General features: G+C 71.2%; 392 protein-coding genes, 8 tRNA genes, 11 pseudogenes and 2 riboswitches (2 of these 413 running past the window's edge). Of the genes and pseudogenes, 165 read left to right on the top strand and 246 right to left on the bottom strand.

Features of this window, described 5'->3' with window-relative positions:
* The 4 genes from M2163_RS33820 to leuC all read right to left on the bottom strand — a co-directional run.
* A protein-coding gene (locus tag M2163_RS33820) for an HU family DNA-binding protein (RefSeq protein WP_280895846.1) crosses the window boundary here: on the bottom strand, positions 1-642 show its 5' portion. 6 nt of this gene lie to the left of the window's left edge; the window shows 642 of its 648 coding nt (coding positions 1-642); the start codon lies at positions 640-642; the stop codon falls past the left edge of the window.
* Between the two features lie 137 nt (positions 643-779).
* Entirely contained in the window at positions 780-1,010 is a 231-nt protein-coding gene (locus M2163_RS33815) for a hypothetical protein (RefSeq protein WP_280849110.1), read from the bottom strand.
* Positions 1,011-1,284: 274 nt separating this feature from the next.
* Positions 1,285-1,878 (bottom strand): 3-isopropylmalate dehydratase small subunit, encoded by a 594-nt coding sequence (gene leuD, locus M2163_RS33810; protein ID WP_280849111.1) that lies wholly within the window; start codon positions 1,876-1,878, stop codon positions 1,285-1,287.
* A 5-nt stretch (positions 1,879-1,883) separates the two neighbouring features.
* Positions 1,884-3,308: a 3-isopropylmalate dehydratase large subunit gene (gene leuC, locus M2163_RS33805; RefSeq protein WP_280849112.1), complete on the bottom strand. Its 1,425-nt coding sequence runs from the start codon at positions 3,306-3,308 to the stop codon at positions 1,884-1,886.
* 191 nt (positions 3,309-3,499) lie between these two features.
* Here leuC and ndgR point away from each other — a divergent pair, with 191 nt between their 5' ends.
* Positions 3,500-4,216, top strand: coding sequence for an IclR family transcriptional regulator NdgR (gene ndgR, locus M2163_RS33800; protein WP_007384919.1), 717 nt, complete (start codon positions 3,500-3,502; stop codon positions 4,214-4,216).
* A gap of 167 nt (positions 4,217-4,383) precedes the next feature.
* On the opposite strand, the gene M2163_RS33795 is transcribed toward ndgR, so the two are convergent.
* Positions 4,384-4,896, bottom strand: a complete 513-nt coding sequence (locus tag M2163_RS33795) for a DUF4188 domain-containing protein (RefSeq protein WP_280895845.1) — start codon at positions 4,894-4,896, stop codon at positions 4,384-4,386.
* 80 nt (positions 4,897-4,976) lie between these two features.
* Here M2163_RS33795 and M2163_RS33790 point away from each other — a divergent pair, with 80 nt between their 5' ends.
* Complete coding sequence (locus M2163_RS33790) at positions 4,977-5,621, top strand: MerR family transcriptional regulator (RefSeq protein ID WP_280849114.1); 645 nt, start codon at positions 4,977-4,979, stop codon at positions 5,619-5,621.
* Positions 5,622-5,672: 51 nt separating this feature from the next.
* Here M2163_RS33790 and M2163_RS33785 read toward each other — a convergent pair.
* The 10 genes from M2163_RS33785 to M2163_RS33740 all read right to left on the bottom strand — a co-directional run bounded on the left by M2163_RS33785 (position 5,673) and on the right by M2163_RS33740 (position 10,399).
* Positions 5,673-5,745 (bottom strand) — tRNA-Glu (locus tag M2163_RS33785).
* Between the two features lie 28 nt (positions 5,746-5,773).
* A tRNA-Gln gene (locus M2163_RS33780) sits at positions 5,774-5,845 on the bottom strand.
* A 20-nt stretch (positions 5,846-5,865) separates the two neighbouring features.
* Positions 5,866-5,938, bottom strand: a tRNA-Glu gene (locus tag M2163_RS33775).
* Between the two features lie 62 nt (positions 5,939-6,000).
* Positions 6,001-6,073: transfer RNA gene (locus M2163_RS33770), tRNA-Glu, on the bottom strand.
* Between the two features lie 40 nt (positions 6,074-6,113).
* A tRNA-Gln gene (locus tag M2163_RS33765) sits at positions 6,114-6,185 on the bottom strand.
* Between the two features lie 92 nt (positions 6,186-6,277).
* On the bottom strand, positions 6,278-7,009 hold the full coding sequence (locus M2163_RS33760) for an HAD family hydrolase (protein WP_280895844.1): 732 nt from the start codon (positions 7,007-7,009) through the stop codon (positions 6,278-6,280).
* A gap of 50 nt (positions 7,010-7,059) precedes the next feature.
* Entirely contained in the window at positions 7,060-7,722 is a 663-nt protein-coding gene (locus M2163_RS33755) for a DUF4241 domain-containing protein (protein WP_280849116.1), read from the bottom strand.
* Between the two features lie 111 nt (positions 7,723-7,833).
* Positions 7,834-9,318 (bottom strand): glutamate--tRNA ligase, encoded by a 1,485-nt coding sequence (gene gltX / locus M2163_RS33750; RefSeq protein WP_280895843.1) that lies wholly within the window; start codon positions 9,316-9,318, stop codon positions 7,834-7,836.
* Positions 9,302-10,087 carry a fumarylacetoacetate hydrolase family protein gene (locus tag M2163_RS33745; RefSeq protein ID WP_280849118.1) on the bottom strand — a complete coding sequence of 262 codons (786 nt, stop codon included), beginning with the start codon at positions 10,085-10,087 and terminating at the stop codon, positions 9,302-9,304. The genes gltX and M2163_RS33745 overlap by 17 nt, the downstream gene beginning before the upstream one ends.
* Positions 10,088-10,216: 129 nt before the next feature.
* Positions 10,217-10,399 carry a hypothetical protein gene (locus M2163_RS33740; protein ID WP_280849119.1) on the bottom strand — a complete coding sequence of 61 codons (183 nt, stop codon included), beginning with the start codon at positions 10,397-10,399 and terminating at the stop codon, positions 10,217-10,219.
* A gap of 566 nt (positions 10,400-10,965) precedes the next feature.
* Between M2163_RS33740 and M2163_RS33735 the strand changes: the two genes are divergently transcribed.
* The 8 genes from M2163_RS33735 (at position 10,966) to M2163_RS33700 (ending at position 21,591) form a co-directional block, all read left to right on the top strand.
* A complete protein-coding gene (locus M2163_RS33735) occupies positions 10,966-14,742 on the top strand; it encodes a nitrate- and nitrite sensing domain-containing protein (RefSeq protein ID WP_280895842.1) in 3,777 nt (1,258 codons plus the stop codon).
* Positions 14,743-14,751: 9 nt separating this feature from the next.
* On the top strand, positions 14,752-15,165 hold the full coding sequence (locus M2163_RS33730; RefSeq protein ID WP_003993189.1) for a roadblock/LC7 domain-containing protein: 414 nt from the start codon (positions 14,752-14,754) through the stop codon (positions 15,163-15,165).
* Positions 15,166-15,275: 110 nt separating this feature from the next.
* A complete protein-coding gene (locus M2163_RS33725; RefSeq protein ID WP_003973454.1) occupies positions 15,276-15,674 on the top strand; it encodes a DUF742 domain-containing protein in 399 nt (132 codons plus the stop codon).
* Entirely contained in the window at positions 15,655-16,230 is a 576-nt protein-coding gene (locus M2163_RS33720; protein ID WP_007384912.1) for an ATP/GTP-binding protein, read from the top strand. The genes M2163_RS33725 and M2163_RS33720 overlap by 20 nt, the downstream gene beginning before the upstream one ends.
* Before the next feature lie 402 nt (positions 16,231-16,632).
* The gene (locus tag M2163_RS33715; protein ID WP_280849121.1) at positions 16,633-19,929 is read left to right on the top strand and encodes a nitrate- and nitrite sensing domain-containing protein; all 3,297 of its coding nucleotides are present in this window, start codon (positions 16,633-16,635) and stop codon (positions 19,927-19,929) included.
* A 10-nt stretch (positions 19,930-19,939) separates the two neighbouring features.
* Positions 19,940-20,353 (top strand): roadblock/LC7 domain-containing protein, encoded by a 414-nt coding sequence (locus tag M2163_RS33710; RefSeq protein WP_004983065.1) that lies wholly within the window; start codon positions 19,940-19,942, stop codon positions 20,351-20,353.
* 100 nt (positions 20,354-20,453) lie between these two features.
* A complete protein-coding gene (locus M2163_RS33705) occupies positions 20,454-21,029 on the top strand; it encodes a DUF742 domain-containing protein (RefSeq protein WP_280895841.1) in 576 nt (191 codons plus the stop codon).
* Complete coding sequence (locus M2163_RS33700; protein WP_026248371.1) at positions 21,010-21,591, top strand: ATP/GTP-binding protein; 582 nt, start codon at positions 21,010-21,012, stop codon at positions 21,589-21,591. Before M2163_RS33705 ends, M2163_RS33700 begins: the two co-directional genes overlap by 20 nt.
* A 174-nt stretch (positions 21,592-21,765) precedes the next feature.
* On the opposite strand, the gene M2163_RS33695 is transcribed toward M2163_RS33700, so the two are convergent.
* The 3 genes from M2163_RS33695 to M2163_RS33685 all read right to left on the bottom strand — a co-directional run bounded on the left by M2163_RS33695 (position 21,766) and on the right by M2163_RS33685 (position 26,064).
* Entirely contained in the window at positions 21,766-21,957 is a 192-nt protein-coding gene (locus M2163_RS33695) for an acyl-CoA carboxylase subunit epsilon (protein ID WP_037712356.1), read from the bottom strand.
* A 35-nt stretch (positions 21,958-21,992) separates the two neighbouring features.
* A complete protein-coding gene (locus M2163_RS33690; protein WP_280849124.1) occupies positions 21,993-23,588 on the bottom strand; it encodes an acyl-CoA carboxylase subunit beta in 1,596 nt (531 codons plus the stop codon).
* A gap of 151 nt (positions 23,589-23,739) precedes the next feature.
* Entirely contained in the window at positions 23,740-26,064 is a 2,325-nt protein-coding gene (locus M2163_RS33685) for a polysaccharide lyase 8 family protein (protein ID WP_280895840.1), read from the bottom strand.
* 134 nt (positions 26,065-26,198) lie between these two features.
* On the opposite strand from M2163_RS33685, the gene M2163_RS33680 reads away from it, so the two are divergent.
* Entirely contained in the window at positions 26,199-26,753 is a 555-nt protein-coding gene (locus M2163_RS33680) for a YceI family protein (protein WP_280849126.1), read from the top strand.
* Between the two features lie 15 nt (positions 26,754-26,768).
* Here the strand turns inward: M2163_RS33680 and M2163_RS33675 are convergent, their stop codons facing one another.
* The gene (locus tag M2163_RS33675) at positions 26,769-30,518 is read right to left on the bottom strand and encodes a DNA-binding protein (RefSeq protein ID WP_280895839.1); all 3,750 of its coding nucleotides are present in this window, start codon (positions 30,516-30,518) and stop codon (positions 26,769-26,771) included.
* Between the two features lie 254 nt (positions 30,519-30,772).
* On the opposite strand from M2163_RS33675, the gene M2163_RS33670 reads away from it, so the two are divergent.
* Together M2163_RS33670 and M2163_RS33665 are read left to right on the top strand one after the other, a co-directional pair.
* The gene (locus M2163_RS33670) at positions 30,773-32,041 is read left to right on the top strand and encodes a glycosyltransferase 87 family protein (protein WP_280849128.1); all 1,269 of its coding nucleotides are present in this window, start codon (positions 30,773-30,775) and stop codon (positions 32,039-32,041) included.
* Between the two features lie 169 nt (positions 32,042-32,210).
* Complete coding sequence (locus tag M2163_RS33665) at positions 32,211-32,993, top strand: serine protease (protein WP_280849129.1); 783 nt, start codon at positions 32,211-32,213, stop codon at positions 32,991-32,993.
* A gap of 232 nt (positions 32,994-33,225) precedes the next feature.
* Here the strand turns inward: M2163_RS33665 and M2163_RS33660 are convergent, their stop codons facing one another.
* From M2163_RS33660 to M2163_RS33610, 11 genes are all read right to left on the bottom strand, one after another.
* On the bottom strand, positions 33,226-34,608 hold the full coding sequence (locus M2163_RS33660; protein ID WP_280895838.1) for a hypothetical protein: 1,383 nt from the start codon (positions 34,606-34,608) through the stop codon (positions 33,226-33,228).
* Between the two features lie 48 nt (positions 34,609-34,656).
* The gene (locus M2163_RS33655) at positions 34,657-37,668 is read right to left on the bottom strand and encodes a glycoside hydrolase family 3 N-terminal domain-containing protein (protein WP_280895837.1); all 3,012 of its coding nucleotides are present in this window, start codon (positions 37,666-37,668) and stop codon (positions 34,657-34,659) included.
* A 142-nt stretch (positions 37,669-37,810) separates the two neighbouring features.
* Positions 37,811-39,415: a citramalate synthase gene (cimA, locus tag M2163_RS33650; RefSeq protein WP_280895836.1), complete on the bottom strand. Its 1,605-nt coding sequence runs from the start codon at positions 39,413-39,415 to the stop codon at positions 37,811-37,813.
* Positions 39,416-39,725: 310 nt separating this feature from the next.
* Positions 39,726-40,940, bottom strand: a complete 1,215-nt coding sequence (locus tag M2163_RS33645) for a hypothetical protein (protein ID WP_280895835.1) — start codon at positions 40,938-40,940, stop codon at positions 39,726-39,728.
* A 26-nt stretch (positions 40,941-40,966) separates the two neighbouring features.
* Positions 40,967-43,006 carry a hypothetical protein gene (locus M2163_RS33640; protein WP_280895834.1) on the bottom strand — a complete coding sequence of 680 codons (2,040 nt, stop codon included), beginning with the start codon at positions 43,004-43,006 and terminating at the stop codon, positions 40,967-40,969.
* Positions 43,007-43,109: 103 nt separating this feature from the next.
* Positions 43,110-43,715, bottom strand: a complete 606-nt coding sequence (locus M2163_RS33635; protein ID WP_280895833.1) for a TetR/AcrR family transcriptional regulator — start codon at positions 43,713-43,715, stop codon at positions 43,110-43,112.
* Positions 43,716-43,718: 3 nt separating this feature from the next.
* Positions 43,719-44,747 carry an agmatine deiminase family protein gene (locus tag M2163_RS33630; RefSeq protein ID WP_280849136.1) on the bottom strand — a complete coding sequence of 343 codons (1,029 nt, stop codon included), beginning with the start codon at positions 44,745-44,747 and terminating at the stop codon, positions 43,719-43,721.
* Positions 44,748-44,764: 17 nt separating this feature from the next.
* Positions 44,765-46,474: an urease subunit alpha gene (locus tag M2163_RS33625; protein WP_280895832.1), complete on the bottom strand. Its 1,710-nt coding sequence runs from the start codon at positions 46,472-46,474 to the stop codon at positions 44,765-44,767.
* A complete protein-coding gene (gene ureA / locus M2163_RS33620) occupies positions 46,471-47,193 on the bottom strand; it encodes an urease subunit gamma (protein ID WP_280895831.1) in 723 nt (240 codons plus the stop codon). The genes M2163_RS33625 and ureA overlap by 4 nt, the downstream gene beginning before the upstream one ends.
* A gap of 132 nt (positions 47,194-47,325) precedes the next feature.
* Positions 47,326-48,414 carry a branched-chain amino acid aminotransferase gene (locus M2163_RS33615; protein WP_280895830.1) on the bottom strand — a complete coding sequence of 363 codons (1,089 nt, stop codon included), beginning with the start codon at positions 48,412-48,414 and terminating at the stop codon, positions 47,326-47,328.
* Between the two features lie 255 nt (positions 48,415-48,669).
* Positions 48,670-49,746 carry a 3-isopropylmalate dehydrogenase gene (locus M2163_RS33610; RefSeq protein ID WP_053849346.1) on the bottom strand — a complete coding sequence of 359 codons (1,077 nt, stop codon included), beginning with the start codon at positions 49,744-49,746 and terminating at the stop codon, positions 48,670-48,672.
* A 143-nt stretch (positions 49,747-49,889) separates the two neighbouring features.
* On the opposite strand from M2163_RS33610, the gene M2163_RS33605 reads away from it, so the two are divergent.
* The gene (locus tag M2163_RS33605) at positions 49,890-51,440 is read left to right on the top strand and encodes a metallophosphoesterase family protein (protein WP_280895829.1); all 1,551 of its coding nucleotides are present in this window, start codon (positions 49,890-49,892) and stop codon (positions 51,438-51,440) included.
* 52 nt (positions 51,441-51,492) lie between these two features.
* Here M2163_RS33605 and M2163_RS33600 read toward each other — a convergent pair whose 3' ends face one another.
* On the bottom strand, positions 51,493-51,624 hold the full coding sequence (locus M2163_RS33600; RefSeq protein WP_020121043.1) for a hypothetical protein: 132 nt from the start codon (positions 51,622-51,624) through the stop codon (positions 51,493-51,495).
* 842 nt (positions 51,625-52,466) lie between these two features.
* Here M2163_RS33600 and M2163_RS46665 point away from each other — a divergent pair.
* Both M2163_RS46665 and M2163_RS33590 read left to right on the top strand, forming a co-directional pair.
* A complete protein-coding gene (locus M2163_RS46665) occupies positions 52,467-53,609 on the top strand; it encodes an NUDIX hydrolase (protein WP_348541372.1) in 1,143 nt (380 codons plus the stop codon).
* Positions 53,610-53,656: 47 nt separating this feature from the next.
* Positions 53,657-54,175 (top strand): hypothetical protein, encoded by a 519-nt coding sequence (locus M2163_RS33590; RefSeq protein ID WP_280895828.1) that lies wholly within the window; start codon positions 53,657-53,659, stop codon positions 54,173-54,175.
* 57 nt (positions 54,176-54,232) lie between these two features.
* Here M2163_RS33590 and pruA read toward each other — a convergent pair whose 3' ends face one another.
* Both pruA and M2163_RS33580 read right to left on the bottom strand, forming a co-directional pair.
* Positions 54,233-55,864 carry an L-glutamate gamma-semialdehyde dehydrogenase gene (gene pruA / locus M2163_RS33585; RefSeq protein WP_280895827.1) on the bottom strand — a complete coding sequence of 544 codons (1,632 nt, stop codon included), beginning with the start codon at positions 55,862-55,864 and terminating at the stop codon, positions 54,233-54,235.
* Positions 55,865-55,903: 39 nt separating this feature from the next.
* Positions 55,904-56,830 carry a proline dehydrogenase family protein gene (locus M2163_RS33580; RefSeq protein WP_280895826.1) on the bottom strand — a complete coding sequence of 309 codons (927 nt, stop codon included), beginning with the start codon at positions 56,828-56,830 and terminating at the stop codon, positions 55,904-55,906.
* A gap of 145 nt (positions 56,831-56,975) precedes the next feature.
* Between M2163_RS33580 and M2163_RS33575 the strand changes: the two are divergent.
* The 6 genes and pseudogenes from M2163_RS33575 to M2163_RS33550 all read left to right on the top strand — a co-directional run.
* A pseudogene (locus M2163_RS33575) lies at positions 56,976-57,731 on the top strand (PucR family transcriptional regulator); the annotation flags it as partial.
* Between the two features lie 792 nt (positions 57,732-58,523).
* Positions 58,524-58,931: pseudogene (locus M2163_RS33570) on the top strand (helix-turn-helix domain-containing protein); the annotation flags it as partial.
* Between the two features lie 200 nt (positions 58,932-59,131).
* Complete coding sequence (locus M2163_RS33565) at positions 59,132-60,616, top strand: ABC transporter substrate-binding protein (RefSeq protein WP_280895825.1); 1,485 nt, start codon at positions 59,132-59,134, stop codon at positions 60,614-60,616.
* Positions 60,613-62,373: an ABC transporter permease subunit gene (locus M2163_RS33560; RefSeq protein ID WP_280895824.1), complete on the top strand. Its 1,761-nt coding sequence runs from the start codon at positions 60,613-60,615 to the stop codon at positions 62,371-62,373. The genes M2163_RS33565 and M2163_RS33560 overlap by 4 nt, the downstream gene beginning before the upstream one ends.
* Entirely contained in the window at positions 62,363-63,283 is a 921-nt protein-coding gene (locus tag M2163_RS33555) for an ABC transporter ATP-binding protein (RefSeq protein WP_280849146.1), read from the top strand. The genes M2163_RS33560 and M2163_RS33555 overlap by 11 nt, the downstream gene beginning before the upstream one ends.
* Positions 63,280-63,963, top strand: coding sequence for a dipeptide/oligopeptide/nickel ABC transporter ATP-binding protein (locus tag M2163_RS33550; RefSeq protein ID WP_280849147.1), 684 nt, complete (start codon positions 63,280-63,282; stop codon positions 63,961-63,963). Before M2163_RS33555 ends, M2163_RS33550 begins: the two co-directional genes overlap by 4 nt.
* Here the strand turns inward: M2163_RS33550 and M2163_RS33545 are convergent.
* A complete protein-coding gene (locus M2163_RS33545) occupies positions 63,938-64,510 on the bottom strand; it encodes a TetR/AcrR family transcriptional regulator (protein WP_280849148.1) in 573 nt (190 codons plus the stop codon). The genes M2163_RS33550 and M2163_RS33545 overlap by 26 nt on opposite strands.
* A 76-nt stretch (positions 64,511-64,586) precedes the next feature.
* Here M2163_RS33545 and M2163_RS33540 point away from each other — a divergent pair, with 76 nt between their 5' ends.
* On the top strand, positions 64,587-66,116 hold the full coding sequence (locus M2163_RS33540; RefSeq protein ID WP_280895823.1) for an MFS transporter: 1,530 nt from the start codon (positions 64,587-64,589) through the stop codon (positions 66,114-66,116).
* 66 nt (positions 66,117-66,182) lie between these two features.
* Here M2163_RS33540 and serA read toward each other — a convergent pair whose 3' ends face one another.
* From serA to M2163_RS33510, 6 genes are all read right to left on the bottom strand, one after another.
* Complete coding sequence (gene serA, locus M2163_RS33535) at positions 66,183-67,772, bottom strand: phosphoglycerate dehydrogenase (protein WP_123763262.1); 1,590 nt, start codon at positions 67,770-67,772, stop codon at positions 66,183-66,185.
* A gap of 230 nt (positions 67,773-68,002) precedes the next feature.
* A complete protein-coding gene (gene ilvC, locus M2163_RS33530; RefSeq protein WP_125191973.1) occupies positions 68,003-69,001 on the bottom strand; it encodes a ketol-acid reductoisomerase in 999 nt (332 codons plus the stop codon).
* 110 nt (positions 69,002-69,111) lie between these two features.
* On the bottom strand, positions 69,112-69,639 hold the full coding sequence (gene ilvN / locus M2163_RS33525) for an acetolactate synthase small subunit (RefSeq protein WP_037712203.1): 528 nt from the start codon (positions 69,637-69,639) through the stop codon (positions 69,112-69,114).
* A gap of 21 nt (positions 69,640-69,660) precedes the next feature.
* A complete protein-coding gene (locus M2163_RS33520; protein ID WP_280895822.1) occupies positions 69,661-71,505 on the bottom strand; it encodes an acetolactate synthase large subunit in 1,845 nt (614 codons plus the stop codon).
* Between the two features lie 207 nt (positions 71,506-71,712).
* The gene (locus M2163_RS33515) at positions 71,713-74,709 is read right to left on the bottom strand and encodes an EAL domain-containing protein (protein ID WP_280849151.1); all 2,997 of its coding nucleotides are present in this window, start codon (positions 74,707-74,709) and stop codon (positions 71,713-71,715) included.
* A 437-nt stretch (positions 74,710-75,146) separates the two neighbouring features.
* Positions 75,147-76,097, bottom strand: a complete 951-nt coding sequence (locus M2163_RS33510; RefSeq protein ID WP_280895821.1) for a 2-hydroxyacid dehydrogenase — start codon at positions 76,095-76,097, stop codon at positions 75,147-75,149.
* A gap of 75 nt (positions 76,098-76,172) precedes the next feature.
* On the opposite strand from M2163_RS33510, the pseudogene M2163_RS33505 reads away from it, so the two are divergent.
* Both M2163_RS33505 and M2163_RS33500 read left to right on the top strand, forming a co-directional pair.
* A pseudogene (locus M2163_RS33505) lies at positions 76,173-77,172 on the top strand (aldo/keto reductase).
* Positions 77,173-77,341: 169 nt separating this feature from the next.
* Complete coding sequence (locus M2163_RS33500) at positions 77,342-78,511, top strand: PQQ-dependent sugar dehydrogenase (protein WP_280895820.1); 1,170 nt, start codon at positions 77,342-77,344, stop codon at positions 78,509-78,511.
* On the opposite strand, the gene M2163_RS33495 is transcribed toward M2163_RS33500, so the two are convergent.
* The 7 genes from M2163_RS33495 to M2163_RS33465 all read right to left on the bottom strand — a co-directional run bounded on the left by M2163_RS33495 (position 78,508) and on the right by M2163_RS33465 (position 86,253).
* Positions 78,508-78,729, bottom strand: coding sequence for a DUF6191 domain-containing protein (locus tag M2163_RS33495; RefSeq protein WP_280849153.1), 222 nt, complete (start codon positions 78,727-78,729; stop codon positions 78,508-78,510). The two genes, M2163_RS33500 and M2163_RS33495, sit on opposite strands and share 4 nt — an antisense overlap.
* A 34-nt stretch (positions 78,730-78,763) precedes the next feature.
* Positions 78,764-81,823, bottom strand: a complete 3,060-nt coding sequence (locus M2163_RS33490; RefSeq protein WP_348541394.1) for an AAA family ATPase — start codon at positions 81,821-81,823, stop codon at positions 78,764-78,766.
* Positions 81,824-81,963: 140 nt separating this feature from the next.
* Positions 81,964-82,152, bottom strand: coding sequence for a hypothetical protein (locus M2163_RS33485; protein WP_280849155.1), 189 nt, complete (start codon positions 82,150-82,152; stop codon positions 81,964-81,966).
* 196 nt (positions 82,153-82,348) lie between these two features.
* Positions 82,349-82,927, bottom strand: a complete 579-nt coding sequence (locus M2163_RS33480; RefSeq protein WP_280895818.1) for a hypothetical protein — start codon at positions 82,925-82,927, stop codon at positions 82,349-82,351.
* A gap of 35 nt (positions 82,928-82,962) precedes the next feature.
* On the bottom strand, positions 82,963-83,538 hold the full coding sequence (locus tag M2163_RS33475) for a GNAT family protein (RefSeq protein WP_280849157.1): 576 nt from the start codon (positions 83,536-83,538) through the stop codon (positions 82,963-82,965).
* On the bottom strand, positions 83,516-85,744 hold the full coding sequence (locus M2163_RS33470) for an MMPL family transporter (protein WP_280895817.1): 2,229 nt from the start codon (positions 85,742-85,744) through the stop codon (positions 83,516-83,518). Before M2163_RS33470 ends, M2163_RS33475 begins: the two co-directional genes overlap by 23 nt.
* A gap of 203 nt (positions 85,745-85,947) precedes the next feature.
* On the bottom strand, positions 85,948-86,253 hold the full coding sequence (locus M2163_RS33465) for a hypothetical protein (protein WP_280849159.1): 306 nt from the start codon (positions 86,251-86,253) through the stop codon (positions 85,948-85,950).
* 140 nt (positions 86,254-86,393) lie between these two features.
* Here M2163_RS33465 and M2163_RS33460 point away from each other — a divergent pair, with 140 nt between their 5' ends.
* A complete protein-coding gene (locus tag M2163_RS33460; protein ID WP_280895816.1) occupies positions 86,394-87,212 on the top strand; it encodes a methyltransferase domain-containing protein in 819 nt (272 codons plus the stop codon).
* Between the two features lie 66 nt (positions 87,213-87,278).
* On the opposite strand, the gene gatB is transcribed toward M2163_RS33460, so the two are convergent.
* The 9 genes from gatB to M2163_RS33415 form a co-directional block, all read right to left on the bottom strand.
* Positions 87,279-88,793 carry an Asp-tRNA(Asn)/Glu-tRNA(Gln) amidotransferase subunit GatB gene (gene gatB, locus M2163_RS33455; RefSeq protein ID WP_280849161.1) on the bottom strand — a complete coding sequence of 505 codons (1,515 nt, stop codon included), beginning with the start codon at positions 88,791-88,793 and terminating at the stop codon, positions 87,279-87,281.
* Between the two features lie 15 nt (positions 88,794-88,808).
* Positions 88,809-89,048 carry a hypothetical protein gene (locus tag M2163_RS33450; protein WP_123763248.1) on the bottom strand — a complete coding sequence of 80 codons (240 nt, stop codon included), beginning with the start codon at positions 89,046-89,048 and terminating at the stop codon, positions 88,809-88,811.
* Positions 89,045-90,538 carry an Asp-tRNA(Asn)/Glu-tRNA(Gln) amidotransferase subunit GatA gene (gene gatA, locus M2163_RS33445; protein WP_280849162.1) on the bottom strand — a complete coding sequence of 498 codons (1,494 nt, stop codon included), beginning with the start codon at positions 90,536-90,538 and terminating at the stop codon, positions 89,045-89,047. The genes M2163_RS33450 and gatA overlap by 4 nt, the downstream gene beginning before the upstream one ends.
* Positions 90,539-90,544: 6 nt before the next feature.
* Positions 90,545-90,841: an Asp-tRNA(Asn)/Glu-tRNA(Gln) amidotransferase subunit GatC gene (gatC, locus tag M2163_RS33440; protein WP_007384860.1), complete on the bottom strand. Its 297-nt coding sequence runs from the start codon at positions 90,839-90,841 to the stop codon at positions 90,545-90,547.
* Between the two features lie 187 nt (positions 90,842-91,028).
* Positions 91,029-93,263 (bottom strand): bifunctional diguanylate cyclase/phosphodiesterase, encoded by a 2,235-nt coding sequence (locus tag M2163_RS33435; protein WP_280849163.1) that lies wholly within the window; start codon positions 93,261-93,263, stop codon positions 91,029-91,031.
* Positions 93,264-93,536: 273 nt separating this feature from the next.
* Positions 93,537-95,729, bottom strand: a complete 2,193-nt coding sequence (ligA, locus tag M2163_RS33430) for an NAD-dependent DNA ligase LigA (protein ID WP_280895815.1) — start codon at positions 95,727-95,729, stop codon at positions 93,537-93,539.
* A 15-nt stretch (positions 95,730-95,744) separates the two neighbouring features.
* Positions 95,745-96,746: a methionine synthase gene (locus M2163_RS33425; RefSeq protein ID WP_280895814.1), complete on the bottom strand. Its 1,002-nt coding sequence runs from the start codon at positions 96,744-96,746 to the stop codon at positions 95,745-95,747.
* Between the two features lie 51 nt (positions 96,747-96,797).
* Positions 96,798-97,487, bottom strand: coding sequence for an SDR family oxidoreductase (locus tag M2163_RS33420; protein WP_280849166.1), 690 nt, complete (start codon positions 97,485-97,487; stop codon positions 96,798-96,800).
* A gap of 23 nt (positions 97,488-97,510) precedes the next feature.
* A complete protein-coding gene (locus M2163_RS33415; protein ID WP_280895813.1) occupies positions 97,511-98,050 on the bottom strand; it encodes a TIGR00730 family Rossman fold protein in 540 nt (179 codons plus the stop codon).
* 50 nt (positions 98,051-98,100) lie between these two features.
* Between M2163_RS33415 and M2163_RS33410 the strand changes: the two genes are divergently transcribed.
* Both M2163_RS33410 and M2163_RS33405 read left to right on the top strand, forming a co-directional pair.
* Positions 98,101-98,424, top strand: a complete 324-nt coding sequence (locus M2163_RS33410) for a DUF427 domain-containing protein (RefSeq protein WP_280849168.1) — start codon at positions 98,101-98,103, stop codon at positions 98,422-98,424.
* Positions 98,425-98,461: 37 nt separating this feature from the next.
* Complete coding sequence (locus M2163_RS33405; protein WP_280895812.1) at positions 98,462-99,244, top strand: alpha/beta hydrolase; 783 nt, start codon at positions 98,462-98,464, stop codon at positions 99,242-99,244.
* 250 nt (positions 99,245-99,494) lie between these two features.
* Here the strand turns inward: M2163_RS33405 and mnmA are convergent, their stop codons facing one another.
* Entirely contained in the window at positions 99,495-100,619 is a 1,125-nt protein-coding gene (gene mnmA / locus M2163_RS33400) for a tRNA 2-thiouridine(34) synthase MnmA (RefSeq protein WP_280895811.1), read from the bottom strand.
* Positions 100,620-100,679: 60 nt separating this feature from the next.
* On the opposite strand from mnmA, the gene M2163_RS33395 reads away from it, so the two are divergent.
* Positions 100,680-101,345, top strand: a complete 666-nt coding sequence (locus tag M2163_RS33395) for a peptidoglycan recognition family protein (RefSeq protein WP_280849171.1) — start codon at positions 100,680-100,682, stop codon at positions 101,343-101,345.
* 23 nt (positions 101,346-101,368) lie between these two features.
* On the opposite strand, the gene M2163_RS33390 is transcribed toward M2163_RS33395, so the two are convergent.
* The 4 genes from M2163_RS33390 to M2163_RS33375 form a co-directional block, all read right to left on the bottom strand.
* Positions 101,369-101,746 carry a DUF1304 family protein gene (locus M2163_RS33390; protein WP_280895810.1) on the bottom strand — a complete coding sequence of 126 codons (378 nt, stop codon included), beginning with the start codon at positions 101,744-101,746 and terminating at the stop codon, positions 101,369-101,371.
* A gap of 26 nt (positions 101,747-101,772) precedes the next feature.
* Positions 101,773-102,942, bottom strand: coding sequence for a cysteine desulfurase family protein (locus M2163_RS33385; RefSeq protein WP_280895809.1), 1,170 nt, complete (start codon positions 102,940-102,942; stop codon positions 101,773-101,775).
* 66 nt (positions 102,943-103,008) lie between these two features.
* Complete coding sequence (locus tag M2163_RS33380) at positions 103,009-103,275, bottom strand: DUF4190 domain-containing protein (protein ID WP_125189472.1); 267 nt, start codon at positions 103,273-103,275, stop codon at positions 103,009-103,011.
* 35 nt (positions 103,276-103,310) lie between these two features.
* Complete coding sequence (locus M2163_RS33375) at positions 103,311-103,475, bottom strand: hypothetical protein (protein ID WP_280849174.1); 165 nt, start codon at positions 103,473-103,475, stop codon at positions 103,311-103,313.
* A 145-nt stretch (positions 103,476-103,620) separates the two neighbouring features.
* On the opposite strand from M2163_RS33375, the gene M2163_RS33370 reads away from it, so the two are divergent.
* A complete protein-coding gene (locus M2163_RS33370) occupies positions 103,621-104,247 on the top strand; it encodes a TetR family transcriptional regulator (protein WP_280849175.1) in 627 nt (208 codons plus the stop codon).
* Between the two features lie 84 nt (positions 104,248-104,331).
* Here the strand turns inward: M2163_RS33370 and M2163_RS33365 are convergent, their stop codons facing one another.
* Both M2163_RS33365 and M2163_RS33360 read right to left on the bottom strand, forming a co-directional pair.
* Entirely contained in the window at positions 104,332-104,700 is a 369-nt protein-coding gene (locus tag M2163_RS33365) for a hypothetical protein (RefSeq protein WP_280895808.1), read from the bottom strand.
* 131 nt (positions 104,701-104,831) lie between these two features.
* On the bottom strand, positions 104,832-105,686 hold the full coding sequence (locus M2163_RS33360; RefSeq protein WP_280849177.1) for a thioesterase family protein: 855 nt from the start codon (positions 105,684-105,686) through the stop codon (positions 104,832-104,834).
* 144 nt (positions 105,687-105,830) lie between these two features.
* Here M2163_RS33360 and M2163_RS33355 point away from each other — a divergent pair, with 144 nt between their 5' ends.
* On the top strand, positions 105,831-107,051 hold the full coding sequence (locus M2163_RS33355) for an alpha/beta hydrolase-fold protein (RefSeq protein ID WP_280895807.1): 1,221 nt from the start codon (positions 105,831-105,833) through the stop codon (positions 107,049-107,051).
* Here M2163_RS33355 and M2163_RS33350 read toward each other — a convergent pair.
* The 9 genes from M2163_RS33350 to M2163_RS33310 form a co-directional block, all read right to left on the bottom strand.
* A complete protein-coding gene (locus M2163_RS33350) occupies positions 106,960-107,616 on the bottom strand; it encodes a trimeric intracellular cation channel family protein (RefSeq protein ID WP_280849179.1) in 657 nt (218 codons plus the stop codon). The two genes, M2163_RS33355 and M2163_RS33350, sit on opposite strands and share 92 nt — an antisense overlap.
* A 109-nt stretch (positions 107,617-107,725) precedes the next feature.
* Positions 107,726-109,084 (bottom strand): dipeptide ABC transporter ATP-binding protein, encoded by a 1,359-nt coding sequence (locus tag M2163_RS33345; protein WP_280895806.1) that lies wholly within the window; start codon positions 109,082-109,084, stop codon positions 107,726-107,728.
* Positions 109,081-110,172 carry an ABC transporter ATP-binding protein gene (locus M2163_RS33340; protein WP_280849181.1) on the bottom strand — a complete coding sequence of 364 codons (1,092 nt, stop codon included), beginning with the start codon at positions 110,170-110,172 and terminating at the stop codon, positions 109,081-109,083. The genes M2163_RS33345 and M2163_RS33340 overlap by 4 nt, the downstream gene beginning before the upstream one ends.
* Positions 110,169-111,176: an ABC transporter permease gene (locus M2163_RS33335; RefSeq protein WP_020139913.1), complete on the bottom strand. Its 1,008-nt coding sequence runs from the start codon at positions 111,174-111,176 to the stop codon at positions 110,169-110,171. Before M2163_RS33335 ends, M2163_RS33340 begins: the two co-directional genes overlap by 4 nt.
* Before the next feature lie 69 nt (positions 111,177-111,245).
* Complete coding sequence (locus M2163_RS33330) at positions 111,246-112,994, bottom strand: ABC transporter substrate-binding protein (protein WP_280849182.1); 1,749 nt, start codon at positions 112,992-112,994, stop codon at positions 111,246-111,248.
* A gap of 59 nt (positions 112,995-113,053) precedes the next feature.
* Positions 113,054-114,052 carry an ABC transporter permease gene (locus tag M2163_RS33325; protein WP_280849183.1) on the bottom strand — a complete coding sequence of 333 codons (999 nt, stop codon included), beginning with the start codon at positions 114,050-114,052 and terminating at the stop codon, positions 113,054-113,056.
* Positions 114,053-114,387: 335 nt separating this feature from the next.
* Positions 114,388-115,188, bottom strand: a complete 801-nt coding sequence (locus M2163_RS33320) for an enhanced serine sensitivity protein SseB C-terminal domain-containing protein (protein ID WP_280895805.1) — start codon at positions 115,186-115,188, stop codon at positions 114,388-114,390.
* A 130-nt stretch (positions 115,189-115,318) separates the two neighbouring features.
* Positions 115,319-116,116: an enhanced serine sensitivity protein SseB gene (locus M2163_RS33315; protein ID WP_280849185.1), complete on the bottom strand. Its 798-nt coding sequence runs from the start codon at positions 116,114-116,116 to the stop codon at positions 115,319-115,321.
* Between the two features lie 93 nt (positions 116,117-116,209).
* The gene (locus M2163_RS33310; RefSeq protein ID WP_280895804.1) at positions 116,210-116,878 is read right to left on the bottom strand and encodes an AAA family ATPase; all 669 of its coding nucleotides are present in this window, start codon (positions 116,876-116,878) and stop codon (positions 116,210-116,212) included.
* A 182-nt stretch (positions 116,879-117,060) separates the two neighbouring features.
* Positions 117,061-117,157, top strand: a riboswitch (glycine riboswitch).
* Positions 117,158-117,312: 155 nt separating this feature from the next.
* Between M2163_RS33310 and gcvT the strand changes: the two genes are divergently transcribed.
* From gcvT to M2163_RS33290, 4 genes are all read left to right on the top strand, one after another.
* Positions 117,313-118,428: a glycine cleavage system aminomethyltransferase GcvT gene (gene gcvT / locus M2163_RS33305; RefSeq protein ID WP_280849187.1), complete on the top strand. Its 1,116-nt coding sequence runs from the start codon at positions 117,313-117,315 to the stop codon at positions 118,426-118,428.
* Positions 118,429-118,526: 98 nt separating this feature from the next.
* Positions 118,527-118,904: a glycine cleavage system protein GcvH gene (gene gcvH, locus M2163_RS33300; RefSeq protein ID WP_062026852.1), complete on the top strand. Its 378-nt coding sequence runs from the start codon at positions 118,527-118,529 to the stop codon at positions 118,902-118,904.
* 14 nt (positions 118,905-118,918) lie between these two features.
* Positions 118,919-120,181: a serine hydroxymethyltransferase gene (gene glyA / locus M2163_RS33295; protein WP_280849188.1), complete on the top strand. Its 1,263-nt coding sequence runs from the start codon at positions 118,919-118,921 to the stop codon at positions 120,179-120,181.
* 65 nt (positions 120,182-120,246) lie between these two features.
* Positions 120,247-121,614: an L-serine ammonia-lyase gene (locus M2163_RS33290; RefSeq protein WP_280849189.1), complete on the top strand. Its 1,368-nt coding sequence runs from the start codon at positions 120,247-120,249 to the stop codon at positions 121,612-121,614.
* A gap of 28 nt (positions 121,615-121,642) precedes the next feature.
* On the opposite strand, the gene paaK is transcribed toward M2163_RS33290, so the two are convergent.
* Both paaK and paaI read right to left on the bottom strand, forming a co-directional pair.
* A complete protein-coding gene (paaK, locus tag M2163_RS33285; protein WP_280895803.1) occupies positions 121,643-122,989 on the bottom strand; it encodes a phenylacetate--CoA ligase PaaK in 1,347 nt (448 codons plus the stop codon).
* On the bottom strand, positions 122,989-123,375 hold the full coding sequence (paaI, locus tag M2163_RS33280) for a hydroxyphenylacetyl-CoA thioesterase PaaI (RefSeq protein ID WP_280897356.1): 387 nt from the start codon (positions 123,373-123,375) through the stop codon (positions 122,989-122,991). Before paaI ends, paaK begins: the two co-directional genes overlap by 1 nt.
* Before the next feature lie 212 nt (positions 123,376-123,587).
* On the opposite strand from paaI, the gene paaA reads away from it, so the two are divergent.
* The 7 genes from paaA to M2163_RS33245 all read left to right on the top strand — a co-directional run bounded on the left by paaA (position 123,588) and on the right by M2163_RS33245 (position 128,655).
* Complete coding sequence (gene paaA / locus M2163_RS33275; protein ID WP_280849191.1) at positions 123,588-124,586, top strand: 1,2-phenylacetyl-CoA epoxidase subunit PaaA; 999 nt, start codon at positions 123,588-123,590, stop codon at positions 124,584-124,586.
* Positions 124,583-124,885, top strand: coding sequence for a 1,2-phenylacetyl-CoA epoxidase subunit PaaB (paaB, locus tag M2163_RS33270; protein ID WP_280849192.1), 303 nt, complete (start codon positions 124,583-124,585; stop codon positions 124,883-124,885). The genes paaA and paaB overlap by 4 nt, the downstream gene beginning before the upstream one ends.
* A gap of 10 nt (positions 124,886-124,895) precedes the next feature.
* Positions 124,896-125,729 carry a 1,2-phenylacetyl-CoA epoxidase subunit PaaC gene (gene paaC / locus M2163_RS33265; protein ID WP_280895802.1) on the top strand — a complete coding sequence of 278 codons (834 nt, stop codon included), beginning with the start codon at positions 124,896-124,898 and terminating at the stop codon, positions 125,727-125,729.
* Positions 125,730-125,740: 11 nt separating this feature from the next.
* Complete coding sequence (gene paaD, locus M2163_RS33260) at positions 125,741-126,256, top strand: 1,2-phenylacetyl-CoA epoxidase subunit PaaD (RefSeq protein WP_280849194.1); 516 nt, start codon at positions 125,741-125,743, stop codon at positions 126,254-126,256.
* A complete protein-coding gene (gene paaE, locus M2163_RS33255) occupies positions 126,256-127,374 on the top strand; it encodes a 1,2-phenylacetyl-CoA epoxidase subunit PaaE (RefSeq protein WP_280895801.1) in 1,119 nt (372 codons plus the stop codon). Before paaD ends, paaE begins: the two co-directional genes overlap by 1 nt.
* 153 nt (positions 127,375-127,527) lie before the next feature.
* Positions 127,528-128,085: a glycoside hydrolase family 25 protein gene (locus M2163_RS33250; RefSeq protein WP_280849196.1), complete on the top strand. Its 558-nt coding sequence runs from the start codon at positions 127,528-127,530 to the stop codon at positions 128,083-128,085.
* Between the two features lie 27 nt (positions 128,086-128,112).
* Positions 128,113-128,655 carry an MOSC domain-containing protein gene (locus M2163_RS33245; RefSeq protein ID WP_280849197.1) on the top strand — a complete coding sequence of 181 codons (543 nt, stop codon included), beginning with the start codon at positions 128,113-128,115 and terminating at the stop codon, positions 128,653-128,655.
* Between the two features lie 78 nt (positions 128,656-128,733).
* Here M2163_RS33245 and M2163_RS33240 read toward each other — a convergent pair whose 3' ends face one another.
* Positions 128,734-128,952 carry an EF-hand domain-containing protein gene (locus M2163_RS33240; RefSeq protein ID WP_053852477.1) on the bottom strand — a complete coding sequence of 73 codons (219 nt, stop codon included), beginning with the start codon at positions 128,950-128,952 and terminating at the stop codon, positions 128,734-128,736.
* Between the two features lie 173 nt (positions 128,953-129,125).
* On the opposite strand from M2163_RS33240, the gene M2163_RS33235 reads away from it, so the two are divergent.
* Positions 129,126-129,806 carry a GNAT family N-acetyltransferase gene (locus M2163_RS33235; protein WP_280895800.1) on the top strand — a complete coding sequence of 227 codons (681 nt, stop codon included), beginning with the start codon at positions 129,126-129,128 and terminating at the stop codon, positions 129,804-129,806.
* Here M2163_RS33235 and M2163_RS33230 read toward each other — a convergent pair.
* From M2163_RS33230 to M2163_RS33205, 6 genes are all read right to left on the bottom strand, one after another.
* Complete coding sequence (locus M2163_RS33230) at positions 129,777-130,973, bottom strand: YncE family protein (RefSeq protein WP_280895799.1); 1,197 nt, start codon at positions 130,971-130,973, stop codon at positions 129,777-129,779. The two genes, M2163_RS33235 and M2163_RS33230, sit on opposite strands and share 30 nt — an antisense overlap.
* The gene (locus tag M2163_RS33225; RefSeq protein ID WP_280895798.1) at positions 130,973-131,707 is read right to left on the bottom strand and encodes a polysaccharide deacetylase family protein; all 735 of its coding nucleotides are present in this window, start codon (positions 131,705-131,707) and stop codon (positions 130,973-130,975) included. The genes M2163_RS33230 and M2163_RS33225 overlap by 1 nt, the downstream gene beginning before the upstream one ends.
* A gap of 20 nt (positions 131,708-131,727) precedes the next feature.
* On the bottom strand, positions 131,728-132,231 hold the full coding sequence (locus tag M2163_RS33220; RefSeq protein ID WP_280849201.1) for an ATP-binding protein: 504 nt from the start codon (positions 132,229-132,231) through the stop codon (positions 131,728-131,730).
* Positions 132,232-132,493: 262 nt separating this feature from the next.
* Positions 132,494-133,261, bottom strand: coding sequence for an enoyl-CoA hydratase-related protein (locus M2163_RS33215; protein ID WP_280895797.1), 768 nt, complete (start codon positions 133,259-133,261; stop codon positions 132,494-132,496).
* 76 nt (positions 133,262-133,337) lie between these two features.
* Entirely contained in the window at positions 133,338-134,576 is a 1,239-nt protein-coding gene (locus M2163_RS33210) for an Ig-like domain-containing protein (protein ID WP_280895796.1), read from the bottom strand.
* 165 nt (positions 134,577-134,741) lie between these two features.
* The gene (locus tag M2163_RS33205) at positions 134,742-135,974 is read right to left on the bottom strand and encodes an Ig-like domain-containing protein (RefSeq protein ID WP_280854085.1); all 1,233 of its coding nucleotides are present in this window, start codon (positions 135,972-135,974) and stop codon (positions 134,742-134,744) included.
* 264 nt (positions 135,975-136,238) lie between these two features.
* On the opposite strand from M2163_RS33205, the gene glgX reads away from it, so the two are divergent.
* Together glgX and M2163_RS33195 are read left to right on the top strand one after the other, a co-directional pair.
* Entirely contained in the window at positions 136,239-138,479 is a 2,241-nt protein-coding gene (gene glgX / locus M2163_RS33200; protein ID WP_280895795.1) for a glycogen debranching protein GlgX, read from the top strand.
* A 70-nt stretch (positions 138,480-138,549) separates the two neighbouring features.
* Positions 138,550-139,962 carry a sulfatase-like hydrolase/transferase gene (locus tag M2163_RS33195; RefSeq protein ID WP_280895794.1) on the top strand — a complete coding sequence of 471 codons (1,413 nt, stop codon included), beginning with the start codon at positions 138,550-138,552 and terminating at the stop codon, positions 139,960-139,962.
* Here the strand turns inward: M2163_RS33195 and M2163_RS33190 are convergent.
* The 4 genes from M2163_RS33190 to M2163_RS33175 are packed head-to-tail and all read right to left on the bottom strand — an operon-like array spanning position 139,959 to position 143,511.
* Entirely contained in the window at positions 139,959-140,597 is a 639-nt protein-coding gene (locus tag M2163_RS33190; RefSeq protein ID WP_280849205.1) for a response regulator transcription factor, read from the bottom strand. The two genes, M2163_RS33195 and M2163_RS33190, sit on opposite strands and share 4 nt — an antisense overlap.
* Positions 140,587-141,837, bottom strand: a complete 1,251-nt coding sequence (locus M2163_RS33185; protein ID WP_280849206.1) for a sensor histidine kinase — start codon at positions 141,835-141,837, stop codon at positions 140,587-140,589. Before M2163_RS33185 ends, M2163_RS33190 begins: the two co-directional genes overlap by 11 nt.
* A gap of 25 nt (positions 141,838-141,862) precedes the next feature.
* Positions 141,863-142,597, bottom strand: a complete 735-nt coding sequence (locus tag M2163_RS33180) for an ABC transporter permease (RefSeq protein WP_280895793.1) — start codon at positions 142,595-142,597, stop codon at positions 141,863-141,865.
* Positions 142,594-143,511, bottom strand: coding sequence for an ABC transporter ATP-binding protein (locus M2163_RS33175; protein ID WP_280849208.1), 918 nt, complete (start codon positions 143,509-143,511; stop codon positions 142,594-142,596). Before M2163_RS33175 ends, M2163_RS33180 begins: the two co-directional genes overlap by 4 nt.
* A 183-nt stretch (positions 143,512-143,694) precedes the next feature.
* Here M2163_RS33175 and M2163_RS33170 point away from each other — a divergent pair, with 183 nt between their 5' ends.
* From M2163_RS33170 to M2163_RS33140, 7 genes are all read left to right on the top strand, one after another.
* Positions 143,695-145,545 carry an ABC transporter ATP-binding protein gene (locus M2163_RS33170; RefSeq protein ID WP_280849209.1) on the top strand — a complete coding sequence of 617 codons (1,851 nt, stop codon included), beginning with the start codon at positions 143,695-143,697 and terminating at the stop codon, positions 145,543-145,545.
* Positions 145,542-147,404 carry an ABC transporter ATP-binding protein gene (locus M2163_RS33165; protein WP_280849210.1) on the top strand — a complete coding sequence of 621 codons (1,863 nt, stop codon included), beginning with the start codon at positions 145,542-145,544 and terminating at the stop codon, positions 147,402-147,404. The genes M2163_RS33170 and M2163_RS33165 overlap by 4 nt, the downstream gene beginning before the upstream one ends.
* 28 nt (positions 147,405-147,432) lie before the next feature.
* Entirely contained in the window at positions 147,433-149,151 is a 1,719-nt protein-coding gene (locus M2163_RS33160) for an ABC transporter ATP-binding protein (RefSeq protein WP_280849211.1), read from the top strand.
* A complete protein-coding gene (locus tag M2163_RS33155; RefSeq protein ID WP_280895792.1) occupies positions 149,148-150,902 on the top strand; it encodes an ABC transporter ATP-binding protein in 1,755 nt (584 codons plus the stop codon). Before M2163_RS33160 ends, M2163_RS33155 begins: the two co-directional genes overlap by 4 nt.
* Before the next feature lie 230 nt (positions 150,903-151,132).
* Positions 151,133-153,181, top strand: a complete 2,049-nt coding sequence (locus M2163_RS33150; RefSeq protein WP_280849213.1) for a M4 family metallopeptidase — start codon at positions 151,133-151,135, stop codon at positions 153,179-153,181.
* A 283-nt stretch (positions 153,182-153,464) separates the two neighbouring features.
* A complete protein-coding gene (locus M2163_RS33145; protein ID WP_280895791.1) occupies positions 153,465-155,129 on the top strand; it encodes a M4 family metallopeptidase in 1,665 nt (554 codons plus the stop codon).
* Positions 155,130-155,210: 81 nt separating this feature from the next.
* Positions 155,211-155,720, top strand: a complete 510-nt coding sequence (locus M2163_RS33140) for a DUF1990 domain-containing protein (RefSeq protein ID WP_280849215.1) — start codon at positions 155,211-155,213, stop codon at positions 155,718-155,720.
* A 30-nt stretch (positions 155,721-155,750) separates the two neighbouring features.
* Here M2163_RS33140 and M2163_RS33135 read toward each other — a convergent pair whose 3' ends face one another.
* Complete coding sequence (locus M2163_RS33135; RefSeq protein WP_280895790.1) at positions 155,751-158,369, bottom strand: glycosyltransferase family 1 protein; 2,619 nt, start codon at positions 158,367-158,369, stop codon at positions 155,751-155,753.
* Positions 158,370-158,700: 331 nt separating this feature from the next.
* Here M2163_RS33135 and M2163_RS33130 point away from each other — a divergent pair, with 331 nt between their 5' ends.
* The 5 genes from M2163_RS33130 to glgB all read left to right on the top strand — a co-directional run bounded on the left by M2163_RS33130 (position 158,701) and on the right by glgB (position 168,142).
* Positions 158,701-159,903 (top strand): S8 family peptidase, encoded by a 1,203-nt coding sequence (locus M2163_RS33130; protein ID WP_280895789.1) that lies wholly within the window; start codon positions 158,701-158,703, stop codon positions 159,901-159,903.
* A 217-nt stretch (positions 159,904-160,120) separates the two neighbouring features.
* Positions 160,121-162,211 carry an alpha-1,4-glucan--maltose-1-phosphate maltosyltransferase gene (locus M2163_RS33125; RefSeq protein WP_280895788.1) on the top strand — a complete coding sequence of 697 codons (2,091 nt, stop codon included), beginning with the start codon at positions 160,121-160,123 and terminating at the stop codon, positions 162,209-162,211.
* Positions 162,208-163,908 (top strand): maltose alpha-D-glucosyltransferase, encoded by a 1,701-nt coding sequence (gene treS, locus M2163_RS33120; RefSeq protein WP_280895787.1) that lies wholly within the window; start codon positions 162,208-162,210, stop codon positions 163,906-163,908. Before M2163_RS33125 ends, treS begins: the two co-directional genes overlap by 4 nt.
* Before the next feature lie 96 nt (positions 163,909-164,004).
* Positions 164,005-165,393: a maltokinase gene (locus tag M2163_RS33115; RefSeq protein WP_280895786.1), complete on the top strand. Its 1,389-nt coding sequence runs from the start codon at positions 164,005-164,007 to the stop codon at positions 165,391-165,393.
* A gap of 40 nt (positions 165,394-165,433) precedes the next feature.
* On the top strand, positions 165,434-168,142 hold the full coding sequence (gene glgB, locus M2163_RS33110) for a 1,4-alpha-glucan branching enzyme (RefSeq protein WP_280895785.1): 2,709 nt from the start codon (positions 165,434-165,436) through the stop codon (positions 168,140-168,142).
* Between the two features lie 9 nt (positions 168,143-168,151).
* On the opposite strand, the gene M2163_RS33105 is transcribed toward glgB, so the two are convergent.
* From M2163_RS33105 to M2163_RS33075, 7 genes are all read right to left on the bottom strand, one after another.
* Entirely contained in the window at positions 168,152-168,511 is a 360-nt protein-coding gene (locus tag M2163_RS33105; RefSeq protein ID WP_280849222.1) for a hypothetical protein, read from the bottom strand.
* Positions 168,508-175,353 (bottom strand): polymorphic toxin-type HINT domain-containing protein, encoded by a 6,846-nt coding sequence (locus M2163_RS33100; protein WP_280895784.1) that lies wholly within the window; start codon positions 175,351-175,353, stop codon positions 168,508-168,510. The genes M2163_RS33105 and M2163_RS33100 overlap by 4 nt, the downstream gene beginning before the upstream one ends.
* A 39-nt stretch (positions 175,354-175,392) precedes the next feature.
* Complete coding sequence (locus tag M2163_RS33095) at positions 175,393-179,736, bottom strand: LamG-like jellyroll fold domain-containing protein (RefSeq protein WP_280895783.1); 4,344 nt, start codon at positions 179,734-179,736, stop codon at positions 175,393-175,395.
* Positions 179,737-180,192: 456 nt separating this feature from the next.
* Positions 180,193-182,433, bottom strand: coding sequence for a UvrD-helicase domain-containing protein (locus M2163_RS33090; protein WP_280895782.1), 2,241 nt, complete (start codon positions 182,431-182,433; stop codon positions 180,193-180,195).
* Positions 182,434-182,605: 172 nt separating this feature from the next.
* Positions 182,606-182,938 carry a thioredoxin domain-containing protein gene (locus tag M2163_RS33085; protein WP_280849226.1) on the bottom strand — a complete coding sequence of 111 codons (333 nt, stop codon included), beginning with the start codon at positions 182,936-182,938 and terminating at the stop codon, positions 182,606-182,608.
* Entirely contained in the window at positions 182,935-183,363 is a 429-nt protein-coding gene (locus tag M2163_RS33080; RefSeq protein ID WP_028808503.1) for a MerR family transcriptional regulator, read from the bottom strand. Before M2163_RS33080 ends, M2163_RS33085 begins: the two co-directional genes overlap by 4 nt.
* A gap of 193 nt (positions 183,364-183,556) precedes the next feature.
* Positions 183,557-184,213 carry a maleylpyruvate isomerase family mycothiol-dependent enzyme gene (locus tag M2163_RS33075; RefSeq protein ID WP_280895781.1) on the bottom strand — a complete coding sequence of 219 codons (657 nt, stop codon included), beginning with the start codon at positions 184,211-184,213 and terminating at the stop codon, positions 183,557-183,559.
* Between the two features lie 79 nt (positions 184,214-184,292).
* On the opposite strand from M2163_RS33075, the gene M2163_RS33070 reads away from it, so the two are divergent.
* Entirely contained in the window at positions 184,293-184,733 is a 441-nt protein-coding gene (locus M2163_RS33070) for a MarR family transcriptional regulator (protein WP_280849228.1), read from the top strand.
* Positions 184,734-184,750: 17 nt separating this feature from the next.
* Positions 184,751-185,185: a hypothetical protein gene (locus M2163_RS33065; protein ID WP_280895780.1), complete on the top strand. Its 435-nt coding sequence runs from the start codon at positions 184,751-184,753 to the stop codon at positions 185,183-185,185.
* On the opposite strand, the gene M2163_RS33060 is transcribed toward M2163_RS33065, so the two are convergent.
* Positions 185,151-185,948, bottom strand: a complete 798-nt coding sequence (locus tag M2163_RS33060) for a DUF2127 domain-containing protein (RefSeq protein ID WP_280895779.1) — start codon at positions 185,946-185,948, stop codon at positions 185,151-185,153. The two genes, M2163_RS33065 and M2163_RS33060, sit on opposite strands and share 35 nt — an antisense overlap.
* A gap of 76 nt (positions 185,949-186,024) precedes the next feature.
* Positions 186,025-187,695 (bottom strand): MFS transporter, encoded by a 1,671-nt coding sequence (locus tag M2163_RS33055; RefSeq protein ID WP_280849232.1) that lies wholly within the window; start codon positions 187,693-187,695, stop codon positions 186,025-186,027.
* A 119-nt stretch (positions 187,696-187,814) separates the two neighbouring features.
* Here M2163_RS33055 and M2163_RS33050 point away from each other — a divergent pair, with 119 nt between their 5' ends.
* The gene (locus M2163_RS33050; RefSeq protein ID WP_280849233.1) at positions 187,815-188,423 is read left to right on the top strand and encodes a TetR/AcrR family transcriptional regulator; all 609 of its coding nucleotides are present in this window, start codon (positions 187,815-187,817) and stop codon (positions 188,421-188,423) included.
* Between the two features lie 136 nt (positions 188,424-188,559).
* On the opposite strand, the gene M2163_RS33045 is transcribed toward M2163_RS33050, so the two are convergent.
* Positions 188,560-189,969 (bottom strand): cation:dicarboxylase symporter family transporter, encoded by a 1,410-nt coding sequence (locus M2163_RS33045; protein ID WP_280854086.1) that lies wholly within the window; start codon positions 189,967-189,969, stop codon positions 188,560-188,562.
* A gap of 196 nt (positions 189,970-190,165) precedes the next feature.
* On the opposite strand from M2163_RS33045, the gene M2163_RS33040 reads away from it, so the two are divergent.
* The 5 genes from M2163_RS33040 (at position 190,166) to M2163_RS33020 (ending at position 196,176) form a co-directional block, all read left to right on the top strand.
* Positions 190,166-192,337 (top strand): sensor histidine kinase, encoded by a 2,172-nt coding sequence (locus M2163_RS33040; RefSeq protein ID WP_280895778.1) that lies wholly within the window; start codon positions 190,166-190,168, stop codon positions 192,335-192,337.
* Positions 192,334-193,020 (top strand): response regulator, encoded by a 687-nt coding sequence (locus tag M2163_RS33035; RefSeq protein ID WP_280895777.1) that lies wholly within the window; start codon positions 192,334-192,336, stop codon positions 193,018-193,020. Before M2163_RS33040 ends, M2163_RS33035 begins: the two co-directional genes overlap by 4 nt.
* 99 nt (positions 193,021-193,119) lie before the next feature.
* Positions 193,120-194,487 (top strand): extracellular solute-binding protein, encoded by a 1,368-nt coding sequence (locus tag M2163_RS33030; RefSeq protein ID WP_280895776.1) that lies wholly within the window; start codon positions 193,120-193,122, stop codon positions 194,485-194,487.
* Positions 194,484-195,344, top strand: a complete 861-nt coding sequence (locus tag M2163_RS33025; RefSeq protein WP_280895775.1) for a sugar ABC transporter permease — start codon at positions 194,484-194,486, stop codon at positions 195,342-195,344. Before M2163_RS33030 ends, M2163_RS33025 begins: the two co-directional genes overlap by 4 nt.
* Before the next feature lie 4 nt (positions 195,345-195,348).
* Entirely contained in the window at positions 195,349-196,176 is an 828-nt protein-coding gene (locus M2163_RS33020) for a carbohydrate ABC transporter permease (protein WP_280849238.1), read from the top strand.
* A 782-nt stretch (positions 196,177-196,958) separates the two neighbouring features.
* Here the strand turns inward: M2163_RS33020 and M2163_RS33015 are convergent.
* Positions 196,959-197,386: pseudogene (locus M2163_RS33015) on the bottom strand (TIGR03618 family F420-dependent PPOX class oxidoreductase); the annotation flags it as partial.
* A gap of 196 nt (positions 197,387-197,582) precedes the next feature.
* On the opposite strand from M2163_RS33015, the gene M2163_RS33010 reads away from it, so the two are divergent.
* Positions 197,583-198,287 carry a helix-turn-helix transcriptional regulator gene (locus M2163_RS33010; RefSeq protein ID WP_280849239.1) on the top strand — a complete coding sequence of 235 codons (705 nt, stop codon included), beginning with the start codon at positions 197,583-197,585 and terminating at the stop codon, positions 198,285-198,287.
* 36 nt (positions 198,288-198,323) lie between these two features.
* Here the strand turns inward: M2163_RS33010 and M2163_RS33005 are convergent, their stop codons facing one another.
* Positions 198,324-199,349, bottom strand: coding sequence for an ATP-dependent 6-phosphofructokinase (locus M2163_RS33005; RefSeq protein WP_280849240.1), 1,026 nt, complete (start codon positions 199,347-199,349; stop codon positions 198,324-198,326).
* A gap of 196 nt (positions 199,350-199,545) precedes the next feature.
* On the opposite strand from M2163_RS33005, the gene pta reads away from it, so the two are divergent.
* The 3 genes from pta (at position 199,546) to pyk (ending at position 204,371) form a co-directional block, all read left to right on the top strand.
* Positions 199,546-201,654 carry a phosphate acetyltransferase gene (gene pta, locus M2163_RS33000; protein WP_280849241.1) on the top strand — a complete coding sequence of 703 codons (2,109 nt, stop codon included), beginning with the start codon at positions 199,546-199,548 and terminating at the stop codon, positions 201,652-201,654.
* Entirely contained in the window at positions 201,651-202,856 is a 1,206-nt protein-coding gene (locus tag M2163_RS32995; protein ID WP_280849242.1) for an acetate kinase, read from the top strand. The genes pta and M2163_RS32995 overlap by 4 nt, the downstream gene beginning before the upstream one ends.
* Positions 202,857-202,946: 90 nt before the next feature.
* Entirely contained in the window at positions 202,947-204,371 is a 1,425-nt protein-coding gene (gene pyk / locus M2163_RS32990) for a pyruvate kinase (protein WP_280849243.1), read from the top strand.
* A 55-nt stretch (positions 204,372-204,426) separates the two neighbouring features.
* On the opposite strand, the gene M2163_RS32985 is transcribed toward pyk, so the two are convergent.
* The 7 genes from M2163_RS32985 to M2163_RS32955 form a co-directional block, all read right to left on the bottom strand.
* Positions 204,427-204,984 (bottom strand): hypothetical protein, encoded by a 558-nt coding sequence (locus M2163_RS32985; protein ID WP_280849244.1) that lies wholly within the window; start codon positions 204,982-204,984, stop codon positions 204,427-204,429.
* Positions 204,981-209,375 carry a polymorphic toxin-type HINT domain-containing protein gene (locus M2163_RS32980; RefSeq protein ID WP_280895774.1) on the bottom strand — a complete coding sequence of 1,465 codons (4,395 nt, stop codon included), beginning with the start codon at positions 209,373-209,375 and terminating at the stop codon, positions 204,981-204,983. Before M2163_RS32980 ends, M2163_RS32985 begins: the two co-directional genes overlap by 4 nt.
* A gap of 35 nt (positions 209,376-209,410) precedes the next feature.
* Positions 209,411-210,349: a VCBS repeat-containing protein gene (locus tag M2163_RS32975; protein ID WP_280895773.1), complete on the bottom strand. Its 939-nt coding sequence runs from the start codon at positions 210,347-210,349 to the stop codon at positions 209,411-209,413.
* Between the two features lie 304 nt (positions 210,350-210,653).
* Positions 210,654-211,973 (bottom strand): hypothetical protein, encoded by a 1,320-nt coding sequence (locus M2163_RS32970; RefSeq protein ID WP_280895772.1) that lies wholly within the window; start codon positions 211,971-211,973, stop codon positions 210,654-210,656.
* Positions 211,963-212,571 (bottom strand): DUF6114 domain-containing protein, encoded by a 609-nt coding sequence (locus M2163_RS32965; RefSeq protein WP_280895771.1) that lies wholly within the window; start codon positions 212,569-212,571, stop codon positions 211,963-211,965. Before M2163_RS32965 ends, M2163_RS32970 begins: the two co-directional genes overlap by 11 nt.
* Positions 212,572-212,757: 186 nt before the next feature.
* Positions 212,758-213,399 carry a DUF6230 family protein gene (locus tag M2163_RS32960; RefSeq protein WP_053846408.1) on the bottom strand — a complete coding sequence of 214 codons (642 nt, stop codon included), beginning with the start codon at positions 213,397-213,399 and terminating at the stop codon, positions 212,758-212,760.
* A gap of 663 nt (positions 213,400-214,062) precedes the next feature.
* On the bottom strand, positions 214,063-215,040 hold the full coding sequence (locus M2163_RS32955) for a tetratricopeptide repeat protein (RefSeq protein WP_280849249.1): 978 nt from the start codon (positions 215,038-215,040) through the stop codon (positions 214,063-214,065).
* Positions 215,041-215,272: 232 nt separating this feature from the next.
* On the opposite strand from M2163_RS32955, the gene M2163_RS32950 reads away from it, so the two are divergent.
* A complete protein-coding gene (locus tag M2163_RS32950) occupies positions 215,273-215,962 on the top strand; it encodes a TetR/AcrR family transcriptional regulator (RefSeq protein ID WP_280895770.1) in 690 nt (229 codons plus the stop codon).
* Here the strand turns inward: M2163_RS32950 and M2163_RS32945 are convergent.
* The 9 genes from M2163_RS32945 to M2163_RS32905 form a co-directional block, all read right to left on the bottom strand.
* Positions 215,959-217,659, bottom strand: coding sequence for a methylmalonyl-CoA mutase family protein (locus M2163_RS32945; protein WP_280895769.1), 1,701 nt, complete (start codon positions 217,657-217,659; stop codon positions 215,959-215,961). The two genes, M2163_RS32950 and M2163_RS32945, sit on opposite strands and share 4 nt — an antisense overlap.
* A 75-nt stretch (positions 217,660-217,734) precedes the next feature.
* A complete protein-coding gene (locus M2163_RS32940; RefSeq protein ID WP_020122734.1) occupies positions 217,735-218,073 on the bottom strand; it encodes a DUF3817 domain-containing protein in 339 nt (112 codons plus the stop codon).
* Between the two features lie 43 nt (positions 218,074-218,116).
* Positions 218,117-218,626, bottom strand: coding sequence for a MarR family transcriptional regulator (locus M2163_RS32935; protein ID WP_280849252.1), 510 nt, complete (start codon positions 218,624-218,626; stop codon positions 218,117-218,119).
* 443 nt (positions 218,627-219,069) lie between these two features.
* Positions 219,070-219,969, bottom strand: a complete 900-nt coding sequence (locus tag M2163_RS32930) for an SMP-30/gluconolactonase/LRE family protein (protein ID WP_280895768.1) — start codon at positions 219,967-219,969, stop codon at positions 219,070-219,072.
* A gap of 31 nt (positions 219,970-220,000) precedes the next feature.
* Positions 220,001-220,651 carry a TetR/AcrR family transcriptional regulator gene (locus M2163_RS32925; RefSeq protein ID WP_280849254.1) on the bottom strand — a complete coding sequence of 217 codons (651 nt, stop codon included), beginning with the start codon at positions 220,649-220,651 and terminating at the stop codon, positions 220,001-220,003.
* The gene (locus M2163_RS32920; protein WP_280849255.1) at positions 220,648-221,328 is read right to left on the bottom strand and encodes a DUF4166 domain-containing protein; all 681 of its coding nucleotides are present in this window, start codon (positions 221,326-221,328) and stop codon (positions 220,648-220,650) included. The genes M2163_RS32925 and M2163_RS32920 overlap by 4 nt, the downstream gene beginning before the upstream one ends.
* On the bottom strand, positions 221,325-222,077 hold the full coding sequence (locus M2163_RS32915) for a hypothetical protein (protein WP_280895767.1): 753 nt from the start codon (positions 222,075-222,077) through the stop codon (positions 221,325-221,327). Before M2163_RS32915 ends, M2163_RS32920 begins: the two co-directional genes overlap by 4 nt.
* A gap of 148 nt (positions 222,078-222,225) precedes the next feature.
* Positions 222,226-222,519, bottom strand: a complete 294-nt coding sequence (locus M2163_RS32910) for an MTH1187 family thiamine-binding protein (protein WP_280895766.1) — start codon at positions 222,517-222,519, stop codon at positions 222,226-222,228.
* A complete protein-coding gene (locus M2163_RS32905; protein ID WP_280849259.1) occupies positions 222,516-222,860 on the bottom strand; it encodes a DUF3817 domain-containing protein in 345 nt (114 codons plus the stop codon). The genes M2163_RS32910 and M2163_RS32905 overlap by 4 nt, the downstream gene beginning before the upstream one ends.
* 577 nt (positions 222,861-223,437) lie before the next feature.
* Between M2163_RS32905 and M2163_RS32900 the strand changes: the two genes are divergently transcribed.
* From M2163_RS32900 to M2163_RS32885, 4 genes are all read left to right on the top strand, one after another.
* Complete coding sequence (locus tag M2163_RS32900; protein WP_053851681.1) at positions 223,438-224,070, top strand: AIM24 family protein; 633 nt, start codon at positions 223,438-223,440, stop codon at positions 224,068-224,070.
* A gap of 1 nt (position 224,071) precedes the next feature.
* Positions 224,072-224,722 (top strand): AIM24 family protein, encoded by a 651-nt coding sequence (locus M2163_RS32895; protein ID WP_280854087.1) that lies wholly within the window; start codon positions 224,072-224,074, stop codon positions 224,720-224,722.
* The gene (locus M2163_RS32890; protein WP_280849260.1) at positions 224,719-225,516 is read left to right on the top strand and encodes an AIM24 family protein; all 798 of its coding nucleotides are present in this window, start codon (positions 224,719-224,721) and stop codon (positions 225,514-225,516) included. Before M2163_RS32895 ends, M2163_RS32890 begins: the two co-directional genes overlap by 4 nt.
* A gap of 92 nt (positions 225,517-225,608) precedes the next feature.
* On the top strand, positions 225,609-226,085 hold the full coding sequence (locus tag M2163_RS32885) for a MarR family transcriptional regulator (protein WP_037721509.1): 477 nt from the start codon (positions 225,609-225,611) through the stop codon (positions 226,083-226,085).
* 13 nt (positions 226,086-226,098) lie between these two features.
* Here M2163_RS32885 and M2163_RS32880 read toward each other — a convergent pair whose 3' ends face one another.
* Entirely contained in the window at positions 226,099-227,526 is a 1,428-nt protein-coding gene (locus tag M2163_RS32880) for a HAMP domain-containing sensor histidine kinase (RefSeq protein WP_280849261.1), read from the bottom strand.
* Positions 227,523-228,191, bottom strand: coding sequence for a response regulator transcription factor (locus tag M2163_RS32875; RefSeq protein ID WP_280849262.1), 669 nt, complete (start codon positions 228,189-228,191; stop codon positions 227,523-227,525). The genes M2163_RS32880 and M2163_RS32875 overlap by 4 nt, the downstream gene beginning before the upstream one ends.
* A 144-nt stretch (positions 228,192-228,335) precedes the next feature.
* Here M2163_RS32875 and M2163_RS32870 point away from each other — a divergent pair, with 144 nt between their 5' ends.
* Complete coding sequence (locus tag M2163_RS32870; RefSeq protein ID WP_280849263.1) at positions 228,336-228,986, top strand: PepSY domain-containing protein; 651 nt, start codon at positions 228,336-228,338, stop codon at positions 228,984-228,986.
* An 8-nt stretch (positions 228,987-228,994) separates the two neighbouring features.
* On the opposite strand, the gene M2163_RS32865 is transcribed toward M2163_RS32870, so the two are convergent.
* The 3 genes from M2163_RS32865 to M2163_RS32855 all read right to left on the bottom strand — a co-directional run bounded on the left by M2163_RS32865 (position 228,995) and on the right by M2163_RS32855 (position 232,500).
* Positions 228,995-230,182 (bottom strand): MFS transporter, encoded by a 1,188-nt coding sequence (locus M2163_RS32865; protein WP_280849264.1) that lies wholly within the window; start codon positions 230,180-230,182, stop codon positions 228,995-228,997.
* A gap of 124 nt (positions 230,183-230,306) precedes the next feature.
* On the bottom strand, positions 230,307-231,263 hold the full coding sequence (gene meaB, locus M2163_RS32860; RefSeq protein ID WP_280849265.1) for a methylmalonyl Co-A mutase-associated GTPase MeaB: 957 nt from the start codon (positions 231,261-231,263) through the stop codon (positions 230,307-230,309).
* A gap of 34 nt (positions 231,264-231,297) precedes the next feature.
* Positions 231,298-232,500: an acetyl-CoA C-acetyltransferase gene (locus tag M2163_RS32855; protein WP_280849266.1), complete on the bottom strand. Its 1,203-nt coding sequence runs from the start codon at positions 232,498-232,500 to the stop codon at positions 231,298-231,300.
* A 148-nt stretch (positions 232,501-232,648) separates the two neighbouring features.
* Here M2163_RS32855 and mce point away from each other — a divergent pair, with 148 nt between their 5' ends.
* The 7 genes from mce to M2163_RS32820 all read left to right on the top strand — a co-directional run bounded on the left by mce (position 232,649) and on the right by M2163_RS32820 (position 242,547).
* Complete coding sequence (gene mce / locus M2163_RS32850; protein ID WP_280849268.1) at positions 232,649-233,089, top strand: methylmalonyl-CoA epimerase; 441 nt, start codon at positions 232,649-232,651, stop codon at positions 233,087-233,089.
* Between the two features lie 209 nt (positions 233,090-233,298).
* Complete coding sequence (gene scy / locus M2163_RS32845) at positions 233,299-237,177, top strand: polarized growth protein Scy (protein ID WP_280895765.1); 3,879 nt, start codon at positions 233,299-233,301, stop codon at positions 237,175-237,177.
* Positions 237,178-237,360: 183 nt separating this feature from the next.
* Positions 237,361-238,296, top strand: coding sequence for a cellulose-binding protein (locus M2163_RS32840; protein ID WP_280849270.1), 936 nt, complete (start codon positions 237,361-237,363; stop codon positions 238,294-238,296).
* 154 nt (positions 238,297-238,450) lie between these two features.
* A complete protein-coding gene (locus M2163_RS32835; protein ID WP_280849271.1) occupies positions 238,451-239,407 on the top strand; it encodes an ABC transporter ATP-binding protein in 957 nt (318 codons plus the stop codon).
* 2 nt (positions 239,408-239,409) lie between these two features.
* Positions 239,410-240,180 (top strand): ABC transporter permease, encoded by a 771-nt coding sequence (locus tag M2163_RS32830; protein WP_280849272.1) that lies wholly within the window; start codon positions 239,410-239,412, stop codon positions 240,178-240,180.
* A gap of 112 nt (positions 240,181-240,292) precedes the next feature.
* On the top strand, positions 240,293-241,672 hold the full coding sequence (locus M2163_RS32825) for an ABC transporter ATP-binding protein (protein ID WP_280895764.1): 1,380 nt from the start codon (positions 240,293-240,295) through the stop codon (positions 241,670-241,672).
* A complete protein-coding gene (locus M2163_RS32820) occupies positions 241,669-242,547 on the top strand; it encodes an ABC transporter permease subunit (RefSeq protein WP_280849274.1) in 879 nt (292 codons plus the stop codon). The genes M2163_RS32825 and M2163_RS32820 overlap by 4 nt, the downstream gene beginning before the upstream one ends.
* Positions 242,548-242,564: 17 nt before the next feature.
* On the opposite strand, the gene M2163_RS32815 is transcribed toward M2163_RS32820, so the two are convergent.
* Positions 242,565-242,906, bottom strand: a complete 342-nt coding sequence (locus tag M2163_RS32815) for an ATP/GTP-binding protein (protein ID WP_280849275.1) — start codon at positions 242,904-242,906, stop codon at positions 242,565-242,567.
* A 223-nt stretch (positions 242,907-243,129) separates the two neighbouring features.
* Here M2163_RS32815 and M2163_RS32810 point away from each other — a divergent pair, with 223 nt between their 5' ends.
* Positions 243,130-244,158 carry an LLM class flavin-dependent oxidoreductase gene (locus tag M2163_RS32810; protein ID WP_280895763.1) on the top strand — a complete coding sequence of 343 codons (1,029 nt, stop codon included), beginning with the start codon at positions 243,130-243,132 and terminating at the stop codon, positions 244,156-244,158.
* An 86-nt stretch (positions 244,159-244,244) separates the two neighbouring features.
* Here M2163_RS32810 and M2163_RS32805 read toward each other — a convergent pair whose 3' ends face one another.
* Positions 244,245-244,637 (bottom strand): SCO5389 family protein, encoded by a 393-nt coding sequence (locus M2163_RS32805; protein WP_007384741.1) that lies wholly within the window; start codon positions 244,635-244,637, stop codon positions 244,245-244,247.
* A gap of 255 nt (positions 244,638-244,892) precedes the next feature.
* On the opposite strand from M2163_RS32805, the gene nucS reads away from it, so the two are divergent.
* Positions 244,893-245,564 carry an endonuclease NucS gene (gene nucS, locus M2163_RS32800; protein ID WP_280849277.1) on the top strand — a complete coding sequence of 224 codons (672 nt, stop codon included), beginning with the start codon at positions 244,893-244,895 and terminating at the stop codon, positions 245,562-245,564.
* 73 nt (positions 245,565-245,637) lie between these two features.
* Here the strand turns inward: nucS and M2163_RS32795 are convergent, their stop codons facing one another.
* The 4 genes from M2163_RS32795 to M2163_RS32780 form a co-directional block, all read right to left on the bottom strand.
* The gene (locus M2163_RS32795; protein ID WP_280895762.1) at positions 245,638-248,160 is read right to left on the bottom strand and encodes an ATP-binding protein; all 2,523 of its coding nucleotides are present in this window, start codon (positions 248,158-248,160) and stop codon (positions 245,638-245,640) included.
* 230 nt (positions 248,161-248,390) lie between these two features.
* On the bottom strand, positions 248,391-248,714 hold the full coding sequence (locus tag M2163_RS32790; RefSeq protein ID WP_031040714.1) for an STAS domain-containing protein: 324 nt from the start codon (positions 248,712-248,714) through the stop codon (positions 248,391-248,393).
* Between the two features lie 171 nt (positions 248,715-248,885).
* The gene (locus M2163_RS32785; protein WP_280895761.1) at positions 248,886-249,734 is read right to left on the bottom strand and encodes a 3-hydroxyacyl-CoA dehydrogenase family protein; all 849 of its coding nucleotides are present in this window, start codon (positions 249,732-249,734) and stop codon (positions 248,886-248,888) included.
* A 140-nt stretch (positions 249,735-249,874) separates the two neighbouring features.
* The gene (locus tag M2163_RS32780; RefSeq protein WP_280849280.1) at positions 249,875-250,513 is read right to left on the bottom strand and encodes a TetR/AcrR family transcriptional regulator; all 639 of its coding nucleotides are present in this window, start codon (positions 250,511-250,513) and stop codon (positions 249,875-249,877) included.
* Positions 250,514-250,592: 79 nt separating this feature from the next.
* Between M2163_RS32780 and M2163_RS32775 the strand changes: the two genes are divergently transcribed.
* The 4 genes and pseudogenes from M2163_RS32775 to M2163_RS32760 form a co-directional block, all read left to right on the top strand.
* On the top strand, positions 250,593-251,375 hold the full coding sequence (locus tag M2163_RS32775) for an ATP-binding cassette domain-containing protein (RefSeq protein ID WP_280849281.1): 783 nt from the start codon (positions 250,593-250,595) through the stop codon (positions 251,373-251,375).
* 7 nt (positions 251,376-251,382) lie between these two features.
* Positions 251,383-252,132: an ABC transporter permease gene (locus M2163_RS32770; RefSeq protein WP_280895760.1), complete on the top strand. Its 750-nt coding sequence runs from the start codon at positions 251,383-251,385 to the stop codon at positions 252,130-252,132.
* A gap of 13 nt (positions 252,133-252,145) precedes the next feature.
* Positions 252,146-252,718 (top strand): cob(I)yrinic acid a,c-diamide adenosyltransferase, encoded by a 573-nt coding sequence (locus tag M2163_RS32765; RefSeq protein ID WP_280895759.1) that lies wholly within the window; start codon positions 252,146-252,148, stop codon positions 252,716-252,718.
* A 52-nt stretch (positions 252,719-252,770) separates the two neighbouring features.
* Positions 252,771-252,833: pseudogene (locus M2163_RS32760) on the top strand (cob(I)yrinic acid a c-diamide adenosyltransferase); the annotation flags it as partial.
* A 22-nt stretch (positions 252,834-252,855) separates the two neighbouring features.
* Here the strand turns inward: M2163_RS32760 and M2163_RS32755 are convergent.
* Complete coding sequence (locus tag M2163_RS32755) at positions 252,856-253,386, bottom strand: hypothetical protein (RefSeq protein WP_280849284.1); 531 nt, start codon at positions 253,384-253,386, stop codon at positions 252,856-252,858.
* Between the two features lie 152 nt (positions 253,387-253,538).
* Here M2163_RS32755 and M2163_RS32750 point away from each other — a divergent pair, with 152 nt between their 5' ends.
* From M2163_RS32750 to M2163_RS32740, 3 genes are all read left to right on the top strand, one after another.
* Positions 253,539-254,711, top strand: coding sequence for a histidine kinase (locus M2163_RS32750; protein ID WP_280895758.1), 1,173 nt, complete (start codon positions 253,539-253,541; stop codon positions 254,709-254,711).
* Positions 254,708-255,349: a response regulator transcription factor gene (locus tag M2163_RS32745; RefSeq protein ID WP_280849286.1), complete on the top strand. Its 642-nt coding sequence runs from the start codon at positions 254,708-254,710 to the stop codon at positions 255,347-255,349. The genes M2163_RS32750 and M2163_RS32745 overlap by 4 nt, the downstream gene beginning before the upstream one ends.
* A gap of 116 nt (positions 255,350-255,465) precedes the next feature.
* On the top strand, positions 255,466-257,289 hold the full coding sequence (locus M2163_RS32740) for a glycoside hydrolase family 18 chitinase (protein WP_280849287.1): 1,824 nt from the start codon (positions 255,466-255,468) through the stop codon (positions 257,287-257,289).
* A gap of 307 nt (positions 257,290-257,596) precedes the next feature.
* Here M2163_RS32740 and M2163_RS32735 read toward each other — a convergent pair whose 3' ends face one another.
* From M2163_RS32735 to M2163_RS32610, 26 genes are all read right to left on the bottom strand, one after another.
* Positions 257,597-258,043, bottom strand: coding sequence for a DUF2550 domain-containing protein (locus M2163_RS32735; RefSeq protein WP_037721461.1), 447 nt, complete (start codon positions 258,041-258,043; stop codon positions 257,597-257,599).
* A 142-nt stretch (positions 258,044-258,185) separates the two neighbouring features.
* A complete protein-coding gene (locus M2163_RS32730) occupies positions 258,186-258,560 on the bottom strand; it encodes a F0F1 ATP synthase subunit epsilon (protein ID WP_053850769.1) in 375 nt (124 codons plus the stop codon).
* 133 nt (positions 258,561-258,693) lie between these two features.
* The gene (atpD, locus tag M2163_RS32725; protein ID WP_280849288.1) at positions 258,694-260,130 is read right to left on the bottom strand and encodes a F0F1 ATP synthase subunit beta; all 1,437 of its coding nucleotides are present in this window, start codon (positions 260,128-260,130) and stop codon (positions 258,694-258,696) included.
* Entirely contained in the window at positions 260,130-261,047 is a 918-nt protein-coding gene (locus tag M2163_RS32720; protein ID WP_280849289.1) for a F0F1 ATP synthase subunit gamma, read from the bottom strand. The genes atpD and M2163_RS32720 overlap by 1 nt, the downstream gene beginning before the upstream one ends.
* 21 nt (positions 261,048-261,068) lie before the next feature.
* A complete protein-coding gene (atpA, locus tag M2163_RS32715) occupies positions 261,069-262,658 on the bottom strand; it encodes a F0F1 ATP synthase subunit alpha (protein WP_053850766.1) in 1,590 nt (529 codons plus the stop codon).
* A 125-nt stretch (positions 262,659-262,783) separates the two neighbouring features.
* On the bottom strand, positions 262,784-263,599 hold the full coding sequence (locus M2163_RS32710; protein ID WP_280895757.1) for a F0F1 ATP synthase subunit delta: 816 nt from the start codon (positions 263,597-263,599) through the stop codon (positions 262,784-262,786).
* The gene (locus tag M2163_RS32705; RefSeq protein WP_020136564.1) at positions 263,596-264,147 is read right to left on the bottom strand and encodes a F0F1 ATP synthase subunit B; all 552 of its coding nucleotides are present in this window, start codon (positions 264,145-264,147) and stop codon (positions 263,596-263,598) included. The genes M2163_RS32710 and M2163_RS32705 overlap by 4 nt, the downstream gene beginning before the upstream one ends.
* 42 nt (positions 264,148-264,189) lie before the next feature.
* Entirely contained in the window at positions 264,190-264,420 is a 231-nt protein-coding gene (locus M2163_RS32700; protein ID WP_031040683.1) for an ATP synthase subunit C, read from the bottom strand.
* Positions 264,421-264,497: 77 nt separating this feature from the next.
* Entirely contained in the window at positions 264,498-265,322 is an 825-nt protein-coding gene (atpB, locus tag M2163_RS32695) for a F0F1 ATP synthase subunit A (protein ID WP_280849291.1), read from the bottom strand.
* A gap of 225 nt (positions 265,323-265,547) precedes the next feature.
* On the bottom strand, positions 265,548-265,979 hold the full coding sequence (locus M2163_RS32690; RefSeq protein ID WP_212669926.1) for a hypothetical protein: 432 nt from the start codon (positions 265,977-265,979) through the stop codon (positions 265,548-265,550).
* Positions 265,980-266,266: 287 nt separating this feature from the next.
* Complete coding sequence (locus M2163_RS32685) at positions 266,267-267,595, bottom strand: MraY family glycosyltransferase (protein ID WP_280895756.1); 1,329 nt, start codon at positions 267,593-267,595, stop codon at positions 266,267-266,269.
* Between the two features lie 129 nt (positions 267,596-267,724).
* Entirely contained in the window at positions 267,725-268,966 is a 1,242-nt protein-coding gene (gene glyA, locus M2163_RS32680; protein WP_280895755.1) for a serine hydroxymethyltransferase, read from the bottom strand.
* Between the two features lie 69 nt (positions 268,967-269,035).
* Complete coding sequence (locus M2163_RS32675) at positions 269,036-269,707, bottom strand: protein-tyrosine-phosphatase (protein ID WP_280849294.1); 672 nt, start codon at positions 269,705-269,707, stop codon at positions 269,036-269,038.
* Complete coding sequence (locus tag M2163_RS32670; RefSeq protein WP_007384715.1) at positions 269,704-270,351, bottom strand: L-threonylcarbamoyladenylate synthase; 648 nt, start codon at positions 270,349-270,351, stop codon at positions 269,704-269,706. The genes M2163_RS32675 and M2163_RS32670 overlap by 4 nt, the downstream gene beginning before the upstream one ends.
* Before the next feature lie 52 nt (positions 270,352-270,403).
* Complete coding sequence (prmC, locus tag M2163_RS32665; RefSeq protein ID WP_280849295.1) at positions 270,404-271,249, bottom strand: peptide chain release factor N(5)-glutamine methyltransferase; 846 nt, start codon at positions 271,247-271,249, stop codon at positions 270,404-270,406.
* Between the two features lie 41 nt (positions 271,250-271,290).
* Entirely contained in the window at positions 271,291-272,367 is a 1,077-nt protein-coding gene (gene prfA, locus M2163_RS32660; protein ID WP_280849296.1) for a peptide chain release factor 1, read from the bottom strand.
* A gap of 104 nt (positions 272,368-272,471) precedes the next feature.
* Entirely contained in the window at positions 272,472-272,690 is a 219-nt protein-coding gene (gene rpmE / locus M2163_RS32655; RefSeq protein WP_007384712.1) for a 50S ribosomal protein L31, read from the bottom strand.
* A 131-nt stretch (positions 272,691-272,821) separates the two neighbouring features.
* On the bottom strand, positions 272,822-273,928 hold the full coding sequence (locus tag M2163_RS32650; RefSeq protein WP_280849297.1) for an LCP family protein: 1,107 nt from the start codon (positions 273,926-273,928) through the stop codon (positions 272,822-272,824).
* 206 nt (positions 273,929-274,134) lie between these two features.
* Complete coding sequence (locus M2163_RS32645; protein ID WP_280897355.1) at positions 274,135-275,937, bottom strand: trypsin-like serine protease; 1,803 nt, start codon at positions 275,935-275,937, stop codon at positions 274,135-274,137.
* A 134-nt stretch (positions 275,938-276,071) separates the two neighbouring features.
* Positions 276,072-278,099, bottom strand: coding sequence for a transcription termination factor Rho (gene rho, locus M2163_RS32640; protein WP_280849298.1), 2,028 nt, complete (start codon positions 278,097-278,099; stop codon positions 276,072-276,074).
* Between the two features lie 408 nt (positions 278,100-278,507).
* Positions 278,508-279,437, bottom strand: coding sequence for a homoserine kinase (gene thrB / locus M2163_RS32635; protein WP_280849299.1), 930 nt, complete (start codon positions 279,435-279,437; stop codon positions 278,508-278,510).
* A 291-nt stretch (positions 279,438-279,728) separates the two neighbouring features.
* A complete protein-coding gene (thrC, locus tag M2163_RS32630; protein ID WP_280849300.1) occupies positions 279,729-280,787 on the bottom strand; it encodes a threonine synthase in 1,059 nt (352 codons plus the stop codon).
* A 6-nt stretch (positions 280,788-280,793) separates the two neighbouring features.
* Positions 280,794-282,086 carry a homoserine dehydrogenase gene (locus M2163_RS32625; protein ID WP_280849301.1) on the bottom strand — a complete coding sequence of 431 codons (1,293 nt, stop codon included), beginning with the start codon at positions 282,084-282,086 and terminating at the stop codon, positions 280,794-280,796.
* Positions 282,087-282,275: 189 nt separating this feature from the next.
* The gene (lysA, locus tag M2163_RS32620) at positions 282,276-283,667 is read right to left on the bottom strand and encodes a diaminopimelate decarboxylase (protein ID WP_280849302.1); all 1,392 of its coding nucleotides are present in this window, start codon (positions 283,665-283,667) and stop codon (positions 282,276-282,278) included.
* Positions 283,668-283,689: 22 nt separating this feature from the next.
* On the bottom strand, positions 283,690-284,892 hold the full coding sequence (gene nrtL, locus M2163_RS32615) for an ArgS-related anticodon-binding protein NrtL (RefSeq protein ID WP_280849303.1): 1,203 nt from the start codon (positions 284,890-284,892) through the stop codon (positions 283,690-283,692).
* A 142-nt stretch (positions 284,893-285,034) separates the two neighbouring features.
* On the bottom strand, positions 285,035-285,505 hold the full coding sequence (locus M2163_RS32610) for a response regulator (RefSeq protein WP_280895754.1): 471 nt from the start codon (positions 285,503-285,505) through the stop codon (positions 285,035-285,037).
* A gap of 155 nt (positions 285,506-285,660) precedes the next feature.
* Here M2163_RS32610 and M2163_RS32605 point away from each other — a divergent pair.
* Both M2163_RS32605 and M2163_RS32600 read left to right on the top strand, forming a co-directional pair.
* A tRNA-Arg gene (locus tag M2163_RS32605) sits at positions 285,661-285,732 on the top strand.
* A 300-nt stretch (positions 285,733-286,032) separates the two neighbouring features.
* Positions 286,033-286,665, top strand: coding sequence for a hypothetical protein (locus tag M2163_RS32600; protein WP_280849327.1), 633 nt, complete (start codon positions 286,033-286,035; stop codon positions 286,663-286,665).
* A 62-nt stretch (positions 286,666-286,727) separates the two neighbouring features.
* Here M2163_RS32600 and M2163_RS46660 read toward each other — a convergent pair.
* Positions 286,728-287,028: pseudogene (locus M2163_RS46660) on the bottom strand (site-specific integrase); the annotation flags it as partial.
* A gap of 412 nt (positions 287,029-287,440) precedes the next feature.
* Between M2163_RS46660 and M2163_RS32595 the strand changes: the two are divergent.
* Both M2163_RS32595 and M2163_RS32590 read left to right on the top strand, forming a co-directional pair.
* The gene (locus tag M2163_RS32595; RefSeq protein ID WP_280895753.1) at positions 287,441-288,103 is read left to right on the top strand and encodes a hypothetical protein; all 663 of its coding nucleotides are present in this window, start codon (positions 287,441-287,443) and stop codon (positions 288,101-288,103) included.
* 82 nt (positions 288,104-288,185) lie between these two features.
* Positions 288,186-289,076, top strand: coding sequence for an SDR family oxidoreductase (locus M2163_RS32590; RefSeq protein WP_280849328.1), 891 nt, complete (start codon positions 288,186-288,188; stop codon positions 289,074-289,076).
* A 6-nt stretch (positions 289,077-289,082) separates the two neighbouring features.
* Here M2163_RS32590 and M2163_RS32585 read toward each other — a convergent pair whose 3' ends face one another.
* The 11 genes and pseudogenes from M2163_RS32585 to M2163_RS32535 all read right to left on the bottom strand — a co-directional run bounded on the left by M2163_RS32585 (position 289,083) and on the right by M2163_RS32535 (position 300,945).
* A complete protein-coding gene (locus M2163_RS32585) occupies positions 289,083-289,934 on the bottom strand; it encodes a glycosyltransferase (RefSeq protein ID WP_280897354.1) in 852 nt (283 codons plus the stop codon).
* A gap of 109 nt (positions 289,935-290,043) precedes the next feature.
* The gene (locus M2163_RS32580; protein ID WP_280895752.1) at positions 290,044-291,096 is read right to left on the bottom strand and encodes a glycosyltransferase family 9 protein; all 1,053 of its coding nucleotides are present in this window, start codon (positions 291,094-291,096) and stop codon (positions 290,044-290,046) included.
* 328 nt (positions 291,097-291,424) lie between these two features.
* The gene (rfaE2, locus tag M2163_RS32575; protein ID WP_280895751.1) at positions 291,425-292,861 is read right to left on the bottom strand and encodes a D-glycero-beta-D-manno-heptose 1-phosphate adenylyltransferase; all 1,437 of its coding nucleotides are present in this window, start codon (positions 292,859-292,861) and stop codon (positions 291,425-291,427) included.
* Positions 292,858-293,466, bottom strand: coding sequence for an SIS domain-containing protein (locus tag M2163_RS32570; protein WP_280849331.1), 609 nt, complete (start codon positions 293,464-293,466; stop codon positions 292,858-292,860). The genes rfaE2 and M2163_RS32570 overlap by 4 nt, the downstream gene beginning before the upstream one ends.
* A complete protein-coding gene (locus M2163_RS32565) occupies positions 293,463-294,698 on the bottom strand; it encodes a glycosyltransferase (protein WP_280895750.1) in 1,236 nt (411 codons plus the stop codon). Before M2163_RS32565 ends, M2163_RS32570 begins: the two co-directional genes overlap by 4 nt.
* Complete coding sequence (locus tag M2163_RS32560) at positions 294,695-295,657, bottom strand: glycosyltransferase (RefSeq protein ID WP_280895749.1); 963 nt, start codon at positions 295,655-295,657, stop codon at positions 294,695-294,697. The genes M2163_RS32565 and M2163_RS32560 overlap by 4 nt, the downstream gene beginning before the upstream one ends.
* Entirely contained in the window at positions 295,654-296,601 is a 948-nt protein-coding gene (locus tag M2163_RS32555) for a glycosyltransferase family 9 protein (RefSeq protein ID WP_280897353.1), read from the bottom strand. Before M2163_RS32555 ends, M2163_RS32560 begins: the two co-directional genes overlap by 4 nt.
* A gap of 126 nt (positions 296,602-296,727) precedes the next feature.
* Positions 296,728-297,258: pseudogene (locus tag M2163_RS32550) on the bottom strand (HAD-IIIA family hydrolase); the annotation flags it as partial.
* Positions 297,255-298,271 (bottom strand): glycosyltransferase, encoded by a 1,017-nt coding sequence (locus M2163_RS32545; RefSeq protein WP_280895748.1) that lies wholly within the window; start codon positions 298,269-298,271, stop codon positions 297,255-297,257. The pseudogene M2163_RS32550 and the gene M2163_RS32545, both read right to left, overlap by 4 nt.
* On the bottom strand, positions 298,268-299,902 hold the full coding sequence (locus M2163_RS32540; RefSeq protein WP_280849335.1) for a carbamoyltransferase C-terminal domain-containing protein: 1,635 nt from the start codon (positions 299,900-299,902) through the stop codon (positions 298,268-298,270). Before M2163_RS32540 ends, M2163_RS32545 begins: the two co-directional genes overlap by 4 nt.
* A gap of 47 nt (positions 299,903-299,949) precedes the next feature.
* Entirely contained in the window at positions 299,950-300,945 is a 996-nt protein-coding gene (locus tag M2163_RS32535; RefSeq protein ID WP_280849336.1) for an NAD-dependent epimerase/dehydratase family protein, read from the bottom strand.
* A gap of 607 nt (positions 300,946-301,552) precedes the next feature.
* On the opposite strand from M2163_RS32535, the gene M2163_RS32530 reads away from it, so the two are divergent.
* Together M2163_RS32530 and M2163_RS32525 are read left to right on the top strand one after the other, a co-directional pair.
* Positions 301,553-302,812: an MFS transporter gene (locus M2163_RS32530; RefSeq protein WP_280849337.1), complete on the top strand. Its 1,260-nt coding sequence runs from the start codon at positions 301,553-301,555 to the stop codon at positions 302,810-302,812.
* A 75-nt stretch (positions 302,813-302,887) separates the two neighbouring features.
* On the top strand, positions 302,888-303,961 hold the full coding sequence (locus tag M2163_RS32525) for an acyltransferase family protein (protein WP_280895747.1): 1,074 nt from the start codon (positions 302,888-302,890) through the stop codon (positions 303,959-303,961).
* Positions 303,962-304,212: 251 nt separating this feature from the next.
* Here the strand turns inward: M2163_RS32525 and M2163_RS32520 are convergent, their stop codons facing one another.
* The gene (locus tag M2163_RS32520) at positions 304,213-304,599 is read right to left on the bottom strand and encodes a hypothetical protein (protein ID WP_280849339.1); all 387 of its coding nucleotides are present in this window, start codon (positions 304,597-304,599) and stop codon (positions 304,213-304,215) included.
* A gap of 171 nt (positions 304,600-304,770) precedes the next feature.
* On the opposite strand from M2163_RS32520, the gene M2163_RS32515 reads away from it, so the two are divergent.
* Genes M2163_RS32515 through M2163_RS32505 form a run of 3 tightly spaced genes read left to right on the top strand, consistent with a single transcriptional unit; the run spans position 304,771 to position 306,238 of the window.
* Positions 304,771-305,283, top strand: coding sequence for a SigE family RNA polymerase sigma factor (locus M2163_RS32515; protein ID WP_280849340.1), 513 nt, complete (start codon positions 304,771-304,773; stop codon positions 305,281-305,283).
* An 8-nt stretch (positions 305,284-305,291) separates the two neighbouring features.
* Entirely contained in the window at positions 305,292-305,684 is a 393-nt protein-coding gene (locus M2163_RS32510; RefSeq protein WP_280849341.1) for a hypothetical protein, read from the top strand.
* Positions 305,685-305,731: 47 nt separating this feature from the next.
* Complete coding sequence (locus tag M2163_RS32505) at positions 305,732-306,238, top strand: peptidylprolyl isomerase (protein ID WP_348540979.1); 507 nt, start codon at positions 305,732-305,734, stop codon at positions 306,236-306,238.
* A 58-nt stretch (positions 306,239-306,296) separates the two neighbouring features.
* On the opposite strand, the gene M2163_RS32500 is transcribed toward M2163_RS32505, so the two are convergent.
* Positions 306,297-307,328 carry a Ku protein gene (locus tag M2163_RS32500; RefSeq protein WP_280897352.1) on the bottom strand — a complete coding sequence of 344 codons (1,032 nt, stop codon included), beginning with the start codon at positions 307,326-307,328 and terminating at the stop codon, positions 306,297-306,299.
* 53 nt (positions 307,329-307,381) lie between these two features.
* On the opposite strand from M2163_RS32500, the gene ligD reads away from it, so the two are divergent.
* A complete protein-coding gene (ligD, locus tag M2163_RS32495; RefSeq protein ID WP_280895746.1) occupies positions 307,382-308,263 on the top strand; it encodes a non-homologous end-joining DNA ligase in 882 nt (293 codons plus the stop codon).
* Positions 308,264-308,870: 607 nt separating this feature from the next.
* Here the strand turns inward: ligD and M2163_RS32490 are convergent.
* Positions 308,871-309,674, bottom strand: a complete 804-nt coding sequence (locus M2163_RS32490) for a nuclease-related domain-containing protein (RefSeq protein ID WP_280895745.1) — start codon at positions 309,672-309,674, stop codon at positions 308,871-308,873.
* A 120-nt stretch (positions 309,675-309,794) separates the two neighbouring features.
* On the opposite strand from M2163_RS32490, the gene M2163_RS32485 reads away from it, so the two are divergent.
* The 7 genes from M2163_RS32485 to M2163_RS32455 all read left to right on the top strand — a co-directional run bounded on the left by M2163_RS32485 (position 309,795) and on the right by M2163_RS32455 (position 316,332).
* The gene (locus M2163_RS32485) at positions 309,795-310,301 is read left to right on the top strand and encodes a dual specificity protein phosphatase family protein (protein WP_280854092.1); all 507 of its coding nucleotides are present in this window, start codon (positions 309,795-309,797) and stop codon (positions 310,299-310,301) included.
* A 112-nt stretch (positions 310,302-310,413) separates the two neighbouring features.
* Positions 310,414-311,145: a hypothetical protein gene (locus tag M2163_RS32480; RefSeq protein WP_280895744.1), complete on the top strand. Its 732-nt coding sequence runs from the start codon at positions 310,414-310,416 to the stop codon at positions 311,143-311,145.
* Positions 311,142-312,377 carry a HAMP domain-containing sensor histidine kinase gene (locus M2163_RS32475; protein ID WP_280849347.1) on the top strand — a complete coding sequence of 412 codons (1,236 nt, stop codon included), beginning with the start codon at positions 311,142-311,144 and terminating at the stop codon, positions 312,375-312,377. Before M2163_RS32480 ends, M2163_RS32475 begins: the two co-directional genes overlap by 4 nt.
* Positions 312,378-312,474: 97 nt before the next feature.
* Complete coding sequence (locus tag M2163_RS32470; protein WP_280895743.1) at positions 312,475-312,885, top strand: SH3 domain-containing protein; 411 nt, start codon at positions 312,475-312,477, stop codon at positions 312,883-312,885.
* Positions 312,886-312,937: 52 nt separating this feature from the next.
* Positions 312,938-314,299 (top strand): FtsW/RodA/SpoVE family cell cycle protein, encoded by a 1,362-nt coding sequence (locus tag M2163_RS32465; RefSeq protein ID WP_280849349.1) that lies wholly within the window; start codon positions 312,938-312,940, stop codon positions 314,297-314,299.
* 17 nt (positions 314,300-314,316) lie between these two features.
* Positions 314,317-315,780: a penicillin-binding transpeptidase domain-containing protein gene (locus M2163_RS32460; RefSeq protein ID WP_280854093.1), complete on the top strand. Its 1,464-nt coding sequence runs from the start codon at positions 314,317-314,319 to the stop codon at positions 315,778-315,780.
* A 45-nt stretch (positions 315,781-315,825) separates the two neighbouring features.
* Entirely contained in the window at positions 315,826-316,332 is a 507-nt protein-coding gene (locus M2163_RS32455; RefSeq protein ID WP_280849350.1) for a DUF3291 domain-containing protein, read from the top strand.
* A 27-nt stretch (positions 316,333-316,359) separates the two neighbouring features.
* Here M2163_RS32455 and M2163_RS32450 read toward each other — a convergent pair whose 3' ends face one another.
* A complete protein-coding gene (locus M2163_RS32450; RefSeq protein ID WP_280895742.1) occupies positions 316,360-316,800 on the bottom strand; it encodes a hypothetical protein in 441 nt (146 codons plus the stop codon).
* A 4-nt stretch (positions 316,801-316,804) separates the two neighbouring features.
* Positions 316,805-317,944, bottom strand: a complete 1,140-nt coding sequence (locus tag M2163_RS32445) for a ferritin-like domain-containing protein (RefSeq protein ID WP_280895741.1) — start codon at positions 317,942-317,944, stop codon at positions 316,805-316,807.
* 90 nt (positions 317,945-318,034) lie between these two features.
* Here M2163_RS32445 and M2163_RS32440 point away from each other — a divergent pair, with 90 nt between their 5' ends.
* From M2163_RS32440 to M2163_RS32425, 4 genes are all read left to right on the top strand, one after another.
* Positions 318,035-318,973 carry a diiron oxygenase gene (locus M2163_RS32440; RefSeq protein WP_280849353.1) on the top strand — a complete coding sequence of 313 codons (939 nt, stop codon included), beginning with the start codon at positions 318,035-318,037 and terminating at the stop codon, positions 318,971-318,973.
* Positions 318,974-319,095: 122 nt separating this feature from the next.
* Positions 319,096-319,743, top strand: a complete 648-nt coding sequence (locus M2163_RS32435; protein ID WP_280895740.1) for a TetR/AcrR family transcriptional regulator — start codon at positions 319,096-319,098, stop codon at positions 319,741-319,743.
* A 10-nt stretch (positions 319,744-319,753) separates the two neighbouring features.
* Positions 319,754-320,038, top strand: a complete 285-nt coding sequence (locus M2163_RS32430; RefSeq protein ID WP_280895739.1) for a hypothetical protein — start codon at positions 319,754-319,756, stop codon at positions 320,036-320,038.
* A gap of 103 nt (positions 320,039-320,141) precedes the next feature.
* Entirely contained in the window at positions 320,142-321,212 is a 1,071-nt protein-coding gene (locus tag M2163_RS32425) for a C40 family peptidase (protein ID WP_280895738.1), read from the top strand.
* On the opposite strand, the gene M2163_RS32420 is transcribed toward M2163_RS32425, so the two are convergent.
* From M2163_RS32420 to M2163_RS32400, 5 genes are read right to left on the bottom strand one after another with little or no spacing between them, the layout of a single operon-like run.
* Positions 321,185-322,438: a styrene monooxygenase/indole monooxygenase family protein gene (locus M2163_RS32420; RefSeq protein ID WP_280895737.1), complete on the bottom strand. Its 1,254-nt coding sequence runs from the start codon at positions 322,436-322,438 to the stop codon at positions 321,185-321,187. The genes M2163_RS32425 and M2163_RS32420 overlap by 28 nt on opposite strands.
* A gap of 25 nt (positions 322,439-322,463) precedes the next feature.
* On the bottom strand, positions 322,464-323,120 hold the full coding sequence (locus tag M2163_RS32415) for an ATP/GTP-binding protein (RefSeq protein WP_280849358.1): 657 nt from the start codon (positions 323,118-323,120) through the stop codon (positions 322,464-322,466).
* Entirely contained in the window at positions 323,101-323,505 is a 405-nt protein-coding gene (locus M2163_RS32410; RefSeq protein ID WP_280849359.1) for a DUF742 domain-containing protein, read from the bottom strand. The genes M2163_RS32415 and M2163_RS32410 overlap by 20 nt, the downstream gene beginning before the upstream one ends.
* Positions 323,502-323,999, bottom strand: coding sequence for a roadblock/LC7 domain-containing protein (locus M2163_RS32405; protein WP_280895736.1), 498 nt, complete (start codon positions 323,997-323,999; stop codon positions 323,502-323,504). Before M2163_RS32405 ends, M2163_RS32410 begins: the two co-directional genes overlap by 4 nt.
* Positions 323,996-326,689: a nitrate- and nitrite sensing domain-containing protein gene (locus M2163_RS32400; protein ID WP_280895735.1), complete on the bottom strand. Its 2,694-nt coding sequence runs from the start codon at positions 326,687-326,689 to the stop codon at positions 323,996-323,998. Before M2163_RS32400 ends, M2163_RS32405 begins: the two co-directional genes overlap by 4 nt.
* A 372-nt stretch (positions 326,690-327,061) precedes the next feature.
* Here M2163_RS32400 and M2163_RS32395 point away from each other — a divergent pair, with 372 nt between their 5' ends.
* Positions 327,062-327,850, top strand: a complete 789-nt coding sequence (locus M2163_RS32395; RefSeq protein WP_280895734.1) for a protein phosphatase 2C domain-containing protein — start codon at positions 327,062-327,064, stop codon at positions 327,848-327,850.
* A gap of 569 nt (positions 327,851-328,419) precedes the next feature.
* On the opposite strand, the gene M2163_RS32390 is transcribed toward M2163_RS32395, so the two are convergent.
* Positions 328,420-328,914 carry a MarR family transcriptional regulator gene (locus M2163_RS32390; RefSeq protein WP_280849363.1) on the bottom strand — a complete coding sequence of 165 codons (495 nt, stop codon included), beginning with the start codon at positions 328,912-328,914 and terminating at the stop codon, positions 328,420-328,422.
* 235 nt (positions 328,915-329,149) lie between these two features.
* Between M2163_RS32390 and M2163_RS32385 the strand changes: the two genes are divergently transcribed.
* Positions 329,150-329,986 carry a lysozyme gene (locus M2163_RS32385; protein WP_280895733.1) on the top strand — a complete coding sequence of 279 codons (837 nt, stop codon included), beginning with the start codon at positions 329,150-329,152 and terminating at the stop codon, positions 329,984-329,986.
* Between the two features lie 75 nt (positions 329,987-330,061).
* Here the strand turns inward: M2163_RS32385 and lon are convergent, their stop codons facing one another.
* Positions 330,062-332,476, bottom strand: coding sequence for an endopeptidase La (gene lon / locus M2163_RS32380; protein WP_280895732.1), 2,415 nt, complete (start codon positions 332,474-332,476; stop codon positions 330,062-330,064).
* 181 nt (positions 332,477-332,657) lie between these two features.
* Here lon and M2163_RS32375 point away from each other — a divergent pair, with 181 nt between their 5' ends.
* On the top strand, positions 332,658-333,317 hold the full coding sequence (locus M2163_RS32375; protein WP_280895731.1) for a GNAT family N-acetyltransferase: 660 nt from the start codon (positions 332,658-332,660) through the stop codon (positions 333,315-333,317).
* Between the two features lie 348 nt (positions 333,318-333,665).
* Here the strand turns inward: M2163_RS32375 and M2163_RS32370 are convergent, their stop codons facing one another.
* Complete coding sequence (locus M2163_RS32370) at positions 333,666-334,418, bottom strand: rhomboid-like protein (protein ID WP_280897351.1); 753 nt, start codon at positions 334,416-334,418, stop codon at positions 333,666-333,668.
* 201 nt (positions 334,419-334,619) lie between these two features.
* Here M2163_RS32370 and M2163_RS32365 point away from each other — a divergent pair, with 201 nt between their 5' ends.
* The 5 genes from M2163_RS32365 (at position 334,620) to M2163_RS32345 (ending at position 341,630) form a co-directional block, all read left to right on the top strand.
* Entirely contained in the window at positions 334,620-335,297 is a 678-nt protein-coding gene (locus M2163_RS32365) for a spermidine synthase (RefSeq protein WP_280849367.1), read from the top strand.
* A gap of 123 nt (positions 335,298-335,420) precedes the next feature.
* The gene (locus M2163_RS32360) at positions 335,421-336,158 is read left to right on the top strand and encodes a response regulator transcription factor (RefSeq protein WP_031038660.1); all 738 of its coding nucleotides are present in this window, start codon (positions 335,421-335,423) and stop codon (positions 336,156-336,158) included.
* The gene (locus M2163_RS32355) at positions 336,155-337,261 is read left to right on the top strand and encodes an ATP-binding protein (RefSeq protein WP_280849368.1); all 1,107 of its coding nucleotides are present in this window, start codon (positions 336,155-336,157) and stop codon (positions 337,259-337,261) included. Before M2163_RS32360 ends, M2163_RS32355 begins: the two co-directional genes overlap by 4 nt.
* A 293-nt stretch (positions 337,262-337,554) precedes the next feature.
* Positions 337,555-341,373, top strand: coding sequence for a multifunctional oxoglutarate decarboxylase/oxoglutarate dehydrogenase thiamine pyrophosphate-binding subunit/dihydrolipoyllysine-residue succinyltransferase subunit (locus tag M2163_RS32350; protein WP_280895730.1), 3,819 nt, complete (start codon positions 337,555-337,557; stop codon positions 341,371-341,373).
* Positions 341,374-341,450: 77 nt separating this feature from the next.
* A complete protein-coding gene (locus M2163_RS32345; protein ID WP_003992906.1) occupies positions 341,451-341,630 on the top strand; it encodes a DUF6104 family protein in 180 nt (59 codons plus the stop codon).
* Between the two features lie 775 nt (positions 341,631-342,405).
* Here the strand turns inward: M2163_RS32345 and M2163_RS32340 are convergent.
* Complete coding sequence (locus M2163_RS32340) at positions 342,406-343,251, bottom strand: hypothetical protein (protein ID WP_280895729.1); 846 nt, start codon at positions 343,249-343,251, stop codon at positions 342,406-342,408.
* A gap of 145 nt (positions 343,252-343,396) precedes the next feature.
* On the opposite strand from M2163_RS32340, the gene M2163_RS32335 reads away from it, so the two are divergent.
* On the top strand, positions 343,397-344,431 hold the full coding sequence (locus tag M2163_RS32335; RefSeq protein WP_280895728.1) for a DUF4097 family beta strand repeat-containing protein: 1,035 nt from the start codon (positions 343,397-343,399) through the stop codon (positions 344,429-344,431).
* Between the two features lies 1 nt (position 344,432).
* Positions 344,433-345,512: a helix-turn-helix transcriptional regulator gene (locus tag M2163_RS32330; RefSeq protein ID WP_280895727.1), complete on the top strand. Its 1,080-nt coding sequence runs from the start codon at positions 344,433-344,435 to the stop codon at positions 345,510-345,512.
* Between the two features lie 140 nt (positions 345,513-345,652).
* Here M2163_RS32330 and M2163_RS32325 read toward each other — a convergent pair whose 3' ends face one another.
* The 4 genes from M2163_RS32325 to M2163_RS32310 form a co-directional block, all read right to left on the bottom strand.
* Positions 345,653-346,216, bottom strand: a complete 564-nt coding sequence (locus M2163_RS32325; protein ID WP_280849371.1) for a Clp protease N-terminal domain-containing protein — start codon at positions 346,214-346,216, stop codon at positions 345,653-345,655.
* Positions 346,216-346,425, bottom strand: a complete 210-nt coding sequence (locus M2163_RS32320; protein WP_007384656.1) for an HTH domain-containing protein — start codon at positions 346,423-346,425, stop codon at positions 346,216-346,218. The genes M2163_RS32325 and M2163_RS32320 overlap by 1 nt, the downstream gene beginning before the upstream one ends.
* Before the next feature lie 106 nt (positions 346,426-346,531).
* On the bottom strand, positions 346,532-347,497 hold the full coding sequence (locus M2163_RS32315) for a zinc-binding dehydrogenase (RefSeq protein WP_280849372.1): 966 nt from the start codon (positions 347,495-347,497) through the stop codon (positions 346,532-346,534).
* A gap of 333 nt (positions 347,498-347,830) precedes the next feature.
* Positions 347,831-349,054, bottom strand: coding sequence for an NADP-dependent malic enzyme (locus tag M2163_RS32310; RefSeq protein WP_280849374.1), 1,224 nt, complete (start codon positions 349,052-349,054; stop codon positions 347,831-347,833).
* Positions 349,055-349,699: 645 nt separating this feature from the next.
* Between M2163_RS32310 and M2163_RS32305 the strand changes: the two genes are divergently transcribed.
* The 3 genes from M2163_RS32305 to M2163_RS32295 are packed head-to-tail and all read left to right on the top strand — an operon-like array spanning position 349,700 to position 352,389.
* Positions 349,700-350,659, top strand: coding sequence for an ABC transporter substrate-binding protein (locus M2163_RS32305; protein WP_280849375.1), 960 nt, complete (start codon positions 349,700-349,702; stop codon positions 350,657-350,659).
* 30 nt (positions 350,660-350,689) lie between these two features.
* Positions 350,690-351,631, top strand: a complete 942-nt coding sequence (locus M2163_RS32300) for an amino acid ABC transporter permease (protein WP_280895726.1) — start codon at positions 350,690-350,692, stop codon at positions 351,629-351,631.
* Positions 351,628-352,389: an amino acid ABC transporter ATP-binding protein gene (locus M2163_RS32295; protein WP_280895725.1), complete on the top strand. Its 762-nt coding sequence runs from the start codon at positions 351,628-351,630 to the stop codon at positions 352,387-352,389. The genes M2163_RS32300 and M2163_RS32295 overlap by 4 nt, the downstream gene beginning before the upstream one ends.
* A 57-nt stretch (positions 352,390-352,446) precedes the next feature.
* Here M2163_RS32295 and M2163_RS32290 read toward each other — a convergent pair whose 3' ends face one another.
* Positions 352,447-353,205, bottom strand: a complete 759-nt coding sequence (locus M2163_RS32290) for a class I SAM-dependent methyltransferase (RefSeq protein WP_280895724.1) — start codon at positions 353,203-353,205, stop codon at positions 352,447-352,449.
* A 99-nt stretch (positions 353,206-353,304) separates the two neighbouring features.
* On the opposite strand from M2163_RS32290, the gene M2163_RS32285 reads away from it, so the two are divergent.
* Positions 353,305-353,934 (top strand): CGNR zinc finger domain-containing protein, encoded by a 630-nt coding sequence (locus M2163_RS32285; protein WP_280849379.1) that lies wholly within the window; start codon positions 353,305-353,307, stop codon positions 353,932-353,934.
* On the opposite strand, the gene sodX is transcribed toward M2163_RS32285, so the two are convergent.
* Positions 353,838-354,275, bottom strand: coding sequence for a nickel-type superoxide dismutase maturation protease (gene sodX, locus M2163_RS32280; RefSeq protein WP_280854095.1), 438 nt, complete (start codon positions 354,273-354,275; stop codon positions 353,838-353,840). The genes M2163_RS32285 and sodX overlap by 97 nt on opposite strands.
* A 145-nt stretch (positions 354,276-354,420) precedes the next feature.
* Here sodX and sodN point away from each other — a divergent pair, with 145 nt between their 5' ends.
* Complete coding sequence (gene sodN / locus M2163_RS32275) at positions 354,421-354,816, top strand: superoxide dismutase, Ni (RefSeq protein ID WP_020136639.1); 396 nt, start codon at positions 354,421-354,423, stop codon at positions 354,814-354,816.
* A gap of 86 nt (positions 354,817-354,902) precedes the next feature.
* Here the strand turns inward: sodN and M2163_RS32270 are convergent, their stop codons facing one another.
* From M2163_RS32270 to M2163_RS32250, 5 genes and pseudogenes are all read right to left on the bottom strand, one after another.
* Entirely contained in the window at positions 354,903-355,706 is an 804-nt protein-coding gene (locus M2163_RS32270) for a phosphatidate cytidylyltransferase (protein WP_280849380.1), read from the bottom strand.
* A pseudogene (locus M2163_RS32265) lies at positions 355,703-357,446 on the bottom strand (histidinol-phosphate transaminase). The gene M2163_RS32270 and the pseudogene M2163_RS32265 overlap by 4 nt, the downstream one beginning before the upstream one ends.
* Before the next feature lie 126 nt (positions 357,447-357,572).
* Complete coding sequence (gene ppk2, locus M2163_RS32260; RefSeq protein WP_280849382.1) at positions 357,573-358,445, bottom strand: polyphosphate kinase 2; 873 nt, start codon at positions 358,443-358,445, stop codon at positions 357,573-357,575.
* 28 nt (positions 358,446-358,473) lie between these two features.
* On the bottom strand, positions 358,474-358,710 hold the full coding sequence (locus M2163_RS32255; protein ID WP_280849383.1) for a hypothetical protein: 237 nt from the start codon (positions 358,708-358,710) through the stop codon (positions 358,474-358,476).
* A 20-nt stretch (positions 358,711-358,730) separates the two neighbouring features.
* The gene (locus M2163_RS32250; RefSeq protein WP_280895723.1) at positions 358,731-359,885 is read right to left on the bottom strand and encodes an inorganic phosphate transporter; all 1,155 of its coding nucleotides are present in this window, start codon (positions 359,883-359,885) and stop codon (positions 358,731-358,733) included.
* Between the two features lie 103 nt (positions 359,886-359,988).
* Between M2163_RS32250 and M2163_RS32245 the strand changes: the two genes are divergently transcribed.
* The 3 genes from M2163_RS32245 (at position 359,989) to M2163_RS32235 (ending at position 361,628) form a co-directional block, all read left to right on the top strand.
* Positions 359,989-360,384, top strand: a complete 396-nt coding sequence (locus M2163_RS32245) for a helix-turn-helix transcriptional regulator (RefSeq protein ID WP_280849385.1) — start codon at positions 359,989-359,991, stop codon at positions 360,382-360,384.
* Between the two features lie 9 nt (positions 360,385-360,393).
* Positions 360,394-360,810: a VOC family protein gene (locus tag M2163_RS32240; RefSeq protein ID WP_280895722.1), complete on the top strand. Its 417-nt coding sequence runs from the start codon at positions 360,394-360,396 to the stop codon at positions 360,808-360,810.
* A gap of 71 nt (positions 360,811-360,881) precedes the next feature.
* Positions 360,882-361,628, top strand: a complete 747-nt coding sequence (locus tag M2163_RS32235) for a VOC family protein (protein ID WP_280895721.1) — start codon at positions 360,882-360,884, stop codon at positions 361,626-361,628.
* Here the strand turns inward: M2163_RS32235 and M2163_RS32230 are convergent.
* The 4 genes from M2163_RS32230 to M2163_RS32215 all read right to left on the bottom strand — a co-directional run bounded on the left by M2163_RS32230 (position 361,612) and on the right by M2163_RS32215 (position 363,096).
* On the bottom strand, positions 361,612-361,836 hold the full coding sequence (locus M2163_RS32230) for a hypothetical protein (protein WP_280895720.1): 225 nt from the start codon (positions 361,834-361,836) through the stop codon (positions 361,612-361,614). The genes M2163_RS32235 and M2163_RS32230 overlap by 17 nt on opposite strands.
* On the bottom strand, positions 361,833-362,165 hold the full coding sequence (locus tag M2163_RS32225) for a DUF952 domain-containing protein (protein WP_280849389.1): 333 nt from the start codon (positions 362,163-362,165) through the stop codon (positions 361,833-361,835). The genes M2163_RS32230 and M2163_RS32225 overlap by 4 nt, the downstream gene beginning before the upstream one ends.
* Positions 362,166-362,274: 109 nt before the next feature.
* Positions 362,275-362,472: a hypothetical protein gene (locus tag M2163_RS32220; protein WP_280849390.1), complete on the bottom strand. Its 198-nt coding sequence runs from the start codon at positions 362,470-362,472 to the stop codon at positions 362,275-362,277.
* A 39-nt stretch (positions 362,473-362,511) separates the two neighbouring features.
* Complete coding sequence (locus tag M2163_RS32215; protein ID WP_280849391.1) at positions 362,512-363,096, bottom strand: dihydrofolate reductase family protein; 585 nt, start codon at positions 363,094-363,096, stop codon at positions 362,512-362,514.
* 116 nt (positions 363,097-363,212) lie between these two features.
* Here M2163_RS32215 and M2163_RS32210 point away from each other — a divergent pair, with 116 nt between their 5' ends.
* Positions 363,213-363,803, top strand: coding sequence for a TetR family transcriptional regulator (locus tag M2163_RS32210; protein WP_280895719.1), 591 nt, complete (start codon positions 363,213-363,215; stop codon positions 363,801-363,803).
* Positions 363,804-364,495: 692 nt separating this feature from the next.
* Here M2163_RS32210 and M2163_RS32205 read toward each other — a convergent pair.
* The 3 genes from M2163_RS32205 to M2163_RS32195 all read right to left on the bottom strand — a co-directional run bounded on the left by M2163_RS32205 (position 364,496) and on the right by M2163_RS32195 (position 368,104).
* On the bottom strand, positions 364,496-365,101 hold the full coding sequence (locus M2163_RS32205) for a GNAT family N-acetyltransferase (RefSeq protein ID WP_280895718.1): 606 nt from the start codon (positions 365,099-365,101) through the stop codon (positions 364,496-364,498).
* A gap of 181 nt (positions 365,102-365,282) precedes the next feature.
* Entirely contained in the window at positions 365,283-366,557 is a 1,275-nt protein-coding gene (locus tag M2163_RS32200; RefSeq protein WP_280895717.1) for a family 2 encapsulin nanocompartment cargo protein polyprenyl transferase, read from the bottom strand.
* A gap of 140 nt (positions 366,558-366,697) precedes the next feature.
* Positions 366,698-368,104, bottom strand: a complete 1,407-nt coding sequence (locus M2163_RS32195) for a family 2B encapsulin nanocompartment shell protein (RefSeq protein WP_280849395.1) — start codon at positions 368,102-368,104, stop codon at positions 366,698-366,700.
* A gap of 312 nt (positions 368,105-368,416) precedes the next feature.
* Between M2163_RS32195 and M2163_RS32190 the strand changes: the two genes are divergently transcribed.
* Together M2163_RS32190 and M2163_RS32185 are read left to right on the top strand one after the other, a co-directional pair.
* Positions 368,417-369,007: an N-acetylmuramoyl-L-alanine amidase gene (locus M2163_RS32190; protein ID WP_280849396.1), complete on the top strand. Its 591-nt coding sequence runs from the start codon at positions 368,417-368,419 to the stop codon at positions 369,005-369,007.
* 22 nt (positions 369,008-369,029) lie between these two features.
* A complete protein-coding gene (locus M2163_RS32185; protein WP_280895716.1) occupies positions 369,030-369,923 on the top strand; it encodes a pyridoxal-phosphate dependent enzyme in 894 nt (297 codons plus the stop codon).
* A gap of 12 nt (positions 369,924-369,935) precedes the next feature.
* On the opposite strand, the gene M2163_RS32180 is transcribed toward M2163_RS32185, so the two are convergent.
* A complete protein-coding gene (locus M2163_RS32180) occupies positions 369,936-371,534 on the bottom strand; it encodes a Na+/H+ antiporter (RefSeq protein ID WP_280895715.1) in 1,599 nt (532 codons plus the stop codon).
* Between the two features lie 85 nt (positions 371,535-371,619).
* Between M2163_RS32180 and M2163_RS32175 the strand changes: the two genes are divergently transcribed.
* The 3 genes from M2163_RS32175 to M2163_RS32165 all read left to right on the top strand — a co-directional run bounded on the left by M2163_RS32175 (position 371,620) and on the right by M2163_RS32165 (position 373,717).
* Positions 371,620-371,880: a UBP-type zinc finger domain-containing protein gene (locus tag M2163_RS32175; RefSeq protein ID WP_037712043.1), complete on the top strand. Its 261-nt coding sequence runs from the start codon at positions 371,620-371,622 to the stop codon at positions 371,878-371,880.
* A 260-nt stretch (positions 371,881-372,140) separates the two neighbouring features.
* Positions 372,141-372,554, top strand: coding sequence for an anti-sigma regulatory factor (locus tag M2163_RS32170; protein ID WP_004925829.1), 414 nt, complete (start codon positions 372,141-372,143; stop codon positions 372,552-372,554).
* Between the two features lie 17 nt (positions 372,555-372,571).
* Entirely contained in the window at positions 372,572-373,717 is a 1,146-nt protein-coding gene (locus tag M2163_RS32165) for an RNA polymerase sigma factor SigF (protein ID WP_280849399.1), read from the top strand.
* Positions 373,718-373,820: 103 nt separating this feature from the next.
* On the opposite strand, the gene M2163_RS32160 is transcribed toward M2163_RS32165, so the two are convergent.
* On the bottom strand, positions 373,821-374,270 hold the full coding sequence (locus tag M2163_RS32160; protein ID WP_280849400.1) for a hypothetical protein: 450 nt from the start codon (positions 374,268-374,270) through the stop codon (positions 373,821-373,823).
* A 169-nt stretch (positions 374,271-374,439) separates the two neighbouring features.
* On the opposite strand from M2163_RS32160, the gene M2163_RS32155 reads away from it, so the two are divergent.
* Together M2163_RS32155 and M2163_RS32150 are read left to right on the top strand one after the other, a co-directional pair.
* A complete protein-coding gene (locus M2163_RS32155) occupies positions 374,440-375,408 on the top strand; it encodes a diacylglycerol kinase family protein (RefSeq protein WP_280849401.1) in 969 nt (322 codons plus the stop codon).
* Between the two features lie 321 nt (positions 375,409-375,729).
* The gene (locus M2163_RS32150; RefSeq protein WP_006142322.1) at positions 375,730-375,987 is read left to right on the top strand and encodes a WhiB family transcriptional regulator; all 258 of its coding nucleotides are present in this window, start codon (positions 375,730-375,732) and stop codon (positions 375,985-375,987) included.
* A 198-nt stretch (positions 375,988-376,185) separates the two neighbouring features.
* On the opposite strand, the gene M2163_RS32145 is transcribed toward M2163_RS32150, so the two are convergent.
* From M2163_RS32145 to M2163_RS32135, 3 genes are all read right to left on the bottom strand, one after another.
* Positions 376,186-377,652 carry a PAS domain-containing sensor histidine kinase gene (locus M2163_RS32145; RefSeq protein WP_280854096.1) on the bottom strand — a complete coding sequence of 489 codons (1,467 nt, stop codon included), beginning with the start codon at positions 377,650-377,652 and terminating at the stop codon, positions 376,186-376,188.
* Positions 377,653-378,021: 369 nt separating this feature from the next.
* Entirely contained in the window at positions 378,022-378,663 is a 642-nt protein-coding gene (locus M2163_RS32140) for a TetR/AcrR family transcriptional regulator (protein ID WP_280895714.1), read from the bottom strand.
* A gap of 142 nt (positions 378,664-378,805) precedes the next feature.
* A complete protein-coding gene (locus M2163_RS32135) occupies positions 378,806-379,879 on the bottom strand; it encodes an SIS domain-containing protein (protein WP_280895713.1) in 1,074 nt (357 codons plus the stop codon).
* Between the two features lie 210 nt (positions 379,880-380,089).
* Here M2163_RS32135 and nagB point away from each other — a divergent pair, with 210 nt between their 5' ends.
* Positions 380,090-380,875, top strand: coding sequence for a glucosamine-6-phosphate deaminase (gene nagB / locus M2163_RS32130; protein ID WP_280849404.1), 786 nt, complete (start codon positions 380,090-380,092; stop codon positions 380,873-380,875).
* Between the two features lie 135 nt (positions 380,876-381,010).
* Here nagB and M2163_RS32125 read toward each other — a convergent pair whose 3' ends face one another.
* From M2163_RS32125 to M2163_RS32110, 4 genes are all read right to left on the bottom strand, one after another.
* The gene (locus M2163_RS32125) at positions 381,011-382,495 is read right to left on the bottom strand and encodes a glycoside hydrolase family 3 protein (protein ID WP_280895712.1); all 1,485 of its coding nucleotides are present in this window, start codon (positions 382,493-382,495) and stop codon (positions 381,011-381,013) included.
* An 8-nt stretch (positions 382,496-382,503) separates the two neighbouring features.
* A complete protein-coding gene (locus M2163_RS32120) occupies positions 382,504-383,355 on the bottom strand; it encodes a carbohydrate ABC transporter permease (RefSeq protein ID WP_280849406.1) in 852 nt (283 codons plus the stop codon).
* Positions 383,352-384,332 carry a sugar ABC transporter permease gene (locus M2163_RS32115; protein ID WP_280849407.1) on the bottom strand — a complete coding sequence of 327 codons (981 nt, stop codon included), beginning with the start codon at positions 384,330-384,332 and terminating at the stop codon, positions 383,352-383,354. The genes M2163_RS32120 and M2163_RS32115 overlap by 4 nt, the downstream gene beginning before the upstream one ends.
* A 148-nt stretch (positions 384,333-384,480) precedes the next feature.
* On the bottom strand, positions 384,481-385,764 hold the full coding sequence (locus M2163_RS32110; RefSeq protein ID WP_280895711.1) for an extracellular solute-binding protein: 1,284 nt from the start codon (positions 385,762-385,764) through the stop codon (positions 384,481-384,483).
* A gap of 306 nt (positions 385,765-386,070) precedes the next feature.
* Here M2163_RS32110 and M2163_RS32105 point away from each other — a divergent pair, with 306 nt between their 5' ends.
* The 9 genes and pseudogenes from M2163_RS32105 to M2163_RS32065 all read left to right on the top strand — a co-directional run bounded on the left by M2163_RS32105 (position 386,071) and on the right by M2163_RS32065 (position 396,078).
* A complete protein-coding gene (locus M2163_RS32105; RefSeq protein WP_053847903.1) occupies positions 386,071-386,835 on the top strand; it encodes a GntR family transcriptional regulator in 765 nt (254 codons plus the stop codon).
* An 89-nt stretch (positions 386,836-386,924) separates the two neighbouring features.
* Positions 386,925-389,060 carry a carbon starvation CstA family protein gene (locus tag M2163_RS32100; RefSeq protein WP_280849409.1) on the top strand — a complete coding sequence of 712 codons (2,136 nt, stop codon included), beginning with the start codon at positions 386,925-386,927 and terminating at the stop codon, positions 389,058-389,060.
* A complete protein-coding gene (locus M2163_RS32095; protein ID WP_280895710.1) occupies positions 389,035-389,232 on the top strand; it encodes a YbdD/YjiX family protein in 198 nt (65 codons plus the stop codon). Before M2163_RS32100 ends, M2163_RS32095 begins: the two co-directional genes overlap by 26 nt.
* A gap of 124 nt (positions 389,233-389,356) precedes the next feature.
* Positions 389,357-389,608, top strand: coding sequence for a DUF3311 domain-containing protein (locus tag M2163_RS32090; RefSeq protein ID WP_280849410.1), 252 nt, complete (start codon positions 389,357-389,359; stop codon positions 389,606-389,608).
* On the top strand, positions 389,605-391,215 hold the full coding sequence (locus tag M2163_RS32085; RefSeq protein ID WP_280849411.1) for a sodium:solute symporter family protein: 1,611 nt from the start codon (positions 389,605-389,607) through the stop codon (positions 391,213-391,215). Before M2163_RS32090 ends, M2163_RS32085 begins: the two co-directional genes overlap by 4 nt.
* 130 nt (positions 391,216-391,345) lie before the next feature.
* Positions 391,346-391,846, top strand: a complete 501-nt coding sequence (locus M2163_RS32080; RefSeq protein ID WP_280895709.1) for a GNAT family N-acetyltransferase — start codon at positions 391,346-391,348, stop codon at positions 391,844-391,846.
* 77 nt (positions 391,847-391,923) lie between these two features.
* Positions 391,924-392,006: riboswitch (cobalamin riboswitch) on the top strand.
* A gap of 145 nt (positions 392,007-392,151) precedes the next feature.
* Positions 392,152-394,524, top strand: coding sequence for a ribonucleoside-diphosphate reductase subunit alpha (locus M2163_RS32075; RefSeq protein WP_280849413.1), 2,373 nt, complete (start codon positions 392,152-392,154; stop codon positions 394,522-394,524).
* Positions 394,521-395,536 (top strand): annotated as a pseudogene (locus M2163_RS32070) (ribonucleotide-diphosphate reductase subunit beta). Before M2163_RS32075 ends, M2163_RS32070 begins: the two are co-directional and overlap by 4 nt.
* Before the next feature lie 71 nt (positions 395,537-395,607).
* Positions 395,608-396,078, top strand: coding sequence for a hypothetical protein (locus tag M2163_RS32065; protein ID WP_280895708.1), 471 nt, complete (start codon positions 395,608-395,610; stop codon positions 396,076-396,078).
* Here the strand turns inward: M2163_RS32065 and M2163_RS32060 are convergent.
* Together M2163_RS32060 and M2163_RS32055 are read right to left on the bottom strand one after the other, a co-directional pair.
* A complete protein-coding gene (locus tag M2163_RS32060) occupies positions 396,071-396,847 on the bottom strand; it encodes a hypothetical protein (protein WP_280895707.1) in 777 nt (258 codons plus the stop codon). The genes M2163_RS32065 and M2163_RS32060 overlap by 8 nt on opposite strands.
* Positions 396,848-396,873: 26 nt before the next feature.
* Complete coding sequence (locus M2163_RS32055; protein ID WP_280849417.1) at positions 396,874-397,044, bottom strand: hypothetical protein; 171 nt, start codon at positions 397,042-397,044, stop codon at positions 396,874-396,876.
* Positions 397,045-397,136: 92 nt separating this feature from the next.
* Between M2163_RS32055 and M2163_RS32050 the strand changes: the two genes are divergently transcribed.
* Complete coding sequence (locus M2163_RS32050) at positions 397,137-398,102, top strand: helix-turn-helix domain-containing protein (protein WP_280849418.1); 966 nt, start codon at positions 397,137-397,139, stop codon at positions 398,100-398,102.
* Between the two features lie 4 nt (positions 398,103-398,106).
* On the opposite strand, the gene M2163_RS32045 is transcribed toward M2163_RS32050, so the two are convergent.
* The 10 genes from M2163_RS32045 to M2163_RS32000 form a co-directional block, all read right to left on the bottom strand.
* Positions 398,107-399,477, bottom strand: coding sequence for a cytochrome P450 (locus M2163_RS32045; RefSeq protein ID WP_280849419.1), 1,371 nt, complete (start codon positions 399,475-399,477; stop codon positions 398,107-398,109).
* Complete coding sequence (cyc1, locus tag M2163_RS32040; protein ID WP_280897350.1) at positions 399,474-400,559, bottom strand: epi-isozizaene synthase; 1,086 nt, start codon at positions 400,557-400,559, stop codon at positions 399,474-399,476. Before cyc1 ends, M2163_RS32045 begins: the two co-directional genes overlap by 4 nt.
* Positions 400,560-400,840: 281 nt before the next feature.
* Positions 400,841-401,491: a peptide deformylase gene (def, locus tag M2163_RS32035; RefSeq protein WP_280849421.1), complete on the bottom strand. Its 651-nt coding sequence runs from the start codon at positions 401,489-401,491 to the stop codon at positions 400,841-400,843.
* 136 nt (positions 401,492-401,627) lie between these two features.
* The gene (locus M2163_RS32030) at positions 401,628-402,608 is read right to left on the bottom strand and encodes a hypothetical protein (protein ID WP_280849422.1); all 981 of its coding nucleotides are present in this window, start codon (positions 402,606-402,608) and stop codon (positions 401,628-401,630) included.
* A 104-nt stretch (positions 402,609-402,712) separates the two neighbouring features.
* Positions 402,713-403,972 carry an HD domain-containing protein gene (locus M2163_RS32025; RefSeq protein ID WP_280849423.1) on the bottom strand — a complete coding sequence of 420 codons (1,260 nt, stop codon included), beginning with the start codon at positions 403,970-403,972 and terminating at the stop codon, positions 402,713-402,715.
* Positions 403,969-405,285 (bottom strand): HD-GYP domain-containing protein, encoded by a 1,317-nt coding sequence (locus M2163_RS32020; RefSeq protein ID WP_280895706.1) that lies wholly within the window; start codon positions 405,283-405,285, stop codon positions 403,969-403,971. Before M2163_RS32020 ends, M2163_RS32025 begins: the two co-directional genes overlap by 4 nt.
* 110 nt (positions 405,286-405,395) lie before the next feature.
* Positions 405,396-405,707 carry a mycothiol system anti-sigma-R factor gene (gene rsrA / locus M2163_RS32015; protein WP_280849425.1) on the bottom strand — a complete coding sequence of 104 codons (312 nt, stop codon included), beginning with the start codon at positions 405,705-405,707 and terminating at the stop codon, positions 405,396-405,398.
* Entirely contained in the window at positions 405,704-406,387 is a 684-nt protein-coding gene (gene sigR / locus M2163_RS32010) for an RNA polymerase sigma factor SigR (RefSeq protein WP_053847920.1), read from the bottom strand. Before sigR ends, rsrA begins: the two co-directional genes overlap by 4 nt.
* Positions 406,388-406,644: 257 nt before the next feature.
* The gene (locus M2163_RS32005) at positions 406,645-407,283 is read right to left on the bottom strand and encodes an alpha/beta family hydrolase (protein ID WP_280895705.1); all 639 of its coding nucleotides are present in this window, start codon (positions 407,281-407,283) and stop codon (positions 406,645-406,647) included.
* A 1-nt stretch (position 407,284) separates the two neighbouring features.
* Entirely contained in the window at positions 407,285-408,100 is an 816-nt protein-coding gene (locus tag M2163_RS32000) for an SOS response-associated peptidase (RefSeq protein WP_280895704.1), read from the bottom strand.
* Positions 408,101-408,150: 50 nt separating this feature from the next.
* Between M2163_RS32000 and M2163_RS31995 the strand changes: the two genes are divergently transcribed.
* The 4 genes from M2163_RS31995 (at position 408,151) to M2163_RS31980 (ending at position 411,709) form a co-directional block, all read left to right on the top strand.
* Positions 408,151-408,864 (top strand): M50 family metallopeptidase, encoded by a 714-nt coding sequence (locus M2163_RS31995; protein ID WP_280849428.1) that lies wholly within the window; start codon positions 408,151-408,153, stop codon positions 408,862-408,864.
* Positions 408,865-408,960: 96 nt separating this feature from the next.
* Positions 408,961-410,286 (top strand): 3-phosphoshikimate 1-carboxyvinyltransferase, encoded by a 1,326-nt coding sequence (gene aroA, locus M2163_RS31990; RefSeq protein ID WP_280895703.1) that lies wholly within the window; start codon positions 408,961-408,963, stop codon positions 410,284-410,286.
* 12 nt (positions 410,287-410,298) lie between these two features.
* Positions 410,299-411,309 carry a ribosome small subunit-dependent GTPase A gene (gene rsgA, locus M2163_RS31985; RefSeq protein ID WP_280849430.1) on the top strand — a complete coding sequence of 337 codons (1,011 nt, stop codon included), beginning with the start codon at positions 410,299-410,301 and terminating at the stop codon, positions 411,307-411,309.
* Between the two features lie 76 nt (positions 411,310-411,385).
* Positions 411,386-411,709: a multidrug efflux SMR transporter gene (locus tag M2163_RS31980; protein WP_125189792.1), complete on the top strand. Its 324-nt coding sequence runs from the start codon at positions 411,386-411,388 to the stop codon at positions 411,707-411,709.
* A 6-nt stretch (positions 411,710-411,715) separates the two neighbouring features.
* Here the strand turns inward: M2163_RS31980 and M2163_RS31975 are convergent, their stop codons facing one another.
* The gene (locus M2163_RS31975) at positions 411,716-412,324 is read right to left on the bottom strand and encodes a TetR/AcrR family transcriptional regulator (RefSeq protein WP_280895702.1); all 609 of its coding nucleotides are present in this window, start codon (positions 412,322-412,324) and stop codon (positions 411,716-411,718) included.
* A 218-nt stretch (positions 412,325-412,542) separates the two neighbouring features.
* Here M2163_RS31975 and hisN point away from each other — a divergent pair, with 218 nt between their 5' ends.
* The 3 genes from hisN (at position 412,543) to M2163_RS31960 (ending at position 414,394) form a co-directional block, all read left to right on the top strand.
* Complete coding sequence (hisN, locus tag M2163_RS31970) at positions 412,543-413,343, top strand: histidinol-phosphatase (RefSeq protein ID WP_280895701.1); 801 nt, start codon at positions 412,543-412,545, stop codon at positions 413,341-413,343.
* Positions 413,344-413,491: 148 nt separating this feature from the next.
* Positions 413,492-413,902, top strand: a complete 411-nt coding sequence (locus M2163_RS31965) for a CBS domain-containing protein (RefSeq protein WP_280895700.1) — start codon at positions 413,492-413,494, stop codon at positions 413,900-413,902.
* Between the two features lie 75 nt (positions 413,903-413,977).
* Positions 413,978-414,394 (top strand): Fur family transcriptional regulator, encoded by a 417-nt coding sequence (locus M2163_RS31960; protein WP_037720110.1) that lies wholly within the window; start codon positions 413,978-413,980, stop codon positions 414,392-414,394.
* Positions 414,395-414,517: 123 nt separating this feature from the next.
* Here M2163_RS31960 and M2163_RS31955 read toward each other — a convergent pair.
* The 4 genes from M2163_RS31955 to M2163_RS31940 all read right to left on the bottom strand — a co-directional run bounded on the left by M2163_RS31955 (position 414,518) and on the right by M2163_RS31940 (position 419,756).
* A tRNA-Met gene (locus tag M2163_RS31955) sits at positions 414,518-414,591 on the bottom strand.
* Between the two features lie 73 nt (positions 414,592-414,664).
* Positions 414,665-416,473 carry a tetratricopeptide repeat protein gene (locus tag M2163_RS31950; RefSeq protein WP_280849434.1) on the bottom strand — a complete coding sequence of 603 codons (1,809 nt, stop codon included), beginning with the start codon at positions 416,471-416,473 and terminating at the stop codon, positions 414,665-414,667.
* Between the two features lie 205 nt (positions 416,474-416,678).
* A tRNA-Met gene (locus M2163_RS31945) sits at positions 416,679-416,752 on the bottom strand.
* A gap of 55 nt (positions 416,753-416,807) precedes the next feature.
* Positions 416,808-419,756, bottom strand: a complete 2,949-nt coding sequence (locus M2163_RS31940) for a UPF0182 family protein (RefSeq protein WP_280897348.1) — start codon at positions 419,754-419,756, stop codon at positions 416,808-416,810.
* Positions 419,757-419,919: 163 nt separating this feature from the next.
* On the opposite strand from M2163_RS31940, the gene M2163_RS31935 reads away from it, so the two are divergent.
* A complete protein-coding gene (locus M2163_RS31935) occupies positions 419,920-420,462 on the top strand; it encodes a PPA1309 family protein (RefSeq protein ID WP_280849435.1) in 543 nt (180 codons plus the stop codon).
* 9 nt (positions 420,463-420,471) lie between these two features.
* On the opposite strand, the gene M2163_RS31930 is transcribed toward M2163_RS31935, so the two are convergent.
* The 4 genes from M2163_RS31930 to M2163_RS31915 all read right to left on the bottom strand — a co-directional run bounded on the left by M2163_RS31930 (position 420,472) and on the right by M2163_RS31915 (position 423,660).
* Complete coding sequence (locus M2163_RS31930; protein ID WP_280895699.1) at positions 420,472-421,566, bottom strand: PDZ domain-containing protein; 1,095 nt, start codon at positions 421,564-421,566, stop codon at positions 420,472-420,474.
* Positions 421,567-421,628: 62 nt separating this feature from the next.
* On the bottom strand, positions 421,629-421,793 hold the full coding sequence (locus M2163_RS31925) for a hypothetical protein (RefSeq protein ID WP_280849437.1): 165 nt from the start codon (positions 421,791-421,793) through the stop codon (positions 421,629-421,631).
* A 122-nt stretch (positions 421,794-421,915) separates the two neighbouring features.
* Positions 421,916-422,377 carry a molybdenum cofactor biosynthesis protein MoaE gene (locus tag M2163_RS31920; RefSeq protein WP_280895698.1) on the bottom strand — a complete coding sequence of 154 codons (462 nt, stop codon included), beginning with the start codon at positions 422,375-422,377 and terminating at the stop codon, positions 421,916-421,918.
* 167 nt (positions 422,378-422,544) lie between these two features.
* Positions 422,545-423,660 (bottom strand): SDR family oxidoreductase, encoded by a 1,116-nt coding sequence (locus M2163_RS31915; protein ID WP_280849439.1) that lies wholly within the window; start codon positions 423,658-423,660, stop codon positions 422,545-422,547.
* A gap of 191 nt (positions 423,661-423,851) precedes the next feature.
* Here M2163_RS31915 and M2163_RS31910 point away from each other — a divergent pair, with 191 nt between their 5' ends.
* Together M2163_RS31910 and M2163_RS31905 are read left to right on the top strand one after the other, a co-directional pair.
* A complete protein-coding gene (locus M2163_RS31910; RefSeq protein WP_280849440.1) occupies positions 423,852-425,270 on the top strand; it encodes a zinc-dependent metalloprotease in 1,419 nt (472 codons plus the stop codon).
* The gene (locus tag M2163_RS31905; RefSeq protein WP_280849441.1) at positions 425,267-425,788 is read left to right on the top strand and encodes an NUDIX hydrolase; all 522 of its coding nucleotides are present in this window, start codon (positions 425,267-425,269) and stop codon (positions 425,786-425,788) included. Before M2163_RS31910 ends, M2163_RS31905 begins: the two co-directional genes overlap by 4 nt.
* Before the next feature lie 60 nt (positions 425,789-425,848).
* Here M2163_RS31905 and M2163_RS31900 read toward each other — a convergent pair whose 3' ends face one another.
* From M2163_RS31900 to M2163_RS31885, 4 genes are all read right to left on the bottom strand, one after another.
* On the bottom strand, positions 425,849-426,586 hold the full coding sequence (locus M2163_RS31900; protein ID WP_280849442.1) for an AIM24 family protein: 738 nt from the start codon (positions 426,584-426,586) through the stop codon (positions 425,849-425,851).
* Between the two features lie 17 nt (positions 426,587-426,603).
* Complete coding sequence (locus M2163_RS31895; protein ID WP_053847938.1) at positions 426,604-427,281, bottom strand: AIM24 family protein; 678 nt, start codon at positions 427,279-427,281, stop codon at positions 426,604-426,606.
* A gap of 4 nt (positions 427,282-427,285) precedes the next feature.
* Positions 427,286-428,866, bottom strand: coding sequence for a TerD family protein (locus M2163_RS31890; protein WP_280849443.1), 1,581 nt, complete (start codon positions 428,864-428,866; stop codon positions 427,286-427,288).
* Positions 428,867-428,981: 115 nt separating this feature from the next.
* Positions 428,982-429,578, bottom strand: coding sequence for a M48 family metallopeptidase (locus tag M2163_RS31885; RefSeq protein ID WP_280849444.1), 597 nt, complete (start codon positions 429,576-429,578; stop codon positions 428,982-428,984).
* A 261-nt stretch (positions 429,579-429,839) separates the two neighbouring features.
* Here M2163_RS31885 and M2163_RS31880 point away from each other — a divergent pair, with 261 nt between their 5' ends.
* Positions 429,840-431,057 carry a TOMM precursor leader peptide-binding protein gene (locus tag M2163_RS31880; protein ID WP_280854098.1) on the top strand — a complete coding sequence of 406 codons (1,218 nt, stop codon included), beginning with the start codon at positions 429,840-429,842 and terminating at the stop codon, positions 431,055-431,057.
* A complete protein-coding gene (locus M2163_RS31875) occupies positions 431,050-432,417 on the top strand; it encodes an AarF/ABC1/UbiB kinase family protein (protein WP_280849445.1) in 1,368 nt (455 codons plus the stop codon). The genes M2163_RS31880 and M2163_RS31875 overlap by 8 nt, the downstream gene beginning before the upstream one ends.
* A 22-nt stretch (positions 432,418-432,439) precedes the next feature.
* Here M2163_RS31875 and M2163_RS31870 read toward each other — a convergent pair whose 3' ends face one another.
* The 5 genes and pseudogenes from M2163_RS31870 to M2163_RS31850 all read right to left on the bottom strand — a co-directional run bounded on the left by M2163_RS31870 (position 432,440) and on the right by M2163_RS31850 (position 436,345).
* A complete protein-coding gene (locus M2163_RS31870) occupies positions 432,440-432,688 on the bottom strand; it encodes a hypothetical protein (RefSeq protein ID WP_280849446.1) in 249 nt (82 codons plus the stop codon).
* A 102-nt stretch (positions 432,689-432,790) separates the two neighbouring features.
* Entirely contained in the window at positions 432,791-433,114 is a 324-nt protein-coding gene (locus M2163_RS31865; protein ID WP_280849447.1) for a hypothetical protein, read from the bottom strand.
* Positions 433,111-433,479, bottom strand: a complete 369-nt coding sequence (locus tag M2163_RS31860; RefSeq protein WP_020119791.1) for a WhiB family transcriptional regulator — start codon at positions 433,477-433,479, stop codon at positions 433,111-433,113. The genes M2163_RS31865 and M2163_RS31860 overlap by 4 nt, the downstream gene beginning before the upstream one ends.
* 176 nt (positions 433,480-433,655) lie before the next feature.
* A complete protein-coding gene (locus tag M2163_RS31855) occupies positions 433,656-433,979 on the bottom strand; it encodes a hypothetical protein (RefSeq protein WP_280849448.1) in 324 nt (107 codons plus the stop codon).
* Between the two features lie 169 nt (positions 433,980-434,148).
* Positions 434,149-436,345 (bottom strand): annotated as a pseudogene (locus M2163_RS31850) (ATP-dependent DNA helicase UvrD2).
* Positions 436,346-436,529: 184 nt separating this feature from the next.
* Between M2163_RS31850 and M2163_RS31845 the strand changes: the two are divergent.
* On the top strand, positions 436,530-436,772 hold the full coding sequence (locus M2163_RS31845; protein WP_280849450.1) for a mycoredoxin: 243 nt from the start codon (positions 436,530-436,532) through the stop codon (positions 436,770-436,772).
* Positions 436,773-436,841: 69 nt separating this feature from the next.
* Here M2163_RS31845 and nudC read toward each other — a convergent pair whose 3' ends face one another.
* The 5 genes from nudC to M2163_RS31820 form a co-directional block, all read right to left on the bottom strand.
* Positions 436,842-437,786, bottom strand: coding sequence for an NAD(+) diphosphatase (gene nudC, locus M2163_RS31840; RefSeq protein WP_280849451.1), 945 nt, complete (start codon positions 437,784-437,786; stop codon positions 436,842-436,844).
* A 153-nt stretch (positions 437,787-437,939) separates the two neighbouring features.
* Positions 437,940-439,358 carry a dipeptidase gene (locus M2163_RS31835; protein ID WP_280849452.1) on the bottom strand — a complete coding sequence of 473 codons (1,419 nt, stop codon included), beginning with the start codon at positions 439,356-439,358 and terminating at the stop codon, positions 437,940-437,942.
* Positions 439,359-439,362: 4 nt separating this feature from the next.
* Complete coding sequence (locus tag M2163_RS31830; protein WP_280895697.1) at positions 439,363-442,878, bottom strand: ATP-dependent DNA helicase; 3,516 nt, start codon at positions 442,876-442,878, stop codon at positions 439,363-439,365.
* Between the two features lie 110 nt (positions 442,879-442,988).
* Positions 442,989-446,417, bottom strand: coding sequence for an ATP-dependent DNA helicase (locus M2163_RS31825; RefSeq protein ID WP_280895696.1), 3,429 nt, complete (start codon positions 446,415-446,417; stop codon positions 442,989-442,991).
* 275 nt (positions 446,418-446,692) lie between these two features.
* Positions 446,693-447,079, bottom strand: a complete 387-nt coding sequence (locus M2163_RS31820) for an MGMT family protein (RefSeq protein ID WP_037719782.1) — start codon at positions 447,077-447,079, stop codon at positions 446,693-446,695.
* Positions 447,080-447,265: 186 nt separating this feature from the next.
* Here M2163_RS31820 and M2163_RS31815 point away from each other — a divergent pair, with 186 nt between their 5' ends.
* The 3 genes and pseudogenes from M2163_RS31815 to M2163_RS31805 all read left to right on the top strand — a co-directional run bounded on the left by M2163_RS31815 (position 447,266) and on the right by M2163_RS31805 (position 453,259).
* On the top strand, positions 447,266-449,947 hold the full coding sequence (locus tag M2163_RS31815; protein ID WP_280895695.1) for a flippase-like domain-containing protein: 2,682 nt from the start codon (positions 447,266-447,268) through the stop codon (positions 449,945-449,947).
* An 82-nt stretch (positions 449,948-450,029) separates the two neighbouring features.
* Positions 450,030-451,571, top strand: a complete 1,542-nt coding sequence (locus tag M2163_RS31810) for an alpha/beta hydrolase (RefSeq protein WP_280895694.1) — start codon at positions 450,030-450,032, stop codon at positions 451,569-451,571.
* A 139-nt stretch (positions 451,572-451,710) separates the two neighbouring features.
* Positions 451,711-453,259, top strand: a pseudogene (locus tag M2163_RS31805) (alpha/beta hydrolase).
* Positions 453,260-453,312: 53 nt separating this feature from the next.
* Here the strand turns inward: M2163_RS31805 and moeZ are convergent.
* The 6 genes from moeZ to M2163_RS31775 form a co-directional block, all read right to left on the bottom strand.
* Positions 453,313-454,491 carry an adenylyltransferase/sulfurtransferase MoeZ gene (gene moeZ, locus M2163_RS31800; RefSeq protein ID WP_280849458.1) on the bottom strand — a complete coding sequence of 393 codons (1,179 nt, stop codon included), beginning with the start codon at positions 454,489-454,491 and terminating at the stop codon, positions 453,313-453,315.
* Positions 454,492-454,554: 63 nt separating this feature from the next.
* Positions 454,555-455,304, bottom strand: a complete 750-nt coding sequence (locus tag M2163_RS31795; RefSeq protein WP_280849459.1) for a spherulation-specific family 4 protein — start codon at positions 455,302-455,304, stop codon at positions 454,555-454,557.
* On the bottom strand, positions 455,292-456,251 hold the full coding sequence (locus M2163_RS31790; protein ID WP_037719791.1) for an NAD-dependent epimerase/dehydratase: 960 nt from the start codon (positions 456,249-456,251) through the stop codon (positions 455,292-455,294). Before M2163_RS31790 ends, M2163_RS31795 begins: the two co-directional genes overlap by 13 nt.
* Positions 456,252-456,587: 336 nt before the next feature.
* Complete coding sequence (locus M2163_RS31785; protein ID WP_280895693.1) at positions 456,588-458,093, bottom strand: hypothetical protein; 1,506 nt, start codon at positions 458,091-458,093, stop codon at positions 456,588-456,590.
* Positions 458,090-459,796 carry a DUF3492 domain-containing protein gene (locus M2163_RS31780; RefSeq protein ID WP_280895692.1) on the bottom strand — a complete coding sequence of 569 codons (1,707 nt, stop codon included), beginning with the start codon at positions 459,794-459,796 and terminating at the stop codon, positions 458,090-458,092. Before M2163_RS31780 ends, M2163_RS31785 begins: the two co-directional genes overlap by 4 nt.
* A 190-nt stretch (positions 459,797-459,986) precedes the next feature.
* Positions 459,987-461,373: the 3' portion of an ABC transporter ATP-binding protein gene (locus tag M2163_RS31775; RefSeq protein WP_280895691.1), read on the bottom strand. It continues 206 nt past the right edge of the window; only the last 1,387 of its 1,593 coding nucleotides appear in the window; its start codon lies beyond the right edge, outside the window — the gene reads right to left on this strand; the stop codon is at positions 459,987-459,989.

The following is a 461,373-nucleotide window of genomic DNA, read 5'->3' as shown; positions in this document are numbered from 1 at the left end:
CTTGCGGGCCGTGGCCTTCTTGGCGGTGGTGGTGCGGGCCGCCGACTTCTTGGCCGGCGCCTTCTTCGCGGTGGCCTTCTTGGCCGGAGCCTTCTTGGCCGTGGTCTTCTTCGCCGTGGTCTTGCTCGCGGCGGTGGTCTTGGCGGTGGTGCCGGTGGCCTTCTTGGCGGGGGCCTTCTTCGCCGTCGTCTTCTTGGCGGTGGCCGTGGTCTTCTTGGCCGTCGTCTTCTTGGCGGTGGTCTTTTTGGCCGCGGCGGTCTTGGCGGTGGCCTTCTTCGCGGCCGCCTTCTTGACCGTGGCCGAAGCCCCGCCGGTCAGGCTGCCCTTGGGCGCCTTCTTGACCGCGACGTCGTTCTTCGGGAGCTTCTTCGTGCCGCTCACCAGGTCCTTGAAGCCCTGACCCGCGCGGAAGCGCGGAACGGAGGTCTTCTTGACCCGAACCCGCTCGCCCGTCTGGGGGTTGCGGGCGTAACGGGCCGGACGGTCGACCTTCTCGAACGAACCGAAGCCGGTGACCGAGACCCGGTCGCCCGCGACCGTCGCGCGGACGATGGCGTCCAGGACCGCGTCGACCGCGTCGGCGGCCTGCTGGCGGCCGCCCACCTTGTCGGCAATCGCTTCTACGAGCTGCGCCTTGTTCACGTCTTCCCCTTCGGAGACATCGCCCGAACGAAAGTGTTCAAGCTTTTTCGCACGTTAGGCAGATATATACCGCAAATCAAACACGAAACGGGCTTATCACCCTTGTGCCGCAACGAACTCGGCTGCTCTGGACTTGTTCAGCGTTCCTCTTCCGGGATTCGCCCCGCGTCGAGGTCAGTCATGAACCCCTCCAGACGCCTTGTCGCTTCGACGACGTCGTGCTTGGCCGCGGCCGTAATGACCAGCAGCTTCCGGGTCAGCGCCATCCGTACGCCCTCCGGGACTTGCAGTGCGCGCACTCTTGCGTGCGCTTCCTTCAGTTGGTCCGCGACTGCCGCATAGAGCTCGAGTTGGCCGTCGTGTTCCATGCACAGATTGTGCCATCTGGGGCGAGTTGTCGCCTGCTAGGGGTGCAACTGCCGCCTCAAACGGCCTTCCGGGCACATCCGGAAGCCACGGCTACAAGGGACGCGTACCCCGACAACACCCGCCGTAACGTGGGAAGTTGAGCGGGCGTGTCGCGCGGCGCGGGGACACCTGGGGGCAGACACGGCCGTACCCCCGATCGGGCTGATCGGGGGTACGGCGGGGGTGTTGCGGTGGCCGGAATTCGACCTGTTGGACGGCTCGGACGGCTCCGGGTCAGACCTCGATCGTCCGCGGCTTGTACGAGGGCCGCTTGGCCTCGTACGCGGCGATGTCCGCCTCGTTCTGAAGGGTGATGGAGATGTCGTCCAGGCCGTTCAACAGCCGCCAGCGGGAGTTCTCGTCCAGCTCGAAGCTCGCCGTGATGCCCTCGGCGCGCACCTCGCGGGCCTGAAGGTCGACGGTGATCTCGGCCTCGGGGTCCTTCTCGCTCAGCTCCTGGAGGGCGTCCACGATCTTCTGGTCCAGAACCACCGTGAGCAGGCCGTTCTTGAGCGAGTTGCCGCGGAAGATGTCGGCGAAGCGCGAGGAGATCACGGCCTTGAAGCCGTAGTTCTGCAGCGCCCACACCGCGTGCTCACGGGAGGAGCCGGTGCCGAAGTCGGGGCCGGCGACCAGGACCGTGGCGCCCTTGCGCTCGGGCTGGTTGAGGATGAACTTCTCGTCCTTGCGCCAGGCCTCGAACAGCCCGTCCTCGAACCCGTCCCTGGTCACCTTCTTGAGCCAGTGAGCAGGGATGATCTGGTCGGTGTCGACGTTCGAGCGGCGCAGCGGGACGGCCCGGCCGGTGTGCGTGGTGAATGCTTCCATGACTCTCAGACTCCAGCGGCGACAGGGGCGTCGGACAGGTCGGCGGGCGAGGCCAGGTGGCCCAGCACGGCGGTCGCGGCCGCGACCTGCGGCGACACCAGGTGGGTACGGCCGCCCTTGCCCTGCCGGCCCTCGAAGTTGCGGTTGGAGGTGGACGCGGAGCGCTCACCGGGGGCCAGCTGGTCCGGGTTCATGCCCAGACACATCGAGCAGCCCGCGTGCCGCCATTCGGCGCCGGCCTCCTTGAAGACGACGTCCAGGCCCTCGGAGACGGCCTGAAGACCCACGCGCGCGGAGCCGGGGACGACCAGCATCCGTACGCCGTCGGCGACTTTGCGGCCCTTGACGAGTTCGGCGGCGGCACGCAGGTCCTCGATGCGGCCGTTGGTGCACGAACCTACGAAGACGGTGTCCACCTTGATGGAGCGCAGCGGCTGCCCGGCCTCCAACCCCATGTATTCCAGGGCCTTTTCGGCGGCGAGGCGCTCCGAAGCGTCTTCGTACGAAGCGGGATCGGGGACGTTCGCCGAAAGCGGGGCGCCCTGGCCCGGGTTGGTGCCCCAGGTGACGAACGGCGACAGTTCGGCGGCCTCGATGACGACCTCGGCGTCGAACTCGGCGTCCTCGTCCGTCTTCAGGGTCTTCCAGTACGCGACGGCCGCGTCCCAGTCCTCGCCCTTGGGGGCGTGCGGACGGCCCTCCAGGTAGTCGAAGGTGGTCTGGTCGGGGGCGATCATGCCCGCGCGGGCACCGGCCTCGATCGACATGTTGCAGATGGTCATGCGGGCCTCCATCGAGAGCTTCTCGATGGCGGAGCCGCGGTACTCCAGGACGTAGCCCTGGCCGCCGCCCGTGCCGATCTTGGCGATGATCGCCAGGATCAGGTCCTTGGCGGTGACGCCGTCGGGCAGTTCGCCGTTGACCGTGATGGCCATGGTCTTGGGGCGCACCAGCGGCAGCGTCTGGGTGGCCAGCACGTGCTCCACCTGGGAGGTGCCGATACCGAACGCCAGACCGCCGAAGGCGCCGTGCGTGGAGGTGTGGGAGTCGCCGCAGACGACGGTCATGCCGGGCTGGGTCAGGCCCAGCTGCGGGCCGACGACGTGCACGACGCCCTGCTCGACGTCGCCCAGCGGGTGCAGGCGCACACCGAACTCGGCGGCGTTCTTGCGCAGCGTCTCCAACTGGATGCGCGAGACCGGGTCGGCGATCGGCTTGTCGATGTCGAGGGTCGGGGTGTTGTGGTCCTCGGTGGCGATGGTCAGGTCGAGCCGGCGCACCTGGCGACCGCTCTTGCGCAGACCGTCGAAGGCCTGCGGGCTGGTCACCTCGTGCAGCAGGTGCAGATCGATGAAGAGGAGGTCGGGCTCGCCCTCGGCGCGCCGGACGACATGGTCGTCCCAGACCTTCTCCGCGAGTGTCCTACCCATCGCTTTCCCTCCGGTCGGCCAGAGCCGCGCCGACCCAACTAGAAGATCTTGTGGAGGCGACGCCCTCGGCCCCTGTTCCCGGGCACCCGCCGCCAGGCCCGTTGGTCTGCGGGCCGCTGTGCCTACAAGGGTTGCGCGTCTCACGAAAAAAGGAACTTGCGTTTCACAGAGTGAGACGTGAGTATCGTTTCATGGACAACAGTAGCGGCGTCGGCGTTCTGGACAAGGCAGCCCTTGTTCTGAGCGCTCTGGAGTCCGGACCCGCCACCCTCGCAGGGCTGGTGGCGGCCACCGGACTGGCACGACCCACGGCCCACCGGCTGGCCGTGGCTCTGGAACACCACCGCATGGTGGCACGCGACATGCAGGGCCGTTTCATTCTCGGTCCGCGCCTTGCCGAGCTGGCCGCGGCCGCCGGCGAGGACCGCCTCCTCGCGACGGCCGGCCCGGTGCTCACGCACCTGCGGGACATCACCGGCGAGAGCGCCCAGCTCTACCGCCGCCAGGGCGACATGCGCATCTGCGTCGCCGCGGCGGAGCGCCTGTCCGGCCTCAGGGACACGGTCCCGGTCGGCTCGACGCTCACCATGAAGGCGGGCTCCTCGGCCCAGATCCTGATGGCCTGGGAGGAGCCGGAGCGCCTGCACCGCGGCCTCCAGGGCGCCCGCTTCACGGCCACGGCCCTGTCGGGCGTACGGCGTCGGGGCTGGGCCCAGTCCATCGGCGAGCGCGAGCCGGGCGTCGCGTCCGTCTCCGCGCCCGTGCGCGGCCCCTCCAACCGCGTGGTGGCCGCCGTCTCGGTCTCCGGCCCCATCGAGCGCCTGACGCGTCACCCGGGCCGTATGCACGCCCAGGCGGTCATCGACGCGGCGGCCCGCCTCTCCGAGGCACTGCGCCGCACGGGTTGAGGGCGCGCCTGTCGATCCGAGGTCCGGCCCCAACGCCGCGGCAGGTCCTCGGACCGACAGGGAGATGCCCGACCTTCTTGGGGGCGCGGGGAACTGCGCGACAAGCCACGACGTAGAGTCGGCCGGCTGACGGCCCGAGGGGGCTGATCGCGCAGTTCCCCGCGCCCCTAACGCGTCACCTTCCCCGACCTGTGAGCGAACCGTTCCTTCGCTGAACGTCCCCTTCGCTCCACCGGCACCTGTCCATGCGCCGCCGCCAGTCCGAAGGCCGGCATGTCCGCGTAGATCGACTCGTAGGACCCCTCCGGCACCACGTACGCCTCGTGCCACAGCCCCACGTGCTGACGCACCTTCCCCGCCTTCTCCTTGCGGTTGATGATCGCCCAGGCCCGGTGGTGGAAGGTCTCCGGCGCATGCGCGTACGCGTACAGCTTCTCCTTCGACTCCCAGTACTGGACGACGTAGTACGTCCGCGGGGAGGCCGTCAGCAGGACGTGGGACAGCAGCCCCCGCTCCGGTGCCCGCGACAGCTCCCGCAGCATCCGCGGCATGGCCAGGAGGACCGGGACCCAGTGGTGCACGGCCCAGAAGTGGTTGATGCGCATCCCGATCAGCAGGACGACCACGTCCCCCTCCGTGGACGCGGTGGTGCGGCCTGCGGCGACCTTCTTGCCGAACATGGGGCCCCCTAAGTGGTGAGCAGCACTGTCCGAGCGCGGCATGCTTGGATAGTGCCGGTATCCGAGAGGGGGCGCAAGAGATGCGGCTGACCGAACTCAGCGAGCGCAGCGGTGTGTCCACCGCGACGATCAAGTACTACCTGCGCGAAGGGCTGTTGCCGCCGGGCCACCAGGTCAACGCCACCACCGCCGAGTACGACGAGGAGCATCTGCGGCGGCTGCGGCTGGTACGGGCGATGATCCAGGTCGGCAAAGTGCCGGTGGCCACGGTCAGGGAGGTGCTGGGCCATGTCGACGACGACTCCCTGCCCCGCGCGATGCGCCTGGGCGCTGCGGTCTGGGCGCTGCCGCAGGTGCCGGAGCCGGACGCCGACGACGAGTTCGTGCGGGGCGCGCGGGCGGCGATGGAGGAGTTGCTCGAGACGCTGGGGTGGTCCCACGCGCAGGCCATGACGGACGTCTCCCCCTCGTTCCGCTCCCTGGTGGTGGCGGCGGCCGCGCTGCGTCGTCTCGGCTACGACTGGAGTCCCGAAATCCTCGTGCCCTACGCGCGGTTGATGCGTCAGGTGGCCGAGCTGGACATGGCGTTCATGGAGTCGCACGTGTCGGAGGCCGAGAAGGCCGAGGTCGCGGTGCTGGGTGCGGTGCTCGTCGAACCGATGCTCCAGGCACTGCACCGACTGGCCCAGGAGGAGGAGTCGACGCGGCGGTACGGCTTCGCGTGAACCCCGCACACGGCGAAGGCCCCCCACCGAAGTGGAGGGCCTTCCTCTACGTACCCCCGACCGGATTCGAACCGGCGCTACCGCCTTGAGAGGGCGGCGTGCTAGGCCGCTACACAACGGGGGCGTGGAGCCTGCGTTTCCGCAGGTCCGAGCTGGTCTACCTGGACTCGAACCAAGAATGACGGTACCAGAAACCGTAGTGTTGCCAATTACACCATAGACCAATGCGATGTATAGAAACGCGTACCCCCGACCGGATTCGAACCGGCGCTACCGCCTTGAGAGGGCGGCGTGCTAGGCCGCTACACAACGGGGGCCCTAGCGATCCTGCATGAGAATCAGTGGGTGCGACCCTGACTGACCCTCCGGGAAGGATCTGTACCCCCGACCGGATTCGAACCGGCGCTACTGCCTTGAGAGGGCAGCGTGCTAGGCCGCTACACAACGGGGGCTTCGCGGAGTTGATCTCCGCCTGCAGATGAGCTCTGCGAGCTGGCCTACCTGGACTCGAACCAAGACTAACTGAACCAGAATCAGTCGTGCTGCCAATTACACCATAGGCCACTGGAACGCAAGCCCCTACGGGGATCTTGTTCTAGTACTGCTCCTCCGGTGGCCGGCCTTTCGGCCCGCTCCCCGGCGGCGCAGGAAGAACATTACCCGAAGGTGGACGGGGCTCCAAAACGGGTATCCGCGCCGAGGATCGCGGGGAGTTCACCGAGGGAAGCGATGCGATGGGTGCCGTCGGGTGCCTCGACGGTCGCGTACGGGCCCTCGCGGGCGATCCAGACCGACAGCAGTCCGGCGTCAGCGGCGCCCCGCCCGTCGATCTCCGGATGGTCACCGACGTACGCCACCTGGTGCGGGGTGAGCTCCAGGGCGTCGCAGGCCGCGAGGAAGGCGCCGGGCTCGGGCTTGGAGACGCCCAGTTCGGCGGCGCACAGGATGACCTCGAAGCGGTCGTGGAGGCCGAGGACGCGCAGCTTGTGGTCCTGGACGGTGAGGCTGGAGTTGGACAGCACGGCGTGCCGGTGGCTGGCGGCGAGGGCGTCCAGGACCGGCACGACGTCCGGGAAGAGGGCCCAGGCGGCCTCGTAGTGCGTCATGTACCGCCGGAACCAGGCGTCGGCCTCGGCGGCGCCCAGGGGTGTGCCCAGGAACGCCCGGATGCGCTCGCGGCGCTGCTCCTCGAAGGACAGCTCCCCCGCCGAGAACCGCGCCCACTGCCGGTCGGTGATCTCCCGCCAGCGCAGGAGGGCCTGCTCGGGGGTCTCGTCCCCGGTGAGCAGCCCCTCGGCGGCGAGATGGGACCGCATGCCCTCGCGGTCCGCGGTGGTGTAGTCGAAGAGGGTGTCGTCGACGTCCCAGACCACGGCCCGAATGCTCATGATCCGACGGTAACCCGGCAGCCCCGGGCACGTCCGGCGATTGCGGCGCCTCAGGTGGGGTCGGGCGCCACGAAGAAGTCCGTCAGGAAGCAGGTGACCTCGCCGGCGGCGGTGCGTCCGATCCAGGTGGGGTAGAAACCGTCGCCCCAGCCGGAGGTGAACGCGGCCAGGGTGTGGCCGGTGGAGGCGGAGGTGACCAGGTGGGGTCCCTGCGACCAGTCGCTGTTCTCGAAGGCGTCCCACAACGGCCCCTCTTCCTCCTCGGTCCCGGGGAAGGCCTCCTCGGCCGAGGCGTCGTAGAAGCATCCGGTGCCGGCGTCGACGCCGTAGCCGAAGAACTCGTCGCCCTTGAGTTCGGCGGGGTCCTGTTCCGGCTGGAGGGCCAACTCCCAGGTCGCGGTGGGCTCGTCGCGGATCACCAGGCGGGCCGCCGCCACCCGCCGGTGGGGGTGCCCGGCCGGGGGCTCGCCGGGGCGGGTGAGGGTCGCGACGGCCGCGTCGACGCGGTAACGGCCGGGGGCGACGGTGACGGTGAACGGCTCGATGTCCCCGGACCCGAGGTAGACGAAGGGGTCGCAGGCGACGACCCGTCCGGTGGGCAGGTCGAGCATCCCGCCGTCGGCCACGTCGATGACACCGGTCTGCCCGGACTCGTAGGCGAACGTGCTGCCCGGCGTGAACAGCCAGGTGTAGTCACGAGGGGACATCGGCATGACGGGGCCCTTCCGGATCTTGAGTTCGATGCCGGAACCCTAGTGCGCCCCACTGACAACGCCGAGGGGCGGCGGCCGCCACGGCCACCGCCCCTCCACGCGCGTGTGGCGCTACGCGGCCAGCTTCGCCAGCGCCGCGTCGATCCTCGCCAGCGTCGTCTCCTTGCCCAGGATCTCCAGGGACTCGAAGAGGGGCAGACCGACCGTGCGGCCGGTGACGGCGACGCGGACCGGGGCCTGGGCCTTGCCGAGCTTGAGGCCGTGGGCCTCACCGGCGGCCAGGACTGCCTCCTTGAGGGACTCCGGGGAGGTCCAGTCCGCCGACTCCAGCTTCTCGCGGGCCGTGCGCAGGAGGGCGTCCGAGCCCTCCTTCATCGCCTTGGTCCAGGAGGGCTCGTCGAAGACCGGCTCCGGCAGGAACAGGAAGTCGACGTTGTCGGTGATCTCGGAGAGGACCTTCAGCCGGGTCTGGGCGTGCGGGGCGATCGCGTGCCACTTCGTCTCGTCGAAGTCCTCCGGCGCCCAGGGCGCGAAGGGGGCCCTCAGCCAGGGCTCGCAGCGCTCCGTGAAGTCCTTCACGTCGAGCAGGCGGATGTGGTCGGCGTTGATCGCCTCGCACTTCTTCAGGTCGAAGCGGGCCGGGTTGGGGTTCACGTCCGCGATGTCGAAGGCCGCGACCAGCTCGTCGGTGGTGAAGATGTCCTTGTCCGCGGAGAGCGACCAGCCGAGCAGGGACAGGTAGTTGAGCAGGCCCTCGGGCAGGAAGCCGCGCTCGCGGTAGAGGTTGAGCGAGGCCTGCGGGTCGCGCTTGGAGAGCTTCTTGTTGCCCTCGCCCATCACGTACGGCAGGTGACCGAAGGCGGGCACGGTCTTCGCGACGCCCAGCTCGATCAGCGCCTTGTACAGGGCGATCTGGCGCGGGGTGGAGGAGAGCAGGTCCTCGCCGCGCAGGACGTGCGTGATCTCCATCAGCGCGTCGTCGACCGGGTTCACGAGCGTGTAGAGGGGCGCCCCGTTGGCTCGTACGATCCCGTAGTCCGGCACGTTCTCCGGGGTGAAGGTCAGCTCGCCGCGGACCAGGTCCGTGAAGGTGATCGTCTCGTCGGGCATGCGGAAGCGGACGATGGGCGTACGGCCCTGGGCCTTGTACTGCTCGACCTGGTCGGCGCTCAGGTCGCGGCAGTGGCCGTCGTAGCCGGACGGCCTGCCGGCGGCGCGGGCGGCCTCGCGGCGGGTGTCCAGCTCCTCCTGGGAGCAGTAGCAGTGGTAGGCGTGGCCGGCGTCCAGCAGCTTCGCGGCGACGTCCTTGTAGAGGTCCATGCGCTGCGACTGGCGGTACGGCGCGTGCGGGCCGCCGACCTCGGGGCCCTCGTCCCAGTCGAAGCCCAGCCAGCGCATCGAGTCGAGGAGCTGCTGGTACGACTCCTCGGAGTCGCGGGCCGCGTCGGTGTCCTCGATGCGGAAGACCAGGGTGCCCTGGTGGTGCCGGGCGAAGGCCCAGTTGAACAGGGCGGTGCGGACCAGGCCCACATGGGGGTTACCGGTGGGCGAGGGACAGAAACGTACGCGGACGGGTGCGCTAGCCACGCTTGACAACCTTGTTGGTGAGAGTGCCGATGCCTTCGATGGTGACGGCGACCTCGTCGCCGACGGTGAGCGGCCCGACGCCTGCCGGGGTGCCCGTGAGGATCACGTCGCCGGGGAGCAGCGTCATGGCCTCGGAGATGTTGACGATCAGATCCTCGATGGAGTGGATCATCTCGCTGGTGCGGCCGAGCTGGCGTTGTTCGCCGTTGACGGTGAGCTGGATCGTCAGGTCGGCGGCCGTCTCCAGGGCCAGGCCGGTCTCCACCCAGGGGCCCAGCGGGCAGGAGGTGTCGAAGCCCTTGGCCCGCGCCCACTGCTTCTCGCGCTTCTGGACGTCCCGGGCGGTGACGTCGTTGGCGCAGGTGTAGCCGAAGATCACGTCCTTGACCCGCTCGCGCGGGACCTCGCGGCACATCCTGCCGATCACGACGGCCAGTTCGGCCTCGTGGTGGACGTCCGCGGAGAAGGAGGGGTACTGGATCTCGTCGCCGTGCCCGATCACCGAGGTGGAGGGCTTGAAGAAGGCGAACGGGGCGTCCGGGACCTCGTTGCCGAGTTCCTTCGCGTGGTCGGCGTAGTTGCGCCCGTACGCCACGACCTTGTTGGGGAGCACCGGCGGCAGCAGCCTGACCTTGCTCAGCGGGACCTTCGTACCGGAGAGCTCGAAGTCCGCGAACGGGATGCCCTTGATGATGTCGAGGACGAGCTCGTCCGGCCTGTCGCCCTCGACCGCGCCGAAGGCGACGTTCCCGTCGATGGAGAATCTGGCGATGCGCACGGGATCTGGGCGCCCCTCTACTCGGCCGGCTGGAGTCTGACGCTCCAGGCTAACGCGGTAAGGGGTCGGTGCCGCGCGCAATACGCCCGGGTCACCTGCCCGACGGGCGGTGATCCGGGCGCGCTACGGTTACTTGGCCGCGGAGGCCGGGATCTCCATCAGGACCGTGCGCCGGGGGTTGGCGGTCTGGGCGGGGAGGTCGAGCGGGTGCTCCGGCTGCTCCTGGGTCTGCAGTGCGTCGGCGTCCTCGAGGTGCGCCAGCGTCGTGCGCCGCGGGTTGGCAATGTTGCGGAACATCATCGTCGTCTTCACGGTTGTACTCGACCTCGGATGTGGTGGGTTGGACAGTTGCGGCCTTCTTGTAAAGCGTCAGGCTAAACATGCCATTCCCCTCCGAACTCGCGAAGACCCCATGATCGGCGTGTGAGTTTGCTCACTGACCTATGGGCAAATCGGACAATTTCGAGCCTCAATCCACCCCAACGAAACGGACATTGGCTCCCTGAAGCCCTCATTCCGCTCCTGATCATGGCGACTGGGACACCTACCCCCGCGGGTGGACTCGCGGATTTATGTCCGATATGAACGGGAACGCTTTCCACACCCCGTGACGCGGTCCTCACGAGGTGTCACGTAGGTCACGGTCTGACCCACGGACCTTGTTGGAGATCCTGCACTGTGCTGGAATTCCACGGACCGCCGCGGGATCGAACCGGCGCACAGGGGGCGCTGAGAAGCGCCGAGCGGCGGTGAGAAGGGGGAGCCAGCGCCGGTCACTCACGACCATCCGGGGTGCGTATTCAGGGCGCTCCCCACAACGCCGACACCGTGCTCCGCCGTTCTGCGGAGGAGCGCCTGGTCCAGAGGTTGCGACGCTAGTGCAGGGACGTTTCAAGAGGGATGGCAGCGCTTCGGCCGAGCCGGAGCGGCACGGCGGGACTGGCCCCAATGTCGGCAGTTCCTCCCCCCAGCACGCCCAGAACCCGGGCCCGGCACCGTCGCCCGACGGTGGCTCCGGCGCCGGGCGCCTCGGCACGTCGGCGTCCCCGGGCCCGGACGTCACGCCGACGGTGAAGCCCCCCAAGGGCCCGACCGGCCCCGGATCGCGCATGGCCCTGCGCAACTGGCGCATCTCCACGCGCCTGGTGTCGCTGCTCGCGCTCCCCGTCGTGGCGGCCACCTCGCTGGGCGCGCTGCGCATCAACGACTCCATGGACGACATCCAGCAGCTCGACAACATGAAGCTGCTGACGGAGATGACCAAGCAGGCCACCGAGCTGGCGGCCGCCCTCCAGGAGGAGCGTGACCAGTCGGCCGGCCCGCTGGCGCACAACTCCACGGCGAGCAACATCACGGTCAAGGGCTTCCGGGACAAGACGGACCGGGCCGCGACCAACTTCATCGCCGCCGCCGAGGACATCGACACCTCCAGCAAGGACGGCAACCTCCAGGGCGTCCGCGACAGCCTCGTCGGCCTGGTCCGCGACCTGGACACGCTCAGCAAGATCCGCAGCGACGCCTACGAGACCCAGGGCAACGCGACCCAGACGGTGGAGTCCTACCACCGGCTGATCACCCACCTGCTGGACCTCTCCCAGGACATGGCAGAGGCCACCAGCAACCCGGACATGATCCAGCGCACCCGCGCCCTGGCGGCCTTCTCCTCCGCCAAGGAGTACGCCTCCATCCAGCGCGCGATCCTGGCCGCGGCCCTGCCGGCCAACAACACGAGCCTGGGCAGGCTCACCGAGAACGACCGGTTGTACGCCCAGGGCGCCCTGGAGAGCGAGGAGTCCGAACTCAACAGCTTCCGGAGCATCTACGGCGACGACGGCGCCGAGGAACTCCTCAAGCCCATCGAGGACGGCAGCTCCACCATCGAGGCCGCCGACCAGTACGCCGGGCGTGCCTTCGGCCGGCCGGAGGGTCTGGCCGACCTGGACCGCCGCTCCTACAAGGACTGGGTCGACGACAGCTCGACCAAGATCCAGCAGATGGGCAACATCGAGCACACGCTGCTCGAGGACATGGAGCAGAAGGCCCGCGAGCTGCGCAGCGCCACCGAGCGCGACGCGATCATCGCCGGTGCGCTGATCCTGATCGTCCTCGGTGTCTCCCTGGTCGGCGCCTTCGTCGTCGCCCGGTCCATGATCCGCTCGCTGCGCCGCCTCCAGGAGACCGCCACCAAGGTCGCCCAGGACCGCCTGCCCGAGCTGGTCAAGCAGCTGTCCGAGTCCGACCCGCAGGACGTCGACACGTCCGTGGAGTCGGTCGGTGTGCACTCCCGGGACGAGATCGGCCGGGTGGCCGCGGCCTTCGACGACGTGCACCGCGAGGCGGTCCGCCTCGCCGCCGAGCAGGCCCTGCTGCGGGGCAACGTCAACGCGATGTTCACCAACCTCTCGCGCCGCTCCCAGGGCCTCATCCAGCGTCAGCTCTCGCTCATCTCCGAACTGGAGTCCCGCGAGGCCGACCCGGACCAGCTGTCCTCGCTGTTCAAGCTGGACCACCTCGCGACCCGTATGCGCCGGAACGGTGAGAACCTCCTGGTCCTCGCGGGTGAGGAGCCCGGCCGACGCTGGACCCGTCCGGTCCCGCTGGTCGACGTGCTCCGCGCCGCCGCCTCCGAGGTGGAGCAGTACGAGCGCATCGAGCTGGCCGCGGTGCCGACCACCGAAGTGGCCGGCCGTGTGGTCAACGACCTCGTGCACCTGCTCGCCGAGCTGCTGGAGAACGCGACCTCCTTCTCCTCGCCGCAGACCAAGGTCAAGGTCACCGGTCACGCGCTGCCCGACGGCCGCGTCCTGATCGAGATCCACGACACGGGTATCGGCCTCTCCCCCGAGGACCTCGCGGCGATCAACGAGCGGCTCGCCTCGCCGCCCACCGTGGACGTCTCCGTCTCCCGCCGCATGGGTCTGTTCGTGGTCGGCCGGCTGTCCCAGCGCCACGGCATCCGCATCCAGCTGCGCCCGTCCGACTCGGGTGGGACGACCGCGCTGGTCATGCTGCCCGTCGACGTCGCCCAGGGCGGCAAGAAGCCCCAGCCCAAGCCCGGTCAGGGCGCCCCCGGTGCTCCCGCGGCGGCGCAGGCCGCCGCCGGTGTGGCCGCGGCCCGCCGTGGCGGCGGCAACGGCCAGGGCGGCGGCGCCCTCGGCGCCGGCGCCCCCTCGGGCGGACGGCTGGGCGCAGGCCAGGGTCCGCGGGCCGCGCTGCCCGGCAGTGGCCAGGGCGGTCGCCCCGGTGCGCCGGGCGGACAGCGTGGACCGCAGGGTCCGGGTACGCCTCCGCAGGGCCGGCCCGCTCCGGCCGGTGCCGGTTTCGGCGGCCAGGCGCCGGGTGCCCCGCAGGGTCTCCAGGCTGCGGGCACGGGCGGTCCGGGTCAGGACGCCTTCAGCGGCCAGGACGCTTTCGGCGGAGGCCAGGACGCCTTCGGCGGCCGGAGTTCCGTGCCCCCGCAGCCGCAGGCCCCGAACCCCGGCCAGGCCCCCGAGCCGCAGGGCCGGCGCCGTCGGCCGCAGCTGCCGGGCCGCGGTGGCCCGCGGGCCGAGCTGCCCGGCGGCAACCAGCAGCCCCGCACGCCGAGCTGGAGCGACGAGAACGCCCAGCCGCCGGTGCCGCGCGCCTCGCTGGACGTCCCGCGCGGCCACGACGAGCAGGACCCCGCCGCCACCTCCCGCATGCCGCGGATCGAGGACCACCAGGGCCCGGCGAGCACCTCCGAGTTCCCCCGCCCGGACTTCGACGCCCCGCAGAACACCGGGCAGTACCCGCGGCAGGGTGCGAACGGTCCGCAGCAGACCGGGCAGTTCCCGCGGCCGGGTTCCAACGGCCCGCAGGACACGGGTGAGTTCCCCCGCCCCGTCGCGAACGACCCGCAGAACACGGGCCAGTACGTCCGCCAGGACGTCTTCGGCACCCCGTCCGGACAGAACGGCGGCTCGCAGACCGGCCAGTTCGCGAGCCCGCAGGCGTACGACAGCGGCTCGACGGGCCAGTTCGCGATGCCGGGTTACGACGGCGGTTCCACCGGCCAGCACTCCCTGCCGGGCCGTCAGGACCCGTCGTCCACGGGCCAGTTCGAGCGCCCCCAGACCAACGGCGCCGACTTCGGCGCCCCGCGGCCGCCCATGCCGCCGCGGCCTCAGCAGCGGCCGGTCCGCCAGGAGCCCGAGGCGCTGCCGCCCGCGGGCCCCGGAGACGGCCGTACGCCGCTGTACGACACGCTGGAGACCAACTGGTTCCACGGCAGCCAGCAGCAGGGACAGGGGCAGCCGGCCAACGGCAACGGCTCCTCCCCCGCTCAGGCTCCGCGGCAGCAGCAGGCTCCGGCGGCCCCCCAGCGACCCGCGGCCTCCGCGGCCTGGCGCAGCTCACCGAACGACGACCTCGTCCGGCAGGCAGAACGCGTCCGGCAGCCGGCCGCGGGCGGTGTCACCACCTCCGGCCTGCCGCGCCGGGTGCCCAGGGCGAACCTCGTCCCGGGTACGGCTCAGCAGCAACAGCACCAAAGCGGTCCTGCTGTCTCGCGTGCGCCTGACGACGTGCGCGGTCGGCTGACCAATCTCCGTCGGGGTATCGCACAAGGACGTCAGGTCGGCGGCAACGGCCAGACGGGCAGTTTCCCGAACCCCACTCACCAGCAGGAGCGTTAGTTGAGCCCGATGAGCCAGGCGGCACAGAACCTCAACTGGTTGATCACCAACTTCGTGGACAACACCCCCGGGGTGTCCCACACCGTCGTCGTGTCCGCCGACGGCCTTCTGCTGGCGATGTCCGAGGGCTTCCCGCGCGACCGAGCCGACCAGCTGGCGGCCGTCGCGTCCGGGTTGACCTCGCTCACGGCGGGCGCCTCACGGATCTTCGAGGGCGGCAGCGTGGCCCAGACCGTCGTGGAGATGGAGCGGGGATTCCTCTTCCTCATGTCCGTCTCGGACGGTTCGTCGCTCGCGGTCCTCGCCCACCCGGAATGCGACATCGGCCTCGTCGGCTATGAGATGGCACTGCTCGTCGACCGTGCGGGAGCCGTGCTCACGCCCGACCTGCGAGCCGAGCTGCAAGGCAGTCTGCTCCACTGACCCCACAGGATCCACCCGTCTCACCAAATCACCGTCCGGCCGCCACAATCCCCCCACCGGCCTCACCAGACGGCTAGCCAGACCGACTTGCTGTCCCGCCCGGAGGATTCATGACCCCGCCCACCGCCTCTCATGATCCGTACGCGGAGCCGTACGAGGATGAGGGCGACCAGCCGCTGGTACGTCCGTACGCGATGACCGGCGGCCGGACCCGGCCGCGCTACCAGCTTGCCATCGAGGCCCTGATCAGCACGACGGCCGACCCGGCGGCGCTGATGGGGCTCCTCCCCGAGCACCAGCGCATCTGCCATCTGTGCCGTGAGGTGAAGTCGGTCGCCGAGGTCTCGGCGCTGCTCGCCATGCCGCTCGGGGTGGCCAGGATCCTCGTCGCGGACCTCGCCGAGGCCGGACTGGTGGCCATCCACCAGCCGGGCGGCGACGAGAACAACGGCGGCGCTCCCGATGTGACGCTGCTCGAAAGGGTGCTCAGTGGACTTCGCAAGCTCTGACGCGGGGCGGGCGACCACCTCCGCGAAGATCGTGGTGGCGGGTGGCTTCGGCGTGGGCAAGACCACGTTCGTCGGCGCCGTCTCCGAGATCAACCCGCTGCGCACGGAGGCCGTCATGACGTCCGCGAGCGCGGGCATCGACGACCTCACCCACACCGGGGACAAGACGACCACCACGGTCGCCATGGACTTCGGCCGCATCACGCTCGACCAGGACCTGATCCTGTACCTCTTCGGTACGCCCGGACAGGACCGCTTCTGGTTCATGTGGGACGACCTGGTCCGCGGCGCCATCGGCGCGGTCGTCCTGGTCGACACGAGGCGCCTCGCCGACTGCTTCCCCGCGGTCGACTACTTCGAGAACAGCGGCCTGCCCTTCGTCGTGGCCCTCAACGGCTTCGACGGGCACCAGCCGTACGCTCCCGAGGAGGTCCGCGAGGCCCTGCAGATCGGTCCGGACGCCCCGATCATCACGACGGACGCCCGGCACCGGTCGGACGCCAAGAGTGCCCTGATCACCCTGGTCGAGCACGCCCTCATGGCACGCCTGCGGTAACGCCCTCAGGACATGTCGACCAGCTCCCAAATCAACATCGCCGTACGGCAGTTGTCGTAGATGTCCCGGAGCCGGCTGTGGCCTTGGACACGGTCGGCCCCGGTGTTCATAACGTTTCGGCAGAGGAATCGGGTGGTATGGCCACGCGTGGTTGCCAACCGGTCTCGCTGCGCTCACAACAGCCCCGTCATTTGACGGGGCTCGCTCTTTATGACCGTTTTATCTGGGGTTTACATCACGCGGAATCCCCGCGTACCACTGTTTGGTGGTGCGCAGGACGTCGTGCTGGAATGCCTGAACTGCCCAATAGTCAAAGACGTACTCACTAGTCGATGACGCACTGGGCTCTGAGAGACTGCGGCACAACGTAGGTGCCGACCCCTCCGAGAGGTTGTTGGTCGAGTGAGGCGAAGCAAGAACGGTCCCGAGCCGTCGGCCCGGGGCAACTTCACCCCGCCGCCGCGCGGAGCGGCGCCCGCCCCTGTGTCCGGTCCGGAGCCGACGGCCCCGCCGGCGTCCAGTGGTGGCCGGTTCTCCCCGCGCAACTGGCGGGTGCCCACCCGGCTGAACGCGATCCTGCTCATACCCGTGATCGTCGGCCTCGTCATGGGCGGCTTCCAGGTCAAGAGCTCGATCGACACCTGGCGCGAGGCCGAGGACGCGGAGAGCACCGCGCGTCTGGTGCGGGCCGCTCTCAGCTACGCCGACGCGCTCTACAACGAGCGCGACAGCAGCGCCGCTCCTCTGCTGAGCGGCCAGGGCCAGGACAACGCCACGGTCGTCGCCGCCCGCAAGAAGACCGACGAGGCCGCGGACGCCTTCGACGAGGCCGCCCAGAACATGCCGCAGAAGGCGGGCCTGGAGCGCCGCCTCAAGCTGTTCCGGGACGGCGAGGGAAGCCTCCAGACGCTGCGCGCCGGCGCCTACACCTCCTCCAAGCTCACCGGTGTGAAGACCGAGGAGGGCTACACCCAGGTCGCGCACCCGCTGACGGAGTTCGCCAACGAGCTCGGTCTCGGCACCGGAAACATCACGAGCTACGGCCGTACCGTCTACGCCATCGAGCTCACCAAGGCGGCCCTGTCGCTGCAGCGCTCCATCGGCATGCACCTGCTGATCAAGCCCGGCCCGGGGCTGAGCAGCTTCGCCAGCCAGAAGGTCGCCCTCTCCTCGTACGCCTACCTGGAGGGCATCGCCGTCGAGGAGTACGTCGGCGGTGGCACCGAGGCCGACGCGGCGAAGCTCGACACCGCGAAGAAGCAGATCCAGACGGAGGGCGCGGCGCTGGCCAAGGAGGCCGCCGCCAAGAACCCGGACTACGTCCCGCCGCCGTCCAACCCGACGGACATGGTCTCCGGCATCGCGCAGCTCCCGTCGATGGACGAGAGCGCCCGCCAGGCCCTCGCCAAGGACGGCGTCACCGCCGAGAACTGGTGGGCGGTCAACACCCTCAAGTACAACGCGTACCGCCAGATCGAGACCGACCTGGCCGACACCGCGGTGAACGAGGCCGCGAGCATCGCCGACAGCGCCAAGCGTGACGCGTTCATCGTGGGTGCCGCCGTCGTGGTCGCGCTGCTCCTCGCGTTCATCCTGGCCGGTGCGGTCGCCCGGCAGATGTCCCGCTCGATGCGCCAGCTGCGCAACGCCGCCTTCGGCATCGCCGAGCAGCGCCTGCCGATGCTGGTCGACCAGCTCTCGCGCACCGACCCCGGCCGCGTCGACACCCGGGTCGCGCCGATCCCGATCACCACCAAGGACGAGATCGGCGAGGTCGCCCGCGCCTTCGACCAGGTCCACCGCGAGGCCGTCCGGCTCGCCTCCGAGCAGGCCCTGCTGCGGGGCAACATCAACGCGATCTTCACCAACCTGTCCCGGCGCAACCAGTCGCTGATCGAGGGCCAGCTGACCCTGATCACCGACCTGGAGAACAACGAGGCCGACCCGGACCAGCTGGAGAACCTCTTCCGCCTGGACCACCTCGCCACCCGTATGCGCCGCAACGGCGAGAACCTCCTGGTCCTCGCCGGCGAGGAGCCCGGCCGCCGCTGGGACCAGCCGGTCCCGCTGGTCGACGTGCTGCGCGCCGCCTCCTCCGAGGTGGAGCAGTACGAGCGCATCGAGCTCTCCGGCGTCCCGGAGGCCGAGATCCACGGCCGCGCGGTCACCGACCTCGTGCACCTGCTCGCCGAGCTGCTGGAGAACGCCACCACGTTCTCCTCGCCGCAGACCAAGGTCCGCGTCACCGCGACCCGGCTGCCCGACGGCCGCATCATGATCGAGATCCACGACAAGGGCATCGGCCTGACCGCCGAGGACTTCGCGGACATCAACCACAAGCTGGCCAACCCGCCGACCGTGGACGCCGCGATCTCGCAGCGCATGGGCCTGTTCGTGGTCGGCCGGCTGTCCGACCGGCACGGCATCCGGGTCCAGCTGCGCCCCTCGGGCGAGCAGGCCGGCACCACCTCGCTGGTCATGCTGCCCGACGCGATCACCCACGGCGGCGGCGGCGAGCAGCAGCCGGCCGCGGACGAGTTCACCGTCTCGCAGATCATCCCGGAGCAGCAGTTCCAGGGCGAGAACTTCACCAACGGCGACAACGGTCTGCCGATGCGTACGGCCGCGGAGCTCGGCTTCGACGACAGCCGCTACTCCGAGGTCCCCGACGACATACGCGAGCTGGACCCGGTCGGCCGCTCCCTGATGCGTGAGGAGCGCCGCGCGGCCCTGGAGGCCCAGAACCAGGACCAGCCGGCCGCCCTGCAGGGTCCTGAGCCGTCGTACACCGACGGGTTCGACGCCTCCCCCGGCGTCCAGCAGAACGGCTACGACAACGGCCGCAACGGCTATGCCGAGCAGCAGCCGGCCTCGTACGACCAGCAGACGTCGTACGAGGAGGCGCAGCAGGCTCCGTACGAGGAGCAGCGGCAGACGGCGTACGAGGAGCCGAACCGTCCGGCGTACGAGGAGCCGTACTTCGCGCAGAACGGCGGCCTGCCGCAGAACGACACGTTCTCGCAGGGCGGCGGCTACCCGGAGCCCTCCTATGCGGAGCCGGTCCAGGAGGAGCCCGCGGCGGTGCACGCCGCTGCCCCGGAGACCTTCTCGGGCTTCGAGGAGCGCCGCTACCAGGATGACTGGCCGCAGTCGGACGGTTACCGCGGAAGCTACCCGGACCAGTACGCTCCGGAAGCGGAATCTGCGCAGGCCGCTGACGTGAGCGAGCGTGAGCGCGTAGGCTTCGACCGTCCGGGGCCGGCCCCCGCCTCCGTGGGTCACGAGCTGACCGACGCCGGGCTCCCCCGCCGTGGCTCCACCGGGAGCGGCGCGAACGGCTCGAACGGCACGCGGAACGCGAACCAGGAGTCGCCGGCCTCAGCGCCGGAGAGCAACGGCGGCGGCGACATCTGGCGCTCGGCCAACGACGCGCGGTGGCAGCAGGCCTCCCAGCTCCGGAAGCCCAAGGCGGGCGGGGTCACCTCCTCCGGTCTGCCGCGGCGGGTACCCAAGGCCAACCTGGTCGAGGGAGCCGCCGAAGCCACCCACCAGGGAGGCCCACAGGTCTCCCGTGCCCCCGAGGACGTCCGGGGCAGGCTGAGCAACCTGCGCCGCGGTGTCCAGCGGGGCCGCAACGCAGGCAGTGAAACGAACGGCCAGGGCTTCGGTCCTGACAGCACCTACAACCAGGAGCGTTAGTGTGAGCCCGATGAGCCAGGCGGCGCAGAACCTGAACTGGTTGATCACCAACTTCGTGGACAACACCCCGGGGGTGTCCCACACCGTGGTGGTCTCCGCCGACGGACTCCTTCTGGCGATGTCCGAAGGCTTTCCGCGCGACCGAGCCGACCAGCTTGCGGCCGTCGCCTCCGGTCTGACCTCGCTGACCGCGGGTGCCTCGCGCATCTTCGAGGGCGGCAGCGTCAATCAGACCGTTGTGGAGATGGAGCGGGGATTCCTGTTCATCATGTCCATTTCCGACGGTTCGTCGCTCGCGGTTCTCGCACATCCGGAGGCGGACATCGGCCTCATCGGGTACGAGATGGCACTTCTGGTGGACCGTGCCGGTACGGTCCTGACGCCCGATCTGCGTGCGGAGCTCCAGGGCAGCCTGCTCAACTGACAGACAGACGGTGCGTATTGGCGTCCCGGGGCCGTAAGGTTTCGGGACGCGGCTCCACACAGTGTGATGGGTGCCCGGCACAGTCGGAGGAGGAGAGAAAGTGGCAACACCCCCAGGTGGTTCATCTGGCAATTGGTCGTACGGCCCTGGCCAGGGTCAGAACGACGGTTCCCAGAACCCGAACCGCTACAACTTCCCCTCCGCACCGAGCCATCGGCAGCAGCCGTACGCGCCGCAGGGCCCCGGCCCGTCGCCGTACGACCAGCCGCCGGCCCCGCGCATCCAGCCCGTGCAGCCGCAGCGACGCTCTGAGCCGGCGCCCGCTGGGTCGTCGAACAACCCCTTGGTGCGTCCGTACGCCATGACCGGCGGCCGGACCCGCCCGCGCTACCAGCTCGCCATCGAGGCGCTGGTGCACACCACCGCGCAGCCGCACCAGATGCAGGGCCAGTTGCCCGAGCATCAGCGGATCTGCAACCTCTGCCGGGAGATCAAGTCGGTGGCGGAAATCTCCGCGCTTCTGACGATCCCTCTCGGCGTGGCCAGGATCCTCGTCGCCGACTTGGCGGAGGCGGGCCTGGTCGCCATCCATCAGCCCGGCGGCGACGAGAACGCCGGCGGCCAGCCAGACGTGACACTGCTCGAAAGGGTGCTCAGTGGACTTCGCAAGCTCTAGCGGCGGTCCTTCCCGCTCCACCACCTCGGCGAAGATCGTGGTGGCGGGTGGCTTCGGCGTGGGCAAGACCACGTTCGTCGGGGCCGTTTCGGAGATCAACCCGCTGCGCACAGAGGCCGTCATGACGTCCGCGTCGGCCGGCATCGACGACCTCACCCACACCGGGGACAAGACGACCACCACGGTCGCCATGGACTTCGGCCGCATCACGCTCGACCAGGACCTGATCCTGTACCTCTTCGGTACGCCCGGACAGGACCGCTTCTGGTTCATGTGGGACGACCTGGTCCGCGGCGCCATCGGGGCGATCGTCCTCGTCGACACGAGGCGCCTCGCCGACTGCTTCCCGGCCGTGGACTACTTCGAGAACTCGGGGCTTCCCTTTGTGATCGCCCTGAACGGGTTCGACGGGAACCAGCCGTACAACCCGGACGAGGTCCGGGAAGCCCTGCAGATCGGTCCGGACACCCCGATCATCACGACGGACGCGCGGCACCGGGCGGATGCGAAGTCTGCTCTCATCACGCTGGTCGAGCACGCGTTGATGGCTCGCCTGCGGTAGGACGTGGTTCTTGCGGCCACCGGGCTGCCACGGACGGTTGTGTGCCGTCTGCGGCAGCCCGGTGGCTTGTCGCGCCCACGGGGCGGAGCCGCAGATCGACACAGCCCCGCGCCCCTGAAAAGCCTCTAGGGCCCCCTCTCTCGGAGAGGGGGCCCTAGAGGCTTTGTACGAAGCTCAGTGCCAGCTGTGCGGGGCGCGGAAGCCGCCCTCGCGCTCCAGGCGGCGCCAGCCGGCCCTGGGGCGGCCTCGGTGGGCCGGGGTCTCGGAGGGCTGGGCCGCGGCGCGAGCGAGCAGGATCGCCGTGATGGCGGCGACTTCCTCGGGCTCGGCGTGGCCCTTCTCGACGCGGATGTCAGGGGTGCTCATAGGTCACAGTCTCCGTGAGAGAGGTTTCCGCCGGATTACTGCGGAGGGTTGCCGTGCTTACGGGAGGGCAGGTCGGCGTGCTTCGACTGGAGCATCGCCAGGGACCGGATCAGGACCTCGCGGGTTTCCGCGGGGTCGATCACGTCGTCCACCAGGCCACGCTCCGCCGCGTAGTACGGGTGCATGAGCTCGGACTTGTACTCCTTGACCATGCGGGCCCGCATGGCCTCGGGGTCCTCGGCCTCGGCGATCTGACGCCGGAAGATGACGTTGGCGGCACCTTCGGCACCCATCACCGCGATCTCGTTCGTCGGCCAGGCGTAGGTGAGGTCCGCGCCGATGGACTGGCTGTCCATGACGATGTAGGCACCGCCGTAGGCCTTGCGCAGGATCAGGGAGATCCTCGGCACGGTGGCGTTGCAGTAGGCGTACAGCAGCTTGGCGCCGTGCCGGATGATGCCGCCGTGCTCCTGGTCGACGCCGGGGAGGAACCCGGGGACGTCCAGGAAGGTGACGATCGGGATATTGAAAGCGTCACACATCTGGACAAAGCGTGCAGCTTTTTCCGATGCCTCGATGTCGAGGACCCCGGCGAGAGTGGAGGGCTGGTTGGCCACGATGCCGACGACCTGGCCGTCGAGGCGGGCCAGCGCGCAGATGATGTTGCGGGCCCAGCGCTCGTGGACCTCCAGGTAGTCGCCGTCGTCGACGATCTCCTCGATGACCTTGGCCATGTCGTACGGCCGGTTGCCGTCCGCGGGCACCAGGTCGAGGAGTACGTCGCCGCGCCGGTCGGCCGCGTCCGAGGACTCCACGCGCGGCGGGTTCTCCCGGTTGTTCTGCGGGAGCATCGACAGCAGGTAGCGCACCTCGGCGAGGCACGTCTCCTCGTCGTCGTAGGCGAAGTGGCAGACGCCGGACGTCTCGGCGTGCACGTCGGCGCCGCCGAGGCCGTTCTGGGTGATCTCCTCGCCCGTGACCGCCTTCACGACGTCCGGTCCCGTGATGAACATCTGGGACGTCTCGCGGACCATGAAGACGAAGTCGGTGAGGGCGGGGCTGTAGGCCGCGCCGCCGGCGCACGGGCCGAGCATCACCGAGATCTGCGGGATGACACCCGAGGCCCTGGTGTTGCGCTGGAAGATGCCGCCGTAGCCCGCGAGGGCGCTGACGCCCTCCTGGATACGGGCGCCCGCGCCGTCGTTCAGCGACACCAGGGGCGCCCCGGCCGCGATGGCCATGTCCATGATCTTGTGGATCTTCGTGGCGTGGGCCTCGCCCAGCGCGCCGCCGAAGATGCGGAAGTCGTGGGCGTAGACGAAGACCGTCCGGCCCTCCACCGTGCCCCAGCCGGTGATGACACCGTCGGTGTACGGCTTCTTGGCCTCCAGGCCGAAGCCGGTCGCCCGGTGCCGCCGGAGCTGCTCGACCTCCTGGAAGGACCCCGGGTCGAGGAGCAGCTCGATGCGCTCCCGTGCGGTCAGCTTGCCCTTGGCGTGCTGCGCCTCGGTCGCCTTCTCGCTGGGGCCGGCCAGGGCCGCCGCACGGATCTCGTGCAGCTCGGCCACCCGTCCGCGCGCGTCCGTCGGCTCGCCCGTCGACTCACTCGGCGCCTCATCCAAAACGGTCATGTAGCGACCTTACGAAGACCCGCGAGGAAAGCGAGCCGTCGACTCCTCACAGTCTCCGGCCCGTTTTCCTGGTGCGACCGAACAGAACCCTGGGGGCATGCAGGCGTTCCGACTGCTCAGGGGGCCTGACGCTTGTAGGGGTCCGACAAAGTCAGAGCGTGAGAGCCACCTCACATCCGTGCGAGGCGCATACCGTCCCCGGAGTGACGCGCAGGTGCAGAAGGCGGCCGGTGGCAAGCACCTCGACCGTGTCGTCGGCCCGCACCACCGAGCGCACGGGCCGGTTCCAGACGATCTCCAGCGGTTCGCCCGAACGGGGTGGTTCGGCGACCCAGAGCGTAGCGGTACGGCCGCTGCGGCGGACGAGCACGCTCGCCCCCGCCGACGCGGTGAGCGGACCCGCCGTGCCGGCCCGCCAGAAGTTCGCGGCGGTCAGGCCCAGGCGGTCGACGCGGACCGCCTGGCAGGCGCTGTCGTTGGCGAGGACCGACAGCCAGTGGCGGTCGGCAGCGCGGGCCGCGACGGTGCGGCGGGACGCCCCGGGCATCAGGACGTAGGCGTAGGAGGCGTCCACGGGGTCGGTGCCGTGGTCGAGCCAGAGGGTCTGCCAGCGCCGGGTGCGCCGTTCGGTGCTGCTGGAGGTGTTGATGTCGGACCAGGCGCCCGTGCGGTCCTCGCGCAGGGCGTGCAGGCCGTCGGGGACGAGCCAGCCTCCGTGCCCCTCCAGATGCGCCCAGCCCGGCCCCCGCACGAAGGACTGGGTGCCGCCCTCCCCCAGGTTGCGGTTGTCGACGACCGTCTCGACCGGGACCCCGTCGGCGCAGGTGATGCCGGCGCCGAGACAGATCACCGCGTCCGCCACGCAGAACCACGACTTGCGGGCCTGGAGCGTCGACCCCAGCCCCTTCAGGTGCTGGCCGATCGCCGCGTACTCGCCGTCGGTCGTGCCGCCGACCCAGCGGACGCCGGGTTTGGGCTCGCCCCATTCACCGCCGGCCCGGTCGGGAAGACGTCTGGTGGAGACCGTCGTGCCCGGGAGGCGGTACCAGTCGACGGTGGGCCAGTACCAGTCGGTGTACTGGCCCGAGTCGGCGGCCCACCAGGAGAGCATTCCGGCGCCGGTGTGCCAGCCGCGGGGGTTCTCGCCGTTGCCGCATTCGTAGGCGGCGATCCGGTCGCTCGCCATGGCGATGTTCGCGACGAACCCGGGGCGACGGTGGACGGCCCTGTCCATGGCGGCGAAGAGCCTGTGCCCGACGGGTTCGGGGGCGGCCGGGACGGGCGAGGCGGCCACCGCGTGCAGCCGGGCGAGGTCGGCCGGCTCGAACTGGCGTGCCGTCAGGATCGGCGCCACGGTGTCCCGTTCGATCCAGCCCTTGATCAGGCCGTGCCAGCGGGCGCGCTGCTGCTCGCCCGCCCCGCCCGCGAGCAGGGCGATGGCGGCGATGATCCCCTGGCCGTGGAAGTGGTCGCCGCGCAGGACGTGGCGTTCGTCGCCCTTGAGGTGACCTCGGCTGATGGCACGGCCGTTGACGCTGTCCATCACCAGCCCGTCGTGGATCAGCGGGGCGAAGGCGTGCTCGACGGCGTCGAGGACGGTCTGCCGGTCGGGGTCGGTCACCTCCCACGCGGAGCCGGCGAGCAGGGCGAAGAGGCGGCCGAGACCGTCGAGCAGGACCTGGCCGTAGGTGCCGGAGTAGGCGACCCAGGTGTGCTGGACGAAGGAGCCGTCGGCGTAGAGGCCGTCGCCCTTCGTGACGTACGGGAAGACCGGTGAGAGGGCGTCGCGGGCCAGGGCGATCCGGTCGGGGGCCCGGCCGAGGATCCCGCGCAGGGCGACGGAGCGGCACAGGTCGACGCGGTTGGCTCCGGTGGAGGTGCCGGAGTAGTCGGTGAGCATCGTGTCGGGGATGAAGTGGTCGACGGCGGCGCAGGCCGCGGCCTTCTGGGCGTCCGTGAGGTGGTCGTGGAGGGCGGCCGTGATGTCCATGAGGAGGCGGGGGCTGCCGATCTGCCATTCCCACCAGTTGCCGTAGCGCGTGGTGGAGGGGTTGTAGACGGTGGCGGACAGGTGGTCGAGGCCGCCGAGGAGGGCCGCGAGGAGGGTCTCGTCGCCGGTGGAGCCGGTGCCCTGCTGGACGTAGGCCCGGGTCATCGTCCACAGGCGGCCGTAGCTCCAGGTGATGCCGGCCGGGGGGTCGTAGGGGTGGCCAGGCCACAGGGAGGTGGGGGTCGGGGCCATGGTGGCGCGGTAGCCGCGGGCGAGTTCGCCGGTCTCGGCGAGGCGGGTGGCGTACGGCTCCGCCGCCGGGTCGTAACCGGTGCCGAGGGCGATGTCGAGCCAGCGCCGGCGGAGGGTGTCGTAGGGGTCGGCCGAGGCGGCGCGGGCGGACGGGGCGGCAGTGGCCAGGAGCGCCGCCGCGAGTAAGACGGCTCTGCGGGTGGGTCGCACGGGGGCTCTGCGCTGCGGGTTCATACAGGGCCGTCTACCACCGCGAGGGGATCACGCCAACACTGTGCGGATGATGTTGAAACTTGTATGGAATAGGTCTACGGTCGTTCGCGTTGAGTGGTTCAACGTTCAACATCCTCACTTAAAGGAGTTCCGTCATGGCGAACACCGACCTGACCGCACTGACCGGCGACTACACGATCGACACCGCTCACTCCAGCATCGGCTTCACCGTGCGGCACGCCATGGTCACCAACGTCAAGGGCAAGTTCAACGACTTCAGCGGCTCGCTGCACCTGGACGGCGGCGACCCGACCGCGTCGACGGCCTCCATCGACGTCAAGATGGACAGCATCGACACCGGTTCCGAGGACCGCGACGGGCACCTCAAGAGCGCGGACTTCTTCAAGATCGAGGAGTTCCCGACGATGACCTTCCGCTCCACCAAGGCGGAGGCGCTCGGCGACGAGGACTACCGCATCACCGGTGACCTGACCATCCTCGGCACCACCAAGCCGCTCACCATCGACCTCGAGTTCAACGGCGCCGCGAAGGACCCGTTCGGCAACGAGCGCGTGGGCTTCGAGGGCAAGGCCGAGATCAAGCGCTCCGAGTGGGGCCTGACCTGGAACGCGGCCCTGGAGACCGGTGGCGTCCTGATCTCCGACAAGATCAAGCTCCACTTCGACATCTCCGCGATCCGCAACGCGTGACCCCGTCGCCGCGGTTCAGCAGGTGCGCCGGTACGGGAGATCCGGGAGGTACGTCTTCCAGGCGGCCCCGGACAGGCCCGAGCCGGCGCGCTCGCAGACCTCGGTGACCAGATGGTTCGGATTCAGGTCGTACCGCTGCACGGGAACATGGGCGCCGGAGGCGTAGAGCGTGCCGTCGGCGCCGAACGCGAGGGCGCGGATCTCGTCGCCCGGAGTGGGCAGCGTGGTCCCCAGGAGCCGTTGGGACGCCAGGTCCCACAATTGCAGGCTGCCGGCCGCACCGGCGACGGCGAGCGTACGGCCGTCGTGGGAGAAGGCGAACGCGGTCACCGCGGCAACGGCGTCGGTCGCCGGGTCCGACGTGGTGCCGTCCAGCACACCCAGGCGCGCCCGCGCCGCCCCGTCCCACAGCGTCACCCGGCCCAGCACGTCCCCCGCCGCCAGCCGTGAGCCGTCGAGACCGAAGGCCGCGGTGGTGATCAGGTCCTCCCCGAGCACGCGCGGCTCCATGCGTCCGGCGCGCAGATCGGCGACCAGTCCCTCCCGGGTGACCAGACCGGCACCGTCGGAGCGGAGGGCGAGGCCCACCCCCTCCGAGTCGGAGCCGGCGCTGTCGCTGGGCCGCGCACTGCGTACGGTCTTCACCCGCCGGTGCTCGTCCACGTCCCACACCTCCACGGTCGGGCGTGCCGTGGACCGGTACACCAGCAGGGTGCGGCCGTGGGCGTCGAGGGCCAGGCCGTCCACCGCGAGGGACCCGTCGGGCTCGGCGCCGACGGTCACGGTGGCACGGCCCCGACGGGTCGCGAGGTCCCACACCGTGATCGGGGTCCGGTCCGGCGGTGTGCGCTCGTCGGTTTCGTACGGCGCAGGGGCGGTCGCCAGGTGTGCGCCGTCGCCGCTGAGCGCCATGAGGTCGGCGCAGGGTTCCGTGCCGGGGCACGGCTGTGCCGGCGGCTCGAACACCACCCTCCCCGTACGGGTGTCCAGGACCTGCACGCGTCGCTCGCCGCCCGTCTCCACGGAGCGGGCCAGGACCCGGCCGTCGTCGGAGAACGCCGCACGGTACGCCGTGGGTTGCTGCCACCGTGCCGTCGTGGCGGTGCCGAGGGCCAGTGAGCGGACGACGGTCGCGGAGCCGCCGAGGTAGCGCACCACGTGCGCGCTCCGGTCGTAGACGATGTCGTCCCACTCGTCCGCGACGATCCGCCGGCTCAGCACGGGCACCTGCGGATGGGCCGCCCGCCACACCACGAGCCGGTTCGGTCCGGTGCCCACGAGGAAGGTGCCGTCCCCGCCGGGCCACACCTGGGTCAGCCCGTCTGCCCGGGCGGACAGGGTCCCGCGGCCGGTACGCGGATCCCAGCCGTGGACCCCGTCCTCGCCGGCGACGGTGAGCGTGCGGCTGTCCGGGGTGAACTCCAGTGCGTGGTCGCGGCATTCGGCCACGCGTGCCTTCGCCGTCCACGGCGCCGAGACCTTCCGCCGGTGCGCGAGGTCCCAGAGCTGCAGCGTGCGGCCCCCCGTGCACAGGGCGAGCCACCGGCCGTCGGGGCTGGCGGCGAGGCCGGCCACGCCACCGTCCGGTTCGGGGATCCGCAGCGTCGGGCGCCCGGTGCGCGGGTCGTAGGCGTGCACACCGCCGTCGTCCCAGTCGACGGCGACGAGGGCGCGTGCCGTGAAGTCGAACGGGGTCTGCATCGCGTCCACGCCGGGCAGCGTCCTGGTCACCCGCGCCGACCGCACGTCCCACAGCTCGATGCGGTCCCCCGCCAGCAGGGCGAGGGTGCGGCCGTCCGGGCCGACGGCGGCCGGGACCCCGTCCATCAGCCTGCCGGGGCCCGGCGCGGACAGTGTCAGCCGCCGGGTGCGCAGGTCCCAGACCCGGACCCGGTCCGCCGTCACCGACACCACGGACCTGCCGTCCGCCGTCAGCCGGTGCACGTCGTTGCCCGAGCCGTCGAAACCGGCGTCCGCGCCCGGCACCGCGAACACGTCCTCGTCCCGCTGCGCCGTCGCCCCGATCAGCGCCGACCGGGTCTCCGTCGTGTCGGCCAGCCGCGCGGCGGCGACGCTGAGCCGCATCGCCGTGCGCGGGTCGGAGAACCGCATGCCGTCCGCGACCGCGGCGACCCGGCGGGCCTCGGCCTCCACCCGGCGGCGGTCGCTGGTGCGGTTCTGCTGCCAGGCGGCCGCCCCGGCGACGAGCGCGAGGACGAGGAGGGTGGCGAGGGCGCCGACGAGTCCCCGGCGCCTGCGGCGCTCGCTCCTGCGGGCCGCACCGCTCGCCGTCAGGAACGCCCGCTCCGGCGCGGTGAGCGTCGCTCCGGCCAGCTGTTCCTCGGCCATGGCCAGCCGGGTGCCCCGGTACAGGGCGCCCGGGTCACGCCCGAGGTCGTCCCAGCCGCGTGCCGCCTCGGTCAGCCGCCGGTGCACCCGCAGCTGCTCGCGCTCCTCGTCGATCCAGCCGGACAGCCGGGGCCAGGCGGTGATCAACGCCTCGTGGGCGAGGTCGACGGTCCCCCGGTCGAGCGTCACGAGCCGGGCGCGCGCGAGGCGGTCCAGGACGAGGGAGACGTCGGCGGCGGGCGTCGGGTGGGCCGACGGACCCGTGAAGTCCAGCTCGGCGCGGTCCACCGGGCGGCGGGTGTCCTGGGAGCCCTCGCCGGGGGTGATGAGCCGCAGCAGGACCAGTCGGGCGAGCTCCGCGTGCTCGGCGGAGAGGTCCGCCCAGACCTCCTCGGCGCTCTGCGCGATGGCCCCGTGGACGCCGCCCGCGGCCTCGTACGCCTCCTCGGTCAGGGCCCGGCCGCGGCGGCGGCGCCAGGTCTCGCGCAGGACGTGCGAGAGCAGCGGGAGTCCACCGGGCTCGTCGGCGATCTCGTCGATCAGGCGGGCGGTCAGGGCCCGTTCCACGATGTGCCCGGCGCTCTGGGCGGGCTTGACGATCACCTCGCGCAGCTCTTCCGGGTCCATCGGGCCGACCAGCAGGCCCGACTCCCCCAACGCGTCCGCCAGAGACCGGTGTTCGGCGCAGCGGCCGTAGAAGTCCGCGCGTACGGCGATGACGACCCGCAGCCCGCTCTCCGGCTCCCGGGCGGCGAGCAGCAGGTCCAGGAAGGCCCGGCGTTCGTCCGGGTCCCGGCAGAGGGTGAAGACCTCCTCGAACTGGTCGACGACGACCAGGGTTTCACCGGTCCCCGCCGGTCGCAGGGCGTCGGCGTGGGTGCGGACCGGGTGCGGGCCGGGGGTGAGGACGCGGATCGCGGCCAGCTCGCGCTCGGCGCGCAGGACCGGGATCAGTCCGGCCCGCAGGAGCGAGGACTTGCCGCTGCCGGAGGGGCCGAAGACCGCGGTGAAGCGCCGGTCGCGGACCCGCTGCCGCAGGGCCGTGACGAGCCGGTCGCGGCCGAAGTACCGTTCGTGGTCGCCGGGTTCGAAGCGGGCGAGTCCCTGGTAGGGCGGTTCCGTGCCGTCGTCCCGGCCGGCGGCCGCCTCGCGGACCTCCCGGTCGGCCTCCTGCCAGCGGCGCTCCCACTCCCCGGGGTCGCCCCCGCAGGCCACGGCATAGGCCAGGGCCACCTGGAGCGAGGGCAGTTGCTCGCCGGCCGCGGCCTGGGAGAGCGCGGTCACCGAGAAGTGGGCCCGGCGGGCGAGTTCGCGGTAGGTGGGGCCGCCGGCCTCCTGGCGGAGCTTGCGGAGTTCGTACGCGAACCTCGGCACCGGTCCGGCGGCCGGATCGACCGGGGTCTCCCGACGCCCCATGTGTCTTCCGTCTCCCCCGTGTCCGCCCGCGTCCCCGTGTCGTGGACGCCTGTCCGCCGCCGCCACCCTAAGGAACCCTCCGGACCGCCCGCAAGGTTCCGCCGCGCCCGCCACCAGGCACTTTGTTTTGTTCACAGTGGCGTGCGGTGGCTGCTGAACAACGCGCCGAGCGCTGGACTCGTGGTCAAGGGCCTCGCTCCGGGGGCCGGTACCGCGGCGGGCGGTCCCCGCGCACCGACACCACGAGAGACGACATGACCCTCACGGACGGGGCGGCGACACCGCCCTCGCGCACGGCCCGAGGTGTCCTCACGGGGGTGGGACACCTCGGGCAGGGCACCCCGCTCGCGCCTGCCGGGCGGCACCGCTTCCCCCTCGCGCGCCGGGCCTGGGCCTACTGGCTCGGGTGCGCGGGATTCGCCGTGCTCCTGGCGACGACGACGGGACTCGGCCCGCACCGGGTCTGGGGCATCTGCGCGGCGGTCGGCTACGGCACGGCGGCGTTGCTCTCCGCCCGGGACCCGCGTGCCGGGAGCCGGGCCGGGGCGTGGGCCGCGCTGCTCGGCGCGGTGCTGGTGCCGCTGGTGGTCCTCGTCGTCGCGGGCGCGGCCCAGTCGGAGGTCGGTGTCGTCGAGCGTTCGGGCGAGCTGCTGCTGCACACGGGCAGCCCCTATCTGCCGCATCCCTCCCACACCGTGGACTACGACCCGTATCTGCCCGGCATGGCGCTCTTCGGTGTCCCGCGCGCTCTCCTCGGCGCCAGTCCGCTCGCCGACGCCCGCGTCTGGTTCTGCCTCGCCTTCCTGGGCTGCATGGTCCTCGCCGGGCGGCGACCGGCCGGGAGCCCGGGCGGTCCGGCGCCGGTGCGCGCGGTGTCGCTGCTCGCCGGTTTCCCCGCGGTGGCGCTGCCGCTGGCCGTCGGCGGGGTGGACCTGCCGGTGGTCGGGCTGATGTGCCTGGGGCTGGCGCTGGCGGGCCGGGGCGGCTCGGGAACGGCGGCCGGGGTGGCGATGGGCGCGGCGGCCGCGCTGAAGTGGACGGCGTGGCCGCTGCTGCCGGTGGGGCTGGTCCTGCTCGCGGTCACGGCGAGCCGCCGCACGGCGCTGCGGGCGGCTCTGGTCGCGCTGTCCGTGGCGGTCGCGGCCGTCGTGCCCGTCGCCCTGGCCGACCCGCACGCCTTCGTCGAGCACGTGGTGCTCTTCCCGCTCGGCGAGGGGGGTGTCCGCTCACCGGCGGCCAGTCCGCTGCCGGGCCATCTGCTGGCCGTGCACGTGCCGGGCGGTGCCGCTCTGGCGACGGGCGCGCTCGTGGCGGCGGCGCTGGGGGTGACGGTCTCGTTGCTGATACGGCCGCCCCGTACCGTCCGTGCGGCGGCGGACCGGCTGGCGGCCGGCCTGGGTCTCGCCATCTGCCTGATCCCGGCGACCCGCTTCGGTTACCTGGTGCTGCCGCTGGTCCTGGCGGGCTGGTTCCGGTGCACGGCGAAGACCGCCGGCCCTGCCGTTGCCCGCCGGGTGTCCTGAACGGCACGCGGTCGGCGGCTGAATCGCGCCCCTTGTGCGGGAGTTCACAGGATTCCCATAATCCATCAACAGATTTGACCGGCCCATGTCAGGACCTTGGGCGGACCTTTTGATGCCCAGGCATGGCATGAACCCGTCATAGCCACCCCCCACCTGGAAGAGGCATCCCGTGAAGAAACTCCTCACTGCCGTCAAGAGATGTCTGGCGGTCGGAGCCGCCGCGCTCGCGATCGCCAGCCTCCAACCCGTGTCGGCCGCCCAGGCCGCGCCCTCGCCCGTCGTCGGCGGCAGCCGTGCCGCACAGGGCGAGTTCCCGTTCATGGTCCGGCTGTCCATGGGCTGCGGCGGGGCGCTCTACACCCAGCAGATCGTGCTCACCGCCGCGCACTGTGTGAACGGCACCGGGGCGAACACCGGCATCACCGCGACCGCGGGTGTCGTCGACCTCCAGTCCAGCACCGGGCGGGTGCAGGTGCGGTCCACGTACGTCTACCGGGCCCCCGGGTACAACGGGGACGGCAAGGACTGGGCCCTCATCAAGCTCGCCTCGCCGATCAACCTGCCCACGCTGAAGATCGCGACGACGACGCAGTACAACACCGGGACCTTCACGGTCGCCGGGTGGGGTGCGGCCACCGAGGGCGGGGCTCAGCAGCGGTACCTGCTGAAGGCCACCGTGCCGTTCGTGAGCGACGCGACCTGCCGGGCGTACAGCGGGTACAGCGGGCTCATCGCCAACGAGGAGATCTGTGCGGGGTACTCCTCGGGCGGGGTCGACACCTGCCAGGGGGACTCCGGTGGGCCGATGTTCCGGCGGGACTCGGCGAACGCGTGGGTGCAGGTGGGCATCGTGAGCTGGGGCATAGGGTGCGCGCGGCCCAACGCGCCCGGGGTGTACACCGAGGTGTCCACGTTCGCCTCGGCCATCGCTTCTGCGGCGGCGTCCCTGTGAGGTGACGGGGTTTCGGTGCGGTGTTCCGCGGGTCCGGTGCGTCGGGTGCCGGGCCCGCGGTTCTCGCCCCCGCCGCCCCTACCCGTCCCGTCCCCAGGGGGCGCTGCCCCCCTCGCCCCCCGATTCGGGGGCGCTGCCCCCGGGCCCCGCTCCTCAAACGCCGGAGGGGCTGAGATCGAACGCGGAGGGGCTGACATGCAGAGGCCGGAGGGGCTGAGATTAGAGGCAGGCTTCAGAAACCGCCCCCGCCGAAATCGCCGCCGCCCCCGAAGTCGCCGCCGCCCCCGAAGTCGCCGCCTCCGAAGTCGCCGAAGTCGCCGGAGCCGAAGTCCGAGCCGGACAGGTCGCCGCCCTCGTAGCCGCCGCCGAAGTCGCCGTAACCGGAGCCGTAGTCGGCCGCGTAGGCGGGCGTGGCCATCATGCTGCCGAGGACCGTGCCCACCAGGAGGCCGGGCAGGAGGCCGCCGCCGAAGTAGCCGCTGGCCCAGGGGCCGTAGGCCGGGCCCGCGTCCCAGTAGGGGCGGCGGCCCCGGTCGGTGTCGACCTCGCGCATCACCGGGTCGCGGCCGTCGGCCAGGCGGGTGGCGTCCGCGGCGCAGACCGGGACCTCGCGCGGGGCACCGCCGGGCGGTGTCCAGGTGGCGTCGGTGACGGAGGGGCCGTGGCGGGGGTCGAAGAAGCAGGGGACCCGGCGCTCGGGCAGCGGCCGGCCCTCGCGGCGCGCGGCGAGCTGGGCCAGGGAGAAGCGGCCGTCCTCCAGGGCCTGGGTGACGGCCCGTACGTCCTCGGGTCGGGTGGCCGCCGCCATGAAGGACTTCGCCTGCTCGTACGCGTCCAGCGCCCGCTCGTAGTCCGCCCGCATCGCGTCGTCGGCGCCCGCTTCGGCGGGGTGGAAGTCCAGCCGGTCCAGTTCCTCGCCGAAGGCCGTGATGTCCTCGTCCACGACCACCCGCAGCTTCTCCAGCGCGGCCCGCTGCTCCTCCGCGTGCCGGCGCCGGTTGCGCCGCACCAGCGTGTACGCGCCCACCCCTCCGGCCACGAGCACCGCGCCGACCGTGATCAGTGCCGTGCCCGACACCCCGTCGCCGTCGTCCGCGGAGCGCCAGGTCGAGGGGGCCGAGCCGCCCATGTTGGTGAGCGCGGCGGCGGTGAAGTCGGTCAGCTGGGTGCGGGTGTCCTCGCCCCCGACGGTGGTCACCAGATTGCGTACGGCCGCCTTCGGCAGGACCGAGGAGTCGGCACGGGCGTCGAAGGCGTCGCCGAGCCGGACCGCGTAGACGCCGGTGACGCCGGTCGCCGTGCGCAACTTGGTGAACAGGTCCTTCTTCGGGTAGTCGGCGGGCAGCACCGCCACGAACAGCGGCTTGTCCGCCTTCGTGATCCGGTCCGCCAGGGCGTCCGCGTCCTTGGCGGACAGCTGGGCCGCGGCGGCCGGATCGACGTAGACCGGGCTCTCGCGGAGGGCCTGGCCGATCTCCGAGACGCTGGTGGCGGCCGTGGTGGCCGACGCGGGCGGGGCGGTCCCCGCCAGGGCGGCCAGGGCCATGAGCACCAGGGCGAACAGCAGCCCCGGAAGGCTTCGGGTCCGTACTACGGCCTGCGCGGTGGCCTTCATACTTCGACGCTACCCGAAGCCTCCCGGAAGAGACCTGCCCGGCCGCCCTCAGATCGCCCGGTACGCCTGCGCCAGCTTCCGCACCGCCTCTGCGTAGCGCCCGGTCAGAAGGAGGTGCTCGGCGTCGGCGAAGGGCGCGGCGAAGGCTGCCGTGATCCGCCCGTCCGCCTTCCGCTGGACGATCAGCCGGGCCTTGTCGACGAGGGCGCGGCCCCTGTCGCCGGCACCGGCCCGCTCGGCCGCCCCGGCCGCGGTCGCGAGCGCGGCGAGCGTCGCCGGCCCGCCCTCCGGCACCGCGGTGCGGGTGGTCAGGCCCCAGCCGTACGGGAACTGCGGGTCGTACGTCGGGTCGCCCACGTTGATCGGCAGCTGGGCTTCGGACCTCGGCCAGGTGACGGGCAGCCGGCCGGTGAAGGGGCGCCTGCCGTACAGGACGTCCGCGACGCCGTCGCCCTCGGTCCCCGGCAGCCAGGAGGCGACCAGGGCGTCGATGTCGCCGAGCCGGCCGCCGACGAGCTGCGGCCGTCCGGAGACGATCAGCACCGCGCACTTCATGGCCGCGCACACCTTGTCGACGGCGGCCCGGTCGGCGGCGGACAGCTCCAGGTCATGGCCGTTGCCGACGTCCCCGACGCCCTCGGCGTACGGGGTCTCGCCGACGACGACCACGCCGACGTCGTGGCCGGCGGTCGGGGCGGAGGCGTCCTGGGAGTACGTCAGCGCGGCGGAGTTCTTCCGCATCGCCTCCAGGATCGTCGTGCCGGGGGTGATGTCGCCGGAGGAGCCCTGCCAGGTGACGGTCCAGCCGCCGCTCTGGTTGCCGATGTCGTCGGCGTTCGATCCGGCGACGTACACCTTCTGCGACGTCCTCAGCGGGAGCACGCCACCGGAGTTCTTCAGCAGCACCTGCGAGGCGGCGGCCGCCTCGCGGGCCACGGCCCGGTGGCCCGCGGAGCCGATCCCCGGGGCACCGCTCGTGTCGGCGTACGGCTTCTCGAAGAGCCCGAGCCGGAACTTCTGCGTGAGGATGCGGGAGACGGCGTCGTCGATCCGCCGCTCACTGACGCGCCCGGCCCGCACCTCCGCGACGAGCGCGGTGCGGAAGTCCTTGTAGGCGTACGGCGCCATGACCATGTCGACACCGGCGTTGACGGAGGTGCGGACGTCCGAGGCGTAGTCGCCGGGGATCTGGTCGATGCCGTTCCAGTCGCTGATGACGAAACCGTCGAAGCCGAGCCTGCCCTTCAGGACCCCGTTGATCATGTCGGCGCGGGCGTGCATCTTCACCGGGCCCAGGCCGTCGCCGACGATGTCGAGCGAGGAGTACGACGGCATGACCGTGCCGACGCCCCGGTCCACGGCCGTCCGGTAGGGGGCGAGGTGCACCGCGTCCAGCTGCTTGCGGGTGACCGTGGTGACGCCCTGGTCGATGGTGTAGGAGCCGGTGGTGGAGGAGCCGTACGCGGTGCCGCCGTCGCCGAGGAAGTGCTTGGCGGTGGCGAGGACCTTGTCGTCGTCCTTGAGCTCGCGTCCGTCGCGGGGGCCCTGGAGGCCCTGGACGACGGTCTCCATGGACTCGACGAGGGCCGGGTCCTCACCGAAGGACTCGTAGGAGCGGCCCCAGCGTTCGTCACGGGTGACGCAGAGACAGGGCGCGAAGTCCCAGGGGACGCCGGTGGCCCGGACCTCGGCGGCGGTCACGGCTCCGGTCCGCTCGGCGAGCCGGGGATCGCGGGTCGCCCCGATGCCGATGTTGTGGGGCATGACCGTGGCGCCGACCAGGTTGTTGTGGCCGTGCACGGCGTCGACGCCGTAGATGAGCGGGATCTGGAAGCGGGTCGCCCGTGCCCGGAGCTGGAAGGAGTCGATCATCCTCGCCCACGCCTCGGCGGTGTTCGGCGTGGGGGTCGAACCGCCGCCGGAGAGCAGCGAACCGAGGTCCTCGGCGGTGATGTCGGCCCCGGTGCCGACGGCTCCGCGCTCGGCCTGCGTCATCTGGCCGGCCTTCTCGGCGAGGGACATGCGGGAGAGGAGGTCCGCGACCCGCTTGCGCACCGGGAGCTTGGCGTTCAGATACGGCAGCCCGTGCGCGTCGATCACGACCTGCGGGGTCTCGGCGGGCGCCTTGGCGCCGGTCACGGTGAGCTTGAGGGGGACGGTCTCGGCGGCCTCGGCGGCCGCCTTGTCCTTGAGGGTGTGGACCCGGACGGTCCGGGTGGTGCCGGATGCGGTGCCCGCCGGGAAGGTCAACTCGCCCTTGAGAGCGGTGTAGTCGGAGGGGGAGGCGGTGCCGCCGGCCGTCTCGTAGGCGACGGTGACGGGCTCGTCGATCGGTGCGGAGCCGGTGGTGGCGACGGTGACCTTCACGGTGGCCGTGCCGCCCTCGTCGACCGGGTACACGGCGGAGTCGGTGAGCACCGAGGCGCGCAGCGACTGGTCGGCCTTTCCGTACAACTCGACGCCGTCCAGGGCGAACCGGCCGGGAGCGCCGACGGGCAGGGTGAGGGCGTACCCCCACATCTGCGTCAGTCCGAGGACGTGGTCGATGCCTCCGACGGGCTGGTAGTCGGTGCGGTACACGAAGTCCGTGAAGGGGATCTCGATCTGCTTCCAGCCGGAGAAGTCGTCGGTGAAGGACGTCGTCCACAGCTCGGAGGCCTCGCCGTTGGCGCCGCCGTCCTTGAGTTCGAGGGCGATCTTCCTGCCGTTGTCCTGTCCCTCCCACCAGAGGCGGATGCCCTTGTGGGCGGACCAGTCGTGGGCGGGCTCGGCGAAGGCGAAGTCGTGCGTGAAGCCGCCGTAGCCGCTGATGTCGTAGGTGCCGGAGAGGACCTGGTCCCCCTCCGGGGCGTCGTCCCGCTTGCTCAGCGCGAGAGTCGGCGGGTCGTCGGTGTCGCCGCCCCAGGTGAAGATGCCGCCCGCGGGCGGGTTCGCGAAGGGCACCTCGCCCTCGAAGCGGTCGACGGGGACCGGTGCGGGATCGTCGGCGGCCCGGGCGACGGCCAGGGGCAACAGGGAGGTGAGCAGGGCGGCGGAGACGAGCAGGGCGGTTCTTCGCATGGACCTTCCCTCGGCTCTCAGGGTTCACACAGGACTTACCTCACGGCGTGAGTGAACTGAGGGCTCGCGGGTCCGTCAAGACGTCCGTCGGCCATGAGCCCTCGGCGAGGCCGGTGAGTTCGCCGAGGGCTCCTGCTGAGGGCTACTCGGCCGGTTCGACGCCCGCGCGCAGCAGGCCGTAGGTGTACGCGTCCTCCAGGGCCTGCCACGAGGCCGCGATCACGTTCTCGGCGACGCCGACCGTCGACCACTCGCCCGAGCCGTCGGACGTGGAGATCAGGACGCGGGTGGTGGACTGGGTGCCGTGGACGCCTTCGAGGATGCGGACCTTGTAGTCGACGAGGTCGAGCTTGGCGAGCTGGGGGTAGATCTTCTCCAACGCCACACGCAGGGCCCGGTCCAGGGCGTTGACGGGGCCGTTGCCCTCCGCCGTGGCGACGATGCGCTCGCCCTTGGCGAAGAGCTTCACCGTGGCCTCGTTGGCGTGGGAGCCGTCGGGGCGGTCCTCGACGATCGCCCGCCAGGACTCGACGGCGAAGTACTTGAGGGGCTTGCCCTGGACCTCGGCGCGCAGGAGGAGTTCGAAGGAGGCGTCCGCCGCCTCGTACGTGTAGCCCTTGAGCTCGCGCTCCTTGACCCGTTCGACGACCCGGCCGACCAGCGCGCGGTCGCCGCCGAGGTCGATGCCGAGTTCCTTGCCCTTGAGCTCGATCGAGGCGCGGCCCGCCATGTCGGAGACCAGCATCCGCATGGTGTTGCCGACCTGCTCGGGGTCGATGTGCTGGTACAGGTCGGGGTCGACCTTGATCGCCGAGGCGTGCAGCCCTGCCTTGTGGGCGAAGGCCGAGACGCCGACGTAGGGCTGGTGGGTGGAGGGGGTGAGGTTGACGACCTCGGCGATGGCGTGCGAGATCCTCGTCATCTCGCGGAGCCTGCCGTCGGGGAGGACCTTCTTGCCGTACTTCAGCTCCAGGGCCGCGACCACCGGGAACAGGTTGGCGTTGCCGACCCGCTCGCCGTAGCCGTTCGCCGTGCACTGCACGTGGGTCGCGCCCGCGTCCACGGCGGCCAGCGTGTTGGCGACCGCGCAGCCCGTGTCGTCCTGGGCGTGGATGCCGAGACGGGCGCCGGTGTCGGCGAGGACGGTGGCGACGACGGCCTGGACCTGGGCGGGGAGCATGCCGCCGTTGGTGTCGCAGAGGATGACGACCGCGGCGCCGGCCTCCGAGGCCGCCCGTACGACGGCCTTGGCGTACTCCGGGTTGGCGCGGTAGCCGTCGAAGAAGTGCTCGCAGTCGACGAAGACGCGGCGGCCCTGCTCCCTGAGGAAGGAGACCGTGTCGCGGACCATCTCCAGGTTCTCGTCCAGGGTGGTCCGCAGGGCCAGCTCGACATGCCGGTCATGCGACTTGGCGACCAGGGTGATCACCTCGGCACCGGAGTCGAGGAGGGCCTTGACCTGCGGGTCCTCGGAGGCCTTGGCCCCGGCCCGGCGGGTCGCGCCGAAGGCGACGAGCTGGGCGTGCTTGAAGTCGATCTCCTCGCGGGCGCGGGCGAAGAACTCGGTGTCCCGCGGGTTGGCGCCGGGCCAGCCGCCCTCGATGAAGCCCACGCCGAAGTCGTCCAGGTGCCGTGCGATGGCCAGCTTGTCCGCGACGGTGAGGTTGATGCCCTCCCGCTGGGCGCCGTCGCGCAGGGTGGTGTCGAAGACGTGGAACTGATCGTCGAGCTCGCTGGTTGCGGTCATGGTCTCAAGGCTCCTGAGGATTGGATCTCGGTCGTACCGGAATGACCGGCTCCACCGCCCCCACATACTCCCTCGCGCTCTCGCCTCCGGCTGCGGGTGGGCCAGAAAAAGCGAAAAACCCCTCGCGGGTGCGAGAGGTCTGCGCGCGGGTCGAGGACGACGGTGTCCACCCGTACCTGGTCGTACGTGGCGGTCACTGCGGACCGGCGCGCCTGCTGCCAATAATCATGGCGAACGAGAGCACGGGGGAAGTCTGGCACAGACCACCCCCGTGCTCACCCTCCGTCTCAGGATGCGAGCACTGCGCAGCTCATCGGAGGTGTCGTACGAACACGTCGGTGCCGTCGTTGGTGTCGCCGGCCGGGATCAGGGCGGGATCGGAGGACTGGAAGAGGATCCGGCGGGCCCCGTCGGCGATCCGGCCCGGCAGGACGTCGGCGGTCGCGGTGCCGCCGGTGGTGTCGGGGGTGACGAGGGTGGTGGTGCCCTTCCTCAGGTCCCGCAGATAGACGGGGTACTCCTTGCCGTACCGGCTGCCGGGCTCGGTCACCTCCGACGTGAAGGTGAGCCAGCGGCCGTCGGCGCTGATCGCCGCACCCCGGGTGGAGACCTCGCCGGGGCCGCCCTGGGTGCCGTGGATGCGCTGGTTGGTGCCGGTGCGGAGGGTGTGCACGAACACGTTCCAGCTCGCGTCGGTGTCGTCGGGGACCAGGTGGGTGTCCCGGGACTCGAAGACGACGGTGCCGCCGTCGCCGCTGATGGACGGGTTCAGCGACTCCTTCTCGGTCCCCGAGCCGTCGTAGGAGCGGTCGATCTGGGTGTGCCGGCCCGTGCTGCGGTCGTACATCCAGACGTCGCCCCAGTCGTCGCCGCGCGGGCCGTTGGCGTAGGCGTACGCGTAGACGATCCGGCGTCCGTCGTCGCTGACCGTCGGCTGGAAGGCGTTGCGCGGCTCCCAGGTGGGCCTGGGGTGGCTGATGCGCTCGGTGGTGCCCTTGATGCGGTCGCGCAGGAAGACCACGCTGGTGTGGTCGGCGCTGTCCTGGAGCGTGTAGACGGCGTAGCGGCCGTCGGGGCTGACGGAGATCTGGGCGGGCTGCCCGGTGAAGCCCTCGGGGACCTCGATGCCGAACCCGGTCCGCCTGCCCGTGTCGATGTCGGCGATCCACACCTCCGAGGAGTCGGGGCCGTACTCGGCGTAGACGTGGCGGCCGTCGTCCAGGACCGCCACCAGGCCGCCGAAGCCCGCGAAGCGGAGCTTGCCGGTGTGCGGGTCGCGCACGTACATCCCGCCGTGCGCCACCTCGGGGTCCAGGTCCTCTGCGTCCGATGTCAGGGCGATGTGGCGGCCGTTGCGGCTGATGACCGCGGTGCGCGTGACGCCGTTGCCCGCCTTTCCCTCCGGGGTGACGCTGACCGGCTCGGTGTACGGGGCCCTGGGCGCGGCGCCCGCCGCGGGGCCCGTGAGTGCCGCGGTGGCGAGGGCCGCCAGGAGCGCGGCGGCGAGGCGTTTCCTGCTGTGCATGGTGGTTCCCCCGTGTTCGGTCGTTGTCATTGCAGTGTCCGCAGGAAGACGTCCGACACCCCGTCGGTGTCCCCCTCCACCAGATCGGGTGACGCCGACTCGAACGCGACGACCGTGCCGTCGGCGTTGACGGAGGGGTGTCCGGCCGGCCGGTCGTTGCGGCCGCCCCAGCGATCGACGCTGATCAACTGACGCTTTCCCGTGGAGAGTTCGAGCGCGTACACGGACCGGCCCGAGGTGTACGCCACCCGGGTGCCGTCTCCGGACAGCGAGGGCTCGGTGCCCCCGACCCGGGTCGTGGTACCGGTGTCGAGATCACGGACGGCGGAGCTACGGCCCTGCTGGTAGGCGAGCTTGCGGCCGTCCGCGCCGAGAGAGGGTGCCGTCGCGTGTGCCGCGGCCCTCTCCAGGGTGCCGGTGTCCAGGTCACGGACGTAGACGGCACCGCCCTGCTCGAAGGCGACGTACCGGCCGGAGGAGTCGATCGACGGATGCCCCGCGGCCTCGCCGGTGGGCGCGCTGACCACGTCGGTGTCGCCGCCGTTGAACTCGAAGCGGTACACGCGGGGTTGCGGATCCGGGTCGGCGCCGGTGGCGGGCAGGGTCGCCGCGAAGGTGAGCCACTGGCAGGTGGGGTTCACCACGGGCTGTCCCATCCAGGTGAAGCGGACGCCCTGGTACGAGCCCAGGCTGGTGAGCCTGCCGACCGCACGGTTGCGGACATGGACGCCCGGACCGCCGTCGGCCGAGGGGGCCGCATAGCCGACCATGCGGCCGCTGTAGCAGGGCGTGCCCTCGGACGAGGGTTTCTGGTCGTCCGAGTTGACCTTCGAGAACCAGCCGGGGGTGCTCACGAACACATCGCCCTCCGACGTGAAGGAGACCACCTTGTCCTCCCCCATCACCGGGTCGTGGGAGGCGCCGGCGGGTCCGGCGATCCGCTCGGTGACGGACGGCATCGGCGCCGGGTTCCTCCGCAGGGCGCCGGAGAAGACGAACACGTCGGACTCCGCGTTGGTGTCGCCCGGCACCAGATGGGAGGCCGACGAACCGAACACCACCGCACGGCCCTTGGCGGTCAGCGCGTTGTCCGGCACCTGCGCGTCCCGCGGGAGGGCGGCCCCCCGCGCCCCGGTGCGCAGGTCCCGCACCCGCGTGCCGTCCTCGCCGGAGACGACGGCGTAGCGGCCGTCCGCCGTGACCGAGCCGGGGTTGCCGTCGGCCACCCGACGGGTCGTGCCGGTGCGCAGGTCGTGGACGTACAGGCCGCCGGCGGCGTCGAGGAGGACCCGGCGGCCGTCCGCGGTGATGCGGACCAGGTAGGCGGCTCCGAGGCCGGTGTCCACCTGGGTCCGCTCGCCCGTCGTCCGGTCCCTGACGTAGACGTCGGCGGGATCCTGCTCGCTGTCGACGCGCAGACCGTACGCGACCCGGGTGCCGTCGCCGCTCACCGAGGCCCCGTTCTTCTGGCCCTCCTCGGCCGGCGAGACCAGTGCGTCGGTGCCGGCGGCCGTGTCGCGGACGTACAGCAGTCGGGCACTCCCGTCGCCGTTGCGGTTGCCGAGGGTGTACGCGACGTGCGTGCCGTCCGGGCTGATCGACTCCGCGCGGCCCGACTCGTCGAAGCCGGGCGGGTCCTGGGGCCACAGCCTCTCCGCACGGCCGGTGGCGCGGTCGTACAGGTAGGGGGCCGGGAAGCGGGTGCCCGCCGAGAAGGCGATACGGCTCCCGTCGGCGCTCGGCGTCGGTGAGCTGTACGTGTGGCCGTCGCCCAGGTCGATCTTCGTGACCTCGCCGCCGGACAGGTCCTTCACGAGCAGGCACGGCGTGAAGGGAGCGCAGCCGAAGCCCGGGGCACGGGACACGAAGGCGACCCGGCGGCCGTCGGCGCTGATCGCGGCGTCGCCCGACGGCCCGTCGGCCTGGCTGCCGTCGGCGGCGGTGCTCACGCGCTCGGTACGGGATGCGGTGGCGAGGCGGTCGGTGTGCGGTGCGGCGGAGGCGTCGGCGCCGGTTGCCGCGACGAGCAGGGCCGCGCCCAAAAGGCACACGGCGGCTCTGGACATGTTCCCCCCTGTGGTGTCCAGGAACGCTTGTGGTCCTTTCGAGGCAAACGCACCACCGACCACAGGGTCAATCGGCCTTATTGCGTACAACCCGGGCGGAAGGTCACGCGTCCGCGAGGAGGCTCTCGCCGAGGAACTCCCGCACGTGGCCGAGAATCATCCCCCGGTCCGTCCCCCGCAGCCCGATCGCCACATGGATGGAGAAGCCGTCCAGCAGGGCCCGCAGCCGGGCCGCGAAACGGTCCGGGTCCACGGGACGGAACTCCCCCCGTGACACCCCTTCCGTCAGCAGGGCGGCCAGGTCACGGTGCCAGGCGCCCTCGATCGCGGCCTGGCGCTCACGGGCCGCCGCGTCGGCGGCAGCGCTCTGCGAGCGGTTCCAGACCTCCAGCCAGAGGGTCCAGTGCGGATCGCGGTGGCCGTCGGGGACGTACAGATCGACGTACGCGTCGAGCCGCTCGCGGGCCGGCGCCGAGCGGCCGAGCAGCCGGGCGCGCTCGGCGCCGAGCCGTCCCTCGCTCCACTCCAGGGTCTGGAGCAGCAGTTCGTCCTTGGAGCGGAAGTAGTAGAGGAGGTGGCCGCTGCTCATGCCGACCTCGCGGCCGAGCGCGGCCATGGTGAGCTTCTCCAGGCCCCGTTCGGCGATCATCTCCATGGCCGCGGCGAGGACCTCCTCGCGGGGCGGGGCCTGTCTGCGCCCACCGGCCATGTGTCACTCCTCGAACCAGGTCCTCGGCTGCTGCTGGGTGATGCAGTGGATTCCGCCACCGCCCGCGAAGATCGTACGGGCGTCGACCGGCGTCACCGTGCGCGTCGGGAACAGCCGCCGGAAGATGCCCGCGGCGAGCTCGTCGCGCGGGTCGTCGAAGGCGCAGAGCACGACCTGGCCGTTGCACAGGTAGTGGTTGATGTAGGAGTAGTCGACCCAGTGGCCGTCGGCCTCCAGGACGGTGGGGGCGGGTACCTCGACGACCTCCAGCCGGCGGCCGCGGGCGTCGGTCGCCGACCTCAGCAGACCCACGACCTCTTCGGTCACCTCGTGGTCGGGGTGCGCCGGGTCCGGCTGGACGTGCGCCACGACCACGCCGGGGCGGGCGAAGGCGGCGACGATGTCGACGTGGCCCTGGGTGCCGTAGGTGCCGTAGTCGCCGGTCAGGCCGCGCGGGAGCCAGATGGCCCGGGTGGTGCCGAGTCTGGCGTGGATCTCCGCCTCGACCTGCTCCCGGCTCCAGCCGGGGTTGCGGCCGGCGCCGAGCTGGACGGTGTCGGTGAGCAGGACGGTGCCCTCGCCGTCGACGTGGATCGCGCCGCCCTCGTTGACCAGCGGACTGCTCAGCACCGGCACCCCGGCGAGGTCGGCGACCTGGCGGGCGATCTTCGCGTCGTGCTCCCAGCGGGCCCAGTCCTGGCCGCCCCAGCCGTTGAACACCCAGTCCACGGCGGCCGGTCGGCCCTGCTCGTCCATGACGAACGTGGGGCCGATGTCCCGCATCCACGCGTCGTCCAGCTCGCGCTCCACCAACTCGATGTCCGGGCCGAGCAGTGCGCGCGCGGACGCGGCCTGGCCGGGGCCGTGCACCATCGTCACCGGCTCGGAACGGCGCACCGCGCGGGCCACCGACGCCCAGGCGGCGCGGGCCGCGGCCAGTTCCTCGTCGTCGGTGAAGGTCGGGTTGGGGCCGGGCCAGGCCATCCAGGTGCGTTCGTGCGGGGCCCACTCGGGCGGCATGCGGTAGGTCATCGGGGGTCCTGGGTGTCCTAGAGGAAGTAGAGGCGGTTGAGGGAGACCGAGTCGGCCGGTGCGGAGGACAGCGGCTCCCCGTCCAGCGTGACCAGGCCGGTGCGGCCGTCCACGTCCACCGCCCCGGTACGGGAGTTGAGGCGCAGGTCGGCCGGTCCGATGCCGCGGGTGCCGTGCACGGCGACCCTTCTCCTGCGGGTCGGCAGCCGGTCGTTGCCCTGGTCGAGGGCGGCCCGGGCGACGAAGGCGACGGAGATCTCGGCGGGGGTGGCGCCGTGCGCCCCGAACTGCGGTCCGAGGACCAGGGGTTCGCAGGTGTCGGTGGCCGCTCCGGGGTCACCGACCACGCCGTAGGCAGGGAAACCGGACTTCAGGACGAGCTGCGGTTTGGCGCCGAAGTACTCCGGCCGCCACAGCACCAGGTCGGCCAGTTTGCCGACCTCGATCGAGCCGACCTCGTGCGAGAGGCCGTGCGCGATGGCCGGATTGATCGTCAGCTTGGCGATGTAGCGCAGCACGCGTGCGTTGTCGTGCTCCTCGGGCGCCCCGAACTCGGCCTTCATCTTCCCGGCCATCGCGAAGGTACGGCGGACCGTCTCCCCGGCCCGCCCCATGCCCTGCGCGTCCGAGGAGGTGATGCCGATCGCGCCCAGGTCGTGCAGCACGTCCTCGGCACCCATGGTCCCGGCGCGGATGCGGTCGCGGGCCATGGCGGCGTCGCCGGGCAGGTCGGTCTTGAGGTCGTGGACGGAGACGATCATGCCGTAGTGCTCTGCGACGGCGTCCCGGCCGAAGGGCAGGGTGGGGTTGGTGGAGGAGCCGATGACGTTCGGGACCCCGGCCATCTTCAGCACGTTCGGCACGTGCCCGCCGCCGCAGCCCTCGATGTGGAAGGCGTGGATCGTGCGGCCCTCCAGCACCTTCAGGGTGTCCTCGACGGACAGGCACTCGTTCAGCCCGTCGCTGTGCAGGGCGACCTGGACGTCGTGCTCCTCGGCGACGCGCAGCGCGGTGTCCAGCGCGCGGGTGTGGGCGCCCATGTCCTCGTGCACCTTGAAGCCGCTCGCCCCGCCCTCGGCCAGCGCCTCGGTCAGGGGGGCCGGCGCGGAGGACGAACCCCGGGCCAGGAAGCCGATGTTGACCGGCCAGGCGTCGAAGGCGCCGAACGCGTGCCCCAGCGCCCAGGGCGAGTTGACGCCGACGCCCCACACCGGCCCGAACTCCTGGCCGATGATCGTGGTGACCCCGGACGCCAGCGAGGCCTCCATGATCCGCGGCGACAGCAGATGAACATGGGTGTCGACGGCCCCGGCGGTGGCGATGAGGCCCTCGCCGGACACGATGGAGGTGCCGGTGCCGACGACGACGTCGACCCCGTCGAGGGTGTCGGGGTTCCCGGCCCGGCCGATCGAGCAGATCCGCCCCTCGCGGATGCCGATGGAGACCTTCCGGATGCCCTGCACGGCGTCGATCACGACGACGTTGCTGACGACGACGTCACAGGTCTCCCGCACGGCGGCGGCCTTGAGGTGCAGCCCGTCCCGCGCGGTCTTGCCGAACCCGGCGAGGAACTCGTCGCCGTAACGCTGCGCGTCCTCCTCGACCCGGACCACCAGCCCCGAGTCGCCGAGGCGCAGGCGGTCACCGGCGCGGGGGCCGTGGGTGGCGGCGTACTCGTGGGGGGTGAGGCGTCGGGCCTCGGCGGGGTGGCCTCCGGGACGGCTCATCGGACGCCCCCCTCGTCGAGCGTTCCCGGCACGCCGCGCCGCTCCCCCGCGCCCAGATAGCCGCACGCCACGGCCCGCCGCAGCGCTTCCTCACGAGCGCCGGGCGCGTCCAGCGGCCCGTCGACGAGCCCGGCGAAACCGACGGCCACCCGGGCCCCGCCGATCGGCACCAGGCCGACCTCGGCCGACTCCCCCGGTCCGAACCGCACCGACGAGCCGGCCGGCACCGCGAGCCGCATGCCGTAGGCGTCGGCCCGGGGGAAGTCCAGGCGCGGGTTGGCCTCGAAGAAGTGGAAGTGGGAGGTGACGGAGACGGGCACGGCGGCGGTGTTGGTGACCGTCAGCCGGACGACCGGCTCGGGCTCGGCGTGCTCGGGCCCCGGCAGCAGCGCACCGGGCGCCTGCTCGCCGAGTCCCCCGCCGATCGGGTCGCTGACGACCGCGAGCCGCGAACCGTCGTCGAAGACCGCCTCGACGTGCACCTCGGTGACGACGTCGGCGACACCGGGCAGGACGTCGTCGGGCCCGAGCACCGACCGGGCGCGCTCGACGGCCTCGGCCAGCCGCGCCCCGTCCCGGGCGGCCTCGCACACGGTGTCCGCTATGAGCGCGGTCGCCTCCGGGACGTTCAGCCGCAGCCCGCGGGCTCTGCGCGCGCGGGCCAGCTCAGCGGCCCCGAAGAGCAGCAGCCGATCGCGTTCGGTGGGGGTCAGCCGCATCTCGAACCCTTCGTTTTGAACGCCGCTCAAACTTTAGAGCGCCACTCTAACCGACGGGTACCCGGACATGGCAACGGCCCCGGCTCCGTCGTGACGGAGGCCGGGGCCGGCCGAAGCGGAACGGCTCGGGGCTCAGCCCAGCCTGTGCATCCAGCCGTGCTTGTCCTCCCGGACCCCGCGCTGGATGCCGAGCAGCGCCTCGCGCAGCTTCTGGGTGACCTCGCCGGGCGTGCCGTCGCCGTGGGCCCAGGCGTCCGTCTTCGTCTTGACGTGGCCGATCGGCGTGACGACGGCCGCGGTGCCGCAGGCGAAGACCTCGGTGAGGGCGCCGGAGGCGGCGTCGGCGCGCCACTGGTCGAGGGTGATCACACCCTCCTCGGCGGTGTAGCCGAGGTCGCGGGCGACCTGGAGGAGGGAGTCGCGGGTGATGCCCTCGAGGATCGAGCCGGTCAGCGCCGGCGTGACGATCCGGTCGCCGTAGACGAAGGCGATGTTCATGGAGCCGGACTCCTCGACCTTGGTGCGGGTCACCGCGTCGAGGTAGACGACCTGGTCGCAGCCGTGGGCGGCGGCCTCGGCCTGCGGGAGGAGGGAGGCCGCGTAGTTGCCGCCGGTCTTGGCGTCGCCGGTGCCGCCGGGGACCGCGCGGACGTGGTCCTCGGAGACCCAGATGGTGACCGGCTTGACGCCCCCGGCGAAGTACGCGCCGGACGGGGAGGCGATCAGCATGAAGAGGTACTCGTTGGCCGGGTGGACGCCGAGCGCGGCCTCCGTGGCGAACATGAACGGCCGCAGGTAGAGGGACTCCTCGCCGCCGTGCGGCGGGACCCAGTCGGCGTCCTGTCCGATCAGCGCGTCCAGGGCCTCGATGAACAGCTCCTCGGGCAGCTCGGCCATGGCCATCCGGCGGGCGGAGTTGCGGAAGCGGCGTGCGTTGGCCTCCGGGCGGAACACGGCCACCGAGCCGTCGGCCTGCCGGTACGCCTTCAGGCCCTCGAAGATCTCCTGCCCGTAGTGCAGGACGTGGGTGGAGGGGTCGAGGGAGATCGGGCCGTACGGGACGAGCTGCGCGTCGTGCCAGCCCCGCCCCTCGGTCCACTTGATCGTCACCATGTGGTCGGTGAAGTGGCGGCCGAACCCGGGGCTGGCCAGGATCGCCTCGCGCTCGGCTGCGGAGAGCGGGCTGGCGGAGGGCTTGAGCTCGATCGTGGGCGTCGTCATGAGTGGTTGTCCTTCACCGGTTGTGTAGTGACGGGCCGCGCTCACGCCCTTTTACTGTCAGTGACCAGTGCTAGGACGTCCGAGCATTCCCTCATTCCGCGGCTCCGCGTTCGATTATCGCAAGCGGGGAGCCGGGGAAGAAACGGCGTGAAATGCGACCCAGGGGATGATGGTGACACCCGGCGGGGGACATGCGAAAGCCGCCGGGTGCGAGTGACCCGGCGGCTTCGAATGCTTTTCGAGTGGCCCGCCCGGTCAGCCGGCTACTCGTACGGCCAGCGCGTCGCCGATCTCGGCGGTGCTGCGGGCGGGCTTGCCGATGGGGGCACCTCCCATGCCCTTAAGGCTATGGGGGCGCTCGGCGAGGTCGGCGGAGACCGCCTCCTCGATGCGGGCGGCCTCGGCCTCGTAGCCGAGGTGGCGCAGGAGCAGCGCGACGGACAGGACCGTGGCGGTGGGGTCGGCCTTGCCCTGTCCTGCGATGTCCGGGGCCGAGCCGTGGACGGGCTCGAACATGGACGGGAACTCGCCGCTCGGGTTGATGTTCCCGGAGGCGGCGACGCCGATGCCGCCGGAGACGGCCGCGGCGAGGTCGGTGATGATGTCGCCGAAGAGGTTGTCGGTGACGATCACGTCGAAGCGCGCGGGGTCGGTGACCAGGTAGATGGTCGCCGCGTCCACGTGGATGTAGTCGGTGGTGACCTCGGGGAACTCCTGGGCCACCTTGTTGAAGATGTTCGTCCACAGGTGGCCCGCGAAGGTCAGCACGTTGTTCTTGTGGACCAGCGTGAGCTTCTTGCGCGGACGGGCCTGGGCACGGGCGAAGGCGTCGCGGACCACGCGCTCGACACCGAAGGCCGTGTTCACGGAGACCTCGGTGGCGACCTCGTGCTCGGTGCCCTTGCGGATGGTGCCGCCGTTGCCGGTGTAGGGGCCCTCGGTGCCCTCACGGACGACGACGAAGTCGATGGCGGGCTCGCCCTTGAGGGGCGTGTCGACGCCGGGGAGCAGCTTCGAGGGACGCAGGTTCACGTGGTGGTCGAAGGCGAACCGGAGCTTGAGGAGGAAGCCGCGCTCCAGCACACCGGACGGGACCGACGGGTCGCCGATGGCGCCCAGCAGGATCGCGTCGTGCTTCTTCAGCGCGTCGAGGTCGGCGTCGGTGAGGGTCTCACCGGTGGCGTGGTACCGCCGGGCGCCGAAGTCGAAGTCCTTGGTCTCCAGCTTCACATCCTGCGGAAGGACGGCGGAGAGGACCTTCAGACCTTCGGCCACGACCTCCTGGCCGATGCCGTCACCGGGAATCACTGCGAGATTGATGCTGCGAGACATGCCGGAACCCTACTCCTCGTCCCATGGGATGACACCGCGTGTCCGCGATACGGACATCGGCGCGTGCCGTGGGCGTCAGCCCTTCGGCCGGCGTTCACCCTCAGGTATGGCGGTCGTTGAGGTCCACTGGGAACTTCACAGCCATGGACCTCCCCGACTTCGGCATTCCGCCCCGGCTCGCGCACCGCATGAGCATGGCCGAGCAGCACGAGTACCTGCGGACGAAGCTGACCCGCCGCCGGACGCTGGTGACCGCGGGCGCCATGGCGAGCGGCCTGCTGACGGGCTGCTCCACCGGGGCGTCGTCCACCGCCGGCCCCTCCCCCGCGACCTCGGTGCACGGCTCCGCCGTCGCCCCCTTCGGCCGCCATCTCGCCTTCGGCGCCGACCCGAAGACCCAGATGCGCATCTCGTGGCAGGTCCCGCTCGCGGTCCGCAAGCCCTACGTCCGCGTCGGCCTGCGGCCCGACGACCTGGGCCACCGGATCGAGGCCGAGGTCCGCGCCCTGCACACCCCCGGGCAGACCGGCGTACGCCTCGCGCTCGACCAGTACTACCTGCACGCGGCTCTGGACGGACTGCGCCCCGGCACGACGTACTACTACGGCGTCGGCCACGACGGCTTCGACCCGGCGGACGCGGACCACCGCGCGACCGTCACCAGCTTCCGCACAGCCCCGGCGAGCCCGGAGCGGTTCGTCTTCACGGCCTTCGGCGACCAGGGGGTCGGCACCGCAGCGGCCGCCAACGACAACCTCCTGCTGCGCCAGAAGCCCGCCTTCCACCTGCACGCCGGCGACATCTGCTACGCCGACGCCAACGGCCGGGGCCGGACGTCGGACGGCTACGACCCGGGGTTCTGGGACCTGTTCCTCAAGCAGAACGAGGAGGTCGCGCGGAGCGTGCCGTGGATGGTCACCACCGGCAACCACGACATGGAGGCCTGGTACTCCCCCGACGGCTACGGCGGCCAGCTCGCCCGCTGGTCCCTCCCGCAGAGCGGCTTCGACCCGCGCTCGGCGCCGGGCGTGTACTCCTTCACCTACGGCAACGTCGGCGTCGTGGCGCTGGACGCCAACGACGTGTCCCACGAGATTCCCGCCAACTTCGGTTACACGGACGGAAAGCAGACGAGGTGGCTGGACAAGCGGCTCGGCGAGCTGCGGGCCGCGACGGGGATCGACTTCGTGGTCGTCTACTTCCACCACTGCGCGTACTCGACGTCCTCGCACGCCTCCGACGGCGGGGTGCGCGCCGAGTGGCTCCCGCTGTTCGAGAAGCACCGGGTGGACCTGGTGATCAACGGGCACAACCACGTCTACGAGCGCACGGACGCGATCCGCGGCGGCGAGGTCGGCCGGCCGGTGCCGGTCGGCGGCGCCACCGACCCGACGAAGGACGGGATCGTGTACGTCACGGCCGGCGGGGGCGGGCGTGACCTGTACGGCTTCCCCGTCGGGGTGAAGGAGAGCTACGAGGGGCGCGTGCACGACCACGAGTCCGTCGAGACCTTCCGGTGGACGAGGTCGCAGCAGCCCCGGAAGGAGACGGTGGAGTGGTCGCGAGTGCGCTACCGCGGGTTCTCACTGCTCTCGGTGGAGGCGCAGAGCGGGGCGCGGCCGCGGCTGACGGTGTCGGCGCTCGCGCAGAACGGGGAGCGCATCGACCACTTCGAGGTGCGGCGCGGGGCCTGACGGGCCCGCGCCACACCTCGTTCGGGTGCGGCTCCCGGCTGGGTGGGACCGGTCAGTGACCGGTCGAGCCGCCGTTGTCACGGCGGTCGAGGGCGCGCTGCAGGGCTGCGGCGGCGTTCTTGCGGTCGGACTCGCTCGTACGGGAGGTGTGACGGACTCGACGGCGGGCGGTCGTCTCGGCCATGAGAAATCGACTCCTTCGATGCCGGGGAACCAGGCAAGGGGACAACGAGACGCCGGAAGGGGCGGGGAGCGACGGACCGCAGGGGTTGCCTGCGCGGGGCCCGGCTCACGACCGCCATTCGCTTGATCGAGCGAGACGTTCGGCTCCTACAAAGCTAAGGGAGGTGGGCCGGTCTGTCTCCACAATTACTCGGACTTCCTACTATCTGAGACGGTGGAGTGGATCACACCCCGCTGACCTGCGGTTTCACCGATGCCCTGAGTTCCCGGACAAGCGCTCGGACGACCCCGGTGGATGCGAGCTCGGGGTGGTGACATAACCGACCCGGGGAGTGGGCCGCTCGGGCTCCAGGTCCGCGCTCTCGATGCCCGTCGAGGGCGCGGGGCAGCGAGAGCGCAGGCATGATCGCCAGTCTTGGGGGCCCGAGGGCGTACACCGACCTTTCCGTCTCGGCACTGGCCGGCGAGGTCGGCACGTCTGCGGGTTTTTTGGCCCGCCTCCTGAGGCCCCGTCACCGAAGTCTTGGCCAAGGCCGCCCCCGAGCGACTCGACGTGATCGTGGACTACGTCGGCGGCGAGCATCTGGGCACGACGACCGGGGCGTTGCGGGACCGCGCGGGCGGGGCCTTGTCGGTACGGTCGGCCAGTACAACACGTTGACCGCACCACCGCACTTCCCGGAGGAGGATCTCCTTGAACCGGGGCCTGAATCGGACCTGGTTCTTTTCGTTCTGACACATTGCCAGGAAACCGGCTCCCACCTCGGACGACCCCGAGGTTCTTGTCAGGACGGCGCTATCGGGAGTTAGCCCGGGATGCCGCCAGGGTGGCACAGTCCCGCTATGCGCAATCCCATGCTCCAGCCGTCCATCGCGCTCATCGGGAGCTTTCGGCAGCACTACCCCGAGGTCCTGGCGGCCGCCAGAGTCTTCATGGACGGCGGGCTGACCGTGAAGACACCGCCGATGTCTCGGATCATCAACCACGGGCACGAGTTCGTGCGCTTCGCGTCCGACCCTCCGGAGTCCTCGGACCACGACATCCAGGCAGCGACCCTGGAGAAGATCTTCACCTCGGACCTGGTGTACGTCGTGAACCCCGGCGGGTACGTCGGCCGCACCACCGCATACGAACTGGGACGCGCACACGAACGGGGCCTCCCCGTGTATTACGCGGAGCCGCCGAAGGACTTGCCCATCGACATCGCCGAGGGCACTGTCGTCGACCCGCGCCGCCTGGTACGGATCATCGCCGGGAACGACCGGGGACCCACACCGATCAGGCGTCCACGGGTCGCCGCACAACTGACGGCCGACATAGTCATCTTCACCATCCGCGAAGACCGGCTGAACGTCCTGCTCGTCAGACGCGGCAAGGAGCCGTTCCGCTGGAAGCTGGCGCTCCCCGGCGGATTCGTCCGACCGGGGGAGTCCCTGGAGGACACCGCGCGACGAGAGCTCAGGGAGGAGACCGGCCTGAGCGGTCCCCGCATCCAGCTGAAGCAGTTGCACACCTACTCGCATCCGGAGCGGGACCCCCGGGGCCGGGTCGTCTCAACCGCCTTCCTGGCGATCACCCCGAACCTGCCTGAGGCCACCGGTGCGACCGACGTGTACCGGGCGGACTGGCTCGAGGTCGAGGAATCGCTGTGGGGCGACGACGGCCGTCTCGGCTTCGACCACGGCAAAATTCTCCGGAACGGGCTCGAACACGCCCGGAGTCTGCTTGAACACACGACCGTCGCGGCCGACTTCTGCGACGACCTCTTCACCATCACCGATCTGCGCAAGGTCTACGAGGCCGTATGGGGCGTCGAGATCAACCCGGGGAACTTTCACCGCAAGGTGGTGGAGGAGACCACCGGGTTCGTGGTCAGGACCAACAAGGTGCGCAGGTCGGGTCCAGGCAAGCCGCCCGCCCTGTTCCGCCGGGGCCCGGCCCATGTGCTGTACCCCCCGATGATGCGCGGCTCGCGCACCTCCTAGAACTCGTTCCACCGGCCCGTGCAAGAGGCGACCTGAAGGAGACGACCATGGCGCCCCGCGTTTCACCCCTCTTGCTGGCGAAAGCCGGTGACACCGCCGGCGGCGGGCTCTCCTCCACCTGGTCGTGGGCAGCGGTGATCGCCCTGGCCGCACTGCTTGTCGGCACCTGGCTCACTGTCAATCACCGCCGTCGCGACCGACTCGCCCAGTGGCTCCAGCCCGGCTACGACACGGCGAGCGAGACGCGGATCCTGCTGGACCGGCTGTCGCTCACCACTGCGGTGGAGGGCGTCACAGCCGAACTGCCTGTGTTGGTCGATCTCGTCAGCAAGCTCAGGATCGCCGAACAGCGCTCCCCGAAGCTGCCGTTCGGGGTGATCGTCGCGGAACTGGAGGCGTACCGGGCGAACGTACTGCCGCCGGACTACGCCGCCAAACTCGCCGTGGACGATTCCCTGCTGGAGAGCTACCTCACTCTCGCCCGCATGCAGGGGATCAGACTCGAGGCCGCGCGGGCCGCGATCGTCGTCGTCCAGGGGTTGATCGAGAAGCGGACGCGCAAATAGCGAGCGTGCACGAAGGGGCCGGGCGACAGCCCGGCCCCTTCGACTGCTTGCCCGGTGTCAGCCCATGTGCGGGTAGCCGTACTCGGTCGGCGGGACCAGGGTTTCCTTGATGGCGCGGGTCAGGGTCCAGCGCTGGAGGTTCTGGGGGGCGCCGGCCTTGTCGTTGGTGCCGGAGGCGCGGCCGCCGCCGAAGGGCTGCTGGCCGACGACGGCACCGGTCGACTTGTCGTTGATGTAGAAGTTGCCGGCCGCGTAGCGCAGCTTCTCCATCGTGTACGCCGCGGCCGCGCGGTCGGAGGAGATCACCGAGCCCGTCAGCGCGTAGTCGGAGGCCGACTCCATCTGGGTCAGCATCTCCTCGTACTTCTCGTCCTCGTAGACGTACACCGCGAGGAAGGGGCCGAAGTACTCGGTGGTGAAGACCTCGTTCTCCGGGTCCGTGCACTCGACGACGGTCGGGCGGACGAACCAGCCGACCGAGTCGTCGTAGGTGCCGCCCGCGACGATCGTGCAGGTGGGGTCCGACTTCGCGCGGTCGATGGCGGCCTTGTTCTTGGCGAAGGCCCGCTCGTCGATGACCGCGCCGATGAAGTTGGACAGGTCGGTGACGTCACCCATGCGGATGCCGTCGACCTCGGCGGCGAACTCCTCGCGGAAGCCGCTGTTCCAGATCGAGGCGGGGATGTAGGCCCGGGAGGTCGCCGAGCACTTCTGGCCCTGGTACTCGAAGGCGCCGCGGGTCAGGGCGGTCTTGAGGATCGCGCGGTCGGCCGAGGGGTGGGCGACGACGAAGTCCTTGCCGCCGGTCTCGCCGACCAGGCGCGGGTAGGTGCGGTACTTCTCGATGTTGGCGCCGACCGTCTTCCACAGGTGCTGGAAGGTCCTGGTGGACCCGGTGAAGTGGATGCCCGCGAGGTCGCGGTGCTCCAGGGCGACCTTGGACACCTCGATGCCGTCGCCGGTGACGAGGTTGATGACGCCCTTGGGCAGGCCCGCCTCCTCCAGCAGCTGCATAAGGAGGACGGCCGCGTGGGTCTGCGTCGGGGACGGCTTCCAGACCACCACGTTGCCCATGAGGGCGGGCGCGGTGGGCAGGTTGCCCGCGATCGCCGTGAAGTTGAACGGCGTGATCGCGTAGACGAAGCCCTCCAGCGGGCGGTGGTCCAGGCGGTTCCAGACGCCCGGGGCGTTGGCCGGGGGCTGCTCGGCGAGCAGGTCACGCGCGTACTTGACGTTGAAGCGCCAGAAGTCGACGAGCTCGCAGGGCGTGTCGATCTCGGCCTGCTGGGCGGTCTTGGACTGGCCGAGCATGGTGGAGGCGGCCAGCGTCTCGCGCCAGGGACCGGAGAGCAGTTCGGCGGCGCGCAGGATGATCGCGGCACGGTCGTCGAAGGACATCGTGCGCCAGGCGGGCGCGGCGGCGAGGGCCGCGTCGATGGCGTCCCGGGCGTCCTGCTGGGTGGCGTTGCGGAGGGTGCCGAGGACGGCCTTGTGGTTGTGCGGCTGCACCACCTGGAAGGGCTCGCCGCCGCCCAGCCGCTTCTCGCCGCCGATGGTCATCGGCAGGTCGACCGGGTTGTCGGCCAGCTCCTTGAGCTTGGCCTCCAGCCGGGCCCGCTCGGGCGAGCCCGGGGCGTAGCCGTGCACCGGCTCGTTGACGGGGGTGGGGACCTGGGTCACAGCGTCCATGAGATCCGTAACTCCTTGAACTTGAGCGGGTGTTCGGGCTCAGCCCTTGCTGATCATGCTGCGGACGAAGAAGCGCAGGTTCGCCGGCTTCTCCGCGAGCCGCCGCATGAAGTAGCCGTACCAGTCGGTGCCGTAGGCGGTGTAGACGCGCATGCGGTGGCCCTCGGCGGCCAGGCGCAGGTGCTCGTCGCCGCGGATGCCGTAGAGCATCTGGAACTCGTACTCGTCCGGCTTGCGGCCCGCCTGGCGGGCGAGTTCCTGCGCGATGGAGATCAGTCGCGGGTCGTGGGAGCCGACCATCGGGTATCCCTCGCCCTCCATGAGGATGCGCAGGACCCGGACGTACGCCTTGTCGATCTCGTGCTTCTGCTGGTAGGCGACCTCCGCGGGCTCCTTGTACGCGCCCTTCACCAGCCGCACCCGGCTGCCTGCCTCGGCGAGCCTGCGGGCGTCGGCCTCGGTGCGGAAGAGGTAGGCCTGGATCACACAGCCGGTCTGCGGGAAGTCCTTCCGCAGCTCCTCGTGGATGGCGAACATCGAGTCGAGGGTGGTGTGGTCCTCGGCGTCGAGCGTGACGGTCGTCCCGATGGCGGCGGCGGCCTCGACGACCGGCCGGACGTTGGCGAGCGCGAGCTCGTGGCCGCCGTCGAGCGCCTGGCCGAACATGGACAGCTTGACGGACATCTCCACCCGTTCGCCGAGACCGAGGTCGCGCAGCCGGTCGATCAGCTCCAGGTAGGCGTCCCGGGCGGCGCCGGCCTGCTCGGGCGTGGTGATGTCCTCGCCGACGACGTCCATCGTCAGTTCCAGTCCGCGGCCGGTGAGCTCCTCGATGATCGGCACCACGTCGTCGACGCTCTCACCCGGGATGAAGCGGTCGACGACCTGCTTGGTCACCGGGGCCGCCGAGATCAGACGTCGCATCCGGTCGCTTCGCGACGCGGCAAGAATCACGGGACCCAGCACGGGGCACCTCCACAGACCAGCAGATAGAACCACCGTGAAACCTAAGGATCCCTCCGATCGTCGACCATCGACAGCTGTCACGCATCCGTGCCGCAGATCTCAGACAGATGTATGAAGCGCGGTGCTTTTGCGCGAGAATGCCCGAGTGACTGGGGACTACAAAGGGGACTACCAGGAGCTGGTCGACGAGATCTCGGAGCTCCTGGGCGTCCCGGCGACCTTGGAGAACCGCGACTTCGAGCTGATCGCCTTCGGTGTGTACGACAGTGAGGGCGACCTCGATCCGTCGGCACTGGACCCCGTTCGCACCCGCTCGATCCTGACCCGGCGCTCGACGGCCGCCGTCCGCACGTGGTTCGAGGGCTTCGGCATCACGCGGGCGAGCGCGCCGGTGCGGATTCCGCCGACCCCGGAGGCGGGGGTGTACCGGGGGCGGATCTGCCTGCCCGTACGGCATCGGGGGGTCGTCCTCGGTTACGTCTGGCTCCTGGACTCCGACCCCGGCCCTACCGACCCGCAACTGGACGCGGCCATGCGGGTGACGGCCCGGATCGGCGCGCTGCTCGCGGACGAGGCGCAGCACGGGGCCGACCTGAGCCGGGAGCTGCGGGCGGTGCTGACCGCCGAGCGCGGCTGGCAGGCCGACATGGCGGTGGCGGCCCTGCGCACGGCACTGGGTCCCCGCGGCGACGGCCCGTACGCCGTGGTGTGCGTCGCCCCGTGGCCGTCCGCCGACCCGGACGACGCCCCGTCGGCCCGTACGGTCCCGCACGCGACGGCCCTGTGCACGGTGCCGTGGGGCCCTTCGGCCCAGTCACTGGCGGCGCTGGTCCGCCTCCGGGCGACGGACACCCTGACCCCGGCGAGCTCGGCGGCGGGCCGACTGCTGGAGCGGGCGCGGGATGTGGAGGGGGGCGGGGGTGCGTATGGCGGCGGTGCGTATGGCGGCGGTGCGTATGGCGGCGGCGCCTACGGTGGGACGGGGAGCGGCGGCGAGACGAGCACGGGCGGGCCGGGGAGCGGCAGCGGGCCGAGTGCGGGCGGGCCGGGGAGCGGCGGCGGGCCGGGCACGGGAAGGTCGGGCGGGCCGAGTACAGGCGGGTCGGGCGCGAGCAGGTCGGGCGCGAGCAGATCGGGGGGATCGGGCTCGGGCACGGGCGGCTCGGGCACGGGCGGCTCGGGCGCGGACGGGCAGGGCACAGGCAGGCCGGGCACAGGTGGCTCCGGCACAGGCAGGTCGGGCACGGGCGGCTCGGGCGCGGATGGGCAGGGCACAGGCGGATCGGACTCGGGCAGGACAGACACAGGCAGCTCCGGCACAGGCGGGCCGGGCACGGGCGGATCAGGTGTGGACGGGCAGGGCACAGGCGGATCGGGCACGGTCAGGTCAGACACGGGCGGGTCGGGCACGGGCAGGTCAGACACCGGCAGGCCGGGCACGGATGGCTCGGGCGCGGACGGGCAGGGCGCAGGCGGATCGGGCGCGGGCAGGTCAGGCACCGGCAGGCCGGGCGCACCCGGCTCCGGCACAGGCAGGCCGGGCTCGGGCGACGGCGGGCGATCGACGTCCGCGGAGAAGGAGGGCGGCGGACCCGGCGACACCCGGAGCCGCGGCAACCGAAGCGGCGGCGATCTGCCGGTGCACGGTACTCCGGGCCGCCCGGCGAAGGACCCCGCGGCGGCCCCGCCGACCGTCGCCGCCGGGATCGCCGTGCCCCGTCTGTCCCTCGCCGAGCTCGCCCCCGCCTGGCAGGAGGCGTCGGACGCGGCTCGGGCGGCCCTCGCGGAACCGGGGTTCGGTCCGGTCGCGGAGTGGTCCCGTATCGGCCCGTACCGTCTGCTGACCGCGCTGCCCCCGGAGACGGCCCACGACCCCGTCGTACGCCCGCTCCTCGCCCCCGCCCACCGCGAACTCGCCCGCACCGCCGAGGTCTACCTGGACTGCGCGGGCCAGGCGGGGCGCACCGCCGCGGAGTTGGGCATCCACCGCCAGACCCTCTACTACCGCCTCTCCCGCGTCGAACAGCTCACCGGCCTGGACCTGGACGACGGCGAGGACAGACTGCTGCTGCACATGGCACTCAAGGCGGCGCGACTCTAGGCGGGTTGCTCCGTCTGCGCGCAGCACCACGGACACCGCCCCACCCTCCGTCACGCGACCGCGACCCGGCACCTGACCCTCCCGGCCGGGGATCCCACGCCCTCCCGCCCCGGACCGTCGATAATTATTGAAAATGATTGTCATCATGCTACGGTCAGCGCACCTCACTCTCTTGACCACCCCTTTGCCCGGAGGGTCCCGTGCGCCTGCCTGCCCGCCATCTGCTCCCCGCCGCCCTGGCGTCCACCCTGCTGCTCACCGGCTGCTTCTCGGGCGCCTCCGCCGGGGGCGACGGCACCGGCAAGCGCGTCCGCGTCGCGATGATGCAGCCCCCGCGCTCCGGCCTGTCGCCCCTGACCGACGACGCGTTCAAGCTGTCGCGCTGGTCGACCGCCGAGACCCTGGTCAAGCTCGACGCGGACGGTGACGCCGAACCCGCCCTCGCCACCGAGTGGCAGCAGTCGGGTCGTACCTGGACCTTCGAGATACGCGACGGCGTCACCTTCCACGACGGCACGAAGCTCGACGCCGAGACGGTCGTACGGTCCCTGACCAGAGCCGCCACCGCCGCCCCCAAGCCCCGCATCCTGGACGGCGTCCAGCTGACGGCGAAGGCCGTGGACGCCGACACCGTCAGCGTGACCACCGCCCACGAGGACCCACTGGTCCCGCAGCGGCTCAGCTCCCCCCAGCTGTCGGTCCTCGCCGCGCGCGCGTACACCGGCAAGACCGTGAACCCGGTCGGCGCCGGCACCGGACCCTTCGAGCTGACGAAGGTGAACGGCACCTCCTCCGCCACCCTCGACCGCTACGACGGCTACTGGGGCGCCAAGGCCAAGTCCCCCGGCATCGACGTGCAGTTCGTACCCGACGGCACCGCCCGCGCGGCCGCCCTGCGCAGCGGCGAGGCCGACATCGTCGAGGCGGTCCCGGTCTCGCAGGCCGCCGTCCTCGACCAGGACCTGATCACCGAGGTCCCCATGCCGCGCACCAACACGCTGTACCTGAACACCGGCAAGGGCGCCTTCAAGGACGCCTCGCTGCGCGCCGCCGCCCGCGAGGCGATCGACGCCGGTGCTCTGGTCGAGGGCGTGTACGAGGGGCGGGCGGACGTCGCCGAGGGGCTGCTCGGGCCGGCGCTGCCCTGGGCCGCCGAACTGCGCTCCCCCGTCCGGCGCGCCGAGGCGGGCGGTCCGCGGGGCGCGGAGATCACCATCGGCACCTACACCGATCGCACCGAGATGCCCGAGGTCGCGGCGGCGCTGCAACAGCAGCTCCAGAAGGCCGGGTTCGAGGTGAAGCTGGACGTCCGCGAGTACGCGAACATCGAATCCGACGCGCTCGCGGGTGAGTTCGACGCGTTCGTCCTCTCCCGCGCCACCGTCCTCGACTCCGGCGACCCGGCCGCCTACCTCTACAGCGACTTCGCCTCCGAGGGCACCTTCAACCTCTCGCACTTCTCCGACCGGGCGGCCGACGCGGCCCTGGAGAAGGCCGCCGACACCCCCGTCGGCGACGCCCGCCGCCGGGCGGTCGTCGCGGCCGAGGCCGCCGTACTCGCCCAGGACGCGGCCGTCCCGCTGCTGCACGAGCGGGTGATCCAGGGTGACGCCGCCGGTGTCGTGGGCGCCGCGCACGACCCGCGCGAGCGGGAGCTGGTCACGGCTAGCACCTACGTCAGGTGAGGCCCACGTCCGCCGGGTCGACCCGGATCCTCGGCCTTGCCGCGGTCGTCGCCGCCGTGGGCCTGCTGCCCTGGCTCTCCCACCGGGACCCCGCGCTCACCGTGCTGCGGGCCCGGTCGGCCGAGCAGGAGGCCACCGAGGAGGCCCTGACCGCGATCCGCGAGGACCTCGGCCTGGACGCCGGTCCCCTTCACCTGCTGGGACGCTGGGCGTCGGACCTGCTGCACGGCGACCTCGGCACCTCCTGGGTGTCGGGCCACGACGTCCTGCCCTCCGTCCTCGCCGGGCTCCAGGTGTCGCTGGCTCTGATGGGCGCGGCGCTCGGCGTGGCGGTGCTGCTGGCCGCCGCGCTGGTGGCGCCGGTGCTCGTACGGGGGCGCGGGTCGGCCGGTGCCTTCGCCGCCATGCTCGCCGCCGTTCCCGAGTTCCTGCTGGCCACCGTCGCCCTGCTGGTGTTCGGGGTGTGGCTCGGATGGCTGCCGACGTCCGGCTGGGCGGGTCCGGCCCATCTGGTGCTGCCCGCCCTCGCCCTCGGCGTGCCCGCGGGCGGGCTGCTCGGACGGCTGGTCGCGGATGCCCTGCCCGCCGTGCTCGACGAACGCTGGGTGGAGCTGTGGCGGGGCGCGGGAGTGCGCCGTACGAGGATCTCGGGGGCCGCCCTCAAGCGCGTACTGCCGCCGCTGGTACCGCAGTTCGGCATGGCCGCTGTCGGTCTCGCGGGCGGCGCGGTGGCCGTGGAGCTGGTGTTCGCGGTGCCCGGCATCGGGCGCACGGCCCTCGGCGCGGCCCGCTCGCAGGACCTGCCGCTGCTCCAGGGCTCGGTGCTGGCCCTGCTGCTCCTCGGCCTGGTCGCGGGAGCCGCGGCGGCGTTCGCCCGGCGCCGCCTGCTGGGCCCGGCGCTGCGCGACGCCGGTCTCACCCTGCCCCCGCCCCGACCGGTCCGTACCCACCCGGGCGTCCCGGCCGCGCTGTTCACGGTCCTGGCCGTGACCGTCGGCTGGGGCCTGCTGCGCGATCCGTACAGCGTGGACACGGCCGTCCGCCTCGCCGCCCCGTCCTGGGCGCATCCGCTCGGCACCGACGCGCTCGGCCGTGACGTGCTCGCCCGGCTCGGGCACGGCGCCGCCTCGACGGTCGGCACGGCGGCCGCGATCTGCCTGACCGGCCTGGTAACGGCCCTCGCTCTGGGCTTCCTGCCCGGCGTCGCGGCGGGCGCCTCGGACATCGCCAACGCCCTGCCGCCGGTGATCGTCGGCATCCTGGTCGCCGCCGCGACCGGCCCCGGCACCGGCGGCGCGGCCCTCGCGGTCGCCCTGATCTCCTGGCCCGCCCTGTCCGCCCACGCGGCGGCCCTCGTGCAGGAGGTACGGGCCTCCGCCTTCCTCACCGCGCAACGGGCCATCGGCGCACCGCCGTGGTGGATCCTGACCCGGCACGTACTGCCCTCGGTGGCCGCCCCGGTGGCCCGTCACGCCCTCCTGCGGCTGCCGGGGATCGCCCTGGCCCTCGCTTCCCTGGGCTTCCTCGGCCTGGGCGCCCAGCCGCCCGCCCCCGAGTGGGGTCTGCTCCTCGACGAGTCCCGGGCCTACGTCGAACGCGCCCCGTGGGCCGCCCTCGCCCCGGCCGTGGCCCTCGCCCTGCTGGCCGGGCTCGCGGTGTCGGGGGCGTCGTACACCCAGGGGCGGGGCTTCCAAGCGCGGGGCTCCCGGGGGCGGGGCTTCGCAAGGACACGTCAGGAGGCCGAAGTTGGAGTCTGAGGTGCTGCTGTCCGTCCGCGACCTGCGGATCGGCTTCCACGGGGTGGAGGCGGTGCGCGGGGTGTCGTTCGACGTCCGGGCGCGCGAGGTGTTCGCGCTGGTGGGCGAGTCGGGCGCGGGCAAGAGTCTGACGGCACGGGCGCTGCTGGGCATGCTGCCGCGGGAGGCCACGGCGACGGGCACGGTCGTCCCCGACCTGTCGGGTGCGCGGGGCCGCCGGATCGCCCTGGTCCCGCAGGACGCCCTGTCGGCCCTGTCCCCCGTCCACCCGGTCGGCGCCCAACTCGCCGCCGCCGTACGGTCGGTGCGCCGCGTGGGCCGCCGTGAGGCACACGCCCTCGCGGTGGCCGCGCTGGACCGGGTGGGCATCGCCGACGCGGCCCGCCGGGCCCGAGCCCACCCCCACGAGTTCTCCGGCGGCATGCGTCAGCGGGTGGTGGTCGCGATGGCCACGATCAACGAGCCGGACATCCTGGTCGCCGACGAGCCCACCACCGCCCTCGACACCGACCACCGAGAGCTGGTGCTCGGGCTTCTTACCGAACAGCGGGAGTCGAGGGGCACGGCACTGGTGCTGGTCACCCACGACATGGACGCGGTACGGCGGCACGCGCACCGGGTGCTGGTGATGTACGCGGGCCGGGCGGTGGAGTCGGGCCCCGCACGCGAGGTCCTCGCGCACCCCCGGGCCCCGTACACCGCGGGCCTGCTCGCGTCCCTGCCGCAGCAGGCCCGGCGGCGCCGGCTCGTCGCCCTGCCCGGCTCGCCCCCGGCCCCGGACGCCCTCCCCCCGGGCTGCGCCTTCGCCCCACGCTGCCGGCTGGCGACGGACGTGTGCCACCAACGGGAACCGCAGCCACGGCCGTTGGACGACCGGCTGGTCGCCTGCCACTACGGGGAGACGACATGAGCACACCCCTTCTCGACGTCCGCGACCTGGTCGTGCGATACGGCACGGCCACCGCCGTGGATCACGTGTCCTTCACCCTGTCGCGCGGCGAGACCCTCGCCCTCGACGGCCCGAGCGGCTGCGGCAAGTCCTCCACCGTCCACGCCGTGCTCCAGCTGCGCCGCCCGGCGAGCGGTGAAGTCCGCTTCGAGGGAAGGGAGCTGACCACCCTGACCGACCGCGCGCTCCGGCCCCTCCGCCCCCGGATGCAGCCGGTGTTCCAGGACCCCTACGGCTCCCTCAACCCCCGCCACCGCATCCGGGACGCGGTCGCGGAACCGCTGCGGATCAAGGGGCGAAGGCCCACGGGCGCCCAGATCGCCGAACTCCTCGACCGGGTCGGCCTGGACCCGTCGTACGGTGACCGCCGCCCGCACGAGCTCTCCGGCGGCCAGTGCCAACGCGTGGGCATAGCACGGGCGTTGGCATGCGAGCCGAGGCTGCTGGTGCTGGACGAGCCGGTGTCGGCGCTGGACCCCTCCGTCCGGGCCGGCATCCTCAACCTGCTCGCCGACCTCCAGGACGAACTGGGCCTCGGGTACCTGTTCGTCTGCCACGACCGGGCCGTCGTACGGCATGTCGCGGACCGGGTGCTGGAGATGCGCGAAGGGCGGATCACGCGCGCGTGGCGGCCTCGATGACCTGCCGCAGGCCCTCGGTGAGCGTGTCCGCGTCAGGGGCGCTCTTCGGGTCGAAGGCCCACTGGCCGATCAGTCCGGTCATCAGCGCCAGATAGAACCGCCCGAGGGTGTCGGCGGTCTCGTCCGTCACCTCCGCCTCCTCCACGCCCATCAGCATGGACACCAGACCACGCCCACCCTCGCGCTGCGCTCGGGCCAACTGGTCCCGGACCTCCGGCAGTTGGTCGCCCATGCCCATGATCTCCAGGCTGAGCCGCCACATCGAGCCGGGCCCCCGCATGGTGTCGACGATGTTCGCCCACACCTCCCGGAAGCGCTCCAGCGAGCCGGGCGCGGTGGTGAACCCGGTACCTCCCTCGAAGGAGAGGTCCTCCACCAGCGCGATGTACGCCTGCCCCAGCAGCGCGTCCTTCGACCCGTAGTGATAGCCGATCGACGCCAGGTTCGTCCCCGACTCCTTGACGATGTCCCGCGCGGTCGTCCGCAGGAACCCCTTCTCCAGCAGGCAGCGCTTGGCGCCTTCGAGCAGATCCTCGCGATGTCCCATGCACCCAGCCTATCTAGACAAGCGATTTATACAAGCGTCATAGACAAGCGTTTAAGACGCCCGTACAGTCACCGGCATGACGAACCCGACTCCCGCCGGTGCTCTGGCCGGCCGCCGCGAATGGACCGCCCTCGGCGTCCTGATGCTTCCGCTGCTCCTGGTCTCGATGGACGTCTCCGTCCTCTACTTCGCGATCCCGGCGATCAGCGCGGACCTGGAACCGAGCGGCACCCAGCAACTGTGGATCTTCGACATCTACGCCTTCGTCCTGGCCGGCCTCCTGATGACGATGGGCTCCCTCGGCGACCGCATCGGCCGCCGCAGGCTGCTGCTGATCGGCGCGGTCGCCTTCGGCACGGCCTCCCTCGCGGCGGCCTACGCGCACAGCGCCGAGATGCTGATCGCGGCCCGCGCGGTGCTCGGCATCGGCGGCGCGACCCTGATGCCGTCGACGATGGCGCTGATCCGCACGATGTTCACCGACTCCGGCCAGCGGGCCAGGGCGATCGGCATGTGGTCCGGCGTGATGACGGCCGGCATCGCGCTCGGCTCGGTGATGAGCGGAGTGCTCGTCGAGTACTTCTGGTGGGGCTCGATCTTCCTGGTCAACCTGCCCGCGATGGCCCTGCTGCTGGTCCTCGGCCCGTTCCTGCTCCCCGAGTCGAAGGACCCCGCCCCCGGCCGCTTCGACTGGCCGAGCGTCCCGCTGTCGATGGCCGCCGTCCTGCCCGTCGTCTACGGTCTGAAGGAGATCCCGTCCGAGGGCTTCGAGGTCCGCTACGTCGTCTCGATCACCGTCGGCCTGCTCTTCGCGGCCCTCTTCGTGCACCGCCAGCGCACCTCGGCCGCGCCGATGATCGACCCGGCGCTGTTCCGCGGCCGCGGCTTCGCCCCGTCCGTGGCGCTCAACCTGATCTCCTCGTTCGCCATGATGGGCTCGGCCTTCTTCACCACGCAGTACCTCCAGTCGGTGCTCGGCAAGAGCGCGCTGGAGGCGGCCCTGTGGGCGCTGCTGCCCTCCGTGCCGATCGGCGCGGCCGCCCCGGCGGCGACGGCACTGGTCCACAAGGGCGTCAACCGGGCCTCCGTCGTCACCGCGGGCTTCGCGACCGGCGCGGCCGGCTACGCGCTGCTGGCCCTCGCGGGCACCGACTCCCTCTGGCTGGTGCTGGTCGCCTGCGCGGTGCTGGCCTGCGGGATCGTCGTGGTCATCTCCCTGATCACGGATCTCGCCCTGAGCAGTGCACCCGTGGAGCGGGCGGGCTCGGCGTCCGCCCTGCTGGAGACCGCCGCGGAGTTCGGCGGCGCCCTCGGAATGGCGCTCCTCGGCTCCGTCGGCACGGCCATCTACCGCCACGACATCCCGGCCACGGCGCCGGACGCGGCCCGCGAGACGCTGGGCGGTGCACTGGTGCTCGCGGACCGGGTGCCGGGTCTGGCCACGGCGGCCCGCGAGGCGTTCACCCACGGAATGCGGGGGGCGGCGATCGTGGGGGCGGTCGTGCTGGTGGGGGCGGCGGGCTTGGCTGCGGTGACGCTGCGGCGCATCCCGGTGCACAGCAAGACGCCGGACGAGCCGAGTTCCCTCAGCCCGTCCGGCGTTTGAGGACGAGGCCCCTTCAGGGCCGAAGCGGGGGCCTGGGGGCGGCAGCCCCCAGAACCCACGGCAACCTCAGACCAGGTTCACCGCACGAGCCGAGGTGGCCCCGATCTCCTCCGCGACCTCGGTCAGCACACCCGCGGGCACGGTGTCGTCCACCGTGAGAACCGCCAGCGCCTCACCACCGGCGACCGCACGCGAGACCTGCATACCGGCGATGTTGATCCCGGCCTCACCGAAGATCCGGCCGACCGTGCCGACGACACCGGGACGGTCCTCGTACTTGAGGACGACCATGTGGTCGGCGAGGGCGAGGTCCACGTCGTACTCGCCGACGGCCACGATCTTCTGGAGGTGCTTCGGTCCGGCCAGCGTGCCGGAGACCGACACCTCCTCGCCGCTGCCGAGCGTGCCGCGCACGGTGACGACGTTGCGGTGGTCGGCCGACTCGGAGCTGGTCGTCAGCCGCACCTCGACACCGCGCTCCTGCGCGAACAGCGGGGCGTTGACGTACGACACCGTCTCGTCGACGACGTCCTCGAAGACACCCTTGAGGGCGCTGAGCTCCAGCACCTTCACGTCGTGCTGGGTGATCTCGCCGTACACCTCGACGTCGAGGCGGACCGCGACCTCACCGGCGAGCGCGGTGAAGATCCGGCCGAGGCGCTCGGCGAGCGGCAGGCCCGGCTTGACGTCCTCGGCGATGACGCCGCCCTGGACGTTCACCGCGTCGGGCACGAGCTCACCGGCGAGGGCGAGCCGCACCGAACGGGCGACGGCGATACCGGCCTTCTCCTGGGCCTCGTCGGTGGAGGCACCGAGGTGCGGGGTGGCGACGACCTGGTCGAACTCGAACAGCGGGGAGTCCGTGCAGGGCTCCTTCGCGTACACGTCGAGACCGGCACCGGCGACCCGGCCCTCCTTGAGGGCGGAGTACAGCGCCTCCTCGTCGACGATCCCGCCACGGGCCGCGTTGACGATCCGCACGCTGGGCTTGACCTTGCGCAGCGCCTCGTCGCCGATGAGGCCGACGGTCTCGGGGGTCTTCGGCAGGTGGACGGTGATGAAGTCGGAGACCTCGAGCAGCTCGTCGAGCGACAGCACCTTGACGCCCATCTGGGCGGCACGGGCGGGCTGGATGTAGGGGTCGTAGGCGACGACCTTCATCCCGAACCCCGACATGCGCTGGGCGACGAGGGCGCCGATGCGGCCCAGACCCACGACACCGAGGGTCTTCTCGGCGAGCTCGACGCCCGTGTACTTGCTGCGCTTCCACTCGCCGTTCTTCAGCGCGGCGTTGGCCTGCGGGATGTGGCGGGCGGTGGCGACGAGGAGACCGCAGGCCAGCTCGGCGGCGGTCACGATGTTCGAGGTGGGGGCGTTGACGACCATCACGCCGGCCTTGGTGGCGGCGGAGACGTCGACGTTGTCCAGGCCGACGCCGGCTCGTGCGACGACCTTCAGCTTGTGCGCGGCGGCGATGGCCTCGGCGTCCACCTTGGTGGCGGAGCGGATCAGGATCGCGTCGACATCGGCGATGGCCGGGAGCAGTTCGGCTCGGTCCGCTCCGTTGCAGTGCCGGATCTCGAAGTCGGGGCCAAGCGCGTCCACGGTCGCGGGCGACAGCTCTTCAGCGATGAGTACGACGGGTTTCGAGCTCACGTGAGTCCTCACAAGTCCATTGCGGACGGCCGTCCCGACGGCCGCAGGCGGTGGAGGGGCTAGCCGCGTGGAAGACGCACGACGTTGTGGGCCTGACGCGTATGTTGTGCGCCAGTGTAGTGGCGCGGCAGAGGTCGTCTTACGCCTCCGCGGAAGGATCACCCGTCCGTGCTGCGACGGGTTGGACAACGGGGCCGGGGCGTGTCCGCTCCGGCCCCGTCACACGAGGCTTACGCCTCCTCGTCGACCCAGCTCATCAGCTTGCGGAGCTGCTTGCCGGTGGTCTCCAGCAGGTGCTCGGAGTCCTGCTTCTTGTACTCGTTGTACTTCTTCAGACCGCCGTGGTACTCGGCCATCCACTCACGGGCGAAGGTGCCGTCCTGGATCTCGGCGAGGACCTTCTTCATCTCGGCCTTGGTGGCGTCCGTGATGATCCGCGGGCCGGTGACGTAGTCGCCCCACTCGGCGGTCTCGGAGATCGACCAGCGCATCTTCTCCAGGCCGCCCTCGTACATGAGGTCGACGATCAGCTTCAGCTCGTGCAGGCACTCGAAGTACGCGATCTCCGGCTGGTAGCCGGCCTCGGTCAGCGTCTCGAAACCGGCCTTGACCAGCGCGGCCGTACCACCGCAGAGAACGGCCTGCTCACCGAACAGGTCGGTCTCGGTCTCCTCGGTGAAGGTCGTCTTGATGACGCCGGCGCGGGTGCCGCCGATGCCCTTGGCGTACGACAGCGCGAGCGCGAAGGCGTTGCCCGACGCGTCCTGCTCGACGGCCGCGATACACGGAACGCCGCGGCCCTCCTCGTACTGGCGACGGACGAGGTGACCCGGGCCCTTCGGGGCGACCATGCAGACGTCGACGTTGGCCGGCGGCTTGATGAAGTCGAAGCGGATGTTCAGGCCGTGGCCGAAGAACAGCGCGTCACCGTCGTTCAGGTTGTCCTTGATGGACTCCTCGTAGACCTGGGCCTGGATCGGGTCCGGGACCAGGATCATGATGACGTCGGCCTCGGCGGCGGCCTCCGACGGCGTCACCACGCGCAGGCCCTGCTCCTCGGCCTTGGCCTTGGACTTGGAGCCCTCGTGCAGACCGACACGCACGTCGACACCCGAGTCACGGAGCGACAGCGCGTGGGCGTGGCCCTGGCTGCCGTAACCGATGACCGCGACCTTGCGGCCCTGGATGATGGACAGGTCGGCGTCGGCGTCGTAGAACAGCTCGGCCACTTTGGGTTCTCTCCTTGAGTGCAGGTGTTGCGTCCCACCGTATGACGGCGGGGTGGGATGAAGTTCCGGGGTCTCGGCATACGGGCGGCCGGAGCCGCCCGTAGCCGGTGTCAGGCGCTGCGGTCGAGGGCGCGCAGCGAGCGGTCCGTGATCGAACGGGCGCCGCGGCCGATCGCGATGGTGCCGGACTGGACCAGCTCCTTGATGCCGAAGGGCTCCAGCATCTTCAGCATCGCGGACAGCTTGTCGCTGGAGCCGGTGGCCTCGATCGTGACGGCCTCCGGGGAGACGTCGACGGTCTTGGCGCGGAACAGCTGGACGATCTCGACGATCTGGGAGCGCGTCTCGTTGTCGGCGCGCACCTTCACCAGAACGAGTTCGCGCTGCACCGCGGAACCCGGCTCAAGTTCGACGATCTTCAGGACGTTGACGAGCTTGTTGAGCTGCTTGGTCACCTGCTCCAGCGGCAGTTCGTCGACCACGCTGACCACGATCGTGATCCGGGAGATCTCGGGGTGCTCGGTGACACCGACCGCGAGCGAGTCGATGTTGAAGCCGCGGCGCGAGAACAGGGCGGCGATCCGGGCCAGGATGCCCGGGGTGTTCTCCACCAGGACGGAGAGCGTGTGCTTGGACATGGTCTGCTTCCTTTACGGCTCTCAGTCGTCTTCGTTGTCGCCGAAGTCGGGGCGGACGTCCCGGGCGGCCATGATCTCGTCGTTGGAGGTGCCGGCGGCGACCATCGGCCACACCATCGCGTCCTCGTGGACGATGAAGTCGACGACGACGGGACGGTCGTTGATGGAGTTCGCCTCCTCGATGACCTTGTCCAGGTCCTCCGGGCGCTCGCAGCGCAGGCCCACGCAGCCCATCGCCTCGGACAGCTTCACGAAGTCCGGCACGCGCGTGCCCTTCGCGTCCGGGTTGATGTCCTCCGGGCCGCTGTGCAGCACGGTGTTGGAGTAGCGCTGGTTGTAGAAGAGGGTCTGCCACTGGCGGACCATCCCGAGAGCGCCGTTGTTGATGATGGCGACCTTGATCGGGATGTTGTTCAGGGCGCAGGTGGTCAGTTCCTGGTTGGTCATCTGGAAGCAGCCGTCGCCGTCGATCGCCCAGACCGTGTTGCCCGGCACGCCGGCCTTGGCGCCCATCGCGGCCGGGACCGCGTAGCCCATGGTTCCGGCGCCGCCGGAGTTCAGCCAGGTGGCCGGCTTCTCGTACTGGATGAAGTGCGCGGACCACATCTGGTGCTGGCCGACGCCCGCCGCGAAGATCGTGCCCTCCGGGGCGAGCTGCCCGATCCGCTCGATGACCTGCTGCGGGGACAACGAGCCGTCGGCGGGCAGGTCGTAGCCGAGCGGGTAGGTCTCGCGCCAGCGGGACAGGTCCTTCCACCAGGCGGTGTAGTCGCCCTGGTGGCCCTCGCTGTGCTCCTTCTGGACGGCCTGGATCAGGTCCGCGATGACCTCGCGGGCGTCCCCGACGATCGGCACGTCGGCGGCGCGGTTCTTGCCGATCTCGGCCGGGTCGATGTCGGCGTGGACGATCTTGGCGTGCGGGGCGAAGCTGTCCAGCTTGCCGGTGACACGGTCGTCGAAACGGGTACCGAGGGCGACGATCAGGTCGGCCTTCTGCAGCGCGGTGACGGCGGTGACCGAACCGTGCATGCCCGGCATTCCCACGTGCAGCGGGTGGCTGTCGGGGAATGCGCCGAGCCCCATCAGGGTGGTGGTGACGGGAGCTCCGGTGAGTTCCGCGAGGACCTTCAGCTCGGCGGTGGCGCCGGCCTTGATGACACCGCCGCCGACGTAGAGGACGGGCCGCTTGGCCTGGGTGATCAGCTTGGCGCCCTCGCGGATCTGCTTGGCGTGCGGCTTGGTCACCGGGCGGTAGCCGGGCAGGTCCATGACGGGCGGCCAGGAGAAGGTCGTCTTCGCCTGGAGCGCGTCCTTGGCGATGTCGACCAGGACCGGTCCCGGACGGCCGGTGGAGGCGATGTGGAAGGCCTGCGCGATGACCCGCGGGATGTCCTCGGCCTTGGTGACGAGGAAGTTGTGCTTGGTGATCGGCATGGTGATGCCGACGATGTCCGCCTCCTGGAAGGCGTCCGTGCCGATCGCCTTGGAGGCCACCTGGCCGGTGATCGCCACGAGCGGCACCGAGTCCATGTGGGCGTCCGCGATCGGGGTGACCAGGTTGGTGGCCCCGGGGCCCGAGGTCGCCATGCAGACCCCGACCTTGCCGGTGGCCTGCGCGTAACCGGTGGCCGCGTGGCCGGCGCCCTGCTCGTGGCGGACCAGGACGTGGCGCACCCGGGTGGAGTCCATCAGCGGGTCGTACGCCGGAAGGATGGCACCGCCGGGAATGCCGAATACCGTCTCGGCGCCGACCTCCTCGAGAGAGCGGATGAGGGACTGCGCGCCCGTGACGTGCTCGGGGGCGGACTGCTGTCCTCCGGATCGGGGCCGCGGCTGCGGATGGGCCCCGGTGGCCTGCTCGGTCATCGTCATTCTCTTCTCGATGCTGAGGGTGTGAAGCTGAGGTGGGGAGGCTGGGCAACAAAAAACCCCTCGTGCCGTAAGGCAAGCGAGGGGAGCGCGCCGGGTGGGGATCGCTGAGCGGTCTGTGGCTCAGCGTCAGCCGACGCGCTTTCCAAGTACGAGAATTCGGGTGCGCATGAGACTGACCCTCCCCCCGGCACGCACTCACTGTCAAGTGGGTGGGACGGGAGTCTCATTATGTGAGCGGAGGGTCGTCCCACCACCGAGTACGGCCGTCATGCTTCCGGTGTACACCCCGGCCCCGCCTCCGGCGAAGGCGGGCTCCGCCGGGCCGTGCGGCACCGGGTAGTGCCCCGCGGCCAGTGCTCTGCGCAGCCGGTACTCGTCCAGCGGACCCGAGAACGCCATGCCCTGACCGTGGGTGCAGCCCATCGCCCGCAGCGCCACGACCTGTTCGGGCAGGTCCACTCCGTCGGCCACGGACTGCAGCCCGAGGTCCCCGGCGATCCTGAGCAGCCCGCTGGTGATCTTGTGCAGGCGGGCGGACTCCACGACCCCCTCGACCAGACTGCGGTCGAGCTTGAGCACATCGACGGGGAGTCTGCGCAGTGCGGTGATCGCCGCGTAACCGCTGCCGAAGCCGTCCAGGGCGATCCGGACGCCGACACGCCGGATCGCGGTCAGCCGGCGCTCCAGCTCGTCCAGCGAGACCCGGGGGTCGGCGTCGGAGAGCTCGATGACCAGGGAGCCGGACGGCAGTCCGTGCCGGGTCAGCAGGGCCTCGACGGACCCCAGGGGCAACGAGCGGTCCAGCAGCCGCTGGGCGCTCATCCGGACCGCCACGGGCACGGTGAGCCCGCTCGCGGCCCGTTCGGCCGCCTGCTCCAGGGCCTCCTCCAGGATCCAGCGGCCCAGCTCCTGCGTCCTGTCGCTGTCCTCGGCCACCCGCAGGAACTCGGCGGGCGTGAACAGCACGCCCTGCGAGGACCGCCAGCGCGCCTGGGCGCAGACCGACGCGATCCGGCCGTCCTCCAGGCAGACGACGGGCTGGTGCAGCAGGGCGAACTCGCCGTCGTGCAGCGCGGCACGCAGGCGCGTGGCCAGCTCCGCCTTGCGTACGACGTCCTGCTGCATCTGGGGCACGTACAGCTCGACGCGGCCCTTGCCGCCCGCCTTGGCGCGGTACATCGCGAGGTCCGCGTTGCGCAGGATCTCGCCCGCTCCCAGGCCGGGCTCGGCGAAGGCGACCCCGATGGAGGCGGCGACGCGGACATCGTTGCCGTCGATGAGGTAGGGCTGCGAGAGCGTGACCCTGAGGCGGTCGGCGAGCTCCAGGATGTTGCCCTCGCGCGCGGTGCGGTCGCGGGTGCCGTCGCCGACGATCAGCGCGGCGAACTCGTCCCCGCCGAGCCGGGAGGCGGTGTCGCCGTACCGGACCGCGTCCTGCAGTCTGCGGGCGGCCTGGACGAGCAGCTCGTCCCCGGCCTGGTGGCCGATGGTGTCGTTGACCGCCTTGAAGCCGTCCAGGTCGATGAAGAGGACGGCCGTGCCGCGGTCGGAGGAACGGCGGCCGGACAGGGCCTGCTGGACGCGCCGCGTGAACAGGGCGCGGTTGGGCAGGTCGGTCAGCGGGTCGTGCTCGGCGTTGTGCTGGAGCTGCGCCTGCAGGCGCACTCTCTCCGTCACGTCCCGGCTGTTGAAGATGAGGCCGCCCTGGTGGCGGTTGACGGTGGACTCGACGTTGAGCCAGCCGCCGTCGCCGGACCGGAAGCGGCACTCGATGCGGGTGGTGGGTTCTTCGAGGGGGTTGGCGGCGAGGAAGCGCCGCACCTCGTGCACCACGCAGCCCAGGTCCTCCGGGTGGATCAGACCGGCCAGTTCCGTGCCCACGAGTTCCTCGGCGGGGCGGCCGTAGACACCTGCTGCGGCCGGGGAGACGTAGCGCAGGATGCCGTTGGGCGCGGCGATCATGATGACGTCGCTGGAGCCCTGAACCAGGGAGCGGAAGTGGTTCTCCTTCTGGGCGAGTTCCTGGGTGAGGGTGATGTTGTCGAGCAGCATGATGCCCTGGCGCACCACGAGGGCGAGCACGACGGTGCCGCCGGTGAGCAGCACCACCCGGTCCACGCTGCGGCCGTTGAGGACGTTGTAGAGGATCCCCAGGGTGCAGACCGCGGCGGCGAGGTACGGCGTCAGGGCGGCCAGCGACCCGGTGATGGGCCGGGTGACCGGATACCGGCCGTGGTCGCCGCCCTGGGCCCCCTGCGCGGACGGGTGGTGCTGGATCCCGAAGCGCTGTCTGGGCAGGTGCTCGCGCACCACGCGTGTGTGCCCGGCCGGCCGCTGCCGGTCGCTCTCGGGGCGCCGGGGCGCGGCCCAGGGGGCGTAGGCGAGGAGCAGGGACCCGGCGAACCAGCCGGCGTCCAGCAACTGGCCGGAGCGGTAGCTGTTGTGCAGCAGCGGCGAGGTGAACAGGGCGTCGCACATCACGGTCAGGGCGAGCGCGCCGATCGCGGTGTTCACCGCGGTGCGGTTGACCGCCGAGCGCCGGAAGTGCAGGGCCAGGACCATGCTGACGAGGGCGATGTCCAGCAGCGGGTACGCCAGGGACAGCGCGGTGTGCGCGACGCTCGGCCCTTCGGACTTCGCCGCCTGGGCCAGGGCGAGGCTCCACGAGAGCGTGAGCAGCGAGCCGCCGATCAGCCAGGCGTCGAGGCCGAGGCAGACCCAGCCCGCCTTCGTCACCGGCCGCTTGGCGAGGACCAGCAGACCCACGATGGCGGGCGGCGCGAAGCAGAGGAAGAACAGGTCGGCGTAGCTGGGGTTGGGCACGTCCCGGCCCAGGACGACCTCGTACCACCCCCAGATCAGGTTGCCGAGCGAGGCCATCGTCGAGGACAGCGCGAAGAGCAGCCAGGCGGGTCGAAAGCGGACCCTGCGGTCACGGGCGTAGACGAAGCACGACACGGCGGCGGTGGCCGCCGCGGCGCTCAGCCCGAAATCGCCCATGACCAGGGCCACTTCGTGCGAGCCCCAGCCGAGCGCGGAACCGATGGCGTAGCACGCGCACACCAGGGCGAGGAGGAGTTGGTGGACCAGACTCGACCCGCCGCGGGAGGCCGGCGGCCGGGAGGGCAGCGCCCCCCTCGTCGGCCGGACCCGCAGCGCTCCGTCGAGGGTGGTGGCGGGAGACGGGGGCGAGCTCACCGGGTCCTCCCGGTCCGCGCCGCTCCGGGGTCCCGGGGGTCCGGGTGCGCCGGGTGCGCATGCCTCCTGCGGCTGTTGTGCCTGCGGTGATGGCTGTGGTGACCGCCGTGACCGGCGTGGTGGCCGCGTCTGCGCGCGGCCGTGTGCCAGGGTCGGAGCCGGCGGCCCCGCCGCGTCGGATCGTTGGTCCATAGGCCGTGCATCGCCCGTCGCCCCCCTCACAGTCTGCAATGTCCATCCCCGGCGCCGAACGGTGCGCGGCGCAGCCCCTGTCGGGACGATACACCAGTCTCGTCACTCAGGGACATAGTTCCTCTACGCTCCGTGACGACCAGCGGCGATGCGGGCACGGACCGCGTCCGAAAGGTTGCGGAGGGTACCGGAAACGGATTACACGCCTGTTGCGCGCCCGCGCCCGCCAGCGCGCTGCGTACGTGTCACGCGCCGTTCGATCCCGTCGTAAGGATCACGTTGCGCAAGGGCTCCTGGTTCACATAACGGTTCAACTGATCCACCAGCAGGCGCTTGGCGCGCGGCAGGAACGCGGACGTGGGTCCTCCGACGTGGGGGCTGACGAGTACGCCCGGCGCCTGCCACAGGGGGTGCCCCGGGGGGAGCGGCTCGGGGTCGGTGACGTCGAGGGCGGCCGTGATGCGGCCGGTCTCCAGCTCGGCGAGCAGCGCCTTGGTGTCGACGACGGGGCCGCGGGCGACGTTGACCAGGAGCGCGCCGTCCTTCATACGGGCAAGGAACTCGGCGTCGGCCAGGTGACGGGTGGTCTCGTCGAGGGGCGTGGACAGGATGACGACGTCCGCCTCGGGGAGCAGGGCGGGCAGTTCGGCGAGCGGGTGCACGGGGCCGCGCTCCGTGGTGCGCGCGGAGCGCGCGACGCGCGCCACCCGCGCGAGTTCGAAGGGTACGAGCCGGTCTTCGATGGCGGAGCCGATCGAGCCGTAGCCGACGATGAGGACGCTCTTGTCGGCGAGCGCGGGGTGGAACCCGCCGCGCCACTCCCCCTTGTCCTGGGCGCGCACGAACGCGGGGATCCCGCGCAGCGAGGCGAGGACCAGGGTGAGCGTGAGCTCGGCGGTGCTCGCCTCGTGCACACCGCGCGCGTTGCACAACCGCACCCCGGGACGCAGGTGCTTCAGGCCCGGTGTCACGTTGTCGACGCCCGCCGACAGCGTCTGCACGACCTCGACCGAACTCAGGTGGGGCATCGGCCGCAGGACCACGTCCAGGGGCTTCATGTAGGGGACGACGTAGTACGCGCAGTCGGCCGGGTCCGCCGGGAAGTCCTCCTGGCCGTCCCAGAAGCGGTACTCGGGGCCCTCGGGGAGCCCCTCGATGTCGTCGGGCGGGATGGGAAGCCACACGTCAGCACTCATGCTCAGGAGGCTATGTCAGGCGCCCGGGGGCCCAGAGGTTAGGTTGGGGGCCGGAACAGGGAGGGTCACGAGCAGGTGGAGCGCAGGACGATCGGCGCGGCGGCGCTCGCGGTGGGAGCCGTCGGACTCGGGTGCATGCCGATGAGCTGGGCCTACAGCGGGTCGCGGCAGCGGGGCGACGAGTCGGTCAGGGCCGTGCACCGGGCGCTGGACCTGGGCTCGACGCTGCTGGACACGGCCGACATGTACGGCCCGTTCACCAACGAGCTCTTGCTGGGACGGGTGTTGAAGGAGCGCCGCCAGGACGCGTTCGTGTCCACCAAGGTGGGGTTGCTGGTCGGCGAGCAGCACATCGTGGCCAACGGCCGCCCCGGCTATGTGAGAAGAGCCTGCGACGCGTCGCTGCGGCGGGCTCCAGACCGATGTGATCGACCTCTACCAGCTGCACCGCGAGGACCCGGAGGTCCCGGTCGAGGAGACCTGGGGCGCGATGGCGGAGCTGGTACAGGCGGGAAAAGTACGGTCGTTGGGGCTGTGCGCGATGGGGGCGCGGGGCGGGCGCCGCTCCGGCAGCCGGCTGTACGACGCGACGATCCGTCAACTGCGGCGCGTCCAGCAGGTCTTCCCGGTGAGCGCGGTGGAGGCGGAGCTGTCGGTGTGGTCGCCGGAGGCCCTGGAGACGCTGGTGCCGTGGTGTGCCGAGCGCGGCATCGGCTTCCTGGCGGCGATGCCGCTCGGCAACGGCTTCCTGACCGGCACCCTGACCCCGGGCCAGGGCTTCGAACCGGACGACGTCCGCGCCCGCCATCCCCGCTTCACGGCCGAGATGATGGCCGCGAACCAGCCCGTCGTCTCCGGCCTGCGCCGCATCGCGGCCCGGCACGGGCAGGGGGTGACCCCGGCCCAGGTGGCACTGGCGTGGGTGCTGGCACAGGGCTCCCACGTGGTCCCGGTCCCGGGCACCAAGCACGAGCGCTGGGTCACGGAGAACGCGACGGCGACCTCCCTCCGCCTGACCGCCCAGGACCTCACGGAGATACGGGAACTGCCGCCGGCACAGGGGTCGTGGGACTAGCGCATCCACCGGCCGGGCCGGAACCGGGGCCGGGACCGGGACTGCGACCGGGACCGGTGGACGGATCACCGGGCCGGCGGGAGGGGTGGGCGTATCGGGTCCGGGAGATCGGGAACCTGGGAGGCGTGAGCGGTGTATGACAGGTAGAACCCGCCGCTTCGAAGGGACCATGATCGTGCATCGTCGAGCTGTGACGGCCGTGCTGGCCGCGACCACGCTGCTGCTGACGGCCGGCTGCTCCTCCGACGGCGGAGGAGGGGACGGAGCCGGCGGCAGCCCCTCGTCGAGCGGCACGGCCTCGGGGTCCTCCCCCACCCGGCAGGCCGCGGAGGCGACCCCGCCGGCGAAGGGCTCGGTGAAGGTGGTGCGCACGGTCGCCGAGGGCCTCAAGACCCCGTGGGGCCTCGCCCCGCTCCCGGACGGGGACCTGCTCGTCTCCTCACGGGACGAGGGCACGATCACCCGTGTCGACGGGCAGTCGGGCAGGAAGACGGAGCTGGGCCGGGTGTCCGGGGTGTCCGCGGCCGGCGAGGGCGGCCTCCTGGGCATCGCCCTGTCGCCGGACTACGCCTCGGACCACATGGTCTACGCCTACTTCACCTCCGACTCGGACAACCGCGTGGTCAGGATGGTCTACGACGAGCGGAAGGACTCCGGCGAGCAGCTGGGCGCCCCCGACACCGTCTTCAAGGGCATCCCGAAGGGCTTCATCCACAACGGCGGCCGGATCGCGTTCGGCCCGGACGGCATGCTGTACGCGGTCACGGGCGAGAGCGGCAACACCGGACTGTCCCAGGACCGCAAGTCCCTGGGCGGCAAGATCCTGCGCCTGACCCCGGAGGGCGAACCGGCGCCGGGCAACCCGTTCCCGGACTCCCCCGTGTACTCCTACGGCCATCGCAATGTGCAGGGCCTCGCCTGGGACTCGCACCAGCGGCTGTTCGCCTCGGAGTTCGGCCAGGACACCTGGGACGAGCTGAACGCGATCAAGCCGGGCGACAACTACGGCTGGCCCACGGCCGAGGGCAGGTCCGACGACAAGGAGTTCCACAACCCGACAGCCCAGTGGCACACCGACGACGCCTCCCCCAGCGGTGCCGCCTTCGCCGAGGGCTCCCTGTGGATGGCCGGCCTGAAGGGCCAGCGGCTGTGGCGCATCCCGTTGAAGGGCACGGCGGCCTCGGCGGACCCGCAGGCGTTCCTGAAGGGTGAGTACGGCAGGCTGCGCACGGTGGTCTCCGCCGGCGGGGACAAGCTGTGGCTCGTCACCAGCAACACCGACGGGCGTGGCAGCCCGAAGGCCGGGGACGACAGGATCCTGGAGATACAGGTCAGCTAGCCCGGACGCGCTTCCGGGTCCGGGTCCGAGATGACGTCGGGTGCCTCGCCCCCGTCCGGCCCGGCCCGGCGGACGACGACCTTGCCGGACGTGAGATCTATCGGTCCGCGTCCGGGGTCGCCGTCGCCGACGTCCTCGCGGGTCAGCTCCAGCCGGTTCTGTTCGTCATGGGTGTGCTTGCGGCCGGGCGCGAACAGTTCCTCGAACATGTTGAACATGCGGCCTCCCTGCCGGTCTCCTCCACCGTACGCCTCACTCCGTGACGGACGCGTGGAGATCCTCCGCCGGGAACAGCCCCAGCCGGTGTGCCACCGCCGCGGCTTCGCCCCGCCCGGAGACGCCGAGCTTGGCGAGGATGTTGGACACGTGGACGCTGGCCGTCTTCGGGGAGATGAACAGTTCCTCGGCGATCTGGCGGTTGGTGCGGCCGAGGGCTACCAGCCCCAGGACGTCGCGTTCGCGCCCGGTGAGGCCGAGGGAGCGGGCCGGGTCGGCCCGGTCGGGCACCGGGGCCGCGGTCAGGGTGAGGCGGGCACGCCGGGCGAGCAGCAGGACCGCGTCGGCGAGGGGCCTGGCGCCGAGGTGGTCGGCGGCGGCGTGGGCGAGGCGGAGCAGTTCGGTGGCCCGGTCACGTTCGGACTGCTCGGCGCCGCCGGGGGCGGACAGGAGGGACTGGGCGAGCCGGTGGCGGACGCGGGCCAGGTCGTAGGGGCGCTCCAGGGGTTCGACGACACTGAGGGCCTCGTGCCAGTGGTCGGGGGTGTCGGCGTTCTCGGCGCGCAGCAGTTCGGCGCGGAGCCAGCGGTCGTGGGCCAGCCAGACGGGCGCGTGGGTAGCCAGCGGCCTGGCGGCCTCCCGGATGCGGTCGAGGATCTTCGTGCGGCCCTGTTCGGCGACGGGCAGGCCGAGGCTGTCGGCCTCCATGGCGGCGGCGGTGAGCAGCAGCGGCCAGGCGTAGCGCTGGGTGCCGGGCGGGAAGCCGGAGTCCAGGACCCGTTCGAGTTCGGCGCGGGCGTCCAGGAGGCGGCCCTCGCCGGCGGCGACTCCGATGGTGATGTCGGCGAGGGGGAGTTCATGCTGGGGGGCCTGGTCGTGGGAGCCGAAGTACCCGCGCGCGGAGGCCAGTTGCCGTGCGGCCTCGGTGAGGTTGCCGCGGGCGAGCGAGAGTGCGGCGCGGTTCACGGCGTGGAAGCCGCGGGGCTTGGCGCTCTGGCCGACCCGCTCCGCCTGGGAGGCGGCCTCCGCGGCCCGGTCCCACTGGCCCAGCGAGTAGAGGGACTCGGCGAGGTTGCCCCAGATCCAGGCCTCCTTGTCGGAGAGGCCGTGGCGCCGCGCGTGGATCAGCCCTTCTTCCAGGATGTTCACGGCTTCCCGGGAGCGGCCGATGCTTTCGAGGGAGGAGGGCAGGTTGACGTAGGCACGGCTGGCGACGCTGGGGATGCCGTCGTCGAGGGTCCTGCGCAGGACGTCGAACATCTCGTCCAGGCCGGTCCGGACGCTGCCGGACTCCACGACCAGGCCGGCGAGGGTGAGCCGTGCGTTCATCTCGATCTCGCGGGCGCCGACCATGCGGGCGTACTCCACCGCGCGTTCGGCGGCCGAGAAGGCCTCCGGGCCGGGGACGTGCACATGGGACCAGTTGGCGACGGTGGACAGCACCTCGGCGTGCACCTCGGACGGCGGCAGTCCGCGGACCAGGTCCTCGGCGGCGGCCAGTTCGGCCCAGCCGTCGCCGCGGGCCAGCCCCTGGACGAGATGGGAGCGCTGGACCCAGAACCAGGCGGCGCGCAGCGGGTCGCCGTCGTCCTCCAGGATGTTCAGCGCCCGCTTGGTGATCTTCAGGGCGCGTTCGCGTTCGCCGCCCAGCCGGCCGGCGACCGCGGCCTCGGCCATCAGGTCGAGGTAGCGCAGCGGGGTGGTGGCGGGGTCGCAGCCGCAGGGCGGGTAGACCTCGGTGTAGTCGACGGGGCGCAGGGCGGCCCGGACGTCCTCGGGGGCGGAGTCCCACAGCTCCATCGCGCGTTCCAGGAGCCGGAGTTGCTCGGAGTAGGCGTGCCGGCGGCGGGCGGTGACGGAGGCGTCCAGGACGGCGGGCAGCGCCTTGGCGGCGTCGTGGGCGTGGTACCAGTAGCTGGCCAGGCGCATGACCCGCTCGTCGGCGGGGACGAGCGTGGGGTCGGCCTCCAGGGCTTCGGCGTAGCGGCGGTTGAGGCGGGAGCGTTCGCCGGGCAGCAGGTCGTCGGCGACGGCCTCGCGCACCAGGGAGTGCCGGAAGCGGTAGCCGTCGCCGTCGGGTGCCGGGATGAGGATGTTGGCGTTGACGGCGACGCGCAGCGCCTCGATGAGGTCGTCCTCGGCGAGCCGGGTGACGGCGGCGAGGAGCCGGTACTCCACGGTGGAGCCGCCCTCGGCGGCGACCCTGGCGACCCGCTGGGTGCTCTCGGGCAGCCCCTCGACGCGCACCAGGAGCAGGTCCCGGAGCGAGTCGGTGAGTCCGGTGCCGCAGCCCTCGGTGGCGCAGACGGCGAGTTCCTCGACGAAGAAGGCGTTGCCGTCGGAGCGTTCGAAGATCTCGTCGACCTGGGCGGGGTTCGGTTCGGTGGCGAGGATCCCGGCTATTTGGCGGCTCACCTCGTCCCGGTTGAAGCGGCCGAGTTCGATGCGGCGGACCGTGCGCAGCCGGTCGAGTTCGGCGAGCAGGGGGCGCAGCGGGTGGCGGCGGTGGATGTCGTCGGCGCGGTAGGTGGCGAGGACGACCAGACGGCCGGTGCGCAGGGTGCGGAAGAGGTAGGCGAGGAGGTGCCGGGTGGAGGCGTCGGCCCAGTGCAGGTCCTCCAGGGCGACGACGACGGTGCGTTCGGCGGCGACCCGTTCCAGGAGGCGGGCGGTGAGTTCGAAGAGGCGGGCCATGCTCTCCTCGTCGTGGCGGCCGCCGCTCCGGACCGGGATCGCCTCGCCGACCTCGGGCAGCAGCCTGGCCAGTTCCTCCTCCTGGCCCGCGGCCGCGGCGGCCAGTTCGTCGGGCAGGGCGCGGCGCAGGGCGCGCAGGGCGGTGGAGAAGGGGGCGAAGGGCAGTCCGTCGGCGCCGATCTCGACGCAGCCCCCGAGGGCGACGACAGCGCCCTGCCGGCAGGCGGCGGTGGCGAACTCCTCGACGAGCCGGGTCTTTCCCACACCGGCCTCGCCGCCGAGCAGCAACGCCTGCGGCTCTCCCGCGGCGGCGCGGGAGAGCGCTTCGTTCAGGCTGTTCAACTCTTCGGTGCGGCCGACGAACACGGGACTGACGGACCTGGTCTCCACGGGCCCGAGCATGGCACGCGGGTCCGACACCACGTCACCCGTTTTCGGGGCGGGCCCGGTGTCCCGACCGGTCCCGATCGCAGGGAGGACGGCCGCGGTGGTGACCGCGGGGACGGACAGAGCCGTGCGGCCGTCCTCCCTTCCCCCGGCGCTCACGCCGTGCGGAGGAACCGGTGCCGCCGGGGGCGGCCGGTATGCGCATCGCTCTCCGCGGTGCGTTCGGCGGCTTCGCGGCGGGCGGCGCGGCGGCCGCGCAGGGTCTCGCGGACGAGCCGCTCGTGCTCGGCCTGGCGGAGGAGTTCGGCGGAACGGTACTGGGAGAGCTCGTACTCGGCATACATGGCGTCGTCCTTGTCGGAGTCGGTTTCCGGCTTCGCTTTCTGCGATGCCTCCACTGTCGTCTCCGAGGGGGGTCCGCCACATCGGGAGAGTTCCGCATCTTCGCGGGCCGGAGGGGCCTTAGACGCGCGGGAGGGGCCTCAGGAGCTCCGTAAGGTACCTACGGATGCCCTAAGACCCCTCGTGACCTGCGGTTGTTCAGCCGGCGGAGGGCAGGTCCAGCAGGACGCCGGTGTACTTGAGGACGGCCAGGAGCAGGCCGACGACCCCGAGCGCGACACCGCCCCACGCGACGGACTTGATCCACCCTGCCTGCGGCCTGCCGGGGGCGCCGAACGCGGGCCGGGCCAGCACGGCGACACCGACGACCAGGGCGAACAGCGCGAAGACGCCGCCCCAGAACGCGGTGGCCTTCCAGGCGTCGCCGTAGCCCTCGTCGAGGAGCTTCGCCACGTCGGAGGAGGTCGCGGTCTGCGCGTGCAGCTGACCGATGAGCGACTGCCGCGCGGAGGCGACGGTGCCGATCCAGCTGCCGGTCAGCGAGACCAGGCCGAGCGCGGCGGAGACGACGGCGCCCGCGCCCTGGCCGACGCCGCTCGGGCCCTCCTTCTGGCCGGCCTCGACGGGCTCGTCGGCGCTCTCGTCATCGATCTCGTCGGCTGCGGCGGCCTCGGCCTCCGTCACCTCGTCGGTCTTGGCGACGCTCACCTTCTGCTCGTCGGTCGTGGCCTCGGCGCCCGTCTCGGCGCCGGTTTCGTCAGCTGTCTTCGTTCCCATGTCGGGCACCGTACGGATCCTGTCTGAGAGGGTTCTTAATGATCGTTCCGGGCTGCACGCTCGCGTGCCTCACGCCACTCGGGGGCGAGAATCGACCACACCTCGAGGTCGTGCCGTACGCCACGATAGGGGTGCGCCTCACGGCGGACTCCGTCGCGGGTCATTCCCAGGCGCCGGGCGACATTGATGCTGGCCGTGTTCCCGGAGGCGGCGACCCATTCGATCCGGTGGATGCCGCGTTCCTCGACCACCCAGTCGATCAGTACCCGCATGGCCCGGGTGATCAGTCCGCGTCCGGTGGCGGCGGGCTCCAGCCAGCAGCCGACCTCGCAGTTGCCCTGGGCGGCGTCGAAGTTGAGGGTGAGCACCCCGCCGACGAGCTTTCCGTCCAGCCAGATGCCGTGGTAGCCGCCGGTGTCGTCGGCGCGCATCCGGGCGTAGCGCTGGAGCGTCTCGCGCGCGGAGGCCACGTCGACGGCCTGGGACCCGAAGGGGATGTACTGCCCGATGAACTCCCGGCCCCGCTCCAGGTTCGCGAGGAACTCCTCGGCGTGCCACGGCTCCAGGGGCCGCAGTTCCGCCCCGTCGTCACCCAGCGATATCGCGTACATCCCCGTCCCGCTCCTTCTCCAGCTCCTCCACGACCTCGTCCAGCCTTTCATGCGCGGCGCGGCACTCGGGCGGTTCGATGCTGATGCGGGGCATGCGGCGGTCCAGCCAGCCGGGCAGCCACCAGTTGGCGCCGCCGAGGAGGTGCATGAGGGCGGGGACGAGGAGCGTGCGCAGGACGAAGGCGTCGAGGGCCACGGCGGCGGCGAGCGCTATCCCGAACATGGCGATCACGCGGTCGCCGCTGAGCACGAAGGCGAGGAAGACGGAGATCATGATGACCGCGGCGGAGTTGATCACCCGGCTGGTCTCGGCGAGGCCGACGCGGACGGCCCGCCGGTTGTCCCCGGTCTCCAGCCACTCCTCGTACATCCGGCTGACCAGGAAGACCTGGTAGTCCATGGAGAGCCCGAAGAGGACCGAGACCATGATCACGGGCAGGAAGGGTTCGATGGGTCCGGCGCGGCCCAGCCCCAGCAGTTCGCTGCCCCAGCCCCACTGGAAGATCGCCACGACCACGCCGAAGGCGGCGGCGACGGCGGCGACGTTCATCGCGGCGGCCTTCAGCGGGATGCCGACGGAGCGGAAGGCGAGCAGGAGCAGCAGACAGCCCAGAGAGATGACGACGCCGACGAACAGGGGCAGCTTGCCGACGATGACGTCGGCGAAGTCGTCGTAGGAGGCGGTCATCCCGCCGACATGGATGTCGAGGGAGGTGCCGGTCTCGGCGCGTGGCAGCACCTCGGTGCGCAGCCGGTCCACCAGGTCGCTGGTCTGCCGGGACTGCGGGGCGGAGTCGGGGACGACCGTGAAGTAGGCGAGGTCGCCGCCGGTGTCGTAGGTCACCGGGGTGGTGGAGGCGATGCCCTCGGTGGTGCGCAGGGTGGCGTCGAGGTTGTCGAGGAGGAGTCTGTCCTCGGCGCCGTCGACCGGCGTCACCAGGGTCAGCGGTCCGTTGACACCGGGCCCGAAGCCGTCCGCGAGGAGGTCGTAGGCCTGCCGGGTGGTCGAGGAGCTCGGGCCGTTGCCCTGGTCGGAGGTGCCCAGCCGCAGGCCCAGGGTGGGCAGGGCGAGGACGGTGATGACCAGCAGGGCGACGGCGCCGAGCAGCTTGGGGTGCCGTTCCACGAAGGCGGACCAGCGGTGGGCGAACCCGGTCGGCAGCTCCGGCTCGGGTCCGTGCTCGGCGAGCCGGCGCCGCTCGCGCCGGCTCAGGGCGCGCATGCCGATGAGGGAGAGCAGGGCGGGCAGCAGCGTCACGGACGCGGCGACCGTGAGGACGACGGTCAGGGAGGCGGCGATGGCGACGCCGTTGAGGAAGCCGAGCCGGAGGATCAGCATGCCCAGCAGGGCGATGCAAACCGTGGCACCCGCGAAGACGACCGCGCGCCCGGTGGTGGTGACGGCGTTCACGACGGACTCGGTGACGCTCAGCCCGCGTTTCAGGCCGCGCCGGTGTCTGGTGACGACGAACAGCGCGTAGTCGATGCCGACGCCTAGCCCGATCAGCATGCCGAGCATCGGCGCGAAGTCGGCGACGGTCATGGCGTGCCCGAGCAGCCCGATCCCCGCGTAGGCTGTGCCCACCCCGACCAGGGCGGTGCCGATGGGCAGCAGCGAGGCGGCGAGCGAGCCGAAGGCCAGGAACAGCACGAGGGCGGCGACGAGCACACCGACGACCTCGGCGGTATGCCCGCCCGAGGACTCGGTGAGGGCGATGGCGCTGCCGCCCAGCTCCACCTGGAGCCCGTCCGCCTCGGCGTCCTTGGCGGTGTCCACGACGGCCTTCGCCTCGGAGGCGTCGATGTCCTCGGCCGCGTCGGCGAAGGTCACGGTGGCGTACGCGGTGTGTCCGTCGGCGCTGACCCGCCCCGCGCCCGTGTCGTCGTAGGGGCTGACCACGGCGGCCACTCCGGGCAGGTCCGCGATCTTGTTCAGGGTGGTGGTCATCGTCTGCTCGACGTCGGCGGCCCGGACCGAGCCCGAGGTGACGTGCCAGACGACGGTGTCGCTGTCGCCCCCGAGGTCCGGGAAGCCGTCCTGGAGCAGCTGGGTGGCGCGGCCCGACTCGGTGCCGGGGACCTCGTAGTCGTTCGAGTAGGCGGACCCGGCGACGGCGGCACCCGCGCTGACCCCGCCGAGGGCGAGGAGCCACAGGAGGACGACGACCAGGCGTCGTCGGACACACCAGCGTGCGAGGGCTGCCACGAACGTGCTCCCAGGGGTGGTGAATTGTGGATCTTTGACCGGGAACAGTCGTTCATGACCTTCATGAGATGAACAGCCCGCAAAGAACGCATGAGCAATGCGTGGACCACTCTTGCAGGCAAAAGTGATCGTTTACCGCCATCGTGCGCTTATTCACAGGAGTGGGAGGCAGATCACAGGACAGTAACGGCCACTCTGTCGTCTCAGTCGAACTGATCGCCCAACGCCATCACCATGACGCCGGCGATCAGCAGCCACAGCGCTCTGCGGGTGCGTCCACGGGAGCCCAGGACGGCGGCGAGGGCGCACACCACGGCGCCGAACGCGTAGGCCGCCGGCACCAGCGCCGGGGCGGAGCCGGCCGCTCGCAGCGCCGCCGCGGCCAGACCCGCGAGGGTCAGCAGGGCGCCGGTGCCGGAGGCCGTCCAGCGGGCCCGCCGGGCGTCCAGCAGCTGGCCGTCGTACTCCTCCTGTATGTCGGATGGCTCGGAATTCGCAGGACCGTTCATGGCGGGCGAGCGTAGCCTGTTCCGCCGAGAGAGCCAGGGCCCGTCCGGCCCCCGACCGAAGCAGGTGCGTTGTTTGAGCGTCCGACCGAGCTCCGCCGTATCCCTTTCCGTCTCTCAGGACTCAAGGAGCCCGTTCACCGATGCCGAACGACATCACCCCGAGGACCTCGCGGACCTCGAATGAGGACCTCACCCGGCTGCTGACCCAGGCCCGCTACCCCCGCAGCAACAGCTACGACGTCCGCTGGGTCATCGAGAACCAGATGGGCCCGAACGCACTGTGGCTGCTGGAGTGGCTCGCGCCCGCCCTGGGCCTGGACACCCTGCGCCCCTGCGCCCGTGTGCTGGACCTGGGCTGCGGCCGGGCCATGACCTCGGTCTTCCTGGCCAGGGAGTACGACGTCCAGGTCACCGCGGCCGACCTGTGGGTCAGGCCCGACGAGAACGCGCGGCGCATCACCGAGGCCGGTTTCGCCGACCGCGTGCTGCCCGTGCACGCCGAGGCGCACGACCTGCCGTTCGCCGAGGGCAGCTTCGACGCGATCGTGAGCGTCGACGCGTACCAGTACTTCGGCACCAATGATCTGTATCTGCCCGAACTGACGCGGCTGCTCAAGCCGGGCGGCCGGATCGGGGTGGTCGTGCCCGCGCTGCGGGAGGAACCGGCGGGGGTCGAACCGCCGGAGCACCTCAAGCCGTACTGGGACCCCGGATACTGGGCGTTCCACTCCGCCGAGTGGTGGCACCGCCAGTGGACCCGCTCCGGAGCCGTGGAGGTCGAGGCCGCCGACTGGCAGGAGGACGGCTGGAAGGACTGGCTGCTGTGGTGCGAGGTGATCGCCGAGGAGAGCCCGGAGGAGTTCCATCGCACGATGGCCCGCGAGGTCGGCGAGATGGTGCGCGTCGACGAGGGCCGCACGCTGGGGTTCGTCCGGGTCGTAGGACGCCGTAAGCAGTAGGCCGTAAGCCGTAGAACGCCACGGCCCCGGAGGCCATCGCCTCCGGGGCCGTACGCGTGTGCGGGCTCAGCCCTCGCCGGCGCCCAGCTTCTCCAGGATCAGTTCCTTGACGCGGGCCGCGTCGGCCTGACCGCGGGTCGCCTTCATGACCGCGCCGACCAGGGCGCCGGCCGCGGCGACCTTGCCGGAGCGGATCTTGTCGGCGACGCCCGGGTTGCCGGCGATGGCCTCGTCGACGGCGGCACCGAGGGCGCCCTCGTCGGAGACGACCTTCAGACCGCGCTTGTCGACGACCTCGTCCGGGGTGCCTTCGCCCGCGAGGACGCCTTCGATGACCTGGCGGGCCAGCTTGTCGTTCAGGTCACCCTTCGCGACCAGCTCGGTGACCCGGGCGACCTGAGCCGGGGTGATGGCCAGTTCGTCGAGCGCCTTGCCGGACTCGTTGGCGCTGCGGGCGAGTTCGCCCATCCACCACTTGCGGGCGGAGGCCGCGTCGGCTCCGGCGTCGATGGTGGCGACGATCAGGTCCAGCGCACCGGCGTTGAGGATCGCCTGCATGTCGAGGGCCGTGATGCCCCACTCGGCGACGAGCCGGTTGCGGCGCACCAGCGGCAGCTCGGGCAGGGACGCCCGGATCTCCTCGACCCACTCGCGCGAGGGGGCCACCGGCACGAGGTCCGGCTCGGGGAAGTACCGGTAGTCCTCGGCCTCCTCCTTCACACGGCCCGAGGTCGTGGACCCGGTGTCCTCGTGGAAGTGCCGGGTCTCCTGGACGATCGTCCCGCCACTGCTCAGGACGGCCGCGTGCCGCTGGATCTCGAAGCGGGCCGCGCGCTCCACGGACCGCAGCGAGTTGACGTTCTTCGTCTCCGAACGGGTGCCGAACTTCTCGGTGCCGTTGGGGCGCAGCGACAGGTTCACGTCGCAGCGCATCTGGCCCATCTCCATGCGGGCCTCGGAGACGCCGAGCGCCTTGATGACCTCGCGCAGCTCACGGACGTAGGCCCGCGCGACCTCGGGAGCCCGCTCGCCCGCGCCCTCGATCGGCTTGGTGACGATCTCGATGAGCGGGATGCCGGCGCGGTTGTAGTCCAGGAGCGAGTGCGAGGCGCCGTGGATACGGCCCGTCGCGCCGCCCACGTGGGTCGACTTGCCGGTGTCCTCCTCCATGTGGGCGCGCTCGATCTCCACACGGAAGGTCTCGCCGTCCTCCAGCTGGACGTCGAGGTAGCCGTTGAAGGCGATCGGCTCGTCGTACTGGGAGGTCTGGAAGTTCTTCGGCATGTCCGGATAGAAGTAGTTCTTCCGGGCGAAGCGGCACCACTCGGCGATCTCGCAGTTCAGCGCGAGACCGATCTTGATCGCGGACTCGACGCCGGTCGCGTTGACGACCGGGAGCGCGCCGGGCAGGCCGAGGCAGACGGGACAGGTCTGCGTGTTGGCGTCCTGACCGAGCTCGGTCGAGCAGCCGCAGAACATCTTGGTCTTGGTGCCGAGTTCGACATGGACCTCGAGGCCCATGACGGGGTCGTACGACGCGAGAGCGTCCTCGTACGACACCAGGTCGGTCGTGGTGGTCACGGTGTAACTTCCCTCTCAGCCCAGCAGGACGTCGTCGTCGCCCAGCCGCTTCAGCTCGCGGTACAGGACGGCGAGGCCGGTGACGACGGCGACCGCGGCCACGGTCGCGTCGATCAGGACCAGCGTGTCGTTCTCGGCGCGCGCCTTCCTGAGCCGCTTGGCGACACCGATGGCGCCGAACGCCGTGGTGGCGATGGACAGATACGTGCCGGACTTGGACTTCTTGAAGTCCTTCGCCTTGGTCAGCTTGCTCACAGCGACGGTGCCTCCTCCAGGAGCGGGTGGCCCCACCTTTCCACGAAGGCGGCCTCGACGGCGGCGCCGACCTTGTAGAGACGGTCGTCCTTCAGGGCCGGGGCGATGATCTGCAGACCGACCGGGAGGTTGTCCTCCGGGGCGAGACCGCACGGCAGCGACATGGCCGAGTTGCCCGCCAGGTTGGTCGGGATGGTGCACAGGTCGGCCAGGTACATCGCCATCGGGTCGTCGGCGCGCTCGCCGATCGGGAAGGCGGTGGTCGGGGTCGTCGGGGAGACGATCACGTCGACCTGCTCGAAGGCCTTCTCGAAGTCCCGCGTGATGAGCGTGCGGACCTTCTGGGCGCTGCCGTAGTACGCGTCGTAGTAGCCGGAGCTCAGCGCGTACGTGCCGAGCATGATCCGGCGCTTGACCTCGGGGCCGAAGCCCGCCTCACGGGTGAGGGAGGTGACCTCCTCGGCGGAATGCGTGCCGTCGTCGCCGGTCCGCAGGCCGTAGCGCAGGCCGTCGAAGCGGGCGAGGTTGGAGGAGCACTCGGAGGGCGCGATGAGGTAGTACGCGGACAGCGCCAGGTCGAAGGACGGGCAGTCCAGCTCGACGATCTCGGCTCCGAGGTCCTTCAACAGCGCCACGGACTCGTCGAAGCGCTGGATGACGCCGGCCTGGTAGCCCTCGCCGCGGAACTGCTTGACGACACCGACGCGCATGCCTTCGACGCTGCCGTTGCGGGCGGCCTCGACGACCGGCGGGACGGGGGCGTCGATCGAGGTCGAGTCCATCGGGTCGTGCCCGGCGATGACCTCGTGGAGGAGGGCCGCGTCCAGGACCGTACGGGCGCAGGGGCCGCCCTGGTCGAGGGAGGACGAGAAGGCGACCATGCCGTAGCGGGAGACCGCCCCGTACGTCGGCTTGACGCCGACCGTGCCGGTGACGGCGGCCGGCTGGCGGATGGAGCCGCCGGTGTCGGTGCCGATGGCGAGGGGCGCCATGTGCGCGGCCAGCGCGGCGGAGGAGCCGCCGCCGGAGCCGCCGGGGATCCGGGTGAGGTCCCAGGGGTTGCCGGTGGGCCCGTAGGCGCTGTTCTCCGTCGACGACCCCATGGCGAACTCGTCCATGTTGGTCTTGCCGAGGATGACGACGTCGGCGGCCTTCAGCCGCTTGGTGAGGGTCGCGTCGTACGGCGGGATCCAGCCCTCGAGGATCTTGGAGCCGACGGTCGTCGGGATGCCCTCGGTGGTGAAGATGTCCTTCAGCGCGAGCGGGACGCCGGCGAGCGGGCCGAGCTTCTCGCCCCTCTCCCGCTTCTCGTCGACGGCGCGGGCCTGCGCGAGCGCGCCCTCGCGGTCGACGTGCAGGAAGGCGTGCACCTTCTCGTCGACGGCTTCGATACGGGCCAGGTGGGCCTCGGCGACCTGGACCGCGGTGAGCTCGCCGGAGGCGATCTTCTCGGCGGTCTCGGCGGCCGTGAGCTTGATGATGTCCGTCATGGCTTCTTAGTCCTCCCCCAGGATCTGCGGCACCTTGAAACGCTGCTGCTCCTGGGCCGGGGCGCCGGAGAGCGCCTGCTCGGGGGTGAGCGACGGACGGACCTCGTCCGCCCGCATGACGTTCGTCAGCGGGAGCGGGTGCGAGGTCGGCGGTACGTCTTGGTCGGCGACCTCACTGACGCGTGCGACCGCGCCGATGATGTCGTCCAGCTGTCCTGCGAAGTGCTCGAGCTCTTCGGGCTTCAGCTCCAGACGCGCCAGCCGTGCGAGGTGGGCGACCTCCTCGCGCGTGATGCCAGGCATGCAGCGATCCTCTGGGGTGAGTGTGTGTGGTTTGGGGCCAATCCTATGGGGCGGCGGCCTCTGGCTGTTAAACGGATTCGCAGGGGGGTGCCGGAATCCGTCGTGGAGCGGCTGCGCATACGTTGTGGCTGGTCGCGCCCCGCGACGGAGCCGCATGTCGATACAGCCCCGGACCCCTGCGGGGCGCTCACTCCGCCGCAGGCAGCGCTGCCCTCGGCCGCTGCCAGCCCCGCGACCCCCGCGCCAGCAGCCACGCCGTCGTCTCCTCCGGTGGCATCGCCGCCGCGACCAGCCAGCCCTGTACGGCGTCGCAGCCCATGTCGCGCAGCCGCTCCCAGGTCTCGTCGTCCTCGACGCCCTCGGCGACGACCAGGAGGCCCAGCGAGTGGGCGAGGTCGACCGTGCAGCGGACGATCTCCGCGTCCTCGGTGTCGACGGCCAGCTTGGCGACGAAGGAGCGGTCGATCTTCAGCTCGCTGACCGGGAGGCGGCGCAGGTGGACCAGGGAGGAGTAGCCGGTGCCGAAGTCGTCCAGGGACATCTTCACGCCGTGCCCGGTCAGCGCGGCCAGGGTGTCCGCGGCCCGGGAGGGGTCCTCCAGCAGGACGTGCTCGGTGATCTCCAGCTGGAGCGCGCCCGCCGGGACGCCGTGCCGGGCGAGACGCGCGGCGACCGAGCCGGCGAAGCCCGGGGTGTGGACGTCCCGCGGGGAGACGTTGACCGCCACCGGGACGTGCAGACCCTGGGCCCGCCACTCGGCGACCTGGGCGAGGGCGGTGTCGAGGACGTACTCGGTGAGGTGGGGCATCAGCCCGGACGACTCGGCGATGGCGATGAACTCGTCCGGCGGCACCTTCCCGCGCTCCGGGTGCACCCAGCGCACCAGCGCCTCCAGGCCGGCGACCTGTCCGTCGAAGCGGACCTTGGGCTGGTAGTGCAGCTGCACCTCGTGGGCGTCCAGGGCCCGGCGCAGATCGCCGAGCAGGCCGAGGCGGTCGGGGGTGTTGGAGTCCCGCTTGGACTCGTAGACCTCCACTCCCGTACGGTCCCGCTTGGCCTGGTACATCGCCACGTCCGCCCGCCGCAGCAGCCCTTCCGCGTCCACGGCGTGGTCGGGGAAGACGGCGACGCCGGCGCTGGCCTCCAGGACGAGGGTGAGCCCGTCGAGGTCGAGCGGGGAGCTGAGGGCGGCGACCAGGTTGCGGGCGACCCGGGTCGCGGAGGTCGTGGAGTCGGCGACCGGCAGTAAGACGGCGAACTCGTCGCCGCCGAGCCGTGCCGCCTCCGCCCCGCGCGGCAGGGCGATCCGCAGCCGGTCGGCGATCTGGAGGAGCAGCCGGTCACCGGCGAGGTGGCCCAGGGTGTCGTTGACCGAGCGGAAGCGGTCGAGGTCGATGAGCATCAGGGCGGACCGGGCGCCGATGCGCTCGGCGTCGTCCAGGGCGGACCAGATGCGCTCCAGGAGCCACTGCCGGTTGGGCAGTCCGGTCAGCGGGTCGCGCAGTTGTTCCTCGGCGCGGGCGCGGGCCATCCACAGGGTGGAGTCGAGCGCGATGAGCGGGATCGCGAACAGCGGGAGCAGCACCGGCTTGGCGGCCGCGACCACGCAGACCAGCGGGGCGATGCCGAGCAGGGCCACCGCGACCAGGCCCTGTCTGACCAGGGCGGTGCGGGCGACGGTCGGCAGACCGGCGTGGCGGGAGGAGTGCAGGTACCAGCCGAGGGCCCGGGTGACCGCGAGATAGCCCACGGCGACCATGATCACCTCGGGGCCGGTGTAGAAGGTCCAGGTGTCGGGGTTCCAGGGGGTCTCGACGGACGGGGACTGGCCGAACACGGCGAGGACCACGGCGCCGGCGGCTATGCCGAGGATGTCCACCGCGCCGTGCAGGATGCCCTGCCGCCAGCGGTGGCGCCGGGCTATGCCGACCAGCAGCACGACGGTGAGGCTGACCATGCCGGCCGGCACCCAGCCGTACAGCAGCAGGACGGCGAGGGTCAGGGCGGCGCCCGATCCGGTGCCGCCCCACCAGCGGGCCCGGCCGAGGGCGACCAGATGGCCGACGATGACACCGGTCAGCACGGCCAGCGACCAGCCGACGGTGCCGGACGGGAAGAGCGCGTGACCGCCGGTGAACGCCCGGTAGAAGCCCGCGCCCAGGACGAATCCGGCCGCCGCGACGACCGCGGTGGGCAGTGCGGGCCAGGACAGATGACGGTCGGGCCCCGGGTCCGGCACACCGGCGGCGCGCTCGGCGGTGCGCTGTGCGGCACCGGGGTGACCGGCCGCGGTGTACTGTCCGGCGGCACGGCGCTCCGCGCCCGGATGCTCCGAAGGCCGCCCGGCCCACCGGCTGGTCCGCCACGCGCCGGTGAGCCGGCGCAGCCGTGAGTCCGGGGCAGCGCTCTCGGTCGGTTCCATTCCCGTCCCTCTCACAGCCGGCGGTGCCCACGCCACGCGGCTTCTTCGCCCGACATAACCCTCGACGGCGCCGCGTTGGAAAAACCCTTCCCCTTGCTCGTCAGGAGCAAGGGAATGCCCCGACCGCAGCTGGGCACGGCAGGCGCACATCTCAACAGTAGGCCGCAGAGGGCTTCCACGGGCAGCGGTCGCCGACGGTTGCCCGAATGCGCCCCGGCCACCCGTATGCATCTGGTATGCGCCGATCGGGTGGCCTTCAACCGCGGCTCCCCGCTACTCCTCCGTGGGAAGCGCCACATCGGCGGCCGCTTCGGGGCCCTGCTCCAGCAGGACGTCGAAGCCGTCCTCGTTCAGAACGGGCACCTTGAGCTGCATCGCCTTGTCGTACTTGGAGCCCGGATTGTCACCTACGACGACGAAAGACGTCTTCTTCGAAACCGAACCGGTCACTTTCGCCCCCCTGGACTGCAGGGCCTCCTTGGCCCCGTCGCGGGTGAAGCGCTCCAGGGTGCCGGTGACGACGACGGTGAGCCCCTCCAGGGGACGCGGACCCTCGTCCTCCCCCGAGCCCTCCTCCTCCATGCGCACGCCCGCGGCCTTCCACTTGCGCAGGATCTCCTGGTGCCAGTCCTCCGCGAACCACTCCTTGAGGGACTTCGCGATGATCGAGCCGACGCCGTCGGTGGCCGCCAGCTCCTCCTCGCCGGCCTGCTCGATGCGGTCGATGGAGCGGAAGTTGCGGGCGAGGGCCTCGGCGGCGACCGGGCCCACATGGCGGATCGACAGACCGGTGAGGACCCGGGCGAGCGGGCGTTCCTTGGCGGCCGCGATGTTCTCCAGCATGGCGACGGCGTTCTTCTTGGGCTCACCCTGCTGGTTGGCGAAGACCGTGACGACCTTCTCCTCGCCGGTCTTCGGGTCCCGCTTGGGCAGACCGCTGTCCTGGTCCAGGACGTACGCCTTGATGGGCAGCAGTTGTTCGATGGTGAGGTCGAACAGGTCGCCCTCGTCGGCCAGCGGCGGGTCCGCGGGCTCCAGCGGCTTGGTGAGCGCCGCCGCGGCGACGTACCCGAAGTGCTCGATGTCCAGCGACTTGCGGCCCGCGAGGTAGAACAGGCGCTCGCGCAGCTGGGCGGGGCAGGTGCGGGCATTCGGGCAGCGCAGGTCGACGTCGCCCTCCTTCATGGGGCGCAGCGCCGTACCGCACTCGGGGCACTCGCTCGGCATCACGAACTCGCGCTCGCTGCCGTCGCGCAGATCGACGACCGGGCCGAGGATCTCGGGGATGACGTCACCGGCCTTGCGCAGCACCACGGTGTCGCCGATCAGGACGCCCTTGAGCTTGACGACGTCCTGGTTGTGCAGGGTGGCGAACTCGACCTCCGAGCCGGCCACCGTCACCGGCTCCACCTGGGCGTACGGCGTGACCCGGCCCGTGCGGCCCACGCCCACGCGGATGTTGATGAGTTTGGTGTTGACCTCCTCGGGCGCGTACTTGTACGCGATCGCCCAGCGCGGGGCGCGGGAGGTCGAGCCGAGGCGGCCCTGGAGGGGGATCTCGTCGAGCTTGACGACCGCCCCGTCGATCTCGTGCTCCACGGAGTGGCGGTTCTCGCCGAAGTAGGCGATGAACTCCCGCACGCCGTCGAGGCCGTCGACCACCCTGTTGTGCTTGGCGGTCGGCAGGCCCCAGGACTTGAGGAGGTCGTAGCCCTGGGACAGGCGGGTCATGCCGTCGAAGCCCTCCAGGGCACCGATGCCGTGCACGACCATGTGAAGGGGGCGGGTGGCGGTGACGCGCGGGTCCTTCTGGCGCAGCGAACCGGCCGCCGCGTTGCGCGGGTTGGCGAAGGGCTTGTCGCCGGCCTCGACCAGACGGGCGTTGAGCTCCTCGAACTTCTCCATCGGGAAGTAGACCTCGCCGCGGATCTCCACGAGGTCGGGGACCTTGTCGCCGGTGAGACGGTCCGGGATCTCGGCGATCGTGCGGACGTTGGGGGTGATGTCCTCGCCGGTGCGGCCGTCGCCGCGGGTCGCCGCGCGGGTGAGGCGGCCGTGCTCGTAGGTGAGGTTGACGGCGAGGCCGTCGACCTTGAGCTCGCACAGCAGGTGGTAGTCGGTGGTGCCGACGTCCTTGGCCACCCGCTCCGCCCAGGCCGCGAGCTCCTCGTCACTGAACGCGTTGTCCAGGGAGAGCATGCGGGAGCGGTGCTGGACGGAGGTGAACTCGGTCTCGTAGGCCCCCGCGACCTTCTGGGTCGGCGAGTCCGGAGTCCGCAGCTCGGGGTACTCCTCCTCCAGCGCCTCCAGGGAGCGCAGGAGCTTGTCGAAGTCGGCGTCGCTGATGACCGGCGCGTCGTTCACGTAGTACCGGAAGCGGTGCTCCTCGATCTGCTCAGCGAGCTGCGCGTGCTTCTCCCGTGCCTCCGAGGGCACCGTCGTCTCCGCTTGCCTGTCGCCGGCCACCGTGTTGTCCTCCCGTTACTCTGGGTTGTCCGCGAGGGATCTCGCCGCCTGGACGCAGTGGGCGAGGGCCTTGCGCGCGTACTCCGGGGAGGCCCCGGCGAGTCCGCACGACGGGGTGATCGTGACCGCCTCCGCGAGCAGTCCCGGATGCAGCCCCAGCCTGCGCCACAGCGTCCTGACACCCATGACGCTACCGGCAGGGTCTGACAATGCCGCGTCCGTGCCCGGCACGACACCGGCGAAGAGCCTCGTCCCCCCTTCCACCGCCTCACCGATCGCGTCGTCGTCACGCTCGGTGAGGAGCGCGAAGTCGAAGGAGACCGCCGCCGCGCCCGCTCTCCGCAGCAGGGCGAAGGGGACGTCCGGTGCGCACGAGTGGACCACGACGGGGCCGCCCCCGTGAACCCCGACGACGTCGCGCAGTCCGGCCTCGACGACCTGCCGGTCCACGGCCCGGTGGGTCCGGTACCCGCTGGCGGACCGCACCTGCCCCCGCAGCACGGCGATGAGGGAGGGCTCGTCGAGCTGGAGCACGATCTGCGCGCCGGGGATCCGCTTGCGGACCTCCTCCAGGTGCAGCCGCAGCCCCTCGGCGAGCGAGGCGGTGAGGTCCCGGCACGCTCCGGGGTCGGAGAGGGCGACCTCGCCGTTCCGCAGCTCCAGTGCGGCGGCGAGCGTCCACGGCCCGACGGCCTGCACCTTCAGCTGCCCCTCGTACCCCTGGGTGAACTCCTCCAGCGCGTCGAGGTCCTCCCCCAGCCAGGACCGCGCCCGCTTGGTGTCGCGTCCCGGCCGGTCCCCGATCCGCCACCCGCTGGGCTCCACGCGCGCGTACAGCTCGACGAGCATTCCGGCGGTACGGCCGATCATGTCGGCGCCGGGGCCGCGGGCGGGCAGCTCGGGCAGGAAGGGGAAGTCCTCGAAGGAGCCGGTGGCGGTCCTGGCGGCCTCCCGGGCGTCGCCGCCGGGGAGGGAGCCGATGCCGGTGGCGGGGGCGAAGCGGATGTCTGCGGTCACACGGGAAGCCTACGTAGGCGACCGGGTGGTTCTCGCCCCCGCCCGCGGAGGTCAGCGGCCCGGGCGGACCGTCAGGTCGTTGATCTCCGCGTCGCGCGGGAGGTCGATCGCCGTCAGGATCGCCGTGGCGACCGACTCGGGGTCGATCCACCGCGCGGGGTCGTACTCCTTGCCCTCCTGCTGGTGGACCTTCGCCTGCATGGGGCTGGCGGTGCGGCCGGGGTAGACCGAGGTGACCCGGACGCCGTTGCCGTGCTCCTCGTGGCGCAGGGAGTCCGCCAGGGCCTTCAGGCCGTGCTTGGAGGCCGCGTACGCGGACCAGTCGGCGTGGGCGGTGAGGCCCGCGCCCGAGTTCACGAAGACCACATGGCCCCGGGCCGCCCGGAGTTGGGGCAGGAAGTGGCGGGTCAGCTCGGCCGGGGCGATCAGGTTGACGTTCAGCTGGTGACGCCAGGACTTCGGGGTCAGGTCGCCGACCGGGCCGAGGTCGACCACGCCCGCGACGTGCAGCAGGGAGTCGACCCGGTCGGGGAGCGTCTGGTGCGAGAAGGCCCAGCTCAGCTTGTCGGGGTCGGCCAGGTCCCCGACCAGGGTCCGCGCGCCGGGGAACTGCGCCGCCAGCTCCTTCGCGCGGCCCGCGTCACGCGCGTGCAGCACGAGTTCGTCCCCGCGCGCGTGCAGTCGCCGGGCCACCGCCGCGCCGATGCCGGAGCCCGCTCCGGTGATCACATGTGTAGCCATGCCGCCATGCTCGCACCACGGCGTCACCGGGTGCCGAGCGACTCCTCCAGGTACGCCATCGCCCCCACCGGCTCCTCCGCGAAGAACACCAGGTCGGTGAGCGGGCGGGGCAGGAAGCCCTCGTCCTCCATGCGCCGGAACTGCTCCTTCAGTCCGTCGTAGAAACCCGCCGTGTTGAGCAGCACGACCGGCTTCTCGGTGTGCCCGTGCTTCTTCAGCTCCAGGATCTCGGTCGCCTCGTCGAGGGTGCCGGTGCCGCCCACCATGATCACCACGGCGTCGGCCTTCTCCAGGAGCAGCCTCTTGCGTTCGGCGAGGTCCTTCGTGATCACCATCTCGTCCACGCCCGGACGGACCTTGGCGGACAGGAACTCCACGGAGACCCCGGCGAGCCGACCGCCCGCCTCCTGCACCCCGTCCGCGACGACCTTCATCAGGCCCACGTCCGAACCGCCCCACACCAGGGTGTGCCCGCCCTTGCCCAGCAGTTCCGCGAACTCCCGCGCGGGGCGCGTGTAACGGTCGTCGAGGTCGGCGGCGGAGAGGAAGACGCAGATTCGCATGAGGTCACCGTACGCGGGAAGAACCGGGGGCCCGCGAGCGCTGTGCCGGTATGGCCGAAGGACACACGATCACCATCGAGCAATCCGACCAGCACGTACGCGTGGTGCACGGCGACCAGGTCCTCGCGGACAGCGAACGTCCCCTCGTGCTGCGCGAGACGGGCTGTCCCCCGCGGTACTACCTCCCCGCCGAGGACGTACGGCTCGACCTGCTGACCCCCTCCGACACCCACACCTACTGCCCGTTCAAGGGCACCGCGTCCTACTGGTCTCTGCCGGACGCGCCCGACCTGGTGTGGTCGTATCCCGAACCGAAGCCCGCCGTCGCCGAGATCAAGGACCACCTCTGTTTCTACGAGGTCGACGTGTCCTGACCGATGACTCGCGCCGGGTGCGGCAGTCTCCTCAGGCATGGACAAGAAGACCCTCTCGCGCGACGGCACACCGATCGCGTACGCACGCACCGGGCAGGGCCCGGCGGTCATCCTGGTCAGCGGCGCGATGTCCACGGGCGGCACGGTCGCGCCCCTGGCCGTGCCGCTGTCCGAGCGGTTCGACGTCCTCGTGTACGACCGCCGCGGTCGCGGCCAGAGCGGGGACAGGGCCCCCTACGCGGTGACCCGTGAGGTCGAGGACCTCGCCGCGCTCGTCGAGGCGGCGGGCGGCGAGGCGTGCCTGTGCGGGATCTCCTCCGGCGGCGCGCTGGTCCTGGAGGCCGCGGCGAGCGGGCTGCCGGTGCGCAGGGCCGCCGTGTACGAGACGCCGTACGCGGACTTCCTGGAGGGCGGCGCGCAGCGGAACGCCGAGTACACCGAGAACCTCACCGCGGCCCTCGCCGAGGGCCGGACCGGGGACGCCGTGGAGCTGTTCCTGCGGCTCACCGGCATGGGCGAGGAGATGATCCGGGGCGCCCGCCAGTCCCCCATGTGGCCCGGCATGGAGGCGGTCGCCCCGACGCTCGCCTACGACAACGCGGTCATGGCCGGAGGTCTGGTCCCCCGGGACCGGCTGGCGTCGGTCACCGTGCCGGTGCTGGCCGTCGCGGGCGGAGCGAGCCCCGAGTGGATGCGCGAGGCCACCAGGACGGTCGCGGAAACGGTCCCGAAGGGCACGTACCGCGTCCTGGAGGGCCAGACCCACATGGTCGACCCGACGGCCCTGGCACCGGTCCTGGCGGAGTTCTTCGCGGGGTGAGACGCGCGGGCACGGGGGCACACGTGTGGACGGCCACCGGGGACACGCGGGGGCCGTGGGCACCGCGGCATGCCCCGCCAGGCGCACGGGCAGCTGCCGGTGCCGACGCGAGGGTCTCCGGGCGACCGCACCTGCGCGTGCGCCCGGCAGCCTGAACCCCACCACGCACTTACGGCGCCCTTGTCCGTGTGCCAGGCACACGCGCGTGCCGGTGCCCCGTGGCAGCCGCCGACACGCGCCCGGGGGACCGTCAGGCCACGCCCGCCGTCGCCCGTACCGTGGTCGCGATCGTCGCCGAGCCGACCACGCGGGTGTCGTCGTAGAGGACGATCGCCTGGCCCGGGGCCACCCCGCGGACGGGCTCCGCGAACGACACGCGCAGCTCCCCGTCCACCAGCTCCGCCGTCACCTCGGTCTCGCCGCCGTGGGCGCGGAGCTGGGCGGTGTAGGTGCCGGGGCCGACCGGGGCCGCGCCGCACCAGCGGGGCCTGATCGCGCTCAGGGCGGTCACGTCGAGGGCGGCGGCCGGGCCGACCGTCACCGTGTTGTTCACCGGGGAGATGTCGAGGACGTAGCGCGGCTTGCCGTCGGCGGCCGGGGTGCCGATCCGCAGCCCCTTGCGCTGGCCGATGGTGAAGCCGTACGCGCCCTCGTGGGTGCCGAGCTTCGCGCCCGACTCGTCGACGATGTCACCCTCCGCCTTGCCCAACCGATTCGCCAGGAAGCCCTGGGTGTCGCCGTCGGCGATGAAGCAGATGTCGTGCGAGTCGGGCTTCTTGGCGACCGCGAGGCCCCTGCGCTCGGCCTCGGCGCGGATCTCGTCCTTGGTGGTGACGGTGTCGCCGAGCGGGAACAGCGCGTGCGCCAGCTGCTTCTCGTCCAGCACACCGAGGACGTACGACTGGTCCTTCGCCATGTCGGAGGCGCGGTGCAGCTCGCGGGAGCCGTCCGCGAGGGTGACGACCTTCGCGTAGTGACCCGTGCACACGGCGTCGAAGCCCAGCGCCAGCGCCTTGTCGAGCAGCGCGGCGAACTTGATCTTCTCGTTGCAGCGCAGGCAGGGGTTGGGGGTGCGGCCGGCCTCGTACTCGGCGACGAAGTCCTCGACGACGTCCTCGCGGAAGCGGTCGGCGAGGTCCCAGACGTAGAACGGGATCCCGATCACGTCGGCGGCGCGGCGGGCGTCGCGGGAGTCCTCGATGGTGCAACAGCCACGCGCGCCCGTGCGGAACGATTGAGGGTTCGCGGAGAGCGCGAGGTGGACGCCGGTCACGTCGTGGCCGGCTTCGGCGGCACGGGCGGCGGCGACGGCGGAGTCCACGCCTCCGGACATGGCGGCGAGAACGCGAAGGGGGCGCTGCGTGGTGTCAGTCATAACCCTTCAAGAGTACGGGGACGCGGGAACCGGGGCCGCCGGGTATCCGTTGACGACGACGTGGGGGCGACAGAGGGTTCCAGGGACACCGACCGGCGCATCGGCCGGCGGGCGCTGATCGTCGGCGGGACGGCGGCCGCCGTGGGCTCCGTCGTGCTCGCCCGTGACGAGCTGGCGCGGCTGTGGTGGCGGGCGCCGGGAGTGGAGAAACCGCGGGTCGAGGGCGCGGTCGACTTCGGCGGCGCCCAGTGGGTGGCGGCCTCCGACGCCAACTGGCGGCGCGCGGACCGGCCCGACGACTACGGCATAGACATGGTGGTCATCCATGTCACCCAGGGGAGTTTCGCCAGCGCGGTGAAGGTGTTCCAGGACCCGGGGCACGGGGCGGCCGCCCACTACGTGGTCCGCAAGGACGGCCACATCACCCAGATGATCCGCGAGCTGGACGTGGCGTACCACGCGGGCAACCGCTCCTACAACGAACGCAGTGTGGGCATCGAGCACGAGGGATTCGTCGACCGGCCCGAGGACTTCACCGACGAGATGTACGCGGCCTCGGCTCGGCTCACGGCCCGGATCTGCGCGCGCTACGGCATACCCGTCGACCGCGAGCACGTCATCGGCCATGTGGAGGTGCCGGGCACGGACCACACCGACCCGGGCGAACACTGGGACTGGGACCGGTACATGAAGCTGGTCCGGCAGGCGCGCACTGCCTCCGCGTAGTCGCGGACACCCGGTGGGCGACGCTAGAGGAGGGCGGCGGCCAGCAGCGCCAGGGCCGGCGGCGCTCCCTGGCCGAGGGCACCGCGCCACAGCCGGGGGAACGAGGCGGCGAAGGCGAGCGCGGAGGCGATGAGACACGCGCACAGGTAGAGGATCAGGGTGCGGCCCGCGGTGGGTTCACCGGCGTGCAGCGCGACGATTCCGGCGACCAGGCCGAGCCCGAGGAGCAGGTTGTAGACGGCGACTCCCGAACGCCACAGGGCGACTTCGGGGGCGTCGGCGGCAGACGTCGTCAGGAAGACCCGGACGGCCGTGCGGTCGTAGAAGAAGCGTTCGAGCGTGCCGACCACGAGGTGGGTCAGGGCCGCGAGCAGGGCGAGGACCTGGGATACGAGGTTCACGCCCGGAGTGTCCTGCGTCCGGGCCGTTACGTCAGCCCCGCCGCGCGGGCCCGTTCCACCGCCGGGCCGATGGCCTTCGCGACCGCCTCGACGTCCGCCTCGGTGGAGGTGTGGCCGAGGGAGAAGCGCAGGGTGCCGCGAGCCAGTTCGGGGTCGGTGCCGGTGGCCAGCAGGACATGGCTGGGCTGGGCGACGCCCGCGGTGCAGGCGGATCCGGTGGAGCACTCGATGCCCTGCGCGTCCAGGAGGAGGAGCAGGGAGTCGCCCTCGCAGCCGGGGAAGGTGAAGTGGGCGTTGGCCGGGAGGCGGCCGCCCGGTGCCGGGTCGCCGCCGAGGATCGCGTCCGGGACGGCCGTACGGACCGCCTCGACCAGACTGTCGCGCAGGGTGCCGATCTCCGTGGCGAACCACTCGCGCTGTTCGGCGGCGAGGCGGCCGGCCACCGCGAAGGAGGCGATGGCGGGCACGTCGAGGGTGCCGGAGCGGACGTGGCGCTCCTGGCCGCCGCCGTGCAGCACGGGGACGGGGGTCCACTCACGGCCGAGGACGAGCGCGCCGATGCCGTACGGGCCGCCGATCTTGTGGCCCGAGACCGTCATGGCGGCGAGGCCGGAGGCGGCGAAGTCGACGGGCACCTGCCCGAAGGCCTGCACCGCGTCGGCGTGCAACGGGACGCCGAACTCGGCGGCGACGGCGGCGAGTTCGCGGACCGGCAGGATGGTGCCGATCTCGTTGTTGGCCCACATGACCGTGGCCAGGGCGACATCGGCGGGGTTCTGGGCGATGGCCTCGCGCAGGGCGTCGGGGTGGACCCGGCCGTGCCTGTCGACGGGGAGGTACTCGACGGTGGCGCCCTCGTGCTCGCCGAGCCAGTGGACGGCGTCGAGGACGGCGTGGTGCTCGACGGGACTGGCCAGGACCCGCGTCCTCGCGGGGTCCGCGTCGCGCCGGGACCAGTACAGGCCCTTCACGGCGAGGTTGTCGGCCTCCGTGCCGCCGGAGGTGAAGACGATCTCGCTGGGCCGGGCGCCGAGCGCCTCCGCGAGGGTCTCGCGTGCTTCCTCGACCGTACGGCGGGCCACGCGGCCGGAGGCGTGGAGGGAGGAGGCGTTGCCGGTGGCGCCGAGGTGCGCGGTGAGTGCCTCGACCGCCTCGGGGAGCATCGGGGTGGTCGCGGCGTGGTCGAGGTATGCCATGGTGACGCCGATTCTACGGGTCACGGGTGAGCGGCCTCAGGCCAGGACCGGCCGGTGCCGGCGCCCTCAGAAGCTCCAGGACGGCGTGCTGTCCAGCTGCATGAAGGCCACCAGGACCAGCAGGTCGGCCACTCCGAGGCCGAGGCCCAGGTAGGCACGGCCGCGGCGGGCGGTGCCGCGCCACAGGGCCACGGAGGCCAGCACGATGGCGATCGGGCCGAGGAAGACGTTGAGGACGAGCAGGCCGACGAGGCCGAGGATGAAGGAGGCCACGGCCATGCCGTCGGCGTCACGGGCGCCGGTTCGCTGGGTGGCCTGCGCGGTGAGCTGCATGGTGATCAGTGCTCCTGGGGACGGCGGGGCGTGGGTCAGTGGGCCGAGGTGCGGCGGCGGGCGTGGCGCTCGCGGAGCGCGAAGATGCCCAGCCAGACGGCGATCACGACGGCGGCGACTGCGGTGAAGGTGAACGGCGCGTGGGCGACGGTGCCCAGGACGACGCCGAGCAGCATGAGTGCGGCGACGAGGAACAGCATGGGACGGATCCCCCTCCGATTCGGCTGTCGCGGTGTGAGTCGTTACGTTTGGGTGAACAGTTGTGGTTACAGTTGTTCACTGACTTCAGAGTCTAGCGTGTCCTACGGCTTTCCAATTACGGAGAACAGTTGTTAACTGGATGACATGAGTCACACCCTCGGTATTCGGCAGGCACAGAAGCAGAAGACCCGGCAGGCGCTCCTGGACGCGGCGTTGGCCCTGCTGGAGGAGCAGAGCCTGAGCAGCCTGGGCCTGCGCGAGGTCACGCGTGCCGTCGGCGTCGCGCCGACCGCCTTCTACCGGCACTTCCGCTCCATCGCGGATCTCGGTGTGGCCCTGGTCGAGGAGGCGTTGGGCAGCCTGCACCCGATGATTCGGACGACGGTGTCCACGGCCGACGACCACGGTCAACGCATCAAGCGCGCCATCGAGTTGATCGCCGGTCATGTCAACGCGTACCCCGCACACGTCCGGTTTATCGCCCGGGAACGACATGGCGGAGTTCAGCCGGTCAGAGAAGCCATCCGGGATCAACTGGCCCGTTTCGGGCAGGAGGTGAAGGACGAACTGGCCAAGGACCCGGTGTCCGGGGGCTGGAGCGACGACGACCTGCTGATGCTGGCCAACCTCTACGTCGACCAGATGCTCATCACGGCCTCCCTCTTCCTGGAGGCCCTGGAGGCGTCCCCGGAAGAACGGGAACGCGTCTGCCAGGTGGCGGAGCGTCAGATGCGGCTGATCAGCATCGGCCGCGAACACTGGCTGGATTAGGGCCCCGCACGGCATGGGCAACGCACAGGGGCGGCACCCCCGTTCACCGGGAGTCCGCCCCTGCCGTACGACGTCCTGCGCGGGTCAGCTCTTCGTCGCCGCCGCGCTCGGGGCACCGCTGGGCGCACCGCTCGGGGCCGCGCCGCCCGGGCCACCGCAGCCGCCCATCCCGCCGCCGGGGCCGCCTTGGCCGCCGCCGGGACCGCCGCTCGGCATGCCGGAGGGGTTGCCGCTGGGCGCGCCCGACGGCCGCGCGCTCGCGCCCCCGGTGGGGGCACCCGAGGGGGCGCCGCTGGGCCTGCCGGAAGGGATGCCGGTGGGGGCCTGACAGTTCTGCTGCCCCGAGGTGCCGCTGTTCGAGCTCGACGACGAGTCGCCCGAGCCGCAGGCCGCCAGGGCGAGGGGCGAGAGCGCCAGCAGGGCCACGGCGGGGAGGAGACGCACACGCTTCATGAGAGACAGCTCCAGGGAGGATGAGGAAGTCCTGAGACCGGGACTCTCGCAACGCCTCCTGAGCCTTCCTTGGGCCCGGCCTGTCCCCCACCTGTGCGGCAGGCAAAGCGCAACCAAAGCCCTCCGGGAACTCAGCCCAGCCGCACCCGCGCCAGCTGCCTCGACTGGGCGACCAGTCGGTCCGCGGTGTCCCAGACCTCGGCGTCCTCCTCCAGGAAGCCGCCGGCGAGGTTGCGGGTGGTGACGGAGACGCGGAGGGGGCCCGGGGCCGGGCGGCACCGTACGTGCACGGTGAGTTCGACCGTCGGGACCCAGCCCTTGAGGCCGATCTCGAAGGCCGTGGGCGGGAGCGCGTCCACCGCGAGGAGCAGCGAGAAGGGGTCGGCGTCGCGGCCGTCGGCGAGCCCGAACCAGGAGCGCATCTCGCCCTTGCCGGACGGCGCGCCGAGCGCCCAGCCCAGCGTCGAGGGGTCCAGCTTGAGCATCAGCCGCTCGGTGATGGCCGAGCTGCCGTCGACGGGGGCCGGGCCGTCCTCGGGGCCGAAGCACTGGTCCATCGGCGGGAAGAGCGGCGGCTTCGCCGTCGTACGGATGTCGTCGGGAAGGGTGTCGAGGTCGCCGTAGGAGGCGAGGACGCGGATGCGCTCGACCTCGTCGCCCTGGTCGTCGTACTGGAAGAGCGAGGCCTGGCCGGTGGAGAGGGTGCGGCCGGTGCGGACCACGTGCGTGCGGATCACCGCCGGGCCGGGCTGGGACGCGGTCAGGTAGTGCGCGGAGATGGTGAACGGGTCGGCGTGCGGCAGAGCGTCCGCGAGGGCGCGGCCCAGGACGGCCAGGAGGTAGCCGCCGTTGACGGCGTTGATGATCGTCCAGCCGGCCGAGAGGTCGATGTCGTAGACGCCGGGCCCGCGGCGGACGACCGCGGTGTCCCGGTCGAACTCGCTGTCACCGATCGTGGCGCGGGTGGCGGAGGCTGCTTCTGGCATGCCTGAACGGTACAACAGCTAACTACTAAGCGGTAGCTTTCTCCCCTCTCGCCTTGATCATCCCAGGTGAGACGCGGGCAATTCTTCGGTAAGTGTCCGTACTCGTCCGTAAACCCCGCCTCCGGCGAGCCCCTCTACAGGGACATGAGCCTCACCGGGACCGCGTTCCTCTACACGCTGATCGTGCTGTCCGTCGTCGCCGTCGTGCTGCCGCTGGCCCTGTGGTCGCGGCTGCGGGGACCCCGGATCGCCCGCGCCGTCGCCCGCGTGGTGATGGTGCTGTTCGCCCAGGGCACGGCCGTCGCCCTCGTCTTCGTGCTGGTCAACAACCAGAACAACCTGTACGACAACTGGGCCGACCTGCTCGGCACCGGCAACCACGTCCAGCAGGCCGCGAACCTGGGCGCCGACGGCACCGGCGGGATCTCGCTGAAGCGGCTGCCCAGGGTGCGCCAGCACTTCACCGACGCCTCCGGACCCGGGATGAAGGGCGTCCGGGTCACCCAGCTCAAGGGCCGGGTCTCGGGGGTGAACGCCGAGGTCTACGTCTGGCTGCCCCCGCAGTACGGCCGGCCCGCCTACCGGCACCACAGGTTCCCCGTGGTGGAGCTGCTGTCGGGGTATCCGGGCTCGGCGAAGGCCTGGTTCGGGTCGCTGCACGCGGTCGCCCAGCTCCGGCCGCTGATGCGCGACGGCAGGGTGGCGCCGTTCATCCTGGTCGCCCCGCGCATGAACCTGCTGGCCGGGGTCGACACCGGATGCGCCAACATCACCGGCACCGTCAACGCCGACACCTGGCTCAGTGTGGACGTGCCGAAGATGGTCACGGACAACTTCCGCGCCCGGTCCGGGCCGGCGGGCTGGGCGGTGGCCGGGTACTCGGCGGGCGGGCACTGCGCGACGAAGCTCGCCGTCGCGCACCCCGACCGCTACCGGGCCGCGGTCAGCATGTCCGGCTACAACGACCCGATCGGCGAACGCAACTCGCTGGCCGCCGAGACCCCCGCCCTGCGCCGCGCGAACAACCCCTACCTGCTGCTGCGCGACGCCCGCACCCCGCCCGCGATCGCGCTCTACCAGTCCGGTCAGCCCGGCGACGGCTACGAGGCGGCCATGGGCCTCGAACAGGTCGCGAAGGCGCCGACCACCGTGCACGTGGTCTACGTCCCGAAGAGCGCCGGCGGCCACAACATGGCGCTGTGGAAGCCGCAGGTGGTGCCCGCCTTCCACTGGCTGACCGAGGAGATGGGGCTGCTGCACGGCAGGGCGGGCGCTACTCCTCACGCACGGTCGACCGGCGGTTCCACGCCCGCGGAGCTCGCCAGTGGAACCGCATCGCGAGCAGGCGCAGTACGAAGGCCGTGAGGGCCGCGAGCCCGCTGGTGAACGGGGTGAGGGCGTCGTAGCGGATGCACAGGACGACCAGGGTGGCGCCGACGATCGCCGGGACCGCGTACAGGTCGCGGTCCCAGCGCAGCAGGGACGGCACCTCGTTGGCGAGGACGTCCCTGAGCACACCGCCGCCGACGGCGGTGGCGAGTCCGAGGGTGGCGGACTGGGTGAGGCCGAGCCCGTACTCGTACGCCTTGGTGGTGCCGGCGACGCAGAACAGACCGAGACCGGCCGCGTCGAAGACGTTCACGCCGACCTGGATGCGCTCCACGTGCGGGTGCAGGAAGAAGACCAGGAGGGCGGCGAGCAGCGGGGTGATGAAGTAGCCCAGGTCCGTGAAGGCGGCGGGCGGTACCGCGCCGATGATCAGGTCCCGGAACAGTCCTCCGCCCAGCGCGGTGACCTCGGCGAGGACGGCGATGCCGAAGACGTCGAAGTTCTTGCGGACGGCCAGCAGCGCGCCGGAGATGGCGAACACGAAGATGCCGACGAGGTCGAGCGTGTGCTGGACGGAGGGAGTGAACAGTTGCTGGAGCACACCGCATTGTCGCGCACGGCCTGTTGCGGGATGCGCCGAGCGGGAGGGCGACGGACTGCTCCGCGCTCTCCCGCTCGGGTGGTGCAGGACCGGTCCTGCTCGTCATGCCCTACTTGTCGGCCGGGTCCTCACGGTCGGCTTCCGGTTCCGTGGTCGCCTCGCCGGTCTTCAGCGGTGCCGCGGGAGCGGTCCGCGCGCCCGGGCCCGTCTTCGCGGCCGTGGCCTCGACGTCCGCCGCGGCCTCGACCTCCGGCTGCTCGGCCGTGTCGGCCGCTTCCCCGGCGGCCTCGGCGTCGGGCTCCCGGCCGGCCCTCTCCTCCGCGGCGACGGCCGCGACCGCCGCCGACGTCTCCGCCGACTCCGCGAGCACCTCCTCGGCGACCAGCGACGCCGCCTCCTTGGCGACCGACAGGAGCACGGTGTCCTGCGGGGCCTGGTCCTCGAAGTTCTCGGGGTGGTGGCAGGCCACGCGCTGGCCGGGACGCAGCTCGACCAGCTGCGGCTCGGTGGTCCTGCAGACCTCCGTGGCCTTCCAGCACCGCGTGTGGAAGCGGCAGCCGGAGGGCGGGGAGATCGGGGACGGGACGTCGCCGCGCAGCAGGATCCGCTCGGACTTGGCGCCCCGGCGCTTGGGGTCGGGCACCGGGACCGCCGACATCAGGGCCTTGGTGTACGGGTGCATCGGCGCCTCGTACAGCGAGGTGCGGTCGGCGAGTTCGACGATCTTGCCGAGGTACATCACCGCGATGCGGTCCGAGACGTGCCGTACGACGGACAGGTCGTGCGCGATGATCACGTACGTGAGGCCGAGCTCCTCCTGGAGGTCGTCCATCAGGTTCACGACCTGCGCCTGGATCGACACGTCGAGGGCCGAGACCGGCTCGTCCGCCACCACCAGCTTGGGCTTCAGGGCCAGTGCGCGCGCGATGCCGATGCGCTGGCGCTGGCCGCCGGAGAACTCGTGCGGGTAGCGGTTGTAGTGCTCGGGGCTCAGGCCCACCAGCTCCAGGAGGCGCTGGACCTCCTTCTTCACCCCGCCCTCGGGCTCCACGCCCTGGAGGCGGAAGGGTGCCGAGACGATGCCGCCGATGGTGTGGCGGGGGTTCAGGGAGCCGTACGGGTCCTGGAAGATCATCTGGATGTCCCGCCGCAGCGGGCGCATCCCGGCCGCGTTCAGCCGGGTGATGTCCTGGCCCTCGAAGTGGATCGAACCGCCGGTCGGCTCCTGGAGGCGGGTGATGACCCGTCCCATCGTCGACTTGCCGCAGCCCGACTCGCCGACCACGCCGAGGGTCTCGCCCTTGCGCACCTCGAAGTCGATGCCGTCGACCGCCTTGACCGCGCCGACCTGGCGCTGGAGGACGCCCTTGCGGATCGGGAAGTGCTTCTGCAGGCCCTCGACCTTGAGCAGCACCTCGCGCTCGCCGGGGACGGCCGTCACGTCCGCGTCCTTCTTCGTCTCACTCACAGCTTCGGCGCAATCTCTTCGGTCCAGATCCGTGTGCGGTCCTCCTGCGAGAGGTGGCACGCGGAGAAGTGTCCGGCGCCGACCTGCTGGAGCTCCGGGCGCACGGTACGGGTGACATTGCCCTTGGGGATGTCCGCGTACGGGCAGCGGGGGTGGAAGGCGCAGCCCGAGGGGACGTTGATGAGGCTCGGCGGCTGGCCCTTGACGGGGATGAGCCGCTCGGAGGTCTCGCGGTCGATGCGCGGCATCGAGCCCAGCAGGCCCCAGGTGTAGGGGTGCTGCGGGCGCTCGAAGACGTCGTCGACGCTGCCGCGCTCCACGCACCGGCCGCCGTACATCACGAGGACGTCGTCGGCGATCTCGGCGACCACGCCCAGGTCGTGGGTGATGAGGACGACCGCGGAGCCGAACTCCTTCTGCAGGTCCCGGATCAGGTCGAGGATCTGCGCCTGGACGGTGACGTCCAGGGCGGTCGTCGGCTCGTCCGCGATGAGCAGTTCGGGGTTGTTGACCAGCGCCATGGCGATCATCGCGCGCTGGCGCATACCGCCGGAGAACTCGTGCGGGTAGCCGTCCACGCGCTTGTCGGGCTCGGGGATGCCGACCCGGTCGAGCATCTCGATCGCCCGCTTGCGCGCGACCTTCTTGTTGACGTCGTGGTGGACCCGGTACGCCTCCACGATCTGGTTGCCGATCGTGTAGTACGGGTGCATCGCGGACAGCGGGTCCTGGAAGATCATCGCCATCTCACGGCCGCGCAGCCGGCGCACCTCGTCCGGGTCGGCGGAGACCAGCTCCTTGCCGCCCAGCCAGATCTCGCCGGACATCTGCACGTTCTTGCCGCGCGCGCCGAGCCGGTGCAGGCCCATGATCGCCAGCGAGGTGACGGACTTTCCGGAGCCGGACTCTCCGACGATGCAGAGGGTCTTGCCCTTCTCCACCTCGAAGCTGAGGCCGTCGACGGACTTGACCAGGCCGTCGTCGGTCGGGAAGTGCACCTTGAGGTCGCGGACCGCGAGGAAGGCGTCGGGAGCGTTGCCGGGGGCGGGCTCGCCCAGCGCGGCACCGGTCTTGGACAGTTCGGTCACGAGAGCCTCACCCGCGGGTCGGCGGCGGCGTACAACAGGTCCACCAGGAGATTTGCGACTACGACGAAGATGGCGGCCAGCAGGGTGACGCCGAGGATCGGGGGCAGGTCGTTGTCGGTGATGCCCTGGACCGCGTACTGGCCGATGCCGGGCAGCGAGAACACGGTCTCGGTGATCACGGCACCGCCGAGGAGCAGACCCAGGTCCATGCCGAACACGGTGATGATCGGCGTCAGTGCGGCCCTGAGGCCGTGCCGGCCGACCACGTTGCGCTCGCGCAGGCCCTTGGCGCGGGCCGTGCGGATGAAGTCCTCGTTCATCGTCTCCAGCATGCCCGAACGGGTCAGCCGGGCGTAGATGGCGGAGTACAGCAGAGCGAGCGAGCACCAGGCCGGGAAGAGCGTGTTGGCCCACTGGGCCGGGTTCTCCGTGAACGGCACATAGGTGCGGCCGAAGATCGGCCACTGGTAGGTGAAGAGCAGCAGCGCCAGGTTGCCCGTGAAGAACATGGGCAGCGAGACACCGGCGAGTGCGACGCCCATGAAGCTGCGGTCGAAGAAGCTGCCGGGCTTGAGCGCGGAGATCACACCGATCACGACACCGGAGACCAGCCACAGCACGGCGGCACCGAGGGCAAGGGACGCGGTCACCGGGATGCGCGAGGTGAGCTGCGGCCAGACCGCCTCGTGGGTCTTGAAGGAGTAGCCGAAGCACGGCGCGTCGCAGTGCGCGGTCGTGGGACCCAGGTTGTAGGTGGCCCCGGACACGACACCCTTGATGAAGTGCCAGTACTGCAGGTACAGCGGGTCGTCCAGACCCAGGTTCTGCTTGACCGCGAGGATGTCGGCCTTCGACGGGCTCTTGCCCAGGTACTGCTGCGCGAGCTGGTCGGCGGTCTGGCCGGCCATCCGTGGCAGCAGGAAGAAGATCGCGAAGGTGACCGCGGTGACGACCAACAGCAGGATCACTGCCGCGAACGTCCGACGGAGGATGTACGAGATCACGGGGACCGGCGCTGGTGCCCGTGGGCCGCGAAGCCCACGGGCACCAATGCCTTCACCTGCCTTCCGGGGCTACTTCTTGGTCGTGCCGATGTTGAGGTAGTCGTACTGACCGCTGAAGGCCGCCGTGGACACCAGGTTGGTGAAGCCGGCCGGGCGGTACAGCAGGACCTTGAAGTAGGTCAGCGGGACCAGCGCCGACAGGTCCATCGCACGCTTGTCGATCTGGGCGTACAGGGCGTTGCGCGCCGAGTCGTCCTCGGTGGCGATGGCCTTCTCCAGCATCTCGTTGATCTGCTTGTCGTTCAGGTACGAGAGGTTGGTGTTGCCGGACGCACCGATCGCGTCACCGTGCAGGATCTGCTGCAGGAAGCCGTAGCCGGAGGGCCAGTCGGCACCCCACTGCATCATGTGCAGACCGATGTTCTGCTTCTTGTCGAAGGTCGGCACACCGGCGTAGTCGGTGAAGTACTTGCCCGACGGGTACTGCTTCAGGCTGGCGTTGATGCCGACCTTCTTCAGCGAGGCGATGATCGCGGTGGCCGCGTCGATCTCCTGAGGACGGTCGCTGCGGGCCGAGATGTTGGTGTTGATGCTCGACTTGCCGCAGGCCTTCAGCTGCTCCTTGGCCTTGGCCGCGTCGCCCTTGTTGCCGGTGGTCGCGTAGACGTCCGCCTTCTCGTAGCCCGGGATGTCCGGCGGCAGGACGGTGGTGGCGATGTCACCGCGGATCGGGCCGCCCTCGGCGGTCTGCACGGAGACCTTGTCGATGGCGTACTGGACGGCCTTGCGGCACTCGACCTTGTCGAACGGCGCGACCTGGGTGTTGATCGCCATGTAGACCAGGCGGCCACCGTAGGTGTTGTCCGTGTTCGACTTCAGGTTGGCGTCGTTGACGACCTTGGCCTGGGTCGCGGCCTGGACACCGGTACCACCGAGGTCGATCGCGTCGCCGGCCTGGACGTCCTGGTCGATCGTCTCGGCGTTGACCTTCAGCTTGACGACGATCTTGTCCGGGTACTGCTTGCGCAGCGGGTCGGTCTTCGCGTCCCAGTTCTCGTTGCGCACGAGGACGGCCTGCTGGCCCTCCTTGTAGCTCTGGAACTTGTAGGAGCCCGAGGAGACGATGCTCTTGACGTAGTCGACGCCGGTGTCCTTGGCCTGCGGGACCGGAGCCGTCTGCGGCGTGGCGACCAGGTAGTCGAACTCCTGGAAGGCGCGGTTGAGCTTGAAGACGATCGTGTTGTCGTCCGGCGTCTCGATGGACTTCAGGCCCTCGGCGCTCTTGTCCTTGTAGGGGCCCTTGTACTTGTCGCCGCCCTGGAGGAACTGCTGGAAGTAGTTCGGGCCGAGGGAGAGCACGTCACGCGCGAAGTTCGAGCGCTCGACGGCGTACTTGACGTCCTTCGAGGTGATCGGCGTGCCGTCCTGGTACTTCAGGCCGGAACGGATCTTGTACGTCCACGTCTTGCCGCCGTCGCTGGGCTGGCCGGCGCTCTCGGCGAGGTCCGGGACCAGCTTGTTGCCCTCCTCGCCCGGACCGGGCGCGAAGGTCATCAGCGGGCGGGCGTAGAGCCGGCTGAGGTTGTACATGTAGGCGTAGTACGTGTTGCCGGGGTCGAAGGAGTCCGGGACGTCGGAGTACTCGTACGTGACCGTCCCACCCTTCTGGGTGGAGGCGTTGACGACACCCTTGGTCGCTGCGTTGGCCCCAGCCGACTTGTTTTCGTCTCCACCGTTGTCATCGGCCTTGCTGCAAGCCGAGAGCAACAGGCTCGCACTGCCGATGGCCGCCACTGCGGCCAGCGCTGACCTTCGCATGATGGTCTGCTTCCCCTTCAATTGTCGGAAATCTTGTGGACTCTCACCGCCGCCGCGGGTCAGCGGCTGCGCGGGTCGAGAGCGTCGCGGAGACCGTCACCGAGCAGGTTGAACGCAAGGACGGTCACGAAGATGGCCAGACCAGGCACGATCATGAACTGGGGGTCGACCTGGTAGTAGTCGACCGCCTGGTTGATCATGCCGCCCCAGGACGCCTGCGGGGGCTGGATGCCGACGCCGAGGAAACTGAGGGACGCCTCGAAGAGGATGTTGGTCGGGATGAGCAGCGTCGAGTAGACGATGATCGGGCCGACGAGGTTCGGCAGCAGCTCCTTGAAGAGGATGTACGGCCCCTTGGCCCCCATCCCCCGGGATGCGTCGACGAACTCCCGCTCGCGCAGGGCCAGGGTCTGACCGCGCACGATACGGCCCAGGTAGGGCCAGTTGAAGAAGCCGATGATGAAGATCAGCACGCTGATGTGCAGCGGCAGGCCCTCCAGCCCGAAGGCACCGCCCTGCAGGGTCGCCGAGATGGCGATGGCGAACAGCAGCAGCGGGAACGCCAGGAAGGTGTCCATCAGCCGGCTGATGATCGTGTCGACCCGGCCGCCGTAGTAGCCGGCGACCACGCCGAGGACCGCGCCGATCGTGTTGGACAGGATCGTGGCACCGAAGGCCACGACCAGGGAGACCCAGGAGCCCTCGAGGATGCGGGTGGCGATGTCGCGGCCGAACTTCGGCTCCACGCCGAGCGGGTGGTCCCAGCTCATGCCGCCCCAGCCGCCCTTGGGCAGCGAGGTGTTGGGGTCGATCAGGTCCTGGTGCAGGGCGTTCGGGTCCAGACCGAAGAGGGCCTGGATGGGACGGGACAGCACCGCGACCAGGATCAGCAGGATGACGATCACACCACCGGCGACCGCCACCTTGTCCCTCTTGAAACGGGACCAGGCGATCTGCCCCAGGGAACGGCCCTCGATCTGCCCCTTGCCGGCGCCGGCCAGGACAGCCTCCGGCTGCGCCTCGGCCTGCGCCCCGGTGGTCTCGATCGGTGCGGTCACAGTGACCCGACCCCTCTCGCCGGTGGTGACCGGCCTACACCTGCCGTGGATTACGGCTTTGTCGACTTGCTCAGCTCGCAGGAACGTCTGATCCTGCGTCTGCCTGGGGAGTCTTCAGCTTCGCTGCGATCACCCGCCAGGTCTGGCGAAGAAAGTATGCGTAACCGTGATGCAGTACGAGGGATTCCGTTATCCGAACAGCGGGTAACGCCCCTCGGACGCATGCCAGTTGGGACAAAACGGCACAATAAGTGATGCACGTGATGATTCGCCGCCATCTACGCGCGAAGAAATGTGGCTGTTACGTAAACGAGCCGAACGGGTTGCCGCCACTCTCAGTAACCGCCACGGGCCGGCGGGTAGCCGTACCCGGCCGCCGGGGCCTGGGCGGGCGAACCGTGGGCCTCACGGTCGTAGAAAGGCCGCGCGCCGGCGCGCATCCACAGGGCCACCGGGTCGTACTCGTCGGACATCGCCACGGTGGACACCGGCAGTCCCTCCGGGACGGCGCCGATGGACTGCTGCATCATCGCGCGCACCGAGTCCACGGCCGAGGGACTGGTGTCGTACACGTCCAGGCCGATGGCGAGATACGGCGCCCCGAGGGCCGGCTGCACCCAGGCGCGGCGCAGCGAGCGGACCGCCGGGGTGCGGTGGGCGTTCTGCACGAGCAGGGCGTAGAACTGGGGCACCTCGATGCCGGGTTCGGACAGCCGCAGCGGGCCCGCGGGCTGGCGCTCCAGGCCGGTCGCGATGCGGCGCAGGTCGAGCCAGGGGATGCCCACGCCGCCGCCGGGGGCGTGCGGGTTGAGCCAGAGGCCGTAGTGGTCGGGGTACAGGGTGCGGGCCACGTCGATGCCGTCGACCACCTCGTACGAACGGTTCCAGCCGCTGGCGCTCAGTTCCTGGGCCGAGGTGACGCAGGGGGCGTAGCCGTAGCCGTCGACCTCCATGTTCCCGTACTGGGCGTCCGGGGAGCCCGCCTGGCCGTGCCACAGGAGCATCCAGATCTGACCGTTGTTCGGGGTCGCGAGGGCGCGCAGCAGTGCCTCGTACGCGTCGTAGCGCCCGGGGGTCACCTGGCGCAGCATGTGCTCGACCGTGCCGGTCGCGGTGCCCGTGCCGCTGGCGCTCACCTGGACCGCCCCTTCCCTGTTTGTTGCCCCGGATATGGACACAGCTTAAGCGCCCAGGAGCTCGGGTCCTGGTGTCGGATCGCGGCTGCGGGTCGTGGGGGTTGCTCGCGCAGTTCCCCGCGCCCCTGCATTACGTCCCCTGGGTGTAGAAGGGGCGTACCTGGCCCCGCATCCAGTGGCCCACCGGGTCGTCCGCCACGTCCAGCAGGACGAGGTTGACCGGCCACGCCACCGGGGTGCGGCCCAGGGCCCGGCCGAGGGCGTCCATGGGCAGGGTGCGCAGGTCGCCCTCCCACTGGGAGAGTTCGACACCCACGAACATGACCGGGTCGGCGGTCTCGATGGCGGCGAGGCACCGGCGGGCCGTGAGGACCACTCCGGTGGCCGCGAACTCGGCGGACGCGGCTGCCAGGAAGTCGACCGGGTCGTCCTGCCAGTCCGGCTCGTAGAGCTTGACCCGGCCACCGGTGTTGGGCCCGTCCAGCGGGGTGCGGCCCACCCGGCACAGGTCGGCGACGGCGGCGGGCGGGAGGGGGACGCCGACCACGCCGTCGGGGTTCACCGCGATGCCCACGTGCGGGGGCAGCCCGCGCGCGAACTCGACCGCCGGGGCGATGGTGTACGACAGATGGCTGCCGACGACCTGGCGGAACTGCTCCTCGGAGCTGAAGACCGGGACGAAGGCCTGGCCCTCGATCTCCAGGGTGGGCAGGTCGAGGGGGCCGCTGTGCGGGCCGCCGCCGTTCGGCAGGGGGATCCAGACGAAGCTGCGGCCGAGCACCTCGATGATCCGGCCGCCCGCCGAGGGCATGCCGAGGGAGGCCGAGAGCACCTCCTCCAGCTCGTTGCCGGGCCATCCGCCGTGCGGGTGGGGGTGCGGGTGCGCCTGCCCTGGAAAGTCCGCGGGAAGATCCGCCGGGAAGTCCATCTGTCTGACCGCCTGCTGTGAACCACTGTTGATGTGGCTGAAAGGCTAGCGGGTGCCGCGCGGCGGTGACCCGGCCCGGCGAACCCGCCCGTCTCAGGCCGTGAAGCCGATCCGCCGCAGCACGTCCGCCGCCTGCCGGTCGATCAGCACCGCCGAACCGCAGCCCGGGGGCAGGTCGCCGCGCTCCACGGAGCGGATCAGCCGGGAGGCCGCTCCCCGGTGCCGCAGGAAGGCGTACCGCGAGACCCCCCGGCCCCGCTCGCGCTGGCCCCGCAGCGCGGTGTCCGCCGGGACGTCGAGCAGCAGCAGGTGCAGGGTGCCGCCCCGGCGCCGGGCCTCGCGGGCCAGCCAGCCCCGCACCCAGGCCTGCGTCCCGCAGTCGTGCACCACGACTCCTTCGCCGGAGCGCAGGGCGCGGCGCAGAGCCGCGTAGTGCGCGAGCCGGACCAGGGGGCGGTAGAGGGCGTACGGCAGTAAGCGGGACAGCCGGCCGTCGAAGCGGTCGCGGGTGTCCTGGGAGTCGACCCGGATGCCGTTGACGGCGCGCTTCATCAGCGTGGACTTGCCGCTGCCGGGCAGGCCGGTGATCACGACGAGGTCCGCCGGGCCGAACAGCAGGGCGTGCGGGCTGTGGCCCGCGCGCTCGCGCAGGTCACGGACGACCGGGCGGGCGCCCAGCGCCTCGACGGCCGGGGCCGCGGGCTGCTCGGGCAGGGCGAGCCCCGAGGTCGTCGCGTACGCCGTGGTCCTGTCCACCGTCATCGTCCTCCTCCGGGGTCGGGGTTCCCCTCCCCACCGAGCGTAAAGAGAAGGTAATGGATGATCTCTCGCGTTTCTGTACTCGTACCGCCACAAGCCGGTTACAGAGAGAGGGGTCCGATGCGGCCCTGCCGTCGGCATCCGCGGCGTGCAATGATGTCCGCGCCAACTGCATACCGGCCGCTTGAATCCGCGCGGGAGAGTCCCGGGTACGTGTACCCGGGCGCCGAAGGAGCAAGTCCCTCCCTTGAATCTCTCAGGCCCCGTTACCGCGCGGGCGAGGCACATCTGAAAAGCGGGCCGCCGACTCGACGGCGGCCCCACCCAAGGTGCAAGCCATGTCCTTCATGGCGAACCTCTCAGGTTCCGATGACAGATGGGGAGGAATACCTCGCCCGTCACACCCATGTCCTGGGATCCTTGGAGACGACCGCCCGATGAGCAGTTCTGAACTCCGTCTCACCGCGCTCGATGCCCTGCATCGCGCCCTCGGTGCCACGATGACCGACTTCGCCGGCTGGGACATGCCCCTGCGCTACGGCTCCGAGCGCGACGAGCACAACGCGGTGCGCACGAAGGCCGGGCTCTTCGACCTCTCCCACATGGGCGAGATCGCCGTGACCGGACCGCAGGCGGCCCAGCTCCTGGACTACGCCCTGGTCGGCAACATCGCCTCGGTCGCCGTCGGCCGGGCCCGCTACACCATGATCTGCCGCGAGGACGGCGGCATCCTGGACGACCTGATCGTCTACCGGCTCGCCGAGACCGAGTACCTGGTCGTGGCGAACGCGAGCAACGCCCAGGTCGTGCTCGACGCCCTCGTGGAGCGTTCCGCCGGTTTCGACGCCGAGGTGCGCGACGACCGGGACGCGTACGCCCTGCTCGCCGTCCAGGGGCCCGAGTCCTCGGGCATCCTGAAGTCGCTGACCGACGCCGACCTCGACGGCCTCAAGTACTACGCCGGTCTCCCCGGCACGGTCGCGGGCGTCCCCGCCCTCATCGCGCGCACCGGCTACACCGGCGAGGACGGCTTCGAGCTGTTCGTGAAGCCGGAGCACGCCGTCGAGCTGTGGCAGGCGCTGACCAAGGCGGGCGAGGGCGTCGGCCTGGTCCCCTGCGGGCTGTCCTGCCGGGACACGCTGCGCCTGGAGGCGGGCATGCCGCTGTACGGGCACGAGCTCACCACGGAGCTGACCCCCTACGACGCGGGCCTCGGCCGGGTCGTGAAGTTCGACAAGGGCGACTTCGTGGGCCGCGCGGCCCTGCGCGAGGCCGCCGAGCACAGCAACCACGAGGGGCCGCGCGTCCTGGTCGGCCTGATCGCCGAGGGCCGCCGGGTCCCCCGCGCCGGGTACGCGGTCGTCGCCGAGGGCAAGGTGATCGGCGAGGTCACCTCCGGGGCGCCCTCGCCCACGCTGGGCAAGCCGATCGCGATGGCCTACATCGAGCCCATGTACGCCGCGCCGGGCACGACGGGTGTCGGTGTGGACATCCGGGGCAGCCACGAGCCGTACGAGGTCGTGGCACTGCCGTTCTACAAGCGCCAGAAGTAGCCGCCACAGGTGATGCTGAGCACGATGTCGCTGCTCACGCACGCCTTCAGCAGTCCCCCCTTCACCAGCACTCCCCCGCGTACAGGAGAATTCAGGCCATGAGCAACCCCCAGCAGCTGCGTTACAGCAAGGAGCACGAGTGGCTGTCGGGCGCCGAGGACGGCGTCTCGACGGTCGGCATCACGGAGCACGCGGCCAACGCGCTCGGCGATGTCGTCTTCGTCCAGCTCCCCGAGGTCGGTGACACCGTGACCGCGGGCGAGACCTGCGGCGAGCTGGAGTCGACCAAGTCGGTCTCCGACCTGTACTCCCCCGTCTCCGGTGAGGTCACCGAGGTCAACGAGGACGTCGTCAACGACCCGTCGCTGGTGAACTCCGCCCCCTTCGAGGGCGGCTGGCTGTTCAAGGTACGCGTCGCGGAGGAGCCGGCCGACCTGCTCTCCGCCGACGAGTACACCGCCTTTTCCGCCGGCTGAGGAGTCCGCACCTGATGTCCGCACTGAACACGCCCCTGCACGAGCTCGACCCGGAGATCGCCGCCGCGGTCGACGCCGAGCTGGTCAGGCAGCAGTCCACCCTCGAGATGATCGCCTCGGAGAACTTCGCTCCGCTCGCGGTCATGGAGGCACAGGGCTCGGTCCTGACCAACAAGTACGCCGAGGGCTACCCGGGACGCCGCTACTACGGCGGCTGCGAGCACGTCGACGTGGCCGAGCAGATCGCGATCGACCGGCTCAAGGAGCTGTTCGGCGCCGAGTACGCCAACGTGCAGCCCCACTCCGGCGCCTCCGCGAACCAGGCCGCGCTGTTCGCGCTGGCCCAGCCCGGCGACACCATCCTGGGCCTGGACCTGGCGCACGGCGGTCACCTGACCCACGGGATGCGGCTGAACTTCTCCGGCAAGCAGTTCAACGTGGTCGCCTACCACGTGGACGAGTCGGGCCTCGTCGACATGGCCGAGCTGGAGAAGCTCGCCAAGGAGCACCGCCCCAAGGTGATCATCGCGGGCTGGTCCGCCTACCCGCGGCAGCTGGACTTCGCGGAGTTCCGCCGGATCGCCGACGAGGTCGGGGCGTACCTGTGGGTCGACATGGCCCACTTCGCCGGCCTGGTCGCGGCCGGGCTGCACCCGAACCCCGTCGAGCACGCGGACGTGGTCACCTCCACCACCCACAAGACGCTGGGCGGACCGCGCGGCGGGATCATCCTCGCCAGGCAGGAGTTCGCGAAGAAGCTGAACTCCTCCGTCTTCCCGGGCTTCCAGGGCGGCCCCCTGGAGCACGTGATCGCGGCGAAGGCGGTCTCCTTCAAGGTCGCGGCCTCGGAGGAGTTCAAGGAGCGCCAGCGGCGTACGGTGGACGGTGCGCGCATCCTCGCCGAGCGTCTGACGGCCGACGACGCCCGGGAGGCCGGGGTCAACGTGCTCTCCGGCGGCACCGACGTGCACCTCATCCTCGTCGACCTGCGCGAGTCCGAGCTGGACGGCAAGCAGGCCGAGGACCGTCTCCACGAAGTCGGCATCACGGTCAACCGCAACGCCGTCCCGAACGACCCGCGCCCGCCGATGGTCACGTCGGGCCTCCGGATCGGTACGCCGGCCCTGGCCACCCGCGGCTTCACGGCCGAGGACTTCGCCGAGGTCGCGGACGTGATCGCCGAGACCCTGAAGCCGTCGTACGACGCGGAAGGCCTGAAGGCCCGGGTCAAGGCCCTCGCCGACAAGCACCCGCTGTACCCCGGCCTCAACAAGTAGTTCCAGCAGTTCCACGGTGGGGGCACCCGACGACGTGTGCCCCCACCCTTCGTGAAGGAGTTCCCGTGGCCATCTCGGTCTTCGACCTGTTCTCGATCGGCATAGGCCCGTCGAGCTCCCACACGGTCGGCCCGATGCGCGCGGCCCGCATGTTCGCCCGCCGTCTGCGCAACGAGGACCTGCTGCCGTCGGTCGCCTCCGTGCGCTGCGAGCTGTACGGCTCGCTGGGCGCGACCGGCCACGGCCACGGCACCCCGAAGGCGGTGCTGCTCGGCCTGGAGGGGGCGTCCCCCCGGACGGTGGACGTGGAGGGCGCGGACGACCGGGTGGCGGAGATCAAGGCCGCGGGGGCCCTGAAGCTGCTCGGCGAGCACGAGATCTCCTTCTCCTTCGACGACGACCTCGTCCTGCACCGCCGCAAGGCCCTGCCGTACCACGCGAACGGCATGACGGTGTGGGCGTACGACGCCTCGGGCGCGGAGCTGCTGTCCAAGACGTACTACTCGGTCGGCGGCGGCTTCGTCGTGGACGAGGACGCGGTCGGCGAGGACCGCATCAAGCTCGACGACACGGTGCTGAAGTACCCCTTCCGCACGGGTGACGAGCTGCTGCGCCTGACCAAGGACACCGGACTGTCGATCTCCTCCCTGATGCTGGAGAACGAGCGCGCCTGGCGCACGGAGGACGAGATCCGGGCCGGGCTGCTGGAGATCTGGCGCGTGATGCGCGCCTGTGTGTCCCGGGGCATGTCCCAGGAGGGCATCCTGCCGGGCGGCCTTCGGGTGCGCCGTCGCGCCGCCATGACGGCCCGTCAACTGCGGGCGGAGGGCGACGCGTTGGCCCACTCCATGGAGTGGATCACGCTGTACGCGATGGCGGTCAACGAGGAGAACGCGGCCGGCGGCCGGGTGGTGACGGCCCCGACGAACGGCGCGGCCGGCATCATCCCCGCGGTCCTGCACTACTACATGAACTTCGTGCCCGGCGCGGACGAGGACGGCGTGGTCCGCTTCCTCCTCGCGGCCGGTGCCATCGGCATGCTCTTCAAGGAGAACGCCTCCATCTCCGGCGCCGAGGTCGGCTGCCAGGGCGAGGTCGGCTCGGCCTGCTCGATGGCCGCGGGCGCCCTCGCCGAGGTCCTCGGCGGCTCTCCCGAACAGGTCGAGAACGCCGCCGAGATCGGCATGGAGCACAACCTGGGCCTGACCTGCGACCCGGTCGGCGGCCTGGTCCAGATCCCCTGCATCGAGCGCAACGGCATGGCCGCGGTGAAGGCGGTCACGGCGGCGAAGATGGCGCTGCGGGGGGACGGTTCGCACAAGGTGTCCCTCGACAAGGTCATCAAGACGATGAAGGACACCGGGGCGGACATGAGCGTGAAGTACAAGGAGACGGCCCGGGGCGGGCTGGCGGTGAACATCATCGAGTGCTAGGCACCGGCGGTGTTCCGGTCTTCGGGGATCACTCCTGCCGCAGGTCCTTGACCCGGCGGAGCTTGCCGAGGGACCGCTCCAGGGTCTCCGGGTCGACGACGGCGACCTCGACGCTGACACCTACGCCGTCCTTGACGCCCTTCGCGATGGCCCGGGCGGCCGCCTCACGCTGATCGGGTCCGGTGCCGGGGCGGGCCTCGACGCGGACGGTCATGTGGTCCATCCGCCCGCGCCGGGTCAGCTGGACCTGGAAGTGCGGGGCCACGCCGGGGACCCGCAGCACGATCTCCTCGATCTGGCTGGGGAAGACGTTCACCCCCCTCAGGATGATCATGTCGTCGCAGCGGCCGGTGATCTTCTCGATGCGCCGGAAGGCGGGCCGGGCGGTGCCGGGCAGCAGCCGGGTCAGGTCGCGGGTGCGGTAGCGGATGACCGGCAGCGCCTCCTTGGTGAGGGAGGTGAACACCAGCTCGCCCTCCTCGCCGTCCGGCAGCGCCTCGCCCGTGATCGGGTCGACGACCTCGGGATAGAAGTGGTCCTCCCACACGTGCAGCCCGTCCTTGGTCTCCACGCACTCCTGGGCCACGCCGGGACCGATCACCTCCGACAGGCCGTATATGTCGACGGCGTGGATGTCCAGGCGTTCCTCGATCTCGCGGCGCATCTCCTCGGTCCACGGTTCGGCGCCGAAGATGCCGACCTCGAGGGAGGTGGAGCGCGGGTCGACGCCCTGGCGCTCGAACTCGTCGAGGAGGGTGAGCATGTACGAGGGGGTGACCATGATGATCTCGGGCCGGAAGTCCTGGATGATCTGCACCTGGCGTGCGGTCATGCCGCCCGAGGCGGGGATCACGGTGCAGCCGGCCCGCTCGGCGCCGTAGTGGGCGCCCAGGCCGCCGGTGAAGAGGCCGTAGCCGTAGGAGATGTGCACCTTGTGGCCGGGGCGGCCGCCCGCCGCCCGGATCGAGCGGGCGACCACGTCGGACCACATCGACAGGTCGTTCTCGGTGTAGCCGACCACGGTGGGGCGGCCGGTGGTGCCGCTGGAGGCATGGACGCGGCGGACCTGGTCCATGGGCACGGCGAACATGCCGAAGGGATAGGTGTCGCGCAGATCGGCCTTGGTGGTGAAGGGGAACCGGGACAGGTCCTGCGGCGAACGGCAGTCGTCGGGCTTGACGCCGGCCTCGTCGAACTTCCTGCGGTACGTCTCCACGTGCTCGTACGCGTGCCGCAGCGTCGCCCGCAGCCGGTCGAGCTGGAGCTCGCGGAGCTGCTCGCGGGTCAGCCGTTCGCCGTCGTCCAGCAGCTCCTGGGGAAGTGGCGCACCCCGCCGGGCTCCCGCTACCGCCGGGGGCATCGGTTCGCTGCTCATCACGGCTCCTCCGTCGTCGTACTGCGGACACTGCGGCTGCGACCGCGGAACTCCGCGATCACCTCCCCGCCGCGCCGGACGCTCACGTCGTAGATGCCGCTGCGGCCGAACCGGGTGCGCTCCCGCGCGGTGGCCACCAGGACGTCGCCCTCGTGGGCGGGTGCGACGAAGTCGATGTCGGCTCCGGCGGCCACGGTCACGGGGCCGTGGCTGTTGCAGGCACAGGCGAAGGCGGTGTCGGCGAGGAGGAAGAGGTACCCGCCGTGCGCGATGCCGTGTCCGTTGACCATCGCCGGCGTCACGGTCATCCGGAGCTCGGCGGTCCCCTCGCCGTGCTCCAGCAACTCGATCCCGAGGCCCTTGGACGCCTGGTCCGCGGCGAACATCGCCTCCGCGGGGCCCTTCGTCGCGCCTATGGCCTGTGTCACTGCTTCCACACTTCCACCACCTCGGAACCCGACCGAACATTCGGTTAGCGCGCGGCAGGCCTAGTAATCCAGCATCGCCATGACCTGTCAAGGCAGGGGCGGCACTTCCGGAACGGCGGGGTTCGTCTTATCATTGGCCGAACGAACGGTCGGTTGGGAAGTTGGATTCGATGACCTCACCCCAGTCCAGTACGTCATCCTCGGCGCCGCCCGCGGGCCGCGACGAGCCGGAGCTCCAGCGGCACTTCGACGACACGATCGCGCGCGACCAGCGGATCGAGCCGCGCGACTGGATGCCCGAGGGATACCGCAGGACGCTGATCCGGCAGATCGCGCAGCACGCGCACTCGGAGATCATCGGCATGCAGCCCGAGGGCGAGTGGATCACCCGCGCACCCTCGCTGCGCCGCAAGGCCATCCTGTTCGCGAAGGTCCAGGACGAGGCGGGGCACGGACTGTACCTGTACTCGGCGGCCGAGACCCTGGGCGCCGACCGCGCCGACCTGACCGAGCGGCTCATCGAGGGGCGCCAGAAGTACTCGTCGATCTTCAACTACCCGACGCCGACCTTCGCGGACGTCGGCGTGATCGGCTGGTTCGTGGACGGCGCGGCGATCTGCAACCAGGTGCCGCTGTGCCGCAGTTCGTACGGACCGTACGCCCGCGCCATGGTGCGGGTCTGCAAGGAGGAGTCGTTCCACCAGCGGCAGGGCTACGAACTGCTGCTGACGATGATGCGCGGCACCGCCGAGCAGCGGGCCATGGTCCAGGACGCGGTGGACCGCTGGTGGTGGCCGTCCCTGATGATGTTCGGCCCGCCCGACGACGACTCCCCCAACTCCGCTCGGTCGATGGCCTGGAAGATCAAGCGGCACACCAACGACGAACTGCGCCAGCGCTTCGTCGACATGACCGTGCCGCAGGCCGAGAAGCTCGGTGTGACCCTGCCGGACCCCGAGCTGCGCTGGAACGAGGAGCGCGGGCACCACGACTTCGGCACCCCCGACTGGTCCGAGCTCAAGCGGGTGATCTCCGGCGACGGCCCCTGCAACGCACAGCGCATGGAGCGGCGCAGGACCGCCCACGAGGAGGGCGCCTGGGTACGGGAGGCGGCGGCCGCGCACGCGGCCAGACAGGACAAGCGGCGCGAGGAAGGTCCGGCGGCATGAGCGACACCGGGAACACCAAGGGGAACTGGCCGCTGTACGAGGTGTTCGTGCGCGGCAAGCGCGGGCTGAACCACGTGCACGTGGGCTCGCTGCACGCCGCCGACGACCGGATGGCGCTCACCCACGCCCGCGACCTGTACACGCGGCGCAACGAGGGCGTGAGCATCTGGGTGGTGCGGTCGGAGCACATCGCCGCCTCCACGCGCGACGAGAAGGACCCGTTCTTCGCCCCCAGCGCCGACAAGGTCTACCGTCACCCGACGTTCTACGACATCCCCGGCGACGTCCCCCACATCTGAGGAGCAGGACATGAGTGACGATCACGTCTACCTGTCCCTGGCCGAGGGACACGACGAGGGCGGCGATGCCCGCTGGGCGTTCGGCACCGGGTTCGAGGACCCGCTGCACGGTGTCGACACCGCCGTGCCCGTGGACGTCGACGCCGGCGAACTCGCCGCGACCTGCCTGGCGCTCGGCGACGACGCCCTGGTCTCGGCCCAGCGTCTGGCCGAGTGGACCACCCGCGCCCCGGAGCTGGAGGAGGAGGTGGCGCTCGCCAACATCGGGCTCGACCTGCTCGGCCAGGCCCGTCTGCTGTACGCGCGCTGCGGCCAGGTCGACGGCACCGGCCGCGGTGAGGACGCCTACGCCTACTTCCGCGACGCGGACGACTTCCGCAACGTCCGCCTGGCCGAACTCCCCAACGGCGACTTCGCGTTCTCCGTCGTGCGGCTGCTGGTGCTGTCCAGCTGGCGGCTCGCCCACTTCGAGCAGCTCGCGGCGTCCCCGGACCCGGTGCTGTCCGCCGTGGCCGCCAAGGGCGTCAAGGAACTGACCTACCACCGGCAGTACGCCGCCGACTGGGCCGTCCGGCTCGGGGACGGCACGCCGGAGTCGCACCGGCGCATGCGGGCGGCCCTCCACCAGGTCGCGCCGTATCTGGGCGAGCTGTTCACGGCGTACGACGCACGCGACGCGGTCGTCGCCGTCCTGGCGCAGGTCACCAAGGCGGCGGGGTTGCCGATGCCGGCCTGGCGGCCGGCCCCGGGGACGGGTCGCGAGGGCGGGCACACCGAGCACCTCGCCCCGCTGCTGGCCGAGTTGCAGGGCGTGGCCCGCGCACACCCGGGGGCTGTGTGGTGACCGTGCCGACCATGCCGACCACCCCGGCGGACGCCCGCCGTGCCCGGCACGTCGCCGAGCAGGTGCCGGACCCCGAACTGCCCATGCTGACCCTGGCCGACCTCGGAGTCCTGCGCGGCGTCGAGGTGACGGCGGACGGACGGGTCGTCGCGAGCCTCACCCCGACCTACTCGGGCTGTCCGGCGATGGCGGAGATGCGCGCCGACGTCGCCGCGCGGCTGCGGGCGGCCGGGTTCGAGCGGGTGGAGATCCGCACGGTGCTGGATCCGCCGTGGACGACGGACTGGATCACCGCGGCGGGCCGCCGCAAGCTCGCCGAGCACGGCATCGCACCGCCCGGCCCGGCGCCCCGGCCCGCGCCCGGCCCCGTGCCCCTGGTCCTGTCGCCCACCCGGCACACGGTGGCCTGCCCGCGCTGCGGCTCGGCGGACACCGAGGAGACCTCCCGCTTCGCCGCCACGTCCTGCAAGGCCCTGTGGCGCTGCCGGGCCTGTCGCGAGCCGTTCGAGTACGTCAAGGAGATCTGATGGAAGACCTGATGGCCCCGGCCGGCGGCGCCCCCGCAGGAGCGCCGCGCGCGCGTCGGCGCCCCGCCTTCCACGCTCTGCGCGTCGCCTCGGTGCAGCGGCTGTGCGAGGACGCGGTCGCCGTCGGTTTCGCGATCCCCGACGACCTGGCCGGGGAGTTCGCCTTCGCACCCGGGCAGTCGCTGACCCTGCGCCGCCGGGTGGACGGACGGGACGAGCGGCGCTCGTACTCGATCTGCTCCCCCGCCGGCACGAGCCCGCGCATCGGTGTGCGCGAGGTGCCCGGCGGCCTGTTCTCCTCCTGGCTCGTCCACGACGTACGGCCCGGCGACACCATCGAGGTGATGGCCCCCACCGGCTCCTTCACCCCCGACGTCACCACCCCCGGCCACCACGTCCTGATCGCCGCCGGGTCGGGCATCACACCGATGCTGTCCATCGCCGAGTCGGTCCTCGCCGCCGACGACCGCTCCCGGGTCACCCTCTTCTACGGCAACCGGCGCACCGGATCCGTGATGTTCGCCGACGAACTCGCCGACCTGAAGGACCTGTTCCCCAGCCGCTTCCAGCTGGCGCACGTCCTCTCCCGCGAGCCGCGCGAGGCCGAGCTGCTCACCGGCCGGCTGGACGGCGAACGGCTCGCCGCGCTCGTCGACGGCCTGGTCGACGTGCGCGGCGCGGACCACTGGTGGCTGTGCGGCCCGCACGGCATGGTCCGCGACGCACAGAAGGTGCTGGCCGGGCTGGGCGTGCCCGTCGACCGGGTCCACCAGGAGCTGTTCTACGCCGACGACGAGCCGATCCGCCCCGTCCGTCACCTCGAGGCCCGGGCCGAGGGCCCGGTCAGCCAGGTCACCGTCGTCCTCGACGGCCGCTCCACCACGTCCGCCCTTCCCCGGGACACCACGCTCCTCGACGCGGCCGCCCGTGTCCGCCCGGACCTGCCGTTCGCCTGCAAGGGCGGTGTGTGCGGCACCTGCCGCGCGCTGGTCCGCGACGGCGAGACCGACATGCGCCGCAACTACGCCCTCGAACCCGCCGAGGTCGACGCCGGCTACGTGCTGACCTGCCAGACCTTCCCGGTCTCCGAGACGCTGACCGTCGACTACGACAGCTGAGCGCACACACCGGAGCGACAAACCACCCCATCCACTCCCCTGAGGGACACCTACGGCGTGTCCCTCCCAATCATCCCACCGAGGTTCCCGCGCCGGGCATCTGGGGCATCATCAACTCCCGTCCCCCCACCCACACTTCAGGGGAGCCCCCACATGCTCCGCGGTATCGACGTCAGCGCCTACCAGTCCTCCTCCTTCAGCACCGAAGGTCTCTCCTTCGTCTTCATCAAGGCGACGGAGGGCCGCTCCTACACCAACCCGAAGCTCGCGGCGCAGACCAAGCACGCGCGTGACGCAGGTCTGGTCGTCGGCTTCTACCACTTCCTGTGGCCCGGCAACCTCACCGCCCAGGCCGAGTACTTCGTCAAGCACGCCCCCGAGAAGGGCGGCGACATCCTCGCGGTCGACTGGGAGACCACGGGCGACGGCACCCACGCGAGCAACGCGGAGAAGGACTCCTTCATCCGCAAGGTGAGACAGCTGCGCCCGAACAACCGGGTCGTCCTCTACACGAACCGGCACTACTGGCTGAACATCGACACCACGTCGTACGCCGGCGACGGGCTCTGGATCGCCGACTACGTCACGGCCGGCAAGCCCCGCATCAAGGCGAAGTGGCGCTTCCACCAGTACACCGACGACCCGGTGGACAAGAACGTCGCCGACTTCGCGAGCAAGGCGGCCCTGCGCGAGTGGGCGGCCGACGCCTGAACCGCGCCCTGCTCATAGGCTTGTCCCATGGGCGGGAAGATCACTGCGGTCAGCAGCAACGGGACGTACTCCTTCACCAAGCCGAACCGCGAGGCCATCACGCTGCTCGCCGGGTTCGGCGTGGCGGGGGACGTGCACGGCGGGGCGACGGTCAAGCACCGCTTCCGGATGCGGAAGGACCCCTCGCAGCCGAACCTCCGGCAGGTGCACCTGATGCACGCCGAGCTGTTCGAGGAGCTCCGTGCGGCCGGGTTCGAGGTCGGCGCCGGGGAGCTCGGGGAGAACGTGACCACGCGCGGGGTCGACCTGCTGGGGCTGTCGGTGGGCACCAGGCTGCATCTGGGCGACGAGGCCGTCGTCGAGGTGACCGGGCTGCGGAACCCGTGTGCGCAGATCGACCGCTTCCGCAAGGGCCTGCTCAAGGAGGTCGTCGGGCGGGGCCCGGACGGGGCCGCCCGGTTCAGGTCCGGGATCATGTCCGTCGTCGTGGTGGGAGGCGTGGTGCGCCCCGGGGACACGGTCGGCGTCGAGGCCCCGCCCGGGCCGCACCGGCCGCTCGACATCGTGTGACCGTCGGGGGCCGTTGCCCGCCGGGTGCCCGGAACGACGAAGGGGGGCGCCTGTCGAGGCGCCCCCTTGCCGTCGGTCCTACTTGTTCAGGAAGGCCCAGAACTCGTCGAACGACAGGAGCTTGTCGCCGTTCAGGTCACGGCTCTTGATGATCGCCTCGGCGACCGACTCGGTCACGTTCCAGTCGCCGCCCTGGGCCAGGGCGGACTTGAACTCGGCGGCGGTGATGGAGCCGTCACCGTCCGCATCGATCCGCTCGAACTGCTTGCGTGCTTCCTCGATGTCGATGTGCGCCACCGGTCCGCCCCTTTTCTTGCCTCTGTCGTGTCCTGCCGGCTTGCTGCCGCAGGTCAGATTAGCGGTCCGGTCCGAGCTCCGACGCGGCGGCCACCCGGGGAAACCGCGGTGCCGTCCTCGATCATCTCTGCGAGTGTGGGCATTTTGCCGGAGCGGATCCGAGGAGCGGTGTGATGGAGACCTTGCGGGACATTCTCGACGCGGCGGCACGCGGGGTGTTCCCGCCCGCGGACGGCGGCACGACGGTCGTCCCGCAGGCCTGCCACCGGGACGCGGGCGTGCTGTCCTTCACGGCGCACTCGGTGGTCTTCACCGACGAGGACCCCGACTGGGTCCGTGCCACGCTGCGCGGCCTGGACTGCGACGCGCTGGCCGCGACCATGAACCCGCGGTTCCTGACCGCCTTCCTGGACCGGACCGGGCGCAGGTCCGAGACCATCGACGCCCTGCTGGTCGGCGACCCGCTGCCGGGCGAACCGCCGCTCGCGCTGCGGGAGATCGAGGACGCGCGGCACCCGCGCATCACGTACGCCCGCAGACGGCGCGACGGCATTCGCGCCTGGACGACCGAGGGCGGGGTGCTGGTGACCGGACGCGGTGTCGGCGGCCGCCTGGAGGTGTCGGTCGAGGTGGACGAGGACGCACGGCACCGGGGTCTGGGGCGGGCGCTGGTGACCGCGGCCAGGCATCTGGTCAGGGAGCCGGTGTGGGCCCAGGTCTCGCCGGGGAACGCCCGCAGCATGCGGGCGTTCCAGGCGGCCGGCTACCGTCCGGTGGGGGCGGAGGCGGTGCTGCTCGCCACCACCCCGCGGGGCGACGGCGGTTCAGCGGAAGATGCCGGTGTGACCGAGTGAGTAGCGTCCCGGCTGGGGGTAGACCGCGAGCCCGTGCGGTCCGCTGCCGACCTTGACGCGGGCGAGCTGGGCGCCGGTGCGGGTGTCGATGGCGTAGACCTCGGAGTTGTAGCGGCCGGACAGCCACAGGACCTTGCCGTCGGCCGAGACGCCGCCCATGTCGGGGCTGCCGCCCTGGGGGAGGTGCCACTTCCTGGTGACCCTGTTCCGGGCGAAGTCGAAGACGGACACGGTCCCTTCGCCGCGGTTGGAGACGTACATCTCGCGGGAGTCCCGGCTGACGTAGAGGCCGTGGGTGCCCTTGCCGGTGGGCAGCAGGGTCGGCCTGCCGAAGGTGTCGCCGTCCAGGACCCACATCCCGTCGGCCATCATGTCCGCGACGTAGAAGCGCTTTCCGTCGGGCGAGACCTTGACGTCCTGGGGCATGGCCCCGCGGAAGGGGAGCTTCTGCTGTCCGATCACCTCCATCTTCTCGGTGTCGACCTTCAGCAGCTCCCCGCTGAACTCGCAGGACACGATGAAGTACCGGCCGTCCAGGGAGAAGTCGGCGTGGTTGACGCCGTAGCAGCTGACCGGAACCGTCTTCCGCACTTCCATGGTGTGCGGGTCGCGGAAGACGAGTTCACGGTCGAGGGAGGCCATCACGACGGCGTATCTGCCGTTCGGAGTGAAGTAGAGGTTGTACGGGTCGTGCACCTCGACGGGTTTGCCCGCCTTCCCGGTGCTCGGGTCGATGGGCGTGAGGGTGTGGCCGCGGTTGTTGTTGACCCACAGGGTCTTCATGTCCCAGGAGGGCACGACGTGCTGGGGCTGGCGCCCGACCCGGATCGTGTCGATGACCTGGTACGTCCTCGGGTCGATGACGGAGACCGTGTCGGACTCGGTGTTGGGCACGTAGACGCGCGACGGGAAGTCCTTGACGGCCGGCGCCAGTGCGTTGGGGCGGTCGGCCGCGTACACGTCCTGGGGGTCGAGGACGGGCGGCATCCCGGGCAGCCCCTGGACCTGCTGCTTCACCGGTTCCGCCGGTTTCACCGGGGCCGGGACGGCCGCCTCGGTGCCGCGGTGCGCGGTGGCGGACGGGTCGTGGTGCTCCGTGCCGCAGGCGGCGAGGGCGACGAGCGCGGCGCCCGCGATCAGGGCGTGTCGGACGAGGGTGCGGTGCATCAGCTGAACAGCTCCGTGGTGGTCACGGCGGCCAGGCCGCGGCGGTCGAGTTCTTCCAGTACGGCGGGCAGGGCCGCGACCGTGTCGGCGTAGCCGAAGTGCAGGCTGACCACGGATCCGGCGCGGGCCTCACCGAGCACCGTGCGGACGACGGCGGCGGCGCCGGGCGAGGTGAAGTCGAGGGAGTCGACGTCGTACGACAGGACGTGCGGGTAGCCGTTCTCGCGGGCGAGGCGCTCGACGAGCGGGGAGGCCCGGGGTGCCCTGGAGGGCCGGAACCAGGTCCCGATCGACCCGGTGAGCCGCCGCAGCCGCTGGGCGCAGCCGGCGATCTCCTGCCGGGCGTCGGCCTCGGACATCGTGTTGATGTCGAGGTGGCGCAGGGTGTGGTTGCCGAGTTCGTGGCCGCCGTCGAGGATGCGGCGGGCCATGCCGGGGTGCTCGTCGAGCCAGGTCCCGACGGCGAACACGGTGACGCGCGCGCCGTGCCGTTCGGCTTCGGTGAGCAGGGCCCGTGCGGTGGCGGGGTCGCCGGAGCCGTGGAAGGTGAGGGCGAGGCGGGGCCGGTCGCGGGGGCCGTGGGCCGGCTGGGCGGGGAGGGGATCGGGACGGGAGCTGGCGGTGGCGGGCTCGGGGTGGGCGAGTGCCCCGGTGGTGCCGCATCCGGCGGTCAGCGCGAGACCGGCGGTGGCGAGCAGCACGGCCCGACGATCGGTCGTGGTCACCCGTCCCATTTAAGGGGTTTTGTCGGCTCTTACCGGTCAGCCACCCGCATCTCGAACCAAGTCGTCTTCCCGCGGGGCAGCAGATCGACGCCCCAGCGGTCCGACAGCTTGTCCACGAGGAACAGTCCCCGCCCGCTGACATCCATCTCCTGCACCGGCATCAGACAGGGCAGTCCGCGCGACGGGTCACGGACCTCTATCCGGATCCAGCCCCGCCGGCGCCGCATCCGCAGACCGAACACCCGGGCCCCGGTGTGCCGCACCGCGTTGCCGACCAGTTCGGACACGAGTAAGACGGCGTCCTCAGTCATCTTCGGAGTGAGCCCCCAGTGCCGCAGGACGATCACCTGGGTCAGGCGGCGCGCGGCCGCCGCGGACTCCGGCCGGGACGGCAGCGGGACTTCGGCCTCCGTCGGGTCTCCGAACAGTTCGAGCGCTTTCCGTGCGTGCTCGTCCTCGACCGCCGGAGACCAGCGCGCCGCCGTCGCACGGCCGTCTCCCCGCGGCTGTTCGAAACCCTCCAGCCCCGCCATGCCCCCATCATGGCCGCCCGAAGCGCCCTCCGGGGCCGTTCCTGACGAATACGCCCCCCGGAACGCGTCGTTCCGTAGAAGTCGATCGGCATATGCCGACGGCACTTCGGCGCCCTCGACAGCCCTTCTGACCTGCGGTACAGGCTCACTGGGAGGCAATCGACGGACTCCCTCGACAAGGCAGACTTAAGGTTGCGTTAAGGCTCCCATAAACCGCCCCATCGAGGGACCCGGATCAGACACCGCGTCAATTGCAAGTGGTTCAGAGGAATTTCGCCTTGCCGGGGCCTTCCTCGACGAAACTCTTCATGCCCCGCTCGCGGTCCTCCGTGGCGAACAGACCTGCGAACCAGTTCCGTTCCACCGCGAGGCCCGTCTCGATGTCGGTCTCCAGACCCGTGTCGATCGACTCCTTCGCGGCGCGCAGCGCGATCGCCGGTCCCTGCGCGAGCTTCGCCGCCCACGCGTGCGCCTCGGTGTAGACCTCGCCGGCCGGCACGACCCGGTCCACGAGACCGAGCGTCAGCGCCTCGTCGGCCTTGACCATACGGCCCGTGAAGATCAGGTCCTTCGCCCTGGACGGGCCGACCAGCCGGGCCAGGCGCTGGGTGCCGCCCGCGCCCGGGATCAGTCCGAGCAGGATCTCCGGCTGCCCCAGCTTGGCGTTCTCCGCGGCGATGCGGAAGTCCGCGCACAGCGCGAGCTCGCAGCCGCCGCCCAGGGCGTACCCGGTGACGGCCGCGACGACCGGCTTGGGGATGCGGGCCACCGCCGAGAACGAGTCCTGGAGGGCACGGGCGCGCAGGACCATCGCGGTGTGGTCCATGGCCTGCATCTCCTTGATGTCCGCGCCGGCCGCGAACACCTTCTCCCCGCCGTACACGATCACCGCGCGCACGTCCTCGCGCCGGGTCGCCTCCTCGGCGAGCTCCTTCAGCCGGTCCTGGGTGGCCACGTCCAGCGCGTTCATGGGCGGCCGGTCGAGACGGATGGTGCCGACGCCTTCGGCGACTTCGAGATTCACGGTCATGCCAGCAGGTTAACGGGGACTAACGGCAGCGGCCCCGGTGCGGTACCTCACACCGGGGCCGCTGATCAGCGCAGTGTCACGCCTTCCACTTCTCCCACGACATGTTCCAGCCGTTGAGGCCGTTCTCCGGGGCGACCGTGGCGTCGTCGGAGTTCTTCACGACGACCACGTCGCCGATCAGCGAGTGGTTGAAGAACCAGGCGGCCGGTACCCCGCTGTCGTAACCGCCCTTGACGTCACGCAGGCCCACGCAGCCGTGGCTGGCGTTGTAGTTGCCGAAGGCGTCGCCGCCCCAGTAGTTGCCGTGGATGAAGGTGCCCGAGTCGGTGAGGCGGGCGGCGTGCGGGACGTCCTTGATGTCGTACTCGCCGCCGTAGCCGACGGTCTCGCCGTTCATCCGGGTCACCGTGAGCTTCTCGCTGATGACCATCTGGCCGTTCCAGGTGTCGTAACCGGGCTTGCCGGTGGTCACCTTGAGGGTCTTGACGGTCCTGCCGTCCTGGGTGATCTTCATCGTGAGCTTCTTCGCGTCCACGACGGAGACCTGGTTGCGGCCGATGGTGAAGGAGACGGTCTTGTCCTGCTTGCCGTAGACGCCGTCGCGGCCCTCGACCCCGTTCAGGTTGAGGTCGACGGTGACCTTGGTGCCTTCCTTCCAGTACTTCTCGGGACGGAAGTCGAGGCGGTCGTTGCCGAACCAGTGGCCCTGGACGTCGACGGCCGGCGTGGTCTTGACCGTGATGGCCTTCTCGACGGCCTCGGGGCTGGTGATGCCCCGGGTGAAGCGGATGGAGAACGGCATTCCGACGCCGACGGTCGAGCCGTCCTCGGGCGTGAAGGTGCCGATGAAGGTGTTCTTCGGGGTCAAGGTGGTGAAGCGGGAGTCCTCGGCGGCGGTACGGCCCTCGGCGTCCTTGGCGACGGCGTGCACGGTGTAGGCGGTGCCGGAGGCGAGGTGGGTGGACGGCGTCCAGGAGGCGCCGTCCGCGGCTATCTTCCCGGCTATCGCGGTGCCCTTGGCGTCCTTGACCTGCACCTCGGTCAACTTGCCCTTCGTGGCGCCGACCTTGAGCACACCGCTGGTGTCGACGGACCTGGCCCCGTCCTTCGGGCTGATGGAGACGACCGCCTCGGACTGCTTGGTCTCGGTGGCGGACGAGTCGCCCTTGTCCGCCTTGGCGTCACCGGAACCGGAACCTCCCCCGCCGCATGCGGTGACGGCCAGCAGCAGCACGCCCAGTATCAGCGCCAGCAGTCCCTTGGCCCCGCGCCCCCGCGCGTCAACCGACGCCCCCGGTATCGGTCGCACGTTCACGTCGTTCTCCCCTCGAAGGGCCTGGTCAGGCCCGCTCCCCCGCGCGTTTCCGCACACGTCGGCGAATATTAACCGCAGACTTTTGAGCATCGTGCAAGTCCAAGGTCACCATTTCGTCCCAACTTCAACTTCAACGAAGAGGGGCCAAGCCGCCTTCGAGCCCGGTCACTTCACCGCGCTGCCCGCCTTCCACTCCTTCCATCCCATGTTCCAGCCTCCGAGCCCGTTGTCGGGAGCGACCTTCTTGTCGTCGCTGTGGACGACCTCGACGACGTCCCCGACGAGACTCCGGTCGAAGAACCAGCCCGCGGGCGTGTCCGAGCTGCCGCCCTTGACGTCCCTGAGCCCCACGCAGCCGTGGCTGACATTGACCCTGCCGGGGGCGGTGGGCGCCCAGTAGTTGCCGTGCAGGAAGGTGCCGGAGTCCGTCAGCCGCAGGGCGTGCGGGACGTCCGGGATGTCGTACTCGCCGCCGAAGCCGACCGTGCGGCTGTTCATGCGGGTCACCTCGAGCATCTCGGTGACGACCATCTTGCCGTTGTACGTGGTCGTCCTGGGAGCGCCGGCGGTGATCGGCACGGTGGCGAGAAGTTCGCCGTCCCGTCGCACCTGCATGGTGTGCGCGGCCGCGTCGACGAGGGAGACCTGGCTGCGGCCGACGGTGAAGGAGAAGGTCCGGTACTGGAGGCCGTAGACGCCGGGCGCGCCTTCCACGTCGCGGAGCCGGAGGGCGACCGTCACCCGGGTGCCGGGGGCCCAGTAGCGCTCGGGGCGGAAGTCGAGGCGGCCCTTGCCGAACCAGTGCGGGCGGATCTCGACGGGCGGCTTCGAGGTGACGTGCACGGCCCGTTCGACGGCGGCGCGGTCCTCGATCTCCCGGTTGAACTCCAGGGAGACGATCATCCCGGTGCCGACGGTGGAGCGGTTCTCCGGGCTGACGTACCCGACGAAGCGCTCCTCGGGGACGTAGGTGGTGAAGGTGGTGTGCCGGGCCGAGCGGCGGCCGTGGGCGTCGAGCGCGACCGCGTCGACGGTGTACTCGGCGGCCAGCGCGAGCTGTGCCTCGTCGGGTTCCCAGCGCAGCCCGTCGTCGGAGATGTGCCCGGGCACCGGGAAGTCCTGCGCGTCCTGGGACTTGACCACGGTGACCGACTCCAGGCGCCCGCTGGGCACCCTGACCCGCAGTCTCTCCTCGGGCGGCACTCCCCTGGTGCCGTCGTCGGGGGCGACCCGGATGACGTCCTCGGGCGCGGGAGGCTTCCCGAACCCGCCGACACCGCCGATCCCGCCACCCCCGTCCGCCGTGCATCCGGCCGCTCCGGCCAGCAGTCCTGCCCATGTCACTACGGCGGCCAAAGCGGCCCGCGAGCGCCGAGCGCGCCCATGTCCATGTCTCACGCCCACCCAACGACGGTGCCCACCCGGGAGAAACGTGACCTTCGGGCCCCTGAAGGGGCGCGGGCAACCGCACGACAAGCCCCCACGCGCCCGCAGCCGCCCGACGGCGGACCCACCCTCCCCGTACCGCGCTTCGCACACGGAGACGTGAATGCGAGGCAAGCGCTGGGCAGAACAGTGGGGAGGACGACGTGAGGGGGTGCCGCGGCCGGGACGTCGCGCGCTCTTTTCCACCTCGTTCCACGAGCCGTGGGAGGCCGACCGGTGTCCAGCGCAGCCGAGCAGGAGGCGGTGTCGGAAGCCGCCGAGGAGCGCCCCGCCGCGCTGGTGAACGGGGCGCGGCGGGCGGCGGTACCCGCCGTACCGGTGTGGCCCGGTGCACCGACCCCGCTGGGCGCCCGGTTCCGGGTCGGCCCGGACGGGGTCGCGGGGACCAACTTCGCCCTGTGGGCGGGCGGCGCCGAGGCCGTCGACCTGTGTCTGTTCGACGCGGACGGCATGGAGAGCCGGGCCCGGCTCACCGAGCTCACGCACGAGATCTGGCACGGCTTCGTCCCCGGCGTCATGCCCGGCCAGCGCTACGGCTTCAGGGTGCACGGCCGCTGGGACCCGTGGACCGGCGCCCGCTGGAACCCGGCCAAGCTGCTCCTCGACCCGTACGCCCGCGCGGTGGACGGCGACTTCAGCCTGCCGCCCGAGGTGTACGGCCATGTCCGGGACTGGCCCCAGCAGCAGGTCGCGGACACCGTGCGCGACGAACGCGACTCGGCGCCGTACGTCCCGAAGGGCGTGGTCGTCCATGACGACGACGACTGGGCGGAGGACCGCCGGCCGAAGACGCCGTGGGCGGACTCCGTCATCTACGAGATGCACGTCCGCGGGTTCACAGCGCTGCACCCCGGCATCCCCGAGGAACTGCGGGGGACCTACGCCGGTCTCGCCCACCCCGCCGCGATCGAGCACCTCGTCCGGCTGGGCGTCACCGCCGTCGAACTGCTCCCCGTCCACCAGTTCGCCCACGAGGACCATCTGCTGCGCCGCGGCCTGAAGAACTACTGGGGCTACAACTCCATCGGGTACTTCGCGCCGCACGCGGCCTACGCCGCCTCCGGTACGACGGGCCAGCAGGTCGGCGAGTTCAAGCGCATGGTGCGCGCGCTGCACGCCGCCGGGATCGAGGTCATCCTCGACGTGGTCTACAACCACACCGCGGAGGCGGGCGAACTGGGCCCCACGCTGTCCCTCAAGGGCATCGACAACCGGGGGTACTACCGGCTCCAGTCGGACGCCCGGCGGTACGCGGACTACACCGGCTGCGGCAACACCCTGCACGTGGTCCAGCCCCATGTCCTGCGGCTCATCACCGACTCCCTGCGCTACTGGGTGACGGAGATGGGCGTGGACGGCTTCCGCTTCGACCTGGCGGCCGCGCTGGCCCGTTCCATGCACGACGTCGACATGCTGTCCCCGTTCCTCGCGGTCATCGCGCAGGACCCGGTGCTGCGGCGCGTGAAGCTGATCGCCGAGCCGTGGGACGTGGGCTCCGGCGGCTACCAGGTGGGCGCCTTCCCACCCCTGTGGACGGAGTGGAACGACCGCTACCGCAACGCCGTAAGGGACTTCTGGCGCGGGGCGCTGCCGGACGTACGGGACCTGGGCTACCGCCTCTCGGGCTCCAGCGACCTGTACGCGTGGGGCGGGCGGCGGCCGTACGCCTCGGTCAACTTCATCACCGCGCACGACGGTTTCACCCTGCGGGACCTGGTGTCGTACGAGAGGAAGCACAACGAGGCGAACGGCGAGGGCAACCGGGACGGCACGGACGACAACCGGGCGTGGAACTGCGGGGCGGAGGGGGAGACGGACGACGAGCGGGTACGTGCCCTCAGGCGGCGGCAGCTGCGGAACCTGCTCACCACGCTGCTGCTGTCGACGGGAGTGCCGATGCTGGTCGCGGGCGACGAACTGGGCCGCACCCAGCGCGGCAACAACAACGCCTACTGCCAGGACAACGAGATCAGCTGGGTGGACTGGGGGCTCCTCGACGACCCCGGCTGGAAGGCGCTGTTCGACCTCACCGCGCGGCTGATCGACCTGCGCCACCGGCATCCGGTGCTCAGGCGGAGGGCGTTCTTCTCCGGGCGCGCGCACTCGGCGGACGGGATCCGCGACCTCGCCTGGTTCACGGCCCGCGGCACGGAGATGACGGAACGGGACTGGTACGCGCCGGCCGCCACGCTCGGGATGTACCTCTCGGGACGGGACATCCCCGGCCGTGACGAACGCGGCGCCCCGATCGTCGACGACAGCTTCCTCGCCGTCCTGCACGCGGGCGACCGCCCGGCCGCCTTCCTGCTGCCGGGGCCGCCGTGGGCGGAGCGGTACGAGGTGGTCGTCGACACGTCGAGGGAGGAACAGACCGAGGCCCCGCGGGTGGTGCACCGGGCGGGCACGTCGGTCACGGTACCGGCGCGGGCGGTGCTGCTGCTGCGGGTCGCGGGGTGAGATTGCAGTCCCGTGAACAGCGCATGTGATCGCTGGCCAATACACGGACCCGCTGGCCAGACTCGCTGCCATGCCCGAGATATCCCGCCGTGCCTTCGGTGGTCTCGTCGGCGGCGGTGCCATGACCGCCGTCGCCGGTACGACGACCACCGCCGAGGCCGCCGAAGCCGTTGCCGAACGCCCCTTCCAGGCCCGGGGCGAAGGCGGCTCCGGCAAGCGCCCCAACCTCCTCGTCATCCTCGGCGACGACCTCGGCTGGGCCGACCTGTCGTCGTACGGCGCCCCGCACATCAACACGCCGAACCTGGACCGGCTGGCCCGGCAGGGCGTGCGGTTCACGGACGCCTACTCGGGGTCCTCGACCTGCTCGCCGACCCGCTTCAGCCTGTACACCGGCCGGTACCCGGGGCGCACGCCGGGCGGGCTCGCCGAGCCCGTCGCCGACCGGTCGCAGGGCCTCGACCCGAACCACCCGACCCTCGCCTCCCTGCTGAAGAAGGCGGGTTACTCGACCGCCCTGATCGGCAAGTGGCACTGCGGCTGGCTCCCCGACTACAGCCCCACCAGGTCCGGCTGGGACGAGTTCTTCGGCAACCGCGGCGGTGTGCTGGAGTACTTCTCCAAGCTCGGCCAGCTCGGCGACTACGACCTCTACGAGGGCGACGCCACCCACAAGGACCTGCGCTACTACACGGAGGTCCTCACCGAGCGGGCGGTGGAGTACGTGAGCCGTGACCACACCGCGCCCTGGCTGCTGAACCTCAACTTCACCACCCCGCACTGGCCCTGGCTCGCGGAGGGCGACGCGGAGACCGGCGCGGAGATCGCCGCGAGGATCCGCGCGGCGAAGAGCCGGGCGGAGATCTCGGCCGCGCTCAACCACTACGACGGCGGCTCGGTCGCCAAGTACGCCGAGATGGTGGAGAGCCTGGACGCTGCCGTCGGCGAGGTGCTCACCGCCCTGCGCCGCTCGGGCCAGGAGGAGCACACGCTGGTGTACTTCGCCAGCGACAACGGCGGTGAGCGCTGGTCGTACCTGTGGCCGCTCAGCGGCGAGAAGTTCGTCCTCCAGGAGGGCGGCATCCGGGTGCCGACCATCGTGCGCTGGCCGCACCGCATCGACGGCGGCCAGGTCAGCCACGAGCCGAACTTCTCCCCCGACTGGACGGCGACCTTCCTGGAGGTCGCCGGCGCGCGGCCCGATCCGGTCTACCCGCTGGACGGCACCAGCCTGGCCGGGTACCTGCTGCGGGGCCAACGGCTGCCGGAGCGGGACCTGTTCTGGCGGGTGCGGGCCAACCGGGCGCTGCGGCGCGGGAAGTGGAAGTACTACCAGGACGCGGCCGGCAGGGACCATCTCTACGACCTCGCCGCCGACCTGCGCGAGCAGGCTGATCTGGCCGCCGACGAACCGGAGTTGCTCGCCGAGCTGAAGGGCGCGTGGGAGAGGACGGCGGCCGGGCTGCTGCCGTACCCGAGCTAGCCGAGGATCCCGCGTTCGTACGCCGTCGCGACCGCCGCCGCGCGGTCCTTCGCGCCCAGCTTGGCGTACAGGTGGGTGAGATGGGTCTTCACGGTGGCCTCGCTGATGAACAGCTCGCGGGCGATCTCGCGGTTGGAGGTGCCGCGGGCGACCAGGGCGAGGACCTCGCGCTCGCGGGCGGAGAGGGGTTCGTTCGCCGGTGCCCTGGGCGTGCGGACGGCGGAGACCAGGCGGGAGGCCACCGCCGGGGAGAGGACCGCACGGCCCTCGGCGGCCGCCCGGACCGCCGTGAACAGTTCGTCGCGCGGGGCGTCCTTGAGGAGGTAGCCCGTCGCTCCCGCCTCGATGGCGGGCAGCGTGTCGGAGTCCGTGTCGTACGTCGTCAGGACGAGGACCTTCGCGCGGGCCCTCACGCGGGTCAGCTCGCGGATGGCGTCCACCCCGCCCCCGCCAGGCATCCGCAGGTCCATCAGGATGACGTCGGGGTCGAGCGCGGCGGCCCGCTCGACGGCCTCCACGCCGTTGGACGCCTCACCGAGCACGCTGAAGCCGGGCGCGGACTCGAACATGCCGCGCAGACCGTCCCGTACGACGGGATGGTCGTCGACGATCAGCACCGAGATGTCACCGGTCATGGCGGACCAACGGTACGCGAGCCGACAGCGCCGTGCCGTGACCCGGTTCGGACTCGACGGTCAGGGAGCCCGCGATGCGTTCGGCGCGGGCCCGCATGCCGTCGAGGCCGAAGCCGCCCGTGCGGGTGCGGGCGGGCAGGGCGAGCGGGTCGAAACCGCCTCCGTCGTCACGGATGTCGAGGATGACCTCGTCGGTCAGGAAGCTGAGGGTGACGCCGAGGCGGGCGGCGTGCGCGTGCCGGGCGGCGTTGGACAGGGCCTCCTGGGCGATCCTGAGCAGGGTCGCGGACACCTCGTCGTGGAGTTGCTCGGCGGTGCCGGTGACCGTGAACTCCGCGCGTACACCGGTGCGTTCGCCCCAGTCGGTGACCGTCTGCTTCAGGGCCTCGGGGAGCCCCGCGTCGGCCAGCGCGACCGGGGCGAGGTTGTGCACCGAGCGGCGCGCCTCGCCCAGGCTGTGACGGGCGAGGTCCATGGCCCGGTGCACATGCTCGCGGGCCTGGTTCTCGTCGGGCGTGTTCACGACGACCTGGAGCTGGGCGATGATCCCGGTCAGGCCTTGGGCGAGGGTGTCGTGGATCTCGGCGGCGAGCCGCCTGCGCTCGTCGGCCACGCCCGCCTCCCTTGCCTGGACGAGGAGTTGGGCGTGAAGGGCGGCGTTCTCGTCGAGCGCCTGCTGGAGCGCGGTGTTGGTGCGCTCCAGTTCGGCGATGGTCTCGGCCTGGACGCGGGCACGCTCCTGCTCCTGGAGCGCGAACCGGGTGAACACGCTGACCAGGCCCATGTTGAGGCCCAGGACGAGGAAGAAGCCGGTCCACAGGAGCGGCCCGTGCGGCGGCATGCCGCCCACCTCGCTGCCGGCCATGGTGATCGCGGTCAGGAACAGACCGGGCATCACCAGCCGGCGGGGCAGCTCCCGGGCGGCGGTGTAGTAGCCGGTCACGGCGTAGAAGGCGAAGAACGGATTGAGCCAGGTCAGCACGAACCCGAGGCCCCAGCGCAGGAAGTAGAGGCACACACCGGTCCGGCTCGGGCCCGGCCGGCCGCGCCGCACCCTCCCCCACCACACCTGGAGCAGGGCGCCCGCGACGACGAGTACCGCCGAGACGGTCATCGCGGACCGGCCCATGCCGACCGGCCGGGCGGACACGGCCGCCGCCACGACACCGGCGCCCAGCAGCGCGTAGGGGCCCCAGCTGTCGAAGGAGGCCCGGGGCTCCACCGGCGCGGTGTCGGTCATGACCCCAGTGTCCGGCACGCTCCGCTCACTCCCAGCGGAACCAGCGTGCGGCCGCGGCCGTGAGCAGGACCGTCCAGGCGACGAGGACGCCGAGGTGGGTCCAGCCCGGCCCGTCGCCGGCCGCGGCCCGGTTCAGGGCCTCCGCGGCCGCGCCGAACGGCGTGTACCCGACGATCCGGGCGAGGACGTCCGGCATGGTCTGCACCGGCGCCCAGACTCCCGCGCAGAACATCGCGGGAAAGAACACGGCGGAACCGATCGCCCCGGCGATCTTCGTGGTCCGGGACAGCGAGGAGACCACCGCGCCCAGCGCGAGGGCGGCGAGCACGGCGAGCACCAGGGCCAGCAGGTAGCCCAGGGGCTGCTCGGGCAGTCGTACGTCGAAGGCGAACCGGCCGACGGCGAGCGCGAGGAGCGCGGACGCCAGGGCGGCGCCGCCGTAGACGGTCATCTGCGCGGTGAGCAGGGCGGCCGGGCGGACCGGAGTGGTGGACATGCGGCGCAGGATGCCGCGTTCGCGGTAGCCGGTGAGGGTCTGCGGCATGGACTGGAGGCCGCCGACGATCAGGCCGAGGAGCACGGCCACGGGCACGTAGACGTCGATGGTCCTGAGGCCGCCGAGGTCGGGGTCGTGGTGCCGGAAGGACGGGACCGAACCGAGGATCACCAGGAGCAGGGTCGGGAACAGCAGGATCCAGAAGAGGGCGCCGGGTTCGCGGAGGAAGAGCCGGACCTCGGTCCGCAGTACGGCGGTGTTCATGCCGTGGCCTCCTGGGCGTCGGTCCTCGTGAGGTCGAGGAACGCGTCGTCGAGGGTGGCGTCGACGACCCGGAGCTGGTGGGCGGTGACGTGCCGGCGGGCGAGCAGGGTGATCACGGCGTTCACCGTCTCGTCGGTGCCGGAGAGGGTGAGACGGCCCTCCCGGTCCTCGACGGAGGCGAGCGCGGGCAGGGTGTCGAGCTCGTGCGCGTCCAGCGGGGCGGAGGGCGTGAAGCTGATGACCGTGCCGCCCGCCGAGCGCCGGATGAGTCCGGCCGGGGTGTCCAGGGCGGCGACCCGGCCCCTGTCGATCACGGCGATCCGGTCGCAGAGCCGCTGCGCCTCCTCCATGAAGTGGGTGACGAGCAGGACGGTCACGCCGTTCGCGCGGACGTCCTCGATCAGCTCCCAGGTGTCGCGGCGGGCGCGCGGATCGAGGCCGGTGGTCAGCTCGTCCAGGACGACGATCCGGGGGTTGCCGACCAGCGCGAGCGCGATGAACAGGCGCTGCTTCTGGCCGCCGGAGAGCTTGCCGAACCGGGTGGCGACCTGCTGGGCGAGCCCCAGGCGCTCGGCGAGCGGCCGCCAGTCGAGGGGCCGCTCGTAGAACGCCGAGTAGAGCTCCAGCGCCTCGCGGACCGTCAGCTTGGCCTGGAGCTCGCTCTCCTGGAGCTGGGCGCCGAGGACCCGGGCCACGCGCGCGTGGTCGGCGACGGGGTCGAGGCCGGTGACCCGGACGCGGCCCGCGTCGGGGAGCCTGAGGCCCTCGACGCACTCGACGGTGGTGGTCTTGCCGGCGCCGTTCGGGCCGAGGATCCCGAAGATCTCGCCCTCCTCTACGGCGAAGGACACCCCGTCCACGACGGCGCGGCCGCCGTAGGACTTGCGCAGTTCGCTGACTTCGATGAAGGACATGGCAGCAGCGTCCCGGGCCGGGCCCCGCCGCCGCATCGCCCGTCACGCTCGATCCGGCATCGACCGATCGGCTGATGCGGCGGTACGACCCCTCGAACACGCAGGTCGTAGGTCCAGCGGCCGATTCCGGTACGGCCAAAACTCGGTGGGCGTTGTCAGTGCCGATCCGTAGGCTCGCTGCTGATGCCCACGACACGTGCAACCACCAAGGACCGATCGGCGGTCAGGAGCCTGCTGCGCCTGTGGCCGTATGTCCGGCCCGCCCGCGCGCGGCTGTTCACCGCCGCGTTCGTGGCGATCCTCGCCTCCTGCACGGGGCTGGTGATCCCGCTCGTGCTGAAGTGGATGGTGGACGGCCCGGTCGCCGACGGGGACACGGCCGGCGTGTGGCTCGGGGCGCTGTACCTGCTGCTGCTCGGTTTCGCCGAGGCCCTGCTGTTCGGGCTGCGGCGGTGGCTGGTGGCGCGGCCGCTCTCCCACGTCGAGGCGGAGATGCGGGCGGGCCTCTACCGGCACCTCCAGCGCCTCCCGGTGGCCTTCCACGACCGCTGGGCCTCCGGCCAGCTGCTGTCCCGGGCCACCACGGACCTCATGCTGCTGCGCATGTTCCTCGCCTTCCCGCTGACCTTCCTGCTGGTCAACAGCGTGACGATCCTGGTCGGCGTGATCATCATGCTGCTCCAGGACTGGACGCTCGGCCTGGTGATCCTCGGCCCCGCGATCCCCGTCGTCGTCACCTGCGTGATCTTCGAGAAGCGGTACGCCACGGTGGCCCGCCTCGCCCAGGACCAGGTCGGCGACCTCACGACGGTCGTCGAGGAGAGCGTGCTCGGCATCCGCATCATCAAGGGCTTCGGCCGGCACCGGTCGCAGGCCAGGGCGTTCCGTGAACTCTCGGGCACCCTGCGCGGCACGGAACTGCACAAGGCCCGTCTGCTGGCCACGATCTGGGGCGTCATCGTGACGCTGCCGGAGGTGGCGATCGGGGCGGCCCTGGTGCTGGGCTGCGTACAGGTGGCGGACGGGGAGCTGTCGGCGGGGACGCTCGTGGCGTTCCTGTCCACCGCTCTGGCCCTGAGGTGGCCGGTGGACTCGATCGGCTTCCTGCTGGCGATGAGTCAGGAGGCGGCGACGGCGACGGAGCGCTATTTCGAGGCCATGGACGAAGTACCGGAACAGGAGACCGCGCCCGCCAGGGGCGCGGCCAACCGCGCGACAAGCCCCCACGCACCCGCAGCCCGCGACGCAGGCATGCGTTTCTCGGCGGTCTCGTTCCGCTATCCCGATGCCGCGGACGACTCACCACCGGTTCTCGACCTCGTCGATCTGCACATCCGGCCCGGTGAATCCATGGCGCTCGTAGGCGCCACAGGCAGCGGCAAGACCACCCTCACCGCCCTCATCCCTCGCCTCCACGAACCGACATCGGGCCGGATCACGCTCGACGGCGAGGACATCACCGCCATGCCCCGGGAGGAACTGCGCGCCAAGGTGGCCATGGCCTTCGAGGACCCCACCCTCTTCTCCACCAGCGTCGGGGACAACGTCCTGATGGGCGCGGACCAAGGGGAACTGGACCGCGCCCTCTCCGTGGCCCAGGCCGACTTCGTGCACGCCCTCCCGCAGGGCACCGCGACCCAGGTCGGCGAACAGGGCCTCAGCCTCTCCGGCGGCCAGCGCCAGCGCCTGGCTCTTGCCCGTGCCGTCGTGGGCAGGCCCAGGTTCCTCGTCCTGGACGATCCGCTGTCCGCCCTGGACGTCCACACCGAGGCCGCCGTGGAAGCCGCGCTGCGGGACGTCCTCGCGGACACCACGGCCCTCATCGTCGCCCACCGTCCCTCCACCGTGCAGCTCGCCGACCGGGTCGCCCTGCTGTCGGGGGGCCGCATCACGGCCGTGGGCACCCACCACGAACTCCTGCGCACCAACGCCGAGTACGCCCATCTGATGTCCGGGTCCGGGGACTCCGGAGAAGGGCCCGGGGATTCCGGAGAACGGTCCGGGCACTTCGGAGAAGGGGAGAACGCCCGATGACGGCCCCCACGACGTCCGCGCCCGCCGCGGACGAGGAACCCCGCCCGGCCGGACCGCGGGACGGCGACGACGCCTTCGACCGCGACCGTCTGCCGTCTCCCCCGGGCGCCACCGCCCTCCTGCTGCGCTCGCTGCTCGCCCCGCTGAAGGCGCGGGTTGCCGTGACGACGCTTCTGCTGCTGCTCCAGCAGGCGGCCGTGCAGGCGGGTCCGCTGCTGGTGGCGTATGCCATCGACCGGGCCGTCCCCGCGTTCCGCGACCACGACAACGGCCCGCTGATCGCGGTCGGCGCCGGTTACCTGCTGTGCGCGCTGGCCTCCGGCGGGCTCCAGTACGCGTTCATCCTGGCCTCCGCTCGCGTCAACCAGGACGTGCTGCTCGACCTGCGCGGCCGGATCTTCCGCCATGCGCAGGCGCTGAGCATCGACTTCCACGAGCGCTACACCTCGGGCCGGCTCATCTCCCGCTCGACGACCGACGTGGAGTCGCTGCGCGAACTGCTCGACGAGGGACTTCAGGAGCTCGTCACCGTCGTCCTGTCCTTCCTCTACATCTCCGCCCTGCTGCTCTGGCTCGACCTCGGGCTCGGCGCGGTCGCGGTGGCCTCCTTCGTGCCGCTGTACCTGCTCGTGCGGGTCTACCGGCGGCGCGCGGGACGGGTGTACCGCAAGCGGTCGACCGCGATCGCCGCCGTGATCGTGAAGTTCGTGGAGACGATGAACGGCATCCGCCCGGTGCGCGCGTTCCGCCGCGAGGCCGCCAACGACGCCGACTTCGCCGTACTGAACAAGCGTCATGAGCGGGTGAACGGCGACGCGCTCCTGGAGATGGCCCGCTACGTCGTCGGGTCCCGGCTGGTCGCCAACGCGGCCGTCGCGGGCATCGTGCTGTGGGGCGCGTACCGGGTGGCGCAGGGCTCGCTGGAGCTGGGTGTGCTGGCCGCCGCCGTGCTGTACCTGCGTCGGCTGTACGACCCGATCGACCGGCTCGGGATGTTCCTGAACTCCTACCAGTCGGCGGCGGCCTCCCTGGAGAAGATCGCCGGCCTGCTCGCCCAGACCCCGACCGTGCCCGAGCCGTCGGTTCCCCGGCAGCTCCCGGCGCTCGGGTCCGCGGACCGCCCCGGCCGTGAGGTCGTCTTCGAGGGCGTCTCGTTCGGCTACCGCACCGGCGGCGAGGTGCTGCCCCGTTTCGACCTCGTGCTGCCCGCCGGGCAGACGGTCGCGGTGGTCGGCTCGACCGGCGCCGGAAAGTCGACCCTGGCCAAGCTGCTGGCGCGTTTCTACGACCCCTCCGCCGGCCGCGTCCTGCTCGACGGCGTCGATCTGCGCGACCTGCCGATGCCCGAGCTGCGGCGCGGGGTGGTCATGGTGACGCAGGAGGCGTTCCTGTTCTCCGGCACGGTCGCCGAGAACATCGCGATCGGCCGCCCGGACGCCGGCCGGGAGGAGATCGAGCAGGCCGCGAAGGCGATCGGCGCGCACGACTTCATCAGCGCGCTGCCGGACGGGTACGACACGGACGTACGCAAGCGGGGCGGCCGCATCTCAGCGGGTCAGCGTCAACTCGTGGCGTTCGCGCGCGCGTTGCTCGCCGATCCGGCGGTGCTGATCCTGGACGAGGCGACCAGCTCGCTGGACGTCCCGGGCGAGCGGGCGGTGCAGCGGGCGATGGACACGGTCCTCAAGGGCCGTACGGCCGTGGTCGTCGCGCACCGGCTGTCGACCGTGGAGATCGCCGACCGGGTCCTCGTCATGGAGCACGGCAGGATCGTCGAGGACGGCACGCCGGCCGAACTCGTCGCGGGCACGGGCCGGTTCGCCGATCTGCACCGGGCGTGGCGGGACAGCCTGGCGTGAGCAGGCACGAGAGTGACCAGGGGGACGTGTGATCGACGCGTACGAGGATCCGGGCACGCCCGACGTCCGGGGCGGCTGGCGGTATCTGTGGTGGCTGGTGCGCTGTCAGCCGGGGCGGTCCGTGGCCGGGGCGCTGCTGGGCAGTTCCTGGATGGTGCTGCTGGCGGCGACGCCGTATCTGATGGCGAAGGCGATCGACGAGGGCCTGGAGCCGGGTGACTGGGCGGCCCTGGCCGGCTGGAGCTTCGCGCTGTTCGCGGTCGGTTCGTTCAACGCCTGGCTGAGCATCATGCGCCACCGCACGATGACCCGGGTGCGGATGGACGCCAACTTCCGCACGGTCAAGGTGGTCGTGGGCCAGGCGGTCCGCCTCGGGGCCGCGCTCTCGCGCCGGACCGGGGCCGGTGAGGTCGTCACGATCGGCGTGGGCGACGTGCAGACGATCGCCGGCGCCCTGACCGTCGTCGGCCCGGGTGTCGGTGCCTGCGCCGCCTATCTGACGGTCGCCGCCGTGCTGGTCTCGGTCTCCCCGGTCCTCGCTGCCGTGGTCCTCCTCGGCATCCCGGCGATCGTCCTGCTCGTGGGTCCCTTCCTGTCCCGTCTCCAGGGCGCCGAGACCGAGTACCGCAACCGCCAGGGTGTCCTCACGGCCCGTATCGCCGACCTGGCGGGCGGCCTGCGCGTCCTCAACGGCCTCGGCGGCAAGTCCCTGGTCGCCGACTCCTTCCGCCAGGACTCCCGGCGGCTGCGGTCCCAGGGCTACCGGGTCGGCGCGGTCACCAGCTGGGTCCAGGCCCTCGGCGTCGGCCTGCCCACCCTGTTCCTCGCCGTCGTCACCTGGCTCGCGGCCCGCCTCGCCGCCCAGGGGGACATCACCGTGGGCGAGTTGGTGGCGGTGTACGGCTATGTCGCGGTCCTGGTGGGTCCGGTGGCGTTCTGGGTGGAGTGCGGATACCAGCTGAGCCGGGGTGTGGTGGCGGCGAGGCGGGTCGTGCGCTTCCTGCGTCTGGAGCCACTGGAGGACTCGGGCACGAAGGACGCCCCGGCGGAGCCGTCGGCCCTGCACGACCCGGAGTCGGGGGTGAGCGTCCTGCCGGGCCGCCTGACGGCTCTGACCTCGGCACACCCGGCGGACACAGCAACGGTCCTGGACCGCCTGGCCCGCTACACCCCGTCCCGCGCGACCTGGGGCTCGGTCCCCCTGGACGAGATCGGATTGCCCCAGATCAGGGAGCGCATCCTGCTGGCGGACCACGAGGCCGACCTGTTCGCAGGGAACCTGCGTGACGTGATCGCGCCCCACCGGGGCGCGGGGAACGGCGGGGCAAGCCCCCACGCAGTCGCAGCCGCCCTGCACGCGGCCGTGGCGGACGACATCGTCCAAGGGCTCCCCGACGGCCTGGACTCAGCGATGGACGCCCAGGCCCGCAACCTCTCCGGCGGCCAACGTCAACGCATCCGGCTCACCAGAGCCCTCCTCGCCGACCCGGAGATCCTCCTCGCCGTGGAACCCACCTCCGCCCTGGACGCCCACACGGAGGCCCTCGTGGCCGGCCGCCTCAAGAGCGCCCGCGCCGGCCGCACCACAGCCGTCACCACCACCTCCCCCCTCGTCCTGGACCACGCCGACACCGTCCTCTACCTGGTCGACGGCAAACTCGCGGCAAGCGGAACGCACCAGCGGCTCCTCAGCACGGAACCGGGATACCGGGCCCTGGTGGCCCGGGACGTGGAGGTCACGACGTGAGCAGGGGCCACCTCCCGGTCGCCGACCGAGCCGCCGTCCGGCGGGCCGCGGGACGGCTGATCCGCAAGGACACCCGCGCCTTCACCGCCGTCCTCGCCCTGAACGCCGCGGCCGCCCTGACCGGTCTCGCCGGCCCCTGGCTGCTGGGCCGGATCATCGACGAGGTCCGCGCCGGCGCGGGCGTGTCCGCGGTGGACCGGCTCGCGGCCGTCCTCGTGGTCTGCGCGGGCGTCCAGCTCCTCCTCGCCCGCTGGGCCCGCTACGTCGGCCACCGCTTCGGCGAACGCACCCTGGCCCGGGTCCGCGAGGAGTTCGTGGACCGCACGCTCGCCCTGCCCGCCTCGGTCGTGGAACGCGCGGGCACCGGTGACCTCACCGCCCGCGGCACCGCCGACGTCGCCACCGTCGGCACCACGCTCCGCGACGCGGGCCCCGAACTGCTCATCAACAGCGTGCAGTTCCTGTTCCTGCTCGCCGCGGTCTTCTTCCTGAACCCGCTGCTGGGCGCGGTCGGTGTGTGCGGCCTGCTGCCCATCTGGTTCGTCCTGCGCTGGTATCTGCGCCGGGCGAGGGACGGCTATCTGGCCGAGGGCGAGGCCACCTCGGAGGTCGCCGAGATCCTCGCGGCCACCGCCTCCGGCGCCCGCACCGTCGAGGCGCTGCGTCTTCAGGAGCACCGGGTCGGGGCGAGCCGGGAGGCGCTGGACACGGCCCGCCGCACCCGGCTCCACACCCTCTACCTGCGCAGTGTGTTCTTCCCGGTCGTGGAGGTGGCGTACATCCTGCCGGTGGCGGGCGTGCTGCTGATCGGCGGGATGCTGCACTCCCACGGCATGATGAGTCTGGGCTCGGTGGTGGCCGCCGCCCTCTACCTCCAGCAGTTGGTCAACCCACTCGACCAGATCCTCGTGCGGGTCGAGCAACTCCAGTCCAGCGGCGCCTCGTTCGCCCGTGTGGAGGGTCTCGCCACGGCCCCGCGCGCCGACGCCGAGGCCTCCCCCGCCCCCGCCGACGACCGCATCGACGTCTCCGGTGTGCGCTACTCCTACGGCCGGGGCGGCGAGGTGCTGCACGGCGTCGACCTGACCGTGCGCCCCGGTGAACGGCTCGCGGTGGTCGGACCCTCGGGGGCGGGGAAGACCACGCTCAGCAGGCTGCTCGCGGGTGTCGACGCGCCCACCTCCGGCTCGGTGACCGTCGGGGGCGTGCCCGTCGTGGGCCTGGACCCCGAGCAGCTGCGCCGCCAGGTCGTCCTGGTCACCCAGGAGCACCACGTCTTCCTGGGCACGGTCCGCGACAACCTCCTCATCGCCGAACCCGGCGCCGGGGACGAGGAGTTGTGGGCCGCACTGGCCGCCGTGGGAGCCGACGGGTGGGTGCGTAAGCTGCCCGAGGGGCTGGACACCGGGCTCGGCGAGGACGGTTGCCGCACCGACGGTTCGCAGGCGCAGCAACTCGCCCTGGCCCGGGTGGTGCTGGCGGACCCGCACACGCTGATCCTCGACGAGGCGACCGCGCTGCTCGATCCGACGACCGCGCGGCACACCGAGCGCGCCCTGGCAGCCGTACTCGAAGGGCGCACGGTCATCGCGATCGCGCACCGGCTGCACACCGCGCACGACGCGGACCGGGTGGCGGTGATGGAGAACGGCCTGCTGACCGAACTCGGCACGCACGAGGAGCTGGTGGCGGCGGGCGGGGCGTACGCGGCGCTGTGGGGATCCTGGCACGGGGGGCCGGACGGCGGTTGACGTCGCGACCGTATATCGAACATGAACAACCGGACAACGGACTGTTTCCGGCCAAGTTTCTGACGCGCTCCTGACAGACAGCGCAATCCACTGCCACTCTTCCCACGGCAACTTCACAGCAACCCCACAGCACCACCGTTCTGCGTACCTCCATGTTGTGCCCGGTCGGTCGACCCACCGCCCGGTCTCCCCTGGCCGCGTGATCCGCGGCCGCGCAGAAGGAGTCAGTGTTGAGAGACAGTTCCTCCCACAGACGCACCCCCCACGCCCTGCCCCGCAAGGCCGCCGCCGTGGCCCTCGTCGGTGTCTCGGCCCTGATCGCCGCGGCCGTCCAGTCGGGCGCCGCCACCGCAGCCCCGGCGAAGGCACCGTCGGCCGCGAGCAAGGTGATCCCGGGCGCCGAGTCCCTCAGGCTCACCCCCGCCCAGCGCGCCGAGCTGATCCGCGAGGCCAACGCCACCAAGGCGGACACCGCCAAGGACCTCGGCCTCGGCGCCAAGGAGAAGCTGGTCGTCCGTGACGTCGTCAAGGACGGCGACGGCACGCTGCACACCCGCTACGAGCGCACCTACGACGGCCTGCCGGTCCTCGGCGGCGACCTCGTCGTGGAGACCACGAAGTCCGGGGCGACCGAGGGTGTCGTCAAGGCGACGCACAAGACCATCAAGGTCGCCTCGGTGACCCCGAAGGTGACCGCGGCCAAGGCGTCGGCGCAGGCCCTGAAGGCCGCGCAGGCCGCCGGCGCCGACAAGGCCGACACCAACCGCGCCCCGCGCAAGGTGATCTGGGCCGCCAACGGCACCCCGACCCTGGCGTACGAGACGGTCGTCGGCGGCCTCCAGGAGGACGGCACGCCGAACGAGCTGCACGTGATCACGGACGCGGCGACCGGTGCGAAGCTCTACGAGTACCAGGGCATCGAGACCGGCACCGGCAACACCATGTACAGCGGCACGGTCACCCTCGGCACCACCCAGTCGGGGTCGACGTACAACCTCACCGACGGGGCGCGCGGCGGCCACAAGACGTACAACCTCAACCGCGGCACCTCCGGCACCGGCACCCTCTTCTCGGGCCCGGACGACGTGTGGGGCAACGGCAGCGCCTCCAACACGGAGACGGCCGGCGCGGACGCGCACTACGGTGCCGCGCTCACCTGGGACTACTACAAGAACGTGCAGGGGCGTTCGGGCATCCGCGGTGACGGGGTCGGGGCGTACTCCCGGGTGCACTACGGCAACAACTACGTCAACGCGTTCTGGTCGGACAGCTGCTTCTGCATGACGTACGGCGACGGCTCGGGCAACACCCACCCGCTGACGTCGATCGACGTGGCCGGTCACGAGATGACCCACGGCGTCACGTCGAACACCGCGGGGCTCAACTACTCGGGCGAGTCCGGCGGTCTGAACGAGGCGACCTCCGACATCTTCGGCACGGCCGTCGAGTTCTACGCCAACAACTCCTCGGACGTCGGTGACTACCTCATCGGCGAGGAGATCGACATCAACGGCGACGGCACGCCGCTGCGGTACATGGACAAGCCGAGCAAGGACGGGGCGTCCAAGGACAGTTGGTACTCCGGGATCGGATCGGTGGACGTCCACTACTCGTCCGGCCCGGCGAACCACTTCTTCTACCTCCTGTCGGAGGGCAGCGGCACCAAGACCATCAACGGTGTCACCTACAACTCCTCGACGTCGGACGGCCTTCCGGTCACCGGCATCGGCCGGGACAAGGCGGAGAAGATCTGGTTCCGCGCGCTGACCACGAAGTTCACGTCGACGACGAACTACGCGGCGGCCCGCACCGGCACCCTCGCGGCGGCCGGTGAGCTCTACGGCACCACCAGCGCCGAGTACACGGCCGTGGCGAACGCCTGGGCGGGCGTGGCGGTCGGCTCGCGTCCCGGTGGCGGCGGTGGTGGCGGCACCTCCTTCGAGTCCACCACCGACGTGTCGATTCCGGACAACGGGGCGGCGGTCAATTCGCCCATCACCGTCTCAGGGCGTACGGGCAACGCGCCGTCGAACCTCGCGGTCGCGGTCGACATCGTGCACACCTACATCGGTGACCTCCGGGTGCAGCTGATCGCTCCCGACGGCACGGCGTACACGCTGAAGGCGTACGGCACCGGCGGCAGCACCGACAACCTCAACACCACCTACACGGTGGACGCCTCCTCCGAGGTGGCCAACGGGACCTGGCAGTTGCGGGTCCAGGACAACGCGGCCCAGGACACCGGCTACATCAACAGCTGGAAGCTGACCTTCCCGTAGGTCGGCACAGCCCGGTCAGGGCGCCGTCCCGGTGGTTCGACTCCCCGGGGCGGCGCCCTCTTTTTGCCCTCCCATGACCCACGTCTTGTTGGGGCTTTGCCCAGGTCAACTCGCTTTACATGCCCGCAATGTTCACCTGCTGGTCGACTTTCAGCCAACATCACTTGAGGGTCATGACATGTACGCGCCTTGATGCCACGCTTCCTCACAACCGCCGCACAACTTCACAACCACCCCGGAAGGCAACCCCACGCCCTCCGGGCTCCCCCACGAAGGAGCTTGTGTGACCCCCCTCTACGCGCGTCACAAGCGCACCACCCTGGCCATCGCCACCGCCGTCGCGGCCGGGGCCCTGCTCACCACCGGTCTGACCGCCGGTGCAGCCTCCGCCCAGACCCCGGCAGAGGCCGGCAGAAGCACCCTCGCCGCCGCCCCGCTCCAGCTGTCCGCGGCCGCGCGCACCACGCTCATCAAGCAGCAGCAGGCCGGCGCCCCCGACACCGCCCGGGAAATAGGCCTCGGCGCCAAGGAGAAGCTGGTCGTCAAGGACGTCGTGAAGGACGCCGACGGCACCGTCCACACCCGCTACGAGCGCACCTACGACGGCCTGCCCGTCCTCGGCGGCGACCTGGTCGTACACGAGTCGAAGTCGGGTGCGACCGAGGGCGTCTCCAAGGCGACGAACAAGACCATCAAGGTCGCCTCGCTGACCCCGAAGATCACCGTCGCCAAGGCCGAGACCCAGGCCCTGAGCGCCGCCAAGGCCGCGGGCTCGGACAAGACCGCCGCCGACGGTGCCCGCAAGGTCGTCTGGGCCGGCTCGGGCACCCCCGTCCTCGCCTACGAGACGATCGTCGGCGGCTTCCAGGACGACGGCACCCCGAACCAGCTGCACGTCATCACCGACGCCGCCACCGGCAACAAGCTCTTCGAGTACCAGGGCATCGAGAACGCGACCGGCACCGGCAAGAGCCTGTACTCGGGCACGGTCAGCCTGGAGACCACGCTGTCGGGCTCGACGTACCAGCTCACCGACGGCACCCGCGGCGGCCACAAGACGTACAACAAGGCGCACGGCACCAGCTCGTCGGCGGGCACCCTGTTCACGGACGCCGACAACGTCTGGGGCACCGGCGCGGCCTCCAGCTCCACCACCGACCAGACGGCGGCCGTCGACGCGGCCTACGGCGCGGCGGAGACCTGGGACTTCTACAAGTCCACCTTCGGCCGCAGCGGCATCAAGAACAACGGTGTCGCGGCCTACTCCCGGGTCCACTACGGCAACGCGTACGTCAACGCGTTCTGGGACGACAGCTGCTTCTGCATGACGTACGGCGACGGCGAGTCCAACACGCACCCGCTGACCTCGCTGGACGTGGCCGGCCACGAGATGAGCCACGGCGTCACCTCGAACACCGCCGGTCTGAACTACAGCGGCGAGTCGGGCGGCCTCAACGAGGCGACCTCGGACATCTTCGGCACGGGTGTCGAGTTCTACGCGGCCAACTCCAACGACGTCGGTGACTACCTCATCGGCGAGGAGATCGACATCAACGGCGACGGCACCCCGCTGCGCTACATGGACAAGCCCAGCAAGGACGGCGGCTCGGCGGACTCCTGGTCCTCCTCGGTCGGCAGCAAGGACGTCCACTACTCGTCCGGTGTCGCCAACCACTTCTTCTACCTCCTCGCGGAGGGCAGCGGCGCCAAGACGATCAACGGTGTGTCCTACAACTCGCCGACGTCCAACGGCTCCACGGTCACCGGCATCGGCCGCGCCAAGGCGCTGCAGATCTGGTACAAGGCGCTGACGACGTACTTCACGTCGACGACCAACTACAAGGCGGCCCGCACCGGAACGCTCTCGGCGGCGTCGGCCCTGTACGGCTCCACCAGCACCGAGTACAAGGCGGTGGCGGCGGCCTGGTCCGCGGTCAACGTGAGCTAGTCACGAGCGACTGCACGAGGGCTCGAACGGGCGGTACCCGGGACGAAGGCATTCCCGGGTACCGCCCTACTCTTGGGTCCCATGTCCTTCACGTACGACGACGTCGGTGCGACCCGGCGGAGCGGATTCTGCCCGCCCGGCTTCCACCCCCTGCACGTCCGCACGCGCATAGGCGAGGGCCACGACGTCTTCCGGAAGGCCTCCGAGGCGGTCCTGACCTGGCAGATGCACCGCGCGCTCGGCGTGGGCATAGACACCACCGCCGACCGCGCGGCCCCGGACGTGGACGTGACGGTCACCCTGGCCGGCGTCATCAAGGCCCCCTGCCGGGTGGTGTGGACCGTGGAGGAGCACCGCCGCGCGGGCTGGGCCTACGGCACGCTGTCCGGCCACCCCGAATGCGGCGAGGAGTCCTTCGTCGTCGACCGCACGGGCGACGGCACGGTCTGGCTGACGGTATCGGCCTTCAGCAAGGGCGCGAAGTGGTACTCGCGAGCGGGCGGCCCGGCGACCCGGGGGCTCCAGCACGCCTACGCCCGCCGGTGCGGGGCCGTCCTGCGCAGGCTGTGCGGCGGAGAGGACGCGGGCTGAGCGCTGCGGCCCGGCCCGCGCCCGCTCCGCTCACCGCATCAGCACCCCCGCCCCCTCCGCCACGTCCTCCGAGGGCACCGCCACCACGCCCAGCTCCGCCCCCGACGCCAGCAGGCGGTGTGCGGGCAGGATGCGGACCGTGTAGCCGAAGGGGCCCGTGCGGTCCAGGGACAGGGGGCCCTCGTAGACCCAGCGGCCCTCCGGGTCCGGGCCGCCGACCGGCTTCAGCGGGACCGTTGCCGCGTCCGCGATGCGGTCCGCCTCGTCCACGCGGCCGGAGACCGCCTGGATCTCCACGTCGTCGGGGCCGAGGGCGCCGAGGCCGACGCGGACCCGCAGCCCGAGCGTGGTGCCGAGTTCGGCCGTGGCCGTCGCGGCCGTGGTCTCCACGTGGTCGACCGTCACACCGTGCCACTCCGCCCGCACCCTGGCCTTCCACTCGGCCAGTTCGCGTGCCGCGTCCGGGGCCATCGTGCGGTGGGCGTGGGCCGCGGGCGCGTAGAGACGTTCCACGTACTCGCGGACCATGCGGCCGGCCAGGACCTTCGGGCCCAGCAGGGTGAGCGTCTGGCGGACCATCTCGATCCAGCGGTCGGGCAGGCCGCCCTGGCCGCGTTCGTAGAAACGCGGGGTCACCCGCTGTTCGAGGAGGTCGTAGAGGGCGTCGGCCTCTATGTCGTCCCGGCGGTCGGGGTCGGTGCCCACACCGTCGGCCGTCGGGATCGCCCAGCCGAAGTCGGGCTGGAACCACTCGTCCCACCAGCCGTCGAGGACGGAGAGGTTCAGGCAGCCGTTCAGCGCCGCCTTCATCCCCGAGGTACCGCACGCCTCCAGGGGGCGCAGCGGGTTGTTGAGCCAGATGTCGCAGCCCGGGTACAGCTTCTGCGCCATCGCCATGCCGTAGTCGGGCAGGAACACGATCCGGTGACGCACCCGCGGATCGTCCGCGAACCGGACCAGTTCCTGGACCAGCCGCTTGCCGCCGTCGTCCGCCGGGTGCGCCTTGCCCGCGACCACGATCTGGATCGGCCGTTCGGGGTGCAGCAGCAGGTCCATCAGACGGTCGCGGTCGCGGAGCATGAGGGTGAGCCGCTTGTACGACGGGACGCGGCGGGCGAATCCGATGGTGAGGACGTCGGGGTCCAGCACACCGTCGATCCAGCCCAACTCCGCCGTACCGGCACCGCGTTGCCGCCAGGAGGCGCGCAGCCGGTCCCGCACCTCCAGCACCAGCTGCTCGCGCAGGGAACGGCGCAGATCCCAGATGTCCTGGTCGGGGATGTCCCCCACCGCGTCCCAGCGGTCCGAGCCGCCGACGGTGAGCGCGTCCTCGGTGCGCTGGGCGCCGATCTTCCGGGCGCCCAGCCGGAACACCTCGGGCGCGACCCAGGTCGGGGCGTGCACCCCGTTGGTCACGGAGGTGATCGGCACCTCCTCGGGGTCGAATCCCGGCCAGAGTCCGGAGAACATCTCCCGGCTGACGTGCCCGTGCAGCAGGGAGACCCCGTTGGCGCGCTGGGCCAGGCGCAGACCCATCACGGCCATGTTGAAGAGGTTGGGTTCACCGCCCGGGTAGGTCTCCATGCCGAGGGCGAGGATGCGGCCCACGTCCATGCGCGGGAGCTCGGCGTCGGGGCCGAAGTGCCGGGCGACCAGTTCCCGGTCGAAGCGGTCGATGCCGGCCGGGACGGGGGTGTGGGTGGTGAACACGGTGCCCGCGCGGACCGCCTCCAGGCCGGAGTCGAAGTCCAGCCCCTGGTCGCAGAGTTCGGCGATCCGCTCCAGACCGAGGAACCCGGCGTGCCCCTCGTTGGTGTGGAAGACCTCGGGGTCGGCGTGGCCGGTCAGCCGGCAGTACGTCCGTACGGCCCGCACTCCCCCTATGCCGAGGAGCATCTCCTGCAGGAGCCGGTGTTCGCTGCCGCCGCCGTACAACCGGTCGGTCACCCCGCGGTCGCCGACGTCGTTCTCCTCGACGTCGGAGTCCAGCATCAGCAGGGGCACCCGGCCGACCTGGGCGAGCCAGATCCGGGCGTGCAGCCGCTTGCCGCCGGGCAGGGCCAGGGACACCTGGGCCGGACTGCCGTCGGCCTCCCGCAGCAGGGCCACCGGCAGTTCGTTGGGGTCCAGGACCGGATAGTGCTCCTGCTGCCAGCCGTCCCGGGACAGGGACTGGCGGAAGTAGCCGTGGCGGTACAGCAGACCCACTCCGATGAGCGGTACGCCCAGGTCACTGGCCGCCTTCAGATGGTCGCCCGCCAGGATGCCCAGACCGCCGGAGTACTGCGGCAGGGCGGCCGTGACGCCGAACTCGGGCGAGAAGTAGGCGACGGCGGCGGGGAGCTCACCGGTGTGGGCCTGGTACCAGCGCTCACCGGTGACGTAGTCGTGGAGGTCGTCGGCGACGGCGGTGAGCCGGCGCAGGAAGCGGCGGTCCTCGGCGAGTTCGGCGAGCCGGGCGGGGCGCACGCTGCCGAGCAGTCGTACGGGATCACCGCCCGAGGCGGCCCAGTGCTCGGGATCGACGGACTGGAAGAGATCACGGGTCTCCGCGTGCCAGGACCAGCGCAGATTGCGCGCCAGATCGCTCAGCGGCCGCAGGGCATCGGGGAGTAGGGGTCGGACGGTGAATCGACGGATCGCCTTCACATTCCACCTCGGCGAGCGTGCGGAGTGGGACGCACGGCGGTGTGCGTCCTGTCGTCAGCCTCGACCGTATCCGTGCGGAGGGCCTCGTCACCACGGCGCGGTTCAAGGCAGAAGGCCGTGTCGTCCGCACACCGCTCCGGATCGAACAGTCCGGAAATCGCCGCAACCTCCTCACGTCTCCCATGGCCGATATGGCCGATTACACCCCCGTAGGCGTCCTTGTGGTGCTTCACCCCGCACGAGAGGCTGCCCCATGGCGTACCGGCCTGCGCCGGGTGCATCCGGCGGCCCGCGGCTGCCGTACGCCGAGCTGAGGAGGGGAACGCACGCCATGGCACGGACGCGAGATCGGCGTCTGCGCTGGGTGGGGGGTCTGACCGCGGCGAGCTGTGCTGCCGCGCTTTCAGCCATCACCCTGCCCGCGCACGCCGCACCGGAGGGGCGGATACTCGGCGCCGGAGAGCCCGGTTCCGTCAGCGGGAGTTACCTGGTGACACTCGAGGGGGGAACGCAGGCCCGGTCGGTGACCGGAAAGGGCCTCGCCGAGAAGTACGGGGCGAAAATCAGCCATACCTACGGCTCGGTGCTCAACGGCTACGCCGTCCGGGCCGACGAGAGACAGGCCCGGCGGCTGGCGGCGGACCCACGGGTCGCCTCGGTCGTGCAGGACTCCACGGTGACCCTGGAGGGCACCCAGAAGAACCCGCCGTCCTGGGGCCTCGACCGCCTCGACCAGCCGGAGCCGGCGCTGGACAGGTCCTTCAGCTGGCCGCGGTCCGCGGGCGCCGGGACGAGGGTGTACGTGATCGACACCGGCATCCGGATCTCGCACCGGGACTTCGGGGGCCGGGCGTCCTACGGCTGGGACTTCGTCGGGAACGACCGGTCGGCGGGCGACGGCAACGGCCACGGCACCCATGTGGCGGCCACCGTCGCCGGAGCCGGGTACGGCGTCGCCAAGAAGGCCGAGGTGGTCGCCGTACGCGTCCTCGACAACGCCGGGGCCGGCACGACCGCCCAGGTCATCGCCGGTATCGACTGGGTGACGAAGCATGCGCGCAAGCCCGCGGTCGCCAATCTCAGCCTGGGCGGCCGGCACAGCGCCCAGCTGGACGCCGCGGTGCGCGCCTCCGTCGCGGCCGGGGTGACGTACACGGTCGCCGCGGGCAACGACGGACTGCCGGCCGGGCTCTACTCACCCGCCGGCGTACCCCAGGCGATCACGGTCGGCGCGACCGACGCGAGCGACAGGCGGGCCGGCTTCTCCAATTACGGCTCGGCTCTCGACCTGTTCGCCCCAGGGGTCTCGATCACCTCGGCGGGCAGGACCGGCGACAGCGCCAGGGCGACGTATTCGGGCACGTCGATGGCGGCACCGCACGCCGCGGGTGCGGCCGCGCTGTACCTGGCCGACCATCCGAGGGCCAGTCCGGCACAGGTCGGCAAAGCACTGGTGAAGCTGGCCGCTTCCGGGAAGGTGTCCGATCGGGGGGCCGGTTCGCCGGACAAACTTCTCCAGGTGCCCGGCTCCTAGGGGAAGCGTCCGCAAACCGGCCTCGTTCGGCCAGAACGGGGCCGGTTTTGTGTAAAGACATACGCGTGAGTAGTTAGCAAAGTGCCGGATTGCCCACCCGAATAGGGTGGGAAGGCTCCTCCGGAACACGGCTCAGGTAGGTTCACCGAAACACCCCCGCAGGACCCCCTCCCCACACCCATCCGCCCACCCGAAGTTGACGCGGACAGGAGCGGTCATGCCCGCCACGCACCACTCGTCAGCACCCCTGACGTCCAGCACCGAAGCATCCACCACGCGCCCTGCCGACCCCGGACCACCGTTTCAGGAGCGACCCTCCACAGCAACGGGACCGGCTCCGGTCATCGGGCGCATACCCGTCCTCGACGTCCGTCCGGTCGTCCAGCGCGGACGCCGACCCGCCAAGGCGGTCACCGGCGAGACGTTCGAGATCTCGGCCACCGTGTTCCGTGAGGGTCATGACGCGGTGGCCGCCAATGTCGTACTGAAGGATCCGGAAGGCCGCGCCGGACCCTGGACACCCATGCAGGAACTGGCCCCGGGCACCGACCGCTGGGGCGCCACCGTCACCGCCGGTCCACCGGGCCTGTGGACCTTCACCGTCGAGGCGTGGGGCGACCCCGTCACCACCTGGCGGCACCACGCCCAGATCAAGATCCCGGCCGGCATGGACACCGAGCTGGTCCTGGAGGAAGGCGCCCGGCTCTACGAACGGGCCGCCGCCGGGGTCCCCGACGACGGGCGCAACGGCGTGCTCCTGGCAGCCGTCCGTGCCCTCCGCGACGAGACCCGGCCGGCCGCCGCACGCCTCGCCGCCGCGCTGACGCCCGAGGTGGACGCGGTCCTGGCGCGCTATCCGCTGCGGGAGTTGATCACGGCGTCGGAGTCGTTGCCGCTGCTGGTGGAGCGGGAGCGGGCGTTGTTCGGCTCGTGGTACGAGTTCTTCCCGCGTTCGGAGGGCACGCCCGAGCGGCCGCACGGCACGTTCCGTACCGCGGCGCGCCGGCTGCCGGCGATCGCGGCGATGGGCTTCGACGTGGTCTACCTGCCGCCGATCCACCCGATCGGGACCACGTTCCGCAAGGGCCGCAACAACACGCTGTCCGCCGGGCCCCAGGACGTGGGGGTGCCCTGGGCGATCGGCTCGCCGGAGGGCGGGCACGACGCCGTCCACCCGGATCTGGGCACGATCGAGGACTTCGACTGGTTCGTGCAGCAGGCGGCCGGGCAGGGTCTGGAGATCGCGCTGGACTTCGCGCTGCAGTGCTCGCCGGACCATCCCTGGGTGCACAAGCACCCGGAGTGGTTCCACCACCGCCCGGACGGCACCATCGCCTATGCGGAGAATCCGCCGAAGAAGTACCAGGACATCTACCCGATCGCCTTCGACGCGGATCTGGAGGGGCTGATCGCGGAGACCTGCCGGGTGCTGCGGCACTGGATGGGTCACGGGGTGCGGATCTTCCGGGTGGACAACCCGCACACCAAGCCGGTGGTGTTCTGGGAGCGGGTGATCGCCGACATCAACGCCACCGACCCGGACGTGATCTTCCTGGCGGAGGCGTTCACCCGGCCGGCGATGATGCACACCCTGGCGCAGATCGGTTTCCAGCAGTCGTACACGTACTTCACCTGGCGCAACACCAAGCAGGAGCTGACCGAGTACCTGAGCGAGCTGTCGGGTGAGGCGGCCTCCTACATGCGGCCGAACTTCTTCGCCAACACCCCCGACATCCTGCACGCCTTCCTCCAGCACGGCGGCCGGCCCGCGTTCGCGCTGCGCGCGGTGCTGGCCGCCACCCTCTCGCCGACCTGGGGCATCTACTCCGGCTACGAACTCGCCGAGAACACCCCGCTGCGCGAGGGCAGCGAGGAGTACCTCGACTCGGAGAAGTACCAGCTCAAGACCCGCGACTGGGACACCCCCGACTCCCTCGCCCCGCTGATCACCCAGCTCAACACCGTCCGGCGCAAGAGCCCGGCCCTGCGGCAGCTGCGCGACCTCCACTTCCACCACGCGGACAAGGACGAGGTGATCGCGTACTCGAAGCGGAGCGGCTCGAACACGGTTCTGGTGGTCGTGAACCTGGATCCGCACCACACCCAGGAGGCCACGGTCTCGTTGGACATGCCGCAACTCGGCCTGGAATGGCACGAGTCGGTGCCGGTGCGCGACGAGCTCACCGGTGAGACCTATCACTGGGGCAGGACGAACTACGTGCGTCTCGAACCGGGCACTCGCCCCGCGCACATCCTCACTGTCCTGCGACCGTCCACCCCGCAGATCGGAGGGTCACCCACAACATGATCGTCAACGAGCCCGTCCACGACACCTTCGAGGACACCCCCGCCAAGGACCGGGACCCGGACTGGTTCAAGCGGGCCGTCTTCTACGAGGTCCTCGTCCGCTCCTTCCAGGACAGCAACGGCGACGGCGTCGGCGACCTGAAGGGCCTGACCGCCAAACTCGACTACCTCCAGTGGCTGGGCATCGACTGCCTGTGGCTGCCCCCGTTCTTCAAGTCACCGCTCAGGGACGGCGGGTACGACGTCTCGGACTACACCGCCGTGCTGCCGGAGTTCGGTGACCTCGCCGACTTCGTGGAGTTCGTCGACGCCGCCCACCAGCGCGGCATGCGCGTGATCATCGACTTCGTCATGAACCACACCAGCGACCAGCACCCGTGGTTCCAGGAGTCCCGCAAGGACCCCGACGGCCCCTACGGCGACTACTACGTGTGGGCCGACGACGACAAGCAGTTCCAGGACGCGCGGATCATCTTCGTCGACACCGAGGCGTCGAACTGGACCTTCGACCCGGTCCGCAAGCAGTACTTCTGGCACCGCTTCTTCTCGCACCAGCCGGACCTCAACTACGAGAACCCGGCCGTCCAGGAGGAGATGATCTCCGCCCTGCGGTTCTGGCTGGACCTGGGCATCGACGGCTTCCGGCTCGACGCGGTGCCGTACCTGTACCAGCAGGAGGGCACCAACTGCGAAAACCTTCCGGCGACCCACGAGTTCCTCAAGCGGGTCCGCAAGGAGATCGACGCGTCCTACCCGGACACGGTGATCCTGGCGGAGGCGAACCAGTGGCCGGAGGACGTCGTCGACTACTTCGGCGACTACGAGTCCGGCGGCGACGAGTGCCACATGGCCTTCCACTTCCCGGTCATGCCCCGCATCTTCATGGCGGTCCGCCGCGAGTCCCGCTACCCCGTCTCGGAGATCCTCGCCAAGACCCCGGCCATCCCGCAGAACTGCCAGTGGGGCATCTTCCTGCGCAACCACGACGAGCTGACCCTCGAAATGGTCACCGACGAGGAACGCGACTACATGTGGGCCGAGTACGCCAAGGACCCACGGATGCGCGCCAACATCGGCATCCGGCGGCGCCTGGCCCCGCTGCTCGACAACGACCGCAACCAGATCGAGCTGTTCACCGCCCTGCTCCTGTCGCTCCCCGGCTCGCCGATCCTCTACTACGGCGACGAGATCGGCATGGGCGACAACATCTGGCTCGGCGACCGGGACGCCGTCCGCACCCCGATGCAGTGGACACCGGACCGTAACGCGGGATTTTCCTCCTGTGACCCCGGGCGGCTCTATCTGCCGACCATCATGGACCCGGTCCACGGCTACCAGGTCACCAACGTCGAGGCGTCGATGGCGTCGCCCTCCTCGCTGCTGCACTGGACCCGCCGCATGATCGAGATCCGCAAGCAGAACCCGGCGTTCGGCCTCGGCTCCTACACCGAGCTCCCCTCGTCGAACCCGGCGGTGCTGGCCTTCCTGCGGGAGTACGAGGACGACCTGGTGCTGTGCGTGCACAACTTCTCCCGGTTCGCGCAGCCCACGGAACTGGACCTGAACGCCTTCAAGGGACGGCACCCGGTGGAGCTGTTCGGCGGGGTGCGGTTCCCGGCCATCGGTGAGCTGCCGTACTTGCTGACCCTCGCCGGGCACGGTTTCTACTGGTTCCGGCTCCGCAAGGACGCCATGTAGCCGACGAGGACCCGGGCGGGGCGGTTTCCACCGGCCCGCCCGGGGCACGCATCAGTAACACCCCGACCAGCCAGCCCGGGGAAAGGACGCCACGCCATGTCGGAAGCCGTCACCCGTACCGCCACGACAAGTCCAGGCCTCCTCGCCTCCCTCGATCCACTCCTGCGCGAGTGGCTGCCGCGGCAGCGGTGGTTCGCGGGCAAGGGGCGGCCGGTCACCGGATTCTCGCTGGTGGCGGCCACCGAGCTGCTGCCGCCCACCGCCAAGCTCGGCCTGTACCACTTGCTGGTCCGGGCCCACCAGCCGCTCGCCGTGGGCGCCGCGCCGCACCCCGGCGACTGCTACCAGCTCCTCATAGGCGTGCGCGAGGCGCTGCCGCCGCGGCTGGCGCCCGCGCTGATCGGCCATGTCGAGGAGGGCCCGCTCACCGGCCGTACCGCGTACGACGCCCTCCACGACCCGCTGCCCGCCGAACTGCTCCTGGAGGCCATCCGCTCCGGGACCCGGATCGGCGGGCTTCGTTTCGAGCGGGACCCGGACCAGGAGATCCGGGAGGGCCTGGTGGCCCGGGTGATGACCGCCGAGCAGTCCAACTCGTCGATCGTCTACGGAGATACGTTCATCCTGAAACTCCTGCGCCGGGTCCTGCCCGGCGTCAACCCCGACCTTGAGCTGCCGCTGGCGCTGGCCCGCGAGGGCTGCCCCCGGGTGCCCGCGCCGGCGGGGTGGCTGCGGGCGGAGCTGGACGGGGAGCCGTACACCCTCGGAGTGCTCCAGCCCTTCGTGCAGGGTGCCTCGGACGGCTGGGAGCTGGCCCTGCGGGAACTCGCCAAGGGTGAGGACTTCAGTGCCGAGGCGCACGCGCTCGGGCGGGCCACCGCCGAGGTGCACACCGCGCTGGCGCGGGCACTGCCGACCGTGACCCTGGGCCACCAGCACATGCAACTGCTGGTGGACGGCATGATCGAGCGGCTGGAGGCGGCCGTCCAGGCGGTCCCCGCGCTCCGCCCGCACGCGCCGGGCCTGCGCTCAGCGTTCACCGCACTGGGAGATCTCGCCGCCGAGGGCAGCACCTGGACCGCCCAGCGCATTCACGGCGACCTGCACCTCGGCCAGTGCCTGCGCTCGGCCGCCGGGCACTGGTCGCTGATCGACTTCGAGGGCGAGCCGTCCAAGCCGCTCTCCGAACGCCGGCTGCCGCAGCCCACGGCCCGGGACGTGGCCGGGATGCTGCGCTCCTTCGACTACGCGGCCCACTCGACCGACCTGCCGGTACCGGGCTGGGCCGAGGCGTGCCGGGCCGCGTACTGCTCCGGATACGCCGAGGTCAGCGGCGTGGACCCGCGGACCGATCCGGTGCTGCTGCGGGCGTACGAGACCGACAAGGCGATCTACGAGGTCGTCTACGAGGCCCGGCACCGCCCGGACTGGCTGCAGGTGCCGATGGCCGCGGTGGCCCGGTACGCGTCGTCCGACCTGATCTGACCCCCGACCTGACCTGTTCCTCGCCGAGGAGGCTCCGCCAGTGACCCCCCGCCCCACCCCCAGCGGTTCGGACCCGAAGAACACCGCGAAGAAGGCCGCGGAGAAGGCAGTGACCAAGAAGGCCTCGGCGAAGAAGGCGGAGCCGGTGGCCAGGAAGACCCCCGCGAAGAAGGCGCCCGCGAAGAAGACGGCTGTCGGCGCCGCCGCGGCCGAGACGGCCCGTGCCGTGAAAGCGGGTGCCGAGAAGGTCGGCGCCGAAGCCGCCGACGCCGTCAAGGCCGTCGCCAAGAGGGGCGGCGGAGAGAAGGCCGTGACCAAGAAGGCCGCAGCGAAGAAGACCGGTGCCGAGAAGGCCGTGGCCAAGAAGGCGCTGGTCAGGGAGGCGGCCGTCGACAAGCCTGCCGTGAAGAAGGCCACCGCCAAGAAGACCGCTGCGAAGAAGACCGCTGCCAAGAAGGCCACGACGAAGAAGGTGGCCGCCGAGAAGGCCGTGGCCGAGCCGGTCGCCGCCCGGAGCACCCCCGCGGCCCCCGTACCCGCTCCACCGCCGGAGGCACCCGTCTCGCCGGCCCTGGACGCCGGTGACCGGGAGCGGCTGCTGTCCGGCACCCATCACGACCCGCACGGCGTGCTCGGCGCGCACCCCGTTCCCGGCGGGGTGGCCTTCCGGGTGTTCCGCCCGTACGCCCTGGGCGTCACGGTCGTGGCCGGGGACGTGCGGGCCGAGCTGCACGACGACGGCGACGGCTTCTTCTCCGGTCTGCTGCCGTTGCAGGAGGTCCCCTCCTACCGGCTGCTGGTCTCGTACGAGGAGACGGTCCAGGACACCGCGGACGCGTACGCGTTCCTGCCCGCACTCGGCGATCTCGACCTGCATCTGATCGGTGAGGGCCGGCACGAGCAGTTGTGGACGGCGCTGGGCGCGCAGCCCATGACGCACCAGGGGGAGACGGGAACACGGTTCACGGTGTGGGCACCGAACGCCCGCGGTGTGCGGGTGGCCGGCACCTTCAACTTCTGGGACCCCTCGGCGTTCGCGATGCGCTCGCTCGGCTCCACCGGGGTGTGGGAGCTGTTCGTGCCCGGTGTCGGCGAGGGTGAGCTCTACAAGTTCGAGATCACCCGCCCCGACGGCTCCAAGACGCTGCGCGCGGATCCGCTGGCCCGCCGCACGGAGGTCCCGCCGAACACCTCCTCGATCATCCACGCCTCCCACCACGAGTGGCAGGACGCGGAGTGGCTGGCGAACCGGGCGGCCGGGGCACCGGCCCACGAAGCGCCCTTCTCCGTCTACGAGGTCCACCTCCCGTCCTGGCGACCGGGCCTGACGTACCGTCAGCTAGCCGAGCAGCTGCCCGCCTACGTCAAGGACCTGGGCTTCACCCACGTCGAGCTGATGCCGGTCGCCGAGCACCCCTTCGGCGGCTCCTGGGGCTACCAGGTCACCGGCTTCTACGCGCCCACGGCACGCCTCGGCACCCCCGACGACTTCAAGTACCTGATCGACGCCCTCCACCAGGCCGGCATCGGCGTACTGATGGACTGGGTGCCGGCCCACTTCCCGCGTGACGACTGGGCGCTGGCCGAGTTCGACGGGCGCACCCTGTACGAACACGAGGACCCGCTGCGTGCGGCGCACCCCGACTGGGGCACGCTGGAGTTCGACTACGGGCGCCGGGAGGTCCGCAACTTCCTGGTCGCCAACGCCATTTACTGGTGCGAGGAGTTCCACATCGACGGCCTGCGGGTCGACGCGGTCGCCTCCATGCTCTATCTCGACTACTCGCGCGAGCCGGGCCAGTGGGTGCCCAACGTGCACGGCGGCCGGGAGAACCTGGACGCGGTGGACTTCCTCCAGGAGATGAACGCGACGGTGTACCGGCGGGTGCCGGGCGTGGTGACGATCGCGGAGGAGTCGACGGCCTGGGACGGCGTGACGCGCGCGACGCACCACATGGGCCCTGGCGGCTTCGGCGGCCTCGGCTTCGGCCTGAAGTGGAACATGGGCTGGATGCACGACTCGCTGGACTACATGTCCCACGAGCCGGTGCACCGCAAGTACCACCACCACGAGATGACGTTCTCGATGGTCTACGCGTACAGCGAGAACTACGTCCTGCCGATCTCCCACGACGAGGTCGTCCACGGCAAACGCTCACTGGTGTCGAAGATGCCGGGCGACTGGTGGCAGCAGCGTGCCAACCTCCGCGCCTACCTGGCCTTCATGTGGGCGCACCCAGGCAAGCAACTCCTCTTCATGGGGCAGGAGTTCGCCCAGGGCGCGGAGTGGTCGGAGGCGCACGGGCCCGACTGGTGGCTGCTCGACCCGGGCTACGGGGCCGAGGCCGACCACCGGGGCGTCCGCGACCTGGTCCGCGACCTGAACGTCGTGTACCGCCACACCCCGGCCCTGTGGCAGCGCGACACGGACCCGTCGGGCTTCCAGTGGATCGTGGGCGACGCCTCCGAGGACAACGTCTTCGCCTTCCTCCGCTACGACGCGGACGGCTCTCCCCTCCTGGCGGTCTCCAACCTCTCCCCGGTGGTCCGCCCCGGCTACCGCCTCGGCGCCCCGGACGACGTCCCGGCCTGGCTGGAGACCCTCAACACGGACACGGGCAGGTACGGCGGCGGTGACGTCACCAACCCCGACGTGATCAAACCGGACCCCCAGGGCTGGCACGGCCGCCCGGCCAGCATCCAGCTGACCCTGCCACCCCTGGCCACGGTGTGGCTGCGGCCGGCCTGAGGCCCGGTCTCACCCGGCGGACTCGCCGACGAGGATCTCTCCCACCCGCTCGCCCCGCACCGGACGGGCGGAGAACCCGGCGTTCTCCAGGACGGCGATGACCGCGGTGTTCATCGCCTCCTGCGCGACCCGCATTTCCCGCACCTGGGGGTCGCTCAGGAGGGCGTCGTGGGGCACGGTCCTGAAGTGTTCCTGGAGCACCGGATGGACCCGCCACTTGAGGAAGGCCTCGGGAGGCAGCTGCTCGTCGTCGACGATCTCCACGTAGACCCCGCAGGAAAGGGTGTCGTCGAAAGTGGAGGCGACGGGCAGGCCCGCTCTGACCAGGGTGGTCTTCACCTTGTCCGCGAAGATGTCGTGGCGGATCAATATCCCATCGCTTTCTTGAGCAGGTTCTTGAGGTCCGTATTCGACTGTTCGTTGATGAGCTGCCCCAGTTCCGTGTCCGGATCCGCCCAGGGTACGGACCACGTGACCTGCGCGTCGCTCGCCATGTGCTTGCCGAGCCGGCCGGCGCACCGCGGGCACGGCTGCCGTTCGGAGTACAGCTCTGTGATCTTCTCACCCGGCTTCAGCTGGCGGATGATGTCGTCCTCCGAATGGAAGGCGTCGCCGTTGCTCAGACCGTAGACCGGCTCGTCGCGTCCCTCTACGACGGCGACGGCCACGTTGCGCATCTTCAGCCCGAGGGTGTCCAGCCGGTAGTTGAAGGCCTTGCTGGCCAGTCCGCCGCTGTTGACGGCGACCGCCGCACCGATGGGGCATGTGCCGCCGCTGTTGTGCACCAGGATCGCCGTGGATCCGACGACCACGTAGAACGTGTGCAGGTCCTCGACGGTGAGGTTGTACATGTCGGCGGCGCCGGCGCGGCCGCTGACGCCCACGATGGTCGCGTGCCGGTCCTCGGCCGTGTTGAGCGCGTGGCCCTCGGTGAGCTGTCCGGCCGCGACCCAGGTGTGTGCCGTGTCGTCCCAGAAGGGATGGCGGTACGTGGTGTGCAGGACCCGGACACGCCCGTCGTCCAGACGGATCCGCAGGTCGACGAGGTCGGTGTCGTGGTGGACCAGGCGTGCGGTGACCTTGCGGGTGCCGCGGTGCTTGCCGTCGGACGGGTCCGCGGACTCGACCCGGTCACCCGGTTCGATCTTGCCGATCGCCTTCTTGAGGCCGTTCTTCAACAGGACCCGGGTGTCCGGGGTGAAGCTGCACAGAGCTCCCGCCGCCCGGTCCATGGCGCGCACGAACCGCGCGCCGCCCGCCTCGACGGCACCGATGTCCCAGGTGGAGAGCGCCTCCCCCAGTACGTCGCACTCGTCCTGGTTCCCCTTGACGCAGCGGTACCAGGGCACGACCACGGTCACGTCGCCGAGTGCCGACAGAACTTCCCTGGTCAGCGGCTTGTCGGCGTCGAGCTCCGCCTGCGTGTAGCAGACGTCGAACTTCGGGTTGGGGTCGATCGGGTTGCCGAAGCACTGGTTCGGGTTGAAGAAGTAGTCGTAGACCTGCTTGACCTTCTTCTTCTGGTCCTTGGTCAGGCCCGGGCTCTTGGTGCTGCTCGACGACTTCTTGGTGGAGCCATGGTCGGGGACGCCGTCGCCGTTCTTGTCGTTCTTCGGGCAGGGGACGTCCGAGCCCCAGCCGCCGCAGTCCAGGTGGAGGCCGGTCGGGTCGCTGTGGGTGACGGGGCTGCTGTTGGAGTACGCGTAGGCGTTGAGCTGCTGGGGGTCGGTGGCGTCGAGGACCGGGTCGACGGAGAGGAAGCGGCCGGTGACCGGGTCGTAGTCGCGGGCGCCGAGATGGACCAGGCCGGTGCTCGCGTCCTCGGTGCCGCCGACGTACCCCTTGTCGCCCGGCCAGCTGCTCGGTGCGGTGCCCCGGGCGGTGCCGAAGGGGGTGGAGCGGCGCTCCTTGAGGGTGCCGGCGGCCGCGTCGATCGCCAGCTGGGAGGTGCCGTTCTGGTCGGTGACGAGGAAGGAGAGCTTGTTGTCGCTGGTGCGGACGGCTTGATTGCCACCGCCGAGGTCGTAGTAACGGGTGGCCTTGGCGGCGGTGGCGTTCTTGGCCAGGGTGAGTTCGGTGGTCCCGAGGAACAGCGTGGTGTCGGCGTCGGTGCGGGTGATGAGCCGGTTGCCGTCGGCGTCGTAGACGTAGGAGGTGGTCGCGGTGCCCCCGCTGCCGGTGGGCTTGGTCACCTTCGTCAGGTGGCCCTCGGCGTCCCACTCCAGGGTCTGCTCGTCACCGCCGAGGGTGCGGGTGTGGGTGTTGCCCACGGCGTCGTAGCCGTAGGTGTCCTGGGAGACGCCGTCGGGACCGGTGGTGTCGATCGCGGTGACGGCGTGCGGGCGCACTCCGCCCGCGGTCGGGTAGGTGTAGGTGCGCCGGACGTCCTGGGCGGTGTTCCCGCCGGGGTCGTGCTCGGTCTCGGTACGGCGGTTGCCGCTGAGGTCGTAGGTGAAGGACTGCCAGTAGGGGGCGGGGCCGCCCAGCACCGCGGAGCTGGGAGCGGTTGCGCAGCCGGTGGTGTTCTGGGCCCACGCCTCGGTCAGCCGGCCCAGGTAGTCGTAGGTGTAGCACTGGTTGTCGGTGCCGTCGCGGGAGACGTCCGCGACCGAGGTGATGTTGCCGGCCTCGTCGTAGGTGTAGGTGGCGGACTTGTCGGTGCCTGCGACTCCGTCGCGGTTGACGGCGGAGTTGTGCAGCCGCTGTGTGCCCCACTCGTAGGTGTTCTTGACGTCGGTCTTGATGCCGCCGGACGCCTGGTAGGTGTACTGGAGCGGTTTGCCGGTGTAGCTGTAGACGGCACCGGTGAGGTAGGTGGCCCCGCTGCTCGCGCCGATGGTCTTGACCCGCAGCACGTCGTCGTAGGTCGGGGTGATGGTCTCCGCGGTGAGGCCGCCCCCGGCCGGGTAGCTGGTCGACTGGACGGTGCCGTCCACGTTGTACTGGACGTTGGTCTGGTAGGAGCCGGCGAGCGCCCCCTCGGAGCTGGGGACGGTGATCGTGGTGCGGTGCGGCCGGTAGAGGGTGTCGTACAGGCTGTAGGTGGTGGTGTAGGCGGAGCCGCTCGCGCCGCCCACGTACCGGGTCGCGGAGGCTGGTTGGCCCTCGAAGCCGGTCGGGTCCCAGACGTGCTTGGTCAGCAGCGGTCCGGTGGCGTCGCCGTCGTGGGTCTCCAGCTCGCGGCCGAGGTCGTCGTAGAGGTGGGTGATCTTCTTCTGGTTGGCGTCCAGGGTGTAGGTCAACTGGCCCCGGTCGTCGTACTTCGAGGTGGTGGTGCCCTTGTCCGGGTCGGTGGCCTGGATCTGGTTGCCGCGCTGGTCGTACTGGTAGGTCCAGGAGTTGCCGGCCGGGTCGGTGAGCCTGGTCAGCTTGCCCGTCGGCCCGTACTCGTAGTGCGTCTTGTCGGGGGTGCCGGTCGGGGTGGCGCCGTGGTACTGCCACAGCTCGGTGGTGTTGCCGCGGGCGTCCGTGATCTTGGTGACGGGGGTGGCGCCCTGCGGCGGGGTGACGGTGGTGCGGTCGCCGCCGTAGACGGTGGTCGTGGTGGCCAGCACCGCCCCGCTGTCGCCGTTGCCCGCGACCTGCTGGGACTTGGTGACCCGGCCCAGGCCGTCGTAGGTGTTCCAGGTCTGGGTCTCCACGCCCAGGGCGTCGTTGGGCACGAGGAGGTCGGCCGAGGGGGCGGCCGTGTTGTAGTACGGCGCGAACTGTTTGGCGGTCAGGCCGCGTTCGTCGTAGAAGGTGTCGCCGAGCAGCCGGCCGCCGTCCGGTCCTGGAGCCTGGGTCTGACGCTCGCGCAGGAAACCGTCGTAGAGCGTGTACGACGTCCTGCGGCCGGTGCCGTAGAAGGTGGTGGTGCCGACCGCGACGGGCTTGCCGTCGGTGATCGTGTAGGAGAACTCGTAGTTGGGGGTGTCGTTGTTCGCCTTGACCCGGTTGGGCAGCCACACCTTGAGGTTGCGGCCGAGCGCGTCGTACGTGGTGTCGGTGCGTTTGCTGTTGGTGTCGAGGACCGTGGTGGGCAGGCCGCGCACGGTGTCGTAGGTGGTCGTGCTGGTCTGCGCGGTGGAGGCGGTGCCCGCGGTGGCGGGCGGGGTGGTGACCGTGGAGGTGGTCGGGAAGCCGGTCGTCGGGTTGTAGGCCGTGGTGGTGGTACGGCCGTCCGTACGCACGGTGCGCACCGGCGCGGTGGTCTCGGTCGCCTTGACGGTCGCGGTGATGTCGGTTGCGCTGGTCTGACGCCCGTAGGTGTCGAAACCGGCGCTCGCCTCCAGGTAGGTGCCGGTGGTGCCGTCATGGCTGAGCAGGGAGGCGGTGCGGGTGGCGTCACCCTTGGTGGGGGCGGCGCCGTAGTTCTGGCCGTCGTAGGCGGACCGCACGTCGGAGACGACGTCCTTCGTACGGTCGGGGGTGTCGGCGCACTTGACCGCGACCGTCTCCGACCGGGCGGGCTTGGTCAGGATCCAGGCCGTGGTGTTGTCGACGTAGGTCGTGCGGGTGCACTGGTTGTCCTTCGAGGTGGTCTCGTCGCCGAAGTCATCGGTCTGGACGACCCGTCCGGCGGTGTTCTCGAAGGTGTTGGTCTTGTACGTCGTCCGCCAGCTGCTGCCCGCCCCGTCGTCCAGGGAGGTCCAGGTACGGCTCGACGCGGTGCCGGTCAGATCGGCCGTGGTGCTGCCCCAGGTGCGGACGCGGGACGCCGTCTGGTGGTGCCAGGGCGTGCTGACCGTCTTCTGGAGGACCTTGCCGCCGGGCCCGCTGTACTGCTCCGTCCTGTACTCGAAGCCGGCCACCGCGTCGTCGTCGGTGATGGTGCCGCCGTTGTCGTCGGAGACGGTGGAGGACTTGGTGCCGCCGGAGGGCGCCGCCCTGTCGCCGTCCATGCCGCGCAGGAAGTAATGGTCGGTCTGCGACTTCATGCCGACCGGGTCCTGGCCGCCGGTCTGCACCCGGACGTGCCCGTACCCGCGCCAGGTCGACCAGGTCTTGTACTTCTCCTTGGTCAGACCGTCATCGTCGTCGTAGTGCCAGGCCGCCCCGTCCAGATAGGTGTAGCGGGTGACCATCTCCGGTGACGACTTGGTGCGGTCGACCTGGGTGACGGAGTCGACGACGTACTTGTTGAACCACTGCAGGCTCGGGTCCACGTCGCCTTCCTTGGTGAAGTACACCGGGAAGCAGCGTGTGGTGTTCGTCTGCGGGGTCGGCAGGTTCGCGGCGTCGCAGGCGGCCGTCGAGTACTGCACGGCGAGTTCGCCGCCGGACTCGTCGTCGATCGTCGACAGGCGTTCCTTGATGAACGGGGAGGTGTCGTCGCCGGCGATGTCGAGCCGGTTGGCGCGCTGGTCGTAGGCGAAGGTGACCTTGGGCAGGGTGATCTCGGGGGTCGTCGACTTCCCGGTGTGCTGGATCGAGGTGAGCAGCAGCTGGTAGTCGATGTCGGCCATGCCCCAGCGGTGGTCGAGCGCCCAGGAGTCGACGGGGGTGTAGGTGCCGTCGGACTGGAGGACCTGCGTGGTGACCCCGGTCAGCCGCTTGCGGGTCCAGAAGCTCGGTGAGTACGACTTGGTGCAGTCCTCGCCGGACTTGCAGTTCAGGTCCCAGGGGGTGTCGTACCAGTAGAACGACTTGTCGTCGATCGTGTCCGACGCGCAGGTCACCCCGGACTCGGGCAGGCAGCGCTCGGCGGAGGTGAACTGGACCTTCCCCAGAGCCTTCGCTGAGTAGTTGGAGGTGCTGCGCAGCCCGTAGTCGATGTGGTCGAGGTAGCCGCCGCGGTCGTAGACCGTCTCGTCGGCGGGCTTCAGGTCGCGCGCGTAGTAGTTGGTCTCCTTGTTGTAGTAGTAGGCGATGCTGTTGCCGTGCGGGTCGACGGCGTAGTCGAGGTTCCAGCGCCAGCCCTGCTGGCACCAGGAGTCCGCGAACGTCGAGGCGTGGCAGGGCTCACCGTCGTCGTCGCCGAACACCGGGACGTTCCATGTGGAGTTGGTTTCGGGGCTGCCGGAGGACCAGCCGGGGAGCCGGTTGTAGCCGAAGTAGTACTGGGTGCCGTCGGTGGTGGTGACCTTCCAGTACTCGTCGTTGTGGGCGCCGTTGGAGCGCACGTCACCGGTGGAGCCGTAGATCCGCTCGACCCTGGTGCCGTCGTCGCCCTTGAGCCGGAAGGTGTTGGTGCCGGTCGCGATCAGCTCGCCGGAGTGGCCGTTGAACGACAGAGTCGCGTTGTCGTACGCCCAGCACACGTCACCGGGCTTGGTGCCGTCGGCGTTCTTCACCCCGTCGTCGGCACAGGACTTGTAGCTGCGCTCGATGGATCCGGGCCACAGGTTGAAGCCGTCGCCGACCCAGGAGGACTGGTTGTTGGTGTTGGCCGTGCGGCCGTCGATGCCGCCCGAGGAGTAGGCCAGGGTCACCGTCGGCGCGAAGGCGCCGGGGACACCGGGCACCGGCATGTCGTACGACCAGGAGAAGTCGCCGGAGTTGAGGTCGGTCTTCCAGGACGAGGACGCGGAGAGCTGGCTGGCGGTGTAGTCGCCGTGGTCACTGGAGCCGCCCGAAGTGGCGGCGAGCAGCAGGGGGGCGGCCGTGGTGGTGGTCGCGTCGGCCGTGAGGGTCTGTGCGGTCGTGTCGTTGTGCGTGGCGATCGCGGTCGGGGTCGTGCACCTGCTGTCGGCCGGGTCGGTCGCCGCGCACGCGGGCAGCCGTACGAGCTTCAGGCGGGCCGCGTACGAACCGCCGTACGCCTGGGCGAACTTGGCGTAGTCGACACGGACGCCGACGGTGTGGCCCCGTGATCCCCGCTGCGGGGTGACGGAGAACAGCAGGCCGTCGATGCCGGCGCGTTCGGCGGTCCCCTGGTCGAGGACCTGGACAGCGGCCTTGCCGGACAACGGAGTCCGGGCCTTGTTCCGGGGTGCTCCGAGGGAGATCGGCAGGCTCCCGGCCCGCGACGCCCCCTTCGCCACCGTGACCGTCGCCGAACCCGCCGCCGCCCAGGTGTGCTCGGGAGCGGTCTTCGGGAGTCGCGGCTCGCCGTCCTTCGTCCGGGCGCGGGGTGTCACCCCGTGGCCGGTCAGCGGCTTCTCCGCACTCGGTACGCGCGGTGTGTCACCCGCCTCGGCCACCGGCGCTGCCGTGGCCTGGAGGATCGCCCCCACCAGAACGGCGGGGACGAGGAGGGCGACCCGGGCCCGTATGCCTCTCGCCGTCATCCGTGCTCGCATCACGATCGCTTCGTCCTCGTTCCTTCGTCAGGGCCCGGTGGTGGTGTCCAGGTCGGCACCACCGGCGAGGGCGGCGATCTGGCTGTCGGTAGCGGCTCCCTGGAGCACCCACACGTCGTCGACGGCGCCGCTCCAGTACTCGCCCCAGGTGCTCGCGCCGGTCTTGAGCCGGCCGATCTGGAGCCCCTTGCCGGCGGCGAAGGGCAGCACCGCGGTGTTCCACGACACCTCTTCGGTGCACGCGGGGTCGTCGGGCACGCCGTCGTCGTCGTTGTCGACACACGACCTGACCTGGGTCTGGCCGTCGACGTAGAGGCTCATCCGGCCGGCGAAGGCGTCGTAGACGACCAGGATGTGGTTCCAGGAGGTGTTGTTCTGGAAGTTGCTGTGCTCGGCCGTGGCCGTGGTGGCGGTCGCGCTGTCGGCGTTCGCCATGACCAGCTGCCAATGCCCCGCGTTCGCCGGGTCGGTGGTGTCCGGGACGTAGCGCACCGCGAACCCGCTGGTGGTGGCCCCGGCCATGCTCAGCACCGTGACCGCCTTGGTCGGCCTGCTGGGGGCGGTCACCCAGGCGGACACCGTGAAGCTCTTGCTGGTGTCGACGGGCGAGGCCGCGGTCGCCGCATAGCCGTTGGCGGTGCCGTTCAGCGTCAGGTCACCGGTGCCGACCATGTTGGTGAAGCTGGTGTCGTCGATCGCCGCGCCGCTGCCCAGGGTGAGCGGGTGGGCGGTGTGGTCCTCGCGGACCAGGTCGTCGGCCGAGCTGCCCGCGGAGGCCGCGTCGAGCTTCCAACGGCCCTCCACCGTCGCCGTGCTGTCGAACATCGCCGCGATCTCGGGGGCGGACAGCGCCCGGTCGTACAGCTGCACGTCCGAGATCTGTCCCGGGAAGAAGCTGCCCGGCGTGCCGCTGAAGCGACTGGCGCCGATCATCACGGGGCCGCCCGCGTAGAAGGGAGCGGTGACCTTCGTGGTCGCCACCCACTTGCCCTGCACATACAGGCGCAGGTCGTCGGAGACGGCGTCGTAGGAGCCCACGACGTACGTCCACTCGCCGCCCGGAGCCAGTGCCGGGTCGCCCTGGGCCGCCCGGATCGGGGTGCCGCCGGCGGTGTCGGAGGAATACTGGTTGAAGCTCCAGCCGTACGTCGCCGAGTAGTACAGCTCGAAGCCCGGCATCACGCTGCCCTCCTGGGCCGCGATGACCGCTCCGTGCGTGGGTTTGGTCTTGGAGAGCTTGGCCCAGGCGGCGACCGAGAAGCTCTGCTGGTTGTTGAGGTGGGGTCCCGCGGTCGCGGCGTAGTCGTCGACGCCGTCCAGGCTCAGCGCGGTGCCGGCGCGGCCCGCCTGCCCGAGCTTGGCACCGCCGCTGAGCAGCGCCGGGTTGACGTCGGCGCGACCGGTGACCTGGGTCGTGGCGTTGCCGTCGGGGTCGGTGGCCGCTTCGTCGAGCGGGAAGACCGCGCGGGCCGGACGGCCGTTGCCGATGTTCCCGCTGCTGTAGAGGTTGCCCACCTCGGTGGCCGACAGGGGCTTCTCGTACATCCGGACGTCGTCGATCGTGCCGGGGAAGAAGCTGCCCGGGGCCCCGCTGTAGGAGCCCGCGCCGATCTGGAGACCACGGCGGGCGTCCCACGGAGTGGAGTACGCGGCCGTACCGGCGAGGGCGCCGTTGACGTACAGGGACAACTGCTGGGCCCCGAGCCCGTACACGCCCACCAGGTGCACCCACTCACCGGCCTTCACCCCGCCCGCGGCCGCCTGCATGGCCCGCACCGGGGTCGCCGAGGCGGTGTCGGCCGCGTACTGGTTGAAGGCCCAGCGGTCGTAGGTCTTGGAGTAGTACAGCTCGAAGCCGGGCGCGTTGTTGCCGGGCTGCGCGGCGATCACCGCGGCCGTGTCGGGCAGCTTGTCCAGCTTCACCCACGCGGACACCGAGAAGCTGACCGAGGTGTCCACGGTCGGGATGTCGGAGACGAGGTAGTCGTCGGTCCCGTCGAAGCCGACCGCGGTGCCCTTCTTGCCCGCGACCCCCAGGGTCGGGTTGCCGTGCACGTCGAGCGTGCGGGTTCCCGCGCTGCCCTCGGCCTGGGTCGCCGAGGCCGCCTCGTCCAGCTTCCATTCCGCGCGTACCGGCTGGCCCTGCTTGACGCGGTAGGTGTAGGTGGTGGGTTCGCTGATCCGGCCCGCCGAGTCGATGGCCTGGACGGTCAGGAAGTTGGTCCCGGAGCGGGTCGGACGGAAGCTGACCGTGCGGGCGGCGCCCGCGGAGGTGGTGACCTCGTTGTCGGAGGACGCGTCCTCGTTGACGCCGTACTGGTACTTCACGACGTCCGTGTCCGGGGTGTCCAGCGTGAACGTGCCGTAGCGGCCGACGCCGTCGTAGACGGGGTCGTCGGGGTCGTCGTCGTTCTTGGCCGGGTAGTCGCCCGACGTGACGGTCGGGCCGACCGGCACTGTCGTGTCCCACACGAAGTAGCAGCTCGTGGCCGATCCCGAGGACGACCAGGGCGAGGCGCTGTAGTACTTGCCCGAGTCGTAGTCCCAGGTCCGGGCGACCCAGGCGACCGTCTTGTCCTTCGGGATCTTCTTGCCGTTGGGGAGGGTCTCGGTGAGCGTGGTGCTGAAGTCTCTCCCGGATGCGCGGGGGGTCATCCGGTCGGACGTCCACTGGGCCTTGAGGCCGCTGCCCGCATCCCACAGCACCTGGAACTGCACGCTGACCTGGTCGCCGTCGGGGTCCTTGACGTCGTTCGCCGAGATCTGCGGCAACGAGCGGATCGAGACCTTCTTCGACGGTGTCCGGCAGGTGTTGCCGGGGGACATCGTCAGCTGGCTCATGGCGAGCTGCTTGGGCGGCTGGTTGTACTTCACGCGCAGATAGGCGTCGTCGGAGAACCGCTTCCAGCCGTACTTGTCGTCCTCGTTCGCGGCCCTCAGACCGAAGGAGGTGTACGCCGAATCGTGCGAGGACGCGTACTTCACACCCGCCGTCGCGTCGAACTCCACGTCACCGCCCGGGCAGGAGGAGCTCGCGCCCTTGGCGACGTCCTTGGAGTCGAGTTCGTCGAGCCAGTTGTCGGACGAGCTGTTCCACGTCGTCCCCGAGTCGAAGGACTTGGTGCGCCACAGCTGCACGGAGCGCCCGTCGCAGGAGCCGGACCAGGTCTCGTGGGCCACGAAGGTGGCGCTGAGGATCGACTTGCCGGCGAACCTCGACGTGGGGAACTTGTAGAACAGCCGCTTCACGTCGTACGGCGCGCAGTAGTCCCAGCCGCAGTAACCGACGCCCGCGTCCGAGTCACCGTTGAACCGCCACTGGGGCGAGGACGCCCAGTAGCGCGAGACCATCGTCCACTCGCCCGCCTTGGGCGTGTAGGTCTGCGGGTCGATGTAGACCGGGAACGTGGTGTCCTTGCCGGTCAACAGCTTCTGGTCGGGGGTGAGCTCGAGTCGGCCGCGGGCGACGTCCACGCCGATGGGGGCGACCTTGGCGGCGTCGCCGGGACCTTCGGCGGGAGCGTGACCCGTCTCGGCGGCCGCCGCGCCGTTGGTGACGGCGAGGCTCTTCGCCGCGGGGGCGCCGGATGCGGTGGCCGCCGCCGGCTTCTGCGTGGAGTCCCACATCACCGGCTGTCCGGCCTGGAACACCACCCCGCCCGCGGTCGCGTCGACCGCCTCCAGGCCGCCGGAGTCCGAGGCGCGCAGGTCGAGTCCGGGTGAGTCGACGCCCAGCCTGAGCTGCGCGAGCGCCGGGTTCTTCGCCGCCGCCGGGGTCTTGACTACCAGCACCTCGGAGAAGCCGTCGGTGACGGCCCGCAGCTTGAGGTCGACGCCCGGCAGCACGTCCGGATAGGTGGCCGTGTCCCCGTCGAGCGTGGGCGCGGGCAGCGCGCTCGGCCAGGTGAACGACAGGCTCCGCCCGGCCCGTTCGAGCGTGACCAGGGGATCCTTTCCGCCACCGGAGAAGGCGAGCCCGACCGCGGCCGCGTTCGGGGTCACGAGCCCGTCGGAGCGCTTGACCAGCGTGTCGTCGATCGCCTTCCACCGCCCGTCGACCCGGGTACGGACGGGCCTGAGGTGCTGCACCTCCTCGAACTGCCCGTCGGGGGTGGCGTACACCTCACTCGACTCCGTGCGCAGCGAGGTGATCTCGACCTCGGCACCGCCCGCGGTGGCCGCCTCAGCGGCGGCCGCCGGTGTGGCCGCGGCCTCGGCAGTGTGCCTGGCGGCACCGACGGCCGCGGTCGAACGGTGCGCGGCCTGCGCCTGGCTGCCCACCCCCGTCGACGGCACCACACTCGCCACGACCGCCGCCGCGATCACGGCGATCACCGATCTGCCGCACCGCCGTTCCCGAGTCGCACGCATGTCCCCCGCCCCTCCGCCCTCACAGCGTCCCCACGTCGGGGTCATAAGAAGTTCAAAAACGGACGGGACCTTAACCGGTTCTTACTTGCGCACGTCAAGGGCGTACCAGGGAGCCTCCTGACCATTCCATTAGGTAAAGCGAGCAGCTCCGGGCGCCCGGCCGACAGGTCGATCCGGGATGGTCTGATACTCACTCACCTGTTTTCGCCAGGGGCGCGGATCAGGACATACAGAGCGGTCACGCGCTCGGCGCACGACCACTCGCCTCAGCTGCCGCGGCCCGCCAAGTCCTCTCCCATTACCGGAATTTGGAATCCTTTACGGAAGGATCCGGCCCTCGCCCCACGCAGGAAGCGGAACACATGCCGGCCGGCGGGCGCGTGGAAGTGGGCTTTCCGCGCCGCGCCCCGCCCGCTCACCGCACCGGCCGTGCTCACCTGGCCATGGCCGGGACCGTCACGTCGTGACGGTCCCCGGGCCGACCGTGCCGGCCAGTGCCTTGGGCAGCCGGCCCGTGTGCAGCACCCCCAGTCGCTGGGTCGCCCGGGTCAGCGCCACGTACAGGTCGCTCGTGCCGTACAGGGCCGGTTCGACCACGAGCACGGAGTCGAACTCGAGTCCCTTCGACTGCCGGGGGTCGAGGAGGACGACGGTCCGGGTCAGGTCCGGCTCCGCTCCCGCCGTCACGCCGTCGAGCCGGGCCGCGAGCCTGCGGTGCAGATGGCGCGGGGCGATGACCGCGAGCCGTCCCTCGGCGGGGGTCAGCTCCTTCACCGCCTCCGCGACCGCGCCGGGCAGGTCGTCGGCGGCGCGCACCCAGGGCCGAACACCGGTGGAACGGACCGAACTCGGGGGTTCGAAGCCTGGGTCCTCGGCGCGGACGACGGCCGCCGCGAGCTCCATGATCTCGGCCGGGGTGCGGTAGTTGACGCCGAGCCTCGTGTGTTCCCAGCGGTCCTGGACGTACGGCTGAAGGATCTGCTGCCACGAGCCCACGCCCGCCGCCTCCGCGGTCTGCGCCGGGTCGCCGACCAGGGTCATCGAGCGGGTCGGGCTGCGCCGCATGAGCAACCGCCAGGCCATCGGCGACAGTTCCTGCGCCTCGTCGACGATGATGTGCCCGAACGCCCAGGTGCGGTCGGCCGCCGCGCGCTCGGCGGCGCTGCGGTGGTCGTCCTCCTCCTGCCGCTCGGCGAACCGCTCGGCGTCGATGATGTCGTGCGCGGACAGGACCTCGGAGTCCTCCTCGTCCTTGTCGTCGAACTCGTAGGTGCGCGAGGCGTACGACACGTCGAGCACGCCCTGCGCGTAGGCGATCTGGGTCTCGCGCTCGCGCTCGGCCCGGGCCCGGGCCAACCGCTCGTCCACACCGAGGAGTTCGGCGGCCTCGTCGAGCAGGGGGACGTCCGCCACGGTCCAGCCGCGGGTGACCGGGCGGCGGATCGCGGCCGCGTCCTCGTCGGGGAGGTAGCCGACGGGATCGGCGAGGAAGTCGGCGACCAGCCGCTGCGGGGTCAGACGCGGCCACAACTGGTCGATGGCGGCCCAGACCTCGGGATTCTCGGCGAGCTCGTCGCGGATCTGCGTGATGTCGCTCGGGTCCAGCAGGTTCGTCCCGTCGAACGGGTCCGTGCCGATGCGTTCGGCGACCATGTCGGTGAGCGTGTTGAGGATGTGGCCCTCGAAGTGCTCACGGGCGACGTTGTGCGGCAGCCGGGCGGCGCGCGTCTTCTCGCGGGCGACCTTGACCAGGCCGTCGTCGAGCATGAGGATCTCGCGGTCGTGCTCGATGGCGATCACCGGGTCGGGCAGCGCCTGCCAGTCGCGTACGACGTCGGCGAGGACGTCCGCCATGGCGGCGCGCCCCTTCACCGCGGCCGCGGCGCGGCTGTCGGTCGCCGTCGCCTTCACTCCGGGGAAGAGCTCCCCGACGGTGGCGAGGAGCACACCGGTCTCGCCCAGCGAGGGCAGCACCTCGCCGATGTAGCCGAGGAAGGCGGGGTTGGGGCCGACGATCAGCACGGCCCGCTTGGCCAGCAGCTCCCGGTGCTCGTACAGCAGATACGCGGCCCGGTGCAGGGCGACGGCCGTCTTGCCGGTGCCGGGACCGCCCTCGACCACCAGCACTCCGCGGTGGGGCGCGCGGATGATCTCGTCCTGCTCGGCCTGGATGGTCTGCACGATGTCGCTCATGCGGCCGGTCCGCGCGGAGTTGAGCGCGGCGAGCAGGACGGCGTCGCCGGTCGGGTCCTCGTGGCCGGTGCGTTCCTGGTCGCCCAGGTCGAGGATCTCGTCGTGCAGGTCGGTCACCCGGCGGCCCTCGGTGCCGATGTGCCGACGGCGGCGCAGGCCCATCGGGGTGTGGCCGGTGGCCAGGTAGAAGGGGCGGGCGACATCGGCCCGCCAGTCGATGAGGATGGGGGTGCGTTCGGCGTCGTCGGTGCGCAGTCCGATCCGGCCGATGTGGTGGGTGGTGCCCGAGGTGAGGTCGATCCGGCCGAAGCAGAGGGAGCCGTCGACCGCGTTCAGCGCGGCCAGCAGCCCGGAGCGCTCGGCGACCAGGATGTCCCGCTCAAGGCGGGCCTGCATGGGGGTGTTTCCCTGGGCGAGCGCGTCCGTGACGGAGGCCTCGGTGTCGCCGCGCAGGGCGTCCACATGTGCGTACAGGCCGTCGATGAATTCCTGTTCATGCCGCAATTCATCGTCCGGAAAGCCGGTGTTTGACAATTCCACTCCCGCCCGGATATACTGTGCTCACTGAGCTTCTTTGCGACTGAATTCTGGCGAAGTCGCGAACCATTGAATATACGCAAAGAAATCCCCCGGGCGCAATCGCCCCGGGGGATTTCTCTGTCCGTTATGCGTCAGCTCACAGGACGTCCGTGAGTTCCTCCAGCAGCCGCCGCTTGGGCCGCGCCCCCACCATCGACCGCACGGGCTCCCCTCCCCGGAACACCATGAAGGTGGGCATCGACAGCACCTTGTAGGCGTTCGTGGTCAGCGGATTGGTGTCGACGTCCAGCTGGACCACCTTGAGCCGCTCGCCCTCCTCCGCGGCGAGGGCCGTGAGCACCGGCCCCATCTGACGGCACGGCGGACACCAGTCGGCGGTGAACTCCACCAGCACCGGCAGCTCCGACCCGAGCACCTCCGTATCGAAGTCCGCGTCCGTCACCTCGGCCACACCCGCTGCCCTGATCACCTGTGGTCCCCTCCCAGTTCGCACACCGGCTCCGGACCGCCCGGAACCTCCGCGTCGGCGGCCAGCTCGGCACGCGCCCGCTCGGCCCGCTCCAGCTGCTGCCCGACCTGGGCGCGCACGGCCTGCAACTCGCCGATCAGCGCGTCCAGTTCGCCGAGCTTGCGCCGGTAGACCGCGAGCGAGGCGGGACACGAGTCGCCCTCGGGGTGACCGGCCCGCAGACACTCCACGAACGGCCGCGTCTCCTCCAGGTCGAACCCGAAGTCCTGGAGCGTCCGGATCTGCCGGAGCAGCTTCAGGTCGTCCTCGTCGTAGGTCCGGTATCCGTTGTGACCGCGCCGCGCGGGCAGCAGACCCCGCGCCTCGTAGTAGCGCAGCGTCCGCGTCGTGGTCCCGGCCCGTGCGGCCAGCTCGCCGATTCGCATGCTGACGAACGTAGTCCTTGACGCCGACGTCAAGGCAAGAGCGGCGGTGTGCGCTGCGCGGGAGAGGCCGGCGGCGGACGGGGTGCCGCGGTCGGAGGGTCCGCGGACGGAGGGTGCCGCCGACGGCGGCCAGGATCCTCGGATGCCCCCTGCCCCCCTACCCCGCATCCGCCTCCCCCCGCCCCCGCCCCCGTCACCGGGAAGCCGCGACCCCCGTCCACGGCTCCCCGGTGCGCTCGGCCCACTCCCGGGCCGCCTCCGGGCGGCCGGTGAGCAGCAGGAGGAGGGGGGCGATCGGACCGCGGATCTCCTCCCCCGCCCCGCGGGTCCATTCGATGTCGGTGGCGACGAGCCGTGCCTTCGGCAGGGGCCAGGGGCGCGGCGGGAACCGCATGGTCCACACCCGCTCGGCGGCGTCCCGGGCGGCCGCCGGCGGCACCGGCCGCTCCCTGCCGAGGGCGAGGGCGATGTCCTGACCGTGGACGAGGAGGTCGAGGAGGGGCTCGTGGGGCGTGGTGGTCGGCGCGAGGCGACGGGAGCCGATGACGGAGCGCAGGTTCGCGACGATCTCCGCGGTCGGCAGCCCGGCCTCGCGGACCGCCGAGTCGTGGATCATCCGGTTCCAGTTCCCCCGGGCCCGGACCATCTCCCGTACGACCTGTCCGCCCGAGAAGCGCGCCGCGACGGTGAGATGCGCGGCCACGTCCCGCACCCGCCAGTCCCCGCACCGCGTGCGCGTCTCCCACTCGGGCGCGCCCAGGCCCTCCAGCAGGTCGGCCAGGCTCGCCCGCTCCCGGTCGACGAACTGCCAGAGCTCGTCGGTGTCCAGCACTGCGCCCACGGGAATCACCCACTCAAGTGGTAAGCTTCTCTGACCAAAGTAGTCAGAGACTCTGACCAATGTCAAGCAGTGCGAGGGAGCGTCGACGATGGTGGCGGAGAGCGAGCTCAACACGGGGCTGCTCCTGTTCCTCCCTTACCGGGCCCTGGAGAATCGAATCTTCGCCGCGCTCGCCGAGGCGGGTTTCGACGACTTCACGCCCGCCCAGGCCCGGGTCATGCAGCGGATCGGCCCCGACGGCACACGGCTGACGGAACTGGCCGAGCAGGCCCAGATCACCAAGCAGACCGCCGGCTTCCTGGTCGACCAGCTCGAGAAGGCGGGCTATGTCACCCGCGTCCCGGACCCGACCGACAAGCGCGCCCGGCTGGTCCGGGGCGCGGCGAAGGCGTGGGCGGCGAAGGAGGTCGCCGACGGGGTGGTCGCGGAGGTGGAGAAGGAGTGGCGGGCCCACCTCGGCGAGCGCCGCATGAAGCAGCTGCGCGAGGCCCTGACCCTGCTCAGGGAGATCACCGACCCCTGGGCCTAGGGTGTGGCTGAGGGCGGATGCCGACGGAGAGGGCGACGACGACGACCCCGGCCTGGTGGGCAGAACTGACGGGCGTCAGTGAGGTCCTGGCGGAGGCCGACCGTGCCGGGATCCAGGAGTGGCGGGGCCCCGCGGCGCAGGGCGGCGACGACGACGTCCCGCCCCTGACGGTCCGGCTGGGCACGCTCGGACGCGTCTTCGCCGAGTGCTCGGCCGGCTTCACCCCGGAGCAGACCCGCGAGCTGTTCCGGCTCCTGGAGGAGATTCAGGCGGCCGACGGCGAGCGGTACGCGAACGCCGTCGCCACCGGGTTCTTCGAGGCGCTGCTGAACGCCTGGGACAAGGGCTTCGACCTCCGCTCCGTCTGGCCGGCCCTCGGCCCGCGCTCACGTGCCTACTGCCGCGCCTGGAACGGCTTCACCGGCGTCCCGACGCCTGACTGGATGCGCTGAGCTCCCGTACCCCGCCGGCCTCCTCGACCTCCAGCAGCGACGCGCCGTGCCGTTCCGCCTCGAAGGCCCGGTGGCCGCCGCGGAGGCCGAACAGCCGCTTGGCCAGGAGGATGTAGAGCACGGCGAGGATGTTGAGGAACAGGGTGGCGATCTTCAGCCGGCTGATGTGCTCGGTGAGTTCGTAGATCTCCAGCGGGAGGAACGCGGCGGTGGCGACCACCGTCAGATACTCCGCCCAGCGCTTGGCGTACCAGAGGCCGACCGCCTCGACGAGCTCGATGACGGCGTACGCCAGCAGCAGCACGGCCACCAGGACCAGGGTGTCGTGCTGGTACCCGAACGTCTTCTGGACGGTGCCGACGATCGGCGAGTGGTCGAGGTCGTAGTGGAAGTGCCGGAACACCGGCCGGAAGACGTCCAGGTACTCGTCGAAGAGCCGGCGCACCGCGTCCCGGCTGTTGCTGAACTTCCACACCGCCACAGCGGCCAGCACGATGAACACCCCGCGCACGGCCCGCTCGACGGCGAGGAACCTCAGCACGAACAGATCCCTGAGCACCTTGCCGCGCGGCACGAGGGGCGCGTGGTCCGCGGGCCCCGAGCCGTGCGGCTCACCGAGGGCGAAGTCGCCGCAGCGCAGACAGCGCCACGCCCCGCCCACGGCGGTCTCGGCGTACAGCCGCTCCCGGAGGCGGGGTTCGTCCGGCGCGTACGTCACATGGCCGCGACGCGCGCAGGTCCGCCGGTCCCAGTCGATCTTCATCCCCCGTGTGCCTCCGATGCGAGAGCGTGCCGTCCGGGGACGGCACGCTAGTGGGACGGGGTAAGAGTTCGGTGAGTCAGCGGGTGCCGACCAGCTCCTTCTCCGCCTCGGTGCGGGCAGCGGGGTCCGCGGGCTTGCGGCCGGGCAGCAGCACCGCGACCAGGACCGTGCCGACGCCGAGCACGAGCGCCCCGATCAGGCTGGTGTGGGCCACCGCGTCGGAGAAGGACGAGCCGACCGCGTCCGCCATCTGCCGGGCGCCGGAGGCCAGTTGCCCGGCCTGTGCCTGAAGCCGGTCGGCCTGCTGGGGGTCGGTGGCCTGTGCCGCCTGGGCCGCGACCTGCCGGGCCTTCTCGCCGAGGCCCTGCGCGACCGTGTATCCGGCGCCGACGGAGTCCTGGGCGGTGTGCAGCGTCGAGGCGGGGAGCGCGCTGCCGGCGGTGGCGTCGGAGAGGTGGTCCGAGTAGGAGGTGGCCAGCAGCGAGCCGAGGATCGCGATGCCGAGCGAGCCGCCGAGTTCGATGGAGGTGTCGTTCACCGCGCCGCCGACGCCCAGTTCGGACTCGGGGAAGGCGCCCATGATGGCGTCCGTGGCGGGCGAGAGGGCGAGGCCGATCGCCAGGCCGAGGATCACCAGCGGGGCGACGAGATCGCCGTACGACGCACTCGCGTCGATCCGGGTGAGCAGCGCGAGGGCCGCCGTGCCCCCGACCATGCCGGCGGTGACCGTCCACTTCATGCCGAGCCGGGGGGTGAGGAACCCGGTCAGGGCGGAGCCGGCGAAGACCGCGCCGGCCAGCGGGAGCATGCGCAGGCCGGTCTCCAGGGCGGTGTAGCCGAGGACGAACTGGAGGTGCTGGGTGAGGTAGTAGAAGGCGCCGAAGACGGCCAGGAAGAACAGGGCGACGGCGAGGTTGGAGCCCGCGAAGCCGCGGTCGGTGAAGCGGCGGACGTCGACGACGGGGCGCGGGTGACGCAGTTCCCACAGGACGAACAGGGCGAGGCCGACGACCGCCACCGCCGCGGCGCCCAGGGCCTTGGCGTGCCAGCCGAAGTGCGGGCCCTCGATGATCATGTAGACCAGCGCGCCGATCCACACGACCGACAGCAGACCGCCGACGTAGTCGATACGGCCGCGGTCTGCGGCCCTGGACGGCGGGACGAGGACGAGGGCGGCGACGAACGCCACGGCCGCGACGGGCACGTTGATCAGGAACGTCGAGGTCCAGGCGTGGTTCTCGAGCAGCGCGCCGGCGACGAGCGGTCCGGCCGCGATCGCCACGCCGGAGGTCGCCGTCCAGGCGGTGATGGCCTTGGCGCGTTCTCGGCGCGGGAAGGTCGCGGCGAGCAGGGAGAGCGTCGCGGGCATGATCATGGCGGCACCGAAGCCCATGATCGCGCGGGCCGCGATGACCGTCGTGGCGCTGTCGGCGTAGAAGCCGAAGACCGCGCCGGCTCCGAAGACGCCGAGGCCGAGCAGGAGGGCGCCGCGGCGGCTGTACTTGTCGCCGATCGCGCCGAACAGCAGCATCAGGGCGGCGTACGGGACGGTGTAGCCGTCGATGACCCACTGGAGGTCGGCGCTCGACAGCCCGAGGTCCTCGGTCATGTCGGGAGCCGCGACCGTGAGGGCGGTGTTCGCCATCACGATGATCAGCAGGCTGAGGCAGAGGACGAGAAGAGCCCACCAGCGGCGGGCGTAGGGGCGCTCCATCTTCTCGACCGGTTCGGTCATGACGAGTCGCATGGCAGGGGTGGCCTTCCTCAGCGGACTTGCACACTGCTGTGCATTTGCTCAATGCTGTGCAATGTACGTCCGATGCACAGCAGTGTGCAAGTCCAGCCGGGAGGGGCACAATGGCGGCCATGACCACGGGCCACTCCAGTCGCGCCGACGCCAACCGCCGCCGCATCCTCGACATCGCACTCACCGAGCTGCTGCGCGACCCCGACGCGTCCATGGACCAGATCGCGCGCGCCGCCGGCGTCGTACGACGGACGGTGTACGGCCATTTCCCGAGCCGTGAGGCACTGATCGGCACGCTCGTCGACGGGGCCGTCGAGGCGGTGGCGGCCGCGCACGCGGCGGGACGCGCGGGGACCGACGACCTGGCGCAGGCCCTGGCGGGCTCCGTGCTCGCGGTCTGGAAGGTCGCCGACCGCTACCGCATCCTGGTCGCGCTCGCCCAGCGCAGCGTCACCGTGCAGGGCATCCGCGAGCGGCTCGCCCCCGTGCGCCACGCCTGCACCGAACTGCTCCAGCGCGGTCTGGACGAGGGCGTCTTCGTCTCCCCGCTGCCCGCGCCCGCGCTGGCGTACGTCCACGAGCAGATGATGTTCGCGGTGATGGAGGCGGTGAACGACGGGCTGGTGGACGCGGAAGAGGCGGGCCGCTCCACCGCGGTCACCGTTCTGACCGCGGCGGGCGTACCCGCCTCTCTGGCCACCGCGCTGGTGGCGAAGCTGAGCGACTGAACTCGTCACTTGTGGTGGGGGTCCGGGCGGCCGAGCTACGGGGGAGTACTCGGCCGCCCGGGGTGGGAGCCGGGCCCGGGTTCAGGTCGGGCCCGACCCGGCTCTGGGGGCCTGGCGGCCCTCGGCGTCCGGCCGCTCAGGCCTTGGCCAGCTCCTTCTCGCCGCCCTGCTCGGGGACGTCCGCCGCCGGGACGACGTCGTCGTCGTGGTCGAGGAGCGTCTTCTCGTCGAAGGGCAGGTGACCGGCGAGCACCTGGTCGACGCGCTCGCGGTCGATCTCCTTGGTCCAGGTGCCGATCAGCACGGTGGCGACGGCGTTGCCCGCGAAGTTGGTCAGGGCGCGCGCCTCGCTCATGAAGCGGTCGATGCCGACGATCAGGCCGATGCCGTCCACCAGGGCGGGCTTGTGCGACTGGAGACCGCCGGCCAGGGTCGCGAGGCCCGCGCCGGTGACACCGGCGGCGCCCTTCGAGGCGACGAACAGGAAGAGCAGCAGCGGGATCTGCTCGCCGATCGACATCGGGTTGCCCATGGCGTCGGCGATGAACAGCGAGGCCATGGTCATGTAGATCATGGTGCCGTCGAGGTTGAAGGAGTAGCCGGTCGGGATGGTGATGCCGACCACCGGCTTGCTGACACCCAGGTGCTCCATCTTCGCGATGACCCGCGGCAGCGCGGACTCCGAGGAGGAGGTCGACAGGATCAGCAGGAACTCACGGCCCAGGTACTTGAACAGCGTCAGGATGTTCAGGCCCGCGACCAGCCGCAGCAGCGTGCCGAGCACGATGAAGACGAACAGGACGCAGGTCGTGTAGAAGCCGACCATCAGGAGCGCGAGGTCCTTGAGCGCGTCCACGCCCGCGGAGCCGACGACGGCGGCCATCGCACCGAAGGCGCCGATCGGGGCGGCCCACATCACCATGGCGAGGACCCGGAAGACGAGCCGCTGGATGTGCTCGACACCGCGCAGGACAGGCTGTCCGACCGGGCCCATGGCCTGCAGCGCGAACCCGACGAGCAAGGCGATCAGCAGCGTCTGGAGCACCTCGCCCTCGGTGAAGGCGGAGACGAACGTGGTCGGGATGATGCCGAGCAGGAACTCGGTGGTGTCCTTGGCCTCCGCGTCGACCTGTGCGTGGCCGACGTCCTTGACCGCGTCGGTCACGGCGAGGCCGGTGCCCGGGTCCAGGATGTTGCCAACGACCAGGCCGATGCCCAGCGCGACCAGCGACATGATCGTGAAGTACAGCAGCGCGATACCGCCGACGGCGCCGACCTTGGCGGCCTTCCGTACCGATCCGATACCGAGCACGATCGTGCAGAAGATGATCGGCGAGATCATCATCTTGATCAGGTTCACGAACCCGGTGCCGATCGGCTTCAGCTCGACCGCGAAATCGGGCGCGACCAGACCGACGGTGATACCGAGGGCGACCGCGACGATCACCGCGATGTACAGGTAGTGCGTGCGGTCCTTTTTGACTGCGGGTGCCGTATCGGGGGTGCTGGCGGCCACGGCTGCCCTCCTTGACGTCTTCGTCGGCATGACCGGCGTGCGGCTCACGTCCGGGCTTTTGAAGGAATGCCGTGACTATCTCCCGCCCTGTGAGGGCGGTCACCCTTCCGTTCATTGAGTTCACATACGAGTGCCGGGAGCGGGGACGTGAGGTGCGCCGGGACCCCGCTGACGCCGGGGGTGCGAGGGGGAGCGGTCAAATTCGGCCATGGGGCACACTGACGGCATGCGCATCCCGGTACCGAGACCCCGCAGCCTGGCGGCCCAGCTCTTCGCCATGCAGGCCGTGCTGATCGCCGTGGTCGTGGCGGGGTACGCGCTGTTCACCTACGTCAGTGACCGGGGGCAGGCCGAGGACGCGGCGCGCAGCCAGGCCAGGGCGGTGGCGCGGGCGGTCGCGGACTCGCCGTCGGTGCGGGAGGCGATCGGCACCCCGGAACCGACGGTCGCGCTCCAGCCGTACGCGCTCAGGGTCATGGCCGACACCGAGGTCGACTTCGTCACGATCATGAGTCCGCAGGGCATCCGCTGGACGCACCCCGACGAGAAGCAGATCGGCAGGCACTTCCTCGGCAACACCGGGCGCGCGCTGCGGGGCGAGACCTTCACCGAGACCTACAAGGGGACCCTCGGCTACTCCGTCCGCGCGGTCACCCCGGTCAAGGACGCGGACGGGCACGTCATCGGCCTGGTCAGCGCCGGCATCCAGGTCGAGAGGATCAGCAAGCGGGTGCAGGGCCAGCTCACCGCCCTGCTCGCCGTCGCGGGCGGCGCGCTCGCGCTCGGTGCCGTCGGCACGTACGTCGTCAACGCCCGTCTGCGCCGCCACACGCACGGCATGAACGCGACCGAGCTCAGCCGGATGCACGACTACCACCAGGCCGCCCTGCACGCGGTGCGCGAGGGCCTGCTGATGCTGGACGGGCAGTACCGTGTCGCGTTGATCAACGACGGCGGGCGGGAGCTGTTGGGAGTGTCCGCGCAGGACGGGGTGATCGGGCGGTCGGTGGCCGACCTCGGGCTGCCGGCGCCGCTGACGGGTGCGCTGCTCTCGTCGGAGCCGCGGGTCGACGAGGTCCATCTGACGTCCACGCGGGTCCTGGTCGTCAACACCTCCCCGGTGTCCGGCGGAGAGCAGCGCGGCACCGTGGTCACCCTGCGCGATGTGACCGAACTCCAGTCCTTGATGGGCGAGTTGGACTCCGAGCGCGGTTTCACCCAGGCGCTGCGCTCCCAGGCCCACGAGGCGGCGAACCGGTTGCACACGGTCGTCTCCCTGATCGAACTGGGCCGCGCGGAACAGGCGGTGGACTTCGCGACCGCCGAACTGGAGCTGGCCCAGGCGCTGACCGACCAGGTCGTGGCGGCGGTCGGCGAGCCCGTCCTGGCCGCCCTCCTGCTGGGCAAGACCGCGCAGGCGAACGAGCGGGGCGTCGAGCTGGTCGTCTCCGAGGACAGCCGGCTGGACGACGGACTGCTGCCGGAGAGCCTCCCGGCCCGGGACCTGGTCACCATCCTCGGCAACCTCATCGACAACGCGGTGGACGCGGCGCAGGGCAGCGTGCGGGCCCGGGTGACGGTGACGGCGTACACCGCGGACGGGACCGGCTCGGCGGGCAGGGGCGGCCGCGGGCTGGTCCTGCGGGTCGCGGACACCGGCGCGGGCGTCGACCCGGACCACGTCGAGACGGTCTTCCAGCGCGGCTTCTCGACCAAGCCGGCGGGCCCGGGAGGGCGTGGGCTGGGCCTCGCCCTCGTACGGCAGACGGTCAACCGCTGCAAGGGAACGCTGACCGTGGCGGAGGCGGAGGGAGGCGGCGCGGAGTTCGAGGTACGCCTGCCGTTGGCACCGGACACCGAGCCCCTCTCGACCCCGGGTGCGGGGGGCAGCGCGGGCGCGGAAGGTGTTGGGGGCCCGGGAAGCACCGGTTGCGCAGAAGGCTCCGGGGGCGCGGAAGGCTCCGGGGGCGCGGAAAGCACCGGCTGCGCGGAAGACTCCGTGGGCGCGGGAAGCACCGCGAGCGCGGGAAGCACCGGGGGCGCGGGAAGCACCGCGGGCGCAGAAAGCACCGGCTGCACGAAAAGCACCGCGGGGGCGGAAGCCGCTGGCTGCGCGGACAGCACGGAAGGCACCGCGGGCACGGAAAGCACCGCGGGCGCAGAAAGCACCGGCTGCACGAAAAGCACCGCGGGGGCGGAAGCCGCTGGCTGCGCGGACAGCACGGAAGGCACCGCGGGCGCAGAAAGCACCGCGGGCACGGAAGGCACCGCGGGCGCAGAAATCACCGAAAACTCGGAACGCACCCCGCACCGCCCCCCCGCCTCCAGCGGCCCCCCGAGCCCCGCGCCCCACAACGCCGCCCCCGCCCCCGCCCCCGTCCCCGGAGGCGACGCATGAGCGCCCCGCAGTCCATTCGGGTTCTGGTCGTCGAGGACGATCCGGTCGCCGCCGACGCGCATGTCATGTACGTCAACCGCGTTCCCGGCTTCACGGCCGTCGGCAAGGCCCACACCGGTGCCGAGGCCCGGCGGCTGCTGGACCGTACACCCGTGGACCTGCTGCTGCTCGATCTGCATCTGCCGGACGGGCACGGCCTCCAGCTGGCGCGGTCGCTGCGCGCCGCCGGGCATCAGGCGGACGTGATAGCGGTGACGTCGGCCCGGGACCTGACGGTCGTGCGCGAGGGCGTCTCGCTGGGGGTCGTGCAGTACGTGCTGAAGCCGTTCACCTTCGCCACCCTGCGGGACCGGCTGGTCCGGTACGCGGAGTTCCACGCGGCGGCCGGCGAGGCCAGCGGTCAGGACGAGGTGGACCGCGCACTGGCCACGCTCCGGGCGCCGGGCCCGGCCGCCCTGCCCAAGGGCCTGAGCGCGCCGACCCTGGAGCGCGTGACGGTGGCCCTGCGGGACTGCGCGGAGGGGCTCACGGCGACCGGTCTGGCCGAGGTGGTCGGCATATCCCGGATCACCGCCCGCCGTTACCTGGAGCATCTGGTCGACGCGGGCCGGGCGGCCCGCAGTCCGCAGTACGGGACGGTGGGCCGGCCCGAGTTGCAGTACCGGTGGGTCAAGGGCCAGTAAGTCCGAGCTGGTGCACGCTCATTGACCTGACTAGACCACTCCTCCTACCGTCACCGGGCAACCACCCCGCGCCACAACGACGTGCGCCCGCAGGAGGTCATGCCCGTGCGCCCCACCGCCGCAAGGACCGCCTTACTCGCCACCGCCCTCGCCCTCGCCGCTTCCGCCCTCACCGCCTGCGGCGGCGGCTCCGGAAGCGATCCGGACACCGTGAAGGTCTCCTTCAAGCAGTCCACGGACAACTCGGTCCACGTGATGGACGACTATCTCGCCGACATCAAGAAGCAGTTCGAGAAGGCGAACCCCGGCAAGAAGGTCGAGCTCGTCCCGATCAAGGCCCCGGACTCGGAGTACTACACCAAGGTCCAGCAGATGCTCCGCTCCGCGAAGACCGCGCCCGACCTGGTCTACGAGGACACCTTCCTCATCAACTCCGACATCACCAGCGGGTACTTGAAGCCGCTCGACGCCTACCTCGCCAAGTGGCCGGACTGGAACCGGTTCATCGACACCGCGAAGGCCGCGGCGAAGGCGCAGGACGGGAAGACGTACGGCGTCCCGGACGGGACGGACACCCGCGGGCTCTGGTTCGACCAGGGCATCTTCGCCAAGGCGGGCCTGCCCGCCGACTGGCAGCCGAAGACCTGGGACGAGATCCTCGACGCGGCCCGCACCATCAAGCGCAGGGTCCCGGACGTCACCCCCCTCAACGTCTACACCGGCAAACCCGCGGGCGAGGCCGCCACCATGCAGGGCTTCGAGATGCTGCTCTACGGCACCGGGGACCGCCTGTACGACGAGTCCGCCAAGAAGTGGATCGCCGGCAGCCAGGGCTTCGAGGACTCCCTCTCCTTCGTCGAGACGGTCTACCGGGAGAAGCTCGGCCCGGACGTCTCCACCGCCCTCGACCCCAACATCCAGACCATCGTCCGCGGCGACCTGCTCCCCGACGGCAAGCTGGGCATCAACCTGGACGGCTCCTGGCTCCCGCAGGACTGGCTGCCCGGCAGCGGCCACGAATGGCCCGAGTGGTCCAGCAGGTTGGGGCTCGCGTACATGCCGACCCAGCACGGGCAGGCCCCCGGCAAGGTGAGCATGTCCGGCGGCTGGACCTGGGCGGTCCCGGCCAAGGCGGGCAACCCCGACCTCGCCTTCGAGTTCGTGAAGACCATGCAGACCAAGGCCAACGCCCAGAAGTGGTACGTCGCCAACTCCGGTATCGCCGTGCGCGAGGACGTGGCCGAGGACCCGGCGTACGCCAAGGCCCAGCCCGGCATCAAGTTCTTCACCGACCTGGTCGCCAGCACCCACTACCGGCCCGCCTACCCGGCGTACCCGAAGGTCTCCACCGCGATCCAGGAGGCGATGGAGGGCGTGACGACCGGTGACGTCCCCGTCGAGGAGGCGGCCCAGGGCTACGACGACGCGCTCAAGGAGGCCACGGACAACCAAGTGATCGAAAAGTGAGCCCGCGCTCCCTCGTCCGCGCCCTCCCCCTCACCCCCGCGCTCGTCCTGCTGCTCCTCTTCCTCGCCGGACCCATCGCCTACTGCGCCTGGATCGCCTTCACCGACCTGCAGTTGACCGGCCAGGCCGAGTCGTCGTTCGTCGGCTTCGAGAACTTCCGTACGGCGTTCGGGGACGAGGAGTTCCGCAACGCCGTATGGCTGACGCTGGTGTTCACGGTCGTGTCGTCACTGGTCGGGCAGAACACCCTGGGCCTGGCCCTCGCCTCGTTGATGCAGCGTGCCTCGAAGCCCGTGCGCACGCTCACGGGCGGCATCGTCATCACCGCGTGGGTGCTGCCCGAGGTCGTCGCGGGCTTCCTCCTCTACGCCTTCTTCCGCAGGGAGGGCACCCTGAACGCGATCCTGGACTGGCTCCGCCTCCCGTCCCAGAACTGGCTGTTCACCCTGCCGATCCTGGCGGTGTCCTTCGCGAACGTGTGGCGGGGCACCGCCTTCTCCATGCTGGTCTACACGGCGGCCCTGAACGAGATCCCGAAGGAGATCACGGAGGCCGCCGAGGTCGACGGCGCGGGCGGCGGGCGCCGGATGTGGCACATCACCCTGCCGATGATCCGGCGCTCCATCGGCACGAACCTCATGCTGAACACCCTCCAGACCCTGTCGGTGTTCGGGCTGATCTGGGTGATGACGAGGGGCGGTCCGGGCGACCGGAGCCAGACCCTGCCCCTGTTCATGTACGAACAGGCCTTCCAGAACAGCATGATCGGCTACGGCACCGCGGTGGCCCTGCTGCTGCTCCTGGTGGGGTCCCTGTTCTCGGTGGTCTACATGCGCCTGCTGCGAACGGAGGTCTGAGACCGTGTCCGACCGCCGCCGCAATCGCCGACTCGCCGCCGACGCGGGGCTGTTGGCGGTGGCCGCCGCCTTCGTGCTGCCGCTCGCCTGGGTGGTCCTGTCGGCTCTGGACCCGCACGCGGACCTCAGGGTGAAGGTGCCCGACGGGGTCACCCTGGAGAACTTCGACGCGGTCCTGACCGACGACATCACCTTCACCCCGCTGCTCAACAGCCTGATCCTGTGCGGTGGGGCGACCGCGGTGACGGTGGTCTGCGCGGCCCTCGCGGCCTACCCCCTGAGCCGCTTCCGCTCCCGCCTCAACCGGCCGTTCCTGCTGTCGATCCTCTTCGCGACCAGCCTGCCCATCACGGCGATCATGGTTCCGGTCTACGCCCTGTTCGTGCAGGTCGACCTGATCGACACCTTCCAGGGCACGATCCTGTTCTTCGCCGCCTCCCAACTCCCCTTCGCCATCTGGCTGATGAAGAACTTCATGGACGGTGTGCCGAAAGAACTGGAGGAAGCCGCCTGGACGGACGGCGCGGGCACCCTGCAGTCGCTGGTCCGGATCGTGCTGCCCCTCATGGGCCCCGGGGTCGCGGTCGTGACCGTGTTCTCCTTCGTCATGATGTGGGGCAACTTCTTCGTCCCGTTCATGCTGCTGCTCACCCCCGACCGCATGCCGGCCTCCGTCAGCATCAACGAGTTCTTCGGCAACCGCGGAATGGTGGCCTACGGCCAGCTCGCCGCCTTCTCGATCGTCTACTCGACACCGGTGATCCTGCTCTACGTCCTGATCGCCCGCCGCCTGGGCGGCGGCTTCGCACTGGGCGGAGCGGTCAAGGGGTGACGGAATTCCGGCTCACCGCCCTGCACCGGCCGCCGTACGCGAACCCGCCGACAACTCCAGCCCCGCTCCGCCCGACGGCCGACCGACCTCCTCCCGGGCCCGGCCACGGAAAGCGAACCTGCCGACAGCTCCCGCCCCCCTCGTCGACGGTCCACGGACGCCGTCCCCACTCCCGCAGACCGCCAACCGATCTCCCCCGGGGCGCGGCCGATCGCTGGGGCCCGACCGCCGGGGAGCGAACCTGCCGACAGCTCCCGCCCCCCTCGTCGACGGTCCACGGACGCCGTCCCCACTCCCGCAGACCGCCGACCGATCTCCCCCGGGGCGCGGCCGATCGCTGGGGCCCGACCGCCGGGGAGCGGACCAGCCGACAGCTCCCGCCCCCCTCGTCGACGGTCCACGGACGCCGTCCCCACTCCCGCAGACCGCCGACCGATCTCCCCCGGGCACGCCCCAGTCACTGGGAGCCCGGCCGCCAGGAGATGACCCGCCGACCACTCCCGCCGCGCCGGCACCGTCACCCCAGGCCGACGGCCGACAGCTCCCGCCCCCTCCACTCCGGCGGACGGGCGACCGAGCTCCTCCCCGGGGCCCGGTCCGGCCACCGGAAGCGGTCCTGTCGGCAGCTGCCGCCCTCCCCCCATCGACCGCACCCGCGCCCCCAGAAAGACGGCCGACACCTCCCGCCCCGGCAGGCGGTCGACGGAGGCCACCCGGGCGCGGATCCGTCGCGTCGGCGGAATCGCTCCCCAGGGCGTCGACAGCCGTGTCCAGTCCTGCCGCACCGTCCCCGGCCGGAACGGCTCCACTCCCATCACCCTGCGTACCCGCACCGGCTCGATCAGCAGCATCACCCGTCGCTCCCCCGCCAGCAGCCCGGGCAGCGTTCCTCGCCGATGTACTTCCGCGTGAGGCGGTCCATGGAGCGCTCCGCCTCCTCGCCCTCCACGAACCGCACCACCCGGCCCCGGATCTCGACGCGGTCGCAGGGGTTGGCGGGGTCGAGGTGGGAGAGGGAGACGTTCGGATTGCGCCGCAGGTTTTCCTCCTTCACACGTCCGATCGCCGTGTTGACCATGACGTACTCACCTTCGAGGTCCGCCCGCACGGGCGAGACCTGCGGCGCGCCGTCCGGACCGGCGGTCGCGAGACGCCAGGAGTCCGGCGCCGGCAGCCGTTCGCGAATATGCCCCTCTACCTTGCCATTCACTTCGTACACGAAGATCGCACCTCTTTCCGGCCACCCGCCCGGGCACCCGGCGCCCTCCTCGCCGGCCCGTCCGCGCCGACGACAGAGGATCTTCGGCCGACCCGAATGCACAGTCGAAACCGTAGATTCCTACAATCCGTGATCCTGGCCGAACAGACCGTAGTCACCGCATCCCGGCGCCCCTAGCTTGTGGGCCGTGCGCCGACCCCCCGCCCTGCCCAGCCAGCCCGGACCGCCCTTCGACAACCTCACCGCCCGCAGACTCCGTGTCGCCCTCGGCATGGGGCCCGAGCACGTGGCCTACGGACTGCGCGTCTCGTACGGGCTCCCGTACGTCACCCCGGATCTCGTCATCGCCTGGGAACGCGGGACCCTCTGCCCCACCAGTCCCGAACTGACCGCTTTGGCAGGCGTGTTGTGGTGCTCCCCCGGTGAACTCATCGGCCGCCCCCGCACCCTGCGCGAGCACCGCGTCGCACGCGGCATCGCCCCCGAGGACGTCGCCCGCGCCGTGGGGGTCGAACTGCTCACCTACCTCGGCATGGAGGAGCGCGACGAGTGGCGCGGCACCGACCGCCAGTCCGCCGCCCTGGCCGACCTGCTGGAGCTGACCCTGCCGGACTTCGTCGCCGTCACGGGACGCGAGAAGCGGCTCACCGAATGCCTGCGCGGGGCGGTCAGCACCCGCTGGCAGGCCTACGTCCGTCAGATCGCGAAGATCGTGCCCCTGGACCGGCGGCTGCTGGAGGAGACCCTCATGGATCTGCACCGGCAGTACCAGGGGCAGATGGTGTCCACCCTGAGCTGGGGCGGCGGCGGGGACCGCTCCGGCGAGGCCGGCCAGGAGTTCCTGGCCGAGATCGTGGAGCGGTTCTGGGACGCGGTCGAGGGACGGCCGTAGGACCGCCGCCCGGGTCCGTGGGGCCGGCTCCGCGGTCTAGAAGACCGACTCCGCCTCGTCCATCCGGTCCTTCGGGACCGTCTTCAGCTCGGTGACCGCCTCCGCGAGCGGCACCATCACGATGTCGGTGCCCTTGAGCGCGGTCATCCTGCCGAACTCCCCCCGGTGCGCGGCCTCCACCGCGTGCCAGCCGAAGCGGGTGGCGAGGACCCTGTCGTACGCGGTGGGCACACCGCCGCGCTGCACATGGCCGAGGATGACCGGCTTGGCCTCCTTGCCGAGCCGGCGCTCCAGCTCGTACGCCAGGGCCGTGCCGATGCCCTGGAAGCGCTCGTGGCCGAACTGGTCGATCTCGCCCTTGCCGTAGTCCATGCTGCCCTCGGCGGGGTGGGCGCCCTCGGCGACGCAGACGACGGCGAACTTCTTGCCGCGGGCGAAGCGCTCCTCGACCATCTTGACCAGGTCGGCCGGGTCGAAGGGGCGCTCGGGCAGGCAGATGCCGTGGGCGCCGGCGGCCATGCCGGACTCCAGGGCGATCCAGCCCGCGTGCCGGCCCATGACCTCGACGACCATCACACGCTGGTGGGACTCGGCGGTGGTCTTGAGGCGGTCCATGGCCTCGGTGGCGACGCCGACCGCGGTGTCGAAGCCGAAGGTGCGGTCGGTGGAGGAGATGTCGTTGTCGATCGTCTTCGGGACGCCGACGACCGGGAGACCGGCGTCCGACAGCATGCGGGCCGCGGTGAGCGTGCCCTCGCCGCCGATCGGGATCAGCGCGTCGATGCCGAACTCGTGGATCATGTCGGAGGCGTTCTCGCAGGCCTCGCGCAGCCGGTCGCGCTCCAGGCGGGAGGAGCCGAGGATGGTGCCGCCGCGGGCCAGGATGCCGCTGACGCTGTCCAGGTCGAGGGCGCGGTAGCGGCCGTCGAGCAGGCCGGAGTAGCCGTCCTCGAAGCCGATGACCTCGTCGCCGTAGTTGTCGACCGCGCGGTGCACGACCGACCGGATCACGGCGTTCAGGCCGGGGCAGTCGCCGCCTGCGGTGAGAACTCCGATACGCATCGTGCTGTGTCTCCTGCTCGCTGTTGATACCGGTGAGCCGACTCCGATTCTTTCACGTCCCGCACAGACCCGTTGCATCCGGTGCTGACGGGCGCCTTATCCATCGACCGGGGTACTGTCAAGAGGGTTTCCGCTCACCTCGGTGGGCAATTTTCATGTCCTGTTTTCCTGCCCGTGCGAGTGAGGGAGATCACGCGTGACCCGCAGCGTGTACGTGACCGGGATCGACCGCGGCGACGGCCGCCAGGTCGTCGAGCTGGGGGTCATGGAGCTGCTGACCCGCCAGGTCGACCGGGTGGGGGTGTTCCGGCCGCTGGTGCACCACAGCCCCGACCGGCTCTTCGAGCTGCTGCGCGCCCGCTACCGGCTCTCCCAGGACCCGGCCACCGTGTACGGCCTCGACTACCACGAGGCCTCCGCGCTCCAGGCCGAGCAGGGCACCGACGAGCTGGTCTCCACCCTCGTCGACCGCTTCCACCTGGTCGCCCGGGACTACGACGTGGTCCTGGTGCTCGGCACCGACTTCGCCGACACCCAGCTCCCCGACGAGCTCGCGCTCAACGCCCGCCTCGCCAACGAGTTCGGCGCCTCCGTGATCCCGGTGGTGGGCGGCCGCACCCAGCCCGCCGAGTCGGTGTTCGCGGAGACCCGCAACGCCTACCGGGCCTACGACGGCCTGGGCTGCGACGTCCTCGCCATGGTGACCAACCGGGTGGCGCGCCAGGACCGCGACGAGATCGCCGAGCGGCTGCGGGGCCGGATGCCGGTGCCCTGCTACGTCGTGCCGGACGAGCCCGCGCTCGCCGCGCCCACCGTCGCCCAGATCGGCCAGGCCCTTGGCGCGAAGGTGATCCTCGGCGACGACTCCGGGCTCGCCCGGGACGCGCTGGACTTCGTGTTCGGCGGCGCGATGCTGCCGAACCTCCTCAACGCCCTGACCCCGGGCTGTCTGGTGGTCACCCCGGGTGACCGCGCGGACCTGGTCGTCGGCTCGCTCGCCGCGCACAGTGCCGGGACCCCGCCGATAGCCGGGGTGCTGCTCACCCTGAACGAGGTGCCGAGCGACGCCGTCCTCACCCTCGCCGCCCGTCTGGCCCCCGGCACCCCGGTGCTCTCGGTGACCGGCAACAGCTTCCCCACGGCCGCCGAACTCTTCGCGCTGGAAGGCAAGTTGAACGCGGCCACACCGCGCAAGGCGGAGATCGCGCTCGGTCTGTTCGAGCGGTACGCCGACACCGCCGAGCTCGCCCGCCGGGTCTCCGCGCCGAGCAGCGACCGCGTCACGCCGATGATGTTCGAGCACCAGCTCCTGGAGACGGCCCGCTCCGACAAGCGCAGGGTCGTCCTGCCCGAGGGCACCGAGCCGCGGGTGCTGCACGCGGCCGAGGTGCTGCTGCGCCGGGGCGTCTGCGACCTCACGCTGCTCGGCCCGGTCGACCAGATCCGCAAGAGGGCCGCCGACCTCGGGATCGACCTCGGCGACTGCCGGCTGATCGACCCGGCGACCTCCGAACTGCGCGACTCCTTCGCCGAGAAGTACGCGGCCCTGCGGGCCCACCGGGGCGTCACCGTCGAGCTGGCCTACGACGTCGTCTCCGACGTGAACTACTTCGGCACGCTGATGGTCCAGGAGGGCCTCGCCGACGGCATGGTGTCCGGTTCGGTGCACTCCACGGCGGCGACGATCCGCCCGGCCTTCGAGATCATCAAGACCAAGCCGGACGCCGACATCGTCTCGTCGGTCTTCTTCATGTGCCTCGCCGACAAGGTGCTGGTCTACGGCGACTGCGCGGTGAACCCGGACCCGGACGCGGTGCAGCTCGCCGACATCGCCATCCAGTCGGCCGCGACCGCCGCGCAGTTCGGCGTGGAGCCGCGGATCGCGATGCTGTCGTACTCCACCGGCACGTCGGGCTCGGGCGCCGACGTCGACAAGGTGCGGGAGGCCACCGAGCTGGTGCGGCAGCGGCGGCCCGACCTCAGGATCGAGGGGCCGATCCAGTACGACGCCGCCGTCGAGCCGACCGTCGCGCAGACCAAGCTGCCGGATTCCGAAGTGGCGGGCCAGGCCAGCGTGTTGATCTTCCCGGACCTGAACACCGGCAACAACACCTACAAGGCCGTGCAGCGTTCGGCCGGCGCGATCGCCGTCGGCCCGGTGCTCCAGGGCCTGCGCAAGCCCGTCAACGACCTGTCCCGGGGCGCGCTCGTCTCGGACATCGTCAACACCGTCGCCATCACGGCGATCCAGGCCCAGAACCCGTCCACCGCGACCGCTTCGACAGAGAAGGCTTCCGCCCAGTGAGCGCCACCCGCGTCCTCGTCCTCAACTCCGGCTCCTCGTCCGTCAAGTACCAGCTGCTCGACATGCGGGACGGCAGCCGCCCGGCGCAGGGGCTGGTCGAGCGCATCGGGGAGCGGTCCTCGCGGCTCAGGCACACGCCCCTGGGCGGCGAGACCCGTGAGCGCACCGGTCCGATTCCCGACCACGAGGCCGCCCTGAAGGCCGTGGCGGACGAGCTGGCGAGGGACGGACTCGGCCTGGACTCCCCCGAGCTGGCCGCCATCGGCCACCGGGTCGTGCACGGCGGCCAGACCTTCACCGAGCCGACGGTGATCGACGAGGCCGTGCTCGCCGAGATCGAGCGGCTCATCCCGGTCGCCCCGCTGCACAACCCGGCCAACCTCACCGGCATCCGCACCGCGATGGCCCTGCGCCCCGACCTGCCGCAGGTCGCGGTGTTCGACACCGCGTTCCACACCACGATGCCGGAGTCGGCGGCGCGCTACGCCATCGACGTGGAGACCGCCGACGCGCACCGCGTCCGGCGCTACGGCTTCCACGGCACCTCGCACGCGTACGTCTCCCGGGCGACGGCCCAGCTGCTGGGGAAGTCGCCGGAAGAGGTCAACGTGATCGTGCTGCACCTCGGCAACGGCGCTTCCGCGTCCGCCGTGCGGGGCGGGCGGTGCGTGGACACCTCCATGGGGCTGACGCCTTTGGAGGGACTCGTGATGGGTACCCGCTCCGGTGACTTGGACCCTGCCGTCATCTTCCATTTGATGCGTGTTGGCAAAATGTCCACGGACGAGATCGACACTCTTCTCAACAAGAAGAGCGGGTTGATCGGGTTGTGCGGGGACAACGACATGCGGGAGATCCGCCGCCGGGTCGACGAGGGTGACGAACAGGCGAAGCTCGCATTCGACATCTACATTCACCGGTTGAAGAAGTACATCGGGGCCTATTACGCGGTGCTCGGCCGGGTGGACGCCATCGCGTTCACGGCCGGCGTCGGGGAGAACGCGGCACCGGTGCGCGAGGCCGCCGTGGCGGGCCTGGATTCCATGGGCCTGGCGGTGGACGACGCGCTGAACGCCGTACGGAGCGACGAGCCGCGACTGATCTCGCCGGCGGACGCCCGGGTGGCGGTGGCCGTGGTGCCGACGGACGAGGAATTGGAAATCGCGACGCAGACCTACGCACTGGTCGAAGAAAGCGACTGAGCAGTAACCGCAACTGAGCGCGACCCCGCCCATTTGTATCTTCCGCCAGACGGAATATTCCGCAGGGAAACAAACCGATAGGATCGCCCCATGCGCCGTTCGAAAATCGTCTGTACTCTCGGCCCCGCGGTCGACTCCCACGAGCAGTTGGTCTCGCTGATCGAAGCCGGCATGAACGTGGCCCGTTTCAACTTCAGCCACGGCTCCCACGCCGAGCACCAGGGCCGGTACGACCGTGTCCGTGCCGCCGCCAAGGAGACCGGCCGGGCCATCGGTGTCCTCGCCGACCTCCAGGGTCCGAAGATCCGCCTGGAGACCTTCGCGGAGGGTCCGGTCGAGCTGGAGCGCGGTGACGAGTTCGTCATCACCGCCGAGGACGTCCCCGGCGACAGGACCATCTGCGGGACGACCTACAAGGGGCTGCCCGGTGACGTCTCCCGGGGCGACCAGATCCTCATCAACGACGGCAACGTCGAGCTGAAGGTGCTGGACGTAGACGGCCCGCGGGTCAAGACGATCGTCATCGAGGGCGGTGTCGTCTCGGACCACAAGGGCATCAACCTGCCCGGCGCGGCCGTGAACGTGCCCGCGCTGTCCGAGAAGGACGTCGAGGACCTCCGCTTCGCGCTGCGCATGGGCTGCGACATGGTCGCCCTGTCCTTCGTCCGCGACGCCAAGGACGTGGACGACGTCCACCGCGTGATGGATGAGGAGGGCCGCCGGGTCCCCGTCATCGCCAAGGTGGAGAAGCCGCAGGCGGTGGACAACATGGAGGACGTCGTGATGGCGTTCGACGCCGTCATGGTGGCCCGCGGTGACCTGGCCGTCGAGTACCCGCTCGAGAAGGTCCCGATGGTGCAGAAGCGCCTCATCGAGCTGTGCCGTCGCAACGCCAAGCCGGTGATCGTGGCGACCCAGATGATGGAGTCGATGATCACCAACTCCCGCCCGACCCGCGCCGAGGCCTCCGACGTGGCCAACGCGATCCTGGACGGCGCGGACGCGGTGATGCTGTCCGCGGAGTCCTCGGTCGGCGCCTACCCGATCGAGACCGTGAAGACGATGTCGAAGATCGTCACCGCGGCGGAGGAGGAGCTGCTCTCCAAGGGCCTGCAGCCCCTCGTCCCCGGCAAGAAGCCCCGCACGCAGGGCGGTTCGGTGGCCCGCGCCGCCTGCGAGATCGCCGACTTCCTCGGCGGCCGCGGCCTGGTGGCCTTCACCCAGTCCGGCGACACCGCGCGCCGGCTGTCCCGCTACCGCGCCCAGCAGCCGATCATCGCCTTCACGACGGACGAGAACACCCGCAACCAGCTGGCGCTCAGCTGGGGCGTGGAGTCCCACGTGGTCCCCTTCGTGAACACCACGGACGAGATGGTCGACATGGTCGACCAGGAGATCGCCAAGATCAACCGCTTCAACCCGGGCGAGATCGTCATCATCACGGCCGGCTCGCCCCCCGGCGTCCCCGGCACGACGAACATGATCCGGGTGCACCACATCGGCGGCGCGCAGTAGGAATCCGTACGACACCGAGGGCGCTCCCTGTGGCAGGGGGCGCCCTCGGTGCGTGTCACGGCAGTTCGCGGGCCACGCGCTCCCACTCCTGGACCTCGCCCCAGCGGGGGTGGTCCGCGAGCAGCCCGTCCAACGGCCGTACCGGCGCGAGCAGCCGTCGGATCATCCGCAGTGCCATGATCTGTTCCCGGTCCTGCTCCCGCCAGTGCGGAGCCGCGCGGGCTGCCTCCGACGGAGACATGGGCATGGCGGCCAGCGCCCTCTCCAGCACGGCCGCCGGTTCCAGCAGGGCGACCCCCTCGCGCGGCCCGACGTGCTGAAGCAGCCAGGACCTCAGGTGCAGGTCCCGCAGCAGCCACTCGCCCCGCTGCGGCCCGGTCGCCCGCTCGGCGCCGGCCAGCAGCACCGACCACGCCTGTCCCACGGCACGCCACTGGTCGTCGGTGAGCCCGGCCGGGCCGGACGGATCGTCCTGGAGCCGGGCGGCGAACTGCTGGGCCGCGGCCGCCCACTCGCTCACATCTGCACCGGCCGGAACCGCGCCCGGTTCCGACCAGCGGCGCACATGGCCGTCGAGGTCGAGCCGGTCGAGACCGTCGAAGGCCCGGGTCATCCGAACATCACCCCCGCCGCCTCGAACATCTCCTTGCCGAGCTGTTCCGCTCCGCCGCCGGGCGCCCAGAACGGATCGCCCGACTTGAAGAAGTGACCGCTGTGGGCGTTGATCTCCAGCCCGAAGTACTGGCCGCCGCCGCCCGCGACCTGGGCCTCACCGGCGGCCCGCACCGCGGAGCCGCCGCTCAGCACGGGGTGGGAGAGCTCCTGCCCCTGCACCATCTTCGGCATGATCACCAGCTGTCCGTCCTCCAGGACGGCCCACTTGATCACCTCGCCGTCCATGTCGATGTACTTGTCCCAGTTCGCGGAACCCGGCTTGGCCGGGCGGATGCCCATCCGTTCGGCGAGGGCGAGTTCCCTCTCCAGGGTGGCCGCCATGTTGTTGGGCCAGATCCGACACGAATTGTGCACCAGCACCTTCGCCGCGCCGACGAAGTAGGTGTGGTCGCCTTCGACCTCGAAGTTGTACACCTGGACCGGACCGCGCTTCCGGGTGACCGACTCGACCCGGGCGTCCTTGCCGTCCAGGGTGTGCAGCCGGTCGCCGGGACGCAGCGCCTCGGCGCCGGTCCAGCCCTTGCCCGTCACCCAGAACGGGTGCTCCGTGGTGGCTCGCAGGGTCTCCGAGCCGATGTCGACCGAGACCAGCGCGTCCGCCGTACGCTCCATCACCCCGGCGACCGTGCGCAGTCGGCGCTCACCCGTCTCCGGGTCCTGCGCCCAGACCCGGTCACCGGCCCGGATCTCCTCGATCGGCCTGGTCCCGTGCTCGGTCGCGATCCTGGTCCCGGCGGGGAAGCACATGGAGTTCAGTGCCTGCCGGCCGAGGTTCTCGAGGCGGGCCGCAGCGGACGCGGAGAGCCCCGAGCCGCGCAGACCCCAGATGGCCCGGCCGAGGCCGGCCCCTCCGCGCATCGCGGTGCGGACCGCGAAGGCCGCCTCCGCCGCCTTCACCAGCAGGCCCGGGATGATGATGCTGCCGAACAGCCAGGCGCAGCTGCTGAGTTTGCGCTTGTAGCAGCCGACGATGTCCGCCACGGCTCCGGTGGCGACGGCCTTCAGGACGGACTCGGTGAGCTTGATCCCGTCGATGTGGACGTTCTCCTCCTTGAACTTGACGTCCAGGGGAGAGCTCGTGAGGTAGTCGCGCTGGATCGACGAGCCGCAGTGGGCGCGGTCCACACCGGGCAGCGGGCAGGACTCGACGTAGAAGTCCATCTCGCCGTAGATATGGAACTCGAGGTCGATCTCGCAGCCGATGTCGCCGCCGGAGTGGCTGCCCACGCAGTCGCTCAGCGGGTTGATGTCCACCTTGGAGTCGCCGCTGGGCTTCATCACGACGCCCTCGACGCCGGTGCCGCCGCCGTCGGCGGTGCGCTCCTGCTCCTTGCGGTCCTCGAAGTCGACCTGCTGGGTGCGGATGGCGGCCTCGGCGGCCTCCACGGCGAGGTTGCGGGCGTTGGCCGCGGCGGCCTCGGCCTCGGTCGCGTCCCGTTCCGCCTTGTCGGCGACGGACCGCGCGGTGGAGGCGTCGGCCTCGGCCGCGTCGGCCGCGCTGCGGGCGCTCGCCGCGTCCCGCTCGGCCGCGTCGGCGGAGGCGTCCGCGTCGGTGGCGTAGCCGTCGGCCGCGGTGGCGGCCGTCTGCGCGGCAGCCGCGTCCGCGACTGCCTGCTTGTCGTATTCGACAGTGTTGGCCTCGGCCCGCTGGGCCGCCTTGGCGGAGGCCGCCGCCGCGTCCGACGAGGCCTGCGCCTCCGCGGCGGAGGTGCTGGCCTGCGCGGCCCACTCGGCCGCGTTCGCCGCCGCCTCGGCCGCGGCCTTCGCGTCGGCGTTCGCCTGGGCCGCGAGCGCCTTGGCCTCGGCGGCCGCCTTCTTGGCCTGCGCCGCCTTGGCGTTGGCGACGGCGACCTGCTGCTGTGCGGCCGTCTTCGCGGCCTGACCGGTCAGGACCGCGAGACCTGCCGAGGAGTCGGTCTCCGCGTACGGGGAGCCCAGCTCGATGGCGTCGTTGGCGGGTTTGACGACCTTCGCCGCCGAGTCCCGCGCGGCCGCGGCGGCCTGCGCGGTGGAGTAGGCGTGCCCGGCGGTGCGGATCGCGTCGGCGCCCGCGAGGGTGGCTTCGGAGCGGGCGGCCAACGCGTCACCGCGCGCCTTGGCGGCGGCCTTCTGCGCGGTCTCCGCCTCGGCCTTGGCGGCGATCGCGTTCCACTTGGCGGCCCGGGACGCGGCGATCGCGTCGGCCGCGGCCGCGTGAGCCTTGGTGACGGCGGCCCCGGTGATGGCGACGTCGCGCTGGGCGCCGTCCGCGGCGGCCTGGGCGCGCTTGGCCGCCCCCTGGGCCCGGGTGGCCGCCTCACGGGCGTTGGTGGCCGCCTCAGTGGCCTCGTTCGCCGCCTGGCGGGCCTGGGTGGCCGCGGCCGTGGCGTCGTCGGCCGCCGAGCGGGCCTTGGTGGCGGCCTGCCGGGCCTCGATGGCGTCGGCGGTGCCGTCCACAGCGGCCAGCAGTGCCTCCGCGGCCTCCGCCTTGGCGACCAGGGCGTCACGGCGGTCCTCGGCGGCGAGCGCGCCGTTGCGGGCCCGCTGCGCCCGGTTCTCGGCGGCGAGCGCGGCATCCTTCTTGTCGGCGGCGGTGCCGCCCGCGGCCTGCGCGTCGGACAGCTTGTCGGCGGCGATCTGCCGCTGGGACTGTGCGCGGGCTTCGGCGTCGTGGGCCTTGTTCCGCTCGGACGCGGCGAGGTCCGCCTGCGACTTGGCGTAGTCCCGCTCGGCCTCGGCCTTCTGCCGCTTGGCCTTGGCATCGGCTGCCGCGTTCTTGGCGGTCTGCTCGGCCGCCTTCGCCTTGTTCTCGGCCGCCTTGGCCTCGGAGGCGTGCTTGGCCGCCTCCTCCGCCTGGGCGGCTGCCCCCTCGGCGGCGGCCTTGGCCTGGGCTTCGGCCTCCTGCGCGGCGATGCGCCGGAACTCCGCCTTGGCCGCGTGCGCCTGGGTGTTGGCGAGCGAGTCGAGCGTCTTGCTGTCGGCGGCGGAGGCGCGGGTCGCGTTGAACGCCGTCTCCACGGCCTTCGCCGCGGCCTGGGTGGCCGCCGCCGACGCCTTGGCGACCTGCGCGGCCTGCTGGCCGTACAGCAGGCCCCGGCCGCGCGGCAGTCCGGCCGCGTCGGCGATGCCGTATGCCTGCGTCTGTGCCTGGGTCACCGCGTCGGCCTGGGTCTTGGCGGACAGCGCGGCGCGGGAGGCGACGTAGAGGCGTCCGCCGGCCCGGCCCTGGGCGTCCGTGATCCACTTCTTGACCTTGGTGAACTCGGCCGTGGTCGGGTAGTCGTTCGGGTGGTCGGCGGGCTTCTGGCCGGTCCAGTAGGCCTGCCAGTCCGTGAGCCGGCTCGCGATCAGCGACTGGCCGAGGGCCTCGCCGAGTGCCTGCGAGGCCGTCGACAGATCCGCGTTGGCCTGCTTCTCGGCCCGGATGATGGCGTCCCGCTGGGTCTTCTGCCCGTCGATCTCCGCCTGCCACTCGGTGTGGGCGGTGGCGATCTCGTCACCGAGCACCTGGTGCGGGTCCTGGGGGTCGGTGTACGCGCAGGACGCGAAGCGGGCCTTGAGGTTCTCCACGTCGATCCGGAACTCCATCGAGTCCGGGTCGGGAGCGGTGGTCGGGAAACCGCCGTACTGGAGGAAGAGCCGGGCGTCGTCGGCGTACATGTCGTGCATGAACTGCAACGACTCCCACGCCTGGCGGTCCTTGTAGTCCTCGTAGGCGTCCGGCGAGTAGCGGGCGTTGTAGACCGCCGTGGCCGCGTCGACGGACGCCTTGTTCGCGAGCGGATGCGGGTCGGCGTAGAAGTCGCCTTCCTGCTTCCAGAACTGGGCGGCGACCCAGGTGCTCAGCCCGATCCTGGGGAACGGGTTGTCCTTGTCCTCCACCCACTGGAAGCCGGTGTACGTGTAGGGCGGCGGCTGTGTCTGGACGGCGAGGGATGCCTCCCACACCGCGCGGCGCCCGGACAGCTCGTCCATCCTGGCGTCGGCCACGGCCTTGTCCGTGACGTACGCCTTGTGGAGCGCGGTGTCCTTCCAGTACGACGGGTCGGCCGCCGTGTGGAGTTGGTCCTCGGTGCCGATGAGGCCGGCCCGCGCGGTCTCCTTCATCGCGGGCCCGCCCTTGCGCAGGACTCCACTGAGGAGGCACTGCTCCTGGCGGACACGTTCGGCGGCCTTCGCGTCGAAGGCGGTCGGGGCGGGGTCGGCGGTGCTCGCGGTCTGTTCGGACCGGCCGGTGACGTCGGGGAGTTGACCGCCCGTCACCGCGATCGCGCCGGCGACGGCCATCGCGGTCAGGGGCAGGAAACGGGATCTCGCGAGGAGCCCCCGTCTGCGTGCGTCGGTACGCATGGGAAACCTGTCTGTGAGGACGACGGGAAGGGGGCTCAGAACAGCAGGTTGTACTGGGTCCAGCCGCTGGTGCCGATCTGCGTGCGGGCGCCGAAGGGGGCGCTCGCGGTGCCGGTCCCCTTGTAGAGCCACAGGGCGCCCGCCGCGTCGACGGCCATCAGGTCCGCCTTGCCGTCACCGGTGTTGTCGCCGGTCGACACGACCGCGGTGTAGTCCTTCCAGCCGGTGGTGGCCGCGGTGATGCTGGTGCCGAGCACAGCGTCGGCTGTGGCCTTGCCGGTGCCGGGGTAGACGAGCAGGCTGCCGGCGCTGTTGCGGGTGACGAGGTCTGCGATGCCGTCCCCGGTGTAGTCACCGCGCCCGGCGATGACGCTCATGCCGTTCCAGCCGGTGGAGTCCTTCATCCGGACCCGGGCGGAGAGGGTGCCGTCGGCCTTTCCCTGGTAGAGCCACAGCTGGCCGTCGGTGCCGCGGGCGACGAGGTCGGGCTGGGCGCTGCCGGCCATGTCGCCGACGGAGACGAGGAGGTTGTACTGGTCCCAGCCGGTGCCCAGCACCTTGGTGTCGTTGCCGCGTTCGGCGGTGTAGTAGAGGGTGCCGCCGATCCGGAAGTAGAGGTCGTTGCCCCGGCCGTTGTCGGAGATGTCGGCCTGGACGAGGGCGGTGGCCACGGAGTAGCCGGTGCCGAGGTCTGCGCGGGTCTTCCAGCCGCCGGTGCCCTTGGCCTCGTAGTCCCAGAGGTGGCCGTCCTTGCCGCGGGCGAGGAGCGGGAGGAGGCCGGTGCCGTCGGCTGCGGCCTGCTGGAGGAGGGGGGCGCCGTCGATGGGGGCGCCGTCGGTGGCAGCCGCTTCCGCGGAACCTGGTCCGGGCGGCTCGGTGTGCGCTGTCGTGAGCGCGACCACGGTGGTCACGGCCCCCGCGAGAGCGAGAGCGGCCGCCCGGCGCAGGGGGCGGCTGAGGGAGATGCGTATCAAGGCGAGAGGTTCCCGTCGGTGGGGTCGGCGGGGACCCGCACGCGCACACCAAGACGCCGTGAACACAGGTCAGGTGTTCCCCGGTGCCGCCCCCGCGCCGCGTCTGGTCATGTCCACGGCAAGAGCCACCGTATGGGAACTATGTGGATTCTGTGAAGGGATTTTCCGAAGGGACGGACTTCCGTGCCAGAAAGTCCGTTTCACGTGCCGCGGGGGCGGTTGCCCGCGGCTGTGCCCCGCCGGGCCGGGCCCGGCGGGGCACAGTCTTCCTGCGGCTCCCGGAAGGGTTCGTGAGGGGCGTCGGTCAGCCCTCGCTGTACTGGTGCATCCCGGGCACGGTCAGGGTCCCGCCGTACTGGGCGGCCTGCTGGACCGTGACGTTGGTGAAGTAGATCAGGGGGATGTTCAGCGGCGGCGGGTTGTCCGGGCTGAACGTGATCGGGATCAGCCCCAGCAGGTTGCCGGAGATGCTCTCGGTGTACATCGTCGTCTTGCCGTCGGTGATCTTCGACGTCGTGCCCTTGCCCGCCTGCACGTGGTACGTCTTGCCGCGCTCGGTGACGATCTGGTGGAGGTCGCCGATGTCGGTGCCGCCGGACACGACGTACTTCAGGACCTTCTTGGTCTTGCCGCTCGCCGTCTTGACCTTGACGACGCCCTGGTAGTCGGCGCCCTTGAGGGTGAGCGAACTGGCCTTCAGGGTCCAGGCGTTGTCCGCCACGGTGATGCCGGGCTCGGTGTCGCCCACCTCGTCCGTGGCGACCGGGCAGTCCTCCGGGTCGGTCGTGGAGCTCGCCGAGGGGCTCGGGGAGGCCGTGGCGTCCGCCGCCGCCTCCTCGGCCGCCTTCGCGGTGTCCTGGACGGCCTTGGTGGTGTCCTCGGCCGCCTTGGACGCCGTGTCGCTCGTGTCCTTCACGGCGTCCTTGACCGTGTCGGTGACCTTGTCGGCCGTGTCCTTGGCGGTGTCGCCCGCGCTGTCGTCGGCGCTCTTGGAAGCCGAGGCCGAGGGGGTCGGCGTGGGCGTGGCAGTGGCCGGGTCGCTGGAGCCGGAACCGCCCGTGAAGATCCCGGTGAGCGCGTCGCCGATGTCCGTCAGGAGGTTGCCGTCGTCGCTCGCGGAGGGCGACGGGGACGGCGTGGCGGTGCCGGAGCCGGAGGAGTCCGAGGAGCTGCTCTCCTCCTTGCTCGCGGAGGCGGACGGCGTCGGCGTCGGCGTGGCCTTGTCGTCGGAACCTGAATCCGACGAAGAGGAACCGCCCGAACCCGAGCCGGAGTTGGAGCCGGAGGACGCCGACGGGGACGGGGTCGCCGTGGCGTCGTCCGAGTCCGGCGAGGAGCTCGCCGAGGCGGACGGGGAGGCACTGCCGTCCAGCGCGGCGATGCAGTCCTTGTACTCGTCCGCCGTCAGGCTCTTCGCGGTCGGCGCGTCGTCGGCGAGGGCGAGCGTCGGCGTGAAACCTATGCCCATGAGGACCGCCGTCGGCATCGCCGCCATGGCTATCGCCTTGCCGGCCGGCATGTGGAACCTGTTGAACAGGGGCTTCTTGGGCGCCGCGTGCCGGGGGCCGGTTCTGACCTCCGCGGCGGCCGCGGAGCCCTCGCCGGAGAGGTTCTCAGCCGACACGGTACCCCCCGTTCACGTCGTCGCCGCCGGCCCAGGCGCTCTCGGGCGTCCGGTCCGACGATCCGTCCCGGCCGGCCTCCGGCGCCTCGTACGCAGGCGCGGGCTCGCCCTCCACCGGCCTGAGGACCGTGGTGTCGGGGTCGGCACCCTGCGGCGCACCGCCCTGCGTCCCGTCCTCGTCCAGCGGCTGCGGCCGGGGCGGCGCGCCGGGCGCCCAGGAGACGGCGAGCGCTCCGCCGATCAGCGCGAAGAGGAAGCCCAGGATGAAGCCGCCGATGTTGGAGACCACCAGGGACACCAGGGAGAGCACGATCGCTGCGACCCCAGCGAACACGCGAGTGGCCTGCTGGAACCACATCGTCAGGCCCAGCGTGACGAGCAGTACGCCGATGATGAGGGAGCCGGCACCCGCGGTCGTCGCCATGGCGATCGACATGGTGCCCAGCTTGAACGTGGCGTACGGGAAGTAGGCGATCGGCACCCCGCCGAGCAGGGTGAACAGGCCCGCCCAGAACGGCCGGTTGCCCCGCCAGGCGCGGAATCGCAGACGCAGCCGGGTGAAGGTCCCGGCGGTCTGGACCGGAGTCTCGGCACTCATGGAAAAGCTCCCTGGGTCCGGTGGAAGTTCATACCGGCTCGGCCGTGGGCGTGGAGAAGCCGGAAAGTCTGAGTCTGTGGAGGGGTGCCCTTGGCGCGGTCGGCCGGGTGGGGCGGAGAAGCGAACGCTCCACCGCCCCCCTGAGGACGGCTCAGCCGCCCTCAGGACATCCCGGCTCCGGAGCCGTCAGTAGCACTCCATGTTGGCGTCCGCGCCGAGCTTCATCGACAGACCACTCAGCTTGAACGTGCCGGCCGTGGTGGCCCAGGCCGTCTGCTTGACGTCGTAGAGGTCGGCCTTCTCCGCCTGCTGGGCGAAGCCGCCCGGCAGCACGCTCTCGCCGGCCTTCACGTCGGGACCGCGGGTCTTGTCCTTGACCGCGACGCCGATGTCGATGTTCGTGAACTCCGCGTTGGCCTGGAGGTCAGCAACATCGATGTAGAGGTTGTGGGCCGAGACCGGCGTCTTGCCACCACCCGCGTCAAGACGCAGGTAGAACGTCTTGTTGATGATGGGGATGGTGGTCTTGACCGACTGGCACATCTTGGTGATGGTCGCGTCGTCGAACGACGAGATCGCCACCGGCACCTGGGTCTTTTCCTTGCCGTCGACCTGCTTGTAGACGGTGTCTACACCGCCGTACTGAGCGAAGCCCGTACCGTGCAGCTCATCCGCCGACACCTTGAACTGCTGGCCGGACACGCTGAACGACGCGGCGAGCGCACCCTGCGCAAGCCCGACGCCCACCGCGGCGGCCGCGGCGACGCTGGGCACCATGACCACAGCGAACCGCTTCCATCTTGTCCCGCCACGCACCTGGGACTCCATATTTCCTCCTTCTCGGACGTACATCTCCTGACCCTGACTGCCCTGTCGAAAAGGACGGCTCAGCCGGGCAGGGATGGGAGAAGTGCTACGTCCTCGGGAAGGAGAGCGCCCGCACTCGGAGGCGCGAACCGCGCACCGATCACCGGCGATCACCCCCGAGCGACAACCACTGGTCGCGCCTGACACGCATCACGCACAACCTTGCTGGACAGGCTTCGCCGGATGGGCGAAGACCCCCCTGTCCGAGAGCCGGCGCACCTGCCGCCCGCTCTGCTCGGTGGGGACCCAGGGAATCCCGCGGCCCGATTGGCTGTCGGGGTACGGGAAAGGACCGAGCGTCGCCGATCGTGGTGCATTCTCGCCGCCCGCACAAGGGGCTTCGTTACTCGGTAGTAACGGCCGGATAACCGAACAACGACCCGCTGGTCTCGGTCGGCGACGCTGGGTGGCAAACGGGGGGAGGGCAAAACAGTTGATCGATGGACAGAATCCGACAGATCAACGCCCGTGGCTTACTGGAAGTAACAGCGGCCGCGATTGCCAAGTTTTGGCAAAGCGCGGCCGCAGTGACCTCCCGACGACAGGACTTTCACTCGGGCACCACACACCGGGGCGTTTAGCAACTGGTCAGAACCGGCCTCGCGCCCCGCTCGGCGGCCGCCCTCAGAACAGGGCCCGGGACAGCGCCCTGCGGGCCGCCGAGACCCGCGGATCGTCGGCACCGACCACCTCGAAGAGCTCAAGGAGCCGCAGCCGTACGGTGTCCCGCTCGTCCCCCGCCGTGCGGCGCACGGTGTCGATGAGCCGCCCGAACGCGTCCTCGACATGACCGCCGACCAGATCCAGGTCGGCGGCGGCGATCTGCGCCTGCGCGTCTCCCGGCTTCTCGGCCGCGTCCTTGCGGGTCTGCTGCGGGTCGAGCGACTGCACCCGCTGGAGCAACTCGGCCTGGGCGAGCCCCAGTTTGGCCTCGCTGTTGCCGGGGTCGTCACTCAGTACGTTCTTGTACGCCTGCACGGCACCGCCGAAGTCCCCGGCGTCCAGGGCGCGTACGGCGGCCTCGAGAAGTGCGTCGTAGGGGCCCGCCGGCACCTCCGCGGGCTGCGGGGCGGCGCCCGGCCGGGCGTCCGGGTCGACGGTGAGGCCGGTCAGCCCGAAGCGCTGCTCGGCGACCTGCACCAGCTGGTCCAGGGTCTGCTGGATCTGCTCCTTGCCGGCCGCGCCCTGGAAGAGCGGCAGGGCCTGGCCCGCGACGACGGCGAACACGGCCGGAATGCCCTGCACCCCGAACTGCTGCATCAGCATCTGGTTGGCGTCGACGTCGATCTTGGCGAGGAGCAGGCGTCCGTTGTACTCGACGACGAGCTGCTCCAGCACCGGGCTGAGCTGCTTGCAGGGCTCGCACCACTCGGCCCAGAAGTCGATGACGACCGGGACCTCGGTGGACCGCTGCAGGACCTCGCGTTCAAAACCCGCCTCGTCTACGTCGATGACGAGATCGGCCGGGGAGACGGCACCGGGGCCGCCGCCGTGCCGGGCCGCTTCGGCGCGGGCCTGCTCCGCCTTCGCCTTGGCCTCCTGGGCCGCTTTCACCGCGGCGAGGTCGACGACTCCGCTCATGGACATGTTCCGTGGCTGCATGCGTCTATCCTCCCCCGTGCGCGCGCGTCTGTGAAAAGCGATGTGAAAGCCGGTCGTGCAGCGCGGTCCTGACGCCGGGTCCCCACCCCACGCCGTGCGCACCGTCACCCGCGTACGTCCGTCGCGAGCTTTCGCTACGAGTCGTAGCGTAATGGCACCGAGTGCCTACCCGGTACCCCACCCCGGTGATCTCCCTCACTGCCGTCCGAGAACGGCCGGTTATGGTCGGAGGATGCAGAGCCGCAGCCCCGCCCCCCGCGCCACCGGACGCCCGCGCAGCGCCGCCGCGGACACCGCGATCCTCGCGGCGACGCGGGCGGCGCTGGTGGAGCTGGGCTGGTCGAAGCTCACGCTGGGAGATGTGGCTACCCGTGCGGGGGTCGCGAAAACCACCCTCTACCGCCGCTGGGCCGGCAAGAACGAACTCGTCGTGGACGCGGTCGCCGAACTCTTCGACGAGCTGGAACTCCCCGACAGCGGGACCCTCGCCGCGGACATCGAGGGCGTGGTCCTCCAGTTCGCGGCGATCCTGGCCCGTCCGGAGGCGAAGAACGGCCTGATGGCGGTGGTGGCGGAGTCCTGCCGCGACGACGCCCTGCGCGAGCGCATCCGCTCCTCGATCGTCGACCGCCAGAAACGACTGGTCCTCGAGGGCCGCGAACGCGCCCAGGCCCGCGGCGAACTGCCTCCGGAGACCGACCCGCTGGATTCCGCCCGCACCGCCGACCTCGTCTTCGACATCGTCGCCGGCTCGGTCGTCCACCGCTGCCTGGTGAGCTCCCAGCCGGCCGACACGGAGTGGGTCCGCAGCCTCACCCGGGTACTGCTGCTGGGACTTGCCGGAGCGGTTGCCGAAGCGAACGGATCTTCGCAGGCAGCCTGGGACTCTCCGCGATCAGGTGACTCCACGCCCGAGGTCTAGAACCCGGCCGGCTCCGTGTACGTCCCCCACTCGTCCCGCAGCGCTCCGCAGATCTCCCCGAGAGTCGCCTCCGCGCGCACCGCGTCCAGCATCGGTCCGATCATGTTGGACCCGTCGCGGGCGGCGACGAGCATTCCCTCCAGGGCGGTTCGCACGGCCCTCTCGTCCCTCGCCGCCTTACGGCCGTCCAGCGCCCGCACCTGCTCCCGTTCCACCTCGTGGCCGACCCGCAGGATCTCCAGGTCCCCGGTGACCGACCCGTGGTGGACGTTCACCCCCACGACCCTCTTCTCGCCCTTCTCCAGGGCCTGTTGGTAGCGGAAGGCCGCCTCGGCGATCTCGCCGGTGAACCAGCCGTCCTCGATCCCGCGCAGGATCCCGGACGTGACGGGCCCGATGGGGTGCCGGCCGTCGGAGTGCGCCCTCAGGCCCCGCTCCTTGATCTGCTCGAAGATGTTCTCCGCGTCTGCCTCGATCCGGTCCGTGAGCTGCTCGACGAACCACGAACCACCCAGCGGATCAGCCACGTTGGCGACCCCGGTCTCCTCCATGAGCACCTGCTGGGTGCGCAGGGCGACCTCCGCGGCCTGTTCCGACGGCAGGGCGAGGGTCTCGTCCAGGGCGTTGGTGTGCAGGGAGTTGGTCCCGCCGAGCACGGCCGCGAGCGCCTCGACCGCCGTACGGACGACGTTGTTGTACGGCTGCTGCGCGGTCAGCGAGACGCCCGCGGTCTGGGTGTGGAAGCGCAGCCACTGCGCCTTCTCGGACCTGGCCCCGTACACGTCCCGCATCCACCGCGCCCAGATGCGCCGCGCCGCTCGGAACTTGGCGATCTCCTCGAAGAAGTCGACGTGCGCGTCGAAGAAGAAGGAGAGCCCTGGCGCGAACACGTCGACGTCCAGTCCGCGCGAGAGTCCCAGCTCCACGTATCCGAAGCCGTCCGCGAGCGTGTACGCCAGCTCCTGCGCGGCCGTCGAACCGGCCTCTCGGATGTGGTATCCGGAGACGGACAGCGGCTTGTAGGCGGGGATGGCGGCCGCGCAGTGCTCCATCAGGTCGCCGATGAGGCGCAGGTGCGGCTCGGGCTGGAAGAGCCACTCCTTCTGCGCGATGTACTCCTTGAAGATGTCCGTCTGGAGCGTGCCGTTGAGGACGGACGGGTCCACGCCCTGGCGCTCGGCCGCGACCAGGTACATGCAGAAGACGGGGATAGCGGGCCCGCTGATCGTCATGGAGGTGGTCACCTCGCCCAGCGGGATGCCCCGGAACAGGACCTCCATGTCGGCCGCCGAGTCGACGGCGACCCCGCAGTGGCCGACCTCGCCGAGTGAGCGGGGGTCGTCGGAGTCGCGCCCCATGAGCGTCGGCATGTCGAAGGCGACCGACAGCCCGCCGCCGCCGTCGGCGAGGATCTTCCGGTACCGCTCGTTGGTCTGCTCGGCGTTCCCGAACCCGGCGAACTGCCGGATGGTCCAGGTCCGCCCCCGGTAACCGGTCGGGTACAGCCCGCGCGTGAAGGGGTACTCCCCCGGCCACCCGATCCGCTCGAAGCCCTCGTACACGTCCCCCGGCCGCGGCCCGTACACCGGCTCCACGGGGTCCCCCGAGAGCGTGGTGAAGTCGCCCGCACGCCTGCGCGAGGCGTCGTACCGGGCCTGCCAACGACGGCGACCCGCTTCGATGGCGTCAGCGTCCATACCATCGAAGCTACTAGGACGTCCTAGTAAACGTCGACAGGCGGCCGCCGTGCGCGTACCGCACGGCGGTGAGGGTTACGCCTTGACGGGGGCGGGAGCCCCGTCCGTGACCCTGCTCTCCAGCTCGCGGCTGACCTTCCGCTCCACGAAGAAGGCGGCCGTCGGGATCGTCCCGGCGAGCAGGACCCACAGCTGCTTGGCGACCGGCCACTTCGCCTTGGAGCCGAGGTCGAAGGCGAAGACGAGGTAGACCACGTACAGCCAGCCGTGCGCGATACCGACGGCCGTCGTGAAGCTGTCGGCGCCGTCGATCTTCAGCAGGTACTTGGCGATGACGCCGAGGGTCAGCAGGACCAGCAGCACACCGGTGACGTAGGCCATGACGCGGTAGCGGGTCAGCACGCTCTTCTTCATGGCGTCGAGCGTAACCGTCCGTTCCGGGAGATCTTGACCTGGGTCAGTCCTCGTCGAAGTCCCGTGCCGCCACCCTCAGCGGGCGCAGCATCGCGAAGATCTCCGCGCACTCCTCGGCGTCGTAGACACCGAGGCCGAAGTCCATCGCCATGAGGTCCCGGGTGGCGGCCTCGACGACCTCGCGGCCCTTGTCGGTGATGGAGGCGAGGGTGCCGCGGCCGTCGTTGGGGTTGGGGCGCTTGTCGACCAGGCCGGACCTGACCAGGCGGTCCACGGTGTTGGTGACGGACGTGGGGTGCACCATGAGCCGCTCGCCGATCTTCGACATCGGCAGCTCGCCCGCCTTGGCGAAGTTGAGCAGCACCAGCGCCTCGTATCGCGCGAAGGTCAGTCCGTACGGCTTGACCACCGCGTCGACCTCGCCGAGCAGGATCTGGTGCGCACGCATGATCGAGGTGATCGCGGCCATGGACGGCACGTTTCCCCAGCGCTGCTTCCAGAGTTCGTCGGCGCGGGCGATGGGGTCGAAGGGAAGACTGAGCGGCTTCGGCACGGCACCGACCTTACCGGCCGGTCACATCGTGGTCAGCAGTGTCTCGCCCTTCAGACTTGTTCGGGTGCGGGTTCGGTGGGGGCGGGCGTTTTGCGCAGTTCCCCGCGCCCCTGAGATGCCTGCGGCGGCCCGTGACGGCTTCGGTGGGGGCGTGCGTAGCGCATACGGCCCGGTGGTGGGGTCGGTGCCGGGGTGGGGGGGTATCCGTCCTCGGTCCGGCGGCTCGCCCCCTTCAACTGTCCTCGGTAACGGACGCCGGCCGCTGCGGGCGGACACCCCCCACCCCGTCCCCTTGCCGCCGTCCGCGTCTGCACGAGCGTCCACATGTCCCACCCAGGGGCGCGGGGAACTGCGCGACCAGCCACGACGGACCCGCACCCGCCCCCCAACCGAACCCCGCACCCCCCTAGGCGCCCCGCTCAAGCCCGGCGCAGCAACCCTCGCTAGATCCGCCGCGCCCCCGTCACCGACATCACCAGCGAGTACAAGGAAGTCGTGGCCGCGATGAACAGCCGATTCCCCTTCGGCCCTCCGAACGTCACGTTGGCCACCGGTTCGGGCACCCGCACGCGGCCGATCAACGTGCCGTCGGGGTCGTAGCAGTGGACACCGTCGGCCAGGGCGGCAGCCCACAGCCGGCCCTCGTCGTCGAAGCGGATGTTGTCGAAGTGGACGCCCTCGCGGGCCTCGGCGAAGACCTCGCCGTCCGAGAGCGTGCCGTCGGCGTGGACGTCGTACCGGTGGATCCGGGCCGCCCGTGAGTCGGAGACGTACAGCTGCCGCTCGTCGGGCGAGAGGATCACCCCGTTGGGGCCGTCGAGGCCGTCCGCGGCGAGGGACACCTCACCCGTGACCGGATCGATCCGGTACACATGGCACGCCCCGATCTCCGACTCGGCCCGGTGCCCCTCGTAGTCGCTGAGGATGCCGAAGTCCGGGTCGGAGAACCAGATCGTGCCGTCGGAGCGCACGACGGAGTCGTTCGGACTGTTCAGGCGCCTGCCCTGATGGCGCTCGGCCAGGACGGTCACCGTGCCGTCCGGCTCGGTGCGGGTGACGCGCCGGTTGCCCTGCTCGCAGGTGACGAGACGGCCCTGCCGGTCGACGGTGTTGCCGTTGCTGTTGCCGGCCGGGGCGCGGAAGACGCCGACCGCGCCGGTGGCCTCGTCCCAGCGCAGGATGCGGTCGTTCGGGATGTCGCTCCAGATCAGCTGGCGCCACGCGGGCAGGTACAGCGGTCCCTCGGCCCAGCGGCAGCCGTCGTAGAGGGTCTCCAGCCTGCTGTCGCCGTTGGTGCAGGGCCGGAAACGGTCGTCCAGGATCTCGTAGAGGCTGTCGGGCACCGGGGTCCTCTCGGGTAGGGGTGGGACGGGGTCAGCGGCGGCCGGTCCGCCGGAGATGGTGGCGCACCGCGCGCTGGGCCACCGGACCCAGGTCCTCCAGCGCGGCGACGAGCACACCGAGCTGCTCCAGGGCGTCCAGCGCCGAGCCGGCCCCGGCCGCGTCGACCCCTTCGTACAGCTCGATGCCCACGAAGGACGCGGCCACCGCCCGGGCCAGGCCCGCGGGATCGGCGAACTCGCCGAAGGGGGTGGCGGCAAGGACCCGGGTGAGGACCTTCTCGATCTCGGCGATCCACAGTTCAAGGCCCGCCGCGGTGGCGGGGCCGAGGGTGGCGTGGGTCTGGGCGCCGGCGAGCAGCTGGCCGAGGAGGGCCACATGCCCTCCGGCCCGCTCCTCCTCGTGGACCTTCCGGCCCACCGCGAGGAGTTCGGACAGCGAGGTCACGGCGGCCAGCCGCTCGCGGTAGCGGGCCACCGCGCGCTCCGCCCCGTAGCGGCAGGCCGCGGCCAGGAGCTCGTCGACGGTGCCGAAGTGGTAGAAGACGAGGGCCTGGTTGACGCCCGCGGCCGCCGCCACCGTGCGGGCGGAGGTCTTCGCGATGCCCTGCTCGGTGAGGGTCCGCAGGGCGCCGTCGAGGAGCTTGGTCTTCGTCTCCAGGGACTTGGCGCTCTCGGGGCTCACGCGCGCGCCTCCTCGCGCACGGGACGCAGGCCGGGGCGGACTCCGCAGGCCGTGACGTCGCTGTACGTCGCCTCGAAGGAACCCTGGTAGCCGAAGAGCGGGCCGAAGTACCGGTTGACGACCCGGACCCGGATGCGGAAACGGCCCGTCCTGTCGTCGTACGACTCCCGCACCTCCGCACTCGCGCCGATCAGCTCGGGCACCCGGACGTCGACCACACCCTCCCGGAACCGGTGCTCCCCCGAGCGGATCAACAGCGAGCCGTCGGGCTCGGCGCGGAAGTGCAGCTCGCTGGCCAAGTGCTGGTGGGTGCCGAGGTAGTCGAGGATGCGGTCGCCCTTGGGGCTCAGGACCATCTGGGCGTCGAAGCGGCGGGGGCGGCCTGGCAGGCGGAAGGTGCGCACGAAGGTCACCGTCTCACGGCCGTGGGTGTCGACGTAGGGCACGTTCTCGATCACGAACGGCACGTTCCGCCCCGGTCTCGGCACCAGGATGTTGCGGGTCGCCCCGAGGGCCAGGAAGGGCTTCACGAACGCCCCGCCGTGCCAGACCCGGTCCATCACGCCCCGGCCGGTGCACGCCTCGCCGGAGTCCAGACCGACCGAGAAGCGGCGCTGCAGCTGGGGGTGAAGGCGGTCGAAGTCGGCGCCCATCACCGTGCGGAACATCGAGGTCATCGCGGGGTCTCCAGGGTGTGCAGGACACGCGGCGCACGCGCGCGCGTGGGCGGCCTGCGCAGACAGCGACGGGCGGCCGGGGTGCCGGACAGGGGTGACTTGAACAGGGCCAGGGAAATGGCCAGGGCGAGGAGGAGCGGCCAGAGGTACGCCATCGACGCCGCCAGCGGGCCGAAGAGGTGCAGGAAGCGCTCCTGACCGAGACCGGCGCCGGCGACGAGCACGACCAGGGCGCGGACCAGGAGTTCGGCCAGCCAGTTCCACAGGGCCCGCTCCGGGGTGATCCCCCGCTCCAGCCACAGCCGCAGCCGGTCGAAGGACCAGGCGGTCGCCCAGCCGATCAGGGGGCGGAAGAGCAGACGGTCGGCGACGGCGCCGACGCGGCCCCAGCGGGGGCGGTAGTCGTACCCGGTGAGGAAACGGATGCCGTCGCCGTCGGGGACGTAACGCCAGTAGCCGCTGCCCTCCGCCAGGAGCGAGAGCGGGTGCGGGGAGGAGAAGCGCAGCGCGGAGGTGCGGGTGCCGTCGGGGCGTTCCCGCTCCCCCGCGGAGACGCCGGTGCCGGCGACGGTCAGACCGGGCAGCACGCGCGTGGCGTACCGGAAGCGCTGCGGCTCGTCCTGCGCGCGCGGGAGGTAGGTGATCCGGGTGAAGCGGAGGTCCCAGCGCTGGTGCCGGGACGGCTCCTGCGTTCGGGCCCAGAGGTCGTCGAGATCGGCACGGATGCGTGTCTCTATGTAGAGCCCCATTGATTCCCCCAGGTGAGCTCGCTGTTTGAGCGACCGCTCAAACTCTCTGGACGGGAAGGTACACGTTTTTGAGCGAGCGCTCAAACAGTGGGCACAAGAAAACCCCGGCCCGCGCGGGCCGGGGTTCGTCGTGTCGGCGGGGGTGCCGTCAGCCGGCGAGGTGCCGCTCCACCGTCTCCACCTTGGAGGTCAGACCGTCCGTGACACCGGGCCGGATGTCCGCCTTGAGCACCAGCGACACACGCGGCGCCCGCGCCTCCACGGCGGCCACGGCACGCCGGACGACGTCCATCACCTCGTCCCACTCGCCCTCGATCGAGGTGAACATGGCGTCGGTGCGGTTGGGCAGCCCCGACTCCCGCACGATCCGCACCGCGTCGGCGACGTGCTCCCCCACGTCCTCGCCGACCCCGAGCGGGGTCACTGAGAAGGCGACGATCATGCGTTCACGATCCCTTCCTGGCGGGCCCGGGACGCGATGACGGCGTCCTCGGCCTCACGCTTGAGCCGACGCTCGGCGAAGAAACCGCCGGTGGGCAGCACGGAGAGCACGAAGTACCAGATCCCGGTCTTCGCGGACCACTTGGCACGGAACCAGGCGTCGAGCCAGAAGATCAAGTACAGGATGAACAGGACGCCGTGGACCATGCCCATCACCGGGACGGCGTTGAAGTCCGTGGTCCGCTTCAGCACCGAGCAGACGAGCAGAAGCAGGAACGAGATCGCCTCGGGAGCGGAGACCAGGCGGAGGCGTCGGAGGGCGGAGGCTGTCTTGAGGTCCACGGGTCACCTTCGGTGGGAGGTACGTCGACGGCTTGTGAACGCACGCACAAGCGTTCGTCCATTGTGGCAAACAGTCCGGGAAACCTTGTGCGGGGGGTCGCCGGGCGGTGCGGGGTTCGGTCGTGCGGCGGGCGCGGGTCCGTCGTGGCTGGTCGCGCAGTTCCCCGCACCCCTGAGGAGTTGCAGTCACCCGCGCCACGACGGACCGTTCGCCACCTCGCCGCGCCACGACGGGCCGTTGGCCGGACGGCGCGCCACGATGGACCGTCAGTCGCGTACGGCGGCAAGGGGACGGGGTGGGGGGTGTCCGCCCGCAGCGGCCGGCGTCCGTTACCGAGGACAGCTGAAGCGACCGAGCCGCCGGACCGAGGACGGACACCCCCCACCCCGGCACCGACCCCACCACCGGGCCGTATGCGCTACGCACGCCCCCACCGAAGCCGTCACGGGCCGCCGCAGGCATTCAGGGGCGCGGGGAACTGCGCAAAACGCCCGCCCCCACCCAACCCGCACCCCGCCCACCCACCCACGCCTCTGTCCGCACACACCCCCCGCCAGCTACCTTCACTCCGTGGCGATGTTTCGACTCCAAGGCAGCAAAGTGCTCGCCGTAGACATGACCGGAGACGCCGTGAAGGCGAAGAACGGCTCCATGGTCGCGTACGACGGACAGATGCAGTTCAAAAAGCTCAGCGGCGGCGGTGAGGGCATCCGGGGCATGGTCACCCGGCGCATCACCGGCGAGCAGATGACCGTGATGGAGGTGTCAGGGCACGGCACGTGCTGGTTCGCGGACCGGGCCTCGGAGATCAACCTCGTCAGTCTCCAGGGGGACAAGCTGTACGTGGAGTCGAGCAACCTGCTCGCGACCGACGCGGGCCTGCGCACCGGGACCAGCTTCACCGGCATGCGCGGCGCCTCGCAGGGCAACGGCCTGTTCACCACCACCGTGGAGGGCCACGGACAGGCGGCGATCATGTCGGACGGCCCCGCGGTGGTCCTCCGCGTGAGCCGCCAGTACCCCCTCACCGTCGACCCGGGCGCCTACATCGCCCACCAGGGAAACCTCAACCAGTCCTTCCAGTCCGGTGTGACGTTCCGCACATTCATGGGCGAGGGCGGCGGCGAGGCCTTCCAGATCCGCTTCGAGGGCGACGGCCTGGTGTATGTCCAGCCCAGCGAGCGGAACACGATCGCGGGAGATGTGTGACATGCCCTTCCGCGAGATCAACTCCAAGATGGTCGAGGCCACGGTGATGCCCGGCCAGCGCCTGTTCAGCCAGCGCGGCGCGATGCTGGCGTACCGGGGCGAGGTGTCCTTCACCCCGAACATCCAGGGCGGTCAGGGCGGCGTCATGTCGATGATCGGCCGCCGTGTGGCCAACGAGGACACGCCCCTGATGACCGTCGAGGGCAGCGGCACCGTCCTGTTCGGGCACGGCGGACACCATGTGCAGGTCGTCAACCTCTCCGGCGACACGCTGTTCGTCGAGGCGGACCGGCTGCTCGCCTTCGAGGGCACCCTCCAGCAGGGCACCATGTTCATGGGCTCACAGGGCGGGGTGATGGGCATGGTGCGCGGCCAGATCAGCGGTCAGGGACTCTTCACGACCACGCTCAAGGGCCACGGCTCGGTGGCCGTCATGGCCCACGGCGGCGTCTTCGAGGTCCCGATCACCCCGCAGCGCCCGGTCCACGTCGACCCGCAGGCCTACGTGGCCCACTACGGTGACGTCCGCAACAAGCTGTCGACGGCGCTCGGCTGGCGCGACATGGTGGGCCGCGGTTCCGGCGAGGCCTTCCAGCTGGAACTCAGCGGGAACGGCGTGGTGTACGTCCAGGCCTCGGAGGAGAAGCTGTGAGCCACTACCCGGGCGCGGGCCCCACCGTGTACGACCCGATGACGCTGCCGTCGGACGACAACGTCAACAACTACACCTTCTGCGTGGAGCTCAAGGGGAGCCAGTGGTTCCTGCAGAAGGGGAAGATGATCGCCTACTACGGGCAGATGGACTTCAACGGCATCGGACACGGCCGGCTCGACGGTCTCGTCCGTACGTCCTTCCATTCGCCTCTGCACGCGAGCGACTGGGTCGTGGCGCAGGGCTCGGGCAAGATGCTCCTCGCCGACCGGGCCTTCGACGTGAATTCCTACGACCTCGAAGACGGCAACCTGACCATTCGCTCGGGCAATCTGCTCGCTTTTCAGCCAAGTCTCGCGCTGAAGCAGTCGATCGTGCCCGGCTTTCTGACCCTCATCGGAACCGGAAAGTTCGTGGCCGCCTCCAACGGCCCGGTGGTGTTCATGGAGCCGCCGATCCGGGTGGACCCGCAAGCGCTTGTGGGCTGGGCCGACTGCCCCTCCCCGTGCCACCACTACGACCACGGGTACATGACCGGTCTGATGGGCGGTCTACGTGCGATGACGGGCCTGGGCGGCGCCTCCGGGGAGGAGCACCAGTTCGAGTTCGTGGGGGCCGGCACCGTACTGCTCCAGTCGACCGAGGTCCTGATGGCCGAGCAGGCCACCGGGGTGGTTCCGTCCGAGCCGGGAGTGCCCGGCGGCCACGGGGTACCCCCGGGGCAGTCGCAGCAGCCGGGAGCACCGCGCCTTCCCGGACAGCTGGGGGACCTCCAGCGTCGCTTCGGGCTGTGAGCGGTAGTCTGCGGAGTGTGACATCGAACGCGTGCGCACAGTCACACGACCCTCGTTAGTTCGCCTTTCAACCTTTTAGGTAGACTTCATTCATGGAGACCGAGACGGCCACGCGCTGGCTGACCGATGCGGAGCAGTGCGCCTGGCGCACCCACCTGGAGGTCAACAGGCTGTTGACGTATCAGCTCGAGAAGGACCTTCAGCCGTTCGGCCTGACGATGAACGACTACGAGATCCTGGTCAACCTCTCCGAGTCGGAGGGCGTACGGATGCGGATGAGCGACCTCGCGTCCGCCACCCTCCAGTCCAAGAGCCGGCTCTCGCACCAGATCACCCGCATGGAGAACGCGGACCTGGTCCGGCGCGAGAACTGCGAGTCGGACCGCCGCGGACTGTACGCGGTCCTGACGGAGCACGGCATGGAGACGATGAAGAAGGTCGCGCCCCATCACGTGGCGTCTGTGCGGAGGCACTTCATCGATCTCGTCCCCCCGGAGTCCCTGACGGAGCTGGACAAGGCTCTGACGCCGATCGCGGAGCATCTGCGCGGGCAGCGGGGACGGCCCTGACACGGGGGCGCGGCTAGGCGACCGGCAGGCGGAGTTCGAACAGGGCTCCGCCTGCTGGCGCGTCGCGGACCGTGAGCGTGCCGCCGTGCCGGGCGGCGACGTCCCGGGCGATGGCGAGCCCCAGCCCGGCCCCGCCGTCGTCCCGTGCCCGCGCCTCGTCCAGCCGCACGAACCGCTCGAAGATCCGCTCCCGGTCCCCGGCCGGCACCCCGTCCCCGTCGTCGGCGACCCCGACCACCGCGTGGCGGTCGCCGTCCCGTCGTACCGTCACCGCGACCGCCGACCGCGCGTGCCGCCGCGCGTTGTCCAGCAGGTTGTCGAGGACCCGCTCCAACTGCCCCCGGGACCCCGTCACTTCCACCGGATCCGCCCGGACCGTCACACCGTTGCGCCCGGCGGCCCGCTCCCGCACCAGTGCCGCCAGCTCGATCCGTGCGTCGGCGACCCGCTCCCCCGCGTCCAGACGGGCCAGCAACAGCAGGTCCGCGGCCAGGTGTTGCAGCCGTACGGTGTCCTCGACCGCCCCGTCCAGGTCCAGCAGCTCCGGGTGCGCGGCGGCCACCTCGAGCTGGGTGCGCAGCGAGGCGATCGGGCTGCGCAGTTCGTGCGAGGCGTCGGCGACGAACCTGCGCTGGCGCTCGACGGAGGTCTCCAGGGCGGCCAGCGTCTCGTTGGTGGTGCGGGCGAGGCGGGCCACCTCGTCGTGGGTGTCGGGCACCGGGACCCGGCGGGCCAGGTCCTCGGAGGCGGTGATCGCGGCCATCTCGGCGCGGATGCCCTCGACCGGGCGCAGCGCACGCCGGGTGACCAGCCAGGTCACGGCGGCGACGACACCGAGCAGCAGCGGGAAGCCGACCAGCATGACGGTCTGGGCGGTGCCCACCGCGCTCTGTTCGGGGTCCAGGGAGGCACCCGCGTACACGGTGAGGGTGCCCTTGTCGGGGACCTCGACCTCCACGGCCGCGAAGCGGTAGTCGGCGGACTTCCCGTCGATCGTGGCGGAGCCGGCCGTGAGCCGCACGTCGTCGGCGATCTCACCGGGCTCCAGGGCGGAGTCGGCGTCCTCGGCCCCGTCGTCGTCGGAGTCCCCGGGCTCCGCCGTCCCGCCGGCGCCTCCGGCGGGCGGCCGCGGCTCCACCTCGGCGACTCCCGTGCCGCTGATCCGCTCCAGGTGCTCGGTGGCCGCGACCAGACGGCCGTGCCCGTCGACGACCTGGACCGGCTCGTCGTCGTCCAGGTCCAGACCCGTGTAGGGCGTGCCCCCGGAGAGGTCGGCGGCCACCTTGCGCGCGGCCCGCTCGGCCTGGGTGCCCGCCTCGTCGATCAGGTTGGAGCGCAGGGAGAGCAGCACGGCGGCCCCGGCCGCGACCAGCGCCACGGCGACGACCACAGTGGCGGCGAGGGTGGCCCGTGCCCGGACCGAGCCGAACAGCCGTCTCATCTCCCGGCCTCCAGCCGGTACCCGGCGCCCCGGACCGTACGGATGAGGCCCGCGTCCAGTTTCCGGCGCAGGGTGCTGATGTACACCTCGACGATGTTCGGGTCGCCGTCGTACGCGAAGTCCCAGACGTGCTCCAGGATCTGCGCCTTGGAGACCACCTCCCCGGGCCGCACCGCGAGCTGCTCCAGGACCGAGAACTCCTTGGCGGTGAGGGTGACTTCGCTGCCGTCGAGGAAGACCCGGCGGGCGGCGGTGTCGATCCTCAGCGGCCCGGTCTCCAGCACCGGCGAGGCCCCGGTGCCGTTCCCGCGCCGCCGCAGCAGGGCCTTGATGCGGGCCACGAGGACGACGTAGGAGAAGGGCTTGGTCAGGTAGTCGTCGGCGCCGGTGTCCAGTCCCTCGGCCTCGTCGTACTCGCCGTCCTTGGCGGTGAGCATCAGGATCGGCACCTCGTGGCCGGCGGCGCGCAGGGCGGCGCAGACCCGGTAGCCGTTGAGGCCGGGCAGCATGATGTCGAGGATCACCAGGTCGTACGCCCCCTCGCCGGCCCGGTGCAGCCCCTCGCGGCCGTCGTGGACGACATCGACGGCGTAGCCCTCGGCGGTGAGGCCCTTGGCGAGGGACAGGGCCAGTCGTTTCTCGTCCTCGACGATCAGCAGGCGCATGGGTACAGCCTCGCAGGGCGAACCTGAAGACGCCTTCAGGGGACTTCAGGCCCGCTTCAGCTCATCTCGGGCAGCTTGGTCGTCGTCGAAAGCGAACGAAGAAGAACCAAGCAGAACGAAGCAGACCGCTCTGGAGGAATCCCCATGAAGCGCAACATCGTCATCGCCACCCTCACCGCCGCCGCACTGGCCACCGGCGGCACCGTCGCGGCCTTCGCGGCGGGGGACGACGACGCGACGGCGACGCAGCGCCAGTCGAGCACGAGCGCCCACCAGGCCGCCGACCGCGACGACGACTCCGACGACTCCGCGGACGACCGGGACGACGTCTCCGAGGACCGTACGGCGGTCTCCGGCAGCGGTGTCACCGCGGCCGAGGCGATCGCCGCCGCCCTCAGGCACACCCCGGGCACCGCCCTCTCCGCCGACCTGGACGACGACGGCGCCGACGCGTGGGAGGTGACCGTCGTCAAGGGCGACGGCACCGAGTACGACGTGCGGATCGCGCCGGACTCCGGGAAGGTGCTCGGCGCCCAGCGCGACACGGACGACGACAACGACGCCGGCGACCGGGCCGAGCTCGCCGCGGTGAAGGGCGCGAAGACCGACGCCCGGGAGGCGGCCCTGGCCGCCGCCGCGAAGGGCACGGTGACCGAGGTCGGCCTCGACGACGACCACGGCACCGTGGCCTGGACGGCGGACACCGTGAAGGACGGCAGGCACGGCGAGTGGAAGGTCGCCCTCGACTCGGCCAAGGTCACCCAGGACCGCGACGACGACGGGGACGACGCCTGAGCCGGGCGTCAGCCCGCGGGCGCGGTGCCCTTCGCCGCGGCGAGGGCCGTCAGGACGACCGCCGCGCCCGTCATCGCGAAGCACACGGCCACCGGCAGGTGCCCGGCCAGGGCGCCCGCCGCGGCCGTGCCGGCCGTACTCCCGGCGTTGACGGCCGTGTTGACCCAGGCGCCGGCCCGGGTGCGCGCCTCCGGCGCCACCGTCTCGTCGGCGATGAGGTACGCGGTGGTGACGGCGGGGGACACGAAGAACCCGGCCACCGCCATGACCAGGGCGAGGGTGCCGAGCCCGGGGGCGAGCCCGGCGCCGACGAGTGCCAGGCCGAGGCCCAGGGTCAGCAGGACGAGCCGGGGCCCGGCGGGTCCGCGCCAGGGCAGGGCGCCGTTGAGCAGACCGCCGACGGCACTTCCGGCGGACACGGCGGCCAGCACCCAGGCCACGCCCGCCCCGCTGTGCCCGTGCAGGTCGGCGAAGGCCACGACCAGCAGGTCGAGCGAGCCGATCGCGAGTCCGACGCCCGTGACCGCGCCGACCGGGCGGCCGACCCGGCGCAGCACCCCCGGGCCGTCCGGCCCCCGGCGTGCCGTGGCCGCCTCGGGGCGGATCGCCCGTACGACGGGAGAGGCCACGAAGCCGAGCGTCCCCGCCCCGATGAGGACCGCTCCGACGACGATGCCGACGGCGGGCGGGGCGACGGAGACGAGGACGCCCACCAGCAACGGCCCCGTCAGGAAGAGCAGTTCCTCGGCGATCCCGTCGAGGCTGTACGCCCGTCGCAGCAGCGCCCGGTCCTCGGCGAGCCTCGCCCACACCGCGCGCATGGTCGGTCCGAGCGGGGGCACGAAGGCACCGGCGAGGGCGGTGAGGGCGCCCAGGACGTACGGCGGCGCCCCCGGACGCCACACGGCGGCGGCCAGCAGGCCGAGCAGCGCGGTGTGGGCGGCCAGCAGGGGCACGAGCGCCCGGCGTGGCCCGTACCGGTCGACGAGGGCGGCCCGCCAGGGCGTCAGGAAGACGGCGGTGGCGCCGAAGAACGCCAGCACGGCGCCCGCGACCGCGTACGAGCCCGAGGACCGGGTCACGGCGAGCATCGCGGACAGCGGGACGACACCGTACGACAGCCTGCCGAGCAGGGCGGTGGCGAAGGTGCGGCGGGCATACGGAACGCGCAGCAGCCGCGCGTAGGAGGCAGACATGGGTGAGTTCCTCGAAGGAGGCGTGGCAGGGGACACCGAGGAGCCACGGGAGCGGTGTGCTCGACCGCGGCCGGTGTCCGCCTTACGCCAAGGAGAGGAACATGCCCGTCAACCTAGCAGGGGCTCAGCCCCGGGTCAGGCCCTCCACCAGTTCGTCCGCCGCCCGGTAGGGGTCCAGCTCGCCGGCGACGATCCTCTCCGCGAGGGCGTCCAGGCGCCGGTCGCCGCGCAGGTCGCCGATGCGTTCGCGCAGCGCGGTGACCGCGATCGTCTCGACCTCGTGGGCGGCGCGGGCGCGGCGGCGCTCGGCGAGGACACCGCGCTCCTCCATCCAGGCGCGGTGCTTCTCCAGTGCTTCCACGACCTCGTCGACGCCCTCCGCGCGGGCGGCGACCGTCTTGACGATCGGCGGGCGCCAGTCGCCCGGCTTACGGGACTCGCCGAGGCCCAGCATGTGGTTGAGCTCGCGGGCGGTCGCGTCGGCGCCGTCGCGGTCGGCCTTGTTGACGACGTAGACGTCGCCGATCTCCAGGATTCCGGCCTTGGCGGCCTGGATGCCGTCGCCCATGCCGGGGGCGAGCAGCACCACGGAGGTGTCGGCCTGGGAGGCGATCTCCACCTCCGACTGGCCGACGCCGACCGTCTCGACCAGGATCACCTCGCAGCCGGCCGCATCCAGGACGCGGATGGCCTGCGGGGCCGCCCAGGCGAGGCCGCCGAGGTGGCCGCGGGTCGCCATGGAGCGGATGTAGACGCCGGGGTCGGATGCGTGCTCCGACATGCGCACCCGGTCGCCGAGCAGGGCCCCGCCGGAGAAGGGGGACGAGGGGTCGACGGCCAGGACGCCGACCCGTCTGCCCTGCTTGCGGTAGGCGGTCACAAGGGCCGAGGTGGACGTCGACTTGCCCACCCCGGGCGATCCCGTCAGACCCACCACGTACGCGTTGCCGGTCAGCGGGGCGAGCGCCGCCATGACCTCCCTGAGCTGCTGGGACGCCCCCTCCACGAGGGAGATCAGCCGGGCCACGGCCCGTGGGCGGCCCTCCCTGGCCTGGGCCACCAGGGTGGAGACGTCCTGCATCACAGCTCCGTTCGACGCGTTTGCCTGAGGGGGCTCAGGCCTTGGGTACCCGCACGACCAGCGCGTCACCCTGACCGCCGCCGCCGCACAGGGCCGCCGCGCCGACGCCGCCGCCGCGCCGCTTGAGCTCCAGGGCCAGGTGCAGGACGAGCCGGGCGCCGGACATGCCGATGGGGTGACCGAGGGCGATCGCGCCGCCGTTCACGTTCACCTTTTCGGTGGACACGCCGAGGTCCTTCATCGACTGGACGGCGACCGCGGCGAAGGCCTCGTTGATCTCGATCAGGTCGAGGTCGGAGACCTCAAGGCCCTCCTTCTTGAGGGCGTGCAGGATCGCGTTGGAGGGCTGGGACTGGAGGGAGTTGTCCGGACCCGCCACATTGCCGTGGGCGCCGATCTCGGCGATCCACTCCAGGCCCAGCTCCTGCGCCTTGGCCTTGCTCATCACGACCACGGCCGCCGCGCCGTCGGAGATCTGCGAGGCGCTGCCGGCGGTGATGGTGCCGTCCCGGGTGAACGCGGGGCGCAGCTTGCCGAGGGACTCGGCGGTGGTGTCGCCGCGGATGCCCTCGTCCTTGCTGAAGACGACCGGCTCGCCCTTGCGCTGCGGGATCTCGACCGGGGTGATCTCGGCTTCGAAGATGCCGTTCTTCTGCGCGGCGGCGGCCCGCTGGTGGGAGAGGGCGGAGAACTCGTCCTGCTCGGGGCGCAGGATGCCGAGGCGGGTGTTGTGCTTCTCCGTGGACTCGCCCATGGCAATGTTCTCGAAGGCGTCGGTGAGACCGTCGTACGCCATGGCGTCGAGCATCTCGATCGCCCCGTACTTGAAGCCCTCGCGGGACTTCGGGAGCAGGTGGGGGGCGTTGGTCATGGACTCCTGGCCGCCCGCGACGATCACGTCGAACTCGCCGGCGCGGATGAGCTGGTCGGCCAGCGCGATCGCGTCCAGGCCGGACAGGCACACCTTGTTGATGGTCAGCGCCGGGACGTTCATCGGGATGCCAGCCTTGACCGCGGCCTGGCGGGCCGGGATCTGGCCCGCGCCGGCCTGGAGCACCTGGCCCATGATGACGTACTGCACCTGGTCGCCGCCGATCCCCGCACGGTCGAGGGCGGCCTTGATCGCGAAGCCGCCGAGGTCGGCTCCGGAGAAGGACTTCAGCGAGCCCAGCAGTCGTCCCATGGGCGTACGGGCGCCCGCGACGATCACCGAGGTCGTGCTGTTCGATCCAGACATGAGCTGCGATCCCCTTACCGGCTGCACTGCCGAGGAGTGAACGAGGGTTTACTTCGAATGTACTGAGTGGCACTCCGTGCCGTCACCCGGCCGTCGGTGTGATCGCGCGCACGTTGCGTAACCGTTTCGCGAGCGCTGCACTGACTACATGCTGACGCGAATCGACCACATCGGGATCGCCTGTTTCGACCTCGACAAGACCGTCGAGTTCTACCGGGCCACGTACGGCTTCGAGGTGTTCCACTCCGAGGTCAACGAGGAGCAGGGCGTGCGCGAGGCCATGCTCAAGATCAACGAAACGTCCGACGGCGGCGCCTCCTACCTGCAGCTTCTGGAGCCGACCCGCCCCGACTCGACCGTCGCCAAGTGGCTGGACAAGAACGGCGAGGGCGTCCACCACATCGCTTTCGGTACGGCCGATGTCGACACCGAGGCCGCGGACATCCGCGACAAGGGCGTACGCGTCCTGTACGAGGAGCCCCGACGTGGCTCCATGGGGTCACGGATCACCTTCCTGCACCCCAAGGACTGCCATGGCGTACTGACAGAACTGGTCACTTCGGCGCCTGTTGAGTCACCTGAGCACTGACCCTCGTACATAGGGGCCGGTAGGGTTGGGGGCGGTCGCTCCCGGAAGGGGGGTGGCCGCTTTCCGGGGTCCGGGTTTCGGGGGACGAGCGGCGGGCAGCAGCCCATGTTCCGTCATTGATCTGACACCATTCCCCGGGGGCCCCGTTCGGCGGATGGACGGGGCTCGTTCGGAAAGACTTGCGACCAGGGGACGGATGGGACCGCGCAGTGCGGGGCTACGAACGCCAGGAGCGAGAGCCGGCGGCTGACGTCGACCACCTCTCTCGGTTCGAGGCCGAGATGGATCGGCTGAAGACCGAGCGGGAGAAGGCGATCCAGCACGCCGAGGACCTCGGCTACCAGGTCGAGGTGCTGCGCGCCAAGTTGCACGAGGCGCGGCGCACCCTCATGTCCCGGCCCGAATTCGGCGGCGGTGACATCGGCTACCAGGCCGAGCAGTTGCTGCGGAACGCGCAGATCCAGGCCGACCAGTTGCGCCAGGACGCCGAGCGCGAACTGAGCCAGGTCCGCGCCCAGACCCAGCGCATCCTCCAGGAGCACGCCGAGCAGGCCGCGCGTCTGCAGGCGGAACTGCACCAGGAGGCGGTCACCCGGCGCCAGCAGCTCGACCAGGAGCTGGCCGAACGCCGCCAGACCGTCGAGTCGCACGTCAACGAGAACGTGGCGTGGGCCGAGCAGCTGCGCGCCCGCAGCGAGTCGCAGGCCCGCCGGCTCCTGGAGGAGTCCCGCGCGGAGGCCGAGCAGGCCATGGCGGCCGCCCGTGCCGAGGCCGAGCGGGTCACCACCGAGGCCCGCCAGCGCCTGCAGAGCGAGGCCGAGGCCGCCCGCGCGGAGGCCGAGCAGCTGCTGCGCCGGGCCCGCGCGGATGCCGAGCGGCTGCTGGAGACCGCCTCCACGCAGGCCCAGGAGGCCACCGACCACGCCGAGCAGCTGCGCACCTCCACCGCGACCGAGTCGGACAGCGCCCGCCGCCAGGCCACCGAGCTGAGCCGGGCCGCCGAACAGCGGATGGCGGAGGCAGAGGAGGCGCTGCGCAAGGCGCAGGCCGAGGCCGAGAAGGTCCTCGCCGAGGCCAAGTCGGCCGCCGAGAAGACGCTCGCGAGCGCGGAGTCCGCCAACGAGCAGCGCACCCGCACGGCCAAGGAGCAGGTCGCCCGTCTGGTCACCGAGGCCAGCCAGGAGGCCGAGGCGACCAAGGAGGCCGCCGAGCAGATCGTCGCGGACGCCCGCGCCGAGGCCGAGAAGATCGTCACCGAGGCCGCCGAGAAGGCCCGCACGATCACGGCAGAGGAGAGCGCGACCCAGCTGTCCAAGGCGGCCAAGACCGCCGAGGACGTCCTCAACAAGGCGCAGGAGGACGCGCAGCGGACCACCAAGGCCGCCGCCGAGGAGGCCGAACGGATCCGCCGCGAGGCGGAGGCCGAGGCGGACCGGCTGCGCGCCGAGGCGCACGACATCGCCGAACAGCTCAAGGGCACGGCGAAGGACGACACCAAGGAGTACCGCGCCAAGACGGTCGAGCTGCAGGAGGAGGCCCGCCGGCTGCGCGGCGAGGCCGAGCAGCTGCGCGCCGACGCGGTCGCCGAGGGCGAGAAGATCCGCGCGGAGGCCCGCAAGGAGGCCGTCCAGCAGATCGAGGAGGCCGCCAAGACCGCCGAGGAGCTGCTCTCCAAGGCCAAGGCGGACGCCGACGAGCTGCGCCAGAGCGCCACCGCGGACAGCGAGAAGGTCCGCACCGAGGCCATCGAGCGCGCCACCACGCTGCGCCGGCAGGCCGAGGAGACCCTGGAGCGCACCCGCAACGAGGCGGAGCGGCAGCGCGCCGAGGCCGTCGAGCTGTCCGAGGAGATCGCAGCCGCCGCCGAGCGGTCCGCGAGCGAGCTGCGCGAGGAGACCGAGCGGGCCATAGAGGCACGCCGTGCCGAGGCCGCCGAGGAACTGACCCGGCTGCGCACCGAGGCCGAGGAGCGTCTGGCCACCGCCGAGCAGGCCCTGACCGAGGCCCGTGAGGAGGCCGCGCGGATCCGCCGCGAGGCCGCCGAGGAGACCGACCGGCTGCGCACCGAGGCGGCCGAGCGGATCCGCACCCTCCAGCAGCAGGCCGAGGCGGAGGCCGACCGGCTGCGCACCGAGGCCGCGTCCGACGCGTCCGCCTCCCGCGCCGAGGGCGAGGCCGTCGCCGTACGGCTGCGGTCCGAGGCCGCCGCCGAGGCGGAGCGTCTCAAGACCGAGGCCCAGGACACCGCGGACCGGGTCCGGGCGGAGGCGCAGGCCGCCGCCGAGCGGATCGCCACCGAGGCGACCGAGACGCTGGCCGCGGCCCAGGAGGAGGCCAACCGGCGCCGCCGCGAGGCCGAGGAGTACCTCGGCTCGGCCCGCCAGGAGGCCGAGCAGGAGCGTGAGCGGGCCCGCGAGCAGAGCGAGGAGCTGCTGGCTTCCGCGCGCAACCGTGTGGAGGAGGCGCAGGCCGAGGCCGTACGTCTCGTCGAGGAGGCGGAGCGGCGGGCCGGCGAGATGGTGTCGGCGGCCGAGCAGCACGCCCAGCAGGTGCGCGACTCGGTCGCCGGGCTGCACGAGCAGGCGCAGGAGGAGATCACCGGGCTGCGCAGCGCCGCCGAGCACGCGGCCGACCGCACCCGGCGCGAGGCCCAGGAGGAGGCCGACCGGGTCCGGTCGGACGCCTACTCCGAGCGGGAGCGGGCCAGCGAGGACGCGGCCCGGATCCGGCGCGAGGCCGCCGAGGAGACGGACGCCGCCAAGTCCCTTGCCGAGCGGACCGTCTCGGAGGCCATCGCGGAGGCGGAGCGGCTGCGTTCGGAGGCGTCCGAGCACGCCCAGCGGGCGCGCACCGAGGCCTCGGACGCCATCGCCCAGGCCGACCAGGACGCCTCCCGCACCCGGGCCGAGGCCCGCGAGGACGCCAACCGCATCCGCTCGGACGCGGCCAGGCAGGCCGACACCCTCATCACCGAGGCGCGCAGCGAGGCGGAGCGGCTCACCGAGGAGACCATCGCCGACACCGACCGGCTGCGGACGGAGACGGTCGCCGAGGCGGAGCGCGTGCGGGCCGAATCGGTCGCCCAGGCCGAGCAGTTGATCGGCGAGGCCACCGGGGACGCGGAGCGGCTGCGGGCCGAGGCCGCGGACACGGTCGGGCAGGCCCAGCAGCACGCGGAGCGGATCCGTACCGAGGCCGAGCGGGTCCGGGCGGAGGCGGCGGCCGCGGCCGAGGAGCTGGTGAACTCCGCGCGCGCGGAGGCCGACCGCACCCTCGACGAGGCCCGCAAGGACGCCAACAAGCGGCGTTCCGAGGCGGCCGAGCAGGTCGACACGCTCATCACGGAGACCACCGCCGAGGCGGACAAGCTGCTCACCGAGGCGCAGCAGCAGGCGCTGAAGACCACCGCGGACGCGGAGGCGCAGGCCGACACCATGGTGGGCGCGGCCCGCAAGGAGGCCGACCGCCTGGTCGCCGAGGCCACGGTCGAGGGCAACGCGCGTGTGGAGAAGGCCCGTACGGACGCGGACGAACTGCTCGTCGGTGCCCGCCGGGACGCCACCGCCATAAGGGAGCGTGCCGAGGAGCTGCGCGACCGCATCACGGGTGAGATCGAGGCACTGCACGAGCGGGCCCGCCGTGAGGCCGCGGAGACCATGAAGTCCACCGGCGACCGCTGCGACGCGCTCATCAAGGCCGCGGAGGAGCAGCTCGCGAAGGCGCAGGCGAAGGCCAAGGAGCTGGTCTCGGAGGCCAATTCGGAGGCCGGCAAGGTGCGCATCGCCGCCGTCAAGAAGGCCGAGGGGCTCCTCAAGGAGGCCGAGCAGAAGAAGGCCACGCTGGTCCGGGAGGCCGAGGAGCTCAAGGCCGAGGCGATCCGCGAGGCCAAGCGCACGGTCGAGGAGGGCAAGCGCGAGCTGGAGGTCCTGGTCCGCCGCCGTGAGGACATCAACACCGAGATCTCCCGTGTCCAGGACGTCCTGGAGGCGTTGGAATCCTTCGAGGCCCCGTCGGCGGGCAAGGACGGTGGCGTCAAGGCGGGCGCCGCGGTCGGCGCCCCTCGTTCGGGTAAGCCGTCGGACAGCTGACCGACTGGCCGGAATCCGGTGCCGTCTGGGGCCTTTGACCAAGTTTTTGGCAAGCCGTCCCAGGGTTAGCCACTCAAAAGGGGTGTCATTCTCCAGATCAAACACGTATCCGCTCGATGACACACCGCTTCGGCCCCTAGGATTCCCCCTATCACCTCACCGGTCTCATTTGACAGGAACCCCATGAGCGACACTTCCCCCTACGGCTTCGAGCTTGTGCGGCGTGGGTACGACCGCGCTCAGGTGGACGAACGGATCTCCAAGCTCGTCTCCGACCGTGACAGCGCTCTCTCCCGCATCACCGCTCTGGAAAAGCGCATCGAGGAGCTCCACCTCGAGACGCAGAACGCCCAGGCCCAGGTAAGCGACGCCGAGCCGTCGTACGCCGGTCTCGGCGCGCGTGTCGAGAAGATCCTCCGCCTCGCCGAGGAGGAGGCCAAGGACCTGCGCGAGGAGGCCCGTCGCGCGGCCGAGCAGCACCGCGAACTCGCCGAGTCGGCGGCCCAGCAGGTCCGCAACGACGCAGAATCGTTCGCTGCGGAGCGCAAGGCCAAGGCGGAGGACGAGGGCGTCCGGATCGTCGAGAAGGCCAAGAGCGACGCGTCCCAGCTGCGTTCCGAGGCCCAGAAGGACGCGCAGTCCAAGCGTGAGGAGGCGGACGCCCTCTTCGAGGAGACCCGCGCCAAGGCCGCTCAGGCCGCCGCCGACTTCGAGACGAACCTCGCCAAGCGCCGGGAGCAGTCCGAGCGCGACCTGGCCTCGCGTCAGCAGAAGGCGGAGAAGCGTCTCGCGGAGATCGAGCACCGCGCGGAGCAGCTGCGCCTGGAGGCCGAGAAGCTGCGTACCGACGCCGAGCGCCGCGCCCGCCAGACGGTGGAGACCGCGCAGCGCCAGGCCGAGGACATCGTGGCCGACGCCAACGCCAAGGCCGACCGGATCCGTTCGGAATCCGAGCGCGAGCTGGCTGCTCTGACGAACCGCCGCGACTCGATCAACGCCCAGCTGACGAACGTCCGCGAGATGCTCGCCACGCTCACGGGCGCCGCGGTGGCCGCCGCCGGCTCCCCGGCCGACGACGAGCCGATCTCCCGCGGGGTTCCGGCCCAGCAGTCCCGGTAACACCGTCTGACGGCATCAAGGGCCCGCACCTTCTCCCCCGACAGGTGCGGGCTCTTGGCGTACCCGGGCGCATTCGGACTTCTTACCGTGTCCGTCGGTCTCCGTTTGCCCATAGGAGTGGCATCCGCCCCGGCGCCCACCTAGCGTGGTCCGCATGATCGAGCTGGCGGGCCTGACGAAGCGGTACGGCGAGAAGGTGGCGGTCAACAATCTGACGTTCACCGTCAGACCGGGCATCGTCACGGGCTTCCTCGGTCCCAACGGCGCCGGCAAGTCGACCACCATGCGGATGATGCTGGGCCTGGACCGGCCCACCGCCGGGGACGTCCGTATCGACGGCAAGCACTACGACCAGCTCAAGGACCCGCTCAAGTACATCGGCGCCCTGCTGGACGCGAAGGCCATGCACGGCGGGCGCAGCGCCTACAACCACCTGCTGTGCCTGGCCCAGAGCAACGGCATCCCGAAGAAGCGGGTGCACGAGGTCCTCGACACGGTCGGTCTGACGGCCGTCGCGCGGAAGAAGGCCAAGGGGTTCTCGCTCGGCATGGGCCAGCGGCTCGGCATCGCGGGCGCGCTGCTCGGCGACCCGCGGATCCTGATGTTCGACGAGCCGGTCAACGGGCTCGACCCCGAGGGCATCCACTGGATCCGCAATCTGATGAAGTCCCTCGCGGCGCAGGGCCGTACGGTCTTCGTCTCCTCGCACCTCATGAGCGAGATGGCGCTGACCGCCGACCACCTCGTCGTCATCGGTCAGGGCCGGCTGCTCGCCGACACCTCCATGGCCGACTTCATCGCACAGAACTCGCGGTCCTACGTCCGTATCCGCACCCCGCAGCGCGAGCGGCTGCTGGACGTGCTGCACGCGTCCGGGGTCACCGTCGTGGAGACCGGCAACGGCACGCTGGAGGTCGACGGCAGCAAGTCCGAGTACATCGGTGAGCTGGCCGCCCAGCACCAGATCGTGCTGCACGAGCTGAGCCCCCAACAGGCCTCCCTGGAGGAGGCGTTCATGCAGTTGACCGCGGAGTCGGTCGAGTACCACGCACACAGCGACGCGCCGCCCGGGCAGCAACAGGCCTGGGGCGACGGCTGGAAGGGGAACTGACCATGGCGGCGACCCAGGTCATCCGCTCCGAGTGGACCAAGATCCGGTCGGTGGCCTCCACGGTGTGGACGCTCTCCCTCGCCGTGGTCGTCACCATCGGGCTCGGCATCCTGATCTCGGCCCTGTCGAAGAACGAGTTCGACAACATGAGCCGCGAGGACAAGCTCTCCTTCGACCCGACCTTCATCAGCTTCGCCGGGATGAGCCTCGGGCAGCTCGCGATGATCGTGTTCGGGGTGCTCGTCGTCTCCAACGAGTACAGCACCGGCATGATCCGCACCTCGCTCGCCGCGGTGCCGCAGCGCGCCACCTTCCTGGTGAGCAAGATCGCGGTGGCGACCGGCCTGTGCCTCGTCGTGGGCCTGATCACGAGCTTCGTCACCTTCTTCCTCGGGCAGGCGATGCTCGGCTCGCACCGGGCGGAGATCGGCGACCCGGGTGTCCTGCGCGCCGTGATCGGCGGCGGCCTCTACATGACCCTCATCGCGATGTTCTCGATGGGCGTCGCCGCGATGCTGCGCTCGCCGATGCTCTCGCTGGGCATCCTGATGCCGTTCTTCTTCCTGATCTCCAACATCCTGGGCAATGTCTCGGCGACGAAGAAAATCGGCCGGTTCCTGCCGGACCAGGCCGGCAGCAAGATCATGCAGGTGGTCACTCCGATCGACGACGACACCCCCTACGGTCCCTGGGGCGGGCTCGGGATCATGGCGCTGTGGGTGGCGGCCGCCCTGATCGGCGGTTATGTCCTGTTGAAGAAGCGGGACGCGTGACGCGAGGAGCCCTGTCTTTCCTGTGAGCGGAACCGTCAGCGCCCCGATAAGCTCCTAACTCTTACGGGGGGCGTGTGCCCCGCTGTCCTGAACCTTGCGATGGGTGCGGAGCATGATCGAGGCAGTCGGCCTGACCAAGCGCTACGGCGACAAGACCGCTGTGTACAACCTTTCCTTCCAGGTGCGTCCCGGTACCGTCACCGGCTTCCTGGGCCCCAACGGCTCGGGCAAGTCGACGACCATGCGGATGATCCTCGGGCTGGACAACCCCACCTCGGGGCAGGTGACGATCGGCGGCTACCCGTATCGCAGGCTGCCCAACGCGGCCCGCCAGGTCGGTGCCCTGATCGACGCCAAGGCGGTGCACGGCGGACGGGCGGCCCGCAACCACCTGCTGTGCCTGGCCCAGCTCTCCGGGATCCCGGCCCGCCGGGTGGACGAGGTGCTGGGCGTGGTCGGCCTCCAGGACGTGGCCCGCAAGCGGTCCAAGGGCTTCTCGCTCGGCATGGGCCAGCGGCTCGGGATCGCGGCCGCGCTCCTCGGCGACCCCCAGGTGCTGCTCTTCGACGAGCCGGTCAACGGGCTCGACCCCGAGGGCATCCTGTGGGTGCGCAACCTCATGAAGGCACTGGCGGCGGAGGGCCGTACGGTCTTCGTCTCCTCGCACCTGATGAGCGAGATGGCGCTGACCGCGGACCACCTCATCGTCATCGGGCGCGGGCAGCTGCTCGCCGACATGAGCATCCAGGACTTCATCGCGGCGAACTCCGCGGGCTTCGCGCGGGTGCGCACCCCCGACACCGAGCCGCAGCTGCGGGAGAAGCTGTCGGCCGCGATCACCGAGGCGGGCGGACACGTCCTGCCGGAGCAGGACGGAGCGCTGCGGGTCACCGGGCTGCCCCTGCCCCGCATCAGCGACATCGCGCACGACACGGACGTACGCCTGTGGGAGCTGTCGCCGCACCAGGCCTCGCTGGAGGAGGCGTACATGCGGATGACGCAGGGCGCGGTGGACTACCGCTCGACCACCGACCAGAAGGCGGGGCTGATGCAGCCCCTGCCGCCGGGCGCGCAGCCCCCCATGCCGGTACCGGGCCAGGGCCAGCCGGGCTGGTACGCCCCGCCGCCGCCCCAGCAGGGCGGGCAGCCCTTCGGGGGCCCGCAGGGCCAGGCACAGCCCGGCTCGTACGGCGGCCCCGGCGCGGGCACGCCCAACCCCTACGCCCAGCCGGGCCCCACGGCCCCCCAGGGAGGCCCCCAGCCCCCGGCACAGGCTCCCGGGGCACAGCCGCAGACCCAGGCGCACGCCGCCCAGCCTCCGGCCGCCGCACCCGTGCCCCACTCCCCGGCGGCCGCACCCGCACCGCAGGCCCCCGCACCCGCTCCGGAGCAGGCGTCGCCCACAACCGCGGCCGCGTCCGCCCCGACCGCCGCTCCTGCCCCGCAGGCATCAGCCCCCGCCACCCCGACCGAGCCCGAGGACGCCCGATGAGCACCCCGCAGCCTTCGATGCCGCAGGCCCAGCCCGCCGTGCCGAACTGGCAGGCGGCGAGCGGGCCGTCGTACGCCGGTTACACCTCGCCGATCCCCGTCGTGCGCACGCACCTCGGGCACGCCATCGCGTCCGAGTGGACGAAGATCCGGTCGGTGCGGTCGACGATCTGGACGCTGGGCGTGTTCGTCGTTCTCAACGTCGGGATCGGCCTCGCGGTCGCCGCGCTGCTCGCGGCCAACGCGTCCCAGGAGAGCCTGCGGGACGAGAACCCGCTGTCGTTCGGGTTCTTCGGTCTGCTGCTCGGCAGCATGTGCGTGATCACGCTCGGCGTGCTGACCACGGCGTCGGAGTACGGCACCGGGATGATCCGTACGACGATGGTCGCCTGCCCCTCGCGCGGCCGGGTCCTCGCGGCGAAGGCGGTCGTGTTCTTCGCCGTCGCCTTCGTGACCACCCTCGTCTCGGTCCTCGTCGTCGCCCTCGCGGACGTGGCCCTGCTGGACAGCGCCCGCACCCCGACCGGCCAGGAGTGGCTGAAGGGCACCGTCGGCATCTCGCTCTACATCGCGCTGCTCGGGCTGCTCTCGCTGATCGTCGGCTCGATCATCCGGCACTCGGCGGGCGCGATCACCCTCATGATCGGTGTCGTGCTCGCCCCGCTGGTCATCGCGCTGTTCATGTTCTCGCAGTCCCTGGAGGACGTGCGGCAGGCGCTGTTCGAGTACTCCATCCCGAGCCAGCTCAGCGTCTTCTACTCCAACTCCCTCACCGAGTCCGGCCCTTCGGGCTGGGACCCGCTGTGGATCATGCTCGGCGTGACGGCCGCGGTGTTCGCCGCCGCGTTCGCGCTGCTGGAGAAGCGGGACGTGTAGAGGAGCCCCTTCGAGGCTCAGAACTTCGGCGCGTTACGGGACCGCTGCACCCGCGTGGTGCGGCGGTCCCGCGCGTTCCAGCACGCCTTGTGCCAGTGTCTGCGCTCGTCGACGCCCGAGTGGTCCGGCCAGGCCACCACGTGCGGGACGCCGTCCGGGATCATCTGGTCGCAGCCCGGGCAGCGGTACGTCTTGCCCTGCGCGCTCGCCCCCGCCACATGCCGGACGTTCCAGTCCTCGCCCTGCCAGTGCGTCGAGGACTGGAAGCCGCCGTACCGGCCGGAACGGTCGTCCTCGGCACTCCGGCCGGCCGAGTCCGACGAACCGGAACCCTTGGGTCGGTTGCGACGCGGGGACACAGGACACCTCACGGGGCTATACAGGAAGCAGGGACCGTGTCCAGCCTACGCGGGACACGGCGGGGTACGCGTAGGGCACCAACCCCCACAAGTCCCCCTCCGGGGCGACCCATTCTGCAGACAATCGGCAAATCTCCCCGCCAGGCCGTGTCCTCGGCACGTGTCAGGCGGTTATGCCGTGTGGGGGAGCTCCGTGTCGGAGCCAAGGAAGCAGGAAAAGCACATGCACGTTGGAAGTTTCGTGTTGGCGGCCCAGTTCCCGGGGCAGGGCCAGGGGGAGGCGCTGCACCGCGCGGTCCGCTCGGCCGAGGTCGCGGAGGAGGCCGGACTCGACGCGGTCTGGCTGGCAGAACACCATTTCGTGCCGTACGGCACCTGCCCGTCGGCGATCACCCTCGCCGCCTTACTGCTGGGCCGCACGCGTCGCATCCGGGTCGGCACCGCCGTGAGCGTGCTGCCCACGGTGCACCCCGTTCAGCTCGGCGAGCAGGCCGCGCTGCTGCACCTGACGAGCGGCGGACGCTTCTCGCTGGGCCTGGGGCGCGGCGGGCCGTGGGTCGACCTGGAGGTGTTCGGCTCGGGTCTGGACGCGTACGAGAAGGGGTTCCCGGAATCACTCGATCTGCTGGTGCGGTGGTTGCGCGAGCCGTCCGTCGGGGCGGACGGCGAGCGCTTCCGCTTCCGCGAAGTGCCGGTCGTACCGCGGCCGTCGGAGGCGCTCACGGAGACGGAAGGACCCGAGGTGATCGTCGCCTGCACCTCCCCTGCGAGTGTCCGGCTGGCCGCCGAGCGCGGGCTGCCGATGCTGCTCGGGATGCACGTCGGGGACGAGGAGAAGGCGGAGATGGTCGCGCTGTGGCGCAGGCAGGCGCGCGCCGCCGGCCACCCGCCGGAGAAGGTGCTGGACGCGCCGCACGTGTCGGCCGGTGTCTGCCAGCTCGCGGACCGGCGCACCGACGCGGTGGAGACGCTGATGAAGGCGATGCCGGGCTGGCTCAGGCAGGGGCTCGGCGCCCACATCACCGTCGACGGCCGCGCACGGCAGATGCGCGATCCGGTGGCCTACACCGAACTGCTCTGCGGACTGCACCCGGTGGGGACCCCGCGGCTCGCCGCCGACCGCCTCGCGGCGACCAGCGAACGGACGGGCGTCTCCCGCTTCGCCCTGCTCGTCGAGGGCTCGGGAGACCTGGCGGCCACCGAGGAGAACGTACGGCGGCTGGGTGCGGAAGTGCTGCCGAACCTGACCTGAAACGAGACAACCCTGTCCGGCGGGAGCTTGCCGCCCCGGTACTGATGCACCTCCCGCGTACGGAGCGGCAAGCAAGCGGCGCCGCGTCAGCAGTCCCGGAACTCCGGAGACTGGTTCAGCAGCTGACTGCGCACCGAGGTGAAGCGGACGAGCGTCTCGTCGACAGAGGAGTCCAACGGGAACACCGCCACCCGGTGGCAGTTCTGGAAGGCCAGCCGCACACCGAAGTGCCGCTGCAGCGCGCCGCGTATCGCGTCACTCGCAAGCGCACGCAGCAGCTGACCGCGTGCCTGCTCGTCCGGCGGGGGCGTCTGGTTGTCGGCGAAGTTGCCGCCGTCGACCTTCAGCTGGGCCACCAGGGAGCTGATCATCTCCCACGCGTAGGGCAGGGAGGTCCGGACGCAGTCGACGAATTCGGCTTCGTCGACCTCGCCTCGCTCGGCCTTCTCGAGTAGGGCCGGTGAGACGTCGAGCGACATGGGTTCTCCTCTCGCACCCCTGAGTCCTCAGGGGTTGCCGGACAGATGAGGGACGCCGCGCTGCCGGACACGCTCAGTACATGCCTCGCGACCTCCCGTTTACTACGGTAGGCAACGGACCGTGACGGCACCAGGAGAATGCGAACAAAGGGCACTCCCAACAGGCCCACAATCGGCCACAAGTGAACAGGGTTTCTCCACAGCCTTACGGGCCGAATCGCGTGGACATGCGCCCGTCGAGTAGCGTTGCCGACCATGCGTCTCGTCATTGCCCGGTGTTCCGTCGACTACGCGGGCCGGCTCACCGCCCACCTGCCCTCGGCCCCCCGTCTCATCCTGGTGAAGGCCGACGGCAGCGTCTCCATCCACGCCGACGACCGGGCCTACAAGCCCCTGAACTGGATGTCGCCGCCCTGCACGTTGAAGGAGGGGGCCGGCGAGGAGGAAGGCGTCTGGACCGTCATCAACAAGGCGGGCGAGAAGCTCATCATCACGATGGAGGAGGTTCTCCACGACTCCTCGCACGAACTGGGCGTCGACCCCGGCCTGATCAAGGACGGCGTGGAAGCACACCTTCAGGAGCTGCTCGCCGACCGCATCGAAACGCTCGGCGAGGGCTACACCCTGATCCGCCGTGAGTACATGACGGCCATCGGCCCGGTCGACATCCTGTGCCGGGACGCCGAGGGACAGACCGTCGCGGTGGAGATCAAGCGGCGCGGCGAGATCGACGGCGTGGAGCAACTCACCCGCTATCTCGACCTGTTGAACCGCGACCCCCATCTCGCCCCGGTCCGCGGCATCTTCGCCGCCCAGGAGATCAAGCCCCAGGCCCGCGTCCTGGCCACCGACCGCGGCATCGGCTGCACGGTCCTGGACTACGACGCGCTGCGGGGCATCGAGGACGACAAGCTGCGGCTGTTCTGACAGCGCCTTCTCTCCTACGAGGACGAGGGCCGGGTCCGTGTGACGGACCCGGCCCTCCTGTGTGTCCCTGCTCCTAGATGACCGTCCCGCTCGGCGAGCTCGCGGTGCCGCTCTCGGGGGCACTGGCCGAGCTGGACTCCACGGGGGCGGTGGAGGCGGGGCCGCTGGCCGAGGTGGAGTTGCTCGGGGTGGTGTCGGTCGGGGTGGGCGTGGGCGTGGGAGTGGGTGAGCCCGATGGCCCGGTCGGCGACGTGGACGGGGTTCCCGGATCCGTCGGAGTCGACGGTGTCGACGGCTTCGACGTCGAAGGCTTGGGAGTCGACGGCTTCGGCGAACTCGGCGTGCTCCCCGTCCCCTTCGTCCCGCTCGGATCGTCGCTGGGCTCAGCGCCGCCCGTCGGGGTCGGGTCGTCCGAGGTCCCGTACGTCCCGTCGGGCCCCGGGTCGGTCGGACGGGAGGTGGCCGTACCGGTGTCGCCCTTGCCGTCGTCGTTCTTCGGGACGTCCGCCCCGAGGTTGCCGTCGTCGATGCCGACGCTGGCCGACGGGTTGACGCCGACCTGGTCGGACGGGGCGTTGGGGTCGTTGTCGGAGGTGGCGCCCAGGGTGACGACCGTGCCGAGCACCGCGACCAGCAGCGCGCCCGCGCCGGCCGCGACGAGGTTGCGCTTGGCGAGGCCCTTGAGTCCGCCGCGGGCCTTGCGGGAGGGCGCGGGCGTGGTGGGCGAGCGGTGGACGACGATCGTCTGCGAGTCGGCCGGGGGCTGGAGCGGCGGGAAGGCGGCCGGGACTCCCCCGGGCGGTGAGGCGGACTCGTCGTACCGGGCGTCGGGCACCTCCTCGCCCGCCGTCGCGCCGAGGGCCGCCGCCAGGCCGGGCGCGCTGCCGTCCCGGTCGGAGACCAGGGTGAGGGCACGGCGGCCGGCGACGGTGCCGCGCTTGTCGGCGAGGGCGCCGCGCAGGCCGATGGAGGCCTCCAGCTCGGCGCGGGCCCGGTCGAGCTGTCCGCCGCAGAGGGCGAGGATGCCGAGCTCGTGGTGGAAGTAGGCCTGTTCGGACACCTCCCCGGCGAGCCGGGAGGCCTCGGAACCGGCCCGCAGCGAACGCTCCCAGGCGCCCCAGTGGCCGCCGGCGGCGAACGCGGGCGCCGCCGTGCGGGCCAGCTGCACGGTGACGGCCTGCTCGCCCTCGTCGGGCGCGGTGGTACCCGGGACCAGGACGGCGAGGGCGGCGAGCAGGGCGTCGGCCTCGGCGCACACCCGCTCCGGGGTGACCGAGGGGTGCCCGGCCCACCAGCTGTAGTGCTGGGCGGCGGTGAGGGCGCGGCTCTCGGTGTCGTCGCCGTATCCGGCGGCCTCCAGCTGGGCGAGGACTCCGGCGGCGAGCCGGTAGCGGGAGCCGACCGGGGAGACCAGACCGCAGTCCGCGAGCTCGCCGAGGGCGGCGTCCGCGTGGGTGTCGCCGATCAGCGCGGGCAGGTGCGCCTGGTGGGGCACCTCGCCGCCGAGCGCGACGGCGAACCGCAGGGTGGCGCGGGCGGACCCGCTGAGCCGGGAGGCGAGCAGCGGGGCGGGGGCCGCGGCCTCGCCGAGCGCGGGCAGCGGTATCTCCTCCCCCTCGTCGGGGGCGAACGGGGTGTCGATCGGGGCCGCGTCCGCGAAGACGCCGAACTCGTCGACGGCGTTGGCCCCGGCCCGCAGCCGGTCACGCTGCCTGAGCAGGGCGCCGGCCTGGACGAAGCGCAGGGGCAGGCCCTCGGACTCGAACCAGAGGTCGCCCGCCCAGTTCGCCTCCTCCTCCGTCAGCACCCGGCCGACGGAACGCTCCAGGAGTTCCACGCCGTCGGCGCGCTCCAGGCCGCTGAGGAAGACCTCCTCGACGGCGGAGTCGGCCGAGGGCGCGGGCACGTCGGGCGTCGCGCCGATCACGAAGGCGCACTCGGGGGTGGCGTCCAGCAGTTCGTCGAGGGCCGCGCCGCCGAACTCGATGTCGTCGAGGACGACGACCGCGCCGATCTCCCGGACGCAGGAGAGCAGCTCCTCGCGGTCGGGGCGGTGCAGGGGCGCGTCGAAGACGGCGTAGAAGAGGTCGTACAGCAGCTCGTTCGCCGTGCGGTTGAAGCCGGTGAGACGGACCACGCCGTCGGGGGCGAGGTCCGAGCAGTCCTCGGCGACGACGTCGAGGAGGCTGGTGCGGCCGGATCCTGCCGGGCCGGTCAGGCGCACCGAGCGGCCGCGGGCGAGCAGCCGTACGAGTCGCTCGCGCTCGTCCTGGCGGGCCAGGAGGGGCAGCGCGGTGCGGGTGGGTCCGGGCGGGACGGGCGGGCGGGCCGCGCGGTCCACCTCCGCGCGTTCCGCGGCGCCGAACTTCTCGGGCCGTCCAGGGCGCTCGCCGGGCGGGCAGGCCTCTATCTCGCTGCCGTCGACGGGGTTGACGGTGAGCAGGAAGTCGCCGGCGACGAGCTGCACGGTGCGGGCGAGCGCGGGCGAGTGCTGGCCGAAGTCGGATGTGAGGGAGTCCCTGGGAGGCCGCTGACGCGGCGAACCGCCGTCGTCGTCATGGCCGTACTCCTCGGGTCCCCGGTTGTTCGGGTCCATAGGTTCAAGCCCCCCAAAAGCGTCTCGTGTGCCGTCAGTGGCCCCTCCCGGCCTGCAGCACACCGCGCTGTCGCTTCTGGTCCGGGCCCGCTGGAAGGGATGCAGACAGCGGGCGACCGAACCCTAAACCTTCGCACAGTATCTACGACAGCCCGGGGTACCGCGCCGTCCGAGACGTCACAGTCTCGTGAGGATTGCGCGGGACCTGCGTTTCGCCACGTCGGCCCGGGTCAGACGCGGGGCAGCGACTCCACGCCGATGCCGCCCTCGATCGCCAGGATCCGGTGCAGCCGGGTGGCGACCAGGAGGCGTTGCATCTGCGGCGGTACGTCGCGCAGCACCAGCCGGCGGCCGCAGCGCCCGGCCCTGCGGTGGGCCCCCATGATCACCCCGAGACCGGTGGCGTCCCAGGAGTCCAGCTCGGACAGGTCCAGCACCAGGTCGCCGACTCCGTCGTCGACGGCCGAGTGCAGGACCGTACGGGCGTCCGCCGCGCTGCGGACGTCGAGGCGGCCCCCGACGACCAGCTCGGCGTGGTCGCCCCTGATGTACATATGCGCTCCCCGTGAGTGCGTGCAGTACTCCACGAATCTGAATGTCCAGTGATGACACCTCTGACTGCGCGGAGCGGTCGGAGGTTGCCGTCTGTAAGCGAACCGATACCGAATTCACCCCAGAGTGTGAAACTCGTGGGGCTTGTGCGGTTACGGGGACGGAAAAAGCCGTCAGTGCTTGTAGAAGCCCTGCCCGCTCTTGCGTCCGATGTCACCGGCGTCCACCATCCGGCGCATCAGCTCCGGCGGGGCGAACTTCTCGTCCTGGGACTCGGTGTAGATGTTGCTGGTCGCGTGCAGCAGGATGTCGACGCCGGTCAGGTCCGCCGTGGCGAGCGGGCCCATGGCGTGGCCGAAGCCCAGCTTGCAGGCGAGGTCGATGTCCTCGGCGGTCGCGACGCCCGACTCGTAGAGCTTGGTCGCCTCGACGACGAGGGCGGAGATGAGACGGGTGGTCACGAACCCCGCCACGTCCCGGTTCACGACGATGCAGGTCTTGCCGACGGACTCGGCGAACTCCCGCGCGGTGGCGAGGGTTTCGTCGCTCGTCTTGTAGCCGCGGACCAGCTCGACGAGCTGCATCATCGGCACCGGCGAGAAGAAGTGCACGCCGACGACCCGCTCCGGGCGCTCGGTGGCCGCCGCGATCTTGGTGATCGGGATCGCGGAGGTGTTGGAGGCGAGCACGGTGTCCGGGCGCACGATCTTGTCGAGCGCGCGGAAGATCTCGTGCTTGACCTCCAGCTTCTCGAACACGGCCTCGACGACGACATCGGCGTCGGCGGCCGCGTCCAGATCGGTGGTCGCGGTGATCCGGGCGAGGGCCGCGTCGGCGTCGTGCGCCTCCAGCCTGCCCTTGCCGACGAACCTGTCGTACGAAGCCTTGATGCCGTCGGTACCGCGTTTCAGCGCCTCGTCGGTGACGTCCCTCAGAACCACGTCCCAGCCCGCCTGGGCGGAGACCTGAGCGATGCCGGAACCCATCAAGCCGGCGCCGATGACGGCAAGCTTCCGTGCCACTGTTGCGACTCCCCTTTGAAACGCCTTACGCCCTGTTTACGTTGTCTCTGCGGCGGACACTAGCGCTCGGGAAGGGCTGTGTGACCGGTTAGTAATGCGCGTCACGTCTCATCTGACGGACATCACACCGGCGGGCGTCATCAGTGGTCTCGTACGGCGTAGTTGAGCACCTTGTCGCTCAACAACTCCTCCATGTCGTCGAGGAGCGCGAGTGTCTCTCGTGACACTTCGTCCGGTTCGCGCCCTGCGACCATCTCGCGTCCGATGCTGCCCATGACCGTCTGGTGGATCCAGTTGATCTGACCCGCGATCAGGGCGGGCAGCGGATCGTCGGGCGCGGCACCCGTCTCCTCCCGGAGGGTCGTCTCCAGGTTCTCCTGGACTTCCTGCTGGATGCTCCACAGCCGGGAGCGGAGCGGGGGTGCGTCGTGGATGACCCGCATGAAACGGTCATAGCCCGGCATCAGGCCGACCCGGGGCGAGACCGCCTCGACCTCGTCGCGCAGTTCCCTCAGTACGGCCGCCGCCGCCGACTCGCCCACGTCCCGCCCGCGCACCCAGCGAGAGAGGCGGTCGACGACGCCCTTGCTCCGGTCGAGGAAGAGGTCCTCCTTGGTCGGGAAGTAGTTGTAGACGGTGTTCACGGACACGTCGGCGGCGTCCGCCACCTCGGCGATCGTCACCGTGACGAAACCGTGCTCCAGGAACAGCCCCGTGGCGATGTCCGAGATCCGCTGCCTGGTCTCGCGCTTCTTCCGCTCCCTGAGCCCCTCTGTCATGGGACAAATGCTAGCTTCATGGGCCGTCTTAAATTTTGGGGCCATTGCAAACTTTCAGAGACTCTGTTTTTCTTGGCCCATGCCCATCATCAGTACGGCCTCGCTCGCCCGTACCTTCCAGACCCGGCGCGGCCCCGTGGAAGCCGTGCGCGGTATCGATCTGACCGTCCGCGAGGGTGAGATCCTCGGCTTCCTCGGCCCCAACGGCGCCGGGAAGACCACCACGCTCCGGATGCTCACGACCCTGCTCGAACCCACCGGCGGCGCGGCCACCGTCGCCGGCCACGACCTCGCGACCGACGCCGCCGGGGTGCGCCGGGTGTGCGGGTACGTGGCCCAGTCCGGCGGGGTGGACCCGCAGATCTCCGTACGGGAGGAACTGGTCACCCAGGGCCGCCTGTACCGCCTGACGAAAGCGCAAGCAGCGGCGCGCGCGGCCGAGTTGGCCCGCGACCTGGACCTCACCGAGCTGCTCGACCGCAAGTGCGGCACGCTCTCCGGCGGTCAGCGCCGCCGCCTCGACATCGCGATGGCACTCGCGCACCGCCCGAAGGTGCTGTTCCTCGACGAGCCGACCACCGGCCTGGACCCCGCGAGCCGCGCCGGCCTGTGGGACCTGGTCCGCCGGCTGCGCGACGAGCACGGCACGACCGTCTTCCTGACCACCCACTACCTCGACGAGGCCGACGCCCTCGCCGACCGCCTCGTGATCGTCGACCAGGGCGTGGTCGTGGCCGAGGGCACCCCGAGCGCCCTGAAACTGGAGTACGGCGGCTCGATCGACGCCTCGCTCCAGGACACGTTCCTCGCGATCACCGGCCGGGGTCCCCTCCCGGCCGACGCCGCCCCCGTAGCCGTATAGGAAAGCCATGCTTCTTCACGACACCGCGCTCGTCTACGGCCGCTACCTGCGCCAGTCCCTGCGCTCCCGCTTCGCGCTGCTGTTCGGCGTCCTGATGCCACTGCTGTACCTGGTGTTCTTCGGTCCGCTGCTGACCGGGCTCCCGCTCGGCGGGCGCGGCAGCTCCTGGCAGGTGCTGGTGCCGGGACTGCTGCTCCAACTCGGACTGTTCGGAGCGCTGTTCGCGGGCTTCATGATCATCCTGGAGAAGGGCCAGGGCATCCTGGAGCGCATGCGGGTCACCCCCATCAGCCGGCTCGCCCTGCTGCTGGGCAGGGTGCTGCGGGACGCCACGGTCTTCGTCTTCCAGGCGGTGCTGCTGGTGCTGGCCGCGGTCGCGATGGGACTGCGGGCTCCGGTGGCCGGCATCCTGATCGGCTTCGGGTTCGTCGCGCTGCTGACCGTCTCGCTGGCCTCGCTGTCGTACGCGCTGGCGATGAAGGTCCGCACGCCCCAGGAGTTCGGTCCGCTGGTCAACGCGGTCAGCATGCCGTCCATGCTGCTGTCCGGCCTGATGCTCCCGATGACCCTGGGCCCGGCCTGGCTGGACGTCCTCTCGCACTTCATGCCGTTCCGCTATCTGGTGGACGCCATGCGGGACGCGTACGTCGGCGCGTACACCACGGACCACATGCTGTACGGCGTCCTGGTCGCCGCCGGCTTCGCGGGCCTGGCCGTGACGGTCGGCACACGCGTGTTCCGCACGGCCGGGGCGTAATTACCCTGGCCCCATGGTCAATCTGACGCGCATCTACACCAGGACCGGCGACCAGGGCACCACCGCCCTCGGCGACATGAGCCGGGTCGCCAAGACCGATCTGCGGATCTCCGCGTACGCGGACGCCAACGAGGCGAACGCGGTGATCGGCACGGCGATCGCCCTGGGCGGGCTCGACGAGGAGGTCGTCGCGGTCCTGACCCGGGTGCAGAACGACCTCTTCGACGTCGGAGCCGACCTGTCCACGCCCGTGGTCGATAACCCGCAGTTCCCGCCCCTGCGGGTCGAGCAGTTCTACGTCGACAAGCTGGAGGCGGACTGCGACCGCTTCAACGAGCGGCTGGAGAAGCTGCGCTCCTTCATCCTGCCGGGCGGCACCCCGGGCGCGGCCCTGCTCCACCAGGCCTGCACGGTCGTACGCCGGGCCGAGCGCTCGACGTGGGCGGCCCTCGAAGTCCACGGCGACACGATGAACCCGCTCACCGCGACCTACCTGAACCGGCTCTCGGACCTGCTGTTCATCCTGGCGCGCACGGCCAACAAGGACGTGGGCGATGTCCTGTGGGTACCTGGCGGGGAGCGCTAGCCAACACGCCCCTCCGGCCGGGGGTCCGGGGGTTGCCCCCGGGAAATGGAGCATCCTGGCGCGCACGGCCAACAAGGACGTGGGCGATGTCCTGTGGGTACCTGGCGGGGAGCGCTGGCGAAACGGCGATCTGAGCGCTAGCGCTCGCGTTTGGGGAACAGTGTGTAGCTGGCGGCGATGATCAGGTTGATGGCGATCACCCACAGCATGCGCTGCTGCCAGGCGCGCAGTGACTCGGTCTGTCCGTCGCCCACGTACCAGACCGCGGCCTGGAGCAGGGCCACGGCGACCACCGCGGCGAGGATCCAGCGGCCCGCGACCTTCCACTCGTGGACGGCGCGAGCCGTGCCGTACTTCGGTGGCCTCACCGGTGGCGGACCGCCCGCGAACCGGTGGGCCACCCTGGCGTCCGCCCACTTGATCGTGGAGTGCCCGAGACCCACGGTGAAGCCGATGTAGACGGCGGCCAGGCCGTGCTTCCAGTCGGGCTCGGCCCCGTTCCTCAGGTCGACCGCGGTGACCGTGAACAGCACGAGCTCCAGCAGCGGTTCGCACAGCAGCAGGGCGAGTCCCACCCGTGGCATCCGCAGCCCGTAGCGGAAGGCCAGTCCGGCCGCGAGCAGCACCCAGAAGGCCACCTCACAGGCGATGATCAGTCCGACGACCACGACACGCTCCCTCCGTTCACCCTTCCAGGCTCCCGGCGCCCCCGGCCGCTTTCCTCGTCGGCGGTGAGGAAACCGCCGTACATCGAAAGATGCAGTCCGGGACCGTCCCCGGGGATCAGGCGCGGGGCGCGGACACCGTGTTGGATGAGGTCATGGCTCTCCCCCGCCCGCACCGCTTCGACGTGTACATCGCGGTCGGCGGGCTGCTCGGCGGTCTGCTGCTGGTGGGCATCGGTCTGAGCACCCGGCCCGCCGACGACCCGGTCACCCTCTTCGACGGCCCGTGGCCGGTCCTGGTGCCGCTCACCGTGCTGTCCGGCTGCGAGCTGCTGCGCCGGGCGGCTCCCCGCACGGCCCTGCTGACCGGCACCCTCGCGGTCTGCGCCGACGTCGTGACCCAGGGCAACCTCTCCACGGTCCTGATGTTCACCGACGTCGTCTACGCGGCCGTGCTGTACGGCCCGCTCGCCTCGGCCCGGCGCATCCAGTGGATCACCGGGCTGCTCACGGTCGCCGGGACGCTGGTGCCCTTCGCGGTGTGGCGGGTGCCGGAGGCGCTGCTGATCGGCGTGGTCGTCGGGGTGGTGGCGTACGCGCCCGCCTCCACCGGCTGGATCGTGCGCAACCACCGTGACGCCGCCGAGGCCGCCCGGCTGCGCGCCGAACAGACCGCGTTGCTCGCCGAGATGGACCGTGCCCAGGCGGTGACCGCGGAACGGGCGCGGATGGCACGGGAGTTGCACGACATGGTCGCCAACCACCTGTCCGCGATCGCCATCCACTCCACGGCCGCCCTGTCGATCGACGATCCCGCCACCTCCCGCGAGGCCCTGTCGGTGATCCGGGAGAACAGCGTCGACGGGCTCGCCGAGATGCGGCGGCTGATCGGCATCCTGCGCGACGGCGACGACGAGCCCGCCGCCGTCCCCACCCTCGACGGCCTCGCCGCCCTCGTCGAGGGCGCCCGCGCCAACGGCCTGGACGTCACCCTGGACGCCTGCCACGACGGCACCGTGCCCGCTCCCGTCGAGCTCGCCGCGTACCGGATCGTCCAGGAGTCGCTGACCAACGCCCTCAAGCACGCCTGCCCCGGCCCGGTCACGGTGTCCCTCGCCGAGCGGAACGGTGCGCTGACCGTCGAGGTGAGCAGTCCGTACGGCGACCGGGACGGGCCGCGCGCCCCCGGCTCCGGTGCCGGTCTGGTCGGGATGCGGGAGCGGGCCGCGCTGCTGGGCGGCACGTTCGACGCCGGTCCCGAGGGTCCCGGCGGGGCGCGCTGGACCGTACGCGCCACCCTGCCCCTGTGTGAAGGAGTCCCCGAATGATCCGTGTGCTCGTCGCCGAGGACCAGGCCGCCGTCCGCGCCGGGCTCGTCCTCATCCTGCGCAGCTCCCCCGGCATCGAGGTGGTCGGTGAGGCGGCGGACGGTGAGCAGGCGGTGGCGATGGCCCGGGAGCTGCGGCCGGACCTGGTACTGATGGACGTCCAGATGCCCCGGCTGGACGGGGTGTCGGCGACCCGGAAGGTCGTCGCGGAGGGGCTCGCCGATGTCCTCGTGCTGACCACCTTCGACCTCGACGAGTACGTGTTCGGCGCGCTGCGCGCGGGCGCGTCCGGTTTCCTGCTGAAGAACACCGAGGCCGGGGATCTGCTGGACGCGGTGCGGACCGTGGCGCGCGGGGAGGGCCTGATCGCGCCCGCGGTCACCCGCCGGCTCATCGCCGAGTTCGCCGCCGGGCCGACCCGGGAGCCGACCGCCGATCCCGCCGTCCTGGAGACCCTGACCCGCCGGGAACGCGAGGTGCTCTCCTGTCTCGGGGAGGGTCTGTCCAACGCCGACATCGCGGGCCGCCTCGACATGGCGGAGGCGACGGTGAAGACGCACGTCAGCCGGTTGCTGGGGAAGCTGGAGCTGCGCAGCCGGGTGCAAGCCGCGGTGCTGGCTCAGGAGTTGGGGGTGTAGGAGCCGTATACAAGAGTGGTCCAGACCTATTGACCCGTGGTCCAGACCTTTCTATTCTCGCGGCACCGTGGGTGTGAAGGCTCAGTCACGCCCCCAACTCCCCTAGGAGGCGCACGATGCGCTTCAGACACAGAGCCGCGGCAGGATTCGCGACGCTGTTGCTCCCCTTCGCCGGCCTGGTCGGCCTCGCGAGCCCCGCCCAGGCCGCGACCTCCGCCACCGCGACCTACGCCAAGACCCAGGACTGGGGCACCGGCTTCGAAGGCAAGTGGACGGTGAAGAACACCGGTACCACCAGCCTCAGTTCCTGGACCGTCGAGTGGGACTTCCCCTCCGGCACCTCCGTCACCTCCGCCTGGGACGCCGACGTCACCTCCTCCGGCACCCACTGGACCGCCAGGAACAAGTCCTGGAACGGCACCCTCGCCCCCGGCGCCTCCGTCTCCTTCGGCTTCAACGGCGCCGGCAGCGGATCGCCCGCCAACTGCAAGCTGAACGGCGGAAGCTGCGACGGCGGCTCCACCCCGGGCGACGCGGCCCCGTCCGCTCCCGGCACCCCCACCGCCTCCGACGTCACCAACACCTCGGTGAAGCTGGCCTGGAGCGCCGCCACCGACGACAAGGGCGTCAAGAACTACGACGTGCTGCGCGACGGCGCCAAGGTGGCCACCGTGACGACGACGTCGTACACGGACACCGGGCTGACCGCCGGCACCTCCTACTCGTACACCGTCCAGGCCCGTGACACCGCCGACCAGACAGGACCGGCCAGCGGCGCGGTCGCGGTCAAGACCACCGGCGGCACCACCGACCCGCCGCCCACCGGCGACAAGGTCAAGCTCGGCTACTTCACCGAGTGGGGTGTCTACGGCCGCAACTACCACGTCAAGAACCTGGTGACCTCGGGCTCCGCCTCGAAGATCACCCACATCAACTACGCGTTCGGCAACGTCAAGAACGGTCAGTGCACCGTCGACGACACCTACGCCGCCTACGACAAGGCCTACACCGCCGACCAGTCCGTCAGCGGCACCGCCGACACCTGGGACCAGCCGCTGCGCGGCAACTTCAACCAGCTGCGCCAGCTGAAGGCCAAGTACCCGCACATCAAGGTGCTGTACTCCTTCGGCGGCTGGACCTACTCCGGCGGCTTCGGCCAGGCCGCGCAGAACCCGGCCGCGTTCGCCAAGTCCTGCAAGGCGGTCGTGGAGGACCCCCGCTGGGCCGATGTCTTCGACGGCATCGACATCGACTGGGAGTACCCCAACGCCTGCGGCCTGACCTGTGACACCTCCGGCGCCGCCGCCTTCAAGAACCTGATGTCCGCGCTGCGCACCGAGTTCGGCTCGAACTACCTGGTCACCGCGGCCATCACGGCCGACGGCTCCTCCGGCGGCAAGATCGACGCGGCCGACTACGGCGGCGCCTCCCAGTACGTCAACTGGTACAACGTGATGACGTACGACTACTTCGGCGCCTTCAACGCGCAGGGCCCGACCGCCCCGCACTCGCCGCTGACCTCGTACGCCGGCATCCCGCAGGCGGGCTTCAACTCCGCCGACGCGATCGCCAAGCTGAAGTCGAAGGGCGTGGCCTCGAACAAGCTGCTGCTCGGCATCGGCTTCTACGGCCGCGGCTGGACCGGCGTCACCCAGGCCGCCCCCGGCGGCTCGGCGACCGGAGCGGCACCCGGAACCTACGAGGCGGGCATCGAGGACTACAAGGTCCTCAAGAACTCCTGCCCCGCAACCGGCACCGTCGCGGGCACGGCGTACGCCTACTGCGGCAACAACTGGTGGTCCTACGACACTCCCGCCACCATCGCCGGGAAGATGACCTGGGCCAAGAACCAGGGTCTCGGCGGCGCGTTCTTCTGGGAGTTCAGCGGCGACACGAGCAACGGCGAGCTGGTGAGCGCGATCAACAGCGGCCTGAGCTGAACCACGATCCACTGAGGGCGCGCGGCCTGGTGCTGCGCGCCTTCGGCGTACTCCCCCCAGGGTCGTTCGGCCCACACCGAGGGACCATCAGCGGCCGATGGACCGCTCCCGACCGGGAACAATCAGTATCTCGACCGCAAGCGGAATGAATCATTCGGGGGGAAGAATGAAGCGCAGGTCCACCAGCAGGCGAGACTCCGGCAACCCGTCCACCAGGCCCAGGACGGCCTACGTGGGGATGTTCACCGGGACGACGGTCGCGGCACTCCTGACCGTCTGGCCCGTCAACGTCACCGTGACCCTCGACTCAGGCCACGTTGACACGCTGACCGGGGGGAGCTGCCTCCAGCCAGGCCAGAAACCCGGTCAGGGCGTCCTCGCTCATGGCGAGCTCGAGACGCGTGCCCCGGTGCAGACAGGTCAGGATCACGGCGTCGGAGAGGAGGGCCATCTCCTCCTCCCCGTCGGGGAGCCGGCGGCCGGCGACCTCGATCGCGGCCCGCTCCAGGACACGGCGGGGGCGATAGGCGTAGGAGAAGACGCGGTACCACTCGACACGGTCGCCGTTGTAGCGGGCGACGCCGTAGCTCCAGCCCTTGCCGCTGGTGTCGGGTTTCTCCGGCACGTCCCAGCGCAGTGAACAGTCGAAGGTACCGCCGGAGCGCTGGATGAGTCTGCGCCGCAGACCGAAGACGAACAGCCCCAGCACCACCAGGGCCACGACGATTCCGCACACAGTCAGAGCGAGGACCATCGACACCGACCTCCTCGTCTCCTAGGTACCTTCAATAGGTAACGGAACGGAAAAAACATCCAGATCTGCCTCAGCCGCGACCGGCTCCGGATCACTCCGGTGCCGGCCGCGGCTGAGGGACGTCATACGGCTCCGCGCTCGTTCAGCGCGTCGCCGCCGCACGCAGTCGTACGTCCGCGCGACGCTCGGCGGCGGCATCGCCCTCCGCCTTCGCGCGCTCCAGCTCCCGCTCCGCGCGCTGGACGTCGATCTCGTCCGACAGCTCGGCGATCTCGGCCAGCAGCGACAGCTTGTTGTCGGCGAACGAGATGAAACCGCCGTGCACCGCGGCGACGACCGTCCCGCCGTCGCTCGTGCGGATGGTCACCGGGCCCGACTCCAGCACACCGAGCAGCGGCTGGTGACCGGGCATGACGCCGATGTCGCCGGACGTGGTGCGCGCGACGACCAGGGTGGCCTCGCCGGACCAGACCTCTCGGTCGGCCGCGACCAGCGCGACGTGCAGCTCAGCAGCCAAGGTGGCTCCTCGGGTCACCACCCGGCGGTTGTGCCGGGTGTTGGTTACAAGTCTAGTGGGCGTGAAAGAGGGGGCGGGACGTGCCCCGCCCCCTCAGGTGTGAACCACAGGGTTCACGTCGAACTCAGGGCGTTCAGGAGACGCCGAGCTCCTTGGCGTTGGCCTTGAGGTCCTCCAGGCCACCGCACATGAAGAACGCCTGCTCCGGGAAGTGGTCGAACTCGCCGTCACAGATCGCGTTGAACGCGGTGATCGACTCGTCCAGCGGCACGTCCGAACCGTCGACGCCGGTGAACTGCTTGGCGACGTGGGTGTTCTGGGACAGGAAGCGCTCGACGCGGCGGGCACGCTGGACGACCAGCTTGTCCTCCTCGCTGAGCTCGTCGATGCCGAGGATCGCGATGATGTCCTGGAGGTCCTTGTACTTCTGGAGGATCCCCTTGACGCGCATGGCGGTCTCGTAGTGGTCCTGCGCGATGTAGCGCGGGTCCAGGATCCGGGACGTGGAGTCCAGCGGGTCCACGGCCGGGTAGATGCCCTTCTCGGAGATCGGACGGGACAGAACCGTCGTCGCGTCGAGGTGGGCGAAGGTGGTGGCCGGGGCCGGGTCGGTCAGGTCGTCCGCGGGGACGTAGATCGCCTGCATCGAGGTGATCGAGTGACCACGGGTCGAGGTGATGCGCTCCTGGAGGAGACCCATCTCGTCGGCCAGGTTCGGCTGGTAGCCCACCGCGGAGGGCATACGGCCGAGCAGGGTCGACACCTCGGAACCGGCCTGGGTGAAGCGGAAGATGTTGTCGATGAAGAACAGCACGTCCTGCTTCTGCACATCGCGGAAGTACTCCGCCATGGTCAGACCGGCGAGCGCCACGCGCAGACGGGTGCCCGGGGGCTCGTCCATCTGGCCGAAGACCAGCGCGGTCTTGTCGATGACGCCCGAGTCGGACATCTCCTCGATGAGGTCGTTGCCCTCACGGGTGCGCTCACCGACACCGGCGAACACGGAGACACCGTCGTGGTTGTTGGCGACGCGGTAGATCATCTCCTGGATGAGCACCGTCTTGCCGACGCCGGCTCCACCGAACAGACCGATCTTTCCACCCTTGACGTACGGGGTGAGGAGGTCGATGACCTTGACGCCGGTCTCGAACATCTCGGTCTTCGACTCGAGCTCGTCGAAGTTCGGGGCCTTGCGGTGGATGGACCAGCGCTCGCCCTCGTACTGCTCGTCGACGTTCAGCACCTCACCGAGGGTGTTGAACACCTTGCCCTTGGTGAAGTCGCCGACCGGGACGGTGATGCCCGTGCCGGTGTCGGTGACGGTGGCCTGGCGGACCAGACCGTCGGTGGGCTGCATCGAGATGGTGCGGACCAGGCCGTCACCCAGGTGCTGGGCGACCTCCAGGGTCAGCGTCTTCTTCGCGCCGTCCTGGGCCGGGTCGGCCACCTCGACGTGCAGAGCGTTGTAGATCTCCGGCATCGCGTCGACGGGGAACTCCACGTCGACGACCGGGCCGATGACCCGGGCGACGCGGCCCGTGGCAGCGGCCGTCTCAACTGTCGTCGTCATTACCTGTCACTCCCCGCGGACGCGTCGGCCAGGGCTGCGGAGCCACCGACGATCTCGCTGATTTCCTGGGTGATTTCGGCCTGGCGGGCCGCGTTGGCAAGTCGGGAGAGCGTGGTGATGAGCTCTCCCGCGTTGTCGGTGGCCGACTTCATCGCGCGCCGCGTGGCGGCGTGCTTGGAGGCGGCCGACTGGAGCAGCGCGTTGTAGATGCGGCTCTCCACGTAGCGCGGCAGCAGGGCGTCGAGGACGTCCTCCGCCGAGGGCTCGAAGTCGTAGAGCGGGAGGATCTCGCCCTTGGGCGCGGCCTCCTTGGCGACCTCTTCGAGGCTGAGCGGCAGCAGACGGTCGTCGAGCGCCGTCTGCGTCATCATCGAGACGAACTCGGTGAACACGATGTGGAGTTCGTCCACACCACCCTCGGCCGTGTCCTTCTCGATGGCCTCGATCAGCGGGCCCGCGACCTTCTTGGCGTCCGCGTACGTGGGCTCGTCGGTGAAGCCGCTCCACGACTCCGCGATCTTGCGCTCACGGAAGTTGTAGTGCGCGACACCACGGCGGCCGACGACGTAGATCTCGACCTCCTGGCCCGCGCGCTCCAGCCGTGCCGTCAGCTGCTCCGCGGCCTTGATGGCGTTGGAGTTGAAGGCGCCGGCCAGACCGCGGTCGCTCGTCAGGAGCAGCACCGCGGACCGCGTGACCGTGTCGGCCTTCGTGGTCAGCGGGTGCTTCGTGTTCGAGCCGGTACCGACCGCCGTCACCGCGCGCGTCAGTTCCTGCGCGTACGGCGCCGAGGCCGCCACCTTGCGCTGCGCCTTGATGACGCGCGAGGCGGCGATCATCTCCATCGCCTTGGTGATCTTCTTGGTCGCGGTGACGGATCGGATGCGACGCTTGTAGACCCGGAGCTGGGCTCCCATGAGTCAGGTCCCTTCCTTACGTCACTTGGCCGCGGCCGGGGCGTCCTCGCCGAGAAGCTTGCCGTCCGAGGTCTCGAACTGCTTCTTGAAGTCGGCGATCGCGTCGGCAACAGCGGTGAGGGTGTCGTCCGACATCTTGCCGCCCTCCTTGATGGAGGTCATGAGGCCCTGCTCCTTGCGGTGCAGGTACTCCAAGAGCTCCTTCTCGAAGCGGCGGATGTCGTTGACCGGGACGTCGTCCATCTTGCCGGTGGTGCCGGCCCAGACGGAGACGACCTGGTCCTCGGTCGCCATCGGCTGGTACTGGGCCTGCTTCAGCAGCTCGACCATGCGCTGGCCGCGCTCCAGCTGCGCCTTCGACGCGGCGTCCAGGTCGGAACCGAAGGCGGCGAACGCCTCCAGCTCACGGAACTGGGCGAGGTCCACGCGGAGGCGGCCGGAGACCTGCTTCATCGCCTTGTGCTGCGCGGAACCACCGACTCGGGAGACGGAGATACCGACGTTCAGCGCGGGGCGCTGACCGGCGTTGAACAGGTCCGACTCCAGGAAGCACTGGCCGTCGGTGATGGAGATGACGTTGGTCGGGATGAACGCCGAGACGTCGTTGGCCTTGGTCTCGACGATCGGCAGACCGGTCATCGAGCCCGCGCCCATCTCGTCGGAGAGCTTGGCGCAGCGCTCCAGCAGACGGGAGTGCAGGTAGAAGACGTCACCCGGGTAGGCCTCGCGCCCCGGCGGGCGGCGCAGCAGCAGGGACACGGCGCGGTAGGCGTCGGCCTGCTTCGAGAGGTCGTCGAAGATGATGAGGACGTGCTTGCCCTCGTACATCCACTGCTGGCCGATGGCCGAACCGGTGTACGGCGCCAGGTACTTGAAGCCGGCCGGGTCGGACGCCGGGGCGGCGACGATGGTCGTGTACTCCAGCGCGCCGGCCTCTTCGAGGGCGCCACGCACGGAGGCGATGGTCGAGCCCTTCTGGCCGATGGCGACGTAGACGCAGCGGACCTGCTTCTTCGGGTCGCCGGAGCGCCAGTTGTCACGCTGGTTGATGATCGTGTCGACGGCCAGGGCGGTCTTGCCGGTCTGACGGTCACCGATGATCAGCTGACGCTGGCCACGGCCGATCGGGGTCATCGCGTCGACGGCCTTGTAGCCGGTCTCCATCGGCTCGTGCACCGACTTACGGGCCATGACGCCCGGAGCCTGCAGCTCAAGCGCGCGACGACCACTGGTCTCGATCTCGCCGAGGCCGTCGATCGGGTTGCCGAGCGGGTCGACGACACGACCGAGGTAGCCCTCGCCGACGGCCACGGAGAGGACCTCACCGGTACGGGAGACCGGCTGACCCTCCTCGATACCGCTGAACTCACCGAGGACGATGGCGCCGATCTCGCGCTCTTCCAGGTTGAGCGCGAGGCCGAGGGTGCCGTCCTCGAACTTCAGCAGTTCGTTGGCCATGGCCGAGGGCAGACCCTCGATCTTCGCGATGCCGTCGCCGGCAAGGGTGACCGTACCGACCTCCTCGCGCGAGGCCGCGTCCGGCTTGTACGACTGGACGAAGTTCTCCAGCGCGTCCCGGATCTCCTCCGGCCGGATCGTGAGCTCCGCCATCTGGGTTCCCTGCTCTCCTTGTTGGGCCCGAAGTTTCACTTTGGGGGTCTGGGGGCGACCCCCAGGATTCTTCATGTACGGCCCAACCAGGGCCGTCGTCCGTACGTACTGCTATGAAGTTGCTGCTAGCCCGCCAGGCGGCGGCCGGCGTCCTCGATGCGGTCCGCGATCGAGCCGTTGATGACGTCGTCACCGACCTGCACCCGGATCCCGCCGAGGACCTCGGGGTCCACGTCCAGGTTGAGGTGCATCTGGCGGCCGTAGAGCTTCGCCAGGGCACCGCCCAGACGCAGCTTCTGCTGGTCGCTCAGCGGAACCGCCGAGGTGACGACGGCCACCATGCGGTCCCGGCGCTCGGCGGCGAGCTTGGACAGGGACTCCAGTCCCGCCTCCAGGCTACGTCCCCGGGGCGCGGCCACAAGGCGCGTCACCAGACGCTCGGTCGTCGCATCGGCGCGGCCGCCGAGCAGGCTGCGGAGCAGCTCGCGCTTGGCCTCGGCCGTTGCGGCGCGGTTGGTCAGCGCGGCGCGCAGCTCGGTGGTGGAGGAGACGATCCGGCCGAACCGGAACAGCTCGTCCTCGACGTTGTCGAGCTTGCCCCGCTGCTGCGCGGCGGTGAGGTCGGCGATGCTCGCCAGCTGCTCCAGCGCGTCCACCAGGTCGCGCGACTGCGACCAGCGCGAGCGCACCATGCCGGCGACGAGGTCCGCGGCGGCGCCGCCGACCTGCGTACCGATCAGACGCTGGGCCAGTTCGGCCTTGGCCTCGCCGGCCTGCGCCGGGTCGGTCAGGACCCGACGCAGCGACACCTCGCGGTCGAGCAGCGCGGTGACGGCGGCCAGCTCGTCGGCGAGCGAGCCGGCGTCCACGGACGTGTTGTCCGTCAGCGCGTCGAGACGCTCGCGTGCGGCTGCCAGGGCCTCGCGGCTCGCTCCGTTCATCGCGCGGCCTCGGCCTTCTCCTCGAGATCGTCGAGGAAGCGGTCGATCACGCGGCTCTGCCGGGCGTGGTCCTCGAGGGACTCGCCGACGAGCTTGCCTGCCAGGTCGGTGGCGAGCTTGCCGACGTCCTGGCGCAGCGCGGACGCGGCGGCCTTGCGGTCGGCCTCGATCTGCGCGTGACCGGCGGCGACGATCTCCTCGCGCTGCCGCTGGCCTTCCGCGCGCATCTCGGCGATGAGCGTGGCGCCCTGCTCCTGAGCCTCCTGGCGCAGGCGCGCGGCCTCGTGGCGGGCCTCGGCGAGCTGTGCCTTGTACTGCTCAAGGACGCTCTGGGCCTCGGTCTGAGCGGCCTCGGCCTTCTCGATACCGCCCTCGATGGCCTCGCGACGCTCTTCCAGGACCTTGTTGATGGTCGGGAGGAGCTTCTTGGCGAGGAAGCCGAAGACGATGACGAAGGCGATCAGGCCGATGACGAGCTCCGGCCACGGCGGAATGAGGGGATTCTCCTTCTCCGCCTCGGCCGCCAGCTGAACCAGTGCGTGGTTCACATCAGTGCCTTTCGTCGAATGGGGCTGTCGTCGTGGTTCGTCTTAGTAGACGAACGGCATGACGAGGCCGATGAGGGCCAGCGCCTCACAGAACGCGAAGCCGAGGATCTGGTTACCGCGGATGAGGCCGGCCGCCTCGGGCTGGCGGGCGAGAGCCTGGGTGCCGTTGCCGAAGATGATGCCGACGCCGACGCCCGGGCCGATCGCGGCGAGGCCGTAACCGATGGAGCCGAGGTTGCCTTCGACCGCAGCGAGGGTCTGGAGAGCGGACATGCCGGTTCTTCCTTCTCTTTCAGTGACCGGTGGGGGTTGGCCACCGGATGTCTCTGGGGGTGTGGCGGGGGCGGTGCTCAGTGGTGCTCGGCGAGCGCGCCCTGGATGTAGGTGCAGGTCAGGAGGACGAAGACGTACGCCTGGACCGCCTGGATGAAGAGCTCGAAGGCCGTCATCACGATGACCATCACGAACGAGACGCCGGAGTAGGCGATGCCGATGCCGTTCAGCATGTACCAGCTGGCGATCGTGAAGAGCAGCAGCAGGGTGTGACCGGCGAACATGTTCGCGAAGAGTCGCACGGCGTGCGTGAACGGACGGACCAGCAGGTTCGAGAAGAACTCGATGACCATGGCGAGCGGCAGCACGGCGCCGAGCGACTTGTCGTAGCCCGTCACGTTCTTGAAGAAACCGACGAAGCCGTGCCGCTTGAAGGTCAGCGAGACCCAGGTGATGTAGACGATCGCGGCCAGCACTGCCGGGTAGGCGATGATCGACGTCACCGGGAAGGAGGCCACCGGGATGATCGACCACAGGTTGAGCATCCAGATGAAGAAGAACAGCGAGACGGCGAGCGGTACGTACTTCTCGCCCTCCTTCTTGCCGATCGTCTCGTAGACGACGCCGCGGCGGACGAAGTCGTAGCCGGCCTCGGCGATCATCTGGAGCTTGCCGGGGACGACCTTCGGGCGGGCGAAGGCGGCCCAGAAGAAGCCCACGATGATGATCGAGCCGAGCAGGGCCAGCAGCATCGGCTTGTTGAAGTAGAGGCCGTTGCCGTCCGCGTCGCCCCACAGGGGCTCGAACATGAACGAGTGCAGGCCGGGAGCCGGGAAGCCACACCCGTCGAACAGGTGGCAGTCGGTCTCGAAGGCGAGCGTCTGCGTCGGGTCAGCACTCACCGCGGGCTCCTTCGTCGTGGCGCATAGGTACGGCAACCTCGTTGTGTCGGCGCGGCGGTAGGCCGCAGTTCGGCACGGGACTGGTGTAACGGATGTGGGGGCGGCCGGGGGGCATCGAGCCTCGCGTTCGAGCAGGCGTCAGCTCGGATGCCCGCGCCCGCGATGCCGCAGTTGGCACCGGACGATAGCAGGGTCTCTCAGTCGCATTTATCCCGGCCCTACCTCTCACGACGAGTGCCCCGTTTTTTCGGGCTTGGTGCCCGAATCGGGTTCGACGTAGAGGATCTTGGACTTCATGTGGGCGCGTGTCTGTGCGGCGATCCAGGTCAGGGTGCCGACGACGAGCGTGAGAGCGAAAGCCTTGGGGTGGAACAGCGTGGTGTTCTTGAACACCGCGACGAAGACGAACAGCAGCAGGATCTGAGCCGTGTAGAGCATCAGGCCCATCGCCTGGAAGAGGTGCGGAAGCGATTTGGCAGTGCGCTGCAGGACGTAGAGGCCGATTCCCATGAAGAGGATCACGACCAGCGTCGCCACTCCCGCCCCGACCGCGCCCTTGCCACCGGCGACCACACCACTGACGACGGCGGCGACAGCGCCGACGGCAGCCGTGGGCACGGCGGCCTGGGCCAGGATCCGGACGTCGTTGGACGGCATGGCGGCAACTCCGCTTTCAAAGGGGGGGTGTGTCGTCATGGACGAGCGTAGTCCCGGGCTGAGAGTGACCCTCACGCCAAGGGACCGTCGCACTACGGTCCTTCGGCTCCGTCCCGGGTTCTCGTGAACCGTATCACAAACTATTTGATGCGGTCTTTACCTAGATGGTGTGCCCACTGTCACACATGAGAGTGAAGCTGCGCGTCTGTGCAGAAACCCGGTCGAGTTGTCTGGTATAAGGGCGATTTGTCACCCCGCCGAACTCCCACGCGTTGGCAATGCTTTAGTCAGATTCTTACCTTGGGCGTCAGCGCGACGTCTCGGCCTTGCGCCTCTCGGGCACGCTGCGACCGGGCGCTCAGCGCGGTCGCGCCGTTGACACCCGCCACTCCCACGGCGACCGGGGCGCGCTGTTCCACCTCCACGGGCTCCGCGACCACCGCACGCCTGCGGCGGCGGTAGCGCGGCGGCACGATGTGCTGGGCCCACATCGGCACCCGCGGGGTGAAGCGCGGCAGCAGGAGCAGGACGAGCCCGATCGCGCTGAGGAACACCACGCCGAGCACGATCCACATGGACGCGGAGTTGACCGAGTAGGCCAGCGAGCCGAACGCGATCAGTGCCGACCAGAAGTACATGATCCACACGGCCCTGCTGTGCGAGTGCCCGATCTCCAGGAGCCGGTGGTGCAGGTGCCCGCGGTCGGCGGCGAACGGCGACTGGCCGCGCCAGGTGCGGCGCACGATGGCCGAGATCAGGTCGGCGGCCGGCACCGCGATGATGGTCAGCGGCAGCAGCAGCGGGATGTAGACGGGAACCGTCTGGTGCACGGCCGCCTTCTCCGACCCGGCGAACAGCTTCAGGGCGTCCGGGTCGATCTGCCCGGTGATGGAGATCGCGCCCGCGGCCAGCACCAGGCCGATGAGCATCGAGCCGGAGTCGCCCATGAAGATCCGCGCGGGGTGCATGTTGTGCGGCAGGAAGCCGATGCACATGCCCATCAGGATCGCCGAGAAGAGCGTCGCCGGGGCGGCCGCCTCGATGCCGTACGAGTACCAGATCCGGTAGGCGTACAGGAAGAACGCCGCCGCCGCGATGCAGACCATGCCGGCCGCGAGGCCGTCGAGGCCGTCGACGAAGTTCACCGCGTTGATGGTGATGACGACGAGCGCGACCGTCAGCAGGGTGCCCTGCCACTGGGTCAGCGCGACCGAGCCGACGCTGGGGATGGGCAGCCACAGGATCGTCAGACCCTGCATGACCATCACGCCCGCGGCGATCATCTGGCCGCCCAGCTTGATCAGGGCGTCGATCTCGAACTTGTCGTCCAGGACGCCGATCAGCCAGATCAGCGCGGCCCCGGAGAGCAGCGCGCGCGGTTCGTTGGACTTCTCGAAGACCTCGCTGAGGTTGGTCAGGTGGTCGGCGACCAGCAGGCCCGCGCACAGTCCGAAGAACATGGCGATACCGCCGAGCCTCGGAGTCGGTTCCCGGTGCACGTCACGGGCCCTGATCTCCGGCATCGCTCCGGCCACGATCGCGAACTTCCGTACCGGCCCTGTCAGCAGATACGTCACCGCGGCCGTGATGCAGAGCGTCAGCAGGTATTCACGCACAGGCTTCCCCACAGGTCTCGCTGGCCATCTCAGCCCCACACCCTAGCGACGCACGCATATGGTTGTGGACTTCCGGGTAGAGCCGATGGTTGCACGTGCGGCTGTGCCCGCAGGTGCGGATACCCTCGCTCAGGCCGGATACGGCGGAAATCCGCCGACCAGGTCCCGCACTTCTTCACGTGCCCGGGCGCTCTCGGCCTCGCCCCGCACCACCCCCGCGAGCAGGGCGGCGATCCGCTCCATCTCCTTCTCGGCCATGCCCTGGGTGGTGACGGCGGCCGTCCCCAGGCGCAGTCCGCGGCTGTCGGCGTGAGGCAGCGCACAGCAGTCGAGCACCATCCCCGCGGCCGCGAGCCGTCCCCGCGCCGTGCGCCCGTCGACGCCGAGGGGCGCCGGGTCGGCCGTCACGAGGTGGGTGTCGGTCCCGCCGGTGGTGACCACGAGACCCTCGTCGGCCAGGGCGGCGGCGAGGACCTTCGCGTTGGCGATCACCTGATGGGCGTACGCGCCGAACGCCGGGGTCGCCGCCTCGCCGAACGCGACCGCCTTCGCGGCGATGGTGTGCATCTGCGCACCGCCCTGGGTGAACGGGAAGACGGCCCGGTCGACCCGCTCGGCCAGTTCGCTCCCGCAGAGGATCATTCCGCCCCGGGGGCCGCGCAGCACCTTGTGCGTGGTGGCGCAGACGATGTCGGCGTACGGCACCGGATTGGGCGCCGCTCCTCCGGCGACGAGCCCGATGGGGTGGGCGGCGTCGGCGATGAGGTACGCGCCCACCTCGTCGGCGACCTCGCGGAAGAAGGCGTGGTCGATGTGCCGGGGGTAGGCGATGGAGCCGCAGACGATCGCCTTGGGCCGGTGGGTGCGGGCGAGGGCGCGCACCTGGTCGTGGTCGATGAGCCCGGTCTCGGCGTCGACGCCGTAGGGGACGAAGTCGAACCAGCGGCCGGAGAAGTTGGCGGGCGAGCCGTGGGTGAGGTGGCCGCCGTAGGGCAGGCCCAGGGCGAGGACGGTGTCGCCGGGGCGCAGCAGCGCGGCGTAGGCGGCGAGGACCGCCGAAGAGCCGGAGTGGGACTGCACGTTGGCGTGGTCGGCGCCGAACAGGGCCTTCGCCCGCTCCACGGCCAGCCGTTCGGCGACGTCGACGATCTCGCAGCCGCCGTGGTGCCGGGCGCCCGGATAGCCCTCGGCGTACTTGTTGGCCAGCGGGGAGCCGAGGGCGGCCAGCACGGCCGGCGAGCAGAAGTTCTCGGCGGCGATGAGCTGGAGCGTCGACGACTGCCGGTCCAGCTCCCCGAGCAGGATCTCGGCCAGCTCGGGATCCTGCCGCGTGAGGACGTCGGCGGTCTGGGGCGCATGGGTGACCGACATGGTGGACTCCGGGGCGTCGACGGTGACGTACGTCCAATGTAGGCCCGGGGCCCGTGGGGTGCCCGGTCGTTACGTCCTTGCGGGTACACCGGTGAGCGCGGTGACCACCGGATCCAGCGCCTCGTGTATCTCGTCGCCGATCGAGCGGAAGAAGGTCAGCGGGGCGCCGTACGGGTCGAAGACCTCGTCGGCCTCGGCGGTCGGGGCCAGGAGCCACCCGCGTAGAGCGGCCGCCGCGCGGACCAGGGCGCGTGCGCGCATCACCAGGCCGTCCTCCAGGGGCGGCAGGGTCGCCGGGTCTATCGCCTTCACCAGGCGGGTGAACTCCTTCAGGGTGAAGGTCCGCAGACCCGCCGAGTGCCCCATGGAGATCACCTGCTGGCGGTGGTCGCGGGTGGCGGTCAGGACGAGGTCCGCCATGATCACGTGTTCGTCCAGCAGCTCCCGTCCCGTGAAGCCGGAGGGGTCCGCGCCGAACTCGGCGAGCACGGTCTCCGCGTTGGCCTCCATGGGCGCGCCCTCGTGGCCCCAGGTCCCCGCGCTCTCCACGACCAGGCCGCCCCACAGCGGGTCGCCGAGCCGGTCCGCCAGGGCATGCCGGGTCAGCCGCTCGGTGATCGGCGAGCGGCAGACGTTTCCGGTGCTGACGTGGAGGATGCGGAAGCTGTCACGCGGGAGACCCGTGAAGGTCCGCGTCTCTTCCCCGTCCCATATGCCACGCCCCGCGTCAGGGGCCGTCAATTCGCCACCTCGAGGTCGGGTACGACCTTCCTGAGCTCGTCCGCGGAGATCGCGCCCGCGCGCAGCAGCAGGGGCACCTCGCGGGTGACGTCGACGATCGAGGAGGGGACGTTGCCGGGGGTCGGGCCGCCGTCGAGGTAGACGGAGACCGAGTCGCCGAGCATCTCCTGCGCGGCGTCGCAGGTCTCCGGCGAGGGGTGGCCGGTGAGGTTGGCGGAGGAGACCGCCATGGGGCCGACCTCGGTCAGCAGCTCGATGGCGACGGGGTGCAGGGGCATCCGGACGGCCACCGTGCCCCTCGTGTCGCCCAGGTCCCACTGGAGGGACGGCTGGTGCTTGGCGACGAGCGTGAGCGCGCCCGGCCAGAAGGCGTCGACGAGCTCCCAGGCCAGCTCGGAGAAGTCGGTGACGAGCCCGTGGAGGGTGTTCGGGGAACCGATCAGCACGGGCGTGGGCATGTTGCGGCCCCGGCCCTTGGCCTCCAGGAGGTCGTGGACGGCCTCGGAGGAGAACGCGTCGGCGCCGATGCCGTACACCGTGTCGGTCGGGAGGACCACGAGCTCGCCACGGCGGACGGCGGACGCGGCTTCGCGCAGACCGGTCGTGCGGTCGGTCGCGTCGTTGGTGTCGTATCGCCGTGCCATGTCTAGCGGGCCTCCTCGTACACGTACTGCGGGATGGAAGTGTGGGCCGTGCTCACGGCAGCGCCTTGCGGGCCGTCGCGAACCGGGGGCGGTTGTTGAGGTCGGGGTGGTCGGCCGCGTCGGCCCAGCCCCGCTCCTCGGTGAAGATCCACGGCACCTGGCCGCCCTGGGTGTCGGCGTGCTCGATGACCACGACACCGCCGGGGCGCAGGAGCCGGTGCGCGGTGCGTTCCAGACCGCGGATGAGGTCGAGGCCGTCCTCGCCGGAGAACAGGGCGAGTTCGGGGTCGTAGTCCCGGGCCTCGGGGGCGACGTACTCCCACTCGGTGAGCGGGATGTACGGCGGGTTGGAGATGACCAGGTCGACATGGCCGTCGAGGTCGGGGAAGGCGTCCAGCGCATTGCCCTGCCGCAGGTCGACCCGCGATCCCTCGACGTTCTTACGGGTCCACCGGAGGGCGTCCTCCGACAGCTCCACGGCGTGCACGCGGGAGCGCGGCACCTCCTGGGCGAGGGCGAGCGCGATGGCGCCGGAGCCGGTGCACAGGTCGACGATGCACGGCTCGACGACGTCCATCGCGCGCACGGCGTCTATGGCCCACCCGACCACCGACTCGGTCTCGGGCCGGGGCACGAACACCCCGGGCCCCACCTGGAGTTCGAGGTAGCGGAAGTAGGCGAGGCCGGTGATGTGCTGGAGCGGCTCGCGCTGCTCCCGGCGCGCGATGGTCTCCCAGTAGCGGGCGTCGAAGTCCGCGTCCTTCACGGAGTGCAGCTCGCCCCGCTTCACGCCGTGCACGAACGCGGCGAGCTCCTCCGCGTCGTTGCGCGGCGAGGGCACGCCGGCGTCGGCCAGCCGCTGGGTGGCCTGGGCCACCTCTGCGAGCAGCAGGTTCACGCAAGTCCTCCGTGTCGTACTCGGTCGTGCGTAGGTGCCTGTCAGGCAGCTGCCAGTTTCGCTGCCGAGTCCGCGTCGACGCAGGCCTGGATCACCGCGTCGAGGTCGCCGTCCAGGACCTGGTCCAGGTTGTACGACTTGAAGCCGACACGGTGGTCCGAGATGCGGTTCTCCGGGAAGTTGTACGTGCGGATCTTCTCGGAGCGGTCGACGGTGCGGACCTGGCTGCGCCGGGCGTCGGCGGCATTGCGCTCCGCCTCCTCCTGCGCCGCCGCGAGCAGCCTGGAGCGCAGGATACGCAGGGCCTGCTCCTTGTTCTGCAGCTGGCTCTTCTCGTTCTGGCAGGAGGCGACTACCCCGGTGGGGATGTGGGTGATGCGCACGGCGGAGTCGGTCGTGTTGACGGACTGCCCGCCGGGACCGGAGGAGCGGTAGACGTCGATGCGCAGGTCGTTGGGGTTGATCTCGACGTCGACCTCCTCCGCCTCGGGCGTGACCAGCACACCGGCCGCGGAGGTGTGGATCCGGCCCTGGGACTCGGTGGCGGGCACGCGCTGCACCCGGTGCACCCCGCCCTCGTACTTCAGGCGGGCCCACACGCCCTGGCCGGGCTCGGTGGCGCCCTGGCCGCCCTTGGTCTTCACGGCGACCTGGACGTCCTTGTAGCCGCCCAGCTCGGACTCGGTGGCGTCGATGATCTCGGTCTTCCAGCCGACGCGCTCGGCGTACCGGAGGTACATGCGCAGGAGGTCACCGGCGAACAGGGCCGACTCGTCACCGCCGGCGCCGGCCTTGATCTCCAGGATGACGTCCTTGTCGTCACTCGGGTCCCGCGGGACGAGGAGCAGCCGCAGCTTCTCCGTCAGCGTCTCGCGCTGCTCGGAGAGCTCCTTGACCTCGGCCGCGAAGTCCGGGTCGTCGGCGGCGAGTTCCTTCGCCGTCTCGATGTCGTCGCCGGTCTGCTTCCAGGAGCGGTACGTGGCGACGATCGGGGTGAGCTCGGCGTAGCGCTTGTTCAGCTTGCGCGCGTTGGCCTGGTCGGAGTGGACCGACGGGTCGGCGAGCTTCTTCTCCAGGTCGGCGTGCTCACCGACGAGTTCCTCGACGGCCTCGAACATCTTGGGCTCCTGAACTGCGTAAAGAAAGTGGGTGGGCGGGCGACCAAAAACGCCGGTCCCGGCGCACTCCGAGGAGTGCGGCGTGGACCGGCGCTGGTGGCTCGCTACTTCTTGGCAGCAGCCTTGCCGAAGCGGGCCTCGAAGCGGGCCACACGGCCACCGGTGTCGAGGATCTTCTGCTTGCCCGTGTAGAACGGGTGGCACTCGGAGCAGACCTCGGCACGGATGGTGCCGCTGGAGATCGTGCTGCGGGTGGTGAACGACGCGCCACAGGTGCAGCTGACCTGCGTCTCGACGTACTCGGGGTGGATGTCGCGCTTCAAGGTGTCTCCTATGTTCCGGGAGGGCACCGGGTCGCCACCGCGGGCTGCGGGAGCGTGAACCGGGGCCGACGTACCAGTCTGCCAGCACTGGCCGCATCCCCCAAAACGAGGGGGTGCCGCTGTCTATTCCCTCAGGAGGTCACGACGCCCTTGGCCTGGCCGGTGGCCGTGCCTTCGGTGGCGGACCTCGGGACCGGCCGGTCGTTCTCCAGGGCCGTCCAGATCTGCCGGGCCTTGGCGTCCTGCACGATGACCCGGTTCGGGTTCGCCGGGTCGTAGCGGACCGGCATGGTGACCATGGTCATGTCCGACGGGCTGATGCCCTTGAGGCCGCTCGCGAAGGAGACCAGGGAGTTGACCGAGCCGAGGTCGGAGTCGGTGGTGACGGCCTTGGTGGCGGTGTCGGCGAGGTCGTACAGCTTCTTGGGGTTGGTCAGCACGCCGACGCTCTCGACTTGCTTGACCAGCGCCTTGATGAAGGCCTGCTGGAGCTGGATGCGGCCGAGGTCGGAGCCGTCGCCGACGCCGTGCCGGGTGCGGACGAGACCGAGGGCCTGGGCACCGGTGAGCTCGTGCGTGCCGGCCTCGAGGTCGAGGTGGCTGTCCGTGTCCCTGATGTTCTCGGTGGTGGTGACCGTGACCCCGCCGAGCTCGTCGACCAGCTTCTCGAAGCCGCTGAAGTCGACCTCCAGGTAGTGGTCCATGCGGATGTCGGTCATGGTCTCGACGGTCTTGACGGCACAGGCCGCGCCACCGGTTGTGTACGCGGAGTTGAACATGACGTCCGTCGCGGCGTCGTGCTCCTTGCCGTCGGTGTCGGTGCACTCCGGGCGGTCGATCAGGGTGTCGCGCGGGATGGAGACCACGGTGGCCTTCTTGTGGCCCTCGTACACGTGGATGATCATCGCGGTGTCGGAGCGGGCGCTGCCGTCGTCGGTGCCGCCGCCGAGCTTCCTGTTGGAGCCGGAGCGGGTGTCCGAGCCCAGGACGAGGATGTTCTCGGAGCCGTTGTCGGCCTTCGTGGGCCGCTCGGTGCCGAGCATCTGGTCGATGTCGACGCTCTTGATGTTGCCGTTGAGCTTGAAGTACACGTAGCCGGCCCCGGTGCCGCCCACCACGACGATCCCCGCGGCGACCCAGGCGGCGACCAGCAGGCCCGTGCGCCCCTTGCTGCGGGGTTTGCGGCGGCGTCCCTTGCCACCCGGTTGTCCGGGTATCGGCGTGCTCTCGGCTGACATGTGCTCCTCGAATCTCGTCCGGTCGGTTACCCCCTGTTTTCAGGGTCAGACGTGGTCGCAGAAGACCCGTACCGCACCATGTTCGCTCCGCCTGGTCAGACGGGGAAACTCGAGAAAGGGTTGCACGACGTGCTGTGACCACCACGTGAAGCAGCGGTCACAGCACGTCACGGGAGAATCAGGGCAAGCCCTGTTCACCAGCGGTTTCAGCCAAAGATGTCGTACTGCTGGAAACCGGTGCCCAGGCTGGTCCTTGTGGCGAAGATCTCGCTGGTCGCCTTGCCGGTGCCCTTGTACAGGTAGAGCGTGCCGCCCGGGGTGCGGGCCACGAGGTCGGCCCTGCCGTCGCCGGTGATGTCACCGACGGCGTCGAAGGCGTTGTACGTCGTGCTGCTCCAGTTGCGCACCTTGACCCGGGCCGCGAAGACGCCCGTGCCGGCCTTGCCGGTGCCCTTGTACAGGTAGACGTCGCCGGTGCTCTTGTTGCGGGCGAGCACGTCCGCCTTGCCGTCGCCGGTGAAGTCGCCGTGGCCCAGCAGGAAGTTGTACTGGCTCCAGCCGCCGCCGACCTTCACCCGGGTGGCGAAGCTGCCGTCACCCCTGCCCGGGTAGATCCACAGGACGCCCCCGGAGTCGACCGAGAGCAGGTCGGCCTTGTAGTCGCCGGTCACGTCACCGGGCGTGACGATCCGGGTGCGGGTCCGCCAGTCGGTGAAGACCTTCTTCGGAGCCGCCCAGGCGCCTCCGGTGGACGACGGGACGAACCGCAGCCAGTAGACGTCACCGGTGGCGGAGACGCGGTACACGAGGTCCTGGTAGCCGTCCCGGTTTAGGTCGGTCTGCCGGACCAGGTTCACGCCGTTCCAGTCGCCCCAGGACTGCCGGGCGGCCAGGGTGGTGCCCTTGGAGTCCAGCTCGTAGCCGACCTTGGTGGAGGAGTTGCGCACCCACAGGTCGGCCTTGTGGTCGAAGTTCAGGTTGGTGTCGTCGATGCGCGGGTAGGCGGCGCCGACGTACTTGCTGACCTTGGTGAAGACGCTGTAGGCGCCCTTGGCGACGCAGTCCGTCACGTTCCAGGAGACGACGCCGACGATCCGCCCGTTCACGACGAGGGGGCCGCCGGAGTCACCGCTGCAGATGGCGGTCGTACCGGCGTCGCTGCCGCTGGCGGCCGGGCCCGCGCACGTCATGTGCCCCTTGATGAACCAGGAACCGTAGGCCGCGGCGCAGGTCGTGTCCGACTTGATGGGCAGCGTGGCCGTCTTCAGCGTCTCGGAGATGGCGTCGCTGGTGGAGCTGGTGCGGCCCCAGCCGTAGACCTTGGCGGTCTTGGCGCCGGTCGTGGCGGGGTCGTAGGAGGCGGTGTCCGTGGACGTCGTCATACGGATCGGGGTCGCCTTGACGGGAGCCGCCAGGGTCAGGACCGCGATGTCGTTGTCGATGGTGTCCTCGTTGTACGACGGGTGGTACCACTGCCGCAGCACGGCCGTGGCGGTACCGCCGTGCAGGTCGCCGTTCTCGGAGAGCAGCTGGGTGGCCCCGGTCACCACGGTGCCGCCGTTGGCCCAGTTCGCGCCCTTGACGCAGTGTGCGGCGGTGAGGATCTTCGTCGGCGCGACGACCGCGCCGCCGCAGAAGAAGCCGGTGTCGTCGCTGGTGTCCGTGGTGCCCTTGTTGTCGACGTACCAGAGCTGGGCCATCCACGGGGCGGAGCTGATGGTGGTCGTCGTACCGCCGATGATCATCGGCGAGATGGTGGAGTCGACCGTGCCACCGCCGGTCGGCGTCCGGGTCGCGGTGCGGGAGGCGTCCACGACGGCGGCCGCCTCGGCGATGCGCTGCTTCAGCTCGGCCTGCGTCGGCGTGGACACGGCGGCGGGCGCGGCCGGTGCCTGCGGTTCGGGCACCACGGTGGCGGCGTTCGCCGACGTGGCCAGCAGCGCGGCGGCCACGGCGACGGGCAGAGCGATCCATGCGCGCCGTCTGTGCCAGCCGGCGCCTCCGGACATGGGTATGCCCATGCAAGTCCCCCCTAGGGATCACAAGTTCACAGATCGAGAATTCGACCGAAGAGCGTGATCGTAAACCAAAGAGGGCCGCCCCCCGACAGTCGGGGGGCGGCCCTCTTCTGGAACGCTCGACGTCAGTCGCCGTTGCCCGGCGTCGGCGTCGTCTTCTGGATCTGCATCAGGAACTCGGCGTTCGACTTCGTCTGCTTCATCTTGTCGAGGAGCAGCTCCACCGCCTGCTGCTGGTCGAGGGCGTGCAGCACCCGGCGCAGCTTCCAGACGATCCCGAGCTCGTCGGGAGCGAGCAGGATCTCTTCCTTGCGGGTACCGGACGCGTCCACGTCCACCGCCGGGAAGATCCGCTTGTCGGCGAGCTTCCGGTCGAGCTTGAGCTCGGCGTTGCCGGTGCCCTTGAACTCCTCGAAGATCACCTCGTCCATGCGGGACCCGGTGTCCACCAGGGCGGTGGCGAGGATGGTCAGCGAGCCGCCGTCCTCGATGTTGCGGGCCGCACCGAAGAAGCGCTTCGGCGGGTACAGCGCGGTCGAGTCGACACCACCGGACAGGATGCGGCCGGAGGCGGGCGCGGCGAGGTTGTACGCACGGCCCAGACGCGTGATCGAGTCGAGCAGCACGACCACGTCGTGGCCCAGCTCCACCAGACGCTTGGCGCGCTCGATGGCGAGCTCGGCGACCGTGGTGTGGTCCTCGGCGGGGCGGTCGAAGGTCGAGGAGATGACCTCGCCCTTGACCGACCGCTGCATGTCGGTGACCTCTTCCGGACGCTCGTCGACCAGGACGACCATCAGGTGGCACTCGGGGTTGTTGTGCGTGATCGCGTTGGCGATCGCCTGCATGATCATGGTCTTGCCGGTCTTCGGCGGGGCCACGATCAGACCGCGCTGGCCCTTACCGATCGGCGCGACGAGGTCGATGATGCGGGTGGTGAGGACACCGGGGTCCGTCTCCAGGCGGAGGCGGTCCTGCGGGTACAGCGGGGTCAGCTTGTTGAACTCCGGGCGGCCGCGGCCGTGTTCGGGCGCCATGCCGTTGACGGAGTCCAGGCGGACCAGCGCGTTGAACTTCTCGCGCCGCTCGCCTTCCTTGGGCTGACGGACCGCGCCGGTGATGTGGTCGCCCTTGCGCAGGCCGTTCTTGCGGACCTGGGCGAGGGAGACGTACACGTCGTTCGGGCCGGGCAGGTAGCCCGAGGTCCGGATGAAGGCGTAGTTGTCGAGGATGTCCAGGATGCCCGCGACCGGGATCAGGACGTCGTCCTCGTTGATCTGCGGCTCCGGGCCGCCCATCTCGTCACGCCCACGACGGCCGCGGCGGTCGCGGTAACGGCCCCGGCGGCCGCGGCGGCCGCCCTCGAAGTCGTCGTCGTCCTGCGGGCCGTTGTCGCGCTGCTGGCGGTCCTGACGGCCGCCGCCCTGCTGCTGGTTCTGCTGCTGGCGGTCCTGACGGCCGCCGCCCTGCTGGTCGTCGCTCTTGCGACGGTCCCCACGGTCGCGGTCGCCGCGCTCACCGCGGTCACGACCACGGTCACGGCGGTCGCGGCGGCCACGGCCCTCGCCGTCACCGGCGTCGCCCTGCGGCTGCTGCGCGGGCGTCTCGGCCTTGGGCTCGCTCTTCGCCTCGGCCGCGACGGTCTCGGGGCTGCCCGCCGGGGCGCCGGCCTCGGCGGTGGCGCGGCGGCGGCGGCGCTCGGTGGGGGCGTCGTCCCCGCCGCGCTCGGCGGCCGGCTGGCCGGGGATCTCGATCTGCTGCTGGGCCACGGCCTTCTCGGCGGGGGCCTCGGCGCCCGTCTCGGCCTTCTTCTCGGCGGCCTCGCCGGTGCGGGCCTTGGAGGTGGCGCGGCGCTTCGGCTTGGTCTCGGCGGCGTCGCCGTCGGGCGAGGACGCGGCCTTGGGAGCCGCGGCACCTCCCCCGGCCTGCGCCTCCTTGATGACCTCGATCAGCTGGCTCTTGCGCATGCGCGCGGTGCCCTTGATACCGAGGCCGGATGCGACCTGCTGCAGCTCGGCCAGCACCATGCCGTCGAGGCCGGTACCGCGGCGCCGCCGGGAGCCGGCACCGGTGGCAGGCGCGGAGGCGTCCGTGGCGGGCGCGGCAGCGGTCTCCTCGACACGTGCGCCCATCAGATCGGTGGTGTCGCTCACGAAGGGTCCTTCCCTGGAGCGGACGTCGGCCTGTCTGGCTCGGCGACCGTTTGTGCTGTCCGACGTCGGTCCCATCCTTGTGGACCGTGCCGGGGCGGTGGTCCGCCTGAACGGCGGAGGAATGTGGTGACGGCGCTTCCGGGAGCCGTGGCACTGAGTGTCCGTGTCACGTGGCTTGGTCACACCGGTTCCGGAGCGTGCCCGGCAAGTCGCTCAGTGCTCGCGTACGAGGTACTGCCCATGTACGTCGTGCGGAACGCAGTGCGGCTTGGGAGGCTCCCGGAAGAATGTCTGTCCCGGACGGGGACGTGAAGCACCTCGCCATGGTGGGGTCGGGTGCAGACTTGAGATTAACACTACCGGATCCAACAAACATTCCCCCTCTCGAAATCCGGCACACGCCGGATCTCAGATGTCACTGGCGGCCGCGAGCGGGAGCACACAGGCTCCCTGGGCGTCGAGGTCCAGCCGGTTGGCGGCCCAGCCCTCGCCCGCCAGGTGGGCCACCTTGTCGGCGCTGTCCGCGTCGACCAGCGCGAGCACGGTGGGCCCCGCTCCCGAGATGACTGCCGGGACTCCGTCGGCCCGCAGCCGCTCCACCAGTGCGGCGCTCTCCGGCATGGCGGGGGCGCGGTACTCCTGGTGGAGACGGTCCTCGGTGGCCGGCAGCAGCAGCTCGGGGCGCCTGGTGAGGGCCTCGACGAGCAGCGCGGCACGGCCGGCGTTGGCGGCGGCGTCGACGTGCGGCACGGAGCGCGGGAGCAGTCCGCGCGCCGTCTCGGTCAGGACGGGCTTTCCGGGCACGAAAACCACCGGAACGATGGAATCGTGCGGCTCCAGCCTGATCGCCCGGGCGGCACCGGCCTCCATCCAGGCGATCGTGAAGCCGCCGAGCAGACAGGGGGCCACGTTGTCGGGGTGGCCCTCGATCTCGGTGGCGAGCTCGAGGAGCGCGGTGTCGTCGAGCCGGGCCTCGCCGCCTATGGTCACGGCGCGGGCGGCGACGATCCCGGCGCAGATGGCGGCCGAGGAGGAGCCGAGGCCCCGGCCGTGCGGGATGCGGTTGGCGCAGACGATCTCCAGGCCGCGCGGCTGGCCGCCCAGCAGGTCGAAGGCGGTGCGCAGGGAACGTACGAGCAGGTGGTTCTCGTCACGCGGGAGCGTGTCGCTCCCCTCTCCCGCGATGTCGATGTGCAGCCCTGAGTCGGCCACCCGGACGACGACGTCGTCGTAGAGCCCCAGCGAGAGGCCCAGGGCGTCGAAGCCCGGGCCGAGGTTGGCGCTGGTGGCGGGGACGCGCACCCGGACGGCGGCGGCGCGGAAGGCGGGACCGGCCATCTCTCGATGACTCTCCTTGAGCTGCGTGATTGTCGAATGACATTCGATGACGTACGAAGACCCTGCCGACCGCGGAGACGACGCGGCACCCCGCTGTACGCGAGGGCATATGCAGCGGGCGGGTTCGGTACAGCCTATCGAAGGAAGGTTCTGTGGCGACATAGGGCGCACAGGAGGCGCACGATGCGTGTCGTAAGCCCCCTGTGCACCCCCGGTGGGGAAGGCCCTGCCGTACGCCCGTCAGGGGTGCCGCGCGCTGCTACGCGAGCCCGAGGCGCTCGGCCGCCGCTGCTACGCGAGCCCGAGGCGCTCGGCCGCCGTCGCCGCGTCGACCGGCACGGTGACGGGCTGCGGGGCGCCCGCGACGGCCCAGTCGGGGTCCTTGAGGCCGTTGCCGGTGACCGTGCACACGATCTTCTGGCCCGGGTCGACCTTGCCCTGCTCGGCGGCCTTCAGCAGACCGGCCACCGAGGCGGCGGAGGCGGGCTCCACGAAGACGCCCTCCTGAGCGGCCAACAGCCGGTAGGCGCGCAGGATCTCACGGTCCGTCACCTCGTCGATGAACCCGCCGGACTCGTCCCGCGCCGCGAGGGCGTAGTTCCAGGAGGCCGGGTTGCCGATGCGGATGGCGGTGGCGATCGTCGAGGGGTCCTTGACGACCTCTCCGCGCACGATCGGGGCGCTGCCGGAGGCCTGGAAGCCCCACATCCGGGGGGTCTTCGCGGCCACGCCGTCGGCGGCGTACTCCTTGTAGCCCTTCCAGTACGCCGTGATGTTGCCGGCGTTGCCGACCGGCAGGACGTGGATGTCGGGCGCGTCGCCGAGCATGTCGACGATCTCGAAGGCCGCGGTCTTCTGGCCCTCGATGCGTACCGGGTTGACCGAATTGACCAGTGCCACCGGGTAGTTGTCGCTCAGCGAACGGGCCAGGGTGAGGCAGTCGTCGAAGTTCCCGTCGACCTGGAGGATCTTCGCGCCGTGCACGAGAGCCTGGCCCATCTTGCCGAGCGCGATCTTGCCCTGCGGGACGAGCACGGCGGAGACCATGCCCGCGCGTACGGCGTAGGCGGCGGCGCTGGCCGAGGTGTTGCCGGTGGAGGCGCAGATGACCGCCTTCGCGCCCTCCTCCTTGGCCCGAGTGATGGCCATGGTCATGCCGCGGTCCTTGAAGGAACCGGTGGGGTTGGCGCCCTCCACCTTGAGGTGGACCTCGCACCCGGTGCGCTCGGAGAGCACCTGCGCGGGCACGAGGGGCGTGCCGCCCTCGCGGAGCGTCACGACCGGCGTGCTGTCGGAGACGGGCAGCCGGTCCCGGTACTCCTCGATGATTCCGCGCCACTGGTGGGTCATTGCTGGTTACTCTCCTTCAACCCGCATGATGCTGGCGACACCCCGCACGGTGTCGAGCTTGCGCAACGCCTCGACGGTCCCGCCCAGGGCGGCGTCGGACGCGCGGTGCGTGACGACGACGAGAGACGCCTCGCCGTCCTTCCCCTGCTGCCGAACGGTATCGATGGACACCCCGTGCTCGGCGAACACGGTGGCGACCTGGGCGAGAACACCCGGTTTGTCGGCGACGTCCAGGCTGATGTGGTAGCGCGTGACGACCTCGCCCATGCCCTCGACGGGCAGGGCGGCGTACGCGGACTCACCGGGCCCGGTGGTGCCGCTGAGCCGGTTGCGGCAGACGGCGACCAGGTCGCCGAGGACGGCGGAGGCGGTGGGAGCGCCGCCGGCGCCCGGGCCGTAGAACATCAGCTGGCCGGAGGCGTCGGACTCGACGAACACGGCGTTGTAGGCGCCGCGGACGGACGCGAGCGGGTGTGTGAGGGGGATCATCGCGGGGTGCACGCGCGCGGTGACCGACCGGCCGTCCTCGGCGCGCTCGCAGATGGCGAGCAGCTTGATGGTGCAGCCCATCTCCTTCGCGGAGGCGAAGTCGGCGGCGGTGACCTCGGTCATGCCCTCGCGGTAGACGTCGTCGAGCCGCACGCGCGTGTGGAAGGCGATCCCGGCGAGGATGGCGGCCTTGGCGGCGGCGTCGAAGCCCTCGACGTCGGCGGTCGGATCGGCCTCGGCGTAGCCCAGGGCGGTGGCCTCGTCGAGGGCCTCCTGGTATCCCGCCCCGGTGCTGTCCATCTTGTCGAGGATGAAGTTGGTCGTGCCGTTGACGATCCCGAGCACCCGGTTGACCTTGTCGCCGGCGAGGGACTCGCGCAGCGGGCGGATCAGCGGGATGGCACCGGCGACGGCGGCCTCGTAGTAGAGGTCCTTGTCGGCCTTCTGGGCCGCCGCGTGCAGGGCGGCGCCGTCCTGGGCGAGGAGCGCCTTGTTGGCCGAGACGACGGAGGCGCCGTGCTCGAAGGCGGTGGTGATGAGGGAGCGCGCGGGCTCGATGCCCCCGATCACCTCCACGACGACGTCGATGTCCCCGCGTTTGACGAGGGCGGTGGCGTCGGTCGTGACGAGTTCCTGCGGGATGCCCTCACGGACCTTGGAGGGCCGCCGTACCGCGACCCCCGCGAGCTCCACGGGGGCCCCGATGCGGGCGGCGAGGTCGTCCGCGTGCGTCGTCATGATGCGCGCCACCTCTGAGCCGACCACTCCACAGCCCAGCAGCGCCACCTTCAGCGGACGCGTACGCATCATCCGACCTCGTTTCCTCATACCGTCTACGGTGGAACCAGTCTCACTCACCGGACGGGAGTTTCTGCCCCTCGTCCGGATTATGAGACATCTATTTCATTTGTCCGGGGGTGGAAGACCGCAGATCTTCCGTTCCCGGTCTTCCGTTCCCGGTCTTCCGTTCCTGGTCTTCCGTTCCTGGTCTGCGGCAGTTCATCCGACGTCGAGCCGCAGCAGGTCCTCCTCCGTCTCGCGGCGGACGATGACCCGGGACGCGCCGTCGCCGACGGCGACGACCGGCGGACGCAGCACGTGGTTGTAGTTGCTCGCCATGGAACGGCAGTAGGCGCCCGTCGCCGGTACGGCGATGAGGTCACCCGGTGCCAGGTCGGCCGGCAGGAACGCATCCTTGACCACGATGTCCCCGCTCTCGCAGTGCTTGCCGACGACCCGCGCGAGCATGGGCTCGGCGTCGCTGGTCCGGGACACGAGGGCGACGGTGTACTCGGCGTCGTACAGCGCGGTGCGGATGTTGTCCGACATCCCGCCGTCGACGGAGACGTAGGTGCGCAGCCCGTCGAGGGGCTTGATGGTGCCGACCTCGTACAGCGTGAACGCGGTGGGACCGACGATGGCGCGGCCGGGCTCGACGGAGATGCGCGGGGTCCGCAGCCGGGCCGCCTCGCACTCACGGCTGACGATCTCGGTGAGGGCCTTGGCGATCTCGTGCGGTTCACGCGGGTCGTCGTCGGAGGTGTAGGCGATCCCGAGCCCGCCCCCGAGGTCGATTTCCGGAAGCTCGACCCCGTGCTCGTCACGGACGTCCTTGAGCAGGCCGACCACGCGGTGCGCGGCGACCTCGAAGCCGGACATGTCGAAGATCTGCGACCCGATGTGGGAGTGGATGCCGATGAGTTCGAGGCTGTCGAGCTGCAGGGCGCGCCGCACGGCCTCGGCGGCCTGACCGCCGGCCAGCGGGATGCCGAACTTCTGGTCCTCGTGGGCGGTCGCGATGAACTCGTGGGTGTGCGCCTCGACGCCCACGGTGACACGGATCTGGACGCGCTGCCGCGTGCCGAGTTCACGAGCGATGTGGGCGACCCGGACGATCTCCTGGAAGGAGTCGAGGACGATGCGTCCGACCCCCTGGGTGATCGCGCGGCGGATCTCCGCCGTCGACTTGTTGTTGCCGTGGAAGGCGATGCGGTCGGCGGGCATGCCGGCGGAGAGCGCGGTGGCGAGCTCGCCCCCGGAGCACACGTCGAGGTTGAGCCCCTCCTCGTGCAGCCAGCGCACGACGGCCCGGGACAGGAACGCCTTGCCGGCGTAGAAGACGTCGGCGTCCTGGCCGAAGGCGGTGCGCCAGGCCCGCGCCCGGGCCCGGAAGTCGGCCTCGTCGACGACGTAGGCGGGGGTGCCGTGCTCCTCGGCGAGGGCCTTGACGTCGATACCGCCGACGGTGACCACACCGTCCTCGTTGCGCTCGACGGTCTGGGCCCAGACCTTGGGGTCGAGGGTGTTGAGGTCGGCGGGCGGCGCGGAGTAGTGGCCCTCGGGAAGGACGTCGGCGTGACGGGGCCCGGCGGGGTGTGCGGAACGGCTCATCTTCTTGACTGGCTCTCTGTTCTCAGAGGTGTTCGGGTGCGTCGATGCCGAGCAGGGTCAGGCCACCGGCCAGCACCGCCCCGGCGGCTTCGGCGAGCGCGAGCCGGGCACGGTGGGCGGCCGAGGGTTTCTCCGCACCGCGCGGGAGGACGGCGGCGAGAAGGGGAAGCACGGCATCGGCGACGGTGACGAGGTGCCGGGCCAGGCGGTCGGGGGCGTGGTGTGCGGCGGCGGCCTGGAGGATGCGGGGGTGATCGGCGAGGGCGTTCCGGAGGGGGGTCGGGTCCGGTACGGCCGCGGCCGCCTTGTCTGCGCCTGGTGGGTTCAGGTCCCCGGGCTCGGCGTGGAAGCCCAGGTCGGCGGCGTTGCGGGTGAGGGCCCGGGTGCGGGCGTATGCGTAACGGACCCGGAAGAGAGGGTTGCCCTCCCGCTGGACCAGGTGGTCGGCGCTGATACGGGGCCGGTCGTGGGGGGCGGGGTGGAGAAGCGCCCAGCGGGCGGCGTCGCGGCCGAGGGGGGTGGGGTCGGCGGGGGCCGGGGTGGGGCGGGTGTTGACGTGGAGGGGGGTGGCGGGGGTGGCGGGTGCCGGTACGGCGGTGGCGGGGGCCGGTACGGGGCGGACGTTGACGTCGGGAGGGGTGGTGGCAGGGGCCGTGGCCGGAGTGGTGGCAGGGGCCGTGGCGGGAGCGTTGGCCTCGGGGCTGCCGTGGGCGTCGACCTGGACGCCGAGGAGGTCGGTCCAGGCCGGTTCCGGGCCGGCGACGCAGCTGGTGCGGACGACGGCGCCCTGGGCACGGAGGATGCGGGCGACGGCGTCCATCACGACGACGGCGCGGACCTCGTGGGGCGCGTGCAGCCGCACGAGCTTCCCGGTGGGCCGGTCGGCGTGCCCGTACCGCTGCCCCAGCCGCAGGATCTCCCGCACGAGGGCGTCTCCGCTCCCCCGCCGCAGGCTGATGTTGAGGAACCCGGGCCCGGTGACGACGACGTCACTGATGCCGTCGCTCTGCGCGAGGCGCCGCCGGAGGATCTCGGCGACCCGCAACGGCGGCTGTCCGGCCGGCCGGGCGAGCTTGAGGGCGACGTTGGTGGCGTAGTCACCGCAGCCGCCGGGCCCCGGGGGCGCGACGTCGGTCCGCCCCGGCACGGGCACGTCCAGCTCCCCGTCGTCGACAGCACGACGCACCACGCGCAGCACGGTACGGGAGAGCTCGACGGGGGTCACGGGACAAGCGTATGGGAGGAGGGGGGTGGGAGGGCGAGCGGGTTTGGCGGGGGTCCGGGATGTGGGACGGGGGACGATGGCGCAGTGGGGCCTGGCCGACGGACACTCGCCGTTTCCGCCTTGTGGTCCGGTGTGGCGGGGTTCAGGCGCCGGTGCGACCGGCTCGCTCGGTCTCTCCGCTGCCGAGGACGCCCCCGACGAGCGGACTGTCGTCCTCCCCCGGTCCCCGCCCTTCTCGGCTCACCTCGATCAAGTGCCGCACGAGCCGCACGAGTTCGGCGGGCTCGAAGGGCTTGGCGAGGAAGGCGTCGACGCCGACGTCGAGGCCACTGTCGACCTCGTGCTGCGTACAGGCGCTGACGATGGCGAGGGGAAGGTGAGCGGTCCGGGGGTCGGAACGCAGCTGCGCGGCGGTCCGCAGTCCGTCCAGCCGGGGCATGACCACATCGAGGGTCACGACATCGGGACGCACCTGATGAACGACATCCAGACACTCGACACCATCGGCCGCGGTCACGACCTCGAGACCCTCCAGCTCGAGATTGACCCTGATCAACTGCCGGATGACCTTGTTGTCGTCCACAACAAGCACCCGACCCGACGCGCCTGGCACAACTCGAGAGTAGGTGCGGACCGGCCACCGCGTCCGGGTTTTCCCCACTTCCACCCCGTGGGGGGATCCGGGCCCGCGAAACCCGTTCCTGATCACCCCGAGGGAGCTGGTAGTGTTTCACCCGTCGCCGCGAGCCACCAGCTCGACGCTGACACGCCCCCGTAGCTCAGGGGATAGAGCAACGGCCTCCGGAGCCGTGTGCGCAGGTTCGAATCCTGCCGGGGGCACCCTTCATACGGTGCCCAAAGACCCCGTCACCAGCGGAAACGCTGAGGCCGGGGTCTTCGCGTATGTGCAGGCGTATGCGGCCCGAAGCGGCTCTATGTCGAGGTCTGTGGACGAGGCGTGGACGGGATCTTGGGGCATTCCCGCAGGTGACCAGACCCATCGCCGCCCAACAGCCGGAGTCCCCCGTTATCGTCGTGCCGATGTTGGACGGCTGCTCGGGTGGAGAGCCATGCCTCAATGAGCGAGTCACGCCGCCATGTGCTGTCCGCAGGCCTCGTACGGACGGGTTGGGGGATCTCGTGGACGTGACCACGCTAGCCGTCGCGCTCATCGGTGTCGGAGGGACGTTGACCGGGACTCTGGGCGGGGCGCTGCTCAGCCAGCGCGTCACCCGCGAGCAGAACCAGCGGGCCGACCGTGAACGGGCCGAGGACCGCCAGGAACGGGCACAGGAAGCCAGGCGAGATCTCTACGCCCGCCTCAACACCACGGCCCGTGCTTATCGCGTCGCGGCCCGGGACGCGGTCCGAGCGGCGGAGCGCGGTGAGACCGTCGAGCCGGCAGTCCTCGAAGCCGCCAAGGACGCTTGGGCGGAGAACCACTCCGTGGCACAGATGGCTCTACCTAAAGACGTCCATGAGATCGCCTCGTCCCTCAACCGAGCACTCGGAGTCGGGTACACCGCCGTGAAGCAGCTGCCGACCAGCCCCGACCCAGTCGGGGCCTACGTTCGCGCTGGAGCTTGGTTCAGCGGTCCACTGTCCGATGGCGTGTACCTCCTGCGGGTCGCCCTGCGCCACGACCTCGGCGTCGAGGTTGAGCCCGACTTCGAGCAAGCTCGCTCGCAAATGCTTGCTGCGCTCAACAGTGAGCGGAGGACCCTTGAGCGCCTGCTCGCCTCTGAGCAAGCGCAGACCATGCGGCCCGTTTGACCCGCCAGGCAAACGAGAGACCCCTGGCATCACGCCAGGGGCCTCCGAAATGTCGTATGCCGTCATTCGTACTCGCGAAGCAGATCCTCGATACGCCGATTGGCGACATCCTGGCGCCCGTCGAGACACTTCGCGTAGCGGGTCAGCAGGACCTCAATACTGTTGCCCGCACGCTCGGCGACCTCGGTCGGATCGACGCCCGCATTCAGCCATTTCGACAGTGCCGAGTGCCGAGTGCCGAAGGTCGTACGGCCGGCTTGCGAGCGGCGAAGCTGCGGCGGCCGGCGGCAGCGCGAGCAGACGAGCTTCCTGCCACACGCGGTAGTACGTCGAGGGCGGGACGACCGAGCCCTTCTCGCTGAAGACAAATATGGAGAGATTACCATCGACGCGTGGCACAGTCATGCTGAAATCTACAATAACCGTCAGGCCGCACCGACATCGAACTTGGTTTTTCTACATTTTTCTTGAATAGATGTAATCGATCTGGCATCTTGCGAGCGCGGCCGATCGGAGGGCTTGATCAGACTGTTAACTGGAAGATTGACGCCAGGTTCAATCGCGAGGCCCTAATCCAACGTGTTGAATACTTGGCAAGATTCCGCAACCGAGTCACCATCTCTCAGATGGATGCCCGCTCCTTCATTCGTCACCTTGAGCCACAGAGTGACGATGTTCTGATGTATGTCGACTCGGATACGGCGTCCCCGTAGTCGCCTGCGGACGGCTCATTGCAGGAACCCGTCGTGTCAGAGGCGTGCGCTTGGATGGGTGGGTGACTGTTCAAGACGTTGCTCGGCGGCTGCCCGGGATTGCTGTCCTTCGTGAGCACTGCCGTTCCCTTGCCATGCTGGAGGCCGTCCTGTGCCCTGAGTGGGCCTACCGCTACCACTCCTTCGACGACCACTGGGCCGAAGGGGAGTCGATGGCCTCTATGCGGAATGGATCGGGGGATGACTACTCCATCGTCTTCTCGGGCGCCGGGGCCTACGTCCGTGGGTTCGATCATGAATCGCCCATGAGCCCCTATGCGGAGGACAGGCCCTGGCCCGGTGTGCTCGACGAGGTTCCCGGCGTCTTTCAGGCGTATGTCAAGGAGCCCGCGTTCTCCGATGACGGCCTGCCTCGCGTCACCGCGTGCATGTGGCGGGAGGCAGGGGACGGCGGATGGAGGACGGGGGCGATCGACTTCCCCGAGGGGAGGACGGACGATCCGGACGGCGCCGACTTTCTCTTCGAACTGTTGGTGGAGCGGTCGGCCGAGGCCTTTCAGGAGTGGGCCCAGGACTGTTACGAGGTTCCGGTCGACCTGGAGGCCGTTCGGCACGTCTTCTCCTCGCGTCCGCTGACCGCGGAAGTGGTCCGTGCGTTGAATTCGGAGATCACCTTGGCAGACCTCGCCCAGGACATCGCGGAGATCGGTTACCCGAGACCGTAGCGTCCTCGGATGCTTTTCGAGGGGGCCGCCGTGGGAACCCGCTCCTGCGAACGTACCCCCCACCGATGTCGAGGAGGCCGCCGTGGCCGAGCAGGAGCGGACCCCGCAGGATCCCGTGACGCAGCATCCGCAGCCCGAGTTTCCTGAGCAGGACCAGTCGCATCCGGGCTGGACCGGGCCGATGGATCCGCCGCCGGATCACGGTGAGGAGTCGTACCGCGGTGCCGGGCGGCTGGAGGGGCGCAAGGCCGTCATCACGGGTGGGGACTCCGGTATCGGGCGGGCGGTGGCGCTGGCGTTCGCGCGGGAGGGCGCCGACGTGCTGTTCACGCATCTGCCAGAGGAGGCCGACGATGCGCGGGAGACGTCCCGGCTGGTCGAGGACGCCGGGCGCAAGGCGGTCGCCGTCTCCTGCGACATCCGCGAGGAGGACAACTGCCGTGCGCTGGTGGAGCGGGCGGTCGCGGAGTTCGGGCGGATCGACGTGCTGGTGAACAACGCGGCGTACCAGATGTCGCAGCCGGACGGTATCGAGGCCATCACGACCGAGCAGTTCGACCGGGTGATGCGCACCAACCTCTACGGGATGTTCTGGCTGACCAAGTTCGCCGTGCCGCACATCCCGAAGGGTGGCAGCGTCATCAACTCCACGTCGGTGCAGGCGTACAAGCCCAGTCCGCACCTGCTGGACTACGCGATGACCAAGGGTGCCATCGTGACCTTCACCCAGGGGCTGGCCCAGATGCTCGCGGAGCGCGGCATCCGCGTCAACGCGGTCGCGCCGGGCCCGGTGTGGACGCCGTTGATCCCCGCGACGATGCCCGACACCGCGGAGTTCGGCAAGCAGAGCCCGCTCGGCCGCCCGGCCCAGCCTGCCGAACTGGCCCCGGCCTACGTCTATCTGGCTTCTCAGGAGGCCAGCTTCGTCACCGCGGAGATCCTCAATGCCACCGGTGGCACGCCCCTGCCGTAAGGCCGACTAGCGGGCATGCTCCAGCAGTCTGATCGCCGCCTCCACGTGCGGCGGCAGAGGTCGGCGCCCTGCCAGGGCGGCGGGGAGGCGTACGGCCGTTTCGCGCAGGGCGCGGCGGGCGCCGGGTTCGCCGGTGGCCGCCGCGGCGGTCAGGCGGGCGGTGGCCCGCAGGGCCGTCGGCAGCGGGCGGCGCAGCCAGAAGGTCAGGACCTCGTTGCGGCGCAGCAGGTGGTTTCGTCCGTCGCGGCCGCCGGACGCGGGGTGGTGACGGGCCGTCAGTGACGGCTCGTAGGTGACGCCCCAGCCGTCGGCCGCGAGGTCGTAGGCGAGCAGGGTCTCCTCGCCGCCGAAGAACAGCAGCGGGTGGTAGCCGCCCGCCCGGAGGTAGGCGTCCCGGCGCACCACGCAGGCGCAGGCCAGGAAGCCGAGGACCGGGCGGCCCGGCAGGTCGGGCTCGTGCGGCAGTGGTGAGGCGGCGAGCACGGCGTTGAAGGGGTCCTCGGTCCGCTCGGGGCCGACGAGCGTGCGGGCTGCCAGGAGGCCCAGTCGGGGATGCCTGTCGAGCAGGTCGGCGGCCTGCCGCAGCGCGCCCCGCGTCCACCAGGAGTCGTCGTCGCTGAACGCGACGTAGGGCGTGTCGGCCCGCCGTACCGCGAGGTTGCGGCCCAGGGCGCCGGTGTTCCGGGCGGGTTTCAGCACCCGGACGGCCGGCCCACGGTGACGCAGGGCTTCGAGGGTCGTGTCGTCGGAGCTGTTGTCGACGACGATGACCGGGGGCCGCTCCGGCAGAGCCGTGAGGGCTTCGACCGTGCGCAGGATGGCGGCGGGGCGGTCGCGGGTGATGACCGCGACCGTGATCCGGCCGTCCGGGCCCTCCCCGTCGTCCGGGCGATCCCGGTCGTCCCGGCGATCCCGGTCGTCCCGGCGATCCCGGTCGTCCCGGGCACCGGGGCGGTCGGCCGGGTTCTCAGGCCGGGGCCGTGGGGACACCGGCGTCCCTTCCCCTCCGGGCCGGTGCACCGGCGCGTACGGGTCGCAGCAGGGACAGCGCGGCGGTGACGGCCTCGTCGGTGCCGATGCGCAGCAACTGGGGGTCGGGGGCGTCGCCGTGCGGGTCGCCGGGCGGTCCGGCCTTCCACAGGGCGATGTGGTGCGCGGCAGCGGGCGGGCCCCACAGGTCGGGCGACACGGGTCCGAAGAGCGTCACCGACGGCGTGGCGTGAGCCACGGCGAGATGCGCCGGTCCGGTGTCGCCGCTCACGACGAGCGTGGCATGGGCGATGAGCGCCGACAGTTCGCCGAACGGCAGGCCGCCGCGCAGTACGTCCCGCTCCGGCAGGCCCGCGCTTGCGGCGACCTCCAGGACCAGGGCGTCCTCCGCCGGGCCTCCGGTGACGACGACACGGTGACCGGCGGTGCGCAGGCGTCGTACGAGATCGGCGAAGCGTTCGGTGGGCCAGCGGCGGGACGCGGCCTCCGCGCCGGGGTGGACGACGACCGCGCCCGGCGCCGGGGACGATGTGTCCGGTGGCGGCAGGTGCAGGTCGGAGGGTTCGGCGGGGATGCCGTACGCCGCGAGGAAGTCGCACCACCGTTCGCGCTCGTGCTGGTCCGGCCGCCACACCGGGGGTTCGGGGAGGGCCGGGTCGGGGTGGGCGTGGGCCAGGAGCCGACGGGGGGTGAGGGCGGCCAGCGCGTCGCGGCTCTCGGGTCCGTTGCCGTGCAGGTCGACGGCGATGTCGGGAGGTGGGCCGGTCCATCCGTCCAGCATGGGCACGGCCCGTCCCGGGGCCTGGGCCGGGAGGATGTCGTCCACCGCTCCCGTGGCCAGCGCGGCCTCGCCGAGGGCCGGCGGGATCGCCAGGACGACGTGATGCCCGGGGAAGGCCCGGCGGATCCCGCGGAGAGCGGGGACCGAGGCGAGCAGGTCGCCCAGTCCCAGCGCGCGCAGCACCAGGAGCCGGGGGCGGTCGGTCGTCGGCTCCGCCGCACCGGCCGGGTGTGCGGACTGAGCCGCCACCGGGCGCGGGCGGCCCCTCACCGCTCCCCCACCCCAGCCAGGCGCACCGGCTGAGGCGCCACCAGGCATGGGCAGCCCTTCACCGACTCCAGCACCCTAGCCAGGCGCACCGGCTGAGGCCCCACCGGGCGCAGGCAGCCCGTCGTCGACTCCGCCGCCCCGCCCAGACACACCGACGAAGGCACCGCCGGACACAGGAAGCCCGCCACCGACTCCACCACCCCAGCCAGGCGCACGAACCGAGACGCCAGGCGCAGGCGGCCCCTCACCGACTCCCCCACCCCACCCCGACACACGAACCGAGACGCCACCAGGCGCAGGCACCCCCTCACCCGCTCCTCCGTCCCGCCGGGCGCACCCGCTGGGGGGTCGCCGCGGCGCGTTCCGCGATGCCGGTGGTGGAGCGGCCGTCCAGGTAGGGGAACAGGACGACCTGTCCGCCCCAGCTCTCCACGAGCGATGCCTCCGGCAGCTGGGCCAGGGCGTAGTCGCCGCCCTTGGCCCAGATGTGCGGGCGCAGCTCGCCGAGCAGTCGTTCCGGGGTGTCCTCGTCGAACACGGCGACCGCGTCGACGCACTCCAGCGCGCGCAGCACCCGGACCCGGTCGGCCAGCGGGACGAGGGGCCGGCCGCTGCCCTTGCGGCGGCGTACGGAGGCGTCGGAGTTGACGCACACCACCAGGCAGTCCCCGGTGCGGCGGGCGGCCTCCAGCAGGGCGACATGGCCGGCGTGCAGCAGGTCGAAGCAGCCGCCGGCGGCGACGACGGTGCCGCCGGCGGCCCGTACCCGGGTGGCCGTGCGCAGGGCGTCGTCGGTCGGTTCGTGGTCGTCGGAGGGGTGCGGGGGCGCGGCCGGGGCGGTGTCCACGGCGAGCGCGCGGGCGCCCCCTTCGGCGACGTACCGGGTGGCGGCGTGCACGGCGGCCCGCACCGCGGTCTCGGTGAGCTCGCCGTCGGCGAGGGATCCGGCGGCGGTCGCCGCGAACCGGTCCCCGGCCCCGCAGGCGTCGCCCTCGGCCGTGACCGGTGACGGCACCAGCAGCGGTGTCTCCCCGTGCGACAGCAGCGCGCCGCGGCCGCCCAGCGTCACGGCCACGGAGGCCGCACGCCAGGCCCGGACGAGCGTGTCGGCGTGGCGTGCCGCGGCGTGCAGGGCGCTGCCGCCCGGGGGCTCGTCGCCGGGGTGGACCCGGCCGGCGAAGGCCCGTGCCTCGCTCGCGCACGGGGTGGCCAGCCTGACGCCGGGCACCGGCGGCCTGCCGCGCGGGTGCGGGTCCCAGACGACGGGCACGCGGGCGGCCGCGGACCGCAGCGCCTCGCGCAGGACGTCGGCGGTGCCGCGGCCGTAGTCGGCGACGAGCACGGCACCGGCCTCCGCGATCGCCCGGCACGCCTCGTCGGTGCGTTCCCCGGCCCGCCCGTCGCCGTCGTCCAGGCGCAGCAGGGGCCGGTCCTCGGCGAGGACCCGTGTCTTGCTGGACAGGGCGCCGGTCAGGGGCAGCCGTACCAGACGCACCCGGTCGGGGAGCAGTCGGCACAGCGACGCGCTGGCCTCGTCGTCGCCCAGCGCGGTGACGAGGGTGACCTGCCTGCCGTCGGCCGCGGCGAGGCAGGCGGCCAGGGCGGCTCCGCCGGGCCGTGCGATCCGGCGGAGCGAGCTGACGACCGGGACGGGCGCGTCGGGGGCCAGCCGCTCGACCCGTCCGCACAGGTCGTGGTCGAGCAGGGCGTCGCCGACGACGAGCAGCGGGGCCGGGGCGCTCATGTGCCGCCCTCCACGTCCGGGTCGGCCGGCAGGCCGTCCTCCACCGTGCGGTCGAAGGACTCGCAGAGCATGTGGACGGCCACGAGGTGCAGTTCCTGGACCGTGGCGGACGTCGCCGCGTCCACGCACAGGGTGTCGTCCGCGCACCCTTCGAGCGGGTTGGGCGCGGGACCGGTCAGGACCCAGACGGTCATGCCCAGGCGGTGCGCCTCCTTCGCGGCGACGAGCAGGTTGGCGCTGGAGCCGCTGGTGGACAGCAGCATCAGCACGTCACCGGCGCGGCCGTGCGCGGCGACCTGCCGGGCGAAGATCTCCTGGACGCCGTAGTCGTTGGCGATGGCGGTGGTCGAGGACGTGTCGGCGTGCAGGGCGAGCGCGGAGAACGGCGGGCGGTCGTCGCGGTAGCGGCCCACGAGTTCGGCGGTCAGGTGCTGGGCCTGGGCCGCGCTGCCGCCGTTGCCCGCGACGAGGAGCCGGGCGCCGGTGCCCAGGCGTTCGGCGAGGGAGGTCCCCCAGCGCCGGACGACGGGGGCGGCGTGGTCGCGGAACCCTTCGAGTGCCTTCATCAGGTCGTCGCAGTGTGCGGTGTCGGCGGCGAGTTTCATCGGACGACTCCCGAGAGCGAGGGTACGGAGGAGACGGCGCCGTAGACCCGGGTGACCCCGTCGGCGACGCGGTCCCAGGTGTAGCGGGCGAGGACCCGACGGCGTCCGGCGACGCCGTACCGGGCGAGCCGGTCCGGGTCGTCGAGCAGCTCCCGTACGGTCGCGCCGAGGTCGTGGTCCTCGTCGGGCGGGACCAGGACGCCCGTGACGCCGTCGGCGACGGTGTCGAGCTGTCCGCCGACGGCGGTGGCGACGACGGGGGTGCCGCAGGCCATGGCCTCGACCGGGACGATGCCGAAGGGTTCGTAGCGGGGCACGGACAGCACGAGGTCCGCTTCGGACATGAGGGCGGGCATGCGGGTCCGGCTCACGCCTCCGAGCAGCGTCACGCGGTCGGCCACTCCGCACTCCCGGGCGATCGAGCACAGCCGTTCGGTCTCCGGCTCGGCGAGGAGGAGGGCCGGCTCGGGGCCTCCGGCGACGAGGAGTTCGGCGTCCGGCACGGCCGCCAGGGCGCGGATGGCCCGGTCGAAGCCCTTGCGGGGGACGAGCCGGCCGACGGTGAGCAGGCGCCGGGGCGCGGACGGGTCCCGGCGGGCTCCGGCGACCGGCGCGAACCGCACGGGGTCCACCCCGCAGGGGACGACGTGGATGCGCCGCTGGGGCAGCCCCATGGCGACGAGCTCACCCACCTCGTCCTCGCAGGTGGCGATGATGCCGCCGCACTCCCGTCCTACGGCCGTCTCGATCTCCACGCGTTCGCGCGGCGAGGTGTCGGCGGCGCCCTGGTGCCGTCTCTTCACGGTGCCGAGGGCGTGGTAGGTCTGCACGACGGGCACGCCCGTGGCGCGTGCCCCGGTCACCGCGGCGAGCCCGGACATCCAGAAGTGGGCGTGCACCACGTCGGGTGGTTCCGTCGCCCACTCGCGGGCCAGCCACGCGCCGAACTCCTCCATGTACGGGAGGAGTTCGTCCTTGGGTATCGGGGCGGGCGGCCCGGCGGGCACGTGCACGACCTTGACCCCGTCGGCGGTGACGACGCGCTCCGGCAGCCGCGGGTCGTCGCGGCGCGTGTACACGACGACCTCGTGGCCGCGGCGGGCCAGTTGGGCGGCGAGCTGGGCCACGTAGACGTTCTGGCCGCCCGCGTCGGGGCCGCCGAGCTCGGCCAGCGGGCTGGCGTGCTCGGAGACCATGGCGACGCGGCCGGCCGACGGCTGGCTGGGGCTCATCGGGTGACCTCCTTGATCAGGCGTTCCCAGTCGTCCCGGAAACGCCGCTCTCCGTAGCGGGACCGTGCCGCGGCCCGGGCGGTCTCCCCGGTCCGCCGGGCGCGGTCCCGGTCCGCGAGGAAGCCGCGGACGGCCTCCTCCAGGACGTCGAGGCGGTTGGAGACCACCCCGGCGCCCTCGGGCACGGCCTCGCGCACCTCCGTGGTGTCGAGCGCGACCACGGGCATGCCCAGGAACATGGCCTCCAGCAGCGACAGTCCGAGGGACGTCCACCGCACGGGGTGCAGGTAGAGGCGGCAGCGGGCCATCGCGGGGTGCAGTTCGCCCTGCGGCAGGTCGCGGCTGCGGCACCGGTCGGCCGACAGCCCGAGCCGGTCGGCGAGCCCCTCCGTGCGCATGCCGAAGACGTCCAGCGGCGCCGAGCGCGCGAACCGCTCCAGCAGGTCGGTCCCTGTGGTACGGCCGCGCCGCACGGGCTCGTTGACGACGACGGCCGCGCGGGTCTCCTCGCCGGTCCACAGGGGGCCCGGGTCGATGATGCCGTGCTCGATGACCTCGGTGGGTGCGCGGCCGTTGTCCCACATCAGGCGGTTGAAGTGGGTGACGTGGACGAGCGGGACGTCGCTCCGGTCGGCGAGGGGGTGGCGGGTGTCGACGGGCGTCTCGTGCGGGCTGTTGTGCTCGACGTACACGGCGGGCACGTCGGTGCCGGGACGGCGGCCGGTCCAGCGCAGGGCCAGGTCCAGCTCGTGCGGCCGCTGGAGGACCATCAGGTCGATGTCGGCCTCGCGCAGTTCGGCGGGGCTCAGCTCGCGGACGGTCGCCGGCCACTGCCAGGTCCTGGCCCGCCCGAGTCCGTCCGGTCCGCGGTCGGCCGTCACCGGGACGAGGAAGGTGTACGGGCCCTGGACGAACGAGGTCAGCCACGAGCCGTGCACATGCCAGACGAGGATGTTCATGCGCTCTCCTTGAGGAGTTTCTGCACGGCCCGCACCACGTCCTGGGCCGTGACCTCGTCCAGGCACGGATGGCCCGGCACGGGGCAGTGCCGGGCCCGGCTGTCGGCGCAGGGCGCGTGCTGGTCGCCGAGGAGCACGTGGGGCACGCCGTACGGTGCCCAGCGCTCGGCCGGGACGACGGGCGCGAACAGGGAGACCACGGGGGTGGCGACGGCGGCGGCCAGGTGGGCGGGGCCGGTGTTGCCGCACACCACGACGTCGGCCATGCGCAGGACGCCGGCCAGGGTCCGGGGGGTCGTCCGGCCGCCGAGGTCCACCGCGAAGCCGCCTGCGACCCGCCGGGTGAGGGCGCTCTCGTCGGGGCCGCCGGTGACGACGACGCGGTGCCCCGCCTCGGTGAGCAGGGCGACGGCCTCGGCGCAGCGGCTGGGACTCCAGGCCCGGGCGGGCGCGCTGGCACCGGGGTGTACGACGACGTAGGGGCCGTTGCCGGTCAGCGTGACGGTGTCCGGCGGCGGAAGGACCCGCAGCCTGCCGTCGTCGCCGGGCGGCGGGCGGAAGCCCAGGGCGGCGGCGGTGTCGAGCGCGGCCTCGGTCTCGTGCCGGCCGGGCAGCCGCCGGTGCCGTACGTCGAGCAGGCGGCCCGGGTGGTCGACGCTGTCGGCGCCGATGCGTGCGACGCCGGCCATCCGCAGCAGCAGGGCCGTGGGCAGCGGACTCTGGTGGAACGACGTGAGGATCAGCGCGGTGTCGAAGGCGTCCGCCCGCAGGCGCTCCAGCAGTCCGCCCACGTCCGCCTCGGCTACGGCGGGCGCGTCCACGCCCTCCCACGGGGCCGCCCAGGTGATCACGTCGTCGACGCCGGGCAGGAGCCGTGCTGCGGACTCGCCGAGCGGGCCGCAGAGCATGGTGACCCGGGCGGAGTGGGCGGCGACGGCCCGCACGGCGGGCCCGGCGAGCAGGACGTCACCGAAGCTGTCGAGCCGCACGACCAGGGCTTTCGGCGTGCTCCACGCCGGGGGCGGCACGGCGGGGGTGCTCGGACCAGGGTGTTCCCGCGGGGCCTCGTCGAGGAGTTCGCGGACCGCCGTGAGGAGGTCGGGGGCGGTCCGGGGAGCCGTCTCGACCTCCTCGGGCCGGGTCGCCGCGTTGGGTACGAGCACGCCGCGGGCGCCCGCCGCACGGGCGGCCAGGACGTCCGCCGCGATGTCACCGATCACCACGCAGTCCGACGGGGCCACCCCGAGACGGCGTGCCGCCTCGATCACCAGGCCGGGACGGGGCTTGCGGCAGTCGCAGCCCGCCTCGGGCAGGTGCGGGCAGTACACCCAGGTGCCGAGGCCGCCGAGCAGCGCGTCGGCCCGGGCGTTGACCCGCTGTACGTCGGCGTGGGTGAGCAGGCCGCGGCCGATGCCCGACTGGTTGCTGACCACGGCGGTCGGGACGCCGGCCGCGCGCAGCAGGTCCAGGGCCTGCCGGGCGCCGGGCAGGGGTCGTACCAGGTCGGGATCGCCGTTGTAGGGGACGTCCTCGACGAGGGTGCCGTCGCGGTCGAAGAGCACGGCGGCCGGGCGGGGGGTGTGCGAGGTGGGCCGGTTCACCGCGTGCCCCCGAGCGGTGCGGCGCCCCGGTGGCGTATCAGGCCGTCCGCCCAGTGGCGGACCGCGAGGGGCGGGATGACCACGCTGGTGGCGAGCATGGTGGTGATCTCGCGGGCGGTGCGCGGGCCCGGCGCGATGCGGGCCAGGGCGAACTCGGCCGTGCCCAGCGCCCACAGCGCTGCGGCGGCGCCCGCGGCGCGGGGTCTGCCGGCCGCCGCGCACCCGGCCGCGACGAGCGCGCCGGCCGTCACCAGGGCATGCCGGGCGAGCCGTCCTCGGGGCGCGCCGGCGCGGATCCACCAGTCGCGCCCGTGCAGGCGGGTCATCAGGGCGTCGTCCGCGTTGCCGCGCTGGGTCCGTACCGACACCCAGCGGTCGGCCGGGCGGACCGGGTGGCGGGTGGTGCGCCGGCCGCGGCGCAGCGTCCAGCCGGCGTCCCGCACCCGCAGCGCCAGGTCGGCGTCCTCGCGGAAGGCCCGGGGGAACCGCTCGTCGAAGCCGTGGACCTGCGCCAGCGCGGCCGTGCGGTAGGCCATGTCCGCCGTGGCCCAGGCGGCCCGTTCCAGCCCGGCCGTGCCGCGCTCCCAGTCCGTCGGCCGGCGGTCGGCGGGCAGCGGGACGCAGAGCCGGCCCTGGATCCCGCCGGTGGCCCCGTCGGCGCCCGCGAGGTCCTCGGCGAGCAGACGGGACCAGTCAGGCAGCACCTGGACGTCGTCGTCGAGGAAGACGGTCCAGGGGGCGGTGACCGTGCGCCAGCCCGTGTTGCGGGCGGCCGCGGGGCCGCGTCCGCCGCTGCGCAGGGTCCGCAGGCGCCCGCGCAGGACGCCCGCGGCCTCCAGCGGCAGTTCCCCGGCCGGGGCCGGACGGTCGTCGACCACGACGACCTCGGTGGGCGGATGACCGGTGGCGGCCGCGAGCGCGCGCAGGCAGTCGGCCAGACAGGGGCGCCCGATGGTCGGCACGACGACGGCGTAGGCCGGAACGGAGGAGAAGGAAGAAGGGGTGTCCGTCACGCGAACATGCCCTTCCGCCGGATCGCGAACGGCCCGAGGGCCAGCAGGTCCACGGGCGCGGACCCGAAGCACTCCAGGGCGTCCCGCGGGTCGTCGACCATGGGCCGTCCTGCCGTGTTGAGGCTGGTGTTGACCACCACGGGCAGCCCGGTGCGCCGTTCGAAGCCCTCGATCATCCGGGCCACCAGCGGCTCCGCGTCGCGGTCCACGGTCTGGATCCGGGCCGTGCCGTCCACGTGGACGACGGCCGGGATGCGGTCGCGCCACTCGGCGGCTACCTCGTGCACGAAGAGCATGTAGGGGCTGGGCAGGGGCCCGTCGAAGAGCTCCGCGGCCCGCTCCGCCAGCACCATGGGGGCGACCGGGCGGAACTCCTCCCGGCCCTTCACCGCGTTGAGGCGTTCCAGGTTCCCGGGCCGGCCGGGGTGGGCCAGCAGGGACCGGTGGCCCAGGGCCCGGGGGCCGTACTCGCTGCGCCCCTGGAACCAGGCCACGATGCCGTCCCGGGCGAGCTCCTCGGCGACGGTGTCGGCGATGTCGGCGGGCTCCTCGTAGGGGACGGCGGCACGCTCCAGCCATTCCCGCAGTTCCTCGTCGCTCCAGCCGCGCCCCAGGGCGGCCGTCGGCATGGCCTCGACCGTCTCCTTCTGGTGCGCGACGTGCAGCGCGGCGCCGAGGGCCGTGCCCGCGTCCCCGGCCGCGGGCTGCACCCAGATGCGGTCGAAGGGGCCCTCCCGGTGCAGCCGGGTGTTGGCCACGCAGTTGAGCGCCACCCCGCCCGCCAGCGTCAGCACCTCCTCGCCGGTGCGCTCGTGCAGCCAGCGCACCAGGCCGAGCAGGACCTCCTCCAGGCACGCCTGGGCGCTGGCGGCGGCGTCGGCGTGGTCCGCGGTCCACGGGTCGCCCGCCGCACGCGCGGGCACCAGCGAGGACCAGGGGACCGGACGGGCCCGGAAGCCGCCCTCCCCCTCCAGGTGGACGTACTCCCGCAGGTGCTCCAGGAAGCGTGGGCGGCCGTACGACGCCAGGGCCATCACCTTGAACTCGTCGCTGCTGCGCAGGAAGCCGAGGTGCTGGGTGAGGTCCTCGTAGAACAGGCCCAGGGAGTCGGGCAGCGACTGCGTCCCCAGCACGGCGAGCTCGCGGCGGGCGTAGCGGCCCGCGAGGTGGGAGCCGCACTCGCCGCGGCCGTCCAGGACGAGGACGGCGCAGTCCGGGTAGGGGGAGGCCTGGCCTGCGGAGGCGGCGTGGGCGACGTGGTGCGGGACGAAGCGCACCTTGCCGGGGTCGAGTCCGGGCAGGGCCTCGGCCAGGAACTCGGGGGCCCGGCGGGCGTACTCCTGGCGCAGGTGGTCCCAGGGGTCGTCCAGGCCCAGCTGGTCTGCCGGGCGGGCGAGTTCGGGGTCGTAGGAGTAGGCGACCGCGTCGAGGTCGGCCGGGGTGAGACCGGCCTGCTCCAGGCACCAGCGGGCGGACAGTTCGGGCAGTTCCCACGCGGAGAAGGGGATGGGCCGCTTGCCGTGCTTGCGGCGGCTGAAGCGCTCCTCCTCCGCGGCTGCCACGATCCTGCCGTCCATGACCAGGGCGGCGGCCGGGTCGTGGAAGAGGGCGTTGATTCCCAGGACACGCATGAGGTTCCTCCGGGGCGGCGTGGTGGACGACTTCTCGGCGCGCGGGCTCAGAGCTGCCTGATCGGCTCCCGCGTCGGCCGCGCCGCGGCGAAGTGGGCGATGGTCTGCTTGATGCCTTCCTCCCAGGGCACCTTGGGCGTCCAGCCCAGCAGTTCACGGGCCAGCCGGGTGTCCGGGCGGCGGCGCTGCGGGTCGTCGACGGGGCGGTCGACGAACTCGATGCGTGAGGAGGAGCCCGCCAGTTCCACCACCCGGCGGGCGATGTCGCGGACCGCGACCTCGTCGGTGCCGCCGATGTTCACGGGCCGTACCGAGCGGCTCGCGGCCACCAGCAGGATTCCGTCGACGGTGTCGTCGACGTAGCACAGGGACCGTGTCTGGCTGCCGTCGCCCGCCACCGTCAGGGGCTCGTCGGCCAGGGCCTGGCAGACGAACGTGGGCACGGCACGGCCGTCGTGGGCGCGCATGCGCGGCCCGTAGGTGTTGAACAGGCGGACGATGCCCGCGTCGGCGTCCTTGACGCGTACATGGGCGGTGACCAGCGCCTCGGCGAACCGCTTGGACTCGTCGTACACGCTGCGCGGACCCACCGGGTTGACGTTGCCCCAGTAGTCCTCGCGCTGCGGGTGCACCAGGGGGTCGCCGTACACCTCGGAGGTCGAGGCGAGCAGGAAGCGGGCCCGGTCGCGTTCGGCGAGGGCCAGCATGGTGCGGGTGCCGAGACTCCCGGCGTCGAGCGTCTCCAGGGGCAGCCGCAGGTAGTCGGCGGGCGAGGCGGGACAGGCGAAGTGCAGGACGAGGTCGTACGGTCCCGGCAGGCGCCCCGGGCACTCGGGCGCGGAGACGTCGCACTCCACGAACCTGAATCCGGCGCGGCCCTCCAGGTGGGCGATGTTCTGACGTGCTCCGGACGAGAGGTTGTCCGCGCAGTCGACTTCGACACCTGAATCCAGCAGGCGCTCGCACAGATGGCTGCCGAGGAAGCCGGCACCGCCGGTCACCAGGGCGCGGCGCCAGGGCACGCGAGAGGAAGCATCAGTCATGGGACGTCCTTCAGCCGTGCTCGCGGGGCGGTGCGAGCGGCTTTTTGGAGAGGAGTGAAAGAACAGGAGTGGCCGGGACGCACCCGAACGTGCGTCTGGAACACGGGCCTGGCTGGTCACGGCCGCCGTTTTCCCGACGGAAATGAACGAAAGTCTTATGCCAGTTGCTTTCACGCTTTGATCCCTATTGTGCAGATAGGTCCCATCCCGCGCGACCGCTGACGGGGAACGCCCGGTCGCCGCGAGCGCAGCCCGGCTCCATGCGTTGAACTCTGCTCCTTCTGTGAGCAACCGCACTCGGCCGGGCAACTGGCGAGAACGGGCCCGGCAGTTGGACCCGCTCGGGCGCTCGCGCGCGGCGCACCGCGGCGGACGGGCCGGGCAGGTCTGTCACGATGGTCCGCGCCGTGACCGACTCGGTGGACGGCCGCGCAGTGCAGCCGGCGTTCCTCGGTTTCGCCTACCTGTCTGACCTGCTACTTCGTCCTCCGGGTACCCCACTGTGTCTTCCGCCCCTGTTCCCGCCTGCCCTGCCGCCGCCACGCCCGCCGCGGCTCCGCCCCGGGAGTCGTCGCGCTCGCCGTGGCGCTCCCTGAGACACCGCAGCATGCGCTGGTGGTCCGTCGCGAACCTCGTGTCGAACGTCGGCACCTGGATGCAGCTCACCGTGCAGAACCTGCTCGTCCTGCAGATCACCGGGTCCGCCGCCGCGACGGGGCTGTCGATGTCCGTCCAGGCAGGTCCCGCCCTCTTCATGAGCCTGCTGGGCGGAGCGGCCGTGGACCGCTGGTCGCGCAAACTGACGGCGGCCGTCAGCCAGACCCTCCTCGGCGCGGTCGCCTTCGTCACGGCCGTGCTGGTGGCGCTGGACCGGCTCGACATGACGTCCCTGCTGGTGCTGGCCGCCGTGACCGGCACCATCGCCACCGTCGACGGGCCGGCGTGCGCCCTGCTCGGCAACGACCTCGTCCCGCCGGAGGACGTCCCCTCCGCCATCGGCGTCGGCGCGCTGGTGCACAGCGCTGGCCGGCTCGTCGGGACCGCCCTGGCCGGGGTGACGGTCGGCTTCCTCGGCACGGCCGCCGCGTACGCGGCCAACGGCCTGTCCTTCCTGTTCGTCGCCGCGGTCGTGCCGTTCCTGCGCCCCGCGCCCGGGGCGGCGCCGGCCGCCGGGCCGGGCACCCCGGCCGCCGCGCGGACCGGGGACGGCGCCGACACGACCGTCCGGGGCGGCCTGCGCTTCTTCGCGCGCCGGCCCCGCCTGGTCGCGCTCGCCGGCATCACCGGGATCAGCGCGGTCCTCGGCCGCAACTACGGGCTGACCCTGGCCGTGCTCGTCACCGGGCCGCTCGCGGGCGGTGCGGGGGCCTTCGGCACGGTCTCCGCCGTCCTCGCCGTCGGCGGCATCCTGGGCGCGTTCCTCGGCGCCCGGCTGCGGCGGCCCTCCGTGCGGCTGGTGGGCACCCTGGCCGCCGCGGGCGCGCTGCTTCAGCTGGCGGCGGGGCTCTCGCCGTCGGTGGCCGTCCTGCTGGTGCTGGTCCTGCCCATGGCCGTGCTGGAGTCCGTCTCCGACACCGCGGGAACGGCCGTCCTGCAGACCGACCCGCCCCCTCATCTGCGCGGGCGCGTCCTCGGTGCGTGGAGCAGCATCGGCACGGTGTGGAGCCTCGGCGGCCCGCCCGCGCTCGGCCTGCTCATGGAGCTGGCCGGGGCACGCGGGGCCCTCGTGACCGGTGGCCTGCTCATCGCCGGCGCGATCGGGACGGGGTTCCTGGTGCGGGCCCGCCGCACACCGGGGCCCGTGGCCCTGGCGGCGAAACCGGGCGGCGAGGTGACGGGACGGGAGGCGCTGCGGACGGCGGCCTGAGGATCGGCCCCGCGGGGGACGGCCGGCACACAGGTACGAAGTTTGGGCCGTTCCCCGAGTGGTGAGGCGCCGGGGATGCACGAGCAACTGGTCACGGCCGCCCCTCGGGAAGGGCTCGCGGCGCGGCGGCCCGCGGAGCGCGACGCCTTCTTCGACAACGCCAAGTACCTGGCGATCGTCCTGGTCGCCGTGGGGCACGCGTGGGAGCCGCTGCGGGACGGGAGCCGGGGCGTGTCCGCGCTGTACCTGCTCGTGTACGCCTTCCACATGCCGGCGTTCATCGTCGTCTCCGGGTACTTCTCGCGGAACTTCGACGCGAGTCCGGGGAAGGTGCGGCGGCTGGTGGGCGGGCTCGTCGTGCCGTACGTCGTGTTCGAGACGGCGTACACCTTCTTCACGCGGTGGACGGACCAGGAGCCGGACCGGCCGGTGAGTCTGCTCGATCCCCTGTATCTGACGTGGTTCCTGGCGGCGTTGTTCGTGTGGCGGCTGACCACTCCGCTGTGGCAGCGGGTGCGGCATCCGGTGCCGGTCGCCCTCGCCGTGGCGATGCTCGCGACGCTCACGCCCTCCATCGGCGACGACCTCGACCTCCAGCGCGTCCTGCAGTTCCTGCCGTACTTCGTACTGGGTCTCTCCCTCAGGCCCGAGCACTTCCGGCTGGTGCGCCGGCGGGCGGTACGGCTGGCCGCCGGGCCGGTGTTCGCGGTCGCGCTCGTGGCGGCGTACTGGGTCGCGCCGCGGATGAGCTCGGCCTGGCTGTACCACCGGGACAGCGCCCCGGAGTTGGGCGCGCCCGCCTGGTCGGGCCCGGTGATGACGCTGATCGCCTTCGGGTGCTCGCTGATCCTTGTCGGGTCCTTCTTCGCGCTGGTGCCAGGGCGGCGGACCTGGTTCACGGTGCTCGGGGCGGGCACGCTGTACGGCTATCTGCTGCACGGCTTCCTCGTCCAGGGCGCCCGGGCCTGGGGCTGGTACGGGCCCGCCTGGGTCCACGGCCCGCTCGGCACGGCCACGGTCGCTCTCGCCGCCGCGGCCGTCGTGACCGCCCTGTGCGCCCCACCGGTCCGGCGCGCCCTGCGGTGCGTGGTGGAACCGGAGCTCCGGTGGGCGTTCCGCCGGGAGACGCCCCGCCCGGTACGCCCCTGAGGGCGGGCACCGACGCCCGTGCTTCCGCCGCCCTCAGGGACGCGAGGAACTGCGCGGCCGGCCACGACGTACCCGACTCCGGCACCAGCACCGGCCCCCGCCGGCTGGGGTGACGGACCACGCCCCGGCCGGACGGCCGTCCACGTCCCCGCCCGGCCGACGCCGACAACCCACGTCCCGCCCCTCAGGGACGCGAGGAACTGCGCGGCCGGCCACGGCGAAAGCCGCACCCGTGGTCCGGTCCGGGGTGCCTACTTCGACGGCCGCTCCGCGACCGACGGTACGGGGCTCGCCACGGTGGTCGGCTCCGCCGGAGCGGGGCTCGGGGCGGTTGCCGGCCGCTCCTTCGGCACGACCGTCGGCACCGGGCTCGGCACAGTCGTCGGTGCTGCCGGGACCGGGCTCGGCTCGGACGGCCCCGCCGACGGGACCGTGCTCGGCACGGGTGACGGCACAGCCGAGGGGGCCGTGGAAGGCGCCGCGGACGGGACCGGCGACGGCGGGGTCGAAGGGGCCGACGTCGGCGACGGCGTCGCGGCGTCCGCGAGCGCGGCCCAGCCGCCCACGGCCGCGGCGGTTCCCGCGAGGACGCCGATCAGGAGGCGGCGGGTGGGTCGGATGGCACGGCGGTTCGTCAAGGCTGCTCCTCTGTCGGTGGGTCGGTTGCGTGAGAGGAGTACGGGGCGGGTGCCTGGACGGGTTGCACGGACGGGTGCGGAAAGTTTTCCTGCCGGGCGTGCAACCTCGTGGAGCGTCCCGCCGTACCTCTGAAGGACAGGTGTGACGGGTTCGGCGGAGGGTCGGGGCGGGTGCGGGAAGCAGTCCGGGAGCGGGAGTTCCGGGAGTTCGCCGAGGCCCGGCAGGGGCAGCTCAGACGCAGCGCGTACCTGCTGTGCGGGGACTGGCACCAGGCCCAGGACCTCACCCAGACGACTCTGATGAAGCTGTACGCCTCCTGGGGCCGGATCCGCCGCGACGGCAACGTCGAGGCCTACGCCCGTACGATCCTCACCCGCGTCTTCATCGACCAGTACCGCAAGCGGAGTTGGCGGGAGGAGCCGACCGAGGAGGTCCCGGAGCCGGCCGTCGCCGAGCCGGCCGTCACACCCGAGCTGCGGCTGGTGATGCAGGCCGCGCTGATGGAACTGCCGCCCCGCTACCGGGCGGTCCTGGTACTGCGGTTCTGGGAGGACTGGAGTGTGGAGCAGACCGCCGAGGCGTTGCGCGTGACCCCGGGCACGGTCAAGAGCCAGAGCGCCCGTGGGCTCGTCCGGCTGCGCGGGCTCGTCGAGGGCCTGGCGGGCGAGACGAGCGGGAGGTGAGTGGGCACATGGACGACTGGGACCGTTACGGGGAGGGCGACCGCGTGCGGGACGCCTTCGAGGCCATCCTCGACGGCGGGCGGGAACCGGCCCTGCCCAGCGTCACCGACGCGGCCGTCGCCGGCGGCCGACGGATCCGACGCCGTCGTACGGCGGTCTCGGGCGCCGTCGGAGCACTGGTGGCCGCCGCCCTCACGGCCGGGATCGTGGCCGCGCTGCCCGGTACGGACTCCGGCCGTTCCTCGGTGCCGCTGGCCCCGGCGAGCAGCCCCCCGCCCACCCGCACCGGCCCGGTGTCACCGTCGCCCGCCCCTTCCGAGCCCTCGGTCGTACCGACCCCGCGGCCCGGCACGACCGCGAGCGTCACGGGCGAGGCCCCCCTGTCGTCACCGGCGCCATGACCGCCGTGTGACAAGATGCTTCGGTCATGCCCCACCAGAAAGGGACGATTCCCATGTCCAGGGTCGAGCTGACCACCAACTTCGGCCGTATCGTCCTCGAGCTGGCCGACGCCGAGGCGCCCAAGACGGTCGAGAACTTCCTGAAGTACGTCGGCAACGGGCACTACGACGGCACGATCTTCCACCGGGTGATCGACGGCTTCATGGTCCAGGGCGGCGGTTTCACGCCGGACATGGTGCAGAAGCCCACGCTCGCGCCGGTCCCGAACGAGGCCGACAACGGCCTGAAGAACACCGCGTACACCGTGGCGATGGCGCGCACCAGCGACCCGCACTCGGCGACCGCGCAGTTCTTCATCAACGTCTCGGACAACGAGTTCCTCAACTTCACGGCCAAGAGCCCGAACGGCTGGGGCTACACCGTGTTCGGCAAGGTCGCCGAGGGCCAGGACGTCGTCGACCAGATCAAGGGCGTGCGCACCGGCAGCAGCCGCGGGCACGGCGACGTGCCGACGCAGCCGGTGATCATCGAGTCCGCGAAGGTCGTCGACTGACCTCGCGGCACGGCTGACGCGACCTGCGCGGTGCCTTCCTCGGGCGGTGGTGCGCAGGTCACGCGGTCCGCTTGCGGGCGGTGGTCTTCTTGGCCGCCGTCTTCTTCGCGGTCGACGCCTTCTTGGCCGCCGCCGTCTTCTTCGTCCCCTGGGAGGACTTCGCCGTCGTCTTCTTGGCGGCCGCCGTCTTCTTCGTCGTGGTGCTCTTGGCGGTCCTGGCCGTCGACTTCTTCCCGCCGGTCTCCTTGGGCGCGGACCGCGCCGACTTCCGCTGCGGCAACTGCCTGACCTCCCCCGGCTCCTCGCCCCGCGACTCCTTCGCCTCCCGCACGCTCTTCTCCAGCGCGGCCATGAGGTCGAGCACCTTGCCGCTGCGGGCCGGTTCCGGGGACTCCGGCGGGGCCTCCCCCGCGGCCTTCGCGGCGACGACCTCCTCCAGCGCCTCGCGGTACTCGTCGTGCAGTTCGTCCAGGTCGATCTCGCCGAGGGTGTCCATCAGGGCGTCGGCCAGGTCGAGTTCCTTGTCGCTGACGGTGACCTTGGTGTCGGGGGCGAGTCCCTCGGGCGCGCGGACCTCGTCCGGCCACAGCAGCCCGTGCAGGGCGATGGCGTCCTCGACCACCCGGAGCATGCCGAGGCGTTCGCGGCCGCGCAGGGCGAACTTGGCGATGGCCACCTTGTTGCTGCGCTTGAGCGCCTCCCTCAGCAGGGTGTACGGCTTGGCCGCGGGGGCGCCGCCCGCCTGGAGGTAGTACGACGCGTCCATCTGGAGGGGGTCGATCCGTTCGGCCGGCACGAAGGCGACGATCTCGATGGTCTTGGCCGTCGGGAGCGGCAGGTGGGCCAGGTCCTCGTCGGTGATCGGGATGATGGTGCCGTCCGCGTCCTCGTACCCCTTGCCGATCTCCGCCTGGCTGATCTCCCGGTCCTCCAGCTCGCAGACCTTGCGGTAGCGGACCCGTCCGCCGTCCTCGGTGTGGATCTGGCGGAAGGAGATCGAGTGGCTCTCGGTGGCGTTGACCAGCTTGATCGGGATGCTGACCAGGCCGAAGGAGATGGCGCCGTTCCATATGGATCTCACCAGCAGCACCCTTTCTGGGGTTTTGTGCCGTTCTATCCCTCTTTGCATGAGATTCTCATCGTATGACGCCGATCACAGAGGTGGAGGGGCGACGGCTCGCGCTCAGCAATCTGGAGAAGGTGCTGTATCCGGCCACCGGCTTCACCAAGGGCGAGGTGCTCCACTACTACGCCACCGCGGCCGACGTCCTCCTCCCCCATCTGCGGGACCGTGCCGTCTCCTTCCTGCGCTACCCGGACGGCCCCGACGGTCAGGTCTTCTTCGCCAAGAACGTTCCGCCGGGTACGCCCGACTGGGTCACCACGGCCGAGGTGCCCCGCTCGGAGGGGCCGGCCCGGATGGTGCTGGTCCAGGACCTGGCGAGCCTGATGTGGGCGGCCAACCTGGTCACGGAGTTCCACACCCACCAGTGGCTGGTCGACTCGCCCGAGGAGGCCGACCGCCTGGTCCTCGACCTGGATCCGGGCCCGCCCGCGACGGTCGTCGAGTGCTGCGAGGTGGCGCTGTGGCTGCGGGAGCGGCTGGCGGCGGACGGCATCGAGGCGTACCCGAAGACCGCCGGGTCCAAGGGGCTGCACCTGCTGGCGGCGGTGCGGGGTGCCTCGTCCGAGCAGGTGTCGGAGTACGCGAAGCAGCTCGCCGTGGAGGCGGAGCGGGCGATGCCGCGGCTGGCGCTGCACCGGATGACGCGCAGTCTGCGGCCCGGGAAGGTCTTCGTGGACTGGAGCCAGAACGCTGCCCGTAAGACGACGGCGACTCCGTACACGTTGCGGGCGCGGGCGCGGCCGTTGGTGTCGGCGCCGGTGACCTGGACGGAGGTGGAGGAGTGTGGGGCGCCTGGGCAACTGGCCTTCGAGGCCGGGGACATGGGGGCGCGGTTGCAGGACTACGGCGATCTGCTGGGGCCGTTGCTGGACGGTGAGCGGGCGTCGCCGTTGCCGTGAGGTGCGCGAGGGGGGTGCCGGGTGGGGTTGTGGGGCGGGTGCGGGCCGGTGGGGGCTTGTCGCGCAGTTCCCCGCGCCCCTGGGTGGGCTGCCGTGAGCGGTGTTCAGAGGGGGGTTGTCGGGCGGGTGCCGGCCGGTGGGGGCTTGGCGCGCAGTTCCCCGCGCCCCTGGGTGGGCTGCCGTGAGCGGTGTTCAGAGGGGGGTTGTCGGGCGGCTGCCGGCCGGTGGGGGCTTGGCGCGCAGTTCCCCGCGCCCCTGGGTGGGCTGCCGTGAGCGGTGTTCAGAGGGGGGTTGTCGGGCGGCTGCCGGCCGGTGGGGGCTTGTCGCGCAGTTCCCCGCGCCCCTGGGTGGGCTGCCGTGAGCCGTGTTCAGGCCTTGCCGCCCCCGCGCTGCCGGGTGGGCTCAGCCCACGACATCCAGGCCCCGCCACCCCCGCACCACCACGCCACCTCAACCCACGACGCCCAGGCCCCGCCACCCCGCACACCCACGCAACCTCAGCCCAGCGTGTCCAGGACCTGCCGCCCCCGCGCCCACTACGCGAACTCAGCCCATCGTGTCCAGGCCCTGCGGCCCCCGCGTCCCACGCAACCTCAACCCGCCGTGTTCAGACCTTGGCCCAGGTGTGCCGGTCCCTCGCCATCGCGTGCAGGGCCTCCACGTCCGCCGGCTTGAGGACGCCGCCGAGGCGGGTGAGGTCTTCCAGGTCCGTGTCGCGCAGGACGCGGACCTCGCGGGGCGGGAGGGTGATCGCGAGGTCGGAGGGGCCGACGAGGACGAGGACCGGGTGGACCTCGGCGGTCAGGGCGTAGGAGGCGCGGTCGGCGTCGGCGCGGACGCGGCGGAGCAGGGGGTGCGGGTCCCTGCGGCCCAGGGCGACCATCGGGTCGGCGACCGTCACCCGCTGCTTGCGGGCGTACAGCGTGTGCACGGCGAACAGTCCGCCGGGGCCGATCACCAGATGGTGGACGCGGTCGCCGCCGGGCAGCGGCACGGAGTGCAGGGCGTGCCAGCCCGCGCCGTCGAGGCGGTCCAGCGCCTCGCCCACGGTCTGCTCGGCCTCCAGCGCGCGCCGCCGGGGGTCGCGGCGGAGCCGGTGCGCGGGACCGGGGTCCCGGTCCAGGGCGATCTGGAGGGCCTCGCCGGGCCGGTTGGGGGCGAGGTCGTCGTCCGGGTGGAGGGAGAGCCGGGCCAGTTCGGCGGGCGTCGGCACCGGGGGCGGGCCCACGGCCACCCGGCCGGTCAGGAAGGGCCCGAGGGCGTCGAGCACGTCCTCTCTGCGGTCCTCGCTCAGCAGATTGATCCGGGCCGCCTCACGGTCGTACCAGGCGATGTTCCTGCCGTCCGTGAGGCAGACGTAGAGCCGCTCCTGACCATGGCGCCAGGTCGGTACGACGCGCAGTCCGCTCATGCACCATCACCCCATGGTCCATGGGAACAGGCGGGGTGCTGCGCAGGCAAGAAGCCGGTTACCTTTGGGGTGAGTTGCCAGGAGTTGCAGGGCTTGGCGCAGGGGCTTGGGGAGGCGCTGTTGCGGACCCGCAGGAAGCAACCCGACGTACCGGCTCCGGACCGGCCCTGGGACGAGATCGTGCCCGGGCTGTGGATGGGCGGACACGAGTTCCGGGGCCTGTCAGGGCAACGGGAGTTCGCCGTCGTACGGGACGAGTTCGAGCTCGTCCAGACGCTGCTGCGGCTGCCGGGCCACGGTCCCGATCCCGGGGTCGAGCACCATGTGTGGCCGATTCCGGACGGCCCGCTGGACGGGACCCAGCTCGCGGGCGTGATGCGCCTGGCACAGGCCGCGAGCGACGCACTGGACGAGGGCCGCAAGGTCCTCGTCCGCTGTTACCACGGCTACAACCGCTCGGGCCTGGTCGTCGCGCACGCCCTGGTCCGCAGGGGGCACACCGCCGACGCGGCGATCCGGCTGATCCGGGGCCGCCGCTCACCGTGGGCGCTGCACAACGAGCTGTTCGTCGAGTACCTGCGGGCAGGGCTGTCGACGGCCCGGCTGCTGGAGGAGCTGACCGAGTAGAGGAGCCGACCGGGCAGGTGCCGCCCGGTCCCGCCGGACGGCAGGAAGGACGTCCGTACGAATAGTGTGTACGGGGCCGGCAGCCCCGACCGGCCCCGATCCCAGGAGCACAGTGCCCCCCGCCCGCCGCGCACCCCGCACGACCCGCGCCGTAGCCGCCGTCACCCTGTTGGTCGCGGCCGCGGCGGGCTGCGGCGACGCGGGCGGCCTGGTGGGCGCGGGCCCGACGCCGACCGCGATCAGCCCGGACCGGCTGTGGCCGCGGCTGACGCCCGCCTCCAGCCCGGCCTTCGAGATCGGCGAGGTGGACTCGGAGCCGGTGGCCGGCGTCTCCGTGCCCGGCGACGACGTCCGCGCGGTGGATCCCGTCGCCGTCGTGCGCGCCGAGATCAAGGCGGACCCGAGCAGCTACGCCGGCACGGGGTACGCCGAGACGGCCCGCCGGATGGCCGACTGCGGGAAGACGGGGGCGGCCGGGAAGAGGTGCCCCGTGCTGCGGCCGTACTACCGCGACCTGACCGGTGACGGGCACGAGGACCTGACGCTCGGCTTCCGGCAGCTGCCCGGCCATGTCACCGCCGTACGCGTCTACACCGTCGAGAAGCACCGGCTGGTGCGGGTCATGCACTGGGAGGACGCGGTCAGCGGGGTGGAGCTCGCCGGGCGCTCGGTGATCATCCGTTCGCCGTCCGAGGTGGCCGGATACGAGTACCGGCTCCAGTGGACCTGGGATCCCGAGCAGAAGTCGATGCTCCTCACCCATGACGAGATGCTGCGCACCGGCAGCCGTGCCCTCGGGAACGCGCCGAGCCCGGCGCCCGGACCGTCCGCGAGCTCGCGATGAGGCTCGCCCTGCCCCGCTGGTCCGGCACGCTGGCCGTGAAGGCCGCCGTGTTCATCACCGTGATGTGCTGCGCCCTCGCCGCGCTGCTCGGTGTCCTCGTGCATGTCTCGGTCACCGACCAGACCGTCGGCGAGGCCCGTCACCTGGCGCTGAGCCGGCTGAAGGACGCGACCGAGGCGTACGAGGCCGGGGACACGCTGATGTGGGACGCGGGCGTGGATCCACCGGACCTGCCCGGGTCGCTGCGTGAGCTGGCGGTGGGCGGGGACCGCGGGACGATGGTCGGCGAGCACCGCGGTCGGCCCGCGATGTGGGCGGCGGGACCGGTGGACGGGGACCGGGCGCTGGCCGTGGAGGTGGACTACTCGCAGGGGGCACGGACGATCGCGGGCCTCGACCGGGCGATCCTGTGGTCGTCGGTGCCGGCGATCACGGCGACCCTGCTGGTGGGGGCGTTCGCGGTGACCCGGGTGACGACCCGGCTGCACACCACCGCCCGGGTGGCCCGGCGGATCAGCGCGGGCGACCTCGACGCCCGGGTCGGCGATCCGCGGACGAAGGATCCGTCGCGGCCGCAGGACGAGGTGGCCGCGGTGGCCGCCGCGCTGGACTCCATGGCGGGGTCCTTGCAGGGGAAGCTGCTGAGCGAGCAGCGCTTCACCGCGGACGTGGCCCATGAGCTGCGCACGCCGTTGACGGGGCTGCACGCGGCGGCCGAGCTGCTGCCGCCGGGGCGGCCCACCGAGCTGGTGCGGGACCGGGTGGCCGCGCTGCGGACGCTGACGGAGGACCTGCTGGAGATCTCCCGGCTGGACACCGGCCGGGAGAGGGTGGAGCTGGACGCGGAACGCCTGGGCGCGCTGGCCGAGCGGGTGGTGCGGGCGTCCGGGACCGACACCGAGGTCGTCGTCGTACGGGATCTGGCCGTGGAGACGGACCGGCGGCGGCTGGAGCGGGTGCTGGGCAATCTGGTGGCCAACGCGCACCGGCACGGGCGGGGGCCGGTGTCCTTGACGGTCGACGGGGCGGTCGTGACCGTCCGGGACCACGGGGACGGGTTTCCGGAGTATCTCGTCGAGCACGGGCCGCAGCGGTTCCGTACGGAGGGCGGGGCCCGGGGGCACGGGCTGGGGCTGACCATCGCGGTGGGACAGGCGGAGGTCCTCGGGGCCCGGCTGTCGTTCTCGAACGCGGACGACGGCGGGGCGGTCGCGACTCTGACGTTGCGATAGGTCCTGCTCCTATGGCCCATCTGAAAAGGCGACGGGTCCGCACGCCTCCTAACGTGGCGAACAGTCAGGTTCGCACCCCCCTCACGGAGGTCCCCCCATGTCCCTGCGCTCCCGTCTCCCCATAGCCGTCGCCGCCTGCGCCCTCGCCGTCACCGCCCTCGCCACGCCCGCCGTCGCCGGCGACGAGTGGGGCGACGACCCGCAGAGCGCCTCGGGGAACCACCAGAACCAGAGTCAGAACCAGAACCAGAATCAAAGCCAGAATCAGAACCAGCGCCTGGCCAGAGGTGTGGTGACGGCCAGTTCGCTGGCACTGCGCAGTGCGCCCAACCGGGGCGGGCAGATCATCCGGTGGGCCGAGCGGGGTGAGGTCGTCTCCATCTTCTGCCGGACCAACGGCCAGAGCGTCCAGGGCAACCGCCAGTGGTACCTCCTGACGGACGGCACCTGGGCCTGGGGCTCGGCCCGGTACATCAGGACCATCGGCACGGCGCCACGCTGGTGCTGACACCCCGCGCAAACTAAGCAGACATCACGTCCGATTTGGGTAAGTTCCGGACATGACCAAGGCCGGAACCACCGTGGCCCCCGCCGCCCCCTCCGTCCGCGCGGTACCCCTGCCCCGACGCCGTGGCATCGAACTGTCCCTCATCGTCCTCGCCGTCCTGCTGTCGGTGTACGGGTACTGCGCCGTCGGACTCGCCAGGAACGGCACCGTCCCGCCCGGCGCCGCCGGCTACGGCGCCGGGCTCGGTGTGCTCGCGCTCGTCGCCCATCTGGCGGTGCGGCTGAGGGCGCCGTACGCCGATCCGCTGCTGCTGCCCATCGGCGTGCTGCTCAACGGCCTGGGCCTGGTGCTGATCTACCGGCTCGACCTGGAGACGCCCGGCGACCACGCGGCCCCCACCCAGCTCGTGTGGTCCACCGTCGGGGTGGCCCTGTTCATCGTGGTCGTGCTGACGCTGCGCGACCACCGCGTGCTCCAGCGGTACTCCTACGTCTGTGTCGCCGCCGCGCTCGCCCTGCTGGTCCTGCCGATCCTGTTCCCCGCCGTGAACGGCGCCCGCATCTGGATCCGGATCGCCGGGTTCTCCATCCAGCCGGGCGAGTTCGCGAAGGTGCTCCTCGCGGTGTTCTTCGCCGCGTATCTCGCGACCAACCGGAACGCGCTGGCTTCCTCCGGACGGCGGTTCTGGGGGTTGCAGCTGCCCACCGGCCGGGTGCTGGGCCCGCTGCTCGCCATCTGGCTGATCAGCGTCGGAGTGCTGGTCCTGGAACGGGACCTCGGCACCTCGCTGCTGTTCTTCGGGCTGTTCGTCGTCCTGCTGTACGTCGCCACCGGGCTCACCGGCTGGATCGCGCTGGGCCTGCTGCTGGCCGTCGTCGGCGCCATCGCCGTGGGCTGGCTGGAACCGCATGTGCACAGCAGGGTGGAGGACTGGCTGCACCCGTTCGCGTCGATCGAGGCGGGCCAGGGACCGAACCAGCTCGCGCAGTCCCTGTTCGCCTTCGCGGCGGGCGGGATTCTCGGCACCGGGCTCGGGCTCGGCCACTCCGTCCTGATCGGCTTCGCCGTGAAGTCCGACTTCATCCTGGCGACGGCCGGCGAGGAGCTGGGCCTGGCCGGCCTGTCCGCGATCTTCCTGCTGTACGCCCTTCTCGTGGAGCGCGGCTACCGGGCGGGCCTCGCCCTGCTCGACCCCTTCGGGCGGCTCCTGGCGATCGGCCTCGCCTCGATCGTCGCGCTCCAGGTGTTCGTGATCGCGGGCGGGGTCGGCGGACTGATCCCGCTCACCGGCATGGCGATGCCGTTCCTCGCACAGGGCGGCTCGTCGGTCGTCACCAACTGGGCGATCGTCGCCCTGCTGATCCGGGTGAGCGACTCGGCCCGCGGCCCGTACGACGACAAGGAGACCCCGTGACCTCACGAGGCCCCGGCATGACCCGTTACATTCGGCACGCCGCCTGCTTCTGCGTCCTGCTGCTCGTGGCGCTCCTCGTCAACGCGGCCCGCGTCCAGGTCTTCCAGGCCCGCGTCCACGCCGAGAACCCGGCCAACCGGCGCGAGAACATCGCCCGTTACGGCCGGGAGCGCGGGGACATCCTGGTCGGCGGGCGGCCGGTCACCGGATCCCGGGACACCGGCGAGCAGCTGCGCTACGAACGGACCTACCGGGACGGGCCCTTGTACGCGCCGGTCACCGGCTTCGCCTCGCAGGAGTACGGCACGACCCTGCTGGAGCACGCCGAGGACGCGGTCCTGTCGGGCTCGGACCCGATGCTGACGCCGTTCCCGCTGTGGAACGACTTCACGCGCAGACGCGCCCCGGGCGGGGACGTCGTCACGACCCTCGACGCGGCCGCGCAGGAGGCGGCCTTCGACGGGCTGGACGGGCGCAAGGGCGCGGTGGCGGCGGTGGAGCCGGCGACGGGACGCATCCTCGCGCTGGTGTCCTCGCCGTCGTACGACCCGGGAGTGCTGTCGGGCAACAACGCCGGGGTGGGCCGCTCCTGGACGTGGCTCAACGCCAACCCGGACAAGCCGATGCTCAACCGGGCGGTGCGGCAGACCTATCCGCCGGGTTCGACGTTCAAGGTGGTCACCGCGGCGGCCGCGCTGGACGCCGGGGTGATCAAGGACGTGGACGCGCCGACCGACTCGCCGGCCCCGTACACCCTGCCCGGAACCACCACCTCGCTCAGCAACGAGTCCGAGGGCTGCGAGGACCTGTCCCTGCGGGAGGCCTTCCGGTGGTCGTGCAACACGGTGTTCGCGAAGCTCGGCGTGGACGTCGGAGTGGGTGACATGACGGCCACCGCGCACGCCTTCGGCTTCAACGACTACGCGCTGCGGATCCCCTTCTCGGTGGCCCGCAGCACGTTCGACCCGAACGTCGACCGGGCGCAGCTGGCCCTGTCGTCGATCGGGCAGTACAACACCCGTGCGACACCGCTCCAGATGGCGATGGTGTCGGCGGCCGTCGCCAACGGCGGGCAGATCCGCAGGCCCTATCTGGTGGAGCGGACCACGACGGCCGGCGGCACCGTCCTGTCCACGGCGGGCTCGCGTCCGGTACGGCAAGCGATGTACCCGGAGACGGCCGAGGTGCTGAAGGAGCTCATGACGCAGGTGGTGACCGAGGGCACCGGCACCAACGCGGCCATCCCCGGCGCGATCGTCGGCGGCAAGACCGGCACCGCCCAGCACGGCATCGGCAACGCCGGGACGCCCTACGCCTGGTTCGTGGCGTGGGCGCAGGGCGAGCGGGACGTGGAGCCCAAGGTCGCGGTGGCCGTGGTGGTGGAGGACGCGTCGGCGGTCCGCGGGGACATCACCGGGGGCGGGGTGGCGGCGCCGATCGCCCGGTCGGTGATGAAGGCCGTGCTCAACTCCAAGGAGTGAGACGGGGATTGAGAGCCGACGGGCCGCCTACCTAACGTTCGGTCCATGACTGACGCCACCGTGTACCGACTCGCCCAGGTGAACATCGGCCGTCTCAGGGCCCCGCTGGACTCCGCGCAGTTGAAGGACTTCGTCGACAACCTCGATCCCGTGAACGCCGACGCGGACGCGGCCGACGGTTTCGTCTGGCGGCTGGAGGGCGACTCCGGCGACGCCACGGACATCGCGGTCTTCGGCGACGAGTGGCTGATCATCAACATGTCGGTGTGGCGGGACGCCGAGGCGCTGACGGCGTACATGTACCAGGGCCGGCACCGCGAGATGCTCGCCCGCCGCAGGGAGTTCTTCGAACGGGTCCAGGAGGCGATGGTGGCCCTGTGGTGGGTCCCGGCCGGCCACCGCCCGACTGTCGCCGAGGCCGAGTCCCGTCTGCTGCACCTGCGCACCAACGGGCCGACCCCGTACGCCTTCACCCTGCGCACGCTGTTCCCCGCGGGCGCGGCCGCCCCGGTCGCCCTGAGTCTCCCGGACGACCTGGGCTGCTCGGTGTGACACCGTCCGGCCGCGCCCGCGGACCGGTCACAGCTCGCCGACGAACCATCCGCGCGACGCCGCCCAGCACAGTTCGTGCAGCAGGCCGTCGGTGCCACGGAAGACGACCCGCTGTTCACCCGCGACGGTGTACGCCGTGGGGTCGCCCGCCGCGGGGATGCCCTGCGCCGCCGCGTCCAGGTCACCGCGCCGCCAGCCGCCCGAGCCGGGGCTCCACCACAGCTCGTGCACCCGGTCGTCGGTGCCCCGGTAGACGACGTGCTGGCTGGCGCCCAGGAGGTACGCGGCCGGACTTCCCGCGGCCGGGACGCCGAGCGCCACCGTGCTCAGGTCGCCGAAACGCCAGCCGAGCGCCGGGGACCACCACCACTCGCGCAGGAAGGTGTCGGTACCGCGGTGGAAGACGTGCCGGTCGTCGCCGCGCGCGTAGGCCGCGGGACTGGCCGCCGCCGGAATTGCCGCGTGCACCGTCCTACTGAAGGGGTTCGCCGCGCCGAACCGGGTCCTCCGCGGTGCCGCCGGCCTCGATCGCCTCCCGCACCTCCGCGACCCGCTCCCGTTCCTCGGCCGCGAAGCGCTCGGCGTCCAGTTTCTCGGCGATCTCCTCGTCCTGGGTCATGAGGAGGTCGAGGCTGGAGTCGCCCATCTCGAAGACGCCCATGTCGACGTAGGCCTGCTGGAGGCGCTTGCCCCACAGGCCGATGTCCTTGACGCAGGGGACGATCCGGGAGAACAGCAGCCGGCGGAAGAGGGCGAGGAACTCGGACCGCTCGGCGTACTCCTCGGCCTCCGCCTTCGGGATGCCGAAGTTCTCCAGGACCTCGACTCCGCGCAGCCGGTCGCGCATCAGGTGGCAGCCCTCGATGACGAACTCCTCGCGTTCACGCAGTTCGGCGTCGGAGAGCTGCTGGTAGTAGTCCCGCAGCGCCATCCGGCCGAAGGCCACGTGCCGGGCCTCGTCCTGCATGACGTACGCGAGGATCTGCTTCGGCAGGGGCTTGTCGGTGGTGTCGCGGATCATGCCGAACGCGGCCAAGGCGAGACCCTCGATGAGGACCTGCATGCCGAGATAGGGCATGTCCCAGCGGGAGTCCCGCAGCGTGTCGCCCAGCAGGGACTGGAGGTTGTCGTTGATCGGGTACAGCATCCCGATCTTCTCGTGGAGGAAACGGCCGTAGATCTCCGCGTGCCGTGCCTCGTCCATCACCTGGGTCGCCGAGTAGAGCTTGGCGTCGAGGTCGGGCACGGACTCCACGATCCGCGCGGCGCACACCATCGCGCCCTGCTCGCCGTGCAGGAACTGGCTGAACTGCCAGGAGGCGAGGTGCTGACGGAGCGCCCCCTTGTCCTTCTCGGTGAACTTCGCCCAGTACTCGGTGCCGTAGACGGAGATGGACTCGTCGGGGGTGCCGAGGGGGTCGGCGGGATCGACTTCGAGGTCCCAGTCGATGCGCTTCTGCCCGTCCCACTGCTTGTCCTTGCCCTTCTGGTAGAGGGCGAGGAGGCGGTCGCGGCCGTCGTCGTACTCCCAGCTGAAACGGGCTGTGCCGGTGGCCGGTACCTGCCAGTGGGGGTCCCCGGGATCCGTGGTGTACAGGTCGAAAGTCGGCATGTCCCGCAGGCTGCCCCTTCGTAGACGCCGGGTCAACAAGTCGCGCGCAGGGGATTGACGGTCTTGCTGACAAGCAGTCTCATAAGAGCCATGACGAGTCTGACAGATGTCGACGCGCTCGAAGGGCTGCGTGACGCCCTCGGCCTGCTCAAGGACCGGGAGCAGGTCGCCGAGCGGCTGCTCGACTCCTCCGCCAAGCACTCCTTCGACCCGGACAAGGAACTGGACTGGGACGCGCCCTTCGAGGACGGCCTGTGGTACTGGCCGCCGGAGCTGGTGTCGCTGTACGACACCCCGATGTGGCGGCGGATGAGCGAGGAGCAGCGGATCCTGCTCTCGAAGCACGAGGCCGCGGCGCTGGCCTCGCTGGGGATCTGGTTCGAGATCATCCTCATGCAGCTGCTGTGCCGTCACATCTACGACAAGGCGGCCACGAGCGCGCATGTGCGGTACGCCCTCACCGAAATCGAGGACGAGTGCCGGCACTCGAAGATGTTCGCGCGGCTGATCACCCGGGGCGACACGCCCTGGTACCCGGTGAGCCGGACCCATCAGCAGCTCGGGCGGCTGTTCAAGACGATCTCCACGACACCGGGGTCGTTCACGGCGACGCTGCTCGGTGAGGAGATCCTCGACTGGATGCAGCGGCTGACGTTCCCGGACGAGCGGGTGCAGCCGCTGATCCGTGGGGTGACGCGGATCCACGTGGTGGAGGAGGCGCGGCACGTCCGTTACGCCCGGGAGGAGCTGCGGCGGCAGATGATCTCCGCTCCGCGGTGGTCGCAGGAGTTCACCCGGGTCACGTCCGGGGAGTTCGCGCGGGTGTTCTCCGTGGCCTTTGTGAACCCCGAGGTCTACACGAACGTCGGCCTGGACCAGCGGGAGGCGCTGGCACAGGTGAAGGCGAGCGGGCACCGGCGGGAAGTGATGCAGACGGGTGCGAAGCGGCTGACCGACTTCCTGGACGACATCGGAGTGCTCCGGGGGGTGGGGCGGCGGCTGTGGAAGTCGTCGGGGCTGCTGGCCTGACGGTCGTGCGCGGGCCGGTGGGTGAGAGCGGTCAGAGCCTGTCCGGCTGTACCCACCCGGGGGCGCGGGAACTGCTCGACCAGCCACGACGCGCCCGCGGACGGCCGACTACCCTGCAACCCATGACCCCATCCGCGCCCGCCTACCGGAGACTCGGCGTCGAGGAGCGCAGAAGCCAGCTGCTGGAGGCCGCCCTCGGCCTCTTCGCGCACCGCGCGCCCGAGGACGTCTCCCTCGACGACGTGGCGGAGGCGGCCGGGGTCTCCCGACCCCTCGTCTACCGGTACTTCCCCGGCGGCAAGCAGCAGCTCTACGAGGCCGCGCTCCGGTCCGCCGCCGACGAACTGGAGCAGTGCTTCGACGAACCCCGGGACGGCCCCCTCCTCATCCGCCTCTCCCGCGCCCTCGACCGCTATCTCGCCTTCGTCGACGAGCACGACGCCGGCTTCAGCGCCCTGCTCCAGGGCGGCAGCGTCGTCGAGACGTCCCGGACCACCGCCATCGTCGACGGCGTACGCCGGGCCGCCGCCGAGCACATCCTCCGCCACCTCGGCGTCACCGAGCCCGGCCTGCGGCTGCGCATGACCGTGCGGATGTGGATCACCGCGGTGGAGGCGGCCTCCCTGATCTGGCTCGACGAGGACAAGCAGCCCCCGGTCGGGGAACTGCGCGACTGGCTCGTCGACCAGTTCGTCGCCGTGCTCTCCGTGACCGCCAACCGCGACCCGCAGACCGCCGCGCTGGTCACGGCCCTCGCGGCGGATGCCTGAGACTGGTGCCGTGAAGAGCGAAGACACCCCCTTCGAGGGCGGGCCCATGGACGGCCGGGTGCTGCCCGTGCTGCTGGGACCGACCGGTCACCCGCCGAAGACGTACCGCATCCCCGTCCCCGACGCGGCCGGCGGCCCCGCCACCGTGCTGGTGTACCGCCGGGTGCCGAGGGGGCACAACAGGCTGGGGATCCAGAAGGGGTGGAAGTACTCCTACGACCCCGAGGGCAGGGCGGGCGACCGGCTGAGGTGGCCGTGGTCCAAGCCCGACAGGCCGGCTGACACCGACGGGTGACGAGGTTGCTCCGAACCGCCCACACCCGGCGCGCGCGCCCGCCCGAGCCGTCCGATGCTCGCCGTGCGGAACAGAGGGGCTGTTCCGCACGGGAGGTGATGACGTGTCAGGAAGGCTTCTGCGTCTGGTGTGTACGGCCGCGGTGGCGGTCGGCACCGCCCTCGCACCGGTGTCCGCGGCGGCCGCACCGCAGCCGGAGCCGCGCGAGCGTTCCGTCGCCGATCTGCTGACGGACCTTCAGCGGCTGTACCGGGAGGCCGAGGAGGCCACCGAGACCTACAACGCCACCGAGGAGAAGCTGAAGCGCAAGCGCGCCGAGCTGAACCGCCTGGACGCGGCGCTCGCAAGGGTCCGGCTCTCGCTGCGCGACAGCCGGGGTGCGGCGGGGCGGCTGGCCCGCCAGCAGTACCAGAGCAGCACCGACATCTCGCCGTACGTCCGCCTCCTGCTCGCCCGCGACCCCCAGCACGCTCTCGAACAGGGCCATGTCATCGGCCAGTTGTCGCGGGACCGGGCCAGGGCGGTGGGCCGGCTGACCGGCACCGAGCACCGCGCCGACGAACTGGCCCGCAAGGCCCGCAAGGCGCTCGACGAGCACCTCACGCTGGCCGCCCGGCAGAAGAAGGAACGGGACGCCGTACGCGGCAAACTGGCCGGCGTGGAGGAGCTCCTCGCCTCCCTCACCGCCGAACAGCTCACCGCGCTGGCCCGGTTCGAGGAGAAGGGCGTCGAGAAGGCCCAGCGGGAGCTGACGACGTCCGGCGCTCTGGGCGAGGACGCGCGCAAGCCGTCCACGCCGGGCGAGAGGGCCCTGCGGTACGCCCGACGGCAGCTCGACAAGCCGTACGAGTGGGGTGCGGAGGGTCCGCGGGCGTACGACTGCTCGGGGCTGACCTCGAAGGCGTGGGCCCGGGCCGGCACCCCGATCCCGCGGACCAGCCAGGAGCAGTGGGCCCGGCTGCCGCGGATCCCGCTGAAGGAGCTGCGCCCGGGTGATCTGGTCCTGTACTACCCCAAGGCCACGCACGTGGCGCTGTACGTGGGGAACGGCGAGGTCATCGAGGCGCCGAGGACGGGCGAGAGGATCAGGGTGTCCCCGATCGCGGCCCACCCGCTCCTCGGTGCCGTGCGTCCGGACGGTGCGGGTCAGGCCCCGGCCACCGAGGCCAGGTAGGCCCCCGCCTTCTCCGGGTCGTAGAAGAAGTTCTCGAAGTCGGCCGGGTTGTCGAAGCCGTTGGCGAAACGGTCCGCCACCGGCTGCAGCTGGCCGGCCGCCCCGATCAGGTTCAGGATGTGCTCCGGCGGCGGCGCGAGCATGGCGTTCGTCCACTTGGTGACGTGCTGGGCGGTGGCCCAGTACCGCTCGAACGTCCCGCGCATCCACTCCTCGTCGAACTCCTTCTCCCCGCGCTCCAGGATCGAGGCGAGGTAGGAGGCCGCGCACTTGGACGCGGAGTTGGAGCCCTGCCCGGTGATCGGGTCGTTGGCGACGACGACGTCGGCCACGCCCAGGACCGCTCCCCCACCGGGCAGGCGGCCTATCGGGGTGCGCACGGTGGGAGCGTAGCGGCCGGCCAGCGTGCCGCCGGCGTCCGTGAGCTCGACGTTCGTGGCGCGCGCGTACTCCCAGGGCAGGAACTTCTCCATGAGTTCCAGGGTCAGGGAGAGGTGCTGCGCCGGGTCCTTCACGCCGTTGAAGACGTCGAGCGGGCCGCCGGGCACGCCCTCCCAGAACAGGATGTCGGCGCGCCCGGAGGTGGTGAGCGTCGGCATCACGAACAGTTCGCCGACGCCGGGGACGAGGTTGCAGCGGACGGCCTCGGTGTCCGGGTGCTCGGGACGCGGGCCCAGACCGTGGACGTAGGAGACGGCGAGGGCGCGCTGCGGCTCGCTGTACGGGGAGCGCTCGGGGTCCCTCGCGAACATGGAGACCAGCTCGCCCTTGCCGGCCGAGACCAGCACGAGGTCGTACGTACGGGAGAAGTAGTCGAGGTCGCCGACCGCCGCGCCGTGGATGACGAGCTGGCCGCCGCGCTGGGCGAAGGTCTCCATCCAGCCGGCCATCTTGACCCGCTGGTCGACCGACTGCGCGTACCCGTCGAGGTGTCCCAGCCAGTCGATCGCGCGCTGCGAGGGCCCCGGGTCGAAGGAGCCGGGGGCCGCCACCGAGACGCCGAGCCCCTCGATCTTCGGGGCCTGGGACTCCCAGAAGTTCAGCTGGAGATCGCGCTCGTGCTGGAGTGCCGTGTGGAACATGCACTGCGTCGACATGACCCGGCCGGAACGGATCTCGTCCGCCGTCCGGTTGGACATCAGGGTGACCTCGTACCCGTGCGACTGGAGGCCGAGGGCGAGCTGGAGGCCGGACTGGCCGGCTCCGACGACGAGTATCTTCCGCATGCGGGTGCTGGCTCCTAAACGTGGACTACTCGGGGGTCTCGTCCAGCGCGTGGCCGACGAGGGACAACAGGGTCTCGATGACCGAGATCTTCCGCCGCGCGTCCATGATCATGACAGGTATGCGCCGGGGGATGCTGAGCGCCTCCCGCACGTCCTCCGGCTCGAACAGCTCGCTGCCGTCGAAGTGGTTGACCGCGACGACGTACGGCAGCCCGCAGCTCTCGAAGTAGTCGAGCGCAGGGAAGGAGTCCTTGAGGCGGCGGGTGTCCGCCAGGACGACGGCGCCTATCGCGCCCCGCACCAGGTCATCCCACATGAACCAGAACCGCTCCTGGCCCGGCGTGCCGAACAGGTACAGCACCAGGTCGTCGTCGAGCGTGATGCGGCCGTAGTCCATGGCCACGGTGGTGGTGACCTTCTCCGGGGTGCCGGAGAGGTCGTCGACCTGTTCGCTGGCCTCGGTCATCAGCGCCTCCGTCTGGAGGGGCTCGATCTCGGAGACGGTGCCGACCAGGGTGGTCTTGCCGACGCCGAAGCCGCCGGCCACGACTATCTTCGTGGCGATGGGGGCCCGGGTGCGGTCCGTCTGCCAGGACTTGAGGTCGTCGTCGGTCTCGACGTCGACGAACGGGGTGACGCCGAGGCCCCGGGAGGCGGCGGCGTCAGAGACGACGGAGTCCACTCAGCACCCTTTCCAGCAGAGCGCGGTCGGGACGGCCCGTGCCATGACCGGTCCCGGTGCCGTACACACGGATCTTTCCCTGGTCCGCGAGGTCGCTGAGGAGCACCCGGACCACGCCGAGCGGCATCTTCAGCAGCGCGGCGATCTCGGCCACCGTGCGCATCCGGCGGCACAGTTCGACGATGGCCCGCAGCTCCGGCATGACCGACTTCAGCGAGCCGTTGGTGAGCTCCTTGCGCTCCTCGGGGGCCTCCAGGGCCGCCACGAAGGTCTCCACGAGGAGGACGTGGCCGAAGCGGGTGCGGCCGCCGGTGAGCGAGTACGGCCGCACCCGGGCGGGTTTGCGGTCGCCGCCGCGGACCGGGAGCTCGGGCCTGTTCGTCATCGGGCGCTCCCGTCGTTCTCCAGCGACTGGCGCAGCTCGCTGCGGAGTTCGGGGGTCAGGACGTGGCCCGCGCGGCCGACGAACAGGGCCATGTGGTACGCGACGACGCTCATGTCGCAGTCCGCGGAGCCGTGCACACCGAGCAGCGAACCGTCGCTGATCGACATCACGAACAGGCTGCCCTCGTCCATCGCGATCATGGTGTGCTTCGTGGTGCCGAAGTCCATGAGCTTGGCGGCGCCGAGGGTGAGGCTGCCGATGCCGGAGACGATGGTCGCGAGGTCGGCGGACGAGCCGCGCGGGCCGGCGGGCTTCCCGTCCCTGGCCTCTCGTGCCTCCGCGTTGCGCTCGGCGTCGGAGGAGAGCAGGAGCAGGCCGTCGGAGGAGACCACGGCGACGGACTGGACGCCGGGTACCTCCTCCACGAGGTTGGTCAGCAGGAAGTGGAGATTGCGGGCTTCACGACTCAGTCCGAAGGTACTGGGCGCGGTCAACTGCTTGCCTCCTCGGCTGTGCCCCCCGTGGCTTCTTCGGATGCGGTGCGGTGTTCTGCGGTCGGCAGTTTGGTCTCGCCGGTGTGTTCCTTGATCTCCGCCTCCACGTCGCGGTAGCCGGCCTCCGCCCCCCGGCGGAAGCCGCCCAGCCGGCGGCGGAGTGCGTCGGCGTCCACAGAAGCGTTGCGCCGGCGCGGGGCCGGGGCGGTGGGCGCGGTGATCTTGGGTGTGCGCTTGGGGAGGCCCTTGTCGGTGACGGGCTCCTCGTCGGCGCGGGTGTGCTCGGTCTCGGCCTCGGCCTCGGCCTCGGCCTCCTGCGCCTGGGGCTCCTCCGGTACGGGCTCGGGCTCCGGCTCCGGTTGTGCCGGTACCGGTGCCAGCAGCTCCATCGTCGTCTCGGCCGGGGACTCCGCCGCCTGCTCGCGTACGGCCTGCTCGGCCAGCGTCACCAGCGGGTCGCCCTGCGAACGGCCGTTCAGGACATTGGAGTTGGCCTCCGCGTTCGCGCCCGGCAGGGAGAAGGAGTGGGTGGTGCCGGTGACCGGGCCGTCGGCGGCCGGCACGGCGGACGTGGGCGCGGCGGTGAACAGCGGCTTGGGGAGGACCACCACCGCGGCCACACCCCCCTGCTTCTGCTCGCGCAGCTGCACGCGGACACCGTGCCGGTGGGCGAGCCGGGCCACCACGTACAGGCCGAGGCCCAGACCCTCGTCGCCCTCGTCGTACGACTCGTAGGCGGCCTCGGGGTCGAACTCGGCGAGGCGGGAGTTGAGGGTGGTCATCCGCTCGGCGGTCATGCCGATGCCCTCGTCCTGGACGGAGAGCATGACCTCGCCGCTCTCCAGGAGCCAGCCGGAGACCTCGACGGGCAGGTCGGGCGGGGAGAACGAGGTGGCGTTCTCCATCAGTTCGGCCAGCAGGTGCGAGAGGTCGTCCGCGGCGAAGCCGACCACGTGGGCGTGCGGCGGCAGGGCGGCGATCCGGACGCGCTCGTAGCGCTCGATCTCGCTGACCGCGGCGCGGACGACGTCGACCAGCGGGACCGGGTTCGCGCTCTGCTGCACGTGTTCCGTGCCGGCGAGGACGAGGAGGTTCTCGCTGTGGCGGCGCATGACCGTGGCGAAGTGGTCGAGCTTGAAGAGGGTCGCGAGGCGCTCGGGGTCCTGCTCGCGCTCCTCCAGGCTCTCGATGACGGCGAGTTGCCGCTCGACGAGGCCGAGGGTGCGCAGCGCCAGGTTGACGAAGGTGGCGCCGATGGTGGTGCGCAGCCGCTCCAACTGGGCGGCCGACTCGGCGAGTTCCGCCTTGAGCTGTTCGCGGGCGTCGGCCATCTTCTGGCGCTGGCCGACCAGGTGCTTGCGGTCGGACTCCAGGGTGGCGATCCGCTCGGCGAGCCCGGCCGCGTGCGCGTGCAGGGTGTTGACGGAGCGGACGACCTGGGCGAACTCGTCGTTGCGGCCGGTGAAGGAGACCGCTTCCTCGGTCGTGGGGTCCTCGGCCCCGGCGAGCCGGGCCGAGCCGCGGCGCAGCACGGACAGGGGGCGGGTGAGGGTACGGGCCATGGCGGTGCTGATGCCCACGGCCAGCAGCATCAGGGCGCCGAGTATCGCGACCCGCAGCTCCAGCGCGGTGACGTCGTCGTCGCGGAGCTGGGCGAGTGCCTTGACCCTGCGGTCGAAGAGCGCCGACTCGGCACCGCGCATGAGGTCGACGCGGGCGGAGAGGGCGGCATCGAGCTTGGCGGTGCCGGTGCTCAGCTCACCCGCGGACAGGGTGGGCCGGTCGGTGAGGGCGGCGAGGTACTTGTCGGCGGAGTTGACCTCGGGGCCGGTGACCGTGGAGTCGTAGCCCGCCTTGGCGGTGGCGGGCGCGGAGTCGCGGAAGTCGGCGAGAGCCGCGTCGGAGCGCAGCCGGGCCTGCTGGGCGGCGGCGCTGAGCGCGTCGCGCTGGGCGGCGTCGGCCTTGGAGGAGACCTTCTCGGTGTTCGTCAGGCCGGTGATCGGGTCGTAGACGCTGCGGGTCGTCGTGGGCACGCTGAGCGCCGCGAGCAGCAGTCCCCGGGTGGCGGCGGCCTGCTGCACGGCGGAGTCCAGCTCGGCGAGGGAGTACGCACCGGAGCCGGCGCGGGCCGGCGTCTTCTCGGCCAGTTCCTCGGCGAGGCGGTGCAGTTCGGTGATGGCGGCGGAGTACGCGTTGTGCGTCTCCAGGGCGGTGGTCCTGCCGGTGAGCGCGGAGCGGCGGACGGCGGCGATGTCGTCGAGGTCGGCGCGCAGGGTGGCGGACAGGTCGCTGTCGGCGCGCAGTTCCTCGGCCTGGCGGTCCACGCGGGCGCTCGACTGCTCGCCGGGCGCCTTCGCCCTGGGCCGTCCGGCGGCGATGTACGAGGTGACCTCGTCGCGTTCGTCGGCGAGCGCGTGGGCGAGGTCGAGGGCGTCCTGGGTCTGCTCGGCGAGCGTCACCAGGTCCTGGGAGTCGTGGAGGTCGCCCGAGGCGGTGACGAGGGAGGGGGCGCCGGCCCCGGCGATCGCGGCGGCCACGACGGCGACGGCCAGAATCAGCCGGGTGCGGACGTGGGTGGGGCGGCCCTTGCCGACGGGAGTCCCGGGGGCGCCGGGCGTGGCGGCTGTGCGCTCCGCGCCGTTGCCGGAGGCCGTCTGCTTGCCTGTGCGACGAGGCCGCGTCTTCTGCACCGCTGCTCGCATTCCTGAACTCGTGATACCCATGGGCCCGGGGTGACGCTCAGTCAACTGGTGTACACACCGGGGTACGGTTCCCGACCCTCCCAGCGCCGGTGGTCGGTGGCCGCGCATCGCCTGAGCCGCCACCCGAAGGAGTGAACCCCGGAGGGGAGTTGGCGGGCAAGTTCCTGCGGCACGCGCACGGACCGTGCGCGGCAGGCCGGTTGGACGTCGGCGAGGACCGATGGCAGTATTCGCCACCACGCCTGCCAGGAGCCCGCCATTCCAACCCAAACCTGGCGTCTGACCTGCGCGACTACGTCAATTCCGCGACGGTTGCCAGGCTTTGACGAAGCTTGTGAAGGGCTCGTGCAGACTGGCCGAATGCGTACGGAACTTGTCTCGGAACCCGGCGATGTCCAGCGGCCCAACGAGGACTTCGCGAGCGTCGCGCTCCCCGCTTCCGGACAGGGCGGCGTCCTGGTCGCCCTCGACGGTGTCACCCCGCCCACGGGTCCGACGGGCTGTCTGCATTCCGTCCCCTGGTTCACGGCCCGGCTCGGCGGCGCGCTGACCGAACTGGCCGTTTCGCTCCCGGATGTTCCCCTGACCGAGGTGCTGTCCCGGGCGATCGTGCGCACAGCGGAGACACATGGTGAAGGTTGTGACCTTTCTCACCCGCGTACGCCGCAGGCGACGGTGGTGATCGCGCGGTGGTCCCCGGAATCGGTCGAGTACCTGGTCCTGTCGGACTCGGCGCTGCTGGTGGAGGCGGCGGACGGCACGGTCTCGGCGGTCCTGGACGACCGCCTCTCCCGCCTCCCCCGCGCCTTTCTGGCCACGGCCGCGCTCGTCGACGCCAACCTCCGCAACAAGGAGGGCGGCTTCTTCACGGCGGCGGCGGACCCGTCGGTGGCGGGGCGCGCGGTCACGGGAGTGCTCCCGCGCTCGTCGGTGCGCGGTCTGCTGGCCCTGACGGACGGGGCGGCCCGGTGGGTGGAGAAGTTCCACGAGGGCGGCTGGGGGGACTGCTGCACCTTCGTCCGCAAGGAGGGCCCGCAGGCCCTCGTGGACCGCGTCCGGGAACGGGAACGCGCGGACGCGGAGCGGCGCACCTGGCTGGGCGGCAGCAAGACCCATGACGACGCGACGGTGGTGTACGTGGAGTTGTGAGGGGGTGGTGGGGGGCGGGTGCGGTGCGCTCCGGTGCGGTGGACTGCTAATCGGTGCGGTGGGCTGCGGTTCGGTGCGGGGCGCCTGACCGGGTGGCCCGCAACCCCGGCCGGCGCCCCGGCGTCGCGGGCCCGGAGGGCGGGGCATGTCCACCCGGGGGACACCCGCGTGGTGGGCTCTACGGGACCGGCTGGGACTCGGGCGCGGCGGGGATGGGCCGGCCGGAGCGGATGGAGCCGGTGCGCTCGGCGGCCTCGACGGGGGGCGAGAGGGCGGATGCCCCATGGGAGCAGTTCCTGCGCAGCCCGCCTACGGCACCGACTCGGCACCGCCGGGACACGCAGGGGATGCAGCAGGCGGGACGCAGCAGGCGGGATGCAGCAGACGCACGAAGCACTCGGAGCACCGACAGCCGCCGACACCGCTGATGCGCCCACCGGAGCCGCCCCCACGCCGCCGGCCCAACGGCACCGGCCGGTGACGCCACGAAAATCACCCGTGCGGCGTCCTCGACGGCGTCCACCCGGCACCGTCACCTCAGGCGCCCGCGCGTGTACCCCGGCGGTGGGCTACTTCTCCATGCCCCGGTTCAGCTGGTGGAGCAGGCGGGCCAGTTCGGTGACCTCTGCCGGGTTCCAGTGGGCGAGGCGGCCGGCGTAGCGGGCACGGCGGGCGTCGCGGACGCGGTGCACGCGGGAGCGGCCCTCCTCGGTGAGGTCGACCAGCCAGGCCCGCCCGTCCGCGGGGTCGGGTTCGCGGGTGACGAGGCCCAGGTCCTCCAGGGCGCGCAGCTGGCGGGACATCGTGGCCTTGCCGACCCCGATGTACCCGGCCAGCTCGGTGGCGCGCTGGCGGCCGCATTCATCCAGACGGACGAGCAGTCCGTAGGCCGCAGACTCCAGGTCGGGGTGGACCTCCCGGGCCATCTCCCCCTGGTTGGCCCGGGCGCGGCGCAGCAGGACGGTCAACTCGCGCTCCAGCGCCAGGAATCCGGGCTGGTCCACACCGTTCGGCGCCGCCTCGGCCCCGCTCCGGCCACCCTCGCCGTTTCCGTCTTCGTGCACGTCAGCCCCTGCCCTGGATTTCCCGGTCGTGAAAGTTTCCGCCAAATTGCGACATCACCGCAGCTCCGTAAGTATTTCGCAGGGCTAGACCAACGGCAGCGTCCGGTCCCTCTTCCCACCCCGTCGTCCCCGTACGTAGCGTCTTGACCGAGCGGTGGCTGGCATGCCCACGTCAGCCTGGCACGGCCTTCCCCAGTCCCCCCACCGAGCATCACCGAGCCTTCGGAGGCACGCCATGCCCGTGCACAGACCCGAACCGATACGTCCCCGACGCCTCTTCCTCGTCGGACTCCTGCTCACCGCGTTCTCCCTGCTCCACACGGCCCCCGCCCCGGCCGCGGAATCCCCCGAGGCCACCGCCGTCCCGGCCCGCGGCTCCGCCCACATGGGGATGGGCGTCGTAGCGCACGACGGCCAGAGCGGTCTCCCCGCCGGCACCCGCGCCACCCAGACGGAGGGCGTGGACGTCGCCAGCTACCAGGGCAACGTCGCCTGGTCGACCCTCTGGAACAGCGGCGTCCGGTGGGCGTACACCAAGGCCAGCGAGGGGACGTACTACACGAATCCCTACTTCTCCCAGCAGTACACCGGCTCCTACGGCGTCGGGATGATCCGTGGGGCCTACCACTTCGCCACCCCGGACACCACGAGCGGCGCGACGCAGGCCGACTACTTCGTCGACCACGGCGGCGCCTGGTCCAGGGACGGCAGGACCCTGCCCGGGGTGCTCGACATCGAGTGGAACCCGTACGGCGACGCCTGCTTCGGCAAGACGCAGAGCGCGATGGTCACCTGGATCCGCGACTTCCTGAACCGGTACAAGGCGCGCACCGGCCGGCAGGCCGTCATCTACACCGCCACCACCTGGTGGACCCAGTGCACCGGCAACTACGGCGGCTTCGCCTCCACCACCCCGCTGTGGATCGCGCGCTACGCCTCGACGCCCGGCACCCTCCCGGCCGGCTGGAGCACGTACACCATGTGGCAGTACACCTCGACCGGCCCGACGGTCGGCGACCACGACCGCTTCAACGGCGCGCTCGACCGGGTGCAGGCCCTCGCCAACGGCTGACCCGCCTCCGCGTACGGCGAAGGCCCGGGCCTCCCTCACGAGAACCCGGGCCTTCACCTCATCCGGCAGCACCCGTCACGCCGCCACCGGAACCTCCGGCGCCGCCCCGTTGACGGCCGGGGCCAGCGCCAGCTCCAGGACCTGGCGCACGTCGGTGACGGCGTGGACGTCGAGCTTGTCCAGCACCTCCGCCGGGACGTCGTCCAGGTCGGCCTCGTTGCGCTTCGGGATGATGACGGTACTCACCCCGGCGCGGTGCGCGGCGAGCAGCTTCTGCTTCACGCCGCCGATGGGCAGGACACGACCGGTCAGCGAGACCTCGCCCGTCATGGCCACGTCCGTGCGGACCAGGCGGCCGGAGAGCAGCGAGGCCAGCGCCGTCGTCATGGTGACGCCCGCGCTCGGGCCGTCCTTGGGGACCGCGCCCGCCGGGAAGTGGATGTGCACACCCCGGTCCTTGAGGTCGCCGACCGGCAGCTCCAGCTCGGCGCCGTGCGACCTGAGGAAGCTCAGCGCGATCTGCGCGCTCTCCTTCATCACGTCACCCAGCTGGCCGGTCAGCGTCAGACCCGCCGCGCCCGTCTCCGGGTCGGCCAGCGACGCCTCGACGAACAGCACGTCCCCGCCCGCTCCGGTGACCGCGAGTCCGGTCGCCACACCCGGGACGGCCGTACGGCGCTCCGCGGGGTCCTGGGCCGACTCGGGCACGTGGTGCGGCCGGCCGATCAGGCCGCGCAGGTCCTCGTCCGTGATGGTGAACGGCAGCTCCCGCTCGCCGAGTTCGTGCTGGGCCGCCACCTTGCGCAGCAGCCTCGCGACGGACCGCTCCAGGGTGCGCACGCCCGCCTCGCGGGTGTACTCGCCGGCGAGCTTGCGCAGCGCGCTCTCGTCGATGACGACCTCGTCCTTCGCGAGCCCCGCCCGCTCCAGCTGGCGCGGGAGCAGGTGGTCGCGGGCGATGACGATCTTCTCGTCCTCGGTGTAGCCGTCGAGGCGGACCAGCTCCATACGGTCGAGCAGAGCCTCCGGGATGGCCTCCAGGACGTTCGCCGTCGCGAGGAACACCACGTCGGACAGGTCGAGTTCGACCTCCAGGTAGTGGTCGCGGAAGGTGTGGTTCTGCGCCGGGTCCAGGACCTCCAGGAGGGCCGCCGCGGGGTCGCCGCGGAAGTCGGAGCCCACCTTGTCGATCTCGTCGAGCAGGACGACCGGGTTCATCGAACCGGCCTCCTTGATGGCCCGCACGATCCGGCCGGGCAGCGCGCCGACGTACGTCCGCCGGTGACCGCGGATCTCCGCCTCGTCCCGTACTCCACCGAGGGCGACGCGGACGAACTTGCGGCCCATGGCGTGCGCGACCGACTCGCCGAGCGAGGTCTTGCCGACGCCGGGAGGCCCGACGAGGGCGAGCACGGCACCGCCGCGCCGGCCGCCGACGACCCCGAGGCCCCGGTCGTTGCGGCGCTTGCGCACCGCGAGGTACTCGGTGATCCGCTCCTTCACGTCCTCAAGACCGGCGTGCTCGGCGTCCAGGACCGCCTTGGCGCCCTGGATGTCGTAGGCGTCCTCGGTCCGCTCGTTCCACGGCAGTTCGAGGACGGTGTCCAGCCAGGTGCGGATCCAGGAACCCTCGGGCGACTGGTCGGAGGACCGCTCCAGCTTGTCGACCTCCTTGAGGGCGGCTTCCCGCACCTTCTCGGGCAGGTCGGCGGCCTCCACCCGGGCACGGTAGTCGTCGGACTCCTCGCCCTCCTGCTCGCCGTTGAGCTCGCGCAGTTCCTTACGTACGGCTTCCAGCTGACGGCGGAGCAGGAACTCGCGCTGCTGCTTGTCGACGCCCTCCTGGACGTCCTTCGCGATGGTCTCGGCGACGTCCTGCTCGGCGAGGTGGTCGCGCAGCTGCTGGGTGGCGAGCTTGAGGCGGGCGACCGGGTCGGCGGTCTCCAGCAGTTCGACCTTCTGCTCGGTGGTCAGGAACGGCGAGTAACCGGAGTTGTCGGCGAGCGCGGACACGTCGTCGATGGCCTGCACCCGGTCCACGACCTGCCAGGCGCCGCGCTTGCGCAGCCATGCGGTGGCGAGGGCCTTGTACTCCTTGACCAGTTCCGTGACGTGACCCGGCAGCGGTTCGGGGACGGTCTGGTCGACCGTGGTCCCCTCGACCCACAGGGCGGCGCCCGGGCCGGTGGTCCCCGCACCGATCTTCACCCTGCTCCGGCCGCGGATGAGCGCGCCCGGGTCGCCGTCGGCCAGGCGGCCGACCTGCTCGACGGTGCCGAGCACACCGGTGCTCGCGTAGGTGCCGTCGATGCGTGGCACCAGGAGGACCTTGGGCTTTCCGGGTTCCGAGCGGGCGGCGGCCTGGGCGGCCTCCACCGCGGCGCGGACGTCGGTGTCGTTCAGGTCCAGCGGCACCACCATTCCGGGCAGCACGACCTCGTCGTCGAGCGGCAGCACAGGCAGAGTGAGCGGTGTGGACGTCGAAGCCATGATCTCCCCTTCGGCAGTCAAGTTGAGCTATGCCGACTCAATGCACATGAGCCGTCGAATGTTCCCCGCCCGCTTGCCTGTTCGCTGTCGGCGATCACGACTGCCGGAATCGACGCTTCCGGACCTAGGGTCAAGACGTAATGGGCACTTACGGTCACCGGTCATTACTGGGGGGGATGTCGTGGACGGAGTCGTGCAGGCGTGGGTGACCGGCTGGGTCGTGTCCCGGGGGGCCGCCCCGCCGGAACGTGAGCCGTGGGGCTTCACCGTCGACGTGGGGCAGCTCGCGCAGGTCTCGCGGCACGTCTTCGACGCGCTGGGCGACGAGGTGGACGAGCGGCTGGTCCGCAAGGTCGCGGACGGGGTGACGGGGGCGGGGGTGTGGCTCAAGGTGTTCCAGGACCCCGAGGTCGTCGGGGACTGGCTGGGCGAGGGCTGGTGGGTGGACCCCGAGCCGGGCTGCCTGATGACGGTCCCGCTGGCCGGAGCGGCGGTCGGAGGCACCGACGTCCCCGACGGCTACCGCAAGCGTGTCTGGTCCACCGGCGGTGTCACGCGCGTGCTCCTCGCCGCCCCCGACGGCTCCCTCGCCGCGCGCGGCCAGACCGCCCCGACCGGCGCGACCGCCGTCTTCGACCAGATCGAGACCGCGTCCGCGCACCGGCGCCGGGGTCTGGGCAGCGTCGTCATGCGCACGCTCCAGGCCACGGCGGCCGCCGCGGGCGCAAAGACCGGCGTCCTCGCCGGGACTCCGGCGGGACGAGCCCTGTACGAGTCTCTGGGCTGGCATGTGGAAGCTCCGCTCACCAGTGCGAAGTTCGTGGGTCGGGACGCCGGGTGACCGTCCGTCGCGGCTCCCCGCGGAAAACCCGGAGGCACCCCGGCAGGGGCTCTGTCATGCTGCGCCGGTGATCACCCCGATCCCTCCGGTGGTTCCCGCCGGCCGCACGACACACAACACCGGGCCGCCGCCGGCTCTTCCCGACGCCCAGGTCACGCCCAGTACGGCCGGCAGGACGGTGCCCGCGGACCACGGGCCTGACCAACCCGACGACCTGGACCCGCACCCGTAGCGCACCCCGGAGACCGACGCCCCAATGACCGCGGCCACGGGCCCGGCCTGCCCGCGGACCTCGACCTGCGCCCACGGCCCACCGCTGATGGCGACCCCGCGGTGACCCCGGACTCCTCAGTCCCCACCGGTCGCACCGCGCCGGGGCCAAGCGGCCGGGAGACTGCGCCGGGCGCGGTGCCGGCGTCGCACCAGGGGCCAGGTCGCGATGCCGATGGTCAGGGCGATCGGGTGGCCCCAGTCGGTCAGCGGGTCGGTGAACGCGATCAGGGCGGTCACCAGCAGCCAGCCGAAGAGGGCGAGCAACGGCCAGCGCAGCCACGGCCGGAGCAGTCCCGCCAGGGCGCCGAGGCTCGCGGCCACACCGAAGCTGACGCCGTAGTCGAGGCGGTGCAGCGAACTGGCGGGCAGATGACCGACCAGGACCGCGAGCCCGATGGGGACCTCCGTGGCGAGGGTCGCCCCGACATGCCCGAGCAGGAAGACACCGGCCGTGCGCACACCGCCGATCCGCCGCTCCAGCGCGGTGAGGACGAACAGCAGGGCGAGGGCGTACGGCGAGAGGATCCCGCCCGCGATCCACAACGCGCTGGCCAGCAGCACCAGTACGGGCGTCCGCACCAGGTGGGCGACATCGGTGCTGGAACCCTGGTGCAGTGCGTGCACGAGGGCGGGGTCCAGATGCGCGGCGACGAGGGAGACGACGGCCAGGACGGCGCCGTAGCCGAAGGTGAACGGGGTCCCGATGGGGGTGGGGAGCAGCCGCTGGGGCCGCGGGACGCGAAGTCGGGTCTCCGGGGCGGCGGCCTGCGGTGTCGTGACCGGTGTTCCGGTGACGGCCGCCCCACCCCGTTCCCGCTGCCGGGGCATCGCGTCGAGCAGCCCCGTCCCCTCGGGCGCGTCGGAAGGGGCTGACGGCACGGTCCGTTCCAAGGTGAGCTGCTCCTTCCGTCCACCCCACCCTTCGCGCCCCACCCGCCCCCTGTCTGTGACCCGCGCCACCCCGGCCCCGATTCACAGGGACTTCTCAAGGAGCCCCGGCCGGCCCGCCGTACCTGCCAGGATGGGCCGATGCTCACCTCGTACGACATTCCCGAAGTCCTGGACCGTCGCGAGGGCCCGTACGGAGAGGTAGTCCTGCGGCGGCACGGCGAGTTGCTCCAGATCATCGCCAACGGCTGCTTCCTGATGGACACCTCCGACGGACGCTCGGAGCGGATGCTCGTCGACGCGGCCCTCGCCGCCCTCGACGACCGGCCCGACCCGCACGTCCTCATCGGCGGTCTCGGTGTCGGGTTCTCGCTCGCACACGCGGCCGCGAATCCACGCTGGGGCCGGATCACGGTCGTGGAGCGGGAGCCCGCGATCATCGACTGGCACCGCTCCGGCCCGCTCTCGGCGCTCTCCGCGGCCGCGCTCGCCGATCCACGGACGAACATTCTGGAAACGGATCTAGTCGGATTCGTCAATGAGACATGCGCCACTTTCGACGCGCTGTGCCTCGACATCGACAACGGACCCGACTGGACGGTCACGGACGGCAACCACGACCTCTACGCGCGTACCGGACTCACAAGCTGCGCAAGGGTGTTGAAGCCGGGCGGGGTCCTGGCCGTGTGGTCCGCCCAGCCCTCTGCGGAATTTGAGGGATCCCTAGCAAATGCCGGGTTCCAACAGGTACGTACCGAGGAGATCCCCGTTGCCCGGGGCGTACCCGACGTCGTCCATCTCGCCGTCCGACCTGGATAGCAAAGGGGTGATGACTCCCCGTACTCTGCTTCCCTACGCCGATCATTCAAGCGTCAATCGCAGTCATGCGCAGACAAGGAATCACCCCACATGGTTCCGGAAAGCACTCCCCAGGGGCGGGCGATGGAGCAGACACACACCTCCCACAACGGTTCGACGGCTACCCCCGGCGCTCAGCGCCGGGTCCTGGTCGTCGAGGACGATCCGACGATCGTCGACGCCATCGCGACCCGCCTGCGCGCCGAGGGATTCCTCGTGCAAACGGCGGTCGACGGTCCGTCCGCGGTCGACACGGCCGAGGCCTGGCAGCCGGACCTGCTGATCCTCGACATCATGCTGCCCGGCTTCGACGGACTGGAGGTCTGCCGCCGCGTGCAGGCCGCCCGTCCAGTACCGGTCATGATGCTCACCGCGCGCGACGACGAGACCGACATGCTGGTCGGGCTCGGCGTCGGCGCCGACGACTACATGACCAAGCCCTTCTCGATGCGTGAGCTGGCCGCGCGCGTGCACGTCCTGCTGCGCCGCGTGGAGCGGGCCGCGCTGGCCGCCGCGACGCCCCGGTCCGGGATCCTGCGCCTCGGCGAGCTGGAGATCGACCACGCGCAGCGCCGGGTGCGGGTGCGCAGCGAGGACGTCCACCTCACGCCCACCGAGTTCGACCTGCTCGTGTGCCTGGCGAACACCCCGCGCGCGGTGCTCTCCCGTGAGCAGCTGCTCGCCGAGGTGTGGGACTGGGCGGACGCCTCCGGCACCCGTACGGTCGACAGCCACATCAAGGCACTGCGCCGGAAGATCGGCGCCGAGCGGATCCGCACGGTGCACGGCGTGGGCTACGCCCTGGAGACGCCGACGCCATGAGCGGGGGTCCGGCCGGCCGGAGAAGCCCCAGGGAGCCCTGGGGCGGTGTGAGCCCGTTCTCGATCAAGACCAAGCTGGGCGCCCTCGTCGTCATCGCGGTCCTCATCACCACCGGGCTGATGATGATCGCGATGCGCACGGCGACCGAGCTGCGCTTCATCACGGTCTTCTCGATGATCGCGACGCTCCTCATCACGCAGTTCGTGGCGCATTCGCTCACCGCGCCCCTGGACGACATGAACGCCGTCGCCCGGTCCATCTCGCACGGCGACTACACCCGCCGGGTCCGCGAGAACCGCCGGGACGAGCTGGGCGACCTGGCCCAGACGATCAACCGCATGGCGGACGACCTGGAGGCCCAGGAACGCCAGCGCAAGGAACTTGTGGCAAATGTCTCCCACGAGCTGCGCACGCCCATCGCGGGCCTGCGCGCCGTGCTGGAGAACATCGTCGACGGGGTCACCCAGGCCGACCCCGAGACCATGCGCACGGCCCTGAAGCAGACCGAGCGGCTCGGCCGGCTGGTGGAGACGCTGCTGGACCTGTCCCGCCTCGACAACGGCGTCGTCCCGCTGAAGAAGCGCCGATTCGAGGTGTGGCCGTACCTGTCGGGCGTGCTGAAGGAGGCCAACATGGTCGCCACCGCGCGGGCCGGCATCGCTTCCGGATCCGGCAGCCACACCCGCAACGACGTCCATCTGCACCTCGACGTGTCGCCGCCGGAGCTCACCGCGCACGCCGATCCGGAGCGCATCCACCAGGTGGTCGCCAACCTGATCGACAACGCGGTCAAGCACAGCCCGGCGCACGGCCGGGTGACGGTCAAGGCGCGGCGCGGGGCACAGCCCGAGTCGCTCCAGCTGGAGGTCCTCGACGAGGGCCCCGGGATCCCGCGCTCGGAGTGGCACCGCGTGTTCGAGCGGTTCAACCGCGGTCAGGTCATGCGGCCGCACGGTCCGGGCAGCGACGGCGGCACCGGGCTCGGGCTCGCGATCGCCCGCTGGGCGGTGGATCTGCACGGCGGCCGGATCGGAGTGGCCGAATCCGAGCGGGGCTGCCGGATTCTTGTCACCCTTCCGGGACTTCCTTCTCTGCCAAGTTGACGTAAAGTGCGAAGCGGAGCCACAAGATCCATCTCTGTCCGCGCTGACGGACACGTGTGATCAGGCAGAGGGCCGCGCCGCCGTCGCGCAGAGCCCCGCTCGACGCTTCCCCCACGCGGATTCACGTACCAGAACCACGCTTGTTTCCCGCCATTTCCACCCCCGAAACTCGCTCTTCGATGTGACTTACACGACGATGGACCGGCCCGACCTGACCTTCACGCTCTTGGGGGCGTAGCCTTTATTCCCGCTGTCCATCACCTTGTGAGAAGCGGAAGAGGGCGGTTGCCGCCGTGTCGCCACAGTCCCCCAGTAACTCGAGCATCTCGACCGACGCAGACCAAGCGGGCAAGAACCCCGCTGCCGCGTTCGGCCCGAACGAGTGGCTCGTCGACGAGATCTATCAGCAGTACCTCCAGGACCCGAATTCGGTAGACCGTGCCTGGTGGGACTTCTTCGCCGACTACAAGTCGGGGGCTGCCGCTCCGGCTGCGGCGGGTACCGCGGCCGCGGGGGCCGCGGAGACCACCACCGCCGCGTCCGCCGCCCCGGCCGCCGCCGCTCCGGCCCAGGCTCCCGCGCCGGCACCGGCCGCTGCTCCGGCCGCCCAGCCGGCCGCCACGGCTCCGGCCCCGGCCAAGGCCGCAGCCCCGGCCGCCGCTCCGGCCCAGGCCGCTCCGGCCGCCAAGCCCGCCGCTGCGAAGCCCGCCGCCAAGCCGGCCGCCGACGGGCCCTCCGCGGAGGGCCCGGAGATGGTGACCCTGCGCGGCCCCGCCGCCGCGGTCGCGAAGAACATGAACGCCTCCCTGGAGCTGCCCACGGCCACGTCCGTGCGCGCGGTCCCGGTGAAGCTGCTCTTCGACAACCGCATCGTCATCAACAACCACCTCAAGCGCGCCCGCGGCGGGAAGATCTCCTTCACGCACCTGATCGGCTACGCGATGGTGCAGGCCATCAAGGCCATGCCGTCGATGAACTGGCACTACGCGGAGAAGGACGGGAAGCCCACCCTCGTCAAGCCGCCGCACGTCAACTTCGGCCTCGCCATCGACCTGGTGAAGCCCAACGGCGACCGCCAGCTGGTCGTCGCGGGCATCAAGAAGGCCGAGACGCTGAACTTCTTCGAGTTCTGGCAGGCCTACGAGGACATCGTCCGCCGTGCCCGTGACGGCAAGCTGACGATGGACGACTTCTCGGGCGTCACCGTCTCCCTGACGAACCCGGGCGGCCTCGGTACGGTCCACTCCGTGCCGCGTCTGATGCCCGGCCAGTCGGTGATCATGGGCGTCGGCTCCATGGACTACCCGGCGGAGTTCCAGGGCACCTCCCAGGACACCCTGAACAAGCTCGGCATCTCCAAGGTCATGACGCTCACGTCGACCTACGACCACCGGGTCATCCAGGGCGCCGCCTCCGGCGAGTTCCTGCGGATCGTCGCGAACCTCCTGCTCGGCGAGAACAGCTTCTACGACGAGATCTTCGAGGCGCTGCGCATCCCCTACGAGCCGGTCCGCTGGCTCAAGGACATCGACGCCTCGCACGACGACGACGTCACCAAGGCCGCCCGCGTCTTCGAGCTGATCCACTCCTACCGGGTCCGCGGCCATGTCATGGCCGACACCGACCCGCTGGAGTACCGCCAGCGCAAGCACCCCGACCTGGACATCACCGAGCACGGCCTCACCCTGTGGGACCTGGAGCGCGAGTTCGCGGTCGGCGGCTTCTCCGGCAAGTCCCTGATGAAGCTGCGCGACATCCTCGGCGTGCTGCGCGACTCGTACTGCCGCACCACCGGCATCGAGTTCATGCACATCCAGGACCCCAAGCAGCGCAAGTGGATCCAGGACCGCATCGAGCGCCCGCACACCAAGCCGGAGCGCGAGGAGCAGCTGCGCATCCTGCGCCGGCTGAACGCCGCCGAGGCCTTCGAGACCTTCCTGCAGACGAAGTACGTCGGCCAGAAGCGCTTCTCCCTGGAGGGCGGCGAGTCCGTCATCCCGCTGCTGGACGCGGTGCTGGACTCGGCCGCCGAGTCCCGCCTGGACGAGGTCGTCATCGGCATGGCCCACCGCGGCCGCCTGAACGTCCTCGCCAACATCGTCGGCAAGTCGTACGCGCAGATCTTCCGCGAGTTCGAGGGCAACCTCGACCCGAAGTCGATGCACGGCTCCGGCGACGTGAAGTACCACCTGGGCGCCGAGGGCACCTTCACCGGTCTGGACGGCGAGCAGATCAAGGTCTCGCTGGCCGCGAACCCCTCCCACCTGGAGACGGTCGACCCGGTCATCGAGGGCATCACCCGCGCCAAGCAGGACATCATCAACAAGGGCGGCACGGACTTCACCGTCCTGCCGGTCGCCCTGCACGGTGACGCGGCCTTCGCGGGCCAGGGCGTGGTGGCCGAGACGCTGAACATGTCGCAGCTGCGCGGCTACCGCACCGGCGGCACGGTCCACATCGTCATCAACAACCAGGTCGGCTTCACGGCGGCGCCCGAGTCGTCGCGTTCCTCGATGTACGCCACCGACGTGGCGCGCATGATCGAGGCCCCGATCTTCCACGTGAACGGCGACGACCCCGAGGCGGTCGTCCGCGTTGCCCGTCTGGCCTTCGAGTTCCGCCAGGCGTTCAACAAGGACGTCGTGATCGACCTCATCTGCTACCGCCGCCGCGGTCACAACGAGTCGGACAACCCGGCCTTCACCCAGCCGCTGATGTACGACCTGATCGACAAGAAGCGCTCGGTGCGCAAGCTCTACACCGAGTCCCTCATCGGTCGCGGCGACATCACCCTGGAAGAGGCCGAGCAGGCGCTCCAGGACTACCAGGGCCAGCTGGAGAAGGTCTTCACCGAGGTCCGCGAGGCCGTCACGGCCCAGCCGGCCGCCGGTCCCGTCTCCGACCCGCAGGCCGAGTTCCCGGTCGCCGTGAACACCGCGATCTCCGCGGAGGTCGTGAAGCGGATCGCCGAGTCCCAGGTCAACATCCCCGACACCTTCAACGTCCACCCGCGTCTGCTGCCGCAGCTGCAGCGCCGGGCGGCGATGGTCGAGGACGGCACGATCGACTGGGGCATGGGCGAGACGCTGGCGGTGGGCTCGCTGCTGCTGGAGGGCACCCCGGTCCGCCTGTCGGGCCAGGACTCCCAGCGCGGCACCTTCGGCCAGCGCCACGCGGTCCTCATCGACCGCGAGACGGGCGAGGAGCACACCCCGCTCCAGTACCTGGCCGAGGAGCAGGCGCGCTACAACGTCTACAACTCCCTGCTGTCCGAGTACGCGGTCATGGGCTTCGAGTACGGCTACTCGCTGGCCCGTCCCGACGCGCTCGTGCTGTGGGAGGCGCAGTTCGGCGACTTCGTCAACGGCGCGCAGACGATCGTCGACGAGTACATCTCGGCGGCCGAGCAGAAGTGGGGCCAGACGAGCGGTGTGACGCTGCTCCTCCCCCACGGCTACGAGGGCCAGGGCCCGGACCACTCCTCGGCCCGTGTCGAGCGCTTCCTCCAGCTCTGCGCCCAGAACAACATGACGGTCGCGATGCCGACCCTGCCGTCGAACTACTTCCACCTCCTGCGGTGGCAGGTGCACAACCCGCACCACAAGCCGCTGGTGGTCTTCACCCCGAAGTCGATGCTGCGCCTCAAGGCCGCCGCGTCGAAGACGGAGGAGTTCACCTCGGGTCAGTTCCGCCCGGTCATCGGCGACACGTCCGTGGACGCCGCCGCGGTGCGCAAGGTCGTCTTCGTGGCGGGCAAGCTGTACTACGACCTGGAGGCCGAGCGTCAGAAGCGCGGCATCACGGACACGGCGATCATCCGCATCGAGCGCCTGTACCCGCTGCCGGGTGCCGAGCTCCAGGCGGAGATCGCCAAGTACCCGAACGCCGAGAAGTACCTGTGGGCCCAGGAGGAGCCGGCGAACCAGGGTGCGTGGCCCTTCATCGCCCTCAACCTGATCGACCACCTGGACCTGGCGGTCGGCGCGGACGTCCCGCACGGCGAGCGCCTGCGCCGCATCTCCCGCCCGCACTCGTCGTCCCCGGCGGTGGGCTCGGCGAAGCGGCACCAGGCGGAGCAGGAGCAGCTGGTGCGTGAGGTGTTCGAGGCGTAACCGCTGTACACGACCGGGCCGCATCCCTCTCCCGAGGGGTGCGGCCCGGTCGTTTCCGCCCACTTATCCTTGACGGCATGTACTTCACGGACCGTGGCATCGAGGAACTGGAGAAGCGGCGCGGCGAGGAGGAAGTCACCTTCGAGTGGCTCGCCGAGCAGTTGCGGACGTTCGTCGACCTCAACCCCGACTTCGAGGTGCCGGTGGAGCGACTGGCCACCTGGCTGGCCCGACTGGACGACGAGGACGACGAATAGGTCCGCCGTGACAGAGGGGCGCTCTGCGGAGCGCCCCTTGTTGCTGCGCCGCACAGGGTGCGGGCGGCGGTCAGCTGGGGGCAATGGCTCGCGTGCAGCGGGTCGGTCGTACGACAGCCCGAGCGCGCGCCGCCCGGCTCAGCGGGCCCATGTCACGCGCAACCCACTCGGGCCACCCTCCGTATCCGCCGCCCAGGCCGGTCGCACAGGCGCGTCAAGTCGTACGACAGCCCGAGCCCGCCGTGCGCGGTCGCCCCTGCCCGACCCCGGCCGCCTGTAAGCAGGGCCCACGAGACCCAGGCCCCCTTCCTGCCGCGCCGCCCAGCTCAACGGGCCCATCTCACGCGCAACCCTCTCCGGCCACCCTCCGAATCCGCCGCCCAGGCCAGCCACACAGGCGCGTCAAGTCGTACGACAGCCCGAGCCCGCCGTGCGCGACGAAAAGCACCCCTTGCGCGAGCCCGGCCGCCGACGAGCGCGGCCCACAGGGCCCGGGCCCCCTTCCTGCCGCGCCGCCCAGGCCGGTCGCGCGGGCGCGTCAAGTCGTAGGACAGCCTGAGCGCGCCGTGCGCGACGAACGATGCCCCTTACGCGAGCCCGGCCACCGATCAGCGCGGCCCACAGGGCCCGGGCCCCCTTCCTGCCGCGCCGCCCGGGCAGTCGTGCGGGGGCGTGTGACGGCCCGAGCGCGCCATGCTCGAACAACACCACCCCCCTCGACGAGCCGACCTCCGGCAAGTGGGCCCCATGTCTTGCAGGGCCCCCTCGGGCCAGGTCAGTCGCGCGGGTGCGTCAGGTCGTACGAGAGGCCGAGCGTGCCGTGGGCGAGGAGGAGCGCTCCCGCGGTGAGCCAGCCGCCGCTGCGGTGGCGCAGGCCCCAGACGGCCAGGGGGAGGCCCACCGCCATCTGGGCCAGGGCCAGGGTGCGGGCCTTCGGGTCGCCGGACCAGGGGAGCCAGGGCGTGAGGCGGCGGCCCGCGACCGCTTCGAGTCCGCCCCGGACGGCGTCCTGCGGGCCCTCCCCCGCGACCGGGCGGGCGTCCGGGCGGTCCCGGGCCACCTCGCGGAGCCGGTCGGTCGGCTCGCCGGGAGCCAGGCCCGCGGGGAGGTCCAGGCCCGCGCGCGTGAGGACGGCGAGCAGGCCGCGCAGACGGGCGCGGGCATCCATGGCGGGGTCCGGTCTCGCGAGGTGGTCCAGGGACTGGACGTCCAGGACGGGGTCGAGGTCCAGACGGGACGCGAACGTGCGCATCGCCTCGTCCTCACCGGCCGGGGTGCCGTTCGCGAGCCAGATGTAGCCGACGGGGCGGCGGAAGCCCGAGGCCAGGGTGTAGCCGCCGCGGTCGGCGTCCCACCACAGGGCCAGGACGGGCCAGGGAGCCCCGACGGCCAGGGCGGTGGCCCATCCGGTGAGGACCCGGTCGACCGGGTCCTCACCACGCCGCCACGGCCCGTCCTCGGGCACGAGCACGCTCCACCCCTCCCCCGCGCGCGTGAGCAGCATCCGCTCGCGCAGCAGCCGGGCGACGGGGGCGACGGAATCCGGCTCGGCCCGGCAGAGCAGCAGCGCGCCGGGGGCGGGGGCGGTGCGACCCGCGCGGGAGGTGGCTTCCGTCGACATGGTCACACGCTAGGTCGATACACGGCGGTTGGTCATATTTTCAGCCTCCGCATCCCCGAAAGAGTGCCTTGACTTTCGACCGCCACGATATATCGTGAATTGCAGGAGACGCGATATGGCGCGTTGCTACGGGGAGGTCTGCACCATGTCCGAGTGGTCCGTCACGGAGCCCAGGAAGCTCACCTTCGACGAGCCCGTCCGCGAACTCCACGTACGCATCGTCAACGGCACGGTGAACGTGGTGGGCACCGAAGAGGGTTCCGCCCGCCTGGAGGTGTCCGAGATCGACGGACCGCCGCTGGTCGTCACCCAGGAGGGCGGGACCCTCACGGTGGCCTACGAGGACCTGCCCTGGAAGGGCTTCCTCAAGTGGCTCGACCGCAAGGGCTGGCGGCGCAGCGCGGTCGTCTCGCTGGCCGTGCCGGCCGACACCCGCGTCGAGGTGGGCGTGGTCAGCGCCGCCGCCGTCGTGTCAGGGGTGCGCGGCCCGTCCGTGGTGAAGGGGGTCAACGGCGACACCACCCTCGTCGGCCTCTCCGGCACCGTCCGCGCCGACACCGTCTCGGGGAACCTGGAGGCCCAGGCCGTCACCGGCGACCTCCGCTTCAACTCGGTCTCCGGGGATCTCACGGTCGTGGAGGGCTCCGGCCCCTCCGTGCGGGCCGAGTCGGTCAGCGGCTCGATGATCGTGGACCTGGACCCCGAGGGCCCCACCGACGTCCGCCTGACCAGCGTCTCGGGCGAGATCGCCATCCGGCTCCCCCAGCCCGCGGACGCGGACGTCGAGGCCAACACCGCGAGCGGGACGATCTCCAACGCCTTCGACGGTCTGCGCGTGCGCGGCCAGTGGGGCGCCCACAAGGTCACCGGCCGCCTCGGCGCCGGTACCGGCAAGCTCCGGGCGACCACCGTCTCCGGCTCCATCGCCCTCCTGCGCCGCCCGCCCCGGGAGGACGAGGAGGAGCCGTGGCCGGCGGATCCCCTCGTGAAGGACGCCGACACCGGCGCCGCACCGGCCGGTACCACGGACCCGGTGGACGGCGGACACGGCGCCTCGGGGGACAATTCCGTCTCCGGCCCGGCCGACGGCCCCCACGCCACGGACGGCCCTACGGACAGCCCCACGGACGATCCGACCCGAGGCCCGGCCGACGGCACGACCGACAAGAAGGTGCTCTGACATGCCCCCCGTCTTCGCCCACGGCCGCCTGCGTCTCTACCTGTTGAAGCTGCTGGACGAGGCCCCGCGCCACGGCTACGAGGTGATCCGGCTCCTGGAGGAGCGCTTCCAGGGCCTGTACGCCCCCTCGGCGGGCACCGTCTACCCCCGGCTGGCCAAGCTGGAGGCGGAGGGCCTGGTCACCCACACCACCGAGGGCGGCCGCAAGGTGTACGCCATCACGGACGCGGGCCGTGCCGAACTGGCCGACCGCAGCGGTGAACTCGCCGACCTGGAGCTGGAGATCCGTGAGTCGGTCGCCGAGCTCGCCGCCGAGATCCGGGCCGATGTGCGGGGCGCGGCCGGTGATCTGCGGCGCGAGATGCGGGCGGCCGCCTCCGAGGCGCGCCGGGGCTCCGGTAGCGGCAAGGACACCGGCGGCGAACACGAGGGCCCCTTCGGGGACTTCACGGAGTACGCCGACAAGGAGTCGTGGCGCGCCGCCAAGGAGGAGATGCGCCGCGTCAAGCAGGAGTGGAAGGAGCAGGCCCGCCGCGCCAAGGACGAGAGCCGCCGCGCCCGCGAGGAGGCCCAGCGGGCCCGCCGCCAGGCCAAGGAGGCCCAGGACCGGGCCCGGGAGCAGGCGCAGGAGGAGGTGCAGCGGATCGCCCGGCGGGTGCAGGAGCAGGTCCAGGACCACTTCGCGCGCGGCGACTGGCCGACGGGGGTGCGCGAGGGGCTGACCGAACTGGCCAAGGAGTTCGGCGAGTTCGGGAAGGACTACGGCAAGGAGTTCGGAAAGGACTTCGGCTTCGGCCGGGGCGGCGCGAGGTCCGAGAAGGCCGAGGGGACGCCGGCCGGTCCTCAGTACTCGCAGACCCCGGAGGACTTCCCCGCCGAGTACGAACCGGCCTGGGCCCACGAAGCCCCCACCGGGGACCCGGCCCGCGACCTGGACCGCCTGCTCGACCGCTTCCGCGACGACATCCGCGACGCGGCCCGCGACCACGGCGTCACTGCCGAGCAGTTCCGCGACGCGCGCCGCCATCTGTCGAGCGCGGCGGCCCGCATAGGGGCACTCCTGCGAGCACCGAAGGCGTGACCCGGCCGCACTCCGGCGGTACGACGGCTCCTGCCGACCCGTACCGCCGGAGCGGGTGGCCTCCGCTCAGCCGACGCTCACCCAGTCGGGCCTCGCTCAGCCGGCGCTCACCCAACCGGCCCTCGTCAGTCGGCCTTCGCTCAGCCCGCCTTCGCCTCGCCCTCGCCGTAGAGGACGCGGGCGACCGACTCATGGGTCACCCCGTGATCGGCGAGAACCTCCCCCGGCACCCCCGGCCTGACCGTCATCGCCAGCAGAAGGTGCTCGTCGCCGACATGACGGTCCCGCCGCGCCACGGCGATGCGCAGTGCCTTCTCCAGGATTTCTTTGGCGTCCCGGCCGAAGGAGCGCCGCCCGGACCACCACCCCTTGCTCTTGCGGTCGCCGGACATCGCCCCGACCCCGTGCACCTCCTCCACCCGGGCGACGATCTCCGTGACGTCGATGCCGAGTCCGGCCAGGGCCTCGGCGTCCGCCTGGGACAGCCCGGCCCGCCGCCGCGCCTCGCCGAGCGCCTCCCGTACGGCGTCCCGGCGCTCGGTGAGCCCGAGAGCGGCCAGGGCGAAGGAGGCCCGGCTCCCCTCCCGGTCCAGCAGGGCGAGGAGCAGGTGCTCGGCGTCGACGGACCCCGCCCCCGCCCGCTCGGCATGGTCGACCGCGCCCACGACCACGGCCCGGGCATCCTTCGTGAACCGCTCGAACATCAATGCCTCCCGTACTTCTTGTGCACGGCCTGCCTGCTCACTCCGAGTTCCGCGGCGATCTCCTGCCAGGACCAGCCCTGGTTGCGCGCACTGCGCACCTGTACCGACTCCAGCTGCTCCAGCAGCCTGCGCAGTGCGGCGACGGCGCGCAGTCCGACCCGGGGGTCGCGATCACCGGCGCGCTCGGCGAGATCCGTTGCTTCGGTCATGATGTCAACCTACGTTGACATGGCCGACTCGTCAACCACAGTTGACACACCTCGGCGGCCGATCCGTGTCCGGACCGGCCGCCGAGGGAGCAGGGAGTGGAGAGGATCAGCCGTTGGTGAGCACGACCTTCCCGAACTGCTCACCGGACTGGACCCGCTCGAAGCCCTCACGGGCGCGGTCCATGGGCAGCACCTCGTCGATGACGGGCCGCACCCCCGTGGCCGCGCAGAACGCGAGCAGGTCCTCCAGCTCGTCCTTGGTGCCCATGGTCGAGCCCACGACCTTGAGTTCCAGGAAGAAGATCCGGGTCAGTTCGGCGTGCGAGGGGCGGTCACCGCTCGTGGCGCCGGAGATGACCAGGGTGCCGCCGGGCTTGAGCGACTTCACGGAGTGCGACCAGGTGGCCGCGCCCACGGTCTCGATGACGGCGTCCACCCGCTGCGGCAGCCGCGCACCCGACTCCAGCGCCTCCACGGCCCCGAGCTCCATCGCGCGCTTCCGCTTGGCCTCGTCCCGGCTGGTGGCGAAGACCCGCAGCCCCGCGGCCTTCCCGAGCACGATCGCGGCCGTGGCGACACCGCCGCCGGCCCCCTGCACCAGGACGGAGTCACCGGGCCGCACCCCGGCGTTCGTGAACAGCATCCGGTACGCCGTCAGCCAGGCCGTGGGCAGACAGGCGGCCTCGGCGAAGGACAGCTCCTTGGGCTTGGGCAGGACGTTCCAGGTCGGCACGGCCACCTGTTCGGCGAACGTCCCCTGGTAGCGCTCGGTGAGGATGGACCGCGGCTCCCTGGGGCCGACCCCGTGCCCGCTCTGTCCGATGACGGAGTGCAGGACGACCTCGTTGCCGTCCTCGTCGACACCGGCGGCGTCACAGCCGAGGATCATCGGGAGCTTGTCCTCTGCGAGGCCGACGCCGCGCAGGGACCAGAGGTCATGGTGGTTCAGGGAAGCGGCCCTGACGTCGACGACGCTCCAACCCGGACGGGCTTCGGGGGCCGGGCGCTCCCCCAACTCCAGCCCCGAGAGCGGGTTGTCGCGGTCGATTCGGGCGGCGTAGACAGCGAACATGACCTTGACGATAGGGTCCGTCGGCGGTGCAGGGAACCGGGGCGCCTTGTGACACATGCCCTCTTGCGAAACGGTGCGGGTATGGGGGTGCCGGGTTCGGTCACGGGGCGGGTGCGGGTCCGTCGTGACCGGTCGCGCAGTTCCCCGCGCCCCTGGGTCGGTCAGGTGCACGCAGGTGCACACGGGTACGCCCCCACCGAACTGCGCGACCAGCCCCCACCGGCCCGCACCCGCCCCGAAGCCGACCGCCACCCGATCAGCCGGATCCGAAGGCAAAGAAACGGCCCCGCCCGGAAACCCACCCGGACGGGGCCACCTCACGCACAAACCGCCTCAGCGGCGAGCGACGCCTTCCGCCCGGGCCGCCGCGGCGACCGCCGCCGTGACCGCCGGGGCCACGCGCTCGTCGAACGGGGACGGGATCACGTAGTCCGCCGCCAGATCGTCACCGACCACCGAGGCCAGCGCCTCGGCCGCCGCGATCTTCATGCCCTCAGTGATCCGCGAGGCCCGCACCTGCAACGCCCCCGCGAAGATCCCCGGGAACGCCAGCACGTTGTTGATCTGGTTCGGGAAGTCGGACCGCCCGGTCGCCACCACGGCCGCGTACTTGTGCGCGACATCCGGGTGCACCTCGGGGTTCGGGTTGGCCATCGCGAACACGAAGGCGCCCTCCGCCATGGAGGCGACGGCCGCTTCCGGCACCGTCCCGCCCGACACCCCGATGAAGACGTCCGCGCCGGCCAGCGCGTCCTCCAGGGAGCCGGACAGGCCCGCCTTGTTCGTGAACCCGGCGAGCTCCCGCTTCACGGACGTGAGGTCGTCCCGTTCGGCGGACACGACGCCCTTGCGGTCGGCGACGGCGACGTCCCCGATGCCCGCCTCGACGAGCATCTTGGCGATGGCCACGCCCGCCGCGCCCGCTCCGGAGATCACCGCACGAAGATCTCCGATGGACCGCCCGCTCAGACGCGCGGCGTTCCGCAGGGCGGCCAGCGTCACGACGGCGGTGCCGTGCTGGTCGTCGTGGAAGACGGGAATGTCGAGCCGCTCCTGGAGCCGCTTCTCGATCTCGAAGCACCGGGGAGCCGAGATGTCCTCGAGGTTCACGCCGCCGAAGGAGGGCGCGAGGCGGACCACGGTCTCGATGATCTCGTCGACGTCGGTGCAGGCCAGCGCGAGCGGAACCGCGTCCACCCCGCCGAACTGCTTGAACAGGATGGCCTTGCCCTCCATCACCGGGAGGGAGGCCTCGGGCCCGATGTCACCGAGCCCCAGCACGGCCGTACCGTCCGTCACGACGGCGACGACCGACGACTTCCACGTGTAGTCGTGGACGAGTTCCGGCTGCTCGGCGATGGCGCTGCACACCTTCGCCACGCCGGGCGTGTACGCGAGGGACAGGTCGTCCTTGTCACGGACCGGCACGGTGGCCTGCACAGCCATCTTGCCGCCGCGGTGCAGCGCGAACGCGGGGTCGAAGGAATCGAGGGGCTCCGCCCCTCCGTCCTGTCCCGTATCGCTGTCGCTGCGAGGATTGACGATCTCCGCTGCCACTTTGTCTTACCCCTTAGGTCTTCATGGTTTGAGGGTGGCCACTCCTGGTTGAGAAGTGGGCGGGCACCGCGTACGGCCCTGGTCACTGATGCGTACGGGCCGGTACGCGACGGGCGCGCCGCACACGCGCCCTGAGCCCCGGATGAGGGGTGTAAAGAACCTTCTTACCGGACGACTGGCGTCGAGGACGAGTCCAATACGTCCAAGGTCACATGCCGGAACAGAAATCGATCATCGATCACCGGAGAGCGGTGACATGAATCATGGAACGCCATCCGGACAAACCAGTGGCAGGCCCTTGACGATCACCGCGAAGCCGTCCGGGCGAGCGCGCGCCGCGCCGACCGGGTCGTCCGGTTCGCGCCTCGCGCCGGAGATCTTCCGGCCGGAATGCCAGATTCCCGCAGATGGTCCGGTCGTGATGTACGGACATGCGGCGGTTCGGGGGTCACCCGTTATCCGATTTTGACATGACCGGCCCCCTGAATGGTCCAGTCCGAATGGCAAGATGCCGTCATCACACGAGGTCGCGACACTCGAAGGCGTGTGCTCTCGTCGACCTGAGGAATGAAGGCAGCGCTGCCGAGCCGATCGGCAGCCGCCCCGCCCATCGGCAACTCCACCCATCCGCCGGAGGAACCCACCATGACCGCAAGCTCCACCCGTCGTACGACCGCCGCGCGCACCAGGACAGCCGCGGTAGGTGCGATCGCGGTCGCAGGCGCCCTGATTCTCACCGGCTGCGGTGACCAGACGGACAGCGGCAGCAGCACCAAGGAATCCGCGTCCTCCAGCAGCGCCCCGCTGTTCGACAAGCTGCCGGCGAAGATCCAGAAGGCCGGCGTCATCAAGGTCGGCACCAACGCCGAGTACGCCCCCATGGAGTACCAGGAGGGCGGCAAGATCGTCGGCGTCGACCCCGACCTCGCGGCCGCCCTGGGCAAGCAGCTGGGTGTGGAGTTCAAGTTCACCTCGGGCTCCTTCGACGGCCTGATCAGCTCCCTGAACTCCGGGCGCTACGACGTCGCCATGTCCTCCATCACGGACACCAAGGCGCGCCAGGAGGGCCTGGACGAGGACGGCAAGAAGCTCGGCCCGGGCGTCGACTTCGTCGACTACTTCACGGCCGGCACCGCCATCTACGTCCAGAAGGGCAACCCGAAGAAGATCGGCTCGATCGAGGACCTCTGCGGCCAGAAGGTCGCCGTGCAGCGCGGCACGACCTACGAGCAGGCCCTGCAGAAGCAGTCCGCGGCGTGCACGAAGGACGGCAAGAAGAAGCTCGACATCGAGTCCTTCGACAACGACACCGAGGCCCAGACCCGTGTGAAGTCGGGCGGCGCCGTGGCGGGCGTCAACGACTACCCGGTCGCCGTGGACCTCGCCCGCAAGGCGGACGGCGGCAACGCCTTCGAGGTCGTCGGCGAGCAGGTCGACGCCGGTCCGTTCGGCATCGCCGTGAACAAGGACAACAAGGAGCTCACGAGCGCCCTCGAGGCGGCCGTGAACGCCATCATCGAGGACGGCACGTACAAGAAGGTCCTGGAGAAGTGGGGTGCCGAGACCGGCGCCATCGACAAGGCCGCGGTCAACGGCGGCAAGTGACGGACCCCGCACCACCGAAGGGCAGTCACGGTGACTGACAAGATCGACAAGGGACCGGCGGACACGCCACCGCCGGCCTCTTCCGCCCCGGAGACCATCAAGGCCATCCCGGTCCGCCACTACGGCCGCTACGTCAGCGCCGTCGTCGTACTGGCCCTGGTGGCCCTGCTGGTCAACGCGTTCGCCACCGCCGAGAAGATCCAGTGGAGCGCGGTCGGCGACAAGCTGTTCGACTCCACGGTCCTCGCGGGCGCCGGCCGCACCCTGCTGATCAGCGTCCTCGCGATGGTCGTGGGCGTGGTCCTCGGCGTCCTGCTGGCCGTCATGCGGCTCTCCAAGAACCCGGTGACGAGCTGGGTGGCCTGGGCCTACATCTGGTTCTTCCGCGGGACCCCGGTGTACGTCCAGCTCCTCCTGTGGTTCAACCTGGCGCTGATCTTCCCGATGCTGAATCTCGGTCCGCTCTACAAGGACGAGATGACGGACGTCATGACGCCCTTCATGTGCGCCCTGCTGGGTCTCGGCCTGAACGAGGCCGCGTACATGGCGGAGATCTGCCGCGCCGGTCTGATGGCCGTGGACGAGGGCCAGACGGAGGCCGCGCACGCGCTCGGCATGAGTCACGCAAAGACGCTGCGCCGGATCGTGATCCCGCAGGCGATGCGGGTGATCGTGCCGCCGACCGGCAACGAGTTCATCAACATGCTGAAGACCTCGTCGCTGGTCTACGCGGTGACGTACAACGAACTGCTGCGCGCCACCTCGACGATCGGCTCGACCTCGTACGCCGTGATGGAGATGCTGTTCGTGGCGTCCATCTGGTACCTCGTCATGACCAGCGTGTTCAGCGTCTTCCAGTACTACCTGGAGCGCCGCTTCGCCCGCGGTTCGTCCCGGAACCTGCCGCCGACGCCGTTCCAGAAGATCAGGGCGAACCTGCTGTCGCTCCGGAGCCAGGGGGGTGCGGCATGACCGCCATGGTGAAGGCCGAGGGTGTCCACAAGTCCTACGGTCTGGTCGAGGTCCTCAAGGGCATCGACCTGGAGGTCAAGCAGGGCGAGGTCTTCTGCCTGATCGGCCCCTCGGGCTCCGGAAAGTCGACCTTCCTCAGGTGCATCAACCACCTGGAGAAGATCAACGCCGGCCGGCTCCACGTCGACGGCGAGCTGGTCGGCTACCGCCAGAAGGGCGACAAGCTGTACGAGCTCAAGGACAGCGAGGTCGCGCTGCAGCGCCGGGACATCGGCATGGTGTTCCAGCGGTTCAACCTGTTCCCGCACATGACGGCCGTCGAGAACGTCATGGAGGCGCCGGTCCAGGTCAAGGGCGCGAGCCGGGCGCAGGCCCGGGAGCGCGCGCGGGAGCTGCTGGACCGGGTGGGCCTGGCCGACAAGGCGGGCAGCTACCCCGCGCAGCTCTCCGGCGGTCAGCAGCAGCGCGTCGCCATCGCCCGGGCGCTCGCGATGGAGCCGAAGCTGATGCTCTTCGACGAGCCGACCTCGGCCCTGGACCCGGAGCTGGTCGGTGACGTCCTCGACGTCATGCGCGACCTCGCCGAGTCCGGCATGACGATGGTCGTCGTCACCCACGAGATGGGCTTCGCCCGTGAGGTCGGCGACAGCCTGGTCTTCATGGACGGCGGCGTGGTCGTCGAGTCCGGCGACCCCCGCGAGGTCCTGACGAACCCTCAGCACGAGCGCACCCAGGCGTTCCTGTCGAAGGTCCTCTAGCGGTACGACGCCGAAAGGGGCGGTACGGGATTCCCGTACCGCCCCTTTCGCGCGCGCCTACTTGAGCGCGAGCAGCAGGGTGTCCGATGGCGAGCACCACACCGGGCGGGCCTCACCGAAGCCCTTCTCGCGCAGCACGCGTGCGTGCCACGCGGCGGACGGCGTGTCCCCCTCGGCGTGCTCGCCGTAGATCTCGAAGCGGCGTGCCGTGGGCCCGGCGAGGACGGGGTCCTCGGCGGCGACCTGCCACCACGCGGCCCAGTCGAGGGCGCCGTCCCGCTTGGCGCGGTCCATGTGCGCGTGGCGCTGCGCACGTTCGGCCGCGTTGATCCTGGGGGTGGTGTCGTCGGTCATGTGGTCGGCGTTCATGAAGACTCCGCCGTCGCGGACGAGCCCGGCGATCCGGCCGTAGAGGGCGGCGAGGGGTTCGCGGCGCAGCCAGTGCAGGGCGGTGGCGGTCAGGACGGCGTCGTAGGAGTCGTACGGCAGTCGCGCGGGCCAGTCCGGGTCCTTGAGGTCGGCCGTCACGAGGGTGACCCGCTCGTCGTCCGCGAACGTGCCCTCGGCGATGGTGAGGAGCGCCGGGTCGAGGTCCACACCGGTGCTGGTGGCCTCGGGGAACCGGGCGAGCAGCCGGGCCGTGATGCTTCCCGTGCCGCATGCGAGGTCGAGCACGCGGGGCCGGGGCCCGACGAGGGCCTCGACCATGTCGAGCATGACCCGGAACCGCTCCTCGCGGTCCGGCATGTACCACTCCTGCTGCCGGTCCCAGCTCTCCTGCCAGGCCTGCCAGTCGGTTCCGACACCGGTCGTCATGGGAGCCCCCTGTCCGCTCACTGTCGTAATACCCTGGAAGCACGATCAGCTGTTACCCGACCGCACCACGACGATAGAACGCCTCCGTAAGGACTACAAGTGGAACTGGCCTATTACTCGGACTACGCCGTACGTCTGGTCAACAGCGAGGACCCGGCCCGGGGCAAGGACTCCCTGACCTCGGTGGAGGCCGTCCGCGATCTGTTCGGGGTCAGCCAGGAGGCCGGCCGGCGGGCCACCGAGGCCGACGTGACCCGCTTCCGCTCGGTGCGGGGGCGGCTCAGGGCCGTCTTCGAGGCGGCCGACGAAGGCGACGAGACCCTGGCGGTGAACCTGCTGAACTCGCTGCTGCTGGAGTTCCCGGTGAGCCCGCAGATCTCCGGGCACGACTTCCGCGACGACGACGGCCGCCCGCTGTGGCACATGCACCTGGCGGACCACCCCTCCAACGCCACCGCCGGGTACGCGGCGATCGCGGCGATGGGCCTGGCGTTCCACCTCACCGAGTACGGCGTGGACCGCCTCGGCCTGTGCGAGGCCGCGCCCTGCCGCAACGCCTACCTCGACACCTCCACCAACCGCTCCCGGCGCTACTGCTCCGACCGCTGCGCCACCCGCGCCAACGTGGCCGCCTACCGGGCCCGCAAACGCCTGGAGGCCGACCGGTCCGGGAAGACGGGCCGCACCGCGGACAGCGCCCAGCGCACGGCGGCCAGCGGCGAGCGCTGAGCGGGCCCCGGCGGCCGGTACCTGAGCCGGGCCTTCCCCAGCACCAGCTCTTCCGGTACGACGCCGTAGTCCGTGCTGTCGCCGCCCGCGAACGCGTTGTCGCCGAGCACCCACCAGCCGCCCTCGCGCCGCTCCACGGCCCGCTTGACGACGAGCAGGTCCTGCTGGAAGGGATGCCGCAAAACCACGATGTCTCCGGGGACGACCCTGGCCCCCCAGTGCACGACCAGCTGGTCCCCGTGCCGGAGCGTGGGCACCATCGACGGCCCGGTCACCTCGGCCACCCCGACGAAGGGCAGCAACGACCTCTCCCGCTCGGTCTCCTGCGACAGCTCCGGCATCCCCGGCACCTCCCCGGTACGTTCGTCCACCAGTCTCAGTCTGACCCCGGACTTTTGTCCTAAGCCCATGGGGGCACCCGCCTTTTCGCCTCTCGCAGGGAGTAATGTCGCACCTGAGAAGACGATCACGAGGAAGGAACGCTTCATGCTTTCCCGCCTGTTTGCCCCCAAGGTCAAGGTCAGCGCACACTGCGACCTGCCCTGCGGTGTGTACGACCCGGCCCAGGCCCGCATCGAGGCGGAGTCGGTGAAGGCCGTGCAGGAGAAGATGGCCGCCAACGACGACCCGCACTTCCAGGCGCGTGCCACGGTCATCAAGGAGCAGCGCGCCGAGCTCGCGAAGCACCACGTTTCCGTGCTCTGGAGCGACTACTTCAAGCCCCCGCACTTCGAGAAGTACCCGGAGCTGCACCAGCTGGTCAACGACACCCTCAAGGCCCTCTCGGCCGCGAAGGCGTCGACCGACCCGGCCACCGGTCAGAAGGCTCTGGACTACATCGCCCAGATCGACAAGATCTTCTGGGAGACCAAGAAGGCCTGAGGCGACCTGCGTCGGGAAGGGGCTCGGCCGGCTGGATGCGGGCGGGCCCCTTCCTCGTGCCGTGATCCTCTCGCGCGTGCTGCCCGTCAGCTCAGGACGAGCAGCACCGCCAGGGCGACGAGCAGGGAGTCGATGCGGTCCAGCAGGCCGCCGGAGCCCGGCAGCCAGCTGCCGGCGTCCTTGACCCGCGCCCCTCTCTTGACCATCGACTCCAGCAGGTCACCTGCCGGTCCGCCGACCGCCACCGCGACGGCCGCCTGCCAGCTGAGCGCGGACAGCAGGGCGAGCACACCGAGCCCGGTCGCGGCCCCCGCCAGCGTCCCGCTCCACCGCTTGGCCGGTGACAGCGGCGACAGCCGCGGTCCGCCCAGCCGCCGTCCGGCGAAATAGGCGGTGATGTCGGCGACCGAGACCGCCACGAACAGGGCCAGCCCGCTCGCCCCGAGCGGCACCAGCGCGGCCGGCACGCTGAGCCAGGCCAGCCCGAGCAGCCCGGCGCCGAGCCGGCGCAGACCGTGGTCGGCGTCGCCGCTCAGCAACGGCACCGCGGCCACCCCGAGCGCCCCCACCGCAAGCGCCCGGAGCACCTCCCCCGGGGCCAGCCAGGTGGTCAGCACCACCCCCGTCACCCCCGCGGCCAGCACCGCGCGGTCCACCGGCCCCAGCTGCATCAGTGCGCCGAACTCCAGCACCGCGATCACCCCGACCACGACGGCGACGGCCGCGGCACCCGGCTCGCCCCACCAGAACGCCCCGGTGACCAGGGGCACTCCGACCGCCCAGGCGCACCACCGGACCATCAGCTCGCGGCGCCGGGACGCGGCCACCGCGACACCGCCCAGAGCCAGCCCCCCACCGAGCCAGGGCACCAGCGAGGCCACGGTGGTCACCGGCCGCGTCCCGTGGCGCTCATGGGCCGCAGCACCTCCAGAGCGGCCCGGCAGGCCGCCACGATGCGGGCGTTCTCGGCGGTGTCCCGGACCGCCACGCGCACGGTGCGCCCCTCGTAGCGCGGTAACAACGGCGACAGGTCGCGCAGGTAGACGCCGTGGCGGCGGCACTCGTCGACCAGTCGGGCGGCGCTCGGTCCGTCCGGGGGCAGGGTGAGGGAGAGGAAGTTCGCCACGGACTCCTCGATGGTCGCGTCCGGCGCCGCCGCGGCCAGGTCCGCGGCCAGTGCCCCGCGCAGGACGTGCGTGGCGAGCCAGCGGTCGCGGTAGTGGTCCGGATCGCGCAGCGCCGCCACGGCGGCCATCTGTGCCGGGAGACCGACCGGCCAGGGCGGCGTCCACCGGCGCAGTTCGGCCGCCGCGGCCGGTTCGGACACCGTGTACGCGACCCGCAGTCCGGACAGCGCGTACATCTTGGACAGCGAGGTGCACACGGTCACCCGCGGGTCCGTCGCGGCGAGCCCGGCGAGCGACTCGTGCGGTCCGACGTATCCCAGATACGCCTCGTCGATCCACCAGTGCGTACGCTCCGGCGCGGCCTCGATCAGCGCGCGCAGTCCGGACGCCGGTGCGTGCCGCCCGGTCGGGTTGTTCGGGTTGACCACCACCACGAGGTCGTAGCGGCCGGAGCGGACGGCGGCGGCCAGCCGGTCCGGGTCGATCCGCCAGCCGTCCTCGCGGCACAGCGGGAACCGGTCCACCCGGCAGCCGATCACCCGCTCCGTCACATGGGCGTACTCGCCGTAGCACGGGTCGGTCAGCAGCACCCGGCTGCGCGGGGTCAGCCGGCGGCCGAACGCCCGGAAGATCAGGTCGGACGAACCGGCGCCCACCGCGAGGGTGTCCGGCGGCAGCTGCCGGACCGCGGCGATCTCCGCGGACAGCCCCTCGGCGCCGGACGGCGGTGAGGTACGGGCGACCCACTCCGGGGCGTCCGCCAGGGCCGCCCGCACTCCGGGGGCCGGCGGGAACCAGGCGTCCAGCACATCGGCCATGACGATGCCGTGGCGCCGGTGCAGGGTGCGGAAGTCCGCGCCGACGGCGGTGAACGAGGCACCGCCGTGCTCACAGCCGTCCGGCCGGGGCGCGAAGGGCATGTCCAGGCGCCAGTCCACCAGGGACCGCAGCCGCTCCAGCGCGCTGCCGTACCGCTGGAGCGCGACCGGTCAGTTCGGGCACGCCGCCGGTCAGCACCTCGAACGTGACGGCGCCGCTGTGGACGGTACGGCCGACCGGGCGCAGGCCCACGGCCCGGTACATGTCGAGCACCTCGGTGCGTCCCATCGCCACCACCCGACGCCCGCCGCGGGAGGCGATCCAGCGCAGCGCCGCGTACATCAGCAGGGGCGCCGCCGACGTGGTGCGCCAGCGCGGTTCGACGGTGAGGATGCGCACCTCGAACACGTCGTGGCCGTCCAGCGCGGGCAGTTCGGCACGGGTCAGGTACTTGTCCAGGCCGAACCGCCCCAGCCAGGGCGGCGTCAGGCTGACGAACCCGATGCGGGTGGTTCCGCGCGCCGCGACCAGGTAGACGTTGTCACCGTCGAGCCCGTCGCGCAGCCGTCCGGCCGGATCCGGCGGATGCTGGCCCAGCTCCTGTGCGTACACCCGGTGACGCAGTTCGTGGATCCAGTCGAGATCCTCCGAAGTGGCTGCGCGCAGCTGCAGGTCACGAACCATGGGCACCTCTTTCGACGCGGGTGGGTTGCATCATGGGAAACCCGCGTCGCCCGTGCCAGAGCCGAGTACCGCCACCGGCCTGAGTACGGATACTCAGGCGCCCCCGCCGCCGGTGTGCAACGGCCCCTAGGCCTCGCCCGCCTCCAGCAGTCCCGCCGCCTCGCCCACGATCCGCGGATCGGGCGTGCCGACGACCTCCTCGTCCTTGTCGGCGTAGTCGAAGCGGGCCAGCACCGTGCGCATGGCCTCGACGCGGGCCCGCTTCTTGTCGTTGCTCTTGACCACCGTCCAGGGCGCGAACTGGGTGTCCGTCTCCCGGAACATGGCGACCTTGGCGGCGGTGTAGTCGTCCCAGCGCTCCAGCGAGGCCAGGTCCATGGGGCTGAGCTTCCACTGCCGTACGGGGTCGATCTGGCGGATGGTGAAGCGGGTGCGCTGCTCGGCCTGGGAGACCGAGAACCAGAACTTCACCAGGTCCACGCCGTCGTCCACGAGCATCCGCTCGAACAGCGGGGCCTGCCGCATGAAGCGCCGGTACTCGTCGTCCGTGCAGAAGCCCATGACCCGCTCCACGCCGGCCCGGTTGTACCAGGACCGGTCGAACAGCACGATCTCGCCCGCGGTCGGCAGATGTTCGACGTACCGCTGGAAGTACCACTGTCCGCGCTCGCGCTCGTTCGGCTTCTCCAGCGCGACCACGCGGGCGCCGCGGGGGTTCAGATGCTCCGTGAAGCGTTTGATGGTGCCGCCCTTGCCGGCCGCGTCCCGTCCCTCGAAGACGATGACGAGGCGGCGCCCGGTCTCCTTGATCCAGCTCTGCAGCTTCAGCAGCTCGATCTGCTGGAGCCGTTTGTGCCAGTCGTACTCCTTGCGCTCCATGCGGTGCGCATAGGGGTAGTTCTCCCGCCAGGTGTCGATCGGGCTGCCGTCCGGGCGGGTCAGCACGGGGTCGTCGGGGTCGGTGTAGTCGACCTTCAGGTCGGTCAGCAGGGGGGTCACCTCGCTGCTCCCCTCTCCTTTCAGTGGTTCAGTGGAACTGCGGCACGATCAGGTAGATGCCGTACGCCACCACCGCGGTGCAGGCGAGGAAGCACAGACCGGCCTGGGCGATGCCGAGGGCGGACGTTCCGCCACCGCCATCTGCCCGTGCCCCCTCGAAGCGGGCGAGACCGAGTACCCCGAGGGCGAAAACCACGACCACCGCGATGGTGACGCCGACGCTCACCGCGGTGACCTGGACGAGTGCGGTCCAGTCGATGCTCATGACAGGAACTCCCAGGGGGCTCAGGCGGCCGTGCCGACGCGGGTCGGCGCTGCGCTGCGGACGGGGACCTCGTGATGGTCGTTGACGTTGTGCGCGCTCACCGGGTTGCGGCGGGAGACGAGCACGATGCCCGCGGCGACGGCGGCACCGGCCAGCGCGACGACGACCGTGCCGAAGTCGCCGCCGTGCTTCACGGCGCTCGCGGAGACGCCGCCGACCAGCGCGGCCGCCGGCAGGGTGACCAGCCAGGCCGCGACCATGCGCCCGGCGATGCCCCACCGGACCTCCGCCAGCTTCCGGCCGAGGCCCGCGCCGAGGATGCTGCCCGAGGCGACCTGCGTGGTGGACAGGGCGAAGCCGAGGTGGGCGGAGGTCAGGATGACCGTGGTGGACGCGGTCTCCGCGGCGAAGCCCTGCGGGGACTGGATCTCGGTGAGGCCCTTGCCCATGGTGCGGATGATCCGCCAGCCGCCGAGGTAGGTGCCGAGGCCGATCGCGAGACCGGCGGCGGCGATGACCCACACCGGCGGACCGGCGTCGTGGCCGAGCGCGCCCGCGGAGATCAGGGTCAGCGTGATGACGCCCATGGTCTTCTGGGCGTCGTTGGTGCCGTGCGCGAGGGAGACGAGGGACGCGGAGGCGATCTGGCCGAGCCGGAAGCCCGTGGTCACCGAGTCCTTGCGGGCGCGGGCGGTGAGCTTGTAGGCGAGGTAGGTGGCGATCAGTGCCGCCGTGCCCGCCACGACCGGGGAGGCCACCGCGGGGATCAGGATCTTCTCGACGACCTTGTCGAAGTGCACGCCGTGGGAGCCGGCACCGACCCACACCGCGCCGATCAGTCCGCCGAACAGGGCGTGCGAGGAGCTGGACGGCAGGCCGACCAGCCAGGTCAGCAGGTTCCACAGGATCGCTCCGACCAGCCCCGCGAAGATCATTCCGGGCGAGACCAGGCCGTCGTCCACGATGCCGCCGGAGATCGTTTTGGCGACCTCGGTGGACAGGAAGGCGCCGATGACGTTCAGGACACCGCTCACCAGGACCGCGGTCCTGGGTTTCAGCGCCCCGGTCGCGATGGACGTCGCCATCGCGTTGGCGGTGTCGTGGAATCCGTTGGTGAAGTCGAAGGCCAGGGCCGTGACGATGACGACCGCCACGAGGAACGTGATGTGGTCCATGCCTCCCAGGGGAGCAAGCGCTTGCGTACGGCAGGAGAACGTGAGGCGAAGCCCGTGACAGGACCCCGCGCCCGGACGGTGAGCATCGTGCGATGCTGGCGTGATGGTGAGCATCGAGGACCTGGTGCGGCTGCGGCAGGCACGCGACCGGATGGACCGCGAGTACACCGAGCCGCTCGACGTGCCCGCGCTCGCCCGCACCGCGCTGATGTCACCGGGCCACTTCCAGCGCAGTTTCCGCGCGGAGTTCGGGGAGACGCCGTACGGCTACCTCATGACCCGGCGCATCGAGCGCGCGAAGGCGCTGCTGCGGCGGGGCGACCTGTCCGTCACCGAGGTCTGCATGGCCGTGGGGTGCACCTCCCTGGGCTCCTTCAGCTCGCGGTTCACGGAGCTGGTGGGCGAGACGCCGAGCGCCTACCGGGCCCGCTCCCACGAGGAGACCGCCGGGATCCCGCCGTGCGTCGTCCGCAGGCACACCCGGCCCCGGCGGGCCTAACGTGGGGCCATGGACATCAAGCTCAAGAACTGCTTCATCGCCGTGGACGACCACGACAAGGCGATCGCGTTCTACCGGGACGTGCTGGGCATGGAGGTGCGCAACGACGTCGGCTACGAGGGGTTGCGCTGGGTGACCGTCGGCTCGCCGCTCCAGCCCGACGTGGACATCGTCCTGGAGCCGCCCGCCGCGGACCCGGACGCGTCCCCGGCGGACAAGGAGGCGATGGCGCGCCTGCTGGCGAAGGGGCTGCTGCGGGCGGTCAACTTCACCACCACCGACTGCGACGCGTTGTTCGCCCGCGTGCGGGAGTCCGGGGCGGAGGTCGTCCAGGAGCCGACGGACATGCCGTACGGGGTGCGGGACTGCGCGTTCCGGGATCCGGCGGGGAACTTGCTGCGGTTCATGGAGGCGTCGGGTGGCTGATTCGTCCGCCGCGCCGTAGGGCCTGGTCGCACAGTTCCCCGGGCCCCTGCGGGGCGCTTACGATCACCGGCATGAGTACGCGCTGGACTTACGCCTTCGTGGACCGGCCCGTGGCCCGCTTCGCCCAGGCCTGCGACTTCTGGACCAGTGTCACCGGCACCCGCCTGTCCGAATTCCGCGGTGAGCGGCGGGAGTTCGTGACGCTGGTGCCGGGCGACGGAACCGACGCCTGCCTCAAGGCGCAGGCCGTGGCCTCCGGGCCCGGGGGCGCCCATCTCGACTTCTGCGTCGACGACGTACGCAGGTTCGCGAAGGCGGCGGAGGGGCTCGGCGCCCATGTGGTCGCCGATCAGGGCACGTTGGTCGTGCTGCGCTCCCCCGCCGGCCAGCTGTTCTGCGCCGATCCCTGGCGCGGGCAGTCGACCCGGCCGCCGGTCGTCCGCGGCAGCCGCCTCGACCAGGTCTGCCTGGACGTCCCGCCCTCCCTGTACGAGGCCGAAGTCGCCTTCTGGGCGGCCCTGTTGCCCGAATGGGAGTCCCTGCCCGGCTCGCTCCCCGAGTTCCATGTGCTCAAGCCGCCGGCCGGCCTCCCGGTCCGCATCCTCCTCCAGCGCCTCGACGAGGAACGTCCCGCCTCCGCCCATCCGGACCTGGCCTGCGCGGACATCGAGGCGATACGGGCCGAACACGAGCGGCTGGGCGCCGAGTTCGTCGCCGACGGCAGGAGCTGGACAGTGATGAGGGACCCGGCGGGCGGCCTGTACTGCCTGACGGGACGGGACCCGGAGACGGGCGGACTGCCTAACCGGGGGAGATGAACGCGCAGGCCGTCACGAGCCGGTCGCCGTCGGGGTCGGTGGTGGGGCCGGGACACGGCAGCTCGGGCGTCGGACTGCTCTCCTCCCAGCCGTACGGCCCCGGCGGCTCGGCCGAGTCCTGGAGCCAGAGCGTGAGCCCGCCCGCCACGACCACGAGAGCCGCCCAGACCGCCACGGCCCACAGCCACGGCCGACGGCGACCGCTCACCCCCACGGCTCCACGTCGACGACCGCGGCCACCGGGAGCGGCCCGTAGATGTGCGGGAACTCCTCGGCGCCCGGCTCGGGGGCCTCGTACTTCAGCGGTACGTCGAGGCGGGCGGGGTCGATGACGAGGAGCACCAGGTCGTCGGGGCCGTCGTAGGAGCCGTAGAGGAAGGCCGCGACGCGCGGCAGCTGCTCGCGCGTCGAGCAGTGGATGAACCCCTCCTCCTGGAGGGTGCGGCCGCGTGTCGAGATCTCGTACGTGCCCCGGGCGCGGGCCTCCTCCCAGAGGGAGCGTTCGGTCAGGTGCACGATGTGCTCGGTAGTGGACATGCGGTCACGTTACGGCCTGAGCCGTGCCGCCCGCCGCTGCGCACAGCGCCGACCGGCCCGGTGCGGGCGGCTCTCACCAGGGACGCCGGGGACGGATTCTCGACAGGGTTCAGGAACTTTGTCCGGCGGGTGCGCTGCCGTGGTCCTCGTCGGACGCGGCGGCCTTGTCGGGGTACGCCTCGCACTCGGGGTTGCGGCACGGGCCGCCCGTCCACACCGGGACCCACGCACCCAGCGTCTTGTGACGCCGTACGACCGTCTCGACCGGCTGCCCGCAAACGGGACAGACGCGTTCGTCAGTGCCCATGTCCTCAGGGTAGGGCGAAGGGGGCCGCGGCGCTCCCCCTCAGCGCTTCCTGCCGTACGTCCGCACCACGATGCCGTTGGCGAAGACGCGCACGTCGTCGAGCGAGAACTCGGTGAGGGAGACGCCGGGACCGAACATCGGCATGCCGCTGCCCAGGACGACGGGGTACGTCTTGATGACGAGTTCGTCGATCTCGTCGTGGAGCCGGCCCGCGAGCTCGGAGCCACCGCACAGGTAGATGCCGAACTCGCCGTCCTCCGCCTTCAGTTCGCGCACCTTGCCGACCAGGTCGTCGCCGATGATCCGGACGTTCGGATCGGGCGACTCGGTGAGGGTGCGCGAGGCGACGTACTCGCGCAGGTGGTCGTAGGGGCTGGTGATGCCCTCCTTGAGGGCCACCTCGTAGCTGCCGCGGCCCTGGACGACCGTGTCGAACCTCCGGTGCGCCAGGTCGTGGACACCAAGCGCCCTGCGGCCCTGGGCCGCGATGGTCTCCGGGAACTCGGCCTTGAGGTAGGCGAGGAACTCCTCGTCGACGAACCGGTACATGAACGACGCGTCGCCGCTCTCGTCCCCGATGAAGCCGTCGATCGTGCAGGCGACGAAGTACGTGAGCTTTCGCAAGCGGGTCTCTTCTCGTAGGCTGCGCTTCTCTGTGAACCACGTCAGTTGTAGTACTTCATCTGTAGTGGTTGCAAGGTGTTTTCGGCACCGGATGCAACTGGGAGAGGAGATTCCGCATGGCCAGGAATCCGGAGCGCCGGGCCGCGCTCGTGGACGCGGGGGTCGAGGTGCTCGCGCGCGAGGGGGCACGCGGGCTGACGTTCCGCGCGGTCGACACCGAGGCGGGGGTCCCGGTGGGGACGGCCTCGAACTACTTCACCGACCGCGACGACCTGCTCAGGCAGATCGACACCCGCCTCCAGGTCCGGCTGGCCCCGGACCCGGACAAGCTCGCCGAACTGCTGACCAGGCCGAAGGACCGATCCCTGGTCACGGCGTTCATGCACGACCTGCTGGGCCGCGCGACCCACGACCGCACCGGCTATCTGGCCCTCCTGGAGATGCGCCTGGAGGCCACCCGCCGCCCCGAACTCCGCGCCTCCTTCACCAAGTCGGTCCGTGCGGACCTGGAGGAGGGCATCCGCTTCCACCGCGACACGGGCCTGCCGGGCGGCGCCGAGACGGTCACGGTGCTGTATCTGGCGATGCTCGGTCTCCTCCTGGAACACCTGACCCTGCCCGACGCGCTGGAGGGAGTACTGCCGGGCGTGGGGGTCCCGGAGGGCCTGGTGGAACGGATCGTGGAGACGGTGGTTCCCGTGAACTAGCGGGGGTGGCAGGCGGCGGGCGGCTTGGTTTTCGGCCCCGGGGCGGCTTGGTTTTCGGTCCCGGGGCGGCTTGGTTTTCGGTCCCGGGGCGGGACAGCCGCGAGACCGGCTTCCTTCCGGCCCCGGAATGGGGCGACCGCGACACCGGCTTCCTTCCGGCCCCGGGGGTGGGACAGCCACGACACCGGCTTCCTTCCGGCCCCGGGGGTGGGACAGCCACGACACCGGCTTCCTTCCGGCCCCGGGGGTGGGACAGCCACGAGACCGGCGCCCTTCCGGCCCAGGGGGTGGGGCGACCGCGGGACTGCGGGGTGGGCAACCGTGCGAACGGATTCGTTCCCGGTCCCGGGGCCGCGTGCCCGGCGCCCTTCCGGCCACGGTCACGAGCTCCCGGCGCCTGACCGCGAAGCACCCGGCTCGCAGCACAACTGCGCCCCGTCAGGCAGATCGGCGGCCCGCTCCACCACCTCGTACCCGAGCCGCCCGCGAGCTCGCCAGAGGGCGCGCGGCCGCGCGGCCGGTCCTTCTTCTGCCGCCGTCACGAGACACTCCCCCGGCGGCATCGCGGAACGCACGCCCAAGGCCACACGGGGGCCGATCCGCAGCTCGTCCGGCCGATCGAGGGCCGGTCCATCAAGACGAACCCGAACTGCGGCTTCCTGCGAGGCCGCGCACGCGAGACGCCCCCGGCGCTAGCGCGAGGCGCGCGGCTCGCGCCACATCGGCCACATCCGGGGGCCGTCGGGCAAGGTGAGGGGCCGGTCCACGAGTTCGAATCCGAGGCGCTCGTACAGCCCACGGCTTCGCGCGCTGCTCGCCTCCAGATAGGCCGGCGTCCCCTCCCGGTCGCACCGCTCCAGGACCGATCCGATGAGCGCGGTGCCGAGCCCCTCCCCCTGCCGCTCGGGGGCCACCCCGATCATCCACAGGTACTCATGGGCTCGCTCGGCCGGATGCACCTCGGCCGTGAGCCGTCCGATCAGCTCGATGCGCTCATTGCCCGGATCGAGGGCCTCCCGCAGGGCGGCGAACTCGTCCTCGCCGTCGTGCTCCTCACCCCCGTCCGCGGGAACCGGCAGCCACAACGCGCACGCGGTGCCCTCCTCCGTGACGTCCACCCGCCCCTCGGCCAGCACGATGTCCACGAACGCGGCCATCAGCCGGGGATGCGTCGTCCGGCGGTACTCCTCCCCCGGGAAGATCCACCCGCTGACCGGATCGTCCTGGAAGGCCGAGTCCAGCAACCGCGTCACCAGCTCGCGATCGTCCGCGCCGGCCGTCCGTATCGCCACGCCCATGCCCCACCCCTTCAACGCAACCACCTTTGACCACAAGGGTGTTGAGACTATCCGGTGAGCATGCGGAAGCGGGCCCCGCACACCGTGGGGATGTGCGGGACCCGTCGGCCGGAACCCCCGGGTGCCGCGCGGGGTCAGGACCGCGCGGTGCCGGGCGCTCCGGGGCTCTCAGGCGCTGCTCTCAGGCGCTGCGCCGCGTCACGAACTCCGCGAGGGCGAGCAGTCCCCCCGCCGCCTCCGGATCGGGCACCGCACGGGCCAGCTGGTCCATCGCCCTCGCCATCCGGTCGGCCGCCTGCACCTGCGCCCAGTCACGGCCCCCGGCCTCCTCGACCGCGAGTGCCGTACGCGCCAGGTCCTCTCCCGCGTACGGCGCTGCGTACAGGTCGGCCAGTTCCGCTGCCGCGGGTGTGCCGGAGGTGAGCGCGGCGACCACCGGGAGGGACTTCTTACGGGCGGCGAGGTCTGCGCCGGCCGGTTTGCCGGTGCGGCTCGGGTCCCCCCATATGCCGATCACGTCGTCGATGAGCTGGAAGGCGAGGCCGGCCTCCCGGCCGAAGGCGTCCATCGCCTCGACGTCCTCGGCGCACGCGCCCGCGTAGAGCGCGCCGAGCGCACAGGCACACCCCAGCAGCGCCCCCGTCTTGGCCTCGGCCATCACCAGCACCTGGTCGAGGGTCACCGCGCCGGGGCCGAGGCCCTGCATGGCGGTGTCCTCGTGCTGGCCCTCGCACAGCTCGACGACACAGGCCGCGAGCCGGGCCACGGCCGCTCCCGCCGCCGGGTGGGGGTCCTCGGCCAGCAGCCGGAGCGCCAGCGCCTGGAGGGCGTCCCCGGCCAGGATCGCGTCGGCGTCGCCGAACACGGTCCACGCGGTGGGGCGGTGCCGGCGGGTGGTGTCGCGGTCCATCACGTCGTCGTGCAGCAGCGTGAAGTTGTGGACCAGCTCCACCGCCACGGCCGCACGGACGGCCGCCGCCCGCGCCCGCTCCCCGCCGAGGGCGGAGGCCGCGGTGAGGACGAGCGCGGGCCGTATCGCCTTGCCCGCGTTGCCCGCCGCCGGAGTGCCGTCGGTGTGCTCCCAGCCGAAGTGGTAGAGCGCGATCCGGCGCAGGGCACCGGGCAGCGACTCCACCGCGGACCGCAGCTCGGGATCGACCGACGCCCGGACCCGCTCCAGGATCACCGCGGCCTCGTGCCCGTCGAAGGGGTCCGCCTCGGGTCCGTCGAGGGAGTCCGCCTCGGGTCCGTCGAGGGAGCGCACCTCGGGTCCGGCGAGCAGGCCCGCGTCCCCGGCCGGCCCCCCGCCCCCGGTGCGCCCGGCCGCCGGTGCCTCCGTCCCCCTGGCGGCCGGCACCTCCGTACTTCTGGTGGCCGGTGCCGCCGTCCCCCCGGCGGTCGCCGCCTCCGTCCTCTGTGCCGCCGGTGCCCGTGTGCCCGTCGTGAACTCGGCCATGGAACCCCCCTCGGTCAGTCCGCGGACGGTGGCGCTCCCGCTGCGGGCGGCCGCGCTCCCCCGAGGTGCCCCCGCCCCGGTGTTCGACCGGGGTCTACCCACCCCGGTCGGCGGGGACACGGCTCCCGGGCGCAGGAACGTCACCTCCAGCGGCCGATCTCGACGTTCTCCAGGACCCCGAGCGCGTCCGGCACCAGCACGGCCGCCGAGTAGTAGGCCGTCACCAGGTACTTGATGATCGACTGTTCGTTGATGCCCATGAACCGCACCGACAGACTCGGCTCGATCTCGTCGGGGATACCGGCCTGCTGGAGGCCGATGACCCCCTGGTCGGCCTCACCGGTACGCATGGCGATGATCGAGGTGGTCCGCTCCGGGGTGACCGGGATCTTGTTGCACGGGTAGATCGGCACCCCGCGCCAGGTGGGGATGCGGTTGCCGCCCACGTCGATGGTCTCGGGGACCAGCCCGCGCTTGTTGAGCTCACGGCCGATCGCGGAGATCGCGCGCGGGTGGGCGAGCAGCAGCTTGGTGCCCCGGCGGCGGCTGAGCAGCTCGTCGAGGTCGTCCGGGCTGGGCACACCGTCGTGCGGCTGGAGCCGCTGGTCGTACTCGCAGTTGTTCAGCAGGCCGAACTCACGGTTGTTGACGAGCTCGTGCTCCTGGCGCTCCTTGAGTGCCTCGACGGTCAGCCGGATCTGCTGTTCCGTCTGGTTCATCGGCTGGTTGTAGAGGTCGGCCACCCGCGTGTGGATGCGCAGCACGGTCTGGGCGATGCTCAGTTCGTACTCGCGGGGCCGGGCGTCGTAGTCGACGAAGGTGTGCGGGATGTCGGGCTCGCCCTCGTGGCCCGCCGCGAGGTCGATCTCCTTCTCGCCGTACTTGTTGGTGCGCTGCGAGGGGATCGCGCGCTGCTCGCGGAGGTGCTCGCGCAGGGCTTCGGCACGCTCCGCCACCTGGTCGACGTCCTGGCGGGGCAGCACGAGGACCGTGCAGGCGGTGGCCGCGCGGGCGGTGTACTCCCAGATGGCGTCCGGGTCCAGGAGCGCCTGGTCGCCGAAGTAGGCGCCGTCGGCGAGGACTCCGAGCACCGCGTCGTCGCCGTAGGGCCCGGTGCCGACCTTCTCCACCCTGCCGTGCGCCAGCAGGTACACCTCGTCGGCCTGGGCACCGAAGGAGGCGATCACCGAACCCGGGGTGAACTCCCGCTGCTGGCAGCGCCGGGCGAGCTCGGAGAGCACTTCGTCGTCCTCGTACGACCTGAGGGCCGGCAGCTCGCGCAGCTCGTCCGGGATCACCTCGACCCGGTCCCCGGTCTTGACGAAGGTCACCCGGCCGTCGCCCACGGCGTAGCTCAGGCGTCGGTTGACCCGGTACGTACCGCCCTGGACGTTCACCCAGGGCAGCATGCGCAGCAGCCAGCGGGAGCTGATCTCCTGCATCTGGGGTGCGGACTTGGTGGTGGTGGCCAGGTTCCGCGCGGCCGCCGTGCCGAGGCTCTGCTGCGGCCGGTCCTGCTCGGTGCGGACCTCTTCGCCTACCGACATGAGAAATGCCCTCCCGGTACATGCCCGGACGCGATCTGCCCCCGGGCATTGATGTGCAGGAGCAAGCCTTCCTCACGGAGCGTGGCGGTGCTATTACCCGAAAGAGCGGGAATGGATCACCACGAGGCTGGGCATATGCGCGGTTCCTATCCGCTGACGTCCAGTCAGCTCCCGTGGCAGGACCGGAATTTGCGTGTCCGAATCGGCTCGCACGCTGTGCGAAGCAGGAGTCGGAGCGGGCCGCTTTCGGTACAAGCAGGGGTAGGGGCCGGCCGCGGTCGGCGGCCGGCACGCAGTGCGAAGGAGGCAGTCATGGCCTCACCCATGTCCGCGGGCAGATTCCTGGCCGTGCTGCGGGCGGAGGGCGCCACCGTCGTCGAGGTCGGCGACTGGGAGCACCACAACCGCAACCACGTCGGCGCCTGGGGCCCGGTGCACGGCGTGATGATCCACCACACGGTGACCAAGGGCGCCGCGGCGACGGTGGAGCTGTGCCGCAAGGGCTACACCGGCCTGCCCGGCCCGCTGTGCCACGGGGTCATCACCAAGGACGGCACCGTCCACCTGGTCGGTTACGGCCGCGCCAACCACGCAGGTCTCGGCGACGACGACGTCCTGCGCGCGGTCATCGCGGAGAAGGCGCTCCCCCTCGACAACGAGGCCAACACCGACGGCAACCGCCACTTCTACGGCTTCGAGTGCGAGAACCTCGGTGACGGCGAGGATCCCTGGCCCGCGGCCCAGCTCACGGCGATCGAGCGGGTCTCCGCGGCGGTGTGCCGCCACCACGGCTGGACGGAACGGTCGGTCATCGGCCATCTGGAGTGGCAGCCGGGCAAGGTGGACCCGCGGGGCTTCACGATGGCCTGGCTGCGGGGCCGGATCCGGGAGCGCCTGAAGTGACCCCGCAGGTCACAATGAGGGCGTGACCGGCCTCGACACCCTGCGCCCCCGTCTGCCCTCGCCCTTGCAGGAGCTGTCGGACCCCCGCTTCGCCCGGTACGGCCTGCGCCTCCTCCTCAAGCGCGACGACCTGATCCACCCGGAGCTCATCGGCAACAAGTGGCGCAAGCTCGCGCCGAACCTCACCGCGGCGGCCGGCCGTGCGGTCGTCACCTTCGGCGGCGCGTACTCCAACCATCTGCGCGCCACGGCCGCCGCGGGCCGCCTCCTGGGCCTGCCCACGGTCGGCGTGGTCCGCGGTGACGAACTCGCCGGCCGCCCCCTGAACCCCTCCCTGACCCGGTGCGCGGCCGACGGCATGCGACTGCACTTCGTCGACCGGTCGACGTACCGCCGCAAGTCCGAACCGGACGACCTCGCGCGCGTGCTGCGCGCGGCGGACGCCGAGGACGCGTACGTCGTCCCGGAGGGCGGCACCAACGCGCTCGCGGTACGCGGCTGCCGCGCGCTCGGCGAGGAGCTCGCCGGTCAGGCGGACGTGGTCGCGATCGCCTGCGGCACCGGCGGCACCCTGGCGGGCCTCGCGGCCGGACTCGCCCCCGGCCAGCGCTGCCTGGGCGTTCCCGTCCTCAAGGGCGGCTTCCTGCACCGCGACACAGAGTCCCTGCAACACCTCGCCTTCGGCGCCCGCCGCGGCGACTGGACACTCGACGACCGCTTCCACTTCGGCGGCTACGCCCGCACCACACCCGAACTGGACGCCTTCGCAACGGACTTCGAGGACCGCCACGGCGTCCCCGTGGAACGTCTCTATGTCGCCAAGTTGCTCTATGGACTGGTCGCCCTCGCCGAGGAGGGCGCCTTCCCGCGCGGGTCGACGCTCGCGGCGGTGGTCACGGGCCGCCCCTTCCCCTGAGCTCCGCCCGCCCTACTCGGCCGCCTCCCGATAGGCCGCCGCCTCCTCCAAATCCAGTCTGCGCAGCAGGGTCCGCAGCATCTCGTCGTCGATGTAGCGCAGGTCCCGCAGCTTCACGAACACCGAGCGCTCGGCGCCGATCATCTCCCGGGACAGCCGGCGGTAGGTGTCGTCCACGGTCTCGCCGGTGAGGGGGTTGGACTGGCCGAGGCGTTCCCAGACGGCGTTGCGGCGGCGCTCCAGGACCATGCGCAGCCGGTCGGCGAGGGGCGGCGGGAGGGCGTTGCGCTCGTCGGAGAGGAGTTCGTCCAGGCGCCGTTCGGCGGCCCGCGAGGCCTGCGCCTGGGCGTTGGCCTCGGCGAGCGTCTCGGCCTGCTGGTCGCGTCCGGGAAGCTTCAGCATGCGGATCAGCGGGGGCAGGGTGACGCCCTGGACGACGAGGGTGCCGATGACCGTCGTGAAGGTGAGGAAGAGGATCAGGTTGCGCCCCTCGAACGGCTCGCCGTCGTGCAGGTGCTCCGGGATCGAGAAGGCGATCGCCAGCGAGACCACGCCCCGCATCCCGGCCCAGGCGATGACGAACGGCCCCTTCCAGGTGGGGTTGTCCTCACGCCCGCGGATCCGCGCGGACAGCATGCGCGGCAGGAAGGTCGCCGGATAGACCCACACGAACCTCGACACGACGACCACGAGGAAGACGGCGATCGCGTACCAGACCGCGCTGCCGCCCTCGTACTCCCCGAGGCCCCTGAGCACGACGGGCAGTTGCAGCCCGATGAGGGCGAAGACCGACGACTCCAGGACGAAGGCGACCATCTTCCAGACGGCGTCCTCCTGGAGGCGCGTCGCGAAGTCGACCTCCCACGCGCGGTGTCCGAGGAAGAGGGCCACCACGACGACCGCAAGCACTCCGGAGGCGTGGAACTGCTCGGCCGCCGCGTAGGCGACGAACGGGATCAGCAGGGAGAGCGTGTTCTGGAGCAGCGGTTCCTTCAGGTGCGTGCGCAGCCAGTGGATGGGCACCATCAGCACCAGGCCGACCGCGACCCCGCCGACCGCGGCGAGCAGGAACTCGCCGATGCCGCCGGCCCAGGTGGCGCCCTCGCCGACCGCGGCCGCGAGCGCGACCCGGTAGGCGGTGATCGCGGTGGCGTCGTTCACCAGGGACTCGCCCTGCAGGATGGTCGTGATCCGCGAGGGCAGCCCCACGCGGCGTGCCACCGCCGTCGCCGCGACCGCGTCCGGCGGCGCCACCACCGCACCCAGAACGAGCGCCCCGGTCAGCGAGAGGCCCGGCACGATTTGGTACGCCGCCCAGCCGACGACGAAGGTCGCGAAGAGCACGTATCCCACCGACAGCAGCGCCACGGGCCGCATCTGGGCCCGGAGGTCGAGATAGGAGCTGTCGGTGGCCGCGGTGTGCAGCAGCGGCGGCAGGATGAGGGGCAGGACCACCTCCGGATCGAGCGTGTACTCGGGGACCCCGGGCACGTAGGAGACCAGCAGTCCGGCGGCGACCAGCAGAAGGGGCGCCGGTACGGGGGTGCGCCGGGCGGCCGCGGCGATCGCCGCGCTTCCCGCCACCAGCAACAGCAGTGGCATCACGTCCATGACCCTCGCCCGCCCTCGTCCATCGTCGTGCGCCCGCCCTCTTTTTCCGCGCGGCCGCCCGCGCGGCCGTCGTAACCTGGCAATCATGAAACAGTGCACGCACGCCGACGCGCTGCCGCACCCGGAGCCCGAGCCGCTCAGCGAGACGTGCCCGGAGTGCCTGAGGGACGGTACCCACCCGGTACAACTGCGCCTGTGCCTGTCCTGCGGTCACGTCGGCTGCTGCGACTCCTCGCCGGGACAACACGCGACGAAGCACCACAAGGACTCCGACCACCCGATCATGCGGACCCACGAGCCAGGTGAGAACTGGCGTTGGTGCTTCGTCGACCATGTCCTTGTGTGACCCTGGACCCTCGGGTTCCAGGACGGTTCGACCGTCTGACGTCTGGGTACGTCAACCCGGCGCGCGTTCTTCCCAATTGGAGCCGCAAACCCCTAGACACGGAGCGTGTCCACAGTTTTACTGTGAGTGACGGCAAGGGGTTGGGGTCCCGGGGACAGGAAAGTCGAGAGCGCGGTAGCGTCACCGCTGAACCACACGTCGCGTTACTCCGGGGGGCGACCCTCGGCCCCCGTAAAGCTTGTACCACCTTGGAGGTGAGGGTGTCCCAGATCGCAGGCGAGCCCGCGACCCAGGACTTCGTGGAAGTCCGGCTGCCGGCCGCGGGTGCCTACCTGTCGGTGCTGCGGACGGCCACGGCCGGCCTCGCAGCCCGTTTGGACTTCACCCTCGACGAGATCGAGGACCTGCGCATCGCGGTGGACGAGGCCTGCGCGATCCTGCTCCAGCAGGCCGTGCCCGGCTCGGTGCTCAGCTGTGTCTTCCGGCTCGTCGACGACTCGCTGGAGGTCACCGTCTCGGCCCCGACCACGGACGGTCACGCACCGTCACGGGACACCTTCGCCTGGACCGTTCTCTCGGCCCTCGCGGGCAAGGTCTCGTCGGCCGTGGACGAGGACAAGACCGTTTCGATCAGCCTCTACAAACAGCGCGGCGCGGGACCCGGGCCGGCGTGAGGAACGGGGACGGGCCGGTGCGGGACGAAGAGCGCGGCACACGGGAGCTGCCGGCCGAGGACGGACACCGTCCTCCCTGCCCGAGCGGCGCCGACAGCCTGGGTGACGACGGCCCCGGCGGATCCCGTCGCATGGCGGCCGGCATCGACGGCATCCCCGAGCAGGCCCGGCCTCATCCGGAGGAGGACGTCGTCGACACGACGGCGACCGGCTTCCTGGACGACGGGCAGCGTGATCGGAAGGGTGCCGTGCAGGGTGCGCCTCCGGCAGGGCCGGCCGGGGTCGTCCCTGTGCCGACGGAGGCGAGGGCTCGTGGAAGGGCGACGGGCGGGACGATGAGCGAGCACGAGCGAAACGCAGAGGACGGCGCGGCGGGCGCGAACAACACGCCGGTCCCGCGGCACGATCCACAGGACCGCAGCGGGGCACGCGCCCTTTTCGTCGAGCTGCGGGCGCTGAAGGACGGCAGCCCGGAGTACGCGGAGCTGCGCAACCAGCTGGTCCGGATGCACCTGCCGCTCGTCGAGCACCTCGCGCGCCGCTTCCGCAACCGCGGTGAGCCGCTGGACGACCTCACCCAGGTCGCCACGATCGGCCTGATCAAGTCGGTCGACCGGTTCGACCCGGACCGCGGCGTCGAGTTCTCGACGTACGCGACTCCCACGGTCGTCGGAGAGATCAAGCGCCACTTCCGCGACAAGGGCTGGGCGGTCCGCGTCCCGCGCAGGCTCCAGGAGCTGCGTCTCGCGCTCACCACGGCGACGGCGGAGCTCTCCCAGCTGCACGGCCGCTCCCCCACGGTTCATGAACTGGCCGAGAAGCTGGGCATCTCGGAGGAGGAGGTCCTGGAGGGCCTGGAGTCCGCCAACGCGTACTCCACGCTGTCCCTGGACGTTCCCGACACGGACGACGAGTCCCCGGCGGTGGCGGACACCCTCGGCGCGGAGGACGAGGCGCTGGAGGGCGTGGAGTACCGGGAGTCGCTGAAGCCGCTCCTGGAGGACCTGCCTCCGCGCGAGAAGCGAATCCTTCTCCTCCGCTTCTTCGGCAACATGACCCAGTCGCAGATCGCGCAGGAGGTGGGCATCTCCCAGATGCACGTCTCCCGTCTCCTGGCCCGCACTCTGGCCCAGCTCCGGGAGAAGCTGCTGGTGGAGGAGTAGGCCGACCCGGCCTGCCCAGCCGGATCCGGCGCACCCGCTCAGGTCCCGGGACGACGGCAGGCCGCCTCGGCCGCAGATCGGGCGCCGCGGCTCCGGCGTACGGCTACTGCTTGCCGTCCTGTGCCCGTCCCGGCCCCCTGATCCCGAGGGCCTGGGTGGTCGCCGGGTTGATCAGGAGGATCAGCGCGGCCACCGCGACGACCGCGAGGGCGATGCCCGCCGGGATCGCCACGCTGTCGGCCTGGAGGAGGTTGTAGGCGACGGGCAGGGCCATGATCTGGGTGATGACGGCCGGGCCCCGGCTCCAGCTGCGCCGCGCGAGCAGCCCACGGGCGGCGAGGAGCGGCAGCAGGGCGAGGACGATCAGTGTGATGCCCCCGGTGACGGCCGACTGCCGGTCGTCCGGGTCGCCGGCCAGGCCCTCCACGAGCATCCAGACGCCTCCCACGACGAGCGCGAGCCCTTCCAGCGCGGTCAGGGCGGCGGCGTACGTCAGGCGCCGGGGGCGCGGACCGGCGGTCTCGGGGGTGGTGGGGGTCTGCTCGCTGCTCACCCCTGAAGGGTAGCCCTCGCCCCTGGAGCCGCCGCCGTGAGGCGCGGGCAACGCACACTCCCGCGCGCGGGTTGCCCCGCGCCCCCGTGGCAAGGTTCACGCACCGAAGTCTTACGTGACCCCTACCTCGACCTGTGCCCGGTACCACCCAGTAGGTACGCTGCAACCCATGCGTGCACTTCTCGTGGTCAATCCGGCGGCAACCACTACAAGCGCACGTACGCGCGATGTCCTGATCCACGCGCTCGCGAGCGAGATGAAACTCGAAGCGGTCACCACCGAGTACCGCGGCCACGCGCGCGACCTGGGCCGGCAGGCGGCGGAGAGCAAGGACATCGACCTGGTCGTGGCCCTGGGCGGCGACGGCACCGTCAACGAGGTGGTCAACGGCCTCCTGCACGCCGGCCCCGATCCCGAGCACCTGCCCGGCCTCGCCGTGGTTCCCGGCGGCTCCACCAACGTCTTCGCCCGTGCCCTCGGACTGCCCAACGACGCCGTCGAGGCCACCGGTGCCCTCCTGGACGCCCTGCGCGAGGGCAGGGAGCGGACGGTCGGCCTGGGGCTGACCTCGGGCACGCCCGGCACCGAGGACGAAGCCGTGCCGGGACGCTGGTTCACCTTCAACGCGGGACTCGGATTCGACGCCGGTGTGGTCGGCCGCGTGGAGCAGCATCGCGAGCGCGGCCGGAAATCCACACACGCTCTCTACGTCCGCCAGGCCCTGCGCCAGTTCTTCGGCGAGGCGCACCGCCGGCACGGCACGATCACCGTGGAACGTCCGGATGCGGAGCCGGTGACCGATCTGGTCCTTTCCATAGTCTCGAACACCTCTCCGTGGACCTTCCTGGGCAATCACCCGATGTACGCGTCGCCTAAGGCCTCGTTCGATAAAGGCCTCGACGTACTCGGTCTCAGCCGGATGACGACGACCGCGATCGCCCGATATGGCACCCAGTTGCTCACTTCGTCCCCCGAGCGTGGCCCCCATGGCAAGCACGCGGTCTCCCTGCACGACCTGGACCAGTTCACCTTGCATTCGAAGGTGCCTCTGCCCCTCCAGATGGACGGCGACCACCTCGGGCTGCGTACGAGCGTGACGTTCACAGGCGTACGCCGTGCACTGCGTGTGATTGTGTGAGCAGAAGGGGCTAAAGTCCTTTCACTCGAACGTTTAGGCCAGGGTCCACCCCATGGAAGTACGGCTGTGACCTAGTCGACACCGAGGAATCAAAAAAAACTTTCCAGAAGGGGTTGTATCCGCCGCTGAGGTTTGCGAGTCTCTACGTGGCGGTCGGGACAGCCCGCAACACCGGCGTCCACAGACCACCGGAACCCCTCTTCAATCCACAGGACCACGCCGAGGAAGACTCGGCGATCGGCCCTTCACTTGTTGAGGGATTCGTGAAAGCGTTCACATTCACAAGCAACTTGCACGTAATACCAAGGAGAGGTAGCAGCCATGGACTGGCGTCACAACGCCGTTTGCCGCGAGGAAGACCCCGAGCTCTTCTTCCCCATCGGCAACACCGGTCCTGCGCTGCTGCAGATCGAGGAAGCCAAGGCCGTCTGCCGTCGCTGCCCCGTTATGGATCAGTGTCTGCAGTGGGCGCTCGAGTCCGGCCAGGACTCCGGCGTCTGGGGTGGTCTCAGCGAGGACGAGCGTCGCGCCATGAAGCGCCGTGCCGCCCGCAACCGGGCCCGTCAGGCCTCCGCCTGACACACCCGCCCCGCACAGCCTGAGCTTGGCGGCGCGTACACCGCGTACGCTTCTCCCGCCCCCGAGCCGCAGCGCGCAGTACCCCCGATGCGCAGCACACGCTGGCAACGAGCATGTGAGCCCCGGACCCCTGAACGGTCCGGGGCTTTTTGCTGCGCCCCGCCGCCCCCGCCCCCCGCACCCCGGACCGGGTGCGGCCTACTTCTGCGCCTGCACGGGCACGTCGAGGATGACGCGGGTGCCGCCCTCCGGTGCCGGGACCATGTCGAACGTACCGCCCAACTCCCCCTCCACCAGCGTGCGTACGATCTGCAGGCCCAGGTTGCCCGCGGTGTGCGGGTCGAAGCCCTCGGGCAGACCGACGCCGTCGTCCTGGACGGTCACGAGGAGGCGGGCCTCCTTGGTGGTGCCGCCGCGGACGGCCGAGACCTCGACCGTGCCGGTCTCGCCCTCGCGGAAGCCGTGCTCCAGAGCGTTCTGGAGGATTTCGGTGAGGACCATGGACAGCGGGGTGGCGACCTCGGCGTCCAGGATGCCGAAGCGTCCACTGCGCCGGCCGGTGACCTTGCCCGGCGAGATCTCGGCGACCATGGCGAGCACCCGGTCCGCGATCTCGTCGAACTCCACGCGCTCGTCCAGGTTCTGAGACAGCGTCTCGTGAACGATGGCGATGGAGCCGACGCGGCGGACAGCCTCTTCGAGGGCCTCGCGACCGCGGTCGGACTCGATACGCCGGGCCTGGAGGCGGAGCAGGGCCGCCACCGTCTGGAGGTTGTTCTTCACCCGGTGGTGGATCTCCCGGATGGTCGCGTCCTTGGTGATCAACTCGCGCTCACGGCGCCGCAGTTCGGTCACGTCCCGCAGCAGGACCAGTGAACCGATGCGGATGCCCTTGGGTTTGAGCGGGATCGCCCGGAACTGGATGACCCCGTCGTGCGCCTCGATCTCGAACTCCCGGGGCGCCCAGCCGCTGGCGACCTTGGCGAGCGCCTCGTCCACCGGACCGCGGGTGGGGGCGAGTTCGGCGGTGGTACGGCCGAGGTGCTGGCCGACCAGGTCGGAGGCGAGGCCCATGCGGTGGTAGGCGGAGAGGGCGTTCGGGGAGGCGTACTGCACGATCCCGTCCCCGTCGAGGCGGATCAGGCCGTCGCCGACGCGCGGGGCCGCGTCCATGTCCATCTGCTGGTTGGGGAACGGGAAGGAGCCGGCCGCGATCATCTGGGCCAGGTCGGACGCGCTCTGCAGATAGGTCAGTTCGAGACGGCTCGGGGTGCGGACGGTCAGCAGGTTGGTGTTGCGGGCGATGACACCGAGGACGCGCCCCTCCCGTCGCACCGGGATCGACTCGACGCGGACCGGGACCTCCTCGCGCCACTCCGGGTCGCCCTCGCGCACGATCCGGCCCTCGTCGAGCGCCACGTCCAGCAGCGGGCGGCGGCCACGGGGGACGAGATGGCCGACCATGTCGTCCTGGTAGGAGGTGGGGCCGGTGTTGGGCCGCATCTGGGCGACGGAGACATAGCGGGTGCCGTCCAGGGTGGGGACCCACAGGACGAGGTCGGCGAAGGAGAGGTCGGAGAGCAACTGCCACTCCGAGACCAGCAGATGCAGCCACTCGAGGTCGGAGTCGTCGAGGGCGGTGTGCTGGCGGACCAGTTCGTTCATGGAGGGCACGCATGTGAGCGTACCTGGGGGTATGTGGGTGACCTAAAAACACCGTGCCCAGAGACACCCGCGGGCCGCGGCGCCTGGGAAGGACCCTCAACCTTCCCGGCACCGCAGCCCGGAGCAATATCGGCCGTGGGGTGTGCGGTCCCGGTCGGCCGAGATGAGGACCCGGGGCAGTCAGGGCAGAGAGCTCCGGTTCCTCGGTCCGCCTTCCTGTGCGGGGAAGACGGAAGTCACGGTTCAATTGTGGACTAGACCACCAGGTGTGTCCATGCGTTGGACCCTGTTTGTTGTTGGGCCTTTCCCTCGCGGGGGGCACTTACTCGGACGCCCTAACAACCCACACGCAGCCTAACGCGTGTGGGTTCATGTGCGGGGCCAGATGGCCATGGCAATTTCCGCGACAGCCTCCAACTCCTGTCGGCTCGCGCCGTCGCGCGCCTGCTGGGACATGCCGTGCACGATCGCGCCGCTGTGCCGGGCCAGTGCGCGGGCGTCGGTGCCGGAGGGCAGTTCACCTGCGGCGATACCGGCCCGGATGCGGCTCTCCAAGGCGGAGATCAGGGCGTTGCGCCGGTCCCGCAGGGACGTGGCGACCTCGGGGGTCGTGCAGTTGGTGGCCGCGTGGGCGATGAGGCAGCCGTGCGGGCGGTCGGGGTCCGTGTAGGCGCGGGCGGCCTCGCGCAGGGTCCGTGCGACGGCGGCGCGGGCGGTGGGCTCCTCGGCCAGGGCGCGGTCGGCGAAGGCGGCGTAGCGGTCGCCGTACACGCTCACGACCTCCTCGAAGAGCGTGCGCTTGTCGCCGAAGGCGGCGTACAGGCTCGGGGCGCCGATGTCCATCACACGAGTGAGGTCGGAGACGGACGTGGCCTCGTACCCCTGCTCCCAGAAGGCCAGGATCGCCTTCTCCAGCGCGGTCTCGCGGTCGAAGGAGCGGGGGCGACCGCGTGGTCTGGATGACGGGGCGGTGGACGTGACCTGCGCTTTCGTCTCGCGGCTGCTCACCATGGAGTGAATTGTATAGCGGATGCTAGAGAAAAGGCGGCGCGTCCCGTACGTTGTTTTTGTAGCGATTATTAGGCAATGCGGAGGGGGTGTCGGCATGGGTGTGTCCGCGGGGGCCGTCGGGTCGGCGGCTCCGTCCGGCCCGTCAGTGGGTCTCTGTCACCTTCGCCAGGGCGCGCGGCGCGTCCGGGTCCTGACCGCGGGCGACGGTGACCTCGTAGGCCAGCAGCTGGAGGGGGATGATCTCCAGGACGGGCTGGACCTCCTCGGCCACGTCGTCGGTGGGCAGGACGAAGCCGGCCGAGGCCTGTTCGACCTGGCTCCGGGGACCTACCACGACCAGGTCCGCACCCCGGCCGCGCAGTCGGTCGAGGACAGGCTGGAGGGCCTCTCCGCCCTTGCCGTCGGTGACGACCGCGATGACGGGCGAGACGTTGTCGACCATGGCGAGGGGGCCGTGGAGGAGATCGGCGCCGGAGTAGGCGAGGGCCGGGATGTAGCTGGTCTCCATCAGCTTGAGCGCTGCTTCCTTGGCGGTGGGATAGCCGTAGCCGCGGGAGGTGATGACCATCCGCTCGGCGAAGCGGTAGCGGGCGGCGAGGGCGCGGACCTCGTCCTGGCGGGCGAGCAGTCCGGCGGCCAGGTCCGGCAGCGCCCGGGCGGGTGCCCCGTCGCCGCCGCGCAGACCCTCGACGAAGAGATACAGGGCGAGGAGCGAGGCGGTGTAGGTCTTGGTCGCGGGGAGGGCCTTCTCCGGTCCGGCCATGATGTCGATGTGGTACTCGGAGACACCGGCCAGCGGGGAGTCGGGGTTGTTGGTCACCGCGAGGGTGATGGCGCCGGCCTCGCGGGCGGCCCGGGTGGAGGCCACCAGGTCCGGGGAGCCGCCGGACTGGCTGACGGTGACGACGAGGACGTCGGTGAGGTCGGGGCGGGCGCCGTAGGCGGTGGTCGTCGACATGGAGGTCAGGCCGCAGGGCAGGCCGAGGCGGACTTCGAGGAGGTACTTGGCATAGAGGGCCGCGTTGTCGGAGGTGCCACGGGCCGTGAGCAGGACGAAGCGGGGAGCGCGGGCGGCGATCGACCGGGCTGCCTCGCGGATGGCGGGGGCGCCCTCGTCCAGGATGCGGCGCAGGACAGCGGGCTGTTCGGCCATCTCGCGGGCCATGATCCTGCCGGGGAGTTCGCCCTGGGAGTCGGCTGTGGTGACGGTGGTCATGGCCCTATTTCACTCCCCGTTGCGCTGCCGCGCGCGAAATGGCACCTGTCCGGGAGGTGGCGCGGCGACGGCCTTCCGGGACCTGGGCCGGGGCACCCGATTCTGTTAGATTGGTCTAAACCACATGGGCCGTACCGGGGTCCGGTCGAGCCCTCTCCGTTCAGACCGTTGCTACAGATCAGACCGTTTCCTCAGATCGGCAGGCCCAGCGTGGAAGTTGTCATCGTTCCGGATGCCAAGGCGGGTGGCGAGCTCATCGCCGAGGCCATGGCCCAGCTGCTCCGGCGCAAGCCCGACGCCCTGCTCGGCGTGGCGACCGGCTCCACCCCGCTGCCCATCTACGAGGCCCTGGCCGCGAAGGTGCGCTCCGGTGCCGTGGACGCCTCCCGGGCGCGGATAGCCCAGCTCGACGAGTACGTGGGGCTGCCGGCCGAGCACCCGGAGTCCTACCGTTCGGTGCTGCGGCGGGAGGTGCTGGAGCCGCTGGGGATACCGATGGCCTCCTTCATGGGCCCGGACGGGACGGCCCGGGACATCACCGGTGCCTGCCAGGCGTACGACTCGGCGCTGGCCGACGCCGGGGGCGTGGACCTGCAACTGCTCGGGATCGGGACGGACGGGCACATCGGGTTCAACGAGCCGTGCTCCTCGCTGGCCTCGCGGACCCGGATCAAGACGCTGACCGAGCAGACCCGGGTGGACAACGCGCGCTTCTTCGAGGGCGACATCTCGCAGGTCCCGCACCACGTCATCACGCAGGGCATCGGGACGATTCTCGAGGCTCGGCATCTGGTGCTGCTGGCGACCGGTGAGGGGAAGGCGGACGCGGTGGCGGCGACGGTGGAGGGGCCGGTTGCCGCGGTGTGCCCCGCCTCGGCCCTTCAGTTGCATCCGCATGCGACGGTGGTGGTGGACGAGGGGGCGGCTTCCAAGCTGAAGCTTGCCGACTACTTCCGGCACACCTATGTCAACAAGCCGGACTGGCAGGGGATCTGAGGGCGGTTTCGTCTGCCGGGTCCTGCCGTCTGCGGAGTGCGGGTGCGTCGTGGCCGGTCGCGCAGTTCCCCGCGGCCCTGACGAGAACAGGTGCCGGTTCCCTCGAAAGGAACCGGCACCTGTCGTGTCGCAGCACTACTCCCCCACGATGACCTCCGCCGCCGCCCTGCCGCAGACCCTTGCCGCGCCGTGGGTCGCGATGTGCAGGATGCCCCGGGCGGGAGCCTGGGGGAGGCCCATCTCGATCACGATCGTGTCGGGGCGGGTGCGCAGGACGGTGTCCAGGGCCGCTCCCATCCAGGGGTGGCGGTGTTCGTCGCGGACCACGACCACGATGCGGCGGGGGCCGGCCGCGGCCAGAGTGGCGAGGCCCGCGTCCTCGCCGGCGAAACTGCCCGTCTCCGTGCCGGGGAGCACGCGGGCGAGTTCGGCGGCGACGCCCCAGGGCGTCTCGTCGCCGACGGCCACGTTGGCGACCGGGGTGAAGGCGGCGACGTAGGGCGCTGTGGTGAGGGGGGTGAAGCCGTCCGCGCCGGTGATGCGCAGCGCCCTGCGGGCCGCGCGCAGTCCCACCTCCTCGTCGGCCGGCGGCTGGGCTCCGGCCGCGCCGGCCGTCGTCCAGTGGGCGAGCGTGCGCACGCGTTCCGCCGCCTGGGCGAGCCGCTCCTCGGGGAGCTCGCCCGCGCGGACCGCCGAGACCAGGGCGTCCCGCAGGCGCCGTACCGTCTCGTCGTCGGCGAGGCCACCGCCCACGCAGATCGCGTCGGCGCCGGCGGCGACGGCCAGGACGCTGCCGCGTTCGATGCCGTAGGTGCCGGCGATGGCCTGCATCTCCATGCCGTCGGTGACGATGAGGCCGGTGTAGCCGAGCTCGCGGCGGAGCAGGTCGGTCAGCACCTTGGGGGACAGCGTCGCCGGACGGTCCGGGTCCAGGGCGGGGACCAGGATGTGGGCGGTCATCACCGCGCGGGTGCCGGCGGCGATGGCGGCGCGGAAGGGCCGCAGCTCCCGTTCCAGGAGCACCGACTCGTCCACGTCGATGCGCGGCAGGGCGTGGTGGGAGTCGATCGCGGTGTCGCCGTGGCCCGGGAAGTGCTTGGTGCAGGCGGCGACGCCCGCCGACTGCAGCCCCGTGACGTAGGCCGCCGTGTGCCGGGCGGCCAGGTCCGCGGAGGCGCCGAAGGAGCGGACCCCGATCACCGGGTTGGACGGGTTGGAGTTCACGTCGGCCGACGGGGCCCAGTTGAGGTTGACCCCGCAGGCCGCCAGGCGGCGGCCGAGCTCCGCGGCCACCTGCCGCGTCAGTTCCAGGTCGTCCACCGCGCCGAGGGCGTGGTTGCCGGGGAAGGACGATCCGGTGCGCACCTCCAGACGGGTCACATCACCGCCCTCCTCGTCGATGGCGACCAGGACGTCGTCGCGTTCGGCACGCAACTGGGCCGTCAGTGCGGCCAGTTGCTCCGGCGAGGCGATGTTGCGGCCGAACAGGCCGACCGAGGCGAGGCCCTCGCCGAGGCGGCGCAGCAGCCAGTCGGGGGCGGTGGTGCCGGTGAAGCCGGGCTGGAGGACGGTCAGCGCATCGCGGGTGAGCGTGTCGGTGCCGCTGGCGAATGTCGTCATCGGGGGCGTTATCCCTTCACGGCGCCCGCGGTGAGACCCGCGGCCATCTTGCGCTGGACGAGGAGGAAGAGGACCACGATCGGCACGGCCATCATGGTGGAACCGGCCATCATCGGGGCGTATTCGGTACCGTGTTTGGTGGTGAAGTTGCCGAGCCAGACGGTCGCGGTCTGGTTCTTCTGGCTGAGCAGCATGAGGGCGTACAGGTACTCGTTCCAGGCCTGGATGAAGCCGTAGACCGAGGTGGCGACCATGCCGGGGGCCAGCAGCGGGAACACCACCCGCATGAAGGCGCCGGTGGGGGAACAGCCGTCGACCATGGCCGCCTCCTCCAGCTCCTTGGGGATGTTGACGATGAAGCCGCGCAGCGTCCACACCGTGAAGGGCAGGATGAAGGTCAGGTACGTGATGATCAGGCCCGACAGCTTGTCGTACTGGTCGAGGTCGTTCAGGAGCAGGAAGACCGGGATGATCATCGCGACGAGCGGGACCATCTGGACCGCCAGGATGCCCACGATCACGATCTTCCGGCCGCGGAAGGAGAACCGGGAGATGGCGAGGGCGCCGAGCGTGCCGACGACGATGCCGATCGCGACGACCGCCAGGGAGACGACCAGGCTGCGGCCGACCGGGCCCCAGAAGTCGGCGATGTCCAGCGCGCGGCTGAAGTTGGAGAACGTGATGCCGGTCGGCAGCAGGCTCGGGTCCGGGTCGATCGCGTCCTTCGCCGGTTTGAACGCCGTGTTGAGCATCCAGTAGACGGGGAAGCCTGCCGTCAGGAAGACGAGGAGGCCGAGGAGGTTCCAGCCGGCCTTGGACTTGCCGCGGCGACGGCCGCCGGCCGGGGCGAGCGCGCTCATTCGACCTCTCCGATCTTCAGCATCTGACGCATGTAGACGGCGACGACCCCGAGCAGCAGCACCACGGTGATCAGGGCGATCGCGGAGCCCTGCGCGTAGTCGTTGACCACGAAGGCGCGGTCGTAGGAGTAGGTGGTCAGGAGCTGGAACTCCTGCTCGGGATGACCGTTGCGCATCACGAACACCTGCGGGAAGACGCCCATGTCCCAGATGACCGACAGGGTCGTGAGCATCACGATGATCGGCTTGAGGACGGGCACGGTGACGTACCGGAACACGCCCCAGGCGCTCGCGCCGTCCAGCCGGGCCGCCTCCTCCAGCTCGGCCGGGACCTGGGTGAGTCCGGCGCTGAGCGTGATGACGACGAAGGGCACCGCGCCCCACACCACGAGCAGCATGATCACCGCCAGCCCCTGCGGCCCGCTGGCGAACCAGTTGTGGCCGATCATCTCGACGCCGGGCAGCTTGCTGAGCAGGGCGTTGAGGATGCCGTAGTCCGCATCGAACAGCCATTTGAAGACCGTGGTGGCGACGATGATCGGCATGCCCCAGCTGGCCACCAGGGCGATGTTGACGAGGGTCTTCACCCAGCCGGAGACCCGCTGGAGCAGCAGGGCGATCAGCATGCCCGCGACCATCGTGAAGATGACGCAGCCGGCCGCGAAGACGACGGTCCGGACGACGACCGCCCAGAACTCGCCGTCGTCCAGCACGCCGGTGAAGTTGTCGAAGCCGACCCACTCGGCCGGCTGGAAGCCCCACAGCTGGGACTGGCCGAACTTCTGGAAGGACAGCCCGACCAGACGGACCATCGGATAGCCGAGGACCAGCACCAGGATCAGCAGACAGGGGGCGAGCAGCAGCCAGGGGGTGGCGCTGAAGGCCCGCTTTCTGCCCGGTGCGGCCGGCCGGGGCGGCGGCGGTACCGGCATCGGCGGCGGCACCTCGGTGGGGGTGGTGGTGTCTGCGGCACTCATGGCGCGCTCCTCAGCGGTCCCTCTGGTCGTACGCGGCGAACCCGTACGGCCGTACGAAAGCGATGCCCGTACGGCCGTACGAAAGCGATGCCCGCACGGCCGTACGGGAAGCAGGGCCCCGCCGTCGTCGACGGGGCCCTGCCTGCGGTCACTTGGTGTTGATGACCTTGTCGATCGCGGTGTCCGCGTCCTTCGCGGCGGCCTCGACCGACTTCTTGCCGGTGCCGATGTTCTGCAGCATGGTCTGCAGGACCTGCGCCTTCTCGACCTGGCCCCAGCCGGGCGCCATGGGCACGAACCAGTTGGACTCGGCCGCGGTGGCCGGGACCGCGGTCGCCGGGTCGTTCTTCAGGATGGCGAGGTCGGTCTTGTTGTTGGGCAGGTTGCCCTTGGCCATCAGGCCCTTCTGGCCGGAGGGACCGGTGAAGGCGTTGATCCACTCGGCGGCGACGGTCTGCGCCTTCGACTTCACCGGGACCGCGAGGTCCGAACCGCCCAGGAAGACGGGCATGTTCTTGCCGGACGGACCGGGCATCACGAAGTTCTCGAGGTTGTCCTTGAGCTTGCCGGTCTTGTCGTTCTTCGGGTCGGCGGAGGTCGCGCCCTCCCAGGCCGCGCCGAAGATCATGCCGGACTTGCCCTGGCCGTAGACGATGTAGCGGTCGGACTCGTCCTTGGTCTTGTCGCCGTGCATGTACTTGTCGAGGACGTTCTTGAACTCGGTGAGGCCCTTGACGGACTCCGGCGAGGAGAGGTTGGCCTTCCACTGGCCGCCCGACTCGACCGCGATGGAGCCGCCGGCGTCGTAGACGAAGGACATGGCCGCGTACCAATCACGGCTGGGCTGGTACCAGGCGGAGAACTTGTCGCCCTCCTTCTTCTGGACCTTGTCCAGGGCGGCGGTGAGCTCCGCGTAGGTCTTCGGGGCGGACTTGACGCCGACCGAGGCGAAGACGTCCTTGCGCCAGTTGCCGACCCGGCCGCCCGCGTAGTACGGGACGCCGTAGGTCTTGCCGTCGTAGGTCACCGAGGCCTTGAGGCCGTCGAGCCAGGCCGAGGAGTTGGTGAACTTGGCGGTGTCGAGGGGCGCGAAGGCACCCTTGACCATGTAGCCGAGCATCTCGGTGTTGCCCATCTCGACGACGTCGGGGGCCTTGTCGGTGGCGAGGACCGCGTCGAGCTTGGTGTTCTTGTCCGGCCAGCCGTAGTACTCGTGGTTGATCTTGATGCCGGGGTGCTTCTTCTGGACCGTGGCGTCCGCGGCCTTCACCAGCTCGGGCCAGTTGTTCTGGGCGTCGACGGTGAGCCAGACGGTCAGCTCCTTGGCGTCCGCGCCGCTGTTGTCCGAACTTCCGCTGTCGCTGCCACCGCACGCCGCGACGGAGACCATCATGCCCGCGATACCGATCGCGGCTGCCAGCTTGCGCTTCACGCCACCCTCCTCAGGGATGCCCACACCTCCCGCCCACGAGCCGGGACCTGGACCAATGGTGTAGACCAGTAGGGGGAGCTTGGACCAGACCACGAGGCCTGTCAAGAGTGTGCGAAACGGCCCTGACCAGCCGTTATGCGAGCTACATATGCAGGAACCATTAGTAAAGAAGGCAGCGAAAACAGCGGCGGCGGAGTACTCTCGTCCGCTATACCACTCACCTCTGTGGACTAGACCAAAAGAGGTGGCGACGGTATACAGAAGGGATCACGATGTGACCCGCATCCGGAGCCGGGAAGGCAGACCATGAGCAGCGACGTCAGCAGTGCGGAGACCGAGGGCGGGGCAGGCGTCCGTACCGCGCGCGTGCCCAAGTACTACCGCCTGAAGAAGCACCTGCTCGACATGACGGAGACGCAGTCGCCCGGTACGCCGGTACCGCCCGAGCGCACGCTCGCCGCCGAGTTCGACACCTCCCGCACGACCGTGCGCCAGGCGCTTCAGGAACTGGTGGTCGAGGGCCGGCTCGAGCGCATCCAGGGCAAGGGCACCTTCGTCGCCAAGCCGAAGGTCTCGCAGGCGCTGCAACTCACCTCCTACACGGAGGACATGCGCGCCCAGGGTCTCGAACCCACCTCGCAGCTCCTGGACATCGGCTACATCACCGCCGACGACCGGCTCGCCGAGCTCCTCGACATCACCGCCGGCGGCCGGGTGCTGCGCATCGAGCGCCTGCGCATGGCGAACGCCGAGCCGATGGCCATCGAGACGACCCACCTGTCCGCCAAGCGCTTCCCGGCCCTGCGCAGGTCGCTCGTCAAGTACACGTCGCTGTACACGGCCCTGGCCGAGGTCTACGACGTCCATCTCGCCGAGGCCGAGGAGACCATCGAGACCTCGCTGGCCACCCCGCGCGAGGCCGGACTGCTCGGCACCGACGTGGGTCTGCCGATGCTGATGCTGTCCCGGCACTCGTTCGACAAGACCGGCGAACCGGTGGAGTGGGTGCGGTCGGTGTACCGGGGCGACCGGTACAAGTTCGTGGCCCGCCTGAAGCGGCCCGTCGACTAGTGCCTCTTTCGGTACCGCACGCGGTGTAGCGCAAGCAGGCATCCTGCTCTACGGTCCTCCCGACTCCGTCTGGACGGGAGGACCGCCCCGTGCGTACCGCGAACGTCCGAACCATCGTCATCTGGACCCTCGTCGCCCTGGTCGGCGCGACCGGCTGGGCCGTGCTCGCGCTCGCCCGGGGCGAGGACGTCTCCGCCGCCTGGATGGTCGCGGCCGCCCTCGGGTCGTACGCGATCGGCTACCGCTTCTACGCGAAGTTCATCGCCCACAAGGTCCTGAAGGTCGACGGGACCAGGGCCACCCCGGCCGAACGCCTCGACAACGGCATCGACTTCCACCCCACCGACCGCCGGGTCCTGCTCGGCCACCACTTCGCCGCGATCGCCGGCGCGGGACCGCTGGTCGGCCCGGTCCTCGCCGCGCAGATGGGGTATCTGCCCGGCACGATCTGGATCATCGCGGGCGTCATCTTCGCCGGCGCGGTCCAGGACATGGTGGTGCTGTTCTTCTCCACGCGGCGCGACGGCCGTTCGCTCGGGCAGATGGCCCGCGAGGAGATCGGCCCGTTCGGCGGCGCGGCCGCGCTGATCGCCGCCTTCGCCATCATGATCATCCTGCTCGGGGTGCTGGCCCTGGTCATCGTCAACGCCCTCGCGGCCTCACCCTGGGGCACCTTCTCCATCGCGATGACGATCCCGATCGCCCTGCTGATGGGCTTCTACCTGCGCGTCCTGCGCCCCGGCCGGGTCGCCGAGGTCTCCCTCATCGGCGTGGGACTGCTGCTGCTCGCGCTGGTCGCGGGCCGCTGGGTCGCCGAGTCCTCGTGGGCCGCCACCTTCACCCTGGCGCCCTCGACGCTGGTCGTCTGGCTGGTGGCGTACGGCTTCATCGCCTCGATCCTGCCGGTGTGGATGCTCCTGGCTCCCCGCGACTACCTGTCCACCTTCATGAAGATCGGCACGATCGCGCTGCTCGCCCTAGGGGTCGTCATCGCGCTGCCGACGCTGCGGATGGACGCGGTGACGGACTTCGCCTCGCGCGGCGACGGGCCGGTGTTCGCGGGCTCGCTGTTCCCGTTCGTCTTCATCACGATCGCCTGCGGGGCCCTGTCCGGCTTCCACGCCCTGATATCGAGCGGTACGACGCCGAAGATGATCCAGAAGGAGACGCAGGTCCGGATGATCGGCTACGGCTCCATGCTGATGGAGTCGTCGGTCGCGATCATGGCGCTGGTCGCGGCGAGCATCATCGACCCGGGGCTGTACTTCGCGATGAACGCGCCGGCCGGGGTCATCGGCACGACGGTGGACAACGCCTCGCAGGTGGTGACCGGTTGGGGCTACTCCATCTCCCCCGCCGATCTCGCGCAGGCGGCGAAGAACGTCGAGGAGTCGAGCCTGCTCTCGCGCACCGGCGGCGCCCCGACCCTCGCCGTCGGCGTCTCGGAGATCTTCTCCAAGGTGACCGGCGGGAGCCTGAGGGCCTTCTGGTACCACTTCGCGATCATGTTCGAGGCGCTGTTCATCCTGACCGCCCTGGACGCCGGCACACGCGTGGGCCGGTTCATGCTCCAGGACATGCTGGGGAACGTCTACCGGCCGTTCAGGAACATCAGCTGGAAGCCGGGGCTCGTTCTCACCAGCGCGCTCGTCTGCGCCCTGTGGGGCTACTTCCTGTGGGTCGGCGTCCATGAACCCCTCGGCGGGATCAACCAGCTCTTCCCGATCTTCGGCATCTCCAACCAGCTGCTCGCCGCGGTCGCCCTGGCCGTCTGCACCACCCTGCTGGTGAAGTCGGGGCGCCTCAAGTGGGCCTGGATCACCGGGGTCCCGCTCGCCTGGGACGCGACCGTCACGCTCACGGCCAGCTTCCAGAAGGTGTTCTCCAGCGACCCCAAGGTCGGCTTCTTCAAGCAGCGTTCGGTGTTCCAGGACGCCATCGACGACGGCAAGGTGCTGCCGCCCGCCAAGAGCATGGACGACATGCACACCGTGGTCACCAACTCCACGGTCGACGGCATCCTGACGGCCGTGCTCGCCCTGCTGATCGTGGTGGTGATCGCGGACGCGCTGCGGGTCTGCGTCCGCCACGTCCGCCGTCCCGCCCTGTCCACGCTCAGTGAGGCCCCGTACGTCGAGTCGAGGATCGTGGCCCCGGCCGGGCTGGTCCCGACCCGCGCGGAGAAGGAGGAGGCACGTGATGCGGTCGCTCCGACGGGCGTGTAGGGCCGTTCGCTGGTACGTCCGCGAACTGATCGACGAGTCGGCGTACGACCGCTATGTCGCCCATGTGCGCAAGGACCATCCGCAGGCGCCGGTGCCGACCCGGCGGGCGTTCGAGCGGATGAGGACGGCCCGTCAGGAAGGTGACCCCCGCCAGGGCTTCCGCTGCTGTTGATGCCGGTCCCGCTGCTTCACAGAATCGACATACCGATATGCGGACGAGGTCTTCCGCTCACGTGACGCCGTGACCTACATTGCCTGCGCGTTACAGGTGATCAGCAAGGGGACGGAGTCACGGAATGTCGGATGCGCCTGAAGTGAGACCACCGGTGGTGACACCGGTACGGGTGGTCATCGCCCTCTGCCTGCTCGCCCCGTTCGTGGCGATGCTCTGGGTCGGCTCGTACGCCAAGGTCGACCCCGAGTTCATCGGCATCCCGTTCTTCTACTGGTACCAGATGCTGTGGGTGCTGATCTCCACCGCGCTGACCATGGTCGCGTACCAGCTCTGGCGGCGTGACCAGCGCGCCCGTCGCGGAGGTGCCAAGTGAACGACGGCGTCAACGGTGTGGCTCTCACCGTCTTCATCCTCTTCTTCCTGGCCGTCACGGTGATGGGCTTCCTGGCCGCGCGCTGGCGCAAGGCCGAGAACGAGCACAGCCTCGACGAGTGGGGCCTGGGCGGCCGCTCGTTCGGCACCTGGATCACCTGGTTCCTGCTCGGCGGCGACCTCTACACGGCGTACACCTTCGTCGCGGTGCCCGCGGCCATCTACGCGGCGGGCGCGGCCGGCTTCTTCGCGGTGCCGTACACGATCCTGGTGTACCCGCTGATCTTCACGTTCCTGCCCCGCCTGTGGTCGGTCAGCCACAAGCACGGATACGTCACCACCTCGGACTTCGTGCGCGGCCGCTTCGGCTCGAAGGGTCTGTCGCTGGCCGTGGCGGTCACCGGCATCCTCGCGACCATGCCGTACATCGCGCTCCAACTGGTGGGCATCCAGGCGGTCCTGGACGTCATGGGCGTCGGCGGCGGCGAGGACACGAACTGGTTCGTCAAGGACCTCCCGCTGCTGATCGCCTTCGGTGTCCTCGCGGCCTACACGTACTCCTCCGGGCTCAGGGCCCCCGCGCTGATCGCATTCGTGAAGGACACGCTGATCTACATCGTCATCGCGGTGGCGATCATCTACATCCCGATCAAGCTGGGCGGCTTCGACGACGTCTTCGGCGCGGCGAGCGAGAAGTACACGGCGGCCAAGGCGGGCGGCCTTGTCCCGCTGGAGGCGGGCCAATGGACCTACGCCACGCTGGCGTTGGGCTCCGCGCTCGCGCTGTTCATGTACCCGCACTCGATCACCGCGACGCTCTCCTCCCGCAGCCGTGAGGTGATCCGCCGCAACACCACGATCCTGCCGCTGTACTCGCTGATGCTCGGCCTGCTGGCCCTGCTCGGCTTCATGGCGATCGCGGCCGGGGTCAAGGTCACCAACCCGCAGCTGGCCATCCCGCAGCTCTTCGAGGACATGTTCCCGGACTGGTTCGCGGGCGTGGCCTTCGCGGCGATCGGCATCGGAGCCCTGGTCCCCGCGGCCATCATGTCGATCGCGGCCGCGAACCTCTTCACCCGCAACATCTACAAGGACTTCATCAAGCCGCACGCCACTCCCGCCCAGGAGACGAAGGTCTCCAAGCTGGTGTCCCTGCTGGTGAAGGTGGGTGCCCTGGTCTTCGTCCTGACGATGGACAAGACGGTCGCGATCAACTTCCAGCTGCTGGGCGGCATCTGGATCCTGCAGACCTTCCCGGCCCTGGTCGGCGGCCTGTTCACCCGCTGGTTCCACCGCTGGGCGCTGCTCGCCGGCTGGGCGGTCGGCATGGTCTACGGCACGGTCGCCGCGTACGGGGTCGCCTCCCCGACCCAGAAGCACTTCGGCGGCTCGGCCAAGGAGATCCCGGGCATCGGCGAGATCGGCTACATCGGCCTGACGGCGTTCGTGCTCAACGTCCTGGTCACGGTGGTCCTGACCTTCGTCCTGAAGGCCGCCAAGGCCCCGGACGGCATCGACGAGACCAGCCCGGAGGACTACACGGCGGACGCGGGCGACCCGGGGGTCCAGGTAGAACTTCCCCCGGCAACCGCGGGAACCTCGCACTGAGGCTTCCAGGGGCGCGGGGCTGTTTCGATGTGCGGGTCCGCCGCGTGGGCGCGACCAGCCATGACGAACCGGCAGCGGGCCGCCGAGAGCAACCACTCTCGGCGGCCCGCTTTCGTGCACACTCACCTGCATGGACATACTGATCCGCCCCGCCGAACCCACCGACTACGACCCCCTCGGCGACATCACGGCAAGGGCCTACCTGAACGACGGCCTCCTCGCTTTCGGCGACGAGGACGACTGGTACTTCCACGAACTCAAGAACGTGGCCAAGCGGGCGGAATCCTCAGAGGTCCTGGTAGCTACAGGGAACGGCCGGATCCTCGGCGGAGTCACCTACGTCCCCTCCGGCGGCCCCCTGGCCGAACTCGCCCGCCCCGGAGAGGCCGAGATCCGCATGCTCGCCGTAGCCCACGAGGCCCGCGGCCAAGGCGTGGGACAGGCCCTCGTGCGGGCCTGCGTCGACCGCGCGGCAGCCTCGGGCGCGGACCTCGTCCTGTGCACCCAGCCCACCATGCACACCGCGCACCGCCTCTACGAGCGTCTCGGATTCACCCGCGTCCCCGCACGCGACTGGCACCCGATCCCCGGTGACGACTTCACGCTCCTCACCTACAAGTTGACGCTCTGAAGTCACCGCGACACAACATATGGGGCTGCTTCCAGCACCCGGCACAAGATGTATGCTCATGCTCGCTGTCGCCGCAGGGGAATCCGGTGCGAATCCGGAACTGTCCCGCAACGGTGTACTCATGCGTGCATCAGCGCACATGAGCGTCAGTCCGAGGACCTGCCGACAGTACGCCCGTGCCACACCGGCCCGGGTGTCATGACGTCCGGGCCTCGTGGAGTGGGCCGGTGGACGCGACGCCGTGCGCGCTCGTGCTGCCCCCTGCCCTCCCCCAGGCCCCCGTGCCCAGCGAGGGAGAGCCCCACGTGACCATCGCGCCGGCCGATCCGGCTTCAGCGACCACCCCCGTGGACGAGGACGGTCCCGGAACCGCCCTGCTGCGGACCCTGACCGAGCTGACCGCCGACCTCCCCGACGCCGACCCCGGCCGGGTCGCCGCCGCCGCCCTGCGGGGCCGCTCGGCGCGCGGGACCTCCGCGGAGATGATCGCGGAGTTGCGCGAGCTGGCCACCGAGGCGGCGGCCGGCCTCATCTCCGAGGACCCCGCGTACAGCAGGCTGGCAGCCCGGCTGCTGACCGTCTCCATCGCGGCCGAGGCCGCCTCTCAGGGCGTCACCTCGTTCACCGGCTCGGTCGCCGTCGGCCACCGCGAGGGCCTCGTCGCCGACCGGACCGCCGAGTTCGTGCGGGTCCACGCCGAGCGGCTGGACGCACTGGTGGACACCGGGGCCGACGACCGCTTCGGCTACTTCGGCCTGCGCACCCTGCACAGCCGCTACCTCCTGCGGCACCCGATCACCCGCAAGGTCATCGAGACGCCCCAGCACTTCATGCTCCGGGTGGCGGCCGGCCTCGCCGAGGACGACACGGTCCACGCCCTGGAGGAGGTCGCCGCGCTCTACCGGCTCATGAGCCGCCTGGACTACCTCCCCTCCTCCCCCACCCTGTTCAACTCCGGTACCCGGCACCCCCAGATGTCGTCCTGCTACCTCCTGGACTCCCCGAAGGACGAGCTCGACTCCATCTACGACCGCTACCACCAGGTCGCCCGGCTCTCCAAGCACGCCGGTGGCATCGGCATCGCGTACTCCCGCATCCGCAGCCGCGGTTCGCTGATCCGCGGCACCAACGGGCACTCCAACGGCATCGTCCCGTTCCTGAAGACGCTGGACGCGAGTGTCGCCGCCGTGAACCAGGGCGGCCGGCGCAAGGGCGCCGCCGCCGTCTACCTGGAGACCTGGCACTCCGACATCGAGGAGTTCCTGGAGCTCAGGGACAACACCGGTGAGGACGCCCGCCGTACGCACAACCTGAACCTCGCGCACTGGATCCCGGACGAGTTCATGCGCCGGGTCAACGCGGACGCCCAGTGGTCCCTCTTCTCTCCCGCCGACGTGCCCGAGCTGGTCGACCTGTGGGGCGAGGAGTTCGACGCGGCCTACCGCGCGGCCGAACACAAGGGGCTCGCGAAGAAGACCATTCCGGCCCGTGACCTCTACGGCCGCATGATGCGCACCCTCGCGCAGACCGGCAACGGCTGGATGACCTTCAAGGACGCCGCCAACCGCACGGCCAACCAGACGGCACTGCCCGGGCACACGGTCCACTCCTCCAACCTCTGCACGGAGATCCTGGAGGTCACGGACGACGGGGAGACGGCGGTCTGCAACCTGGGGTCGGTGAACCTCGGGGCGTTCGTCGACACGACGACCGGTGACATCGACTGGGAGCGGCTGGACGCCACCGTCCGCACCGCCGTGACCTTCCTCGACCGGGTCGTGGACATCAACTTCTACCCGACCGAGCAGGCCGGCCGGTCCAACGCCAGGTGGCGGCCGGTCGGTCTCGGCGCCATGGGCCTCCAGGACGTCTTCTTCAAGCTGCGGCTGCCCTTCGACTCGCCCGAGGCCCAGCGGCTCTCCACCCGGATCGCCGAGCGCATCATGCTCGCCGCCTACGAGGCCTCCACCGACCTCGCCGAGCGCAACGGCCCGCTGCCGGCCTGGGAGAAGACCCGTACCGCGCAAGGCGTGCTGCACCCGGACCACTACGCCACCGACCTCGCCTGGCCCGAGCGCTGGGCGGCGCTGCGCGAGCGGATGGCCACCACGGGCCTGCGCAACAGCCTCCTGCTCGCCATCGCGCCCACCGCCACCATCGCCTCGATCGCCGGGGTGTACGAGTGCATCGAGCCGCAGGTCTCCAACCTGTTCAAGCGCGAGACGCTGTCCGGGGAGTTCCTCCAGGTCAACTCCTACCTGGTGAACGACCTCAAGGCTCTCGGCGTCTGGGACGCCCGCACCCGTGAGGCGCTGCGCGAAGCGAACGGCTCGGTGCAGGGCTTCGCATGGATCCCCGAGGACGTACGGGCGCTGTACCGGACGGCGTGGGAGATCCCGCAGCGCTCTCTGATCGACATGGCGGCGGCGCGGACCCCGTTCCTCGACCAGTCGCAGTCCCTGAACCTCTTCCTGGAGACGCCGACCATCGGCAAGCTCTCCTCGATGTACGCGTACGCCTGGAAGTCCGGGCTGAAGACGACGTACTACCTGCGCTCGCGCCCGGCGACGAGGATCGCCCGCGCGGCCCAGGCGACTGTCCCCGTACAGCAGGTGCCCTCGGAAGAAGCCGTGGCCTGCTCCCTGGAGAACCCCGAGTCCTGCGAGGCCTGCCAGTGATGTCCACCACCCAGAACCTGCTCGACCCCGGCTTCGAGCTGACGCTCCGGCCGATGCGCTACCCGGACTTCTACGAGCGCTACCGGGACGCCATCAAGAACACCTGGACCGTCGAGGAGGTCGACCTCCACTCGGACGTCGCCGACCTGGCGAAGCTGACGCCGGAGGAGCAGCACCTGATCGGCCGCCTGGTGGCGTTCTTCGCGACGGGCGACTCGATCGTGGCGAACAACCTGGTGCTGACCCTGTACAAGCACATCAACTCCCCGGAGGCGCGCCTGTACTTGAGCCGCCAGCTCTTCGAGGAAGCGGTCCACGTCCAGTTCTACCTGACGCTTCTCGACACCTACCTCCCCGACCCGGAGGACCGGACGGCGGCCTTCGCGGCGGTCGAGAACATCCCGTCCATCCGCGAGAAGGCGGAGTTCTGCTTCAAGTGGATCAACGAGGTCGAGAAGCTGGACCGTCTGGAGTCCCGGGCGGACCGCCGCCGCTTCCTCCTCAACCTCATCTGCTTCGCCGCGTGCATCGAGGGCCTGTTCTTCTACGGCGCCTTCGCCTACGTCTACTGGTTCCGCAGCCGGGGCCTGCTGCACGGCCTCGCCACCGGCACCAACTGGGTGTTCCGCGACGAGACCATGCACATGTCCTTCGCCTTCGACGTGGTCGACACCGTCCGCAAGGAGGAGCCGGAGCTCTTCGACGACCAACTCCAGCAGCAGGTCACGGACATGATGCGGGAGGCGGTGGAGGCGGAGCTGCAGTTCGGCCGCGACCTGTGCGGTGACGGTCTGCGCCGGGCATGAACACCGACTCGATGCGGCAGTACCTGGAATGCGTCGCCGACCAGCGCCTGACGCGCCTCGGGTTCGCCCCGGTGTACGGCTCCGAGAACCCCTTCTCCTTCATGGAGCTCCAGGGCGTCCAGGAACTGACGAACTTCTTCGAGCGGCGGCCGTCCGCGTACCAGGTCGCCGTGGAGGGCACGGTCGACCTGGACGAGGACTTCTGACGGGTTCGCTTCACAAGCGGGTGGATCCGGGTACGCGGGTGGCACGTCTCATCAGCGAGGAGGCCACCCCCATGCGCCCTACGACCCACCGCACCGCCCTCGCCCTCGCGGCACTGACCCTGCTGCTCGCGGGGTGCGGGACCGAGGCCGGCAGCGAAGGGGGCGGCGGCAGCGACTCCGCGTCGCCGTCGCCGCCCCCCTCCGCGTCCGCGTCCCCGTCGTCCTCGTGCACGACGGTCACGGGCGACCTCGACGCCACCGACAGCGGCGACACCGTGTGCCTGGCTGTCGGTGACACGGTCCGGATCTCCCTGGACGGGACCAAGGACCGTCCGTGGCAGCCGGTCGGCGTCAAGGGCAGCGGCCTCGAGGCGACCAACAGCGGCATCGTGCTGCTGCCCGGTGACGCGAGCGCCGCGTACAAGGCGGTCTCGGCGGGCACGGTACGCCTGAGTTCCTCCCGCCCCCTGTGCGCCACCGAGACCGGCAAGGTCTCCTGCAAGGGCATTCAGGAGTGGTGGGTCACCGTGGAGGTCACCTGAGTGCGACCGCGTCCCCGGCGGACACCTTCAGCGAGGTCGTCGTGGTGCCGGGGAAGTACCAGCGCCAGCTGCCCGCCGCCGTGGCGGTCACCTTGGTGCTGAGCCGGCCCACGTTGTCCGTCGTCACGGTCTTGACCGTGCTGTAGTGGGCGGCACCGGTCGCGCGGAACTGAAGCCTGACCGACTGGCCCGGGTAGCCGTGGTACTTCAGGTCCTCCCAGTTGGCCCGGGAGAGCTTGCCCTTGACGGTGAGCCGGTCACCCTTGGCGACGGGTTCGGGGGCCGCGTCCGTGGTGAGCTGTGCGGCCCGCTTGACCTTGTACTCGGCGATGTGGTCCGAGATCCAGTAGTCGCCGTCGTTCGCCTTGACGGTGGCGTTGACCTGCCAGACACCGGCGACCTTGTTGCTGTCGATGTCGTCGCTGTCGGCGATCCAGCCGGGGTCGACCGTCATCGTGCCCGTACACACAGAGGTGGTCGCGCTCCTCCGTACACAGGACGAGTCGCCGTCCCAGGTGATGAAGCCGTAGCCGTTGGACCTGTTGAACGTGCTGAGATCGGTGATCTTCTTGACGCCCGAGTCGTCCTTGACGGTGATCGCGATCGGGTACCTGACGGTCTTCGCCGTACCGATGATGACGTTGCCGCCCTTGTTGACCACGGTCTTGGTGACCCTGATGTCGCCCTCGCCCTCGGCATGGGCCCCGGTGGCCGTGAGCAGGGCCAGGGCTGCCGCCCCGCCTGCCACGGCCCACAGTCTGTGTCTCATGTTCCTCCCCTGTTGATCAGGAGAGACTAGACCGTCCGGGTGACCCCGTGGGCGGTCCGGTACTCGCGCGCCTTCCTGATCTGTCGGTCGACGCGCTTGTCGTGGACGATTCCGATCACCGACGGGAGGATCAGGAGGACGAAGATGGCGAAAACAGTCAGCATGGCGATCAGTCCTTCTGTCTGCGCTGAAGTCATGTCACTACTGTCGCGCCGCAGACTCCTTACAAACAGTGGCAGGACTGCCGCACACCCTCGATTTACTGCCAGCCTTGGGGCACACTGGCAGCATGCTGACGAACGTGGCCGCCGTCGTCCTGGACGGCGTGAACCCCTTCGAACTCGGTGTCGTCTGCGAGGTGTTCGGGACCGACCGCAGCGACGACGGGCTGCCCGTGTACGACTTCGCGGTCGCCTCGGCCGAGGGGCCCACCCTCACCTCGCGCTCGGGCTTCTCCCTGCACGTCGAGCACGGTCTGGAGCGGCTGGAGTCGGCCGACCTGATCGCGGTTCCGGCCGGTGCCCACTACGAGACACGGGAGTTCCCGCCCGAGCTGCTGGCGGCCCTGCGGCGCGGGGTCGAGCGCGGCGCCCGGGTGCTCAGCGTCTGCTCCGGCGTCTTCGTGCTGGCCGCCGCCGGACTGCTCGACGGCCGCCGCTCGGCCGTGCACTGGAAGCACGTGGACGAGCTGACCCGGGCGTATCCCCGGCTGACCGTCGAGCCGGACGTCCTCTACGTCGACGCGGACCCGGTGATCACCTCCGCGGGCACCGCCGCCGGCATCGACGCCTGTCTGCACATCGTGCGCAAGGAGCAGGGCCCCGAGGTCGCCAACAAGATCGCCCGCCGGATGGTCGTACCCCCGCACCGGGACGGCGGACAGGCCCAGTACATCGAGCGGCCGCTGCCCGCGTCGAAGTGCGACACCGTGGGCGAGGTGCTGGTGTGGATGGAGCGGCACCTCGACGAGGACGTCACCGTCGAGCAGCTCGCCGAGCGCGCGCTGATGTCCCCGCGGACCTTCGCCCGCCGCTTCCAGCAGGAGACGGGGACGACCCCCTACCGCTGGATCCTGCGCCAGCGCGTCCTGCTGGCCCAGCGGCTGCTGGAGGCGACGGACGAGACGGTGGACGCGATCGCGGGCCGAACGGGGTTCGGCACCGCGGCCGCGCTGCGCCACCAGTTCCTGCGGGCGGTCGGCACCACTCCGAACGCCTACCGGCGCACTTTCCAGGGCCCGGAGGCGGCCGCCTGACCCGTCACCGGAGCATGGGCCTCACCAGGAGCCGGTTCGGCCGCAGGGTGATGCCCGGCCGGGGGGTGTCGTCGGAGCCGGCCACCTGCTCGAAGCGGTACTTCCGGGCCAGCGCCGCCGTGAGCAGCGTCAGCTGGGCCATCGAGAAGTGGTCGCTCGGGCACTTCCGGTTGCCGGTGCTGAACGGGCTCATGGCGTGTTTCGGAACCGACTTGGCCCGCTCGGGACTCCAGCGCAGCGGGTCGAACACCGCGCTGTCGTCGAAGGACTTCGCATCGCGCTGGATGGCGTACGGACTGTAGACGATGTCGGATCCGGCCGGAATGCGATAGCCACCGAGTTCGGTGTCCCGTACCGCCCGTCGCGTCAATATCCATACCGCGGGCCACAAACGCATGGTCTCGACCACCACATAGTTCGTGTACCTGAGTGACCGTACGTCCTCGAATGCCACAGGACGGCCACCGGTGACCGATTCGACTTCCGCGCACACCTTGTCCGCGTGTTCCGGATGTTCGGCGAGCACCTGAAGCAGCCACATGATCGTGGACGCGACGGTTTCGCCGCCCGGGGTGAGTATCGCGACGACCTGGTCGTGGATCTCCTGTTCCCCGATGGGGTCGCCATTCGCGTCCTTCGCCGCCAGCAATGCCGTCAGCAAATCGTCCGGCTTTTGACCGGATGCCCGTCGTTCGGCGACGATCTCGTCGACCACGAGATGCAGATCGGCCAACGCGCGGTTGAATGCGAGGTTGGCCGGCAGCGGCAGCTTGTACAGCGGCCCCGCGGGTATCACCATCCGCCGGTACATCCCCCGGAAGACGGTCGTGAGCGCGACGCACAGCCGCTCGGCACGCTCGTCCATGTAGTCGCCGCGCAGCAGGCAGCGCGCCGCGATGCGCACGGCCACCCGGAAGGACTCCAGGGTGGCGTCGACCGTCTCGCCGGGCTGCCAGCGCTCGGCCAGCGCCTGCGCCTCCTCCTCCATCACCGGCCCGTACGCGGGTATCGCGTCGAGCCGGAACGCTGGCTGGATGGTGCGCCGTTGACGCCGGTGCTGCGGGCCGTTCGCGGTGGCCACGCCCTCCTTGCCGACCAGCCCCTCCAGGGACTCCCACAGCGGCCCGGCGATGATGAAGTCGGGGTTGAGGGCCACGGCTCCGGTCAGTTCCGGGGTGGTGGGCGCGTACACCGTCTTGGGGCCGAGCCGGAGGCGGACGACATCGCCGTGCCGCCGCAGCCCGGACAGGAAGCTGAGCGGATCACGGGCCAGACGCAGGCCGTGGCCGAGGAGGGGGACGCCCCCGCCGGCGAGCGGCGGCTCACCCGACCCGGGAGCCACCGCGGCTTCGGTTTTCACGGATTCGACGGTCATTTCTCACCTGCCGCTTCGTTGTTGACGTACGGGGGCGTGGACCGGTCGTCCCAGCTGTCGACCATGTAACGGCCGGACTCGTGGTGGAACCAGTAGACGGTGCTGAACCAGTTGCGCATATTGCGGACACAGGCCCGGACGGCGGCCTTAAGTTCCTTTCCGCGCACGGTGCCGTCGTCGAGGCCGTCGGCGAGACGGTAAGCGTCGGACTCGGCCACGAGGAATGCGTCCACGCATTTCTCGATGAGCCTTCGCATTTCCCGGATCGCCTCTTCGAGGGTCAGCCCCTGGTGTTTGATGAGACTGATGCCGAGATTGTGGACCTCATCGCCCGCGATTTCCTTGGGCAGCGAACAGAGGTCGTTGTACCAGGCGGCGAATTCCTGGCTCAGCAGGGCCGCCCGCCCGTACGCCGGGTTTTTCCTTATCCTGTCCGGGAGTTCACACCCCGCGCTGAGCTCCAGGAGGTCCGTCCAGATCCAGTGCGCGAAGGTGAGTCGGCGCAGTGCCAGGTATTCCTCGACCGTGGGAATGGTTCCCCGGGTGCGATTGCGGAATTCCCGGTCGTAGGCTTCGATCACGTCGTGGAAGTGCCCGGCGAACCGGGTGTTCCAGGTCTGCGGCAGGAACGAGTACAGCCGCACCATGCAGTCGGCGAACGCGGCGACCAGCGGATCCTCGTGGTGCAGATGCTCCCGCGGGGAGTCCAGCGCCGCGTGCAACCGGAACCTCAGCCGCCGCCACGCGCCCGGACGGTGGTGGACGATGTCCCGGTCGTGCCGGTCGTCCCAGACGAAGAACCACGCGCTGTAGTCCGCTATCGCCTGGAGGACCTCGTCGGGTGCGCCGAGGTAGTACCCCGCCATGAGGTCCGTGTAGCACAGTCCGTCGGCATATTCCGCAACCTTGGCCGCCGGCATGAGCCGCTTTTCCAGAAGCCAGGTACGGGTCTTCTCCTGGAGCCTGGGCCAATACGGGTGCAGTTGCCTGGGAAACGCTGCCTCGATCACCGGGAGAGAGAGCGACGGTGGAACCGCGATCGCCGTCGGCGTCGATGTGGTGCTGTGTGGGAAAGCAGGCACGAACAAACCCCTTCCAGCCGCCAGTTGGCGCACGCCCTTGCCGCCGAACCTGGCGTGCGCCGTTGCGTATCCCCGCACTTCCCATTCAGCACCACAACTGACCATTCTGGGAACGGATTTGCTTCATTCACTACCCTGCGATGTCGCGATTCTCCCCATGTGTGACCTGAACCGGATCACTATGTGAGCGCATCCGATCGAACGTGCGACGCACATGCGAACGGCGCCTGTTCGGGGAGTGGTTCCTGAACAGGCGCCGTGCGGGCGGGGACCGAGGGACGTCAGTCGTTGGCGACCACGGGGTAACGGGGCTCGTTCTCGGCCATCTGCCGCAGCGCGTCCTTGCGTTCGCGCTTGGAGAGCCGGTCGATGTAGAGGTAGCCGTAGAGGTGGTCGGTCTCGTGCTGCAGACACCGGGCGAAGTAGCCGGTGCCGCGGACCTTGATCGGGTTGCCCTTCTCGTCCTGCCCGGTGACCTCGGCGTAGTCGGGGCGGGCGAGCGGGGCGTACGCGGTGGGCACGGACAGGCAGCCCTCGTTGCTGTCGTCGAGCCGGCGCCGGTCGGCGGGCAGGTCCACGAGCTTCGGGTTGCAGACGACACCCACGTGCCGCCGGCCCTCGTCGTCCTGGCAGTCGTACACGAAGACCTTGAGGTCGACGCCGATCTGGTTGGCGGCGAGGCCGACGCCCTCGGCGGTGCGCTGGCTGGCGAACATGTCCGCGACCAGCTGGTCGAGCTCCTCACCGAACTCGGTGACGTCCTTGCACTCCTTGTGCAGCACGGGGTTCCCGACGACGGTGATGGGCCGCGAGGTGCCGCGCTCACGCCAGGCGTTCTCCCGCTCCTCGGTCTCCTCGGTGTCGATGACGAACCCCTCGTCGTCGACGGGGAGCACACCCGCGTGCTGCTGATCGGTGTCCTGCTGGGCCATGACCTACGGATCGCCTTCCTCAAAACAAGAACAGGGGGTAGCTGCGCATACAGGGTACGGGGAGCTTGCTTTTTGCTTTTGGGGGCGCGGGGAACTGCGCGCCAAGCCCCCACCGGGCCCGCACCCGGCCAACGACCTAGCAGACCTCTTCCAAGTCCCGCCAATCACGAGAATCCGGACTGTCCGCAACCCACCCGTCCAACAACCCCCGAACCAGCGAAGCCGGCGCGGCCACCCCGCACTCCCGCTCCGGCACCCACAGCTGCCCGTCCGTACGGTGCCCCAGCGGCCCGGGGTGCCCCGGCTCACTGTGATCGTGCGGGTCGAGATGCTCCCCGTCGCCCTCGTCGGACGGCATCCGCGACTCGGAACACATCCGGCACAGCAGCCGCACCGAGGAGGACCAGTCCTCCGCCGCGAACCCGGCGTCGGCGGCCAGCTGCTCCAGCGCGTCCCGGTCGGCCTCGGTGGCGGCCTCCAGCAGCACCACCCACGTCGGCACCGGCGAGGGCGCCCACAGCTCGATCTCGTCGAAGACGGGGTAGGCGTGGCCCGACGCGGTCGTCCGCTCTCCGTGCGGCACCCCGTCGTGCAGCACGACCTCGCCCCAGCGCCGCCCCGAGGACGGCAGCGGGATGGACAGCACCTCGATGCGGGCGGGGTCCAGCCGCCGCCCCCAGACCACCTCGGCCTCGCCCTCGGGAGACAGCCGTACGGCCGCGCTGCCGAGGTCCATCCCGAGCGGTTCACCGGAAGCCGTGGCGCCCCCCGCCACCCGCAGCCCGTAGGCCTGCCAGGCCCGCCGGGCCAGCGGCCAGTCCTGGAGCGCGGTCGCGGCGATGCCGACGTTCCACCAGTCGGGGGCCCCGGCCTCCCGGTCGAGCAGTGCCACGGCACGCAGTCCCGCGGCCCGCGCCTGCTCCCAGTCGTGCCGGAACTTGTGCAGCAGGGCGAGGTTGAACCAGGACTCGGACAGCCACGGCTCCAGGTCCGCGGCACGTGTCAGCAGCGCGCCCGCGTCCTCGTACCGACCGTCGCCGATCAGCGTGAACGCGCGGTCCGTGGCCTGCCGCCAGGAGGCGGAGGGCCGGTGCCGTCCCTTGCCGAAGATCCTCACGATTCCCGCCTGCCGGTTCCGTCGAGTGGGCTGGCTGTGCCCCCGGACACCCTCTCTCCCGCATCCAACCACGTGTGCTTGGAAGGGCGCTCATTACCCATGGGTTACCCCGTCGCGGGCGAGGTCAGACAGTCTCTCGACAGCACCCGGGCCAGCGCCTCCACGACCTCCGGAGCGTAGTCCCCCGCGGTGCCCAGGCGCAGCTCCTCGAGCGCGGTCAGCGGCCCGCCGGGTCCGGCGTCCCGTGCCTTCTCCTCGTAGGCGTTCACGGCCCGCACGATCCGGGCGGCCAGCGGCTGCTCCCGGCAGGGGTCGGCCTGCCGCTCCACGACCACGGCAACGGCCGCGTCGACGCCCGTCTGCCGTACGACGGCCCCGCCGAGGAGCGCGATGCGGCGCTGCTCGGCGAGCGGCAGGGCGGCGGTGGCGCCCGCGGGGACCGGGTCGACGAGGCTGAGCTGACCGATGTCGTGCATGAGGGCGGCGTACTCCAGGACGGTGAGCTCGGGCCGGGACAACCCCAGGTCGCGCCCCACCTCCCGGCTGAGCGCGGCGACCCTGCGGGCGTGCCCGGCCGGTGTGTACCCGGCGATCTCGGTGGCGCGGGCCAGGGAGGCGATGGTCTGCCGGTAGGTGGAGCGGACGGCGGCGTACCGGCGGACGGAGAGCTGGGTGAGCAGCAGCGGCACCGAGAAGACGGGCAGCGCCCACAGGCCCGCGACGGCGACCGCGAGCGCCATGACGGCCCCGGTGGCGACGACGGCGGACCCGATGCCGAGCAGGGCCCGCAGCTCGTCCCGGAGCAGCGGGCCGAAGGGCCAGCGGGTGCGGGAGTGCGCCAGGGCGGCCGCGAGCACGGCGTCGCACAGCGCGGTCAGCGAGAGCAGGGCGAGCAGGAGCAGGGCGTAGGCGGGGCCGCTCCACCGGGTGAACGTCCCCTGGTTGTACAGGGGCTGGAAGCACACGGCGGCGAACCCGACGGTGAGCACGCGGCGGCAGAGCTGGTCGGCGGTGGGGCCCTGCCCGCGCCCGACGTGCGGCACGCTGCCGACGAGGGAGGCGGCGAGGACGACGGTGACGACCTGGGCGACGCCGTGGTGCGTGGGAACGCCGGCGTTCTCGCCGAGCAGGGCGTACGACAGCGCCCCGGCGGCACCGAGCGGCGCGGCCTCCCTGACGTGGGGGCCGCTGCGCCGGTTGAGCTCACCGACGGTGATCAGCACTCCGAAGGCGAGGGCGGTGCCGCGCTCCTCGAGACCGGTCCACAGGACGAAGCCGAGGGAGCCGAGGGCGAGGAGGGCGGCGCAGCCGTGGACGGGGGCGAGCAGCGGCGGAGGCCGGCGGGGCGACCCGGGCGCGCTCACCGGCGCGCTCCCGGCCGTCCCGGGACGGCCGGCCGGGGACGCGGCACACCGGCCCCGTCCGGTTCGTCGGCCGTGACCGCCGGATGCCAGCCGTGCCGGGCCAGCGCGCGGACCAGGGCCGTCACCATGCGGGGGTCGAACTGGCTGCCGGCGCACCGCTCCAGCTCCTCGAGCGCGGCGCCTACGGGCCGGGCCCGCCGGTAGGAGCGGGTGGAGGTCATCGCGTCGAAGGCGTCGGCCACGGCCACCACCCGTGCCGATTCCGGGATCTGACCGCCCACCAGTCCGTACGGGTACCCGCTGCCGTCCAGCCGCTCGTGATGGTGCAGGACGGCGGCCCGGGCCTCGCCGAGGAAGGAGATGCCCCGGACCATCTCGTGCCCGTACTCGGGATGCAGCTCGATGATCCGCCGCTCCTCGGGGGTCAGCGGCCCGTCCTTCCTGAGCAGCCGGGTCGGCACCCCGAGCTTGCCCACGTCGTGCAGGATCCCCGCGAACCGCAGCACCTCGGTACGGGCGTCGTCCATGCCGAGCTCCCGCGCGATCATCATCGACGCCTGTCCGACGCGCTCGCTGTGCCCGCGCGTGTACTCGTCCTTGATGTCGACGGCCTGCACCAGTGCCCGGATGGTGGCCTGGTGGGCGGCCCGCTCCCGGTGGTACTGGGCGAACACCCACCAGGACACGCACATCGGCAGCAGCACGAGCAGGGCGGCGACCGGACCGTAGGGGCTGCGCCACAGCACGGCCATCATCAGCCCGGCCAGTCCGTGCACGGCGACGGGGGCGAGGGAGCGGAGGAACAGCCCGCGCCAGGCCCGCCGTACGGGGATCCGGTCGGCGAGCGCCAGGATCCCCCCGTCCAGCGTGCTCAGCACCAGGCAGAAGACGAGCACAGCGATCCCCGCCGGGAGGAGCGCGTACGGGAAGTCGGAGGCCTCGACCGCGTCCCGGCCGCCGGTCGCCCCGTGCACCCGCGCGGCCGCCCACACGCTCACCACGAGCTGTGCGGCCCGCCAGATCCGGCGCAGTCCCCGCGGCCTCCGCTCGACCGGGGACAGCAGCGCCCCCGGCAGGGCCACGAGGGCGGCTGCCGGGGGCGGCAGCAGAAAGGCGCCGGCGAGCAGGACGGGACAGAAGGTGCCGGTGAACCGCCACCGGGCGGTGGCCCGCTCGCAGCCCGCGTACAGCGCGGCGAGCAGCGCGAGCGCCCACGCGTGGGGGCGGACGGCCGGCAGCGGCAGCAGACAGAGCAGTGCGGCTGCGGCGACACAGGCGACGTACGCACGCGCGCGTGCCGGTACCGCCTCCATGTCGCCCCTCCAGCCCCAGTCCGCACAGCTGCCAGGAGCCTAGGGCGGTGAGGGGAGGCGGCGCGGGGTGATCACCTGCCGATTAGCACGTTCGAGTGAACGACGGCGGCTCAGGACTCCTGCGGAGTCGCCGGCGAGGCCGTCACGTCGTGCTCCGGCACGGCCTGTCCCGAGCGGATCAGGTCGAGCCGCCCCAGGACCTTGGCGCGCAGGTCCGTGGGCACGTCGTCGTGACCGCAGCACCGCTTGACGAGCTTCTTCACGGCCTCTTCGAGACCGTACTTCTCCAGGCACGGCGAGCACTCGTTGAAGTGCTGCTTGAACTTGGCGCGATCGACGTCCGGCATCTCGCTGTCGAGGAACTCGTAGAGATGATCGAGTACCTCACTGCAGTCCGTCTCGTGCGGCTCTCCGCAGCTCATGAGCCCGAGCCTTTCGCTTCGTTCGACTCCCCGGCACCGGCCGGGACGAGCCCGCGCTCGCGCGCGTAGTCCTCCAACATGCCGCGCAGTTGACGGCGGCCGCGGTGCAGGCGGGACATCACCGTACCGATGGGTGTCCCCATGATGTCCGCGATCTCCTTGTACGCAAAGCCCTCTACGTCAGCGAGGTAGACGGCGATACGGAATTCCTCGGGGATCGCCTGCAGCGCTTCCTTCACGTCCGAGTCGGGCAGGTGGTCGAGCGCCTGCGACTCGGCGGAGCGCAGCCCGGTCGACATGTGCGACTCGGCTCGCGCGAGCTGCCAGTCCTCGATCTCCTCGGCCGCGGAGCGCTGGGGTTCGCGCTGCTTCTTGCGGTACGAGTTGATGAACGTGTTGGTGAGGATCCGGTACAGCCACGCCTTGAGGTTGGTCCCCTCACGGAACTGGTGGAAGGACGCGTACGCCTTCGCGTACGTCTCCTGCACCAGGTCTTCGGCGTCGGCCGGGTTGCGCGTCATGCGCAGGGCGGCCGAGTACATCTGGTCGAGGAATTCGAGCGCGTCCCGCTCGAAGCGCGCGGTGCGCTCCGCGGTCGACTCCGTGCTCGCGCCCTGGCCCTCGGGCAGCTCCGCCTGGCCGTTGTCGGTCCCTGCGTCGATCCCAGTGACCGGACCCACCTCCTCAAGATTCCGGGCAGCAACGAAACCGGTGCCACCGGAATTGGAGGATAGACGACTACCCGTCCCGGCCGCCCCTCGAATCGGGGTGGTCTTGGCCGCATGCAGCACCGTCCAGTCCAGGTCAGCGCGGCTGCTGCGGCTCGGGCAGAAGGTCGAACCCATGCGGCGGACTTCCTCTCCTACGACGGTCTGCGCTGTTCCTCAGCGCTTCTGTCCGCCTCAACAGAGGTTCGCGGCTCAGCATTCCCGGGGTTTCACCCCAGTGACCCGGTCCACTTCACGACCGCGTCCGTGATGACCGTCACGGCCTCGTCCTGGGTGATCGCCGCCCGTTTCGGCACGGCGAAGCCGTGATCGCCGTGGGGCACCTCGACCAGTTCGAAGGGACCGTGCGGGAACTCCTCCGGCTTCCCGAAGGGGTCGTTGCCGCCCTGGACGACCAGGGTGGGCACCCCGGATCCGAGCAGTTCCCCGGCGCGCGACTTCTCCGGCCTGCCCGGCGGGTGCAGCGGGAAGCTCAGGGCGAGGACCGCTGCGGCGCCCAGCTCCACGGCGGTACGGCAGGCGACCCGGGCGCCCGCGCTGCGCCCGCCGGAGATCACCGGCAGGCCGGGGCGGGCGAGGGCGGGCCACAGTCCCCGCCATCCCGCGTCCAGGGTCTTCGGGGCCGGCGCGAGCTTCTTGCCGGCCACCCGCCAGGGCTGCTCGACCAGCGCCACGCTCACCCCGTGACCGGGGAGGGCCCCGGCGAGTGCCTGGAGGTCCCGCGCCTCGATCCCGCCGCCGGCGCCGTGGCTGACGGCCAGCACGAGCCGTGCCCTCTTCGCCGGGTGCCAGGTGATGCGGGCGTCCCCGGCCTCGGTGCCGATGATCTCGGAGGTCTCTTTGGTCACGTCAGAAGAGTGTGCCCTCTTCGGGGCCGTCGAGCTCCTTCAGCAGCTCCGGCCCGTTGTTGCGGACGTTGCTGACGGCCGTGCTCACCGGGTAGGCCCGCATCAGCCCCTCGGGCGGCGGCGCGAGCAGGGAGCGCAGGTCGTCGAGGTCGGTGCGGGACGGGTCGAGCCAGGTGTCCCAGCGGTCCGGGGTCAGCATCAGCGGCATCCGGGGGTGGATGTCGGCCAGGGAGCGCGGGCCGTCGGCAGGGGAGACGGCGAGCGGGCCGGTCTCGGCCTCGGTGGTGATCACCGAGCAGGTGGTCCACCAGGCCTGCGGGTGGTCGTCGGGCAGGGTCTTGTCCCGCCAGAACTCGTACAGCCCGGCCATCGCGAACACCGAGCCGTCGGCGGGCAGCACGAAGTAGGGCTGCTTGCGTGGCCGCTTCTTCTTCCCCTCGGCCTCCAGCTCCCGCTCGCCGGCGGCGGTGACCCACTCGTAGTAGCCGTCGGCCGGGATGATGCAGCGGCGGGTGGCGAAGGCCCTCTTGTACGAGGGCTTCTCGTGCACGGTCTCCGCGCGGGCGTTGATCATCCGGGCCGCGCCCTCGGGTGTCTTCGACCAGCTCGGGACCAGGCCCCACTTGAGCTTCCGCAGCTGCCGAACCGGCCGCGGGTCCTCGACGTCCTTCAGGGGACGGTCGAGGACGGCATAGACCTCCTTGGTCGGGGCCACGTTGTAGTCGGGCTCCAGGGTCTCCTCGGGTTCCCACTTCTCGATCTCAAAGATTCCTGCGAGATCCTCGGGCCCACGACTGGCTGCATACCGTCCGCACATACGTGCCACACTGCCAGACTCCGTACGACGAGAGGGAGCCACCGGGAAACATGGACACCAGCACAGCGACCTCTCTCTGGGACGAGGTCACCGGCCTCCAGCCCGACCCCGACCTGTGGGTGGTGCTGGCCACCCTGGTGGCGGCGCTGGCCATCGTGGTCCCGCATCCGCTGTGGCGCCTGTCGCGCAACGCCGTCACCATCGCCCACGAGGGCGGCCACGGTCTGGTCGCCCTGCTGACCGGACGTCAGCTCACCGGCATACGGCTGCACTCCGACACCAGCGGCCTCACGGTCAGCCGGGGCAAGCCGACCGGCATCGGCATGATCCTCACCGCCGCGGCCGGTTACACCGCTCCCCCGCTGCTCGGCCTCGGCGGTGCCGCCCTGCTGGCCGCCGGCCGCATCACCCTGCTGCTGTGGGCGGCGACGGCCCTGCTGGTGGCGATGCTGGTGATGATCCGCAACGCGTACGGGGCGCTGACGGTGCTGCTCACCGGCGGCACCTTCGTGGTGGTGTCCTGGCTCGCCGGGCCCCAGGTGCAGGCGGCCTTCGCGTACGCGGTGGTGTGGTTCCTGCTGCTGGGCGGAGTGCGTCCCGCTTTCGAGCTACAGGCGAAGCGGGCGCGGGGCGGGGCGGGCGACTCGGACGCGGACCAGTTGTCCCGCCTGACGAACGTGCCCGCGGGACTGTGGTTGTTCCTGTTCCACGCGGTGTCGCTGTGCTCACTCATCGGTGGAGGCCGGTGGCTCCTGGAGGTGTGACGCGCCCCGCAGGGGCAGGCGTCACGGGCGCGGGGACTACGCGACCAGCCACGATGGCGCGGCACCCGAAAGGCGGCCCCCGACTAAAGTGAACGCATGGCTTTGAACCCCGCAGACAACACCCCCTGGCCCGCCCCCCAAGCAAGCGGGGCCGTCGACGCAACGGTCCACGTGCCGGGGTCAAAGTCGGTCACCAACCGCGCGCTCGTCCTGGCCGCCCTCGCGAGCGAACCCGGCTGGCTGCGCCGCCCCCTCCGCTCCCGGGACACCCTCCTCATGGCGGCGGCCCTGCGCGAGATGGGCGTGGGCATCGAAGAAGGCGTCGGCCCCGACGGCACCGGTGAGACCTGGCGCGTCCTGCCGGCGGGCCTCCGCGGCCCGGCCACCGTGGACGTCGGCAACGCCGGCACCGTGATGCGCTTCCTGCCCCCCGTCGCCGCCCTCGCCGACGGCCCCGTCCGCTTCGACGGCGACCCGAGGTCCTACGAACGCCCGCTGCACGGCGTGATCGACGCCCTGCGCGTCCTCGGCGCCCGGATCGACGACGACGGCCGCGGCGCGCTGCCGCTCACGGTGCACGGCGGGGGTGCCCTGGACGGGGGACCGGTCGAGATCGACGCGTCCTCGTCCTCGCAGTTCGTGAGCGCGCTCCTGCTGTCCGGCCCGCGCTTCAACCAGGGCGTCGAGGTCCGGCACGTCGGCGCCTCGCTCCCGTCCCTCCCGCACATCCGCATGACCGTCGACATGCTGCGCGCGGTCGGCGCCCAGGTCGACACCCCGGAGTCGGGCGGCGAGCCGAACGTCTGGCGGGTCACGCCGGGCGCCCTGCTGGGCCGGGACCTCACGGTCGAGCCCGACCTCTCCAACGCCCAGCCGTTCCTGGCGGCCGCCCTGGTGACCGGCGGCCGGGTCGTGATCCCGGACTGGCCGGCCCGCACCACCCAGCCGGGTGACCGGCTGCGCGAGATCTTCACCGAGATGGGCGGTTCCTGCGAACTCGCCGATTACGGCCTGGTGTTCACCGGTTCGGGTGCGATCCACGGCATCGACGTGGACCTCGGCGAGGTCGGCGAACTGACCCCCGGCATCGCGGCCGTGGCGGCCCTCGCGGACTCCCCCTCCACCCTGCGCGGGGTGGCCCATCTGCGCCTGCACGAGACGGACCGGCTGGCCGCGCTCACCAAGGAGATCAACGAACTCGGCGGTGACGTGACCGAGACCGCCGACGGCCTGCACATCCGCCCGCGCCCGCTGCACGGCGGGGTCTTCCACACCTACGAGGACCACCGCATGGCCACGGCCGGCGCGATCATCGGCCTGGCGGTCGAGGGTGTCCGGATCGAGAACGTCGCGACGACGGCCAAGACCCTGCCGGACTTCCCGGACATGTGGAGCGGGATGCTCGGGAGCGAGAAGGCGTAGGGGACCCACGCCATGCGCCGCTACGGCAAGCACACCGACGAGGACGACATCCGCAGCCGCCCGAACCGCAAGGGCAACCGGCCTCGCACCCACATCCGGCCCAAGCACGAGGACGCCTCCTGGGGCATGGTCCTCACGGTCGACCGGGGCCGCCTGACCGTTCTCGTGGACGACCGGATCGTCATGGCGATGAAGGCCCGCGAGCTGGGCCGCAAGGCGGCGATCGTCGGCGACCGGGTGGCCCTGGTCGGCGACCTGTCCGGCCAGAAGGACACCCTCGCGCGGATCGTCCGCATCGAGGAACGCACATCGGTCCTGCGCCGTACCGCCGACGACGACGATCCCTACGAGCGGGTGGTCGTCGCCAACGCCGACCAGCTCGCCGTCGTCACGGCCCTCGCCGACCCGGAACCCCGTCCCCGGCTCATCGACCGCTGCCTGGTGGCCGCCTTCGACGGCGGCCTCACCCCGCTCCTGGTGATGACCAAGTCGGACCTGGCCCCGCCGGACAAGCTCCTGGAGCTCTACGGCGACCTGGACATCCCGTACGTCGTCACCAGCCGCGAGGAACTGGAGAACGGCGACGCGGCGGAGCGGGTGCGCGAGCAGCTCGCCGGCAAGATCACGGCGTTCGTCGGCCACTCGGGCGTCGGCAAGACGACCCTGGTCAACGCGCTGGTCCCGGAGGACCGCAGGCGCCTGACCGGCCATGTGAACGCGGTGACCGGCCGCGGCCGGCACACCACGACCTCGGCGCTGGCGCTTCCGCTGGCGGGCGACGACGGCTGGGTGATCGACACCCCGGGCGTACGGTCCTTCGGGCTGCACCACGTGGATCCGTCCCGGGTGATCCACGCCTTCCCGGACCTGGAACCGGGAACCGAGAACTGCCCGCGCGCGTGCAGTCATGACGAGCCGGACTGCGCGCTGGACGAGTGGGTGGCCGAGGGCCACGCCGACCCGGCCCGTCTGTACTCCCTGCGGCGGCTGCTGGCGACGAGGGAACGGACCGAGGGGGACTGACCTCCCCGGTGTTTGGGTGTACGCGAGTTCGGTAAGTGCATACTCGCACCGAGCCGGACATACGGGAGGACAGCACATGGCGTGGCTGCTGGTGGTGGTGGCCGGGTTGCTGGAGACCGGTTTCGCCGTGTGTCTGAAGCTCTCCCACGGTTTCACCCGGCTGTGGCCCACGATCGCGTTCTGCATCTTCGCGCTCGGCAGCTTCGGCCTGCTGACCCTGTCCCTGAAGAAGCTGGACGTCGGCCCCGCCTACGCGGTGTGGACCGGCATCGGCGCGGCGGGCACCGCGATCTACGGAATGATCTTCCTCGACGACCTGGTGTCGACGCTGAAGATCGTCTCGATCAGCCTGGTGATCATCGGGGTGATCGGACTCCAGCTGTCGGGCTCGTCCCACTAGCACGCGTCACGCGTACTGCCGCTGGAGCGCGCTCCGCACCAGGTCCGCCACCCCGCCCTCGCCCGGCGGGGCCGCCACGCAGGACAGGGCGAGCCGGACCGCGAGCTCGCAGGAGCGGACGAGGTCGGGGACGTCCGCCCGGTGGACGCCGGGTCCGGCCAGGGCGGAGACGGCACGGTCGCGCACCAGTGCCACGAAGTCGCCGGGCGAGGGCAGCGGTCCGTCGGCCCGGCGCTGTGCCGGCACCGCGGAGGAGGACGGCACGGCCGAGAGCGTCGGCGAGGGCAGCCGCTCGCTCCAGCATCCGGTGAGCATCGCCCGTACCAGCGCGTTCTCCCGGGCGGAGACGGTGGTCCACTCGGCGGCCGCGGTCAGCCGCTCCCGGGCGTCGCCGTGTGCGGTGAGCGCCCGGTCGACCCCGCCGAGATAGCCGTCGGCCTCCCGTCTCACCAGCGCGCGGGCCAGCCCTTCCTTGCTCCCGAACTCGTTGTACAGCGTCTGCCGGGACACTCCGGCCGCCGCCGCGACATCCACCATCCTCACGGCGGACCACGGCCGGCGCGCCAGCGCCGAGTAAGCGGCGTCCAGCAGCGATTCCCGCGCAGCAGGCATCATCGCCTCCCAGGGAGCAAGCAGCTCTGCGCCCAGATTTGACGCGTGCGGGGGCACTGTCAAGGGTTCGCGAGGGCATCGAGGGGGCGCGTTCCGGTCGGCGCGACCGGCGGCCACGCCCGCACCCGCGGACGCCGCACCGTCTCCCGCGGCACTCCGTCAGGCGTCCACACTCCGGCCCCTGTGGCACCGCACCGACGTCGGCGGATACCGTTCCCAGCATGCCGGACTACCTCGACGACCTCCGCCTCGCCCACGTCCTCGCGGACGCGGCCGACGCGACGACCATGGACCGCTTCAAGGCACTGGACCTCAAGGTCGAGACAAAGCCGGACATGACCCCGGTCAGTGAGGCGGACAAGGCGGCGGAAGAGCTCATCCGCGGCCACCTCAAGCGGGCCCGCCCCCGCGACGCCGTCCTCGGCGAGGAGTACGGCGTCGAGGGCACCGGCCCGCGCCGCTGGGTCATCGACCCGATCGACGGCACCAAGAACTACGTCCGGGGGGTTCCCGTCTGGGCCACCCTGATCTCCCTGATGGAGGCGGCGGAGGGCGGCTACCAGCCCGTCGTCGGCGTGGTCTCCGCGCCCGCGCTCGGCCGCCGGTGGTGGGCCGCCAAGGGCCACGGCGCCTTCAGCGGCCGCAGCCTGACCTCCGCCTCCCGCCTGCACGTCTCCAAGGTCGGCAAGCTCTCCGACGCCTCCTTCGCGTACTCCTCCCTCACCGGCTGGGAGGACCAGGGCCGCCTGGGCGGTTTCCTGGACCTGACCCGCGAGGTGTGGCGCACGCGCGCGTACGGCGACTTCTGGCCGTACATGATGGTCGCCGAGGGCTCGATCGACCTCTGCGCGGAACCGGAGCTGTCCCTGTGGGACATGGCCGCGAACGCGATCGTCGTCACGGAGGCCGGCGGCACCTTCACCGGCCTCGACGGCCGTCCGGGCCCGCACAACGGCAACGCCGCCGCCTCCAACGGGCTGCTCCACGACGAGTTCCTGGGCTATCTCAACGAGCGCTACTAGCCGACACAGATGAGCGCGTGCGCCCTCAATCGACCACGCACGCCCTCTTGTTGACCCCGGCTTTACCTGCGACTCTGAGAGGACCCTCATTTGTGAACTTGTGAACCAATGAACGAACTCATTGGTTCCAGGAGGTGACTGCGAACCCATGCTCGTCCGCGACGCCATGAGCACGGTGGTCCTCACCATCGGCCCCGCCCACACACTCCGCCAGGCCGCCGCCCTGATGTCCGCCCGCCGGGTGGGCGCGGCCGTGGTCCTCGACCCCGACGGCACCGGCACCGGCATTCTGACCGAGCGCGACATCCTGAACTCCGTGGGGCTCGGCCAGAGTCCGGACACCGAGTGCGCCCACGCCCACACCACCACCGACGTCGTCTTCGCCACCCCGACCTGGACCTTGGAGGAGGCCGCGCAGGCGATGGCCCACGGCGGCTTCCGGCACCTCATCGTGCTGGAGCACGGCGAGCCCGCCGGTATCGTCTCGGTGCGCGACATCATCCGCTGCTGGGCACCGGCACGGCAGCGCGTCCCGGCGGGAACCGGGGCAACACATTAGACACAATCCAAATCGAGTAGCTCTCCAAACTCACACCCGTTCGGATTCTGGTCTCCAGCTGTTAGGCTGGTGAGCATGAGCGACCTTCTGGAACGACTGCGCGGCCGCGGATGGCGGATGACCGCGCAGCGGCGCGTCGTGGCCGAGGTCCTCGACGGCGAACACGTCCATCTGACGGCCGACGAGGTCCACGCACGCGCCGTGGCCAAGCTGCCCGAGATCTCCCGGGCGACCGTCTACAACACGCTGGGCGAGCTGGTCTCCCTCGGCGAGGTGCTCGAAGTCGCCACCGACAAGCGCGCCAAGAGGTACGACCCGAACGCCCACCGGCCGCACCACCACCTGGTCTGCGCCCAGTGCGGCGCCATCCGGGACGTGCACCCCACGGGCAACCCGATGGCCGACCTGCCCGACTCGGAGCGGTTCGGCTTCACCGTCTCGGACGTCGAGGTGACGTACCGGGGCGTCTGCCCGAACTGCGCGGCGGCGTAACAGCTCGCACCGAAGCCCCGGCATCCCTCGCGGACGCCGGGGCTTCGTGCTGCCCGCGGTGCCACCGTCCCCGAAAAACACCGAGGGCCGGAAACCTTTCGGATTCCGGCCCTCGGCCTTCAGTAGCGGGGACAGGATTTGAACCTGCGACCTCTGGGTTATGAGCCCAGCGAGCTACCGAGCTGCTCCACCCCGCGTCGATGAATGCAACGTTACGTGAAGGGTGAGGCCAGAGGCAAATCGCTTTGCCGAGGCACACCTCACACTCCGTTACGCCGACAGCTCCTCACGCAGCGCGTCCCGCAACCGGGCCGCACGCTCCGACACCTCGGCGGGCCCCAGGGCCACCGCCCGGTCGGCCCACCGCTGTCCCTCGGCGAGCTCGCCCCGACGCGCGTAGACCAGGGCCAGCCGCAACGCCGCCCGTCCGTGCCCCGCGTCGGCGGCCCGAGCCCACCACACGGCGGCCTCCGGCTCGCTCCCCTCCCGGGCGAGCAGCAGCCCCAGGTTGAACGCGCCGTTGCGGGAACCCGCCTCCGCGGCCTCCCGGTACCAGCGGGCCGCCTCCACGACGTCACCCCGAGCGGCCGCGAGCATGCCCACCCGCACCTGGGCCCGGCGGTGCCCCTGGGAGGCCGCGCGCTCGTACCACTCCTCGCACTCGCTCTTCTCCGTGTCCACCGGCTCCCCGAGCGTGTGCGCGGGCACCGGCGGCCGCCGGGCGTCCAGCACGGTCGCCAGCCGGTACGCGGCCTCCGCGCTGCCGCCCCCCGCCGCACAGCGCAGGTGCCGCTCGGCGCCGGCCTCGTCCCCGTCCCGCAGCCGGGCGATGCCCACCTGGAGCGCGGCCTCGGTGTGCCCGGCGGCCGCGGCCCGCTCGTACCAGCGCAGCGCGACGGCCTCCTCGCCGCGGCCGGCGAACAGGATGCCGAGGTTGAACGCGGCGTCCACGCTCCCGGCCTCCGCGGCCTTGGAGAACCACGGCTCGGCCCCGGCCGTGTCCCCGCCCTGGAGCAGCAGGATGGCCAGAGCGTTGGCCGCCTCCCGGTGCCCCGCGTACGCGGCCCGCCGGTACCACTGCTCGGCCTGCGCGGTCCGCCCCTGCTCGGCGCAGAGGAGCCCGAGGTTGTACGCGCCGTTGTCGTCGCCTGCGTCCATCGCCGCCCGGTACCACCGCTCGGCGGTCTGCGGCTCGCCGCGCTCGGCGTGCAGGGCGCCCAGCGCGTTGGCCGCGTTGCCGTCCCCGTCCTGGGCGGCGCGCAGCCACCACACGGCGGCGCTCTCGGTGTCACCGGCGTCCCGCAGCAGGAACCCGAGCGCGCAGGCGGCCCGCGCCTCGCCGTCCTTCGCGGACGTCAGGTACCAGCGGCCGGCCTCCTTGAGGGCCCCGCGCCGCTCCAGGATCGCCCCGAGGTGCAGTGCCGCCCGCCGGTGCCCGCGCGCGGCGGCCTGCCGGTACCACTGCTCGGCCTCGGCCCCGGCGCCCTGGTCGTCCCCTACGTCCCCCTCGGGACCCAGTCTGCGGTCGAGCGAGCGGGCCAGCCGGTAGGCGGCCTCCCGGTGCCCGCGCTCGGCGGCGATCCGCATCCACTGCTCGGCGCCCGCGTCCCCGCGGTGCTCCAGCAGATCGGCGAGCGCGTAGGCGCCCAGCGCGTGTCCCTGCTCGGCGGACTGGCGCAGCCAGTACTCGGCGGCGGGCTCGTCGCCCCGCTCACGGTGGTGGCGCCCCAGCGCGTGCGCGGCCGCGGCCGATCCGGCGACGGCGGCGATCCGCCACCAGCCGGCTGCGTCGTCGGCGTATCCGCGCTGGTGCAGCAGGACGCCGAGGTTGTTGGCGGCGGCCCGGTCGCCCGCGGCGGTGGCGGCACGCAGATGGGGCTCGGCTCCGTCGAGATCACCGCGGCGCAGCAGGAGGGCGCCGAGGACGCTCATCGCCTCGACGTCACCGGCTTCGGCGGCCAGGCGCTGCCGGACCTCCTCGGCGGCGTCGTCATCCGCCTCCCCGGCCCCGTCCCGCCCGGAAGGTTGCACAAAACGCCCTGTCTCGAACAGAGTTGCCTTGTCCCCCATAACGTCCATCGTCGCACCACCTGCAACCTGGGTACACCTGGTATACCGCAGCCAGTGAGGTCACTTCAGCGTTTTGTCGACATGCCCACAGAACGACAAGTGAAACACAGTTCCCCCCAACTGCCGTCGGCGGCGCGGCCGTCACCTGCCCGGCACATGCGTTCGCACATCACGAAGGCCCGGATCCTGAAAGGATCCGGGCCTTCGATTGCAGTAGCGGGGACAGGATTTGAACCTGCGACCTCTGGGTTATGAGCCCAGCGAGCTACCGAGCTGCTCCACCCCGCGCCGTTGTGTTGCAACCGTATCACGGCGCGGGGGTGGGCGTTCCACCAGCGGCTGATCAGCCGCTGGGGCTGCTGCTGGGCTTGGCGCTGGGACTCGCACTGCTACTGGGCTTGGCGCTGCTGCCGCTGCCCTTGTCCGCCGCGGACTGCGCGTCCTCAGCGCGCTTGAGCGCGTCCTCCAGGTCCGCCTGGGCCCGGCCGTACGCCTCCCAGTCGCCCTTCTTCAGGGCTTCCTGGCCGGCCTCGAAGGCCTTCTGGGCGTCGTCCAGCGCCTGTTGGACCGTCGGGTCGGCGGAGGTCGGCGGCGGCTTGGTGGTCCCGCCGTCGTCGTCCGGTGGCCGAGTCGTCGAACCGGTCGCTCCGAACACCTTGTTCAGGGCCTCGTCCAGGGTGTCCTCGAAGGCGGTGTTGCCTCCGTAGGTCACCAACACCTTGCGCAGCAGCGGGTACTTGAGTCCACCACCGCGTACGTAGACCGGCTCCACGTAGAGCAGTCCTCCGTCGAGGGGCACCGTCAGCAGATTGCCGTACTCCACATTGGAGTCGCCTCTGTTGAGGAGGCTGATGGTCTCGGCGATGTCCTGTTCGGAGTTGAACTGGCTCTGCACCTGTTTGGGCCCGTTGACCGTGGTGTTGGTCGGCAGTTTCAGGATTCTGATCTTGCCGTAGTCGCTGGTGCCCGCCTCGGCGTCGACCGACATGAACGCGCTGAGGTTGTCCCGGCCGTTGGGCGTGAACGTCGTCGTGAGGGAGAACGCCTGTGCCTGCTGGTCGGGCATCTTCATGCTCAGGTAGTACGGCGGCACCGCGTCGCCCGACTTGTTGGTCGGGTCGTCCGGCACCTGCCACACCTCGCTGCCGCTGAGGAAGGTGTCCGCGTCCTCGACGTGGTAACGCGCCAGCAGTTCACGCTGGACCTTGAACAGGTCCTGCGGGTACCGCAGATGGGCCATCAGGTCGGTGGAGATGTCCTTCTTGGACTCCACCGTGCCCGGGAACGCTTTCATCCAGGTCTTGAGGACCGGGTCCTTGGTGTCCCACTGGTAGAGCTTGACCTCGCCGGTGTACGCGTCGACGGTCGCCTTCACCGAGTTGCGGATGTAGTTGACCTGGTTCTGCTGGGCCACCACCGCACGCTGGTTGTTCGTCGCGGTCAGCGAGTCGGCCGTGGTGTCACCGAGGGTCGTACGCGAGGAGTACGGGTATCCGTTGGTCGTCGTGTAGGCGTCGACGATCCACTGGATCTTGCCGTTGACGACCGCCGGATAGGCGTCGCCGTCGATGGTCAGCCAGGGCGCGACCGCCTCGACGCGCTGCTTGGGCGTGCGGTTGTACAGGATCCGCGAGCCCTCGCCGATCGCTCCGGAGTAGAGGATCTGCGGCTCGCTGAACGCCACCGCGTACGCGGCCCGGTTGACCGGGTTGGAGAGGTTGACCCCGCTCTTGGCCTTGTAGCTGTAGGTCTTCTCGCCGGAGTCGTCGGAGTAGTCGATCTCCTTCTGGGGACCGCCGACGATCGAGTACTCGGTGGTCTTCTCGCCGTAGTAGACGCGCTGCTGGTACGTCCCGAGGTCGCCCTGCGAGGGCAGGTTGGACTCGGTGAAGACCGGGCGGCCCTCGTCGTCGGCCTCGGTGCCCTTCGCGGCGACCACGCCGTACCCGTGGGTGTAGCGGAAGTGGTCGTTGATCCAGTTGTTCTTCGGGATGCCCGCGAGGTTCAGCTCGCGCAGCCCGATGACCGTGTCTTGATCCCCGGCGTTCTTGCCGTCCTTGCTGTACCGGTCGACGTCCAGGTTCGTCGGGAACGCGTAGTAGTTCCGCATCTGCTGGAGCTGCTGGAACGTCGGCGAGACCACGTTGGGGTCCACGACCCGGATGCTCGCCGTGGCGTCGACGTCGTCGCGCAGCTTGGTCTTGTCCGTGGTGGTGGGCTTGCCGTCGTACTCGGTCACCGAGGCGTCGTCGATGCCGTACGCCTCACGCGTCGCCTTGAGGTTCTTCTCGACGTACGGCGCTTCCTTGGCCTGCTCGTTCGGCTGGACCTGGAACTTCTGGACGATCGCCGGGTAGAGCCCGCCGATGAGGATCGCCGAGAGCACCATCAGGCCGAAGCCGATCACGGGCAGCTGCCAGGTGCGCCGCCACAGGGTGGCGAAGAACAGCAGGGCGCAGATGACCGCGATGCAGAACAGGATCGTCTTGGCCGGCAGATAGGCGTTGGCGTCGACGTACCGGAGGCCGGTCCAGCTGTCGGTCGCCTTGAAGTCGCTGGACTTGACCGCGAGGCCGTACCGGTCGAGCCAGTACGCGACCGCCTTCAGGGCGACGAAGACACCGAGCAGCACCGACAGGTGCCCGGTCGCGGCGGCCGTCGCCCGCGCGCCCGGGGAGGTGATCCGCAGACCGCCGTACAGGTAGTGGGTGAGCGCGGCGGCGATCACCGAGAGGATCGCGGCGGCGAAGCCGAAGCCGAGCAGGAACCGGTACCAGGGCAGGTCGAAGGTGTAGAAGGAGATGTCGAGGTGGAACTGCGGGTCCTTCTCGCCGAAGGACACGCCGTTGACCCACATCAGCCAGGTCCGCCACTGGCTGGAGGCGGAGGCGCCGGCGATCAGCCCGACCAGGGAGACGATCCCGAGCAGCAGCCACTTCTTGTACGGCGCGATGCCCATGCGGTAGCGGTCGAGGTTCTGCTGCTCCATCGACATGGCGCTCAGCGGCGGGCGCAGCCGGTGGGCCAGCCAGATGTTGAAGCCGACCGCGAGGGCCATCAGCACACCGAAGACGAAGAACAGCCCGATCTTGGTCCACAGGGTGGTGGTGAACACGGAGGAGTAGTTCACCGAGCGGTACCAGAGCCAGTCCGTCCAGAAGCCCGCGAACATGGTGAACGCCATGCCGAGGACGGCAAGGACGCCCAGCGTCATGAGCAGGGTCCTGGCACGCCGGGACGGGCGGCCCACTCTCATCCGCGGCCCTGTCGGGCCTCCGCCGCGGTCCGGCATCTGGAAAGCCAAGGTGCGCACCTCGAAGTCACTGTCGATCCGTCAGGCCCTCGTGTTCGCGGGCCCTGGGTGGCCCCCCGTGATCGCGGGCCCACACCTATGCAACTTACTCACCGTTTACTCGGTTCCCGATTCAGGTGACGAACGAGGCAGGATTGTGACCATGTCCAACACCCCCATGGCGGCGAACCCGCTCACCCGGGCCGTTCTCGAGATCGACGAGTACGCCTCCGGCCTCGGCTGGGACCAGCCCGCCCGCCTCTTCGCCCTCGTCGACACCGCCCGGCTGCGCGCCCAGGAACCCGCCCTCGCCGGCCAGCTCGGTCTGCAGGAGGGGCAGGAGTCCGCGGGCTTCACCCCCATCGAGCAGGACGAGATTCCCGCGGGCAAGCCGCTCGACGAGTTCCTCGGCACCATCGCCTGGCCCGACGCGGTGGTCGGCTGCGCGCTCACCGTGGAGCGCCTGATGCTGCCGCCGTCCGCCGAGGCGTCCGTCCCGCAGGGGCTGAGCGAGGCCAAGCTGGCCAAGTGGGTCGCCGGGCACCCGGACCGTCAGGAGGTCCGCATGACGGTGGCGGTGCTGCGGGACGGCACCCGCGACTCGGCGCTGCGGCTGCGCGAGAAGGACTCGCCCACGGAGGTCCTCACGGGCGGCGACCTGGTCCCGGGCCTCGCGGAGGCGCTGTCGGCGACCTTCGAGGAGTAGCCCGGCCGGCTAGCTCCTGGTGCACTTCGGCAGGTCGGAGGTCTTGCCCTCGCGGATGTCCTTGAGCGCGCCGAGGGCGTCCTCGATGGTGTTCACCTTGACCAGGGTGAGCCCGCCCGGGGTGTCCTTGGCGGCGGCCGCGCAGTTGTCGGCGGGCGTCAGGAAGTACTGGGCGCCCTTGTCGCGCGCGCCGACCGTCTTCATCTCGATGCCGCCGATCGGGCCGACCTTGCCGTCGTCGTCGATGGTGCCGGTGCCGGCGACGAACTTGCCGCCGGTCAGGCTGCCCGGGGTGAGCTTGTCGTAGATGCCGAGCGCGAACATCAGACCGGCGCTCGGGCCACCGACGTCGGCGAGCTTGATGTCGATGGTGAACGGGAAGGTGTGGTCGGTCCCGGCGGCGATCCCGACGATGGCCCGCTCGGCGCCGTCGTCGTCGGACGTCCTGGTGGTGACGGTGACCTTCTCGGTCTTCGTCGCCGCCCTGTTGGCCTTCTCGGCGGCGGCCTGCTCCTTGGCGGGCACGATCGTGAAGACGACGTTCTCGCCCGGCTTGTGCTTGGTCACCAGCTTGGCGACGTCACCCGGCGCCTTGACCGCCGTGCCGTCGACGGCCTTGATCACGTCACCGGCGTGGAGCCTGCCCTCGGCCGGGGAGTCCTTGACGACGGTCGAGACGATCACCCAGGACTGCACCGGGACGTCCAGCTCCTTCAGGGCGGCGACCTTGGCGCTCTCCTGGGACTGGCTGAACTCCTCGGCGTTCTCCTGGGTCGACTGCTCCTCGGTCTTGCCGTCCGGGTAGAGGGTGTCGTGCGGGACGACCTTGTTGTCGTGCGCGAGCCAGCCGTACACGGCCTCGACGAGGTTCATCTTGTAGTCGGCGCTGGTGACCCGGACGGTGGTCATGTTCAGGTGGCCGCTCGTCGGATACGTCTTGCGACCGGAGATCTGGAGCACCGGCTCGCCGCCGTGGTCCCCGAGGGTGTTCACCGTGGGGCCCGGTGACATCTCGGCGTAGGGCACTTTGATGAAGACTCCCGCGCAGAGAAGCGCGATCAGCATCAGGGTGGAGGCGAGCATCGTCGCGGTGCGGCGTGGCATGGCACGACAGTACGGGACGCTCCTGTCGGACCATCGTCAGGGCGCCGCCGTCACCTCGGACGTCAGGTGCCGGAGTGCGACTTCTCCATGGCGGCGCGGAAACGGGCGTACCCGTCGAGCTCGGGGCCGTCGCTGCGCACCTTGCGGGTCCGGTTGGCCCAGCTGCCCCACAGCCCGGCGGCGATCGCGGCCAACAACGGAATCAACAACCAGACAAGCGCCCCCATGCCGACCTCCCGACCCCACACTGAGCGACCGCGAAAACTGACTGATCAGCAGATTAACCCGCCGCACCGACAACGCTCATGCCAGGGGGGCGGTTACGCGACCGGAGGGGTGAAGGAAGGGTTCAGCAGGCGCCGACCCATTCCTCCGTGCCGTCGGAGAACGTCTGGTGCTTCCAGATCGGCACCTCGTGCTTGAGATCGTCGATCAGCTTCCGGCAGGCCTCGAACGCCTCGCCCCGGTGCGGACACGACACGGCGACGACGACGGCGAGATCACCGACCCCGAGATCACCGACCCGATGCACGGCGGCCAGGGCCCGCACCGGGAACTCGGCGACGACCTTCTCGGCGACCCTGCGCATCTCTGTCTCGGCACTGGGGTGGCACGAGTAGCCGAGCTTGTCGACGTCGGCGCCCCCGTCGTGGTTCCTGACGGTCCCGACGAACAGCGCGGTCCCCCCGGCGGCGTCGTCCCCGACGGCCCGGAAGACCTCGTCGAGGGAGAGGGGGGTCTCACGGACACCGATGAGCTTGATCGGCTCATCGGCGGTCTGCTCACCGGGGTGATCGAAGGTAGGTGCCATACGTCCATCGTGCCGCACGCCGGGATCGGCCAGGAATAGAGCTTTCATACAGGCGGGCACATTCCGTCGCGGGTACTTGCACCAACCCAGGGCGCGGGGAACTGCGCGACCAGCCACAACACACCCGCAGCCGCCGACCAACCGCACGCGGCACCCCAAGGCGCCCCTCAGATCCTCCGCCGAGCCTTCCGAGCCCGCCGTACGACAGCCGCCGCACCCAGCAGCGCGACCGTCGCACCCGCGGCCCCCGCCGCCGTCGCGTCCTTGCGCCCCAGCCGCCGCCCGGCGACCGTGTGCCGCCCGGCGACCTCCTCCAGCAGCTCCGCGAGCACCTCCTCGTTGGTCCACCGCGGCCGCCACCCGGCGTCGTGCAGCCGGCTCCCGCTCACCACCCAGGGATACATCGTGTACGCCAGATCGCCCGCGGGAGACGGGGTCAGCCCGATCCGGTGCAGCCGGGCCGCCGCCCCCAGCGCCACCGCCGACGGCAGCTCCATCCGGCGGATCCCGCTGAGCTCCTCGATCTCCTCCTGCTCCAGCCAGCCGTCGCACCCGACGGCGAGTTCTCCGTCGACCTTCTCCAGGACGGCGTGCTCCAGAGCGCTGCACAGGTCCTCGACGTGGCAGAACTGCCAGGCCGGCCGGGACCCGGCCACGACCAGCAGGCGCGGCGACTCGAAGTACCGGGTCAGGGCGGTGTCGGTACCGCCTCCCACCAGGACGGCGGGCCGCACGACGGTGACGTTGAGCCCCGGGTGCGCCCGGGGGGCCCGCCGTGCGAGCCGTTCGATCTCCAGGAGGTCGCCGACACCGGTCGCCTCCGCGGTGGCCCGCAGCTCGGCGTCCTCCGACAGGGGCAGCTCGTTGTCCGGGAGCGCGCCGTAGACCATCGCGGAGGTGCACAGCACCACCCGGTGGACGCCCGCGGCCGCCGCGGCGGTCAGCACGGTCTGCGTCCCGCGCACGTTGTACGCCGTACGCGCCGCGGGGTCGGTCTCCAGGTCGAGGTCGAGCGCCAGATGGACCACGACGTCGGCCCCGCGCAGCTTCTCCGCGATGGCCGGATCCCGTACGTCCAGGATGTGCCACTGCGCCGCGGCGCACTCACCGCGCCGCTCGTCGAGCGCGATGACCTGCTTGATCTCCTCCGAGGCGGCGAGCCGCTCGGTGAGCAGCGCTCCAACGCCGGACGCGGCACCGGTGACCGCGACGACTGGCCCGCGCGCGGCGGGATTGGTTGACTGGTTTCGCGCTGCGCGAACCTGCGGATCAGGGGAACTCACCGGGCGTCTCCAGCGGTTGTCTTCAGTAGGAACGCGAGTGACGCGTACGTACCAGGTGGCATCCATCCTGCCGCAGGCGGAGAGTCGGCGGAGCACCGAGGCCCTGACGGCCGTCGGTGTCTACGCTGGGGGTGTTATCGGGCAGCCGCGCCGCCGGAGGCAACCGGTGGCCTTACCAGCCGAGGAATCCCGTGAGTGACACCCCATTCGGATTCGGCCTTCCGCCGGAGGAGCCGGACGACGGCGACGAGGGCAAGAAGAAGGACCAGGAGAGCGGTGGTGGTCAGGGACCGGCCAACCCGTTCGGTTTCGGCGGTCTGCCCGGAGCCGGAGGCTTTGGCGGCCCCGGTGCGGACAATCCGCTCGCAGCCATGTTCGGTTCGCTGAACCCCACCGACCTGGGCGCCGCCTTCCAGCAGCTGGGCCAGATGCTCTCGTACGAGGGCGGCCCGGTGAACTGGGACATGGCCAAGCAGATCGCCCGCCAGACGGTCTCCCAGGGCACCGCGGACGGCACCAAGGACGCGAGCATCGGCCCCGCCGAGCGCACCGCGGTCCAGGAGGCCGTCCGCCTGGCCGACCTGTGGCTCGACGACGCGACGTCGCTGCCGTCGGGGGCGGGCTCGGCGGTGGCGTGGTCCCGCGCGGAGTGGGTCGAGGCGACCCTGCCCGCGTGGAAGGAGCTCGTCGACCCGGTCGCCGAGCGGGTCGGCACCGCGATGGGCGATGTCCTGCCGGAGGAGATGCAGGCCATGGCGGGCCCGCTGATCGGCATGATGCGCTCGATGGGTGGCGCCATGTTCGGCACCCAGATCGGGCAGGCCGTCGGGGTGCTCGCGGGTGAGGTCGTCGGCTCCACCGACATCGGCCTGCCGCTGGGCCCGACCGGGAAGGCCGCGCTGCTGCCGGCGAACATCGAGGCGTTCGGCAAGGACCTCGGCGTCCCCAAGGACGAGGTGCGGCTGTATCTCGCCCTGCGCGAGGCCGCCCACCAGCGCCTCTTCGCGCACGTGCCGTGGCTGCGCTCGCACCTGTACGGCGCGGTCGACGGGTACGCGCGCGGGATCAAGGTCGACACCGCCAAGCTGGAGGACGTGGTCGGCCAGTTCGACCCGCAGAACCCCGAGCAGCTCCAGGACGCCCTCCAGCAGGGCATGTTCCAGCCGGAGGACACCCCGGAGCAGAAGGCCGCCCTGGCCCGTCTGGAGACGGCTCTGGCGCTCGTGGAGGGCTGGGTGGACGCGGTGGTCCACGCGGCGGCCAAGCCCCGTCTGTCGTCCGCGGACGCGTTGCGCGAGACCCTGCGCCGCCGGCGTGCCTCGGGCGGCCCGGCCGAGCAGACCTTCGCCACGCTGATCGGTCTGGAGCTGCGTCCGCGCCGGCTGCGGGACGCCTCCCGCCTGTGGGCCTCGCTCACCGACGCGCGCGGTGTCGACGGCCGTGACGGCCTGTGGGCCCACCCGGACATGCTGCCGACCGCCTCCGACCTGGACGACCCGGACGGCTTCGTGCACCGCGAGCAGCTCGACTTCTCCGAGCTGGACAAGATGCTCGGCGAGGCGGCGGACGGCAAGCCCGACCTGAAGAAGAAGGACGACGACACCGAGTGAGCCTGCACGACGAAGCGGTCCTCGTGCTCAAGGGGTACGAGGACCAGGAGGAGCTGCGCCAGGCCTATCTGGACCATCTCGCGGCCCACCCGGACGGCGTGTGGAAGGCTTGTCACGCCGGACACATCACGGCGAGCGCCCTGGTGATCGACCCGTCACGCGGGCAGGTCCTGCTCACCCTCCACAAGAAGTTGCGGATGTGGCTCCAGATGGGCGGTCACTGCGAGCCGGCCGACACGTCCCTGGAGGCGGCCGCCCTGCGTGAGGCGACGGAGGAGTCCGGTGTCGCCGGTCTGACCCTGCTGCCGGGCGGCCCGGTCCGCCTCGACCGGCACCCCATCCCGGCGCCCTGTCACTGGCACTTCGACGTCCAGTACGCGGCCCTCGCCCCGGCGGGCGCCGTGGCGGCGATCAGCGAGGAGTCCCTGGAGGTGCGCTGGTTCGCCTACGACGAGGTGGCGGGCGTGGCGGACGAGTCCGTCGTACGCCTGCTGGAGGCCACGCGCGCGAGGTTGTGAGCCTCTTCCCGGCGCTCTTGTGAGGGGCGCCCGGCGATGGCGGGCGCCCCTTGCGCGGGCCTAGCTGTTGCTGCCCCCGAGGGAGTTGCCGCGCATGCCGAACTGGCCGAGCACCCCGCCGTTGCGCATGCCCTGCGGCGGCAGGAGCTCACTGGGCTGCACCAGGACGTGGCCGGTGCCGCCGAAGTGCATCTCCCAGCCCTCGCCGGTCGTGCCCCGGCGGCGCCACACCCCGGAGGTGGAGGTCGGCGCCTGGAGCTGGGTGCGCAGGGACGTGGACCAGGCGATGACGGCGTCGGAGTCGACGCAGACGTTCTTGTCCGGTCCCACCTCGAGGACCAGCGGTTCGCCCGAGGTCATCAGCACGACCTGACCGGAGCCGGACAGCTCCAGGTTGTAGGCGCCCGCGGAGGCCACCTCGACGGCGCTGTCCACGGCGACGATGCCGACGCCGAGGGAGCCGTCGAAGGCGAGGATGTAGGAGCTGTCGACGGTGATGCCGCGGCCGACCTCCATGATGTGCAGGTGCTGGGCGAGGTTCGCCAGGTAGACGATGCCGTTGCCCTTGCAGCGCATGAGGTCGAGGCCCTCGCCGGTCATCCGCTCGACGTTGCGCCAGCTGCGGTTGCGGTACTGGCTGTCGAACTCGACCTGCCCCTCGAAGGCCACCATGGCGCCCTGCCGGGCGAGCACGGGGCTGCTGCCCTGGGTGACGTCGGTCTTCAGGAGCTGCGGGTTCTGCAGGGTGTAGCGCCCGGTCGACTCGACCGGGACGTGTGCGAAGAGTGTGCTGTGCATGGTGCTAAGTGCTCCCCTCAGCCCCGGATCTTGAATCGGTCGCCGGTGTCCTCGCTCGGCTGGACGACCACGAAGCCCTGCCCCTTGAAACCGATCTGGAAGGCCTCGCCGCTGCCGCGTCCGATGAGGGCGCTCGCCTTGATGGTCCGGCGGGCCTTCATCTCCAGGCCGGTCGTCCAGGCGACGAGCGCGTCCGGGTCGACGTAGGTCTCGCGTTCGGCGCAGTCCAGGGCCATCGGGATGCCCCGGCTGACCAGTGCGACCCAGCCGGTGCCCTTGATGACGAGGTTGGTCAGGCCGGAGCCGGAGAGCTTCGCGAGTCCCTTGACCGGCTCGATGGCCAGTTCCAGCGAGGCGTCGCAGGCCAGCAGGGTGGCGCCGTTGACGGACAATGCCTCGCCGTTCAGGTGCAGGACGAGGATGTCGCCGCCGTAGTCGGCGAGGTACAGGTCGCCGTCGCCGCGGGCCAGCATCAGCCGGCCGCCCTCTCCGGTGACCATCTCCTCCGCCGAGCGGCGCAGGCTCGCGGGCGCCCCGTCGAACTGCACATAGCCGTCGTAGGCGATCATGGAGCCGGCCTTGGCGATCAGGTCCTGCCCGGTGACCATGGTGACCTTGAGCGTCTTGGAGCTGTGCACACTCATGCGGACGCCGGTCGCGGCGGCGCGGTGCGCACTCAGAGTCTGGGAGTCCATGGCCTCACACCTCGAAGGGCTGTACGACGACGAAGTTGCCGGGGGCGCCGCGGAACTGGAGGTTCACGGCCTCGGTGGTCTGCCGGGCGTACCCGGAGCGGCGCAGCCTGAGCGAGGTCGTGGTGACCGCCTGCGCGCCGGCCGACCAGGCGATGACGGCGTTGCCGTCGACGTAGGTGGCCGCGCCGACGGGCAGGACGACGGGCACCCCGCGGGTCTTGACGACGACCGCTCCGGTGCCGGAGAAGAGCATGCTGAAGAAGCCCCCGCCGGGCAGTCCCGCGCCTTCGATGCGGCGGACCTCGGTCTCCAGGGTCTCGTCGAAGGCCAGCACGCCCTGGGCGCTGGTGTAGAGCTGCTCGCCCTGGAGGCGGATCACGAAGACGCGGCTGGCCTCGTCGGCGAGGAACACCTCGCCGTTGCCGGTGCAGCGCATCAGGGACATGCCCTGGCCGGTGAGGGCGCCGGTGAGCTTGCCGAGCAGGCCCGAGCCCTTGTGGGCGAAGTCGATGTCGCCCTGGTAGGCGACCATGCTGCCCTGCTTGGCGAGGATGGGCGCGTCCTTGGTGAGGGTGGCCCGCACCAGGTTCTGGTTCTGCTCGGTCCAGCGGTCGCCCACGGGGGCTTCCGCGTACTTCGTGAGCACCACCCGGACGTTGGCCTCCGGCGGCACCGGTGCGAGCTGGGTGCCGCCGCCGAAGGGCTGCGCCTGGCCGGGGAAGGCGCCGGGCGCGCCGGGGGGCGCGAACTGACCGGCGACGGCGCCCGGAGGCGTGAACTGACCCGCGGGCGCGCCGGGAGGCGCGTACTGACCCGCCGGAGGGGCTCCGGGCGGTGTCGGGGTCTGCCCCGGAGGAGTGAACATCTGGGGGCTCGTCGGCGCGGCGGGCGCGGGCGCGGCGACCGTCGGAGCGGTGTGGACGGACGGGGTGGCCGCGGAGGCCGGCGGCGCGCCGAACGAAGGGGCGGGAGCGGAGGTCTGCGGGGGCGGCGCGAAGGCCGGTGCCTGGGACTGGGCCGGAACGGCGGGCTGCTGGGGCGCGGACGCGGGCTCCTCCTCGGCGACCTCGCCGCCGAAGTTCTTCAGCAGCGCGTCCAGGCCGCCGTCGAAGCCCTGGCCGACCGCGGCGAACCGCCAGACGTCCTTCAGATACAGGTCGCCCACCATCACGGCCCGCTCGGTGGAGAACTCGCTGCCGTCGAACGGGTACCGGGCCACTTCCTCGCCGCCGGCGACGATCCGGAGGTAGCCCGGGCCGATCTGCGACATCTGGCCGGCGCCGTCGATGGTCGCCGTGAACGACAGCTTCTGGATCTGCGGCGGAATCCGGTCGAGCGTGACCCGGAACGACTCCGTGTCGCCCGACTGCGCGCCCAGGAGCTGGATGGAGTCCTCGGGGGACTTCGGCTGGTTGAAGAAGATGAAGTAGCGGTCGTCCGAGAGCTGTTCGTCGGCGTCGAGGCCGAAGCAGCTGATGTCGAAGGTCAGTCCGGGGCCGGAGATCTGTACGCCCACGTACAGGTCCGTGCCCGCGGTCAGGTCACTGATCTTGGCCTTGTGGCCGCGTTGGAATTCCCTGGCCATGCGTAACGACCGTCCCCCATCCCGAATGCGAGTGCGTCGCGACAGGCTAACGGCAAACTCGGACACCGGTGGAGGTCGGTACAGATCCGGTACAAAAACCCGTTCGGGTCGTCGGTCACTCTCCGCGGACGTCCGAGAGATGCGGCAACCGGTCCGCGGCGACCACGCCCTCGAGGTAGCCCTTGGCCCGCTCGGTGCGCGGATAGGCCTCCAGCAACCGCCAGAAACGGGGCCCGTGGCCGGGCACGAGCAGATGGGCGAGCTCATGGAGCAGGACGTAGTCGACGACGTACTCCGGCATGCCCTGGAGCCGGTGCGAGAGCCGGATGCTGCCCTCGGACGGGGTGCACGAACCCCAGCGGGTGTTCTGGTTGGTGACCCAGCGGACCGAGGCGGGCCGTGCCCGGCCGTCGAAGTACTGGGCCGACAGCCGCTGGGCGCGCTCGGAGAGCTCGCTGTCGCCGAGGACCCGCTTGCTCTCCTGGGCGGCCAGCTTGTCGAGCATGACGCTCACCCAGCGCTGCTCCTCCGCCTCGGACATCCGGGCAGGGATGAGCACGACGGTGCGATCGCCCTCGCGGTACGCGGAGACCGTCCGGCGACGGCGGCTGCTCCTGCGCACCTCGATCGCGCTCGCCACCGAGCCGCTCGGCGGCAGGCTCGTCGTGCTGCGCTGTGGCGTTCCGGCGCTGTGCAGTGGGTCGGCGGGCACGCCCCGACGTTACCCGCTGCACCTGGGGGAAGTCCCGACTCCGGGACGGTTCGGTTCCGATCGCCCGCCATGCGTCCGATTTGTACGACGAATACTCCTCACCTGTGGACAACTTTCGGCACCCGTCCCGCGGCTCGGGGCATGCTGGCATCGCCGCCACGGCCGCGACCGACCGTCGCCCGGGCTCCGGCGGCGGACGGGGACGTTCTACGAGGGCTACGGGGGCCTGTCATGCAAGCAGTGGTTCCGCACGCGCACACCATGGTTCCGCGGATGAAGCCCGCGTTCCGGCGCGGCTGGCGCGACCTCAACACCGTGCAGTTCGGGATGACCCCGGCGCACGCGCTGACGCTGGGCCCGGTCGACACGGCGACGGGCAGCTTCCTCGACCTGCTCAACGGCACGCGCGGCCTGCCGCTGCTGCGGGAGGAGGCCCGCCGTATGGATCTGCCCGACGGCCATGTCGACACGCTGGTGGGACGGCTGGCGCGGGCCGGGCTCGTCGACGACGCGAGGGGCGGCGGGCCGGCCGCGGACGCGCTGCGGGAGAACAAGAAGGTCCTCGACCGGCTGGCACCCGACCTGGCGTCCCTCTCGCTGACCACCTCGGAACCGGGTGACGCGATGCGACTCCTGGCGGCCCGCCGCGCACTGCGGGTGCAGGTCAGAGGGGCCGGCCGGGTGGGCGTGGCGCTGGCCGCGCTGCTCTCGGGGGCCGGTGTCGGAGAGGTCGACGTGCGGGACGGCGGCCTGGTCGAGCCGGGGGACGTCGCCCCGGGCGGGCTGCCCGCGGCCGCCGTCGGCGACCGCAGGGACCTCGCCGCCCGCCGGGCGGTCTCCGCGGCGGCTCCGGGACGGCCACCGCGTCAGGGCTCCCGGGCCTCGGTGACGGCGGACGACCCCGGGTTCTCCCTGGTCGTCCTCGCCCCGCGGGACGACGTCGACGTCCACGCGCCCGCCCCGGCCGCCGGCGAGCCCCTCGTCCGCTCCGGCACCCCTCATCTGTACGCCGGTGTGGTCGAGGCGACGGGAGTGGTCGGCCCCCTCGTCCTGCCGGGCGAGACGGGCTGCGCCGGCTGTCTCCACGAGACGCGGGCCGACCGCGACCCGGCCTGGCCCAGGCTGGTGGCCCAGTGGCGCTCGGGCAGCAGAAGGCTTCCGGCACGCCCTTGCGACCTGGCCCTGGCCATGACGGTCGCCGGCCTCGCGGCCGCGCACGCCCTGGCCTTCCTGGACGGGCGGGTCCCGTCCGGCGCGGGCGCCCGCTGGGAGGTCTCGCTGCCCGGTCTGACCTGGCACGCGCGCCCGGTCCTGCCGCATCCGGCATGCCCGTGCGGGGCCGCGGAGAAAGGTAAGGGAGAACACACCTCCAAGGAGGAGGCTGCGCACGAGACAATGTCGGAGCAACGGTCGTCGGAGGAGTTGTGCCGCGAGGCAACCGCGCCACGGCCGGCTGGGACCTGGAGGGCGCATGTCTGATCTTCCCCGGAAGGCGGTCACCCGGACCGCCAAGCTCGCCGCGCTCCCGCTCGGCTTCGCCGGGCGGGCCACCTGGGGACTCGGCAAGCGGATCGTGGGCGAGTCCGCGGAGATCGTCGGCCGCGAGCTGCAGCAGCGCACCGCGGACCAGTTGTTCAAGGTGCTCGGGGAGCTGAAGGGCGGGGCCATGAAGTTCGGCCAGGCCCTGTCCGTCTTCGAGTCGGCGCTCCCCGAGGAGGTCGCGGGTCCGTACCGCGCGGCCCTGACCAAGCTCCAGGAAGCGGCGCCACCGATGCCGACCCGCACCGTGCACACGGTGCTGGAGGAGCGGCTGGGCGAGGACTGGCAGGAGCTGTTCGCCGAGTTCGACGACAAGCCCTCCGCCGCGGCGTCGATCGGCCAAGTGCACCGGGCCGTGTGGCACGACGGGCGCGAGGTGGCGGTCAAGGTCCAGTACCCGGGGGCCGGTGAGGCCCTGCTGTCCGACCTGAACCAACTGGGGCGGTTCGCCCGCCTGTTGGGGCCCCTGGTCCCCGGCATCGACATCAAGCCCCTGATCACCGAGCTGCGCGACCGGGTCTCGGAGGAGCTCGACTACGGCCTGGAGGCACAGGCCCAGCAGGCCCATGCCGAGGAGTTCGCGGACGATCCGGACGTCGTGGTGCCGGCCGTGGTCCACCAGAGCGACCAGGTCCTGATCACCGAGTGGATCGACGGGGTGCCCCTGTCGGAGGTGATCTCCGACGGCACCCAGGAGCAGCGCGACCGCGCCGGGCAGCTCCTGGCCCGGTTCCTGTTCTCCGGCCCCGCCCGCACCGGCCTGCTGCACGCCGACCCGCACCCGGGCAACTTCCGGCTCCTGCCCGGCGGACCGGACGGCGAGGACGACTGGCGTCTGGGCGTCCTGGACTTCGGCACGGTCGACCGGCTCCCGGGCGGTCTTCCGGACACCATCGGCACCTGCCTGAGCATGACGCTGGACGGCGAGGCGGAGGCGGTCTACGAGCTGCTCTGCACGGAGGGCTTCGTCAAGGAGTCCATAGAGCTGGAGCCGGACGCCGTCCTCGACTACCTCCTGCCCATCATCGAACCGGCCGAGGTCGACGAGTTCACCTTCACCCGCGGCTGGATGCGCAGCCAGGCCGCCCGGATCGCCGACCCCCGCTCCCCCGCCCACCAGCTGGGCAAACAGCTCAACCTGCCCCCGGCGTACCTGCTGATCCACCGGGTCACGCTGAGCACCATCGGCGTCCTGTGCCAGCTGGGTGCGACGGTCCGGCTGCGTGAGGAGCTGGAGGAGTGGCTGCCGGGGTTCCTGCCGGAGGAGGACGAGGACGAGCAGGAGGCCGCGGAGGCCTGAGCCGGGTCGACGTCGGCCCGGCCTACCACCAGGCCGAGTCGAGCCGCCCCTCGATGGCCCGCAGGTTCTCCCGGGAGCAGGTGTCGCAGAAGTACTGGCGGACGCCGTTCTCCACGGAGCAGGTCCAGGTGGGCGGTGGGCCCTCGGCCGGCGTGCCGCAGCGGGCGCAGACGAGGGGCGGCGGCTTCGTCTCGGTCTCGCCGCCGCCGCTGGGACCTCCGTCGTGCCCGTGGTCTCCGTCGTGCCCGTGGTCTCCGGGAGGACTTGTCACCCGGCGACGATAACGTCCGACCCGACGGTTCGGCCCGCACAACGCACCGCGGGGGCCGGTCCGTTCGGACGGACCGACCCCCGCGGGAACTACCGGGTCGTGTTACTGCATGACGGCCATGGCGAGCGCACGGCGAGCACGCAGCGAGGCGCGCTCGGCCCGGCGCTGCATCCGGCGGGCGGTCACCAGGCGGATCGCCCGGCGTTCCTGCTCGGCCTCATGCAGCCGGTCGCGCATATGCGCGCGAGCCAGGGCTTCTGGGATGAGTTGCATCTCTCGGGTCCTGTTCTGACGCGAGTCGTTCGCGTCGGTGGAAGTGAAGTCTGGGATCGCGGAGCCGGCGGGCTCGCTGGTGGACGGCTTCATCGGGGCCTGCTTCGTGGGGTCGTTCGTGAGGGGGCGGTCGATCGTTCCTGCGGTGTTCATGCCGTGACCGGGTTCTTGCGCGGGCGACCACGCGGCCGCTTCCGGGCGACGACGACACCCTGGACGAACAGCTCTCCACCCCAGACGCCCCAGGGCTCACGCCGCTCCTTGGCGCCGGCGAGGCAGGCCTCCATCAGCGGGCAGGTGCGGCAGAGGGACTTGGCGTACTCGACGTCGGCCGGCGACTCGGCGAAGAAGACCTCCGGGTCGTAGGAACGGCAGGGGACGGGTACGCCGAGGTTCTCGATGGCGTCGTCGAGCGCGGTGAGCGCGGTGAGCGGGATCAAGGTGGAGTCCTCCGTGAGGCCGGGCGGGGGGATCGTTTCGGAAGGCGGTACGGACGGGGCGTGCGCTTCGAGTTGCACGGTTTCGTCTTCCTCGTCTGTTCGGTCCGGCCCTGTGGGACCGGTAGTCGCTTGGTACCGGGTTCTTTTCTTGTCCCGAGGCCCCTTCGCTCCGCTCTCCCCGTTCGGGGAAAACAGAAGGGCCGCGGATCCCGGATGGGGTTCCGCGGCCCTGAAGGCGCCGGCCTGATCGGCGATCAGGCTGGATCACTCCAGGGTTCTGGCCCACGGAAGGCCCACATCAGGTGGTGCTGCGTCGTCTGCTTCCGGAATCCGGCACCGGCCGCCGCAAAGGCATAGGCATGCGCCTGTGCCACTACTGCTTCCAGTGCCTTGGTCGGTCGCTCATTGCGCTCACGGACGGGAAGGACCGCGAGAGACATGGAGGACGCCGGACGCACGGCAGGAATGCCGGACACACCGGTGCCCAGGTTCGAAACGCCGAGCATGCACGCGGAGACGACCGAGCGATCGGTCATTTTGGCGGTGCTGATGGCCTTGGTGCTGTTGATGCTGATCACTTCAATCGCCTCCTCTCGGCGTCTCTGGGGACGGCGGTGCGAGCCGCTGTCCGGCGGAAATGCAAGTAGAACACGGAATCGGGGCCTCCGAGAAGGCCTCCGTCCCCGTGGCTAAGAACCTATGGGGATTGCTGGGGCATGCGCAAACTATTTTTTCGACGAGTTGGGATCAGTCGTCGTCCTCTTCCTCCGCAATCTCCTGGCCTGCGCAGATGGTCAGCACATCGGCTCCGTAGCGGTTGAGCTTGCGCACGCCGACGCCCGGGATCCGCGCCAACTGGTGCTCGTCGTCGGGGACGGCCTCGGCGATCGCCATCAGGGTCTTGTCCGTGAAGACACAGAAGGCCGGCTGTCCGCTGCGCTGGGCCTGTACGGCACGCCAGTCACGCAGCCGCTCATAGAGCCCCTCGTCCATGTCGGAGGGGCAGTCCTCGCAACGCATCAGCTTCATCTCGCCCGCGTCGGTGAGCGTGCGCCCGCACACCCGGCAGCGCGCCGGGGTGCGCTGGGTGCGTCGGGGAGCGGCGCTGACGGCACCGGCGAAACCGCGCTCGACGCCTCCGGGACCGCCGCCCGCGGTCCGTCCCGTGGTGGCGGTGGAGCCGGGGCGCAGCCCGTCGAGGAAGCGGCTGGGGCGGCGGTTGGGGCGGCCGCCGGGCGAGCGGGAGAGCGACCAGGAGACATGGAGTCGCTCGCGGGCGCGGGTGACGCCGACGTAGAGGAGCCGCCGCTCCTCCTCGATCTGCTCGTCGGTCTTCGCGTAGGTGATCGGCATCATGCCCTCGGCGACACCGACCAGGAACACGGCATCCCATTCCAGGCCCTTGGCCGAGTGCAGGGAGGCGAGGGTGACGCCCTCGACGGTGGGGGCGTGCTGGGCACTGACCCGCTCGTCGAGCTCGGCCACCAGGTCGTTCAGTCCGGCACCGGGGCGGGCGGCGGCGAAGTCCTGCGCGAGGTTCACCAGGGCGGCCAGCGATTCCCAGCGCTCCCTGACCGCCCCGGAGCCGGCCGGCGGCTCGGTGGTCCAGCCCTCGCCCGACAGCACGGCACGCACCTGGGAGGGCAGGTCGACGACGTCGTCCAGCTGTGCGTCGTTGCCGCCGAAGCGGGCCGCGCCCCGGAGGTTGACGAGGGCCCTGCGCACCTCGGGCCGGTCGAAGAACCGCTCGGCGCCGCGCAGTTGGTAGGGCACTCCGGCGTCGGCGAGGGCCTGTTCGTAGGTCTCGGACTGGGAGTTGGTGCGGAACAGGACGGCGATCTCGCTGGCCCGGACGCCCGCGTCCATGAGCTCCCGGATGCGCCGGGCGGCGCCCTCGGCCTCGGCGGGCTCGTCGGTGTACTCGGTGTAGACGGGCTCGGGGCCGGGACGGCGCTGGGAGATCAGTTCCAGCCGGTGGTCGGCGGCGCGGCCGCGGGCCTGGGCGAGTAGGCCGTTGGCGAGATGGACGACCTGGGGGGTGGAGCGGTAGTCGCGGACCAGCTTGACGACGGTGGCGCCGGGGTGGCGGGTGCGGAAGTCGAGCAGATGGTCGGGAGTTGCGCCAGTGAACGAGTAGATCGTCTGGCTGGCGTCACCCACGACGCACAGGCTGTCGCGCTGCCCGAGCCACAGCTCCAGCAGGCGCTGCTGGAGGGGGCTGACGTCCTGGTACTCGTCGACGACGAAGTGCTGGTACTGGGAGCGGACCTGTTCGGCGATGTCGTGCCGGTCCTGCAGGATGGCGACGGTCAGCAGCAGGACGTCCTCGAAGTCGATGACGGCGCGGTCGCGCTTGAGGTCCTCGTAGGCGGCGTAGAGCTGGGCGATCTCGGCCGCGGCGCGCGGGGTCTCACGGCCGGCCCTTCGCGGCTGCGAGGGCGTAGTCGGAGGGCACGGTCTGGGTGACCTTGGACCACTCGATCTCGCCGGTGACGTCCCGCAGCTCGCCCCGGTCGAGGCGGATGCGGCAGGCGGCGGCCGCGTCGGCGACGAGCTGGATCTTGCGGTCGACGAGCCGGGGCATGGAGCCACCGACCGCTTTCGGCCAGAAGTACTGGAGCTGGCGCAGGGCCGCCGAGTGGAACGTGCGCGCCTGGACGCCCGTGGCCCCCAGCTGGCGCAGCCGCCCGCGCATCTCCCCGGCGGCGCGGTTGGTGAAGGTGACGGCGAGCACGCTGGAGGGCTGGAGGATTCCGGCCCGCACCCCGTAGGCGATGCGGTGGGTGATGGCCCGGGTCTTGCCGGTGCCGGCGCCCGCCAGTACGCACACCGGCCCGTGCAGGGCGGTGGCCACCTCGCGCTGTTCGGGGTCGAGCCCTTCGAGCACCGCGTCGGCCGAGTCCGGTGTGCGCGGGAAGAGCGTGGAGTGCGTTGCTGCTGTCACATGGCCATGCTGCCAGGTCGGCGGAGACGGGTGAGCCGGTTGTCCACAGGCAGGTAGCCGCAGTCGTACTAATGCGGCAGGCGTCACCCGGCCGGGCACCCCGGGTCGGGAATGGCGTCCCGGCCGTGTGCGTTGCCGCCTCGGAGGACCTCTTCCCCCGAGTCACCGAAGGAGCGCGCGAGACATGCAGGGCACTGTGACGATGTACAGCACCACCTGGTGCGGTTACTGCCAGCGGCTGAAGAAGCAGCTGGACCGCGAGGGCATCGCGTACACCGAGATCAACATCGAGCAGGACCCGGCGTCCGCGGCCTTCGTGGAGCAGGCGAACGGCGGGAACCAGACGGTTCCCACAGTGCTGTTCGCCGACGGTTCGACGCTCACGAACCCGTCGCTGGCGCAGGTGAAGCAGAAGATCAGCGCGTAGGTCCCACGGCTGTGGAGGCGGTTCCTGAGGCAGCTCGGGAACCGCCTTCTTCATGGCGTCGCCGTCCTCTCAGACGAAGCTCCTCGTCGGCAGCGGCTTGCCGTACCAGAGCTCGATCAGGCGGGCCGCGATGGAGATGCCGTAGGGCGGCAGGACCTCGCCGGACTCGAAGGCGGCCTGGAGGTCGTCGCGGGAGAACCAGCGGGCTTCGTGGATCTCGTCGCCGTCGACGTCGATGTCGGTGGAGGTGGCGCGGGCCATGAAGCCGAGCATGAGGCTGGAGGGGAACGGCCAGGGCTGGCTCGCGACGTACTCGACCGGGCCGACGGTGATGCCGGCCTCCTCGAAGACCTCGCGCCGCACCGACTGCTCGATGGACTCGCCCGGTTCGACGAAGCCGGCCAGGGTCGAGAAGCGGCCCTCCGGCCAGTGCACCTGGCGGCCGAGCAGGATGCGGTCCTCGTCGTCGGTGACGGCCATGATCACGGCCGGGTCGGTGCGCGGGTAGTGCTCGGCGCCGCAGGCGGGGCAGCGGCGGATGTGGCCGGCCGCGGCGATGACGGTGCGCTCGCCGCAGCGGGAGCAGAAGCGGTGGGTGCGCTGCCAGTTCTCCAGACCGACCGCGTGCACCATCAGGCCCGCGTCCCGCGCGGACAGCAGCAGGCCGGCCTCGCGCAGCCCGGCGGGACGCGCGGACTGGTCGATGCGGCCCGGCAGGGCGTCCTTCTGCAGGGCGAAGTAGCGGACGCCGTCCTCGTCGATGCCGAGGAAGTAGCGGTGCGCCTCGGTGAGCGGGGCCTCGAAGGACGGAGTCATGACGAGTTCGGTGCGGCCGTCCGCCGTCTCGTCGATGAGGACCTGACCGCCGGAAACCACGAAGCAGCGGGTCGTGGGGTGGCTCCACGCCGCCGCGAGCCAGGCCTCGTCGAGCCGGTGGTGCGCGGCGCGGTCGATGCCGCTGGGGGCGGTGAGCGAGACGGGACGGTCGGCGGTGTGGTCGGTCCAGGTGGTCACGGGTGCTTCCAACTCCCCCGGTGCAGCGGATTGTTTCGGCGGGCGGTTCGGCGGGACGTACGGCGCGGGGCGACTGCGTCCGGCGGGGCTTCGCGGTGCGGGGCCCTTTCAGTGTGCCCCGCGCGCGCTGCCGGTCCGGGCGGCGCGGGGCGGTCAGGGCGCATGGCTCCAGTGCTCGGCGAGATCACCCCACAGGTACGCGGTGGTCTCGACGCCCTTGAGCAGCAGATCGAGTTCGACCTTTTCGTTCGGCGCGTGCCAGCCGTCGGAGGGGACGGAGATGCCGAGGAACAGCACGGGGGCGCCGAGGACCTCCTGGAGGTCTGCCGCGGGACCCGAGCCGCCCTCGCGGGTGAAGCGGACCGGCTTGCCGAAGGCGCGGCCCATGGCCCGTACGACGGACTGGAGGGCCGGGTGGTCCAGCGGGGTCAGGCACGGGCGCGTGGCGGCGGCGAAGGTGATCTCGTGCCGGATCCCGGCGGGCACCTGTTCGGCGGCCCAGGCGCGGACGGCCTTCTCGATGTGGTCGGGGTCCTGGCCCGCGACCAGCCGGAAGGAGAGCTTGACCATGGCGGAGGCCGGGACGATCGTCTTGCTGCCGGGGCCCTGGTAGCCGCCGCCGATGCCGTTGACCTCGGCCGTGGGGCGGGCCCAGACGCGCTCCAGGGTGGTGTGTCCGCTCTCTCCGTGGGTCGCGTGCGACTTGGCGGTGCGCAGCCACTGCTTCTCGTCGAAGGGCAGTTCGGCGAAGAGCGCACGTTCGCGGTCGGTCAGCTCGACGATGCCGTCGTAGAAGCCGGGCACCGCCACGCGCGCGTGCTCGTCGTGCAGGGCGGCGACGAGGCGGGCGGCCGCCGTGGCCGGGTTGGGGACGGCACCGCCGAAGGAGCCGGAGTGGATGTCCTGGTCGGGGCCGTGGAACCGGATCTCGCACTCGGCGAGGCCGCGCATGCCGGTGCACACGGTGGGGGTGTCCTCGGCCCACATGCCGGTGTCGGAGACGATCACGGCGTCGGCGGCGAGCCTGCGCTCGTGCTCCTCGACGAGGGCGCGGAAGTGCGGGGAGCCGGACTCCTCCTCGCCCTCGACGAGCAGCTTCAGGTGCACGGCCGGGGCAGTGCGGCCGGTGGCGGCGAGATGGGCGCGGACACCGAGGGTGTGGAAGTAGACCTGGCCCTTGTCGTCGGCGGCCCCGCGCGCGTACAGACGGTCGCCGCGGACGACGGGGTCGAAGGGGTCGCTGTCCCATCCGTCCTCGCGGGCGGCGGGCTGTACGTCGTGGTGGCCGTAGACGAGGACCGTGGGCGCCGCGGGGTCGTCGGCGGGCCACTCGGCGAAGACCGCGGGCGCGCCCGCGGTCTCCCAGACCTCGGTCGTGGGGAAACCGGTCTCCTTCAGCTTGGCGGCGAGCCAGTCCGCGCTGCGGCGTACGTCGGGGGCGTGGTCGGGCTGGGCCGAGACCGACGGGATGCGCAGCCATTCGGCGAGGTCGTCGAGGAAGGCGGCGCGATGCTGCTCGATGTACGCACGGACGGCGCTGACGTCACTGTCAACGGGTTGGCTCATGGTCATGAGCCTATCGGCCCGCGCCGACATCCTCGTTGGGCGGTTCCTCACAGTTTGCTTGACCGGAGCCGTCCGGCCGCTCCGCCGATTCCGGGCTGAGCAGCCGCTCCAGGGCGGCCCGGTCCGGCAGGTTCCTGGGGCGCACGACCTCTCCGGTGCGGACGTACAGGAACGTCGCCGTGACCGATTCCACAGGCACACCCTGCCTCTCGGCCCAGGCCAGCCGGTACACGGCGAGCTGCAAAGGGTCGGCGGTGCGGGTGCGGCCGGTCTTCCAGTCGACGATCTCGTACGTCGTGGAGTCCCCGTCGGTGTGCCGGTACACGGCGTCGATACGGCCGCGGACCACGCGGCCCGCGATGGCGAGCTGGAAGGGCGTCTCCAGGCGGTAGGGGGTGCGGTGGGCGTACTCGGTGCGCTCGAAGGCGTCCTTGAGGGACTCCAGGTCGCGTTCGTCGGCGATCTCGGCGTCGCTGCCGGGCAGGTCGTCCGGCTCCAGCAGGGGCAGGGTCAGGGCTTCGAAGCGGGCCTCGACCCAGGCGTGGAAGCGGGTGCCCTGACGTGCGGCGGGTTGCGGAGGGCGCGGCATGGGGCGTGCGAGCTCCTGCGCGAGCCCGTCCGGGTCGGCGGCCAGGCGGAGCACCTGGGACGCGGTGAGCGACGCCGGCAGCGGGACGTCGGTGACGGCCTCCCGCGCGCGCAGGAGTTCGCCGGTGAGGGCGTCGAGGTCGCGGTCCCAGGAGGCGATGGCGCGGGCTTCCTCGGGGGTGAGGGGTTCCCGTTCCACCGGGTGGGGGCGGGCCGGGGCGGTGGGGATCTCCGGGGCCGTGGCCTGGTGCGGGACGGCCGGACGGTCCGTCGCGTAGGTGTCCCAGTTCTCGGAGGCGTCCTCTGCGGGCATCTCGTCCTCGAAGGGGGGCTCCTCCGGGTACGGCGGCTCGTCGTCCGGCGGCGGGGGCCAGTCCGGGTCGTCGTAGGTGTCGGGGTCGTGTACGGCCGCGGGGTGGGCGTCCGTGTGGGCGGCCAGGTCCTCCAGGTGGTCCAGGACCGTCTGGGCGGCCGCCCGGCGTCGGGCGAGGGCCAGGTCGTCCAGGGGCAGGGGCCAGACCTGGTCCTCGGTCCGGCTGTGCAGCGCGGGGTTCTCCTCGTCCTCGGCGGGCTCGTCGGCCCACGCCTCGATCTCGCCGTGGCCGGCCGCGCAGTGGTCGTGCAGGGCCTGGAGGAAGTCGGACGGCCCCCGCGGCTTCTTCTGGGTGGGCCCCCACCAGTGGCCGGAGCCGAGCAGGAGGGAGCGGGGCCGGGTGAAGGTGACGTAGCCGAGGCGGAGTTCCTCGGTGTGCTGGTGGTCCTTCATCGCCTCGTGGAAGGCCTTCATGCCGCGCGCGTCCCAGGAGCCGATGTCGGGGAGGGTGTCGCTGTCGCCGCGCAGCGCGTGCGGCAGCACCTTGCCCTGGGCGGTCCACTTCTCGCGTCCCTGGCTGCTCGGGAAGGTGCCGGTGACCAGGCCGGGGACGGCGACGACGTCCCACTCCAGGCCCTTCGACTTGTGCGCGGTGAGCACCTTGACGGTGTTCTCGCCGCCGGGCAGGGCGTTGTCGAGGCCCTTCTCGTACTGGGCGGCGGTGCGCAGGAAGCCGAGGAAGGCGAGCAGGGTCGCCTCGTTGTCCCCGGCCGCGAAGGAGGCGGCGATGTCGAGGAAGTTGGACAGGGTCTCGCGGCGGCGGGCGGCCAGCGCGTGCGGGGACGCCGACAGCTCGACCTCCAGGCCGGTGACGGCGAGGACGCGGTGCAGGACGTCCATCAGGGGGTCGGCGAGCGAGCGGCGCAGGTCGCGCAGTTCGGCGGCGAGACGCGCGAAGCGCACGCGTGCGTCCGGCGAGAAGGGCAGCCCGTCGTCGTCCTCGTCGTCGCTGTAGAGGGGTGTCTCCAGGAAGGTCTCCAGGGCGTCGGCGAGCGATATCACCTCGGCCGGGTCGACCCCCTCGACGGCCTCGGCGAGCCGGCGGTCGGGGTCGTCGTCGCCGTCCACGCGTGTGTGGGACACCAGTCGCCGGGCGCGCCTGCCGAGGAGGGCGAGGTCGCGCGGGCCGATGCGCCAGCGCGGGCCGGTCAGCAGACGGACCAGGGCGGCGTTGGCGCCGGGATCCTGGAGGACCTCGCAGACGGAGACCAGGTCGGCGACCTCGGGCAGGTGCAGCAGGCCCGACAGGCCGACCACCTCCACCGGGACGTCCCGCTCGACCAACGCGCCCTGGATCTCGGCGAAGTCGGTCGCCGTGCGGCACAGGACGGCGATCTCGCCGGGTTCCTTGCCGGTGCGTACGAGGTGGGCGATGGAGTCGGCGAGCCAGTCGATCTCCTCGGCATGGCTGGGCAGGAGGGCGCAGCGCACCAGTCCGTCGCGTTCGGCGCCGGGGGCGGGGCGGAGGGCCTCCACGCCCGCGTGCATGGCGCGCAGGGGTTCGGCGAGGCCGTTGGCGAGGTCGAGGAGGCGGCCGCCGCTGCGGCGGTTCTCGCTGAGCGCCTGGCGAGTGGCGGGGGTGCCGTCGGGGTGGGCGAAGTGCTCGGGGAAGTCGTCGAGGTTGGCGACGGAGGCTCCGCGCCAGCCGTAGATGGCCTGGCAGGGGTCGCCGACGGCGGTGACCGGGTGGCCGGTGCCCCCGCCGAACAGGCCCGCCAGCAGGACGCGCTGGGCGACCGAGGTGTCCTGGTACTCGTCGAGCAGCACCACCCTGAACTCGTCGCGCAGGACGCGGCCCACCTCCTCGATCCCCGCGAGGTGTGCGGACAGGGCGATCTGGTCGCCGAAGTCGAGCAGGTCGCGTTCGCGTTTGGCGGCGCGGTAGCGGACGACCAGGTCGGCGAGTTCACGGCGGGCGGCGGCCGCCTCGGGGACCTTGCGCAGGGCGTCGTTGGTGAGCTTGGCGCCCTGGAGGGTCAGCAGCAGCTCGGCGTCGTGGGCCCGCAGCCGCTCGGGGCGGACCAGATGCTCGGCGAGTTCGGCGTCGAGGGCGAGGAGGTCGCTGACCAGGTCGGCGAAGGAGCGGGTCAGGGCCGGGTAGGGGCCGGGGGCCTCGCGCAGCACGCGTGCGGCGAGCTGGTAGCGGGTGGCGTCGGCGAGGAGGCGGGAGGTCGGTTCGAGGCCGATGCGCAGGCCGTGGTCGGTCAGCAGGCGGCCCGCGAAGGCGTGGTAGGTGGAGATCACGGGTTCGCCCGGCGGGTTGTCCGGGTCGATGACGTCGGGGTCGGTGACGCCCGCCTTGATGAGCGCCTTGCGGACGCGCTCGGCGAGTTCACCGGCGGCCTTGTTGGTGAAGGTGAGGCCGAGGACCTGTTCGGGGGCGACCTGGCCGGTGCCGACCAGCCAGACCACGCGGGCCGCCATCACCGTCGTCTTGCCCGAGCCGGCACCGGCGACGATCACCTGCGGGGCGGGCGGCGCGATGATGCAGGCCGTCTGCTCCGGGGTGAACGGGATGCCGAGGAGCTCCTTGAGCTGATCGGGATCGGTGATACGGGCGGGCATGTCGCAGAGGCTAGCGGCGTGCACTGACAGCGGAGGACGAATCGCCCTCCGGTCCCGAAGATGCGCAGGTCAGCACGTGTGGTGCGACTGATCACACCGGCATGCTCACCTCACTCCACCACATGCCGGCCCTCCGGCTGGACGCTGCACGAGGCCCGGAACGCGCAGTGGGAGCAGTGCTGTCCCGCGCTCGGCGTGAACCGTTCGTCGAGGACCTTGCCGGCGGCCGTGGCGAGCAGGTCGCCGACCCATTCCCCTTCCAGCGGCTCCTGCGCCTGCACCTTGGGGAGGGCTTCGCCGCCGTCCCTTTTGGGGGCGCCCTGGCGCAGCTGGACGAGTTCGGCGCCGCCCGGCTCGGGCCGTACGCCGTCGAAGGCCTCGTCGACGGCGCCCTCGCGGACGGCGAGCTGGTAGACGGCGAGCTGCGGGTGGCGTTCCACTTCGGCGGAACTCACCGGCTGCTTGCCGGTCTTGAAGTCGACGACGTACGCGCGGCCCTCGCCGTCCGCCTCGACGCGGTCCATCTGGCCGCGGATGCGCACCTCGACCTCGCCGGCTTCGAGAGTGACGTCGAAGTCGTGTTCGCTGGCCACCGGTGTCCGGCCGGTGCGGTCCATGACGTGCCACTTGAGGAAGCGTTCGAGCGCCACGCGCGCGTTCTCCTTCTCCTGCGCCGACTTCCAGGGCGCGTCGAAGGCGAGCGCGTTCCACACGGAGTCCAGGCGCTCCATGAGGACGTCGAGGTCGGCGGGGGTGTGCCCGGAGGCGACCTCGTCGGCGAGGACGTGCACGACGTTGCCGAAGCCCTGGGCGACGGTCGCGGGCGCGTCGGCCTTCACCTCGCGGCCCAGGAACCACTGCAGGGCGCAGGTGTTGGCGAGCTGGTCGAGGGCGCTGCCGGAGAGCACGACGGGCTGGTCCCGGTTGCGCAGCGGCACCTTGGACTCGGTCGGCTCGAACATGCCCCACCAGCGGTAGGGGTGGGCCGAGGGGACGAGCGGGCGGCCGTCCTCGTCGGCGAGTGCGGCGAGCCGGGCCAGCCGGCGGGCGGCGGCCTCCCTCAGGGTGTCGGAGACACGCGGGTCGACGACGGTGGCGCGGAGCTCGGCGACCAGGGCGGCGACCGACAGGGGGCGCCGCGGGCGGCCGGTCACGTCCTTGGGTTCGACGCCGAGTTCGGTCAGGAAGCGGGAGGGCTGGTCGCCGTCGTCGGCGGGTGCCTTCACCGCGGTGACGACGAGCCGCTCACGCGCGCGCGTGGCGGCCACGTAGAACAGGCGGCGCTCCTCGGCGAGCAGCGCGCCCGGGGTGAGCGGATCGGCGAGTCCGTCCCGGCCGATGCGGTCGGCCTCCAGGAGGGAGCCACGACGGCGCAGGTCCGGCCACAGGCCCTCCTGGACGCCCGCGACGACGACCAGCCGCCACTCCAGCCCCTTGGAGCGGTGCGCGGTCATCAGGCGGACGGCGTCGGGGCGTACGGCACGCCGGGTGAGGGTGTCGGCGGCGATGTCCTCGGCGTCGATCTCCTCCAGGAAGTTCAGGGCGCCGCGCCCTCCGGTGCGCTCCTCCGCGCGCGCGGCGGTCGCGAACAGCGCGCACACGGCGTCGAGATCCCGGTCCGCGTTGCGCCCCGCGGCCCCGCCGCGCCGGGCGGCCCGCTCCAGCCGCCCCGGCCAGGGTGTGCCCTCCCACAGGTCCCACAGCGCCTCCTCGGCACTGCCGCCCTTCGCAAGGCGTTCACGGGCCTTGCCGAGCAGCGCGCCGAGCCGCTGGGCTCCACGCGCGTACGCGGGGTCGTGCACGGCCAGCCGTTCGGGCTCGGCGAGGGCCCGCGCGAGCAGCACGTCGGAGGGCGGCGGCAGGGCGTTGCCCGCGGCCCGCTCCTCGTCCCGCAGGGCCCGCCCGAGGCGACGCAGGTCGGCGGCGTCCATTCCGGCGAGGGGGGAGGCGAGGAGGGTGAGAGCGGTCTCGGTGTCGAGCCAGGAGAGCGCCGACGGCGGGGCCTCGGCATCCGACGGCGACTCCTCAGGTACGGACTCCTCAGGTGCGGACGCTTGAGGTACGGACTCCTCGTCCGCCGACCGCGCCCCGGAGGCACCTTCCTCGTCCGACCGTGCCTCCTCACGCCGTACGGCACTCCCCGCCGCCTCCGCCATAGCCACCGCCCTGAGGGCCGTCAGCAGTGGCGCCACCGCCGGTTCGTGGCGCAGGGGCAGGTCGTCGCCGTCGATGTCGAGGGGGACGCCGGCCGCGGTGAGCGCGCGGCGCACCGTGGGGATCGTGCGCGAGCCGGCACGGACCAGGACGGCCATCTCGCCCCACGGGACGCCGTCCTCCAGGTGTGCCCTGCGCAGGATGTCCGCGATGTTGTCGAGCTCGGTGCCGGGGGTCGGGTAGGTGAAGACCTCGACGCGCCCGCCCTCACGGACGGGGGCGAGTTCGCGGTGGGCGCGGACCTTCTCCGCCGGCAGCCGGGTCAGGGGCATGCGCTGGGTCACCAGGCGGGTCGCGGCCAGCAGGTCGGCGCCGGAGCGGCGGGAGGTGCGCAGGACCTCCACGGGAGCCGGCCGGCCGTCCGCGCGCGGGAAGGCGTACGGGAAGTCGAGGATGCCGTTCACGTCCGCGCCCCGGAACGCGTAGATCGACTGGTCGGGGTCGCCGAAGGCGACGAGGGTGCGGCCGCCGCCGGCGAGGGCCTGCAGCAGCCGTACCTGCGCCGGATCGGTGTCCTGGTACTCGTCGACGAACACGGCGTCGTACTGGGCGGCGAGGCGCTCGGCGACCTCGGGGCGGCGGGCGAGGAGCACCGCGCGGTGGACGAGTTCGGCGTAGTCGAGGACGCCCTGGAGGTCGAGGACGTCGAGGTACTCGGCGAGGAAGGCGGCCGCGGCCCGCCAGTCCGGGCGGCCGATGCGGCGGGCGAAGGCGTCCAGGGCACCGGGGCCGAGTCCCAGTTCGCGGCTGCGGGCGAGGACCGCGCGGACCTCGTCGGCGAAACCGCGGGTGGTCAGGCAGGCGCGCAGGTCGTCCGGCCAGCGCACGTGCGCGAGGCCGAGCCTCTCCAGGTCGGGCTGGCCGGCGAGGAGTTCGCGCACGGTGACGTCCTGCTCGGGTCCCGACAGCAGCCGCAGCGGCTCCACGAACAGGTCGCTGTCCTGGTGGGCGCGGACCAGGGCGTAGCAGAACGAGTGGAAGGTCGTCGCCTGCGGAGCTCGTGCCGCCCCTGTGCGCAGCGCCATGCGGTCGCGCAGTTCGACGGCGGCCTTGCGGCTGAACGTCAGCACGAGCACGCGTGCGGGGTCCCCTCCACGGGCGATTCGTGAGGCCACCGACTCGACGAGCGTGGTGGTCTTCCCGGTGCCCGGACCTGCGAGAACGAGCAAAGGACCGTGTTCGTGCTCAACCACGGCGCGCTGTGCGGCGTCAAGACGAGGGGGAGCCACGCGGGCCGGTGGGGTACGCACCAGTCGATAAGCGCCACGGGCCCCCTGTCGCACCTGGGAGTGCGACAGACGCCTGGTGGAGGAAGAGGAGCTCACGTGGTTCGCCGGTCCTGGTGGGTGTGCTGTCGGTCGGCCCGCCGCGCGTGGAGGGCGGTGGACGGGGGATGAGGGGGACGGGTGCAGCCGACGCTACGCCGAGGCCGAGTGTGGAAGCAGGGCTTCCGCTCCTTCCCGCGGGACCCATGGGGCCCACGCGACGCTCGCGACCCGTACGTCCCTCACCCCACGAACGTACGGCATGCCACAGACGTGCCGAGTTTCCCCCGTACGGGCCCCAGGGTGCTCCCGGGCCCCCGGGATGGCGGAAGCTGTCAGGTGTGACCCTCCGCCCGATCGCCGCCGTCCCAGCGCGCACGTCTCATGTCGAGACGCGGCAGATGGCCCTCGGCGGCCCTGCTCGCCTCCTTCAGAGGCGTGCCCTCGACGCGGTAGCGGTCGAGCGCCCGCAGCTCGTGCCCCGGCAGCAGGACGCCGTCCGCGCGGACGACACGCCACCACGGGACGGCTCCGCCGTACAGGGCCATGACCCGGCCGACCTGGCGGGGGCCGCCCTCCTCCAGCCACTCGGCGACGTCGCCGTACGTCATGACGCGCCCGGGCGGAATGCGTTCGGCGACGTCGAGGACCCGCTCGGCGTACTCGGGCAGCGCGTCCGCGTACTCCGGGTGGGCGTCCTGAGGAAGGCTCTGCTCGCTCATCCGCCCCATCCTGCCCCACCCCACCGACAATGTGACGGGCTCGCGACCGTGCGTATCCCTCGCCCGGGGACGGCGCTTCCGGCAGACTGTGCGCCCCCGCATGTGCACCCTGACACCCCCGGGTGTCGGTGGGGCATGCCACCATCGTGCGGGCGGTGACTGGTGATACGAGATCAAGAAGAGACGATGAAGCCACAGGGTGTGCACCCGGAGGACGCCGAGAGCACCTCTGACGCTTCGTCGCGCCCGGACACCGCCGACGCCGAAGAGGTGCACGTCGACGCGGTCGAGAGCGACGAACCGCTGCTCCCCGCGCGCGTGCACCGGCCCTCCGACCTGATGCGGCTGCTGGTCGGCGTGCTGGCCGTGGTGGTGCTGCTCGCGATCGCCGCGTTCGCGCACGGGACCACCTCGGGCCTCGAACAGGACATCAACAAGGGCACCGGGCAGGCGCCCGACCTGCTCATCAAGATCGCCGGTCTCGCCTCCAGCATCGCGATCCTCCTGGTCCCGGTCGCGTTCGCGATCGAACGGCTGATCAAACGCGACGGACTGCGGATCGCCGACGGTGTGCTCGCCGCCGTCCTGGCCCACGGTGTGACGCTCGCCACCGACCTGTGGGTGGCCAAGGCCGCCCCGAACTCGATCCAGGAGGCGCTCACCCAGCCCTCCCCCGGTGACATCCACGCCCTCACCGACCCGGTGCACGGCTATCTGGCGCCCGTCATCGCCTATATGACGGCCGTCGGCATGTCCCGCAGGCCGCGCTGGCGGGCCGTGCTGTGGATCGTGCTGATGCTCGACGCGTTCTCGATGCTCGTCACCGGCTACACCACCCCGTTCTCGATCATCCTGACGGTGCTGATCGGCTGGACGGTCGCCTACGGCACGCTGTACGCGGTCGGCTCGCCCAACGTCCGGCCCACCGGGCAGACACTGATCGCGGGCCTCAGGACCGTCGGCTTCCGCCCGGTCAGCGCGGCCCGTGAGGAGGCCTCGGAGAGCGCGGAGAACGGCGACCGCGGCCGACGGTACTTCGTCACCCTGGAGGACGGCCCGCCGCTGGACGTGACGGTGGTGGACCGGGAGCAGCAGGCACAGGGGTTCTTCTACCGCGTGTGGCGCAACCTCACCCTGCGCGGCTTCGCCACCCGCAGCAGCCTCCAGTCGCTCAGGCAGGCGCTGGAGCAGGAGGCGCTGCTCGCCTACGCGGCGATCGCGGCCGGCGCCAACGCGCCCAAGCTGATCGCCACCTCCGAACTCGGCCCCGACGCCGTGATGCTCGTCTACGAGCACACCGGCGGGCGCACGCTCGAGTCGCTGGACGAGGAGGAGATCACCGACGAACTGCTGCGCAACACCTGGCGTCAGGTGCAGGCGCTGCAGTCGCGGCGCATCGCGCACCGCAGGCTCGCCGGTGACGCGATCTTGGTGGATCGTTCCGGCGCGGTGATCCTTACCGACCTGCGCGGCGGTGAGATCGCGGCCAGCACCCTGCTCCTCCGCATGGACGTCGCCCAGCTGGTGACGACCCTGGGACTGCTCGCGGGCGCGGAACGCGCGGTGGCCTCGGCGGTCAGCGTCCTCGGCCCCGACGCCGTGGCCGACTGTCTGCCGATGCTCCAGCCCATCGCGCTGACCCGCTCCACGCGCGCGACACTGCGCAGACTGGCCCGGGAGCGGGCCCAGCGGGAGCGCGAGGCCGTCCTGGAGGCGTCCCAGCAGGCCAAGCAGGCCCGGCTGGAGGAAGCGCCGGCGGACGCCAGGCCCGTACTCGAGAAGCCCGACAAGAAGACCGTCAAGGCGGAGGCCCGGGCGGAGAAGCGGGCCATCGACGAGGCCATCGAGGAGGCGCGCGAGGAGGACCTGCTGACGCAGATCCGCCACCAGGTGCTGCTGATCAGGCCGCAGGCTCCGGTCGAACCGGCCCGTCTGGAGCGGGTGAAGCCACGCACGCTGATCAGCTTCATCGCGGGTGCCATCGGCGCGTACTTCCTGCTGACGCAGCTCACCCACATCGAGTTCGGGCCGCTCATCGAGAACGCCGAGTGGGGCTGGGTCGCCGCCGCCGTGCTGTTCTCGGCGGGCAGCTACTTCGCCGCCGCCATGGCGCTGCTGGGCTTCGTGCCCGAGCGGGTGGGGTTCCTGCGGACGGTCGCGGCCCAGGTCGCCGGCTCCTTCGTGAAGATCGTCGCGCCGGCCGCGGTCGGCGGTGTGGCGCTCAACACCCGCTTCCTGCAACGCCAGGGAGTGCGTCCCGGGCTCGCGGTGGCCAGCGTCGGGGCCTCGCAGCTCTTCGGGCTCGGCTGCCACATCCTGATGCTGCTGTCCTTCGGCTATCTGACGGGCACCGAGAAGACGCCGTCCCTGTCGCCGTCCCGGACCGTCATCGCGGGTCTGCTGACGGTGGCGGTGCTCGTGCTGGTGGTCACCTCGGTGCCGTTCCTCAGGAAGTTCGTCGTCACGCGCGTGAGGTCGCTGTTCGCGGGGGTCGTACCGCGCATGCTGGACGTGCTCCAGCGGCCGCAGAAGCTGATCACCGGCATCGGCGGCATGCTGCTGCTGACGGCCTGCTTCGTGATGTGCCTGGACGCCTCCATCCGCGCCTTCGGCAGCGAGGGCACCTCGCTCAGCATCGCCAGCGTCGCCGTCGTCTTCCTGGCCGGCAACGCACTCGGTTCGGCCGCCCCGACACCGGGTGGCGTCGGCGCCGTGGAGGCCACCTTGACGGTCGGTCTGATCGCCGTGGGCCTCCCCAAGGAGGTCGCCGCACCGGCCGTTCTGCTCTTCCGGCTGCTGACGCTCTGGCTGCCCGTGCTGCCGGGCTGGCTGGCCTTCAACCAGCTGTCCCGCAAGGGCGCCCTCTAGCCCCTTCCGCTCCAGCCGGAACAGGTACCTCTTACGGCTCCTGCTCCGCGCGGCCCCGCGCGGGCGAGCGCAGGATGGGTTCATGCCGAATCCTCCTCGACCGCGCGTCGCCGCCCTGGCCGCCACCGCCCTGCTGCTGGCCTCAGCGCTGGCGGGCTGCGGGGACGGCTCCGAGAACGAGGACCTGTCGGCGCAGAAGCTGAACTGGAAGGACTGCCCGGCCCCCTCCCGGGCCGAGGGCGGCGGCGAGGCCCCCTCACCGCTGCCGGGCGGCGACGAGTGGCAGTGCGCCACCCTCAAGGCCCCCCTCGACTGGGCCGAGCCCAAGGGCGACACGATCGACCTCGCGCTGATCCGGGCCAGGACCAGTGGCGCCGAGGACAAGCGCATCGGCTCCCTCGTCTTCAACTTCGGCGGCCCCGGCGGCTCGGGCGTCACCACACTGCCTGCCTTCGGCCCGGACTACGCGCACCTGCGCACCCGCTACGACCTGGTGAGCTTCGACCCCCGCGGGGTCGGCCGCAGTGCCCCGGTGGAGTGCCTGAACGACCTTCAGCTGGACGTGTACTTCCAGCAGGACGCGACCCCGGACGACTCCGCCGAACGCGCCACGCTGCTGGACGACACCAAGGAGTTCAACGCGGCCTGCGAGGAGAACTCCGAGAAGATGCTCCCGCATGTGCGCACGACCGACGCGGCCCGCGACATGGACCTGATGCGCCAGGTCCTCGGTGACGACAAGCTGTACTACTTCGGCATCTCGTACGGCACCGAACTCGGCGGGGTCTACGCCCACCTGTTCCCGAAGCGCGTGGGGCGCGCGGTCTTCGACGCGGTCGTCGATCCGACGCAGGACAGCGAGCAGGGTGCGCTCGGACAGGCCAAGGGCTTCCAGCTCGCGCTCGACAACTTCGCCGAGGACTGCACCTCACAGCCTGACTGCCCTGTCGGCGACACCGCGCAGGACGTCAGGGACCGCATTGCGAAGCTGCTGGCCGACCTCGACCGGAATCCGATCCCCGGCCTCGGGCAGCGGGTGCTGACCCAGTCCGCCGCGACCAACGGCATCGCCCAGGCCCTGTACTCGAAGGACTTCTGGGAGTACCTGACCGAGGGCCTGGAGCAGGCGTACGACGGTGACGGCAGGGTGCTGATGCTGCTGTCCGACTCGCTGAACGGGCGCAGCGAGAACGGCGAGTACAGCAACATCGCCGCGGCCAACATCTCCATCAACTGCGCCGACGACAAGCCCCGGTACACCGCCGCCCAGGTCGAGCGGAAGCTGCCCGAGTTCCGTGCCGCCTCCCCGCTGTTCGGCGACTTCATGGCCTGGTCGATGGTGACCTGCACAGACTGGGCCGTGGCGGGAGCCGCCGACCATCCCGACGTGAGCGCCCCCGGCTCGGCGCCGATCCTGGTCGTGGGCAACACCGGGGACCCGGCGACCCCGTACGAGGGCGCCCGGAAGATGGTGCAGGCCCTCGGTGCGGGCGTCGGCGTCGAGCTGACCTACAAGGGGCAGGGGCACGGGGCGTACGACAGCAAGAACAAGTGTGTCCAGGACGCGGTGAACGGCTATCTCCTCAACGGGAGGACACCGGCGGCCGGGACCGTCTGCTCGTAGCCCGCAGCCGCCCCACGTTCCTCCGAAACCTGCTGGTCAGAGGGTTATCCACAGGGTCCGACGAGTGTCTCGTGATCGGCCTACCATGGCCGGACCGGCGTTCGTGGCCCGTCACGGACGACTTCGGAGGGGGACTGGAATGGGGCGTTTCGTACGGTGGGCGGCCGTGACCGCCGCGGCCGCACTGCTGGTGGCCGGCTGCAGCGGCGGCTCGTCCGGTGGCGACGAGGGCGAGGAGCGTTCGGGCAGCGCGAGGCCGACCGCGACAGGCGCGAAAGCACTGCCTGCCTCGCTGACCTCGCAGAGACCCGACTGGGAGGGCTGCAAGGCCACCGCGGACGCCTCCGCGCCCGGCCGGGACTGGCAGTGCGCGACCTTGAAGGTGCCGCTCGACTGGTCGAGGCCCGGCGGGAAGACGATCGACCTGGCGCTGATCCGTTCCCTGGCCCGCGGCGGCGACCGCATCGGCTCGCTCCTGTTCAACTTCGGCGGCCCCGGCGCGTCGGGCATCGCCGGCCTGCCCGGGTACGCCGCCACCGTCTCGCTGCTGCGCGAGCGGTACGACCTGGTGAGCTGGGACCCGCGCGGGGTCGGCGCCAGTGAGGGCGTCCGCTGCCGCGGCGACAAGGAGACGCAGGCGGCCGAAGCGGTGGACGCCACTCCCGACACCCCGGCCGAGGAACGGGCGTTCCTCAAGGACGCCGCCGACTTCGCCCGGGGCTGCCAGAGGGACGCGGGCGACCTGCTGGCCCCACGTCTCGACCACCGACACCGCGCGCGACATGGACCTCATGCGGCACGTCCTCGGTGACACCGAGCTGCACTACTTCGGCATCTCGTACGGCACCGAACTCGGCGGGGTCTACGCCCACCTGTTTCCGGAGCGCGTGGGGCGGCTGGTGCTCGACGCGGTCGTCGACCCGAGCGCCGACTCGGTGGCCCACCGCGAGAACCAGGCCCGGGGCTTCCAGCGCGCGCTCGACAACTACCTCGCCTCCACCGGCCAGGACCCCGAGACGGGAACGCGGAGGATCGCGGACCTGCTGGACCGGATCGACGCGGACCCGCTGGAGACGTACTCCGGCCGGAAGCTGACGCAGGTGCTCGCGTTCACCGGCATCGTCTGGCCGTTGTACCGCGAGGACAGCTGGCCCTCTCTGACCAGCGCTCTCGGCACGGCCGAGCAGGGGGACGGCTCCGAACTCCTGGCGCTCGCCGACGGCTACAACGAACGAGACCCGTCCGGACGCTACGGCCTGCTGCCGCAGGCACAACGGGTCATATCGTGCTTGGACGACAAGCAGCGGCCCACGCTCGCGGAGGCGAAGAGGCTGCTGCCCGAGTTCGAGAGGATCTCACCTGTGTTCGGCCCCTTCCTCGGCTGGGACGCGGCCGGCTGGTGCCACGACTGGCCGGTACCCGGGCAGTACGAGACGCCGGAGGTGAGCGCGCCCGACGCGGCACCGGTGCTGGTGATCGGCAACACGGGCGATCCGGCGACGCCCTACGAGGGCGCCCGGCGGATGGCGGACGAGTTGGGCCAGGGGGTAGGCGTGGAGCTCACCTGGAAGGGCGAGGGGCACGGGGCGTACGGCAATGGCAGCGACTGCGTGGACTCCACCGTGAACGCGTACCTGCTGAAGGGCACGGTGCCGAAGGACGGCAAGGTCTGCGCCCGGCGCCGCTGACGGAAAGGGGCCCGGCACACAGGGTGCCGAGCCCCTCCCGGGAAGGCGTGGGCCTAGTAGACCGGCTTGTGCGGCTCGATCTGGTTGACCCAGCCGATCACACCGCCACCGACGTGCACGGCGTCGGAGAAGCCCGCGGACTTCAGGACCGCGAGGACTTCCGCACTGCGGACACCCGTCTTGCAGTGCAGGACGATCTTCTTGTCCTGCGGGAGGCCCTCCAGGGCGGTGCCCATGAGGAACTCGTTCTTGGGGATCAGCCTGGCGCCCGGGATGGAGACGATCTCGTACTCGTTGATCTCGCGGACGTCGATGATCTCGATGTTCTCGCCGTCGTCGATCCACTCCTTGAGCTGCTTGGGAGTGATCGTCGCGCCGGCGGCCGCCTCCTGGGCCTCCTCGGAGACGACGCCGCAGAAGGCCTCGTAGTCGATGAGCTCGGTGACGGTCGGGTTCTCGCCGCAGACCGCGCAGTTCGGGTCCTTGCGGACCTTGACCTGGCGGTACTGCATCTCCAGGGCGTCGTAGATCATGAGACGGCCGACGAGGGGCTCACCGGTGCCGGTGAGGACCTTGATGGCCTCGGTGACCTGGATGGAACCGATGGACGCGCACAGCACGCCCAGCACGCCGCCCTCGGCGCAGGAGGGGACCATGCCCGGCGGCGGGGGCTCCGGGTAGAGGCAGCGGTAGCAGGGGCCGTGCTCGGACCAGAAGACGGAGGCCTGGCCGTCGAAGCGGTAGATCGAGCCCCAGACGTACGGCTTGTTGAGCAGCACGCACGCGTCGTTGACCAGGTAGCGGGTCGCGAAGTTGTCGGTGCCGTCGACGATCAGGTCGTACTGGCTGAAGATGTCCATCACGTTGTCGGCCTCGAGCCGCTCCTCGTGAAGGACCACGTTCACGTACGGGTTGATGCCGAGGACGGAGTCGCGGGCGGACTCGGCCTTGGAGCGGCCGATGTCGGCCTGGCTGTGGATGATCTGGCGCTGCAGGTTCGACTCGTCGACCTCGTCGAACTCCACGATGCCGAGCGTGCCGACGCCCGCCGCGGCCAGGTACATCAGCGCCGGCGAGCCCAGGCCGCCGGCGCCCACACAGAGCACCTTGGCGTTCTTCAGCCGCTTCTGCCCGTCCATCCCCACGTCGGGGATGATCAGGTGGCGGGAGTACCTGCGGACCTCGTCTACGGTGAGCTCAGAAGCGGGCTCGACCAGGGGTGGCAGCGACACGGGGACTCCGTTGGTCGGTCAATCACTACGGTTGTTCTCCCTGTAACACTGCCATGGGCTTCTTCATTCCGAGACACCCGTTCCGATCCGCGAGACGATTTCGTCCCAGTAGCCGGGCATGGTCTCCCAGGGGTCGACGCGGCCGCCGCGGTCCGTGCGGTCGGTGAACCAGATCGTGGCGGCGCCCTGCCAGCGGGCGATGCGCAGGGCCTCCTCGAGGTGCGGGCCGGGCACTCCGTGGACGAGGTGGCAGAAGCGGTCGGGCGGGTAGTCGGCGGTCCACTCGGCCACCTGGGACCAGCGGTAGTCGCTCCAGGGGCCGGAGAAGGTGATCAGTTGGTCGGCGTTCTCGGCGTAGCCGGGGTGGGGGTGGGTGCCGTGGCCGAGGACGATGTGGGCATCGTCACGGACCGCGCGGAGCGTGGCGACGGTACGGCGGATCTCGGGCAGCGCGGCGCGGTCGGTCGGGCAGCGGTCCAGGAGGAAGCCGTCGACCCGGTACCAGTCGAGGTAGCGCTGGGCCTGGGAGACCGTCTCGCCGTGGACGCGGATCCCGTGGGCGGTGTCGAGGTGGCCGAGGACGCGGACGCCGGCGTTGCGCAGTCGCCCGGCCGCTTCGAGGCAGTGCGGGTCGGGGCGGGCGCCTGGGCCGTCGGCGACGTTGAGGACGGCCCAGTGCACGGGGGTGCCGGGACGGGTGAGTTCGGCCCACTCGGCGGGGGCGACCAGGGGGTGGGCGAAGCCGGGGACACCGAGGCCGACACGCAGTTCGGTGCTCGGGGTACTTGTCTTCGTACTGGTCAGATGCGGCATGCCGCCTCCATCCAGATGTCGGCGAGGGACTCTTCGAGGTTGATGCGGGGGCGCCAGCCGAGCCGGTCGCGCGCGGTGCGCACGTCGGCCTGCTGCCAGCTGCCGCAGCCGTCGGGGTACGGGTACGCGACGGGTGCCGCGTGGTCCGATTCGGAGCGGGGGTGTCCGATGGTCGCCCTCAGCGGGCCGGGAGGGCCGTCGAGTTCGTGGAGGGCGCCGCCGTACCCGGCGACCCGGGCCAGGACGGCGGCGGCGTCGCGGAGGCGGACGGCTCGGCCCGAGCCGATGTTGATGACGCCCTGGGCGGCGGAGAGGGAGGCCGCGTGGACGGCGCGGGCCACATCGCGGACGTCGACGAAGTCTCGCTGGGCGCCGAGGCCGCCGAGCTTCAGTTCACCGTCGCCGGACTGCATGGCGCGGCGCATGGCCTCGGCGAGCCGGCCCAGCGGGGAGCCGGCGGGGGTGCCGGGGCCGGCCGGTGAGAAGACGCGCAGGACGACCGCGTCCAGACCGGAGCCGAGGACCAGTTCGGTGGCGGCGAGTTTGCTGACCCCGTACGGGCCGCCCGGGCGCGGGACCGCGTCCTCGGCCGTGGAGGAGCCGGGCTGGCTGGGTCCGTACTCGGCGCCGCAGCCGATCTGCACCAGACGGGCCCCGCAGCCGCTGCGGCGCAGGGCCTCGCAGACGGTGGCGACGGCGACCGTGTTGTGGCGGGTGAGTTCGCGGGCGCCGCCGCGGGTGGCGCCGGCGCAGTTGACGACTACTCCCGGGTGGACCGCGTCGAGGAAGCGGGTGAGGGCACCGGGGCTGCCGGACGCGAGGTCGAAGCGCACGTCGGCGTCGTCGCCGCGGCCGAGGGCGGTGAGCTGGACGGCGGGGTCGGCGAGCAGGCGGTCGGCGACGAAGCGGCCGAGGTAGCCGTTGGCTCCGATCAGCAGGACTCTCATCGGGCTGCTCCCGGGGCCTTGGGGGCGGGTCGGGAGGTGGTCATTGCGGGTTCTCCTTCGGGAGGGGCTTGCGGGGTGCTTCCGGCGGTGGGGCCGGGGGGGCGGTGGGGCCGGGGTGGCGGTCCGGCGGTGGGGCCGGGGTTGCCTGCCGCGGTGTGTGCGGGGTCGGTGGGGCGGTGTGTGGGGGGCGGGGGGCGGCGGGCGGTTCCCCTCCGGTGGGAGGAGGTCGCGCCACGGCGGGCGCGTGCTCGTGCCCGGTGGGCCACCGCGGCTACGGCGGGTGGGCGGCGGCGCCCACGGCGCCCCGGGCCACCCGTCCGCCGCAGCCGCGGCGGGTCAGCACGGGTTCTCCGGCCGGGCGTGGGCCGACGCTCGCGTCAGCTTGCGGGCGCCGTGGATCAGCAGGGCCAGGGCGCCGAGGCCGCAGGAAAGGGTCGGGATGCCGCCCGCGCCCCAGAGGTCCACGAGGGCGTCCACCGGTGCGGCGAGGAAGCCGCAGCCCGGCAGGCGGGAGGCGAAGGCCGCGGCCAGGGCGGTCGCCTGGGCCGTGGCCGCGGCGGTGAGGACCACCGCGGGGGCGTGGGTGAAGCCGTGGACGGTGAGGAGGCGGGCGAGGAGGAGAAGGGCACCGAGAGCGATGACCTGCGGGTGGGCGGCCGGTTCGCCCACGGCGGCCCCGGACAGGGCCGACAGAGCCGTCAGGGCGCACAGGTACAGGGCGAACGTGCCGAGCAGCAGGGGGCGTACGGAGGCCGCGAAGTCCTCCAGGCCCCGGCTGACGGTCAGTTTGCGGCGGGCGCGGGTCGCGAACAGGTGGGCGGACCAGGCCGCCGGGGCGCAGGACAGGGTGAGGGCGAGGACGGGGGCCGTGACCATCGGCCAGGCGGCGTCGGGGGCGCCGGTGGGCAGGGCGTCGGGGCCGCCGGTCACGGCTGCCGCGAGGAGGCCGTCGCCGAGGGTGGCGTAGGCGAGGAGCCAGTAGGTCCAGGTGGAGGTGCCGTTGGCGGGAGCGTGGTCAGGAGTGCCGAGTGGGCCGCGGGACAGGGCCGCGCGCATGGCCAGGGACACGGCCAGGAACCCCACCAGGGCGGCGACCAGGCGGGGCTGGCCGACGGTGAGGCGCATGCCCGCCACCGTGGCCGCACAGAGGGCGCCGGGGAGGAGGGTGAGCAGGACCCAGTCGGCGCGGGCCCGGGGAGTCGACGGCGCCGTTGCGGGCGGGGGTGTGTCGCCGTCCCTTGCGACACGGGCGTACATCTCCTCGGCGAGGGAGAAGACGTCCCGGTGCCGGAAGCGGACGGCGGTGCGGTCGGTGACGCCGTGGGCCTCCAGGCCCGCCGCGATCTCCAGGGGGTCGACGGCCCGTTCGCACAGTTCGCGGTGCCGGTGCATCAGGGCCTTCACCGGATCGGCGGCCGAACGGCGGGCGGGGCCGGGGGTGGCGGGCTTGAGGCCGGTGGAGATCTCGGGGGCGCGGGGGGCGGGAGCCGACGGGGCGTGCGGGGCGGCGTCCTCGACGGCCTCGGCCGTGAGCGGGCCGGCGTCCTCCGGCTCGGCCTCTTCGGACGCCTCGGCCACTCCGGGCTCGACGATGACCTCGGACGGCTCGGCCACTGCGGGCTGGACGATGACCTCCGACGACTCGGCCGCCCCCGCCTTGACGACGGCCTCCGACGACTCGGCCGCCCCCGCCTCGACCGAGACCTCGGCCAGCTCCGATGCCCCGGAGACCTGGGCCGCTGCCCCGGAGACCTGGGCCGTCTCCAACTCGCCGGGCTCCTCGGGCTCCCCGGTGCCCCACGCGCCCGGGGTGCCGGGGCGGTCGAGTCCCACGTCGCTCATCCGGTCGCTCCTTCCGTGGCGGCGAAGGGAGGCGTCGCGCCGACCGGGGACCCCGCGGCCCAGCCGGGGCCGACCCGGGCCGCGACTCGTGCGCTGTGCCCGGCCCAGCGGCCGGGTACGTGGGCTTCGGCGGGAGCGGCGAAGGGCAGGGGTTCGCCGGTGTCGTCCAGGACTACCCGGCGGACCGGGGTCCGCGAGACGATCTCCAGGTAAATGCCGTGAAATGCCGTGATGTTCTGTTCCACGGTGAACAGTTCGAGCGCGCGGGCGCGTGCCGCGGCGCCCAGGCGCTCACGGCGCTCGGGGTCGCGCAGCAGCGTGACGCACGCCTCCGCGAGTGCCTTCGGGTTGCGCGGCGGGACGACGAGCCCCGTGCCGCCGATGACCTCCACGACCGCGCCGACGTCGGTGGACACGGTGGCCCGGCCGCAGAACATGGCTTCGACGAGGCTGATCGGGAAGCCCTCGACGACGCTGGACAGGACGGTGACCGCACCCGAGGCGTAGGCGTCGGCGAGCGTCGGCACCTCGGGTCCGCCGATCTCCTCGAAGGAGACGGGGTTGTCGCCGACGGCGTGCAGCCCCTCCGCCTCGTCGGGGAAGAGCTGTGCGGCCAGCGCCCTGCAGTGCCCCAGATAGGCCGCGCCCTCGGGGCCGGTGGGCGCGCCGACGATGCGCAGCCGGGTCTTGGGCTCCTCCTTGCGGATCTCCGCGAAGGCGTGGAGGAGGGAAATCAGGTCCTTGGCAGGTTCGACCCGGCCGACCCAGACCAGTGTGTCCGGGTCCACGCACTGCGCGGACTCGCCCACCGCGGTGAAGCGGGTGGCGTCCATGCCCGGGTAGACGGTGCGCAGTTTGGCGCGGTCGGCGCCGCAGCGCTCCTGCCAGCGGCGGGCGTGCGTGTTGCCGGGCGTGACGACCGCGGCCCGCCGGTAGGTCTCGGTGGCGAGCCGGCCGTGGAAGGCGGCGAGCAGGGTCCGTACGGCGGCCGGGGAGCCGGTGTCGGCGAGGTAGTGCGTGCGCAGCCGTACGCCGTACTCGGTCACGAGCAGCGGGACGCCGGTGAAGTGGTGTGCGAGGAGTCCGGGCAGGGCGGCCGGGCCGCCGGAGGCCGCGTGGCACAGGTCGACGGCGCCGAGACCGTCGTTCTCGTACCAGTCGAGCGACAGGGGGCGCAGGGCGCGCTCCAGGTGTCCGGCCACGGCGAGCAGATCAGGGACGCGCGCCGCGCGCGCCGTCTGCCGGGCGCCGGGCGCGCGACAGGCGCGCTCCAGGGCGCGTACGGCGGTCTCGGAGCGGAGCGCTCCGACCAGGCCGCCCTCGTCGCGGGCGAGTTCGGCGAGTCCGTACAGGGCGTTGGCGAAACGGTCCGCCTCCGCGGCCGACGACTCCCCCGAGGCGTCGCCGGCCGTCCCCTCGCACAGTGCCGCGGCCAACTCGCCGTAGGACTCGGCGAACCGACGGCGCGCGCGCCGCCCGTACACCACGCCGTCGTCCTCCGCGGTCCACAGCGGAGCCGTGATGACCCTGCCGACCTGCGGCGGGAGCTGCACCCAGCCCTCGTCCTCCTGGCGCTCGCTGCGACTGAGCGCGTAGATGTCGAACTCGTGCTGCTCGAGCCCGCGCACGAGCCGGTCGCACCAGAGTGCGGCGTCACCGCCCACATACGGATAGCCACCCTCCGTAAGCAGTCCTATGCGCACGAGTGCACCCCCGATCTCCCGTATGAGGAGCCACCGTTGGGCCGGTGGCTCGCAGCGGGACGAAGGTATGCGGACAGGACGGTGGCGCGACGGACGGTTGTCCATCGCGCCACCAAAAGGGGTGAACGCTCGTAACTTTCCCGTGCGGGTCGCGTTCCGTCGCGCTAAGAGATCATGCGACCACGGAACGTCAGGTCACGGCCGTTTCCCGGCGCTCCGCCCGACGCCGGGCCGCAGTCCGCGGATCGAGCGCCGGTACGGCGGCCAGGAGCTGCTTGGTGTACGGGTCCCGCGGGCTGTCGTAGACCTCGTCGGCCGGGCCCTGTTCGACGATCCGGCCGCGCCGCATCACGGCGACGCGGTCGCTGACCTGGCGTACGACGGCGAGGTCGTGCGCCACGAAGACCAGCGCGAGCCCGAGTTCCCGCTGCAGTTCGCCGAGCAGGGCCACCACCTGGGCCTGGGTGGTGACGTCGAGGGCGGAGACCGGCTCGTCGCAGACGATGACGCGCGGGTCGGCCGCGAGCGCCCGGGCGATGCCCACGCGCTGGCGCTGGCCGCCGCTGAACTCGTGCGGGTAGCGGTCGTAGTGCGCCCCTTCGAGCCCCACGCGCTCCAGGAGTTGCCGCACGCGCTCCTTGATCCGCTGCTCGTCCCGCTCGCCTCGCGCGCGGAGCGGGTCGGCGATGGACTCGCCCACGCTGCGGCGGGGGTTGAGGGAGGAGACGGGGTCCTGGAAGACCATCTGCACGGCCGGGTCCACGCCCACGCGCGCGTGGCCGTCGTGACGGACCTCCCCCGCCGTCGGCTCCAGCAGCCCGACCAGCATCCGCCCCAGCGTCGTCTTGCCGCTGCCGCTCTCGCCGACGACGCCGAGGGTCTCGCCCCGGCGGACGGTGAGCGAGACGTCGTCGACGGCGGCGAAGGCCTTCCTGCCGCGGCCGAACTCGCGCCGCAGGCCCTTCGCTTCGAGCACCACCTCGCCGGCCGTCCGGGAGGGCGTCCGTGGCGCGTCCACGCGCGGTACCGCGGCGAGCAGTTCGCGGGTGTACGTCTCCCCCGGCGCCCCGAGCACCGCGGCGACCGGACCCTGCTCGACCGCGCGACCGTGCCGCATGACGAGGACGTCGTCGACGCTCTCGGCGGCGACGCCCACGTCGTGCGTGACGAGCAGCAGGCCCATGCCGGTCTCCTGGCGCAACGTGTGCAGCAGGTCGAGGATCTGGGCCTGGACGGTCACGTCGAGCGCGGTCGTCGGCTCGTCGGCGATCAGCAGCCGGGGCCGGCAGGCCAGTGCCATCGCGATGAGCGCGCGCTGGCGCATGCCGCCGCTGAACTCGTGCGGACGGGACCGGGACCGCCGTACGGCGTCCGGGATGCCGACGCGGTCCAGCACCTCCACCGCACGCGCGCGTGCCGTGCGCCACGACACACGCGTGTGCACGCGGTACACCTCGGCGATCTGGTCGCCGATCGCCCAGTACGGGTCCAGGGACGACAGCGGGTCCTGGAAGACCATCGCGGCCTTCGCCCCCCGCAGCCGCCGCAGTGCCTCGTCCGGCGCCCGCTGTACGTCC

Source organism: Streptomyces sp. SAI-135 (assembly GCF_029893805.1).
Lineage (GTDB): Bacteria > Actinomycetota > Actinomycetes > Streptomycetales > Streptomycetaceae > Streptomyces.
The sequence above is the reverse complement of the archived record's forward strand: the minus strand, read 5'-3'. Positions and strand labels throughout refer to the sequence as shown.

Excerpts from the sequence above, each read along its gene's own strand:
- M2163_RS33330 (WP_280849182.1), bottom strand. The coding sequence starts at position 112,994 with ATGCGAAGGTCAGCGCTGGCCGCAGTGGCGGCCATCGGCAGTGCGAGC.
- M2163_RS31820 (WP_037719782.1), bottom strand. The coding sequence starts at position 447,079 with ATGAGCGAGCAGAGCCTTCCTCAGGACGCCCACCCGGAGTACGCGGAC.
- M2163_RS33215 (WP_280895797.1), bottom strand. The coding sequence starts at position 133,261 with ATGACCGTGAATCTCGAAGTCGCCGAAGGCGTCGGCACCATCCGTCTC.
- M2163_RS33370 (WP_280849175.1), top strand. The coding sequence starts at position 103,621 with ATGAGTCACACCCTCGGTATTCGGCAGGCACAGAAGCAGAAGACCCGG.
- M2163_RS32190 (WP_280849396.1), top strand. The coding sequence starts at position 368,417 with ATGGCCTCACCCATGTCCGCGGGCAGATTCCTGGCCGTGCTGCGGGCG.
- M2163_RS32305 (WP_280849375.1), top strand. The coding sequence starts at position 349,700 with ATGACCGCAAGCTCCACCCGTCGTACGACCGCCGCGCGCACCAGGACA.
- M2163_RS33655 (WP_280895837.1), bottom strand. The coding sequence starts at position 37,668 with ATGCGAAGAACCGCCCTGCTCGTCTCCGCCGCCCTGCTCACCTCCCTG.
- M2163_RS32805 (WP_007384741.1), bottom strand. The coding sequence starts at position 244,637 with ATGTCGCTCGACGTCTCACCGGCCCTACTCGAGAAGGCCGAGCGAGGC.
- M2163_RS32145 (WP_280854096.1), bottom strand. The coding sequence starts at position 377,652 with ATGAACGAACTGGTCCGCCAGCACACCGCCCTCGACGACTCCGACCTC.
- M2163_RS32225 (WP_280849389.1), bottom strand. The coding sequence starts at position 362,165 with ATGTCCACTACCGAGCACATCGTGCACCTGACCGAACGCTCCCTCTGG.
- M2163_RS33250 (WP_280849196.1), top strand. The coding sequence starts at position 127,528 with ATGCTCCGCGGTATCGACGTCAGCGCCTACCAGTCCTCCTCCTTCAGC.
- M2163_RS32370 (WP_280897351.1), bottom strand. The coding sequence starts at position 334,418 with ATGCCCCGGCAGCGGGAACGGGGTGGGGCGGCCGTCACCGGAACACCG.
- M2163_RS32980 (WP_280895774.1), bottom strand. The coding sequence starts at position 209,375 with ATGCGTACCGACGCACGCAGACGGGGGCTCCTCGCGAGATCCCGTTTC.
- M2163_RS32330 (WP_280895727.1), top strand. The coding sequence starts at position 344,433 with ATGCCCCCCGTCTTCGCCCACGGCCGCCTGCGTCTCTACCTGTTGAAG.
- M2163_RS32290 (WP_280895724.1), bottom strand. The coding sequence starts at position 353,205 with ATGACGACCGGTGTCGGAACCGACTGGCAGGCCTGGCAGGAGAGCTGG.
- atpA (WP_053850766.1), bottom strand. The coding sequence starts at position 262,658 with ATGGCGGAGCTCACGATCCGGCCGGAGGAGATCCGGGACGCGCTGGAG.
- M2163_RS32315 (WP_280849372.1), bottom strand. The coding sequence starts at position 347,497 with ATGTTCGCTGTCTACGCCGCCCGAATCGACCGCGACAACCCGCTCTCG.
- M2163_RS32460 (WP_280854093.1), top strand. The coding sequence starts at position 314,317 with ATGACCCGTTACATTCGGCACGCCGCCTGCTTCTGCGTCCTGCTGCTC.
- M2163_RS31830 (WP_280895697.1), bottom strand. The coding sequence starts at position 442,878 with ATGCCCGCCCGTATCACCGATCCCGATCAGCTCAAGGAGCTCCTCGGC.
- M2163_RS33170 (WP_280849209.1), top strand. The coding sequence starts at position 143,695 with ATGCCCACGACACGTGCAACCACCAAGGACCGATCGGCGGTCAGGAGC.
- M2163_RS33600 (WP_020121043.1), bottom strand. The coding sequence starts at position 51,624 with ATGGCCGAGACGACCGCCCGCCGTCGAGTCCGTCACACCTCCCGTACG.
- ureA (WP_280895831.1), bottom strand. The coding sequence starts at position 47,193 with ATGCGGCTGACCCCCACCGAACGCGATCGGCTGCTGCTCTTCGGGGCC.
- prfA (WP_280849296.1), bottom strand. The coding sequence starts at position 272,367 with ATGTTCGAGGCCGTCGAGGAACTCGTCGGTGAGCACGCCGACCTGGAG.
- paaD (WP_280849194.1), top strand. The coding sequence starts at position 125,741 with ATGCCGACCACCCCGGCGGACGCCCGCCGTGCCCGGCACGTCGCCGAG.
- M2163_RS33435 (WP_280849163.1), bottom strand. The coding sequence starts at position 93,263 with ATGGAACCGACCGAGAGCGCTGCCCCGGACTCACGGCTGCGCCGGCTC.
- pruA (WP_280895827.1), bottom strand. The coding sequence starts at position 55,864 with ATGGACGCTGTGACCCAGGTCCCCACCCCCGTCAACGAGCCGGTGCAC.
- M2163_RS33610 (WP_053849346.1), bottom strand. The coding sequence starts at position 49,746 with ATGTCTCGCAGCATCAATCTCGCAGTGATTCCCGGTGACGGCATCGGC.
- M2163_RS32985 (WP_280849244.1), bottom strand. The coding sequence starts at position 204,984 with ATGACCCGGGCCTTCGACGGTCTCGACCGGCTCGACCTCGACGGCCAT.
- M2163_RS32825 (WP_280895764.1), top strand. The coding sequence starts at position 240,293 with ATGATCGAGGCAGTCGGCCTGACCAAGCGCTACGGCGACAAGACCGCT.
- M2163_RS31920 (WP_280895698.1), bottom strand. The coding sequence starts at position 422,377 with ATGGCACCTACCTTCGATCACCCCGGTGAGCAGACCGCCGATGAGCCG.
- ligD (WP_280895746.1), top strand. The coding sequence starts at position 307,382 with ATGACGCCGATCACAGAGGTGGAGGGGCGACGGCTCGCGCTCAGCAAT.
- M2163_RS33380 (WP_125189472.1), bottom strand. The coding sequence starts at position 103,275 with ATGCAGCTCACCGCGCAGGCCACCCAGCGAACCGGCGCCCGTGACGCC.
- M2163_RS32560 (WP_280895749.1), bottom strand. The coding sequence starts at position 295,657 with ATGAACATCCTCGTCTGGCATGTGCACGGCTCGTGGCTGACCTCGTTC.
- leuD (WP_280849111.1), bottom strand. The coding sequence starts at position 1,878 with ATGGAAGCATTCACCACGCACACCGGCCGGGCCGTCCCGCTGCGCCGC.
- M2163_RS33080 (WP_028808503.1), bottom strand. The coding sequence starts at position 183,363 with ATGCGAATCGGCGAGCTGGCCGCACGGGCCGGGACCACGACGCGGACG.
- M2163_RS31940 (WP_280897348.1), bottom strand. The coding sequence starts at position 419,756 with ATGCCGGACCGCGGCGGAGGCCCGACAGGGCCGCGGATGAGAGTGGGC.
- M2163_RS32650 (WP_280849297.1), bottom strand. The coding sequence starts at position 273,928 with ATGTCAGCCGAGAGCACGCCGATACCCGGACAACCGGGTGGCAAGGGA.
- M2163_RS32250 (WP_280895723.1), bottom strand. The coding sequence starts at position 359,885 with ATGGACCACATCACGTTCCTCGTGGCGGTCGTCATCGTCACGGCCCTG.
- M2163_RS32235 (WP_280895721.1), top strand. The coding sequence starts at position 360,882 with ATGAGTACGCGCTGGACTTACGCCTTCGTGGACCGGCCCGTGGCCCGC.
- M2163_RS32525 (WP_280895747.1), top strand. The coding sequence starts at position 302,888 with ATGCACGAGCAACTGGTCACGGCCGCCCCTCGGGAAGGGCTCGCGGCG.
- M2163_RS33405 (WP_280895812.1), top strand. The coding sequence starts at position 98,462 with ATGGACAAGAAGACCCTCTCGCGCGACGGCACACCGATCGCGTACGCA.
- M2163_RS33245 (WP_280849197.1), top strand. The coding sequence starts at position 128,113 with ATGGGCGGGAAGATCACTGCGGTCAGCAGCAACGGGACGTACTCCTTC.
- M2163_RS46665 (WP_348541372.1), top strand. The coding sequence starts at position 52,467 with ATGCGCAATCCCATGCTCCAGCCGTCCATCGCGCTCATCGGGAGCTTT.
- gatC (WP_007384860.1), bottom strand. The coding sequence starts at position 90,841 with ATGCCTGGCATCACGCGCGAGGAGGTCGCCCACCTCGCACGGCTGGCG.
- lysA (WP_280849302.1), bottom strand. The coding sequence starts at position 283,667 with ATGAGCCGTTCCGCACACCCCGCCGGGCCCCGTCACGCCGACGTCCTT.
- M2163_RS33675 (WP_280895839.1), bottom strand. The coding sequence starts at position 30,518 with ATGGGGCGTCGGGAGACCCCGGTCGATCCGGCCGCCGGACCGGTGCCG.
- M2163_RS32490 (WP_280895745.1), bottom strand. The coding sequence starts at position 309,674 with ATGAGCGGACTGCGCGTCGTACCGACCTGGCGCCATGGTCAGGAGCGG.
- M2163_RS33420 (WP_280849166.1), bottom strand. The coding sequence starts at position 97,487 with ATGGCTACACATGTGATCACCGGAGCGGGCTCCGGCATCGGCGCGGCG.
- M2163_RS33485 (WP_280849155.1), bottom strand. The coding sequence starts at position 82,152 with ATGTATGCCGAGTACGAGCTCTCCCAGTACCGTTCCGCCGAACTCCTC.
- M2163_RS32565 (WP_280895750.1), bottom strand. The coding sequence starts at position 294,698 with ATGAGCCCCAGCCAGCCGTCGGCCGGCCGCGTCGCCATGGTCTCCGAG.
- M2163_RS32840 (WP_280849270.1), top strand. The coding sequence starts at position 237,361 with ATGAGCGACACTTCCCCCTACGGCTTCGAGCTTGTGCGGCGTGGGTAC.
- M2163_RS33645 (WP_280895835.1), bottom strand. The coding sequence starts at position 40,940 with ATGCACAGCAGGAAACGCCTCGCCGCCGCGCTCCTGGCGGCCCTCGCC.
- M2163_RS32945 (WP_280895769.1), bottom strand. The coding sequence starts at position 217,659 with ATGGACGCTGACGCCATCGAAGCGGGTCGCCGTCGTTGGCAGGCCCGG.
- M2163_RS32920 (WP_280849255.1), bottom strand. The coding sequence starts at position 221,328 with ATGACCTCGATGTTCCGCACGGTGATGGGCGCCGACTTCGACCGCCTT.
- M2163_RS32750 (WP_280895758.1), top strand. The coding sequence starts at position 253,539 with ATGGCTCTCCCCCGCCCGCACCGCTTCGACGTGTACATCGCGGTCGGC.
- M2163_RS33500 (WP_280895820.1), top strand. The coding sequence starts at position 77,342 with ATGATCGTGCATCGTCGAGCTGTGACGGCCGTGCTGGCCGCGACCACG.
- M2163_RS32795 (WP_280895762.1), bottom strand. The coding sequence starts at position 248,160 with ATGGACCCGAACAACCGGGGACCCGAGGAGTACGGCCATGACGACGAC.
- pyk (WP_280849243.1), top strand. The coding sequence starts at position 202,947 with ATGCGCCGTTCGAAAATCGTCTGTACTCTCGGCCCCGCGGTCGACTCC.
- paaK (WP_280895803.1), bottom strand. The coding sequence starts at position 122,989 with ATGAGCAGCGAACCGATGCCCCCGGCGGTAGCGGGAGCCCGGCGGGGT.
- nucS (WP_280849277.1), top strand. The coding sequence starts at position 244,893 with ATGCGTCTCGTCATTGCCCGGTGTTCCGTCGACTACGCGGGCCGGCTC.
- M2163_RS32765 (WP_280895759.1), top strand. The coding sequence starts at position 252,146 with ATGGTCAATCTGACGCGCATCTACACCAGGACCGGCGACCAGGGCACC.
- M2163_RS32875 (WP_280849262.1), bottom strand. The coding sequence starts at position 228,191 with ATGCGCCTGCTGATCGTCGAGGACGAGAAACGACTGGCCCTGTCCCTC.
- M2163_RS32095 (WP_280895710.1), top strand. The coding sequence starts at position 389,035 with ATGCGGTCGCTCCGACGGGCGTGTAGGGCCGTTCGCTGGTACGTCCGC.
- M2163_RS33625 (WP_280895832.1), bottom strand. The coding sequence starts at position 46,474 with ATGAGCCGTCCCGGAGGCCACCCCGCCGAGGCCCGACGCCTCACCCCC.
- M2163_RS33175 (WP_280849208.1), bottom strand. The coding sequence starts at position 143,511 with ATGTCCTTCATCGAAGTCAGCGAACTGCGCAAGTCCTACGGCGGCCGC.
- M2163_RS33795 (WP_280895845.1), bottom strand. The coding sequence starts at position 4,896 with ATGTTCGGCAAGAAGGTCGCCGCAGGCCGCACCACCGCGTCCACGGAG.
- M2163_RS33550 (WP_280849147.1), top strand. The coding sequence starts at position 63,280 with ATGAGCACACCCCTTCTCGACGTCCGCGACCTGGTCGTGCGATACGGC.
- M2163_RS33180 (WP_280895793.1), bottom strand. The coding sequence starts at position 142,597 with ATGAACACCGCCGTACTGCGGACCGAGGTCCGGCTCTTCCTCCGCGAA.
- M2163_RS31900 (WP_280849442.1), bottom strand. The coding sequence starts at position 426,586 with ATGCACAGCACACTCTTCGCACACGTCCCGGTCGAGTCGACCGGGCGC.
- M2163_RS33465 (WP_280849159.1), bottom strand. The coding sequence starts at position 86,253 with ATGAACGGTCCTGCGAATTCCGAGCCATCCGACATACAGGAGGAGTAC.
- M2163_RS32830 (WP_280849272.1), top strand. The coding sequence starts at position 239,410 with ATGGCGGCGACCCAGGTCATCCGCTCCGAGTGGACCAAGATCCGGTCG.
- rfaE2 (WP_280895751.1), bottom strand. The coding sequence starts at position 292,861 with ATGAGCGCCCCGGCCCCGCTGCTCGTCGTCGGCGACGCCCTGCTCGAC.
- M2163_RS33045 (WP_280854086.1), bottom strand. The coding sequence starts at position 189,969 with ATGCCGACGAAGACGTCAAGGAGGGCAGCCGTGGCCGCCAGCACCCCC.
- M2163_RS33065 (WP_280895780.1), top strand. The coding sequence starts at position 184,751 with ATGCCGACGGAGAGGGCGACGACGACGACCCCGGCCTGGTGGGCAGAA.
- M2163_RS32050 (WP_280849418.1), top strand. The coding sequence starts at position 397,137 with ATGCTGACGAACGTGGCCGCCGTCGTCCTGGACGGCGTGAACCCCTTC.
- M2163_RS32880 (WP_280849261.1), bottom strand. The coding sequence starts at position 227,526 with ATGAGACGGCTGTTCGGCTCGGTCCGGGCACGGGCCACCCTCGCCGCC.
- M2163_RS32385 (WP_280895733.1), top strand. The coding sequence starts at position 329,150 with ATGCCCGTGCACAGACCCGAACCGATACGTCCCCGACGCCTCTTCCTC.
- M2163_RS33475 (WP_280849157.1), bottom strand. The coding sequence starts at position 83,538 with ATGTACGCGATATCGCTGGGTGACGACGGGGCGGAACTGCGGCCCCTG.
- aroA (WP_280895703.1), top strand. The coding sequence starts at position 408,961 with ATGGCTTTGAACCCCGCAGACAACACCCCCTGGCCCGCCCCCCAAGCA.
- M2163_RS32955 (WP_280849249.1), bottom strand. The coding sequence starts at position 215,040 with ATGCAGCCACGGAACATGTCCATGAGCGGAGTCGTCGACCTCGCCGCG.
- M2163_RS33235 (WP_280895800.1), top strand. The coding sequence starts at position 129,126 with ATGGAGACCTTGCGGGACATTCTCGACGCGGCGGCACGCGGGGTGTTC.
- thrB (WP_280849299.1), bottom strand. The coding sequence starts at position 279,437 with ATGGCCGGTCCCGCCTTCCGCGCCGCCGCCGTCCGGGTGCGCGTCCCC.
- M2163_RS32780 (WP_280849280.1), bottom strand. The coding sequence starts at position 250,513 with ATGACAGAGGGGCTCAGGGAGCGGAAGAAGCGCGAGACCAGGCAGCGG.
- M2163_RS32445 (WP_280895741.1), bottom strand. The coding sequence starts at position 317,944 with ATGCCGACTTTCGACCTGTACACCACGGATCCCGGGGACCCCCACTGG.
- M2163_RS32180 (WP_280895715.1), bottom strand. The coding sequence starts at position 371,534 with ATGGACGTGATGCCACTGCTGTTGCTGGTGGCGGGAAGCGCGGCGATC.
- M2163_RS32210 (WP_280895719.1), top strand. The coding sequence starts at position 363,213 with ATGGCCAGGAATCCGGAGCGCCGGGCCGCGCTCGTGGACGCGGGGGTC.
- M2163_RS33185 (WP_280849206.1), bottom strand. The coding sequence starts at position 141,837 with ATGACCGACACCGCGCCGGTGGAGCCCCGGGCCTCCTTCGACAGCTGG.
- M2163_RS33230 (WP_280895799.1), bottom strand. The coding sequence starts at position 130,973 with ATGCACCGCACCCTCGTCCGACACGCCCTGATCGCGGGCGCCGCGCTC.
- glyA (WP_280895755.1), bottom strand. The coding sequence starts at position 268,966 with ATGTCGGTCACCCATGCGCCCCAGACCGCCGACGTCCTCACGCGGCAG.
- M2163_RS32125 (WP_280895712.1), bottom strand. The coding sequence starts at position 382,495 with ATGACGACATTCGCCAGCGGCACCGACACGCTCACCCGCGATGCGCTG.
- M2163_RS32340 (WP_280895729.1), bottom strand. The coding sequence starts at position 343,251 with ATGTCGACGGAAGCCACCTCCCGCGCGGGTCGCACCGCCCCCGCCCCC.
- M2163_RS32855 (WP_280849266.1), bottom strand. The coding sequence starts at position 232,500 with ATGTCTGGATCGAACAGCACGACCTCGGTGATCGTCGCGGGCGCCCGT.
- M2163_RS32770 (WP_280895760.1), top strand. The coding sequence starts at position 251,383 with ATGCTTCTTCACGACACCGCGCTCGTCTACGGCCGCTACCTGCGCCAG.
- M2163_RS32540 (WP_280849335.1), bottom strand. The coding sequence starts at position 299,902 with ATGCGTGTCCTGGGAATCAACGCCCTCTTCCACGACCCGGCCGCCGCC.
- M2163_RS33220 (WP_280849201.1), bottom strand. The coding sequence starts at position 132,231 with ATGGCGGGGCTGGAGGGTTTCGAACAGCCGCGGGGAGACGGCCGTGCG.
- M2163_RS33410 (WP_280849168.1), top strand. The coding sequence starts at position 98,101 with ATGGCCGAAGGACACACGATCACCATCGAGCAATCCGACCAGCACGTA.
- ndgR (WP_007384919.1), top strand. The coding sequence starts at position 3,500 with ATGGACAACAGTAGCGGCGTCGGCGTTCTGGACAAGGCAGCCCTTGTT.
- M2163_RS32745 (WP_280849286.1), top strand. The coding sequence starts at position 254,708 with ATGATCCGTGTGCTCGTCGCCGAGGACCAGGCCGCCGTCCGCGCCGGG.
- gcvT (WP_280849187.1), top strand. The coding sequence starts at position 117,313 with ATGAGCAGTTCTGAACTCCGTCTCACCGCGCTCGATGCCCTGCATCGC.
- M2163_RS31950 (WP_280849434.1), bottom strand. The coding sequence starts at position 416,473 with ATGGACGTTATGGGGGACAAGGCAACTCTGTTCGAGACAGGGCGTTTT.
- M2163_RS32320 (WP_007384656.1), bottom strand. The coding sequence starts at position 346,425 with ATGACCGAAGCAACGGATCTCGCCGAGCGCGCCGGTGATCGCGACCCC.
- paaE (WP_280895801.1), top strand. The coding sequence starts at position 126,256 with ATGGAAGACCTGATGGCCCCGGCCGGCGGCGCCCCCGCAGGAGCGCCG.
- gcvH (WP_062026852.1), top strand. The coding sequence starts at position 118,527 with ATGAGCAACCCCCAGCAGCTGCGTTACAGCAAGGAGCACGAGTGGCTG.
- M2163_RS33130 (WP_280895789.1), top strand. The coding sequence starts at position 158,701 with ATGGCACGGACGCGAGATCGGCGTCTGCGCTGGGTGGGGGGTCTGACC.
- sodN (WP_020136639.1), top strand. The coding sequence starts at position 354,421 with ATGCTTTCCCGCCTGTTTGCCCCCAAGGTCAAGGTCAGCGCACACTGC.
- M2163_RS32220 (WP_280849390.1), bottom strand. The coding sequence starts at position 362,472 with ATGGGCACTGACGAACGCGTCTGTCCCGTTTGCGGGCAGCCGGTCGAG.
- M2163_RS32105 (WP_053847903.1), top strand. The coding sequence starts at position 386,071 with ATGAGCAGCGACGTCAGCAGTGCGGAGACCGAGGGCGGGGCAGGCGTC.
- M2163_RS33005 (WP_280849240.1), bottom strand. The coding sequence starts at position 199,349 with ATGCGTATCGGAGTTCTCACCGCAGGCGGCGACTGCCCCGGCCTGAAC.
- M2163_RS33760 (WP_280895844.1), bottom strand. The coding sequence starts at position 7,009 with ATGAGCATTCGGGCCGTGGTCTGGGACGTCGACGACACCCTCTTCGAC.
- M2163_RS32455 (WP_280849350.1), top strand. The coding sequence starts at position 315,826 with ATGACTGACGCCACCGTGTACCGACTCGCCCAGGTGAACATCGGCCGT.
- M2163_RS33225 (WP_280895798.1), bottom strand. The coding sequence starts at position 131,707 with ATGGGACGGGTGACCACGACCGATCGTCGGGCCGTGCTGCTCGCCACC.
- M2163_RS32000 (WP_280895704.1), bottom strand. The coding sequence starts at position 408,100 with ATGTGCGGACGGTATGCAGCCAGTCGTGGGCCCGAGGATCTCGCAGGA.
- meaB (WP_280849265.1), bottom strand. The coding sequence starts at position 231,263 with ATGCAGGACGTCTCCACCCTGGTGGCCCAGGCCAGGGAGGGCCGCCCA.
- M2163_RS33690 (WP_280849124.1), bottom strand. The coding sequence starts at position 23,588 with ATGACCGTTTTGGATGAGGCGCCGAGTGAGTCGACGGGCGAGCCGACG.
- M2163_RS32510 (WP_280849341.1), top strand. The coding sequence starts at position 305,292 with ATGGACGACTGGGACCGTTACGGGGAGGGCGACCGCGTGCGGGACGCC.
- M2163_RS31865 (WP_280849447.1), bottom strand. The coding sequence starts at position 433,114 with ATGAACACCGCAGGAACGATCGACCGCCCCCTCACGAACGACCCCACG.
- M2163_RS33165 (WP_280849210.1), top strand. The coding sequence starts at position 145,542 with ATGACGGCCCCCACGACGTCCGCGCCCGCCGCGGACGAGGAACCCCGC.
- M2163_RS32240 (WP_280895722.1), top strand. The coding sequence starts at position 360,394 with ATGGACATCAAGCTCAAGAACTGCTTCATCGCCGTGGACGACCACGAC.
- M2163_RS33615 (WP_280895830.1), bottom strand. The coding sequence starts at position 48,414 with ATGACGACGCCCACGATCGAGCTCAAGCCCTCCGCCAGCCCGCTCTCC.
- M2163_RS32940 (WP_020122734.1), bottom strand. The coding sequence starts at position 218,073 with ATGAAGAAGAGCGTGCTGACCCGCTACCGCGTCATGGCCTACGTCACC.
- M2163_RS32470 (WP_280895743.1), top strand. The coding sequence starts at position 312,475 with ATGTCCCTGCGCTCCCGTCTCCCCATAGCCGTCGCCGCCTGCGCCCTC.
- M2163_RS32965 (WP_280895771.1), bottom strand. The coding sequence starts at position 212,571 with ATGAGTGCCGAGACTCCGGTCCAGACCGCCGGGACCTTCACCCGGCTG.
- M2163_RS32895 (WP_280854087.1), top strand. The coding sequence starts at position 224,072 with ATGCCCTTCCGCGAGATCAACTCCAAGATGGTCGAGGCCACGGTGATG.
- M2163_RS31785 (WP_280895693.1), bottom strand. The coding sequence starts at position 458,093 with ATGAGCGACGTGGGACTCGACCGCCCCGGCACCCCGGGCGCGTGGGGC.
- hisN (WP_280895701.1), top strand. The coding sequence starts at position 412,543 with ATGCCGGACTACCTCGACGACCTCCGCCTCGCCCACGTCCTCGCGGAC.
- rsrA (WP_280849425.1), bottom strand. The coding sequence starts at position 405,707 with ATGAGCTGCGGAGAGCCGCACGAGACGGACTGCAGTGAGGTACTCGAT.
- M2163_RS31930 (WP_280895699.1), bottom strand. The coding sequence starts at position 421,566 with ATGCCACGCCGCACCGCGACGATGCTCGCCTCCACCCTGATGCTGATC.
- paaA (WP_280849191.1), top strand. The coding sequence starts at position 123,588 with ATGACCTCACCCCAGTCCAGTACGTCATCCTCGGCGCCGCCCGCGGGC.
- M2163_RS33355 (WP_280895807.1), top strand. The coding sequence starts at position 105,831 with ATGAGCCTCACCGGGACCGCGTTCCTCTACACGCTGATCGTGCTGTCC.
- M2163_RS31960 (WP_037720110.1), top strand. The coding sequence starts at position 413,978 with ATGAGCGACCTTCTGGAACGACTGCGCGGCCGCGGATGGCGGATGACC.
- M2163_RS32245 (WP_280849385.1), top strand. The coding sequence starts at position 359,989 with ATGGTGAGCATCGAGGACCTGGTGCGGCTGCGGCAGGCACGCGACCGG.
- M2163_RS33360 (WP_280849177.1), bottom strand. The coding sequence starts at position 105,686 with ATGCCAGAAGCAGCCTCCGCCACCCGCGCCACGATCGGTGACAGCGAG.
- M2163_RS33035 (WP_280895777.1), top strand. The coding sequence starts at position 192,334 with ATGAGCGCCCCGCAGTCCATTCGGGTTCTGGTCGTCGAGGACGATCCG.
- M2163_RS32060 (WP_280895707.1), bottom strand. The coding sequence starts at position 396,847 with ATGAGACACAGACTGTGGGCCGTGGCAGGCGGGGCGGCAGCCCTGGCC.
- M2163_RS31975 (WP_280895702.1), bottom strand. The coding sequence starts at position 412,324 with ATGATGCCTGCTGCGCGGGAATCGCTGCTGGACGCCGCTTACTCGGCG.
- M2163_RS33685 (WP_280895840.1), bottom strand. The coding sequence starts at position 26,064 with ATGAACCCGCAGCGCAGAGCCCCCGTGCGACCCACCCGCAGAGCCGTC.
- M2163_RS32690 (WP_212669926.1), bottom strand. The coding sequence starts at position 265,979 with ATGCCGTCCAACGACGTCCGGATCCTGGCCCAGGCCGCCGTGCCCACG.
- M2163_RS32150 (WP_006142322.1), top strand. The coding sequence starts at position 375,730 with ATGGACTGGCGTCACAACGCCGTTTGCCGCGAGGAAGACCCCGAGCTC.
- M2163_RS33480 (WP_280895818.1), bottom strand. The coding sequence starts at position 82,927 with ATGGGAACGAAGACAGCTGACGAAACCGGCGCCGAGACGGGCGCCGAG.
- gatA (WP_280849162.1), bottom strand. The coding sequence starts at position 90,538 with ATGACGGACATCATCAAGCTCACGGCCGCCGAGACCGCCGAGAAGATC.
- M2163_RS32645 (WP_280897355.1), bottom strand. The coding sequence starts at position 275,937 with ATGTCCGGAGGCGCCGGCTGGCACAGACGGCGCGCATGGATCGCTCTG.
- M2163_RS32175 (WP_037712043.1), top strand. The coding sequence starts at position 371,620 with ATGAAACAGTGCACGCACGCCGACGCGCTGCCGCACCCGGAGCCCGAG.
- M2163_RS32090 (WP_280849410.1), top strand. The coding sequence starts at position 389,357 with ATGTCGGATGCGCCTGAAGTGAGACCACCGGTGGTGACACCGGTACGG.
- M2163_RS32365 (WP_280849367.1), top strand. The coding sequence starts at position 334,620 with ATGCTCACCTCGTACGACATTCCCGAAGTCCTGGACCGTCGCGAGGGC.
- lon (WP_280895732.1), bottom strand. The coding sequence starts at position 332,476 with ATGGCTTCGACGTCCACACCGCTCACTCTGCCTGTGCTGCCGCTCGAC.
- M2163_RS32195 (WP_280849395.1), bottom strand. The coding sequence starts at position 368,104 with ATGTCGGTAGGCGAAGAGGTCCGCACCGAGCAGGACCGGCCGCAGCAG.
- M2163_RS32960 (WP_053846408.1), bottom strand. The coding sequence starts at position 213,399 with ATGGAGTCCCAGGTGCGTGGCGGGACAAGATGGAAGCGGTTCGCTGTG.
- M2163_RS32885 (WP_037721509.1), top strand. The coding sequence starts at position 225,609 with ATGGAGACCGAGACGGCCACGCGCTGGCTGACCGATGCGGAGCAGTGC.
- M2163_RS32345 (WP_003992906.1), top strand. The coding sequence starts at position 341,451 with ATGTACTTCACGGACCGTGGCATCGAGGAACTGGAGAAGCGGCGCGGC.
- M2163_RS32900 (WP_053851681.1), top strand. The coding sequence starts at position 223,438 with ATGTTTCGACTCCAAGGCAGCAAAGTGCTCGCCGTAGACATGACCGGA.
- M2163_RS33095 (WP_280895783.1), bottom strand. The coding sequence starts at position 179,736 with ATGCGTGCGACTCGGGAACGGCGGTGCGGCAGATCGGTGATCGCCGTG.
- M2163_RS32740 (WP_280849287.1), top strand. The coding sequence starts at position 255,466 with ATGCGCTTCAGACACAGAGCCGCGGCAGGATTCGCGACGCTGTTGCTC.
- M2163_RS33510 (WP_280895821.1), bottom strand. The coding sequence starts at position 76,097 with ATGAGTGCTGACGTGTGGCTTCCCATCCCGCCCGACGACATCGAGGGG.
- M2163_RS32135 (WP_280895713.1), bottom strand. The coding sequence starts at position 379,879 with ATGACCACCGTCACCACAGCCGACTCCCAGGGCGAACTCCCCGGCAGG.
- M2163_RS31880 (WP_280854098.1), top strand. The coding sequence starts at position 429,840 with ATGGTTCCGCGGATGAAGCCCGCGTTCCGGCGCGGCTGGCGCGACCTC.
- M2163_RS32775 (WP_280849281.1), top strand. The coding sequence starts at position 250,593 with ATGCCCATCATCAGTACGGCCTCGCTCGCCCGTACCTTCCAGACCCGG.
- M2163_RS31875 (WP_280849445.1), top strand. The coding sequence starts at position 431,050 with ATGTCTGATCTTCCCCGGAAGGCGGTCACCCGGACCGCCAAGCTCGCC.
- M2163_RS32835 (WP_280849271.1), top strand. The coding sequence starts at position 238,451 with ATGATCGAGCTGGCGGGCCTGACGAAGCGGTACGGCGAGAAGGTGGCG.
- M2163_RS33310 (WP_280895804.1), bottom strand. The coding sequence starts at position 116,878 with ATGACGGTGGACAGGACCACGGCGTACGCGACGACCTCGGGGCTCGCC.
- M2163_RS33490 (WP_348541394.1), bottom strand. The coding sequence starts at position 81,823 with ATGCTCGGGCCCGTGGAGACCAGGTCCGTCAGTCCCGTGTTCGTCGGC.
- M2163_RS33680 (WP_280849126.1), top strand. The coding sequence starts at position 26,199 with ATGGCGAACACCGACCTGACCGCACTGACCGGCGACTACACGATCGAC.
- M2163_RS33070 (WP_280849228.1), top strand. The coding sequence starts at position 184,293 with ATGGTGGCGGAGAGCGAGCTCAACACGGGGCTGCTCCTGTTCCTCCCT.
- M2163_RS33460 (WP_280895816.1), top strand. The coding sequence starts at position 86,394 with ATGCCGAACGACATCACCCCGAGGACCTCGCGGACCTCGAATGAGGAC.
- M2163_RS31845 (WP_280849450.1), top strand. The coding sequence starts at position 436,530 with ATGCAGGGCACTGTGACGATGTACAGCACCACCTGGTGCGGTTACTGC.
- M2163_RS33695 (WP_037712356.1), bottom strand. The coding sequence starts at position 21,957 with ATGAGCACCCCTGACATCCGCGTCGAGAAGGGCCACGCCGAGCCCGAG.
- M2163_RS32625 (WP_280849301.1), bottom strand. The coding sequence starts at position 282,086 with ATGATGCGTACGCGTCCGCTGAAGGTGGCGCTGCTGGGCTGTGGAGTG.
- M2163_RS33375 (WP_280849174.1), bottom strand. The coding sequence starts at position 103,475 with ATGCTGTTCCTCGTCGCCGCACTCATGCTGCTCGGCGTCGTCCTGGGC.
- M2163_RS32820 (WP_280849274.1), top strand. The coding sequence starts at position 241,669 with ATGAGCACCCCGCAGCCTTCGATGCCGCAGGCCCAGCCCGCCGTGCCG.
- M2163_RS33590 (WP_280895828.1), top strand. The coding sequence starts at position 53,657 with ATGGCGCCCCGCGTTTCACCCCTCTTGCTGGCGAAAGCCGGTGACACC.
- M2163_RS32355 (WP_280849368.1), top strand. The coding sequence starts at position 336,155 with ATGAGCGGGGGTCCGGCCGGCCGGAGAAGCCCCAGGGAGCCCTGGGGC.
- M2163_RS32535 (WP_280849336.1), bottom strand. The coding sequence starts at position 300,945 with ATGACTGATGCTTCCTCTCGCGTGCCCTGGCGCCGCGCCCTGGTGACC.
- M2163_RS32870 (WP_280849263.1), top strand. The coding sequence starts at position 228,336 with ATGAAGCGCAACATCGTCATCGCCACCCTCACCGCCGCCGCACTGGCC.
- treS (WP_280895787.1), top strand. The coding sequence starts at position 162,208 with ATGATCGTCAACGAGCCCGTCCACGACACCTTCGAGGACACCCCCGCC.
- M2163_RS31795 (WP_280849459.1), bottom strand. The coding sequence starts at position 455,304 with ATGCCGCATCTGACCAGTACGAAGACAAGTACCCCGAGCACCGAACTG.
- thrC (WP_280849300.1), bottom strand. The coding sequence starts at position 280,787 with ATGACCCACCAGTGGCGCGGAATCATCGAGGAGTACCGGGACCGGCTG.
- M2163_RS32295 (WP_280895725.1), top strand. The coding sequence starts at position 351,628 with ATGACCGCCATGGTGAAGGCCGAGGGTGTCCACAAGTCCTACGGTCTG.
- M2163_RS32140 (WP_280895714.1), bottom strand. The coding sequence starts at position 378,663 with ATGGTGAGCAGCCGCGAGACGAAAGCGCAGGTCACGTCCACCGCCCCG.
- paaC (WP_280895802.1), top strand. The coding sequence starts at position 124,896 with ATGAGTGACGATCACGTCTACCTGTCCCTGGCCGAGGGACACGACGAG.
- M2163_RS32360 (WP_031038660.1), top strand. The coding sequence starts at position 335,421 with ATGGAGCAGACACACACCTCCCACAACGGTTCGACGGCTACCCCCGGC.
- mnmA (WP_280895811.1), bottom strand. The coding sequence starts at position 100,619 with ATGACTGACACCACGCAGCGCCCCCTTCGCGTTCTCGCCGCCATGTCC.
- M2163_RS33315 (WP_280849185.1), bottom strand. The coding sequence starts at position 116,116 with ATGGACTTCCCGGCGGATCTTCCCGCGGACTTTCCAGGGCAGGCGCAC.
- M2163_RS32530 (WP_280849337.1), top strand. The coding sequence starts at position 301,553 with ATGCGCTGGTGGTCCGTCGCGAACCTCGTGTCGAACGTCGGCACCTGG.
- M2163_RS32020 (WP_280895706.1), bottom strand. The coding sequence starts at position 405,285 with ATGGAGGCGGTACCGGCACGCGCGCGTGCGTACGTCGCCTGTGTCGCC.
- sodX (WP_280854095.1), bottom strand. The coding sequence starts at position 354,275 with ATGCCGGAGCTGTCGCAGGAGACCGAGCGGGAGAGGTCGTTGCTGCCC.
- M2163_RS32670 (WP_007384715.1), bottom strand. The coding sequence starts at position 270,351 with ATGGCACGGCGATACGACACCAACGACGCGACCGACCGCACGACCGGT.
- M2163_RS31790 (WP_037719791.1), bottom strand. The coding sequence starts at position 456,251 with ATGAGAGTCCTGCTGATCGGAGCCAACGGCTACCTCGGCCGCTTCGTC.
- M2163_RS32395 (WP_280895734.1), top strand. The coding sequence starts at position 327,062 with ATGCGTACGGAACTTGTCTCGGAACCCGGCGATGTCCAGCGGCCCAAC.
- M2163_RS31935 (WP_280849435.1), top strand. The coding sequence starts at position 419,920 with ATGTCCAACACCCCCATGGCGGCGAACCCGCTCACCCGGGCCGTTCTC.
- M2163_RS32710 (WP_280895757.1), bottom strand. The coding sequence starts at position 263,599 with ATGAACGGAGCGAGCCGCGAGGCCCTGGCAGCCGCACGCGAGCGTCTC.
- M2163_RS33635 (WP_280895833.1), bottom strand. The coding sequence starts at position 43,715 with ATGGCCGGTGGGCGCAGACAGGCCCCGCCCCGCGAGGAGGTCCTCGCC.
- M2163_RS33050 (WP_280849233.1), top strand. The coding sequence starts at position 187,815 with ATGACCACGGGCCACTCCAGTCGCGCCGACGCCAACCGCCGCCGCATC.
- ilvN (WP_037712203.1), bottom strand. The coding sequence starts at position 69,639 with ATGTCCAAGCACACGCTCTCCGTCCTGGTGGAGAACACCCCGGGCATC.
- M2163_RS32440 (WP_280849353.1), top strand. The coding sequence starts at position 318,035 with ATGACGAGTCTGACAGATGTCGACGCGCTCGAAGGGCTGCGTGACGCC.
- M2163_RS32950 (WP_280895770.1), top strand. The coding sequence starts at position 215,273 with ATGCAGAGCCGCAGCCCCGCCCCCCGCGCCACCGGACGCCCGCGCAGC.
- M2163_RS33790 (WP_280849114.1), top strand. The coding sequence starts at position 4,977 with ATGCGGCTGACCGAACTCAGCGAGCGCAGCGGTGTGTCCACCGCGACG.
- M2163_RS32915 (WP_280895767.1), bottom strand. The coding sequence starts at position 222,077 with ATGGGGCTCTACATAGAGACACGCATCCGTGCCGATCTCGACGACCTC.
- M2163_RS33495 (WP_280849153.1), bottom strand. The coding sequence starts at position 78,729 with ATGTTCAACATGTTCGAGGAACTGTTCGCGCCCGGCCGCAAGCACACC.
- M2163_RS33060 (WP_280895779.1), bottom strand. The coding sequence starts at position 185,948 with ATGAAGATCGACTGGGACCGGCGGACCTGCGCGCGTCGCGGCCATGTG.
- M2163_RS32055 (WP_280849417.1), bottom strand. The coding sequence starts at position 397,044 with ATGACTTCAGCGCAGACAGAAGGACTGATCGCCATGCTGACTGTTTTC.
- mce (WP_280849268.1), top strand. The coding sequence starts at position 232,649 with ATGCTGACGCGAATCGACCACATCGGGATCGCCTGTTTCGACCTCGAC.
- M2163_RS32865 (WP_280849264.1), bottom strand. The coding sequence starts at position 230,182 with ATGTCTGCCTCCTACGCGCGGCTGCTGCGCGTTCCGTATGCCCGCCGC.
- M2163_RS32120 (WP_280849406.1), bottom strand. The coding sequence starts at position 383,355 with ATGAGCGCGCTCGCCCCGGCCGGCGGCCGTCGCCGCGGCAAGTCCAAG.
- M2163_RS32910 (WP_280895766.1), bottom strand. The coding sequence starts at position 222,519 with ATGATCGTCGCCTTCTCAGTGACCCCGCTCGGGGTCGGCGAGGACGTG.
- leuC (WP_280849112.1), bottom strand. The coding sequence starts at position 3,308 with ATGGGTAGGACACTCGCGGAGAAGGTCTGGGACGACCATGTCGTCCGG.
- M2163_RS33670 (WP_280849128.1), top strand. The coding sequence starts at position 30,773 with ATGACCCTCACGGACGGGGCGGCGACACCGCCCTCGCGCACGGCCCGA.
- M2163_RS33725 (WP_003973454.1), top strand. The coding sequence starts at position 15,276 with ATGACCCCGCCCACCGCCTCTCATGATCCGTACGCGGAGCCGTACGAG.
- M2163_RS32790 (WP_031040714.1), bottom strand. The coding sequence starts at position 248,714 with ATGTACATCAGGGGCGACCACGCCGAGCTGGTCGTCGGGGGCCGCCTC.
- M2163_RS33755 (WP_280849116.1), bottom strand. The coding sequence starts at position 7,722 with ATGCCGATGTCCCCTCGTGACTACACCTGGCTGTTCACGCCGGGCAGC.
- M2163_RS32080 (WP_280895709.1), top strand. The coding sequence starts at position 391,346 with ATGGACATACTGATCCGCCCCGCCGAACCCACCGACTACGACCCCCTC.
- M2163_RS33545 (WP_280849148.1), bottom strand. The coding sequence starts at position 64,510 with ATGGGACATCGCGAGGATCTGCTCGAAGGCGCCAAGCGCTGCCTGCTG.
- M2163_RS33605 (WP_280895829.1), top strand. The coding sequence starts at position 49,890 with ATGGACCTCCCCGACTTCGGCATTCCGCCCCGGCTCGCGCACCGCATG.
- M2163_RS32205 (WP_280895718.1), bottom strand. The coding sequence starts at position 365,101 with ATGGGCGTGGCGATACGGACGGCCGGCGCGGACGATCGCGAGCTGGTG.
- paaB (WP_280849192.1), top strand. The coding sequence starts at position 124,583 with ATGAGCGACACCGGGAACACCAAGGGGAACTGGCCGCTGTACGAGGTG.
- M2163_RS32045 (WP_280849419.1), bottom strand. The coding sequence starts at position 399,477 with ATGACCGTCGAATCCGTGAAAACCGAAGCCGCGGTGGCTCCCGGGTCG.
- M2163_RS31815 (WP_280895695.1), top strand. The coding sequence starts at position 447,266 with ATGAAGCCACAGGGTGTGCACCCGGAGGACGCCGAGAGCACCTCTGAC.
- M2163_RS33385 (WP_280895809.1), bottom strand. The coding sequence starts at position 102,942 with ATGGCATACCTCGACCACGCCGCGACCACCCCGATGCTCCCCGAGGCG.
- M2163_RS32115 (WP_280849407.1), bottom strand. The coding sequence starts at position 384,332 with ATGAGTGCCGCAGACACCACCACCCCCACCGAGGTGCCGCCGCCGATG.
- rsgA (WP_280849430.1), top strand. The coding sequence starts at position 410,299 with ATGCGCCGCTACGGCAAGCACACCGACGAGGACGACATCCGCAGCCGC.
- M2163_RS33630 (WP_280849136.1), bottom strand. The coding sequence starts at position 44,747 with ATGACCTACCGCATGCCGCCCGAGTGGGCCCCGCACGAACGCACCTGG.
- M2163_RS33190 (WP_280849205.1), bottom strand. The coding sequence starts at position 140,597 with ATGACCGGTGACATCTCGGTGCTGATCGTCGACGACCATCCCGTCGTA.
- M2163_RS31835 (WP_280849452.1), bottom strand. The coding sequence starts at position 439,358 with ATGACCATGAGCCAACCCGTTGACAGTGACGTCAGCGCCGTCCGTGCG.
- M2163_RS33100 (WP_280895784.1), bottom strand. The coding sequence starts at position 175,353 with ATGACGGCGAGAGGCATACGGGCCCGGGTCGCCCTCCTCGTCCCCGCC.
- M2163_RS32475 (WP_280849347.1), top strand. The coding sequence starts at position 311,142 with ATGAGGCTCGCCCTGCCCCGCTGGTCCGGCACGCTGGCCGTGAAGGCC.
- M2163_RS32200 (WP_280895717.1), bottom strand. The coding sequence starts at position 366,557 with ATGGCCGAGTTCACGACGGGCACACGGGCACCGGCGGCACAGAGGACG.
- M2163_RS32335 (WP_280895728.1), top strand. The coding sequence starts at position 343,397 with ATGTCCGAGTGGTCCGTCACGGAGCCCAGGAAGCTCACCTTCGACGAG.
- M2163_RS32065 (WP_280895708.1), top strand. The coding sequence starts at position 395,608 with ATGCGCCCTACGACCCACCGCACCGCCCTCGCCCTCGCGGCACTGACC.
- M2163_RS33660 (WP_280895838.1), bottom strand. The coding sequence starts at position 34,608 with ATGAAGGCCACCGCGCAGGCCGTAGTACGGACCCGAAGCCTTCCGGGG.
- M2163_RS33115 (WP_280895786.1), top strand. The coding sequence starts at position 164,005 with ATGTCGGAAGCCGTCACCCGTACCGCCACGACAAGTCCAGGCCTCCTC.
- M2163_RS31965 (WP_280895700.1), top strand. The coding sequence starts at position 413,492 with ATGCTCGTCCGCGACGCCATGAGCACGGTGGTCCTCACCATCGGCCCC.
- M2163_RS33055 (WP_280849232.1), bottom strand. The coding sequence starts at position 187,695 with ATGCGACTCGTCATGACCGAACCGGTCGAGAAGATGGAGCGCCCCTAC.
- M2163_RS33540 (WP_280895823.1), top strand. The coding sequence starts at position 64,587 with ATGACGAACCCGACTCCCGCCGGTGCTCTGGCCGGCCGCCGCGAATGG.
- M2163_RS31925 (WP_280849437.1), bottom strand. The coding sequence starts at position 421,793 with ATGGGGGCGCTTGTCTGGTTGTTGATTCCGTTGTTGGCCGCGATCGCC.
- M2163_RS33815 (WP_280849110.1), bottom strand. The coding sequence starts at position 1,010 with ATGGAACACGACGGCCAACTCGAGCTCTATGCGGCAGTCGCGGACCAA.
- M2163_RS32465 (WP_280849349.1), top strand. The coding sequence starts at position 312,938 with ATGACCAAGGCCGGAACCACCGTGGCCCCCGCCGCCCCCTCCGTCCGC.
- M2163_RS33140 (WP_280849215.1), top strand. The coding sequence starts at position 155,211 with ATGTCCTTCACGTACGACGACGTCGGTGCGACCCGGCGGAGCGGATTC.
- M2163_RS32420 (WP_280895737.1), bottom strand. The coding sequence starts at position 322,438 with ATGCGGAAGATACTCGTCGTCGGAGCCGGCCAGTCCGGCCTCCAGCTC.
- cimA (WP_280895836.1), bottom strand. The coding sequence starts at position 39,415 with ATGACCGCAACCAGCGAGCTCGACGATCAGTTCCACGTCTTCGACACC.
- M2163_RS32155 (WP_280849401.1), top strand. The coding sequence starts at position 374,440 with ATGCGTGCACTTCTCGTGGTCAATCCGGCGGCAACCACTACAAGCGCA.
- M2163_RS32700 (WP_031040683.1), bottom strand. The coding sequence starts at position 264,420 with ATGTCCGCTCTCCAGACCCTCGCTGCGGTCGAAGGCAACCTCGGCTCC.
- M2163_RS31980 (WP_125189792.1), top strand. The coding sequence starts at position 411,386 with ATGGCGTGGCTGCTGGTGGTGGTGGCCGGGTTGCTGGAGACCGGTTTC.
- M2163_RS32810 (WP_280895763.1), top strand. The coding sequence starts at position 243,130 with ATGCACGTTGGAAGTTTCGTGTTGGCGGCCCAGTTCCCGGGGCAGGGC.
- M2163_RS31995 (WP_280849428.1), top strand. The coding sequence starts at position 408,151 with ATGGACACCAGCACAGCGACCTCTCTCTGGGACGAGGTCACCGGCCTC.
- atpD (WP_280849288.1), bottom strand. The coding sequence starts at position 260,130 with ATGACGACGACAGTTGAGACGGCCGCTGCCACGGGCCGCGTCGCCCGG.
- M2163_RS33040 (WP_280895778.1), top strand. The coding sequence starts at position 190,166 with ATGCGCATCCCGGTACCGAGACCCCGCAGCCTGGCGGCCCAGCTCTTC.
- M2163_RS32735 (WP_037721461.1), bottom strand. The coding sequence starts at position 258,043 with ATGGTCCTCGCTCTGACTGTGTGCGGAATCGTCGTGGCCCTGGTGGTG.
- paaI (WP_280897356.1), bottom strand. The coding sequence starts at position 123,375 with ATGTTCGCCGCGGACCAGGCGTCCAAGGGCCTCGGGATCGAGTTGCTG.
- M2163_RS32570 (WP_280849331.1), bottom strand. The coding sequence starts at position 293,466 with ATGAAACTCGCCGCCGACACCGCACACTGCGACGACCTGATGAAGGCA.
- M2163_RS31895 (WP_053847938.1), bottom strand. The coding sequence starts at position 427,281 with ATGGACTCCCAGACTCTGAGTGCGCACCGCGCCGCCGCGACCGGCGTC.
- M2163_RS33520 (WP_280895822.1), bottom strand. The coding sequence starts at position 71,505 with ATGACCGAGCAGGCCACCGGGGCCCATCCGCAGCCGCGGCCCCGATCC.
- M2163_RS33030 (WP_280895776.1), top strand. The coding sequence starts at position 193,120 with ATGCCCGTGCGCCCCACCGCCGCAAGGACCGCCTTACTCGCCACCGCC.
- M2163_RS33730 (WP_003993189.1), top strand. The coding sequence starts at position 14,752 with ATGAGCCAGGCGGCACAGAACCTCAACTGGTTGATCACCAACTTCGTG.
- M2163_RS33415 (WP_280895813.1), bottom strand. The coding sequence starts at position 98,050 with ATGCGAATCTGCGTCTTCCTCTCCGCCGCCGACCTCGACGACCGTTAC.
- M2163_RS31810 (WP_280895694.1), top strand. The coding sequence starts at position 450,030 with ATGCCGAATCCTCCTCGACCGCGCGTCGCCGCCCTGGCCGCCACCGCC.
- M2163_RS32325 (WP_280849371.1), bottom strand. The coding sequence starts at position 346,216 with ATGTTCGAGCGGTTCACGAAGGATGCCCGGGCCGTGGTCGTGGGCGCG.
- M2163_RS33125 (WP_280895788.1), top strand. The coding sequence starts at position 160,121 with ATGCCCGCCACGCACCACTCGTCAGCACCCCTGACGTCCAGCACCGAA.
- M2163_RS33195 (WP_280895794.1), top strand. The coding sequence starts at position 138,550 with ATGCCCGAGATATCCCGCCGTGCCTTCGGTGGTCTCGTCGGCGGCGGT.
- M2163_RS32435 (WP_280895740.1), top strand. The coding sequence starts at position 319,096 with ATGACCCCATCCGCGCCCGCCTACCGGAGACTCGGCGTCGAGGAGCGC.
- M2163_RS33710 (WP_004983065.1), top strand. The coding sequence starts at position 19,940 with ATGAGCCAGGCGGCGCAGAACCTGAACTGGTTGATCACCAACTTCGTG.
- M2163_RS33365 (WP_280895808.1), bottom strand. The coding sequence starts at position 104,700 with ATGAAGCGTGTGCGTCTCCTCCCCGCCGTGGCCCTGCTGGCGCTCTCG.
- M2163_RS32410 (WP_280849359.1), bottom strand. The coding sequence starts at position 323,505 with ATGACGAACAGGCCCGAGCTCCCGGTCCGCGGCGGCGACCGCAAACCC.
- M2163_RS32720 (WP_280849289.1), bottom strand. The coding sequence starts at position 261,047 with ATGGGAGCCCAGCTCCGGGTCTACAAGCGTCGCATCCGATCCGTCACC.
- def (WP_280849421.1), bottom strand. The coding sequence starts at position 401,491 with ATGGCCCAGCAGGACACCGATCAGCAGCACGCGGGTGTGCTCCCCGTC.
- M2163_RS32255 (WP_280849383.1), bottom strand. The coding sequence starts at position 358,710 with ATGAGCATCGACTGGACCGCACTCGTCCAGGTCACCGCGGTGAGCGTC.
- M2163_RS33640 (WP_280895834.1), bottom strand. The coding sequence starts at position 43,006 with ATGTCCAGAGCCGCCGTGTGCCTTTTGGGCGCGGCCCTGCTCGTCGCG.
- M2163_RS31890 (WP_280849443.1), bottom strand. The coding sequence starts at position 428,866 with ATGGCCAGGGAATTCCAACGCGGCCACAAGGCCAAGATCAGTGACCTG.
- glyA (WP_280849188.1), top strand. The coding sequence starts at position 118,919 with ATGTCCGCACTGAACACGCCCCTGCACGAGCTCGACCCGGAGATCGCC.